Genomic DNA, 461,373 nt, shown 5'->3' on the forward strand with positions numbered 1-461,373 from the left:
AGAGTAAGCATCAAATTTATACATTTTCGGGGCTATCCGTAATAATGGAATAGTCCTGAATTTTTATAAGGAACAGCACTTTAAATTCCGTCGTTTTGATTCATTTTTTGAAAGTACTCTATAATTACTTGACGAAATTCCTTGGCTGCACTTGATAAATAGCGACTTTGATGTCTTGATAGTCCCACCTCCCGTATACACACAGGATCCTTAATTTGCAAGAAGACTATATTTTCTGGAGACCAGACTTGCAATGCAGATTTTGGTATGAAAGAAATTCCTAATCCTGCTTGAACCAAAGGACTCAATGTTGCTGGTTCATTACCTTCATACGCATTTTCAGGTACAAATCCAACCTTCTCACAATAAATATCCATTAAATCACGAATTCCATAACCTTTTTTTAAACTGACAAAACGTTCTTCCTTTAGTTCAGATAAACCAACTCGGTCTCTGTTGGCAAATCGATGAGTTGTTGGAACAATCACATAAATTTCTTCTTGGAAAACAATATCACAAACGACTTCACTTCCTTGTATAGGCGGGGAAGACAAACAAAAATCGATCTCCCCTTTCTTCATTTGCTTTTTCATTTCATGGGTTTGCAACTGTTGTACATGAAACTGGACTTGTGGTCGAATTTCCCGAAATCGATGAAGGATATCAGGCAATATATAAGCTGTATTCACAGCGAGTGACAAAGTACCATAATCGCTACTCGTCAAATCAACAATCTCACGTTTTCCCTCCTCTAATTCCAATAAAGCCCTCTCTACACGTTGGAGAAAAGAACGACCAAATTCATTTAGTCTTAACTTACGGCCGTTTCTATCAAATAATGCGACACCCAAGTCTTCTTCCAATCGTTGAATTGTCTTACTTAATGATGATTGTGTGATATGTAATACCCCCGCTGCTTCGGTCATATGTTCCAAACGAGCAACCGTACGAAAATATTCAAGCTGAAGCAGTTCCAATGTATATGCACCTCATATTCCGTGTGATTTAATCTGAATTTCCCTATCAGTAAGGGTTTTTTATGTTTCTTAAGGATCCAATGATCCTGTATACTGGATTTGTGTATGGTTCCAACATATTTCATACATGTCCGACGAATTGGCGTAAATTGATTAATGCTAGCAGAAAAAGATTATATCAGAAGATCTTAAAGTATTGTCTCCTTTTATGGACATCATTTGGACCCGTATGCAACTTTCAATATGATAAAAGGTTCGTTGTTGGACGAGATATCTCCCCCAGCAGAGGGGATTGATGGATGACGAAAACTTTTGTAAAAAGAAGGTAAACAATGAGCAAACATAAAAAGATATAAGAACTGATTTTAGAATATTCACGGACATATTTCAAACGTTACCTAATTCATATTAGTATGGGTATAGGTTTTACTGAAAATATGGGTTAAGGATTTATATTTATGGAACTTATTTATCTATGTCTTATTACGAGGACAAAGGTTCTTGTACAATGCTCAAGTTTGTGAGCGATCTATCTTGAGGATATGCATACTTCATATGCATTTGGAGTAAAACAGTGAGATCTTGCTCCTGCATGTTTTCAAAAGACTATTGAACTTGCAAATGTGCTACTGGAATTGGAGGGTTCTAACTTACAAGCAATAAGTTTAAATGAGATGAGGATTAGCAACACACTTATTCATAAAATTAATAAATCATTTTGTTCATCTGGTAGTACATATTTTTTTCATGTTAAACAGTAGATTGTTTACTGATTAGGTATTGTTGTCTTTTGAAAATCTATGGTACATCTACTCTTTTGGGAGATGAAATAGTAAGATTAGATGAATACAGATTTTGGTAATTATCCTCTTTTTTTAAATGTAATGAACGATCATAAGCAAAATCTTATTCAAAAAATCAAAAGAAAACGATCTCTTAAAAAAGCAGCGCCCGTTCTATTCCAACCACCTGAGGGGCTTTTGTGTTATCCTAGATCCGCTGTTAATCAGGACTTGACTAACCCGAGCATCGCTGGAACAGCAGTGATGAACGCTTGCCATGCCGGAAGAGTGACGCTCACCACATTGGAAGAGTTCCCAAACTTGGAGTCTTGGAAGAGAGGGTTGCCTGCTTCTCCACCTTGACCTCAACTCATTGGACGGTTGATCCGCTGTAGCTAGACTTCACCATTCACCACGATCCATACTTACCTCCATCTCTCTGTCCGCCATCCCTGTGATGACGGATTTCTTTCTTGCGACCCCACTATATTCCAATGAATATACAGAAAATAAAGATAATAATTTGAAGTGAGCATAACAAATAATAACAGCCAAAATGTAAAGTACTTTACAGATTATCCGACAAAAAGTGTTTACAATTTAATTAGTCACTTCCATTTCTCTTGTAAGCGTTCAAGGATATCCAAGGAAGACAAAAGAATGTAACCGTTTTCTTTGAATAATATTTTCTCTTCTCTTAGGAGCTGGAAGACTTGAGCGACGGTTACTCTCGAAGCTCCTGCTACGTTAGCCATTTCTTGTTGGGTAAAACGGATAGATATACGAATGCCGTTTTCTTCTTCTACACCGTATGTTTCAGCTAACTGTATCAGTAATTGCAAAACTCTAAATCTTGCACTTTGATAGGAGAGTTCTACAATTTGCGAAGTCATGATTTGAAATTTTTTATCGAGATTCAACAAATAAAAAGGCAAGAGCGGAGGATATTCTTTCAATAACTGCTGAAATGTTGCGGTGGGGAAACTCAGTGCTTTGCAGGCAGTGACCGGTATTGCACTCGTTAGGTATGTATTTGTCGCATATAATCCTAAGTCACCAACAATTCCGTTTTTCCCTATGATCATGATCGCTTTTTCTTCTCCAAGTTTATTGGTAATCGACAGGCGTATCCGACCTTCAATAACCACATAGAGCTGGTTGATTTCCTCTTCTTGATCAAAGAGGGTTTGATGTTTTTCCAAAGTGAGTATTTTTGCTTGGGAGTAAAAGGCACTCCAGTCAAACGGTAAGTTTTCCATCCACATGGACACATTACTTTTTTTCTGCATCTGATTTGCCTCATTTACACTCTATTCATAGGGGTGACAACTATGTCCAATCAGCAAGAAGCTATTTTCGAAAGAGAAAACGATCTACAAAGAAAACTATCCCAGCGACAATTGACCATGATTGCCTTAGGTGGCGCCATTGGTACAGGTCTTTTTATGGGTTCTGGAATCGCTATTGGTTATGCTGGCCCTGGAGTTTTAATCAGTTATGCCATTGCCGCAATTATAGCCCTGACGATGATGATGTGTCTATCTGAAATGACATTGGCTCACCCGACTTCTGGTTCCTTTGGTTCCCATGCGGAAAGGTATATCGGGAGATGGGCGGGTTACTTAGTTCGCTACACGTATTGGGGAGCTCAGGTGATCGCTATTGGAGGAGAAGCAACTGCTGTTGCCCTCTACATGCAATATTGGTTTCCAGAAACACCTACATGGCTATGGATTGTAATCTTTGCCGCAGTTATTATTTTCGTTAATGCCCGTTCAGTAAACAACTTTGGTGCATTTGAATACTGGTTTTCGACGATCAAAGTCACAGCAATTATCGTCTTTATTATTCTTGGATTTTGCGCTGTTTTTGGTCTTGGCTCTGAAGCTACTGGATTTCATAACTATACATCCAATGGCGGATTTATGCCAAATGGATTCTCTGGTGTGTGGATGGCTGTCTTGATGGCGATCTTCAGTTTTTACGGTGTAGAAGTAGTCGCTGTGACTGCTGGGGAAGCAAAAGATCCACAAAAAGCGATTCCAAAAGCGATGCGATCAATGGTTGTACGGTTGATTCTGTTCTATATCTTGTCGCTTGGCATTATGCTCGCTGTTGTACCATGGGAACATACAGGAGCTCAAACGGTGACAGAGAGTCCCTTTGTAAAAGTGTTCTCTCATCTTGGTATTCCTTATGCTGCTGGTATTATGAACTTTGTTGTACTCACTGCCGCTCTATCAAGTATGAATACGAACCTATATCTATGCAGCAGAATGCTGTTCTCCTTAGGACGCGGCGGCTATACACCAAAAGCACTTGGAAAACTGAACAAACGCGGTGTACCGCTCAATGCCTTATTAGCTTCTAGTATTGGACTAGCTATCGCTATGCTGCTCAATGTATGGACACCAAATGCTTTCGGTCAGTTATTTGGTATTTCTATCTTTGGCGGGATTTTCGTCTGGATCATGATCTTTATTACATTCTTACGTTTTCGTCAAGAAAATGGCAAGCTGCAAGGTTTGTCCTATTATGCACCGTGGCATCCGCTTCCGGCTATAACAGGCCTGCTTTTATTGGTTGGTATTATTGTCTCCATGCTGTTCAGTGCAGATTGGCAGTATGCTTGGTACTTTGGAGTTCCTTGGATCGTATTGGTTCTCATTTCTTACTATTTCTACGGAAGGAGAGCTCAGCAATGAGTTTATCTAACTATCGAAAAGAATTTCCTATCCTAAGTGAAAAAATTCACCTCGGTAACTGCTCACAAGCTCCGCAGTCTATCCCTGTTTTAAATGCGATGGATGAGTATTTTCAAAACTGGCGAAAAATAGGTATGGATTGGGACTACTGGATGACTGGAGTAGAGCAGGCCAAGGCGAGTTTTGCAAAATTGATTCATGCTGAGGTGGATGAAATCGCAGTGGTAAGCTGTGTCTCCGATGCGGTCACAAGTATTGCCAGTACCTTTCCTTGGCAAAATCGCAAAAAAGTCATCACAACTGAAGCGGAATTTCCATCTGTTGGACATGTATGGAACAGCTTTGCTAAAAAAGGATTAGTCGATTTAGCATTTATTTCTTCAGATGATGGTCTCTACTCTCCTGAACAACTGGATGAGCTGTTGAATGAAGATACAGCACTTGTTTCCCTTCATCATGTCGGATATTACAATGGGGCGAAGCAAGATGTAAAAGCTTTCGCAAAAAAAGCACACGAACATGGGGCTAAATTATTTGTAGATGCATATCAATCGCTTGGGACATGTGATATCAATGTAAAGGAATTGGATATTGACATGTTAGCATCAGGCAATCTGAAATATTTGCTTGGTATTCCTGGTGTAGCATTCCTCTATGTCAAACGAGAACTCGCAGAACAGATCGAACCAGCGATGACAGGATGGTTTGGACGAGTAAATCCCTTCTACTTCGATGCTACTCATCTTGACTTCGCAGAAGGGGCGAAACGTTTTAACACCGGCACTCCACCAGTAATCGCAGCTTTTGCCGCTCGTGGAGGAATGGATTTTCTACTAGATGTTAGAATGGATCGAATTGAAAAACGTGTACTTGAATTATCTCAATTCACTTTAGATGGAGCAAACAAACGGGGTTTAGAAATTGCCAGCCCGCTTGATACATTAAAGAAAGGGGCTTCAACAGCAATTCGTGTAGGTGATGCTCACAAAGTAGAAAGTTACTTGGCAGAAAATCAAGTCATCGGTTCTGCAAGAGCAGATGTGATCCGACTAGCACCGCACTTTTTCACAGAAGAACATGAAATCGATCGAGCACTTGATCTAGTGGTAGAAAGCTTAAAGCAATGAAAAAAGCATTTTCTAAACAAGAAGCCCTTGCATATCTATGGATCGTACTTGGCACTGGTCTCATTGCCAGTGCTTTTCATGTATTCATTGAGCCAAATGATCTGCTTGTTTCTGGAACAGGAGGTATCGCACTTCTCATCGTACATTTCTTTCCTATTTCCTTAGGCGTTGCCTATTTTGTGCTTAATATCCCGTTATTTTTGATTGGATGGTGTTCAGTAGGAACGGATTTTTTGCTAAAAAGTACCTGTGGAACTGTCAGTTTATCATTCTTTCTTTCCCTATTTGCTTTTCTCCCAAGTATTTCACATGCTATTTTAGGAGCCATTTTGGGAGGGTTATTGTCTGGAATAGGGATTGGGATCGTGATGGCAACAGGAGGGACAACAGGGGGAATCGATATTGTCTCGGTTGTCATTCACCAGAAATATACATGGTCGATAGGATCTGTCATGTTTTGGATCAATGCAGCAATTGTGGTTGAAGGAACCTATCTCTTTGGCTGGCAAAAAGCAATACTTACGGTACTCTCCCTCTATGTCACTACATGGATGGTAAATAGTATTTTAAAAAGATATCCTCCCGTATAAGAATGATCATCTGGAAGATTTGTGCGGTCAGGCTGCTATATTAGCGACAAAGGGGACGGTTCTTATGTCGTACCATTATGTCTATCAATAGCCAAACACAAGAGATAAACACAAGAGATAAACACGAACGAATTAGATGATAACGCGGACATTTAAGTCTTTATATCACTGCTCATGACAATGATATGGAAAGTTCAAATTAATTTGACTCGACAATCGTCTTGGCTTCATTTTGTCCTCCAGTGTATATCACTAGAAAACCAATTTTGAAATAACATGTGGGGAATAGTGGATTATTTTTTCTTCTCTAGTGAGTAGTGTGAATTGTTTATTGACTTTATCGATTACTAGAACTATGATAGTAATGTATATTTTGTACAAATAAATTTAAGGAGGGTTGTTAAAATTATGGGTGCAGTTAATAAGTCCCGTGCTTTGAACAAGTAATTTCATACGTTCAAAGGCTCTGTTTTCGCAGAGTAAACGGGGTAGGTCTGCCCATTTTTAACAATCTCCATGAAATATTTTTATAAAATGGGAAAGACTGATTATTCGGTCTTTCCCTTTATCATAATAAGGATTGATTTTCTTCTTTAAATCAAAGAAGACCTTTTGTGTTCTTTATTTTATAAGGTCTAATTTTGGTTTTAGAATTGTTGTTCCCGTTTACTTAAAGCCACAGACGCCATGTCTGTGGCTTTTTTATGCGATTAGGGCTGAACAATCAAATTGTTACAAGTGAGGATCGTATAAATGACAAAAAAGATAAAAGAGTATAATACTAAAACATCTGGTGGAAAATCTTCCAATTTTTCTGGTCAACATTTGATTCATAATAAAAAGCTGATTCATGAGATTGTAGATCAAGCAAAGGTAAGCATACATGATACCGTTTTAGATCTAGGTGCTGGAAAAGGAGCTTTGACAGCAATTTTGAATCAAAAAGCTGGAAAAGTATTGGCTGTAGAATATGATAGTAAGTTTGTTGATATTTTGAAACGAAAAGTAACCCAAAATCCAAATATGAGAGTCTTTCATCAAGATATTTTGAAAATGCATTTGCCAAAAGAGCCATTTATTGTTGTTTCCAATGTCCCCTATTCTATTACAACACCGATTATGAAAATGCTTCTTAATAAACCTTCAAGTGGTTTTCAAAGCGCAGTAATAGTGATGGAAAAAGGTGCAGCTAGAAGGTTTACATCCAGATTAGTAAAAGACCCATATATTATCGCTTGGAGAATGTGGTTTGATATAAGGTATGTGAAAGGAATTTCACGAAGAAATTTCTCTCCTCCACCACGTGTAGACTCGGCTATGATTACGATAAAGAGAAAAAAGAAACCGATTATACCGGTTGCAGATTATTTAATCTTTAGGGGATTGGTCGATTATGTGCTTAAAAATCCACGACTAACCATTGATTTGGCTTTAAAAGGTGTATTTACACCACCTCAAATTAAATATTTAAAAAGAAATCTGGGAATAAAAAATGATTTTCCAATTACGTCTTTATCAGAACACCATTGGGGGATTATCTTTGAAACAATGGTAAAGCATGTTCCAAAATTCCGTTGGCCAAAGATAAAAAAGAGAAATTAGACCATTGTTTATTGATTTTTTAAACATTATGTATAATAAGGGGAGCAAATATTAATTCTTTATGCTACTAAAAAATATAAATAATGAAAAAGAAGGGACCTCCCATGTTAGTTATATAAAATATGGGAGGTCCCTTTAAATCTGAGAATAGACAAAATTTCGGGCTAATAATTCTGAATAATTTTTTGGTTGGTGTACACAAATAACTCAATAAATCATGTTTCTCAAGAAGTTCTGCATGTCTCAGCAGACTGTAGTTGCATTCTAGAGATTCTAAGGCAGCTACTAAACTGTATAGCTTTTTCTTATTCAATCAATTATCTTTATTAAGAAAAACGATGCCTAAACATACCAACTGTGCGACAAGGAGACCGTTCTCATGTCGTGTTTACAAATTACCTCAATATGATGTCTGCTGCGTGGTAAATTCTACTATTTTTCCCTGTTGTGCTTGATGAGGTTTATTTAACGTTCGAATGTGGCTCACATGGGTTCTACACTGTGGATAATCACAGCAGATTCATCTAACTACGACTCAATAAGTGGGACAACCCTAGGATTACTAGCTATACGAATTTGGAATAATCAAAACCTATGAAATTGGGCGATTAATCTCTATCATCTACAAGCTACTCAACCATGACTTGTTGTCTGCTTTCAGAAGAGTTTCAAGTATTTCCCAAATACCATCTACCGGGATATAGATGCATCTGCACTGGCAGGGATACTGGTCTAAATCATATCAGGGAAGTAAAGATAGATATGGCATCATGGCAAGATAAAAATGGATAAAAGTCTGCTTGGTTCGTATGATGTCGATTCCCTTAGTGTTATGCCGAATATATAGAATATGATTCTCTGTTTTATAAAACTATTATCAATTTGCATATTTCTATTCATTAGAATACACTTTGTTGTATAGTTTTAAGGTTGTTACATGAATTATATTATATTTTTTGAATTCATTCATGGCAATCTCAAAACTGCTAGAAAAATTTTATTTAGGGGGAATAGCTTTGAAACTGAAAAAACTTGGTGTTTCAATGGTTCTTACTAGTATTGCGCTTGCCATTCCGTTTACATCTGTATTTGCTGCAAGTGGTTGGCAGAAACTTGGTACTTATAACGAGTCACAGGTTTTTAATTCTGGTGGGGGATATGTAAAAGTTTGTGCACACGCTCCCGTCGGCATATTGGAATTTACTTTATATGAGTATGATCCAGATAATGCAGATGATTATGTAGATACTTTGTACTTAGGTGATGGCAGTTGCCAAACTGTCAATGTTGCTAAGTTTGTAGATGGAAGTAATAAAAAAGCAGAACTTTATTACAAATCTTCATCTGATGGTACATCTGTTACTGTTTACGATTGAAAATGATTAGAAAATAAAAAAAACGAGTAGGGGAGATAACGATCCCTACTCGTTTCTTTTTATGCTAAGCAATGGGAGTGAAAATCTATTACCTCTTCATTGCGAGTAGGAGTGAAGGAGTTTTACCAACTTTTTTTTTGATTAATTATTTTTTTGGATTGTCCAATTTTAAGGAGATTTTGACTTAAAAACTTAGAAGAATCAGATTCAGGACACCCTGTTTAAACCACAAGATATGATGATAAAAATAGTAGGAAATTAGAATAATATACCAAATTTTTATACCTCTTGGGATTTTTGCGTGCCGAAAGTTTAAACTGGAATGAATTCAAAATCTTTTATCCGATGAGTTATAAATTTTTAATTAAAAATGAGATGAAACCTGATAATATAAGTAATAAGAGAAGATTTTACTTCTTACACAACAGTGATACTGAAGAGAAAGAGACAACCATGACTCAGATTTTGAATACCAGCGGTTCAAACTCAAAAGATTACTTCGACCTTCTGTCCGCCAAGATTGGTGGATCGAACACAGGGATGCTTCTCCGTGTACGAGATGGTGTCGAGATCCGAGGATACAACAAGAAGAAGATCACGACGCAGAAGATCACCATCGGCAGCTACAACGAAGGCGATCTAGAAGCAGTCGAGGTTGGGATCCGAGGTTACAACAAGGGTTCGATCAAGAAGGCCAAGTTCATCACCATCGGTAGCCACAACGAAGGTGATCTGGAAGCGATTGAATTCGTCGAGATCCGAGGATACAACAAGAAGAAGATCACGACGCAGAAGATCACCATCGGCAGCTACAACGAAGGCGATCTAGAAGCAGTCGAGGTTGGGATCCGAGGTCACAACAAGGGTTCGATCAAGAAGGCCAAGTTCATCACCATCGGTAGCCACAACGAAGGTGATCTGGAAGCGATTGAATCCGTCGAGATCCGAGGATACAACAAGAAGAAGATCACGACGCAGAAGATCACCATCGGCAGCTACAACGAAGGCAATCTAGAAGCAGTCGAGGTTGGGATCCGAGGTTACAACAAGGGTTCGATCAAGAAGGCCAAGATCATCACTATCGGCAGCTACAACGAAGGTGATCTGGAAGCGACCGAGTCCGTCGAGATCCGAGGATACAACAAGAAGAAAATCACGACGCAGAAGATCACTATCGGCAGCTACAACGAAGGTGATCTGGAAGCGACCGAGTCCGTCGAGATCCGAGGATACAACAAGAAGAAGATCACGACGCAGAAGATCACCATCGGCAGCTACAACGAAGGCGATCTGGAAGCAGTCGAGGTTGGGATCCGAGGTTACAACAAGGGTTCGATCAAGAAGGCCAAGATCGTCATCATTGGCAGCTACAACGCCGCGCTTGTGAAGGCTGAACAGCAGGTATTCCTCTCTGCGAATATCCGTGGCGGAGATGTTTACGCCAACGAGATTACGTATGCGGGATTCAAGATCAATGCTGGTATCATTAACGCGATGTCTCGTGGAGATGTGATCACGCATGAGTACGAAGTCGGGATGGTGAATGGACGTCGTTTGATCGAAACGCTCACCCTGACTTGTATCTCCGAGAAGGAGAAGTGGGAGATCAATGCTCAGGACGTTGTCAATGAGCTGACGATTTTCTCTGGTGGCCGTCTTTCGAAGGAAGCAATGCTTCGGTTGCGGTATCAGTCAGGAGAGCTAAGGTCCATTACTTATACGAATGCTGTCCATTCTCCTCGTCGCTCACGTCGGTTTTGGCCGTTCGGGTGACAGAGTAATTTGAGGGCACTGTTGTGGTGGGCTTTCTCGCATCTAGCGAGAAAGCCCCACATAATTTAAATGAAAATGATGAATTAAATTACTTACTCTACTTGAGCAAAAATAGATACAAATAATCCCAGCGAAGATATACACCTCAGACAAGGGCACAAGTCTTGCTACGTCACTTTAGCTAAAACACGCTGCATGGCAGCTTCTGATTCGAACAGGGTATCCAGAATAAGTTGTATGCCATCTTCATTTTCATCATAAATTCTTGTAACCTTTGTTTCGATTATTCCGGGAAATTGATGTATTTCTTGAAAAATGCTATCGTAAAAAGCTTGGAAACTATCTGGATCTTCAATATTGCGATAAAATGTGGTTGTTTTAATCATTAAAAACATCCTTCTCGAAAAATAGTTAGGTTTTTAACAGAAAAATGATGAGTTGTACAATATAAAGGTATTACTTTTATGTTTTTACTCATTATCCCATCGAGGAGCATAAAGAAACTTTTGCCTGCTATTCGTATAAGTATTTTGCCGACCGAGAAGGCTAGTTACTTCCCCTGGTGCTTCATTTTTCATAATGGTCATTAGTTCTTGACATTCAAAAGTGTGGGCAACTTCATTCATGGTTTGCTCAGATTCAAAATATAATTCAATAATAAACTGAACTCCACGGATGGATGGTATTACATCTTCCCGTATTTGTTGAAGAATATTGGTAATATTGATTCCGATAATACCTGTTATGTTTTTCACTCTAGGCAAAATTTCATGAAGATAAAATTGCTTAAAAGCATCGCTATTTTCAACATTTTTATAAATGATAACAGATTTAATCATGCTTCTTGGTTCCTTTCTTTGGTGACAAGCAAAGTATTTATATGGTACTTAAAGTAAACTCGATGAATTACAGTCTTCTCCTTTTTTGAGAGTCGGAGAAATTGTAGAAAGATCAAATAAGCTTGGATTTAAGTTAAATGACTGTATAATCCCTTTGCTGATTGACCGAGCTTGAAATTTTTATATGTATGTATGATCAGAAAAACAAAAGGTTGTCCGATCAGCCCTTTTTAGCCTCGCTATTTGTTTCTTTCAATTTCTTCCTGAGGTCTATATATTGTTCTTCTCCAATGAAAAAGTAAAATTCTGCAATGTTACTTTGAGCTATTTGATTCATGAGTGCTTGTGCTTCGGAAGAAACCAATACATTTTGCATAGCTGCCTCTGATTCATAAAAAGTATCAATAATGAGTTGGATTCCAGCAACGTTTTGCTCATCTACTCTTGTAATATTTGTTTCCACAATGCCAGGTAATTGATGTATTTTTGGGAAAATGTTTTCGTAGAAAGTTTGAAAACTATCTAGGTCATTTATATTGCGAAAGATGCTTGTTGTTTTGATCATGTAAAACTTCCCCTATCATCTGTTTAAGTGAATTAGAATGACTTTGTTTATCACAACGTCCACGAACTGGTTGTCACATTACCATCTAGGAAGGAGCAGAAACTTCTGTTTATCATTGTATGTTGTTTGATGACCTAATAAATAAATAATTTCTCTAGGTGATTTTTCATCGATTAATTTCAGCAATTCTTGGTATTCTGTTGTTTCTACCACTCTACTCAACTCTTGTTTCGATTCGAAATGTAGCTCAATCATAAATTCAAGCCTATCAATAATTGGTATCAGATCTTGGCCTATCTGCTGAAGATAATTGGTGATTCTTATCCCAATAACACCTGATATATTTTTCACTCGGGGTAAAAATTGTGTGAGATAAAACTGTCTAAATACTTCTTTGCTTTTTAAATCCTTAAAAAGAATAAGAGATTTTATCATACCAAAAATATTCATTTCGCATTAATGATAAAATGAGAAGATCGAAAATTTGATAATAGAAGAAGACTTTTGTTTAAATCAAATAATGATAAATACGTATTGAAAGACTATGATTAATAAATTTACCAAATATTATATTAAATTTTATACGAGTTTGCATCACATTCCGGGTAAAAATCAGCATTTTTAAGGTTATTCGCTATTTTTTACTGTACTCTGATCACATAAATGATAAGCACAGTTAATTGCTAAAGGGATGAAGTGGGTGAGGTCGGCAGAATCTTTTCGAATAAAAAGAGAATAACATCATGAGGGTTAGTTTCATATACAGAAACCAATCTTCCTAGGTTCATTAGAAAATTGGTTTCTGTATAAAGAGGTATTCATTTTTTTATAATCAAGCAGAACGATATGTTACTTGTCTGATCGTAACACAGCTCTCACAGGACTACCATCTCCATTTTCAATGGATAGGGGCAGTGCGATCAATTCATAAATTCCGGCATCTACTTGATCCAATATCACTCTTTCTAAGATGTGTATGCCATTTTGATGTAAGGCGTGGTGAGCTAGCAACGTATCACTATCAGCAGGATCAACAGAAGGAACATCCACTCCTAGTAGTTTTACCCCAATCGTTTGCAAATAGGATGCTATTTCTGGTTCTAAATAGGTAAATCGATCTGGAAAAGTGGATCTATCTTTCCATGAATCGGTTCGGATTAGTAATCTTTTTACATGATGTAGCTCAAATGATTGTAAGTCTTCTATGGTAATAGAGGATTTATCTTTGAGATAAATCACTTTACAAGATCCCACATATAAAGATAAATCTAGTTCATGTACTTTTTTCCCATTGTCATCAAAATGAAAAGGGGAATCAATATGAGTACCTGTATGTGTACTCAAAGTAAGGGAACCGACATTTGCACAACTAGAAGGATTAATAGTGGAAGTAAGATGAAATTGGTAGTCATTGTCTCCTGGCCAAACGGTCATGCCGTTGTATAAGGGCTCGCTGATATCATAGATTTTCATCAGCTTTCTCCTCTGAGGTTGAAGAATCAGCTTCGTCATCTTCCCATTTGTACTCAAATTCCTTCATTTTAGCCAATACACGCCTCTTTCGATATAACATTTGACCAGCTTCTGCTACATCTTGGATCGTGTAACGATTGATAACAGCTCCAAATATCATTCCTAAGACTGGTACCATCTGAAATAATTTTTTCCATCCATAATTATCTCGATAAGCAAAAATAACTTCTCTCCAACCCTGGAGTTTCGAAATAGCTTCTTGTTCTGTGCTCATTTCAGTTAATTCTTTTAAAATGGCTTGTTTGCCCACAAAGTCGGAGCTGGAGAATTGAAGGCATTTTACGATAAAAATACGCTCTTCTTTTTCTTTTGGATCATATCCATAAGTGATTGCCATTTCTTGCAAAATTTTTAATGATGTACCAAGTAGTAATGGTATATCAATTGCTAATGTGAAAATACCGCCGAATCCCGTGGTAGCTCCTTGGACTGTAGCGAAATTGGTATGATTTGCTTTGTTGTCTTCTGCTACTTTGTTCATTAAAGCGAGTGGAACATGGGCTATTTTATCAATCGTGACTTCATCAGACGATTGCATAAGAAGGTGAGGGGCATATTTTTGAAGGACTCTATCTTGGGAGGTCAGATATTGTCCACCCGTTTGGATATAGCTGCCCAATTCATCGAGTGCAATGCCAATATATTTTTGGATTACATTTGGTGTTATCTTGTCTAAGATTGCAAAAGGGATGCGACCAAGTTTTTCCCAAAACCATAGATCAGACTGATCTTCTTCCCATTTTTTTATTTCTTCTAAGGCATCTTGCAAAGACTGTTTTGTGTCTGGTTGATAGGTGTTCAGAATGGTTCACCTCATATGAGATTTTTACTTGATAAGGCGTAGATGGGTTTCTTTTTTCCTATTTCTCTCAATAAATTCAGCTAATGTAATAGGGGTTTTTGCCCATTGCCGCAGTTGTGCTTGGATTTGCCACGCTTTACCAGTGAGTTTTATGCTTTTGTTCATTTTTATTTTCCTCCATTGATCGCTTTTCGTCCAGTGTTGCCAGAAAAAAGATATAATAAAAAATATGAAAGGATAGGAGGTTACATAACAATTATGAAAAACTTAGAAGAAAAGACATTGACATCCGAGAAGATATATAAAGGGAAAATAATTGATTTGCAAGTAGATAAAGTCTCGTTGCCAGATGGAGGAACCTCTTATCGGGAAATTGTGAAACATCCTGGAGCCGTAGCAATTATGGCAATAACTAATGAACAAAAGCTTGTATTGGTGCGTCAATATCGCAAAGCATTAGAAAAAACAATTTATGAGATTCCAGCAGGGAAATTAGACATCGGTGAAGAACCGAAAATATGTGCAAAAAGAGAATTGCAAGAAGAGACTGGTTATAGCGCAAATACATGGAAAAAGCTCGTTGGTTTTTATACTTCACCAGGTTTCGCCGATGAATTTATTCATTTGTATGAAGCAAGTCAGTTAACACTAGGGGAAACTTCGCCTGATGAGGATGAGTTTGTAGAGCGGGTGGAATTAACATGGGATGAGTGCCTTGACAAAATTTCTTCAGGAGAAATTTGTGACGCAAAAACAGTGCATGCTATCACATTATGGAAATTAAAGTAGATGTAGAATTGAAAGTTTTGTGAAAAAACATCCTTTATGCTATAATGGAAGTATTCTGTTTATTGCTTCGAGGTGATGGAAGTGAATCACGACACACAGAACAGAAGCATTTCCCTCACAGGAGCACGCTATACACTTAGACTATGGGTACTATACGTGTTACCATTTGTTTCAGGGTTAATCATTACCAATTTTTTCGAGTGGTCATATCTGTGGCCAGTACTACTACTTCTAACAACATTAGTGGTGATTGCTTTTAATCTAGTGGTAGTGTTAAACGATTGGTATCGCAAACCTATCGCTCGTTATCCCATCATCTTTCAGCTTTACGCTGCTTGTTTTTTTGGGGTCATGCTTTTTGGTAAGGCGCTAGGTGATAGTTTGCTATACATGTTGCTTGCCTTCGTATTTATTATCAACACACTACTTGGTTATTATTATCGGAGGAATATAACGGCGTGTGGGATTGTATCCCGGAGCATATTGGTGTTAAATACGATTTTGCCAATTACATATGCTTTCTTGTACCTTTATTTTCACTCTGATGTTTCCATGTTTTTAGAAGCGCCAGGTATGATTAGTTCTATTTGTCTAGGTCTTACGTACTTCTGTGGTGTAATCGTAGAAAGCATATATCGTTTTTAAATGGTTTTACAGGTAACTTTTAGGAAAGTTACCTGTTTTTTGTTAATAAAAAAGTAACAACTTTCCGATTTTACATATTGATTTCTTTCGGTTTTTTTCAGAAAATATTCTTAACTCTTTTTGATATCTTTTCCGAGTAAATACCGATTTGGAGGCCTATATGCGTTACCTATATATTTTTCTATTTTCTATTCTTTTTCTCGTTCCAACAGGCTGCGGTTTGGTTACGTTTCCATCAAAGCAAGTTTCAACTGACAGCAATCCCGCAACACAGCAAAAACAATCCATCGCAAAACAACATGGTCCAATGGATGAGAACAAGCAGCCAACACAAGAAAAAACTATATCTAACCGAGTGAATGAACAAATTATCACTGTTGTGAGAGAGGACGAAGCAGAAAAAGAGATTCCTACAAAAGTGATGACACCTGTAAAAATCATTACCTCTCCAGAAGATCCGAAAGATGGAAATTCGATCGAACCAACTGCGCCTAGTGAAGACGAAACAAAAGAAAATGAAGAGGCAGAGGCAGATGCGAAGTACGAAGAAGCAAAGAAAAAAGCTGCTGAACTAGTCAATACAAAACAAACAGTATCATCTGATCAGGGGAATGTTTACCAGAATCCAAAAGAAGATTCTTCTGTGTTGCTTCAAATAGTAAAAAATCAAAGTATACAGGTGGATAAAACAGAAGTAGATAAAGAGGATGCTGAGATATGGTGCTATGTAACCGGTAACAATGGTCAGCAAGATTTTACTGGATGGATATCTTATAAGATCATTGAACAAGTAAAACAACCATAAGATTCCTGTCAAAAGGGATCTTATTTTCTTTTTTCGATTTATGACACTATCATATCTGTCTTCTTATGTTCATAGAGTAAGAGGAAAAAGAAAGGCGGAGATGATGGATGAAACGGAAAAATCGTGTGCTGCATCTATTAGTGGATCATCTGATAGAACAAAAATCAATCTATCTATTTGTCAGTGTTTTGTTTCTAGTAGGAGTAGTTTTTGGAGCAGTAATTGTCAATACACTGGATGTGAACAAAAAAACCGAACTACTACAATACTTACAATACTTTTTCCAAGGGCTTGCGCGGGATGATATTGCGGATCCGAGTATTGCTTTTCAACATTCAATTGGTGATTATTTTAAGATGCTAGCTTTGATGTGGATACTTGGATTATCTGTAATTGGGATTCCCGTCATGTTGGTATATCTTTTTTTCAAAGGACTGGTTACTGGTTTTACCATTGGTTTTCTAATTAATCAGCTTTCTTGGAAGGGATTATGGTTCGCAGTTGCAGCAGTTATTCCTATTAATATTGTTGTTATTCCAGTATTACTGATTTTATCTGTTGCCGGCATTCAATTTTCAATCACACTGGTGAAAAATCGTTTTATGAATAGTAGAGGTCCCATCTATCCGCAATTCGTCCATTATTCTTTACTTGCATCTGCACTGACCGTGTGCCTGCTCTTAGTGGCTGCTACAGAGGCATATGTGTCACCTGTACTTATGAAAAACGTGATTCCTTTTGGGATGTAATTTGTTATAATGATTCTTATCTAATAGTTTTTGTTATGTGGTTTGACTTCCTATTTATTTCTCACCTATAATGGTTATATGACATAGGGGGGTGTGTCTGTGGAAAAACGGGTAAATCAAATTAAACAACAACTATCTGCCCATAACTACAAATTAACCCCCCAACGGGAAGCAACTGTCCGCGTTCTAATAGAGAATGAGGAAGCACATCTGAGTGCTGAAGATGTTTACCTGTTGGTGAAGGAGAAGGCACCAGAGATTGGATTAGCTACTGTTTATCGAACTCTGGAGTTGTTAAGTGACCTCTCTGTCATTCATAAACTTAACTTTGGTGATGGTGTGACTCGCTATGAATTTCGAGCAGAAGGGGCAGAACATCATCATCATCACTTGATTTGCTTAAACTGCGGAGAAGTAGACGAAATTATGGAAGATTTGTTAACCCCGATTGAAGCAAGAGTAGAAGAAGAATATCAGTTTCAAATAGTGGACCATCGATTAACTTTTCATGGTGTTTGTAGACGTTGCAAAGAAGTAGTAGCAGATCCAAAAAAATTAGTTGGCGCTAGGGTCACATAATGCGATGAGAGATCAATAAAAGATCTCTTTTTTTATGGACTAGAATGTTGTGAAAAGTGGTAAGATAGAGGGGACATGCAAAGGAGGACCTATTATGATAGTTGGTGTACCAAAAGAAATTAAAAACAATGAAAATCGTGTTGCTATTACTCCTGCTGGTATTGATGCTTTAACTCGTATTGGCCATCAAGTCATCATTGAAACAAATGCCGGTATTGGAAGCGGTTTCACTGATGAAGAATATGCTCAGCATGGTGCTGAAATTCTCTCTTCAGCGGAGGCTGTATGGGCAAAAGCTGAAATGATTCTCAAAGTGAAAGAACCTCTACCTGCTGAGTATGGCTATTTTCGCGAGAACCTTGTTTTGTTTACATACTTACATTTGGCTCCAGAACTTGCATTAACGAAAGCGTTAATGGAGAAGAAAGTTACTGCTATTGCTTATGAAACCATTCAATTGGACAATGGAGCATTACCTTTACTAACTCCCATGAGCGAAGTAGCAGGAAGGATGTCTGTTCAAATTGGAGCTCAGTTTCTAGAGAAACCACATGGAGGCAAAGGTGTATTATTAGGTGGAGTTCCAGGTGTTTCTGCTGGTAATGTAGTTATCATCGGTGGTGGAGTGGTAGGAACCAATGCTGCAAAAATGGCAATTGGTTTAGGAGCCAATGTCACCCTCTTAGATGTTAATCCTGAACGTCTTCGCCAGTTAGACGATATCTTTGGTGGGCGTCTGAATACGGTTATGTCTAACCCTTATAATATAAGGGAAGCTGTACGAAAAACAGATTTGCTTGTTGGAGCTGTATTAATCCCTGGGAGAAGAGCACCAAGGCTAGTAACTGAGGATATGGTAGAAGAAATGGAAGCAGGCTCTGTTATTGTTGATGTTGCGATTGACCAAGGCGGTTCAATTGAAACGATCGATAGAGTTACTACACATAGTGAACCAACCTATGAAAAACATGGAGTTGTTCACTATTCAGTTGCGAATATGCCTGGCGCAGTTCCTCGTACCTCTACGATTGCACTGACCAATGTAACTATTCCTTATGCGGTACAAATAGCATCCCAAGGAGTAAGCAAAGCAATTCAGTCTAATCGACCGCTGGCAAAAGGGGTCAATGTCATAGAAGGTCAAGTAACTTACGAAGCAGTGGCGGAAAGTTTACAGTTACCATATACACCTCTTAATGATGTCGTGAAACTAGCAATTCTATAACATAAATGATCATCCTAATCCATAAAGTGAAGTAGTTATGGAAAAAGGGTGATACTCATGATATTTTCTTTACAAAAAATAAAAAGAGTAAGTTTGTTTATTGGTCTCTTTCTCTTGTTTGTCTTTCTGATTTCCCAATTATTCCATTTGCTCACAACTTTTTTTCCTCCTCGGTCTCCTTATCAAGAACCATTTGGAAATGCTGTAAAGGTGTCTACTTTTGAGCAGATAGATCAATCATTTTCTAATACTTGGTTAGACCGATTATTTGTTTTTTATTGGATTGGCGAATAAAACAAAAGAATATCGCATGGTAGTAGGGAACGAAGTGCATGATAAGACTATGCGATTCGTCCCTTTTTTGGTAGATTTAAAAAGTGATCAAATTTTTATTTCGTTTACATCCATACAGGCAGGCGCTGTCTAATCCGTAAAGCAAGAACATCATCAAATTCCTATTACCCTTTTTAGTAGAGGTGAAAATGTTGTCTATTTCCCGTGTTTTTCTTATTGTGTTAGATAGTGTAGGGATTGGAGAATTGCCAGACGCCGGCAATTTTAATGACGTAGGTGCTCACACCTTACTACATATTTCGCAACATCAAAATGGTTTACATATGCCTAATATGCAAAAACTAGGGTTAGGTAATATTGAAACTTTAGAAGGCATACCGCCAGTAAATACACCAGAAGCTTATTTTGGAAAGATGGTTGAGGTTTCAAAAGGAAAAGATACTACAACAGGACATTGGGAGATGCTGGGTTTGCGAACGGATACTCCATTTCCAAGTTATCCAGACGGTTTTCCTAGTGAATTGATTCAGTTGTTAGAGGAAAAGACAGGTCGCAAAGTAATTGGAAACTGTGTGGCATCAGGTACGCAAATTATCGAGGAACTTGGTGCCGAACATATGGAAACCGGCAGTATGATTGTATACACTTCAGCAGACAGTGTTTTTCAGATTGCCGCGCATGAAAACGTTATTCCTTTAGAAGAGTTATACCATATTTGTGAAATTGCTAGAGAACTTACGTTGGAAGATCGTTTTTCAGTTGTTCGCGTTATTGCTCGTCCATTTGTTGGGGAACCAGGGAACTTCACAAGAACTGCAAATCGTCGAGACTACAGCGTGAAACCACCTGACAAAACTGTTTTAAGTTATTTAACAGAAGTTGGGATAGAAGTTGTAGCAGTAGGCAAAATTTCCGATATCTTTGATGGCGAAGGAATTGGAAAATCGATACATACGGAATCGAATATGGACGGTGTAGACAAAATCCTAGATTGTTTTGATGAGACAAAAGAAGGTCTTATCTTTGCGAATTTGGTTGATTTTGATGCAAAATTTGGTCATCGTCGTGATCCAGCAGGTTATGCCAAAGCTTTGGAAGAGTTTGATGCGAGACTACCAGAGATTCAAGCAAAATTAACAGATCAGGATCTGCTCATTATTACTGCTGATCATGGAAATGATCCAACTTTTCATGGTACGGATCACACAAGAGAGTACACTCCATTATTGGTGTATATGACAAGAGCTACAAATGGGGATAAAAATTTAGGGGTTAGAAAGACGTTTGCAGATGTAGGCGCTACGATTGCAGATATATTTCAAGTGAAAACACCTTCAGGAGAAAGTTTTTATCAAAAGTTAAAAGGGTGAGCGAGATGAGTTTTTTACAAGAAGCGGTTACATTTATACAAGAAAAAGTGCAAGATCAACCAAAAATAGGTCTTATTTTGGGATCGGGTTTGGGGATGCTTGCAGACGAAATAAATAATCCAGTTGTTATCTCTTACGATCAAATCCCACATTTTCCAACATCGACAGTGGAAGGCCATGCAGGTCAATTGGTGATAGGGAAATTAGAAGAGAAGATAGTGATTGCAATGCAGGGTAGATTTCATCTCTACGAAGGACACCCGCTTGATGCAGTTACATTTCCAATCAGAGTGATGAAGGCATTAGGAGTAGAGTCACTACTAGTTACCAATGCAGCAGGTGGGGTAAATACATCATTTGAACCTGGAAACTTAATGTTAATGCAAGACCATATTAACATGATGTATCGCAATCCATTGATTGGTCCTAATGATGCAGAATTAGGGGAACGCTTTCCAGATATGTCAACAGCATATGATGCGGAATTAAGACAGTTAGCTGAGAAGGTTGCAGAGCAACAAGGTATAACGTTGCAAAAAGGTGTTTATGCTGGGGTCCTTGGTCCATCATATGAAACACCGGCTGAAATTCGTATGATTCGGGCTGTTGGTGGAGATGCCGTTGGTATGTCTACAGTTCCAGAAGTAATAGTTGCTCGGCATGCTGGTATCCGTGTTTTAGGAATTTCATGTATTACCAATATGGCAGCGGGTATTTTACCACAACCACTAAGTCATGCCGAAGTGATGGAGACAGCCGAACGTGTAAAAGGTGATTTTATTCAGTTGCTACACGGTATTTTAAAAGCAATAGGATAGGAGTTACTCAAAAATGGAACGTTGGAAGCAGATACAAGAAGCAGCAAATACGATTCGTGAAGCATGTTCTATCAAACCAACAATCGGGTTGATTCTAGGTTCTGGATTGGGCGATCTGGCAGAACAAATTGAAAATAAAACAATCATTGCTTATGATCAGATCCCGCATTTTCCAGTATCAACAGTAGAAGGGCATGCTGGACAGTTAGTGATTGGAGAATTGATGGGAAAAACAGTTGTTGCGATGCAAGGTAGATTTCATTTCTATGAAGGATATGAGCAACAAGAAGTTGTCTTCCCTGTATATGTGATGAAATTATTAGGGATTGAAACTTTACTGGTGACCAATGCAGCAGGTGGAATGAATGCGAAGTTTCAAGCAGGTGACTTAATGGTGATAACAGACCACCTCAATATGACAGGGTCCAACCCACTTATTGGTTCTCATCTATCCGAGTTGGGTCCTCGATTTCCAGATATGAGTCATGCCTATACACCTGAATTGGTAAAGTTAGCAGAGAAAATAGCTCATCGACATGGTTTCTCTGTTCAAAAAGGGGTTTATGCTGGAATCAGTGGACCAACATATATGACACCTGCTGAACTCATTATGCTTCGTAACTTGGGCGGAGATGCGGTGGGAATGTCTACTGTACCAGAAGTAATTGCAGCTAGCTTCTTAGGTTTACGGGTGATGGGTATTTCTTGTATTACAGATATGGCCATCGGCGAAGAATTGGAGCCCCTTACTCACGAACAAGTGATGGAAACAGCTAATCGAACCAAACCAAAGTTTATCCAATTAGTGAAAGGTTTCATAAGTGAGGTTTAAGGGATGTACACTCTGAATACAAATTGGACGGAAAACTAATTGCATTTTCATTAGTGAAATGACTCTACCGCTTGGTCTGTTGCTAGAAAATAGCTTAGAAGTAACCGACTGAGACACTTAAGGATTTTACAGAATGAAGTCTCACTTAAAATCACAGATGTTCGTAGGTAGGAAGAGCAATCAGTGAATTTCCAAAACTAGTATAATAAATTATAAAATAAATGCGTAAAACGTCTACTATAGGGTAGGCGTTTTTGTCTGATAAAAGGGAGTATGTCTGTCTATGGACACCGAGATGAAAAGTGATGGTGGGACAAATTTTTCTAACCTAATTCAGTTCTTGCCATAGAGAGAAGCATGATATAGCGTACTTGGTTTTCTTTTGATGAATTCACGGAGATGCCATCGCTGTAGAGGTTGCAGCTTTGTTGAGAAAAGAGCCTATTATTCTGGTGATCAACAAATTCCATTAAAAGAGTCAGTAAAGATAACACGTAATTATATAAGAGATTATTTAGATAGAGTTACCGAAACCAGCATCCGGCGATTGAGGGTATAACGGAATGTAATGAAATCTATCTCTGACGGCACAAAAAAAGAGAGTTAACCCATATTCATCAAGCTAAAGGGAAAATAGATTATCCCCAAAAATCCTGTTAATGATTAGAATTATACAAAACAATAAGAATTCCGTATAATGAAAATACAAAGCTTGATGTACATCTCTCACACTAGAAGAAAGAGCCATGCAGGTTGACGTTTCTCATCTTCTCGGAGAGAACAACTTCCAGCTTCGCTTCGGCGTTTCTGGCGATCGGACCAAGGGGAATTCCTACTCTCTGTACGGAGCCACTTACACCCTCGAACTCCGGATGTTCACCCCCTGTCCACCAAGTGCAGCATGCGACTTAAGGACGAGGAGAGGAAGCACAAGAAGTTCTTGAACTGCATCACTATCTTCGTCAAGGATGGCGAGGAAAACGTGGCTACTACTGCCGTCTCTCATGAGGAAGAATCGGTTGCCATGTATCCCAACGTCCTCGGTGCCGCATTCGACCAGACCCTCATTCTTAGGTACAAGCTGGCAGATTCCCTGCCTCTTCGCTGGGCACAGTGAGAGAATCGATCAACTGGACCCTGATGTGGAGTACAAGTTATTTCACCCCACTCAATTTTAGAAAATACGCCACCAAACAAGCCTAGCTAGGCTTGTTTTTTAAATTATACTAATTTCTCAATGGATAGGCTGTACTCATAAACAACACCCAATATGTCAAAGACAGTCTTTTTCTTGTATCGATGGAGATTTTCGTCCATTTTTTTTATCTGGGCGAAGAAGGATCTTTGCATATGCTTGGGTGTTTATCTGTATAGACTGATGGAATAAAGGGAAATAGGTTTAAATGATATAAAAAGGCTTATACTCGCTTACCTTCATACTACTTTTGCGTAGCAAAACCTCTCTCTGAAACAAAGTAGAGGAAAAAATGAGGATGGCAATAAGCTGCTCATACAGGTGACATTCCAATCTTTCCCGTTTCACATTCTGCCAATTGTTCCACTTCTGTAGGGGAAAGTTATTTTTGTAATACCTGTGAAAACAAATAGAGTTATTCTTTGGTGGATACAATCACAGAAAACACACCATTCTTTCTTTTCGTTCTTAAAGAAAGAATAGCGTGTTTTTCGTCTTTGAGATTATTTTATTATGAACTTGATGGCTATGGGGATAACCCCTCTTTTCTAATCTCTAAGTTTGCAACTCGGTAAATATAAGGCTCAAATTTTCTTCAGTAGTGTTCCATTCATTTGGGGTCAGGATAATCATTTCGATGGGTAACACTTCCTTTTGTGTATTATTACCAACATTACTATTATATCATCTTTTCAGAATTTCGAATGGAGATTTTCAACCAATAGGTAAAATCAGCATCCAAAAGACGAAGTTCAATTTCCCCAATAAGAAAACCACATGGTCTCTAAGTGTATAGAGGTTATGTGGTTTTCATTATTATTTATTTTAAAACAATATCGATCCAAGAGGCATCCTCCGGTTACTACAACCACACAACAAAAAATAGACAACAAAACGAGATTTCTTTTCATTTGAAAAATTTCGTCTAATAATTCATTTATTCTGATTTTTCTAATATCGTCTAAAATTGTGAATTAGCAAACGTGGTAACTAGAATCAAAATGTACTGAAGCTGCTCTATGTGGCATCACTGTACCACCGATCTGCAAGCCATCAGCGATCAAAGTACGATCAAATGACACCTGCACTGGTCCACTGTATTTTCTTTGCTTCGATAAAATTATATACGCATGGGAAATGAGTTAGATGTTTTCATGGACGAAGATAAACTAGATAGACCGAACGCAAGTCTAAATGATGGTGTTTATTTGTTTGAATCAGAAATAGCATACTATCGATCAATAAATCGTTTGTGGTATTTTACTTAGCATTATCCTTTGTTCCATTATTGGTTTATCGGTAATAACATAGCTACTTGTGGAACGATAAGGAGTATAGGACCTTACATTTCTATGCTCTTGGTTGTTCTTTCATTATATTAGAAAGATTAGCTTTAATATGAATCAGTGCCCTTCCCTCCAACAGATGTATGAGGAGGAAGGGCACTGTGCTGTTTTACTTGAACAGTTCCGGAAGCGGATCAGGGTTATTTGTGATCCTTCCCCGAATCCAGTTGTACAGGATACAGCCAACTCTTCCATTTCCATCGATGAAAGGGTGAATATCTTCGAACTGCTTCACCCACTCTTTTGCGAAGTCATCATCCAGCGAGGAAGAGCTTGCGAGTTTGTGAAGTACAGCGACCAACCTTTCCAGACGCTCAGCGATTGCATATGAAGGAGCAGCAGTACCTGCGTTGTGAAGGAAGACAGCAGGTCCAGGTCTCCACCCAGTTACCTCTGGGTTTACCAACTTTCCCAACTGGAGAATGTCATCCATCGTAGGGAGTTGATTCGACCTAGTCTCCGCATAGACCCACGCGTGAATCATGTGAGCGACATAGATAAGAGAATCACCCTGTCGCTCTACCTCTTCCCCCATCAGCTTTGCGATCTGACCGAGGTTTGTGGTGATGGTCATTTCATGCCCCATTTCAATTAAAAGGAAGATATTATTTGCAATTATAAAAAATTTATACCCCTTATGTCAAAATCTAATTTGAAGTATCTCTATACCATGATTCTATTTATTCAATGGAATATTCCCCCTATCTCTTGCGCACACTATCCGTGAACGATAGGAGGAATGAAAGAGTATGTGGAAAAGATTTAGCATTCTTATTTCTGTCTTTTGTTTGGGGATAGTTTCTATTCCAGCAGCAGTATTTGCAGGACCTGATAGTTCATCTGATCTTGCACCCAATGCGCGTTCAGCTGTGCTGTTAGATGCAGATACAGGAGCTGTCATCTTTGAAAAAAACGGACACGATAAATTACCACCAGCTAGTATAACCAAAGTAATGACTATGCTTTTGATTATGGAAGCGATTGAGCGTGGACAATTAAAATGGAATGATCAAGTCAGCGTGAGTGAAAACGCAGCTTCCAAAGGTGGCTCTCAAATTTTTTTAGAACCTGGTGAGCAAATGAGTGTACGGGATATGTTAAAAGGTATTGCTGTTGGTTCAGCCAACGATGCTTCGGCTGCGATGGCTGAAAAGTTGGGTGGTTCTGAGCAGCAATTTGCTGAGATGATGAATACTCGTGCTAAAGAGTTGGGAATGAATGATACAAAATTTCAAAACTCCAACGGACTTCCGGTACCTGATCACTACTCTTCCGCACATGATATTGCTATTATGTCTCGAGAGTTGCTTAAACACCCTGAAATCACAAAGTTTACTGGTCTCTATCAAGATTATTTACGACAGGGAAGCAAGAAACCTTTTTGGCTAGTGAATACAAATAAGTTGGTTCGTTTTTATCCTGGTTTAGACGGGTTAAAAACTGGATTTACTGATGAGGCTCGTTTTTGTTTGACTGCAACAGCGAAGCGGGATCATTTTCGTGTAATAGCAGTTGTGATGGGGGAGCCTGACACGAAAGTGAGAAATGCAGAAGTATCACAAATGCTTGACTATGCTTTTGCTCAATTTACAAACCGCTTGTTCTACAAAAAAGGTGAAGTAATTGCAAAGGTACGCGTAGAAAAAGGAGATCCCGAATATATTACGATTCGTGCTCACCATCCAATCAGCATGATGATGAAAAAAGGCGAAAATCCGAATGGGATACGTAAAGTGATCAAATGGCGTAGCTTACAAGTACCAATCAAAAAGGGACAAGTTTTAGGGACTATGGAGTTCCATAAAGAAGGAAGAAAAGTTGCTGAACTTGAGTTAGTGAGCTCAAGTAATATTGGTAGAGCAGGTTTTTGGACTTCTATCAAGAAGGTTTTAGAAGATACTTTATTTTAATCAAGAAAGCTGACTGCGATATCGATGCAGTCAGCTTTCTTATGGAATAAACAAAAGAGTATGGAAGGTGAGTTTTTCTTTAGCAGGAAATATAAGGTAATAAAGAGAAGTAGTTCGTTAAAAGATGGAGAGGAGCGTGCTAGGTTGTCGTTATCCATTCATTTAACTTCCAACCAACGCGTACTGATTGTTCGATTGACAGGAGATCTTGATCACCATACTGCATCTGATGTAAGAAACAGGATAGAAGCAGAGTTAGTCAAAGATATACATACTCATTTGGTATTAAATCTGGAGAATCTTCAGTTTATGGATAGTTCTGGACTCGGGGTTATTTTAGGTAGGTACAAACAAATGTCGAGTAAAGGTGGCAAGATGTATTTGTGTTCCGTTCAACCTTCTGTATTTAAATTGATGGAGATGTCTGGATTATTTCAGATTTTGCCTACCTATCAAGATGAGTGTAGCGCAATTTCTGCTTGCGAGGTGGCCTCATGAATAGCATGTATCGCAACGTAATGGAGCTTACTTTTTCTAGTTTATCAGAGAACGAAGCATTCGCAAGAATTGCTGTAGCTGCTTTTATCTCACAACTGGATCCAAGTTTAGATGAGTTAAATGATATCAAAACAGTTGTTTCCGAAGCAGTTACCAACGCCATTATTCATGGATATGAGGAACATCCTGAAGAACAGGTATATATTCGCGCTGAAATTCAAGGTACCAAAATAACGATTCAAATAACAGACAAGGGAATAGGGATCGATGATATTGGCCAGGCTAGACAACCACTTTTTACATCCAAACCAGAACTAGAAAGGTCTGGTATGGGTTTTACGATCATGGAAAACTTTATGGATGAAGTAACCATACGATCAAAACCTGGCCAAGGGACAACGGTTCTTCTTGTGAAGCAGTTAAAAAACCATCCTCAAACGATGGCGAATTGAGGGATGGAAAATGGAAGCTGATGTACGGAATACAAGACACCGGTACTTGCCAGACCAAGAGGTAAAGCAACTGATCTATTCCAGTCAGCAAGGGGATAATGCAGCTAGAGATTACTTGATCAAGCATAATATTCGTTTGGTTTGGTCTGTCGTCCAACGTTTTTTGGGTCGTGGTTATGATGCAGAAGACCTCTTTCAAATAGGATCCATAGGACTATTAAAAGCAATAGATAAATTTGATCTTTCTTACGATGTCAAATTTTCTACGTATGCAGTACCTATGATCATTGGAGAAATTCAACGGTTTTTACGTGATGATGGCATGGTAAAAGTAAGTAGATCATTAAAAGAAATAGCGACAAAAGTGCGAAAAAAGAAAGATGAACTCAGTAAAAAATTAAACAGAATTCCTACCTTAAAAGAAGTAGCAGATGAATTAGAACTAACACCAGAAGAGATCGTATTTGCACAAGAAGCCAACCGAGCACCTACTTCCATACATGAAACGGTATATGAAAACGATGGAGATCCGATCACATTAATGGATCAAATAGCAGATGAATCAGATGTCACATGGTTCGATAAATTAGCATTAAAGGAAGCAATCGATCATTTATCAGAGCGGGAGCGACTTATTGTCTATCTACGATACTATAAAGATCAAACCCAATCAGATGTAGCAAAAAGACTTGGTATCTCTCAAGTTCAAGTATCTCGTTTGGAGAAAAAAATTATTTCTCAGATGAAAATGCATTTATTGTGACCAAGGCGGAAGGTAATCCTTCCGTTTTTTTGTTGGGATAATGAAGATCTTATGATAATAGGATGGTAAGAAAGGATAAGGAGGATGATGATGCATCATCAAGCATATATTTCTACATGGGAAGAACACTATTTCTGGTTAAAAATATTGAGTGATCACGCTCATTTTGTAAGGGATTATTTATCCCCTTCAGAAAAAGAATATGTGAAGATAGCAAATAGCTTTATTGATCAATTTGCTTATTTAAGAGAACAGTTAAAGTATTTGAATCCACAGTTATCTGTATCTTCACCTGAATTCATTTCGTTTGCAAGAGAAGTTCATCCAATTGCTTATGGATATTTTTCTTTGGAGTCTAATTTAGAATATTTACGATTAAGAAACCAAATAAATTTAAATTTAACTCCATCTTTTTTAACTGGTACTCTATTGGAGAATCAGGAATACTTGCGTATACTAGGCTATCTCAGTTGCGGAAAAGAAGCTCCTCCTCTGTCTTTGATTGCGTTACTTGATCTTTGGTTAGAAGACCAAGCGGGGCACGCAGAACTATTAGCAAACGGGTTAGATCCCATAGAAGGAGATCTGATTACGAAAGCAACAGTTCTATCAAGAACATTTTTATCTTATTTAACTATAAATCGAAAGATAAAGCAGATGGAACATTTTACACATGATCAAGTACCTCAACAAACTAGGTTTGTGCAGAGGGTTATACATTCAGTCAATGAGTTTAACCAATTAGTTATCTATGTGTTAAATGAATACAAAGAGAAACAAATATTTAGTCGGTTAACATATCGATTCTTAGAACATCATCTTCCAGAAACATGTTATTTTTTAAAAAAGCTATCCTACTACGTTCCAGATCACTCTGATATTCCTAAATGTGAGCTCACACCGCCTTATTTTAGTGGCTAACCCCTGTATTTATAATGACTAATTTGGTTGATATATTTATTTTTGCTTTTGCATATTCATCAAACCATTTATCTTCGATTTTTTTCCAATGATCGTATTGTTTTGCCCTTGCGTAAACTCCAAAGCCGATCGGATCGATTTTATTTTTCTGTGTTTTTTGTATTATTTTTTTGTATTCATGATCTAACTGTTCCTCAATGATTCGCTTTAATAGTTGAGGGTGTTTTGCTGCATCTAAATAAAACATTCTTTCCACGAGATCTGCATGCAAAGTTAACTCAATATCAAATTGAAAATGGCCATTAACAATGGTAGTTTTTACTTTTCGTTGTATATCTTTTATCGCTATACTTATTCGCCTTAGTTCCTTTTTTTCTTGAACTTTGTTGGAAGAGATGTATAAGGAAATGGGTATTTTTTCCAGATAAAATTTCTGCAAACTTAATAAAAGTGGGCTTTCCGACAAGTGTATTGAGGTGACATATAAACCTTCATGTGATAGGAAAGAAATACCTGCTATTTTGGGCTCTTTATGGATTACTTTCATTGCTGGTATCATGGGACTAAATCGTTTATCAAATTGTTGAGCGACAAATTGTTGTAAATTTGGGTTGTGAATGGTTCCGCTTTTAAAGGTGTCGTCTATCATATTTCTGATTACCACCCCTAATCGCCCTTTATCTTCCATATTTGCATCAAGTATATCTTCAACCGGTCCATCAATCATGACTACTCTACTACTGAGATCATCTTTTGGATCTCGCAATATGACATCTAAATAAGGCATAACGGATCTATCTTGTAAGAACTTCTTCCCAATTAGGATCGTTTGTATCTTCCCTTTCACGACGGAACCTTGGCTCAAAGCATCAAACTGATATCTAGCTTCACGTAAACTTTTTGCTTTGACTTTCATAACGTGATAATTCTTTTTTACTTCTGTATTGAACACAGGCGTACTTGCATAAAAGGTTACTTGATTTTTATCATCTAGATCAATTCCAAGTAATAAGATGATATCTGACTTTTCCAGATACATTTGATCTCCACAACCACTTACGAACAAGGTTAAGATAAGGACAATCGTGAGTATGAATTTGTTTTTCATCCTTTCACCTGTCCCTTCTTACAGATGGCTAAAAACACTTTGCTGTAAATCCAAAATACAACCGGAAATAGGAATGCAAAGATTAAACCTGATGTGGATAGCATTTTTTTGATAGAAATAACCGGCTGAAATCCGATAATAGGAAAAAAGAGACCTCCCACCCATATCGTTAGGATTACAGGAAGGAGAGGCTTTTTTATAGAACGTTGAAAAAGGTTTGAAGATCCGATTAGAGCCATATGTAGATAAGGAATAACCGACATAAACAGAATAATGATATAAGCCGAAATAAAGATGATCTCCAAGCGTTCTAAAAAAGGAAAATGGACTAATTTAATCAAATCCAAAGTAGGCCAAACAGCAAAAGCTAATTCTGTTTCACTTAAGCGTATATAGCTTAAAACTGTGACCATGATCAGCACAATGGCTGTCATGGTATTAGCAAGTAATATGCCTTTAAAAGCCTTCTTTTTATTTTGGAGACGAGGATATAGCACAAAAGCCATCTCAAAGCCCAAAAAAGAGAGTGCTGTGACAGGTGTTGATTTTAAGATTGGCAGAAATCCATCTCTTGCAATAGGCATGAGATTGAGCCATATTCCTTCTTGAGCAGTAATTAAAATAATTGGGTACATCCATATCGTAATCAGAAAGGTGAACTCAGCATAACGACTAATCATTGGTAACCCTAATCTAGTTATTTGGTAGATAGGAATAATAAAGAGGAGACCAATTAAGACTGGATTGGTATTTGGTAGAACCCATACTTTTATTAAATAGACTGTATACATAAAAGAGTAGCTGGCAGCGAATAGCGCATATAGGATCCAACAAACAAGAATGATTTTTCCAAGCCATTTTCCAAAGTACCTTGGAAGTAAATCAAATAAAGTTTCATCTGGGTTTTTTTCAAGTGTATTTATAATTAGAAAGCTGACGATAGTGGATATCATCCATCCGATAATAATTGCAATCCAACCGTCACTTCCACTAATAACAAAAAGATCATGGGGAAGAGTTAACACGCCAACTCCGATCTGTGTTTTGTATATAAGGAAGACATATTGGCTAAAGGACAAAGAAAATTTTTTATTAAACATACTATTAGTCTTCCTTCCCTTGGCGTCTTGACTGCTGGGCTTTGAGTGAGAAAGGTCGCTTTTTCATCGCTTTTAGTGGAGTGCGTATAAAATTATCCTTCCAATCGGATAAATGAATAGGTGCAAATGAACTAGAAAAAGGAACCCCTAGTGATTTTAGTGAAATGAGGTGAGCGAATAATACCATCAAACCTACAGACAATCCAACAATCCCGAATAAAGAGGAGATAATCATCATGGGAAAACGTACAAGTCGAACTGCATTAGACATATCATAGTTTGGGATAATGAACCCAGCTATTGCAGTGACAGATACAACTATGACCATAATATTGCTGACAATACCAGCTTGAACAGCAGCTTCTCCAATGACAATCCCTCCAACTACTCCAACTGTTTGTCCAATCGGATTAGGCAAACGCAATCCAGCTTCTCGAAGCATTTCAATTGCGATCTCCATAAGAATAGCCTCTAATATAGGTGGAAAAGGAACTTTAGAGCGCGATTCCCCTACAGACAACATTAAATCCAACGGAATTAATTCATAATGAAAAGAAATAATAGATATATACAATGCAGGTAGACTCATAGAGATAAAAAACGAAAGTAATCGCAACAGCCTTAAAAAAGTAGCAACAATCCAACGAGAGCTGTAGTCGTCTTGGCTTTGAAAGAATGCAGTTAATGTCATAGGGGCAACTAAAGCGTTCGGGGAGTGATCCATAAGCAATACCACTCTACCTTGAAGGAGATTAGATGCCACACTATCTGGTCTTTCCGAAATAAGAAATTGAGGAAAAATAGTATAAGGATTATCCTCAATCATCTCTTCTAATTCACCTAAATCCAAAACAGCATCTTTATTTACCTTTTGTATCCGGGCTGTTATTTCTTGTACAAATACTGGATTTACTACGTCATCTATATACAGTATCAATATTTTCGATTCAGCCCGATCCCCTATGGAATGCTCTTTAATCACTAAGTTATCATCGCTTACATAACGTCTGATAAGTGCTAGATTAATTTCTAGTGTCTCGACGAAACCTTGATGTCCACCTTTTAAGGATGATTCATTTTGTGGTTCTTGAATGCCACGCTGGGGCCAACCTTGGGTACAAAAGATTAGGGCATGGGATGTTTGATCTATGAACAGTACAGATTGCCCCTGAAAGATTGCTTTTTCTATATCGTTCCAATCAAACACTTTTGTCACTTTTCCGATTGGAATGGAAAGATTAGGTCCTAATAATTCACTTGTATTGTCTAACTGATACATAAGCGGTCGTAATAGATGATCGTTTACAGAGACTTTGTCTACTAAACTACTATAATAAACGAGGGAAACATTCTCTTTTCCTTTTGTTTGAAAGGAACGCACGATTAAGTCAGGCCCATTCGATACTCTTTTTTGTAGTTGTTCCAGATTAACCTGCAAATCTGTATACAGTAATTCATCACTATTTTTCTTATCTTCTTGTTGTTGGAACGTTTCCATTATAATGACCTCATTATTTCCAAAATAGAGTAAAAGATAGTATGAGAAAGAAAAGAGTCATTTATGCACATTGATCCATTTGTATCTTACATCTGTTTTGGGACATACTACCTTCCATATATCAAGTATAAGGGTGGGTTTGTCATTGGGATCTTTTCTTACAGCGTTTATTGTTGGTGGACTCATTTGTGTAATCGGTCAATTGTTAATGGATCTAACGCCACTTACTCCGGCACATGTTTTGACGATTTTAGTTGTGTCAGGCGCGATTTTAGATGGGATTGGTGTATATGATCCTCTAATAGCCTTTGCAGGTGCAGGGGCAACGGTACCTATCACAAATTTTGGTAACTCTTTGGTACATGGAGCATTAACTGCAGTAAAAGAAGATGGGTTAATCGGTGTTTTAACTGGTATATTCCAGATTACGAGTGCAGGTATCTCTGCTGCCATTATTTTTGGTCTGCTAACAGCGCTTATTTTTAAACCAAAAGGATAGAGCATGCCTAGACGAAAAGTTATTTTGGTTACAGATGGAGATCAGATAGCCAAAGATAGTTTAGAAAAAGCAGCTAAAAATATCGGCGGTCGCTGTATCTCTTTATCTGCTGGTAATCCATCCCCTCTTACTGCGGATTCGCTTGTTTCTTTTATTACACAAGCAGCCTATGATCCAATATTAGTTATGTTTGATGATTGCGGTTCGAGTAAAACAGGTTCTGGCGAAAGTAATTTATATGAAGTAGCTACCCATCCGGATATAGAGGTGCTAGGAGCTCTTGTGGTTGCATCCAATTGTATGAGGAGTAGAGGCACACCTGTCCACATGTCACTGGATAGCTACGGTAATATTGTAAGTACAGGTGTAAATAAATTTGGATATCATCAGCGTCAGAGAACAGCACGAATTTATGGAGACACAGTTGAAATTCTTAACAAATTATCTATTCCAGTAATTATAGGAATTGGTGATATTGGAAAAATGCGTCATCGTGATACGATTTTGATCGGATCTCCTGTTACTACAAAAGCAATTCAGCTTATTTTAAATATTCATTATCAAAATGAAACGAAATAATGCTTTTCTCCTTTAACATACTAGCGTATAGTTATGTATTATTGGTGCAAAGGAGAAGTACAATTATGTTTTTACACGGTACATCTAAGATTAATAATCATGGCCATCTAGAGATTGGTGGATGCGATACAACTCAGCTCATACAACAATTTGGTTCTCCACTGTATGTCATGGACGAGGCAAATATCCGAAAACAGATGCGCCGATTAAAACATGCATGCGAACAGAGTTCAGTTCCATTCCGAGTAGCTTATGCGAGTAAGGCCTTTAATACAGTAGCAATGTGTCGAATTGTAGAAGAAGAAGGATTTCTTTTAGATGTTGTATCAGGTGGAGAACTCTACACTGCAATGAAAGCTGATTTTCCTGCTGATCGAGTCTATTTTCATGGGAATAACAAGTCAATAGATGAATTAAATGAAGCAATCTCACATGGAGTTTGCTACATTGTAGTAGATAATTTTATTGAACTTACAATGCTAGAGGATATAGCAAAACAACGGGGTAAAATAGTACCTATTCTATTTCGGATTACACCAGGAGTAGAAGCACATACACATAATTTTGTTCAAACAGGTCAAGAAGATTCTAAATTTGGGTTTGATTTATCAAGTGGACAAGCAGATCAAGCTGTACAGTATGTGTTAGGAAGCTCACATCTCGTGTTAAAAGGTTTTCATTCCCATATCGGATCACAAATTTTTGACGCAAATGCTTTTGCAGTAGCTATTAATCGTCTTGTGGAATTAATTGGTCGCTGTCATGTCAACTTTGGTTTCTTCCCCACTGTACTCAATATTGGTGGTGGATTTGGAATTCGTTACACCAGTAAGGATACACCGCAACCAATCGAAACCATTGTAAAAGGTATTTCGGAAATAATCGAAAAATCGTTCCCTGATCAGTGTCCAGAAATATGGTTAGAACCAGGAAGATGGATAATAGGAGAATCTGGTACAACCTTGTATACCATCGGAACCATGAAAGAAATACCAAATATCCGGAAATATATAGCGGTTGATGGTGGGCTTGCGGATAATCCAAGAACAGCTTTATATGATGCAAAGTATGAAGCATTACTCGCAAATCGAGCAAATGAAGAAGCAGGTGAGTTAGTATCCATTGCAGGGAAATGTTGTGAGTCGGGAGATATGTTGATCTGGGATGTTCATCTGCCGCCAGTGAAAAGTGGAGATTTGCTAGCTGTCAGTTGTACAGGAGCTTATAACTATTCGATGGCAAGCAATTATAATCGGTTACCACGACCCGCTGTAGTTTTAGTAAACGAAGGGGAGGCCGATGTTATTGTAGAGCGCGAAACTTATCAAGACATTACAAAAAAAGACAAGGTTCCGTCAAGGCTTCTTAAACAATGTGCGAACCACATTTAGTAAATATTGTATAATAACAACCTTTTGCCTATTATTTGAAATATATTCCAGGTAAGGGGTTGTTCTTATTGAAAAATGGTTAGCATCGTGTTAACGCTAGCAATCGTATTTGCTTTTCCAACAATTACACGAGAGGGAAAAGCTGAATCAATCAACATCTTTTCTTATAATCAAACAGCAGATTCACGTCCCTTTACTTATCACGATAGAAATATCTTTTTTACAGTGGAAAGTTGTCTCAATCGCAAATCACATAATGTTTATTTATTAAGAGAGACAGATAATGAATGGTTAGGTACAAGTTGCAGATGCTAAACTTCTTTGTTATCCTACGATTGATCAAGACAGACAAAAAATCATCTTTAATCCGGGGTTATCATGGTGAGCTAACCAAAAGAGCTTATTACAAAATTCAACTAGAAGAGCCAAAACCAAAAGTAAATACGAAATTTATACAAGAATTAATTCAATTTTATAAATATTTACCGGAAAACACTTCATTTATATCTTTTCATCTGGGTATCTCACACTGACTGCGAATAAGTCCCTTACCAGCAGCCTTCATCCTCTCATGAAAGAGGGATCAACTATTATTTCAAAGGAATTTATAATTAAGAAAACATTCCATATGAGAAGGGACTTCTGGAAATCAAGCGACGATTGAAATACAACTACCCATTGGATACGCTTGGGTTGGGCTGAATACATCGTTACACTACTGATTCGAAACGTACAGGAATCTGAAACCAGTAACTTATGTGAAGAAGATGTAAACGAAGGCTGGCAAACGTTTTGCCGTTTCCATCCGAGAAAAAAGAGTGTAATTCAAACGAGAAATCTTTGATATCAATCATATCAATAGTCTAATGGATGGAAAAGAAAATAGTATATGGATACATACGATAAGGACGAATGATTCGTCCTTTTTTAATTCTGACGTTTTTATGTCTATTCTAGGAAATTAATTTATCTGTGTTACAATGTGTAATTGGATAGGAGGGACAAGTTCATGCAAAAACAATATCCCTATTTACGTGTCCTAACTTGGCTTACCGTATTTGGGTCTTATCTTATGCTCATCCATGGTTCCATTGTCACCATTACAGAATCTGGACAAGGATGTGGGAATAGTTGGCCTGTTTGTAAAGGACAATTAATTCCAGAAGATGTATCCATAGAAACTGTAATCGAGTACAGCCATCGGATAGTATCTGGAGCAGTCGGGTTTCTCATTTTACTCTTAGCTGTTTGGTGTTGGATTTCCTTTTGGAAAAATAGTAAAATCCGTTGGTTAGCATTTTGGAGTTTGTTTTTTGTAGTTTTACAAGGTGCTTTAGGTGCACTTACTGTGGTTTTCCAAGGAGATTTTGAAAGAAATGCTGCTTTGGCATTACATTTTGGTTTTTCTCTCGTCTCTTTAGCCAGTGTTATTCTACTGAACATAGAACTAAGACAAATGTTAAAAGGAGAAAATAAAACGCGTTTCCCAATAAGCAGGAATTTTCGCTTGTTTCTTTGGATATATGTACTTTATACCTATGCTGTAGTTTATACAGGAGCACTCGTTCGACATGCGGAGGCAACAATGGCTTGTGGATACCATGTACCTCTCTGTGGTCCCCAGCTATTGCCAAGTCTCGCTAATCCAGCAGGTATCCAGATGCTTCATCGTTACGCAGCTGTTTCTCTGTGGTTGATAATGCTCGTATTACTTTTATTGATTTTGGTAAAATATCCAGATAGAAAGCAATTAAAGAAAACTTCTTGGACAGCTTTTATCTTTATTACTCTTCAAGCTGTTTCAGGCGTTATTATTGTGTTATCTGGTGGTCAGTTACTTGCTGCCTTGTTGCATACCACTGTTATCTCGATCTTTTTTACTATTATCTTGTATATGGCAACACAAAAAAATTGGAGTTAGCCACTAACCTATGGTTAGTACTTTATTATTGTGATAGCGAACCAAATGATTTAGAATATAACCTATATAATTGTCCTTCGGGGTAGGGTGAGATTCCCAACCGACGGTGATGTGTCGATCAGACACTAGCCCGTGACCCACAGAAATGATTATATATTTCTGTGGTTGATTTGGTGAAATTCCAAAGCCGACAGTATAGTCTGGATGGGAGAAGGATAGAAGAAACCTTTTTTGTTTTCCATAACAGAAAGGCTGATTCGTCATGCAAGAGAAACCCCGACCAAAACAATTTGTTTGGTCGTTTTTTTGGTAGATAAGAATTCATTTATCTACATAAGTGCAACTAGACTAAGGTCTAGCTGATCTTATAAGTCGTAATTTAGGAGGTATTCAGTGAGTAATGATGAACAATGGATGAGTTTAGCTATCCAATTAGCAAAAGCAACTGCCGGGCAAACTTCTCCCAATCCGATGGTAGGAGCAGTTGTAGTGAAAGAAAATCGTTTACTTGGATCAGGTGCTCATCTGAGAGCTGGAACTCCTCATGCAGAAGTACATGCTCTTCGAATGGCAGGCGAAGAAGCACAAGGAAGTACAATCTTTGTGACATTAGAACCTTGTAATCATTTTGGTAGAACACCCCCTTGTACAGAGAAAATTATTGAATGCGGAGTAAAGCGTGTTGTCATTGGCTCCGGAGATCCAGATAAATTGGTGGCTGGAAAAGGAATAGCTAGGTTAAAAGAAGCTGGAATTGAAGTGGTAGAGGGTGTATTGGAGCAGGAATGCTTACAGCTAAATGAAGCATATTTCTACCATCGGAGAACGGGAATGCCTTTTGTTACACTGAAGACGGCAACTACTTTGGATGGTAAAATTGCTACAGCTAATGGAGATAGCAGATGGATCACAGGAGAGGAATCTAGAGCATTTGTTCATCAGTTACGCCATGAACAAGATGCGATTTTAGTTGGTGCAAATACTGTGATCGCTGATGACCCTGAACTGACTACTCGTTTACCACAAGGGGATGGGATCCATCCGGTTCGCGTTATTTTAGATAGTAAACTACGTACACCTATCACAGCTAAAATTTTAGATATATCAAAAGCCTCCACTTGGATATTTACTACGGATGATAAAGATCTTTTCAAAGAAGCCGCTTTTCAAGAAGCAGGTGTTCAGGTTATTTCTACAGGAAGAGGTCCAAAAGTAGATATCACTAAAGTCTTAGAGATATTGGGTGAGAAAGGGATTCTATCTTTGATGGTAGAAGGCGGGAGTCAAATTAATGCTTCTATGTTGAGAGGAAATCATGTACATAAAGTAATCGCATTCCTCGCACCTAAATTTTTAGGAGGTATATCTAGTCCGAGTTCTATCGGAGGAGAAAGTCCTGAAAAAATGTCGGAAGCACTATCTCTTCATCGAGTCTCTTGGAATCAATACGGACAAGATGTTTGCGTTACTGGCTATCTCAGCGGTTAAGGAGGAGATTATTATTTTTACAGGACTTGTCGAAGAAATTGGTCGTGTGGTCCAAATCATTCAAAGTGGCGAAGGCATGGAGTTGACCGTTTCTTGTTCAAAAGTGCTAGAGAAAACAAAAATCGGAGATAGCATTGCTGTCAATGGTGTGTGTCTGACAGCAACAAGTATGGGAAAAGATTATTTTGTAGCAGATGTGATGGCAGAAACTGTGCGTAAAAGTGCATTGGCAAATTATCGACCTTCGACAGTAGTAAATCTAGAAAGAGCAATGATGATTGGTGATCGTTTTGGGGGGCATATGGTTCAAGGTCATGTTGATGCTGTTGCGACACTATTAGAAAAAACAGAAATCGGGAACAGCATTTATTTCCAATTTCAAGGTTCTCCAGAAATAACTCCTTTACTTGTTGAAACAGGTTCTATTGCGATAAATGGTGTTAGCCTTACTTTAACGGAGGTGATGAGGGATACCTTTGCGGTTTCCGTGATCCCGCACACGTTTCATCAATCGCAGTTTAAGGTTCTTCAAGTAGGTGATCTAGTAAATATAGAATGCGATATTATTGGGAAATACCTTGCGAAATGGAATCGAGTAGAAGAAAAAAAACAGGAAATAGATAAAGAAAAGCTTACAAAGTACGGTTTTTAAATTTTGGAAGGAGTAGAGAGATGGCTCATACTGTAGAAGAAGCTATTGCAGATTTAAAAGAAGGTCGAATGGTAATTGTGGTAGATGCACATGACCGTGAAAATGAGGGAGATATTGTTTGTCTTGCTGACAAAGTTACGCCAGAGATTATTAATTTTATGGTGACCCATGGTCGCGGTTTAGTTTGTATGTCTATTTCAAAGGAAAGAGCAGAAGAGCTAGAACTAGCACCAATGGTATTAAAAAATACGGAACGTCATGCAACTGCATTCACCGTTTCAGTAGATTATGATGAAGTGACTACTGGTATTTCAGCCGCAGAACGTGCAGCAACCATACAAGCACTTTGTGATCCTACGAAAAAATCATTTCATTTCCGTCGTCCAGGACATATTTTTCCATTAATCGCGAATACAGAAGGTGTACTAGGCAGAGCAGGTCATACTGAAGCAGCACTGGATTTAGCAAGATTAGCTGGTGGAACCCCTGCTGGTGTCATCTGTGAAGTGTTAAAAGAAGATGGCAGCATGGCTAGATTGCCAGAATTAAAAGAGTTCTCCCAAAAACATCAAATGAAGATGATATCCATACAAGATTTAATTCAATATCGCCGAACTGTCGAGCCATTGGTAGAGAGAGTAGTATCCATCCAGCTACCAACTGATTTTGGTGATTTTAAAATGGTTGGTTACTCCAATACGATGGATCAAAAAGAACATGTAGCAATCGTGAAAGGGGATATTAATCCAGACGAACCAATTTTGGTACGAATTCATTCCGAGTGTTTAACAGGTGATGTTTTTGGTTCAAGAAGATGTGATTGTGGTCCACAATTACATGCTGCATTAGAACAAATAGAGGAAGCCGGATCTGGAATTATTTTATACATGCGTCAAGAAGGTAGAGGAATTGGTCTACTCAATAAATTACTAGCCTATAAATTGCAAGAAGAAGGCTATGATACGGTAGAAGCGAATCTGCGTCTGGGATTTGCAGATGATTTAAGAACGTATGACCTTTGCGCTCAAATGTTAAAAGACTTACAGGCTACAAAGATAAAACTAATCACCAACAATCCACGCAAAATCAAAGGATTGGATGAACATGGGATAGAAATAGTGGAAACGGTACCTATTCAACTCCCGACAGGCGAACATAACAAACACTACATGGAAACAAAGAAAGAAAAATTAGGACATCTCCTTCATCTATAAAGTAAAAGAGGTTAGTGAAAATGGCAAATTTGTTTGAAGGTAAGCTAGTAGCCGAAGGGCTACGTTTTGCAGTTGTTGTTAGTCGGTTTAATGAGTTTATCACTCAAAAATTATTAACAGGGGCTCAAGATGCTTTATATCGTCATGGGGCAGACGCTCGCAATGTAGATATTGCATGGGTTCCTGGTGCATTTGAGATTCCTCTTATTGCAGAGCAACTTGCTTCTACTGGGCGATATGATGCAATCATTACTTTGGGAACAGTCATTCGTGGTGCTACTACCCATTATGATTATGTATGCAAAGAGGTCGCAAAAGGAGTGGCAGCTGCGAGTAGTAAATACCAACTGCCAGTTCTGTTCGGGGTATTGACTGTCAATAGTATTGAACAAGCAATTGAGCGTGCTGGAACAAAGGCAGGGAACAAAGGTCATGAAATTGCAGTTAATGCGATCGAAATGGCAAATTTGCAAAAGGCAATAAAGGCTGTGATGTAAATAACAACACTACAAGTAAAACTAGATGCTTTTGAAGGCCCATTGGATCTGTTGCTACATTTAATTGACAAAGCAGAAGTGGATATCTATGAGGTATCCATTTCTACTATTACGGAGCAATATCTCACAGTATTAGAAGAAGCAAAAGCTTGGAACATGGAGATAGCAAGCGAATTTATGGTAATGGCAGCAACCTTGTTATCATTGAAAAGTAGGATGTTATTACCTCCCACTATAAAAGAGACTGAGATAGCTGATGACGAGGGAGATTGGTTAGATCCGAGAGAAGAATTAATTGAACGGTTGTTAGTATACAAACAGTTCAAGCGTCTAGGAGATCAACTAGAAGAGTTAGAATCAGAGCAAAGCAGAGTATATTCTCGTCTTCCACTCGATTTAACCCCCTTTACACCGACAAAAAATCCATTAGAAGGGATTTCTCCAGATGACCTCTGGAAAGCTTTATTTGCACTTTTAGAGCAAAAAAAAAATGAACCTGAGCCATCTCTTACGAAATTAGCAAGAGAAGAGATTTCGGTGAGTGATCGAATGGAACAAATTTTTGAAGAACTACTGCAAAAGGGTGAACTATGGTTTTCGAACATCCTAGAATCCGAAATGGTTACTCGTGAGAGGCTCATTACAACATTCCTTGCGATTTTGGAACTGATGAAAACGAAACCAATCACATGTAGACAAGGGGAACTTTTTTCGGACATTTGTATTCGGTTAGTTCGTGCAAGGGAGAGCGTTTGATGGAATCAAAGCATTGGAAAAGTATACTGGAAGGCATTATTTTTGCTGCAGGTACCGATGGAATAAGCGTAAAAGAACTTGCACATATGTTAGAGCTTCCAAAACAAGAAGTACAACTTTTATTAAATGAGATGCAACTGGAATGGAAACTTGATCATCGTGGGATCCAATTAATTCAAGTTGCAGGAAATTATCAATTGACAACACTTCCAGAACATACCTCCTATATTCAAAAAATGGCGCAAACACCCGCGCGTGCAAGTCTATCAAGAGCAGCTATTGAGGTGTTAGCGATAATCGCATATCGTCAACCTGTTACACGAGTTGAAATTGAAGAGATAAGAGGAGTGAAGAGCGACCGAATAATCCAGCAATTAGAGAGAAAGGAGCTTATTCGACAAGCTGGGAGAGCTGAAGGACCTGGCAGACCCATTTTATTCGGCACTAGCCGCCAATTTCTTCACTACTTTGGATTAAATAAGATCGATGAATTACCTTCTCCAGAATCTATTTTTCATTGGCAAGAGTGGGAAGAAGACCGGAAAAATTTGTATGAACGTTTGGGGGTGGAAGGAGAAGAAGCCAACCCTTCAGAATGATGTTTTTAATGTCAAGGGAACGCATTTTCTGACGAAAAAATGGAAAATAAACCAAATAATAGTAGAAATTGTTTCTCGTATTCGCTATAATCAAAAAACAGGTGTGAGAATGTGAGGGAGGTTCCCATGACAAACAATAAAGATATCATTTTGAAAGAATTAAGCGTAGTAAAAGAGGCCATTTGTGGAGTAAAAGAAGACGTAATCCAGTTAAAGCAGAACCAAGAGCGAAATGAGAAAATGATTACACAGTTATTACAAATTGTTGGTTCTACTAATGCAAAGGTCGGCTCATTCGATGAAAAAATGATAACGCTTAAAGAATCTTCTTCCGATTTGAATACGAATATGGAATTAATCATGGAAAAGATAAAAAAGCAAGATGAAATGATCGAGATATTGACAAAACGTTCCCTTCAGCAGGAAAAGGAAATATTGGATTTAAAGAAGATGAAGTCTGCATAAATAATACATAGGACCCAGAAATGGGTCTTTTTCTTTTGTGTACATCTTGCCCATGTCTACAAATGTTGAAAATCAAAGCGAAAATAAAAAAGAAGTTTTATTTTTTGAAAACGTTGACGAAATGAATATTGCCAGTTACAATTGATAATAAATATCATTATCAATTAAATTATAAGGGAATCGATAAGATGGAGACATTAGCCTCTTTACCCCAAACCAAATATATTCACATACATGAATTATTCCAAATTGATGTTCTTCAGACATTTCTAGCCGAGTGTACCTCTGCATTATCTGCACCATCTGCCATTATTTCTGCTTCTCAGTTTTCTAAACGATATAGCTACTTTTTATTAGCACCAAGTCTCAAACAGTTATTAACAAGCGGGCAATTTGCTTCGATTCAAAGAGATCGAGACTATATAGAAATTGACTATCAAACAGGCGAATTCAAGCTTGTTATCAATGAAAATACTTTGTCATACAATGCAAACCATTGTTCCAGACAACAAATTGACCGATATATTAAACATTATTTTGCTGATCATTTAGTACCATTATGGACTTCTATTTCTCATTTAACAGGTATAAAAATGGATCTTTTATGGGAAAATGCCTACATTTATATATCTTGGATGTGTTTGAATCATATTGAGGCATCTTTTGTAAAAGAGAATTTTATTTATCTTACTCAAGAGGCAGATGGCAGTTTGTTTCACTTACCAAGTAATCCTTTCTCTGCATTTACTTCTAGTAGTCCTATAAGGAATAAATGCTGCTTGTATTTTATGTTGCCAAGCGCAGCAGGTTCAAAGTGTAAAACCTGTCCACTGGTATGCAAAGATTAGCTCATTTATGATTAGGAAGTAAGTATTGAAGAATATTCATTCCAATTTTTGCCGATCCTAAAATAGAAGGATCGGTTTTCTACTTTTATAAATGGTGATGATATAAATGGGAATGTTTATTCTGATAGTGGTATTGGGACTAGGTTTTCTAATGTACTACTCAAAAATTAAAATTGAAATTTATTATAAGCGAGCAGCTAAACGCGATAAAGGGGAAGTGAAATTAACTGGTTTAGGAGGGTTGATTCATTATCGGTTATCGATCCCCACCGTTGACTTTAAAGATATGGACAAAGGTGTGAAAGTAGAAAGTGATAAAGAGACATCCACAAAAAAGAAAGGAGAAGACACATTCATCAACAAAGACAAAATAGAGTTTTGGTATGAAAACTATGAAGTATTGTTGCATCGTGTCAAATACTTTCAAGAAAGTCTACGATGGTTTATGGCTCGTGTACATTGTCATAAATGGGAATGGAACACAAATATAGGGACAGGAGATGCAGCAGAAACTGGTGTGCTAACAGGTATTATATGGGGAGTAAAGACGACGATACTTGGATTTATCAGTCATTATATTCGATGGGATAGGGCACCTGAAATAGAAGTGACACCTTGTTTTCAACAAGCGATGCTTGATACGTCGTTTGAAGCAAACTTTTCTGTTACTTTGGGCAGTACCATTCGGTTTCTATTACTTTTATGGTTTAGATTTAGACAAGGTTCTGACCAATCTTTTCGAGTCTCACAACAAAGAATGAGTAATCTTTAAAACAGATGAAGCATACTTAAGAATTGTATGCTTTTGTATTATAATTATTCAGAAAATACATAATTTAACATTTTCTAATAATTGCAAATCAATATTATTTTAACATTTTCATAGTAGAATGTTATAAATCAATGTGACAGTTATATTAAAAATTGATATAATTAATAAGCAAATATAAATTGTAGCAATGGGGTGACTCTTTTTGAACCACAATCAAATTGCGGTTATTGGAATAGGAAATTATTATCCTGGGGCAAAAAATCCTAAAGATTTATGGAGAAATATTCTTGCTCGAAGACGACAATTTCGAAAAATGCCTGATCAGAGGTTACCACTAAGTGAGTATTTTGATGCAGATCCTACTACACCTGATAAAACGTATGGAGAGTATGCTGCGGTAATTGACGATTTTCAGTTCGATTGGGCAAGTAAGCGCATTCCTAAGATTACATATGAGTCTACCGATATTGTGCATTGGTTGGCTTTAGAAATTGCTAATCAAGCTCTAGAAGATGCTGGATTGTCAAAGGGGAGTATACAACAAGAAAAAACTGGCGTAATTGTAGGAAATTCACTTACTGGTGAGTTTATGCGATCTTACGCGATGAGATTACGATGGCCATTTGTGAAAAAGGTACTTCGTGCTACAGGAGCACAACAGGGTTTATCTCATCAAATGTTATCTAAACTCGAAGAAGATATGGAAAAAGTGTACAAATCAGTATTTGCACCTGTATCTGAGGATACATTAGCAGGTAATTTATCCAACACCATAGCCGGTAGGATATGCAATTATTTCGATTTGCATGGTGGTGGCTATGTAGTAGATGGTGCATGCTCTTCATCCTTACTTGCAGTTGCAACTGCTGCAGATAAATTAGTAAACGGCGATCTAGACCTCGCTATAGCAGGTGGAGTAGACATTAGTTTGGACCCGTTAGAAATTGTGGGCTTCGCTAAAACAAAAGCCCTTACAGATAAAGATATGAATGTATTTGACCAATTTTCAAGTGGCTTCATTCCTGGAGAAGGAAGCGGATTCATTATTTTAAAGCGTCTGGAAGATGCTCGTCGTGATGGAGATTATGTGTATAGTGTACTTCGCGGCTGGGGAATTTCTTCTGATGGTAAAGGTGGCATAACAGCTCCAAAGGTGAGTGGACAAGCACTTGCACTAAAAAGAGCTTATGATATGGCTGGTTATTCGCCACATGAATTAGATTTTATAGAAGCGCATGGAACGGGAACCACAGTCGGAGATCGAGTTGAATTAGAGTCAATAACAACTGTGATGGAGATGTTCGGTACCCCCGATAAGCGTTCTTTAGGTGTAACTTCTTTTAAATCTCTAGTTGGACATACAAAAGCAGCAGCCGGCATTGGAGGATTGATAAAAGCTATTCTTTCTGTAAACCAGAGGGTTATGGTTCCCACAGCAGGGTGTAAAATTGCAAATGAAGTTTTTGAGAAAAAAGCCCAAATGCTTTATCCGATTTTGGAAGGTGAGGTATATGCACCAGACAGAGTGATGAAAGCCGGGGTTTCTGCTATGGGATTTGGTGGTATCAATTGCCATATTACCCTAGAATCGGGTGATTTGCCAAAAGAAGATCTGAAAACAGACATTAGTGAGAGTAAATTGTTAGTTTCCTCACAAGATACAGAGCTTTTCATTTTTACAGCTAATAACCAAGAAGAGTTGAGAAAAAAGATAAAACATGTCTCTGTTTTATCAATTGGAATGAGTATCGCAGAATTGTCTGATTTAGCTCATCATTTGATTCGAGATGTACACAAACAAGCAAAATATCGTGCTGCTCTTATTGCAAATCATCCCAAACAATTAACAAATAGACTAGAAAAATTAGAAAACAAGCTTTTAAAAGAGACTTTAAAGCTTAATAGTCCTATTTATGATGTGGAAAATGAGATATGGATCAGTTATCAGCAAGATGCCTTACATAAAATTGGATTCTTATTTCCTGGTCAAGGATCTCAATTCATTAACATGGGGCGTGTATTGATACAACGATTTGACTGGGCAAAAGAAATTGCGGATGCAGCATGGAACCACATGCCGGAAGCGGATAAAATAGTATTTCGAAATTTAGATAAGAAAATAGATCAAGAAGAACTAAAAAATTGGGAGAAAGAGCTAAGGAAAACGGAGTATTCTCAGATCACGATTTGCTTGGTGTCCGTCATTTGGTTTGAGTATTTGAAGCGATTAGGAATAAATCCGAGCATAGTAGCCGGACATTCACTTGGTGAGCTTTCTGCACTTTATGTGAGTGGTGCTTATGATGCTAGTACGCTTTTTCATTTAGCTAAAATCAGAGGAGAGGCAATGGCAGCTCCAGTAGAAGACGCTGGGGTTATGGCAAGTCTTGTTTGCAGTCCATCAAAGGCGAAACAATTATTGTCTAAAATAGAAGGATATGTAGTGATAGCAAATTTAAACAGTGAAAAGCAGATTGTTATTTCAGGTGAGAAAGAAGCAGTCTATCAAGTGGTAGATCTTGCGAAAGAGGAACAGATTCAAACATATCTTTTACCTGTTTCCAATGCCTTTCATTCTGAGTTAGTACAAGAAGCTGCTGATCAGTTAAACAACCTTTCCTATCTCAATGAAGATGTGAAATTGTATATTCCTTTCGTATCTGGAATCGACGGTTCCGAGTGGAATGAGTTAAAAGTGAGTGAGGATAGTAATTATTTTTCAAAACAAGTTATTAGTCAAGTGCGGTTTATTGATGTTCTAGATACTCTACGAGAAAAATGCGATTTACTTGTAGAAGTAGGTCCAGGACGAGTATTAAGTGGTTTGGTTCAACATGACCCTTCCTATCCAATAGACTGCATGCCAGTGGAATCAAAGATGGGACATATACAAGATCTGCAGCACTTGTTAGCACTTTACTTCATACAAGGAGGAGAAGTGAACTGGGAAGTTCTCTATGAAAATCGATTGGTTGAACCATTTGTGCCAGCAAAGGATAAACATTTCATTATAAATCCAGTAGAGTTACCACTACAAATAGACGATCAAACGATAAATATGGATAGTGAAACTAATACCAATATATCGCCTTTTTTAGTGAAAAATAGTGGAATACCCTCTGTTGATCTGGAAAACTATTTACAAACAAGAGGAGATTTTATTTTTGATGTCATTCGTTCAGATATGAAGCATCAAGTAACATTAACAGATGAGATAGAAATACCAAAACGAATCAAAGATCACGAAGAAGTTTATTCCCCTCCAAAAAGTCCAGAGTTGCTTAAAGAAGCGATAAACAACGATAATATTTCCGAGTTTATAAATGGAGTAATAAGACAAGAAGCATCGAATATTACTGGGTATTCATTGGAATCTATTTCTATGAGGCATCATGTACTGGATGATTTGAATTTGGATTCGATAAAATCAGCTGATTTTGTTACAAGGATTTTTCAAAAGCTTGAGGTAAGCCATCAAATAGATCCGACTGAATACAGCAGTGCAACGTTAGAAGAAATAGCTGAAGTAATTGTAAAGTTATATCAAGCCGCAGAGGATAAACGTACGAATTCTGGATTAGCAGAAGTTATTTTTGCTGAAGTGGCAAAATTTACTGGATTCAATGAAACATCTCTAAAATTGGAATATCGATTACTGGAAGATTTGAATTTGGATTCGATAAAATCAGCAGAATTGTTATCGCAAATCGTAAAAGCTCTTAAGATAAAAGATGTAGTAGATGTAACTGAATATGCGAATGCGAGTTTAATAGAAATTATAGATGGTTTAGGCAAGTTCATCAAAAAAGATATCCAAAACGAAAGGAGCATCTCCCGAGCAAAAGGTGCTACTTCTTTAAAAAACCCGAAAGAAATAATCATTCAAGAAGTGGCAAAATTTACTGGATTTAATGAAACATCCTTAAAAATGGAATATCGATTATTGGATGATTTGAATCTGGATTCGATAAAATCAGCAGAGTTGTTATCGCTCATCATAAAAGCACTTGAGATAAGTGAAGTTGTGGATGTAACTGAATACGCGAATGCGAGTATAACGGAAATTGTGGATCGTTTAAGCACAGTCAACAGAAATGGTATTCAAAAATCCCAAAGGGACACCTCTTTGAAAAAACCTGAAGAAATAATCATTCAAGAAGTGGCAAAATTTACTGGATTTAATGAAACATCCTTAAAAATGGAATACCGATTGTTGGATGATTTGAATCTGGATTCGATAAAATCAGCAGAGTTGTTATCACTCATCATAAAAGCGTTGGAGATAACCGAAGTAGTGGATGTAACAGAGTATGCGAATGCGAGTATAAAGGAAGTGTATGAGAAACTTGGCAAGTATTACGGCAAAGCACAAGAGGAAGAGATTGTAACTAGTGCACCGATTGATTCCGCATCAGTACCGAATGCAATGTTAGATACTTCTGCAAATTCAAAAGTAGCATTTGATTTGCGAACGGAGGAAGTGAAGCAAAACCCTGTTAATTGGGTTCGTGAGTTTGTTCTGGAATATATAAAAGCTCCAAGATCAAACCGTAATTTGAATTTCTCCAATAAAGATAGTTTTCTAATTGTCACAGATCAGTTTAGAAATAAGTTAGCCCAAGAATTAGGGCAACTCCTTCAAAAATATGATGTAAAAAACACTATTACTACCTTTTCTAAATTGAAACAATCTTATGTATTGAAACAAAAAGCATTTAGTCATATAGTAGTGATTTTACCAAAAACTGATCTAAGAAATGATAGTGAGAGTATGATTGATCGATTGCAAAGTGTGATCCAACCGGGTCTAGAGTATGGATTACGTGCTTCGATTACATATATCCAATATGGAGGCGGGAAATTCGGGAGTGATTTGAATCAAGTTCCATTAAGAGCAAGTACTGCCAAAGCTTTTGCTTCTAGTCTACATCAGGAACGTCCTAATGCAAAAATCCGAGTGATTGATTTGCATATCAGGTTAAAAGCAGCCGAGATTGTCAAAGATATTCTTTTCGAAATTGCTGATCCTGAACCTTTTATTGCTGTTGGTTTTGATAAATATAAGCAAAGATATATTTCATTTTCAACGGTACAAAATCCAGCTGTGTATGCTCCAAGACAGCTTTCATGGAATGCACAAGATGTTATTTTAGTAACAGGTGGAGCAAAAGGAATCACAGCAGAGTGCATGCTTGGAGTTGCTGCGACAATTCAGGCAAAAATAGCACTTGTTGGTACTTCCTCTATAGATCAATCTGAAGTACAGAAAAATATCAATCGCTTCCGTGAATTAGGGGTAGATTGTCAATATTATCAATGTGACATAACGAAAGCAGATCAAGTAATTCAGTTGATTGAACAAGTAAGGGCAGAACAAGGTGAGATTACTTGTTTTGTACATGGGGCTGCAAATCTAAAATCAAAACGAGCAGAACAAATTACAAAAGAAGCCTTTTTACATGAAATTGCCCCAAAAGTTACTGGTGCAAAAAATATTTTAGAAAGCCTAAATGACCATTCTCTTAAATTAGTTGTCGGGTTTTCTTCTCTTGCTGGAGTATCAGGTATGGCAGGGAATACCTCGTATGGTTATTCAAATGAGGTATTGCAATTAATGATGAAAAACTTCAAGAATTTGCATCCAAATACACAAATGCTGGTCATTTCGTTTGGGCTTTGGGATGAAGTAGGAATGGGAACAAAAGGTGGTGTAACGCAGTATTTAGAGAAAAAAGGAATATATCCGATTTCAGTTGCAGAAGGTGTTAAAAGGTTTGTTCATTTGTTCAAACACAACCCTGAATCGAATCATATCATTCTTACATCGAGAATTAAAGATTTTCCAACATGGTTACCAAAACCTGTAGATCGCAGACAAAGTTATCGATTTATAGATGAAGTAGTCTATGATCATCCAAATGTTGAGGTTATTGTAAAACATCATCTAAAATCATCGGATGATTTTATTCAAGATCATCTATTTAATGGAACATACTTGCTGCCTGGCGTATTTGGGATGGAAGCAATGGCACAAGCTGTATCTTTTGTTACAGGTATTAATGATTTTAGTAATGTACTAATTCGAAATATACAATTTAAATCTCCGGTGATTGTTGACAAAGAACAAGGTACGACAATAGAAATTCGTGCTTTAGTTTTGGAAGATGGAAACGTAAGAACGGAAATTCGATCAGAAACATCCGGTTTTCAAAAAATCCATTTTTCAGCTGAGTTTTCATTCCAGAATGTTGAAGCGGTACATGAGGAGCTAGTATTTCCAGAGAAAGCATTGAATCTTGATATCGAAACAGATTTTTATCAACCGATTATGTTCCATGGTTCACGTTATTATCGGATAACCTCTATCTATGATGCTTTTTTTGATCAAGAAAAAGGACTTGGTCGTACTTTATTTTCTGTTCGCGGTGTTAATTACGCTGATTTTCTATTAGGTGATCCCTATTTACAGGATGCTCTGTTACAATCTGGACGTATTATCGCACCACAAGATCTATTTTTACCAGTAGAAATAGAAGAGTATCGGAAAATAGAAGCAAATCAAAGTCATGGAATTTGGCGTGGTATTGCCAAGTTTGTCAAACAAGTAGATCAACAGTATATTTTCTCGATCGTGTTGTTAGATGAATATAATCGTGTGGTGCAACAAATCTCAGACTATAAAGTTCATATTTTGGAACATTTTCCTGCGTTACCAACTGCCAATGAACTGGTGGATTTATCCTATACGAATGAAAATCGGATAAAAGAAGCGCTTAATACTTATGTGATTGATGATGAAGATTGCTGCATTCCTGAGATTGGGATAAATGTTTTACCAGGTATTCATCAAGATTCGAAAGAAGTTCGGCATCAGCGTGTGGAGGCTCTGTTTAAAAGCGTTGCTAGAAAAAAAGGATTGAATCCGGCAGTTGAATTATCATGGAAAGAAACTGGGAAACCATTTATTTATACAAATGATTTAAAACCAAATGAAATGGATGTTTCGATTGCACATGATGATGATTTTACAATGTGTGTGATCGATGTTGGAGCCCAAGGTTGTGATATTCTTCCGATTGAACATAGAGAGGAAGAAAAATGGATCGCGATTTTTCCAATGGACTGTGTTGTAATATTGAATGATTTACAAGATCAAGGAGATACACTAGATACCGCAGGCAGTAGAATTTGGACATGTTTGGAAGCGGCAAAGAAAGCAAGTGGGCAACATGTGCAAAAAATAGAACTGTTCCATCGAATCGAAAATGTAGTGGAATTGATTGCTTATACAAAAACATCTTTCTATCACGTTATTACTGTTCCTGTACAGCTTACAAGTGGAATACCTAGGATGATCGCTTTTGTAAAGAAAGAACAAGATATATCCATACAAGAAGAAGTAAACGAATTAAAAAAGCCATCGACTAATTTATATGGCTATGATGATCAGGAGAAAGGTTTTGTATATCGTTTTCCAGTGGTTTTCGAAGATAGTTCTACGATCAGCAGAAGAGTTAATTTTTCGAGTTATGCCAAATGGATGGGTAAAGTTCGCGAGATGTTTGTTTCAGGAATAATGGAAAAAGTGAAAGCACAGATGGCAAGTGGAATTTGGGGAATGGCGACTAACTTTAGCCAAACGGAGGTGTTTGGTGAGGCGAAGTCTGATGATATTATCGAAGCGCATCTCCAATTAGAATTTTTGCGTGATGATTCGTATGTTCAGTATGTTTGTCATTGGCATAAAGTGCTGGAAAATGGTGAGCTCGAACGAATTGCGATGACTAGGCAAGGCATGACATGGGTAGAGATAACTGGTCATGGTGAAGTAAAGAAGAGCAGTTATCCTCCATACTTTATAAAGTTCTTTAAAGAACGATTGCCCGGTTCTGTTCTACAAGAGTCGGTGAATGAATCGATGGTATTATCACCAGAGAAGCTAGGAAAATTACTATATGAAGTGAAATCAGGTCCAGATAACCGTGCTATTTTAAATAAGATAGCATTTGAAACATCACTAGAAGAATCTAACCTCGTCGGCAATGTTTATTTTGCCAATTATACGATATGGCAAAATGTATTGAGAGATAAGTATTTCTATCAATTAGCTCCTGAACTTTATCGCGGAATTGGGGAGTTAGGTGAATGGATTCCTATTCATAATAATGTACAGCACTTGCGAGAAGCGATGCCTTTCGACACGATTGTGGTGGAAATGTCGCTAGCTGCAAGATACGAATTTGGAGTCAAATTGTTTTTTGAGTACTTTAAGTTAGAAGAAAATGGGACAAAACGGAAGTTATCGTTTGGGGAACAAGATGTAATTTGGATGAACAGGGATGACAAAGGTATGCTCCATTCAGCTAACATACCCTTGAAAATCAGCGAAGCGTTAAAAAAATAATGTAATGGCCGCTTAACCATGATGACATTCACCTTAATAATAAGGTGAATGTTCTTCTGAAATAGACAAGATGAAGGAGGCAATAACATTGGAATACGATGCAATTATTATCGGTTCTGGAATGGGTGGCTTAACGACAGGAGCACTACTTTCTCAGGCAGGAAAGAAAGTACTTGTGTTAGAACAACATTATGAAATTGGCGGATGTGCGAGTATGTTTCGACGTCGGCAATTTCGCTATGATGTAGCCATTCGTTTGATTAGTGGGTGTGAACCAGGAGGAGAGCTGTACAACCTATACGATAAACTTGGTCTATTGGATAAAATCGAGTTTATAGAAGTCAACCCTATGTATTCGCTGAAATTTGAAAATACTGTTTATGAGGTTCCAGCCAATTTGGATGAGTTAAATCGGAAAATGATCGAGTGGTTTCCAGAAGATGGTGAGGCTATAAAAGAAACAATCTCAGAGATAAAACAGATTGGGCAAGCTTTGATGAATGAATCGTTTCAAAAAGACCCGAAACTATTACAAAGGGTTATTGCCTTAAATAATATGAGTTTTGCGGATTATTTAGCAAATCGGTTTCGACATCCTCATTCTGCACTTTTGCTTAGTTCCTTACATTTTTATGCAGGAGTAAATTTACAACAATTACCTACTTTGTTTATGATGAATGTGATGATGTCTTATCATAATGGGGCATTTTATCCAAAAGGAGGCTCGCAAAAATTAACACATGTATTAAGGGATTATATCCAGTCTCATAATGGGGACGTGTTGGTAAAGCGTAAGGTTGAAAAAATACTTTACAGTGGCTCCCGGGTGCAAGGAGTAATCGATCAAAAAGGAAATGAGTATTTTGCACCAGTTGTCATTTCTAACGCTGATTTGACACTGACTATGAAGAATTTATTGGGTGAAGAACATTTACCTCCTCTATATCGTAAATCACTAGCAAAATTGGAACCATCCCATTCTGCGGTCATTTTATATGCAGCATTAAAGAAGGAAGGGATAGCTAAGACATTACCACATGAGTTGTTTCTATCTCCAGCATATGAATCATTGCTGGATGATGAGCAATACTTATATCAGCCTGATAATCTTGATTCTGATCCATTTATTTCTGTAAGTTGTCCTTCGGTGGTAGAAAGTTCTTTAGCTCCTAAAGATCACGTTGTTATTGCAGTTACCGCCCTCACATCTGCTGAGCATGTCCAAGGAATGGACAAAAAAACGTTAGAACAAAAATTTATCCATTTATTAAACAAAAAACTTCCTGGTTTAACAGAACAAATCGTTGGCTATGAACTTGCAACTCCAAGTACAATTACAAAGTTTACGTTAAGCAGGCAGGGAGCCATCTTTGGTTGGGGTAAATCGAAGCATCAACAGTGGATAGCAAAAATGGGGCCAAATACACCTATTCAAGGACTATATCTAACAGGGCAGTGGACTCCGCAAATTCATGGAGTGTATGGAACTACACGATCGGGAAGAAAAACTTTTGAGTATATTATAAATAACAACAGCTGAGCAGACGCTGCTATCTTGTCGCAAATGTTCTGTTCAAAATGTTTTCTTTGGATATACATTGTTGGAAAAACAAAGAATGTTGTTGGCGATCATATACATCAGGCGGGGCTTTGGAGTTTGTGGTTCTTGTTTGTCTGGGATTGGGGATGGGAAGAGCTATTAACGTAGAAAAAGTAATTAGCAGTACAGTTTCCACAAAAAAAATTGACTCCTAAAGTGGGGAAGTGTCAATTTTTTTGTGGAAATAAAATATGTAAAATTGCTTGGCATAGCTTGTACCCATTTATTTAAAGCCGAAAAACCGTCTTGAAACTTTTTTTATCTTACTAACCTTTTCAACATAGCAAACATGAATATCACAAAAAGGTTCCACTCGGATCAGTTCTTCCATCAAGTAAGGGTCAGTATTATACAAATTTGCAAAATTTTCATTTGCTTTGTTGAAATCTTCTTCAGTGCGATAACGTATATCTAGCTGAAAGGGGTAAAAGTTGGTATCTTTTTCAGCTAAAAATGTAAAAGGATTATTTTGGGAGGTTTCGACATAATCAACACCAGGAATTTCGGATAGTTTTGAGGCAGTTATTTTTAACCACTTCATAAAACCTTCAGTATCTTGTGTTTCTTCATTGTCTTTAAATAGCATGCTGAATTTAATCAATATTCTTTTCCTCCTTGTGTTTATTATATAAATTATAATCATTTGAATTTCATCTTTCTATCACTTTTTTCGAAAAATCATGACTAATTTGCATCAAAATATTTTGGCTTTTTGGGATAAACACCAAATGAAATGCACAAACGGTCGTGAGTGGGCAACATGCAGAATGTTGAATGGATATTTTAGACATACTCATGATAGGAAAGCTAATGCATTGCTAAAAATAGTTTGTAAACTATTAGCTATAGGGGAATTACATCGTTTATGTATAGAGGTTTCTGTGGAATTGTATTCACAAAGGTTGAAGACCTTTCACAAAGAAGGGTGTGTAAATGCTAAGTGGTGATAAAGAGAAGAGAAACATAAAAAGTGTAGCAGGAAAAATAGGAGGGATTTTTTCTCAAATAGATTTGTAAATGAAGAGGGAAGTACTCAATCTTACATAAATAAATTGTAAGTATAATTCCTCCCATTTTAATTATAAAACATAAATAGAATAAGATATAGTCTATTCTTTTTAAAAGCTAGACCTTAAGATAAATACATATCTTTAACAACCTATTGATGTAAGGATACTAATTGGGGTTTTATGCATATTTAGATAAAGGACATGTTTCCCGTAATGAAGCAGGAGTCGCAAAGGTTTAAGTATATCAAAGAAACCAAAATGGTTTAGGGGAGATATAGTATGACTTCTTTGGTTCTCGGTTTCCAAGAAATGAAAAAAACACAGCTTTTACACGTTGGCGGAAAAGGGTTAAATTTAGGGGAACTATCAAAGATTCAAGGAATACAGGTGCCTGATGGATTTTGTGTTACCACGGATGCCTATCAAAAATCTCTCGAACAAAACGAAACGTTTCGCTCATTGTTGGATCAACTAACTCCGCTAAAAGTAGAGGATCGAGATCTAATCAGGGAAATCAGCAAGAAGATTCGACAAGTCATTATGGATGCAAAAATCCCTTCCGATGTTGTAACTGCTGTTGTTCACTATCTCTCTCAATTTGGCGAAGAACATGCTTATGCAGTGCGTTCCAGTGCGACTGCTGAAGATTTACCATATGCCTCTTTCGCTGGTCAACAAGACACTTATTTAAATGTCATTGGAAGAGAGGAAATATTACGACATATCAGTAGGTGTTGGGCTTCCCTATTTACGGATCGCGCAGTAATTTACCGCATCCAAAACGGATTTGATCACCGACAAGTATATCTCTCTGTTGTCATTCAACGAATGGTGTTCCCACAAGCTTCTGGGATTTTATTTACTGCTGATCCGATTACTTCCAATCGAAAGGTCCTGTCGATCGATGCTAGTTTTGGGCTAGGAGAGGCCCTTGTCTCCGGCTTGGTATCTGCCGATTGCTATAAAGTGAAAGAAGAGAAAATCGTTGAAAAGATGATCGCAACAAAAAAATTGGCTATCTATGGAAGAAAAGAAGGCGGAACAGAGACACTACAGATCGATTCGGATCAACAAAATATGCAGACACTTACTGAGGACCAAATTATAGAGCTCGCTCGCATAGGCAGACAGATCGAAGCTTATTTTGGTTGCCCGCAAGATATAGAATGGTGTCTAGTTGATGATATTTTTTATATCGTGCAGAGTCGTCCTATCACCACTTTATACCCTGTACCTGGAACAGATGATCAAGACAATCGTGTTTATGTTTCTATTGGTCATGTGCAGATGATGACAGAACCAATCTTGCCACTCGGCATATCTATCTTTCAATTACATCATAACCAATCCTTGTCACAAGCAGGGGGCAGGCTGTTTATGGATCAAACAGATAATTTGGCATCACCTGTCAACAGAAAAAATTTATTAAATTCCATGGAGCAATCCGATCCGCTCATCAAAGATGCACTCATGACCCTAGTAGATCGTGAAGGTTTTATAAAATCTTTACCCGACGGTAACGAAGTACAGAGTCTCCGAAAAATCAATGAAGGTATGTCTTGGGAATTTCTCGAACAAAACCTCCAAAAAGATCCGACAATCGTGTATGACTTGATTAAGAGTAGTGAAACATCAGTAGAAGAATTAAAACAAAACATCCAAGTGAAATCGGGATTGGACGTATTTGATTGTATTCAAGAAGATTACCAGCAACTAAAGAAAAATTTATTTAATCCACAAATTATGGATACGATTATGATAGGCATCAATGCTTCCACTTGGATCAATAAAAAAATGGAAGAATGGTTAGGTGAAAAAAACGTAGCAGACACGCTGTCTCTATCTGTACCAAACAATATTACTTCGGAAATGGGTCTGGCGTTAATGGATGTGGCTGATGTCATCCGTCCTTTTCCGGAAGTAATTCATTTTTTACAACATGTACAAGATGATAACTTTTTGAATGAACTGGTTAAACTTGATGGTGGACAAGAAACCCAAGATACCATCAATGCTTATCTCAACAAATACGGAATGCGGTGTCCCGGAGAAATCGATATTACGAAAACTCGCTGGAGCGAAAAACCAACGATACTAATCCCTATGATTCTCAGTAACATCAAAAACTTTGAGCCTAATGCTAGTAAACAGAAATTTGAGCAAGGGCGACTGGAAGCTTTGAAAAAAGAACAAGAGTTATTGGATCGACTGCAACAATTACCAGATGGTAAACGAAAAGCCAGTATGACAAAACAAGTGATCAGCTTAATCCGAAATTTCATCGGTTATCGGGAGTATCCAAAATACAGCATGATTAATCGCTACTTTGTTTACAAGCAGGCATTGATGAAAGAAGCGGAACAACTTGTAGACACCAACGTTATTCGAGAAAGAGAAGATGTATATTATCTTTCTTTAGATGAATTCCGTGAAACGGTCCGCACTAAAAAAATAGATTATGAGACCATCAACAAGAGAAAAGACGAGTACAAATTATACGAAAATCTAACTCCACCCCGTGTTATTACATCTGATGGTGAAATCATTGTAGGTAAATTCAAACGAGAAAATCTTCCAGCTGATGCTATCATCGGTTTGCCTGTTTCTACTGGTATTGTCGAAGGAAGGGCACGAGTTATTTTAAACATGGAAGATGCAGATCTAGAAGATGGAGATATTTTAGTCACTTCTTTTACTGATCCTAGCTGGACACCATTGTTTGTATCCATAAAAGGGCTAGTCACGGAAGTTGGGGGGCTAATGACCCATGGAGCAGTTATTGCACGTGAATATGGATTGCCAGCGGTAGTCGGTGTAGAAAATGCAACTAAGTTGATAAAAGACGGGCAACATATTCGAATAAATGGAATAGATGGCTATATCCAGAAACTGTGATTTTAAAATTCCCATTTAATAACAACACCTCTCTAGTGGTTATTAGAGCGTTTTTTTCAACTGTTTATTGCTTCGCTTTCTATCTCTAGGAGTAGAAACCATGTGATGTTGAAGTTAAGCAAACACGAATGACTAGTTTGAATCCGAATATCTTCGGCTTTTTTGGGAGAAGCTATCTTCATATGTAATAGCTCTGAACAATGAAGGAGGATATAAGGTGGCGAACGAGCATCCTATTCAAGGTTTGATGCAGACAGCAATGGAAAACTTAAGGGATATGGTAGATGTAAATACAATTATTGGTGCACCTGTAGAGACACCCGATGGTCAAGTGATTATCCCAGTTAGTAAAGTAGGATTTGGATTTGCAGCAGGAGGAAGTGAATTTTCTGCGGGCACTAAAAAACCCAAGACCAATGGAAATGGAAATGGGAATCATGAATCTGGTAAAGCAGATGCCAAACACTACCCTTTCGGAGGAGGTAGTGGTGGAGGTGTTTCGATTACACCAGTTGCTTTTATCGTCGTAGGTGAACCTGGCATACGTTTGCTCAGCATGGATGGCAATGCACATCTGATCGATCGTATTTTTGATTTAGCTCCAAATATATTTAATAAATTTAGTCCTAAGAAGAAGGCTGAGGTTTCAGGAACTGGTGATACTGCTCCTCAGACACCAATCGACAATCTCTAATGCACACGAAGTAGCCTAAATAAAAAATATCGCATTTATTATTATGGCTACTTCATTTTTTATTGTTACTTTCTTATTGAGGCTATCCAAGTAATATAAATAAGACTCTCTGATCAAACGATCCAAGACAGAGGTTGTTATTTGTGCAGTGTGGAAGGTATCTTTTTACTGGATCTATTTTTATTTATTTTTTTATGTAATACGTATTAGCGACTAGGTAACCTGAAATGATAAAACAGATTTTTATTTATCTGAGAAAATCAGCAAGTAAAAAACGAAACTCAACGTGGGACAGCTCACGTTTTTTTGTTTTGGCAGGGAACGAACGTCTCAATGAAATGAAGTAAATTTTATGAGTGTTAAAAGACATTTCAGTTTTTTTAGCAGTTAGGATGAAAATGTTCACCACGCTATTCATACTAGCGATTTAAAACAGAAATAGATAAAAAAGTGTTTTTCAAGACAAAGGAATAAATAAGATCATGCCATGGAAATAATCGCTAACCCATTGTTGATCATCTTACTTGTAACATCTGTCTCCTTCAATATATTAGGTTCATTGGGATAATTTAATTGGTAGATATATCGCAAACGTATTGAATTCGTGAATCATGAATTGGATTGGTTCTCTGTCAGATTAAATTAGGGCAGCGACGTGATTCTAATTCCCTTTTTAATGGGTGAAGGATTTGCCGCCGTTATTCCAATCGAAGAACAAATGTTGCATCTGATTAGTGGAATAGTTATCATGTATTTCCAACAAAACAGGTTATCAGATTTGTTACTGAAAATGAGCTATAGTTGTTTTTACATATTGGATTGGAAACCGTAGAATGAAAAGGTGAGGGTTTTACCATTCAGGTTCAAGCAGAGGATAGGGAGGCAAAGGGGAGGCTCATCTGATATTTCTTATATAAAAGAAAAGGAATAGATATAACATTTATGCTTGTAATTCCGAATTTTAAAGAGAAGCTAACTGAATTTGTTTCACTAAAGGCTGGTGAAACAAATTGCTCAACTATCTTAAAATAAGTTTTACAAGTTATCACATATGAATGTTATAAAAGATAAATAAGCTGAAAATGAAGGAGCAAACAGTAATGGAAGGTACGAAATTTACAGGTTATGTAGGAACCTATACAAATAGAGAAAGCAAAGGGATTTATTCGTTTGAGCTAGATACAAAAGAGGCAAGTATCAAGAATCTAAAAGTGGTAGCCGAATTAGAAAACCCTACTTATTTGAATATAAGCCCAGATCGTCAATATCTTTATTCTGTGATTAAAGAAGGAGATCAGGGAGGTGTAGCAGCGTTTTCAATGGATAGAGATGGCCAACTTACCTTTATTAACGCAGAACTATCAGCTGGTTCACCGCCTTGCCATGTGAGTGTAGACCAGAAGCAACGCTATGTTTTTAGTACCAATTATCATAAGGGAACAGTAGAATCCTATGTAATTAATCAAAGCAATGGAGCTATTTATCCACCAGCATCTATTATTCATCATAAAGGTTCTGGTCCAGACCCAAGGCAAGAAAAAGCACACACACACTTTGCTGGGATGACACCAGATGGGAAATATTTAATAGTGGTAGAATTAGGAAGTGATCGAGTTTTTACCTATCAGGTTGATGATAGTGGAAACTTAAAAGAAGTGTCACGTTTGGAAGTTCGTGCTGGAAGTGGTCCTAGGCATCTTTCTTTTCATCCTGAAGAACCCTCTATTGCATATTTAATGACAGAATTTAGCTCCGAAGTCATTGTACTATCTTACAATAGCGAAGATGGTAGTTTTACAGAAATTCAGACGATATCCACAATCCCAATAGATTTTGTTGAAAATAACCAAGGCAGTGCAATCCATACTTCCTATGATGGAAAATATGTATATGCAGGGAATCGAGGACATAATAGCATCGCTATTTTTTCAGTTGATGCTGGGACTAAAAAATTGAGTTTTGTAGACTGCATATCAACAGAAGGAGATTGGCCAAGAGATTTTGTATTGGATCCAACGGGTAGATTTCTAATTGCGTCAAACCAAAACTCTAGCAACCTCGTTTTGTTTGCAAGAGATGTGGAAACAGGGAAATTGAACCTGTTACATAAAGATATTGAGGTTCCTAATCCAGTTTGTGTGAAGTTCTCCTGATTCTTTGCTTAGAAAAAGAGAAAAAAGCTAGGACTGATAACATAGTCCAGCTTTTTCTATAAGTTAGGAATAGATTATATATAGAGGCTGTGAATTTAATATTTATATTGCGCGATTTTTTTTGTTTTGATTGCAAGTCAATATACAAATGGGACATCCATTAAAGATACTGCTGCTATGATGGAACCCACTCGGGCAATGGTTTATCGATATATTAATAAATGATTTCAATAATATGAAATTTGAGGGTAATGACACGTTCGTTGGCTACCTCCAGTAAAAAGTTAAGGTTGATTATGGATCATTTGCCCAGTAACTCTTATCTTTCTTAACGTTAGTATCGCTAATGAGATGGATCCATGAACTATATTAAAACAAAAATAGGTATTCTATAGTAATAGAATGGATGTATATATTAAACGTGTATATCGGTAGAATTGTATATGAAAAAGGAATGGATTACTGGTCAGTAGCAGCAGATGAAACATTCACTGTTCAAATTGGTTTATTTTATGCAACAATACCGATTATAATAAATAGGTAAAGTATCCGATTCAATTCTGGGAGATAGAATGTCTTCTAAGGCAAAGAAGGATAAGGCGATCATCGTTGGTACGCTTGTGGCAAGTGCTGTTCCTCCTATGGCGTTAGGTCCAGCCGGAGCAGCTATTAGTGTCTTGGCCATTGGAGCAGCTGGCATGGTCGCTGCATCAAGCCCTGCCGAAAGAAAGGAAGAGGATAAGGATAAGGATAAGTAATAAATTTCTTATCCAAAAGTGACCAGAGCGCATCGATGCTTTGGTCACACTCCTTTTCAATGTTAAACTAGTTTTAAAGAAGGGATAGTTTACATATTATGTAAACTATCTGACGAACTAGAGCAGCAACCCTGTCACTACCCCCTAAAGAAAGAATCGCGTGTTTTTCATTTTGGTAGATTATTTCATTATTAACTTGATGGGTTGGGGCTTCCCTCGCTAATCATATATTTCCTGTGTAAAAATAGACCAATTCAAAATAGATATGGGTCTATTTTCCGTTTAATGGTCAAATTACTGTTTGTCGTTCGAGTGCTGGTCCTAGGCTTAAAAGGGGATAAGTCACGCAAAATAAATAATGAATGGATAAGGAGCTTTCGATGGAAGTTCATAGTGAGCAGTTGATTGCTTTTATGTAATTTCAGGTATATCAAAATTATCCCTTTCATTTATTAGAACTGGTTCCTGTTTATTCTTTAAGGCATTGGTTCTTGTAATTTTAAGGGAATTTCATTCATAAGCAGGGGATAAATTAACGATAAATATCAAGCCAATCATGAAAATTTTAAATTTCATACTTTCACTTTGGTGAAATTAATCAGTTTTATTACAATTATCAATCTATCTGACGTATAAAGGCTAATCTATCTCCAAATGAAAGGAATGAGTAGTCTGTTTTAAAAACAGCAATTTGATTACTTAGCGTTTAAGAACTTTTATCGTCTTCCACTTGTTTTTGGTCTATTCTTTTACCTTGTCCGCATAATCTGGTACAAACCCTATTACTGGGCGAGGTGAAACCAGTGAAACGATGGCACTTTTTTGTCGTGATTTTTGTAATACTGCTTGTTCCTATATATGTGCACGCAACGCCTCCATTGGCGGGTTCTGCACAAGCAGCGATCTTGATGGACCGCGATTCCGGCCGGATTTTATTTGCAAAGAATGCCGATAAAGAAATGAAAATTGCTAGTTTGACCAAAATCATGACTGCACTAGTTGCAATCGAACAATCAAAAATAGATAGCATGGTCACAGTTGGGCCGAATGCAGTAGGAGTAGAAGGTTCTTCTATTTACCTCAAAAAAGGGGAGAAGATCCCCTTAGAGCATTTGCTATATGGACTGATGCTTCGATCCGGCAATGATGCTGCCACAGCAATAGCAGAACATGTAGGCGGGTCTGTTGATGGGTTTGTATATTTAATGAATCAAAAAGCGAGTTTTTTGGGATTAGAACATACGCATTTTATGAATCCACATGGACTGGATCAAGCAGATCATTACTCTTCTGCAAAAGATTTAGCGATATTAACAAGCTATGCATTAAAAAATCCTACTTTTCGGCAAATCGTTAAAACACAGATAAAAACACTGGATTGGCCTAACTTAGACTGGGATCAGAAATTTTATAACAAAAATAAACTTTTAAGCTTGTATCCTTGGGCAGATGGGGTGAAAACGGGATTTACCAAACAAGCGAGAAGAACCCTTGTTACATCAGCAACAAAAGAAGGAAATCAACTGGTTGCAGTGACATTAAATGATGGAAATGACTGGAACGATGCAATCGATATGTACAACTATGGGTTTGCGAATTATCACAAAGAAGTGATATTAAAAAAAGATCAATTATTAGCTTTGATGGGTGTTAAGAAGGATAACAAAGATCTCTATATGATGGTAACGAAACCTTTTGTTTATCCACTGACCAAAGATGAAAAAAGTAAAATAAAGATTCAGACTGTCCAAACCACACCAACTAAATCGATCACAACAAATAATCAAGCAGTAGGAATAGCAAAAATCTACATAAATGATGAATTGATCGGGTCTGTCCCACTCGTTTCTGCATTTCGGGTAAAACCAACTTATTTTCAGAGGCTGGAACAGGTGATATCGTCTGTCGTCACAGAGGTGGTAGCTCGATGATCCATTATATATGGATGTTTTTGCTACTGAGTGGAGTAGTTGCAGCCGCAGCAAAAGGGCAGATTGAATTAGTTACAAGTGCTACTTTAGCTGGAGCAAAGGATGCTATCACTGTATGTTTTGGGTTAATCAGTATTCTCGTGTTTTGGTTAGGGATGATGCAAATCGCCCAGGATGCTGGATTGCTAAAAAAATTAGCAAAATTATTAGGGCCTATTGCAAAATTTTTGTTTCCCAGCGTTCCTGAAAATCATCCAGCAATGGGGTACATTTTATCGAATATGAGTGCCAATCTCTTTGGACTTGGTAGTGCAGCTACACCTATGGGATTAAAAGCAATGGAAGAATTACAAAAGTTGAATCCAGATCCAGACAAACAAACAGCAACACCAGCAATGTGTACCTTACTGGCTTTAAATACATCTGGCTTAACGCTTATCCCGACTACGATTATTGGCCTGCGTTTAAAATATGAATCGCTAAATCCAACAGAAATTATCGGTCCTACCCTCATCGCTACCTTTGTTGCTACTTCAATGGCAGTTATTATTGATCGTTATTACCAACGGAAATACAGAAGAAAGGGATAAGTGTATGTTTGAGATTATTTCCCTTATTTCCAAATGGATGCTACCTGCTCTTGTTGTATTTATTCCTCTCTATGCTATTTTTAAAAAGGTTCCTATTTATGAAAGCTTTGTAGAAGGTGCTAAAGAAGGGTTTCCTACGGCTATCTCCATTATCCCTCATTTGGTAGCGATGATGGTTGCTGTTGCTGTTTTTCGTGATACAGGTGCGATGCAATTTTATTTACACTTTCTATCACCAATAACGAGTTTGTTTCATATTCCAAATGAAGTGATACCAATCGGTTTGCTTCGTCCTATTTCTGGGATAGGTTCATTGGCATTTGTAGAGAGTATCTATCGAGAGTTTGGACCAGATTCTTTTCTAGGTAATTTAGCGTCTACGATTCAAGCAAGCTCCGATACAACACTTTATGTACTCACTGTATATTTTGGGGCTGTAGGAATAAAACGTTCCCTCTATGCCTTAAAAGTAGGACTATGGGCTGATTTTATCGGTTTTGTAGCATCCTTAATCGTCTGTTCTCTTATGTTTTAGTAGATTTAACCAATTTAGATCTTTTTTCTTTGTTAGCGATGAGCTAGCTTTTTTTTTGTGAAAAAAGTAACATAAGGAACGAGGTGAATGAGTTGGAACGTTTACAAAAAGTATTGGCGCAAGCGGGAGTGGCTTCTCGTCGACAGGCAGAAGTACTTATTCAAGAAGGTAAAGTTCAAGTGAATGGAAAAATTGTCACAGAGTTAGGTATAAAAGTGGATCCGGAAAAAGATCGAATATCAGTAAAGGGGAAACCCATTCAAAAAGAAGGAAAACGAACATTTCTGTTTTACAAACCCCTTTATGTCATATCTAGTATGGCTGATCCACAAGGTCGTAAAGTAATTCCTGATTTTTTTCGCCATGTACCAGAGAGAGTATATCCGGTTGGTCGATTGGATTTTGACACAGAAGGATTGTTACTGGTAACCAATGATGGAGAGTTGGCAAACCATTTGCTACATCCTCGTTTTGAAGTAGAAAAACAGTATGTTGCTACCGTAAATGGAGTACCCGATGAAAGTAGTTTGGAACAATTGCGAAATGGTATTTATTTAGAGGACGGTTTAACAGCACCTGCTGAGGTGAGAATGATTCATAAGGGTGACGATGAAGCAAAAATAAAATTGACCATACATGAAGGTCGAAATCGGCAAGTACGACGGATGTGCAAAGAGATCGGTCATCCTGTGAAGCATTTAATCAGAACAAGATTGGCAAATCTAACGGTTAAAGGACTAAGGCGAGGAGAGTACAGAGAAGTAAGTGCAGCAGAAGTAAGACAGTTGAAAAAGTTACTAAGTGGTGAACGTAATCGAAAAAAACAAAAATAAGTTGACGCTACTTGTATAATAGGAATGGATGAAAACAACAATTTCAAGAAAACACTTATTATGCAATTTGGTAGAAACTAGGTGGACAGGATGATTGAAAATACAAAATGTGAATGTGGCCATAATAATCCAATCGGAACTGTCTTATGCGAACACTGTGGAAGGCCGTTGGATGAAACAACAAATAGTAACGATAAACTAGATAAAGAGATGAGATATGAGGGGAAAGCACGGCGATCTTTAACTTATCAAAAATCAATTATTGATCAAGTATGGAATTTCTTTTCTTCCGTTAAGATTGCTATTATCCTTATCATCATTACATTTATCATGTCTGCGATAGGGACAATTTTTCCGCAAGAACAGTTTATCCCATCTTCATCACCTGATACCTATTACGAAGAAACCTATGGAACTCTCGGAAAATGGTTTCATCAGCTCGGGTTGTCAACGATGTACTCCTCTTGGTGGTTTGCTACTTTGTTGTCGATGATTGGGATTTCTTTGGTTATTTGTAGTTTGGACCGTGTTATTCCATTATATCGTGCATTAAAAAACCAAAAAGTAAGTAAAAGCACAGTCTTTATCGAGAGACAACGGATTTCCGTTACTGAAGAAGTCTCTCAGGAAGAGGCTTCTTTCAAAATGGATGAATTAGCAAACAAATTATCAAAAAAACGTTACCATGTTCGAAAGGAAAAAGATGCTCTATTAGCAGAGAAAGGTAGATTCAGTCGGTGGGGTCCGTATATCAATCATATTGGACTCATCATATTTTTAGTAGGAATCTTACTGCGTTATTTACCTGGTTGGAACTTAGATGATTATGTTTGGGTGCAAGAAGGACAGACTGTTCGAGTTCCGCAGACACAATACTATGTGAAAAATGAAGGATCAACAGTAGAGTACTACAAAGAGACTGAAAAAAGTCAAAAGGGACCAATAGTTAGTAAGTATCAAACAAAAGCTGTACTTTATAAAAAAGACAGCAATGGAAAATTAGTTCCCTTGATGAATAAGTCTATTCTTGTCAATGATCCGCTTGATTTTGAAGGCTTAAAATTATATCAATCCGATTTTCGAGCAGGTGATCTAACTGGGATTCAGTTTGCGATTATAGATCGCAAATCAAAGAAAAATCTTGGTGAGTTTTCCGTAGATTTATCAAATATAACCGCAAATCATATTTATCGAGCAGGTGGACTGCGTGTCAAGATTAAAGATTATTTCCCAGATTTTGCGATTGAAAATAATGTTCCTGTGACCAAATCTCAAGATCCAAATCAACCTGCATTTTTATTTGAAACTATCGATGAAGGTAAAGAAAAAGGGGAAAATTCGCTGGTCATTTCAGGAATGGACTTTCCAAATCCAGAGAGTAATAAATACAATATTCAATTAGCGGGATTTGAGACGGTGAATACTGCTGGATTAATGGTTAGAATTGAAAAAAGTTTACCCATTTATTTAATTGGTGGAGTCGTATCCATGCTTGGTTTGGTAATGGGTTTTTATTGGCAACATCGAAGAGTATGGGTGAGAGTGCAAGATGGAAAATTACATATAGGCGCTCATACGAATAAGAACTGGTTTGCAATTCGAAGGGAGTTATCACAGGTTGGCTTCAGCCGCTTAGTGAAGGAGACAGAAGAAAAATGACTGCCATAATGAATAATCTTCTATATGGGACTTTTATCATATATCTTCTAGCAGCAATTGCTTTTGTTGTTGTTGCGACAGATGTGAAAAAACGTTCTAAAATTTGGGGAAACATAGCTATCACATTGAGTATCGCTGGTGTTGTAATCCATATCGCTTTTATGATTTCTAGAATCGTCATTGGCGGTCACTTCCCTACTAGCAATATGTTTGAGTTTATTGCCTTTTTGTGTTTTGCTTTGGTGCTTGCGTTTATTGTCATCTTTGCCATTTATCGAACCTATGTGTTAGGTGCCTTCGTTATGCCTTTTGCGGTAGTGCTGCTAGCATATGCTGCAGTTTTTCCTAGAGATGTGCAGCCACTAATTCCCGCTTTACAGAGTCACTGGTTATATATCCATGTAACGACAGCAGCTTTAGGGCAAGGGGCATTTGCTGTATCATTCGTAGCTGGTTTGATTTATCTGATTTACAAAGTCGGCAATGGCGAAAAGTCGAGTCATGGAAAATACTTAGAAACAACTTTAGTTATCATTGTGATGATGCTTGGTTTTTCGATTGCTTCTCTTTTTTTCCAAGCTATTGGCTATAAGGCGAGTTTTACGCATGAAATAGATGGTAACCAAGTAGTCGAAGAATACCAACTGCCGCCCATTGTTGCTCCACATGAAAGCAAGGCAGTCACAGTTGAATCTTTTCTTGGATTTAAGGATCCTTTATTGGAAGTACCTGCTTGGATGAAAGGGGAAAATGCAGCAAGTAAATTTAATTCTGTAATATGGGGAATTGTGGTAGGATTAGTACTATACGCTATCTACCTATTGATCGTGAGGAAAAATTTGTATCAATTGCTGTATCCGCTAGTAAAAAAATTAGACCCAGAGCTTTTGGACGAGATCAGTTATCGAGGAGTAGCCATTGGTTATCCACTCTTTACCTTAGGAGCACTCATTTTTGCGATGATCTGGGCAAATGAGGCATGGGGGCGACCTTGGGGATGGGATCCAAAGGAAACTTGGGCATTTATTACTTGGATGTTTTATAGCGCTTATTTGCACTTACGATTATCTCGTGGTTGGGTCGGAATGAAATCTTCTTGGCTTGCGGTAGGTGGGTTTGTTATCATTATGTTGAATCTGATTGTTATAAATCTTGTCATTTCTGGTCTGCATTCTTATGCATAGGAGTGGAATGAAGAGTTCGTAAGAGGTGAAATAATTGGCATCGATTGAAGGAAAAGCTTATTCTATCTTAGTCGTAGATGACGAAGATCGCATCCGACGTCTGCTCAGGATGTATTTGGAACGAGAAGGTTATGTAATTGAGGAAGCAGAAGATGGGGAAATTGCAGTACAAAAAGCATCTTCACAGAACTATGATCTTATTTTATTAGATCTTATGTTACCTGGTATGGATGGATTGGAAGTTTGTGCAGAAATTCGGAAACACAAAGCGACACCAATCATTATGCTAACAGCAAGAGGAGAAGAAACAAATCGAGTGGAGGGTTTTGAGGCAGGTACTGATGATTATGTCGTAAAACCTTTCAGCCCTAGAGAATTAGTCCACCGGGTAAAAGCAGTGCTCAGAAGAGCTTCTGCAACCGCATACTTATCTACTAATACCGAAACCCATAATGTAATCGTTTTTCCAGAACTGACGATTGATAATGATGCACATGAAGTGAAGGCTGGAGGAAAATCAATATCGCTGACTCCAAAAGAATATGAGTTATTATACTATTTAGCACAGTCACCAGATAAAGTTTTTACTCGTGAAACTTTGCTTCGTGATGTTTGGAACTACGAGTTTTTTGGTGATTTGCGAACGGTTGATACTCACGTGAAGCGACTTCGTGAAAAATTAAATCGTGCATCCAATCGCGCAGCATCCATGATTACTACAGTTTGGGGTGTAGGTTATAAGCTTGAGGTGCCAAAAGAGTGATTTTACGAAGTGTTGTCGGGAAACTGTGGCTTACGATTATTATTTTGGTTTCACTCGTACTGATTCTTCTCAGTTTGTTTCTTAATCAACAAGTAGAAAAGACATATGTGCAAGACCAACAAATTAGTCTAAGTAAGCTGGCAGATGTCGTACAACGCAAATTGAACAGCTCAGAAGTAGACACAGCTAACTATGTTGCTAATACGATTGCCATCGCCAAACAATTTAATACACATGTCGTAGTAATCGATCAAAAAGGTAAAGTTCTACCGATTCTTTCCACTATCGAAGAGTCTGTTCCAAAAGAATTAGTTCAAAAAGCCAATTTATCACATATACTTGCTGGAAATAAAACGGTTGCAGTAGGTCGTATACCTTCAACGGAATCATACCTTACTAGCCCATTCCAAAAAAATGATGTGTTTCTAGTTGGTGTACCTTATAAAAAAGCAAATAAGATTGTGGGAGCTATTTTGCTCTATCAAACAAAAGATCAACTGAGTGTAGCAGATATAAAACACTGGATTTTTTATTCAGCTTTAATCGGAATCGCTTTAACAACTGTATTTGCTTTCTTTTTATCAACCCGTATTACTCAGCCATTGATACAAATGCAAAAAGCTGCAGAAAAGATGGCTTTAGGTCAATTTTCAACCCGTGTTCGTGTAAGACCGCATGAACGTGATGAGATTGCCGATTTAGCGATAACATTCAATCGGATGGCACGACAATTAGAGGAATCCATCAATTTGTTATCTCATGAGAAGGAGCAACTTACTAGTATTTTACGTAGTATGGTAGATGGTGTATTAACCATTAGTGCATCTGGTAAAGTGATTGTAACAAACCCTCCTGCTGAAAAATTACTTTCCTTATATGAGTTTCCTCATTCTCGATTATTACCACCTCCATTGGAGTCTGCTTTCCGTCAAGTTTTGGAAGAAGAGCAGGAATACCAAGGTGATATAACCGAGCAAGGAAGAACGTGGGCTGTTGTGATGACTCCACTTTATGCAAGAGATCAAGTCAGAGGGGCTGTTGCTGTACTTCGCGATGTAACAGACGAGCGTTTACTAGACAAGTTCCGTAAGGACTTTGTTGCCAATGTATCTCATGAATTGCGAACACCTTTAGCTATGCTACAAGGATATAGTGAAGCGTTGCTTGATGAGATTGCTGAAACTCCAGAAGTAAGACATGAAATTGCTCAAGTAATCAATGATGAATCCCAACGAATGGGGAGATTGGTCAGTCAATTACTTGATTTAGCAAGAATGGAAGCAGGCTATATCGATATTGAGCCTAACTTTATTAATTTACATACTTTTATCCAACGTGTATGCCGAAAATTTGCAAATTTAGCAGAAGAACAAAAAGTAACGTTATCCAGTGATTTACAGGAACCAATACCAGAAGTATTTTGGGATGCTGATAAAGTGGAGCAGATTTTAACCAATCTGATCGGAAATGCGATCCGACACACTCCTGAAAATGGAAATGTTACCGTGGAAGTTTACTGGAGGGACGAAGGCGTTTATTTAGATGTTGTCGATACAGGAACTGGTATACCAGAAGAAGATCTTCCATTTGTATTCGAGAGGTTCTACAAAGCAGACAAAGCCCGAAAACGGAACAATTCTTCTGGGACTGGACTTGGATTGTCAATTGTCAAACATTTAGTTAAAGCACACGATGGAGAGGCTACAGTTAGAAGTAAAGTGGGCGAAGGCACTACGTTCTCTGTAAGACTTCCTGTGGAAGTACAACTAGAGGACGATGAGGAATTAATAGGTTAATAGAGGAGAGGATGTTAGCGTAAGAGCTAACATCTTTTTTTGTTAAATTGAAACTACAATGAAACAAATTTACTTACACTTTGTTCCAAAAGCTTGTCACATGCACCTTCAGTACAAGTAGTTATTCCACCACTGAAGTGGCAAGTTTCGCTATGCATTTCTTGACTGCCCACCAAAACACAAAAGACGCTCCTCTAAGCTTAGCGAGACTTGTGCCTTTGTCTGAGATGTGTAATTACTCTAGGACTATTTATATCTAATTTTGCTCAAGTAGAATTTAAATAACATTTGATTACTGGGAACTGGCTTTTGGTTGAATTGAATTACTAATAATTAATATAAGAGGAGAGGAGTGTTGTAGAAGAGCAACACAATTAAGTAGATTGAGGAATACTATGGCTAAGGTGAGCAAGCTTTCGAAGGACCAGTTTGTCCGTATCAATGAACCGCTCAGTGGCATCATCGCAGAGCTTGAAGGAGTTACGGATCGTAGTGGTCTGGAGCCCCTTCGGGAAAAGATTACGAATCTGAGCATTGAAATTTGCTGAGGTCGTCAAGGCCAATGAAGGTACTCTTCTGAGTCGGGTAGCAAAGGCAAGGAACGAATCTTTTCTGGGTATTTTTAAGGATCCAGTCATTGGAGATAGATTTTGCCGAACTATCTCTGCAAGGCTTGGTGATTCGGTCATGAGTGTCAAGAAGGCTGCCAATATGCTATGCAGAGGAGCTGGGAACTTCGACAAGGAGTACCAGAAGGCTCTAGAAAAGCTCGGCAATGTGAAGCGTGACCTGAGTCGTATTTCCTAGTAATTAGTTGAGTGTTGGGTTCTTCTGACATTCTTAAGTCTGGGCAAATGCATCTAGCGCTTGTCCAGACGCCCATCCTAATATTATTTGTTTTTGATAATAAAAAGCTAGTATCTATTAAGATAAAAGGACGTTAGATCAATTAACATCCTTTTTTTAGTGAATACCAGTTATTGGGATTTTCTTGTAGGTAACTAATTTATCTGATTTACTTAAGAATAATAACACTTTTTATTGACTGACCATTCATTCATTGATAAAATATTAAAAAATATAGAGGAGTGATCGCATGGATTTACATTATAAGATCATGGGTAGCGGGAAACCGATTGTCTTGCATCATACGGGGGGATCAGATAGTAGAGTTTGGAAGTTTCTTGCTCCTCTGTTGGCCAAACACTTTAAAGTGATTATTTTTGATGGTCGTGGTGCTGGGAAGTCACCTTCACCAGTTGAACCTGTCGATTATCTTCAAGATTTACTCCGTCTTTTGGATCATCTTGAGATAGAACAGGCTGCTGTACTAGGACATTCAATGGGGGGACAAATAGTAACCGAATTAGCTTTGCTCCATCCGAATAGAGTAACAGAATTAGTGCTAGTTGCCCCTTCTTTGTCAGGCTATCCTTATTCCACAGAATTAGCCCAATATTTTCAACGGATTCAATCAGCTTCCCCTGATATAGATAAAATGATTGAGATTGCTTTGAATGCTCCTATATATCAAGTTACCATGGCTGGACCACATCGAGACTTGTTGGTTCAAATGATGAGACATCATATTGAAAAAACTTCTGAATGGAAATCTTTTGAACAGATTTGGCCGCAGACTCCGGCAATAGAAAAGTTAGGTGAATTGGAAGTGAAAACTTTATTTATTATCGGTGAGATAGAGTCATCAGATAATAAGCGTGTTGCAAAATGTTTTCAGGAAGTCCCAAACATACGATTTGTTCCTATCGCTAGTGCTGATCATATGGTTATGCTTACTCATGCAAGTGAGATCTATCGTTGTATTACTAGTTTTTTGGAGGAATAAAAAATGCCTCGAACGCAGAAAGAAAATGAACGTATTCGACAAATTGCGATAGAGAATATTCGCAATGCTGCAATGGAGTTATTTATGAAACAGGGATACCATGCTACATCCATTAGTGAAATTGCCAACTATGCAAATATTTCTAAAGGTTTGCTCTACAATTATTTCAAAGGAAAAGAAGAGCTTTTGGCAACAATGGTAGAGGCAAGGATTAGTGAATTGGTGCAAGTGATGAATGCTGCGATCGATTTGGAAATACCTGTCGATCAAATTCGATATATTATAGAAGGGGCAATTAAAAACGTTCAACAAAAACCAGAAGTCTTTCGGTTTTATTTACATCTTCAAACACAGCCTGAATCGGATCAAGTGTTAATAAAGTATAGTAGATTACTAATCGAAGAAAATGCAAAGCAGTTTGAATTACAGTGCGAAATCTTTAAAAATATGGGAGTAAAAGAGCCAATAATGCGGTCATTATACTTTTCATCTACTCTTCAAGGTATCTTGTTAATGATATCCACTTATCCGAATCAGTTTCCGATCGAAGAAGTAAAAACTCAAATAATACAAGAATTTTGTACACCACCTATAAATAAATAGGATATCCGGTGTTAGGTGTTTTGCGGATTTGACAGTACTGTATTTTGTTCGTTTGTGGAAAAGGAAAATGCCAGTATCCTATAAGGATACTGGCATTTTCCTATGGAACTTGGGGGCGCATTACTATTTGTCCATAAATGACTTCTTTCGGTGATGATATAACCATTTGCACCGTTTCAGCAACTTTTTCTGGCGATAGAGCCCAATCTTTGGGAGTGCCGAAGTTGGTTTTGATGGAACCAGGACAGATAGTAGATACTCGAACATGATGAGGTTTTAACTCTTGGGTAAGTGCATCCGATAATGCCATCAGTGCAAATTTGGAAGCGCAGTATCCACCACCATTTGCAAATGCGTTCAAACCTGCTCCGCTTGAGATGTTTACAATATGGCCTTTTGTTTCTTTTAAGTGAGGGATGGCATATTTACAGGTGAGGAACGGGCCTTTGCTATTTACTTCGAGCATCTCATCCCATTGTTCTTCTGTTAAATCCTCTACTGGAGCAAAATGCCCAACACCAGCATTATTTACTAAAATGTCGAGCTGACCCCATTTTGATATGGCCTGGTTAACGACATCTTCTACTTGATCTCGTTTTGTGATATCACATGCGACAGGTAAAATTTGATCAGGTGCATTTCTCGTAAGTTGATGTAAATATTCTTTATTCCGCGCAGTAGCAACAACTTGATACCCAGCTTGAACAAATTGTTTTACAATTTCATATCCTACGCCTCGACTTGCCCCAGTTACAATAGCTGTTTTACTCACGATATCCCTCCAAATCACAGTCGTTTCCTAGCTATTATAACTTATTTTTTAAAGCTCAATTACCTGAACTCCATTTACAACCCCGCATTCACGCAGATTCGCAAGGGCAGCATCGTCAATGCCTTTATCGATTCCCAATAACATGATTGCTTGTCCGCCAATGGTTTCACGACCTACTTGCATAGTTGCTATATTCACTTTGTCATTTCCAAGAATCGTTCCCACTTTCCCTACCACACCAGGTTGATCTTGGTGAGTGATGTGGAGGATATGTCCTTCAGGTACTACATCCACTGAGTATCCATTTACTTTGGTAATTCTTGCACCAAATCCATTGAGCAAGGTCCCGGAAACAGATGTATTTCCTCTGCTAGTTGTAATATCAACTGTGATTAATTGGGTAAATCCATGGCTTACCGAAGCTTTTTGTTCCAATACTTCAATGCCGCGATTTTTGGCAACATGTGGAGCATTTACTTGATTGATACCGTCAAGATGTTGAGACAATACTCCGCTGAGTAATGCTCGTGTTAGGGCGGAAACCTCTAAATCAGCTACTTCTCCACCATATGAAATTACCATTCGTTGAACAGCACCAGTCGCCAGTTGGGAAGAAAACTTCCCTAGTTTTTCTACTAATGGTAAATATGGTCCTATTTTCTTTTGTAGCTCCGCAGAAAGTGAAGGGAGATTCACTGCATTTTTAAAAGGTTCGTCTTTCAAAACGTGCAATACTTCTTCCGCAACATCAATAGCTACATTCTCCTGTGCCTCTACAGTAGAAGCTCCAAGATGAGGAGTAACGATTACTTGTGGCAAGACGAAAAGTGGGTGATCAGGAGCTGGTGGTTCTTGTTCAAATACATCCAAAGCTGCCCCCGCAACTTTTCCAGATTGAATCGCTCCTACAAGTGCATGTTCATCAATGATACCACCACGTGCACAGTTCAATATTCGGACGCCATCTTTCATCTGATGAAACACGTCACTATTAATCAAATGACGAGTTTGTTTTGTTAGAGGAGTATGAACAGAAATAAAATCACCTGCCCGTATGGCATCTTCAAAAGAAGCTTTTTGTACTCCTAATTCTTCGGCGCGATCTAGGGTTAGATAGGGGTCAAAAGCAACGATATTCATCCGAAAAGCTTTTGCTTTTTGAGCCAATTCTGCACCAATACGTCCCAAACCAATAATACTCAGCGTTTTACCATTGAGCTCCACACCTACATACTCTTTTCGTTTCCATTCTCCATTAACAGTAGAACGGTAGGCTTGTGGGATGTTGCGAGAAAGAGAGATCAGCATTGCAAAAGTATGTTCAGCTGTAGAAATTGTATTTCCATCTGGGGCATTCATCACAATGATGCCTCGTTTGGTAGCAGCCTCAATATCGATGTTATCAACACCTACACCAGCTCTGCCAATTACTCTTAATTTATGTGCTTTCTCTAATACTTCTGCAGTTACTTGAGTTTGACTTCGAACTAGCAAAGCATCAGCATCTTCTATTTCTATTAATAATTCATTGAGTGTCAGTCCTGTTTTTTTTACCACTTTCACTTCGGGTGCTTCTACCAGTGTAGATAAACCTAAATCGCTAATATTGTCTGTTACTAATACTTTATACATATTGAGATAAAACCTCCTCAGCAGCTTGAACCGCAGTACCTAATCTTAGTTCGACATTTTGTTTTTTTAAAGAAATTTCGATAGCAGATAGAACGGGGAGAATATCAAATGGATCACAGTAACCCATGTGTCCGATTCGGAAAATTTTCCCTTTTAGATGTTGTTGACCTCCAGCGATTACAATCCCCATTTTTTTGAGGTCACTACGCAGTATTTCACTATCCCATCCGTCTGCTCCATAAACAGAAGTTACAGTTGGAGAAGCATCTTCTTCACTTGTCATCAAAGGTAGAGAAAGTGCAGAAATTGCAGCTCTTGTTAAATTTTTCATTCCTTCATGACGATGAAATACTTCAGTCATTCCTTCTGCTTCTAATAATTCCAGTGCAGCATCAAGACCGAAAATAAGGGATACAGCAGGAGTGAAAGGAGTTGTCCCTTTTGATAGGTTTTCACGATATCGTTTCAAATCCAAATAAAATTTTGGATTGTTATTTTTCTCGATGATACTCCAAGCTTTTGGACTAACTGCTGCAAAAGCAAGTCCGGCTGGAATCATAAATGCTTTTTGAGAACCAGCAACCGTGATATCTACATTCCAGGCATCCATTTCAAATGGAACTGCTCCAAGTGAACTAACAGCATCTACAATAACTAATGCATCAGAATGTTTTTTTACAAGAGGACTGAGTATATTTATAGGGTTTAGTACCCCTGTTGATGTTTCACATTGGGTGAAAAAGACAGCTTTTAGATTGGGGTGTTGTTGTAATCTAGATGTTAAATCCTCTGGATCAGGTGTTTTTCCCCATTCAACGTCTAGCCGTCTGACAACAGCTCCATATTCGGTCAATATTTTTGCAAATCGATCTCCGAAAACTCCAGTAACGACGACGAGTACTTCTTCACCAGGTTGAATAGTGTTTACAACTGCTGCTTCTAAAACAGAAGTACCGCTTCCTGTAAATAGAAGAGGATTTTCTGTTGTTCCGAAAAAAGGTTTGAGGCGTTCACTTACACTCTTGATTAAAGTGCTTGCTTCATTACTGCGATGTCCGATCATCGGTTGGCTCATCGCAGCCTGTACAGATGGTGGGATAGGTGTTGGTCCTGGGATACGAAGATTGATTTTGTTAGTGATGAACATAAGAAAAATTCCTCCTTAAAATAAAAAAACCCGTTCCACTCACCTACAAAAATAAGTAGATGAGGGACGAGAGGCTCGCGGTGCCACCCTCAATTGCTGCTTGCTCACGCAAAACAACCTTGATAAGTCGGTCGACTTAGAGATAACGGTTCTACCGTATCTGCCTACTAAAAAGTTCAGCAAATCGCTCCAGAGTGCTCCATCAGGTCAGAAATACCGATTTGCACCAACCATCGGCTCTCTAAAATTCCTGTTCCTCATTTGATTCTTTCATCGCTTGTGTTATGAAGTTGTGCTTACTTTAACACGAATAAGAAAACCATGTCAATGGACTTTTTGGAAAAAAAAGAGGTGTATAAGTGAACGTTATGTATTTGATTGGGCATATCGTTCGCCTTTAGGTTGTTTTACTAGAGGTTTAAAAATTTAAAAATAAAAAGAGGGAGATATTTAAAAACGAAAGGCAGCGGAGGATTTTTATAAAATTTTATGCATTATTGCTTAAGTTTTCACAAATAACCGGATGGTAGAAACCATCCGGCCAAAACAAAGCAAAATATATCAGTGGTTCAACAACCATACAAGGTAATTCAATTGTTTTGGCAGTTATGGGTCGCATCTACTGATAAGCCCAATGACATCCTGTCACCGATGCGAGTACGTTTTCTTACCTTACCCTAGCTTGGATTAGGTAAGAGGACGTACTCGTAACCGTGGCGGGGAAGTAATTGATTTCAAAACAACATTAGTTTCCTTACAGTTAGAACAACCAGCATGCATGCCTACTCCAAGAATTTACCAATAAAGTATGGGTAAACACACTTTCAAATTTATTATATGATACTCAAACCTTCTGATCAATCAGAAAATGTTTTGTTTAAAAATTTTTTTGTTCGCTAAAACAAATGCATCACTTGCAAGTTTTTTCGTTTTACAGGATGATAGAATCAACGAGTTTTTGGAGGCGGTTTTGTTTTGGCGATGAGAGATGTAGTAGGACAGGAACGTGTAGTACATTGGTTACAGTCAGCATTTCAACAAAAACGATTAGCACATGCCTATTTATTTACGGATTCTCATACAAGGTACATAAAAAAAATGGCTGTAGAGCTAGCAAAGACCTTGAATTGTGAACAAAAGGGTTTAGATGCATGTGATTCTTGTCCGACATGTATTCAAATTGAGCATGGAAATCATCCTGATGTAGTTTCCATACAGCCTGATGGTTCCTATATAAAGATTGATCAAGTAAGGGTTGTGCAAGCAACATTTCGTTATCGTGCTCCAAATGAGATACAAAGGGTGTTGATTATCGAATCAGCAGAGAAGATGCGATTAGAAACAGCAAACTCTTTATTAAAATTTTTGGAGGAACCGATTTCTCCCATGGTAGCTATTTTACTTACGAATAAAAAAGAACGAATATTACCAACGATCCGTTCCAGATGCCAATGGGTGCGTTTTTCTGCTCCAGCTATCCATTTGCAACAGAAAATGTTTTTGGAAGAAGGTTTTCATGAGCCAGTCGCAAATCTTTTATCTCATTTACATTTTCGAGACGAGCTGGTTCAGCTCGAATCACATGAAATAGAGCAAAACATAGAGAATTTGGTGCAATGGAGTAAAGCATTCCTCACAGGAGACGAATCTGCATTGATCGATGTACAAGTAGGTTGGTTAGCAAATGAATTAGAACAAGGTAGATCAAGTAGTCTCTTGGAACTTCTTCTTATTTGGTTAAAAGAATTAATGAATAAAAATAGTAGCTTTTTTTCAAAGCAGCATTCTATGAGACAAAAAATTCGATTGAGTGTAAAGGAAAGTGATATTTTAGTAGCGATGGATAATGTACTGATAGCGAGTCGATTGGTGCATAAGGCAGAGATTTCAACAAGTGCGATCTGGGAACAGATGGTTATTGCTACACAAGAGAAAAGAAAAAGTAAGTATGATGATTGGCGGATGATCGTGATCTAAATACGGAAAGGAAAAGCTGCAAGAATACCCTTCAAAATCCCGAAACGAAAGAGGACGACCAGAAGTCAACAGAAGACAAACATTAAACAGGTTCAACTATATTTAAAAACAGGAAGCGCTTGGGCAGATCTGCCCAAGCGCTTCGGTTCATATGTGACTTGTTGAAGAATATCATTTCTATGTAAAGTTAGGTATTTGGGATCGAATTTGAACGTTTTTAATAAGGGATTTATAAGAGAAAAACTTCTTCAACTGCATTGTGTCCATTTGGATGCAAGTTTTGTACCTGCAAAAGAGGAGGATATGCCCATGTTGCGATAATTATTGGGGTCGCATCATGCGGTATATGCCTGCTGTTATTTTATCAAAAAATTCCTGAAGCACCTCCTTATTTAGTATGGATAAAACAGCTGTAGAAAAAACAAAAAAACTTCCTTTGAGCAAAGGAAGTTTGATTTGAATTTTGGTGCCCGTCAGCCTACAAAAGTAACTGACGGGCAGTGATTTTACTTATTTTCCACGTACGCGAAAGAGATCAGCAATGCTGTAATGATAATTACCAAGGCCTCTCATCTGTACTGCGATAGCATCTGAAACTCCCAAATACGTTCTAGGCTTACCATCCATGTCGAACGTAACTGGTGTATCAAAAGTTACAATTTCACCTATTGGAGATCGAAGCGCCATCGAAGTTTTTACAGTGAGTTCTGTAGCCTCCTTCATTACATTAAGGCAAATCCACCCTTCAGTGCTATCCTTGATAGCACTGAAGGGTGGATTTTTTGGATTCATGACACGAAATTCACCTTCAAAATAATATTCTGTCCCATCCTCAACGATTCTCACGCTAGAAGGATCAGAAATATTAAAGTATGACTTTCGGATTGACTTAGCGGGCATTGTTATCCCTTCGAAGCTGTACGGAATGTAACATTTATAATATAACATTATCATATTATTTTTACAATTTCTAAAAAACAAATCATGAGAAACTAATTAAAAGATTATAGGAGCTGTTTGGATTGAATTGGTTCCTTAAACACAAATCCGATTTATATAATAAAATTTTGTTTATATAAACAAATTATCTTGGGGAGAAGAGGAGATGATATCTTGGACTATGGGATAATTATAAAATTGTTTTAATGGTCCAAGAGAATGTGATATGAAATATTCAGGTGTACTAATCCGAATCAAAGCTGTGTAGCAATCAGAACATATGTATATCTTCTTAAGACATTTGTGATTCTTCAAGCTGCCCAATATTACATCTGGTTTTATAAACCATGAACGTTTTTAAGAAAAGATTGAACCAATGTTCTCCGGTAAAATATCGGAAAACATTGGTCGCTTAGGTTTTTTCTTCTTACTGTCTACTTGACAGGGATAAGTTCAAATGGAGAGTTTTTTATTTTGTTTCTTGAAAACGAGCTAAACATTCTTGATAAAGATTTGCTGCAAATGCTGCATCTTTCCAACCCTCGATGTGTGTTTCTTTTTTCTCGAGATCTTTATATACACGGAAGAAGTGAGCGATCTCATCTAAAATATGAGGGGCTACATCCTCCAAACTGTGTACATTTGCAAAACGTGGATCCTCCGTCGGAACAGAAAGTAATTTTTCATCTTGACCTTTGTCATCAGACATGACAAGTACCCCAATAACACGACTAGAGATGACACAACCAGGAAAAGTAGGGAAACTGGTAAGAACAAGGATATCTAAAGGATCTCCGTCTTCTGCTAAGGTTCCTTCTAAATAACCGTATTCAGTTGGATAATGCATAGGTGAAAAGAGAACGCGATCCAGACGAAACACACCATTTTCTTTATCGTATTCGTATTTGTTTTGGCTTCCTGTTGGGATTTCCACAAAAGCATCTACAATAAGTTCTTTGGACATTATGAAACCTCCTTAAATATGTACAAGCAACATTTTAAACGTTGCAGAGAGAAATTTCCACAAAATAAAAAGAGGCGATAAAAGCCTCTTTTTATTCTTCGACTTTGATGGAGTCAGTAGGACATCCTTCTTGTGCGTCACGAACATCGTCATGAAGATCTTCTGGTACATCCGCTGTACCTGTATTATCATCTAATGTTACAAAAGCAATTCCATCTTCGTCATAATCATAAACATCTGGTGCTGTTGCCCCGCAAGCACCACATGCAATACATGTGTCCTTATCTACCCAAGTACGCATGATTAAGATCTCCTTCCGGTATGTAGCCTAAGAACTTCATAAACCATTGTAGAATGATTCCGTATATATTGCAACAAGGAAAAATTCAAGAGCAATCCAAGCCTCAGTGATATTAGGAGGTACCAATTGTAAGGGAAGATTCCTTCTGATTTTGTACAAACATGGAACCAATCCTTCTATCATATAGTGAAAAAGGGGAGGGATGGTGTTGAACCATACAAGAAATATGATCATAATTGTTTTGGCTACTTGTATATCATTGTATTTATTCCCCAAACAAGATAGCTTTTGGGCTTATTTAAGTGTAACATATTACGTTTCAGTTTGTGGTATGCTAGTAGCGCTTTTCTTAACACTTCAACATTTGCGGAAATGGGTTAACTATATCTCCATGACAGATTTTGAAGCAAAAAACTGTTTTGTGGTTATATTTTATGCAAGTATTCCTCTGTTACTCTTCCTGTTTCTTCCTATACACACTGTTATCTTCTTTTTTTGGTTTGTATGTTACCAATGGAGGGAATGGAAGAAGCATAGAAATGTGATACTTCTGGAAAAAAAGCAACCAATCAAACAGAAGTGATGTATCATTTATAGCATTTTTTCTGGTGTTCATGTATCATAATAGTAGAAAGAATGGAGACTTGGAGAAGGAACAATTTTTTCTCTAAACACATACAATAAGAATGTAAAGGTCTCCAGCGAGGGAGGGTAAGAGCCATGCGTGTCGAACGTCTAGGTGGGGATAAGGTCCGTTTCTTTTTGACTTTAGATGATTTAATGGATCGAGGAATTGAGAAAGAGGATATGTGGCGTGATATCCCCAAAGTGCATGAACTATTTAATGATATGATGGAACATGCATACCAAGAGTTAGGCTTTGAGATTGCTGGGCCTTTAGCCGTAGAGGTATTTGCCTTACCAGCGCAAGGGATGGTAGTTGTCGTAACAAGGGGTCGTGTCCCTAAATCAGAAAATGATGACTTTGATGGCAGCGATGTTTATGAGCTAGAGGTAACGATGGAAGAGAGTGATCGTATCGCTTTCCGTTTTAGCGACTTTGAATACTTGATTCAAGCTGCTCTCCGTCTTGAACCGTTAGTGAAACAAGCAGGTCAAGTGTATCATTATAAAGATAATTATTATCTCTTATTTGGTGATGAATTACCTGCTTCCCGTTTAGAAGGCGTTATTGCGATCTTACTAGAATTCGGTGAACCTTCCACTACAACAGATGTATTTTTAATGGAGTATGGAAAAGTAATATGGAAAGATAATGCAATACAAGAGATTATCCACTATTTTAGTTGATTTCATAGAGATGCCATGCGCGCTTTGCAGCGCGTTTTTTTATGTCATTTATTGATTTTTATATTCAATTTGTAGTAATGTGAAAAGGGTGTTTTAATCGTTTTTATCTTCTATTCGTTCATCTTTTTTCACAGGCTTTTTCCTATTAGAGAAGTGGTGTATACTGTTCACGTGATTGAGTAAGTGATTAGAGTTCGATAACATACTGAGGTGGTTAGGATGGGACAAACAATAGCGAAAGGTCAAGAAGAAAATCTAGATGTACTAGTTTCTACACAAACAGTTGTTAAAAATGCATTGGACAAACTTGGTTATCCAGAGGCGGTATACGATTTACTGAAAGAACCAATGCGTATTTTAACCGTCCGTATTCCGGTTCGTATGGATGATGGGAAAGTAAAAGTATTTACTGGTTACCGGGCGCAGCATAATGATGCTGTAGGTCCAACAAAAGGTGGAGTTCGCTTCCATCCAGATGTTACGGAATCAGAGGTTAAGGCTCTGTCCATTTGGATGAGTTTGAAGGCGGGAATTGTGGATTTGCCTTATGGTGGAGGTAAAGGTGGAATTATCTGTGATCCTCGTAACATGTCATTTGGTGAATTGGAGCGTCTTTCTCGTGGATATGTACGTGCAATAAGCCAAATTGTAGGACCAACCAAAGATATCCCAGCTCCTGATGTGTTTACCAACTCACAAATTATGGCTTGGATGGTTGACGAGTATAGCCGTATTCGTGAATTTGATTCCCCAGGGTTTATTACTGGGAAACCACTAGTACTTGGTGGATCACGTGGACGTGAAACAGCTACTGCAGCTGGTGTGACCATCATGATTTATGAAGCCGCGAAAAAGCGCAATATTGATATCAAAGGTGCTCGTGTTGTCATCCAAGGTTTTGGTAATGCGGGAAGTTTTCTTGCTAAATTTATGCACGATGCTGGGGCAAAAGTTGTGGGTATATCTGATGCATATGGAGCACTACATGATCCAGATGGTTTAGATATTGATTATTTATTAGAACGTCGTGATTCGTTTGGAACAGTTACGAAATTATTTAAAGAAACCATTACAAACGAAGAGTTGTTAGAATTGGACTGCGATATATTAGTACCTGCTGCTGTTGAAAATCAAATCACAGCAAAAAATGCAGCTAACATTAAAGCGAGCATTGTCGTAGAAGCTGCAAATGGACCAACTACTCTTGAGGGAACACGTATCTTAACAGAGCAAGGAGTGCTGCTTGTTCCAGATGTACTAGCTAGTGCAGGTGGGGTAACCGTTTCTTATTTTGAGTGGGTACAAAATAACCAAGGTTATTATTGGTCAGATGAAGAAGTGCAAAATCGTTTGGAACAAATTATGGTACAAGCATTTGAAAATGTTTACCAAGCTGCAGAGTCACGTGGGATCGATATGCGTTTAGCTGCTTATATCGTTGGTGTAAGAAAAATGGCTGAAGCTTCCCGGTTCCGTGGATGGGTTTAAGCATATAATAGAAGAAAATGAAAAGCACCCTATGGGGTGTTTTTCTCATAAGAGGATGACAAGATGGAAGATGTAATAATTATAGGAGCAGGACCATGTGGGTTATCTACTGCCATTGAGCTAAAAAAAGTTGGTTTTAATCCGCTAATTTTGGAAAAAGGCTGTATAGTTAATTCTATATATCATTTCCCACTGGGTATGACTTTTTTTAGTTCTCCCGATAAAATTGAAATTGGCGATATCCCATTCCCTACTGTTCATGAAAAACCAACTCGTGCAGAAGGATTAACTTACTATCGAAGATTAGTAGAACATTTTGAGCTTCGAATTCATCAGTATCAACCGGTTGAGAAGATTAAAGTAGGTTCAGATCATTTTGAGATATGGACCACCTATCGCTCTCAAAAACAAATCTTTCATTCTAAATATGTGGTTGTGGCTACAGGGTATTATGGCAAAGCCAATTTATTAGATGTTCCTGGTGAAAATCTGCCTCATGTAAAACATTACTTCCGTGAGGCACATCCTTATGCTGGACGTAATGTTGTAGTTATTGGTGGGAAAAACTCAGCAATCGATACAGCCTTGGAATTATCTTATGTCCATGCTAACGTGACCATGATATATCGTCAGTCAGCTTTCCAACCAAGTGTTAAATCATGGGTAAAACCATTGATTGAATCAGCAATAAAAAATGATAAAGTAAAGATCTTTTGGGACACTACGGTTGACGAAATAAAGGATGATAGTGTTATTGTTCATCAAAAGGGTAGAAAAATAAAAATCCCTACTGAGTTTGTATTTGCGATGACTGGATATCGGCCAGATGTTACATTGTTGCAGTCTGCGGAAGTTCAGTTTCAAAAGGAATCTACTGTTCCTATTTATTCGAAATCGATGGAAACCACGATTTCCAATTTGTATGTTGCCGGTGTGGTCATATGTGGAAATGAAACGAGTAAAGTCTTCATTGAAAACGGAAGATTACACGGGAAACAGATTGCACAAGGAATTCTGCAGAAAGAATTGATTATAAATTAAAAACTTAATTTCTCATTAGTGAAACCTCCACCTGTGAAAGTGGAGGTTTCGAGTTTTTAATTATGTTTGGTTGGTTTTACCCGTTAGTAAATATTGAACGGTTTTCGTCACACGGTCTACAACTTTAATAATAGGGCCTTTATGTTGGTTGCTTGGACCAGTAGAAGGAGTAGGCTCAGGAACTGGATTGGGTTTTTCTGTTTTGGGAGGTGTGTTGTTAGGTTCATTTTCGTTACTTGGTTTAGGCTGAGTGGGAGGTTTTTTAGATTTCTTTTTTGAAATAGTAATTTTCGATTTTGTTGTTTTTGTTTGTGTTGTTTGATTCGAATTGGTGTATTGCTCGATTGGATTTGGATTTTTCGCCAAAGCTTGGTAATTAGGAGCCTTATTTTCTTCAACGGGAGTTGTTGGAATAGTAGAATTTATCTTCACTTCTACCGTTTTTGCTATTGGTTTTTTTCTAGGGATATCTTTATAATTTTCTTTTGGTGTAAAGTTCACTGCAATGTTCATCTTATCTTCTGTTTTAGCATCAAATCCCATTTGGGTTTGTCCAATAGCATATGCAATCGATAATCCAACTCCCAATGAGGCTACGATGGTACCAATATACCAAAGCCAATGGGTTTTGGGTCTTTTTCGTTTTAATTCCATTATAGGGCGGTCAGATTTGGTCAAACTTATTCCTCCTAGGACAATCGATTATCTCCCATTAAACAAAATCTATTGTTTCTTTTCAAGGTTTTCTGATTAATTTCGTTACTTCTTCACAAAAAACAGACAACTAACCAGCTGTCTGTTTATAAGGAAATGGGATCAAGGTATGAACTTGGGTTTTATCTATCAAGATGGATAGGAGTTGTTTTTCAAATGTGTCATTATCATAGTAATTTCGTTTATGAAATAGCTCTTTCAATTTCTCTTGATTTTGGGGACCGTTCATGACCGTTTGATATAAGATCATTTTTCAGCAGCTCCCGTTGCTTTATTATATTAAAGTATAAAACATTTTTAATATAATGTGTATATTCTTACGGATAATTTTCACATAAATAACTTATTTTTTTTGCTCATTTTGTCCACACTTACATTGGAGGTGGTTGGACATGAATGAACAGAGTAAATTTATTGTAAACATTGAATGTAGTCATTGCGGAGAAAGATTTATATTGAAAGGAAGAATGAAAAAAGGGAAAGTGGAAACAGGATTCAAAAGATGTGTGTGTGACAATCAAGATGAATTTGATATTTCTCAAGAGGAGCTAAGTTAGCTCCTCTTTTTTGTATAAGGATATGAATATCAGCTCAAAATACAAAAGAATGTAAACCAGCTTCGTAGTAGAAATAAATTCAAAGGATGTAAGGAGGTTAAGAAAGGTGAAGAAATTGGTCTTCTTACCCCTATTATTCATAATTGGTGTCTTCCTCATGGTCGGCTCTCAATCTACATATGCAGGAAACGCAGGGAAGAGTAGTAGTGGTTTTTCACAAAATGATATTCGTTTAATCGCAAATGCAGTTTTTGGAGAGTCAAGAGGAGAGCCATATGTAGGTCAGATTGCGGTGGCTGCTGTTATTTTAAATAGATTAGAAGACAAGCGCTTTCCAAATACTGTATCAGGAGTTATCTTTCAGCCGGGTGCATTTACTGCGGTAGCGGATGGGCAAATATATTTAACACCGAATGCGAAAGCAAAAAAAGCGGTTATGGATGCGATTGATGGTACAGATCCTACAGGAGGTTGTAGCTATTATTTTAATCCCCAAACCGCTACTTCTAAATGGATTTGGTCGAGACCACAAGTGAAAAAGATTGGAAAACATATTTTTTGTCGATAGGAGTGATTTACATTGTATAGAAAAATTTCGGCTTTTTTATTTCCGGTTACTCTCCTTGCGTTAGTTGCAACTGGCATTTGGGGCTATTATGAAAGTCAAGACAAAGATTCTATTTTAATTAAAGCGGAAAATCAATATCAAAGAGCATTTCATGAGTTAAATGACCATATGGATCAATTGGATGCAGAGATGGGGAAATCGTTAGCGATAAATTCAGCAAAACAAACAACAACTTCTATGACAAATGTTTGGCGTTTGACCTATGCAGCACAAAACGATATTGGACAGTTACCAATGACATTGATGCCTTTTCATAAGGCTGAAGAGTTTTTAAGTGACCTGGGAACTTTTTCGTATAAAATTGGAGTACGTGACCTTCATGTCAATCCAATGAGTGCAAATGAATGGAAATCACTTCAATCATTATACAACCATCAAAAAGAAATTCGGAGTAACCTTCATCAACTACAATCTAAAGTATTGGATAAAAATCTGCGTTGGATGGATGTAGAATTAGCTTTAGCATCAGAAGATAAGAAAATGGATAACACAATCATTGATGGATTTCACAAAGTAAACAAAATGGTAGAACAATATCCAGAAGCAGATTGGGGACCTACTGTTAATAATCTAAAAGTAAGACAAAAAGAAAAGTATAGCCACTTAAAAGGAAAGACGATCACACCAGAAGAAGCAAAACGAGAAGTATCACGGTTGCTAAATCGTCCAACAACAAAAAATATGTCCGTGGTTCTAAACAAAAAAGGTGACTACCAAACTTACAGTGTTCGCTATCCGTTAAAATCAGGAGATGTATACACGGATGTTACAAGAATTGGTGGTAAAGTCGTATGGATGATTGATGAGAGGGCAGTCGGAAAAAGGAAGTTGAATTATGAACAGGCTGAAGCTGGTGCTAGACGTTTTCTTACAAGACTAGGTTATCCCAACATGTCAGTTATCTCTTATAATCAAACCGATAATGTGCTTTCCTTAAATTATGTTCATCGTGAAGATGAAGTGTTGGTTTACCCACAAGCATTAACAGTTAAAGTTGCTTTGGATAATGGGAATATTGTTGGAATGCATGCAGCTGAATATGTCTTCAATTTTCATGAGACAGTAAAAGGAAAGCCAAAGTTAAGCCAAGCTGCTGCTCAGAAATTCGTTAGTCCTCGGTTAAAGATTCAAAAAGGAAACCTTGCTTATATTTATGGAGAAGATGGTAATGAGGCTTTATGCTATGAGTTCCTTGGTACAATTAATAAAGAACAATATCGTGTCTTTATCAATGCACAAAATGGAAATGAAGAATTTATTGAGAAAATCACGAAAGCAGATATTTCACAGGTTTAAGAGAATCATTATTCCTTTCTATGCAATCCATTGAATCCCTTTTGCCCCTTGCAAGTTCGACAAAGTATAGTATAATACCTGTAGAACGAGCACGAATGTTTACATAAATATGATGTTTTGTCGGGTTGAAGTCTATCGATGGATTGCATTAGCTAGATGATAATAAGTTCATCGCTTTGAGCAGGCTAAAAGACCTGCTCATTTATTTTTATGCTTGGAGAAAGGATCGACTAATATGTTGCCCATTCAGGTAGCAATTGATGGTCCAGCTGGTGCTGGTAAAAGTACAGTTGCTAAGTTGGTAGCAAAACAACTTGGTGCAAAGTATATCGATACAGGTGCTATGTATCGGGCAGTTGGGTGGCTAGTTTCAACCAATCATGTTGATGTAAAGGATGAGGAACAGGTTCTTCGTTTGGCTGAATCACTGCGTTTTTCATTTACAGATTCAGGCATACAAGTAAATGGTTTCCAACTTACGAATGAGATACGAACTGAGCAAATTTCAGCATTTGCATCCGCCATCGCTAAAATAGGCGGGGTAAGGGAAGTACTCGTAGAGAAGCAACGTCAACTTGCTGGGTTAGAGTCAGTCGTAATGGATGGAAGAGACGTTGGGACTCATGTTTTACCAAATGCAAATATAAAAATATTCTTAACAGCATCTGTAGAGAAACGTGTAGAACGGCGATTTAAGGAGTTGAAAAGAAAAGGCGAGCAACCTTCCTTAGAAACACTTAAACAAGAGATTATGGATCGCGACCATAATGATAAAAATCGTCAGTTTGCTCCTCTATGCAAAGCTGAAGATGCCATTCTTCTTGATACTACTGAATTAACGATGGACCAAGTGGTTGATCAAATACTTCAGTTATGTCGCACCAAATTAGGCGGTGAAGAGTAGTATGAAAGAGAGTAGAGGATGGTATTTGTTTTTTAGAGGATGTTTTCGACTCCTTTTTGCTTCTATTTTTCGGTGGAAGATAGAAGGCCATGAACATGTCCCCAAAGAAGGCTCTGCAGTTATTTGCTCCAATCATATAAGTTTGTTAGATCCTCCGTTGGTTGGTAGTGCATGTAAACGAGAAATTCACTTTATGGCGAAAGAAGAATTATTTCATTTCCCGGTATTATCCTATTTTTTACCTAAGATTCTAGCTTTTCCAGTAAAACGTGGAACAAGCGATATGAAAGCGATTAAAACTGCGATTAAGATTCTACGGAATAACGAATTATTTGGTATATTTCCTGAAGGGACACGAAAGAAAGCAGATGAACCGGAAGAAGCCGAAGAAGGTGCGGTTTTTATTGCGCTAAAAGCAAAAGCACCAATCATTCCTGTAGCTCTTATAGGACCGTATCGCATTTTCCGTCCAGTACGAGTAGTTTTTGGAGAACCAATTGATACGACTCCATATACGGCGGGCAAAATTAATAAAGAAGTGATAACAGAAGTTACACAGATTATGATGGATAGGATTCAGGATTTGGTGAATCAGCATCGGTAAGTGGATCATAATGTGAGTAGGAAGTATTTGCTCAGTGATCATTACAATATATATTTGGCACATTTGGTTATCTCATGGAGGAGGTCTGTCAGCATGTCAGAAGAAATGAAAGCAGAATTTGTGCAAGTTGGAGACATTGTTACAGGAAAAGTTGTGAAAGTGGAACAAAATCAAGCATTAGTTGATATAGGTTATAAATCGGAAGCTATTCTACCTATTTCGGAAGTATCCAGTTTGCATGTAGAACAAGTTGCAGATGAGGTACAAGACGAGCAAGAATTACGAGTAAAAGTAATTCGATACAATCAAGAAGAAGACCAATTTGTTGTTTCTAAGAAAGCAGTAGATGCGGAATCAGCTTGGGAAGCTTTACAAGAAAAATTTGAATCTGGTAAGTCAATCGTAGCGACAGTTGCCGATGTAGTAAAAGGTGGGCTTGTGGTTAATGTTGGAATCCGTGGTTTTATCCCTGCATCTCTAGTAGAACTTCGATTTGTAGAAGATTTTTCTGAATACAAAGGGAAAGAATTAGAACTAAAAGTTGTTGAACTCGATAAAGAAAAGAACAAATGTATTTTGTCACGTAAAGCAGTGTTAGAAGCAGAAGCAAATCAAAATAAAGAACAGACACTCAATAGTATTGAAGTTGGATCTGTTTTAGAAGGAACCGTTCAGCGCATCACTGATTTTGGTGCATTTATTGATATTGGTGGTGTAGATGGGTTGGTTCATGTTTCGGAAATCGCTTGGCACCGTGTTGGGCATCCATCTGAAGCAGTGAATGTTGGCGATAGTGTTCAAGTAAAAGTACTCAAAGTAGATCGTGAAAATGAACGTATCAGTTTGAGTATGAAGGAAACACAAGAAGGACCTTGGCAACAAGTGGCACGAGAAATTCAAGTGGATGATGTGGTTAAAGGTGAAGTAAAACGCCTTGTATCATTTGGCGCATTTGTAGAAGTATTTCCTGGTGTAGAAGGACTTGTTCACATTTCCCAAATCTCTCATCACCATATTGGAACCCCATCAGAAGTACTAAAAGAAGGCGAAGAGGTTCAAGTGAAGGTATTGGATATTCAACCTGATCAAAAACGAATTAGCCTTAGTATCAGAGATGTTTCTGAACAACCGGCACCTGTGAAGAAAGAAACAAAAGAAACTGTAAAAGAAGATAATAGTTCTTTCGGAGTTACTCTTGGTGACATGTATCCAGAGCTTCGCAATCTCAAATAAGGTATGATATCAGTTACAAAAAACCTAGCTAGTAATGCTAGGTTTTTTGTATTTGTAGGATAAAATAAGTTTTTTATCCATATGACTTTGAAAAACGATTGGTAAGACTATACATCGGGGCACTGGATGAATTTTAGTGGTGTGTCTTTTTACGATGAATCAGCATCAAAAGGGAATAGAGTACCTGGGTGCAGAAACAACATCAGTATAACTGACGTTGGGTGGGTAAATGTCAGCCTGCTTAGATGTATCGTCGCGCGAAGATCAGAGGTGCTCTCGTATGACTGGACAGATACAAGCCCCTACCTTTAAGCGTCAGCGTAGTTGGCGGGTTGTTGATAAAGAAATATATGACATGCACCTTTTGCACGTATTGGTATCATAGAAAGGATTCAATGGTTTTCTCCATTTTGGTTCTCTATGCTTTTGTAGAGAAAATCAATCTTCATTTTTTTATGTAAGTAGTTATTTTGTGTAAAGAAAAATAGAGCAGGGGAAATTTTATAAATATAGATAAACCTTGGAAATACAAAGAAGTAGTAAAGTAATTAAAAAAAATGGGGATATACGAAAAAATAATAGCAATGGTAATACAGACAAATGAGATGATAAAGGGAAAATACTTATATTTATGTATACTAGCCCTCAAAGTTTTTACAAATAATTTGGGATGCGAGGTAGTTTAAAAGACAAAGTTTAATTAACGAGCACAAGACAATACAAGTATGGTAAGAGGATCGATATTTTTCAAAAATTCTCCTGTAGAAACAAATCGAAGATATTCCAATTGGGGGAATCGTATTCGTTTTGTAAGGTGGTGCCCAAATTCCAAAAATGAGTATAACCAATGTTGAATATTGATAAATGTAGTCAACAAAGCAGCTAAGGTTAAAGCTACTATAGGAGATTTTTTTGTTTTAAACTCAGGAGCAAGGAACAAGAACAGCACAATATCGCCTGTCCAATTTAGGGTTAATAAGGAAGATTGATCCATTTTGTCCCAGCCAAAATGGAATATCATGTGCATCATGGAATAATCAAACTCAGGTGTACTTAATACAAGAGCTGTAAAAAAAGGAAATTATCATAAATTCTGTAAAAAGTATGTCATTCATATTTATTACTGTTTTGAATCCTAACGATACAATCAAAGCAACGGAGAATATCAGAACAATATTACCGGTTAAAATTAGTCTCAGATAACAAAGAAATAAGCGATTTGACTTGAATCTTACGATAACGATTGAGGAAGAAAAAGATGTAGTTCGTGAGTTTATTACGTTTATCCGAACTGATGATAGGTATACTTTTTATTCCCATGCCAAGTATTACTTTTCCCCTGTCAAAGATTTGATCAAATTGTCCTTTACAAGGGGTGGAATGAGTGGAATTTACGGATGTCAAACGATGGGGTAAAGAATTATCAAAATATTTTGTTTAAAATTATGAGTACGAAAATTATATCAAGCAAAAAAATAAATTTCGTTTGGCAAGAACTCGGTTTGACCTTATCACCGCTATTCATTTGCTGCAACTTGAAGGAGAATCTTTACCCACATAAAGCAAATAAACCCTACAACTGACGCCAAAAAATATACAGATGCTTTGTGAATTTATTGTATAGGTGAAAACGGAGATGTTTGTCAACTGCATATAACCATGATCAGTGCAATCGCCGAGTTTGAGCAAGAAAAAACGAGTAGATGGAATTTATTAAGGGAAGAAGGGGGAAACAAAGGTTGCTGGAAACAAAAAAATAACATATGTGACACTACAAACCGATCAGGAACTTTGACGATCAAACTATTACATGCAGAGAAAACACAGTTAGAGGAAACTGCCATGGAAATAAAAGGAGCAAATTGTGATATTTTTGCCCCACCAAATAAGGCAAACGAGAGAAGAATATTTCTCATCTCAGAAAGAGCTTTGTTATTAGTCTGAATTTTCCACTATGATAGAATAGACAACCATCCACAATCACATAGAAAGAGACCATAACATGGGTGCTAAAAAGCTTTCGATTCCAAGGTTTCACATGTGGGAAGTTACTGCCTATTATCCGGTAGTGGAGCGTGTTTTCCAGGATGGGGATAATGCAACTTACTTCGATTCCAATGTAAACGAGAAGGATTACTCCTTGCAAGTTACCAAAACTCGTGTAGCTGTAATTTGTGGCTTAGGACTTATTTGTGTTACCAATCGTCCACAGATGATTCTAATGATCTAACATTCGATGGGAAGAAAATGGCTACGGTAAAGCGAGTGAAGTAAGTTGTCTGTGTTTCTGGGTAGTTTCCAAGCGAGCTATCCAGAAACACCAAATGTAACCTAATTCAGGGACGTGAAGAATAAATTGAACATTGGCACTGTTTCTCATATGATAAAAAGGTAACGGCATTACTCCCGCACTGAAAAGAGAGATCATGTCCAACTCCTTGCTGAAGTTCCAGTGGGACATCAATGTACTCTTCCCATTTATCCCTTCTTTTTCTGCTTTCTATTTCATTTGAGTTCCCTCGCCCCATTTGATTTGATACGAGAAAAGAGGCAATTTTCTTTAAGCGAAAAGAAGAAACCACCAAAAGGTTCCATGGCATAATGGTGGGAGATAAAAATAGAAATCCTATAAAATGGATGCGTGATACAAAAGATTCTAAATGTTGCTCTTGGTACAAAAGAGGAAAACCAATACCGTCTAGTTGTCAGTGAAATTGGGGTTCTATTGAAGACATAATCTGGGGTATCCAAAAAAGTAAAAAGTAGTAAAAAAACGGTGTAATTCAAATGGAACAACTCCTAAAAACCTTTTTGATATGTAGTTTTTCGATATTATAATACTTATACAACTTATTTTGGAATGAAGTTGTTGCTGTTAAATTCTGAATATTATGTTATTTTATAATCTGATAAAACTTCCCATTTTGTGGTGCTTTTGTTTTATCTACAGCTTATTTATCCATACTACGTATTAAGAGGTGATAGTTGTGTCTACTTTTATACCTTTGGTTATTTTAATTTTACTTTCATCGGGCTGGTTTACTTTTTTGCCTCATCAGCTCGACATAGCGAAACAAAATATCATAATTTATTTGGCTATTATTAGTTGTGCCTCACTGTTACCACCTATTTCAATTACATCGTTTATGGATATACATCTCGATTATCTTTGTTTATTTATTCTTTTCCTTTTTTTATTAAAGCGAATTCCACTTGATCGATTAGCTACGTTGATTAGTTTAATGATCATGTTAGGAAGTTTTTTATTTTTATTTCATGAAGTATCTCGAACAGCATTATGGTGGAGATCTTTTACCTTTCAGTGGTTTACCATTTTTTTATCAATTGGCGAAGCTATAATATCTACTAGTTTGATCATCGAGCAGTTCTGCTTGGTGTTTGGCGGTTTATTGATTACACAGTGCGGGCTCTACTATCTTTATCATGATCGTCTTAGTCCAATGGTAATTCCAGGGTTGGGTGCATCGGATACGTTTTGGATTACAGTAAGCATTTTAATCATAGTAAAAAAATTACAACTTTGGGTTCCTACTATTCAAAAAAACTGGAGGTTGGCATATTGGACAAAGAAACGTTAGCGATCACTTTGGGGATTATTTTTGGTTTTGCTGCTAGATTGCGATTATTACAGAGTGATTATCGTCAATATCCTACCTATCCTCATGGTCAAGTCATTCATTTAGCACTAGGTTTGATTGCTTCTGCTCTAGGGGCTGTTGCTATTCCTGCTTTGTTAAAACCGGATTATACAGCAGTTACTTTTCTAACTTTAGCTGCTCAACAATTTCGTGATGTACGCAATATGGAAAGAGAAACGCTACAAAAATTAGATGAAACTGAATTGGTACCCCGGGGATTTAGTTACATAGAAGGAATAGCGATGGTTTTTGAAGGGAGAAACTATATTGTTATTCTCGCTGCTCTTTTTACGAGCGCAGCGGTCATGTTTGGTGGGTGGATTACTGGTGTGGTAGTAGGTATTGTTGCAATCGTCTTGTCGAGTTTGTTGAAATCAGGGAAAAATATGGGTCAAATCGGTGCAGTGTATGAAGTGCCTCTGCGTGTCGAAGGAGCAAGTTTGTATGCAGCAGATATTTATTTGATGAATATTGGATTACCAGATAACAGGAAACGAATCTTAGAAAATGGAGTAGGTATTGTCATAGAACCTTTGAATGCGAGTAGTAGAATAACCATTTCTAATCTTGGTCAACGCCAAGCTATATTACACGATGTTTCTTCTATTCTTGGAGTTACAAGAGATTCTGGTGAACCAGCTCTCACGCCTCTTGCAAAACTAGATTTAAAAGATGGGCGCTTAGGATTAGTGACACTTCCCCAAGAAAAGAATATCCCAAAGATAATCCAAGTTATTAAAAATGTCCCAGTACTGGAAAGTGCAGTCCGAAAGCCAAACCAATTTGATGCCAAAAAGCAGGTGTAACGATGAATGAGAAAATATTAGCTATTATAACAACAGCACCAGATCTTGTGGCAGGTGGTGGTTCTCCTGTTTTTGTGACAAAGGATGAAGAAGAATTATTAGAAAGAGCATTCCTTTTAGAAAAAATATTAGATGCGATGGTACACAAATTAAATGAGTCTACCTATATCATCGTGAAACATTAACGGTTGAAGTCAGAACCCTCGATAGGTAAACTGTATGAGGAAGACTTTGATATTCAAAGTGATAAATGAAGTGAGGAAGTTAAATGAGCTTACCAGTTGTAGCAATTGTAGGTCGCCCAAATGTGGGGAAATCAACTATATTTAATCGATTAGCAGGCGAGAGAATTGCCATTGTTCAGGATGAACCTGGAATTACAAGAGATCGAATCTATACCCAGAGTGATTGGAATGGGGAACGGTTTCATGTTATTGATACAGGTGGTTTGGAGTTCGGTGAGCAAGATGAGATTTTAGACCATATTCGTAACCAAGCTGAATTGGCCTTAGAGGAATCGGATGTCATTTTATTTGTAGTCGATGGCAGAGAAGGTATAACATCCGGTGATGAAGAGGTAGCGCGTTTATTGCATAAGACCAATAAACCAGTGATCATTGTAGCAAATAAAATTGATCACCATAAACATGCAGATTTAGCATATGAATTTTATCAGCTTGGTTTTGAACATGTAGTAGCTGTGTCTTCTTTGCATGGAACTGGTACAGGAGATATGTTAGATTTAACGGTGTCCTTGTTCCCTGAAAAGATAGAAGAGACATACGATGAGGAAACCATAAAAGTCTCTTTGATTGGTCGCCCCAATGTGGGAAAGTCATCGTTGGTCAATGCTATTCTAGGAGAAGAGCGGGTTATTGTTAGTCCAGTAGCTGGCACAACAAGAGATGCAATTGATACACCATTTACCCATGATGGAGAGTCTATTGTATTAATTGATACAGCGGGTTTGCGTAAACGCGGAAAAGTATATGAATCGATTGAAAAGTTCAGTGTACTACGTGCGATGCAAGCAATTGAGCGATCAGATGTATGTCTAATTGTACTAGATGGAGAACGTGGGATTGCAGAACAGGATAAGAAAATAGCAGGATATGCACATGAAGCAGGTCGTGCAGCTATTTTTGTCGTAAATAAATGGGATGCGGTAGAAAAAGATGAAAAAACGATGGATCGATTTCGAAAAGAAATTCGTTTTCAATTTCAATTTATGTCTTATGCACCCATTTTGTTCACCTCTGCAAAAACAAAGCAGCGAGTCGGTAAAGTTTTACCGAAAGTGAAAGAAGTAGCTGAACAACATGCAATGCGTATATCTACTTCTGTTATTAATCAGGTCATGCAAGATGCCATTACGATGACGCCTCCCCCTTCGGATAAAGGAAGAAGATTTAAAGTGCAGTATGCTACACAAGTAGCCGTAAAACCGCCAACTATGGTACTGTTTGTCAATGACCCAGAACTTGCGCACTTTAGTTACTTACGATATTTAGAAAACCAGCTTCGGGAAGCATTTGCATTTGAAGGGACACCCTTAAAAATATTGTTACGCAAAAAGAACAAATGATGAGGAGGACCTATGGACGTATTATCGATCATATCTGTTGTACTTGCTTATTTCATCGGGTCTATCAGTTTCAGTTATTTAATGGCTCGATGGGTGAAAGGTGTTGACATTCGAGAACACGGAAGTGGAAATGCAGGTGCAACGAATACACTTCGGGTCTTGGGGAAAGGACCAGCTGTTGTTGTATTACTTTTGGATGCTTTAAAAGGTGTATTAGCGATTTACATTGGATATTTGCTCTCTGGAGAGAGTCATTTTGTTCTAGCTCTGTGTGGGATGATGGCTATTTTTGGTCACAATTGGCCTATTTTTCTTCGATTCCGTGGAGGAAAAGGGGTAGCAACAACAATAGGTGTCGTGATTTCATTAATGTTTTATGCTGGCCTTATTACTGGAATTATCGCTATTCTTCTTATTGTGCTTACACGGTTTGTTTCACTGGGTTCATTGGTATTTACCATCGGTTTGCCATTTGCTGTATTGGCTCTTCAATCCCATTATCCGGTACCATATCTCTGGCTGAGTATTGTTATTGCTGCGCTTGCTATTGTCAGACATAAACGAAATATCAAAAGTTTATTTCAAGGTACAGAACGGAAAATTGGACAGACAGAAGGAGAGAAACAATGAAGCAAATTGCAGTTATAGGTGCAGGTAGCTGGGGAACGGTTTTGGCAAACGTACTTGCAGATAATGGTCATGATGTTACCTTATGGGCAAGAAAAGAAGAGATTGCAAATGAAATAAATACATTTCATCGCAACCATGCATATCTGGTAGAAGCAGAATTTCATCCAAACCTTACCGCTAGCAGCTCTCTTGAAGCGGTAGTAAAGAACAAAGAAGTTGTTTTATTTGTTGTACCATCTCATGCCATGCGGGATATGTTAATTAAAATAAAACCATATGTACGAACGGATGCACTTCTTATACATGCAACAAAAGGTTTTGAACAAGAATCATGGAAACGAATGTCTGAAGTGATCGCAGAGGAATTACCAGAATGGCATGATAAAATCGTTGTTTTATCAGGTCCTAGTCATGCAGAAGAGGTAATTAGAAGATCCCCAACCACGGTCGTTGTTGCTTCTTCCTGTCAAGATAGTGCTGAATTAACACAAACGATCTTTATTAATTCTTATTTTCGTGTATATACCAATCCAGATGTAGTTGGAGTAGAAATTGGCGGTGCACTAAAAAACATCATCGCATTGGCAACTGGATTAGCAGATGGATTAGGCTATGGAGATAATGCAAGAGCAGCTTTAATGACGCGAGGTCTAGCTGAAATAGCTCGAGTTGGATCCGCAATGGGCGCTGAGCCAATTACTTTTGTAGGTTTGGCTGGTGTTGGAGACTTGATAGGTACTTGCACAAGTAAACATAGTCGTAACTGGCGCGCGGGTTATGCTATTAGTCAAGGTAAGAGTTTATCTGAGGTTTTATCGGAGATGAAGATGGTCGTAGAAGGCGTGAAAACAACACGTGCTGGACATGCACTAAAAGAAAAATATAATATCGAAATGCCCATTACGGAGCAACTATATGCTGTACTATTCCAAGATAAAGATCCAAAACTTGCAGTGGAAGATCTGATGAATCGAGGAAAAACAAGAGAATTACAAGAAATGGCACAAGGTTGGTAAATTTTTTTTAAGATTGTAATACCGGATGATGAGGCAAAAACATACTCTAAGAGTAGCTTGAAACATTATCCTATAAACACTTGAGCATAAGTGGATCTGGGACAGGGATCAGTTCACTTTGAACAAAGTTGTGATGTAGGGTGATAAGAAGATAAAAAGGGTAAAGCCTTATGGCCTTACCCTTTTTCTTCTGACATTTCGCCTTTTTCCAGCAGTAGCTCTATTCTTTGCAACATGTGGTTTTGGTGTAGTTGTTTGTGTAGCGGCTGGTTTTGGGGCAAACATCTGGGTAAATATACCTTTCATCATGGGGGATTGCAGTATACTTAATACTTTACCCATATCTATATATTGCAGCAAACGTAAAAATGGGGAACGCGGTGGTGGCATTTTTGGTAATTTAATGATTGGTATTTCTTCATCTTTAAATTCATTTTTAAAATCGTTCTTACTGACAGGTGGTTTTGGTAACTGAGGCACGAAAGGTCCTTTGCCGGCTCGGATATTTCTCCCTACCGAAAACAAGCTGGTTGTATGATCCATCATAGATTCTAGGCGCTGTAATGATTGGCTCAGATCATGAATCGTAGAACGAAACGAGACAAATCCATCCATTAGCTTTAGAATGTTTATGTTGGGCAGTCCAGTTTGGGTAGGAAGAGGTTTGCGAGCGATATGGGCTGTAGGTACTCTAGGACGTCTCGTGCTTCTTTTTGATCGTACAGGAGACGATTTCACTGTTACTCCTCCATTCAGGCGTTAGTCCATCTATCATATGCAGGGCTTACGCCGTGAGTCTGGACTGCTATCTCGTAATGGATGATAGGCAATTGCGGAATTGCTTATGAGTAGAAAGGAATGGCAAAAATGGAACTAATGGCAACTATTTTTTTTCTCATCTTGGTTAATTTTTTGATCGCATTTGCGAGGCAACAAAGAAAGGGTTGGCTACGTGTTCTTTTGTTTTTTATCGCAACGATGACATTATTAGTGGCGGTCTTATTTGGAATTAGAGCTTTATAGGAGGGTACAATTTCAACGACTCGCCACCTAAGAGGTGGAAGATTGTAACGATCCAGTCATGCGAGACTCTGACCTTAAATGGAGTTACATCGGTGCAGGTTGACAGTTACCCATTTTCTATCAGTCATGATGATACAGGACCTGTGTTTAGGTACTCCAATTCCCGAAGTGCAGAACCTTCCGATAACTTGTACAACTCCCTGGATACAGTTGTCAAAGTATAAGGAGTGTCTGATAGCAAAAAGTGCCCAACGGTTTTCTCCATATATTCAACAATCCTACTTGGAAAGGAGTACGACAGGAGAAAAAAATGTGGTTCTAAGCATCCCACAAGGATATATCGAACCACGACGCCATTCCTCCCCTACTTGTAGAACTCGAGGTATCCTGTCGGTAAAAATAATGAAACGATTTTTTTCTGTATCAATTGCAGTACTTTGTTTTTTGGTGCTATCTGGTTGCATGTATCCGAATGAAGAACGACAACAACTTGCAGAAGTGGACAATCATATAGCTAGAGTCCAATCTCAATCCGAGCAGTATTTACAACAAAACAAAAACCTGCCATATAAATATGTACCAGATGATCGGAAATTTACAACCCATTATCAAGTTGATTTTCAATTACTTCCTGAGATTCCCATGACCGCATATGAAAAAGGTGGAAACTTCATCTATGTGTTCGTTGGTGCAGAAGGAAAGGAGCCACTTGTTCGTTTATTTGATTTACGAGTAAATGATGAAGTGGAGAAAGTGCAATTGGCTGTAACCAACTTTAAGACCAAATATGGTGTTTTACCAATAAAAGCAAAAGAGTCTAATGGATACTACAATGTAGACTTAGATAAATTGAACATGTCCGATATCTCGATCCCATCTCCTTACTTTTCCGATTCCAAATTGCCATTTTTAATGGATAAAAACGGTAAAATTTATTTGGATTACCGTGGTGATGTTACCCGTATTATTCAAACTGCTAAACAAAAACCAGCGCGAAATGAAGATCTCCGTTTATTTTTAGCGAGAAATTCTATTTTTGTACCTGCGTTTTCACCAATCATAAAAATGGGAGAACAAGGAAGGATACTTTTTTTCTCATAAATGCTTACGAGAATCATATGATAAGTGGTAACCAGTAGAGAGGCAGGGGGCTAGATGAATAGTTGGTTGTTTCATCTCATCACCATACCAGGAATTTTTTTACTAGGCTATCTTTATGCAAACATAAGAGTTGTTGCATTCCATACCTCTCAAAAAGAAAGAGGAGAAAAGAGCTACGAATAATAAGTAGCTCTCTTTTTTTGGTAATAAAAAGATATAAATGTATCAATTTGCACAAGAGTAACTAGCCAGCGCCTATGTCTTGCCTTCGCCAAGTTTTCTTTGCAGGTTAATCATATTAAGAGAATGGGCTCATATATTAGTAGCGTATAGCAAAACCGGAGGGAGGGATAAAGCCTTCGCACCGGCAATAAACCCAGCAAAGCATGGACCTTTGAGGAGGGTAATGGATGGAAAAAGTAGATATCTTAAAAGATATTGCTGAACGAACAGGAGGAGACATCTACTTAGGTGTAGTCGGTGCGGTGCGCACCGGAAAGTCGACTTTTATCAAGCGGTTTATGGAACAAGTAGTTATCCCAAATATAGCTGATGCATCTGAGAGGACAAGAGCAATTGATGAACTTCCCCACAGTGGAGCAGGAAAAACCATTACAACAATTGAACCAAAATTTGTGCCAAACCAAGCAATAAATGTATTAGTAGATGAAGGACTTGATGTAAATATTCGTTTGGTAGACTGTGTTGGATATGCAATCGAAGGTGCGAAAGGCTACGAAGATGAGAATGGGCCTCGAATGATTAATACTCCTTGGTTTGAAGAGCCAATAGCATTTCAAGAAGCAGCTGAGGTAGGCACGAGAAAAGTTATTCAAGAGCACTCCACACTAGGGATCGTAGTCACAACAGATGGAAGTATTACTGATATTCCTCGAAGCTCCTATGAGCAAATGGAAGAGCGTGTCGTGGAAGAATTAAAAGAAGTAGGTAAACCGTTTATCATGATTCTTAATTCTGTGCAGCCACAGAGTGAAGAGACAGAACAATTGAGGCTTGAACTGATTGAAAAGTATGATATTCCTGTAGTAGCGGTAAGTGTTGCTAGCATGGGCGAGTCAGAGATCTTAGCAGTGCTTCGAGAAGTATTGTTTGAATTCCCAGTACATGAAGTGAATGTGAATTTGCCGAGCTGGGTAATGGTATTGGAGGATAAGCACTGGTTACGGCAAGAGTTTGAGGTATCGGTCAGAGAAACCGTAAAAGATATTCGCCGTTTGCGTGATGTAGATCGTGTAGTGGGTAAGTTTTATGAATATGAGTTTATCGACAAAGCAGCACTTTCCGGCATGCATATGGGGCAAGGAGTTGCAGAGATTGATCTTTATGCTCCGGACGAACTCTATGATCGAGTATTAACAGAAGTTGTAGGGGAAGAAATCCGCGGTCGAGATCACTTATTACAACTGATGCAGGATTTCTCCATTGCAAAACGTGAGTATGACAAAGTATCCGATGCGTTGCAGATGGTAAAAACAACTGGCTATGGTGTTGCAGCACCAACTTTAGAGGAAATGAGTCTAGACGAGCCAGAATTAATCAAACAAGGAGCACGTTTTGGTGTTCGTCTCAAAGCAACTGCTCCATCCATTCATATGATTCGAGTAAATGTCAATTCGGAATTTGCTCCTATCATTGGAACAGAAAGGCAATCGGAAGAGCTTGTTAATTATTTAATGCGAGATTTCGAACAGGATCCTTTGCGTATATGGGAATCAGATATTTTTGGACGCTCGCTCAATTCCATCGTCCGAGAAGGAATACAAGCAAAGTTATCCATGATGCCTGAAAATGCTCGTTACAAGCTACAAGAAACGTTAGAAAGAATTATAAATGAAGGTTCTGGTGGATTGATAGCAATTATTTTATAGACAGAGAATTTATATAAATACACAAAAAAACAAGCTGTTTCTCTAGGTCTCGATGTAGCAATTAACTTTATTCAACTCTAGGATCTATGGGTTAAATTTAGTAAAAAAAGAGACTCTCGATAGCTGCATGAAAGTATGTGTGAAAAGAGAAGGTCGATAGCTAAAAAACTATTGACCTTATTTTTTTATGTAAAAATAGTGGATAGTACTTGAACTACATGGTTTGCTTGTATTAGTATAGATGTGTCCCACGTATTGTCTCTTTGTTGTGACAATAGGTGATTTGTACAGGAGGTGCGGTTATGAACAAAACCGATCTAATCAACAAAGTAGCAGAAGCTACAGAAACAACTAAAAAAGAAGCTACACAGTCAGTCGAAGCAGTACTATCTGTAATTACTGATGCACTAGGTGCTGGTGAAAAAGTTCAACTGATCGGGTTTGGAAACTTTGAAGTCCGTGAGCGTGCTGCTCGTAAAGGACGCAATCCGCAAACCGGTGAAGAAATTGATATCCCTGCAATGAAAGTTCCTGCTTTCAAACCAGGTAAACAATTGAAAGAAGAAGTGAACAAATAATTCTTCTTTCTGTCCATCGGATGGGACTACATATAAACACAAGGGACCCTTTTCATGGGTCTTTTTGTGTATAAAGAAGGGATTTAATAGATGGATAAACCAAAATTAGAACAGGCAATTAAAATGATATTAGAAGCAATTGGCGAAGATCCCAGCCGAGAAGGTTTATTGGATACACCTGCCCGTGTTGCAAGTATGTATGAAGAAGTATTTGCTGGATTAAAAGAGGAACCAGAAGAGTTATTCTCGGTTGTTTTTAGTGAAGAACATGAAGAATTAGTTCTTGTGAAAGACATACCGTTTTATTCCATATGTGAGCATCACTTGATTCCATTTTATGGTCACGCACATGTTGCTTATATTCCAAAAAGTGGACGAGTTACTGGATTGAGTAAACTGGCTCGTGCAGTCGAAATTTTATCGAAACGTCCCCAGTTACAAGAACGGATAACTGCAACAGTAGCCGATGCGATCATGTCCAAATTAGACCCGCATGGTGTCATGATTATGATTGAGGCAGAACATATGTGTATGACTATGCGTGGTGTCAAGAAACCTGGAGCAAAAACGATAACTACAGCTGTTCGAGGAGTGTTTGCTGAATATCCGGAAAAGCGTGCAGAAGTGTTGTCCATGATACGAACATAGGATACGAAACGAAGTGTATATATAGATCAGTGACCAGCTAAAAAGTTTAGATAAGCTGGTCAAAGACGGGTCGGATATTTGGTTGGTGTCTCGGCTCTCTGGTGCTATGTACCCTTATGAGACAGAGAGATCTCACTCTTTTACAGAGATTCAGCCCAACTTTCCGTCCAGCTCTTCCAGCAAATCAAGCCAGTCCTGTTGACGGAGAGGGTCACCAGCGTACTCGACGATGATTTCGGCTGCCATCTCCGTCCTTAGATCTTGGAAAGACTCACGAAGAGCTCCTTGCATAGCGGGGATAGTAAGGTCATCGAACTGATTATGTTCCGCGATTTCATCAAACTTATCAGACACTTTTTTCCTTCACAGACGACCCATCAGATAAGATCAATATATCATATTGATCTTTGTTGTGAATAGATTGAAAAACAGGAAATGAAGACTTTATTCTTACTTTTATATTGACACTTGGATTTGCTCGTTATAAAATGATATCTGTTCACTTAGAATCATGTATAACGGGCTATGGCGCAGCTTGGTAGCGTGCTTGCATGGGGCGCAAGAGGTCGTCAGTTCAAATCTGGCTAGCCCGACCAAAAAAACCCTTCCTGCATCGGGAGGTTTTTTTTTACCCTATTAGCTAGGAGGGTTCTGTGGAAATGGGAAATCAAGTTGATTATTTTGTAATAAAAGCAAAAGAAAATGGTGTAAACGTCATAGGGCTTACTCGTGGAAAAGACACTCGATTTCATCACTCTGAGAAATTAGATAAAGGAGAAGTGATGATCGCTCAATTTACCGAACACACTTCTGCTGTTAAAATTCGAGGGAAAGCAGAGATCATTACGCCATTTGGAACAGTAGAAACAGATGAATAGAAACGACAGTGGCTAGGGTATATACTCTGGCTTTTGTTATGCAATAAAGGTAAATGAACGATTGTTTCGATTTACAAATTTGTTACAAATGATTTTTCGTTTATACTTATGATATACTATCGAAGATATAGCAAATATAGGGGGACGCTTTAATGACGTCCATACATACAAAACAAGAGGAGATTATTCTTCATCTTTATCAATTAACGGGTCATCATTATTTATTGGAGAGATGTGGGAAACCTAGAATACCGGAATTATTTATAAAAATACTTCAATTAATGCTAACATCTATTCATGAAAATCCGATGCGAATATTTACTTATGGTGTCTCTACTGCTTTGTTACGGATGGGGCTGGTGGTGCACGAGAAAGTTTCTCTGGAAGATGAAAAAGAACGTGATGAGATTCAGAAAAAGCAGTTAACTATTTTAGCTGGAGATTATTACAGTAGCTTATTTTATAAAACGTTGGCCAGCAGTAATGAAATTGCTGGCATGCGTATGTTATCAAAAACAGCTAGTGAAATATGTGAAGCAAGTATGCAACATCATATAGATGGTACTTTTGATCCTTTTTCGCAAGAAGTAAGGACTGGACGGCATCTCATTACGGCTTTAGCCGATTTTTTTCATGTTCAGCAGCAAGTTGAATGGTGTTCTATCTTGTCCTATTTTCTTCATTTGGATCACAATCGAAGTCCAGAAATCGAACGAGAAGATGCTGTGAAATTAATGGACTCCATTGATCATCTTGAAGTCCGAGCTGCATTATATCAAATGCTTTTGGATAGGGAGGTAACCAAATGAAGAACACAGAGGAAATTTCTCTGCATGGAACAGAAAAAGAAAAATATGTACACCAGGTTTTTGAGGATATTGCAGACAATTATGACCAAATGAACAGTATTCTTAGTTTTCGTCGACATCGCGCATGGAGAAAATTCGCAATGAAAAAGATGAATGTTTTACCAGGAGACAGTGCTATCGATGTGTGCTGTGGTACTTGCGATTGGACAATTTCTTTAGCGAAAGCCTCGAAAACGGGGAGTATTATTGGCCTAGATTTTAGTCCAAATATGCTTTCAGTAGGTTATTCCAAGTTGGAAAGAGCTGGATTGAAGGATAATGTAAATTTGATCGAAGGAAATGCGATGGAATTACCTTATCCAGATAATACTTTTGATTTTGCCACGATAGGTTTTGCATTGCGAAATGTACCAGATCTGATACAAGTATTAAAAGAGATGAAACGGGTTGTAAAACCTGGAGGAAAAGTAGTATCCCTCGAATTATCAAAACCTACTTGGAGACCTTTTCGAGCACTGTATTTTTTTTATTTTGGTCGGATCTTACCACTTTTGGGTAAACTATTTGTTAATCGCTATGAGCAATATAAATGGTTACCCACTTCGCTTTTATCATTTCCAGATTATAAAGAATTAGAACAAATGATGAAGCAAGAGGTTGGATTTTCTTCCGTAGAGGTGTATCCTTTATCAGGGGGCATTACTGCTCTACATATAGGCTACAAATAGAAGAAGGTATTCATCATGCTAAAAAAACTAAAACTTGTCCTAGACATGATTAAGTTTGAACACTCCATTTTTGCTCTGCCTTTTGCCTATTTAGGATCCATATTAGGGAGTTTAGAAGTGAATGGGCGCTTTCCTACTTGGATGCAGATCTTATGGATTACCATTGCCATGGTCGGTGCGAGAAGTGCAGCGATGGCCTTAAATCGTATTATTGACCGACACATTGATGCCAAAAATCCAAGAACAGCAGAAAGACATATTCCAAAGGGGCTTATTCCTGTATCATATGCATGGGGATTTGTGATTGTTTCTTTTATTGTTCTCTTCATTGCTGCATCACAATTAAACTCACTTGCTGTAAAATTATTACCAATAGCAGTATTTTTTCTCGTTTTTTATTCTTATACCAAACGCTTTACTTGGGCATGTCATTTCGTATTGGGAGTAGCAACAGGGTTAGGACCATTGGGTGGATGGATTGCCACAACAGGACAGATTAATTTGGAAGGAATTTTATTATTTCTGACTGTTGCATTGTGGATAGGTGGATTTGACGTTATCTATGCGTGTCAGGACGTCGAATTTGACCGTCGAGAAGGACTTCATTCCATACCTGTTAGATTTGGTGTGAAAAGAGGTTTGCAGATCTCAGCACTTATGCATCTTGGAACTGCGATTGGTTTGTTAGCACTTCTATGGCTAACCGATTTGGGAATATTTTTTGGACTAGGTGTAATCGTTGCTTTAATCATCCTTATCTATGAGCATTCTATTGTATCTCATGATGATCTTTCTCGTTTAAATACCGCATTTTTCACAATGAATGGTGTCTTGAGCGTGATTGTGTTTTGTTTCATGTTGATCGATGTTTTATCAAGATAAAGGAGGAGAAATATAAATGAAGCCGATTCGCATAGGAAAAATTGCCTTTACCAATGTTTTACCGCTGTATCACTATTTCAACTATACAGATCTATCAGTAGAACTTATACCAAGGGTTCCTTCCCAGTTGAATAAATCTATGTCAGAAGGAACAATTGATATGAGCCCTATATCTTCTTTTGCCTATGCTGAAGATTATCCAAAGTATGTGATGATGCCTGATCTATCTGTCAGTGCAAAAGGTCCTGTTGGATCCATATTTTTGTTTAGTAAACATAGTCAATTTAATGCTGTGAAAAATGGAAAGATAGCACTGGCAAATACATCCGCTTCATCGATTAACTTACTCAGGATATTAATCGAATATTTTGCTGGAGGAGCTCCGACATATTCAACAGAAGAACCGAATTTAGATAAAATGATGGAACAGGCTGATGCAGCTCTTCTCATTGGTGATCATGCACTAAAGGCAAATTGGACGAATAAGAAATATTACGTATTTGATTTAGGATTACAATGGTATAAAGGAACGGGACTACCGATGACTTATGCAGTCTGGGCAGTAAATCGTCAGGTGGCGGAGGAAAAACAGGAGACACTCTCACTTATTTATCAAAGATTTTTGCAGGCTAAGCGACTTGATCAACAGGATCCTATTCCTGTGATTCAAGAGGCGATGAGACAGCTTGGTGGGGATGTAGTGAAATGGAAGAAATACTATGCAGGCTTAAATTATAATTTTGGGCCAGAGGAACAACGTGGTTTAGCTACTTACTACCATTATGCAGCTTTAGCTGGATTAATCAAAGATGAAGTGAAGATTGAGCTAATGGATCTACCTGTACACATCTAAGTTAACAGGGTGAGGAATTTGCGACTAGCAAACATTTATAGACATATAAAAAAAGATTTAGAAAGAGTAGAAGACCTGTTAAGCCAATCCATGGCCACCAACCAATTGGAGTTAAAACAGTCTTCTACCCATTTACTCCGGGCTGGTGGTAAAAGAATGCGCCCGGTTTTTGTGCTATTATCAGGAAGATTTGGAACAAGTAATAAACAACATGTTATCGATGTTGCGGTAGCATTAGAACTAATACATATGGCAACATTGGTTCACGATGATGTGATCGATAACGCATCCCTTCGCAGAGGCCAACCAACCGTAAAAGCACAATGGGATAATCGAGTAGCTATGTATGCTGGTGATTATATTATTTCTCGGGCACTTCACATCATATCAGATATTCAAATTTTAAAAGTACACCAAGAGCTTTCCAAAGCAATTTTTTTGATGTGTGAAGGAGAAATCGATCAGATTCGTGATTTATATAAACCTCAGCAGTCTGTCAAACAGTATTTATCACGTATTAAACGCAAAACAGCACTTCTTATGTCTATTAGTTGTCAGTTGGGTGCTTTAGTGAGCGATGCTCCCCCAAAAGTGATTCAGCACTTAAAATTGTATGGTTACTATGTGGGTATGGCCTTCCAGTTAACAGATGACGTATTGGATTTTACTGGTGATGAAGAAACGCTTGGCAAGCCAGCTGGAAGTGATTTACGACAAGGAAATGTAACTTTACCTGTAATCTACGCAATGCAACATCTTCCTGAAGTAGAAAGACAACTTCTAGATTCCTTTTTATCTTCTCAAGGAAAACATCCTCTTACCTCAGAGACACTTTTATTGGTGCAAAAAGCTGGGGGAAATGAATTTACTTTGGAGTTATCCAAACGATACCTAAATAAGGCTTTGGATGAGCTAAAAAAACTGCCATCTGTTCAGGAACAAGAACTACTAAAAATGCTTGCAGAATTTATTGTAGGAAGAAATTATTAATCATTTGTTGCGTTTGTGCTCGGAGCTTGATAAAATGTGGATCGTTATCTATACATATATATTGGAGGATTTTTTTAATGGAAAAAACATTTATTATGATTAAACCTGATGGTGTACAACGCGGACTTGTAGGAGAAATTGTATCTCGTTTTGAAAAGAAAGGCTTTCAACTTCTCGGTGGCAAATTGATGAGTGTTTCAACTGAATTAGCAGAGAAACACTATGAAGAACATAAAGAGCGTCCTTTTTTTGGAGAATTGGTTGAGTTTATTACTTCTAGCCCTGTATTCGCTTTCGTTTTAGCAGGGGACAATGTAATTGCTACTGCACGTCAAATGATGGGGAAAACCAATCCATCTGATGCTCTGCCAGGCACAGTTCGTGGTGACTTTGGAATTAGTGTTGGAATGAATATCATTCATGGTTCTGATTCTGCTGAGAGTGCAGAACGCGAATTGGCACTTTGGTTCCCAGAAGAAGAACAAGTAGAATACGAGAAAACAATCAATCGTTGGATCTAGTTGATATCGTATATAGAAAGAAAGATAATGACTTTTCATAAAAAAGTCATTATCTTTTATCTCCTATATGCGGAATATTTGTATTACTAAGTCGTCAACTAGAAGGGAATGGGGACAATCAAAAAAATATTCACAGATATCTATGAGTCAAATCTGTGGGGTGGAACGGAATCTTTATCAGGTCCAGGTTCCTCGCTAATGGAAGTAGAACCGCTCATGCGAAAACTTCCTCACCTGTTCGAGCTTTTTGAGATAAATAGTATTTTAGACGCACCTTGTGGCGATTTTCATTGGATGAGTAAGATCCCTTTAAATATCGATAAGTATTTTGGTGTGGATATTGTGTCAGAAATAGTTGAAAACAATAATCGGAAATATAAATCCGATTCATATGAGTTTTTGGAGCGAGATGTAACACAAGATGCTCTTCCGAGTACTGATTTGATTTTGTGTCGTGATTTATTGGTCCATTTATCTTTTGAAGATATAAAGAAATGGTTTCAAAATGTCAGTAAAAATGATTATACCTATCTGTTAACTACTCATTACCCCTCAGTTATCGATAATTTAGATATAAATACTGGTGATTGGCGTCCAATTAATTTTTGCAGACCTCCATTTTCCTTTGATGCTCCATTAGTAATGATGCGCGAATATCAATCGTTTAAGACACTGTCTTTATGGAGATGGTCTGATATTCGTCGTAGTCAACCCTTCTTATTTTAGTAAGAGGATCACTGTAACCATATCAATCGTTAAGTTATCCGTTTTTCAGGAGTGGACAGCTCTATATAAGAATAATGATAGAAGTACGTGTAACCCATATTGGACGTTAGAACAGTTTATAGCAAGCATAGATGAGTATTTCTTTATACAGGATGGGAAGTACAGTTTACAAGATTCATACAAACTTTGTTCCTATACAAGATATTTGTTATCATATACGAAAGTTTCCTTGGGAGGTTGAAGTGGCTCATAAGAACTCTCTCTGGTGTGTGAAAGAACTATGTGGGCATAAAGAGAAGAACGCTTATCTCGTTACAGATATCGCTGCAGATGTATCAACAGTGGAATTTTCGTTTGAAGTTTTGAACTCTCGAAAACACTCATCAGAAGCAAGGGGAGAGCATTTTTATGACGGGTATCTTAGTATACATGATAAAAACATCTGTGCACAGATACCCTTCCAACACCTCATATTGCGCAAAGACGGATTTGTACAGGTTGCATATCCAGATGACTATGTACAAACCTTCTTGCCGGAAGAAATCTACTTGGAGTTGAAATTGCTGTCTGTGTGATAGTAGCTGACTGCAAGTGGATTCTGTCGTCTGATTAGCATCAGGCGACAGCTCGCTCTTATATATAGGTAAGACAAAAGACCAATCGAAAATCGATTGGTCTTTTGTTTTAGTTGTTGATGTATTTTTCAAATACAAAGCCAAAATCTTTGACAAGGTATGTTTGTTTCTTTTCTTTGAGCCAATCAAATGCAAATTGATTTAGATCTTTAAATTGTTCCACTACGTTGTTTTCTTCGCTTGTGATGCGGCTCAGAGTAGTAGATGCTAAGTTTAAGCTCTGCTCTGAGTATTGAAGATAGCTTGCATTGTCTTTTGTGATCTCGGAGATTTTTAACAATGCTTTGTATAAGTCTTTGACATCTTCTAATTGTTTTTTCTGTACATCAATGCTGAAGATCTCAGAACCCAATTTGAATTTTAATTCAACGTCTAAGTCTACCGTTCCAGCAGTTTCTATCATGACATTGGAAATATGATTTTGGTAGTAATCATAGCGATATAAGCTACGTTTTTTGCTCACAGCACTTGTTCCATCTAAGTGAATGAGTGCCTTATTTGTAAAACAATATTCATCAGATTTTGATTTGATTAGGAAAAAGATTTTCTCCCCATCTTCGTGCATGACATAATCATCAGAATCAACTTTGTCATAATCCGCTGGTTTAATAACCACGCCAACATTACTTATACCTAGAACATCTGCAGCTACTTTGCCAAACATATTACCAAGCCTTTCGTGATGAGATTTGGTTTGTTACAAAGTTCTTTTATTTAGGATATATTGCAATAAAAGTATATCATAATAATTTGTTTCATTACCATTGGATTATGAAAAATATATTTATAATTTCATTTTTATAGACTCTTTATTATTTTAGCTGTGAAAAATTTATAAGAAGTAAGATGAGCCAAACATGTCATTCCACAAAAAATTATAGGATTATTTATTATACTATTGCAGGAGTGATTGCAATATCTTTAATGAATTTTCCACTTCTAGACGGTCTTTTCGTCATTTCAATCTCTTTTTTTAATTCAGCTAAAAAATTGCAAACAAATAAAATCTAAGTAATCCCATTTGCCTGAAAGCAATTCATTGTGATCTTTTCTTGTATAGGGGTATCACCACATAGCCATCAAGCTAAGAAAAGGGAAAGATGAAAAGAGAGTAAATAACATAGAGGAATCTTGGCATATGGAAAAGGATGGCACACTAAACAAGCCTAGCTAGGCTTGTTTTTGAAAATTATGCAGCTTTGGGAGATGACATGGTATACTCATAGACAACACCCAGTATGTCAAAGACCGTTTTTTTCTCATAGCGGTGAGACTTTCGCCCATTTTTCTCTAATAGGTGGAATAGGCGAAGAAGGATCTTTGCATAAACTTGGGTGTTTTGCTGTTGTATCGCTTGATGAAACAATGGAAAATAAGTTTGAATGATGGAAAAAGCTTTATATTCACTTAACTCTTTTTGCTTCTTGCGAAGCAAGAGCTCTCGCATCCGAAACAAGGTAGTAGAGCAGATCAAGATAGAGATAAGCTGTCCGTATAGATGACATTCCAACCGCTCTCGTTTTACATTCTTGCATCGGTCGATCTGAAAAAAGGATTTCCATGTTTTAAATACGATTTCGATCTGCCAACGTAAGGAATAAAGGTCATGAATCTGTTCCTTCGGAACGATCTCCCAAGGAATATTGGTAATATAGACGTTCATTTCGGTTAACCGCTTGCTCTTTTCCGAATACGTTACTCCCTTTTTCTTCTCTTTATAAGCCAGATCTTTTCGTCTTTTCTTTACCTGTGCCTTTGTTAGTCGATACAAAACGACTCGAGCGGGTAACTTTTTATCCTTTCCGATGTAGGTATCCTGTATCTCCACGGTTTCACCTGGTTGCATGCGATACATGATCTCCTCTAGATCCAGTGGGAGATACTCCGTTTGTTTCTTAATTGTTCCATCTTGGAAATATTTCGGTTCTGGATTCTTTAGATAGATTCGGTTATTTAGTTTCAAACGGGATACATAAGAAACCCCTCGTTGATCCATCTGATCCAGGTCTTCTAACGAAAAATAGCCTAGGTCTCGAATACACAAATCCCCTGGTCGAAGGGTATCCAAACAGGTTGTGCCAAAAGTTTTGTCATTATTTTTCCCAGGTTCTACTTGGAGATTTAGGAATTTTCCGCTATGTAGATCGTATTCCAACTGGATTTTGACCCCTGCCTTCTGACCGCAACCTCCAGACCCCGGATAGTAGGAAGCCAATGAACTAGGGATTTGAAAAATAGTCGAGTCTAAGATACGAATCCGTTCAAAATACTTGAGATAGGTACTCGAAATAGCAAGGGAGGAATGGATTTTTGATTTCATGAAACAGACCAGCAGTTTTTGAAGAAAGGTAACAGCAGAACGATTAAAGCGTTGATTGAGCCCTTCTGGGCTCATTACCACACCAGTCGAGGCTTCCAACTGACCACATAACTGCGTAAGAGAAGCACTCGCTATATTTTTACTCATCCAAACACACAAAGAAACAAAGTCTTTTCCCTGATATTTACTGGATCTTTGCACGAATCCAGTTTCTTTTGCTATTTGTCCCAGTGTAGGAATGGATACTTGTCTACATAATTCTTCTGAAAATAATTGCAGTTCCTGTTGAATAGAAGAATTCACTACGATAAACGCCATCCTTTCATTTGTCTCTAAAGAAAGAATAGCGTTTTTCTAATGTTTTGGATATTCTATTTTCTTAACTTGATGGGCATGGGGTATCACCAACATTTTGTAAAAATCCTGCACTAAGAAAAAGCCAATTTCCTCTTCGCTAAATAAAAGGAAAATTGATTTTTTCTTGTGTTATATCTATTTTATTCTTATTTTTTGATGTGAGCGACTAAACGAATCAGTGGTTCAGGAGATCTAATTCATGGATATATCAGTTAAGATTGTTATCCTTCACAACCAATTAACTCCTTGGAATAATTGGTAGAACAATAGCAGAAGGATGTTCTTTATCATGCAGGACTGTTTGCTGGGCGACGATAAGATCCTTCTCTTGATCCTCTCCAAAATCATGACCCGTATTCGGGTTTCGATCCCAACGAGGGAAGTTACTACTTGTGATATCCAAGCGGATTCGATGTCCTTTTTTAAACAGATTACTCGTAGCCCATAGGTCAATCTCATAAAGATAAGCTTTTCCTGGTTCGATGAGGCTTGGTTTTTCTCTTTTTTGTACATTTCGGAAACGAGCACGAATAATACCATCTGTCAAATTGATGGCTGAACCATCTGGATGTACATCCACTAAACGAGCGACAAAATCTGTATCGGGCGCACTAGAAGTAGCCCATAATTTTACTTTTACTGGTCCTGTTACTTCTACATCTTTTTCTAAAACTGGGGTGGTGTATACTAGTACATCTTCCCGCGATTCGATCTGACTTTGATCAAAAGCACCACTGTTAAAATCAGGCGGCATCATAATGGCTCCACCTTTGGTTATTACAGGATGTAAGGGATCATAGGTAAAATGATCTGGTTTTTCTTGATCAGGAAAAATTGTACTAAGTGTCCCATCTCCTTGAAGTGTATTTGCATTTCCACCACTATGCAAATAATATTCTGTATATTGAGTACTAGGCAATGGCCATTCATATTCATCACGCCATACATTTTCGCCCATAACAAACAATTTAATCGGGGCTCCCTTGGTAATACCCGTATCGATTCCTTTTAAGAAATGATCAAACCATTGTAAATGACTGCCAATCAAGTCAATAGAAGCCGAATGACCTGCTAATCCAAAACTCACTTCTCCTGCTTGGTGACTATGATCCAAATGCTGCCAAGGTCCAATGATCAATTTACTTTGATGGGTTTCTGAGCTACTTCCGTTGTTGCGTGTTTCTAAAAAGTTTTCTATGGTTCCTTGTAAGAAAATATCGTACCAACCTGCTATATGGAGGGTAGGTATGGTGAATTTATCGTATTTTCCTTTTAAAGATAAGTGTTCAACATACTCTGGATCCATGTCTTGTTCGAAATGTTCCAGAATAGAAGGCGCCACTTTGTTACGAGTAAAAGGTGTAAAATCCTTTAAAGGAAGGGATTGGATCTCCGTTTTTAATTGATTTAGATCAGAAATGAGTTGACTCGTAGCTCGAGTTAGTTCTTTTTGATCCGAATAAAGTCTTGGTAGAGTATCCAAATACATCCCCATTTGCCAATAGGATAAAAAGCCTAACTCCAACGCACCAGCCCGATACATGAATCCATTGAAAGGATCGTTCCAAGAAAATCCGGGTACCGCCACTTGAAGAGCTTTGTGAGGTTGCAACATAGCTGCCCATTGTGTAAATGCAACATAAGATGAACCAAACATACCCACTTGACCATTACTATAGGGAAGTTTGCTTGCCCAATCGATGGTCTCATAACTATCCGAGGACTCATGTTTACTGGTTAAGATGGGGTCCAATGTCCCCTCTGAAGCAGCTCTTCCTCGAGTATCCTGAATAATCACGACATAACCTTGTTGAACCACGCGGGAGATGTCATAAAATCCAAAGTGAATAGGGGCAACATCTTTACTATATGGTGTTCGACTAAGCAGAACGGGCCATTTCCCTTTTTGATTTGGACGATAAATATTGGCTCTTAAAACAGTTCCATCTTTTATCTCAATTGGTACATTTAAATCGATGAGCATTTGTTTTTCAGAATGAGTCATGTATGAGAGCTCCTTTTCGCCTAAGTTGTTTTTTATCGAATAACATACTGATGATAGTGAAAATCACGCCAATCAAGGTAACGAAGGCTGCTATCCAAGGCAATGAAGAAAGATTTAGAGCTGGATCTTTCATCACTAACCCACCTAGAAAGGCTCCAAGCGCATTTCCCAGATTAAAAGCAGCTACATTTAATCCAGATGCAAACTGGGGAGCATCAGAAGACTTTTCCAAAATACGCATTTGCAATGGAGGGATAGATGCAAACGCTGCAACACCCCAGAAAAAAATTGTGATAATTGCTGCGATTGGATGGTAAATACTAAAAGTTAAGCTAGCCAAAACAACAGCCAACAGTGTTAGAACCACAAGTAAAGTAGGCATTAATCGTTTATCAGCAAACTTAGCCCCCGCAAAGTTACCAATTAGTGTACCCATGCCGTACACCAGCAAGATCGCCGATACATCATGAGAAGAGACTCTTGTTAGTTGTTCTAACATTGGCGTGATGTAAGTCAAAACAGTAAATACTCCAGCTATCCCAAAAACTGTCATGCAAAGTGCCATTACAACAGAAGGGCGTCGTAATACGCTTGCTTGTTTTCGTAAAGATGCTACTTTTTGTTGAGTCATATTAGGAACAAAATATGCAATGGCGATAAAGGAAACGAGCCCAATGCCAGCGATCACATAGAAAGGCATACGCCAATCAAATGTTAGTCCTAAATAAGTACCCAAAGGGGCTCCCAATACAGTAGATAAAGTTAAACCAGATGAAACAAGCGCCAATGCACTTGTTTGTTTTTCAGGAGGGGCAAGTCTAGCTGCAACTACATAACTTTCTCCAAAAAATGTTCCATGCATAAAAGATACAACCACTCTTGCAATCATTAAAAATATATAATTAGGTGCCCAAGCACAAAGCAGATTCCCAAAGACGAACCCACCAACTAAGAGTAGAAGTAAGGTTTTTCGTTGGATTTTTGTCGAAATCAAAGACAGAAGAGGAACCCCGACAACCACCCCGAGCGCATATACTGATATCAATAGACCAGCAGCAAAAAGAGATACTTCCAGATCGTTAGCTATGGTTGGTAGAAGACCCATAGGTACTAATTCGGTTGTGCCAATCCCAAAAGAGGCAAGTGCTAGTGCCCATAATGCAATTGGAAGTTTTTGTGCTTTTTCGTCCGTTTTAATGTACATCTCATTACACCTTCTCAACTGCGATCTGAACCTCTGCGATATAATCGTTCTCACGTTTATGATCTGGATGTAGGAATATTTCTCGTCTTGGTTCGTTCTCTTTGATCTGGTAACCGTTTTGCTCGATCCAAATGGCTAAATCAGAGCTCGCTGTGCAAGGCCTAGCAGGATGACAACGATGTAATAGTGTTGCCATCATAGAGACTTCAGGTAAATATCGAACACGAACACTTGAATCAGTTGGAATTTGCTTTAGCAGATAACCTACTTCCAGATCAATCGCTTCTTCACACTCTTCACATCCATACCAAAGGACTGCTTGAGGAAATGAAGAAAAATTTTTTCCTAAATCATGATTTAACTGGGCAAGTAGGTGGGGAATTTGTTGAATGGAAGCACGTTGTCGCAAAGAGTACATTGGTTGTTTATCCACATTTTTTAAAACTATCTCATGCTCCGTCTTCAATATCCCTTCTTTTTCCACCTGATGAAGTCTGTTTTCAATCCGTTGTAATCGAGTTTGTTCCTCTTCCAAAAGGCTTTGAATTTCTGCCTGCTTTATACGAAACATTCCTCTTATTTGGTCTACTGGAATGTTGTCATTCATTAACTGAGTAATTTGATGGAGTGTAAATCCCAGTTCTTTAAAAGCCAAAATACGATTCAATGGAAAAAGCTGATTTGCCGTATAGTAGCGATAACCTGTATCTGGGTCAGTATGAGCCGGTTTTAATAGATCTATTTGATCATAATAGCGAAGAGTTTTTATCGAAACCTGACTCAGCTTGGAAAACTCACTAATTTTAAAGATGATTTCATCCCCTTTCGTTTGTTAGTTGTTATCACTCTTCTAACTGAATATACACCTTCCAGTGCAGGGGAAAGTCAAGACAAATATAATAGGGAATAAAGAATATCGTAGAATGTAGTTTCTACGATTATCAGATGGGTATATGTCGCAGAATCCAGAAAAAAGGGTGATTATTTTGCATATTTTTTCATCGCATATCAATGAAGAAGGGAGGACTATATGACCGAAACGATTCTCTTGTTTTAATCTCAAATTCCGGCGAAATAAAAACAACCAAAAACCATTTCCATTTACGAAAGTGTTCTGAAATGGTCCTTATTCTGATCCCTAAATAGACTCCACATATAAGTGGTCTATTAAGCAGTTGGTTTGACATCATTATACATACACATGAAGTTACTCTTGCTATTGCAATATAATAACTGGAAAATGAGTAAGGAGTTAATTTTACTACTATATACTTTAATATTTTTGCATTAGTACCTTTTATATGTAATGTATAAATCTGAATCTACAACACCAACAATCAGATAGAGACAATGTAAAGTAGAATGATAATTGGCATTGCGAGTTTGGGAGAACAATGATAAACAAATGTAGTAGGAAAAATTTCTGATGGAACTTTTTTATTCGAATTGCTAAAATCATGGGAGTGATCTGGTTTTCAAGAAAAGGAAGGGTGTTAGAAAGTGCATTATGTCATTGGTGTCGATGGCGGCGGAACAAAAACAGTTGCGGTCGCTTATGATGTAGAGGGAAATGTGTTAGGGGAAGGAAGAAGTGGGTTTAGTAATGTAATGGTTGATTTTAAAGAAGCGACCAAACACATTTTAGAAGCTATTGAGCAGGCACAAGGAAACCTTCCAAAAGTGGATTGCAAATATATTTATCTAGGAATCGCAGGTAGTGAAGGTATCGAAAACAAAGATGAATTGATACAAATTTTGATTGATGCATTTCAAACTAAAGTCAGTGTGGTAAACGATTCTATTATTGCACATGCTGCAACTTTAAAAGGGGAAGATGGAATATTAGCGATATCTGGAACAGGTGCTATTGCAATTGGAATAAGCTCTGAGAAACGTGTTTTCACTGGAGGATGGGGACATCTGCTTGGTGATGAAGGTAGTGGCTATTGGATTGTGATGGAAGCATTTCGTCAGATGATTATCGAAGCTGATGAATCGCTTCCATTGGGCCAACTAAGTATGGAATTACTAAAAGAGATGGGATATACAGATCCTCAAGATATTAAATTATATGCTTATAGCAGACCAAAAGCAGAGATCGCAAAGTTGTGTAAAGTAGTAACACGTATAGCCATTGCTGGAGATCCCGTTGCAACAAGAATCTTGGATCATGCGGGACAAAAATTAGGAAAGATGACGTGGAATTGTTGCAAGAAATTAGGGTATAAAGATGAAATCACAATTGGATTGAGTGGTAGTATTTTCAAAAATATTCCACCAGTGCTGGAAAGTTATAAAAAGTACTTGTCTGAAAAAATCGAGGTTCCTATTAAATGGATTCAAGAAGATTGCCCTGCCACCAAGGGAGCGTACTATCTAGCATCCAAAGAAGTCTAAAAAAACAAATCCCTAAGTATCTGTACTTAGGGATTATCCTGTAGAAATCTTTACATCTTATTAGAGTAATCTTTTCATTGCGTCTTTAATTTGTTCTGACTGCGTACCAAATACGATTTGTACAGCACCTTTACCGAGTTTCATAATTCCTGCAGCACCTAATTTTTTCAAACCAGCATCATCTGTTAATTTATCGTCTTTTACCACTAAACGAAGTCGGGTAATACATGCGTCAACATCTACGATATTTTCTGATCCGCCAACATAAGCGAGCACTTTTGCTGCTTTTTCATCCATCGTGGAAGCGCTTGCATTTTCGTCGTTATTTTCAGCTATTTCGTCATCTTCGCGTCCAGGTGTTTTTAAATTAAATTTTGTAATCAGAAGACGGAATAGTAAATAGTAGATAATAGCGAAAATGAGGCCAATTGGGATTAGTAATAATGGTTTTGTTGCTTTTCCATAAGCGAGGAAATAGTCAATTAGTCCAGCGGAAAATCCAAAACCTGTTTTTATGCCCATGGAAGTAACGATGAATCCAGCAACGCCTGAAAGAATAGCATGTACGACATAAAGTGCTGGAGCAACAAACATGAAAGCGAATTCAATTGGCTCTGTAATACCAGTCAAAAATGCTGCTAGAGCAGAACCCATAAAGATAGAGGAGATTAATTTTCTTTTTTCTGGTTTTGCGGTATGAATAATAGCCAAAGCGGCACCTGGCAGAGCAAACATTAAGATGGGATAGAAACCAGCCATAAACATTCCTGCTGTCGGATCTCCTGCAAAATACCGATATAGGTCACCATGAATTACTTTTTGAGTAACAGGATCAGTGAAGCTTCCGATTTGGAACCAAGCGATAGAGTTAATAACATGATGAAGACCAAAGGGAACGAGAAGACGGTTGAAAAATTGATAAATACCGGTTCCGATTGCCCCTAAACTGACGACCCAGTTACCAAATATGTCTAATGCGTTTTGTACAGGTCCCCAAATCAAACCGAAGAGGAGAGCAACGATAACCATTGTTAAAGAAGTGACTATAGGAACAAATCTCTTTCCACCAAAGAAGCCGAGCCAATCAGGAAGTTTAATGTCGTGGTATTTATTATAGAAATAGGCTGCAAGACCCCCTGCTAAAATACCACCTAAAACGCCCATGTCTAATTTTACATCGTTGGCGATGAACCCAAATGCAGCAGGAACTTTCGCCAATACGTTGACCAAGATCTGATATGCCATTACAGCAGCCAGTGCAGCTACTCCATCCCCTGCTAATCCAAGTGCGATCCCAACTGCAAAAATAAGTGCAAGATTATCAAAAATAGCGGATCCGCCTGCTTGCAGGAATGGGGCAATGTATTGATTGATAAAACCACCAACAGTAGTGCCGAAATGGAATTCTTTAATGTAGTCGATCGCACCGAAACGGAGCAAGATAGCAGCTGCTGGTAAACTAGCTACAGGCAGCATAAGTGATTTACCAATCTTTTGTAGAAATGCTAGCAATAATATTACCTCCTTAGTTACATAAATCATTTATTTCAGAAAGTAAATATCCATCTAACGATGGATATTTACTTTAACTGACAGAATGAGAGGCTATCGCATACTCTTGCACTTCTGCTGGAGTACCTAAGCTAAGTGCGTGTTGTGCTACTTGCTGTGCTTTCTCCATAGAAAGTTGAAGCAGCTGATGTTTAATTTTTGGAAGTAGAGTAGGTGAGACGCTGAACTCATCAAGTCCTAGCCCAAGTAGTATTTCCGTTGCATGGAGATCTCCTGCCATTTCCCCACACATCCCTGTCCATATTCCATTTCGGTGGGATGCATCAATAACCATCTTAATCAGGCGAAGGACAGCTGGATGAAAATGATCGTAGAGATCGGATATATGTTCGTTCATTCGATCCACCGCTAATGTGTACTGGACTAAATCATTCGTACCGATACTAAAGAAGTCTACTTCTTTAGCCAATTCATCAGCAATGAGACAAGCACTTGGTATTTCGATCATGACACCTGTTTCGATGTCAGGGTCAAATGCGATGGATTCATCAGCGAGCTGTTTCTTTGTTTCTTCTAAAATTCTTTTTACTTCTTGGATCTGTTCCAGATTCGATATCATCGGGAACATGATTCTTACTTTTCCATGTGCACTTGCACGTAGTAATGCTCGTAGTTGTGTTTGAAAGAGGGCTGGTCTGCTTAAAGAGATTCGAATCGCACGCCAGCCCAGAAAAGGATTCATTTCTTCTGGTAAATCAAGATATGGCAGATGTTTATCACCACCGATATCAAGGGTACGAATGATAACTGGTTTGCCCCCTAAATTTTTGACTACTTCGGAATAAGCATCGTATTGTTCTTCTTCACTGGGAAGGGAGCTACGATCCATGAAAAGAAACTCACTACGGAATAAGCCGATTCCTTCTCCGCCCTGTTCTAAGACTTCTTCTGCGTCTTGTGGTCCTTTGATATTAGCAACAAGCTCGATGGGAGTTCCGTCTTTTGTGACTGCTTTTCTGTCTTTGAGCAAGGCAAGTTGTTCTTTCTCTTTTTGTTCCTCTTTTTGTTTTTCTTCGTAAGCAGAGATGAGTGCAGCGTCTGGATTGATAAAAATCTCACCAGTTGAACCATCAATAATAAGAGAATCTCCTGTAGCTATTTCTATTGCCAACTGTTCACCAATACCCATAATTGCTGGGATCCCCAGAGAACGTGCCAATATAGCAGCGTGTGATGTCTTCCCGCCTTTTGCGACGATGATAGCTTTCACGCGGTCTCTTGGAAGGGTAACAGTCTCTGAAGGAGTCAAATCATCAGATACCAAAATAAAAGATCCCTCTGGTTGGATTGTTTTTTCTTCGCTTTTGCCGAGAATATTTGCAATCAATCTATTACCTATATCTTTGATATCTGTAGCTCTTTCTCGCATGTACTCATCATCTATGTTCTCGAATATCTTTACAAACTGGTCAACAGTTACCTGCACAGCAGAGGACACATCAATAAGATCATTTTGAATATGATTGTTAATCTCATCAATAAATGCCGGATCTTTCAGTAACATCAAATGAGCAGACATGATAGATGCTTGTTCTTCCCCTACAGAATCCAGTAGTTGCTGATGCAGTTTGGTGAGTTGCTCTTCTGTTTGGGTTATCCCGACTTCTAATTTCTGTTGTTCGGTAGAGATTTCTTCTTTTGTAATACTTTTCTTTTCGGTTGTAATGGATTTGCTTTCTAAAAATAACGCTGTACTGATAGCTACTCCTGGTGAAACAGGAATTCCTTTCAACATAACTATTACCTCTCATCTTTAAGAAATTTTTTCTATAACAGTAAAGATCATTATTGATTTACCATAATAGTAGGAGGGCGGTAATGTAATCGGTTCGCCACTTCTTTGTTCACAAGTACAAGTACATTGGAATGCAATTGCAAGATGGAAGCAGGAAGATTAGGGTCAACGACACCTGAAAAAATAGCATCAATAGCTTCTGCTTTCGATTCTTTATGCGCCATTAATAAGATAGTTTTTGCTCGCATAATACTTCCAATTCCCATTGTAATAGCTTGTCTTGGTACTTCATTCGAATCATTGAAAAATCGAGCATTATCTTGAATAGTTCGTGGTGCCAGATCGGTAATATGGGTATCTAACGTCATTCGTTTAGCAGGTTCATTAAAACCGATGTGTCCATTTGATCCAATTCCAAGAATTTGTAAATCAATATGATCCACTTCGGTTAATTGCTTTTCATATTCTCGACAAGCTTCCTTTGGATCTGTAAAAATACCTCTTGGAAAGTGAATGTTATTTTTTGCTATATTCACCTTGGAAAAAAGATGTTGATTCATAAAGTAATAATAGCTTTGTGGATGCTCCTTAGGTAAACCTACGTATTCATCTAAATTAAATGTAAGGACATCTTTAAAATCAATTTCCTTTTCATTGTATAGATGAACAAGTTCTTGGTATAGTCCAAGTGGTGTACTTCCAGTAGCTAGTCCCAGTACCGTATTTGGTTTTTTCCTAACTAATTCAGCAATGTATTTTGCAGTTTGTCTACTCAGTGTCTGATAATCATCATATACAACTAATTCAATCACTGTAAGGCACCCCCTGGTATACGAGTTGACCCTGAATCATCGTGATATTTACATCAAAGTTATCGGATAATACTACTATATCAGCATCTTTTCCTATTTCTAAACTACCTTTTGCTACATCGATACCTAATTTTTTTGCAGGTGCAGTGGCAGCCATGTAGACTGCGTCTACGATAGAAGTACCAACTGTTTCTATCATGTTTTGTACAGCTCTGTTTAATGTAAGTGTACTACCAGCTAAGGTACCATCATCCAAACGTGCAATACATCGATGTACATTTACCTTTTGCCCACCTAAATCAAATGTGCCGTCCCCCATTCCAACAGCACGCATTCCATCACTTATAAGAAGAAATTTTTCTCGGGTTTTTTGTTCAAAAGCTATTTTAACGGCGCTTGGATGAACATGAACCATATCAGCAATGACATCACAAGTAGCCTCGTGATTGAATAGTGCACTTCCCACTGCACCAGGTTCACGATGATGCAATCCACTCATCGCATTAAACAGGTGTGTAAAGTGATTAGCCCCAGCAATTAGTCCTTGATTAGCTTCTTCAATCGTTGCGTCTGTATGCCCAATGGAACAAATCGTACCTTGTGAGGTGAGCAAACGAATTGCTTCCAATGCGTTGGGAATCTCTGGTGCTAAAGTAACCACTTTTAACTTTTCTTGTAGTAAATCTAATATTGGCTGAAGATTGAATTGGGTAGGATGTAAGATATCATCCTCTTTCTGAGCCCCCTTTTGCTTTGGACTTATAAAGGGTCCTTCCAGATGAACGCCGATTAATTGTGCATATGGTTCCTTCCTTTTCTGGTAGTCCAGTACAGCTCGCAAAGCTTGCATAATCTTCGCGATCGGCATAGTCATTGTAGTAGCCAAAAAACTAGTAACACCATAACTACATAAACTTTTGGCTATCCCTTGAAGAGAATCCACATTTCCATCCATGACATCTAAGTTGGCATTGCCATGAACATGGATATCTATCATGCCTGGAATGATCAGGCTATTTGGATAAGAAATAATCTTCATTTCCGGGTCGTTACCACTAAAATCAGTTTGACTACCTACAAATATGATTTTCTTATCCTCAACTACCACCAATCCATCTTCGATGCAGTGGTGTTTAGTGACAACTTTTCCTAAAAAAGCAGTTCTCGACATTGTAAAAACACCTACTTTAATGTGATCGATAAAATTTCGACACCTGCTTGTATCTTATCAAGTTAAATCATTTCCTGCTAAATAACGATTTCTTGATTTGTGATGATTGATAATGACAGAAGACGATAGCCAGCACGATTTTATTAATTTAATGTTACATACATTTCGATTAGAAAAATGCTCACCTTACTCAATCAGAGAAAAAATCCCTCATCGTTCCATTACTTTGCTTTCAGTAGATTTTTATCGCAGCTACGTCACTACGTTAATCTGGAGGAATAGCATGATCTGTTACTTACTTTAGGTATCTTCACCTTTTTGTAACAATCGATTAATATCAATAGAAAGTAAAGCTATCTCATCCTTATTTGGAATTATCTCCAAACGTTTTTCGATTAACCAAAATAGTCTCTGAGAATATTGGAATGCTACTGGTATGTTTGTCTCGATGCTAGAGAGAAGGGATGCGTGTATATCATGTGATTCATGACCTCGTTCAATCGCAAATCGAAAATTAGTAACGAATTGGAGATAGGATGCACTTTCTTTATGAATAGATTGATTTGTTTCTCTTTCAATCATGGCAACAAAGTCAACAAGTAAACTAGCGAATGTCACTGTTTTGTGAACAGGCATATAATTTAAAGCGGAATGTATGTGGAGTGCAAGGAATCCTATTTCACTCTCTGGGATCTTTAAATTAAATGTATCAGAGAGCAAAGTAGCAGCTCGCTTAGCTAAGGCAAACTCCTTATTGTACAGTGTTTTAATCTCAAATAAGAACGGATTAATTATTTTTAATCCATTGCGAATGCGATAAAGAGCAAATTGAATGTGATCTGGTAATGCTAAATGTACATACTCGTTGATGTCATCTGTAAAATCTTTTGTGATAAGATCGATGATTTCTTCTGAAATTCCAAAAACATCTTTATCTACTTGGGTTAGTAGGTTACGATATTGTTCTAAGTAAATCTCATCTTCTAAATAAAATTTCTTTTCTACTCTGGAATCGGTGTAGGGAATGATCGCTCCCTTTTTTTGGTGAAAACCTAACCCTTTTCCGAGGAGAATCGTTTCTTTGTTAGTAGATGGGTCTATTACAAGCACCACATTATTATTAAATACATGATCAACTGTATAGGTTTGATCTTTGTTCATCATCAACACCTTACTTTTATTTATGATTGGGAAAGATACATATGAAAAAGCCAAAAAAGACCTACATGAGGGAGATCTTTTTCGGCTTATGCCTGCATTACCAGTAACACGCCAAATGAAAGCGTTTTAATTTCATATAATAAATATAAACTTTAATAGTATTTTTGTAAATTGCATTATGTATGCCAATTTTTCCATGATCATTAGTGATTCTCTAATAGAGAAGATAATATTTTATTTATAAAAAATCAACCATGCGAAATTTGTATAAATCTTCGCCAAATTATTTATAATGGGAATAATCGATTCAAATAGGTTGACGATGACAGGGGAATTAACGTATAGTTAAACATGTTAAATATTAAAGATGCCAATTTTTTGTTTGTGCGACATATTTGATAATACGGAGTGATGGAAATGGAACAAGAAGAATTGGAACAGTACATTGATCGTCTACAACAAATTTTCTTACATACGATGAGAAAAATTAGTAAAAAAACAACAGACTGTGAACCGAAATTAACTGGACCACAGTTCTTTATTCTCCAACTTCTTCATAACGAAGGGAGAAGTACTGTCTCTAGTTTAGCAGAAGAGATGGCTGTAAAACCAAGTGCTATTACAGCAATGATTGATAGACTTTTAAAACAAGGGTATGTTTTACGAGATCGTGATGAACAAGATAGAAGAGTTGTCTTCATCCAGATATCTGAAGCCGGTAGAGGGATTTTGGAAGAATCCCTTCAAAAAAGAAAAAAAATTCTAGCACAGTACCTTTCTCATTTGGAACGAGAAGAATTAGAATCGTTAATATCGATTTATGAAAAAATTTCTCGATTGGACATCAAGGAGTGAACACGTTGTGAGCCAGAATACGGCAAGTTTTCCGGTTCCAGAATTGGAAACAAAGAAATCGGGAAATGGTTTATTGATCACAGGACTTATTGTAGCAATGTTATTTGCTGCATTGGAAAATACGATTGTTGGTACAGCAATGCCTAAAATAGTGGGTGAATTAGGCGGATTAGATTTGATGACCTGGCTGACAACTGCGTATATGCTCACATCAACGGTTATTGTTCCTATTGCCGGTAAGCTAGCAGATTTATTAGGACGTAGGATGGTTTATTTAACTGGTATAGTTATTTTTCTTGTTGGATCAGGCCTTTGTGGTATTGCTACAACAATGGAGCAACTTATTTATTTCCGTGCGCTGCAAGGTATTGGCGGTGGAATTATGATGCCTATGGCAATGATCATTATTGGTGATATTTTTACCGGGGCACAACGAGCCAAATGGCAAGGTGTGTTCGGTGGTATTTTCGCTCTAGCTTCTGTTGTTGGTCCACAAGTTGGCGGCTGGATCGTGGATTCTTTAAATTGGAGTTGGGTTTTCTATATCAACCTGCCTGTTGGGATATTAGCTTTTGTTTTTATTGCGTTGGGTTTAAAAGGTAATAAAACAACTGGACCTATAAAGTTTGATATTTTAGGTATGTTTACGATGCTTGTCGGGGTTGTTAGTCTACTATTAGCTCTTACTTTTGGTGGTACGGAGTTTGCTTGGGATTCTTGGCAGATCATCTCCTTGTTTGCGATAGCTGTTATTGGGTTGGTCGCATTTGTCATTGTCGAAAACAAAGCAGAAGAGCCTATTTTACCTATGTATTTGTTTAAAAATAGAACTTTTACTTTGTTAAATGGTATCGGCTTTCTTATGTCTCTTGGAATGTTTGGGGCAATCATGTTTGTGCCTTTGTTTATGCAAGGAATCATAGGCATAAGCGCTTCTGAATCTGGCACCGTGATGACACCTATGATGTTCGCAATGATTCTCACCAGTATTTTAGCCGGACAGTTTGTTAGAAAAGTAGGGATTCGAATCCAGATGATTGTTGGGATGGCAGTGATGTCACTTGGTTTCTACTTATTATCAACCATGACGATAGAAACGACGAAACTTCAAGCTATGATTGACATGGTTATACTTGGTCTGGGCATGGGGATTGTTATGCCACTACTTACTTTGGCATTGCAAGAATCATTTTCAAAATCGGAATTAGGTGTTGTAACCTCTTCTAGCCAGTTTTTCCGTCAAATTGGAGGTACATTTGGCATGACTATTTTGGGAGCTGTGATGAATGAGAAGTCTTCTACATTGCTCGCTAGTCAATTAATCCCAACCTTAGATAAATTTCCACCACAAGCACTAGAAATGGTTTCGAATATGAAAGACTTGATAGCTAATAATCCCCAAGGGTTATACTCGATGTTATTAAGTCCAGAAACAATGAGTAAGATTCCTGTACCTATGCAACAGTTGTTAGTACCCGTATTAAAAGAAACGTTAGTAGATACCCTTCATTTGGTATTTATTGTTGGCTTTGTGTTTGTATTAGTAGGATTGGTTTTCACACCATTGCTGAAAAATATCAAAATTTCCGAAGATGAACCAGAAGCAGAAGAGAAAAAAATATCTTGAGATTGTTGTGTATCATTTATCTCCTCCTTGAGAGGAGTTTTTTTATGGATATTTGTGGTTTTCATCGACAAACTTATAAAAGAACATAAAAAATGCTAGGAGGGCGTTAGATGATTGAAAAAATAGCGACTGTTGCAGTTTATGTAGAAAATCAGGAAGCAGCCGAGGATTTTTGGGTAAACCAAGTAGGCTTTGTAACAAAAGAGAAAAGACAAATGGGACCAAATGCATATTGGCTAGAAGTTGCACCTGAAGAGGCAGATACTCATTTAGTGATTTATCCAAATTCGATGATGCCTGATGCTGCTGACCGAAAGCCTTCCATTGTTTTCGTTTGCACAGATGTAGAGCAAGCATATAACAAAATGAAAGAGAATGGAGTGCCTTTCACAGGAAAGCCGCAGAAAATGCAGTGGGGGACTTTTGTCCAATTTCAAGACAATGAAGGAAATGAATATTTATTAAAAAGCTAGAAACCAGCATTTAAACTTAATAATTAAACGGTCAACAGGCTTGATCGATGGAAGAAAATCAAGCCTGTCGTAGTTCATATTATTTAGAGGAAACCGTCTTTCTTTGTGACTGCAACTTCTGTTTCTTCATGGAAGTCTCCAATAGCCATTTGGTCCATAAGACTCTGTTGTTTCTGCAAAAGAGATGCTTGTTCTTCTGCTAATAATTTTAGCTGTTGACTGAGAGCGCTAATTTTGTTGTTAATCTCTTGGATTTCGCTCAGCCATTTTAGGTAGTGGAAATCTTGAACCGAAAAATCTGGCCTGAGATTATTACGAACTACTTCAATCGTGGCGTGGCAATCTCCGATCGCCCTATGATCGGTGGAGTGCCCACAAGCTACTGTTAGCTTGACCCATTTGGAGGAGTTCACAAGGTCTGAATATGTTCGCATGACACACTGTGTGTTTAATTTTTTCACTTGTCTCATTTTTGTTTTTGTACTTGCTTCTTTTTCATATGGTTTAAAGCTTTCTATCATTAATCTTTTATCAAATTCATCATTGTAAATAAGTACTATTTTCGTTTTGATAAGAGGGTATAATTTATCCCATACTTCTATCCAATTTGGCGAACTATCCACCATGGAGTTGGTAATACCATGTATGTTTTGTGCTTCCAAAGGGATAGGATTAGCTGGTTTAACAAGTGATTCAAAAAGAATATTTCCTTGCAAGTCAAGCACTGCAACTTCACAAATCTCTGCATTTTTAATACCTGTTGTTTCTGTGTCGAGTACTACAATATCCTCCTGTTGATTCCAATCATTAAATAACAGTTGGGCTCTCGCAGCTTTTAAAGACATGTTTTTCCATTTAGAAAACATGTTTTAATCTCCTTATAATGAATTTTCTTTTTATTTAATATATAATTTTATTCCTTGTCAATTGAATTTGATGCTTTCTTTTTTGGGGAAAATTTTTTTGGGGGTCGAGGTTGTATAGAAGAAGTTTGGTAGGTCACAAAAGGATGGAAAGTTGTTGTATAGAGTCTCTGAGGTGTTAACTTTAGTACAGATTTAGCAAAAATTAAAAGTTACATATATTTATCTGATAAAAGGGAATATATTCCTAAATATTATTCGAAATGTTGCAATTTCAGACTATTTGTCATAATATTAGAATAGCTCCGAAAGGAGGGATGTAAAATGGATCCCAAAAAAGCATTAGAGGGGTTCAGGGTCGATGCTATTGTACAAAAGGAGTTACCGAGCCCCAAGCAAAAATCCAAACAGTCTAATGTCATTTTAATCATTTTTGTTGCTACGATGCTTGGATTATCAACAGGAATAGGAAGTGCATTTGCTTTTGGTACCAATGAGTTACAACCAAGCCAATCGCCTCTTGATGAGCCTACATCAAAGTCTCATTTGGAACAAAAAGCTCCATTGGAAGAATCACATCCAAAGACTTCTGAACTAGCACCTTTAAAACCACCTATTGACGAACCAATTGAGAATATTTCCCCCATTGATGAGCCCATTAAAGAAGATGTTATACCAAAAAATACTAAGCAGACAGATAGCAAGGACACTGCTCCAAAAGATAAAGAAGAATCCAAAACCGAGCAACATAAGAAAGAAAAACCTGTAGCTGAGAAAAACACAAATACATCATCTAAACCGGAACCGAAAGCTTCAGTGCCAAAGCCAGTCGTTCCTGACAAAAAGCCGGAAACATCTAAATCTGTTTCTACCAGCCAACAATCATCGACAGGAGCACCAAAAGATAACAAACAATCTTCATCAAGCTCTATGGACCAAAAACAAAAGTCAACTTCAGTAAGTAAGGAAACTGGTAAATCTGTTATCGTTTCTAAAGGGGAATCGGATGCTAGTACTAGTACTCAGAGTAACTCCAAAAGTATTCCACCTAATGATGTTGCGGTAGGTTCAGAAGAAACCCCTGATCCGAAAACAAAGCCTGGTAAATTGCCAGATACAGCCGGTGATGAATTGAATCATGCATTAGCATGTCTGGTTCTCGTTTGCTTTAGTATCGCTTACTTGCTAGCAAAAAAAGAAACTCATCCTGAAAATTAGGATGAGTTTCTTTGTATTTGGATCATACTAATGACACGATAGAAAGGTGGATATGAGATGAATGAACAACCAGAAACACAAGAAGAATCAAAAAAGAAGAATGTAGTGCAAGCGATACAGCAGTTGGGGCAAACCAACGTACCACAATTAGAATCAAATATTTTCTGTTTACCTATTATTGGACAGATAGAGGGACATTTGGTAATGCCACCGCAAAATAAAACAACAAAATATGAACATGTAATCCCACAAATTGTGGCAGCTGAGCAAAATCCTAAAATAGAAGGCGTTGTGTTGATATTAAATACAGTGGGAGGAGATGTAGAAGCTGGATTAGCTATTTCTGAAATGATTGCTACGATGAGTAAACCTACTGTTTCCATTGTTTTGGGTGGGGGGCATAGCATTGGAGCTCCAATTGCTGTTTCAGCTGATGTTTCTTTTATTGCAGAAACAGCAACTATGACAATACATCCTATTCGACTTACTGGATTAGTAATTGGTGTTCCACAAACCTTTGAGTACTTAGAAAGGATGCAAGATCGTGTAATTCGATTTATTTCCAGTCATTCGAAAGTAACAGATGAAAAACTTCGTGAATTGATGTTCCGGACAGGTGAGTTAGCTCGCGATATCGGTACAAATGTTGTTGGCAAAGACGCTGTGGAGATAGGGCTGATAGATCGAGTTGGCGGGATTTCTGATGCTCTTCAAGAATTATATCGCTTGATACAGGAGCAAAAGGAGGAAAATAACGATGCTTCACTGGACGCTTCTTCCTGATGAATTAGTATATGGTGAAATGAACGGGCAAGATGATAGTCTGTCTTTTCATGAAACTATCTATGAAGGTGTGCACTTACTTGTGCAGCAAGCAGGAAAAGGCATAAAAGTCGTTCGGATCCTTAGTCCCGACCCTACTCATTTTCTAGATCCTCGCTTTCAACCTGGGAATGTATTGTTTTTTTCATCGGATTCATAAAGGGTAAATATAACATAATTGCTAATTACATCCATAAAAATACCAAAAAAACTCACTTGACATGATGATCCATGTTATAATGCTGATGATAGGTTACAGGGAGTTGGATGTAATGGCGAAAAAATCAACCAAACCAATAAGCGCACCTCGCGCAGAAAAATTCAAGAGAGAACTTCTATTTGAAATTTATGGAATAACCATTTTAGCTCTTTCTATTATTGCCATGGCTAGTTTGGGCGCAATCGGAAGAAATTTAACATATTTAGCAAGGTTTTTTGTTGGATCTTATGATTTTCTTATACCACTAATTGGTGTAGGTCTGGGTTTTTTTGTGATGTTGAAAAGAAAATGGCCAAATGAGTGGTCACCACGAATGACCGGAATTGTAGTTGTCCTGCTTTCTCTTTTGGCATTTTCTCATTATTTTACTTTTCAAATACTGATTACGCAAGGATTCCAAGGGTCTATTATCGATAAAACTTGGAACCTATTATTGGCCGAGCGTGAATCACGTTTACCATTAGATGTTGGTGGAGGAATGGTAGGAGGGATCATTTTTGCCCTATTTTATTTCCTCTTTGAGAGTATTGGTACAGTTGTAGCGCTTTGTGCTTTATTTTTATGTGGATTTCTACTGGTGACAGGTTTTTCTTATGTGAAATTTTTTCATCATTTTAGCAGGTTCTGGGATGGTAAGAAAAAGCTCTGGAAAACCAAACTTGCTTCTTTTGTTACGTCTTATCATCAAAAAGATAAAACAGAAAATAAGCGAAAACGAAAAAACAAAACGATTGGAAATGTCACAAGAGATCCTATCATAGAAGAGCAAGAAGCAGTTAAACCAACTATTTTTGATTTCGAAGAAGTTCCCTTAAAAAAAGTACCTGCTGATACACCCGAACAACTGTCGTTGAATATGGAGAAAAGTCAGCTTGAAAAGAAGAAAGTGGAACAAAAACCGAAAGAAGAAAATATAGAGGTTCCATTCGAGATTGAGGCAGCAAATGCTCATTATCAACTGCCGCCGATTTCTATTTTAGCAGAACAAAAGAAATCACCAGTAGCTGATAAACAAGACTTAAATAACAATGCAGAAAAACTGGTAAATACGTTAGAAAGCTTTGGTGTGTCGGCAAGAGTAATACATATTCATCGAGGTCCTGCGGTAACTCGATATGAAATTCAACCTCAAGTAGGAGTGAAAGTAAGTAGAATTGTAAATTTAGCTGATGATTTGGCGTTAGTACTTGCAGCGAAAGATATTCGGATTGAAGCACCTATTCCAGGGAAATCTGCGATCGGTATTGAAGTTCCAAATACGGAAGTTGCCATGGTAGGATTGCGCGATATTATTGAGAGTAGTGATTACCAAGAATCAGACTCAAAATTAACCATTTCTTTAGGACGGGACATCTCAGGAGATCCAAATGTTGCAGTATTGTCCAAGATGCCCCACCTGCTTGTTGCTGGCGCGACTGGCTCCGGAAAAAGTGTATGTATAAACGGAATCATTATCAGTCTTTTATACAAGGCGAAACCAGATGAAGTTAAACTGATGATGATTGACCCTAAAATGGTTGAGTTAAACATTTACAACGGAATACCACACCTTTTAGCACCCGTTGTAACAGATCCAAGAAGAGCAGCAATTGCACTTAAAAAAGTGGTAAAAGAAATGGAAAAGCGTTATGAGCTGTTTGCAAACATAGGTGCAAGGGATATCGAACGCTATAATACATTGGTAACACAAGAAGAGTCAGGAAAACCGAAACTTCCCTATATTGTTGTGATTGTAGATGAATTAGCTGATTTGATGATGGTGGCACCAGCAGATGTAGAGGATGCTATTTGTCGGCTTGCACAAATGGCACGTGCTGCGGGTATTCATCTGATCATCGCTACGCAACGACCTTCAGTAGATGTCATTACTGGTGTGATCAAAGCGAATATACCTTCCCGGATTGCTTTTGCGGTCTCTGCTCAAGCGGATTCGCGAACCATCCTTGATATGGGAGGAGCAGAGAAACTGCTAGGTAGAGGGGATATGTTATACTTACCAGTTGGTGCTTCCAAACCAATCCGACTCCAAGGTACTTATTTGTCAGATGAAGAAGTAGAACAAGTAGTTTCCTTTGTAAAAGAGCAACAAGAAGTAAAATATGTGCAAGAAATGATTCCCACCACTACAGAAGGAAATAACATGGATGATCCACAAGACGAATTGTACCATCAAGCAGTCCAATTGGTAGTGGAAGCAAAAACAGCATCTGTTTCTTTGTTACAAAGAAGGTTGCGGATCGGATACTCTCGTGCAGCGAGATTGATCGACAGTATGGAACAAAATGGTGTTGTAGGCCCTTATGAAGGAAGCAAACCAAGGGAAGTTCGTTTGTCAGCAGAAGAGTGGAAACAGCAACAAACTAGTGATGGTTATTCGGATTCGAAACAAGTGAATGAATAGATGAAGGGTTAAGAAAAAAAGAGAGTTGTCTATTGACGACTCTCTTTTATGCTGAGATTTAGTTAGCTATTTTTCTTTCGAATAAAATAGAAATACATGAGTGAGTACACTTGATTGGTTTATGAAACCGAATTCCATAGGTAGGGAGATTTTTTCTGGTTGACGAGAATCATAATAAATGGTGATTATGTTGAGCCCAATTGGTGGATTTGTTCCTACTTGGGATCGAAAAAACTCCCCATCAACAGTAGTAAATTATACAGCAGGGTAATAATTTTTTTCTCTTTGAGATAGTTTGACAATAGTACCTTTGGTTTTAATTGCGTTTTTCGAAATGAACGTCTTCAAATAAGGATAAAATATTCCCCGATTAGAATAACAACACCGATAATGGCAAATAGTATCCCTTCTCTTAGTATAGTTACATTCCTTTAGTTAAAATAATAAAACAATTTAGTCATCATCTCCTTTATTATTTCTGGATGAGGGATTCGTATGGTAGACTCTGATTTCCTGTGACTTAAAAATAATAAACATTCTCCTATACAAACTAAGCTTCACGTCTTGTGTAAGAGAGAGATGAATGAATGTAGTGGAGATGAGAATCATAACAAAAATGAGCTGATACTTTACAATTTTTAGCGTAGGAAGGGTTTGTTTGGTTACCTACATTTTTACTTATCGACATAAGACTCGTTAATAGGAAGCAGAATTTCGACACATACTATTTCCATTAGCCAAAAAACATACCTTAAGCTCCATGCTCAAAAGAGTTGATAAACAGTCTATGATATTTCCAAAGAAGTAAAGGAAAATAAGGTACCTGTGGGGAAACAAGTGATGTATGGATGAAAAGAAAATGGTGTCGAATATCCAAATCCCACGAATAAATTTGGATGTGATTAGAAATTGGAGGCTACAAACAACAAATTATAAACGGTAAAATAAAGATGCCTACTTCTTTATAGTCGACAAAAACTTTAGTGATTTTTAGGATACTAAGGTTAATAAAAATGTTAGATCTAGATAGGTGAATCACAAGAAAGAGGTGTATGAATGTCTTTTGCTACTTTTCAGACAGTATCTTTGGGGAATATTCGTCTCCATCTGTGTCCAAGTGATAAGTTTAAAACTACTACTTTGTCAGCTTTTATTACAAATCCGCTTCAAGCAGAAACAGTTACAAAAAATGCTTTGTTACCAAATGTACTTGTTCGAGGAACAAATACCTATCAAACAACTGTTGCATTGCGTCAAAAATTGAATGAACTTTATGGAGCTGGATCTTTTGGAGATGTGTTTAAACGGGGTGAACGTCAAGTTATTCAGTTCGGGATGGATCTAGCGAATGAAACATATCTGCAAAATGCACCCTCCCTTTTAGAAGAGGGCATTCAGTTATTTTGTGAGATAATTTTAGATCCATTTGTAGAAAATAACCAATTCTATACATCGTTTGTAGAAGCGGAAAAAAAGAACTTAAAACAGAAAATAGATAGTTTGCAAGATGATAAAATACGTTATGCAGCGGAACGTTGTGTCCAAACGATGTGTGAAGGGGAACCTTATTCACTTTTTAACTATGGAAACGCAAATGATATTCAAGCAATAGATGCTAAATCTCTATATAGCTACTATCGAGAAGTGTTAGAGAAAGCGCCGATTGATCTTTATTGTGTTGGAGATGTAGAAGTAGAGGAAGTAACAAATTTATTTGCTAAATACTTTGATTCTAAAATGCAAAACGCAGTAAGAGAAGAAGTTCCTTTTGCTGCTGTTTCTCATAAGGTAGATAAAGTGAAAATGGTAGTTGATCGGTTAGATGTGAACCAGGGAAAATTAAACATGGGATGTAGAACTCAAATATCGATTCGTGATGAGAAGTATCCAGCCTTAATGATGTACAACGGGATACTAGGTGGATTTGCGCATTCTAAATTGTTTATGAATGTTCGTGAGAAAGAGAGTTTAGCTTACTATTGTTCATCGGGGATTGAGAGCCATAAAGGACTACTCTTTATTCAAAGTGGAATAGAGGAACAAAATTTAGACAGAGCGGTTGACATTATAAAACAGCAATTGACTGCAATGCGTAATGGAGAAATTTCGGATCAAGAACTGGAACAAACCAAAGCGACACTCTCCAATCAGCTACGTGAGGGCCAAGATCGAGCGTTTGAATTAATTGGATTTCATTTTCAATCTGTTTTGAGTGGAAAACCAAGATCATTAGAAGATTTGTTACAAAAAATAAATGCGATTACGAAAGAAGATGTGCAGGAAGTAGCTCAGTTGGTAGAGTTAGATACCATTTATAGCTTGCGAGGGCAGGAGGGAGAAAAACAATGAAAAAAATAGATCATTCTCAATTAAAAGAGACCCTATATTATGAGCAGTTACCAAATGGCTTAGAAATTTATCTGTTACCAAAACCTGGTTTTCAAAAAACGTATGCAACATTTACAACAAAATATGGTTCCATTGATAATACTTTTCAAAGAGAGGGAGAACAGAAACATCAAGTACCAGATGGTATCGCTCATTTTCTAGAGCATAAGATGTTTGAGCAAGAATCAGGTGAAGACGTATTTCAGCAATTTGCGAGACAAGGTGCAGCAGCTAATGCTTTCACAAGTTTTACGCGTACCGCGTATCTTTTTTCATGCACAGAAAATACAAATGAAAATCTAGTGACATTGTTGGATTTTGTCCAAGCTCCTTATTTTACTGATCAAAATGTAGAAAAAGAAAAAGGAATTATTGGGCAAGAGATAAAGATGTACGATGATAATCCAGATTGGCGTTCTTACTTTGGGTTAATCGAAGCTTTTTATCAAAACCACCCAGTAAAGATTGATATTGCAGGTACAGTCGAGTCGATAAGCAAAATAACAAAAGAGACACTGTATGATTGTTACCATACTTTTTATCATCCAAGTAACATGCTATTGTTTATTGTTGGAGGGATTGAAGCAGAAAAAACGCTTCAACTTATTCGTGATAACCAGTCAACGAAAAAATTTGATCCACCAGCAAAAATCAATAGATTTTACCCAGATGAATCCAATGCAGTTGCAGAACCCAAGAAAATAATGAAATTAAGTGTACAAACACCTAAGTGTTTGATGGGCTACAAAGAGAAAAGCAGCGAAGTTAGCCGGATTGGAACAGAGCGGTTAAAACAAGAATTAACAACACAGATCTGTTTAGATGTAATGTTTAGCACGTCATCTGATTTCTATCAAAGCCTGTACGATGACGGAATTATTGATGATACATTTGGATTCGATTATTCTTTAGAACCAGGATACGGTTTTACGATGTTTGGAGGAGACACGCATCAACCAGAAGAACTAATTAAACGTATTCAAGAAGAAATTCCTCGACGTGTGTCTACTGGAGTAACCCAAGAAGAATTTGACCGCATTCAAAAGAAACGGATTGGCGCGAGTCTGCGCTCGTTGAACTCTCTAGAGTGGATCGCAAACCAATTCACCAGTTATCGTTTTCAAGAGACAGATCTATTCGATATTATTCCAACTTTAGAAAAGCTAACCTTGGAAGATGTCAATCAGAGATTAAAAACTCATTTTCAAGCCGATCAGTTTGCTGTTTCATTGGTAATGCCTAAATAGATGACAGACAAAGATCTTGTTGCATGGGTGACAGGTGCAAGCGGTGGTATAGGTTCTGCTATCTCCATACAGTTAGCAAAAGCAGGAATAAAAGTTGCAGTATGTTATCATCAAAATACACTTCAAGCAGATAAAGTGGTACAACAATGCAAAGAGGTTGGATCAGATGCTGCATCTTTTGCATTAGATGTGACCAAAGAAGAAGAAGTCAAACAAGTATTTCAAGCTATACATTTTTCATTAGGAAAACCTTCTATCCTTGTGCATGCTGCTGGGCACACGGAAGTAGGGCTTTTTCAAGATGCAACGATTGACCAATATAACCGAATGATGGATGTACATGTAAAGGGGGCATTTCTTCTTTCTCGAATCATACTTCCTCACCTCCTGCAAGAAAAATGGGGAAGGATAGTCTTGATTTCTTCGATCTGGGGTTCTGTTGGCGGGGCGACAGAAGTCCTATATTCGACGGCAAAATCTGCACTACATGGAATGGCTAAAGCACTTGCAAAAGAAGTCGCATTATCTGGAATAACTGTAAATGTTGTCGCTCCTGGGGCAGTGGATACAGAGTTATTAAAAAATCAATTGACACAGGAAGAAAAGCAGCAGTTAGCTGAAGAGATACCAATAGGCAGGTTGGGAATACCCGAAGAGATAGCTTCCATGGTAGGTCACTTATGCGAAAAAAAGTCATCTTATGTGACAGGGCAAGTGATCCAAGTCAATGGTGGATGGTACTAAATCGATTTTATGATAAAATCGAAGAGAACACTCATATAACGTCACGGTTGGAGATAAAACATGATCCGTGTGGAAGCGGTGGAAGCCGTGGGAAACAGCTTTTTCCAGTCTGCTTCGATCTATGATGGTCTCATCAGGGATGAAGCGACTAATGAGGACGCGGAGCGTGTAGCCAAGCAGCTTGTGATCGCAAGCCTTCGTGCATACACGGAACTCGCTCAGGGATTGATGGAAGAATACCCCGGATGGTCCTCAGTGGGAGGGTATGAACGCTCTCGAAAGGACACTTCTGGGGAATTGTCGTCGCTTTGCTGAGTATCCGAGCAGTGCTCGGTTCAAGAGGTTTGAACGGAAGTTCGACAGTATCGAGCGCAATGCGATCGCCGGCTGGAAGCGAACTCTCAGCGACTTCCTCACGTGGCTTCCCTGATCCTCTCAGTTGTGATGTTTGGAGTGCTGTTGTCCCAATATTATTTGGATGACGATAGCACTCCAGCGCCGAAATCTAGATCGTATAAATATAAATCAAGTATCTCAGTTATATAGACGAATAATTTCTCCCTTGTGTGGTGATATTATCTTTAGAATGTTACTCACAATAGGAGGGAAACTGTGATGTCTGTACTACAAAACTTTGATGAATGGAAAAAGTTTTTACAGGATCGTGTTGATCAAGCTTCTAGCTTAGGGATGGACAAAGTAACCATTAATGATCTAGCCTATGAAATAGGTGATTATTTAGCTCAAGACGTTGATCCAAAAAATGAACAAGAACGTTTGTTGAAAGAATTATGGGATGTTGCTGATGAAAATCAACAACGAGTTATGGCCGAATTAATGGTGAAATTAGTCGATCATAAGTAAGTAAAACGTCTGGTACTCTTCATTAGAATACCAGACGTTTTCATTCGTGTGTAAATGTAAGAAAATAAGCTTACACAATATTATCATAAATGGTTGAACTTACGAAAAGACGGGGAATTTCGTTATTCGTTGTTTGTTTTTATTCGTTTATACTAGAGTTTTATAGAGCGATTCTCTTCCGAGAGATGAGAACATGTGCTATACTTATCGGTATAGCTCATGAAGCCTGTCATTCCTTTGAGAGGTGGTATCATGGCAAGTCAAGAATGGTACATGGAGTACCAAATACATAAAAATAGACCAGGTTTATTAGGTGATGTTGCCTCTATTTTAGGGATGCTTGCTATCAATATTATTACGATCAATGGTGTCGAAAATCGTCGACGTGGTTTATTATTGGAAACAAGTAACCATGATAAGATTGAATCACTTCGTCATATATTGTTACAAGTGGAAGACATTACACTAACTGCACTTCGACCGCCTAAGTTGGTTGATCGGATCGCGATCCGACACGGTAGATACTTAGAGCGTTCGTCTGAAGATATGCGTACTTATTTCTTCACTAGAGAAGAATTAGGTATTTTGGTTGATTTTATGGCAGAGCTATTTCAAAGAAAAGGTCATCAATTAATTGGAATTCGAGGAATGCCTCGAATTGGAAAGACCGAATCAATTGTCGCCTCCAGTGTTTGTGCAAACAAAAGATGGATATTTCTTTCTTCCACTTTATTAAAACAGACGATGCGAAATCAGTTGACAAGAGATGAATTCTCAGAGGAAAGGGTTTTCATCATCGATGGAGTTATGTCAACGAGAAGAGGCGATGAAGAACATCAGATGCTTCTAAGGGAAATAATGAGCTTAAACGCAACCAAAGTAATTGAGCATCCAGATGTTTTTGTTCAACAAACAGAGTACTCATTGGATGATTTTGATTACATCATTGAATTAAAACAAGATGCTTCAGAAACCATTTCACTTGATGAACTGGAACAGGATTTTTAAGGGGGATAATGCACTTGGCTGGCGTGGGTAAGTATTTGAAACAAGCGCGTGAAAAAAAGAGTTATACGCTTGAAGATATGGCAGACCTCACGAACATTGAGATAAAATATTTGCAAGCATTAGAATCAGAAGAGTATGATTTGCTTCCTAGCCCTTTTTATGCACGCGTATTTATGAAAACATATGCAAAATATCTGAATCTCAATGTAACTTCTGTTATGCAGTTATTTGATATCTCACAAAAAACAGAGCATTCGCCCGCGCCAAAACCAAAGACAGAAGCAGTAGAATTACCTAAGCGGTCACCAGCGCAAAAAAAGAAAGTTTCTTCTCTCTGGTTGATTGTAGCGATTATCCTCATTATGGGTATGGTTTACATGCTTTTTCAGTAGAGGGAGGATAGAATTTTGGAAGATTTGGGATACCATTTGCGGTCAGCACGTGAACAGTTAGGTATTTCCATTGAGGAATTGTCTGAAACGACAAAGATAGATTTAGAATATTTAATGGCAATGGAACGTGGAGATTTCGATGCTTTGCCTGGTCCTGTGTATGTTCGATCATATCTTCGTACTTACTCCATTTACGTAAATCTAGATCCGAGACAAATCAATAAAATTTATCAAGAAAAAAAACAAGCAAGTACAGAGACATTATCAAGAACTACAAGGGTTCAAAGACAATTGGAACATCAAAACTCAGGATCTACTGCCACTCTTTCTAGAAGTCAAAAGCAGGATTTAGGACGTTCTTCGGAAAAGATGGTTACCATGTCACGTTCAGCTGTTAAAAACCAGACGAAGAAAAAAAAGACTAGCAAGAAGAAAAAAGACTCAGGATTTGCCAAGTTTTATAACGGAATGCTTATTGTTGGTTTTCTGTTGCTACTAGTTGCTTCAGGGGTTATAATCTATCTCCGTTCAACTACATCAGAGGTTGCAGAAATATCTGACAAGGTTAAACCTTTGACAGTCTCAGAAACTAATGTTATGCTCAGATAAAATTTATGACAATTTCATGTCGGTTGTACGCGAGTATATATGTTCATAGGTACAACCTTTCAGGAGGTGGCTGGGGTGTCTGTCGAAATCGGTAATTTTCTTCGACAAGCCCGAGAGTCGGTAGGACTGTCCCTCGACGAAGTACAAGAAAAAACGAGAATACAAAAATCGTTTTTAGAAGCAATTGAAAAGGGAGATTTTGATAAATTACCAAGTCCATTTTATGTTCGTACCTATCTGCGTTCTTATGCAAACTGTGTAAAGGTAGAACCACATTACATCTTGCGTGAGTATCGCAAAAAGGAGCAATCAGAGCGCTATCAAACTGGCAAATTTGATGCTTCGCAATTGACAGAACAGCTCAATAAATTGAGTCAGACAGGTATGCACAAATTTGGATTTACGGGCGCAATACCAACTACATCACAAAATACAAAACCTTCTGTTTCTGCTTTAAATCGGACTACTGCTAAAACAGCTTTAACAATTGCAAAGCCTGTTTCTAATACAGGTAAGCTGCCAATGATGCAAAGAAGAGAAGAATTGGAAAAAACCGCTAGACCACAGGTTCTATCTTCTTCCAATAAGCCAAAAACGGAACGAAAGTTTCCTTCTCTCTTACCATCTCAGGCACTTACTACTCGAGGCGGTTCGACTACTGAAAAAGAAAAAAGATTTACTACAAATGAAAATTCCATTGCAAAGACGGCTAGTAGAGAAAATAATATAGCAACAGAACATCCCATCACATCAACCCAACAAAATAAGACGTCAAAAATCAAAAAACAAATTACTGCACCTCAAACTACCATAAGTGAATCTGCTCAATTTGTGCCTTCTAGGCTCAGTAAGAACACAGAGTCACATACACTATCACGTACACAAGCATTAAAAAAACAAACTCAACCAGAACAGATGGTAAATCATTTAACAAAACCATCTATGGAAGATACAAAAAAGAACCAAACCCAGCAAGAAAATAATCAACTATCTAGGGCAGCTCGTTTTCGTAATTCTTCCACATTACCAACTGTCTCCAATAAGTTTGCAAAAGTACAACCTGATCTGGAAGAAGAGCTGGTAATTGATAAAGAAGAAGAATTTAAAGATAATATGCTGCGCTCTAGAGAGTCTCGTTTTTCCAGAAATACTGGTGGATTTAAAGAAACCAAAACAGTATCACAAGATTCGTCGGGTGTACCATCTCTTCGTAGAAGTTCCGTAAGGAACCGACCTATGAAGAAGTCAGATGGCTTTTTTAGCAGCAGAGTAATAATCGCAAGTGTTGTTGCGGTGTTACTACTCGGTGGGGTCACTTGGTATTTGATGTCAGATGAAGATAGTACTGAGCAAGTACAAGATAAAAATACGGTTTCTACTGAAACCCAATCAGAACAGAAACAACAACCTGCAGGACCATCTTCACAAGAAACAGAAAATACTTCTACTAATCAAGGAGATCTAGTGAAACAATCTTCTGGTCTCTATCACTTGTCTGGTACGGAAAATGCAAAAGTTGTTCTAAATCCATCTGGAACATCGTGGATTCAACTTCGCACGGAAGCTCCAGGGAGTGATTCTAAGAAATATTTAAAGGATGTTACATTAACAAGTAAAGATTCTGCAATGGAGTATGATCATATATTTAAAGATGGGTCTGATCTTTATATTGTGCTCGGTTCTCCTGATAATGTGAAGGTTACAGTTAATGGCATTCCAGTTGCATCAACTAGAGTGATACACATCGTTAAAAAATAAAAGCAATAGCCCTTTTTTCGGGCTGTTCTTTTTTATATGTAGATAGGGGAGAGACTATTGAATCAGCTCAAGGAAATAAGGGAAATGTCTTTTCTCGATTTAAATGATATTTCAGATCACTTGTCCATTCCAGTTCCTTATCTAAAAGCTATAGAAGAAAATAATTTTTCTTCCTTACGGCTTGATGAACAAATAATCGAAAAATACATTGTCCAGTATGCGGATTTTTTAGAGACTGATGCAGAGCCAATTATTCAAACATTCCATCAAATACATAGATCCAAAGAAATAACTTTTGCACCGAGGAGTAGGGGCAAACGCGTATCGAAATCTACCACAAAACAGAAAGGATTTTTCTATACTTATCGATACTATCTCATAGGTTCTTCAGTTTGTTTGATTTTAAGTTTCATCATATGGTTTTTCGTGTCAAATGGAGACACGAATGCAACAAAACCATCCGATCAATCTGTTTCAAACACAACACCTAATCCTATGATGAATAAAGATAGACCAGTTTTTACTTTACAAAAAACTTCTGCTTCATCTCCATCAAACGAAACATGGTACATCTCCCAAGCAGATACGATTCATCTTCAAATTCAAGCTTTAGGTGATATAACTATTCAAGTAAAAGAAAATGGAAGTGAAGGGAAAATTATCGCGAACAAAGAACTAACAAAGAGCCAATCTTTTGATTTGCAGGGAAAGAAATGGATAGCTATTCAACTCGATAACCCTAGTAATGCATTATTAAAAGTAAACGATGTTGTAATTGATTCAGTAGCGCAAAAAAGCACAACAACTTATGAGTTTAAAATTGCATCAAATTAATAATTGGCGTACTGTGTTTTTGACATCACTCTCTGCTGTAGTTTATACTTACGAAAGGATTTGCTTTCTGGCTTTTTTGTTATTTAATTTTGATTGGAAATAGTGGATAATAGTGGTGAAGACTGAGAAAGTTCCATAAATAAACATGTGCGTGTTATGTTCGTACAATAAACCCATGGCATCGGGATAACGGCTTTTCTTCATCTCCCTTCCCAGCCAAGCGAAGTAGATCAGGGAGGTAGTTGTTGGTGAATTTGGCCAATAAAATAACATTAGTACGTATTTTTCTTGTGCCTGTAGTGATGATATTTTTACTGATTCGCTTTGATTTTGGGATTGTGCGACTTGGTGTGGTTTCACTTCGGGTCAGTGAGCTGATTGCTACTTTTGTGTTTGTTATTGCTGCAGTTACAGATGGATTAGATGGCTACATAGCGAGAAAAAGCAAAACTATCACGAATCTGGGAAAGTTTTTAGATCCGCTTGCTGATAAGCTACTAATAACCGCTGCACTTATCTCACTTGTAGACATGCAGCGGCTCCCGGCGTGGATTGCTATTGTAATTATCAGCCGTGAATTTGCGGTTACTGGTCTTCGGCTGATCGCAGTTGCAGAGGGGCATGTCATTGCAGCAAGTACACTTGGAAAGATTAAAACCATTGTACAGATCGTGGCGATTATATCACTTATGTTGAATAATTTCCCGTTTTCTACTGTTTCTTTCCCCTTTTCCATCATCGCTACATGGTTAGCTGTCATTATCACCATCTTATCAGGATTTGACTATTTTTATAAGAATTGGAAGATCGTCTCCCTTACAAAAAACGGATAAGGAGTTTCTTCATGCAAGCGGAAGTAATTACTGTTGGATCTGAACTCATGCTTGGATTTACACTAAATACTCATTCACAATACATTTCTCGTGCATGTGTCCCAATCGGGATTGAGGTTGCTTATCACACTTCGGTAGGCGATAAAATGGACCGCCTTGCAGAAGTGATCAAAATTGCGCATCATCGATCCCAACTTGTTTTTCTTTGTGGTGGTTTAGGTCCAACACTGGATGACTTAACAAAAGAAGCATTGGCTGAAGTATTGGGAGAAACACTAATGGAAGACGTGTTGTGGCGTCAGAGGTTAGAAGAATTTTTTGTTAACCGCAAATCTCCTATTCCTGCGAATAATTACAAACAAGCATTGGTTTTTCCCTCTGGAACTGTTTTCCCCAATGAAAAAGGTACTGCTCCAGGTTTATCCGTAACAAAAGATGGAGTTACGTATATTCTACTGCCTGGTCCTCCCGGTGAATTAAGACCAATGTTTGATTTGCAAATCCTACCTTTTTTGCAGAGCTTAGTACCGTCAGAAGAAGTTATTTACTCACATCCGATGTCATTTTTCGGTATTGGTGAATCTGCATTAGAAGAGAAACTCAAAGATCTCATTACAAAAAATGAAAATCCTATTATTGCAACATACGCTTTGGAAATTGGTGTTACATTACGTCTAACGGCACATGCGCAGACAGTGATAAAAGCAAAAGAATTAATTGAACCTATCCGTTTGGAAATACTCTCGAGGGTTGGAGATTATTGTTATAGTGAGCAGGATCAATCCTTAGAAGAAGTAGTCATGCAGCTTTTACATGCGAAGAAAAAATGTGTTTCCACAGCAGAAAGTTGTACAGGTGGGCTGGTTGTTCATCTATTGACCACTGTACCTGGAGCCAGTGGTGAGGTAAAAGGCGGGTTTGTGTCTTATACGAATATAAGTAAAGGACACATCGTTGGTGTTTCTGATGAAATTTTGAAAACGCATGGTGCAGTAAGTGGTGAAACTGCTAAACAATTAGCTGAACATACGAGGGAACAATTTCAAACCGATTTTGCAATAAGTGTAACAGGTGTTGCTGGACCAGCTCCTTCAGAAGGAAAACCTGTAGGGCTTGTTTATATTGGTTTGGCTCAAGAAGGAGTGCCTACTTCAGTCTATGAGTTATCTTTAAATGGAAACAGAGAACGAATTCAACGATCTGCAGCTAAACATGCATTGTTCATCCTATTTGAGCGACTAAAGAAAGGTGAAACTACGATATGAAACGTTTTGAAGATTTTGATCTAAGTAGTGATATTATGAAGGGGATTCAAGATATTGGTTACGAGGAACCATCCCCTATTCAAGCAGAGTGTATTCCTGCTGTTATTCGTGGTGAAGATGTAATTGGTCAAGCACAGACTGGTACTGGTAAGACAGCAGCTTTTGGTATACCCGTATTGGAACGAATTGATCCAACAGATAACCGCGTGCAAAGTATTATTTTAACTCCTACTCGCGAACTTGCTATCCAAGTTTCAGAGGAGTTACGTCGGCTCGGACGCCCGAAAAGAGTGAAAACACTACCTATCTATGGTGGTCAATCCATTATTAGGCAAATTAAAGCCCTTCAACAAGGAGTACATGTGGTAATAGGTACACCAGGACGTCTTTTAGACCATCTTCGTCGTGGGACCTTAAAAACAGATGGTGTGGAAGTAATCGTACTTGATGAAGCGGATGAAATGCTAGATATGGGTTTTATTGATGATATTGAAACCGTTTTGCGATTTTTACCTAGTCAGCGTCAATTGCTGTTATTCTCAGCTACTATGCCTCCGGCAATTCGTCAGTTGTCCCAGAAGTATATGAGAAAACCTAAATATATCACCATTAACAGAGGTGAAGTTACGGTTCCTATGATTCAACAAGTTTACTATCGTGTATTGGAGAATATGAAGGTAGAAGCCTTGTGTAGAATTTTGGATAGTGAAGAAATCGAATTGGCGATTGTATTTTGTCGTACGAAAAAAGGCGTGGATGATTTAACAGAGGCGCTCCAAGTTCGTGGCTATCTGGCAGGAGGTTTGCACGGTGATCTCCAGCAGCAACAGCGTGATCGTGTAATGGGGCAATTCCGCCAAGGTGAGATTGAACTACTGGTTGCTACAGATGTTGCCGCACGTGGTATTGATGTCGGTAGTGTTACACACGTAATCAACTATGATATTCCTCAAGACGTAGAGAGCTATGTTCACCGTATTGGCCGTACAGGACGCGCAGGACGTGCAGGTATCGCCCTTACACTGATCACACCTCGGGAAATGAAACAACTTCGTTTGATCGAACAAGAAACTGGTGCAAAGCTAGTATCTCGTGAGCTTCCTACATTAGAAGAAGTGGCAGCAAAACAGCAACAAAGCTGGATTTCTCAAATTGAAGAAGCAATTCGCTCTGAAGCTGATCTGTCATTGTTTGAAGATATGATTGAACAGTTAGCAGATAAGTTTTCTCCAGAGAAAGTGGCAGCAGCATCTCTTTACCTTACATTTTTTGAAAGATTTAACAAAGCTAGTGATGCAACATATAATTTCGGAGAAACAGGTGCATCTCCTGGCATGGTTCGTTTCTTCATCAATGTGGGTCGCAACAGCAACCTTCGTCCACAAGAACTAGCAAAAGCGATCGCAGATCATGCCGGTATTGGTTTGCGTCAAGTTGGTCGCATCAATATTTATGATCGCTTTTCATTTGTGGAAGTACAAGAAGAGATTGCACCATTTGTATATGAAGCATTGCAACAATCCCGAATCAATGGAATGCGTGTGAATATGGAACCAGCAAGACCAAGAACCAACTCACCAAGACCTACTACAAGAGATTCACGAGATAATAACTTCAATCGAAATCGTAGACCGGAAGTAAATGCAAGAGGATAAGCATCATTTAACACATCTATATTACTAGATGTGTTTTATTATTTTTTGACAACTATACTTCTATCGCTATCAGGAGATTTTCAGAAAACCTGCACAGTGGTATCAAAAGATTCTTCAGAAGACTCTCTGCTGACGTATAACGTGTATATTATGATAGTTAAACAAAACCCTACAGATATATATCTGTAGGGTTGTTTTGGATCAATGGAAAAACGATGAACTTAACATAAGACCGAATATTATTTATAATGAAGCTATCCCGTTCCGTAACTATTTTGGAGGATGTCTTGGATCAGGTGCTTCTTCTTATTCTCAATCATCAAAGGCCAATTATTTTTGCCATGGAAGCCTACGAGAAGAAGAAAAAGATTACTCAGAAGAGTTTTCACGAAGCGCTAACGAGTATCACAAGTGCTGTGGATGCTTTTGTTTCCATGGCGGAAGAGCTGCTGAGCCAGAATCCTCCCAAGGTGCATAATCAGGTATCTTTGGGGACGATTCGCGATCGTTTGGATTGGATGAAGGATCTTTACTCTAAAATTCTCGAGCATACACCAAATAGGTTTAAGTCCTTGGTACAAGAGATGAAGCATTATGAGTTGGTGGTCAATCGACTTTCTTGCTGGCTCCCTCAAGAAAATAGTTAGCGAATAGGAATTTAGTAGGTGGTAATTGTCTTTAGAGAGAATTACCACCTACTTCAAATGCTGATAAATTACACTAATATAACACCCTAGCACAAAAAAATATGTGCTAGGGTGTCTGTTTTTAATCGGAAATCCCAAGTGCGATCTTCGCATATCGAGACATGCGGTCTTTGCTCCATGGTGGATCCCATACAATATCTACTTCAATCTCATTGATGCCATCCACTTTTCGTACCGCATCTTCTACTAATCCATTTATCATGCCAGCGAGTGGACAACCCATTGCTGTTAAGGTCATGGTGATCTTAACGTTGTTGTTATCACTGATGTCGATATCATAAACCAATCCCAGATTGACGATATCAATATGGAGTTCTGGGTCGTTGACTTCTTCTAATTGTTCCATTATTTGGCCTCGCAATTGTTCTTTATCCATATGCTACCCTCCTATAAACTTAGATTACCACATTTGAACCACTTCTATTGCTTTTCATTTTTATAGAATAAATGTTCGTAAAAGGCTTGTTATCCTCCAAAAAACACGTTATGATAGAGAAGATGAAAGTGATGAAAAACTTCTTACATCTCACTAGAACGTCTAGACAAACCAAAAATAAGTAAGAATAGTGAAATCATTCTAACTTTATACAAAGAGGGAGAGTTTATACATATGTCAGATCGTAAACAAGCACTGGAAATGGCTTTGCGGCAAATCGAAAAGCAATTTGGAAAAGGTTCCATCATGAAGATGGGGGAAGAGACATCCCATCACGTAGAGACGATTTCCAGTGGTGCTCTTGCTCTTGATATTGCTCTTGGAGTGGGAGGATATCCCCGTGGACGGATCATCGAAGTATATGGGCCAGAATCATCTGGTAAAACGACCGTCGCATTGCATGCGATAGCGGAGATTCAAAGAAATGGTGGTCAAGCTGCATTTATTGATGCGGAGCATGCACTTGATCCAGTTTATGCTCAAAAACTAGGAGTAGATATCTCCGATCTTCTTTTATCCCAGCCAGACACTGGAGAACAAGCGTTGGAAATTTCCGAAGCATTGGTTCGTAGTGGTGCAATCGATATTATCGTGATTGACTCAGTTGCGGCATTGGTTCCCAAAGCAGAGATTGAAGGAGAGATGGGAGATTCACACGTAGGTCTCCAAGCTCGTTTGATGTCCCAAGCTTTAAGAAAACTGTCTGGTGCAATTAACAAATCGAAGACGATCGCGATCTTTATCAACCAAATTCGTGAAAAAGTAGGTATCATGTTTGGTAACCCTGAAACCACACCAGGGGGACGTGCTTTGAAGTTCTATTCTAGTGTTCGTCTAGAGGTTCGTCGTGCAGAAGCTATCAAACAAGGGACGGATGTAGTTGGAAATCGTACCAAGATCAAAGTGGTAAAAAACAAGGTTGCTCCTCCGTTTAAAGTTGCTGAAGTAGACATCATGTTTGGAGAAGGTATTTCCAGAGAGGGCAGTGCTTTAGATATTGCAACAGAGTTAGAAGTTGTGAATAAAAGCGGGGCATGGTACTCCTATAACGGGGATCGGATGGGACAAGGTCGTGAAAATGCAAAGCAGTTCCTAAAAGAAAACTTAGAGACCTTTGTGAAAATCGAGAATCAAATTCGTACACATTATGAACTTCCACTTTCCAAAGTGACACAAGCTGAGACAGCTGCTACTGTTGAATCAGATAGCGAGAAGCCTAAAAGAGGACGAAAAGCAAAGGAGAAGGCGGAAGAAGAAACCCCGCTACTTGATCTCAAGTGATAATTTCAGCTATTGTAGGGCAAAAACATAAGCGTTATGAAATCCAAGTGGATGGAGAGTCAGTGCTCTCTGTCCATGAGGATGTTTTAGTAAAGTATGGTTTACATAAAGGTATGGAGATTGAACCTGCTGATCTATCTGAGATTATAGAGGCTCAGGAGCGACATTATGTGGCCCAAGCCTTTTTTCGATATGTAAGTTATCGTCCAAGGACGGTAAAAGAGGCAGAACAGCATTTGTTGCAAAAAGGATTTGAAGCATCATTGATTCGATCTGTTCTTGAGTCTATGAAAAAGCAAGGCTATTTAGATGATCGTCAGTATGCGATAAACTGGATCAAAGAAAGACAAACTGGTAAAAAACTTGGAATTCATAGACTGAAACAAGAATTAATACGCAAGGGAGTCTCATCGGTATATATTGATGAGGCTATTGAAGAGGAGCACATCGAAGAGGAGCGCCAGTTGGTGACGGAGGTCGCCGAGCGGCGCTATTCTCGTATATACCAAGAAGATTGGCAAACAGTGGAGCGACGATTAGGTGCTTATTTATTGCGTCGTGGTTTTCCATCTCATCTGGTTCGACAAGCTCTGCAACAAATACGAAACAAACGAGATCAGGAGGATTCATAATGCGGCTGCTTTACTTTACAGACACGCATATTCGCGGTACATCTCCACGTGGTCGTACAGATGATTTCTTTGACTCCATGAAGCGAAAATTAAATGAGATTATACAGATAGCAATAGAAAATAAGGTTGACTATGTACTCCATGGTGGGGATGTTTTTGATCGACCCAATCTATCACCAGCAGTTGTTCGGGAGTTTGCACAGTTGTTTCGAAAGTTTCCATCTCCTGTATATGCGATTGCGGGCAATCATGATATCTACGGGCATAACCCAGCAACAGTAGATCGAACAATGTTAGGGTTATTAGAAGCATTTGGGGTATTAACATTGATCAAGCAACATGATTTGATAGAATTGAATGATGGAAGGATAAAGCTCCAACTAACTGGACAACCCTTCCATTACGATTTGGATAAACGAGATATCGCTGAGGACTATGCTGTTACTAACCAGACAAAGGCAGATTATTGTATACATATGGTTCATGGAATGTTAGTAGAAAAAGCTTTGCCCGAAGGTGTTCCACATACGATGGTTTCTTCTCTTCTAGAAATGCAAAGTGATGCTGACATTTTGCTTACTGGTCACTATCATGGGGGATTCCCTATACAACACAAAGACAGCAAATATATTATTAACCCAGGGTCCATAGCGAGACTATCAAATCAACAAGCAGAAATAAAACGGATTCCACAAGTAGTCTTGATAGATTTGTCCACAGAAATCCGTATTCAGTTTCAAAAACTGACAAGTGCTGCCCGTGGGGAGGATGTTTTTGATCGATCAATCCAAGAAGAGTCCCTTTATCGGCAAGAGAAATGGGCACAGTTTGCCCAAGAAGTGAGTGCTGCTGGAATATACCAAGGTATTCAAGTAGATGAAATAATAGAAGAGATAGCGAAAATAGATCTGTTAGAACCCTCTGTGAAAGAAGAGGCTCTAAAACGAATTGGCGACGCGCAAGAGATGGAAGGTGAGAAGGAATCATGATACATTTTAAAAAATTGATTATTAAAAACTTCCAATCTCATGTACATACAGAGTTTGATTTTCACCCAGGACTAAATGTTTTTGTAGGACCGTCAGACAGTGGAAAGAGTGCCATTCTTCGCGCATTGCGCTGGGTGCTTTTTAACTCACCGCGTGGAACGGATTACATACGAGTTGGTGCAAACGTTTGCGAAGTAGAACTTCATTTGAATGACGGTACCATCATTAAACGGATTCGCAATCACCATTCTATCAATCGTTATCAATTGGAAAAAGTGGGGGAAGAAGCTCTTGTTTTTGAAGGGTTTGGTTCAGAAGTCCCTTTGGAAATCGCAAATGCACATCAATTCAAGCCATTGCAGCTGGAGCAAAAGGATATTTATTTACAGGTAGGACACCAGTTAGAAGGACCTTTTTTACTATCTGATTCAAGTGGCATGAAAGCGAAAACAATTGGCTTAGTCAGTGGTGCGCATTTAATTGATAGAGCCTTGAAGAAATTAAACAGTGATCGGACGCAATTGACTTCAAAAAATAAGTATCTTCAACAACAAATGCAAAATGTCGAACAAAAGCTATTGCCCTACGAGAATTTAGATGAATTAGAAATTTCCTTAATAAAATCAGAGAAAAAAGCGACTGAAATAAAAGAAAAACAAGCTTTACTGATTCAATTAAGACAACTTGATCATAAATACATAATGAATGTTCAAGAACAACAACAACAATTTGCGATTCTAGAACAATTTCCAAATCTAAAAGAAGCAGAACTAGAATGTACTTCGCTTGAAAATAAACTGTTGTATCTCCGCCAGTACAGGCTATTATCTACACGGTATCAAATTCATACCAAAGAGAAAGAGGAACAACAAGCGGTTTATGATAGAACAGCGAAAATAGGGCAAGCAGAAGAACTTCATGCGATGGCACATGGTAAGCTTCAAAAGATTTATAAATACAAGCAATTACAGATGAACTATAGGAATAATCAACAGGAACAAGCAATCTATCAACATACCATAGATCAAACTAAGTTTTTAGATAGAGGAATGCAAGCCATTTTCCAGTTGGAACAGTCAAAAAAGAGATTGGAATTGTTAACGATAAAACACCAAGAATGGCTAGATACAGCAGTTGGAAAGAAAAAGACAGAACAATTTCTAGCAAACACTCAGAGATTACTTTCCATTATGGAGCAGTATTTGCCAGAAGTAGAATCACGATTACAGCTTCTTACCCGTTTAAAAAAATATCTGCTAGAGTTAACTGATAAACGTGAGCGTATTGCGAAAGGGTATCAGTGGTTAGCAGAAGTAAATGAGAATATGCATCAGTTAATAGTTGAATATGGCGATTTATTAACAGAGCATGGCGAATGTCCCATTTGTGGTTCCGAGATTAATGATCATTTCATTCAAAACTTAGTGCAAGAGTTAGAAGGAGGAAGCAAGTATGCAGCAGCTGGAAGAGAAGATTAAGCAAATGAAAACAAAAATTGAAGAAGCAAAAGATTTACGTAGAAGAGCGGAATTAAAATTGGAAAATCTGGAAAAACAGGAAAGAGATATATTAATGGAGTTGGAGCAACTTGGAGTCAAACCAGAACAGTTAACAGAGGAAATTAGCAGATTGGAACAAGAAGTAAAAGATGGGTTGCAAGAAGTAGAACAATTACTTCCCAAGGAGTTATTAGTAGATGGAGACCATTGAGCGCTTTGAACGCATGGATCAAAAATTAAAACAAGCAAGAGATGAATGGACGAGGCGTCGAACAACAAGAGATTTACTGATCGAAGATTTGAAAGAACTGCAACACAAAGCAAATGAAATGCAACAGCAACAAGAGTTATTTGATAAAGTACGCCTGTTGTTTCAAAAGTCTGGGGAATACGCACGTAAACAGGCGAAGGCTCAACTGGAAACGTTAGTAACAAACGCGCTTCAGTATGTATTCGGTTCTTCATTTCGTTTTGAGATAGATTTATCACCAGCAGAAAAAAATCCGACAGCAGAGTTTTATGTAGTAACAGAGTGGAATGGAGAAATCATCCGCACAAAACCTCAAGATGCCAGAGGTGGAGGGGTTGTAGATATCATTTCGCTCGCGCTCCGGATTGCTTTTTTAGAGACAGTGCGTCCTCGTTTAGAAGGACCTATTTTACTTGACGAACCAGGTAAACACGTGAGTGAAGACTATATATTACCAATGACACAATTTCTACAATCTGTACATGAAACCTTTGAAAGACAGATCTTATTTGTGACACATAATGCACACTTAACGGAGTCTGCTGACCAAGCTTTTTTTGTTCGTCTAAAAGATGGAAAATCAGAGGTTCATCTTAGTCGTCGCCTTGACAATGGGATTTCATAACGAATACAATTGATTTGTATCTTTTTCTTTTATCCTTATTCAAGATACAACCCAACTTGATGCGTTTTTGCTAAATGAACAACAAGGTAAAACAGGTAGACCGATGACTTCGGTCTTGTTTTTAAACCCATTTGTGGGGAAGAAAGTACTTGTGATGTTCAATAACGATGGTAAAACAGCAAGTGATTTCAAAGATAGGAAAAATTTAACTGTTGTTATTGCAGGAAATAGGAATCAATTTTTACCATGTGCATGAAGTGTATATGGAACTTACTAAAGAAAAGCGTATTTCCAAAGAGATCGTGGGAATTATTTCTGATAGTAAGAACCTCCATCGATGATGGAGGTTGCTACAAAAGAATAGGGGAGGTGAACACTACAAGTGCTAGACACAGGACATATCCTGCTGCTGTTCGCCTCGCTAATCATGGGATTTGCTGGATATTGGCTGCGGAAAAGTATAGCTGAATCTCGTATTGGTAGTGCTGAAAAACAAGCTGAGTTGATTTTAGAGAAAGCAAAACAAGATTCAGAGGCGATGAAAAAGGAAAAAATCCTTGAATCTCGAGATGAAGTGTACCAATTGCGGAGCGAAGCAGAACAGGAAATACGTGAACAGCGAAACGAACTCTCTCGGATGGAACGGAGAATCGTTCAAAAAGAAGAGACATTCGATGTGAGACAACAAAATCTGGAGAAACGTGAAAATGAACTAAATGATCGTGAAAATACCATTACGATTCATCTCCAAGAAATAGAAGATTTAAAAATAGCACAAGTGAAAGAAATGGAACGTATTTCCGGCCTAGCTACTGAAGAAGCTCGTCAGATAATTATGAAGCGAGTAGAGGATGAAATGCGTCATGAGACTGCACAGCTAATCAAAGAGATGGAGCAACAAGCGATAGAAGAAGGCGATAAAAAAGCTCGTAATATTTTGTCGCTAGCGATTCAACGCTGTGCTGCTGATCATGTTGCAGAGACCACGGTGTCCGTGGTTACCTTACCAAATGATGAGATGAAAGGTCGCATTATTGGACGAGAGGGTCGAAACATACGCACATTGGAGACACTTACAGGTATAGATCTCATCATTGATGATACTCCAGAAGCTGTTATTTTGTCTGGTTTTGATCCGATTCGAAGAGAAGTTGCTCGAGTAGCATTGGAAAAATTGGTAGCGGATGGTCGAATTCATCCAGCAAGAATTGAAGAAATGGTAGAGAAGGCTCGCCGTGATGTTGATGAGAGAATTCGTGAGTACGGTGAACAAGCTACCTTTGAAACAGGAGTACATGGTCTGCATCCTGATTTGATTAAAATTGTTGGACGACTAAAATTCCGTACAAGCTATGGACAAAACGTATTGAAACACTCCATGGAAGTCTCATATCTCAGTGGGTTACTCGCTGCTGAATTGGGCGAGGATATTCATTTAGCCAAACGAGCAGGCTTACTCCACGATGTCGGGAAAGCAATTGATCATGAAATCGAAGGTTCTCATGTGGAAATTGGTGTAGAGTTAGCGAAAAAATTCCATGAGCATCCTGTTGTGATCAATAGCATTGCATCACATCATGGTGATGTGGAAGCTGAAAGTGTTATCGCAGTACTGGTACGGGCTGCTGATGCATTATCTGCTGCAAGACCAGGCGCTAGACGGGAGACATTAGAAGCCTATATTCGCCGCTTGGAAAAACTAGAAGCCATTTGTGAATCATTTGAAGGTGTAGAGAAATCTTATGCTATTCAAGCTGGTCGAGAATGTCGGATCATTGTTCGTCCAGAAGAAGTGGATGATGCAGAAGCTACTAGATTGGCAAGAGAAATAACCAAACAAATTGAAAATCAACTAGATTACCCGGGACATATTAAAGTAACTGTTATTCGAGAAACTCGATCAGTAGAATATGCAAAATAAAGTGGCCTATGAGCCGCTTTATTTTTTTAACTTGATAAGTGCTAGAAAGAAGGAAAACAAAGACAATGCGAATGCTTATGATAGGAGATATAGTAGGTCAAATCGGTCAGCAAACACTCAAAACCTATCTCTCTGAACTAAAACAAACTTATCTTCCAGATCTTATTGTAGTAAACGGAGAAAATGCAGCAACAAATGGCAGAGGAATAACACAAGATATTTATCGCGAGTTTCGCGAATTAGGAGTCGATTGTGTGACGATGGGCAATCACACATGGGGACAATCGGAAATTTTCGATTTTATTGATAATGAAGATAGATTGATTCGTCCAGCTAACTACCCTGAAGGTACCCCGGGAAAAGGTTACACCACTCTATCTACTTCAAAAGGGAAATTTGTCATCATTAATCTGATGGGGAGGACATATTCTTCTATTGCACTGGATTGTCCGTTCCGAACGGTAGATGGAATACTAAAACGACTTTCAGGAAACCCATTTATTCTCGTTGATATGCATGCGGAAACAACTTCGGAAAAGCAGGCTTTAGCGTGGTATTTAGACGGAAGGGTATCAGCAGTCATTGGAACGCATACACATGTACAGACAGCAGATGAGAGAATCTTACCAAAAGGTACAGGTTATTTAACTGATATAGGAATGGTTGGACCTTATAACAGTGTAATTGGAATGGAGGTAGAAGCAGTAATTCGAAGATTTGTTACCCAGCTTCCAGTTCGGTTTGAAGTATCCAAAGAAGGCTTCGTTTTACAAGGTGTTTTAATGGATTTTGATCCAGCCACAAGAAGAGCAAAAAAGATGAAACGTATTCGAATTGATAATGATACTCCTTGGTTAAATTGAAAGACTTTTCTTTCGGATATTTCATTCCTGTCTACTTTTTTAAGAAGGAATTTTTACACTTTAGTCGAATATGATAGGAGTGGACTTACTCCAACCATCGAGGAGGTACATTCATGGAAGTATTAAAAGTTTCAGCAAAATCGAATCCCAATTCCGTCGCAGGTGCACTTGCAGGTGTTTTGCGTGAGAGAGGTCAAGCCGAAATGCAAGCGATCGGCGCAGGTGCACTAAACCAAGCTGTTAAAGCGGTTGCAATCGCACGAGGATTTGTTGCACCAAGTGGAATTGATCTCATCTGCATCCCTGCCTTTACCGACATTGTCATCGATGGTGAAGAACGCACGGCGATTAAATTAATTGTGGAACCTCGATAATACGTCAAAACCTGTTATGTAATATAGCAGGTTTTTTCTTTATTTTTGGGGGGTGATTGCTTGTACTGGATAGATAGTCACTGTGATGTTCTTTATCAACTATGGAAACGAGAAAGAAATAATCATTTTTTTTCTAATAAATATCAGAATGTGAATTTGTTTCTGATAACTGATTCGCCTTTGGATGTTTCTTATCGTGCTCTAAAACAGAACAATGTGCTGCTTCAAAATTTTGCTATCTTTGTACCAGATAACATTCCCCAAACGGCAAAATTAGACGTTGCATTAAAACAGATAGATTTGTTTTACCAACAAGTAGAACCCTATGTTCCGCTTGTTCGACGCCATATGGAACTTGATGCCGTTTTGGATGGACATTTACTATCGATACTCACACTAGAAGGAGGAGAGGCAATAGGGAAAGATATATCATTGTTACGGACGTTTTATCGATTGGGTGTAAGACAGGTTGGTTTAACATGGAATGGAGTAAATGCATTAGCTGATGGATGTAAAGAAAAGAGAAACGGTGGACTTACGGAATTTGGTAGAAAATGTGTAAAAGAGATGATTAGACTTGGCATGATTATAGATGTTTCGCATCTTTCTGAACAAGGATTTTGGGATGTTGTAAGTATCCCTCAAGTAAAAGTCATAGCATCTCATTCTAATTGTAAAAAACACTGTATGCATCCACGCAATTTAACAGATGAGCAAATACAAGCAATCATATCTTTAAATGGGCTAATAGGTGTTACCTATGTACCACAATTTGTTTTTCAACCATACCAAGAGGCTCGTATGGAGCATTTACTTCATCATTTAAATCACATCCAATATTTGGGTGGAGAAGATCATATTGCTTTTGGCTCTGATTTTGATGGGATGGAGAATAAATTGGAAGGATTGAGTAATGCTTTTGATATTTCAAATTTCTACGAACTATTAAGGTATCACTATCCAGAAAAAATCGTCCATAAATGGACATACGAGAATGCCTATCATTTTTATAAAAATTCACTAAGATAAGATTGCTTATTGCAATTTCTATCACACAGGAATAGAATTAGAAAAGGCAATAGATAGTTTTGTACTTTACTATAATAAAAATGAATAGGTTTTTTTGTAAGCATCTGGTCAAGCTCACCAGATGATTGTTTGGCGTGAAGTATTAAAGGAGATGAGTTCATGATTAACCAGCTTTCCTGGAAAGTAGGCGGACAGCAGGGAGAGGGGATTGATAGTGCTGGGGAAACACTAGCTACAGTACTCAATCGCCAAGGCTACTTTCTTTTTGGGTATCGTCATTTTTCTTCCCGTATTAAAGGAGGCCACTCCAATACGAAGATCCGTATTAGCACTGCACCGACCAGTTCTATTTCAGACGATTTAGACATACTCGTAGCATTTGACCAAGAAACAATCGATTTAAACGCTTATGAACTAATTGACGGTGGTGTTATTTTAGCTGACGCAAAATTTAATCCTACTGTTCCAGAAGGCATCAAGGCACATTTGATCGCAGTGCCACTAACAAAGATTGCTGAAGAAGTTGGTATGGCTCAAATGAAAAACATGGTAGCTGTTGGTGCATCTGTAGCGCTACTAGGTATTTCCGTTGAATCATTCCGTGAAGTTTTAACAGATCGATTTGCGAAAAAAGGGCAGCAAGTGATTGATAAGAATATGGATGCAATCACAAGAGGTATTGAGTTTGTTAAAACAGAAATCTCCAATCTTTCCATTCAAGATTTCACTTTAGCACCTTCAGATGGAAAGAAACGTTTATATATGATTGGTAATGATGCTATCGCTTTTGGAGCAGTTGCAGGTGGAGCACGCCTTATGGCAGCTTATCCGATCACACCATCATCTGAAATCATGGAATACTTGATTCGTCGTTTGCCTGAATTCGGTGGAACAGTAGTTCAGACAGAAGATGAAATTGCAGCTATTACCATGACGATCGGAGCAAACTATGGTGGGGTTCGCACCTTGACTGCATCCGCTGGTCCTGGTCTTTCCCTTATGACAGAAGCAATTGGTCTTGCTGGTATGACGGAACAACCTTGTGTAATTATTGATACACAACGCGGTGGTCCAAGTACAGGTCTTCCAACAAAACAAGAACAAAGTGATATTCTTGCTATGCTTTATAGTACACACGGCGAGATTCCTAAAATTGTAATCGCACCTAGCTCCGTAGAAGAATGTTTCTATGATACCATCGAAGCATTTAACTTGGCAGAAGAATACCAATGCCCGGTTATCATTGTAACAGACTTGGCATTGTCACTTGGGAAACAAACCGTAGAGCCATTGGATTACAGCAAAATTGAGATTCGACGTGGTAAGCTAGTCACAGATGAAGAAGAGTTACCTGAGTTAGAAAACTCAGAGTTGTTCCCGCGTTATGGATTTAGTGAAGACGGCATATCTCGCCGTGTTCTTCCAGGGAAAAAGCATGGACTTCATCATGTAACTGGCGTAGAACACAATGAAACAGGTCGTCCATTTGAGGGTGCAGTTAACCGGAAAAAGATGATGGATAAGCGTTTATCTAAACTAAATAATCTTTCTTTCCCAAATCCAATTCATGCTGATACTCGCCATGAAGATGCAGATATCCTGATTGTTGGGGTTAACTCTACTTATGGGACAATCCAAGAGGCAATGAGTCGCTTAGAAGCAGATGGATTAAAGGTGAACCATGCTCATGTACGTCAATTAATGCCTTTTCCGACCAATCTTTTGAAAGAACAGATGGAAAAAGCGAAAAAAGTGATTGTCGTAGAAAACAATGCAACCGGACAATTAACCTCGCTCATTAAAATGAACGTAGGTATGGCTGAAAAATTGGTTCACGTTGGAAAATACGACGGTAACCCATTTTTGCCTATGGAAATTTACAAAGAGTGTAAGGAGCTGTTGGTTCATGGCAACGTTTAAAGAATTCCGCAACAAAGTGAAACCTAACTGGTGTCCTGGTTGTGGTGACTTCACGGTTCTAGCCTCGATGCAACGTGCGTTTGCAAACTTGGGAAAAGAACCTGAAGAAGTTGCTATTGTCTCCGGTATCGGTTGTTCAGGTCGTATAGCAGGCTATGTGAATTCCTATGGTTTCCATGGTGTGCATGGTCGTTCTCTTCCGATTGCACAAGGTTTAAAGCTTGCCAATCGTGATTTAACTGTGGTTGCATCTGGTGGAGATGGCGATGGTTTTGCAATCGGTATGGGGCATACTGTACACGCAATCCGCCGTAATGTTGATATTACTTACATTGTTATGGATAATCAGATCTACGGACTTACTAAAGGTCAAACTTCTCCACGTTCGGAGATGGGTTTTAAGACCAAAAGTACACCAAATGGCTCTATTGAAGCTGCTATCTCTCCAATGGAGATGGCACTGACTGTAGGTGCGGGTTTTGTAGCTCAGACTGTTTCCAGTGACTTAAAAGGTATGACAGCAATTATTGAAGCGGGGATTAAACACAAAGGTTTTTCCTTAATCAATGTATACAGCCCATGTGTTACTTACAACAAAATCAACACATATGATTGGTTTAAACAAAATCTAACTAGCTTAGATGAAATAGAAGGCTATGATCCATCTAATCGTGGTCAAGCAATGCAAACCTTAATGGAACATAGTGGACTTGTTACTGGTATTATTTATCAAAATACAGAAAGACCTTCCTATGAAGAACTAATTAAAGGTTACAAAGAAGAACCGCTTGTAAAACAAGATATCAATCTTACAGAAGAGCAATTTGACCGTTTGATTAGTGAATTTGCATAAATGTCTACGGGGAGCTGGGATTATTCTCAGCTCTCTTTTTTGTTTGTCGCATAAGGTTGCTTCCTACGGGTCATAGTAGGAGATGATACTAGTTGAAAAATGAGGTGTTTGAGAGGATGAAAATTGAAGGAAAAGTAGTGATTGTAACTGGTGGAGCAAGTGGGATCGGAGAAGCAACCATTCGAAAATTTGCAGAAAAAAAGCCAGAGTAGTCATTGCTGACTTTTCTGATAAAGGTGCAGAACTGGAAAAAGAACTCATATCAAATGGAATAGAAGCATTGTTCATCAAAACAGATGTAACAAGTGAAGAAGACGTTAAAAATATGATTGCAAAGACAGTTGAGAAATATGGACAAGTAGATATCGTATTTGCTAACGCAGGGATAGCGAATGATGGTCCTATTCATGAGCTGAGTTCGGATAAATGGAGCAGGACGATCGATATTAATCTAACAGGTGTATACTTTACGGACAAATATGCTATCGAACAAATGCTACAACAGGAAACAAAAGGTACGATTGTAAACTGCGGATCGATTCATAGTCATGTTGGAAAGGCAGTGTTACAAGTTATGCGGCAGCGAAAGGCGGGGTGAAACTTTTGACTCAGACTTTAGGAATTGATTATGCGAAAGATGGAATTCGAGTCAACGCGATTTGTCCTGGCTATATTGATACACCTTTGTTATCCGAACTAGATGAGCAGGTGAAGCAGCACCTTGTCAGTCTTCACCCTATGGGGAGATTAGGGAAAGCCGAAGAAGTTGCTGCATCTGTATTGTTTCTAGTTAGTGAGGAAGCTTCTTTTATCACAGGTACTACTTTATTAGATGGTGGTTATACTGCTCAGTAACATCTGAACTATTTCCCGGTCAAGTTTTGTTGCATCCAAACTTGGCCTGTTTGTTTGGAAAACCCCCATTCTTGGAAAATTGATTTGAGATGTATATTGATAAGTAAATTATAAGTAGAGCAGAAATAATTTTTATCTTTATTGTTAGGAGAATGAAATACCTGAGCGAGTAACAGTTTTGTGATATCTTTCTTATTCGTTATTTCTGTAACTTCACAATGAAGAAGAACAGTTTGAACTTTATCTCCATCATCATCAAAGATGTCACGATAGAGTGCATACGCAATTGGATTTTTACATCGATCTAACACGATAACAGCTCGGCTATCATCAGTGAAATTTGTAATTTGATTTTGCCATGGTGTCCATTTATTCCATATTGTCAGTTTGCGTATGGTTTTGTTATTGGTGTGAATAAATTTACAATCGGTTTTCGATGTTGGAGAGAGGTCTGATATATTTTTTGCTGTATAAAAATATAGATTATCGGTGATAGAGTAACCGAATTTCTCATAAAGTCTGATCGCAGGTATATTCAGTTCAATTGCTTCAAGAGTTGCGATATCCACTTGTTCTTCTTTGTATAGGTTCAAGCATTCCTGAATGAGAGCTCTGCCAACACCTTTTCCACGAAATTCTTTTTTTACTCCAGTTCCTCCATTCCATGCTACTTTTTTGCCGTCTATTTTACGAAATCCATTCAGTATAAATCCAGCTGGTTTTCCATCATAGTATGCTAAACAGGAATGTTGTGGGGAAATATCTCCTTTTGCGAAATGTACGTTCAATTGTTTCTCATCAAAGTGAAGAGGAACAAAGTACCCTTCAAATGCTTCATTCCAAATATCTGTCATTTCCCTCCAAGTACAATCGCGTAAACTACGAAAAATAATCATAAAATAGCTCCCTTATATAATGTAATCCTTATATCCGACAAACTTGGATAAAAGAAAAAATTCGTGGAAGAATAAATTAAAACACAAGGATAAAACATAGACTAGTTTGTATTGTAAACTTTATATTGTCTGGGACTAGGAATTTCCTAGACCCGTGAAACTGAGTTTAATTTCTCTTCATTTGAATCTGGATCGATTCATTTCCACAAGGGAGGTTATATGTCTTTGTTTCCCCTGTCCCCAGCACTGCGTGACGTTTGTCATTAATAAAGACTTGGTTTCCTCGAACCTTTACTTCAGCTAGAGATCGCCAATTGTGAGGGTTCAGCAATCCAATTCGATTACGAGCAGGTTCTGCATTGACAAACTCATCATCCAAATCGATCGTAAAAGTAATTCCATTAACGATTGCAGTTGTTTTGGAATCAGACACTACCTTCTCCTAACTAATCAGTTGCTCTTACAACATATATGGTAAATAATTATGAATGAAAAGTAAATAAAAAACACATAAAAGAGGATGAATATGCAAATTACAGTTTTAGGATGTCATTCTCCTTTTCCTGCTCAGGATGGGGCAACCCCAGGTTATTTGGTAACTACAAAGTCAGAGAAGAAAGTATTGATCGATTGTGGAAGTGGTGTACTCGCACAGCTAATTAAATATATTCCACCATATAAATTGGATATGGTTGTTTTATCTCATTTGCATCATGACCACATTGCTGATTTTTTTGTGCTGCAATACGCAATCATGTTTGCAATCAAACAAGGTTTGCGAACAAAGCCACTTGAAGTTTATGCACCATCTGAGCCACATGACTGGGCAAAAAAATTATCCTACCACGATTATATCCGTGTTCATGAACTAAATGAAAAGACATCGATTTCAATTGATGAGTATACCAAAATCCGTACTTATCGTACGAAGCACAGTATCCCTTGCTTTGCGTTAGAATTCAATGATTTCAAACACACCATCTTGTATGGTGCAGATAGTGGATATCAGACAGCCTGGGATGAGATGAAAATGAATCCAGATATCTTTTTATGTGAAGCAACCTATTTACAAGCGGATATGCCACTGGAATCAATGGATCATCTCACTACTCTTCAGGCTGGGGAAATAGCAAATCAACTACATGCAAAACAGCTAGTAGTAACACATCTGTATCCTTTTTATGATAGAAATCAATTGCTCACGGAAGTTATGAGTATTTACAAAGGTGAGTGTAGTTTAGCTCAAACGGGTTTGCAGCTTCGGTTATCGTGAGCAAACATACAGAGCACAGAATAACTGTAAACAAGCATCTTTCAGATCAAACGAATGAAATATACCAGAATGAGATAGAAGTAAATAAAATCGTCTGAACGAGAAATAGCGATAGCTTTTAAAAACAGAGCTATCGCTATTTCGTATAAGGAAGGATTTTAGCATTCATAAGATTGGTGTTCATTCGCTAGATAGGAATTTGGAAAACAGCTTTGGACTTCTGTGAGCATATCTTCTTCCATTACATCATGATAGCGCGGACTAATATGATTGATGATAAGTCGTTTTGCATTTGCTTCTTTTGCAATAGTTGCAGCTTGTATAGTTGTTGAATGATGGTACTGCGCAGCTTTATCCACATATTCATGAAAATGTGTAGCTTCATGAACAAGCACATCCGCATTTTTTGCGAGCAATAAACTATTCTTACAAGGGAGTGTATCACCTAAAATAGTTATTATTTTTCCTGGAGTAGGCGGCTCAATAAATTCTTTTCCATTTATCTGCCTTCCATCCTGTAATGTAACAATTTCACCACGTTTAAATTTTTGAAAGATAGGTCCAGGTTTAACTCCTTCAGCTAAAAGCTTTTTTATATTTAGTTTTCCTGGTTTTTCATCTTCTTCGATTCGATAACCAAAGCATGCAATTCGATGCTCTAATTTCTTTATATGAATCGTAAAGTGCTTCTCTTCTATCTTCGTTCCATCTTCAATTTCATGAATTTCCAATGGATGACTAAGATAAGTTTCGCTTATTCGAAGTGTAGTTTCTAAAAACTCTCTGATTCCTTTTGGTCCATAGAGAGTGAGAGGAGAATCGGTTTGAAATGATCGTGTGCTTAACAATCCAGGAAGACCATAGATGTGATCACCATGTAAGTGGGTAATGAAAATTCGGTTAATCCGACTAAGTTTAATAGGTGATTTCATTACTTGATGTTGTGTTGATTCTCCACAATCAAATAACCAAATATCACCGTTGTATTCGGGTAAAAGGAGTGCGAGCGAGGATACATTTCGAAAATTGGTTGGAACTCCCGCACTTGTTCCTAGAAAATAAAGTTTCATTCATTAGTCTCTTTTCTTTTTTTATTCTTTCTACTTCTTTTCTATTGGTATTGTAACAAAAGCCTCTTTCCTTTTTCCAATTGAAAAAGACAAATAATTGATTGGTCATTGATCGATGAATTATTCTTCTAGATAACAATATTCATATTTTTCAATAAGCAGCATGTAATAACTAGAATAGTAAGCCACCAGAGATAGTCTGCTGGAAATGACTAAAGCCGCTGGTTGTCTTTTGCAGAAAGGACCTTTCCTTGGGGAGGAATGAAAAGTGATACACAGCATGTAGAACCTGAATACATGCAACTTTATCCAGAGGCAGATCCACAATTGCAAAAGCAACTGACTAATTTTCTAAATAAATTCACCAAACAATGTGTACAAGCAAAACTGAAAAATAATCCTAATCTTGTTACACTTGTTTCAGGAGATATTTGACGATATGTGTAAAAAACATCATTTTTTGATGACAATGACAAGTTAATCGAAACAGGAATTGATTTTAAAAATTCGAAACCTGAGTTCTATTCATCATTCCTGCTTCATGATTATGTCCTTGTTTTTAAGTTAAGTGATTATATCAAATACGATACGGACAGAGAAACAGAGACTTTGGATGGCAGGTTGCGACTTGTTTATGACAAAACTAAAAAAAGTTGGTCCATAGAAAATGGGTCAACTGATTTGCTTGATCATGGGGAAGATGAAAATAATCCATCATCAAGTTTGAATAATTGATGCGATGGACTGAGTATGAAAAGATTGCCTGCTATGTCAAAGATAAAGAAATAAACGGAAAATATTTTCCGTTTATTTTATTTCATATTTACTTATATCTACTTGTTGCAGCTGGATTCGTTGGAATTTTCGGGGGCGGGGAAAAGGAGCAGTCGCATCGATTCCTATTTTTGTTACGGTTCCTTCAAGGGTCATCGGATTTAACTCATGACCAATAGCATCTGGAATAACAATGGTGTCTTTTACAGGATCATGACGGGTAGCGATTGCCCATTCGACATCGATGGGATCATAAATATTCACATCTTCATCGACAATGGTCACACGTCTAAGAGATGGAAAAGCAGCAAATGTAGCTAAAATTGCATTTTTTTGTACGCCTTCGATATGCTTTTTTATCTGTACAACAGCATGATAAAAACCACATCCTCCGTAGGTTAAAAATACAGCTTGAACACTTGGAACCAATTGAGAAACATTTCGAAAGATACTAGCTTCTGCCATAAGACCAACAGCATTATATACTTCTCTACCTGGAATGATTGTATGGAAAATAGGATTACTACGTCTAGTAACTGCTTTCACATGTACAACCCATCGGTTATCTTTTTTCGCATAATAATCGGTTACTTCAGCAGCTGGTCCCTCTGATTCTCGCACTTCTGGCAAGATTTCTCCTTCGATAATATACTGAGCATCAGCAATCCCTTCTACTTCCACTGATTGGGAGCGAAGCAGAGGGAGAGGTTCACCTAACAGGGTGCTGGCAACACCAAGTTCATCTTCATCCATTTGTGCAGCATTGCTTGGTGTCACGGCGGCAATATGAACTGCGGGATTTACTCCGTTATTAATGGTTATTTCCAAAGGCTTCCCCATTTTTTCCGATCGTTCATAGTAGTCCCGCAAATGTCTGCCCATATCTAATTGCATGGTGAGACGATTTGATCCAGAGACCATAAATCGATGAATGGATGTGTTTCTAACTCCTGTTTCTGGATCTTTTGCAATAACAACACATGATGTAAGGTACGGTCCGCCCTCATCTAATCCCTGGGTAGGAATAGGAATTTGTTGTAGCATGTCTACTTCTGATGAGACGCTAATGACTTCATTTGCTGGTCCAGAATCTTGTACAACAGGTGGGACAGGATTATTTCGCCAATTTTGGATAGCATCTGCCATGAGAAAAGGCAATTTTTCTGTTTCTACTTGAAAAATGCGGGATAAAAGCTCTCGATTCCAATATAAACCTGTAAATATAGGGGCTTCATGCGATAGGATATGTTTAAATAGTAACGCGTTTCCGCCCTCTAATTTTTTTGCTAATCCAGCCACTTCATGCTTACGATTTACGGGAGTAGTAATCGTTGTAAGTAATCCTTCTGCCTCTAAAAATGACAGAATTCCTTGTAAATTCTTTAATCCTCGAGCGGATAGCTGGTAAGTGTGGGGCTGTTTTTGTAGTGTCATATAATCCCTCTTTATTTGATTTTGGTAGTAGGAAAATAACATTTCATTCTTTTAAAAAGGCAAGTATTACAAGAATGGGAGAATTGACTCAAGGGAATATAAAAATGATGTAACGACATGGTAATTACTAGAGTGCATCTACTACTATGGATGATTAGGTGAAGAATGCTGATATTGAAGGCATGCTTATTATTGAAGACATGCTTATTCTTGATTTATCTGTTTTGGATAATATGCCAAAGGACGAATTGATTAATTTAATAAAGAGCATGGATAACAGCACTCCATTAAAAATCATCCAAAAGATGAACTCAAATTGATGATTGTAAGCTTAGACTTTCTAAAGTCGTCCAAGGGAGACGTTGAGAGCATTTTTGTATGGAAGCATATGGTTTCATCATCCAATATATCGTCGCTTAGAATCAACACTAAAAGCTCTCATAAGTTGAAGAACTAAATTAATAATACAATAAATAGGAGGATAAGAAATAAAAAAACAATAATATTCATTAGAAATGTATGATCGTTACTTATTAGTAGAAAAATTTGGACCCATTAGTTTAAGAGTGGTTTGGAAAATCAATAGATGGATTTCTCGATTCTTACTCGTCGGAAGATGCGCTAAAAAAAGCAAAGTGCTGTTGGATGATAAAAAGATCTCTCATGAATCTATTATTAAATGGGATATGGTGGGATGACAGAAATTATAGAATTAGAAGAATTAATAATGTCATTTATTTCATTATAATATAATCGATTTAATATTAGATTATTATTCTATTTCAATGTATAATACATTCTTAAGGAGATTGTGTCTCTCATCAATATCTATCTTATATTTTGCTTATTTTTTGTTAACGCTTACAATCAGTAGAGGAGGAAGACAGAATGAATCTTAAAAAGACTGTAATACCATTTCTTGTTTCACTTTTCACACTAGTGTTACCTTTTTCATCCGTATTTGCAGATTCTGCTGGATGGCAGGCAACGAACGTTTGGCAACAGCGGGTACATTGGAATTCCACTCTTGATTATTATATTACAAATGTAGATGATGCACCTGTCTCAGGAAATGTATTAGTGTGTCTTCGCTCTGGTGGGGGAACTTACTTCTATGTTAAGGAGTATGATCCAGACAATAAAGATGACCATATAACTTATGATTATCTTGAGCCTACTGATTATACCAATTCGACTCGTTGTAAAATGGTGGATATAAGTAGTTCTCAAGATGGATCTAATAATAAAGCGGAAATTTATGTTCAAACACTTAATAGTAACGCTGTATTTTCTATTTATGATTGATAACGAAACGACTTCTGATTTTTTCAGAGGTCGTTTTAATTCAGTACCATTGATCAGATGTTGTAACCGATTTTAGATTTCATTTAAAAATGAGGAGAATGTTTTATTATTACAGGATGTCTAAGTGCTATCATATTCTTTTTTGGATTCTTTGCCATTGTTGCCGTACTTTTTGGTGATGAATTACTGCCATTTTGGCTTAAGCCAGTATATCATTGGATTGAAGATATTATCCAATTGATACAATTGATATAAGTTAATCTTGAAAGAGCCAAATTTTTGCTTTCTTTGTTAAAGCAGGTTTTTGATTTATTCAAATGCAATATCTATGAAAACTTGGAGTCCTTATGTAACCATTCTTTGTTACACCTCGTGATTTTACTTCTATCATTAACTTGGGATCGAGATAGATCACATTCCTATCTTCCTCTAACTTCAATTGATTGACTAAACCCCATAATGCTTTACGCTCATTTGGAGGAAATGGAAATTCTACAGTCCCCGCTGATGCTCCATTAGGAAAAGATATGAGGATTTCATGTTTTCTTTTCTTGATTCCCGTTATAACTACTTGGTAGTATTGATAGTTAACTATTTTCAGCCAATCCCGAGAACGTTTACCTACCTGATAGCTTGAGTTTTTGCGTTTTACCACAATTCCTTCCAATGATTCTTGTTTAACTAGTTCAAACAGCTCTTCAGAATTATCTCCGTCTATCCATCGTACAAGTGAAATGTGATTATTCTCAGTGATGATATCGCTCAATATTTCTTTTCTCTCTACTAAGGGGAGGCTGTAAACCTCTTTGCCTTTATATCTGATTATGTCGAAAGCACAATACTGGATAGGTAATTGAGTTTTGAGGATGGCAGTTTTCTTAGTGTTGGATGTTTGAAACCGTTTGGAGACTGACTCGAAGCAAGGTTTACCTAGTTGATCAGTTACACATATTTCACCATCCAAAATGGTATTGGGAGGTAGTTTTATATCTAATAGTTCGGGAAATTGAGCATTACAATGTGTGTTGTGCCTTGAGTAAAGGTTTATTCTACCTCCAACAGTGGAGAGTATAAGTCTGATTCCATCTATTTTTAATTCACAGATATTGTCATGGTTGTTGAGTGGTTTGTCTGTTCTGTGGAGCAACATGGGAGAAATAAACATAATTATCACCTATACAAATTTTAACATTATGTATAGGTGATGTATTTAGTGGATTGTTACCAGATCACTTAAAATAAGATGAATCTAACAATTGAAGTAACCTTAAGATTATAGGTCATAGAGGTTAACTATCCAAAGTTTGATTGGGGAATTCTACAATAGTGGGGTTGTATTTATTTTTGAAGTTGCTGACAGCTCTCTCCAACTCATAGAAGCTGCTAAATCAAAATAATCTGGGATTTCCATAAAATCAGTAAACCCATATTCTCTGTACAAAACGCAATACTTTGTATTTTTCACTATCCTTCGTTAATTCCATTATAAAGGCTGCGCAATAATCTGACTTATTTAAAAGTTGAAAAGATGGAAAAATGTATACAGTAATATCTGTAACCCATTTCATATCAAATTTTTCTACCAGATCGACTGTAGTGACATATTGTTTTCTTTGTTCAGGAATATAATTGAGCAACCAAGGTAAGCCTTTAGCTTGATCATCATTATAAATTCCCATTTTAGATAGATTTAGCAAACTTGCATCTTTAGATAGAATTTCTAATGTATATCGAACTGCTAGATCTTCATAATCATTTCGTTTTTTGATAGGTGGTTGTTTTGGTTGGATATCAACAAGTTTATTATCTGTTGACTACAACCGGAAAAACTAACATCAAAAAATATAGTTCCCGTGTTTGTCGTGAATTTTAGTAATGGCGATGGTGTAGCACAAGTTGATATTTAGCAAATAGCAAAAATATATTCTTTGAAGTGGGGAACAAAAGAGGAAAAATAACTCATAAAGTGAGTACTCACTTTACTTTTTAAAAATTCAGCGTTACAGTATAGGTAAGATTTTTATTTTGCGTTTAAAAAGGGGATAGACAAATGGCTACCAATGTGTTGTTTTTTTCCCAGATCGATGCATCTCAGCTAGAAGATGTTGGCGGCAAAGGTGCCAACCTTGGTGAACTAAGCAAAGCAGGCTTTCCTGTACCAGATGGATTTTGTATTACAACTTGGGCTTACCAGTCCTTTATAAAAACAAGTTTAGAGATGGAACAACTGCTCACGGCATGTGCGAAAGTTGATTCTAACAACTTACAAGAGTTGAAGAATATAGGGCAACGAATTCGGGATCACATAGAAAATTTGCATATTCCAGAAGCGCTACAAAAAGAGATTGTTGATGCATGGGATTCTATTGGTAGATCTTATCATTATGCAGTCCGATCAAGTGCTACAGCCGAAGATTTGCCTACTGCTTCATTTGCAGGTCAACAAGATACTTATCTAAATGTCGTTGGAGAAAATAACCTTCTTGATGCTGTCCGCAGATGTTGGGCATCACTGTTTACAGATCGTGCCATTGCCTATCGGACAAAGAATAGTTTTGATCACCATTCTGTATTTTTATCTGTTGTTGTGCAGCGAATGGTGAATCCCAATATATCTGGGATTATGTTTACAGCTGATCCTATAAATGGAAATAGATTGGTAACGTCGATCGATGCCAGTTTTGGTTTAGGAGAAGCATTAGTATCAGGTCAAGTTACAGCTGATTTATATAAAGTGAAAAACAATGAGATGATCTCCAAGAAAATTTCTAACAAAAAAGTCATGATTGTTTCTTTAGAAGATGGTGGTACAGAGCAAAGAGAAATACCAGAAGAAAAACAAAATATGCAAGTACTGACGGATAAAGAAATTAAAGAACTAGCCGTATTGGGAAAACAAATAGAGAAGCATTTTGGGACTCCACAAGATATTGAGTTTTGCATAGAGGATGGGAAAATTTTTGTTGTACAGAGCAGACCTATTACTTCTCTTTATCCACTGCCAAAAATAGAACAAAAACCACTGCGAGTCCTTCTTTCCTTAGGTCATATACAGATGATGACTGATCCTATGAAACCTCTTGGATTATCTGTTTTTCGAACGCTTTTCCCCTTTGGAAAACCAGAAGATGGATTAGAAAGTACATATCTGTTACCTGCAGGGGGGAGGTTATTTGTTGATCCTTCTGACTTGTTGAGATTTAAGTTAGCTAGGAAGATTATCCCTAAGCTATTAGCAAACATGGAACCAAGAATTGGTTTAGCATTGCAAGAAGTAATTAATAAACCAGTTTTTACAAGCGTTCCTCCTGAAGCTGGTCTTGCCAAAACAGTTAGACACAATATTTCGCCAGTATTAAAAGAAGTTTATCAAAATCTCTTTCATCGTGATCCTAGTCAAGCAAGAGCTAAAGTAGAGAGCTATATGGAAAGAGAACAAAAGAAGTTGAAGAGCATTTTGCAAGAATCAAAAGGAGTAGAAAGGCTGCAAAAAGTGCAAGAATATTTGTCTACTTCTTTACTTGATATATTCCAAAATTTGTTTCCATTTATTGCTCCATTCATACTGATCACGATGCAGATGAAAAAATATTTAACTCGCTGGATTGGTAGCGATGAAGCGATTCAAACACTCAGTCAGTCGTTTGATGGTAATATTAGCAGTGAGATGGGGCTTGAAATAGGTGATTTGGCAGACTTATTAAGGGATTTACCAGATGTTGTCACATATTTACAGACTGCAAAAGACGAGACCTTTTTTGATGAATTGGATAAAGTGACAGGTGGGGATCAATTTCAACAGGCATTTGGTGTTTTCATAGCGAAGTATGGTAGAAGATGTCCAGGTGAGATTGATGTGACGAGACCTAGATGGAGAGAAAAACCGACTCTTTTAATTTCTCCTATACTCGGGCACATGCGCAGCGTAAAACGAGGTGAACATCGAAGAAAATTTGTAAAAGGTGCAGAAGATGCAAGAGCAACTGAAACACAAATCTTAAACCGGTTAAAAGGAAATCCGATTAAATATCGCATGATGAAGCGCATGATCTCGCTTTATCGAAATCTAGGTGCATTAAGGGAACATCATAAATATTTTCTTATTACCATATTGGATGAATGCAAAAAAGTAATGATGGAACAAGCAGATATATTGGTGCAAAATGGATGGTTAGCAGAGAAAGAAGATGTCTATTATTTATCATTATCGGAGTTGATTCAGGTTGCAAGAGGAAATGGTTTAGAAGATTTACCACAGATGTTGAAAGAACGCAAAGAAGCATATCAAGCACAACAAAAGTTACAGCCTCCACGGGTGATGACTAGTGAAGGAGAAATCATTACTCCTGCGGGAAGGGAAGGGAATTTCCCAAAAAACGCTATGATCGGAACGCCAGTATCCGCTGGGGTCGTAAAGGGGAAAGCCCGTATCGTACGCAAGCCTGAAGAAGCACAGCTGCATGAAGGGGAGATACTTGTTGCACCATTTACTGACCCTGGTTGGACACCTTTGTTTCAATCTGCCTTAGCGTTAGTAACAGAAGTAGGAGGGCTGATGACCCATGGATCAGTAGTGGCAAGAGAATATGGTATTCCTGCGGTTGTAGGTGTTGATGATGCTACAAAGATAATAAAAGATGGTCAGATGATTCAAGTTGATGGAACACTGGGATATGTAAAGGTTTTAGATTAGATAGTGATATTCATTTATGCAAAACAAAGCTGATTCGGACATTCTTCGAATCAGCTTTGTTGATGTGCTTAAATTTATCATTTTTCTTCTGTTTTCGGAGTTTTCTTCTCTCCAATGCGACTAAAAATAGAGGCAAGTGTGGAACCGGATAAGTTATGCCAAACACTAAAAATTGCACTTGGAACAGCAGCAAGTGGAGAAAAGTGTGCGGTAGCTATTGCTACTCCAAGACCAGAATTCTGCATCCCAACCTCCATTGCAACTGCTTTTTGCTTTGCTAAATCCATACCAAATAGACGAGCAAATAAAAATCCTAATAAGAAGCCTAAAAGATTATGCAGGATAACCACTGCAAAAATAAGTAACCCTGTGGTAGCTATTTTTTCCTGGCTTCCAGCGACAACACCACATACAATCATCACAATCGCGATTACAGAGACAAGTGGTAAAGCTTGTACTGCCGCTTTTGTTTGTCTTCCAAAAAGCTTTTTCACTATGAACCCAAGTGCTAGTGGAATAATAACTACTTGAATGATAGATAAGAATAAGGACCAAATATTGATATCCACCCATTTACTAGCCAACAATAAAATAAGTAAAGGTGTAACGATAGGAGCCAAAATAGTAGAAACAGATGCAATAGCTACAGCTAGTGGTACATCTCCCTTAGCTAAAAAGACCATTACATTGGAGGCGGTTCCGCTGGGACAGCATCCAACCAAAATGACACCTACGGCTATCTCTGGAGGCAAATTTAGTAGATTTGCCAATAAAAATGCAAGTAGCGGCATGACAAGATAGTGACCAATTACACCTAATGCTACATCTTTTGGACGTGTGAAAACCTCTTTAAAGTCTGATGGGGATATAGTAAGTCCCATTCCAAACATAACAATCCCTAGCAATGGAACAACATATGCTCCAATCCATGTAAAATGTTCTGGTGAGAAATATGCAATGACAGCAAACAAGAGTACCCAAAGTGTAAATGTTTTACCAGCAAATGAACTGATTTTTCCGATAAATTGCATGTAATATCCTCCCTCGTTTTAAGAGAGTATACTTGGAAATGTTACCTCTGTCTACAATGGGATATAAAATAAAATTTATTTAATAAATATTTTAGAAGATAAAGCTATTGGGATCATATGGATTATGCCGGTGTTATTTAAAATGACATCAGGTAAGGGTGAAGATTTATTTCAACCACTACTTGATGATCAGACCCTAATTTTTTACTTCGTATGATCTCTACGGGTTGATGGTGCATGTTGCAGGTTGAAACGGCTGTTTTCCGATAAATGAATGCCTTGGATGTCCTTATATCGGCTATTTTGTACCAATTGATATAGATGTTCTACTATACCCATGACTATCCTCCTATTGACATCCTGAGAAGGCTTTGTCTGTTTTGTAATAAACTTCACCATGCGGATAGCTTGGATATCTTTATAGCTATTTGCTTCTGCCAATCGTTCAAGATGGATGAAGATAGTTCTAGCAATCCTGACATTTACCAAAAGGTAAGGTTTTTCTGATTAAGAAAGTAGAGGATAATGGTAGAGAAGTATTCTTTACCAATGTTTCTTGTAAAATCAATGTCCCTGATAATCTCCCGATTGTCAGTGGGAAGGTTGAGGACCGCCGTCAGCTTTCTAAAGGGAAGTGAAAAGGCTCATTGTGACAGACATCTTCTTCCTGAATTTCAAATCAGATACGGAGGAAACTCTGTTCACCTTTGTGTTTGATGAGGATGGACGTCTTGAAAAGTATTACGGTAAAAACATGTAATCCCTCTATGCAAGACTCTTGAAGTAGCATAGAACACTCTACCTTGTACTGGTTACAAGGTAGGCAAAATAATTCATACTTATTCTTCAATAACTATCTTGCCAGATCGTTAGAAATACAAATAAAACTTACAGCAGTATAGTTAAGTCTTTGGAAAGCTTTGAACCCTCCCTCCACCTGCGCTAACGCTTAGAAGTGGGGGATAGGTTCCGCTTGCTTTCGAAAGAAACGTTGAAAAGCATCATCGAGATTCTGTAAAGAGGATTGCAACGCACTGATAAACCTTTTAGAAATCCGTGACTTCATAGGTGTTCTCCTCTCAAAATGGATGACACCTTTTTAGGAAGCGTGTATATTTTCTTTTTCTTGTTAATCTTTCCGACATACAGACGAGAAGATACTGGGAAGGAAGAGGCGCCATAATCACCGATAGGTCCAAAAGGAGTAAGCATTGTTCTCCTTATTAGATGCTTGAACAGTTTCATTTTATTATTTATTTCCCTTTGTAACCATAAAAATAGAAAGTTTTTGCAATCCAATCTGTTTTCATAAAATTTGTTGATGACAAAGTCAGCTCAGATTTGCCATTGGTTTTGTGGATCCAATAATCTTATAAAAAAATACTATTATAACTATGTTAAAATTCGATTTTCTTATAAATGTAATAGGAATTCATTGTAGAATGATTATACTAAAAATGGCTCGGCCTCTGGTCTGTATGATCACAGATCAGAGGCCTTTGCCAAACCAAAAGTGCCCTATGGTCAGAACAACCTTGTGATCCGCCCCTTTCGATTGAAGTAGACGAAGCGTCCTCCCAAGAGCTGAACAGGTAGAGACGGATATTTCCGTTATCCAGCATTTGGAATTCAGCTAATGCTACATTTATCTTGGATCAGGCGACCACGCTTTATGGTTACTCCGAGAACCTTTTTCGGAGCCATCTGAATGCGGAAGGTAACACCAGCAGGCGCTCTGTCAGCAGTCACACCGCCATCAAACTCGATGGAACTGATCCGATCTTCCCGATTTTTGAAAAACAGCCAACCCTGACCATTGTCAAAGTGAAACTTGGACTGTGCGAAGAAACCAGGCAGACTCTCTTCGAGATCCAACTTGAGCTCAGCGATAATGAGTTCTGTACTCATGAGAAGCCGTCTCGATTGAACTTAAATTAATTATAACAATGAATTATTTCAAATAGCATTAAATTTTAATGTAAACAAGTCTGCAATTCAAACGATTTGATGAAAACGTCTATTTCAGATATAATAGTCAAGTTACAAGGCAGATAATTATTAGGATTATAGATATTCCAGATAGAGAGGGTGGAACCTGTTGAGTGGAAAAGATTACAGCAAATATTTTACAGCTCCTGATTTAAAGGAAGCGAAAAAACGAGGCAAAGAAGATATTCAAGTGCTGCAATTCGATCAAATACCAGAAGAAATGCAAGGTGTTGGAGCGGGAAAGAAGTACATGATTGAGACATATGGTTGCCAGATGAATGTACATGATAGTGAAACCATTGCTGGTATACTGGAACAAATGGCCTATACTCGTACCGAGTCCCATCAAGATGCTGATATCATCTTATTGAATACTTGTGCTATCCGTGAAAATGCGGAAGATAAAGTCTTTGGTCATATCGGCAGTTTGAAAGCATTAAAAACAGAAAAACCTAATCTGGTTTTAGGTGTTTGTGGATGTATGTCCCAAGAGGAGTCTGTTGTTTCGCGAATTCTGCAAAAGCATCAACATGTAGACCTAATTTTTGGTACGCATAATATTCACCGTTTACCCCACCTGTTGTTCAATGCATTGATGTCCAAGGAAATGGTGGTTGAAGTTTGGTCCAAAGAAGGCGACGTTGTAGAGAATATGCCAAAAGTGCGGGCGGATGGACTACGAGCATGGGTCAACATCATGTATGGCTGCGATAAGTTTTGTACGTATTGCATTGTGCCATATACTCGAGGTAAGGAACGCAGCCGTCGGCCAGAAGATGTGTTAAATGAAATTCGTGATCTTGCACGCCAAGGATATCAAGAGATTACTTTGCTTGGACAAAATGTGAATGCTTATGGTAAAGATTTCAGTAATATCACCTACTTATTTGGTGATTTAATGGATGATGTACGCAAGATCGGAATTCCAAGGGTCCGTTTTACAACGAGTCACCCAAGGGATTTTGATGATCATCTCATTGAAGTTCTCGCTAAAAAGGGAAATTTAGTGGAGCATATCCATTTACCTGTTCAATCTGGCAGCAGTGAAGTGTTAAAATTAATGGCGAGAAAATACGATAGAGAGCGTTATTTAGAATTGGTTGCGAAATTGAAAAAGGCAATCCCAGATGTAGTACTAACAACCGATATTATTGTCGGTTTTCCAGGAGAAACCGATGAGCAATTTGCAGAAACACTCTCCTTGGTTAAAGAAGTCGAATACGATATGGCATTTACGTTTATTTATTCTCCAAGAGATGGCACTCCAGCAGCAAAAATGCAAGATGATGTCCCAATGGAAGTGAAGAAACGTCGTTTAGCCAAATTAAATGATGTACTCAATGAGATCAGCAAAAAGAAAAATTCTATCTTACAGGGACAAGTTGTTGAAGTTTTGGTTGAAGGAGAAAGTAAGAAAAATCCAGATGTACTTTCAGGTAGAACAAGAACAAATAAACTAGTCAACTTTGTGGGACCGAAACATTTGATTGGTAAAATGGTCTATGTTTCGATTGAAAAAGCTCAAACATGGACACTGAAAGGCAAATGGGTGGAAGAAGTATCGAAATCTCCAGTAGCTTAGGATGGTGATCGTATGTTTCAACATCAAGTATTGCAGCTTGCTTCTCAATTCGCTGATAAAGTACGCAACAGTTCCGAAGTAGAGCGATTTCATTTAGCTGAACAACAAGTAAATAAGAGTCAATCCGTGCAAAGTTTGATTGAGACTATAAAAAAGAAACAAAAAGAATTAGTACATGCAAAGCATTTCAAGAAAGAAATGTACAAAAAGCAAGTGGAAAAAGAACTAGACGAATTGAATTATAAGTTAGATCATATGCCGATCGTTTTAGAGTATCAGCAACGACAGGTAGAAATGAATGAGATGCTGCAAACAATTCAAGAAGTAATAGCACAAACCGTTTCCAAGAAATTAGAAGTCGAGACTGGTGGAGAAATAGCAAGTGGTTGTGGAAGTGGCGGAGCTTGTGGTTGTGGGAATAAACATAAAAAAACAGGGTAACAAGAGAAAACAGGTAGGGTTCTTCCTACCTGTTTTTTGTTGATGAAATAAGCTTATTTATTTATTTGTATCATTTTTTCATTTCTTTTGCGTAATACATGATATAAGATCAAAATCATTTGTACGGCTTTCTAAAAAAGTCATGGGTTTTTAGCACCCGAGGCAGATGCCCTGCATACACTGGTTTTGAACGACCGTTGGAGGAGGGAATTTAGGTGCCAAATACAGATAGAGCAGTTGAATATCGTCAGGTGATAACGAAAGCAGTATGTGGAAAGGGACGTAAATTTTCACATGTAACCCATTCCATTGAGACACCTGATCATGTACACAATGTTTTAGGTGCATGGGTGATTAATCACCAGTTTGAATCCGCAAAGGTAGGGGAAGCAGTCGAAGTACAAGGCAGTTATGATATTAACATATGGTACTCGACCAAAGGCAATACCAAAACAGATGTTATGAAAGAAACGGTAAGATATGTGGAGCAAGTACCATTGAGTTATTTTGATCCACATACAAGAGAATTAAGTGTGTCTGTAAGTGCTGCAGCGACACAATCTCCAAATTGTGTAGAAGCGTCTATTTCTTCCAGTCATGATGCTGTAGTGGTAAGAGTAGAAAAAGAGTTTGTGGTAGAACTTGTTGGTGAAACAAAAGTAACCGTTGCTTGTTATCCAGCAGAATATGCAGACATCGATGACAAAGATTTTGTTTTTCAATCTCAGAATGATGAAGACGGATTTGAAGAACTTGATCCAGATCTCATCATTGATGATTTAGAAGATTAAGCCCCAAAAAAGTTTCCCTTTTTTGGGGTACCAGAGAAGGCGGAGGAATGGAGCCTTCTTTTCTTTTTGATAACGTAATTACTCGTTGCTACATAAGATAGAGGTAGTGGCAAAGAGAGGGGGGAAGGTTGATGAATGCCGATACCCTACGGACGAAAAAAGAAGAAATCCAAGGGACTTCTATCGTTGATCAAGCAGGTAAATTAAAAGCTGCTATTGAGCTAAACAAAAATATTATTTTAAATCCTGCGCCTCAAGTAGAACAAGTAGCAGATGATACAACGAGAAAACGTATCTTGAGAGCTCATGGTATCGCAGTGCAGGATCAAAGTTTTGCCATACGGCAATATATTGTATATGTATTTCAAACCAAAGTTTTGTTTTTATATCGGGCGAAAACACAGGGTCAATGGCTGCAAAAAAGATCAGCAAATATGAGTTATCAACGTGTATATGCGGATGACAAATCTAAAGAAGTACAGCATGTGAAAGACATAGCAGTTCGATCGGTCTATGCTTTGGGGCTTGATTATGCTGTCGTTATTTGTGGTGTTGTTTCTGGAAAAAATATCGTGATCAGAAAAGTAAATCCAACTCCAAAGTTAAATCAACTGATGCAAGAGGAGTACGAAAAAGCATTCCGACAATCTCGAGAAAAACAGCAAATAAAAATATCAGCAGACAGGCTAATGATTGGCGCAGATCCAGAGTTCGTCATGCGGTCGAATAAAGGAAATCTCCTCTTAGCTTCTAAGTATTTCCCTATTCATGGAAAAGTAGGTTGTGATGCTATTTGGTTGGGGCAAAATCGTTCCCATAAACCTCTGGTAGAGGTCAGACCAGCACCCTCTTCTGATCCACGTGTTCTTGTTGGGCGTATCTACCATTGTCTCACATACGCAGCGAAGAAAGTGGCTCATGTACCATGTAGTTGGTTGGCAGGTGGTATGCCTCATAATGGTTTTCCGATTGGTGGACACATTCATTTTAGTGGGATTGAACCTACATTTGGAATTCTTCGTGCTCTCGATAACTATCTTACTCTGCCATTAATGATGGCTGAAGATGAAAAAGGAGTCCTTAGAAGACCGAAGTATGGATACTTAGGTGATTTCCGGGTCAAAAATCATGGTGGTTTTGAGTATCGAACTCCACCTAGTTGGTTGGTCTCTCCCACACTGACCAAGGGTGTTTTGGCTGCTGCAAAGTTAATAGTTTTAAATCATCATAAGTTAAAACTAAATCCCTTAAACGATCCTGATTTGCAAATTGCTTACTACAAGGGAGATAAAGATTCCTTTACATTTTGGATCTTATTGTTGTGTCAAGAGTTGGAAGATTTGGATGACTACGATCAGTATGAAAAATATTTGGACCCTTATTTTGAATATTTGAAAAGCGGAAAGACATGGGATGAGACGCGTGATTTCCGCCGAGCTTGGAGGTTGCCGCCTTTTCGTGAAAGGAATAGGTAAACCTGGTATAGTTCCTTGGTGCGATGGCATGCATCAAGGGATTTTGTCTTTTTTCACAACCAACGATTCATCATTTTTATGGTACACTAGAGAAAAATTTGGTTTTTGGAGGAAGTACGATTGGCTAGATACACACCCATGATCGAACAATATCTTTCGATTAAAGAACAATACAAGGATGCGTTTTTGTTTTTTCGTTTAGGTGATTTTTATGAGATGTTTGTGCGCCCGTAAGGGCATCTAATGAATCTGCCTCTTGCAAGGTAGTAGGTAAAGGACGTAACTAAAGCCTATCGTCAACCAGCTTATCCTAAAGGGAAACCTGAGGGGGAGTGTAGCATGCTGGTAAAGTCACAAGTCACCAAGCTACCACGGTGCGACTGAGTGGCAAGACGAAACGGTTGCAGACAAGGATGAAGGCTATACTGCTTGAAGGACAGCCTGAGAGGTTGTAGCATAAGCTATGGCGAAAGGTAGCTAGAAACGCCATATAACCGGTGGAGAATCGTATAAAAACATTACGGTATCTCGAACAGCGAGAGGGTCAGGGGTAATAACTACTCTCGTAACGTCCCACGGTTGCTCGCTCCCAATAAGGGATGAAAAGGCGAACGTTCCATCCGAAACTGCAACACAGCTTGTCATTAGATGTCTAAACGGGGATCACCTAAGTTGGAACGTCAGCGAAGCTGGCTATGATGCAAAAGGCATTTGAATATCCAATATGGTGACGGAGTCCTCGTAGTAGTCAGAGCTAGGGAGAGCCTAGTACATGGCGAAGGAGGGCAGCTTACCTCGTTTAATACGAATTGGGAAGGAGCGAGAGGCTCTATGAGAAATCCTGAGATGGTATTAAACAGTCTAGCTTCAAAGTCAAAAGATGAGGGATACAAATTCCAGAGATTATACAGAAACTTTTATAACAAAGAGTTCTTCCTACTCGCTTATAGCAAGCTGGCACCAAAAGAAGGAAATATGACCGAAGGTGTAGATGGAAGAACAATTGACGGAATGAGTATGAAGAGAATAAACACTCTCATCGAGAAGCTCAAGGACCAGATTTATCAGCCAAAACCCGTTAGAAGAGTTTTTATCCCGAAAGCAAATGGCAAACAAAGACCTCTAGGAATACCATCATTCGAGGACAAACTCGTCCAAGAAGTTTGCCGCATATTGTTGGAAGCCATCTATGAAGGAAGTTTCTCAGACAGCTCACATGGGTTTAGACCTAGTAAAAGCTGTCATACAGCTCTTATGCAAGTCCAAAGAAACTTCACAGGGGTTAGATGGTTCATAGAAGGAGACATAGAGTGCTTCTTCGACAATATTAATCATCACAAGTTGGTGGAAATTCTCAGAATGAGAATTGAGGATGAAAAGTTTATAAATCTAATCTGGAAATTCCTTCGGGCTGGATATATGGAAAACTGGAAATTTCACTCCACATACAGCGGAACCCCACAAGGGGGGATCATCAGCTCTATTTTAGCGAACATCTACTTAGATCAGCTAGATAAATACATTCTTGGTATCAAATCTAGATTTGACAAAGGGGCTAGAAGGAAAACCAATCCAGAATACAAAAGACTGGAATATCAGATTGGAAAACTTCAGAAACAAATGAGAGAACATATACCCGAGGAGACGAAAAAGTCTATTTCGGAGCGAATAGCTAAACTGAAAGATGAGATAAGAAAGGTATCCTATGTTGATCCGCTTGATGAAAACTTTAAGAAGCTCTTCTATGTAAGATACGCCAATGACTTCATCATTGGGGTTATAGGAAGCAAAGAAGAAGCCAAACAGATCAAAGCCGAGGTTGCTAATTTCACTAGTGAACGTCTGAGTCTCACGCTTTCGGAAGAAAAAACTCTTATTACTCACTCATCCGAACCAGCAAGATTTCTAGGCTATGACATCGTCATAACCAGAGATGAACATATAACAAGGGATAAAAATGGGGTTAAGAAACGTTCTGGTAACATGAAGTGCAAACTTTATGTACCTAAGGAAAAATGGCTGAATAAGTTACTCCAGTTGGATGTCTTAAAGATTGATGACAAAGGAGAATGGCATTCTTTACACCGCTCCAGACTAGTCACTCTAGAAGACATAGAGATACTTAACATATACAACGCCGAAATAAGAGGCTTATACAATTACTATAAGCTGGCAAACAATGCGAGTGTCCTGAGCAAATTCTTCTACATCATGGAATACAGTATGTACAAAACTTTTGCCAACAAATACAGAACTTCGGTTTCAAAGATCCTTTATAAGTACAAGAAGGATAGAAAGTTTACAGTTGAATACGATGTGAAGAGTGGGAAGAAATTTGCAACGCTCTATCATAAAGGATTCAAACGAGACCCTAAGGTTCTAACAGGTAAAATAGATATACTGCCCAACGAGTTACCATACACGGGTCGGACGAGTCTAATGCAAACACTCGAAAAAGAGAAATGCGAATGGTGTGGTGCGATTAATGTTCCTCTAGAGGGGCATCACGTTAGAAAGCTCAAAGACCTGAAAGGAAAAGCCCGTTGGGAACAACATATGATTGCGAGAAGAAGGAAGACAATGGTACTGTGTGAAGCCTGTCATGATAGGCTTCATGTAGGGAAGCTGGATTAAGGGGTAAGTGGAGAGCCGTATACACTGAGAGGTGTACGTACGGTTCGGGGAGGGGTTCTTGGAAACCTGCCGCTGTAAGGCGGTAAGGCGCTGGGTTCCTACTCTACTTTGAAGATGCTGAAAAAGCTTCTAAAATCTTAGAAATAACTTTAACTGCTCGAGATGGAGGAGCGAGTGAAAAAATCCCAATGTGTGGAGTGCCCTTCCACTCTGCAGCAGCCTATATAGAAAAGTTAGTATCAGGCGGGCACCGGGTGGCGATCTGTGAACAGGTTGAAAATCCGAAGCATGCAAAAGGGGTCGTTCGACGTGAAGTAGTACGTGTTATTACTCCAGGCACAGTAATGGAAGAGAATATGCTTTCTGCAACAGAAAATCATTTTCTAACAGCGTTGTACAAAAAAGACGATACATATGGAATCGCTGCAATTGATCTATCTACAGGAGAATGTTTCGTTAGTGAATTGCAACAAAACTTAGTAAATGTACTTGATGAGATAGCTACTTTTGAACCAAAAGAATTAGTTGTATCCACAAGTCTGATTCATAATTCAATTTTGCAATCAGAATGCAAACGTTTAGGGATTGTAGTGAGCGAATTTGATGGCAACGGACAAGATGTTAATTCCTTGATCGAACAGTTTCCAGAGGTCCATGTTATCTGTACAACAGAAGTTTTAATGGAAACGTTGCATTATGCTTATCAATACCTTTTACAAACACAAAAAAGATCCCTAGGACATTTGAAAAGATTGCGACGGTATTATGCCAATTCCTATATGCTGCTGGATGAAGTTGCTCGGAGAAATTTAGAATTAACACGATCTCTTCAGAGTGAAAAACGAGCAGGATCTTTGTTATCCCACTTGGACCATACCGCCACTGCTATGGGTAGTCGGATGTTAAAGCAATGGTTGGACAAGCCACTCCTGTCCAGAGAACAAATTATAAACCGTCAAGATATTGTGTCCCAGTTTATCGATGAGATGATTTTATTAGAGGAGTTAACGGATCATTTAAAGCGTGTTTATGATTTAGAGCGATTAGCAGCAAGGGTTTCTTTTGGATCTGCATCTCCAAGGGATCTGTTTCAATTGAGAAAATCTTTAGAGGAGATACCTGTTATTAAAGAAAAATTAGGTTCTTTTTCTTCACCCATTTTAAAGCAATTAGCAATGAATTTAGATGTTTGTCAGGAAATCCAATCTCTTATTGCTGCTGCGATCGTAGATGATCCTCCCATCTCGTTAAAAGAGGGGGGAATTATCCGGGAAGGATTTCAAGCAGAATTAGATAAACTTCGCGATATTCAACAAAATGGGAAAGGATGGATCGCAAAATTAGAAGAGCAAGAACGGAAAAGAACTGGGATCAAGTCGCTCAAAGTAGGGTATAATCGGATCTTTGGATACTATCTGGAAGTAACCAAATCCAACCTTCATCTAGTTCCTGCAGAAGGTTATATTCGCAAACAAACCTTGGCAAATGCGGAAAGATATATCACAACAGAGTTAAAAGAGCAAGAACAGTTGATCTTACATGCTAATGAACGCTCACTTGAGTTGGAGATGGAAACATTAAAACAAGTGCGTCAGACGATTGCAAAAGAAGTATTACGGCTCCAGAAATTAGCTGCAAAAATAGCTGAGATAGATGTGCTCCATTCTTATGCCACTATTTCTATTCGCTATCAGTATGTACGTCCCATTATTTCAGAGGATAATCGATTATATGTGCAAAAAGGTCGGCATCCAGTGGTGGAAGCAGCGCAGTATGAAAATTATGTAGCAAACGATGTTCACCTTGATTGTGATCAGCGACAAGTTTTATTGATTACAGGTCCCAATATGGCAGGAAAAAGTACCTATATGAGACAAGTTGCCCTGATTGCAATCATGGCGCAAATTGGCTGTTTTGTTCCTGCTGAGAAAGCGGAGATTGGTCTTATTGATCGGATCTTTACCAGAATCGGAGCTTCTGATGACTTAGCACGAGGTCATAGCACTTTTATGGTAGAGATGATGGAGACCTGTGAAGCGTTGCGAGAAGCTACCTCAAAAAGCCTTATTTTACTAGACGAAGTTGGACGTGGTACTTCTACTTATGATGGAATGGCCTTAGCTCACTCGATTGTGGAATATGTTCATCATGAGATTGGGGCGAAAACTCTATTTTCTACACACTATCATGAACTAGTGAAATTGGAAGCAGAACTTCCTAAATTAACAAATGTTCATGCAAAATGTGTGGAGAAGGATGGGAAAGTTGTATTTTTACATCGGATTGTTTCGGGAGGAGCAGATCGAAGTTATGGGATACATGTTGCAGAATTAGCTGGGTTACCTGTTCCTGTGATAAATCGTGCTAAAGAAATTCTGACTCATCTAGAAGAATCCAGATCTCCAGAAGTAGCAGTTGCAAAAGAAGAAGAACCACTTAATTTGTTTTCATTTTTGCCTGAAGTCAGTCCTGTAGAAGAAGAAATAGCAAAAGAGATTCAATCTTGGAACCTAATGGAGCATACACCGATGGAGTCCTTACAGTTCTTACAAACATTGCAGCAAAAACTAAAGTCGAAGTAGGAGGGATAGAATTGGCTACTATTCAAATCCTAAGTGATCATCTGGCAAATCAGATTGCAGCAGGAGAAGTAGTAGAACGCCCTGCTTCTGTAGTGAAAGAACTTGTGGAAAATGCGATCGATGCTCATGCAACAAAGATAGAAGTAGTTTTGATCGAAGGAGGTATTACCTCCATCCGCATATCGGATAACGGTGTGGGTATGAGTTTCGAAGATGCGAAACTCGCATTTGAACGTCATGCCACTAGTAAGATTCGTAGTGAGCGAGACTTAACAACCATACGTACATTAGGATTTCGAGGAGAGGCCCTTCCAAGTATCGCTTCGGTGGCACGAGTGGAGTTGGTCACTTCATCGGATGATTTAACCCTTGCTACAACTATTCAAATCGATGGTGGAACGAAACAGGAAGCTACTACTACTTCTAGAGTGAGAGGAACAGATGTAATAGTTCGTGATTTGTTTTATAATACACCAGCACGACTAAAATATTTAAAAACCATTAGCACAGAAATAAGTCATGTGGCAGATGTAATAGGTAGATTAGCATTAGCACATCCTACTATTTCTTTTCATCTTCAACATCAAGGGAGAGAATTGTTTCGAAGTACAGGGGATGGAAAGCTACTTCATGCTATACTCGCTTTATATGGGAAACAAGTAGCATCTCAGATGGTAAAGATAAAAGCAGAAGATAGTGATTTTAAGTTGTCTGGCTATATCGGCAAACCAGAGTTGACCCGCGCTAGTCGAAAAGCCATCACCATTTTACTAAATGGACGTTATGTTCGAAGTATCCCACTAACCAACACGATATTAGCTGCTTATGGTACATTACTTCCTGCGGGGCGGTATCCCATTGGAGTAATACAAATCGAGATGGATCCAAAATTAGTAGATGTGAATGTTCATCCTGCCAAATTGGAAGTAAGGCTTAGCAAAGAAAAGGAACTTGCTCAGTTGATTACAAACGCGATCAAAGCTGCTTTTCAACAAAAAACGTTGATTCCATTAGCTTCACAACCAAAGCAAGAGCTTTTCCCGCCAAAATCAAAAGTAGAACAATTGGAACTAACGAACGAACAAACCTATCCATTTGTGGAAGAAAAGAAGTCTCCTCCTGTTATTAGAGAGACTAAAGCTGTTCCTTTCATAGAAAAAGAAGAAGTAGTCCGTCATGAAACTTCTGGAACAACTCGATCAGAGATATCTCCAGACATACCCTTAAAAACAGAACCTAGAAGAGAAAGTAATACAACTCGTATGCCTCTTCCTGAGCTTTTACCATTAGCCCAAGTACATGGGACATATATTGTTGCCCAATCACCAGATGGATTGTATCTGATTGATCAGCATGCTGCCCAGGAGAGAGTCTATTATGAACAATTTTTAGCAAAGATGAAAAAAGAAGATCATCATGTTCAGCCTTTGTTAATTCCTTTAACAGTGGAGTGTACATCCAGTGACGCGCTTCTGTTAGAAAATTATATGGAAACTCTCAAAGCTTGGGGATTAGAACTGGAACCATTTGGAGGTAACACTTTTTTATTACGCAGCTATCCTGATTGGTTTCCTTCTGTTGATGTCCAACCTGTATTGTCAGAGATAATGGAATGGCTTCGGTCTCACGGACGAGTAAACACCACTGAACTGCGAGATGCTTCAGCAAAATTAATGGCTTGTAAGGCTGCGATCAAGGCAAATCGTCATCTTCGTGTGGATGAGATGGAAGCTTTGATCGAGGATCTAGAAAAATGTGAAACCCCTTATACATGTCCGCATGGTCGTCCAATCCTAGTTCATTTTTCTACCTATGAACTGGAAAAAATGTTTAAGCGGGTGATGTAAAAATGATTATGGTTACTACTTCCCATGATCCTTCTTCTAAGGAGATCGAACAAGCAACGTGCATAGCAGCTACTTTATCCGTACCTTATATAGAACGAGATAGAGCCAGTCTAGATAAACTGTACAAGCAGTATGATATAGATGGCGTACTCATCGTCTCGAAAAAGGGCTTGCGTTACGAAAGTAGTGGAAATCCATCTTTCTTCTTTCACCCAAATTTATCTGTTGTTCGTTTGAAACAGTGGTCAAAAGGCGAAAATGATGCTATGGTACGTACAGCGAACCTATTAGAGGGCGACCATGTCCTAGATTGTACTCTTGGTATGGGAGCAGACGCTATTGTTTCATCTTTTGTTACGGGAGACAGCGGTAAAGTTGTTGGGCTTGAGAGTGAACCTGTTTTGGCGTGTATGGTTTCAGAGGGATTGAAAAATTATTGCAGCGGTAGACCAGCCATCGACGAAGCGATGAGAAGAATTGAAGTTGTAAATGATAATTATCGATCCTATTTGAAACAATGCGAAAGCAATTCATTTGATGTTGTGGTATTTGATCCAATGTTTCGCAAGACCGTTTATCATTCGAAAGCGATGCAGATGTTAAAACCTTTGGCTAATCCCACTGCCGTAGATCAAGAATCTGTCAAACATGCTACACGCGTTGCTCGGAGACGTGTATTGTTAAAAGAGCGGAAAAATAGTAGTGAATTTGCAAGACTTGGATTCACTGTCATTCATCAATCTTCTAGTTATGCATGGGGGGTTATTGACCCATGAAGCCTGACTTATTGGTTATTGTTGGTCCAACTGGTGTTGGAAAGACAGCTCTTAGTTTGCAATTAGCAGAAGATTTTTGTGGAGAAATTATCTCAGGGGATTCTATGCAGGTATATAGAGGGATGGATATAGGGACAGCAAAAGCGAGTGAAGAAGAACAAGCAAAAATTCCTCACCATCTAATTGATCTGTTAGATCCTAATGAGTCATTTTCTGTTCAGCAATATCAACACCTTGCTCGAGAAAAAATAAGAAAAATCCAATCCCATCATCATCTTCCTATGCTAGTTGGAGGGACAGGACTTTATATAGAGTCGGTTGTTCATGAGTATAAAATGCCTCATGTAACAGAAAATCCTTCCATTCGCCAGGAGCTAACAGAATTGGCAATGGTACATGGTAATAAGTATTTGCATCAAAAGCTCCAACAAGTAGATGAGAAAACTGCTAGTAAACTACATCCTAACGATCTGCGACGAATTATTCGTGCTCTGGAAGTTTTTCAATTAACAGGTAAACCTTTATCAGAGCAACAACAACGCAGTGAATCTCCCTTTCGTGTGTTATGGATTGGATTAAATATGCCACGTCCTAAGTTATACGAGCAGATCAATCAACGTGTGGATCAGATGATTGAAAAAGGATTAGAAGAAGAAGTAAGGGAACTGCTTGCAACAGAGCAATTTGAGCAGCATACTGCATCTCAAGCGATTGGTTACAAAGAAATGATTCAGTACATAAAAGGTAATATTTCTTTTGATGATGCAGTGCTTGCGATCAAACAAGGGACTCGTAGATATGCGAAAAGACAGCTTTCTTGGTTCCGTCGCATACCGGAGATTCATTGGTTTGATAAAACAGAAGCACATGCGATGATAGAAATTAACCATTTAGTAGCAGGAAAGTTCCCATCTTACAGAGAATAGGTATCAGATAAGATGATATAGGAGGTACCACATTTGAAACAGTCTATAAATATTCAAGATACATTTCTAAATCAAATCAGAAAAGAATCCGTACCTGTAACTATTTTTTTAGTTAATGGATTTCAACTCCGCGGTTTGATACGTGGATTTGATAATTTTACAATCGTTATTGATAGTGACGGTAAGCAACAAATGGTATATAAACATGCAATATCAACGTTTACCCCTGCTAGACCAGTTTCGCTCATGTCAGCAGATGAAGTGAAAGAAGAGCAAAATGCATAGTGCATAAAAAAAGCCCATCAAGGGCTTTTTTCTTTTCACCTTTCCTAGGCTACTGCGTATAGTGGAGGAGTAGCCAGAGGAGAGAGGGGTAAGAGGATGGGGAGTAGAAAGGTATTACTTGAAGAGACGAAAAGACGCATTCAAATCGTGTTCGAGCGGGAAGCAGAACCAACTCCAGTTAATTGGGAAATGGAACATCAAACTTTGACAAAATGCTTTCAGTCCCTTAGACACTTAGTTGGTTTGGCAGAGATAAAGTCATTTATTGAGGAAATATATGCTTGGTTAGAGATAGGGAAAAAACGTCGCAATGCAGGGTTGATTGCAGAGCAACAAGTTTTGCATATGGTGTTTACCGGAAATCCAGGTACAGGGAAAACAACAGTTGCAAGGATCATTGGAGAATTATTCCATGAGATGGGTGTAATAAACAGAGGACATGTTATTGAGGTAGAGCGTGCTGATTTAGTAGGGGAATATATTGGTCATACAGCTCAAAAGACGAGAGAACATGTGAAGCAGGCATTGGGCGGGATATTGTTTATTGATGAAGCATATTCACTTTCCAGAGGTGGAGAAAAAGATTTTGGCAAAGAAGCGATAGATACACTAGTTAAATCAATGGAGGATCATAAGAATGAATTTGTGTTAATTCTTGCGGGTTACTCGAGTGAGATGGAGACTTTTATTCGTTCCAATCCAGGACTATCCTCCCGTTTCCCGATACAGCTTCGATTTCCAGATTTCTCTGTATCTGAATTATTGGATATTGCGGAACTTATGGTAAAGGATAGACAGTATGTTTTTTCTGCAACAGCAAAAGAAAAAATCCGGCAAGCATTGCAGCGGGAAGTAGAGAGAAAGAACTATATGTTTGGAAACGCAAGATTTATAAGAAATTTAGTGGAACAATCCATTCGTCACCATGCAGTGAGATTGTTGAAGAAAAAGGAGGCAGACTTGCAAAGTTTGATGACAATCCTACCAGAAGATATCAATTTTGAATCAACTAGTCGTAAAAATAATTCTTCATGGTAGAATAGAGTTGTATCATATAAGAATTTATGTAGAAGAGTTGGTTGTGTATGTCTGATTTAATAAGGCTACGTACAAGTAAAACAAACATTTCTCCTATCATTCAACAAATTGAAGATAGGGTTGAAATGCATCAAGCTAGGTTGCTAGCTGCTTATCAAAAGTATGGTGTCAGTGAATCTCATCTGCGTTCCTCGACTGGATATGGTTATGATGATATAGGTAGAGAGACGTTAGAGCGGATTGTTGCTGATTTATTTGGAGGTGAATTAGCTCTCGTTCGTCCGAATATCGTATCAGGAACTCATGCAATAGCAGCTTGTCTATATGGGATACTTCGTCCAGATGATGAATGGATAGCTTTAACAGGGAGACCATATGATACATTATTTGAGATTATTGGTTCTCCTCATGATGGGACAGGCTCTTTGGCTGACTTGGGTATCCATTACCATGAAATTGGTTTAACTAACAAAAACGAAGTCGACTGGTTGGCTTTTCAACAAAGATTAAGTAAAAAAACCAAGTTAGTAGCCATTCAACGTTCCAGAGGTTACTCAAATCGGCCCTCTTTTACCATTGCAGAGATCGAATCCATGATCGAACGCATTCGCAAGATCTTACCAAATGTTATCGTCTTTGTGGATAACTGTTATGGAGAATTCGTAGAAGATAAAGAGCCTCTCCACGTTGGTGCGGATCTCATAGCTGGCTCGCTAATAAAAAATCTCGGTGGCGGACTTGCGAAATCTGGAGGTTACATAGTTGGACGAAAATCATTGGTAGGATTAGCAGCGGCACGTTTGGTAGCGCCTGGTATCGGTCTGGAAGGCGGGGCAACACATGGATATTTGGCAGATTACTACCAAGGTCTATTTTTAGCACCTCATGTGGTAGGAGAAGCTCTAAAAGGAATGGTTTTTGCATCTGCTTTGTTTGAAGAAGAGGGATATATCGTTTCACCTAGTTATAAGGATAAACGAACCGATATCATTCAACAGATTCAACTGGGAACTGCTGAGAAACTAATTACTTTTTGCCAAGCGATTCAAGCAGCTTCGCCAATTGATGCACATGTACGTCCAGAACCTTCCCCAATGCCAGGATACAAAGATCCTGTAATCATGGCAGCAGGGACTTTTGTGCAAGGTGCAAGTATTGAATTATCTGCAGACGGGCCACTGCGTGAACCATATACGGTCTATTTGCAAGGTGGTTTGACCTATGCTCATGTGAAGGTTGCACTAAAACAAGCATTGAAAGCAATGAAATCAACTAGAGAATAGGAGATGTATAATGGAATCTTTTGATGCAATATGGTGGGTAGTTATTGTTGGTTTGTTTTTATTGGCATATGCAGGTCTTTTTCTCCCGGCATTGCCTGATGTCCCGTTTTTATTTGCTGGATTTTTAGTTTACCACTTTTTGATTGACGATTATTCACTAGGTTGGGTGTTTTGGTCTATAACGATAGTTGCAACTATCGTACTGTTTTTAATCGATTATCTTGCTGGAGGATATGCTGCTCAAAAAGCTGGTGGTTCGAAATGGGATATACCTGCGGCGGCAATTGGGGTAATCTTATTTATGTGGATTCCAGCAGTTGGTTTCTTAATTGGACCAATCATTATGGTATTTCTTGTCGAATTATTTTTGATGAGAAGAACTCCAAACCAAGCCATCCGCATTTCGATTACCACACTGATTGGATTTTTAGGTGGAATCGTTGTGAAGTTTTTCTTGATGAGCGCAATGATTATCTGGTTTTTGGTGCTGGTTTTCTTCTTTTAAAACGCCTTCTGGCGTTTTATTTTTGTTGAGTGATGTCAGCTTTATTGACATGAATTTGACAGCGAAGATAACATCACCATATAATGTTTCTCGAAGGAGGCGTTAGCGTGAATGATGATATCCGACGAAACATGTCGCTGTTTCCGATAAGCATCGTAAGTAAATTAACCGAATTAACCGCGCGCCAAATTCGTTATTATGAAAAGCATGGTCTGGTAAGTCCAGCTCGAACCGAAGGCAACCAACGTCTCTTTTCTTTCCATGATGTCGATATGCTTCTCAAGATCAAAATGCAACTAGAAAAAGGATATAACTTGACTAGTATTAAGAATATGATTTTACCTAAGGAGCAGGATAAAAGGAAAGAGAAGAAGACAAAAGAGCTTTCCGATGCAGAGTTGCGTCGCATGTTACATAGGGAATTGTTCTCTGGCGACAAACATAAGACACCGCTTACACAAGGAGAGTTATCTCGATTCTTCCGCCCATAACATTTTGAAGGGAGCCGTTTTTACATGGCCAAGCAACTAACGAAGGACGATATTTTACGAATTGCGTCAGAAGAGAATGTACAGTACATCCGACTACAATTTACTGATTTGTTAGGTACCATTAAAAATGTTGAAATTCCGCTTAGCCAACTAGAGAAGGCACTTGATAACAAAATGATGTTTGATGGTTCCTCCATTGAAGGCTTCGTTCGTATTGAAGAATCAGATATGTACTTATATCCTGATTATAATTCTTGGGTTATTTACCCTTGGGCATCTGACAATGGTAAAATCGCTGGATTAACTTGCGATATTTACAAAGCAGATGGTACTCCATTTGAAGGAGACCCACGAGGTATCTTGAAAAGAGTGATGGAAGAAGCAAAAGAACTTGGATTCACTTCTTTCAATGTTGGTCCAGAACCAGAATTTTTCTTGTTCAAAACTGATGAAAAAGGTCAACCTACACTTGATTTGAATGACCAAGGTGGTTACTTTGACCTTGCACCACTTGATCTTGGAGAAAACTGTCGTCGAGATATCGTGTTGACATTGGAACAAATGGGCTTTGAAATCGAAGCATCACACCATGAAGTTGCTCCAGGGCAACATGAAATCGACTTTAAATATGGGGATGCTGTTACAACAGCTGACAACATCCAAATCTTTAAATTAGTAGTAAAAAATGTTGCGCGTAAATATGGTTTGCATGCGACATTTATGCCAAAACCACTATTTGGTGTAAACGGTTCTGGTATGCACTGTCACCAATCTCTATTCAAAGGAAGCGAAAATGCTTTTTATGATGAAAGTGATGAGCTAGGTTTAAGTGAAACAGCAAGACACTATTTAGCGGGTATCTTGACACATGCTCGTAACTTCACCGCGATCACCAACCCATTGGTGAACTCTTACAAACGACTTGTACCTGGGTATGAAGCGCCATGCTATGTGGCTTGGTCTCCTAAAAACCGTAGTCCATTAGTACGTGTACCAGCTTCTAGAGGACTCAGCACACGTATCGAAGTGCGCAGTCCAGATCCAGCTGCAAACCCATATTTAGCATTAGCTGTAATGCTTAAAGCTGGTTTAGATGGTATCAAAAATAAACTTGCTCTTGTTCCTCATACTGACCGCAATATTTATGTCATGGATGAGTCTGAGCGTAAAGATGCTGGTATTGAAGACTTGCCTGCTAACATATTTGATGCAGTTGAAGCCTTGCAAAGTGACCCAGTTATTTGTGAAGCACTAGGGGAGCATGCAGTTGCTCACTTCGTCGAAGCAAAACGCATTGAATGGGATCTGTTCCGTACGACCGTTCACGACTGGGAACGCGATCAATACATGTCACTGTACTAATATCTAAAACAAAACCCCTCCTTCTAAAAGAAGGAGGGGTTTTTTGTATGTTGAAGCTAAAAATTAAATTGAAAAATTAGAAATCATTTCATTTATAATGATTGGAGGTGCTGGAAATGGCATCACTTGTATTACTTTGAATGTGGAGGAGATATTTTGAAATTAGCTGATAAAGAATGTAGGAGAGAAGATTTTATTATCATAACGGGTGGTCCTGGTGCTGGAAAAACAACCCTGCTGGATGAAATGCATAAAAACGGATACAAATATGTAGCCGAAGTAGCAAGAGATATCATTCAAACACAAGTTTCTACGAAAGGTGATGCTTTACCTTGGGCGGATACAGAAAAATATCGTGATTTGATGTTAGATAAATCGCTAGAAAGTTATTTTAGTGCTCCGTCCAACTCATCTAAGAGAATATTGTTTTTTGACAGAGGAATTCCAGATGTTTTGGCTTATTCAAACTTAATAAATCTTGTTGTTACAAAGAAATTAGAATTAGCTACAAGGAAATATCGATACAACCCCCATGTATTCATCTTACCTCCTTGGCAAGAAATATACAAAACAGACAATGAACGAGTTCAAGATTTTGCAGAAGCAGTAAAAACCTACAAATTCATATCTGAAACTTATGAGAAACTTGGCTATAAACTGATAGTTGTTCCCAGAATGGGTGTCAAACAAAGGATAGACTTTATTCTCAAACGTATTTCATGTTTGCTGAAAACCAGAAGAGATTAATTCATCAGATACCTCCGCGTCCCCAATTCTTCCACGATTTCTCGATTGGTATAGTCGTTTTCTTTCATTTTTACTGCTTTCCACTTTTTGATTCCATTTTTTTGTAATGATAGACCCCGCAGAACGTCTAAACCAGAAGTGAGTACATGGATCTTACCTACCTTCCCTTTGGAAAACAAATGTTGTATCTTTCTTCTATCAATCTCTCCGAAAGAGTACTCCCACTTCAAGCATGAGCTAAGTGGGTGGTGAATGTCGGTTCGGCGTTAGCCGGAATTGGTTCAGAATATTTCCTTTTTTGTTTCCGAGTGTATCATCAGCCTTAAAAACAAGGAAGGAGACAGAAACATTGCACCAAGCATTCCGTTTTCGTTTGTATCCAACAAAAAAACAAGTCATTTCCATCCAAAAGTCCATGGGATCTAGTCGCTTTGTTTTCCATCATTTCTTAGCAAAATGGAACGATACCTATCGGGAAACGGGGAAAGGGCTCATCTATTCGATTTGCGCCAAGCTTCTAACCTCCTTGAAATAACAGTTGGAATGGTTAAAAGAAGGGGATCCCTATGCGTTGCAATCCTCTTTACGGAATCTCGGTGATGCGTTTCAACGTTTCTTTCAAAAGCAAAACGACGCCCCGCTTTTCAAAAGTAAACGGAACTTACTCCAGTCCTATACCACCAAGATCGAAAAGAAAAATCAATTACCCAAAGGGAGTATCAAGGGAAATAAGATTAAACTCCCTAAACTGGGCTGGGTAACGTTTGCCAAGTTGAAGGAAGTAGAAGGGCGTATTCTCTCTGCCACTGTTCGCCGTACGCCATCGGGAAAATATTTTGTTTTGGTTCTTTGTAACTACTGTCCTTATGTTCCAGTGGAGAAAGAGAAAGCGGTTGGAATCGACTTAGGATGAAAGCATTTCGCCATCCTTTCGGACGGGGAAAAAATAAACGCTTCTATATACTTTCGAAAATAGGAGAAACAATTGGCGGAAGCGCAGCGAATTATGTATCGACGTACCAAAGGTGGTTCGAACTGGCAGAAAGCGCGTATCCAAGTAGCGAAGATCATGAGAAGATCACGAATGCCCGTCATGATTTCCTTCACAAGCTTTCTATGAAGTTGATTAAGTAATCAGCACGGAAGATTTGCAAGTGAATAACATGGTGAAGGATCCTAAATTAGAGAAGTTTATTACCGATGCATCCTGGTCTGAATTTGTTTCCATGCTTCGAATACAAAGCAAAATGGTTTGGAAGAACGCTAGTGAAGGTCGGGAAAACTTTTCCCTCCAGCCAACGCTGTTCCCGTTGTGGATACAAAAACAAAGCGGTAAAGGATCTCCAATGAAGAAAATGGACATGTCTGGGATGCAGCGTTTTTTATGATCGAGATATCAATGCAGCTACGAATATCTTGCAAGAAGGATTAAGAGTAATCGCCGTAGGGGCTACGGTTTGAGCTTGGTTCACTTCCTTGGGATACCGAGGACTACCCAAGAATCCCCATTCTTTAAGCGTTAGCATAGGTGGAGGGAGAGTTCAATCAAGACGAATTTAACAATGAGATTGTCAGCTTTTGTATCATTACCGATCAAAATTTATTGCTTGTTTTGATAACGTTAGAAGATACCTGTTAAAAACGAACTGTGCTTGCATTATCCTACATTTGGATCAAGGGGGAGTCTATACTTCCAAGGAATTTAAATGTAGAGCAGAAAAAGGCATTCTCACTAGCATGTCCTGTGAAGGAAACTGCCATGACAATGCCTTGATCGAATCTTTCCATTCCTAGCTAAATGTCAAAGGATTTTCTTCCTAAAGTTGTAAACAGACAACTAACTCTACTGTAGTTGAAATGGAGAAAGATTACATTCATTCTTATAACCATTAACGCATTCAGCAAAGATTAAACTACCTGTTTCGCTTTTGATTATAGGCAATAGGTAGAATAGGTGTTTTATCTCTGTCTCAAAAATGGGGTTCAGTACAAAAAGAAGTATAGGTTTTGTTGTGAATGAGATGGTGATGATAGTCAAGTAGTATGGTTAGAATAAAATACTTTAGTGTAAAGCAACTTTAAAGCGTTGTCAATTTCTTCTAAATCTTTTTGCGAATCATCTTTTAACCGATCTAAAAATTTAGATTCTACTTTTTTGAAGATTTCTTGCATAAGTGCTTCTCCATTTTCCGATAGACAGATATACTGTTTCCGTCGATCTTCTACTCCAGATTCCTTTTTACATAATTTTTTTTCTTCTAATTTCTTAAGTTCCCGGCTTGTATTTGGCAGCGGCATATGAAGACAATCACTAAGCTGACTAAGAGTGGTAGGAGAGTTAGCTGCTACATATTCGAGAATTTTGAACTGAACAGGCGTAAGTCCCTCAGGTTTCACATCTTTAGTAATTTTGTCGGTTATTTGATGAACAGAAATCAAAAAATCAACAAATTTATATGGGAAATGTTTTTTATCCATCACTTTCACCTCATTTACAAAATAACAAAATGATTATCAAAAAACAATTATCATTTGACAACAAAAAGCGTTCGTGCTATTATTTTGTTATCATTTGATAATTAAGAGGTGCATGATGAAAACACTTATTATTTTTACACATCCCAATCACCAGAGTTTATGTTATGCATTTTTGCAAAAAGTACTCCAAGGAAGCAGTGAAAATCCTAATATAACAGATGTGAAAGTATTGGATTTATATAAGGAGGAGTTTAATCCTGTTTTAATTTTCAATAAGCAGAAAAAAAGAAGGGATATGCACTTAGATTCCCAATTAAAAAAATATCGAGAGCAAATAACATGGGCTGAAAAAATAGTTTTTATATATCCAATCTGGTGGGGAAGACCTCCTGCTATGTTATTAGGATATATTGATCAAATATTTGCTTCTAATTTTGCCTATAAGGATAAGGGAGGACTTTTACCAGAAGGATTATTAAAAGGAAAGTCTGCTGTCTGTATTTCTACGATGATGGGACCCAAGTATTATCCTTTGGTTTGGCTAAATAATGCACCAAAAGTTTTGATGAAGAAAGCATTATTGAATTATGTTGGCATAAGAAAAGTGAAGTTTTTTGAATTTGGGAGTATGGAAAGCCCAAAGGGAAGACAGAAAGAAAAATTAGATAAAATATACAAGTATTTTAAGACGTTGAATGGTTAGGATTGTAAGGGATGCTGTTTTACAGCAACTATTGTTTAACCGTGAACACGATTATAAGGGGAGCATGGTTTTTTACCTGAGTTAATGCTAAATTCCTTGTTAGATTTATTGACCCAAGATGGGATGAAGAAGAACATGGAACCTCAGAGCCTAGCTGATGGAACCTTTCGTAACTATGAGTATAAGCGCTGGTTGCGGGAAAAGGATCAGCGTGAATCTCTATCAACAATGCATTGAGAATGCTGTCCTTCCAACTATGTGGTTTGGTTGGAAGGATACCTTCTTGATGGAGGTAACCGACTCACTACTACGCAGGCCATGTCCCCTACGGTATCATCTGGGATATCAACCATGGTCTTGCTCACAAAAAACTACTATGACCTGTTCAAGGAAAAGTTTGGCGTGCTCGGTGGTTTTGTTCCTGTCTACAGCGATCCTGCGTTTGAAGAGATTCCACAACTGAGGGATTTCATTCACACAGGAGAAGGAAAAGGAAACAGAAAAGTATCGAGAGTTGGAGTTCTACTCTAGTAGGTATAAAAGGTTCTAAGACCTTTTGCAACTTCGGGTCTTTTAGAGCAGTCGGGGCCGGTTGCATCTTATGCAGATGATCAACCGGCTTGGTTATGCAGAGTATTATTTTAATATTTTTCTTCTTAATATATAAAAATTAACCATAGGTAAAGTCCTGATAAGGTGATAAATAAAGTAGGGATGGTCAGGAGAAACCCGATTTTAAAATAATATCCCCATCCAATGCGGATATTCTTTTGTGCGAGTAGATGAAGCCAAATCAGAGTTGCAAGAGAACCAATAGGAGTTATTTTAGGTCCCAGATCAGAACCGATTACATTTGCATAGATTAGAGCTTCTCTCATTATACCAGTTGTAGGAGTTTCACTTATTGCTAGAGCATTGATCATCAAAGTGGGTAAGTTATTCATCATGGAAGATAATACTGCTGCTAAAAATCCAGTACCTATTGTAGCAATGTATAAGCCAGATTGTGTGAACCAAGTGATAATTTGACTAAGATTGTCTGTTAGGCCGGCATTTTTTAAACCATATACCACTACATACATGCCTATCGAAAAAATGACAATAGACCATGGAGCTTTTTTAATAATGCTTTCTATTTGAATTGATTTTCTTTTTTGAGCGGCAACAATTAAAATAATCGCAGCAAAACTGACGACGAAAGAAACAGGTATTTTTAAATATTCACTAATGAAATATCCCGTAAACAACAAACACAAAGTAAACCAAGTTAATTTAAATAGCATGGTATCTCGAATAGCTTCATTTGGTTGTTTTAACTGGCTTAAGTCATATTTTTTGGGAATGCTTTTATGAAAACATAGAAACAGCACCAATAAACTTGCGCTGATCGAAAACAAGTTAGGGACTAGCATTCTTGTCGCATACTCTACAAATCCAATATGGAAATAGTCAGAGGAAACGATATTTGTTAAGTTACTGATGATGAAAGGAAGAGATGCAGTATCTGCAATAAAGCCACTTGCCATAATGAAAGCAAGAACCATCCTTTCTTCAAATTGGAGCACTCGAACCATGGCTAGGACGATTGGGGTGAGGATGAGTGCTGTTCCATCATTGGTGAAAAATGCAGAAACAACAGCTCCTAAAAGAATGACATAAACAAATAGTTTATATCCATTTCCTTTTGCTAGGCGAGCCATATGAAGAGCTGCCCATTCAAAGAAACCTATCTCATCCATAATGGAAGAAATAAGGATGATCGCTACAAATGCAAGTGTCGCATTCCATACAATTCCTGTAACTGTCCATACATCTTCTAAATGAACTACACCAACTAATAAAGCTAAACTTCCGCCGACAGTAGCTGACCAGCCAATCGATAATCCTTTGGGCTGCCAGATAACAAAAATTAAAGTAATCACAAAGATAACAACAGCTACAAATGACATGAATCCAGTCTCCTTTGCCATTTACTAGAAGGGGGCTTATGATGAAATTGGGCACAAAAAAAGTGAGGATATATTCCTCACTTTCATTATAGTTGTTATTGTCTTCCAATTCGTTATGTTTCCTCTATTTATCTTTTGCCTCTTCTTTTTTCTTTTCTCCTTTTTTCTCTTTTTTCTCCTGTTTCTTAAATGCAGCTTCTGAATATACAGATGAGTGATGAATAGTAGGGTCATCTTTCGTTAGTTCATAGATTAATTTGAGCTGAAATCCATTTACATCATATATATAAATGGATTCACCTGTATTGTGTTTAATCCTCGTAGGAACGCCTAAGATTTTAACAACCTCTGAGCGTGTTATCTTCTTCAACTTTGGATCATGGGAGCGCATATCATAGATAAGATCATCTTTGCCTACTCCGATATCTAGGTTGCGCTTGCTATAAATATAATAAGGAAAGTCTTTACTTTTGGCGTTAGGTTCTCCATACTTCTTTTTTACGTCCGATAAGGTGTGTTTATTTGCAGCAAATTCGCTTCCGATTACTTTACCTGATCCTGCAAGAGCTAGTGATTCTAATAAATATTTTTGATGATCAGGATTAATTGTTTTTGGTTGGATAGGTACATGAACCTTTTTGGAAGAATGGGTACTTTCCAAATGATTGGATGTGGTAGTTGTTGCTGGTTCCGATTTTGATTCTTGAAAAGGTAATATAAAGTCACAACCACTTAATAACAATAGGACAAAAAATATACAAGAAGAGCGAAAAAACTGCATGCAATAGCCTCCATAGATTCAATATGTAAGGTTATTTTTTATTAAATTTTATTTGCTAGTAGCTTATATAGTGCATGTGTACCGCTGTTTTCTTCCCCTTTCTCCGCTAATTCCTCATATAAAGATTTTGCTAATGCGAGCCCAGGGGTGTTAATGCCCATTTCTTTAGCAGAGTCCAGAGCAATTCTCATATCTTTGATAAAGTGTTTGACAAAAAAGCCTGGGGAAAAGTCTTCGGCAATAATACGGGGACCCAGATTGCTGAGTGACCAACTTCCAGCTGATCCAGCAGAAATGCTTTTTAGGACAGTAGTAGGATCAAGTCCAGCTTTCTCTGCATAGAGAATCGCCTCACATACTGCCATCATTCCTGAAGCAATAGCGATCTGGTTGCTCATTTTTGTGTGCTGACCAGCACCTGCTCCTCCCTGTAAAAGTACATTTGTTCCCATGGTGTGTAGGATAGGAGAAACAGCTTCAAAAGCATCTTCGTCTCCACCTACCATAATCGTTAATTTTGCATCTCGAGCGCCAATATCTCCTCCAGAAACAGGAGCATCCAGTGCATAAATACCTGTGTCTTTTGCTGCTTGATAGATTTGTTTTGCTAGAGATGGAGTAGAAGTTGTCATGTCGATGACATAGGAACCTGTACCAGCATTTGCTAAAATTCCTTCACTACCAAAATATGTTTCCTCTACATCTTTTGGGTAGCCGATCATGGTTATGATCACATTCGCTTCTTTTGCAACTTCTGCTACGGTACTTGTCCATTTCGCACCTAATTGAACAAGCTCATCCGTTTTTGCTTTGGTACGGTTATATACCAAAAGAGAATATCCAGCTTTGATTAAGTGTGTTGCCATCGATTTTCCCATAACTCCAGTACCGATAAATCCAATTGTAGGGTTTTTTGTTAGCATGAATATGCAACTCCTTTGTCGATATAAGAACAATGTACCTGTACGAAAGATAGGAAGCAAGTGAAAGTGAATTCGAAACGGTTATCTTTCAATTTACCATCATACCCTTTTAATCGAAAGCTGTGTATATACCAAAGATGAAAGAATAAAGGTTTCGGAAATTTTTGTCGAAAATTAGTCAATGGTAATATGCGTTATATTTCACCGAGTATCCTATTTTTCAAAACAATAATACTGAGCTTAACATTTAGCAAAAGTATTTTTTGAGGTGAAGAAATGAGTAAGATAGGTTTGCTGTTGGTCCTTTCATTATTATGGGTAACAGTGGGGTGTAGTGATCATCCTACACAAGCAGATGAAGCAAATGGGCATACGCCAACAGAAATTGCAGTGAGATATTTGACAGCAGATATTCAAAAAAATATACGTAGACAAATGGAGTTGGCAACATCAACACTGCAGGAAAGTCTAAAAGAGAGTACAGAGGATCAATACGAATATTTTTCTGCCTATAAGTTGCAGTTTGGACCAGAAAATAAGAGCCAGCTGGATAAAAATTATCAATTAGAAGAATTTAAGTTGAATGAAACGACTTATTTCTGTCGATTTTCTGGGACATACAAGAGTGAGGATATATGAAAAGATAGAATACTAAAAGTGATACTTTATAGAGGGAATTGGAAAGTTTAAGCGATAAATGCAGAAGATAACTTTAAGCAAAATAAAGTAAAAATTACACAAGAAGAAAAGGATAGGCTTAATAAGAAAAAAACAAATTTATTGATATCTTGGGACTGGTCATATACCCGAGAAAAAAGTGAACTTCAAGCTTATTATGAGAATCGATTGGAAAAAAACGATTCTGTAATTGAAATGAAAAAAGACAATAACACGTATTTCTATCTTGTAGATACTTTATTCTATGTTAAAGTGAAGAAAGAAAATTGATGAGTGGAAAGCCCAAGAAGATGGCATAAGAGTAATGGAAATATTTTTGGAGGAGAGAAGTGTTAACAGAATTAAAAATCCCCTAAATAACAAAAGCTGACCATAAAGGTCAGCTTTTGTTCATAAATACCGCTTTTTCCAAAATACAAACGTCGTAATACTAGACAATGCAATAGAAACAATCATAATAACAGCAAAAGCATGGGGAGAGCGTTGAAAAGGAATTGGGATATTCATTCCATAGACACTCGCGATCATGATGGGAAAGGTCAAGATAATCGTCAGTGAGGTCAAGATTTTCATGACGTTATTTACATTGTTAGAGATCACAGAAGCAAAGGTATCCATTAAACCACTGACGATAGGAGTATAGATTTCTGCCATCTCAATCGCCTGTCTGTTTTCAATAATGACATCTTCTAGTAACTCTTGATCTTGCTCATAGAGTCGTAAATGTTGACCTCTTGATATTTTTTGAGTCACCACTTGGTTTGTTTTCAAAGAGGTAGTAAAGTATACCAAGCTTTTTTGCAAGTTCAATAAAGAGAAGAGCTCTTGGTTTTTTAGCGATTGACGTAGTTCTTTTTCAATTTCGTTCGTTTTTCGATTGATTTGTTTCAAATAAGCTAGATAGTATGTGGAGACAGCATGCAAGAGTTGTAAAACAAAACGAGTTTTCATGAAGGTATAAAAGTTCTTTACCTTTTTACGTGTGAAATCTTCTAAGATAGGTGTTTCTTTCAAACAGACAGTAATTAAGAAATCTCTTGTGACAATAATACCGAGTGGGATGGTAATAAATTTTTCTCGTTTGGTTCCGTTTGGAGTCATAATAGGTAAGTCAATAATAATCAGTGTGCCTTCATCTTCTTTTTCAATACGTGATTTTTCTTCTTCGTCGAGTGGGTCCTTGATAAAATAAGATGGAATTTCTGCAGCTTTTACAACATCATCTATTTCTTCTTCTGTTGGATTAATTAAATGAATCCAAGTTCCTTTTATATATTCATTCATCAACGCAAGTTGACCCTGCGTATTGGAGCGATAAATTTTTAACATAGATGTCACCTCTGCTTCCTCACATCGAAGAAAAATGGGGATTGCTTCTCATTCGATGTGTGTGTTGTTTATTCATAACGATCGACGTAAATCCTATTGCCGGATCATCGGTAAGAATGATCCCCACCTCCCTTGATAATTGGTAACAGATGTACAGAAAAAACCTTCAACTCATACGAGTGAAGGTTTTTTTGCACCATAAAAAAATGTGCAGCCGACAAAACCTACCTCTCGTCGAGTTTTAGCACTGTATAGCATAGGCTTTATGCCAGCTACGTTAAGAAAGACCTTAAGCCGATCTTTCCTGTTAAACCCATTGGCGTCTTTCGACATTTTTGGGCAGTAGCCTGTCTCTATACAGGAGCCTCACCTAACGGTAAGTTAATTTTAATTCCTTTTATACTATACGCATATCTACATAGATGCGTCAAATATAAATTGATGCTTTTTTGGTCATAAATTTATTTTTAGATTTTCGTACACATCTTTTCAAGGACAGAAAAAATGAACTCATGTTTTTCATTCCTGTTCATTTTACACCAAAATTTTTTCATAGCTAAATTCGAGCATCCAGCATTAACAGATACACTTGTATTTTCACGAGAAAGAGTAGGAAAACCGATGAAAGTTCACATTTTCTCTAACGAATCCCACTTGTTTAACCGGTTTGTACTTGGAAAGAGTGCAAAGCAATTCATAGCAGAACGAGGGTTAGATAGTGATATCACTTCGATTCAACCCGATCTCAGCAAGGAAGAGATTAACTACATTCAAAAGCTGCAAAACGTTATTATTGGATTGATCATGCCGGATTAAGTTATGCAGAGCGTAAAGAGAAATTAACTAAGCATTATAGCCGCTTGAAAAATATCAAACTCATCAAAGGAGCCTAATTTAATAGCCATGTAACATTTTTGCATCAAAGAGCTTATATACAAGTCGGAATATTCTTCTATTGGAGGCGGAGAGAATGAACACACTGAAACAGCAAACAAAACCATCGCCCGAAGCGATTCAAAATGCTCTTCTTATCTTGTGGCGAGCATGCGAAAGGATCAAGAAGGAAGAAGCTAAGGAGATGATATCAAATGTTCGGACGAATCGGCAAGGTGTATAACGGCACACCCCTTCCCATACAGGGGGTACATATGAGAGCACCAATCTATAGAAACAAAGCTTTAACCATTGTTCCAAAGCTGAAGCTTGATTTATAAACCAGAACGGAAAATGCTTGGATTCAATGGACTAGGAGCTAGACCAAACACTTTAGGTTACATTGTCGCAGGTATCCAGTTTTTAAAATCCTTCCGAGAGGAGAGGGGAACGCAAATGAGTAAAACCTTGAGTCAAAAAGTTATCTCCATCATGAAAAGTTGAATTCTATACGGAGAAGTAAAGTCGAGCGAATGTAACCGAAGCAAAGTATAGAGATATCAATCAAGCATTACCAGAGTTAGAAAAAGCAGCACTTCTGGAGATTGCAAAACCCAAGAACGTAAGGAATCAAAAAATAAACAAGCATCGTAGAGGGAGAAAAACTCTCTCTACCAATATGGAGGTGTGTGATATGAACATATTCCGGTTAGAACGTTTCCCTGCATTTGTGGATTGGGAGGAGTTGAGCAACGTCACAGTGATAGCTCAAAACGAAGAGGAAGCAAGAATGAGAGCTTACTTACATTTTGAAGCCTACAAATACGCTCCTGAACTGTTCGATTCAGATAAATGCATCTTGGCTGAGTTTGAAGGACTTGAACAAAAGGTCGCATATATGAGAGATGTAAAAGGAATGACTTTAATAGAGAGAGCTGCTGATCTTGGTTACAGTTACATTTGGATAAAGAAGATTAGTTCTAGGACATGGAAGCAGTATGCCAAGAATATACTAATGTCTAGATTTGTTTGCAATAGGATGAATAAGATGAAGTATTGCTTTTTGAATATAAGGTGTCTATATTCTTTATCTTATGGCAATTTAGGATTAAAATATAATTAAGTATCTCCATAAGCGGAGATGTATTTGACTGGGGAATGCCCATGATTTCCAAGAAGTTTTCCTGTCTCGGTCTCGGCTCAGTCGTGCTGACCACCCTCCTCACCACGGGATGTTCATCGATGTCCTTTGGTACTTACGGTGTGGTTCCGCCAGAGGAAGGGCAAAAGGGTGTGATCGCTGCTTGGGAGAACAAGGCAGCGAACGTTAAGTGCGGGGAGAACTCGTACCCTGTCTACAAGGACAAGGATCGCGACGAGGATCACGACTGCATTGTGATTTCCAAGAAGTCCAAGCAGAAGCCGGTGTACGACAAGGATCTGGTCAACAAGTACCCGTGCAAGGGAGACAAGGAGTTCTTGGCGTACGTCGAGAGTCGAAAGGACCTTGTCTTCTGCTTCCACTACAAGCGGACGAGCCAGAAGCCGAACCCGAAGAAGTTCTACTAATCGGGAATGAGGACGGAATCTGAACCCTAAGTCATCCAAGTTCATAGAGTCAAAGGGTTCTGAAAGTAACCAGTCATAGTGGTGGGTAGTAATTCTCTTAGGATTTGGTCTACAGAGGATCGCTACCCACCGCGTGCTTTTACTGGAATGAGGGCGATATCGTTCTATAAAGAAAAAGCATGGCGCAAATGCTGTCATGTTTATTTTGTTTTTAGCGTGGATTGTGTGAGAGCAATAAGTATACCAAGAGTATACTATCATCTTGATTTATCCATGATATGATGGTATCAAGCAAATTTAACATTCAAATCCTAGGTATAGCAGGAGTGATTAGGAAGAAGCCTAGTCGCTCTTGTTATTTGTTTATGGAAAATTCTTTATATCTAAAAGTGCGACACGACCTAGATTCCTGGTGGTAGGATCGAAGGTCGTGTCGTTGCCACCTAATTGTCAGGATACTAGGTGACCATATCCAGCTCGCTTCAGCGCCAAGGGGGCAAATTCGTGAGCCAGCTCCATGTTGGGCTGAGCAACAGTACCGGAAGCTACAAGGGCATATGTGTCCTGCACAGTCGCTTCTAGCAATGCGATTTCGTCTGGATTGTCATAGGAGTTTTTCCACTCCTGAGAGGTTGGCGACCACCCGATGTCGAGTAGCTTGTCGTCGGGCATACGGACAACGGCGTGGCAGAAACCGAAAGCCCATCCTTTTTGGGGTTCGAATTCGGATTCATAGTACCTACGCCATTGAGCAACAGTGCGTCCGTCCCATTCAGCAGCCCATTCTGGTGGCATTTGTCCATCAGATGCGCAGAAAATCCACACCATAGGCAAGCCGGTCTGTTTGGAGATAGCATGAGCCAGAGCGTAGCACTGACCAGTCCGGTATACCTGAATGACTTTTTTGGTGATGACACCTCGACGAGGGATGCTGATCGTTGTAATTTGATCGTTCTTAATGACTTCAACGATCTCCTTGCTCTGTGAGGAGCGGAGTTTCCGAGAAAACACTGACAGTTCCTTTGCTCGAACCAAATTGTAGGTGACAACTCTTTTTTTAGAAAACCACAAAATAGTAAACTGGTCAACAAATTATACGATAAATAGATGCTTCGATTAATTGCACACCAGATAGGTTATATTGATACAATTTTTGATGTCTTAAAGATGTATAAGACCAATTCCCACCTTTAATAGAAACCTCAGACATGTTTGCTTCCCCAAATGTAGAACCTGTAATTTTATATTTTTGGAATACTGCTACAAATAAATTTGCCCCATCAAATTTGTAATTAGTGAAGGCAGTATTTTTATGGTTAGACGAATGTAAAGAACTATTAAGAAAATGGCAATGATTGAATAGATAACTAGTAGTGTTAACTTCTTGTAGGTCAGCATAATTAAAGTTGCAGGAAGTGAACAGGCAGTTTTTAAAATTAGATACAGGTAGTCTTTTATGGCTAAAAGTCATCATTAATAAATTCACGATCTATCCAGTTTCGCATATAACATTTCTTCCCTTTATTATTGGAATAAAGTCATTATATATAGCCACCGCTACGAAGGACACGATGATGTGGTTGCCTTATCGGACAAAATATCTCCTTATCAGATTGCTTAGTATTTTACTTATAAGGTACGAAATCAATTGTTATCATTTTATGCTAGTAAGCACTTTGTTCCTGCTTGATACTATTTGTAGAACCAGAGATGGTGACTGCTTATGCAGTCACCATCTGAGATCGATTCTCTAATCTACCTTGGAATCAAGGAGAAAGAAACGATTCAATTGCGTTGACGATCTTCTGCTTCTCTCCTTCATTGGGGGTATGACGACCCTCTGGGAAATAGACAGTCTTGCACATTCCTCGAACCTGACGTTCAATGGATTTCGCACTTTTTCCCTTGACAGAAGCATCCTGACTAGCTTGGAAGAGCAGAAGGGGAACAGATACCTTAGGAAGGATCTTTTTTCCCTTTCGAGTGATGGTTGCAAGATCACGTACGTTGCTCCATGCTACGAACTGGTTGGAGCCAGGTTCTCCTCCCTTATGCAGCAACTTGGTAACTCGATGCATGAAAGGCATCCTAGACAGATAAAGAGGGACACTGAACTTCCAGTGGAGATGATATGGAGCATTCACCATACCAACTCCCACAATCTTACGAAGATCCATCTCTTCTTTCTGGAGTTCTTCCAGAGCGAGGAGAATGAGATACCCGCTCATGGAGTGTCCAATTGGAAAGATACGCGAGACATCTTCCCGATTGATCATCTGAGACAGCTGCTTCTTGACATCTTCCTTCCAATTCACATGGGAAAATCTAGCCAATTCCAACGCCTTCGTCTCTTCATTTGAAGAATGGAATGCATGTCCAGACAGGGTGAGGGAACAAACTTCATCAATCTTTCCTTCTGTGAAACTAGGAAGTGCAAACTTCTCAGGAGAAGCCGTCCAGCCATGTACTTCAACAACAATTGTTTTACCGTTTGCGTAACTCATCCGGATTCCTTTGATCTCTGATTGCCCACGGTGGGCAGATCTATGTTGATTTTATCAAAGGCATAATCAACAGCACAATAGAAGAAATTTTTTGTGCTTGGGAATCAGTGATGGATTTTACCATTAGGTTGCCAAAATGGAATTAGATATTATCCAGGTTCGTATCATGAATTTGGAGCCAGAGTACAAAGAGCTTAGTATCTAATTAGTTGACGAGTTGAGAAATATTCGGTTACTATATAGTATAAATTTTCTACTGTAAAACATGGAGTAAAGAATGGAAATGTTCAGGAATCTAATTATCCTTGAAGATGATGATTTTGATTCAGATCTGAAACAGAAGAAAATTAATACTCCTGATGATGAGCAACTTGTCATTAGATGGTATGAAGTTCTCCCGGTTCAGTGCCATATTGGACCCCCAAATCAAAAGATTCTGGATGTTTATCGTTTGGTTAAGGACGGGAAGAAGTGGCGTGAATTTCTTGCTAAACGATTGCGTCCATGTGAGTCTGCCAAACATTCGAGAATAATGCGTTGTAGTTGAGTCGTCTTACTGCTGATCAGCTCATAATCCCTCAAGTTGACATCATGAAATGGACAGCTTGAGGGACGTACTTTTGCATAGGAATACAGCGGTCAGATCACTTTTTCTTTATATTGCGCTAGCCACCTCTACGAGGTTAAATCCGAGAAATATAGCTCTGATTATACATTATCATTCCTAGGCTTCCGAGTATAAGGAATTAGGTGAATTAACTTGCAAAGCTTAAATCCTGACCTAAACGGTTTATTGAGGTGGGTATCATAGTCCTAGTCATGAGGGATATTCACCATTAACGAGCTCTCTCCATAATTATTTGTATATCGTGGAGATTGTGCAGAAATCAACTAGGTACTGTTGTAGGGTTAAACAACTCTTCGGATTTAATTTGTTGAAAAGATCAGCAAGAGTATATGAAGCATGGAATCCTACTACAGGTCGCTTTCCGATAGGTTATCATTCCGTTTGGTACCGTTCGCAGCTGTGTTAGCAAATCCACAAAATAAATCGTATGGTCCTAACGCTTAGACGCATTTTTTATTTCGTAATCGAAGGTGAATAATGTGATGGGAAACTGAATCAAAACAGAATTCATTTTGTGAACATTTCATCGAGGTAGGAAATGCATCTGAAGCTGTATTTTGAGCTGTTTTCGCGTGTCTCCACACCTGAGGACAAGCGCATCCTGCTGGCCCGTATGCAGGAAAGGAAGCAAAGGGATTTCGGTTCTGGTGATGTGTCCGGACATATCCCGGATTAATGTCAAGTTTCCTCTGGTGATCTACACTCCTGTCAGGAATCTCCTTTCCTGGTTCTTCTACCAGCTGAAAGAATTCATCAAGACACACATGAGATGGTTGGAATTCAATTTGAGTTAGGGAATTCAGCGTACACGAGCCAAACTTGCAAAAAATATCATCACGCCAAGGCGAATGGAAATGGTCTCCAATTCAAATGCAAGGAATGAGGATACATACACCATGCCGTCTTAACGGAGCACTTCACATCAAAAATAGTAGCCTAGTGTACAGCTAAAAGATATGCCGCCGTCCCTGTAGATACATTCTAACTGTATGGAAGAATGAGGTGATGACACACCCTTTCACTTGGGCGTTGTGCAAAACGGAAACGAGTCGCGGACGCTAATGACTTAAGAATTTCAATGCTTTAGCCGTGTGAAGTGTCAATATTCTAATTTATGTAAAGAGAGTTTTTGTTCAATGAGTTCACTTTCCTAGTAAGTAGCTTCATCACAATAAATGAAATAATCTCAAATGACAATGAGGTGTTTACTATTTTAACTTGGTTAATCACATTGATTATAGCTGGGTTGATTGTCATGTTTTCTGTTGAACAATGGCGTTCAAAAGCGCCTAATCGAGGTATATGGTTGCTTGATACAGGATCGAAGGTCTTATTTTTTGCTATGCTTTTTCTTATAGGCAGATGGGATATTTATAGCTATTATTTACGTTTTATTGTCCCGGTCTTGTTCCTGTTTATCGTGGTAAAATCTTATTTTCAGGTTAAACATTTGCCTTGGGGTTTATCGAGTACAAATACAGTAGAGAAATTTTCGATAGGTATTCGCTTAATGGTTGCGTTAATTTTCGGTTTTTTTGTTGTCTCTGCTTTAAAAGGGTATTCTTATCCAACAAACTTCATTCATTTAAGTTCCCCCCTGAAAAATGGAACTTATTATGTGGGACATGGAGGTAGTTCGACTCAAATCAATTACCATAACAGCCATCCTTCACAGGCTTTTGCTCTTGATATATTAAAACTAAATCGTATAGGTATTCGAGCTAATGGACTTGCTCCCAAGGACTTAAATCAGTATGAAATTTACGGTGAAACAATCTATAGTCCTTGTGAAGGAAAGATTATCAAGGTTGTTGATGGATTAAAAGAGCTTGAACCTAATCAAATGAACAATCAAACAAAAAATTATAGGAAAAAGAATCCAAGTGGTAATTCTGTTGTGATTCAATGTAAAGGTGTAGAAATAACTATTGCACATATGATACCTAAAAGTATAAAAGTGAAACAAGGACAGCAAGTTAGAGATGGAATGGCAATTGGTAAAGTAGGTAATTCAGGAAATTCTTCTGAACCACATTTACATATTCATGCCGAGAAAAACGGGAAAGGAATCCCAGTTCTTATTGACGGAAGTTTTCTGAAACGAAATAGCTTATTCTAATTAGGTATGCAGATAGATAATAGTACGAAGAAGATAAATGAATGACTTTAACTTCATCCAACTATAAGTTTTGCTAAAGAATTATGTTCCTATAATGATCAGCAAACAAAAAAAGCTACTGCCCATAAATGTTGAAAGACGTTAATGGGCAGTAGCTTTTTTTTATGAAGCAGTTTCACCTAACAGGTTTATACCCTTTGTTATAAACTCATTTTTAGGATCTCATAAACATCTTGCGGAGTCACAGGACGAAACCGTCCAACTTTACCAGCAGGGGCGGCTTTTTCTGCCATTTCTTTTAGCATTTCATCGTTGATTCCGTAGTCAGCTAAGCGACTGGGAGCACCGATGCTGTCCCAGTATGCACGTAATTTATCGATCCCTTCTGAGGCGATTTCACGATCTGATTTATTTGTTGGATCTACGCCAAAAACACGAATAGCCAGCTGTTTCATTTTCGGAGTAGTCGCATTTAGGTTGTGACGAATCCAGTTAGGGAAGATGATAGCAAGTCCTCCGCCATGAGGAATATCATAGATGGCAGAGACTGCGTGTTCGATACTGTGTGTTCCCCAATCCCCGATCATACCCATGCTTAGTGTTCCGTTCAGTGCCATTGTTCCGCAGTACAAGATCGATTCTCTGGCTTCAAAGTCCTCTGGATTTTCAATTGCCTTGGGAGCAGCTTCCATAACAGTAGTTAAGATCGATTCTGCAAATCTTTCATTGAGTGGTACATTTGGAGAATTGCTGAAGTACTGCTCCAATACATGTGACATGATGTCAACTGTTCCATAAACCGTTTGATCTTTTGGAACGGAGAATGTATGCACAGGGTCTAGAATAGAGAAACGAGGAAATACATAGGGGGAACCCCATCCGATTTTTTCTTGTGTCTCCCAATTGGTAATAACGGAGCCAGAATTCATTTCAGATCCAGTCGCTGCCAATGTTAATACAGTCCCAAATGGTAAAGCATCTGTTGCCTGAGCTTTTTTGGAAATGATGTCCCATATGTTTCCTTCGAACTTTGCCCCAGCAGCAATGGCTTTTGTTCCATCGATGACACTGCCTCCACCGACAGCTAGTATAAAATGAACACCTTCTGATTTGCATATATCGATGCCTTTTTGCACAGTGGATAGACGAGGATTCGGTTCTACTCCACTTAATTCAAATACGGTAGCTTGTATTTCATTTAATTGTTCCAATACTTTATCATAAAGGCCATTTCGTTTAATACTTCCACCACCATAAACGAGAAGTATATTTGTGCCAAAAGGTTTTATTTTGGCTCCTAGTGTTGATAATTGACCACGACCAAATATCAATTGTGTAGGATTTTGATAGATAAAAGTATCCAAGTACAGTCACCTCTTCCTTGTTTCTGTTATTATAATCCAACGGATAGGCGAACAAAAATAAATGACAAATCATAATTTATTCAAAAGAGTATTTGACTAAACAAGTATGCCATTATACTATATTATTCAAACGAATGTTTGTATAAAAGGGGAATGGTGTCTTTTGAATAATGATAGCTGTACGATTACTTGTATGGAGAGCGAAAAGGTAGATTTCATTCGTGAAAAAGTGAAAGCCGAAGATTTTCAAGGTACTTCTGATCTATATAAAGCACTTGCTGACCCAAATCGATTGAAAATCGTTTATGCCCTTTTACTAGAAGAAGAGCTATGTGTGTGTGATATTGCAAATGTATTGGATGTTTCGATTGCCACTGCATCGCACCATTTGCGTTTTTTAAGTAAAAAAGGACTTGCAAAACATCGTAAATCAGGGAAGTTGGTCTATTATTCTCTTCATGATGATCATATGAAACAATTGGTAGAAATAACCTTTATCCATCGGAATGAGGGAAAATGCGATGAGTAGAGAAAAGCCAGTTTCTGTATATCGGATCGAGGGGCTTAGTTGTACTTCTTGTGCAAAAAAATTTGAATATAATGTAAATCAAATTGCTACTGTATCCGATGCAAAAGTAAATTTTGGCGCTGCAAAACTAACGGTAAATGGAACAGCATCTATTCAAGATTTGGAGAAAGCGGGATCATTTGATCATCTTCAACTGTTTTCCGAACATGAAACCATCAAAAAGAAATCATGGTATCAAAAAAGACAGTATCAACAACTTGTTATTTCAGCTGTTTTTTTAGTGGCTGGGTACTTCACTCAACTTTATTTTGGTGAGCATAATAAATTAGGGATTTTCTTTTATTTATTAGCTACCTTAGTAGGTGGTATTTCCTTATTTCGAGAAGGGCTGAAAAATTTATTCTCGCTTCGATTTGATATGTTGACTTTGATGACGATCGCTGTAATAGGTGCTTTTGCTATTGGGGAATGGAGTGAAGGAGCTACAGTAGTTATTTTGTTTGCTATAAGCGAAGTACTGGAACGTTTATCTTTAGAAAAAGCACGTAAATCTATTCGTTCCCTCATTGATTTGTCACCAAAAGAAGCATTAGTCAGACGAGGTGGAGAGGAAATTTTCATCCCAGTAAATGACGTAAAGATAGGAGATATTTGTGTCATAAAAGCAGGTCAACGAATTGCAATGGATGGAATAGTCGTTAACGGGGTATCTACTGTCAATCAAGCTGCCATTACTGGCGAATCCATACCCGTTGTAAAACAAATAGGTAATGAAGTATTTGCTGGAACAATCAATGAGGAAGGTTACTTAGAAATAGAAATAAGCAAAAAATTAGCTGATACCACACTTTCTAAAATCATACAATTAGTTGAAGATGCACAAGCAAATAGAGCTCCATCACAAACCTTTATCGATCAATTTGCTAAGTATTACACCCCTGCCATCTTATTACTAGGAATACTGCTAGCCATCGTCCCGCCATTTTTCCAAGGCGATTGGCTCACTTGGATTTATCGTGGATTGACAGTACTCGTTGTTGGTTGCCCTTGTGCCTTGGTTATTTCTACTCCAGTGGCCATCGTGACAGCGATTGGAAATTCAGCGAAAAATGGTGTTTTGATAAAAGGTGGAGTCTATTTAGAAGAGCTGAGTAGAATTCAAACGGTAGCATTTGATAAAACAGGGACTTTAACAGAAGGAAAGCCAGAAGTGACGGATTTTATCTCTTTTGATAAAGAGGTGGAAAAATCTATCTTAACTATAGCTGTTTCGCTGGAAGGGGGATCTACACACCCATTAGCTTCCGCAATTATACGGTATGCTAAAAAGCAAGAGATATCACCAGTGGAAAGTCCCTATCAATTCCGATCCATTACAGGTAAGGGAGTAGCTGGAATCGTAAATGGTCAAGAATTTTTCTTTGGTAGTCCGGCATTATGGGGAGAAAAAATACCATCAAATCTCTTATCTGTGATCACACCTCATCAAAAATCTGGTAAGACTGTTATGCTACTTGGAACGGAAAACGAAGTATTAGGTGGTTTTGCAGTTGCAGACCAAACGAGAGAGGCTAGTGTTGGCGTAATTCAAGAATTAAAAGAGATCGGAATAAAAAATATTGTTATGCTCACAGGGGACAATGTACACACTGCAAACGGTGTGGGAGATCATTTGGGAGTTACAGAAACAAAGGCAGAATTGTTGCCACAAGATAAACAAAAATACCTCCAGGAACTAAGAAATATGGGTGAATCCGTTGCGATGATTGGAGATGGAGTAAATGATGCTCCTGCATTAGCGGTTTCGAATATCGGGGTAGCCATGGGTGGTGCTAGTTCTGATACTGCTCTAGAGACTGCTGACATGGTTTTAATGGGAGATGATCTTCGGAAAATACCTTTTTCTATACGACTGGGTCGATTTACTAGAAGGATTATTGGGCAGAATATTATAGTGGCATTAGGCCTTAAACTTGTTGTGCTGATACTTATTATTCCTGGTTTGTTGACACTTTGGTTAGCAGTATTTGCGGATATGGGCGCTACTATTCTGGTTACTTTAAATGCACTTCGTTTATTAAGATGTAAATAAGAGTTAGATAGTTGTTTGGAGAAGAAAGAGGCAAATAATATGAGATTACAATGGGATTCGGGTATATTTGCAATCTGGGTAAGTCTCATCAGTAATATATTCTTAACAGTTATTAAGTTTGTAGTCGGAGTAATAACTAAGAGCCAAGTACTGATAGCGGATGCTCTCCATAATGCAGGGGATGTGATAGCTACCATTGCTACTTTAACATCCTCCATAGTATCTAAAAAGCCAGCAGATGAAGATCATCCATATGGTCATGGAAAAGCAGAGGTAATTGCATCGTTGGTTGTCGCGATTATCTTGGCTATTGCAGCAATTTACATGGTATATCACTCCATTGTTGCCTTGTTTGAACCTGCAGTTAAAGCAAGTTGGATCGCTTTTGTGGCAGCGTTCATCTCCTTAGTATGGAAACAAAGTCTGTATGTTTACTGTATCCGATTAGGGGAACAGATCAAGAGTAAAGGGTTGATTGCCACTGCTAAAGATCATCTTGCTGATGTTTACGCGTCGATAGCTGCTGTGATCGGGATTGGCGCTTCTTTACTTGGAGATGCATTTTCCGTCTCTATTTTCAAATTTGGTGACCCTATTGCTGGAATAATCGTTTCTTATTTTGTTTTGAAGCTGGGTTACGAGATGGGGAAGGAATCAATCGGTATCTTAATGGAGCAAAATGTACCTTTACCAGAATTAAATGAACTTCATCAAATAGTGGAGAACATCCCAGAAGTAAAACGGATTGATCGGATACGGGCACGTGAACATGGGCATTACATTATTGTTGATATTCGAGTTAGTGTCCCGAATCAATTGACTGTGAAAGAAGGACACGATGTTAGTAGACGAATTAAAGAATCTATCATGGTGAAATATCCAGAGGTAGAAGAAGTGTTGATACATTTAAACCCTTGGTTTCAAGAGGAAGAAAAAAATAATTAGCATAAAATAGAACTTCCCTAGGTGAACTGCACCCCAATTTGTTAGATACAGCTAACAATTGGGGTGCAGTTTTCTATGACATGAAAATTACGAAATCGGGGATATCTCTTGAACCATAAGACGGTTCATCGACTTATAGGTGAAATAGGTTTAACATGCCTAATTGGGTTGAAAAAAATCGAGGAAGGATTGGGAAAATCACATCACATCATACCTATTAGCTCGAAATTTTCAAGCAACGAAACCCATGAAAAATGGGTGACGAATATCACCGAATTTCATTTATATGGCAAAAAGATACCATTCTTGACCTTTTTAACGGAGAGATTGTTGCTTATCAACTGTCCAGTTTATCCGCTTATTGCCATGATTCTGGATAAAGCCTTCAAGTAGTGAAACGATGACAAATTCCCGCTCCTTAACTCTGATCAGGAATGGCATCAAAAATCGAAGTTGTGATCGATTAAATACAAGCTCACAAATAGATGATCCTATAAATTTATAATATTATCTAATTTTTTATTGACATATTTGCGTCTTATCATTTAAATAAATACTAAGTTCCATTTTAGAGAAAGCGTTTTCATCATGTGGAAAAACAGTTATACCCAACTACTTCGAGGGGGAATTCCTTTGTTTAGTCGAGCGATTGTAAAAAAAATAAGTAAGAGCTATGTAAACGGCCTAACTACATCAAATCTAGGAAAACCGGATTATGATAAAGCAGTGGCACAACATGAGCAATATGTAGAAGCACTAAAAAAATGTGGACTTGAAGTGATTGTACTAGAAGCGGATGAGAGTTTTCCTGATTCTACTTTTGTAGAGGATACTGCTGTTTTGACATCTAATAGCGCAATCATTACGAATCCCGGAGCAGAAAGTCGTAACGGAGAAATTAAAGAAATAAGAGAAGTTGTTAAAAAATATTACGACAAATTAGAAGAAATCCAATCTCCTGGATTTTTAGATGGTGGGGATGTATTGCAGATCGATGACCACTTTTATGTAGGTTTATCTGCTAGAACCAATCGAGAGGGAGCAGAGCAGTTTGCAAAAATCCAAAAGAAATATGGATATGAAACTACTATCGTTCCATTGGAGAAATTTTTCCATCTCAAAACGGGAGTTGCTTATCTAGGTAATAAAGACTTAGTTGTAGCTGGCGAATTCGTGGACCATCTTGTTTTTAATGACTACAACAAGATTGTAGTGGAACCTGTAGAAGAATACGCAGCTAACTGTATTCGAATCAATGATTATGTTGTTATTCCTAAAGGCTTTGGCGATACAAAACAAAAAATAGAGGCTGCTGGTTATACCGTTATAGAACTAGATATGTCCGAGATTCAAAAACAAGATGGTGGGTTGAGCTGTTTATCCTTGCGTTTTTAATCAATAGCAAAGAGGGAGAAAGCTATGCGATACGGATGCCAAAACATGGTTGGAAAGATAGAGCGAGTCATGATAAAGCATCCTAAAGATGCATTTATCAGCCAAAGACATCTCGATGAAAACTGGAAAAAGTTTAATTATATTCATTGTCCCAATTATGAAGAAGCAGTACGAGAATATGAATTGTTTTTATCTATTCTTTCTCAATATGTTTCGGAAATTGATTTTCTTCCTGCTTCTGATGCAGTGGGATTAGATTCGATCTATGCTCATGATCCGGTGAAAATAACAAAAAAAGGAGCGATATTGCTTAAATCGGGTAAAAAACTTCGACAACCAGAAGCGGAAGTAGTAAAAAACTATTTTCATGAGATGGGTATTCCGATTTTGGGAGAGATTGATGGGGATGGAAGAGTTGATGGCGGAGATGTAATTTGGTTGGATGAGCGTACTTTAGTCGTAGGAAGAGGATATAGAACAAATGACGAGGGGATACGGCAACTTCGAGAGCTCACACATGATATAGTGGACAATTTTATAGTGGTTCATCTTCCACATGGCAATGGACCGGAAGAATGCCTTCACTTGATGTCATTTATCAGTTTTATCGATTATGATCTAGCAGTCATATACTCTGAATTAATGCCTGTTGTTTTTCGAGAATTGCTGATTACTCGGGGTGTAAAGCTGATAGAAGTAAGCAAAGAAGAGTATGAACATCTCGGATGCAACATTCTAGCACTAGCCCCACGAACATGTATGCTCATTGCTGGGAACCCTCAAATCAAGCAGTTGTTGGAAGCCGAAGAAGTAGAGGTTCTTGAGTACAAAGGAGAAGAGATCTCTTATCTGGGTACAGGTGGTCCTACCTGTCTCACTTCACCTATTTTAAGGCAATAGCTGATTTCCAAATAAAACCCAATCGGGAGGGGAGCAGTTCCGTGAGACAGGAAAAACAAATTCAACTAGAACGTTCAATGAAGAGTCGTCATCTTTATATGTTGTCTCTTGGTGGTGTAATTGGTACGGGGCTCTTTTTAAATACAGGTTTGATTATTAATCAATCTGGTTATGGTGGTGCTTTGTTAGCCTTTTTGTTTGGTGGTCTTCTCTTGTATTTGGTCATGACATGTTTAGGAGAATTATCGGTTAGAATGCCTGAAACGGGAGCTTTTCAAGTATATGCAACCAAATATATCGGACCTGCTTCTGGTTTTACAGTTGGTTGGGTTTATTGGTTGGGCTCAGCTACAACGGCCGGAGTAGAATTTACTGCTGCGGGAATCTTGATGAAGCGATGGTTTCCAAATGTAGATATCTGGGTTTGGTGTGCATTATTTATTGTTTTATTATTCACTTTAAATGCCTTATCTACCAAAGGATTTGCAGAGTCTGAATACTGGTTTGCTGGTATCAAAGTAGTTGCTGTAATTTTGTTTATCCTTATTGGATGTGCTGCAATTTTTGGATTAGTGGATATGCATGATAGACCAGCTCCGTTTTTCTCTCACTTTACAGGTGGAAACTTGTTCCCTGCTGGTATTGCCATTGTTTTTGTCACAATGATGAATGTAGTCTTTTCTTATCAAGGATCTGAATTAATAGGAATAGCAGCTGGTGAAAGTGAAAATCCAGAAAAACATATTCCTAGAGCAATTAAAAATGTATTAGTACGAATCTTTGTTTTTTATATTGCTTCTGTAGTGATTCTTTCGGCTATTTTCCCAGCGAAAGAACTAGGGGTATTAGAAAGTCCTTTTGTTTCTTTGCTTGACTTGGTAGGCATCCCCTATGCTGCGGATATTATGAATTTTGTTATTCTTACAGCTCTTCTATCGGTAGGGAACTCTTGCCTATATGCTTCCACTCGTCTACTGTGGTCTTTGTCTCATTCAGGTATGGCTCCAAAAGTTTTTGGTAAACTGTCTTCAAGGGGAGTACCAATGGCAGCTTTACTTCTAACGATGGCTTTTTCTCTCCTATCCCTACTCACAAGTGTCTACGCCGCAGATACAGTATATATCGGCTTGTCAGCTATTTCTGGAATCGCAGTTACAATCGCTTGGATGAGTATTGCCTTATCTCAATACAATTTTCGGAAGCAATTTCTTCGAGATGGTGGAAAAGTAGGGGATTTGAAGTTTGCCACTCCATTTTATCCTGTACTGCCTATCCTCTGTTTGATAATGTGTACCGTCTTTCTCATTTTTCCGGTTTTTGATCCTGTGCAAAGAACTAGTTTATTCTATGGGTTAGGCTTTGTTGCATTATGTTATATTTATTATTATTTCCGCTATGGTAGGAAAAAGCATATATCTAAATAATTGGACTAATCCCTAGTTTTTAGTGAGCTAGGGATTTCATTTGCTTAATTGTTTATTTTTCCATTATGTTACAAGTTCTATCAAGGTATGCTGATACGATCTCATCTCAACCCTGAGCAGAGTGAAGGATAGGGCATTCATCATCGTATAATCAAATGGAGAATTTCTTTGAATTATTAAAAATGCGAATTGCTGTACTTAACAGAATTTTAGAGTATAGATTACTTCCAGCAAGAATAAGAGGGCTATATTCACTATTACAATCACAACGAATGAAAACAAAATGAAAAGGCATGAGTCCGGTTTAATACCGAACTCATGCCTTTTCATTTTATGTCTAACTTTTTGAGTTCAGACCAAGGGCAGTTCTTTTTATTTATTAACCATGACAGGGAAACTATCTGCTTTTGTGATGATGGAATGAACATCATTATACGATTTTTCCCATTTCTTTTTCGTAATTCTAGGGTTTGCAGCTGGATTGCTAGGAGTTTTGGTTGGTAGTGGAACGACAAGGTACTCCGTCTTGCCTCCTTTTTTATATTTATCCACAAGAGTGGGTAAGAAAGAGGTTTTGGTCAATTTTACTTTATTTGTTTTTGGATCTTTCATAATATCAAAATACATGATGACTCCCAAATCCGTATATGGATCAGATTGATTGGATATAAAATTACCCATAGAGTAGACCACTAGTTTCTCTTGACCGTTTACAACCATTTTTTCTACTTGTTGTTGTACATGGGGATGGCTTCCTAAAATCACATCAGCCCCAGCTTGCAGTACTTTTAGAGCAGTTTTCTTCTGGAATTCATTTGGAGTGCGTTGATATTCGGTACCCCAATGAAGGGAAACAAAGACAAATTCTGCACCTTGCTGTTTGAGTGCTTTAATATCTGCTGCGATTTTGACAGGATCAATTAAATTGACCAAATAAGATTTTCCTTTGGCTACTGGTAAACCATTGGTATGTTCGGTATAGGCTAGAAAACCTAATTTAATACCATTTTTGTCTACTACAATCCCCTTACGTTCATTTGGAGAAGGAGCGGTTCCTGTAACATGGAAACCTTTCTTTTTAGCAGTGTTGAAGGTACGTATTACCCCTTTTTCTCCAGTATCATTGGAGTGGTTATTAGCAGTCGTTAATACATCCACTCCACTATCTTTTAACGCATCCAAAATTTGGTCTGGTGCATTGAATTGTGGGTAACCTTGATATGGTTTGCTTGGCCCAGCTAATGTGACTTCCAAATTTGCAACGCTTAAATCAGTAGAGGATAAATATGGACCTACAGATTTAAAAAATTTGCGATAATCATAAGTGTTTCCGGTTTTACCTGATTTGATTTGAGGTTCGTGCATCATCACATCACCGATAGCAGATACCGTTACCTTTGGTGGCGGAGGTGGTGTGCTTTGTTTTTGTTTTTGTTTATTTTCGTCTGCATTATCGACTCGAACAAGCTGACAAGCAGTTAGAAAAAGAAATAAGACCAATGTTGCAGTAATTTTCCATGATTTTCTCAGTTGAATCACTCTCCAAAAATATGCTACTCCTGTTATACGATATTCTACCAAAAAAAGAAATCAAAATTTGTCATCGTTGTTGTCTGTTTGTGAACATAGTATAATTAAATTTACGTAAATGAACGGTTGGAGGATTGTCGAATGATAACAACAATTGCGAAGTTAAATGAACATATTGGAGAAGAAGTCAAACTGGGAGTTTGGATGTATAACAAACGGTCCAGCGGTAAGATTCAGTTTTTACAATTACGTGATGGATCAGGAACAGTTCAAGGTGTTTTGGTCAAAAACCAAGTGGATACAAAGATTTGGGATAATGCAAAAAGTCTAACCCAAGAAAGCTCTCTCTATGTTTGGGGAAAAGTGAGAGAGGATGACCGAGCACCTTCAGGTTTCGAGCTTGATGTTACGAATTTGGAAGTCATACATATTGCCCAAGAGTACCCAATTGCAAACAAAGAACATGGTGTTGATTTTTTGTTGGACCATCGTCATTTGTGGATTCGATCCGAAAGACAGCGAGCCATCCTTAAAATACGTGCGGAAATTATTCGATCGATTCAATCATTCTTGGACAAAGATGGTTTCTCGCTGGTAGATCCTCCAGTTTTGACCCCATCTTCTTGTGAAGGAACGACAAATTTATTTCACACCAAATATTTTGAAGAAGATGCCTATCTCACTCAGAGTGGACAGCTGTATATGGAAGCAGCTGCAATGGCTTTGGGGCGAGTTTATTCCTTTGGTCCTACGTTTCGTGCAGAAAAATCGAAAACACGTCGCCATTTGATTGAGTTTTGGATGATCGAACCAGAAATGGCTTTTGTCGATCATGAAGGGAATTTGGAAATTCAAGAAAAGCTGATTGAACATGTTGTTCAATCGGTTCTGGAAAATTGCAAGTTGGAGTTAAAAGTGCTGGGCAGAGATACAAGCAAATTAGAAAAGATCAAAGCTCCTTTCCCACGTATTACTTATGATGAAGCTGTAGACATACTACAAAAAGCCGGTGTTGATTTTACATGGGGTGACGATTTTGGTGCACCTCATGAAACTTTACTAGCAGAAGCATTTGATCGTCCTTTATTCATTACAGAGTATCCAACGGGAATCAAAGCATTCTATATGAAGCCAAATCCAAATCGCCCAGAAGTTGTTTTATGTGCAGATATGATCGCTCCAGAAGGATACGGAGAAATCATAGGAGGAAGCCAAAGAATCGATGATCCAGAACTGCTGGAGCAACGTTTCCAAGAACATGAACTTCCTGCAAAAGATTATGCTTGGTATATGGATTTACGTAGATATGGTACTGTTCCACACTCCGGTTTTGGACTAGGCTTGGAACGAACAGTGGCTTGGATCTGTGGTTTGGACCATGTCAGAGAGACCATACCGTTTCCAAGAATGTTAAATCGGATGTATCCATAAGATTTTACTGACAAGGGGTTTGCAAATGAAAGGAAACGAAAAGATGCGTACCACATTGGTTCAGCTTCTACAAAAAGGAACCATCACGTTACCTGTTGCCCTTTTTACAGAGTATAAACGCCTTGGTTTACGCGAAACGGAAGTTTTGCTTTTGACCCAGCTTCTTATTTTTCAAGAGAAGGAAAAAATCGCAGCACCTACTTTCCAAGAGCTTTCTTCACGCATGAATTTAACCATTCAAGAGATAGCTGATATGGTAGCGAAACTATCAAAGGATGGTTGGGTTGGAATCGGTTCAAAAGGAGAGAAGGGTTATGATCTTTCCCTTATCTATGAGCGCCTCATAGCTAGTATTGAAGAAGAGGAAGAAGATTACACCCAAATCCAAATAGATTCGGATGAGCAATATCAATCGATTTTTCATCTTATGGAACAGGAATTTGGTAGACCATTATCTCCAAATGAGTGTGAACACATTATCAAGTGGCTGGATGAAGATTTTTACCCAGAAGAATTAATTGTTACTGCTTTACGTGAAGCCATTTATTGTGAAAAGGTGTCAGTGCGATACATGGATCGTATCTTGATGGAATGGGAAAGACATCAGATCCGGACTGCAGAACAAGCTGTACATTTTTCTAAACGATTTAGACAAGCAGAAGCTCCTGTCCAGACAAAACGACCCGCATCAGATTTTACTTTTTATAATTGGTTAGAAGGTTAACAATGAAGCCATCCCGTAAAGGATGGCTTCATTATGGTTTATTGGAAAATATCCTTAAACCAAGTAGCGGTTGGTTTCCAAATATGGTTGTGCAACCATCGAAAAGGTGGTGCAATTATATGTTGATATATCCACTTCAACGGGAGATAGATCAAGTTCACGCTAATCCATTTCAAAGGAATCCATATGAGGGTAATAGTGATCCATCTAATGGGAATCCATAATATATAATATAATCCTTGCCCTATTACACGGAATAACCATGCAACTGCAACGTATGACCAGTGCGCGACTACTACAATAACTTCGTTCCATATCCAGTTGAAAATAGCATATATCCCATGTTTCCAAAGCCAAACAATCGGATAAATGATGATGTAATAGATGACAGGATATAGAATAGTAGACCAAACCCAAACAAATAGATAACGCCAGATGAATAACAGCACAGGCAGCAACACATATTGCCACAACCAACTTAGTGGTAACCAGATCACATAATAAAGCGGATATCCAATTATGTATTTTAGGATAAAGCGAATAACAGGTTCAAGTATATGAATCCATAGCCACTGACAAGGTGTCATGATTAGATAAATCCATATCCACTCTATGACCTTGTAGATGAAATAAAATGGAAAGTATATAACTAGTGCTATCCCTCGCGCTAATCCCTTTACTATTTTTCCGAATTCCTCCATATAGTCTCCTCTTCTATTCACGAATTCGAATTAAAAAATGGAAAGCTTAAAGTTTTTCATTCGTATCCATATAATAAAAGAAATAAATACAATGCAAAAGATTAAAAGGATCCATTTATGTAAAAAAAAGGAAATAATTAGGTGTTCAATTTCTTTTCCGATTGAAAAGATAGCAGTATATATAAATAGAGAAACGTATTAACAAGAGTTTCTTCCTTATATAGAATATTACCTCTACTTGAGCAAATCGACTTACAGAAATATCTAAATCAATGATTAAGCATCACAAAGTAACCTCTTCACTTCTGGTAAAGGTGTGCCTTCTTGAGCTTAAGCATAGATCCAGTCAATGATCTCTTGTTTTCGTTCTTTCCTAAGAGAAGAGAGTCCTTGTGAGACATGGCTTCCATCCTGGGTTAGCCCCTGGGGTGGGCTTCACAATAGAGATAGATCAGCAACAAGAGCAAAAGAAAACGACGAATCGCAGAAATATAGCGAATCTGGTATCGTTCCATGAAAAACATGGACTTCATGGTTTGGAAAAACGTTTCAATTGCCCAGCGGCAAGAGTAGTGGTGAAGTAAGGATTCCTAGTTAGTGCTACATCCGTACTCAAAAACAGGCGAAGGGAGTTGGAGTCACCAAACTTTCCCTTGGGCCAACAAAAGAGGACGATGGCATTCGGGAGGTAGTTAAGAGAGCCTTCATACTGGTAAACATAGTACAAATCATCCCACGGTCACAAGGTGGGTTTCAGATTTAGGTATGTGCAAGGCAAATTCATTCGCTTTGGTACGAACTCCGACTGGATATAGGATACGGTTAATTTTGAGTCCCCCTACTACCTGTAAACCCTTTTGAGAAGCGGCATCGAGCAAGGAAACACAGGTGTACCATGTATCCATTAGCAAATAAGCTGGAAGATCGAAGTCAGGAAGCAACTGGATCAATTCTTTCGCCAGATTAATTCGGCTCACTCCATCTTTGTTATAGATCCGACAGCGAACGGAAGGTGAAGATTTCCACATCGAAGGAAGAGCATAACGAGATTATGTCCCCGGATGGGCTTCCCCTTCACGTGAGAAAAATGAAAAATCCGTTCCCTCTATGCCCTGTGTAGCAAGGGATGAAGGTTTCTTTTTTTTTTCATGAGACTGTCATCGAGAAGGACATAAATAGGAAAACCTGTTTTTTTCGAATGCACTTGTATCTGAGTGATGCTTTGTCTGGGAATCCATCTTTCTAGCCATCCATCGTTCCAAACCCCTTTGTGAAGAAAATGGGACAGCGTAGTCCGATGGCATGTCTCATAACTAAGGTCATGCAAATCTGTCAAGGTTCCAGAAAAGCCTTTTTCCGTAGCTCCATTCAAAAAATGACCATGTGTCGTAGGGCTGTCTTGGAAAACTGAAGATCGAAACGCTGATCTTTTAGATACTGTTGAATGTTTTCCTGAAGTGGTAAGCTAACCTTACGAGACATGATTCTTCTTCCTTTGCAGAGTTATTGGTGTAGGAACTTATAGCTTTCTACAAAGGGAGGCCCATGTTTTCTTTTTTATGCAATTGTAAATTTATTCAAGCGTCGAGTAACCAATTAAGATTCACAAGAGTCACTATTGAAAAAATAAATTGTTATCTTTATACTAAAGATAATTGTTGTCGTAACACCTCTAGGAGGATGTCATGGCCCAGCAGCTGGCACTCAACACCGAGAACGGTACCACCATCAAGGTGGAGGGTACCGAGATCGTGTTCGTGTTCGACGGGCATGAGGTCACCCTCTCGGAAGATGGTACGTGCTTCCGCGTCGAGTCGGAGGTCAACCAGAATCCCACCCCCTACTGGGTGCAGACCCCCCGGGAGAACTCCCGCGTGCGGATCTTCAACTGGTGGCTGAAGGTGGAGGACGGTGTCCTCCTTGCCTTGATGGACGAAGAGAGGAAGCAGTGGGAGGCGACTGTCTACTCCAACCTCCTGTAGTCCCCGCAAGGGAATGTTGCCCCCTTCCCAAAAGAAGGAGGTAATAGGCTCTATCCCATGATGAAGTTTGTCATTCGGATAGAGCAGTGCGAATAATGTTTAAGCATATACAAGGTTCCATAAGATCAAACAGACTATACAAAAATAAATGTATAGTCTGTTGCGTTTTTTTCCTTCAACCTTTTTATATACCCAAATTTATTACTCCTTTAGTCAAACAATTCACTAACACCTTATTCCAGATTCGCTCGCTTGGGATTTTTTGTATCCATTTTTGCTCAAGTGGAAATATTACTATATTTCCTCACTTATATGAAAAAGGGCAGGAAAAAGATGAATATTAATGATTGGTCTTCTATTGAGTGTTTGTTTCCGAGACTTCTAATTCAAGTGTAAATTCAAAACAATTTGAACAAGGGAAATATGGTAAACCCATGCAGCCTATATCAGAAGGAGAATTTGGAGAAAAAGAACGTGATTTTCTTGTGTATCTAGGAAAATATAGTGGCAAAAATTATAATGAGGCGGCCATTCGCGGTGCGATTGAACAAGTCCCTACTACCTGTACAAGAGAGAAGTATTTGCAATTCCTCTATTCCTTCGCTGCAGAAGATTATCGCCCATTTATTAAAAATTTCCAAAATCCTTCTACAGATATTCAAACGAGTTTGCCTAAAGTAAATGGGAAAATTGTAGCAAATGATCGTGGTACAATAAATTTATTGAAGGTATAGATAAGAAAAGACAGGAAAAAAGGGATATTTATGATGAAGGACAGGAAATGCATTGACTCAATAGAAGCAAAAAGACTAACGAGTATTCACAGTAAGAAATAAATAGTGATAGGAATAGAATTTCATGGAAAGATTTGCATAATCAAAGGAATCATGTAAAAAAGTATGTTGTTTTCTATATACAAAGGAGCTATATTGTCGGTAAAAAATATACGTGCAAGATGTGCAATGCTAGAAATACTAGATATGTATAAATGCAATAATCATTGTTGGCAGGTAAACGCTGCTTGCAATTAGAAAATTTTGTGTGAAACCCTTTCAGTATCCTTAAGCTGAAAGGGTATATTCATTTTTGGGGTCTTGCATATCGAAATGCACCATTTCCAACTGTATAGATGTTTTTTCTAAAAGGTTGCCTATTGATTGGTCGCATGGTATTCTGTTGATTAGATGATCAAATTTTTAATCGAACAATCAATGTGATATATACTTGGACATGTTTATGATGGCTGAGCATTATGCTGACTCATGTAGAGAGTAAATTTAATCAAGGAAGTTATAAGTACTGGATTAAAGCAAACAAGTCGCCATTTTATACGATCATCGTATTGCACCTAGAGACGAGTCAAGGAAAAATTGTCATAAAAGATAGAGGGAGAGAGCGATATGGGACAGCAAAGAAGCGAAGTTACGAAGATGAGATCCATTTCACTCGACCTAGCGAGAGGGTTTATGCTTTTATTAATTGCATTAGCTCATGCACCCCTATTTCTATATGTTTCTGAACCAGGGATGATTAGTCGTCCGGAAAGTGTGGGTATTTTAGATATACTCTTAAATTCAATAGGTGAAATTTTTATCGATAACCGTTCCCGCCCCTTATTTGCTGTGTTATTTGGTTACGGATTGGTATTCATGTTCGACAAACAATTGTCAAAGGGAAAATCTAAAATAGAGGCAAGAAAAGTTATGAAACGGCGTTCTTTCTTTTTGATTTTGTTTGGATTTATATTAGCTGTGTTTATCGGTGGGCAAGATATATTAATGGCTTATGGTTCTGCTGGTCTTTTGGTAGGATGGTTGCTATTACGTGATAATAAAACTTTAATGACGGCAACAACTATCGTCACAACTGTATTCATCCTATATATTCCATTTTTGTGGGGATTCCTTTTAGAAGACAATGGCAGCTATGGTTTTAGCTCGGAGTTTTCTAGAAATGATTATTACTTGCAATCATTCATGGAAGCCCTTGTTTATTTTCCTTATATTCCTATATTCATTCATTTACTTTTTCCTATCCTTCCCTCTGTGCTAATAGGGATTTGGTTCGGAAGAATACATTTATTAACGAACTCGCATCAGCAAAATAAATTAAAAATGATAGCTATCATTGGGATTCTAATTTCTATTCTAGGCGCTTTGCCTTTTGTTTTTGTTGGTGAATTATGGGGGCCGAGTCTGTTTTTAGCGGGTGTCCTCTATGGTATTCAAGTCATAACTGGTACGGTTGGTGGAATTGGATATGCAGCATTATTTGGGGTTCTTGGTAACCGGATAAAAGAACCGGGTTGGGTAACAAATTCAATAAATGCATTAGGGAGGAGGTCGCTTACATTTTTTGTTTTTAATGAGATATTGCTAGTCATTCTATTATCACCTGTCTCACTCGGTTTAGGGGGGATATTAAATAATACTGGTGTCACTTTTGTTGCTATTTCGATATGGATTTTATCCGTAGTTACGGCAAGCATTTTAGAAAAGTATAAGATAAGTGGACCTCTTGAAACTCTCATGCGTGTACTCGTGTATAAATGATCGAAAGAGAAATTGACTTTTTTATGAGTGGTTGCCCTTTCTATCCAGAATCTAGTAATCGTTCATTTTGCTGAGCAAGAAAATCAAACAAAAGTAGCGATGAAAAAGTATTTAAACTCCGTGGAAGAACGAGATGAAGTAGTTCAAAAGTATGGAGCAGTAGAAGGGGCAAAATCAACACTGAATCGATTAGATGACATATTACGGTTGTTTATTAAATAGTGAGAAATATAAATAACGGAGGAATTAAAATAAGAGAAGTAGTTTTATATGAACGACACATCTTTGCTTGGAGATAATTGTTTGATAGATGTAATATTCATAATATATAGTTTTTTAGTTATCTTATAATAATAAAAGTGTAGTAAGAGAACGCTATCACAAGGATGGTGAAAAGAGAGTGATTTGGAGGGATTCATGTTTTTAGGAGAGACTAAAAAGTTCCGTTAAAGCTATGATGGATAGAACTGTGTGGAGTCTCGGACTACGAACGGAATCGCTGTTCAGTTCCGAGACTATTCTTCCCCTGTGGAGACGCTCGATTTAGAAATTCGTCGCGTTCATCGGGCAGTAATCTAGCAGCCTAACAGAACCAAAATCCCTCTAAGTGGTGCTCGTTTATAAGTAGTAAAGATATGCTAATTATTTAGAACTTTTGTTGAGCATTTTTTATTTGTTTGTTAGGGGAAGGATAGCTTTATATTTGAGGCAATGTTATAAAATCATTTATAAAAACTAGATAGTACAAAAAATCTATGGGTATTCCTTCCGTGATTTGTAATTGATACGAATCGGTCCACGCAGTGATTCTTCTGTGTGGACTTTAAATTTTATTTTGGGTAATCTTGACAATAAGGATCTTTTCTACTTTATTGACTCCTAGTATCAGATGAGGTAAAAAGGATCCTATCCTACGACTTGTACAGTAAACGTCTCACTCCCTAGGAAGCCAGGTGGTTTTATCGAGGTATTTGTTTTTTAGAATAGAGTTGCTTCTATTAGTAGAGATATCTATAATATAAACAGGGAAGGAGAACTTCCTGTACACACAGAGAGAAAGGTCAACCATGGCTAAGCTTGTGGGCAACGAGGCTGAACAGAAGAAGCTGATCCAGATGGTGAAGCGTGCTAACCTGAGGTCTGAATCGGACAGGAAGAAGATCGTTCTTGCTGTGAAGCAGTTCTCAGATTATGAGGCCGCTTTTTCGACGTTCGGAGATAATGGTACTCATATTGGTGAAGTTTACATGGTGTGTGCGGGTCCTGAGAAAATGGTTCGAGCTGGATATAGCAAGACTCGTAAGGACGCCATGGATAACTACGACAAGGCCATTGCATACGCTGAAAAGCACAAGAATGAGCTTACGTAACATGGTATGACCAAAGAAAGTGGTGGGCGACCTGCGTCGTCCGCCACTTCGTGGTTTTATCGATCAAACGATTATCTCTCATTTGAAATGAAAGGTACTAAATGGGCATTGACCAAGGAAATACGCCAATTTCACCAAGAAAAAGCTAAGCAAGAATAGATCATGGAATGATGTAGTTTCCTCACTTCGTATTAGATAAATAGCAATAAGAAAACCACTTGATCTCTATGGCATAGAGATCAAGTGGTTTTCTTATAACAAGATTCTTATTCTAGTTCATCAAGTATTTTACATTTCTTGGGCAAATTAGAGTTCGTTGATCAGTTGCTGGTTCTACCTCATGCCCATAAGCTAAGACATGTACTGTGACCCCTACTTGACTGTTGTGTATCTTCTATCATATGATATTTACAAATGTAATTATAAAGAACAAATGTAACAAACGGATTCGTTATGGAGAAATAGGAGGATGAATATGATAACAACCAAGATTCCACCATCATTATCAACGAATCAAATGCGAAAGCTATATCATCAGATGTGGCTTATTCGTTATTTCGATGAAAAAGTCGATGAGTTTTTTGCCCGTGGAGCTATACATGGAACAACACATCTATGTGTCGGTCAAGAAGCTACTGCAACAGGAGCTTGTTATGTCTTAGAAAATGAAGATAAAATCACCAGTACGCACCGTGGACATGGGCATTGTATAGCCAAAGGTGCAGATGTCAACCGTATGATGGCTGAGTTATTCGCAAAAGAAACAGGATACTGCAAAGGAAAAGGAGGTTCCATGCATATTGCTGATGTTGATCAAGGGAATCTGGGTGCAAATGGGATTGTAGGAGGTGGCATTCCGATTGCAGTAGGTGCTGCTTTGACCTCCAAGATGAAAAACCTCGGTTACGTAGTACTATGTTTTTTTGGAGATGGCGCAGCAAATGAAGGAAGTTTTCATGAGGCTCTCAATCTCGCTTCTATTTGGAAACTACCCGTTGTGTTCTTCTGTGAAAACAACCAATACGGTATGTCTGGACCAGTCAAAGAAATGGTCAATATTGAGAACATAGGAGATCGCGCGAGTGCCTACGGTATACCAGGAAAAGTCATTGAAGGAAACGATTTATTTTCAGTCATAGAAGCAACCGAAAAAGCAGTTGCTAGAGCAAGGAAAGGAAATGGACCAACCTTGATTGAGGCAAAAACGTATCGTTGGAAAGGTCACTCAAAAAGTGATGCAAAAAAATATCGAACCAAAGAAGAAGAACAGTATTGGAGAAAAGAAAAAGATCCGATTCAACTATTAGCTAATCGAATTATCTCTGATAATCTTTTGGCAAAGGAAGAATTGGAAGCGCTTCAATTACAAGCGAGAGAACAAATCGATTCAGCAGTTGAGTTTGCAGAAAAAAGTCCAGCTCCTTCACTAACATCACTAGAATTGGACGTATACGCATAAAGGGGTGAAGGTGTATGAAAACAAAAGATATGTCCTATTCAGAGGCTATAAGAGATGCGATTTCGTTAAAGATGCATGAAGATGAAGATGTATTTATGCTTGGAGAAGATATAGGAGTGTATGGTGGAGCATTTGGAGTATCTAGAGGACTGATTGAAGAATTTGGCCCCAAGCGGATTCGTAATACACCTATATCAGAGTCAGGTATAGCAGGAGCGGCAGTTGGCTCGGCGTTAACTGGGATGCGTCCGATACTAGAATTACAGTTTTCTGATTTTATTACCATAGCTACGGATCAAATCATTAATCAAGCAGCTAAAATTCGTTACATGTATGGTGGGAAAGGGAAAGTACCAATGGTTTTACGTACTCCAAGTGGTTCTGGAACAGGGGCAGCTGCACAACACTCTCAAAGTTTAGAAGTTTGGATGGCTCATATTCCTGGATTGAAAGTAGTTCAACCTTCTAGTAGCTATGATGCAAAAGGGCTTTTGATTTCAGCGATTGAAGATGATAATCCAGTCATTTTTTATGAACATAAACTTCTTTATGGAATGAAAGAGCCTGTACCAGAAGAACTTTATCGGATCCCTTTAGGGAAAGCAGCAATTAAAAGAGAGGGAACAGATGTAACAGTGATTGCTACTTCTATTATGGTTCATAAAGCATTAGAAGCAGCAAAACAATTAGAGCGAGAAGGAATTGAGATCGAGGTAATTGACCCTCGTACGCTAGTTCCTTTAGATGAGGAGACCATCATTGCTTCAGTAAGCAAGACCAGTCGAGTAGTAATCGTGCATGAAGCAGTAAAACGTGCTGGATTTGGCGCAGAGATTGCGAGTGTGATCGTGGAGAGTGATGCATTTGACTTTTTGGATGCTCCGATTGAACGCTTAGGGGGAAAAGCAGTCCCTATTCCTTATAATCCAGAACTAGAGAAGCATGCTGTACCTCAAGTATCGGACATCATAAACGCCGTTAAACGAACACTCCAACGGGGAGAAGAGGTGTAAAATTGGCCAAAGAAGTGTTTATGCCCAAACTTGGGATGACCATGGAAACAGGTACTATCATGAAGTGGCTAGTTCAAGAGGGAGAAGAGGTTACAGCTGGTGATATTATTCTAGAAGTGATGACCAATAAAATTAATATTGAAGTAGAAGCTTATGAAACAGGAACTATGCTTAAAATTCTCTATGAAGAAGGAGAAGAAGTTCCTGTTAATCAAGCAATTGCTTATATTGGAAAAAAAGGAGAAGAAGTAGGTGAATTTTCACAACCTACAATGAACTCTCAACTTAATTCTCAAGTAACAGAAGATAAGAAATCAGAGGAACCTGTAACCGAAAAGAAAGAAAAAAATGGGGGAAAATCACGTGCCACACCTTCTGCCCGCAAACTTGCCCGTGAACATGATTTGCAGCTGACAGAGATTCAGGGGACAGGTCCAAACGGGAGAATTCATCGCAAGGATGTAAAAGCACATATAGATAATCAAATTGATACATTACCAAGTGTAGCTTATGAAGATTTAGCCCAAAAAGTAGAGCACAAGAAAGACACGGAAACATTCAAGGTGACTGGGATGCGAAAAATAATTGGTGATCGTATGAAACAAAGCATCTCGCAAGCTCCTCATGTCACTTTGCATAGTGAAGTAGATATGAGTGAAGCAATTCGATTGCGTCAACAATTGTTACCTATTATTGAAGAGAAAATAGGATTGCGTATTTCATACACAGAGATCATTCTCAAAGCAGTAGGGGTAACCTTGCGCGATCATCCCATGATGAATGCGACATTGGTCAATGGTGAAATTTATCTGAATTCACGAATCGATATTGGACTAGCAGTTAGTCATTCAGATGGATTACTGGTTCCTGTTATTCAAGGTGTGGATAGATTGGGAATGGCTCAACTTTCCGAACAAAGTAAAAAGTTAGCTCGTGCAGCTCGGGAAGGTAAACTGATTCCCAATCAACTTCAGGGTGGAACGTTTACAGTAAGTAATTTAGGGATGTATCGAGTTGATCAATTTACACCTATCATTAATTTACCTGAGACTGCTATTTTAGGAGTGGGACAGATCAAGGAGCGACCAATAGGAGTAAATAGTGAAATTGTGTTGAAACCAATGATGTCTCTCAGCCTCTCTTTTGATCATCGAACGGTTGATGGAGCACCGGCTGCGGCTTTCTTAACACAACTTGTAGATACACTTGAACATCCGGCAAACTTATTAGTGTGATCTCAAAAATATGCTCATTAATATACTAAAATCGAATTACATTATTTCCGTAGATTTGAAGGTGTACCTATGATTAACAATGATGAGAAGAAAAAACTGATAAAAATAGCAAAAATGTATTACCTAGAAGAATTAACACAAGCAGTAATTGCGAAAAAAATAGGTGTTTCTCGGCCTACTATTTCTAAAATGCTGCAACAAGCAAAAGAGGAAGGAATCGTAAAAGTCACAATTTTGGACGATGGATTTGATGTGATCGAACGAGAACAAAAGATTGCTCAAAAGTTTGGGTTAAGGGAAGTAATTATCACTTCCACCGAAAATATGAGCCAAGATCAAGCATTACGTGCGCTGGGAAAGGCGACTGCTGCTTATGTGAGTAAATCCCTTCGATCCATTAACCGATTGGGAGTTTCGTGGGGAAAGTCACTGCTTGAAATGGTGAAAGAATACCCGATTGAACAGCGAAATGTGAATGTAATTCCATTAGTTGGTGGAATGGGTCCAAAAGAAGTGGCGTTACATGCGAATCAAATCGCCTATGAGTTATCTAAAAAAATAAATGGACAATGTGAATCACTGTATGCACCAGCAATGGTAGCAACTATAGAACAAAAAGATGGACTCACAGGGCTGCCATTTATCGAAAGTGTTTTGGAACAAGGAAAGCAGTGTGATATGGCAATTGTGGGCATCGGAAATCCGTATGAACATTCTACGATGTATGAGATAGGTTACTTAAGTGATGCAGATATCGAGGAGCTCAGACAGGCAAAAGTAGTTGGTGATATTAGCTCCAAGTACATTCTGGAGAGTGGAGAGCTTGCAACTGTATCTATTAATCAAAGAGGAATAGGAATTGAATTAGAAGACTTAAAGAAAATCGACAACGTGATAGGGATTGCAAGAGGTGTTTATAAAGTAGAGAGTATACTAGCTACTTTAAAAGGCGGGTACTTGGATGTTTTGATAACCGATGATGAAACTGCCAGCCATTTGATTGAATCATTTGAAGAAAAAAATTAAGTTATGCACAAAATAAAGCGTTTTCATTTCTTTGTGAATCCCTTATAATAATGTTTACAAATGTAATAGAATCGAACATTTGAAAAGGGTGATTCGATGGATCAATGGGGAATACTGATTATCTTTTTCGTTTTTGCATGGGTCCTTCAAGTGATTTTAAGTTATTATCAAAACAAACATTATGGACAAACCATTCGAAAGATGAGTGCTGCTCATGATTCCGGTTATCTAGGAGTAGGCGTGATAAAAAAACGTCTCGGTATAGGTTCTGTGGTCATACTTGTCTCGGATTTATCTGGTTTGGTAGTAGATGCAAAAGAACTGACAGGTGTTACCGTTTTTTCTCGATTTACCTCTAATCAGGAGTTAAATGGGAAGAAAATCGAACAACTCTTTGCCTTATCTGGTAGAGATCATCGAACCAAAGCAATTCAAATGGCGGCAAATCAAATAGTGAACCAAAAAAATCAACAAGAACAACATGCAAAAGAGTGATTTATGTTCATGAGATGAATCGAATTGGGGAGGTTTGATGAAGATGGATTTTTTAGTACACCTAGCTAAAGGATTTATCGGTATGTTTCAAGCGGGTGGAGCTCAATTTATGGGCTTAGCAAAAGGGATTCTGCCCACCTTAATTTGTTTGATTGTAATTGTAAACGCTTTAATTAAATTTGTTGGGGAGGAGCGAATCTATCGTTTCGCTCAGAAAACTACCAAATATGCAATTTTACGATATACGATTTTCCCTATATTAGCTGTCTTTTTTCTTACCAATCCGATGTGTTATTCCTTTGGAAAGTTTTTGCCAGAAAAGCAAAAACCCGCTTTTTATGACGCGGCTGTTTCCTTTGTTCACCCAATTACTGGCTTGTTCCCTCACGCAAACTCGGCTGAGTTATTTGTTTACCTGGGCATTGCAAGTGGATTAACGACCTTAGGACTTTCCTTAGAACCATTAGCAGTTCGTTATTTACTTGTTGGGATTCTCGTCATCTTGATCCGTGGACTTGTAACAGAATGGATTACGAATATGATGCTAAAACGTCAAAATCAATCCATCCAAAAGGCCACCTAAGGAAAGGGGTATATCCAAATGACTAATTATTCAGCGGTAAAAGTGACTAAAGGAGCAGGTGGTTGGGGTGATGGGTTAATCATTCAACCAACTGAACAGAAGAAATATATCGTTTCCGTCACGGGAGGCGGAATTCATCCAATAGCACAGAAAATTGCAGAATTAACCGGTGCTGAAGCAGTAGATGGATTTCGAAATTCAATAGATAAAGAAAATATGGCTTGTGTTGTGGTAGATTGTGGGGGTACTGCCCGCTGTGGTGTATATCCAAAAATGGGTGTACTGACTATCGATGTGTTATCTGTATCTCCATCAGGACCTCTGGCTTCCTTTATAAATGAACAAAATTTTGTCTCTGGTGTGACGGAGCAAAATATTTCTCTAACAGATGCTACTGCTCCAACTACAACAGTAGAAACCAGAGGAACGAAAGAGATTAAAGAAGAGGCCAAGAAAAAGGCAGCAGAAATATACCCACAAAAATCGAATTTCTTAGTCAAGATTGGTAGAGCGATGGGAAATGTAGTAGGGGTGTTTTATCAAGCCGGTCGTGAAACCATTGATATGGTAATACGAAATATATTACCCTTTATGGCGTTTGTCAGTACCATTATCGGAATTATTACCTATACCGGGATAGGTGATTGGATTGCACATGTTGTCACTCCACTAGCAGGAAATATTATCGGTTTAATCGTTTTGTCGATCATATGTGCAATTCCGATTTTATCACCGATGTTAGGCCCTGGAGCAGTTATTGCTCAAGTAGTAGGGGTGTTAATCGGGGTGGAGATCGGCAAAGGAAATATCCCGCCACAACTTGCCCTACCTGCTTTGTTTGCCATCAACCCACAGGTAGGTTGTGATTTTGTTCCAGTTGGATTGACGCTAGGAGAGGCAAAACCAGAAACGATTGAAGTTGGGGTACCAGCAGTTCTCCTCTCTCGACAATTCACAGGTCCTGTTGCCGTATTAATAGCATATGTATTTAGTTTTGGCTTGTATTAAAATTAAAGTGGGCTGGTTTCCGTAAAAGATTCCAGCCAAACTATAAATGTGGTAGGTGAGTTTATGACTGTACTCTTTGAAGTTACAGCAACCAAAATTGGGGAACTAGTCTCCGAATTTGCCGAGCAAAATTTTCTTATTTTATTTGACGAAAGTGCACCAAAAGAATTGCATGATGTTTCGGTTTTGCATACAGATCGAAAAAATACCGGAGAAATTACCTTAGCAGATGTGTTAGTTATTGATGGTCAATCATTTCAAATCTCATTCGTTGGGAATACAGTTAATAAAACCATGCAAGAATTGGGTCATGCTACGATAAAGTTTAATAGTGGACGAGGAGATTTACCAGGAACGATCTGTGTAGAAGAAAAACCAGTACCAGACATCCATATAGGTTCTAAGATTCAAATCATCCGTCACAACTAAAACTACTATAAATGGGGTCATCTTATGCCAATTCATCACAAACTGCAAGCACTGCAACAAGAAGGAAATTTCATTCGTGTGGGACTTATTGGCGCGGGACAGATGGGACGAGGAATGATTGCACAAATTGCAGCGATGAAAGGAATGCAAGTCGTTGCAACAGCAGATATTCGGACGGAAAATGCAATTCATGCTTATGAAAATGCTGGATTCACCTCTTCTCAAATTGTTCAGACTGAACAGTTAGAAAAAGCGGAGCGAGCTATTACCCAAGGTCAAGTCGTCGTTACTTTCGATATGCAACTTGTATTGCAGCTCTCGTCGGTTGATGTGATTGTTGATGCGACAGGGATCCCTAACTTAGGGGCAGAGATTGCTTGGAAAGCCATTTTGGCGAAAAAGCATATTGTAATGCTAAATGTGGAAACAGATGTCACGGTGGGGCCGCTTCTTTACCAGATGGCACGAGCAGCAGGCGTTGTTTATACGGGTGCATCTGGTGACGAACCAGCAGCCATCATGGAATTATACCATTTTGCTAAGACAATAGGATTTCAACCTTTGGTACTAGGGAAAGGTAAAAATAACCCACTAAATTTAGAGGCAACACCAGATTCCGCTAAAATACAAGCACAAAAAGTAAACATGAATCCAAAAATATTAGCCTCATTCCAAGATGGAACCAAAACAATGATCGAGATGACAGCTGTCGCCAATGCAACTGGGTTTCTTCCAGATATACCAGGTATGCATGGGCCGACTGCAACGGTGGATCAGTTGACAAAAGTTTTTCGAAGAAAAGAAGAAGGGGGAATTTTGCATTCCTATCAGACTGTAGAGTTTGTCAATGGGATTGCTCCAGGGGTATTTGCCATTATCACATCGGATCAAGTTGAAGTACATGCTGAATTGCAGTATTTAAAAATGGGAGATGGACCAAACTATATCCTATTTCGTCCCTATCATTTAACTAGTTTGGAGACACCAATCTCGATCGCTAAAGCGTTTTTAGAGGGAGAAGAGTCCATTGTTCCTTATCAAGGTCTCATCGCGGAAACGGTTACCGTGGCGAAAAAAGATTTGCAAGCTGGGGAAAGCCTAGATGGGCTAGGTGGATTCACTTCATATGGAAAAATCATGGAGGCAAAAGCAGCAAAACAAACCCGCGCACTTCCAATAGGGTTGGCAGATGCTAGTTTACGTATCACGAGACCAGTGAAAAAAGGGGAGGTCATTACTTTTGATGATATAGAACAAACAAAAATACAAATGATTTGGGAACTACGTCAATTAATGGAGAGAGATGCTTCGATATATAAAGCCTAATTGCTCTATTCATTATTGTATAATATTAGTAGTATGGAGCATGAGTTGATGGAGGGATGACAGATGAAAGAGTCACAAATTGTCACTGAATTTTTTTGTATCCGATGTTCAAGTGATACACCTCATAGTATCATCTATTTCAATGATTCCATTTCTCATATCCATTGCGAGAATTGTGGTCGAAGTCTCGATCTGAAAGTAGATGTGAAATATGAACTATATAAAGAAATAAAAAACAGACTCTCCACCAAACCTTCTCGAATCATTAAAGAGTATAAAGGAAATCGATCCTATTTCTTAAAGAAAATCCCACGGAGAATGTTTAAAAAGCCATTCCGTTTGTATAAAGAAGCCAAGGAAGTAAAATATTTTATAGGTAAGTATGTGAAGTAGCTTGTTTAAATATATGTAGAATCGCACACAATTCCACCACGATTGTGTGTATTTGTTTTTTATGGTGATGCACTTAGAGTAGACATGTTAAAAATGAGACTTTAAGGGGTAGAATCCCAATAGCCATCAAGTTAAGAGGGGTAAAACCAGCAACTGAACGACGTAGTGCAATTTGAACAAACATTGGAAAAAGTACTGATTCATTTTGAGTGTCGGTATATGTGTTTGCTATATAGCAAGTCTATTATCTAAATCTATTGGAAACTCGGCGTATGGATTAATATGATCGTAAATAAGAGGAGTAAGAGCACGATAGTCATCATTTGTCATCGGATCAACCCATTCTTTTTCTTGCAGTACATGTTGAATTTTGAGTGTATTGTTCGCTGGTACTATACCATTTTATTTTCTTTCAAAATATATAAACTAGTTTGCATCAGAAACTAAATTCTGTTAATAATAACCATCGAACTATTTAAAATATTATTTTATTTCCGTATCGATTGTATTAAAATTAAGGATAGGTTTCCATCCTTAAAAGAGGAGGTTTTGTAAAATGCTACGGAAGAAATGGTTTGTTCAACTTATTGTGCTTAGCTTTGTTTTTTCTTTTTATACAATAGGAACTGTACATGCAAATGGAGATTCTGTTTTATTAGAAACCAAAAAAGCAGCAAGTAATGGACATGTGATCAACAGTGAATTTGGTGTTAATAGTCAAAAAGGAAAAATAAAAAAAGCGTATGGCACCCCTGATAGTGAGGATGAATCGATATTAGATTATTATCCATCTCGGCAAGTCGCTTTTCAATTAAACAAGAATAAAGTAGAAATGGTTTATTCAGCATCAAAAGAGTATCAAGGGCTGACTTCTGAAGATGTGGAGAAGCAACTAGGGAAGCCACATTGTGCAGAAGGTGGTTTTGGTAAGGCATATTGGTCCTATCACCTGGGTAAATACTTGTTAACATTTCAGTTTGTGAATGAAGAAGTGAAAACACTTCAACAAGTACTTGTTGAAAAAAATAGAACTTGCAATGAATTGAACTAAATAAAACAAGATATCTCCATAAACAGAGATATCTTGTTTTATTTATAATCAAGTACTTTACCTCTTTTCCGTAAAACAAAGGGGAAAGAGTTTAACTATGATAATAGTTTCCATTTCTCACTTGATCGACAAACGAATTGAAATCAAAATTACCATTAATGTCTGTAATCCACGGTTCAAGAACGAAGCGTAACTCAGCTTGGGAAGTATCAAGCACAGCCATGCTTCCAGGTTCAATACTTCTCAACTGATCATTTTCACGTAGATTAACCAGCACACTCAAACCGAGATATGTTGTGTTTTTAAATTGGAGTGGACCAGCCATATGGTGGTAATGACCCGCAATCAAATAATTAGGCTGTAATTGTTTGATAAGTGTCGAAATCATAGTGGAGCCTTGTATATCACCATAATATCCTGTTCCGATTCCAAAAGGTGCATCATGAGTGATTAAGACATCAATCTTTTTATTCGTATTTAAGAGAGTATGGTAAGCGATTTCATCAATCGATTCTTCTGTTCTGGATGTTTGAATACCTCCCAAAAATGCTATGCTGAGGTTGTTCTTCTTTATGACTGAGCCATCCGTTGCGTAGTAAAAGAGATCAAATGAATCTACACATACAGTTCCCTTTTGTGCAAGGGAACTTTTTTTTCGTAACCATGTAAAATCTTCATGATTACCTCTTATAAAATAGATTTGTTCTAAATGATTAGTCCTGATATATTGTATATTTTCGGCCAATTTCCCCTTTGCTTGTAAGTAACGACTAAAATCAAGCTGGGCTAAGTCTTTTTTGACATATTTTTCATTCTTCAATTCTTCGTTTGGATATGGGTATGCTCCTAGATCCCCAACTTGAATGATGAGATCGAGTTTACACTGATTCCGTATCTGCCAAGCAGTGAGAAGAGCTAAAGTATGAAAAACCCTACCATGGATATCACCAACAAAGCCAATTTTCATTTAAAATGCTCCTTGTCATGGATGGGTATACTCCAGATTCAAAACTAATATTTTGGATTGTCAACACTAATGCTTCTGTTCTTTTGTCATTACATATTTTCATGTTTCGTGAATACTATCATGATACTCACATCTTTCTTGTTTCAGTAATTCTACGTAGCTGAAGAGCCTTGTCTGATAGAAAAATAGTTCGAGATTTATTTCCTTTTCCATTTCTCACTTACAACTCATGCGATTCCAAATAAAGATTATGGATGACTTATGAACAAGCATCTTCGCTGATCGCAAATCGGTATAGGATAGTAAATTCGCCAAAATATAATTCGTTTATTTTTTGATTCTAACACGTCTGAATAAATCGTTGTACAACGGATTCACTATGTATATGGATGACCTTTTCCCAATCGTTCTTCTGAATAAGAAAGTAATCTTGCATTCCTGTTTTATAGAAGGTAGATAAAATCATGTTAGAAGATTTTCGGTTCGATGAACAAGCCAAGAATTTTTCTGATAAACCTTACTGATTGCTATGGTGAAAAGTAAATTAAACTGATCTTATGCTTGAAAATAGCTATCTATGTCCTCTTTATTCATATCAACTTTCCTATAATCAAATTAGAAGGTAAACAACCTACGTTTGTGAGAGAAAATATGTCACTTCAGCCTGGTCATCCATTCTGGTGAATCAACGACTATTACAACAAAATTATCAATGAGCTAGAATGGGCTTACGATCATCGAAGAGCTTTCATGACTTTCAGCGGTCGTTTCAATTTTTTCAGATGATGTTTGACGGTCTGAAGGCATAGCAGACTCCTTCACTCCAAGGTGAAGCAGATTTCATCGCTCGCGCCCAGAAGTTGCATGAGTCCATCAACACTGGCAATGTCCAGGTTGCTCGTCTCCGCTTTAAGTCTCTTCGCAGTCACTTCGACGCGGACCTCATCCTCAAATGCGAACTAGATAAACGCTCTCAGTGTTGTCAATCTGTTGATGAAGAGAAGCGGTTGATTGAGACGGTTTTGCAGGAGATGGATACAGCAGTTGATCGTTTAATCCATAGAGGTATTCATTTTTCCATATCATATCATTGCCACATATTTCGTGAGTCAGAAGCACAGTAGCAGCATCTCCACATACTTCTTTCAATCGTTAAAGGAAATTCGGTCACCATTTCCGATGATCCGTGCAACTTCTTTCTTTTTCATTCCAACTATACTCGTAAAAAATCTTCTAACACCTAAAAACTCAGAAATATGTTTCTTTATGTCGAATATTTCAAAATTAAAGCAAATTTCAGCGATCTCTACTGAGCATCGTGTGAGTTTGCCTTTTGTATGCAAAAGAGGAAATGTACCTTTTTTGAAAATTCTTGTTTACTTATGTGTAGATGGTATTATTAATATACAGGTACCTAAAGTTAGGAGTTCTTCTCATGGGAAAGAAGACCACTGAAATCAATGTTGTGTTCACCAATGATGATCTGGATGAGTTTCTGGCCACGGGATGGACAGGTAAAAAGGCTAAGGAGATGTGGTGGAATCATATCATCACCCCTGATGGTAAGAAGAAATTGCGATTCCATTTTTCATACAAAAACAACCACAATATTCTTGTGGATCAGTGCCCAGTTGATGACGATTTTAGTCAAGCAACAACAAGTTCGGTTCGTCCCGGAGAATCTAAAAATTTCAGTGGGGTGATGGTCATTAACCAGTGCCGTCTTCCGTAAATTCTTCATGAGACTGGTAGAACTCCAACATTCAATCTATCAGTTGGTTCTGAAAAGAGCCAGCCTGCACAAAGACCATCTGTGCAGGCCTCAACAGAATATTTAACTTCATATAGATCAAATGACTAGTGCGGAGATACTGGTCATTTTTTATGGAAGGTGGTTATGATGTCTATAAATTCAAATAAAAGGAAACTAAATGCAGGTGCCCATCCTTTTATACACGGGATCGGGGTTTTTTTCACATTTACTGTATAGATTAATATTCACACTTAGGTCAGAAAATGGAGAAAGAATACCATATCCTTTCCATTGTCTGATGAATTTCTTGAACTCTCCTTGAATCAACAAAATAATCTCATTTTTATTTCGAGTAAGACAGGTTTCTAGAGAAGCACGAACATGGACCAAATAAACATAAAACCTGCTTTCTTTGCTTTTTCATGGCGTATTGTGTCCAAGCCAAATCAATAGATGTATCGTCAGAAACGAAAGATTCCCCTGCTGGATAGCAGTTTTAATTTTTTCGATCTATTCTTTCTGCATAAGGATAAATCATCTTAGTAAAGAATTGGTAGCGGAGTTCACTCTAATCTAAGACACCATACTGGCATCTCCATTAAAGAATTGTACGTGAGTCCATCCTTTAGAATGAGTAGTTTTACCTGATCCTAAAGATCCTATATAAAAAAACAAAATCATAACCATCTTCTTTCTCTGCAAAAACGATCAAGACAATTATAGATATTCTCATTCATAATATAATATCTTTCATGTACCCACTGAATAGGGTGTAGAAGACGCAGATGTGTCAACTGAGTATATGAGAGTAGATGGGGTTACATCGTACTCGTTTAGCGTGCTCGTCTTACAACTCTATAAAAAATAGAGTTGTACCATTTGCTCTTCGAATTCTGCTGTGGATGGCACAGAATAAGAGAGGATATGGAAGCAAGAAGAAGCGATCGATTGCTTAGAAACATGAGAATTGTAGCTTTACGAGCTTTCAAATAACATGTTATGGTTTATACAGCGAGAACATATGCAAGTACTAAGGATGACAGTGAAATTTTAAGGCGATAACGGCTATCATGCAACTCCAATTCATGTTGAAATCTGAATAGTACATCAAAGGAGAGGTTGCTTATATGTGGTGGGGAAGTAACAGGAGTGGGAAACCAGACAATAGTCGGGAAATTAACTATCTAAAAAGAAAAATTGAAAAGGTTAGAGATGAAATCCGGCGTACGGAGCGATCTATAGATGATCTTGAACGTAAAAGAAAACGTCTGAAAGATGATCTTCGGGATTACGAACGGGATTTATATCGTTTGTATTAAGGCTTTTAAATAGAATGCCAGAAGATCCATGAGGGATATTTTTGTTAAATATAGAAAAACTGAGAAGAAAAAGGGTTTTATATAGGAATGTTTTATGGTGAGATGGATATCTTGGTTCAGAGTGATGAACGGAATGTGTTTAAGTAAGAAGATGGATGGGATCAACTGGGAAAAACTACGAAGTTTATTCATTTAAAGAGTACAATCAAATGTACCTGATAGGATAAATATGATTATTATATAGGGTAGCAAATTTTATAGAAAATGGAAATGACAGGAGTGGCTATTTATGTAACTTTGAGTCATTTCTTGTATATTTCGATTCGAAAAAGAGGGATTAATCCCTCTTTTCGTTTATCTAAGTTGAAAACAGATAATCTTTTATCTGTGGAATAACTTTATATTATAAAATCATAAAAAATTATACTATTATAAGAGTGTGTGATTTTTATTTATACCAAACTATTTCCAAATATAAGGAGATTTTTTATGTTTCAACTACGGTCATTGGTGAGTATTCTTATCTGTACTCTTTTTTTAGCCGCTTGTTCAGGAAAAATGCTACAAACGCAAAAAAAAACAAATGATTTATCGCCTGAAGAAACAGCGAAAATAATTGCTCCATTTCTACCCGACGGAGCAATGTGGATGGTACCCCAGTATGGAAAAAACCGAACTCCTTTCTTTCTAGTTGATTTTGATCATGATCAAAAAGAAGAAGTAGTTGGTTTGTTTAAACAAAATCAGCAATTGGGATTGATCGTTGTCCAACAAGAAGACGATAAGTGGAAAAAAATCACACAGGAATCTTTTGTCGGGAATCAATTTCAATCAGCAGGGGCTGGTGATCTAACAGGAGACCTGAAAGAAGAGATTGTCCTGAGTATAGAAGAGGGAACAGAGTTCGATGCACAAACAAAGGTGCTTCAATGGGGGAAACAACAAAAATTAACTTCTATCCTCCATCAAAAAACAACCGCTACTGTGTTAGAAGATTTAGATCAAGATAAGCATCCTGAACTTATCTTCTTTCAAAAACAACCAGATATGCATACAGAGGCTACTCTTTATCAAGCTCACCAACAAAAGTTGCAAATAAAAGATACAAAAATGATAGATGGCACCGTAGAAATGAGTTTTCTTACGGTAGGAAAAGTCCAAAAGAATAGATTAGGGATTGTAGCAGATATCTCAGTTGGGGCACATGGTGGAAAAGCTGGTATTTACTACATTCAAAATGGTAGATTACACGATGTTTTTGACACCCTTAAGGATGATCAAAACAATCGTCTCTATAATGTGAAGAGCCAAGATATCAATCATGACGGTATCATTGATATTGCTTTTACACAGATGGTTCAGAATAGTGAAAGCTTATCTAATGCTGAGCAACCGACCATCTATCGTTGGTTTAATTGGAGTGAAGAGAATCAATTAAAGTTAGTATTTCAACAATATCAGGACGATATTTTGGGTTTACGTCTAACCTTTCCACCTGCGTGGCGAGGAAAAATGAAAGCATCCATCAATCCTGTTTCACGTACAATTACGTTTGGGTTACCATTAGACGAATTCAATCTTATTCCAATTGCAGAGATTACAGCTGTGAAGAAATCAGACTGGCCCACATATAAACAATACTTGGATTCCTATAAAAAGCTAGATACATTTGATTATTCCATCCTGACTACTCGAAACGATGTTATGTATCTTTCTACCATTTATAACGAAAAAGTTTCTGAGCAAATGAATGGATTAGCTACTTATTACCGAGCTAAATCTTTAGGAATGCTTCCGACTCATTCGAAAATGAAGCAATGGGTAGAACTATATCATGATGCACATAAAGAATATTTACGATTACCTGAAATGCCATAAGCTTGTTATTTTGGTAAATGGTTATGGAAGGATGGTCGATCAAAGGTTCGAAAGGAACATTTATCATCATGGATACTGATTGAGAGAGCATTCTTGTGCCATTGACAATCCATCTAACCCACGAGGTAGGCATCGCCGTCCTCGAAGAAGTGCTTCGAGTAGAAGGGGGTGTTCTGCTAGTTCTTCGATGACGGAATGGACGGCAGCCATCATCTCAGTCCCCGTTATGATATGGGGAGATGAATGGTAACAGTGGTGAGTGGCTTGGACTCGGACATTTTGCTGAACCACCGCTTTTTTAGCAGTGCCAATAATTAAATAATATACTAAAAATAAATTAACTTTAATCGATGATCTATCCTATGGTAAGAAGGAGGTAGTCCAAGTAACTCAAAAGCCATATAAATAGAAAAAATGTAAAATCCCGATTTCTCTGTACCTAAAAGAGGGATCGGGATTTTTATGAGATTATTTCTACTCAATTGTATTTATACAATAGATAAGGATTTAAAATAGCTAATCTAGCTCGATTCTAACCTGTTCAGAGGATAGTGCAAAGATTTCAAGAACGAAACCATAAGCGCTTCTGTGAGATGTGGGAATCTCCCTGTACGAAGGTTCAGGGAGACCCTAAAGGAATAGTCCCGATTTTCCTTGAATTGATTTTGGTTTTATTGTTAATCTGGTCAAATTGCTCTTTGTGACATGTGCTGGTTCTAGGTGTTTTGGATGTGGGGACTACTTCAGTTTTCTCAATCAGTCATGGCATCATGAGAATTTAGTGATAGGAGCATCTGGATTATCTTTGAAAAAATACTCTGCTTTCATATGATCTGACTCCTCCCAATAATATTCATTTTACTGTAAGGAATCGTGATCAAGTAAATGTGGGAACAACTACCTTTAATGGAATTTTAAAATGACAGTTATAAGAATGCGAGAAAAGCATATTGGGGTAGTGAAAGGGTTGCAATCAATAAATTATGGCTTGAATTCTTAAAGTACATGTCCAAAATTGTTGTTGTTAGCAGAATGAAGCCAGTTGCAAGATCAAACCAATTATTAGATTTTAAGCCAAGTATAAGAAAGATGGCTGCTGATATTGGACAATTATGAATAGACCTACCCATAAGTTTTTTCTTCATTTTTTTCTAGCTGATGAAACTCGAAGCCCAAATTTCTAAAGATTTATCTGAGGTTTCCTTTTCTTTACCATTTATATTCTTTGTCTTGTTGTGAATATCAGAATTAGTACTTTTTTAAATGTTTTCTGTTTTATCTTTCCTTTTGAATTAATAGAGATTATAACTTTCTAGATTTTTGGTGCAAAAAGGCCATCCATACCATGACAATGATTCCAAATAGAATAAAAAATGCTCCTGCTAAACTGTGTTTAGCTTCGAAAAGGGATTTCCCGCCTATCAATATAAAAAATAAACCTAAGCAAAAATAAGTGAATAAATGGTTATATCGAATATTTTTATATAATATTTCTCCAATCGCTACACTCAAATAAAGAAAACCAATAGCTAAAAACCACCAATTAAGCGGGGGTTTGATACCTGCTCTGATGCATACGGCGGCAAATATGAAGCAAACAATTACAGATGAGATTGAAAAGCTTTTTTTCTTTTTTGGGTTGATTTTTGTAAAGATTCATTTTTCAATTCCTTTTGTTCATCAGCTATTTTATTTTCTATCTACTACTTTTTCTTATTGTTGAATGCCAGAATTAATTATAATTTTCGCGAAAAATATTTGTATATAGACTAGGATAACAATAGCTTTACATTTCCTAAAACGTAGATATTTTATCTAACATACAGAATTTTAGAAATCGTTCAATTGGAACTGGAAAGTGCATCGTTATATCTGCAATAAGTTATTTGTGTTTGTTCATATTTGATCTAGTACCATAACTAGTTAGTGAATTAACATTATTATATTCTTACTTGGAGTTGCATGATTTGTAGGGTGATATTTCAGTTCTGCTTTTGTGTTTTGAACAAACCAGAAGAATGGTTGAATGAATAGAGAATCAGCTCTCACATCAGAGTACTATTTTCAATTTTTGTCTAAATAGGAGTATAATACAATCGGAAGAGAATATTTCGAATTTAATGATTTTCTAATACTAATAGGGATGTGATCCTTTATAAAGAAAGAAAACATTGAAATTTAGCCTTTTTAGATGGTTATAAACCAGCAACCATTACGTTTCATAAGAGATTCACTTCAAAGAAGCTGCAAGTAAAAACTATGTCTTGTCCAGTCTTTATCATTCAGATCAATAAAATGCTTTATTATTTTTTAAAATGAAACACAAAAAGCTATCTTTGAGGAGAAGAATAAATTTCTTACAAATTATCACTCAACTATATGAAACAGCTGAATGTGTTAAAAACCTCAAGCTTTAGAAAGAAGATAAAAAAAGCGATCATTAGATGAGGAATAGGAATTGTTTCAAGCGGATTGATTATCAGAAATAGTTAGCAAAACTAGGAGGACATGATGGATTTTATAATGGATGCTATTATTAGCATGACTGTCATATTTGGATTATTCCTGTTAGTGGGGGTTATATACCCTACAAGTTCACACCGTGAAATCAGATTACATAATCGCTGGGGAAGCTTTGTCTTACTTCTCGGTGTTGTGTTTTTTTATCAAATAATGGAAGATATATCAATAAAACAAATATTAATTGATATTGTTGATGGAATTTCCGTTTTTTTCTTTTTTGGTATTGTAAAACTTACAAGTTGGCACCGTAAAATCAAACTAAATAAGCATTGGATAAACTTTTGCTTATTTGTCTTTTTTATACTTCTTTCTATTGGAATAGGGGGAGGCGAATCAAAGCTAGGGGAGCCTGTAGACATATTCGATCGCATCTACACCGTGAATAATGTAACAGAGTTACAACAGATAAAAGATCTAAAAGGCACCGACTACTCACCCAATAAAGGAGCACGCTTTATCAAAGTTAATGTGTCATTAAAGAATCATGGGACAAAACCGATCACAATCCCTTCTGACGAAATCACACTACATGCATATACAAAAAAATATTCTGAGTATAAAAGGGATGTAACAAATGAGGTTTTGGTGAACCCATCTAAAGTGAGCTTGTTCCAAGAACTAAATCCTGGTGTTACAATAACTGCTAATGTTCTATTTGTGGTACCAAATAACATACCACTCAATAATCTCGAGGTAAGTATAGAAAAAAAAGACATTCAACAAGACATTCCTTTTAATGGGGATGTTTCAAAATGGCCAGTGGTAGTCCTCTATATGGTCATTATTATTGGATTAATTGAAGTATTCTTGTTAATTGGGGTTGTGTATCCTACTGGTTTGCACCGTGATATCAAACTTGATTCCCGCTGGACTAACCTTTTTGCATTTTCTATTGGTTTATTTATTATTTTATCACTCGCAATATTCACTAGATATTAAAAGTCTCAGCTGTTTGGGGGATTTTGCATTTTGCTATAATAAGAAGCGAAGTTTTCGCTCTACTGTACATGTAAGAACGATGAAGCCCCAAAATGATTTGGGGCTTCTGATCTGTCAACTGTTAATCTTTTGTCGATAGACTGAGAGGCAGTCCTATGCACAACGAAAAGGCTGTCCAAAGTAAGATAAAGGAACCTAGACCGCCAAAAGGGGCAAATATCATCTTACAAGAGATTTTCCACTCAATATTTTTAACTTTCTCTATTGAACACATTTATGGAGATTCCGAGGAGGGGATTTTTATGATTTAAGCTAAAGTAAATTGAAATCGGCATTCGTTGTTTCAAAAAGGTATGCATACATTAAAATCAACGAAAACAGCTAGGGATGTACCAAAGGCAAAAAAGTTATTACTTTCGTCTACAAAACTAGGTTTTGCTGAGACGATTTTTCAATTAGGATTGCAGTGTTTACGAGAACAAGATACGGTTTAAGCAGCAGAGTGGTTAAAAAAGCAGCATAAATGAATCATGTATGTGCCATGAGGGTGTTTGCGAATCGTTGGCTGCTTAAGAAATACAAAAAAAATAGCGAAGAGGAAAGTAAAGCAAAGCCAAAGCGAAAGAGAACTAGAAATAGGAAGGATAAATTTGCTAAACATTTGTTGATAAGAGCTGTACAGCAAAGTTCCAACCCAGCCATGGAACATCTCGCTTCATATTTATGTTCAAAAAGCAGCGCAAAAAACAAGTTGGAAGGGAAACAGTGGTTACAAAGAGCGGAAATTGTGAAAGAAGATCGACTGTTAAAAAGGTATGCAGACAATGATGAGCAAAAACTTCGATCTCTTGCTGAAACTGGTCATATATGCCATGCTCTTATACGGAAAGAAACTATTAAAAATGCCAACAGGAAAACTTAAAGCGGAAGGTATAGATTGGATACAAACAGCAGCGGAAAAAGGGTCTGTTCAGGCAATGCAAACGTTAGGCCAGGCCTATTTGTTTGGAAAAGGAACCAATCGAAATGTGTCTTGTGGGCTATCATGGTTAGAAAAAGCATCGGAGAACGATTCCATTTCATCTATGGTTCGACTTGGCAAATACTTTTTGGAAGGGATATTTAGCGAATTACAACCACAACTTGGAGTTGAATGGTTAGTAAAAAGCACCACGGACCTCCTCCTCTTATGCGATTATATCGCTGGGGTGTTACTTCATTGAAGGTTCTACTACAAAAGATATATCAGCAGGGTATTATCGGCTAAAATGAATGTCTAGCACGAAATGGTCATATCAAAACTATGGGTCAGCTAGGAGAATTCTATTACACAGAACAGAAAGATTGAGAGAAGTCCATGATGTGGTTGGAACAAGCAATAGAAAAAGGAAATTCAATGGCTATGTTACTCGGAATTATACTGATCAAGAAAAAAATAGATGTTACTAGAGGAAAGCAACTGATTTTAAAAGCGGCTGATGAAAATACGGTCGATGCTATGTGCTACATAGGTAAAATGCTTATAGCTGAGTTCAATATAGAGGGAAATGTGTTCAGGAAAGACGAGCAACAAGGCATTCAGTGGTTAGAGAAGGCTATTGAACAACGGAATTACCGAGCCATGACCGTTCAGGGATACCATTTGATAATGGTGAGCCCAAGTAATTCGGAACTAGTAAAAAGGGGAATGAACTTACTCTATCGTGCAGCTCATACCGGTTGGCCGAAAGCAATGACAAAATTAGGTGAGGTGTTGTTGTCAGGAACTGCTGTCTATGGTGAGCAAGGGAAGTATTAGCTTGAAAAAGCTGTGCATCATGGACATCCCGCAGCTTGTTATCAGTTGGGAGAGCGATTGCTTTATGGGCTGGGTTATCCACAGGATGAAACAACAGGAATGACTCTTTTGGAAAGTGCAGCCAAAAAAATTATACTCTTGCTGAACTGTTACTGAAAAAAATCGCTGCTGAAAGAGAAATTAGTTGAATTATCAAAGTCAGGAACTTTACATAAAAATATCAATCCTTTGTAGGCAATGACACGTTCGGTGCGCCCATGAGGCTGAGGTGTCTTTACTGCCGATGGCAGTCTCATTGGAGTATTCTTATGAGTAAAGCAGCGTCTTACCTTATCCGAAAGGATTGGGGGAACAACAGCATGACGTGAAAAGGCTTGTAAATTCTAGCACTATGGACAATATGCAAGTCAGCAAGATTACATATAGTGAAAGCTATATTGCTTGAATTCCAGTAACGGTGGAACATGTCGTATCCCTTGGGAGAAGTATTACGATGAATATAAAAAAAGATATTTGCCTAAAACCAAATTCATATCATCATAAGAAACCCACATGATCTCTAAGTGCATAGAGGTCATATGGGTTTTCCTGATAAATATATGGAACAGAGGTAGTACAGCGTATTCGGTGGCTTTTTTGCGTTATTTGGGGCCACGGTATGGGTAGAACCAGCAACTGGCGACTGAGGGTAATGGAGAAAATCCGAAACGGAATGGGGTATGTGATCGATTCAAAGAATGAGAAATTTTTTTCAGAATAGAGTTGTTTTTTTTGTAGAGATATATATAGTAGAAGAAGGGAGAGAATCTTCCTGTAAATATATAGACAGAAAGGTCAACCATGGCTACGCTTAAGGACGCAATTGCGAAGGTAAAGAAGCTCGATCTGAGTACTTCTTCCGGTCGTCAGAAGGCTGCAGAGCTTCTGAAGGACTTCCAGATGGAGATTGGAAGTCTGGGCGGGCCGCTGGGACATGTTTCCATCATTGTAGGTGGCCCATCCGCTATTGAGGCGGCTGGCGGTATTCGTGTTGGTTTTGAGGGTAAGGATATATTCATCCGCACTGCAGCAGACGCTAAGAGGGATTCAGCTTTTATTGGTAAGTATGCAAACAGCCTGAAGAAGATGCTGTAACAATGGATTGACCAAATAAGGGTGGGGGACAGCAGAAGTTGTTCTCCACCCCATAAATTTTCTATCGATTAGACCCGTCCCTAAATGGAGCGAAACCTATTGACGGAGAGACATATTGATTACGGTGAGGCTTGGTTATTATGAGGTTACAGGTTCGAAAAAAAGAAATTTGTATAGATGGATCATCAGTTGTACATATAGTGACTTATATAAACGACCAACTTTATCTTAGGAAATAACATAAATAATAATAAATAAATCACAAAACGACAGACAGCTTCGGCTGTCTGTTGTCTATATTTGTCATTAAAGATTACTCCGGCTACTATTAGTATACTACAACCTGAATGAAATGATTTATGGTACATTCTAAACGATCTAACCGAAGTATCTCCAGAGCCCACAGAAAATGATGGTAGTATGAAATCATGAATGTAAGGATAAAAAAAGACGGCTTAAAGGGAATAGTTTAAGCTGCCTTTAAATAGTAGATGATTTTCAATAAAATAACTTACTCCTTCTTGATCGTTTGTAGGGACGTGCAGAGTTGTGCATTGTTTAACGAGTGGGTGTGCATTTTCGACCGATGCTGATAAACCTGCTAATTGTAACATGGAGATGTCATTACAATGGTCCCCAATAGCTGCAGTTCTTTCGGCAGGTATGTGGAGGATTTGATTGAGGTATTGCAATGCATTTCCTTTGGATATACCTTTTGGCACAACTTCATAGTAGTGTGCATGTGATTGAAAAATGTCACACTCTTGACTTGAGGAATAACTTTCAGAGATCATATGAAGGGTTTGTATATTATTAGAAGAGCCAATCAATTGTAATTTAATAATTTCGTCCTTGATTTCAGCGAAAGAATGGACAGGAGTAGGCGTTATTCCTAATTTAGATAATTCAATTGCTTTTTGAGGGCTGAGTCGTATGGAGTAGATCTGAGTTGAACTAAATAGTAGCAAATCAATCGTCTGATCAATGTGCTTAATATCAAGTAGTATTTTCTCTACGAAAAGTTTTGATAAAGTTTTTAGAATTTGTATTTCCTCATCGTGAGGATAATAGAGTACCGCACCATTACATAAAATAACAGGTAGACCAATCTTCAGTTCGTTTAAGAGGTGGTAGCTTTCAGCCAGACTTCTTCCTGTAGCAATGGTAAACATACCTCCATTTTGTTGATATTGATTTATTGCATGTCGAGTACGGACGGATATTTTTTGGTTACTTGTTAAAAGTGTACCATCCAGATCTGAAACCAAAAGAGAATATCGATTCTCCAAATTATCATCTCCTTCTAGATTATTGATTTTAGTGAATCCATTTACTAGGTCATTATAATTTATTTTTGTTAATACAAATCGATAAATTTAATATGATTTTATTAAGATTTTACAAATGATTATTTATTAACAAATCCCAAATTCGCTAGATACCAAGAAAAATGGTTTGAAAGGTAGCGAAATTCCATTTTGTTACTATATAAATAGAAAATGGATTTGAGTGTTTTCACACATCTCTTGAAAAGGTAAGAAATTCCCCTCCGGATATTCCAGAGGGGAATTCTGGTATCATTACTCTATTTCATTATCAGAAACTACGATACATGTTAACCTTTATTTTGCATGGTAGTTTGTAGTCGTTTGCACTTGACGATTCAAGTTTTTTGTATTGGTATTTAGTTTTGGTATCGGTATAAAGTGGTAATAGTAAGGGACTTTCTCAAAAAGTTTTAAAGAAAAGAAACTGACCAATAAATAAAACAAAAAAGTAAAAGGTATGGACCAAGGATGCCAAAAGATACTTGGCATATATTCTTCGTAATAGAGAAAGAATGGGTGGACAACATAGATTCCCATAGAATATACACCAATGGTAGTCAACCATTGATTACATCTTGTCATATGTTTTATTTTTGGGTAAATTCCAATCATCGCCAAAAAAAGGATGGGAACTGCAATTATATTTTCTAATCGATATTCGGCTATGGAATGGATGCGATAAAAAGACCACACTCCATCAGCTAAAACGAGTAGTAACATACCAAGAGAGATCTTAAAATGTGCCTGTAACCAGTCCCGTATTGTCTCCCAATACTGCGCAAGATAACCACCCAATATGAAATAAAAAATCCAATTAAAGAGGTATACTTTTTCCCAATGCAAGTAGAGTGGGAGCAGTTTTAAAAATAATAGTTGTAAGAGCAGTGAACATACAAGCATAATGGTCCATTGTCGTTGATTATTTACCCATCGTTGCAAAATAGGGAATAGGATATAGAATTGTAATACAAGGGAGAAGAACCATAAATGATAGAAGCCTCCTCCTAAATATATTTGTGTATAGAAATAATCTAACGTAAACGAAAAAGGGGACAATCCGGTATATAGATAGATAACAATTTGATAGAACACAGTAAACACGAAAAATGGAATTATGACTTTACTTGTACGAGATTTCCAATAGTGTTTGGCGTGAAAACCTTTTATTTTTCGATTATAAAACAAGAGAAACCCAGTGATCATGATGAATAAATTGATACCATAACGACTAATTTGATTGAAAAAGTGAGTATACCATTCATGTTGTTGATCATGAAGATAATAATAGGCACCTGTTACATGGATTACTAGGATCATCAGGCACGAAAGTGCTCGGATCATGTGAATTTCATAAAGATAGTTTTTGTTCGCCAAAGAAAACACACCTTTTATTCATATTCACTTCTAACAAAAGGTAAAGAAATATCTTCTGTATCATAGAAGGTGTTATTTATGAAACTAACATATTTCTTAAGAATGTACAAATAAATTCATAAAATTACAAAAAAATAACCATCTATAGTTTTATAGATGGTTCTGCTATATTTGCGAAATGTCTTAAGGGATAGTGGAAACGGAAGAAGGTCGTTGGGATGGGAAAATTTTGGAAAATGATGTATGAAAGTATTAATTTTTGTTTTCTTTTTTGATAACATTGTTCGTGTTATATTTGGAGCTGCGATGGGTGTAATTCTGATCCACGGTTGTCGGATTAGGGGTTATAATCGAATCACAAAGGGAGTAGTCTGCTCTTTTTCTACATAAACAAATGTCGCCAATTATGGACAATCTTCGATTAGTTAACCTAGAAGCAATAGGACTAGGAGACAGAGGCTTATAAGAGGAAGATCAAAGCAAGTCAAAAAGAGCGTTCGCAGTGGTTGCGGCGAACGCTCTTTTTGTATTTTTTATCAAATAGGAATCATGATAAGTACTAACATAACACCTTAAAAGTCCTTACTGACCGAATTTATAATGGCAAGCCAATCGGTAAAAAGCGACTGGAATCCCCTGTAATCCGATCCGATATCCGGGTAGTGATGGCAGAAGCTTTTCCATCAACTAGGAAACACCCCCATAACAGCCATCCTCTGTAGGAACCCATCATGCTTTCCACTTCGATCTCTTCTAATGGGACTTTTTCCTGATACATCATAGCTTGATCCCAATATGCTTGTCCATCATCTTGTGATGTAATGGTTCCATCTTTTTCATATAAGGTAATCGCCCCGCCATTGCGCCCGAATATAGGTTTTCTGACATAGGGCTTCTTTCCTGTAAATACATTTTCTAAATAACTCGGCAACATATAGGTTTCTATGATCTCATGTTCATCTGTCGTAAAAAACATATTTTGCTCATGCAGATTCCAGATTAAAGCTTGGATTGCTTTATTTTGACTGATAAATCCACTAGGTGGATTGATGATCGCCAGTTTCTTTTGGGCGATCAATTGGAGTAGCTGAGCACCAACGGGAAAACCCGACTTGCTTTTTTCTGATGCTAGTATCTCTAAGGCATGAAACCGGAATAAGATATCGATGGGATGATCCATGCCTCGGACATAGAGTCCGTCCTGCTGAACCACGAGCTTAGACAGTGGGACAAAGGTAGCGGGTAAACCGGACTGTTGCAAGAGGTACCTGGTCGTGCCGGAATCTTCTATATGCCAATCCAATGAACTAAAGGTAATATGCTTGGAAGGATACCCTAGCTGCTGGTATCTCTTTCGTATGTACTGAAAAGAGTCCGTAAGCATCCGGCTTTGGTCATGATTTGGATTTTGCCATCCAAAGTAATCACAAACTTTTTGATTAACATAAAATGCTTCTACCACTTTCGAAGGAGTATCGCTATTAAATTCCAGCATTTTCAGCCCGTTTGGGGTATGAGCAAAATCAAATCGCCCAAGTAAAGTTGGTGTATGATCAGCGACAGACAAACGAAGAGTAGCCCATGTCTCTTGAGGAAACCCCAATTCTTGAAAAAGCTCTTCCGATCCCTTTTGTACAATTCGGATGGTCTTAGCAAAAATTTCCCCCAATTTTTCTGTAGCCGTCCTGAGGCTAGATACAAATAGCTCCGAAACAGGATAGATCGTGGCTAGTGCAAATTCTTCCTGATCACGTGCATCTATATCCCAAGTAAAAATCTTTTCTTCCCTTATGGGAGAATAAATTTCTTCTCTTCTTTTAGCATAATCCGTTTGGCGTAGCAGACGAATCAACCTCCAGAACCATCAGAACTATCACCTACTCCACCACTGGAACTGTTAACATCGACATCAACGCTGTCACACGCTACTTCATTTCCTTGAGAATCATAGCATTGTTCCTCATCATCACCACAACCAGCTAAAGGTATAGTAGTAAGTACTGCTGCAGCAAATAACCCAACAATTTTTTTTGTTTTCATTAAAATTACCTCCTTTTTGAAAATAATAATAAAAATTAGGAATTATGTATAGGGTTACTTCTCAGATATTTAGATATTGTACGAATTTCAAATAGTTTATTGAATGGAATAAAGGTATCATTATGGTTGAAGAAGGTGATACCAATAGTTTTAGAGGATTGTATTTTGAGAATTGTTAGGAAAGCACTACTCAATTAAGTTGATTAAAAACTAATTCGATTAAAAATACCATTTATTTATTTTTGTAAGGCGCTCTGAGTCTCTGAATTATTTTGTCATGGTTTTATATGCAAAAAATATAATATACTTCAATTCGAGAAAGAGAGGGAAAGATGAAACCTTATATCTACAGCGTGATTGTATTGGTTATTGGGTTGTGTACTTTACACTATTATGGGTACATATGGTACAACTCTGTTTTTACAGTCGGATATGAAGTAAAAGGTTTGGACATTTCACACCATCAAGGAAAAATTGATTGGAAGAAGGTGAAAGAGGAAGGGAGATTTCGATTTGTCTATATGAAAGCAACAGAGGGTAAAGATTTTAAAGATAAACGGTTTGTATACAATTGGGAAAAAGCAAAAGAAAATGGGTTTTTGACTGGTGCCTATCATTTTTTTTCTATGAAAAGTAGCGGAATTGAACAGGCAAGTCACTTTAAAAAGGTCGTACCTGTTCAATCAAATAGTTTGCCTCCAGTGGTTGATGTAGAGATCGCTACCTATCATGATAAAAGGAAAGTAAGAGACAGTTTACTATCTATGATGAAAGAATTAGAGGCAACTTATCAAAAGAAGCCGATTTTATATGTGACATATGATACATATCATGCTTACATAGAAAATTCATTTGAAAGTTATCGAATCTGGATTCGTGACATTTTTAAGTTCCCATCTCTTCCAAAAAAGGACTGGGAAATTTGGCAATATCATAATCGTGGACATGTAGATGGAATTAGTACTTATGTCGATATCAATGTCTATCAGCACACACTTTCCGATTTGCAAAACTTAAAGTAGACATTGTTCTACATAAATATTTCATACAAACCGATTCCGAGAAGTAAGCTTCCAGCTATGGAACTAGCAAACTTGTTGAGCCAAGAATACGACAGTCTCATTCCCATTCGAACACCTATTATCATTGTCCCAAAAGATATGAACCCAACCACAGCTGAAGACCAAAAAGGGGAAACACCCGTTATTCCACCACCAATACCTACCCCAAAGCAATTAAGAGAAAGCGCTATTCCTAGTAATACCGATTCTTTAGAAGAGATAACATTATTATTATCTTTATCTGCCTTTTCTGGATGATCCAATAATTGTTGCAAGTAGTTCCCTTGGTGTTCTTTTTGTTTGCATGTACCTATTCGTTTCCAATCAGCACCTATAGTCCATGCTCCTAAAGTGAATAGTATAATCCCGCCACCCAGATTAGCTAAGTTAGGATTTATATGATCCCCGATTAAACTTCCTAATGTTACAGATAAATAAGTGATCATCGCCCCAATCATGGCGATGATCATATTTGATTTCATTGTTATTTTAGTCGACTGTACTCCGTATGCCACTCCAACACCGAGATTATCCAAATTAGCTGCAACTCCAATTAGAATAATCGATAACCACTCCATATCCGACACCTCCCAGGTCTCTGGACATTTGTTACAGGATATGCAATGGGTGGCAAATGTTGAAAGAATAATCGAAAAGAAAGTAGTACAACCCTTTTCTCTTGCATATACATCTACCATTAAACAAAACGGGATGGATGCTATATGAGAATTTCCTCCACTCGAATCGTTCAATATATAGTTGGATTGTTCATAAAAACATTCGGATTGTCTCTTATCATCCGCTCCAATTTAGGAACGGGTGCTTGGGAGGCATTTTATATTGGTTTAGCAAATAAAACGGGTTTCTCTATCGGTTTGTGGGTTTTTATCATTGGCTTTTTTTTGATTTGGATGAATGCATTTTTGTGGAGAAGGAAACCAACTTATTCTTCCTTTTTTACGATCACGATTGTTGCGCTTTTTATCAACTGGTGGATGGATATGATACAAATCCATTCTTCTGAAATAGGTTTACAGATGAGTCTGTTTTGGACTGGATTGATCGTCGCTTCTATGGGGGCTTCCATTTATCTTCTTTCTAACTTTACCCCTACTCCTGTGGATCAATTTATGTTTGCATTATCACACCGGTTTCGTATATCCATTATGTATGCGAAAACAATAGGTGAGGTTTTCGCTCTACTATTAGCGATATACCTACATGGCTCGATTGGAATTGGTACGATTATTTTTACGTTTCTGTTTGGTCCGCTTATCCAATTTTTTATGACAAGAGGACAGCTCATTATCGGTGATAAGTAAAATGTCTATGTTATTGCGAATTTTAATTATGTATAATAAAAATGAAAGAAGGTATATTATTTTAATTCTTTTATTAGAATAAATAGGAAAGGATAGAGATACATGTCTGATCCCAATCCACTAAAAAAGAAAGGGTCAGGTATAGCAATAGGGATATCATTGGGGCTTTCTTTAGGAGTCGTCTTTGGGTTGACTATTTTTGATAATTTAGCATTAGGCATGGGAATTGGTGTGGCAATTGGTATTTCGTTTGGAGTTGCATTCGAAAGCTCTAATTCGAAAAAAGATGACTAGAGATATTCATAGATTGGCATGAGGATCAAATTTTGTTTGAATCCATTACTCATCTGCATGCTTTAGTAAGTGATAATGATACAATAAATTGAAACACATAATTTGAATTTGGAGGAATTACATATGTTGAAAATAGGAATTATTTTAGGGAGTACAAGACCTGGAAGAGTAAGCCCGCAAGTGGGGCAATGGGTAAAAGATATCGCAGATAAGCGCGGTGATGCGAGTTATGAAATATTGGACATAGCAGATTATGATTTACGTTTCCTTGGAGAAGCAGGGGGGGAAGAACAAGCGAAAAAATGGGCTGAAAAGTTGGATAGTCTTGATGGTTTTGTATTTGTCACTCCTGAATACAACCATAGTATAACTGGAGCACTAAAAAACGCGCTAGATCTAGCACGTGAAGAATGGAACAACAAAGCAGCTGGTATTGTTAGTTATGGTTCAACTGGTGGAGCACGGGCAGCTGAACATTTGAGAGGTATCCTAGGTGAATTGCTTGTCGCGGATGTGAAAACTCACCCAACTTTATCTCTTTTCACTGATTTTGAAAACTTCAGTACATTTAAACCACAAGATTTGCATTTGAACAATATCAATCTCATGTTGGATCAAGTAGTTGCATGGAGCGGAGCTCTTCAAACGATTCGAAAATAAAGGTTATGTAACTTCTGAACGAAAAGAAGACAGTATTAATACTGTCTTCTTTTCGTTTTTTATGTCATATATGGGGTCATGAAAAGGTATGTTTATCACATGATTTCTGTATTTTTACGATAGTAGTGGATAAGAAATTGTAGAAAACGTTTAGCTGCTTTTGAAAGATATCGGTCTTTTAGCCAAACGATTTGAAATGTACGTGTGCATTTAGGCTGTTCAATAGGCAGTAAGACAACTTTGTCAGTTGCTGCTGCTTTTGGAAGAAAGGCGATGCCTATCTCTATTTCTACAAAACTACTAATTGCTGATAATTCTTCTACTTCACAGATGGTTTGCAGATTCAGTCCAACATCCCTGCAAAATTTATCTGTTAATTGTCGGAAATGATTTCGAGTAGGTAAGCTAATGAAATCTTCATTCGATAGTTCTTGGAGATGAACCTTTGACTGATTCGCCAATGAGTGAGATTTGGGAACTCCAAGAAAAATTTCTTCTGTTATAAAGGAATAGCTGTCCATATTTTTGTGGTCTACAGGAAGGGAAGTAATATAAAAATCGATATCTCCATTTTTTAAAAATGATTGATTTTGTTCGTCGGAATTTGTTTGTTTGATAAATAGGCGATGGTCGGGAAATAACTCTAAGAAAGAACTAACTAATTCTGCATCACATTGATGATCAGTAGAAGCTAAAACCACTCTTCCCCTCACCATATCAGCTTGATCAGCAATTTGTCGTTTTCCTTCTTCTAATGCAGAGAGGGCTATCTCAACCTGTTTGAGAAAAATATGTCCATAATCATTTAACCGAATTTGCCGTTTTTGACGATCAAAGAGAGGTACGCCTAAATCACTCTCTAGCCGAGCAATGGTTTTACTAAGTGCAGGTTGGGCGATATGTAACTCTTCAGCTGCTTTGGTTAAATGACCGAGTTGCGCGACTTTCCGGAAATATTGCAGTTGTAATAATTCCATCATGAATCTCCTTTATATATATTCTGAGGAATGTTTATATGTCGAATTATATATTTTTATTTATCTATCAACTATTGTAGCATATCAATAACAAAAAGTTGTCAAAGCGGATATCGAATGAGGAGATGAGAGTAATGTGATAGTTTTCTTCATCGCAAAATGTGTTTCTATATATGACGGAATATTGTGAATGATAGGAGTGGAACAGAACATGAAAAATTTAGGCATATATTTATTAGCAATTGGGACTTTTTTAACTGGTACTTCCGAAATGGTAGTAACTGGTATCGTGAACATGATTGCAAATGACCTTGAGATAACGATTTCCCTTGCAGGGCAAATGGTCACTGCTTTTTCACTTTCTTTTGCTATAGGTACTCCTATTATCGTGTCCATGACGTCACGATTAGAGCGAAAAAAGGTATTGCTCAGTTCTCTAGGTGTTTTTCTAATTGGTAATTTGGTTTCGTTTTTTAGTTCTTCATTTGCTATTTTACTTGGTGCAAGAGTCATTTTAGGTACAAGTGCGGGTGTGTTTATTGTCGTTGCAATGAGTGTAGCAAGTAGATTGGTAGCATCAGATAAGATCGGTAATGCTATCAGTACGGTTTCGTTAGGATTTGGTACTTCACTCGTTTTAGGTGTTCCTCTAGGAGCAGTGCTCAGTGAATGGTTAGGATGGAGATACATTTTTGTTTTCTTAGCTATTCTTAGTTTTTTGATTATGATACCTTTGGCTAGAATAATACCTTCATTAGAAGGAGAAAATGCAATTCCTTTAAGCCTGCAGCTTTCTATCATAAAAAATAGAAAGATCCTAAGTGGATTATTCATTTTTTTTTCTTGATTACCGGATATGGAACTTCTTATACGTATTTAACCCCTTTCTTGCAAGAAAGTATCCATCTGGACATGTCCACTATTAGTCTAAGTATGCTTATATTTGGAATATTTTCTACAGTAGGAACTCGATTCGGTGGGTATGGAGCAGATAAATGGGGAGCTTCTAGAACTATATCGTACAGTATATTTTTCCATCGGATTTTAAGGAGAAATCCGATTCCTAGCAAAATAGCAAAACAAAGTGTTATTGAGTATGGTATCCATTATTGCCTTGGAGCGCTTTTAGCTTTTGGAATGCAGATGATTTGCTTTCTAACTTTTATTTCTTTTAGCTTAATCTTTATGGGGTATCATCAAAACGCTATTTACTAACAGAGTTACTTTCATATTCGGCATTATATTAGTAACTTATATAAGATTAAGATATAATTTTGACGTGAGACTTATGCTACTGATTTCAATGTCGCTGATTTTACTATGGGATCGAAAATCTGAAAGGATACTCTTTCGGTTACGATTAATTGAAAAACTAAGCTTCACAATACTTTCCGTCTGCACACATTGTCACGCAAAAGCCCCATGCGACTTACGGAGTTGACAGTTACTGAGCAAGTTACGAAATCAGCAATCAATTCAGTTGGTAACCCGATTTGAACGAGATGGACTTGTCAAGTGTCTAGGTACACATTACCACGCATGGCACTGATGTTATTGAATCGCGTCGAGTAGATCACGTGACTCAGCTCTCAAAATTCATTGAATGGCTTACTTTGGAGGAAAAAACACAATTACATCCGCATTACCAGCATTGAAACGTTTGATCGAACTAGAAGAAGATTCGTCATCACAAGCTGATCGTATTTTGTTGTTTATTTTGGAATAACAGATAAACCAAATCAGGATAAGTACATTCTTTTTAATAAATTTCAATTGTCTTAGGAGGAACTTTAGTGGCAACAGCTTCTTTTTCTCTAGAACCTAGTCCAATCTATGTGTCAGATGAGTTACTCTCTGATCTTCAAAATCGCTTAAAGTATACCAGATGGCCGCTTGGTACTGGGAATGACGACTGGTTTTATGGCGTTAATAGGAGTTATTTAGAGGAATTAGTGGACTATTGGATGAATCAGTTTGATTGGCGGAAATCCGAAAGTGCAATCAATGCCTATGAACACTATAAAGTAAATGTAGATGGTGTTCCTGTGCATTTTATGCGTAAACCAGGAACGGGACCCAATCCCATACCATTGATTTTATCGCATGGTTGGCCATGGACATTTTGGCATTGGGCCAAAGTCATTGATCCACTTGCGAACCCAGGTGCATTCAGAGGTAATCCAGCTGAAGCATTTGACGTAATCGTACCCTCTCTTCCTGGCTACGGATTTTCGTCACCATTATCTCACAGACCGGATATGAATTTTTGGAAAATAGCTGACCTTTGGCATACCCTTATGACCGATATTCTTGGCTATGATAAGTATGCGGCTGGAGGATGTGATGTAGGAGCGCTTGTAACGGGGCAATTGGGACACAAATATAGTGACAAACTATATGCAATCCACATCGGGTCTGCTCTAAAACTGAATTTCTTTAACGGGGATGATGCTTGGAATTTTGCTAGAGGTCGTGTTCTTCCGAACAATATTTCTCAAAAAATGAAAGAAAAGATTTTGGAGATTGATCGCCGATTTGCATCACATCTGGCCGTACATGTTATTGATCCTAGCACACTTGCCTATGGATTGAGTGATTCTCCAGTTGGAATGCTTGCATGGATTTTAGAAAGATGGATCAAATGGAGTGATAATAACGGTAACGTTGAGAATGTTTTTTCGAAGGACGACATCCTTACCCATGCAACCATCTTTTGGATAAACAATACTATTGAAACCTCCATACGAGTTTATGCGAATAATAATCGCTATCCATGGACACCTACTCATAATCGCTGGCCTGTTATTGAGGCACCCACTGGCATCACTTTTGTGAGTTATGAAAATCCACCTGGTATCACAACTGAAAATCGTGTACAGAATTTTCTCGACAGTGATCGTGCTCCTTGGTATAACCATGTCAACATTGCAGTTCACGAACATGGTGGACACTTTATCCCTTGGGAGATTCCAGATAAGTGGGTTGAGGACTTACGACGTACTTTTCGTGGACGTCGGTGAGTTCTAGGGACAGTTTTTATTCTGATCCACAATACCATTAGTGGAAAAGGAACGCGTATGAGACAGAAATCATCGAAAGTTTTAATCTATTGAATATGCTTTGGGTCAAAAACTAAAATTCGGCGTATTCTAAGGATGAATTACCTTCATTTTTACTTATTTGATTTTTATTTCTGAGCTGACCTCGTCAATGAGCTTTTGATGGTCGTACCTCAATTGGCTGTATGTGAAGATTAAGTTGCTTATCATCCAGTTTTTTATTAAGAAGACTAGTAGAATTGACAAGTAACTATTAGAATAGGGAAGACTCTTGAAAAGAGAGTCTTTTTTATATTTATTTATTTTATAGAGGAATACATTTATTATATTAAATAACGAATATTAAGAATTAGTTTATGGGAGGATTCATTTTCATGTTATTATCAAACGCCAAAGTGTCAGCTCTAGGATCCTATTTACCAGGAAGAAAGATGAGCAATAATGATTTATCGAAAATAGTAGAGACAAATGATGAATGGATAAGAAGAAGAACAGGCATGAAAGAGAGAAGAATTGCTGAAGATAATCAATTTACCAGTGATCTGGCTGTTAAAGCAATTGAAAATTTGATAGAAAACTTTCATATAGAAATAAAGAGTATAGATATGATTATCGTAGCGACTTCCACAGCGGACCATTTATTTCCAAGCGTAGCAAGTCAAATTCAGAATTATTTTTCTATTCCTTACTGCGGATCAATGGATGTAAGCGCGGCTTGCGCAGGATTTACATATGCACTTAATGTAGCAAATGGATTAGTTTCGACCAACCAATGCAAAAAAGCACTTGTTGTTGGGGCAGAGACTATGTCCAAGATAGTGGATTACGAAGATAGGACAACTTGTGTTTTATTTGGAGATGGTGCAGGAGTAGCACTTGTTGAACAGGAGTCAACGAACCCTAGTTTTATCCATACAGAACATGGAACCCAAGGAAACGCAGGTCAATATCTCTATGTATCAAATGTTGCAAACACCATTGGTGATGAAAAAATCAAGAAAGAGAAAAAAATTGTTCAAAATGGAAGGGAAGTATTTAAGTTAGCAGTTTCTACTATGTCTAATACGATACCATCATTTATAAAGAAAGCAGGATACGAGATAGAAGATATAAACTGGTTTGTACCACATAGTGCCAATCTCCGTATTATACAAGCGATCTGTAGTCGAATAGGTTTGCAAGAGGACGTTGTACTTTTCAGTGGAGAGTATTATGGCAATACATCGTCTGCTTCGATCCCATTGTGTTTAACGGATGCTTTCCATCAAGGAAAATTAAAAAAAGGGGATTTGGTTTTACTTTCAGGATTTGGTGGGGGATTTGTTTACTCACATAGTTTATTACGATGGTCTATATAGGAAAATGAAAAAAACCCGACGATCCTATATGGGGTAGTGACAGGGTTGCTGCTCTAGTCCGTCACATAGATTCCAATAAAAGTAAATCCCCATAAATATGTTGATTTTGTAGCTTATCTTGCTGGTTCTTTAAGGTGAGAATTATACTAGTGAAAAACAACTTAGATGATGAGGTACATCAGTGAAGAAAAATTGGACTGAAGAAGAACTCATTGGGGATCCGACAGAAAAACGCGGATTTACCACGCTAAGGATCAAAAGTAACCAAAGACCCGAAAATCAACCACGTAAGGATTGATTTTCGGGTCTCGTTATGTTCCCAGTTGAGCCCTCAAATATGATTAGCAATTCCTTGTCAAGCTGACCTTGTTGTTCCAAATATTTCGCTGCTTTTGTGAGTTACACGATATTCACCATATGGTAATGGCATTGAGGATAATATGTAGTGCTGTTCACCTTTTTGATCAGCAGCCTTCGGTATTCTTGTAAGCTATTAATTATTTTCACCGACTGCCAACCTCCAATCATTACATCGTATGATATTCCCAATGGGGTATTCAAAATCACACTCACCGATTAACGAGAAGCCAAGCTTGCGACAAATAGCGTTAGATGCTAGATTGATGATTTTAGGGTAAGCATGAATGGATCTATGTTTCTTTTCAGAATTGACAAAAGCGATGGCTTTTTCTGTTGCTTCTGTCGCTATCCCTCTACCTTGAAATGCTGGCAAAACACTCCAACCAATCTCATAAACAGATTCTTTTTTCCAAATTTTGTCCCAATAGCCTACACTACCAACAACTTCAAGATACGGTAAAAGGAGAATCTTAAACATACGACCAGTTCCTTTTTCAGCGATCTCATAGTACCGCTTATGACGAGCAAGGATTTGTTTCTCGGTTTCTGGCCCCCCAAAGTGTACTGTCATTTCAGGCGAATTTAGAAGTCGAAGTAAATCAAGATCACCTTCATTCCAAGGTTCAATCCTTATTTCTGGCGCACTTCTTTGTTTCGATATATCGCTCACCCCGCCTTTTGGTCTTCCAAGTTTAATTTTGAGTATTTGGTAGTTGCCTAACATATATTTTACTACTCTACTTGAACAAATTCGCTGACAAAAATACCCAACCTGAAATCAATCCTTCTCGTGGTTGATTTTCGGGTTTTTCATTACTTTTGGTGCTTAACGTGGTAAATCCGCGTTTTTCTGTCTGGACCCTATTTAGCGAAAAAATCAAGCAATTGAATGATGAACCTAACATGTTCAAGAGATTACTTGTTTCTACCCGACGGGCCTGGTACAACCTGTCGAATCGGAGAAGAGCGTTGAGTAATTGGGATCACTGTAGATCGGTTATTTAATTGGGCAAGGAACAAAACCGGAGGAAGTACAAAATGATCGACGAGCATTGGAGAACGTGGGGACATGGAACAAAAAAATTCAAGAAGTTATAAAAAGCAACTGAAGAACTGCTTCTTATGATAAGTAAATAATAAGTGACAACCTTATCCATTTATTTTCAAGATTATCTAAAACGAAATTTGAGGTCCACACAGATTTCACTGTGTGGACCGATCTGTATCAGTTACAAATCACTGAAGGGTTACCCATAACCTTGTATTACCTAGTTTTATGGGTGATTTTGCAACCAAGGACTGTCTTCGATTCTCCAAATCGGAAAGTCTCGATAGGCATCCCTCCACGTTCACGATGCACAAGAACCCTCTTATCCTTTGTAAGAGAAATCAAGATGCCTCCTTGAGGTGTGTAGAAGGTGAAATTCCTGCCCTTACGGACAATGATGTCGCTCCAGAAGGTATCGTTATCCCCAGTAATTTCGATCTCGATGATCGGATTACGGGACCTATCATACGGCTTCTTTTCATCTGCAAGCTTGCACTTGACAGACTGCATTCCCATGAAGGACATAGAGAGCTCCTATTTCTTGGTCGATTCCTTCGAACTCATTTTATCAATCTTTAATCAAAAAAGCTATCACTGTACAATCACGATATTTCCGATTTATGGAATCCATCTAACGGACTTATGCGAAAGGGGCAATCTATACCTCACTTGCTTGTGGTTGAAGTAACCTGTTTGAATAAGTAAGATTTCATCGCAGAACAATGGAAATCCTTTGTGGATTCTAAGGGTGTAACATCCTTAACTCTGTCTGGGCAACAGCCAGTTGTCCAGACATACGAAAATAAGGAAGTCATATGAATGAGTCATCATTATGATGGCTTTTTAATTTGAACTTTAGGGAATTCCCTAAGGAGTTTTTGGTCAAAATTTCAGTTTTGTTCTATGTTGTTTATAGTATAAAAATAGTATTTATCCACCACTCCTTCTCTTCTAGGGGTATGTAATCAAACGGAACCGCTACAAGTGAATGATATCTGGTATGGTAAAACTTCATATGAAAATGTATCGGCTAAAATCGATGCTGTGACTTCTCGTAATGTACAAGTATCCTTAGATCGTGTGGTAGCGATGGACGGTATGCAATTAGGGGTACAGCCAACATTTTGTATGAAACCTACGCTAAGGGAATTTACATCGCAGAACTACACTTCTACGATATAAATTGACCATATTGGAGCAAGTGGAGCAAGAAAAACTCCCTCTTGGTGGTCATATGACCACCAAGAGGGGCACTCGTTTTATATGGGGGGTTCCCGTACATGGGGTAAGCCACCGATTCACATATTGAGGGGCCACTCTGGAAATTAATTACATAATCACGCCAATGTTTAGTAAAAAGATGAAGCTATTTAATTGAACATTGAATATCATTTTGCTTTATAAGGGGTAGTGACAGGGTTGCTGCTCTAGTCCGTCACATAGATTCCAATAAAAGTAAATCCCCATAAATATGTTGATTTTGTAGCTTATCTTGCTGGTTCTTTAAGGTGAGAATTATACTAGTGAAAAACAACTTAGATGATGAGGTACATCAGTGAAGAAAAATGGACTGAAGAAGAACTTATTGAACATTTTACCTTGTTGCCAAATGAACGTCATTTAGTAATGGGAAATAAAACAGAAGTAAATCGTTTAGGTTTTGCTGTCCTTCTGAAGTATTTTCAACAAGAAGCTAAATTTCCTAGTAAAAAGCAAGATATTTCTAAAGTGGTTCTGGATTACATAGCAAAACAGCTAGATCTTTCCCCTGATCTATTTGATCCACAGTTGGGGAGGAAAAGAAAAAACCTATACGCGACATCGACAAAGTATAAGAAAGCTGTTTGGTTTCCGAGAATGGGCAAAGGAAGAAAAGAATCGGTATGAAGAATGCTTAAAGGAACAGGTTTCATTCACACATGACGTAGATTATCTGAAAAGTCAATCTTATAGCCTATTTCGTGAATGGAAAATCGAACCACCTTCCTCTGGTAGTTTAGCTCGGATGATAGACTCAGCTATTCATACCTTTGAGAAAACATTTTTCCAAGAAACTTTATCCAAAACTACCTGTTCACGATTGGATGCCCTTCTTGAATCCACCATCGAAAAGGAAAACGACGGATGGACAGAAGAGAAAAAGGAGGATATCTTCTCCTTTCGTTATCTGTTGTCGTCTCCCAATAAACCCAGTGTAAACACGATGAAGGAAGAAATAAAAAAGCTGTTAGCAATTCGTCATCTTCAAATTCCTGATTCGTTATGTAAACAAGTGAATCCAAAACTATTAAAGGTTTATCGATTTCGTGCAGCTACCGAAACGGTAACAGAACTGCATGCCCATCCACCTTATATTCGTTACAGTTTGCTGGCCATTTTATTTTGGCATCGTTTAGCGGAAGTGACCGATCATTTGGCAGATTTAATTGATGAAGGGACTCGAAAGCTTGGAAATAAGGCGGAAAACAAAATCAAAATCGAAGTGGTAAAAGAATTACAAAAAGTAGAAGGCAAGAATAAACACATCATTGATTTATTAGAAGCTGCTATTACCCACCCAGAAGGTGTGATTCAAGATACCTTATATCCTGTGGTAAATCCGGAAACCATTCGAAATATCATCCAAGAAATGAAACGAAACAAACGGGAATACCGAGAAAAAATTTACACCAAGATGCACACTTCCTACCAAGGACATTACCGATCTTCTTTCTGTGATATGTTCAAACATCTGTATTTTCGTTCCAATAACCAAAATCATCAACCTGTCATTGAAACGATTCAACTTATTCGAGATTATGAAGGTAGTGGACAACGCTATTTTGCTCTTGCGGATGAAGTACCAATTGAAGGGGTCATTCAACCGAAATGGCAAGAGATCCTGATTGAAACAGATAGTAAAGGAGAAGAACGTGTCAATCGGGTAAATTATGAGATTGCTGTTTTACAATCCCTTCGCAAGCGACTACGTTGTAAAGAAATTTGGATTAAGGGAGCAGACCGCTATCGGGATCCCGAAGAGGACCTTCCCCAAGATTTTGAAGAACACAAAGAAGAACATTTTCAAGCCTTGAAAATCCTGCTGGATGTCGAACTTTTCATCTCGAAAATAAAAGATTTGATGAAAGACAGCCTAAGTCTATTGAATCAAGGAATCGAAGAGAAAAGCAATACAAAAGTGACCATCACTACAAAGAATAACAAAGGTTGGATGAAGGTCACTTCCCCTAGAAAAACAGGAGGAACCCCAACATTTGGGCACATTAAGAATCATATCAAGAAACGCTGGTCGGATATCAATTTGCTCGATATCTTAAAAGAAACGGATTTCCATACCCATTTTACCGAGCATTTTAAGTCTACCGCGGATCGGCAGATTTTAGATCAAGAAACGATTCAACGACGATTACTACTCTGTTTATTTGGTTTAGGAACAAATACCGGTTTAAAGGCAGTATCTGCTGGGAGCAACACCGATAGTTATTGGGAACTCCGCTATCTTTGGTATAAGTTTATCCATAAAGAACATTTGCGAAAAGCCAATGCAGAAGTGGTGAATCGAATTATCCTTTATCGATTGAAAGAAGTGTGGGGAGATGCTACTACTGCTTGTGCTTCTGACTCCACCGCATTTGTTGCTGTGGATCAGAATCTCTTGACCCAGTGGCATCCTCGTTATCGAAGACGCGGAGTTATGATTTATCGGCACGTAGATCGGAAGTCCGCCTGTGTCTATTCTCAACTGAAATCGTGCCTTTCTTCGGAAGTTGCTTCCATGATGGAAGGAGTTCTTCGCCATTGTACCGATATGGAAGTAAATAAAAATTATGTCGATACCCATGGACAGAGTGTCGTTGCCTTTGCTTTTTCTCATTTGCTCGGTTTCAAACTGATGCCACGCTTCAAAAATATTGGTTCGCAAAAGTTATATCGCCCCGAAACAGGAATGAATGAAGCATATCCTCATTTACAGCCTGTACTAAGCAAACCAATTAACTAGGATCTGATCCGACAACAGTATGATCAAATCGTCAAATATGCTACCGCTCTTCGTCTAGGTACTGCATCAGCAGAGGCTATTTTAAAGCGATTTACAAGGGATATTCAACATCCCACCTATCGGGCCATCTGTGAATTAGGCAAAGCGATGAAAACCGTTTTCTTATGTGAATACCTGCATTCAGAAGAGATTCGCAGAGAAATTCAGGAAGAACTCAATACCGTGGAGAATTGGAACTCTGCCAATACCTTTATCTTCTATGGAAAAAACAGTGAAATACGTTCCAATTCCTTGGAGGATCAAGAAGTGTCGGCATTATCCCTTCAATTGCTTCAAAATTGCTTAGTTTATATGAATACCTTGATGGTCCAAGAAGTTCTTTATGAGAACGATCAATATTGGCTGAAGAAGATGACACCAGAAGACTTTAGAGGGTTATCACCCTTATTTTATCATCATGTGAATCCATACGGGATTTTCAAGCTGAATATGGAAAAGCGGATACCCATTAAATTGGATGTCGCCTAGTGTCTAGTGCTGTTAACGAGTTGAGAACTAACAGCCATGTAAAATATAATGATGTAAAAGTTCTTTATCGTATTAGACCCGAAAATAGAAAAACAGTGACAGGATTGTATCACTGTTTTTCTATTTCTATTCCCATTTACATCTTCACTAAAGAAGAATTTAATTTTCTTAGATTATATATGTCAAATGTAAAGATACTACCAATTGTTTAATTTTAAAATTTGGTGCCAGGCACCCGAGCGATGCTCAGGTGTCTGGCGACCGGTCTTGGTCAGGCGATGCCCAACTCCTTCAAGGTGATCTCTGCCACGGCGCGGAGCTCGGGCATCTTCGAGTTGCGGAATCCCGCCTCGCACGCGTACTGCGCGATGCAGTCCAGCTCCGCCTCCGTGAGCGGGGTTCCCCCACTGGTGACAGAAAACATCTTCGCCGCCAGTCGGGCGAAGGGCCAAACCGACTCACGGAGCATCTTGAGGGTACCGGGACCGTCGGAGACATCGATTTCGCGCTCGTCCATCTGGACGAGCACCGGCTCGACCGCCTCGACTGCAGCCCAGAAGGCCTTGACCTTCTTGGGGTCCTTCACGAACTCGCAGGGGACGGGAGCCTTCTGAACTGCCTGAATCTCGGTCATCACAACTCCTTGTTGTGCTCGTGTACCAAAACCGACACTATTCTCATATTATAACAAATAATTATGAGATAATGGATTAACTCAGAAATTAATTTTCACAGAATATACTGTTCTTTTTTATTTCTAGTAATGTTACTGATCCCAAATACCTACACATTAATATCCTTATAATGGTAATGAGGAAATATGAAACATAACATCATTTATGTTTACTTTTTTTACCATTTCAGCTACGATATTCAACAATAAGGAAACATAATTGATGAAAAGAGTGCATGAATCCCATGAAACATAATTTATCAGAAGATATTCTTTGTTTGTTCAAACAACATTTGATCTCGAATGAAAAATCTCCTAACACGATTTCCTCTTATCTATCTTCTGTGAAAGCATTCATTGGGTGGTTTCAAGATCGATTTCAGAAAGTTCCCAAGCAGTTATTTGTAGAGAACGTAGCAGACTATAAAGTTTTCCTTCAGCAAAGAGGGGTGGCTCCTAGTACGTTTAACTCTCATATGGCTGGTTTGCGTTCTTGGAATGAATATCTTATTCAAACAGGGAAACAAGATCGCTTTGTAATCCAGAAAGAGGATTGGAAGAAGGTTCAACACGGGTATGCGTCACCAGCCGTACATAGTGAAGCCGATGTACAGCGATTTATTCAGACAGTGTTAGAATCAAAAAACAAACGCGATTATGCTTTGGTGAATCTACTGGCTTATACTGGTTTGCAAATCAGCGAGGCTCTTTCACTGGTAATCCAAGATCTTTATTTGGAGTCTCAAGAGTTATTAGTGAGAGATGGAAAAGGAAATAAGTCTCGAACCGTTTTTTTATCGGACAAGGTGGTTCGATTGCTGAGGGATTACCTAAAGCAAGAGAGATCCAAGTATCGACTGGCAGAAGTTAGCCCATATGTATTCCTTAGTAACCGTAGTCAGCAGCTCTCACGAATCACTGTTTTCAAATCATTTAGCAAGTATAGCAAGTTAGCAGATATGGAGCTGACCATTTCTCCACATGATCTAAGACATTTCTTCTGCTCGAATGCGTTAGAAAAAGGATTAAATGTTCATGAAGTGGCATCCATCGCTGGACATAGTAATATTCACACCACATTGCTTTATACCAATCCTAGTCGAAAAGCAATGCTAGCTAAATTAAATCTGCTCTAAAGAAGGGCTGGTTTCTTCGATTTACATATTATGTAAAATATCTGACGGACTAGAACAGCAACCCTGTCACTACCCCTATATCACAGATCGTCAGGTTTTTAAAAGAAGAAATTGGATGGCAGTATTTAGATATAGCTTTTAATATTGGTTTGCTTTGCATAGAAAGCATCAAATTGATTTGAACCCTTTGTAAAGTAGGTATGTAATGGGATGAGGATAACCTTTTTTATCTCTTCTTGCCAGCAGGGTAACGAAGAATATAGGTTTCCGTCTCACCGCACATTGCACTGACATACACATTATCAGAAATATATATATGGGTTAAAACATCACCAATAGTCGAGAATACACTTTGTATGGTTTCGGATGTGGATCAACGGGAAGATTACAAAGGTGCTGAATTACTTTCGCATTAGCCCAACAGTTTTAATGATACATTTATTCGCCTTCGTTTTACTATGTTCGATTGTTATATGCAGGTTCTTCTGCTCTGCTCCACAAACGCAAACATTCAAGGTACGCATGTTACAATTCTTCATTGATGAATGGTAATTATTTCTATGTATCAAGGAGTCCCAAGCAATGATCTGGATGGGGAGGTGTCTCTGCGTGAATTCTAGGTGTTCTTACTAATAACATGTAATTCCTTGCATAAGTTCGTATATTTTGCGAGTTGTATTTACATTCCTTATCGTTATTTGTTTATATGGCTTTGAACCAACGAGTTTAGCCATACCAGATTTGGTAATATATTTTTTTTGAACTGACCATAGTATAGCTCCAGGAACGTATTTCACTGTATCAATTTCTGGTTTGATGACCAGCTTATGAAGCACTGACTCATCATCAATTTCGTCCCATAAAAACAACACATCACTTCTCATCTGTTTGTCATTTACCCATGCCTCTGGAAGGGAATGTATGACTTTTTTAATATCAACAAAACTACGGACTAAAACTTTGATTTTTAACCCGAAGTTTGTATGTATAGCCTCTTCTAAAATATGGGATATGGTTGTTTTAGAATGGCTATTCACGGTGAAAATAATATTACCTGAATTGATATATGAAACTACAGAGCTCATACCCACTTGTTCAAAAACTTTTTTAAGCAACTTCATGTCAATTTTATTTTTTCCGCCAACGTTGATTCCTCTAAGTAGTGCGACATAGACCATGATAATTCTCCTTTTTCGTTTGCATTTTAATACAAAACATTTGACGTATTAGAGGAAGTATCCTGTAACTGGATCTCCATCTTATTTTTAGGATGGACATCATGATTGAAATAACATTGCCGCAGCATTATTTGATTGAACAACACCCATTTAGTGAAGAAAATGGTTTTACTCCAATCAAAACCACACCAGACTCTATTAGGATTACGAAATTGGTTTTTAGATATATTGCTGAGTAAGAGATGTGTTTACTAGATTGTGATTTAGTCAAACACGCAAGGTAACGAGATTTTGTTTCCGAGACTTGCTCGTTCGTCTTATAAATTCGATTGCTCTGATTAGTTAAGTAGGAGACGAATATTTTTGCAATACCAGCAAAAAGAAATTAAGTTCCTCTTAGGTTGTTATTATTATGTTCACAAAAAACACCATTCCTTCCTTTTTCATAACTCTTATAGAAAGAATAGCGCGTTTTTTGAGGATTTTATTACGAGTGCACATCATAGACACTCGTCAAATTTATAGATGTAGGTCAACCGCATTTGTTGACCTACATAACCTATGAGAAAGTTATCGTCCTCGGCGGTTCACCTTAAAGAGCTGACCTCCATACCTACCAATGACATCTCGGACGATAACCACAATAAGGTCATCAGCAGCCTTATTAGCGAGCTTCTCTTCAACTCCTCGCAGCTTCATAATCTTCTTGTATTTGTTACTCAATTCGTTGAAAATGCTCTTTGGGCTATGTTCAATCGTGATTCCCCAAGGTTTGAAAACATTTGGAAGATCATTCACTAGCTTGGTCACTGCCACCTTCATCAGCAGATTATTGCCATTTGTGTATTTACCTGCATCTCTGCTAAAAGAAGAAAAGAGAAATGTATAGATACTACTATCATCTGTCCTTTCCTGATTAGAAAGACCAAGGACTTCTCGAATGACACTTGGAAATTCCTCATAGTAGTAATAGAAGTCATGATCAGACATCGATTGAAGGAACTTCGAAACCGCAAACATTTCTGTCTCCCATAGGTCTTAGGAAAAGCACAATCGTGCTTCTATCAAAATTGTATAGTATTATAAAATAATGATCAATTCTTTTTACATTTTGATCTTTTTTATATCGTTTTAGCTTGACGGGTATTGGTTAGAACCAGCGTCTATATCACCAAGTGTAATCTATCAATAAATGAAAAAACGACTTGCGTCTCATCCCGCCTCAAGTCGTTTTTGTATATGTGAATGAAAGAACTATGTAATTTGAACTCCCTTCTAAGAGTGGAGCAAAACCAAAATCCGTGGCTCCTTCGAATCCGTCCAAACATGGTAGGATGCGAGGTGCCAGGACGACCTAAGAGTAGGTCACTAGGAGCGACAGTTCATCGCCTTTTGAACTTGGACCTTTGCCTATCGATGCGCCGAGTTCGCGGACTTTCGCTTTTACGCCTGAAAGTCTCCGGCGACTGGACATCCGATACTTGCTGCTCATGTCGCTTGCGGCCGAGAATCAGCAAAATGATGAGGGCGAATAGGATAAAAGGCAATTCAGCCATGACTTCCCTTAGGTTGTCCTTTTTTGTTGCTGTAATTACTATACTCACAGATGAGTGGGGATAGCAAGCATATTTGGTCAAATTGCGTTTCGTTCCACAGTTTTTTGGGACTCTCAGGAGAGTACGAAAACAACAGCTTATAGAGTGGATCTATACTCGTGCTAAATGGAACTTATGTTACTTATATAAATCGTTAACTTGGAATGAAATTAAAAATGTCACTCATATCGTCGATGAGTGACATTTTTAATTTATGTCAAATTGCCCTTTGTGACACGGATGCTGGTTCTAGTTCTAATTGGATACTCAATTCACGACTTTTTATAAATATGGATGAAGCAAGGAGAGAAGATATCCAATAAAATCGTGATTTTATTGGATATCTCTTTTTGCGGAGCAGGAATAGATTTAAAGATAATCTCTGATTCATAATTAAATGAAATGTTCCATAAGGGGCAGTACCAGCAATTGAACGACGAACTCTAATTTCAAGATTTCCATCAAAGTTAGATGATGTTGCCAACATAATAGTAGATTTTATCGCAATACAACTCAAACGTCCTTCTGAAATGCTTGTTGTACGACGATTTGTTTATGGGATAGTAGTAGATATGGTAAATGAGAAAGTGAAGATAACACTAAAATTTGATAAGCTAGATTAATCAATAAATGCAAACAAGTTTGCACCACAAATAAATTCTTATTAATCTATAAGATACTAGATGCTATTCAAAACAGAAAACATAGTGAATACATAAATTATCTAAATAAAAAAACAAATAGTTATTCAATTGCAAAAGTCGTATATAAATCTCTCTGTAGTTTTACGTTTCACATATTCATAGAAAAGTTTCTAGTCAGTTAGAGTAACCTTATTAAGGTTTATTTCACTATCTACAAACAATTTGTAAGATGGTTTATTGCTAATTCTACTGAAAAATACCGTATCCTGATCTGGAGATTAATCTCTTTTACTATATTTGTGTTCAATTTCTCAAACAATAGAACAAGAGAAAAGCACTTGCATAGTCCAAAAAACGCTGTGATAAAACATAACAGATATACTTTTCCATCTGACAAAAGTATATCTGTTGATGATAATAGGTTAACGTAATGCTTGAACTACTTTTTCTAAATGAAGTTTTCGTGATGCTTTAAAATAGACAACTGATTTTAATGGAACCTTATTTCTTATATGTGCAATAAGTGGCGCGTGACGATAATAGGAGAAAACTTTTTGAGGGTTCATTCCGTTTCGAATTGCACTTTCCGCAATTTTTCGCCCGTGTTTCCCTATAGTGATGAGTTGATCAATATCTGATTTTGCAACATATTGGCCGATTGAAGCATGAGATCTATTCGAAATATTACCAAGTTCCAACATATCCCCTAGAACGGCTATCTTTGGTCGGTTATTTGCTATTTGTTGTAATACCCCTAAACCTGCTCTCATTGCTGTAGGATTTGCATTCCAAGCATCATTGATAAGAATACGACCTTTTCCAGATAAAACTTGAAGTCGCATTTTTGGTGTTTGGAAGCGAGCTAATCCTCTTTTAATATTTATGGGGGAGATGCCCATGCTTGTCGTAATTCCAATTGCAGCTAATGCGTTGTAAACATTATGTTTACCGTAGGTAGGAAGGAAGAAAGATACCCGTTTCCCTTGCACATTAGCATCAAATGTAATTCCTTTCGAGGAATATTTAATATTTTCCCCACGTACATCCGCAGATGGACCTAGACCAAAGGTGCGGATTTTTGCCTTTGATTTCTTTAAATTTAGCCGCTGTGATCTGGCATCATCTGCATTGATGTATAGAATTCCTCCAGAACGCATTCCTTCGACCAGTTCTTGTTTTGCCTTTACGACTCGGCTGAGTCCGCCTAAACTGCCTGCATGTGCTTCTCCTACATTGGTCACTACGCCGATATGCGGTTTTACGATATTGCATTGGCGCCGAATATTATTGAGGCTTTTCATTCCGATTTCTAAGAGAAGTAGATTGTGATGGTCTTTTAAACGAATTAAATAATTTGGTAAAAACGATAATGTATTAACATTATCTTTATACCAATAAACAAAAACATTAAATTTTCGGATAAATAACTAATGTAAACTGATCGTTACGCTGATGTTCTTCTTTTTTGTATGTACATTTTTCGAGTACGCTTTTTAACAAGGAATTTTTTTGTGCTGGATCATCTAACTGATCGTAAATTTCCAAGACATGTTTCACACGAGGGATGATATCTTTTTTTAATTTTAAGTGTTCTTTTGCTCTGGTTAAATCTTTTGTGATTTTTTGTATCATTGCATTGGTTTCTTCGATTCGTTTCGAAACAAGCTGTGATCGCTCTATGTAGGTGTTTTCTTCATAAATACCACGTTCTAATAAATCATGTAATCGATCTTTTTGGGAATCCAAGTTTTTTAATTCTTGATTCAAATTCATTAACGTTGTTTCTGTTAATTCAATAGTCGTGCTTTCGTGATCTAGCTCGTCGGTTTCATTCCATTTCAGCTGGTATTGTTCTAACCACTGATTGAGTACTGAAATGACTCTCCCCTCTACATGAGAGAATCGAATACTTTTATTTTTGCAATGCTTCCTCTTATAACAGAAGAGGTGAGGCGGTTGCTTTGGAAATGTTTTTAATGTCATAGATGATCCACAGTTTTCACATTCAATAAGTCCAGCCAGTGGGTTTGCTATAGTATTCGATGGTTTGCAGGGGACATGCCGCCTTTTCTTTAATAAATCCTGTGTTTTTTGGTATGTTTTCATTGAAATTAAGGCTGTGTGTTTCCCTTTTACATCAATCCATTCTTCTTTTGACCTTATAATAGAGCCAGATTTCTTATTCTTTGTTTGTGTTGCTTGCGTTTTTTTCCATTGCAGACGTCCTGCGTAGACTGCATTTTTTAGTATATTTCTCACTAAATAGCCATTCCATATTTTTCCCTCATAAGTATGGATACCCTGAGCGTTTAAAAGATCAGCAATTTTACTTGATCCAAGCCGTTGATGTGGATCTTCATTTGTATACCACTCGAACATCATTTTTACAATTGGAGCTGTTGCTTTGTCAGGAATTAAATAACGACCTTTTGAATCCTGTTTCACTTTATAACCATAGGGAGGCCGAGTTGCAATAAAATTCCCTTCCTTGGCAGATCGGATTCGTCCTCCTTGCAGACGACGTGTTATAATCTTTAATTCTTTTCGAGCCATAAAAGCTTCGAATTCCGAATACTCTTCATCCCATTCATCACGGAGATCATAGGTTTTACGTGGTGTAATGATCTTTGTATTGGAATTTCGAAATGTTTCTAAAATCAGACCTTGTTCCCTCATGTTTCCACGACCTAGGCGATCCATATCCATTACCAAAACACCATCATAATTATCTGCTTCGACTTCTTTTAGTAACTTCATCATTTTTGGACGGTGGAGAAGGCTTTCTCCTGACACAATTTCTTGTCTAATCTTAATAATATTTAGGTTATGCTGTTTCGCTACTTCTAGCAGTGCTTTTTTATGCTTTGCGAGCGTTTCACCTTCCCCTCTTGCTTCTGCTTCTATATCGCTCCTAGATTTACGAAGGTAAATGGCTACTCTTTCCATTGGAAAATATCCCACCTTTTGTATAGAAATAATGAGATTGTCCTTGTCATTTCCCTGCATACGATTTACAGAGGTGATCGCCTATGCAAGATCATCAATACAGCAACGTATACCAGATAGGAGGTACAACCATTTATGTTGTTGCTCCACAAATTACAGATGAAGAAAGAAAAGAAAGATTAGAAGAAATAAAGCGACAGATATGGTTGATTTGGATGAATATGATATCTAAACAATAAAGTGATCTTGAAGAAAGATCGCTTTATTGTTATTTTATTTCTTTTGTTCCATATACTTTCCATCCTTTTCAATCAACCTTCGTCATTAACACTACATTCCATTTTAAATACATCAAATATGTGTTTGTCGTGTCAGGTATGTATGTTATTTAAGAAAAATCGTTGTTCAGCTTCATTATTTAACCTATTACTTGTTCTGCATTGGTATTGTATAAGGAAAAATACGCCTCATCTCGGAAATATTTCATATGTAAAATAGCATGTAAAAAAATTTAAAAAATAGTAGTGTAACGCATGTTTTTAATGTACTATAATGTAGAACTTAAACAAATACCAGTAAATTCAACCTGATTTAACCCTAAAAAACTCTTGATACATAAGGTTATATTCGAAAAAATCTGGTATTATATGAATAGGGATGACAATATTGTATTTCCTATATTTGTTGTAATTATTTTAAACCATTATTCCCATCACAACTAGAAAGGAAAACAACCATGAAAACAGTGACCATACTTTGTGAAGCAAATCCTGAAACGGATAAGGAGCACTTCATCCAATTATATAAGGAAGTATTCTTGCCAGAATCTATTAAGATCAACGGGGTTGTGAAAATTCAGTATAGTGAGATTACCCCTGTAGAATCGGATATGTTCCAATACACTATGGGAAAGGATATTTTCTTTAGTATTACAGTCTACTTCCCATCTTCAGAAGCTATTGAAGCTATGATTTCTGATGAGAGAACTGGGGAATTATTACCTGTATTTACCTCTTTAGGTGTAAGCACGCATTGGTTTGTCGGTGTCGAGGATTCTGTAACTAGATATCATTTTTAAAAATAGAAGAAGGTGAAGGTTATACAACAGCATAAGATTGAACCCGTATCAGAGGTTATTAAGAAGCTGTATATTCCTTTTGGTTTTCAAGAATGTAAATTTGGAATAGATGCAGAAAAACATATCAATGACAAGGTGAGATATTTTGGTTTTTTTGACAATACGGAATATGAACAGAAATTTCGATCCTATCGCTGTAGTTGGTTAGTGGCATATTCTTGTCCCAATGCTGGAAAGGAAGAACTATTTATTCTTTCTGACTATAATGCATTGCTTTTCTTACTTGATGATTTGTGTGATACTTCGGAGATCGGGCTAGACTATACTAAACTTAGTCATCGCTTTGATTATTTAGTACAACTGTTAATTGATCGAACCACCTTATCAAGAGATGCTCAAGATCCTATCGCTGAATATTTGTGTGAAATTTGGGGCAGAATTCGCGAATATCAACCAGAAATTGAATGGCAAGAACGATTTATAGATAGAACGAAGGAATATTTTGATTCTTGTGTCTGGGAAGCACGCAATCGACAGTTACGTACAATCCCCAGCCGAGAAGAATATATTCGTAACCGCCATTTTTCAGGTGCTGTATACCCTTTATTGGATTTAGGAGATATAACAGAAAAGATAAACATCCCTATTGAAATTAAAAATCATCCTATTCTGAGAGAAATGACAGATATAACTTCCATGCATATTGCTCTCTGTAATGATCTTTTTTCATATGGAAAAGAGATTCTACAAGAAGAAGTTCATCATAATTTGGTTTTGCACACTGTTCAACAGGATCAAGTAACAGTTGAAGATGCAGTGAACCAAGTAATTGAACGAGTAAATGGAATGGTAGAACGGTTTTTGGATTTAAAGAAAGAACTACCTGTTTTCGGATCAAACATAGATCAAGATGTAAGCAAATTTGTAGATCTTTTACAATCTTGGATTAGAGGACATATTGATTGGGTAGGAGAAAAATCTCAAAGATACATAATAACCAATGGTGCTAACTAAATTTTTCTGCGATTTTTTACATATGTTTGCTCGAAACACAGACTTTTATTTCATATTTAGTAAAATTAACCCCACTACTTGTATTCTGAAGGTGGTAAATTAAATCCACGCTTAAAATAACATATAGACGATCGGCAGTCATACTGGATACTTGAATGCATCTATCTTACCCAATTTTTGAACTTATTTCAGATTTCTATGACAGGATTGCTACCATATTGATCGTATAGTAAGGTGAACCATTCACATGAGTGGTTCTTTTTTCTGTTAAAATTTGAAAGGTTATATGAAGCTAATATTTTATTGTTTAGAGTATATAATGAATAAAGTTTCTGCTCGCATAGGAAACCCGTTATGTTTAATTATATTGGCATGCATGTAGTTCTATTCTTCATTCAGTTATATCACGATGCAACATCATCTGCAGAATCGCGGGAAAGTTCGAAGGTTTTTCGACACGTTTTCTCACCATTATCAGTGCAATGGAGAACGATACTCAACATTCAGATTCGGTGGGGAGAAGTTACTGATTCTCTATAGCCTTATACACGTAGATGAGCTTTTCCTATAAGGATATGGACAGTTTTTTACTTATTTTCCAATACTATTCATCCTGACCATCCATTTTCCTCTAAATGGACTTAATCTGGAGTCTGCCCAAGTGCATACAGGGAAATAGGGAATGTAAACGTATTTAGGTTTCCATCTGTTCGCACCATCTGATAGTGTTGATGCAAGATAGATGCTACCATTGCTGTTGTCGTTGATTTTCCTGCACTCCCAGTTATTCCAATTACTTTTGGATTCATCTGTTTCCAGTTCCACAAAGCCATTTTCCAATATGCAGCATAAGGATCTTTTGTACGAATTATGGCTACACTAGCCGGAACTCCTCTTGCACTCAAGTGGGTGGGGATAACAATAGCAATTGGTCGGACTTTTTGGATTGCAGCAAGCTGTTTTTCCCATTTGCTTTGTTTTGTATATACATAAATTTGATGGGATTTTAACGCACGAAATTTCGCAAAGTTAACTTCATGGACAGGCAAGTTTGGTTTACCTGATAACAACCTACCACGCATAATGCTTGCAGCTTTTCCGAGAGTAGTAGCTCTCACCTTTCTCCCTCCTATGCATCGCTCTTCCTCGTTATCTTATTCGGGTAAGAATAAAGAGGGGATGGGTATGTACCCAAATTGTTGAGAAAGTTTAACAATGCACAATGGAAAAGAATGCTGACAGATGGTAAGATAGATATCGGTTGTAGATGAAGAGAGGAGGATTCTTGATGAATGGATCCCAATTTTTTCAACTTTTTTTGTATGCAAGTAACTGGGATATAGTTTTAAATTTGGTTTTCATTGCAATTGCATTGGTATATATCTTGTTAACAGGTCCATTGGTGAAATATATTCCTGGTGCTACGAAAGTCAAAGGAATTCACCGGCTTTCCTTTATTTTAGGACTTTTGTTTTTTTACTTTGCTGAAGGAAGTCCAATCAGTTTGTTATCTCACGAATTATTTAGCATGCACATGACGCAAATGACTATCATGTACATAGTTATGCCTCCGCTTTTATTATTGGGGATACCAGGTTGGTTTGTTCGTCCTTTGTTTAAAATAAAATTATTTCGTGGTTTGCTAACCTTTTTTACAAGACCACTCATCATTTTGTTTGTTTTTAATGGACTTCTTTCTATATACCATGTACCTGCTGTATTTAATTTCATTATGGAAAGCCATTTGTATCATAATATCTCCCATACCATATTACTCCTTGCTGCTCTGTGTATGTGGTGGCCAGTTATTTGTCCGGTACAAGAATTGGATAAAGTGAAGCCATTGCATAAGTTAGGCTATATTTTTGCGAATGGTGTTTTATTAACTCCTGCATGTGCTTTAATCATGTTTGCGGATGCCACTATTTACCCAATGTATAGCCAAGTATCTACCTTTTCCATCATGACGCCGCTCCAAGATCAGCAAACTGGTGGAGTTATTATGAAAATTACGCAAGAAGTCGTTTATATTACAGCAATTGCTCTTGTATTTTCTCGGTGGTTTAAAATTCAACGAGAACAAGATGAAAAAGAATTATTAGAATGGAAAAAAAGTCAGTTAGCGACAGATAAACCATAAGGAGAGAAAGCTTTGAAAAAAAGATGGCTCATTATTCCCATTGCATCTCTGTTTCTAGTGCTTTCAGCATGTAACACATCGTCAAATAAATCAGGGGATCAACAGCAAAAGTCTAGTCCTCAGCTATCTGCGGAAGAAACTCTTTTCCAAAATCACTGTGCTACGTGTCATGGCGGAAATCTAGAAGGAGCATTCGGTCCAGCTTTGCAACAAACTGGAAAGAAATATTCCAAAGAACAGATCTTAGAAATTATAAAAAACGGAAAGGGAAGTATGCCTTCTCAATCATTTATCCCTGAAGCGGATCAAGAAAAATTAGCAACATGGCTCTCCGATAAAAAGTAGACACTAATCGTGTCTGCTTTTTATTTTTTCACCAATTAGGTATAGGTGAATACCCTATCCAATAGGGAGGGAAAATCGATGAAAGGGCTTATCTTAGCTGGTGGAACTGGTTCTAGACTTTATCCACTAACGAAAATCACAAATAAACATTTACTACCAGTAGGACGATATCCAATGATTTATCATCCTATTTTCAAATTAGTAGAAGCAGGTATTTGTGATATTTTAATTGTAACTGGGAAGGAACATATGGGAGATGTCGTTCGTTTGTTGGGTAGCGGGAAAGATTTTGGTGCGCGATTTACTTACCGGGTACAAGAAGAAGCAGGAGGTATTGCACAAGCACTTCATCTTGCCAAAGACTTTGTCGGAGAGGATTCCATGATAGTGTTATTAGGAGACAATATTTTTATGGATCCTATCCATTCGTATATAGAGAGCTATCAGGAGCAGAAAAATGGTGCGAAAATTCTGTTAAAAACAGTAGATGATCCTCAACGTTTTGGTGTGGCGGAAGTAGATGGAAGTAAGATTATTTCTATTGAAGAAAAGCCACTCCGTCCCAAGAGCAATCATTGTGTAACCGGAATTTATTTTTACGATCACACCGTTTTTTCTATTATCGAGAGACTTGCCCCTTCTACTCGAGGGGAATATGAGATTACAGATGTTAATAATCATTATATTAGCCAGCAGCAGCTGACTTATGATTTTCTTACAGGTTGGTGGACGGATGCTGGGACACCAGAAACGTGGTTAAAAGCGAATATGCTTTCTTTTGATGAGGAGGTTATATGGAAAAAATCCTTGTAACAGGCGGATCGGGGTTTATTGGGAGCCACTATTTGAAAAGATTGCTTCAGACGGATGAAATGTTTGAGGTGGTCAATGTAGATCTGTTAACCTACGCATCCAATCCTGCAAATACAAATTCTTTTGAAAAAGATAAGCGCTATGCTTTCCGTAAATTAGATATTGCAGATACATCTAGTATTATTTCTCTTTTTGAGAATCATCATTTTACACAAGTTGTCCATTTTGCTGCGGAGTCTCATGTGGATCGAAGTATCCAGAGTGCAGAACCTTTTATCCATACTAATATAGCCGGCACTTACACGTTGCTTCAATCAGCGAGGAAGTTTCAAGTAAAACGGTTTATTCAGATTTCAACAGATGAAGTATATGGAAGCTTTCCAGTTGGCAGAGCAGAAGAAAATACTCCATTAAATCCGCAGAACCCCTACGCAGCTAGTAAAGCTTCCGCAGATTTATTATGTCAATCATTTGCCAATACGTATGACTTTCCGGTTATTATTACGCGTTGTACGAATAATTATGGTCCCCATCAACATAGGGAAAAATTTATTCCAAGTATTATTACAGCATGCTTGCAAAATAAACCCGTTGCAATTTATGGTGACGGCTTACAAGAGCGTGACTGGCTGCACGTGGCGGATCATTGTGAAGCGATTGAACTAATTCGTAGAAAGGGAAAGCTGCAAGAAATCTACCATATTGGAGCAGAATGCACCATTTCCAACAGAGAAGTAGCAAATCGAGTCTTATCTTTGATGAAAAGGGATAAAGAGCAGATCACCTATGTAGCTGATCGACTAGGTCACGATGTTAGATATTCATTAAACACAGCCAAAATTCAAACTGAATTGGGATGGAAACCTAAGATTTCTTTCACCGATGGTATAGAAAAAGTGGTGGATTGGTACAAAAATCAATGGGAGAGCTGTTTGTGAAAATTGCGGTAAATGGGGCAGGAGGACAGTTAGGTAGAGATGTGGTCAAAGCTTGTTGGAAGTCTGGTCATTACGTGTATGCTTTTGATAAAAATAAATGGGATATTACACACCCAAGTCATTCGAAAAAGTGGCTGGAATACATACAGCCACATGTGTTGATTCACTGTGCAGCTTATACCAAGGTAGATGAAGCTGAGAAAAACCCATCCCTATCTTATGCTATTAATGCTATAGCTTTGGAAGAGATTGCAAAAACTTGCAATAACCTATCGATCAAATTGATCTACATTAGTACGGATTATGTTTTTGATGGGGTAAAAAGTTCAGGATATGTGGAAGATGATGAGACAAATCCATTAAATCAATATGGGAGAAGCAAGTTAGAAGGAGAGCAGAAGGTTGCGAAGTGGTGTCCAAATTCCCTCGTTTTACGCACATCCTGGCTTTTTGGTGTACATGGTCATAATTTTGTTCGTGCTATTCTCCAAAAAGCAAAGCAAAAAGAGCATTTACGTGTTGTAAGTGACCAGATTGGGTGTCCAACTTTCACCAGACATCTTGCTTATAAAATCGTTTCCTTGTTAGAAACGGATGACCAAGGGATTAGACATACCGCTGGAAGTGGCTCTTGTTCCTGGTATCAATTTGCTAAGGAGATTTGTGAGCTCTCATCTCTAGATGTTTCTATTCAGCCTATCTACACAAAAGATTTAGCTCTACCAGCAATCCGCCCAGCAAATAGTGTTCTTTTATCAACGAAAACTTCCCCTTTGCCATCCTGGCAATCAGGGTTAAAAGAGTATTTGAAATTGGTAGGTGAACCGAAATGATTGAGGGAGTAGTATATAAAAAACTATTGAAACATCCAGATGACAGAGGATCATTTATGGAGATTCTTCGTGATGATGATGGATTACTTCGCAGGTTTGGGCAAGCTTCTTACTCGATGTCCTATCCCAATGTGATAAAAGCTTTTCATTATCACAAGAAGCAAGATGATATTTGGTTTTTCCCAAAAGGCAATGCCCAAGTTGTTTTACATGATATGCGTGAAGGGTCTCCCACATATAAAGAAACACAAGTGTTTTATATGGGCGAAGAGAACCAATCCATTTTGCTGATACCAGTAGGAGTAGCACATGGGTACCGCGTACTAGGTCAAGAACCTGCGATCATCATCTATTTTACAACAGAATCTTATCAGGCTAGTGATCCAGATGAGTTTCGTATCTCTTACGACGATCCCGAGATAGGATTCAATTGGGAAACGAAGTTTAGATAAATTTATACAGATTTTCGTATGCTCTAGCAACTCGGTTGTCTAGAACAAAGATGAGGGTCATCCCATAGATGGCTCTTTTTGATTTAACATTTTTAGTGGATATAATCTATTAAGAGGTGTAGTGGGGATTTAGTTGTAAAATTGATACCGAAACTGTTGCCCAAGTAGTTGGATTTTAGCCATTGGTTAATGTCTTTCATGTCTTCCTTGGTTTCAGAGCGAAAACCAAAAAGGAACGAATATTCGCTCGATGATTTTTTATTGTCTGCCTTCCCATGAATATTCTTGAAAGGTTTCTGCTGGCAAATTCACTTGCTGAGCAATATATCTGAGCACCACTTTCAGAACATCTTCTGCACCCTTTGGAAACTGATGGTGATAATGAAAATATTTTAGCAAAACCGCAAAGCCTAACTGAGTCTGATGCGTCTTGAATTGGACTAATACCGTTCCCTCTCTAACAGAGTGAATTGTTCGAAGCTCATGCTACTGTCAATGTTGTTTCAATCGTAATGTCAATCGTGTCGGTATTCACTTGTTTTAGTATAATGAGTGGTGATTTCCCAGGCAGTGAAAAAACTAAAAATACCTAAGTTTCCAACTCCATTTTAAAAAACGGAACTTACAATTATCATCTTTACAGATTCTCAATTGGATAAATAATCTCCATTAATACGATTTGACCAGAAAACTTTAATCAGTAATCTAAGATTGCATGAAGATGTCCATTTGGCCTAAAAATCAAAAAGAGTCATCGATTGGACGACTCTAATCTATAATACTTTCCTTATTATTGCGGTAATTTACATTATTTATCATAATTCCCTAAATTTTATATAGTAATCAATCTAGGAGGTTGTTTTTTAAGGAGTCTCTATTAAAAGCTATTCACGCCGTAGGTAGCCGGGATCTTGATTTTAAGCTTTTGAAGTGCCGTGATAAACGCCTTGTGGTCATCAGGCATATGACCCTCTAGCTCCTCGATTGCCCAGTCAATGTTGAGATTGACATCATCCCCGCCATTCTTCAGGCTTCTCTCAGCTGTATCCAGATACACATCTGCCTTTAGAGTGTAACTGTGATGATCCTTACGGATCTTCTTCAGTTCCTGGAGATGGTTATTGTATGGATTTTTCGCCATTATAACTCCCTGTTAATCGGCATAGTCTTTCTATACATTTATTAAAAAATATAGTAATGTCAATACTTATTGGAGGGTAAATCACGAAAATCTATATACAAGGATGCGACAAGCAGTTTCGATTACATTTTGATCCTGGTCAGCAGTTGAGTTTGTTTTGATCTGTCTGTTATCGTATTAAATCTGAATTTCTGATAAAATAGAAATGTTCCTATTCATTCAAAAAAGATTTTGGAGATAAATTGGCAGTTGGAACAACACATGTTGGTAGCCTTATGATGAATGGTAAGCGTTACGATTTCACTGTCATTGTAGGTCCGAAACTCAAAGGTAAGCGGACGATTGCAATTGATCATTTAAACGAAATCGCCCGCCCTAATTTGTTAAGAATGATGTCTTGGCAAATTGAATTAGAGCACAGTTATTTCTTTAGCGTAGGAAAAAACTATAAATTTATTAATTGTTATCTACCTAAGAGAGGATTGGGAAACATTACTGTCAACTTATTCAGAGAATGGCTATGACAACATGTGGCAGTCTTTATTTACTTGTTACGAATTATTTAGAAAATACTCTAAATCTGTAGCAGAAAGTCTTGGATATAAGTATCCAGATTATGATGAGGTCATCACCAAATATACTGCAAATATTTATAATTAACCCATTGAAGTATATTCAAAGTTATCTATTACTGAAGTACAATTGGAATGATCAGTTCCAATTTATATTAAAGTTTGGAGAATAGAACATGCATAAAATGTTGAAATATATTGAATGTATAAGCCATCTATATCCAGATTTGATTTTGTCAAAAATTGAACCGATATCAACAGGACAAAACAATGATATTTTACTCATAAACTCTAACTTGATCTTTCGTTTTCCCAAATATAGGTCAGGCATCAAACAACTTAAAATCGAAGTCGAAAAGCTGGATATGATTAGAGAACGAGTCTCGTTATCGATTCCTAACCCAATCTATCGGAATATGCATCAGAACAAGGCAGAATGTGTTTTTATGGGTTATCCTAAAATAGAGGGAGAACCACTGACAGACCGTATTTTTAATGAAATTGACAAAATTAATATTTATTGGGAGTTGGCCAAACAACTAACCGATTTTCTCAAAGAACTCCATAGTATTCCAGTTGATGTGGAAAACAACCAAGAGATGGGGAAAATGATTTATACAGAATGGTCCGATCTTTATAAACAAATCAAAGAGAAGTTATTTCCATATATGAGTAAAAAAGGGATATATCGAACAGAAGAACATTTTAAAGAGTTTTTGGGAAATAAGGCTCATTTTGATATTCATCCTGTCTGGATTCATGGCGATTTTGGCACATCAAACATTTTGTATAACTCGAAGAGACAAAGGCTTAGTGGTATTATAGATTTCAGTTCTTTTGATCTAGGCGATCCGGCAGTTGATTATGCAGCACTTCTAGCTTCCTATGGAAATCATTTTTTTCATATATTGCAAGATGTGGAGCCAGATGTCGCGTTATTTGTCGACCGGGTTCATTTTTATCATGGTACATTTGCACTTCAAGAAGCCCTATTTGGGTTAGAGAACAATGATCCTGAAGCATTTCGTAGCGGTATGGAAAGTTTCTGGTAAAAATCTTGAAATTTATAACAAAGGATCAAGATGAGTATGACCGGATGATTCATGATTTCCCCATATAAGCAAAAGACCGATTTTGGATTGGATCGGTCTCCTTTCTATTTAATGGTTAGATGATACCAAAATCGATGGATGCTCCTTTTGTCCCATCATGGAACGATTATGACCAACAACACCAATCAGATCGAAACGCCGAAGCCCTCCAACAATCAGGCTGGTGCAGGGACGCTTCTTCTGGAGCTCCCCCAGATACCGTGCCCTCTGATGGGCAGCTGCCTCTGTGGGGCGAGGCCTGGTGGCGACTGTGACGGTAATGGGACCGGATGCCCGTAACCCCTTAGCTCCTTAACGGAGCAATGACCGATTGGGTCTATCTTAGATGGATCCAATCGGTCACTCATTTTTAAAGAAAGATACTAGTCCATCAGATAGATTCCATTATATGGTTTTGTCCCTCAGTCGTAAGTTGCTGGTTCTAGGCCTAATAGGGCAAATTTGTCACTCTAGCTTATATTTGTATTTTTTATTGGTTCTTCTACTTTGCCTGATGAGGTTGCGGAAAGGGAACTACGCAGTTTGATACAAGACTAGAACAGTGTTTTTACCTATCGCTGTTCCTTTTTTTATGGCCGTTTTTGAAGTTACCTCGGATTACCTCCTTTTTATGAAAAATCACTTGATCTAGAGTTAACTCAAGATAATACACTAAAATACATCACAGAAAAGAGGTGCAGATATATGTTACATGTAGAAGGTAAAGTAATAATTTTAACTGGTGCTTCTAGTGGTATTGGTGAGGCAACCGCTAGACTTTTGGCTCAAAATGGCGCTAAGGTGATTCTGGCAGCTAGAAGAGAAGAACGATTGCTTTATCTTCAAAGAGAATTACAACAAAGAGGGCGGATAGTGGAATACAAAGTCACTAATGTTTCATCTCAAAGCGAAGTAGAAGATTTAGTCATGTATACGATCGAAAAATTCGGACACGTAGATGTTTTGATTAATAACGCAGGAATCATGCCACTTTCATATTTACATGAAAGAAAAGTCTCTGAATGGGACCAGATGATAGATGTAAATATGAAAGGAATTCTATATGGAATTGATTCAGTACTTCCCCATATGCGAAAACAGAAAAAAGGTCATATTATAAATGTTTCTTCTGTTACAGGTCATATTGTCCATAAGACATGGGCAGTTTATTCCGGGACAAAGTTCGCAGTCAGAGCGATTACAGAGGCACTCAGGCAAGAGGAGGTGAAAAACAACATACGTACTACTATCATTTGCCCTGGAGGCGTGAAGACGGAATTAGCCAATACTATATCAACAGAATCGATCAAGAAAGAAATAGATGATAGTATGGATATAGCACTGTCTCCAAATGCAATAGCAAATGGAATACTCTATGCTCTGTCTCAACCAGAAGAAATAGCAGTAAATGAAATAATTATCAGACCAACACGACAGGAGTTATGAGGTCATGGGATATACAATCGGAGAGATTGCCGAGACTACCGGATTATCCATCCACACATTACGTTACTATGAAAATGAAGGTATTATGCCTTCTGTTAAACGAAATGGCAGTGGAATTCGAATCTATGAGAAGACAGACTTGGAGGTTCTCCAATTTATATGTTGCCTCAAAGAAACAGGTATGCCTGTAATAGACATTAAGAAGTTTGTAAATCTCCTTGTACAAGGTGATCATACCATAGAGCATCGAATAGACTTATTACTAAAGCAAAAGGAAAACGTTCAATCTCAAGTAAATCAATTGATGTCTTATATTCAGATGTTGGATAGGAAAGTACAGCTTTATAAGACAATATTAGCAAACAAAAACGAGTGTCAGGAGTAATTAAGGGACCAGGGAATTACCCAAAACCAGCATACGGCGACGGATTCGAGGAAACCAGAAGTATGGATGGCTGCAAACAACGCAACGACTCGATCGTTCATAGGAGCATCCTTGCGGGGTTCAGTAAATCATATTGGATCTAGTTCGACTATGACACTTACAGTATGGTAGGATGGGAGGTTGTTTTTCGACAAGGTCAGGGTGGCTGTTCTAGTCTGTTTAATTCCATTATGACTAAGTTGATCCTCAGTCGCTGTTAAGGGTTCTATCGTTATTTTTCCAGCTTCGGAAAAAGGGAGCGACCCGGAACACAATGGTGTTTCGGGTCTGTTTGTTAGCTAGTCGAAGCAAGTACCATTTCAACGTCGAAATATCTCCTAGGTTTCCGGCTTAAAGAAGAGGGTTACCTTCCGATTTCTGCTGACATCAGTAGGGTTTTCATCTGTAGAGTGAGTACTCAACGTTATTCTCTTTCTCTCAAGATTTAGTACCTCCACCACATCTGCTTCATTCTCATCATGTTGCAAGAGAAATTCATATTCCAAAACTTCTATGTTATGATCATTTGATAGCGAGTAAAATGTGGGTGAGAAGATGGATAATTGGATTCAAAAACTAGTTGATCAGCATGATATAAATCTAGACAAGAAAAAGTTAACACAGAAGCAAAGAAATATTTTAGAGTCGGCCATTCAACTATTTGCTGAGAAAGGCTATAACGGAACAACCACCAACGAAATTGCAAAGCTAGCCGGAGTAGCTGAAGCCACTATTTTTAAACATTATCGTTCCAAGAAAGGACTACTTTTGCGTTTAGTAATTCCAGCTATTGCAAAGTTTGCAAGTCCCTTTATATTGAATCCGTTGGTTCAAATCTTGGAACAAGATAAACCTATTGAAGTAATTCTGGAAGAATTAATACAAGATAGAGTCACATTAGTGGAGAACAATTGGAGAACGATACGTATTGTTATTGTAGAGAGTTTGTTCCATTCTGATTTGAGAGAAGCCCTCCAAGAAATGATTGCAAATCGTGTAATTGCAAACGTGGAACAGAAAGTGAATCGTTTAAAAGAGCAGGGGAAACTAAGGAGAGATTTACCAAATCGTATACTATTAAGAGGCATTATATCTCAAGTATTTGGCTTCTTGATAGCTAAAAACGTACTTTCTGAGTCATTGAGTGCAGGTGGAGAGCTGGAAGAATTAAAATGGACAGTGGAAATGATGCTACATGGTATAAAAGGAGAACCTGAGTAAAAAATTGTCCAACTCAGGTTCTTTTTCATCTTCTTCATTATTTTTAGTAGAGAAATACATACACGAAACATATTCGTCTTAAAGGAAGTATTCTTTCCTTGTTGCTTCATTTTCTACGACAACTGGAAATGCTCATCGTCATAAGAAACCTGAATGCTCCATTCAACTTCAAAAACCAATTTGGACTAAGTTACTACTATTATTAGAAATTGAACTTATGTGTAGTTGTTTGTAAAATAGATGATGTGATAATTGATCCTATCCAAGTTTGAGGGAGTCATGAAAGCATTTCATGAAGTCAGATTCCCCACCATGATTCCTAATTTATTCAAACTAGTAAATAATGATATGTTTTGAAGGTATTTCATTCTACAAGCAATAGTGATACGCTATGATATGGTTATAGTGGAGACAGAAAGGTGTTTGACTACCTTAAAGTGACTCCTACATCTTTTCTGCAAATTTCACAGTAAAAGGTTGGTAAAAATGAGCAACAGAGAAACGAAAACAGATGTGATTTTAATTGGTGCGGGAATCATGAGTGCGACTTTGGGGACACTTTTGAAAGAACTGGTACCGGAATGGAAAATTACAGTGTTTGAGAAGCTGCCAAACGCAGGACAGGAGAGCTCTAACGAATGGAATAATGCGGGGACCGGACATGCGGCACTGTGTGAGCTTAATTATACGGTAGAAAAATCGGATGGATCTGTAGATATTAGTAAAGCGATAAAAATAAATGAACAGTTTCAGCTTTCCATGCAGTTTTGGTCTTATCTTGTTAATAGGAAGCTGATACATAATCCACATGATTTTATCATGCCATTACCTCATATGAGTTTTGTACAGGGGGAACAAAATGTAGCGTTTTTAAAGAAACGTTTTGAAGCGCTGTCAAACCACCCGCAGTACCAAGATATGGAATTTTCTGATGATCCAGAAAAACTGATGAAATGGATTCCCCTTATCATGCAAGGTCGTGCATCAAATGAACCTATAGCAGCAACAAAAATAGACTCTGGAACAGATGTTAACTTTGGTGCTTTAACACGTATGTTATTTGATCACTTAGGGAATAAAAATGTCGATATTCACTACAAACATAGTGTGAATAATATTAAACGTGGAAACGACGGATTGTGGGAATTAAAAGTACGGGATCTCGATAGTGGAGATATGGAACATCATACTGCAAAGTTCGTTTTTATAGGAGGAGGGGGAGGAAGCCTTCATTTACTACAAAAATCCGGCATTCCAGAAGGAAAGCATATCGGAGGATTTCCAGTAAGTGGAATATTTATGGTTTGCAATAATCCAGATGTGACTGCACAACATCATGCAAAAGTATATGGAAAAGCTAAGGTTGGTGCTCCACCAATGTCTGTTCCTCATCTGGACACCAGATATATCGAAAATAAAAAATCGTTACTATTTGGGCCATTTGCTGGTTTCTCACCAAAGTTTTTAAAAGAAGGTTCCATGTTCGACTTAGTAACTTCCATAAAACCAAATAATGTCCTAACGATGTTGGCGGCAGGTGCAAAAGAGATGTCACTGACGAAATACCTGATTCAACAGGTGATGTTATCAAAAGAACAGCGAATGGAAGAGTTGCGTGAGTTTATCCCAAACGCAAAAAGTGAGGATTGGGATTTAGTAGTAGCAGGCCAACGTGTACAAGTTATCAAAGATACTGCTAGTGGAAAGGGAACGCTTCAATTCGGTACGGAAGTCATTACTGCCGCTGATGGATCGATTGCAGCATTACTAGGTGCTTCTCCTGGTGCTTCTACGGCCGTTCACGTAATGCTTGAAGTCATCAAAAGATGTTTCCCATACCAGATGAAAGAGTGGGAACCAAAAATCAAAGAAATGATTCCCTCTTATGGCGTTCCTCTACTGGAAAATCCATCGCTTCTAAATGAGATTCATAATTTAACTGCGCAAACGCTAGGTCTAAGCGGAAAAGCAGCTGGTTTTTAGCTATTGTCGATACAAAAACCAAGGTATGAAATGAAAAGTAACATTTTATTAGTTTGGCGCATGAAGACCATGATTTTTTATTTTAGTCAGCGGTCTGAATGCGCCTTTGTCATTTGGAAACTTTCACTTTACTTACTAAAAAAATCTTCCCCTTTAAAATTTAAAATTATCAGGGTCTTGTCCTGCTCTAAGATTTTCATTAAGACCATTAATAGCAATCATTTCTTCATCTGTTAATACAAAATCAAAGATATTTGCATTCTCCCTAAGTCTTTCCACCTTAGTAGTTTTAGGAATAGTGATTACTTCATTTTGTAAATCCCAACGTAAAATAACTTGGGCAACTGTTTTAGCATGTTTCTGTGCAATCTCTATTAATACTGGATTATCTTGAAGTCTTCCTCTCATTAATGGAGACCAAGCCTCTAATTGGATATTTTCTTGTTTGCAAAAAGTACGTAAGTCGTTTTGCGTTAATTTTGGGTGATATTCTACTTGGTTAACCATCGGTATTACATTTGCATCTTTCATGATATCTTTCAAGTGATGGATTTGAAAATTACTAACCCCAATCGCTTTTATTTTTTTCTCTTTGTATAAAGTCTCAAGTGCTTTCCAGGTATCTTTATAAAGATTGGGAACAGGCCAATGGATCAAATATAGGTCCAGATAATCTAATTGCAAACGATTTAAACTATCATGAAATGCTTTTAAAGTAGAATCATATCCTTGGTCTGTGTTCCAAACCTTCGATGTAATAAAAAGATCTTCTCGTGGAATAGAAGAGGCGTGAATAGCTTTACCCAATCCTTGTTCGTTTTGATATAAAGCAGCAGTATCAAAACTGCGATAACCAAACTCTAGTGCTTTTTGAACCGTAGTGATCATTTCTTTTCCTTCCGGGATTTTGTATACACCTAATCCAAACCAAGGCATTTTGACACCATTAGCCAATGTGGTAGTGGAGTGGATATTATTTATCATGATTAAAAGACCTCCATTATCAATATAGTTAATTGTATTACTTCTGTAATAACCTATCAGATGCCTTTCTTTCTATTATGGGTAATAAAAGCAAAAAAGAACCTGATCTAATCTAGGTCCAGCGTTACAACAGATTCTTTTTTACGTATTTTCCATGGGATCTCTGCTAATATAATACCAATGATGATAGATGAGCAGCCAATGAGTTCTATCCCGGAAAGTGTAATCTCATTAACTAAATAATCCCCTAAGGCTGCAAATACTGGTTCTAATGTGAAAATGATTGCAACCCGAGCGGAAGAAATCTGCTTCTGTACAAGGGTTTGACCAACAAACGCAAAAACAGTAGCAAATGCAGACGTCACTAGCACTGCTGTCCAAACGGTTGGTCTAAGTAAAACTGTCGGGTGAAAGGATTCATAAAAAGCAGCTAGAATCCCGCTACACACCGTTACTGTGAGTAGTTGCCATATCACAAAGGGATAAGTAGCTAATTTTTTGGTATACTGTCCTGTTAATGCAATTTGAATCGCAAATGCTACAGCGCATCCCAGAGCAAGGATATCCCCGAGATTCATCCCCACAATGGAACCAGACAGAAAGTATAGTCCAATAACAGAACACAAAATCCCTATTAAAGTCGGAAATTTTATGCGTTGTTGAAAAAATAATAGTGTGACAAAGGGAACAAAAGCAACATTCATTCCTGTAAAGAAACCGGATTTTCCTGATGTTGTATAAAGAAGGCTAAACGTTTGCAAACCGAATCCTAGAAAAAGAAAAAAACCGATTCCTATTCCACTTAGGATAGCAGCTTTGTTCCAGACATTTTGTTTTATGAAAAGTTTATTAACCAGCCACAACAGAAGAAAGGCTACAAAAAAACGGATAGCTAAAAAAGAATAGGGAGGTAGGTCTTTGATAGCATCCTGTACTACGACAAATGTGATCCCCCATACAAAACTAATGGAGATAAGTACAATTTCTGGTAGAAAGCGTTTGGACATCTGGCCACCTCCTTTTTTCAAAAACCCCTATAAGAATACCACATAAACTAAGGGATTCGTAGATTTTAAGAATGATGTTTTTATAAATGACTATAAAACGCTATAGAGAAGGAGTGATCTGATATCCTTTTTGACAATAATAAGGAATCACATTGTTGAAAAAAGAGGAAATGACCACAACAAGAAACTTTCATCCTTTGAAAAAATCATAATCGTAAGGATGTTATAAATGTTTCATTACAAACATGGTATGATGAAATATGTAAATTATCTTTTTTTATCGCGTTAAAATGGCAAGCAATAATCTTTAGTTGAGGATAATGAAACGTAGAAGGAAAAAAGTAAATGAAAGGAGCTTTAATATGAACACATTATTAATCAATACAATAGGGACAGAAGTTGTTCTGTTGATTTCCATTTTTCTTTTACACCTGTCAAGCAAGAAAGACAAAAAAGCTATTATCATTCATTCCCTCCTTTTTATAATAGGTGGAATTCCTCTTATATATCTTGCTATTGATCATTCAACAAATGATTATAGCGATGCAAATATTGGATTAGGCCTTATTTTTATATATACTTGGATTTTTAGTCTAGTAACCATTGTTGTTGGTATAATAAAACTTATGTTGAAAAAGAAAAAATCATCTTAAAATGCACCCTCTTTGTTTTATCTGTGACAATTTGTACATCGCAGTCTTAACAATGAAATAATAATTCATCTTTCATCTGGCTTATATTGTTTTTATCCTTAAAATAAAACGGTAGAATATAATTGTAGATTCTGTGCTGGAATTAATGTGATGAGGAAAAAACCTGAGTGAAGCTTATGTTCATTCAGGTTTTTTTCGAATATGCTAGGAGAAAAGATTAAAAAGGAAGAAAGGTATGCCTAGTAAAGATTATCTCTATCCAATCGAATATACACTTGAGCTAATTGGTGGTAAATGGAAAACAATGATTTTATTTGTTCTCATGGAAGAAGGGACGAAACGATTTGGTGAATTACGAAGCATAATAAGTGGTATTACACAAGGTGTATTGACTACTCAATTGCGTGAGTTAGAGAAACATGGTCTAATTAATCGAAAAATTTATCCTACTGTACCTCCAAAGGTAGAATATTCGCTCACACGATTTGGCCAATCCTTATATCCCGTATTAAAAGGAATGTGTACTTGGGGCAGTGAACATTTAAATAATAAGAAGAATGATTTATCGGATTAGAATTTCCCTTGATTCATATATGTGTTTTTTGTATCGAACTGCTTCCTTTTGGAGATATTCTGTACTCCCTTTATTTGCATTGTAAGTAACAAAAGCAGGAAGAAATGTTCCATTACAACGCATAATTGTTGTTTGAATTGGTTTTAATAATTCGCTGATAGAGAACCAGTTGTACCCTCCTGAACGGTATTGGTTCTCTGTCCCTCCTGTTGTAGTAGCGATGAGAAACTCTTTACCTTTTAAATTTTCTCCACTAGGACCAAAAGCCCAACCAAAGGTGAATACATCATCAAACCATTTCTTTAAAAGCGGAGGGCAGCTATACCAATAAAAAGGAAATTGAAACACAATGCGGTCATATTCCAAAAGCAAGCGTTGTTCTTTTTCTACATCTATGATCCAAGTAGGATACTCTTGATAAAGATCTCGAATCCATATATTTGATTCTTGGGAAATTTCAGTAGTTAATATATGGTTAGCACGAGAATCTCTTCGGTTTGGATGTGCTAGGATCACCATTATTTTCATTTTCTTCATCCTCTAACAAGTTGATTTACTTACTTCTTTCATGAGTATGGCATGTTAAAAGGTGGAGGAAAAGTACTTAGTTAGTTCTGAGTAAGTATGTTGGATCGTACTATTGAGAGATAGAAAGGCTCTATAGCTTTTTGTAATACAAGGAAAATAATGCGACTTTGGTTATATGCTACAATGCACATACATTAGGCAGAAAATGAAAAAAGACAAATAAATTTTTGGATGGTAGATTATCCATCAAGATGAAGTTAAATATTTTTCCTTAATTCACAATGGAAAGAGATGATTTTTTTGAAGATAAGAAATATCTGCTCTAGCGATTATCAATCTGTTATATCTGTCGTAAATGATTGGTGGGATGGTCGAGATATGGCAAAGTTGTTACCGAAGCTATTTTTCGATCACTTTTCTAGTACGAGCTACATTCTAGAAGAACATGGACAAATAGCAGGATTTTTGATCGGATTTATATCTCAAAGTAGAGATAAAGAAGCTTATATTCATTTTGTAGGTATACATCCAAAATACCGCAAACAGGGACTCGGCCGTCTCCTTTATGAACAATTTTTTGATGAAGTCAAGAAAAGGGGAGTGAAAATGGTTCGCTGTGTAACTTCTCCAGTGAACAAAACTTCCATCGCTTATCATAAAAAAATGGGGTTTTCGATCGAAGAAGGGGATCTGTGTGTGGATGGAATTTCTTTTCATTCTGATTATGATGGACAAGGGGGAGATAGAGTTTTATTTGTAAAATCGTTGGTATAAGATGATTGTGGAGTTGAATTACTAATCGATAGAAAATATTCTAGATAGCGAATAGTTTAACCTATTACATTTTTTTCTCATCCCTGTTAAACTAAAGGAGTAATGTTCAAAAAACAATCTGCCTTGGAGAATCGTATGTACATTCTTCATCTGCCTCAGGGTGAAACCAAAGAAGGATACATCCAAAGAACGCTAAAAGAAGCGAAAAATCTGAAAAACCAAAAGCTTAGGAAGGCACTGGAAGACGAAATGTCAGTCATTCAGAATTCACGTACAAAAATCTGTGATGGTTCATGTGGTTATCCCCATTCTGGGACGCATGAATATACACTTTTCTAAGCAGAAAAGCCCCAAGTAATCCTTTTACTTGGGGCCACAATTTTATGTTGCTTTTTATATTTTTTCTTTTGATCTACTCGTAATCCAAACTGCCACAACTAGAATTAGCATGAGAAGATGGATATGCATGCAGTTTATTTACTCTTGTAAGGAAGGGATATTCTTGTCCCATAAATTTGATCGTCAGATAAATATATTAAGGTAGCTGCGATGAAAAAGCAGGCACACAATGGTATTTTTGAACTCAGCTTCAAGATCAAAAAGCCAATACAACTAACAATAATTTAGCTACTACATTCCCTAATACCAGTTGATTCGTCTCTATCGATGGTGTCATTCCCATATAAAAGATCAATAGTTCGGCACCTGCTCGTAAAAACAATACAGCCAGTCGATTGAGTGGAAAGGATATAACTTTTTTCTTCGATCGATTTTATAAAGCGGATAAACGAAATCTGAAAAGAGTACAGGATTGGGACTGTCGATCGCAAAAAGCTTGATGTTAAAAATGGGTGGAAATCTTACTGCTGAACTAAAAGGGAATGAATTATCCATGATTTGCGAATGGAAAAGGTAATGCCCTTCATGAAAGGCACTACCTTTTCCTACATTTCTTGGGTTTTGATTTAACTGTCATGGTTTTTTTGCATCGTTTAGCCTTCTGTTTTGAAATGAGAGTAGAGTGCATGTTTTATTGGTTTTATAATGGTTGCAAATAGTATCATCAAGATACTGCCATACAGCGCTAGTTCCATATCGTGCTGGGTATCCCATTGATCCCCCTGTATCCCAATAAACTTCGCCCCTTCCTCAGGAGCAACAATCATGGTCACCCACATTTCAATCAATTCGTATAAAGCTCCCGCAGAAAAGACCGTAAGAATAGAAACAAATGCATACATTTTCAAGGGTAAATTTAAAAATTGCTGATACCATTCTTTTATAGGAACTACCATTAGTAGCCCAAAGGAGAAATGAACAACACGATCATAATATGCACGATCCAATTCAAACCACTGTTTTAACCATGGGTCAATCGGTGTTTGGTATGAATAATGAGATCCAATTGTGTGAAGAGTTAGAAAGAACATAATGCAAAAATAAGAAAAATAAGAAAAAGAAAAATAACGATGTATATAAATAAATACTAGTAGGAAAAGAAAAATGAGTAGGTTTTCCAAAAACCAACCGAAACGATCAACAGGTGACCATGCGGCCCATATCCAAATTGCTGTATAACCAATAATCATAAGGGTTAGCGGCCATTGTCTTAAGCGTTTCAAGATAAAGCCCTCCTTGATCAAATGAGTGTCTTTTAAAGGTGTATATAAAAAATATCATAAGACAGATCTATTATTCACTGAATTTTAAAATTGATTTTGAGTATATAGTCGTTATTCGGGTTATGACTATCTTATTGGTAAGGAGTCGTATAGAGGGAGAAAGGAGGCGGACTAGCTACGAACGGATTAGAGAAATCTTCTCATTTAAAGATAACGCAGTTTGACAGGTAGATCAACGACAATGAAAATCCGCCAAAATACCGAAACTGATATAATAAAGATGTTCATAATAGCTCTGAGGATAGTTTTAATTCAAAGCGAAAGCGAGGGCTTTTCATGTACGTAGAAGAATTTAAGAATTGGTTGTTAGAGGAAGGTAAATCACAGCGAATCATTCGTTCGTATCAAATCTTACATGATTTAGTAACGTGGTATCGAGATACCGTAGATAATGAAGTCTACTGACGGAATAGAGCAGCTACTGTTTCATTAACCCAAAAAGTAATATCATTTATTATTTTGAAGAGGTGGATATTTTGGAATTCACAATGATATTTTTTCTTTCTATTTTTATTTTGATACCTATGATTATTATCTCTTTTGTGATTTATGTGCTAATTTCTAAAAGAAAACAACGAATAGCAACTGAAAAACTACCTATCTTATCAGAAAAAGCGAAAGTGGTTTCTAAACGTATGTATGTTGAAGGAGGTCAATACACAAGGACGTTATATTTCGTAACCTTCGAAATATATGAAAAAGAGCGCACAGAGTTTAAAGTAGACGATTCAGAATATGGAAAATTAATAGAAGGAGATATAGGCAGACTTACTTTTCAAGGTGATCGGTATAAAGGATTTCAACGAGACATTTAATCGCTGGTTCTGTTCCAAAAAGAGCGGTGGTTTTTAACCAATTGGGAAAAAACGAGAGCGATCCTACGAGGAGCAATCCCATCAAGGGTATACAACTGGTTATCACTGCTACTATTCTATGGAATATCGTTTATATTGCTCAAGCAGTAGGAACCTTACAAGCACAAGAGATGAACATTCCAAAAGAGTATTCAAGGCATCCCAAATTCGTGATGGAAAACCTTTTTTAGCGAAAGTTACAACGAACTATTGTTTGAGAAAGCTGAAATTTGCTCATAAAAATCGAGAGATCTATGTAGGTCCTTGGCTCCTAGATCCTCTGTTATTGGATTTTGGACAGGAAAATCCTGAACTAGACTTTTCTCCAAAAAGACTTGCATTGTTGACTTTACTACAACAGTTGAATCCTGTAAAACGGGCTGTCTTTCTGTTGCGTGAGGTATTTGGATTTGAATATTCGGAAGTTGCCGAGATCATTGAAAAAACAGAGGCTAATTGTGGGAAAATTAACAGTCGAGGCAAAGCAAGAATTGATTTAGAAGAACAACCTTTTCACCAGTCGAAAAAAACGGAATCTTTTATCCACATGTTTTTAAAAGGAATTCATTCCGGTCAAATCGATGATTCGTTCAGTCCATCACAAAAGAGGCAATCACTTATACGGATGGTGGTGGAAGGTTCAAAACAGCTGTCAATCCAATTGTAACTCGTGAACGGATTACACAATATTTGACTGGTATTTTACGTAAAGTTCCTGAATCTGTTGATGTTAACGCTTTATCTTTTACTCCTGTTCAGATGAATGGAGAAATAGTTTTAGCCGCCTCTTTACAAGATCAGTTACTATCCATTCTGCTTTAAGAGTAACCAACAATAAATTTTTATTTATAAATCGCGCCATGCGTTAGTGTTCTATAATTAAATGTCGCTAAATAAACGCTATAAGAAAATTTCTAGGAGTGTGATCTGATGAAAAAGTGGACTATTATAGGCTGCCAGTGGATTCTTGGACTTATTTTTATCTTAGCTGGTTTAAATGGCTTGGTTGTATTTTTTGGGATGGAACCATTCATGCCAACGAGTCCGAAAGCAATGGAATTATTTAAAATGAAATATCTATTATTTTTTGAAAAATCAACTGAAACACTTCTCGGTGTTTTGCTTATTTGGGGACGTTTTATTCCTTTTGTTTTAGGCGCACTATCTCCCATCATTGCTAATATCTTAGCTTTCCATATTTTCGAAGACATGACCCTTCTTCCATTAGCTATTGTAATCACCCTGTTGGAAGTTTATCTACTATGGATATATCGTCAATACTATGAAAGTATTTTTGTATATAAGGCGCGACCATTTAAATAATTTAGAGTTATTATGAGAGTGTATGAAATAAACCAAATCTGGAACAAAATTGATAAAAAATATAAAAACAATGTGGGTGTTTTTGCAAGAATCCCAGAAAAGGTATAATAAGCCAAAACCTCTGATAAGACCGAGTCTAAAATGTCGTAGATTTTTCATTATTCTGCGTCACGTTTAAAACCCGATCAGTGCAAAAACGACCACTAATCTAGCGATTAACAGTCATAAAAAGTGGCATTTAACTCTTAATGAACTCTTTCGAGGGAATAAGCAAATTTACCCATTATCGGGCATTAACTCCATTGATTTATATTCATGTAAATACTTATGGAACATTTCAATTAAATATGAATCAAAGACTTCAGTTGAGAAACATCATCGCTAAAAAAACAATAATATAATGAATCAATATTTCTATTTCATATTAGAAAAACAGGGGCGGAGTCTGGATGTGGAGAGTGCTCTCTTCTTCAAAGTCCGCCGAAAACCTGATGGACCGATTACTGTGTTTGGAGCAGCTGCTTTAAGATAGAAGAAATTACAGTACCGAAAGAAAAATTATTACTGAGTTCAACTATGAGGATGATAAGTTGATGAATGTTATTGAAAAACATTATTCAAAGGCCTATCAACCCTTATTTGTAATCCAAATAAGACACGACCAAAAATAGAACCGAACAGTTAAGATCGGTTCTATTTTTTTGTTGTAATTTCTTAAAGGTTGTAATTTCTTAAAGGTTGTAATTTCTTAAAGGATATTTAAAGAGATGTCTTCTGCCATTGTCTGGTTACTTCGCGAATCTTATCTAGTTGTTCCCAATAAGACTTAAGCGCTATTTCCCCATCATGCGTAATTTGTATCGTCGTTTGTGGGATTTTTTTGCGGATATAGTTTTTATTAATGAGGAGATATTGTGCTCTTTCCAGCTTGGAGAGATGACTTGACAAATTTCCTTTGGTTAGGCCGGTAAGTTCTTGTAAAAAGAGAAATTCAGCCATCGAACAAGCCTCCAATGCGCTCATAATGGCTAGACGAGCGGGTTCGTGAATTATCTTGTTCAATTTGGCCATCTCTTGAAAAGGCATCAAGGTGAATCTTCCTCCTTAAACTGGTTTGCGTATCAAATCTCGTAAAAAAATACCGATTTTTTGATATAATTAGATTATGTTTCCTTAGTATCATCTTCATCTACAAACTTAATTCGTGATAAATGATCCCGCATTTGTCCACGAATGCCTTGTAAGTATATCTCTCTAAGTTCCTTTTGTTCGATTAATTCTTCTTGAGATAATCCAATGTCCTTTTTCTTGTTAGCCAAATAATTGATACGTGCAATTAGTTCGGGTGTTATCACGTTCCTATTCACTCCTTCAATAAGAGTGTACCAGAAGTACAGCAGGAAGGAAACGGAAAAAATGAATGCTATTATTTATACACGGGTCAGCACAAAAAAAGATATCCAGGAGTCTAGTCTGATTAGACAACAGGAAGAGCTCAGCTTGTGGGCGAAAGAATTAAAAATGAATGTTATTCAAATCGTACAAGAACAACATAGTGGATACGATCTGAACAGAAGAGGATTGTATCAAATGTTGGAGATAATGAAAAAAGAAAGAGTAGATGCTATTCTTGTACAAGATGATACACGTCTTGGTCGTGGCGAAGCGAAGTTAGCAGTTGTTCATCAACTTCATCGAGCAGGCTGTCGAATATACTGCAAACTACATGGAGGAGAACTCGCACTTGATGCAGGAGAATCTACTGTTTTACATATCATTTCAAAAGTTGAAGAGCTACAAAGGAAAATGATGAATCAAAAAATTAGTTGGGGAATGAAGAGAGCAGTCAAGGAAAAAGGATATAACCCATCGAAAAATTTAAAAAATCAAGGTTTAGGTGGTAGGGAGAAGAAAGAAGTACCCATTGAACAGATTGTGGCATTAAAACAAAAGAAACTGACTTATGAAGAAATTTCTGCGACATTAAAAGGTTTTGGATTTGATGTATCCAGAGCAACAGTTCATCGAAGATACAAAGAATGGTTAGCAGAGCAGGAGGTTATGGAAAATGGATGACAACATTTATCAAACATTTACAGAAGCTTTTGGTCCTCCCAGTTTTGAACAGAAGGTGCAGAATCATATGCGCTACTATCTTAATCAATATGCAGATGAAGTTATACAAGATCGATTAGGTAGTATTTTCGGTATGAAAAGGGGATTATCCAGAGAACCTAAAGTACTTTTTGCCAGTCATCTCGACGAAGTAGGTTTTATGGTTATCCAAATTACTTCAAAAGGATTTATCCGTTTTCAAACATTGGGTGGATGGAGTCCTAGCGTTCTTCCTGCTCAACGAGTTGAGATTATGACTCAGTCAGGGAAATGCATACCTGGTGTGATCGGTTCTGTTCCCCCACATCTATTAGCAGAAGAGAAAAAAGGGAAAGGTCCCGATATGAACTCCATGTTTATTGATATTGGAGCACAATCGGAAGAAGAAGTTCGTGCGTGGGGTATAACAATAGGAGATCCCATTGCTCCTATCAGTCCTTATACCCCTATGATGGGCGGAAAAAGGATTCTTGCAAAAGCATGGGATAATCGTTTTGGCTGTGGTCTGATTATAGAATTGTTACGTTCACTTAAGGGGACAAGATTGCCTAATACACTATATGCTGGGGCAACTGTGCAAGAGGAAGCAGGATTAAGAGGTGCTATCACATCAGCGAATTTAATAAAACCAGATGTTTTCTTTGCTGTTGATGTTGGCCCAGCAGGAGATACTCCAGGTATCCCAGATGCATTTGGCGAGATCGGTAAGGGTGTGTTGATACGAATTTATGATCGTTCCATGATAACTCATCCACAAGTTCGTGATTTTCTTTTGGACATCGCAGAATCTGAGCAGATTCCTTATCAGTTTTTTATTTCCAAAGGAGCAACTGATGCTGGAATGGTGCATTTATCTGGAGAAGGTGTTCCTTCCGCAGCAATTGGTATATGTGGTCGGTATATTCATTCCCATTCTACCATTGTTGATAGGGAAGACATCGAGGCTGCGGAAGTATTCGCCAAAGCGATTGCAAAGAAACTGGACAAATCTACTATGGATTCGTTTTTACGATATTAAGCTGAGAATGCATTCCTCCCTGATTCAAGGTTGAGAATGCACTTTTGCTAGATAAAAATTCCACATCGAGGGCACCTGTCTTTCGGTTGGTAATTGATTTTTATTTTGTACCACTGTTTGCATCTAGCACAATATTTTCTTATCTCTCTTGGGTTAAGTGGTCGGTATTTGGGATCTGATTCTCCGTGATGTGGCATCAACCAACCACTCCTCGAATAAGATTATTTGTTCACTTTCTATTATATTGGAAAAGAAATTTTAGGAAATGAAGAAAGGTTGATTCGCATGAAATTACTTGTAATCAATGGGAGTACTCGCGAAAAAGGAAATTCTGAATTTCTAACGAATGTACTTTTACATGACATCCCGCACTCGACTCTATTTTTAAGAGATTATCAAATAAATCCGATCAAAGATCAGCGACACGCTGCCAACGGGTTTGATCCAGTTGACGACGATTATGAAAGGGTCATTAAACAAGTATTGGAACATGATATTCTGCTTTTCGCAACACCACTGTATTGGTATGGAATGTCAGGATTGATGAAAAATTTTGTTGATCGCTGGTCTCAATGTCTAAGAGATAAGACGATGGACTTTCGCTCAGAAATGGCAAAGAAACAAGCATTTGTTGTGATTGTTGGTGGAGATCGTATACACATAAAGGCACTGCCACTTGTTCAACAATTCCAATACATCTTTGATTTTATGGACATGTCTATGATCGGTTACCTGATTGGACAGGGAACAAAGCCTGAAGAAGTACAAAATGATCGAAGAGCTCTAGAAAATGCAGTCACTTGGAATAAGAAAATTCGAGAATTACTTTAAGAACAATCATGATACCTAAAATGAAAATTGTACATTTAGACATCTTTGAACAATCGCTTGAACTTCTATATCAAGGTATCAATAAGAAAACTCCAATTTCTCTTTTGCGATATTCCAATGAGCATTCAGAGGATCTAGTAGAAACGTTAGAAGAGATGATGAGAGCCAATGCAAGCTTCATTATCATTGCAATGTGTGGAACTGATTAGAAAGTGGTGCGGAATGCGTTGATTGTATTTAGAACAGAAATAATGTGATATTATTTGCTTAACTGTCTAAGTCTCCCTTAGGAGTCAACTATGTGGGAAGTATGGGCATTCGAGCCGACAACACGAGAGAAAAAGAGTTTCACAGTGAGAGAAGGGCAGCTAGATGAGAAAACAAAACTGGTCTATATGAATGGTCAATGTTATTCCCTTGCCCTAGCACTATACGAATTAAATGAGAAATGGGTTCCTGTATGTTGGACCAACGCTGATTACCTTGGGAAAAATCCTGAAAAATGGAAGGGACGACATGTAGAGGAACTGGAACACTTTGATCGCTCTGTAATAGTTCACGTTATGGTTCAATCGCCCACTAGCTGTGATCTGCTTGATATCGAAGGGTATCATAACATTGAAAGGTATAGCTACACAAATCCATTTAACAAAAAACTCATCTTTATGTATATTTCCATTCAAAAGATCAAAAAATTGATGCAGTCACATATTTTACCACAAAACATGGATGCTGCAAGGAAAGCTGCAAAGGCTGTCGTTTCAACCTATGGGATCAAGTAAGGGATGACAGGCAAAATCCTGCTTGGCTTCTGAGGGAGTATTGTGACCTGCTGATGTTTCGGATGTCAGCGGGTCGCCTTGCTTTTATAAGCTAAAAGTGTGGTTTCCTTACTAAAAAATTAGTCTATTTTAACAGTATGCATAAAGATGAAATATGCGAAAATGATATAGTCAATTATCCTTAAAAAAATCAATAACCCTGCACGACATCTCATATGAGTTGATAATATTAAGCAAGGTTGGCGTCCGTTTGATTAATCGTTTTTTTAACGGTGTGCAAGTGACTTTCTAGAGTTAAAACGAAAATTGTGATTTACTCCACACAAATTTGACATAGAAGATGAAAAAATAACTGAAGAAGAGAAACCAGCATATGACGACTGATGGTGATGTAACATATATAATGGAATCTATCTGATGGACTAGAGCAGTAACCACTGGAATAATACATCTTGTTGATAAGACAATATATTTATAATACAAGTAGTAACTTAGATAAGGAAAAGAATATGATTAGGAACGAAAGAGAGTTTGATAAAATATTCGCACTTACGAAAGCATCATTTCCAGAAAGTGAACGAAGAACTTATGCTGAACAGAAGAAGTTGCTGACTGATCCGCATTACCGTCTCATTACAGAAACGAATAGCAGTAACCAAATTATCGCCTTTTTGGCTGCATGGGAATTTCCTTTGTTCAGATTTGTGGAATATATTGCGGTCAATCCAGCTATGCGCGGAAGTGGTGCAGGTAGAAAAATAATGGTCACGTATACTGGAGAGTCATAAAACCCATTCTATTGGAGGTGGAACATCCTAAAACGGAGTTGGCGAAACGGAGAATAGGCTTTTATGAGTGATTGGGGTTTCAACTCAATCCTTTCGAATATGTGCAGCCTCCTCTTCAGAAAGGGCAGGCTAGCTTACCACTCCAAATTATGAGCTATCCTCAAGTTCTCATAGAAAAAGAGTTTGCCCTTTTCAAAGAAATCTTGTATACAAATGTGTATAGGTCTAAAACCAGCATTCGTGTCCCGAAACTAATTTGCCCTTTCTTTGACTTTACTATATTCCTCAGGATTCCCTTCGAGGTCTGACAGCATGCATTAACATCTCTGGATCCTGAGGGATGGAGTAGGCTCTGTATATCAGTGGAACAGGTTCGGTGAAAATAAAGTAAAAAACTCTTTTGTTTCGTTGGTTCTTGGATGGACAAAAGTATGATGCATGTCATCATTACTTCTCCAGCTTGCTATAGTTGGACTTTCGTAACGATAAGTTTTATTTCGGGATGCTTTTGTGAATTGCTCTTGTTCTTTATCTTAATTAATTAATCTCTTTCCACCCCGCTTTGCTTTTTTATTTCATGTTTGGGCTGCTCCCAGTTAATGATTCCATCACTGAGAGAGCTGATTCTAGTTGTATTTCCTCTGGAACGAATGCCCTTGGTAGGTAATTGGATTGGAATAATTGTTGTACCTTCCCCGAGATCTTTTCTCCTCTTCATTTTTTATCTCATATATCGCTATACATTTTTATGTGTCGTTTCATCAGATGTAGTTAAGTTCGTTTATACAAAGACAACCGCGCAATATATCTTCCGTATGCCATTTCTAATTCAATTTCTTCTTCCTTTTTTACTAAGGTGAAGGGATCTTTGTGTTATCTCAAGCGATCTGTTCAGCCATTATTTTTTTATGTTTGACTCAAATAGATAGGCAGCATTTTTTTCATACTTTTTGTATTCATGGCACATTGGGATTATGTAGCACAGAGGAATACAAAACAATCGCTTTTTAAAAAGTAGATTAGTTCTGTACTGACAATCCAGTAAACAAGACAATCTATGTTAGCAATATGATGATTATTTCAAGATGTTTTCTTTCATAGAATGATTTTAAGGGGAAGATCTCTGCACGATTCTTTTATTTTGTTTTATTCAATCTTCAAGAAACACCAAAAAACGATAGAGAGGACGTTTGTACTCCAATCATTTTCTTATATTTGCTGATTCCTGGCAAATACTTAGATATAATCGGGTACGTAACGATGCGCGTAGAAATTCACTATATTTTTCTGATATAGGAGGTATATCCTTTGTCTTTGAAGTTCAAAATTGTTTGATCGGATAGATGTTGTTTAGAGACTTGTTCCCCATGCTTTAATATTTTGAGTACTTAAAGGGCCGAAGGAGAGTTTTGGTTTATATGAACTTGAAAACTATTTCAAAATGTGAAAGTATTACCAAATAGGAGGTATCCTCATGTCCGATCGTAAACTGCTTTGGCTAGCTGGTTTAGGGTTTTTGTTCGATTCCATGGATGTAGGCATCCTATCTTTTATAATTGCAGCATTAAAGATTGATTGGCAGTTAAATGCACAAGAAATCGGATGGATCGGGAGTATCAATTCCATTGGTATGGCTGTTGGTGCTTTTGTATTTGGACTATTAGCAGATCGTATTGGTCGAAAACCGGTTTTTATGATTACTTTACTTCTTTTCTCTGTAGCAAGTGGTTTAACCGCCTTAACTACAACTTTGTGGGCGTTTTTATGCTTGCGTTTTGTTATTGGACTGGGGTTAGGAGGGGAGCTGCCTGTAGCAACCACCTTGGTGTCAGAATCAGTTCCTGTACAAAAACGAGGGAGAATGGTTGTACTTTTGGAGAGTTTTTGGGCAGTTGGATGGCTGGTGGCTGCCGTCATTTCGTATTTCGTTATTCCTGTATATGGTTGGCAAGTTGCAATGTTATTAACGGCACTTCCCGCTTTTTATGTTCTTTATTTGCGAAGACAACTTCCTGACGAAGAGCGATCAAAAACCGTTACGCATCGAGCAGGAGTATGGGAGAATATAAAGGGTGTGTGGGCAAAACCTTATCGCAAACAAACGATGGTCTTATGGGTACTCTGGTTTTGTGTTGTTTTTTCTTATTATGGATTGTTTTTATGGTTACCAAGTGTATTAGTACTGAAAGGATTTACTTTGATTAAAAGTTTCCAATATGTTTTAATCATGACTCTTGCACAACTTCCAGGATATTTTACTGTAGCATGGCTCATTGAACGAATTGGAAGGAAGCCTATTTTGGTGATTTTCCTCACAGGAACAGCAATAAGTGCTTATTTCTTTGGTAATGCAGATACTCAGTCTTCTTTGCTTATCGCAGGTGTGTTTTTATCTTATTTTCACTTGGGTGTATGGGGAGCGACCTATGCCTATACACCAGAACAGTATCCTGATGGAATCCGAGCAACTGGAGCAGGAATGGCAGCTTCTTTTGGAAGAATAGGGGGAATTGTCGGTCCATTGCTAATTGGGTATTTAGTGGCTGTAAACATAAGTGTCTCTCTTATCTTTCTTGTTTTTAGTATCGCTATCGTTATTTCTATGCTTACTGTTTTGATCTGGGGGAAAGAGAGCAAGCCCGAAAAAGTCACTAACAAATAATCCTATTTGTGTAAATCGACATGAAACAAAGAGGCTGTATAAAATCCATTAGGAAACCAATGGATTTACGTCAAGGAGGACAAATCAGTGGAAGAAATATTACCAGCAATTAAACAAACAGCAATTTTTGATTCTCCTATAGAAAAAGTTTGGCAAGCAGTGTCCACTTCTGAAGGGATTTCCTCTTGGTTCATGCCAAATGACTTCCAACCGGTAGTAGGACAAAAATTCCATTTGCAATCTCCCCTTGGTCCATCACCATGCGAAGTGTTACTATGTGATCCACCAAAGAAACTTTCTTTTTCATGGGATGATGATGGATGGATAGTTTCGTTTGAACTAAAAGATGCTTCTGGTAAAACGGAATTCACACTGATTCATGGCGAATGGAAAGGTCCAGATGACATAGTTCCAAAATCAAATCAGAAGCATTCGGTAATACGGAAAACAATGGGAGAAGGCTGGGAAGTGCTTGTTCACACTAATTTGCGTAAAGTAGTAGAATCGTAATGGCTACTAATCCAGAAGTAGACACTTGTATTTCAAACTATCGATGATCCTACCAGCGAAAGTTATTATGATTACTTTCTACAAAGAGATGCCTGTATCGGAAATTAGTAGGCTCCCCAAAAACAGAACAGTTACATCAAGTATCTGTTTATTTGATAAGAGACTCGATTGGTCAAGGCAGAAAATAGCAATAAAAAATACACTTCTATTACAGGCTGAAGTGCTGAGAACTAAACAATTGGCCCTCTTATTTTGATCAGTTCTGGGGAAACAACCAATATGCTAAAGTATGAAGTATATGGTAGAAAGCGGAGAGAAAAAAGACTAAGGTTATCAACTACCTTAGTCTTTTTTTATTCTCATTCAAGTAGTATGACAATGCTATTCCGATTGTGAGAGTTCCTCAATCAAACGTGAAAAGCCATCCTTGCCATGCCCCTTATCGATTGCTTTTTGAGCAATATGTTTAGCAGCGCTTAGTACACTAACATCTAGATGATGAGCTTTAGCAGCGTGAATAATATGCTTCATTCCTGCGGCGGCTGAAGTAATATTAGACAGTTCTCCAGGGTAATGACCAGTATCAACTTCATCTGCCATATCGGTCATAATATCTGGCAAAATTCCGATTATACCTTTTGTATAACTAAGAATGTCTTTTGCTGCGATGTTTTCGGATTTAGCAACTGCCAGTGCATGAATGAAGCCACTCATGGATGTCCAAAACAGATCAAGTAGAGAAACATCGTATGCGGCAGCTCTACCAGGATCTGTGCCAAGATAGGTAGAAGTTCCTCCGATACTTGCTAATGTCGATCGATGGGTATGATAAATTTCTTCTTTACCACTATATAAAACGAGTGCATCAGAGTTTCCGATCGTCGGTACAGGTGTCATAATAGCTCCATCAAGATACTCAAATTTTTGTTCAATAGCCCAAGCAGCTGTTTCACGCGCGCTACTTGGAGTATCCGCTGTTAAATTCACAAGAGTACGTCCTTTTAATTCGCTGCTTACTGGATGAAGAATGGAATGAACAATGTTATAATCCAACACACAAATCACAACAAGGGGACTTGCCAGAATGGCATCAGCTACAGTATTCGCTTGATTTGCACCTTGTTTTACAAGATCTTTTGCTTTTTTTGCTGTACGATTCCATACGGTTGTTGGATGTCCATTCTTTAAGAATGATTGAGCTAATGCTTGTCCCATGGGGCCTAACCCCAAGATGGTTACAGGTGTTTTGTTGTTTTGTATTTGAGTCATAGTTGTAACCTCCAAATATGTTTATAGATGAATTTTAAAGTATGACACTAGTGTTAGAGTCAATATCATTTTTTAAAAGAATTTGAGGGGATAAGTATAAACTCCTAAACGAAAAGAATCTCGTATCTTGTTCGTAACTACTTGATTGTCGATATCTTGCTATCCTATTTTCGTTTCCTTACATGTACTCCTTCTAACGAGTATAATATGCTCATAGGAGTGATACCTCATGGATCAAGCTATTTTCCAATCCGTTTATGATACTATCTTGCAACGTGATACGAAGTACGATGGCATTTACTATACAGGAATCAAAACTACAGGTATTGTCTGTAGGCCATCTTGTAAATCGAGAACACCAAAAAGAGAAAACGTGCAATTATACAAAAGTGTAGATGATGCGATTAAAGCTGGTTTTCGCCCATGTAAAAGATGCAAGCCAGAAGAAATAGGAAAAATGGGCCCTGATGCTCGAATCGCATATGAAGTAAAAAGCTTTATTCGAAAAGAGTATTCAAAATCCATTACTTTGGAAGATATGTCCATCCAACTTATGATAAGTCCTTTTCATCTTCATAGAGTATTTAAGCGTATAACAGGTATAACACCAGCTGAGTTCCTTTTGTTAACAAGGCTGGATAAAGCTAAAGAACTATTGGAACAACGTGATTTGGCGATTGCTCAGATCGCCAAAACTGTTGGATTTCGTAGTACTTCGCATTTTTCTATGGCTTTTAAAAAGAAAGTTCATGTAACGCCTAGTAACTACAGAGATAGCTTTACAATGGAGGGAATAACCATTGAATTCTAATCAAACAGATAATACCATTGTTTACTGGAGTGAAATTTCCTCCTCGTTCTTTCAAAATAGTAGTTTTTATATTGCTGCTACAGAGCTCGGACTGTGCAGGGTTCTTTTTCCAAATGATCCCTTTGAAAATCTTCAATCATGGATACTCAAAAATATACCTAATGCTTTATTAATCAAAGATGCAAGACATATGGAAGTATATGAACAACAACTACAGGAATATTTTCTAGGAAAAAGAAAACATTTTTTGCTTCCATTAGATATGCGGGGGACGAAATTTCGCGTAGATGTTTGGAAGGCGCTTCAACAAATCCCTTATGGAGAAATAAGAAGCTATGCAGATATAGCGGAATCTATTGGGAATCCGAAAGCAGTACGAGCTGTAGGAACAGCAAATGGAGCCAATCCTATTCCTATTATCGTTCCATGCCACAGGGTAATCGGAAAGAATAAAACTCTTACTGGATTTGGCGGTGGACTAACAAACAAGAAAAAATTACTCCATTTGGAGGGATATAATGATTACATCGACATCGGACATGCCCGTTACCAATTTTAGCCAAGATAAAGACTCTCTTTATATACCTCTACCAAAAGAATTTAGTTTTCAGGAAGTTCTTCTGTATTTGTCTCGTTCATCTATCGAAATACTACATTATTTGGAAGGCGAAAAAGTATACAAGTTACTGCATGTAGAAGAACAAATGATTCTGCTGGAGATAAGTCAAAAAGATGATGATACGTTACAAATTCGATTTGTAGATAAAAAACCAAGTTCGAAACATGCGAAAATCTATGTGGTGCAGTATATTTGTGAATGGCTTGATTTAGATACAGAGCTCCATCAGTTTTATGATCTAGTAAAAAATGATAAAATCCTAGGTACTCTCATCACTCGTTATCATGGTCTTCGTATTGTTGGCATACCAGATCTTTTTGAATCCCTATGTTGGGCAGTTATTGGTCAACAAATTAATTTAACGTTTGCTTACACATTAAAAAGAAGATTTGTAGAGAATTTCGGGAGGTCCTATGAATGGAATAATCGTAGCCATTGGATTTTCCCTGAGCCAAGTCAATTAAGCGACCAATCCATTCAACAACTGAGGCAACTGCAGTTTACACAGAGAAAAGCAGAGTATATCGTTGGGATTGCAAAAGAGATCGTTAACGGAAACCTCTTGAAAAAAACGATGATAAAAGATTTACAGAAAGCAGAACAACAACTTCTAGCTATTCGAGGAGTAGGGCCCTGGACCGCACATTATGCCATGATGCGATGCTTTCGTAATCCCTCTGCATTTCCAATAGGAGATGTGGGCTTACATAATGCATTGAAACACCTATTACTTCGAGATGAGAAGCCAAAACTCGATGAGATTAAGAAAATATTTATGCCATGGAAAAACTGGGAAGCATATGCTGTTTTCTATCTATGGAGAAGTCTAGAAGATGTGTAAACATGATCTATTGTGATCATGTTTTTATTTTTAACCCATACAACATAACAGCAAAATAAGGAAGAGTCCGGGTAGTAATCTACTACTGATGCCAAAAATAAGAGAGCAACAATTTGAAATGCGCTCCATGGTATAAAGATATAGCAATAGTCAAAAGGAGCTGAAAAAATGAGTGATCTAAAAGGAAAAGTGGCATTGGTGACAGGAGCAAGCCGTGGAATAGGAAGAAGTATAGCACTGCGATTGGCAAAAGATGGTGCTGATGTTGTTGTTCATTATGGTTTTAATCAGGATAAAGCAATACAGCTAGTTGAAGAGATTCAAAGTTTTGGTGGAAAAGCTTTTGCGGTACAAGCTAATCTAGGCAAAGCAAGAGAAATAAAGGCCTTATTCCAAAAGCTAGATTCAGTATTAAAAGAGTGGGATAAATCCCAGTTTGATATTTTAGTGAATAATGCTGGAATCGGTCAGGAGTCAACAATAGAAAGCATCACAGAGGAATCCTACGATGAAGTAATGGATTTACATGTAAAAGCACCGCTTTTCATAATTCAAAATGCGTTATCACGATTAAACGATGGTGGTCGAATTATTAACATTTCATCTACTGTTACCAGAATAGCTCTTCCAAATTTATTGGGATATAGTATTTCTAAAGGTGCTATCAATACACTTACTTTTGTTTTAGCACAACAACTTGGTTCTAGAAAAATCACTGTTAATGCTATCTCACCAGGTTTTGTAAACACAGACATGAACGAAGCAGTATTGAGTGATCCCAACGGAAGAGAATTTGCGGCAAATCTTTCTGTAATGGGAAGATGGGCTGAAACAGAAGACATAGCGGATATAGGATCTTTTTTAGCTGGACCTGATAGTCGTTGGATAACAGGTCAAATATTAGATGCTAGTGGAGGATCCCGATTATAGATTATTTTTCTAAACAAAAAACAAGAGAGCATGCAGCACTCTTGTTTTTTATAATTTATTTCACAACTCCAACAGCATCATAAGCTTGTTTTACAGCTTTTACCTCTTTGGAATTAGCTCCATATAAATCCTTTGCAGATTGAATTGCAGCATCACGCATATCTATAAATTGAGAAGTTGCAGTTAAATATTCTGTTAGAGCACGATAATAAATAGCTCTTGTTTTTACTCTTCCAATCCCGTCAACAGTTACACTGCTCTGTTTGCCACCAGCAGCGATAAGATAAGCTGCTTTGTTATTAATACCACTATTGATGTGAACTCCACCGTTATCTTGATAACCGGTATATCGATCGTCATAGTGATCCGGCTGATTATACTTTTTGGGGTTTGACATGGAGCGGAGTGCATCTCCTGGTTTATTTGGAGTGTAAACATCTTCTCCAATTAGCCAGTCATTATCATCTATCATCACGCCCATAATATCGGACATGGATTCATTTAAAGCCCCTGGTTCATCTCTGTATTGTAGATTTGCCGTAAATTGTGTTACTGCGTGAGTTAGTTCATGCGCTATAACGTCTAATGCTCCAGCAAGTGAGATGAAAGTTTTTCCGTCTCCATCACCGTAAAGCATTTTTTCCCCATCCCATGCTGCATTGTTCCATTTTTCTCCGACATGTATATACGATTTGATAGGGCTACTTTTGGCGTCATAGCTGTCTCGGTTAAAAGTTTTTTTATAAAAATCATAAGTTCTTTCTGCATATGCATGCGCATCTACAGAAGAAGGATCTGAGAATGTCGTTGTTTTACTGGAAACCAATTTTCCTGAAATGATGGGAGAGTTCTCATGTTGGTTTTGTGCATCATAGGTAGAAATTTTACGGATTTTATCATTTAAATAATACAAATTACCCTCTTTGCTAATCTCGAATTTTTTCTCATCTCCTTTTACACCCTTGCCATTTCCAGTGAGTTCTTGGAGGATATTTAACTTATCCAATATTTTTCCGTTCTTCGCATCTATGAAATACTGCCAAATGGTTGGTTGAGGGGATAGATAAGCAGTTTTTATTACATAAGCGTACACATATGTTTGACGATAGGGGAGAACAACTAGTTGGGCTTTTGGCTGATATAAATATTGAGTTGCATTTTTTGTATTGTTTTTTACGATAGAAATGGCTTTTTGGAAAGAAATATGGCTAGATTTTTGAAAGGAAGGTAACTTTATGTGAGGAATCACTTGCCCCATATAGGAAGTTACTACTCCATTTTTAGTTGCATGGACCGTCTGTTCGGAACCATAAACTGGAATACCGTGATGAATTTCTTGCAATCGGTAATGAGTCATTCCGAGTTGATCTATTTTGGTGCTTTTTAAACGAAAATGATTTTGTGCTTGATCTGTAAACTGAAGAAAATTTTTTCTGGCATTTAAATAACTCCATATCAAATTTCCAGGAGCTATCTGATTATTAGAGGGAGACCAATTATCCTCTATAAAAGTAGCTGTTTTATAAACAGGATGATAGCGAACATCTGGTTCTTCTTTTGCGATTGCAGAACCATCAGTAGTACTAAAAGCGATAGTTGCAGCTAAACAGGTAGTAAGAGCAGCAGAAAGCAAGCGATTTTTCATCCATCCACCCCTAAAGTTTGTAAGTATTTAACAAATAAAGTATATACGATTTTTTTAATGATTTACAGTATTTTATTTAATTAATTTTTCCAATATAAAAATGCCAGCTTATTAGCTAGCATCACGAGTACATTTATATTTTATTTATGCTGATTCTGTTTGGCTCTTCGCAGTGGGTTGTGAAGATTTGAATCCAACAAAGAGAGATAGTAAAGCTAATACAAAATGTATGACTTCAATAGCTGGAGTTACTGTTAGTAATCCAAAAATATCTGTCATGAAAAGACCGAGTATAGCCACAGCAGCATAGACGACGCCAAAGATGATAGAAACAACTTTGCTCCATTGGAAGCTGGTACTTGCAGCTAAGAAGATAATGCCAGTGAGCAAATGAATGATGTTGTGCGGTGCTGTAAGATGTAATAAGTCATGAATTGGACCAGTAGCAGGTAACAGAAAACCACCTACTCCTAACAAAAGAAATATTACCCCGAAAACTCGTGAAAAACCTTGTACCATAACCAACACCTCACTCAAATGATAGAAATAATAAAATCAAACGCAGTTAGATTTTACCATATATTGTACGTAATTAACAATTATTTTATAATATTCTATTTATTATTATTTTCGTTGAGTTAACAATGTAATTTCTCATTTTAAGATAAGGGAGCCATGATACATCCCCATACCGCAACTAAATTTGATTGTTCCTGATTTTTTCGGTGTAAATGAAATGATATTATCTCCACTTTTTAATTCTCGGTGGATGCCTTGATCTGGGATAGAAAGATAAGACAAGCAACCAGAACTGGACTTTTTTTGAAAATGAAGTTTCGCAGGAATGCCTACTTTTAAAGAAATTTGGTTAGGGGAGTACCCATTTTCATTCACTTCTATGGTAGCTTCTTGATAACTAGTTTTTTGGGTACTGCTTTTCTGTGTATTCGCATGTAAGATTGTTGAATTACTTAATTGAACAATTGCAAGTACCGCTAAAGGGATACACATAGGCAAAAAAAGATACCAAGCACGATTCATTCGTTTTGAGATCGGGGAAGGTATAGATTTTTGTATGAGTTGGAATACAAGAAAAGTGATAAAGACATATAATAGAATAAAAAAACCGATGAATAAATTAGGACTACTATTGGAGATCATCAAACCTGTCATCGGCCCCATCAACCCTCCCATAATGCCAGCTAGTACACCATCTAACTGGGCCAATATTCCAAAGGGGTAACCCATTACATACCCAATAAATATCCCGAGTACTATAGTATAAATGGTAGCTAGTGTTGGGTCGTTTACTACTTTCAACGATATAGTCATTCCAATAGTTAATGATGTCATCATTGCAAATGTCATGGAGATCATCATACCATTCATTGAAGAAAGATGGTTTTTCCAGTGGTATACTTCATAGCTAATAAAGATAACGGTAAGCAATACAAAAATAACTATTAACGGTATAATCATTTTTTTCCTCCTAATATTTCGTCATACATAACTTTTCGACAAAGGATGGAATAAACCTATCGACTATACAAGTATTGGTAAATGAATATAGATTTAACTCTTATCATCTAAATGTTACAATATAGTTAACAAATAAAAACATTTACCAAAGGGTGATCTTCATGCCGAAATTTCTTTGTGTACAATGTGGGACTCAGTATGCTGATTCTGTTTCAGAGCCTCTAAAGTGTTTGATTTGTGAAGACGAGAGGCAGTTTGTAAGATGGGATGGGCAAGAATGGACAACCATTCCTGAAATGCAAAGTAATGGGTATGAAGTAGTTCCATTTGAGGAAGAGCCTGGTTTATGGGGATTAGAGTTAAACAAGCCATTTGCGATTGGTCAACGTGCTTTATTAGTTCCGGGTGATAAAGGGAATATTTTGTGGGATTGTATACCTTTTATCAATGATCGAGCTATTCAAATGGTTGAAGATAAAGGTGGATTAGAAGCGATTGCGATTTCTCATCCCCATTACTATTCAACTATGGTCGAATGGGCAGATATATTTGATGTTCCTATATACTTACATGCAGCAGATACAGAGTGGATCATGAGACCTAGTGATAGAATCACCCTTTGGGAGGAAGAATCTTTTTCTTTGACCCCTGATATAGAACTTATCCATTTGGGTGGACATTTTGATGGTGGTTCCATTTTGTATTGGAAACAGGGAGCAGAAGGTAGAGGGAGCTTGTTAACGGGAGATGTGATCCAAGTAAATCAAGACAGACATTATCTTAGTTTTATGTATAGTTATCCCAATAATATTCCTCTATCTTGCAACTCGATAAAAAGAATGGTCAGTAAATTAGAGACCTATGAGTTCGATCGTATTCATGGAGCATGGAAAGAGAGATTTATATGGGAGAATGCAAAGGAGAGATTAAAAGCATCTGCCAAGCGATATAAAAAATACTTAGAAGCATAAAAAACCCTTTCAAGTGATTAGCACTTGAAAGGGTTTTTTTGTTTGTGAGTTGATGTTCATTATTCAAGCGAAATAATAAATAGAATATTCAATCAAATGAAAAATAGACTTCTGATAATTTTCAACAGAAAGTTTATCATAATGTAAATTTCTACAAATAAAAAAGTGATTTGTCCGAAGTCGGAATGCAAAGACTGTGTGAATGAAGGTGTTGTTTGCAAATGAACTAAAAAATTCAACGAAGAAGGAGGATAAGGCAAAGAAGCCAATTGTGAATGCGATATTTTGAAGTATGTCCAAGATGCTTGTGTTACAAGGTGAGATTCATTTGTATGATTCTATCGATAACTGGATACCCCAGATTAGCTGATCGGAAATTATTACGTCATTCTGAAGCCTCTCTTGACGAATTGTATGCAAGTATAGATGAGTTATTATTTCACAGTGAAAGTACACAAGAATTGATCTGGATTAAAGGTATTTGCAATGAAATGACCGAGCCGAGACCATAAATAAAAAGTATATAAAGTTATTATTGTTAATACACATCTCATGTCTTATGCAGAAAAAAGCAGTGCTAGAGAGACATGAGGATACATATGCGCTTAACAATATTCAAAGTTGTCCATATGGGAAACAAAGGATGTGGTTATGCTATTTTCTGTAAGAACAAAGATAGATTGATTTTGGTGCATGTTTTTGTCAAGCTATGGAGAGTCAAATATGGACTGCAAAGACAAAAGAAACTTGATGAGGGAGCTAATGATTCGACTTTAAGCCATACAAACGAAGATTAATACAATCAAATGTAGAAACCTTTAAAACATCTGCACCAAAAAAAGTCGAGTTTCTTCCATTATAATGTAGTTGTGACCAGAAGACTGAAGCAGGCGGAATCGTGCATATTGTACAATTACGAATGAGTGTGCTATTAGAGTGGGATTATAAGATCATTGATATATGCTGTTATAAAAACAATGGCAAAACTGAATGTATAAATCACAAGAAAACTCACATGCGAAAAATATGTTTTTTCTTGTGATTTCTCAATACTATAGTTAACTTTTTCTATCGAGAGAAGATGGGTGTGAAAAGAGGGGTAAAGGACTGTTCTCAACCCTTATTCCACGGTAAAACAAGGTTACAAAATGTTAATTTTGTAACCTTGTTAGTGGAGAAATGTAAGAGAGCCCATTTTTAGTATCAAATATCTATTATATATTACAATGCTTAATTAACATCCGCAAAAAATTGTAATATATCTTCTTTTTTGTTTAATTGAAGTAATTTCAGCATAAATACGCGCATGAGTTTGCCCCATAACTCCTAATCCGATCACTGCCACATTTAATTGTTTCATGAGTTACACATCCTTTTGTTTATTACTTACATAACTAGACTTGCAGCGCCCAGAAGCATTGCATTTCCTCCGAGTGTTGATAACTCTACTAAAACTTCTGCATTCACATCGTTAACTTTTTTGTGGATTGTATTATTGATGCAGGTCATATATGGGATTAATGAAGTGGCTACTCCTCCACCAATCACTACCTTCTCTGGGTTGAAAATGTGGATAAGAGAAGTTAAACCTTCGATCAGATCATCTAAATATTGATTTACAATTTCCAGCGTGTTTTCATCTCTGTTCCGTGCCTTCTGAAAGATAAATAGCCCTTTGTCATTTGTGCCGAACATCTCCTTATAACGCGATTCCAAAGCTACGCCTGAAACATGGGCCTCCAAACATCCTTTGTTACCACATGGGCAAGTACGACCATCAGTATAAATTCTCATATGACCAAATTCCCCTGCGGCACCAAGATACCCACGGATTAGTCCTCCGTCTGCAATGATAGCTCCTCCGACACCAGTACCCAAAGCGATACAGATGAAATCCCTTACATTCTTACCAGCACCAAAATGTAATTCTCCAAGTCCCATTGCCTGTCCATCGTTTACCACTTCGACTCGAGAAGAAGTCGCTCTTGAGATAATTTGTTTGACATTCACTCCTTTCCAGTTTGTGAATGTATCGGTAGAGGACATCACTTCCCCTGCTCTGTTGATTTGACCAGCAGCTCCTACACCAATACCTTTTAAATCGTCATCCACATAAGGCAAAATCACTTCTATGATTCGGGAGAGAACGTGTTCGCCTCCCAATTTAGCATCGGTTTTTATTTCCTGTTTTTGCTCCAATACACCATCTTTAAAAAGTCCTATCGCAGTTTTTGTACCACCAATATCAACACCAATTGTTTTAGCCAACTGTTTTCATACCTTCCACAAATTTCTGTGTGATTAGCTGAGGACGCGTAATTGCAGTTCCAATCACCACAAAGGATGCACCTAGTTCAAGGGCTTTTTTTGCCTGATCTGGTGATTCGATATTTCCTTCTGCTACAATAGGAACTTTTAACTTCTGGGAAAGGTCGCTCAATAATTCAAAGTCAGGGCGATTACGATGGATTGTATCTGGTGTATATCCGGATAACGTAGTTCCCACTAAATCACAACCGATCTGCTCGGCATATTCAGCCTCTTGCAACGTTGCTATGTCTGCCATCACCCATTTATGGAGATCTTCTTTGATATATCGCACTAAGTTATTTAGGCTCTCTGGACGAGATTGATTGGTGGCGTCAATCGATATAATATCTGCACCTGCCTCTGAAATCAGCTTGGCATCTGCTTTGGTTGGTGTGATAAATGCTCCATAACCAGGATAATGTTTTTTTAGGATCCCAATCATAGGGAGATTTACTTTTTCCTTAATTGCTTTGATATCTTCATAGCCATTTGCTCGAATTCCTACAGCGCCGCCTTCTTTTGCAGCCATTGCCATAGCAGCCATATGGAATGCACCATATAACGGTTCATCTTCTAGTGCTTGGCAGGACACCACGAGCCCACCTTGTAAAGAATTCAACATGTTACTCACCTACCATCTAATATGCTTTGTCTAATACTGCTTTTGAAGTAAGTTCTTTAAGGCGAGAAGCTTCATTTTTTCTTTGATTTGCCACTAGATTATAGAGAAGATCAATCACAAGTAATTGTGAAATTTTCGCTCCCATCGATCCGCCTTGTAATGGAGTTTCCCTACCAGCTGTCAGCAAAATAACATCAGACAAATGGGTGATGGGGGAAAGCTTGGAATGAGTCAAAGATATAACCTTAGCTCCGTTGCTCTTTGCGATTCTTAAGGCATCAATCGTGTCCTTTGTACTGCCGCTTATGGATATGCCGATTGCAAGATCATCTTTGGTCAAGGTTGCTGCTGACATCGCTTGCATATGGGCATCTGTGTAAACTTCTATGATGACACCGATTCGCAAAAACCTATTTCTTGCATCTTCCGCGGTATTTCCAGACATAGAAGCGCCATACATGACGATGCGTTTTTGGCTTGTAAGAAGTGCCACTGCTTTTTCCAACATCTCCATATCGATTAATTGAGACGTATCTTTTAACGCTTGTATACTTGCAGTAGTCGACTTTTGTACCAGAGACTGCACAGCATTCATTTCATCAGTCTCTTCCGAAGTATCAAATGATTGTTTGGCAACTTCTTTTGTAATAGCCATTTTGAAAGCTTGATACCCCTTATATCCGATTCTTCTACAAAATCGGAGAACGGTAGTTTCACCGACTCCTACCTTTGCCGCTAATTCTGTAACGGTTAAGTAGATTGTGTTCTCCATATTGTCGAGCACATAATCGGCGACTTTCTTCTCAGCTTTGGTTAATGTGTTCATGTAACTAAATATTTTGGTGTTAAATTCTACAGACATATCCATTTCATACAAATCCTTTGTTAAAAGATGATTAAAACGCTTTCATGAGACTTATACACATCTTAACATATAAAATGGAGAATACCACCTTTTTTATTTTATAAAAGAATATTCCCTCCTTTTTCAGGCAGACCACATCAAAGGGTTCGCAGGATGTCTGACAAGCGCATTTCTGCCATACTAGATAGCTTCAGATGATAATTTTCAAATGGCAAGGCTTCTGTCACTGGATTTGGGATGACTATTGTCGTTAATTGAGCCTTCTTTGCAGCGATCAAACCATTTAGTGAATCCTCAAATACAAGCCCTTCTTCTGGTTGAATCCCTAAAACTTCTATTGCTTTTAAGAATAGATCCGGCGCAGGTTTGATATGTTCTACGTCATCTTGTGTAACAAGGAAATCGAAATAGGAAAAAAGATTTAAGTTGGTTAAATGCGTCACTGCCCATTCTCGTTTGGAACTAGTAGCCAATGCAATCTGTAATCCTGCTTCTTTTGCGTCAACTAGACATTGTTCTACCCCTTCACGAGCTTTTTCTTTGCTAATTTTTGCTGTGTGTAAATTTTTAACACGTTCTTTTATGCTATCCACATCTAAAGTAGCTGTCATATTTTCTTTGAGATAGTCAAATAGAACTGTATCATCCGAACCAACACACTTTACAAATTCATTTAGTTTCAAATCAAATTGATAATCTTCATGTAAAACTTCTCGATAGGAATCAAACCAAGCCGTTTCTGTATCTAAAATAAGACCGTCAAAATCAAAAATTACTGCTTTAATCATATTGCTCCTCCTCTATGAAAATATGTCACCAGTGTAACATATTTTATAAAGGTGTCAAAAATTTTACTCATTAAGTGTAAACCAGACCTAGATTTCATTAAAAACAACCTTAGACTTATCGACTAAGGTTGTTTTTGGTATCGAATCCTGCTACATTCGTTACTAATCACAATTGCATTCATCTTTTCCAGTTTTGGGACATTTTGAACGAATCATCTCATTCACCCCCTGAGTCGGAATGGGAACACTCAGATGAATTTCTCATCCATTTCATTATATAAAAAAACAAATTTACCATGTACCCTTTTTTGAAAAAATTTGAAATTACTCATCCCCATGATTTCTTGCTTCATTTGTGGTAGAATATTGAATGATTTATTCGCTTGGAAAGGGAGAAAGTAAATGAGTACACTTACAACAACCGAGAAATATCAAGTGTTGTTATATTATAAATATGTTCATATAGATGAATATGAGGCTTTTGCAAAACAGCATCTAGCTTTTTGCAAAGAGCTGAATCTCATGGGCAGAGTATTAATCGCTTATGAAGGAATAAACGGGACTGTTTCAGGGACCAAAGAAGAAACAGAGAAATATATGGAATATATGCACCGTCATCCGCTATTCCACGATATGCAATTTAAAATTGATGAACATGATGGTCATGCATTTAAAAGACTTTCTGTTCGACCGCGTAAAGAAGTGGTAACTTGGAGGCTCGATCAAGAAGTTGATCCTAGTAAAGTAACAGGAAAACATTTATCTCCGAAGGAATTCAACGAACACCTGAAACGGGATGATGTGATCGTTATTGATGGTAGAAATGAATTTGAATATGATCTTGGTCATTTTCGAGGAGCTATCCGTCCTGGTGTGAATACCACACGAGAATTTCCAGAATGGGTACGAAATAACCTGAGTGAACATAAGGACAAAAAAATCATCACCTATTGTACTGGCGGAATTCGTTGTGAAAAACTAACAAGTTTCCTCATTTCAGAAGGATTTGAAGATGTGGCACAGTTAGACGGTGGTATTGTCACATATGGGAAAGATCCTGAAGTAAAAGGTGAATTGTTTGATGGGAAATGCTACGTTTTTGATGAGCGTATTTCAGTTCCGATTAATCAAGTAGAGCCGACTGTGATCGGGAAATGCTACCACTGTGATCAACCAGCAGAAACATATATCAACTGTGCAAATGATTTTTGTCATCGTCAACATATTGTCTGTCCTACATGCCAGACGGAGCATCAACACTTTTGCTCAAAAGAATGTGAGAAGTTAGTAACACAAAAACACGAACAAGACTAAGAGATGTCCAATATACTTGGATATCTCTTTTCTATGGTGGATACATATTCTTATTTTTACTAATCTAGTCGGGAGATACAAAATCATTCGTGGCTAGAGCGGAACAGTTCTTCAAATGCTCCGTAATTTTACTTTGTTCATGTCTGATCGATCAGAATTTGGAATATAAGATTCTTCTTCCTACCGTATTGCTTATCATTACTGTTATCTGTGTCGACCATGGAGTCTCTTGCAATGTCAATTATAGTAAAAGCATTTGCTGCAAATGCACCATATATGGTTCTGTTTGCATGGTAGCCCCAATGGTCGTTAAATGATTCATTACACGCAAATCGAACATGTTCATCAAATTCAGACGCGAAAGGGATTAGAGAATAAGGGATTGGGATAGATTTGATAGCTGCGTGATCTGTGAGAGCGACACGCATGTCGACGAACACGCGCTCAGCATAAAAGTTCTCATGTTCAAGAAAATGCGTAAACCAGGTCTGGTTTTCATGAGTTGAAACATAAATTTTTAGTATAGGAGTCGAGTAGGATCGGAAGAGATATTCCCTTTCACATATGAGCCTTCAGTAATCTTTGTAGATGGGTGCTCCTAGCCCCTTCTTGAATCAGATTTACAAACCGCATTTTTTTATTCCTTATTAACCTAGAACTCATTTGAGATTGTATACTTTCTGTAACGAAAGGGAAACATGAAACAATTTTTTATCTCCACTTTGATGTATATCTATGAATCCCTCTCCAGACCACATGCTACTTTAACTCGACTCTTATTTGATCTTTCCACCTATTTATGTTTTTTATAGCATTTTCTTCTTCACCTAAATATATATCGTTGATAGTCATGGGCCAAAATTTATATGTGCGCTTTCTATCCTTATTAGGTACCGGATTTGTTATTTTATCTATTTTACTAACTAGCTCACGGTTTCTTTTTAAAATATAAGCTGTTTCCCAATTGTTATCATATGCTTCAGTAAATAATGTAACTAAATAGGTGTGCCCTTCTTCTGTAAAATTAGAGGGGTGTTGTATCATATAACAGGAAACAAGCCAGAAATGCAAAGCATATAATGCCGGATCATTATGCTCCCAAACAAGAGGGAAAGTAAATTGTTCATGACAAGAATATCCGTCGATCTCTTTGGCTCCGCATTCCACACATTGTCCCATTTGCATTTCTGTATCGTTATTAACCAAGTTATTTTTCCTTTCCATACACATAATGTAAACTTATATAGATTTTAAAGCTTTACGTTACGTAAAGGTCAATCCGTTGTATCTCATTTCTTATAAAAAATATTAGATCATAGGAGTAATCGATACTCCAAGAAACATGATTGTAGATGTTAGCTTCAATTATCATGCTAGTAAAACACTAATTGTCTCCTTGTAATCAGTGGTTTTGCTATTTCGAGCTCTAAAAAAATAATGCAACTCAATGCTAATTATTATTATTTTATTCGTATTATATTTGCACGAATCCTCATGGTTTCGTTAGACTATAATAATAGATAATCAAAATTATTCTAGGAGGTGAAATGTTGTTTCACTCACGAAAACTTCCTGCAAATATCAATCGATTAATTAGTGAATTTCCTGAAGATGTGCAAGATTTTTTCTTGGAGATGATAAGTGCAGAAAGATCATCGCTCACCATTGCAAATTACGCTTATGATTTCTCCTTGTTTTTCCGTTTCCTAAAAGAAAAGAACAAGGATATTGAATCTTTAGATGCCATAACAATCAAACGATTTTTTCGATATATAGAAAACGGATACGAACGTACTGTTTATATCCAGAACACAGATGGAGAATGGATCACCCGCAAACATTTTCATGAAAATACAAGAAGTGGCAAGCAACGAAAAAGAGCCTCCCTCCGATCTTTGTTCCGTTATCTGGTCACTGCGCAAATAATTGATAAAGATCCGATGCAAGCCTATGAGGACGTAAGTTTAAAAGCACGTTCTAAAAAGAAAGTTCCAGTATTTCTCACCATGGAAGAAGTTACTCGACTTCTCCAGGCTGTTCAGTCCTACCATAACAGAAAGACAACTATTTCATGGATTAAATCAAGAGATACTTCTATCTTACTCCTTTTACTTAATACAGGGATGCGTGTATCCGAGTTAGTGAATCTAGATGTAAATAGCTTGCAAAAAGCAGGAGATTCATTGCGTATCGTCATCATGGGAAAAGGAGGAAAAGAGCGAATGCTAAAACTGAACTCTGTTGTCGTGAAAGCTTTGGAACAATATTTACACGAACGGCCTTCTTCTACTCATTCCGCTTTGTTTTTGAATAAGAACTTTACAAGATTAAGCAGAAAAGGAATCTCTGAGTTAATTACCAAATATGTACGCGAGGCAAAACTGCCGCCAAAAGCAGCCAATATATCCCCGCACAAGCTTCGTCATACTTTAGCGACGATGCTATTATCCAATGGGGAAAATTTGAGGGTAGTACAAGAAATCCTAGGTCATTCTAGTATTCAAACTACTCAAATTTACACTCACGTTATTAATACTGAAAAAGATGATGCATTAGACAAGCTTGCGACAATACAAGCAGACATTCTCTAGAACAATTGTTTGATTTTTTTGTCCCGTTTCGCTATAATGATACAGACCGAAGCTGTATGTTCGGAATTTTTCGGGAGAAAAGGAGATGAGAGTATGAAGAGCAATAAACTTTCGGAGAGACAACAAGCTATCTTAGCCTATATACAAAAAGAAGTATACGATAAAGGATACCCACCTTCTGTAAGAGAGATTGGAGAAGCAGTGGGATTGGCTTCTAGCTCAACTGTTCATGGTCATCTTAATCGTTTAGAGAAAAAAGGCTTTATTCGCCGGGATCCTACCAAACCAAGAGCTATTGAAATCTTAGATCAGACCAACACCATGAATAAAAAAGATACAGTCATGGTTCCTCTAGTAGGTAAAGTAACTGCAGGTGAACCAATTACAGCGGTAGAGAATATTGAAGACTACTTCCCTCTCCCTACTCGAATTGCTGGTACAGATCAGACTACTTTCTTACTATCTGTCCAAGGCGATAGCATGATTAATGCTGGAATTATGGATGGTGACTATGTTGTAGTACGTCAACAACATACCGCTGATAATGGAGAAATCGTTGTTGCGATGACTGGTGAAGGCGAAGCAACTGTAAAGCGTTTCTTTAAAGAAGGAGATCACATCCGTCTTCAACCGGAGAACGATCGCTTACAACCATTACGTTTACCTCAGGTCACGATTCTTGGAAAAGTGGTAAGCCTTATAAGAGAAATCATATAGATGACAAAAAAAGCTCTTATATTAGGGGCAACAGGACTGGTAGGGAAAGCCTTAACTAGTTTACTCCTAGATGACGAAACATATAATAAAATACATATACTAGTGAGGAATCACACGGATCTAATAAATAACAGATTAGTTGAACATATTATCGATTTTAACCAACTATCTAATCACTCTGACTTATTCGGAGTGGATCATGTTTTTTGTTGTTTGGGTACAACCATAAAAAAAGCAAAAACAAAAGAAGCTTTTTACCGAGTCGATCACGATTACGTATATGAAGCGGCTAAACTAGCAGATAAACATCAAGCTTCTTTTTTGGTCATTAGTTCCATTGGAGCTAATCCGAATTCTATGTTCTACTACAGTAGAGTTAAGGGTGAAGTAGAACAATCTCTACAGAAACTAACACTTCCTAGCTTATACATCTTTCAACCTTCATTATTATTGGGGGAACGAAAAGAGTTTAGGTTTGGCGAAAAAATAGCAACTCCGCTTAGTAAATTATTTTTAAAAGGTCCATTATTTCGTTACAAACCAATCCATGTGCAACAAGTAGCTCAAGCTATGATAAAGGTAGCGAAAACCTCCCTCAAAGGTAGTCATATATACTCTTCAGAGAAAATCGAAAAAATTGCAAAAGAGAAATGAACATTGCTTCATTCTCTTTTTTTATGTATAGATTTGACTAATGCTTGTCTAGCATGAATCATACAGTCATTTCTGCTATGTTTCATTTGACATTCAAGTCTTGCTATGTCAAAAGTGAGCCTGCACCGTTTTATTACACTGAAACGGTGCAGGCTCTATTGGAGTAAATGGAGTTTCTAAAAAGCCTTTTTACATCTATTTATCAGCACTATTAATTTTCCACACTTTGCAGATGGTATCTACTGATTTGATCCTTTCGATTTTTAGAATTTCTCTCTAGGTGTTTCCGGTTGATTTCCAATCACGATATTCCTGAAATCGTTAGTTGTTATCACAACTGTTATTTTTACTTATTCTTCTATAACTCACCATTACTTCGGTGCTTATACAGAGGCACTTTGACATTTCTATCGTTACTCTTAAACAAAGCTCAGCTTCAAATGTTCATCTATCGCTTTTAGAGCTTTTTCTACTCCTCCTGCTTGTTTAAAGCTTTTGTTTATTTTTTTCGTATTCTCTAGATACGATGGATCAGATAAAACGGTTTGAACAGCTTCTTGGAGCTTTTCAACACTAACTTCGTGTGAATCAATTTGATATCCAGCACCGAGTTCCTGCAATCTATTTGCAATCATTGGTTGATCGGATGTTTGTGGAATGACAACAAGAGGTACTTCGTAATGCAATGCCTCGCTCACACTATTCATTCCCCCATGAGTAATAAAGACGCTGGTATATCGGAGAACTTCCAGTTGTGGTACATAATGACGTACGATAAAGTTTTCTGGTAATTCCTTTAGATTGGCTATATCAGTTGATTTACCTACAGATATAACCACCTTTCCCTCAAAATCTTGAAAGGCTTTTGCGCAAGTTTGAAATAAATCCTCAAACCCTTGTAATACAGTGCCCATTGAAATATAAAGTACTCTCTGATCCTCTAAATCCTCTAAAGGAAAATCATTTGTTTGCAATCGGTTTGTGATGGAAGGGCCAATAAACACATAGGAATCATCCATATATTCCCCACCTGGTTGGAACTCTTTGCTGGTGTAGACGATGCTTAGATCAGCCCTATTCATCATAAATTGAAATGGCTGTTTTACTTTTACACCAAATCTCTCTTCTATTTGACTGGTTAAAGATGTATTTTCTTGCTCTAATTTTGGTGAGGCACTCATTGAAGCACCTAATTTTCCACTTTTTAATATCTGAAAAAATTGGTCTTCCGGAATTGCAAAACTAGAGGATGAAGAGATAGAGGGTATGTTTAGGTACTCCTTCACCAATAACCCACTGCCGAATGTATCGTGATACACATAGTCGAATGTTATTGTATCAGCAAGTTTCTGAACGATAGATAAAATATCATGAGAAATTTTGAGCATTACTTGTATAAATTCATGAATATTTTTTATGTTCTGTGGCGAAATCCCTTTAAAATGATTAGTATGAAGATACACCTTTGCTCCTAATCCTTCAATACGTTCTCTGAAGTCCTCTGTTGTTATATAGTGAACAGAGTCCCCGCGGTTGATCAATGCTTTCACGATACTTAGTGTCGGGTTTATATGGCCTTCAGCTGGTATGTTAATCATTAATACGTTCATAAGATTATTCCCTCGTTTTCATAAATATAGTCAAAATTCTTACTTCATAAAGTATATATATGTATTTTTTTAATTATAAGTCTTGTATTTAATGGGAATTCACACATTGGATTATATCGTTGTATCGTGTGAGCAAATTCAGTGGATAAAAAAGAAAAACTTTGTTTCTATAGTGAAAGATAGCTGTTCCTGTACATTTGTATGCCAAAAATGGACTGTATCTTCCCGGAGTGGGAGATATAGTCCGTTGCATGTTCTATTTTTAAATCGTTATTTCTCTCCTGTTTGTATCCAATACTTGAACCTTCACAGTACCTCCAAGGTTAATGGACACTAGATCTGCCAGTTCTTTCAGTGCCATATGAAGTTCATCGTTTCTCGTTTCGTCTATTAACTCGATACAGAGGAATGCATTTTTTGTATTTTCTGACAGCATCGTCCTCTTAGCTTCTCTCCAATTCCAGCATCTACATATTGCACCTGCTTCGTCTTTATAAATGATTTCATCTGCATATGGTGATGTATTTTCATCACTTCCTATAGGAATAAACAGTTCGTTTCCATGTGCTTTCGTTAGTCGTACGTCGCCGACAAAAGTATCTATATCTTCCCCTCCGCATGGGAGTCCATAACGTAATGAAATGGAATTATAAATATCAACAAGTGGGTTTATTATTCCGATATGGTTTCCGTTTTTCACTCTTTTTAATAAAGCTTCAATAGAAGATCTTGCTCCTTTTTTTGTTTTGAATTTCTGAAAGGCTTCTCTCCAAATGGATATTACCGGATTTTTACTAAATTCTTCTTGCTTAAAAAATTTGTAAGCTTCTTCCTCTGCCTCCATTACTATTTTCTGATACATTTCCATGTTTCTTAATGAATTATCAATTCCTTGGCAAATAACGATTCCTATCTTTGCATTAGGAAACAAAGACCAAAAATCATCTTCAATAATAAACTTTTGCATAAGATTCGCTCCGTTTTCTTTTAGATGTTGCATGAACACAAGATCTATTACTTGCAAAAAGCTTTCATAGTGTCGGACACTATCGTATGCCTGTTAAAAATGGATTTTAACAGGCATACGATACACTCATTCCTATTTATAGGAAAATGCAGCATACAGCTTATCATAGCACATCAATTGAGGGCATTTGTTCTCTCTGTTTGTTTTAAATTTTTCATAACCTTTGATAAACTAAGAAAGAAAGTAAGGAGTGAGACCATGAATAAGAAAGTAACTCTAATAACTGGTGCTAACTCTGGTATGGGATTAGCTACTGCAATTGCATTGGCCAAAGAAGATCACCAAATCATTTTAGCATGTAGAGATGAAGACCTAGGTAAACAGGCTTTGAAAAAAGTAATTTCTGAGAGTGGTTCTTCAGAAGTAGATCTCATGTTATTAGATCTCTCTTCTTTTCATAGTATTAGCTTATTCGCTAAACAGTTTGAAGAAAAATACAACACCTTAGATATACTTATCAATAATGCTGGTATTATCACTACGAAACGTGAAATAACCGAGGATGGCTTTGAGGCAATGTTAGGTGTAAATCATTTGGGTCACTTTTTGTTAACCAATTTACTATTAGAGCATTTAAAAAGATCGGATAAGGGCAAAGTTATTACTATCTCCTCTGGGGCATACAAATATGGAAAAATAGATTTTGCAGATATGAATTTAGAGAAGAAGTTTTCACCAATTCGGGCATATGGAAGATCAAAACTTGCGAATATCTTATTTACAAAGGAATTGAGTAGGAGACTACAAGATACAAATATAGCAGCAAATTGCCTCCATCCAGGTGCTGTATCAACAAACATGGGAGTAAACCGTGATACCGGCTTTGGGAAAAGTATTCATTTTTTGTTACGTCCCTTTTTTCAAACACCGCTCGAAGGATCACAAACAGCAATTTATTTAGCCTTAAGTCCAGAAGTAGAAGAAATTTCTGGTAAATACTTTTATAAGAAGAAAGTCAAAGATATCGAGGGTCAGGCTATGGATGACAACTTAGCTCAAATATTGTGGGAATGGAGCGAGCAGCAAGTTGGTCTAAAACCTGTTAAGTTGAAATGAAAATATAACGGACATCAATTGGTTCTTCTTATTTATAAATAAAGTCAGAATACAGATCTATTACTCTCTATACATGCTATATTTTAGGAGATGTCACGAAAACAGATTTACTTTACTAACTTTAAACATTTCCATAGATTTGGTAAGCTACGATATTCCTTTACTTCAATTTTCCCAATATGTTTCTGTTCTCAAAATAAAAACAACACTTGATCCTATTAATTTGAGATCAAGTGTTGTTTTTATGGTGTATAGATGTCTTCACTTCTATTAAACTTAATAAGTGAAGTTACTTCATATCAGAATATCATCAGTCATATGCTTTTATAAATGATGAGAGCGCTAAAAACATCAGACATACCTCTACCATAGTCATACTTAATATCTATAACTTCTGCATTGAGGTTTTCTTCAAGCCATTTATTTATCATTTGTTCGAGTTTGTCCATGGTACGTTCTTCAAATCCTTTTACTCTCATCGTTTTTCTCCTTCTTGATAGATAGTTTATGGAGCTGTATTAAGACAACCCTCTTATTTACAGAGTGGTTGTCTAGGAGTACAAATATTCTATCAAATATTTGTACGCATGTGCAATTCATTCATCCTGGAACGCGGTTCAGGAGCACCTCAGTGAGAAGTCGTTGCAAAGAAATCTAGTCATTGATTCGAAACATATGTAAGAGCGATTATGAAAGCCAAGCCAAAACCAAATCTCATCAATTCCTGATTACCAAACAGCTTTGTATGATTTACAAACGTTGAATTTTTGTCTATTATCTATTTAAATCCATTTGTTCAATAGCAAAGGGAATCTATTATGGCTGAACGGAGAATCTCTCGGCTTAAGAAGAAACAAGTAAAAATTGTCGAGGATACATGTCAGACTCTTCCCGACGGTACAGGTATGCGCACTATCACGATGAGTGATGGCAAGAAATCCGTTTGGTACAAGAACCCCGGCGCAAACACATGGCATCAGAAAAATAACAACTAACACTTGAGGGAGCACTGCGGTCGTCTGAATTCTATGATTCGGACGACCGCCCGACTTTTATTTTTCCAAGTTTACTTCATCCAGTTATACTAATAGTGTTGTTACATAGATTTCATAGCATGTGGCAACGGCCGTCCATTTTTTAGATTACATATTTTTAATCATAAAGAGTGATGCTCTCCTCTCCTCCTCCCTTTCCTTCCACAAAACATATCCAGCTATTATAGTATTCACTTATTTCCAATTATTTTCTATCTCTTTTACACATATAACAGAAAATGACATAAAATAGAAATAGAGAATAGAAAAGGAGAGGATAGTGATGCAAGGTAGATCAGCTGGAAAAGTAACTGGAATTGATGTGTCAAACAATAATGGCTCTATTAACTGGGAAAAAGTCAAGAAGACTGGATATAAATTTGCTTATATAAAAGCTTCAGAAGGAACCAACTTTAAAGACACTTTATTTGTGTCCAATGTACAAAAGGCGAAAGAAGCTGGGATTAAAACAGGAGCTTACCATTTTGCACGTCCTTCTGGATCAGTAGAGGATGGAAAAGAAGAAGCAGATCATTTTATTACCATGATGAATAAAGCACAGACGGATCTTATACCTGCTTTGGACTTAGAGGCAACCAAACTAAACATGGATCAGACTGCTGAGTGGGTGGAAACATTTATTTCTCACGTAAAAAAAAGCACTGGTAAAAACGTGATTATCTATACTGGATTATGGTTTATGGATCGATACCCAGGTTTATCAAAGAAACTTTCCAAATATCCTCTGTGGGTTAGTTATTACAAAGAATCAGCTCCTCCAGATAATGGTTGGGATAATTGGACAATTTGGCAATATACAAGTAAAGGTGATGTTCCTGGAATATCAGGAAATGCTGATCTTAATGTGGCTACTTCTTTGGAACATTTATTGGTCAAGAAAAAAGAGGCTTAGTTGCAATCGTTAAGAATAGAATAGAAAAACCCTTGCTTAGTGAAAGGGTTTTTCTATTCTATCCGAGTTTTGTTGATACATGTATCTCTTCATCCCATCTGGTATGACTTAATTAGGTAGCATAGCGGAAGGATACGTTTGCGACAGCTTCTTTTCCATAATAAGTTCCATCTTATAGATCGCTCTATCTTGGCATACATACATGTAACGTTTTGCGCTTACTGATCTCTAGTTGGGGTAGTGAGACGGTTCGTGCTCTAGTCCGTCAGGCAGTTTACATATTATGTAAAATAAAAGAGCCAGCTTTTCTCTAAAGCTGGTTTAACTTATCTAGCATTTCTTTTCGACTATGATTGGTATAAAGTAATGTGGTCGATGGATGCCACTTCATGGACATTTAATCCTTTTTCTAACGCATTCGAACAAAAGAAATGTCGTAATCCATGTGGGGAAACAGCAGGTTGAATATCTGCTAACTTGCTGTACTTATGTAAGGATTTGAAAACAGTAATTCATGAAAGTCTCTGACTACAGTTGCTAACAAATATATACGGACTAACTTTTGTAAGTCGATACTTGGATCTTTCACGTTTTAAATAATCTCGTAGCCCACCTTGTCCGAGAGAAATTTGGTTCGAGATTTCTTTTCCTTCCCATCTCTGATTAGCAACTCTTGTAATTCCAAATAAAGATCATGGATGACCAAAGAAAGAGCCTCGTTGATCCTTAGACAGATATAAATCAGTAAATTCACCAAAGCATAATCGCGTTTGTTTTTTGATTCTAACACTGTCTGAATAAATCGTTGTACATCAGCCTCATAATACACTGCTGACGAGCCATACCCGCGTTGAACCTTCTTCCAATCCTCTTTCTGAATCACAAGATGATTTTGTTTCCCCATTTGAATCAGATATTCATTTCATGAACGCAAACCAGCCATATGAGAGTTAAACGTACTTGGAACAATCTCTATGTGTTGAAGGAAAACCTTATAATCTGCTACATTCTCTACAATAAACTGCTGTGGAACCTTCTGAAATCGATCTTGAAACCATCTAATGTATGCTTTCAGAAGATAGATACGAAGAGATCGCGTTAGCAGATTTCCCATTCAAAATCAAATGTTGTTCGAATAAGCAAAGAATATCTTCTGATAAATTATGGTTCATGGGATTCATGCACTCTTTTCATCAATTATGTTTCCTTATTGATGAATATCGTATCTAAAATAGTAAAAAAAAGTAAACAAAACTGACCTTATGTTTCATAAAAAACTGATGCATACAGTTATTTTCCAGTATGCATCAGTTTTTCTTTCTTAGCTTCTCAAGATAAAGTTTCTAATCTATTTAATCACTTAGATAATTTAAAATTCGGTACTGAACGCACGAGCTATACTCGATTGTCCAGCGACCGGTTCTGCGGAGGATTACTCCCCCATGACTCGCTGGTACTCCTTCTCAGCAGCCGCGCTGATCACGGGGGCTTTTGAGTTGCGGAACCCAGCGATACAGACATCCTCGGTGATGCCATTCATCATCTCAGCGTTCAACCGAAGGTCCATAAGGGTGGCCCTTTTCTCGACAGTGATACGAATCCAGGGACGAACGCGCATGGCCAACAGGGCGATATCGCACACGCTCCCATTGTCGACATACATGCTCAGAACATCCTGGACACTCTGGACGGCTCCATCGAAGAGAACCTTCTGTGCCGGGGTGTACTTCTCCATGTAAAACTCCTTGTTCGACAGAACCGATATCTTTAGTTTATCATAATTTGTTGAGCCTATAACAGATGCTATCCTTTAATATTAAGCAACATTTAGTTTAATCGGTAACAGCTTGAAAATCCTATGGATTGACATGATGATAAAACAATGGTGATAACCCCCTTAAAATTTTCAGGAGTCATCTCCTTTAGAGCAATATTGATCGTTCTACTTAAAACAGGCTGCAAGTGAGGATACGTTTCATTCATACCAGCTTCTGGGCGATATAGTTTTTGCGCATAGATATTTTCAAGGAGGCTGCTTCTTTTTTTATGATTATGGGGCCAAGAACTGTCCGTTGCCTCGTCTGTTGGTTCAGTTCCGAAGAAACTTCGCATATGCGTCATATACAACCATGGCTGCAGACTAGTCCTTGGAAAACTGAGATCGTAAATATACTCAAGTTCTTCGCACTTAGCAACCATCCACTGGAAAATTTCAGCGAAATTATTGACAATCTCTTCGAACAACCATCTCGACACCAAATTCAAGAACCTGCGGATATGCAGCATGGCAATGAACCTTCATATCCAAATCTCCATTCAGAAAATGTTGTTTATGTTTTAATTAAAGAGTTTCAGATGTTTCCATTGCCTAAAACACCCGATTGAAAGACTCAACTGACACTTTACAAATGAAAGGTTTTTACCTTCTTATGGAATGCAACTTAAGAAGTCGTACTGGCAAAACACCCAAATTTTATTGTTGATTTTGGCTTATTATATATGGTTATCTATAGTTAAATCACCGATTAAAAATTGGAGAAAAAATGTGGTTTGAGTTGTTCGAGAAGAAAAAAAAGACAGAAGAACAACGAAAAGAGCAGCGAAATTTCCGTAAGGGAGTAGGGTATAGTTTCCGTTCGCTTACAGCAGATCGAGTGGTACTGACTCGTGCGCTTGTGTTGCTGTTGCTCGAAGGAGTTGCAGTTGCACTCGTTCCAATCGCCATGGGTGAACTACTCTCAAATCCAGTCGCAGCTACTGTAACACTGACGGTTAGTATTAATGCCGTTCAGTATTATCTGTTGTTGTGGTACATGGAGACGCAGCGGTTGCTCAGAGTCGTAAATGCAGATTACCTAGGTATGGAAATCGCGAAAGTAGTAAGTAAAACATCCAAGCAGTCGCTGCTTCGAATCAGCGAACAGTCAGGACAGCTGCATAGCAGTATCGTCAGAAATGTGTCACTCTTTGTAGCTAACATCCCTGAAATTGCTCAGTTCCTAGTGATCATTGGCGGTAACCTAGTTGCGCTGGTGGTGCTTTTTGGAGCGGGAAAGTATCTGTTCTTTTCCCTAATGGGAATGTTGCTGATGAGTATCCTTTCTTGTTTCACCTATCGGTGGAACCTCGAGCTGAGTCGACAGGCAAAGAAATTGGATGCAAATCAAAATAATCACCTTGATGGGTTGGTCAAGAATTTGGAAGTTCATCAACAATCTGGGGCTACCACTTTTAAGCTGAGGATTCTAAAGAATGTACTAGACAAACAAACAAAGCTTTATAAGCGTAATGAGTGGATGAACGTCCTTCGCTTTGTATGGTTTCGAATTCTACCAACACTCGTTTTCATGTGGCTGATCTACATCACGGCTATTTCTGATAAGCGTAGCCCAGCCGATCTCTCGATGTTGGGAATCTGTGCAGGAACAGCGATGCAGTTTTCCTACCAAGTGGTTCAAAGTCTTTTGGGACTTGGTAAGCACTTTGGGGATTTGCAACATCTCGGTCAATTGTTGAACGCACCAAGGCGTCCACAAGGAAACAGAGTGCTAAAGAAGGTATCCTCTCTTTCCCTTAGTACGTCACTACGTGTCAAATTTGCCAATGGCCACGTACTGTTCCCAAATGGTCTGGTACCTTGCAATAAACAGCTGACAGAACTACGAATGGATGCTGGTCAATTCGTAGTCTTTGTCGGTGAGATCGGTTCTGGTAAGTCGACCGTTGCTAAAATTCTAGCGCGCGTTTATGAGAACCTTCCAGAAGATGACACGCACTGGACGGGATCTTACCAGGTTCAGGATAATGGACATGAGTGGTTGCCTGTTTTCGATACGAACCTACTCACCTTCTACCGGAATGTCTTTCATGCCCCTCAAACTGCTAACTATGTAGATAGTGAGCAGAAAGAAATAGAGTGGGTTCCAGGCACGGTAAGAGATAATATTGGCTATTTCCTTCGCCATGAAGAACTCTCGCTTACACCCCAGCGAGTAGATGAACTGATCTGGGAAGCAGCTGAGCTAGTCGGGCTACAAACGCAACTCAAGCAGGAAGTTCGCACTCTATCAGGCGGGGAACTGGCATTGTGTATGCTAGGCCGAAGCCTAGCTGGTGTGTTGCTCGGTGAGATTAAAGTTCTCATCCTTGATGAAACGTTTGCCAATCTGAATGGTGCAAAAGCTCAAGCTGTGCTTTCCAATCTGCGCCGCCTCGTCAAACAGTATCAACTCACAATCATCCTTGTATCTCATAAGGATGAATTTAACCCTCCTGATGCCCTTGCCTATGTCTTTGGATCAAATGGAAAGGGCATTATTGAGATGGGACAAGTAGCAATGCTCAGAAAGCGTTGGTTTTCCCATTACAATAACGCTACCGGTCGACGATCCTGGTTCACATCCTTGCTGACAAGAAGTTTCAAGAAATGTGATCTTGTATGATCTGCGGGGTGCCTGATTTCTACATCAAGCACCCCGCGCGAATTTACGGTCTGCTCAAATCTTTAAACTTGTAAAATACTTGGCACAAAAAATTATTTTGTCACTATACTTCCTAAACTCCATTTCGGTATAATCGGAAGATTTTTTGAACAAAAGAAGCAACAAGGGATAATGTCTTTTTTGATGCGGTATTACTACTTGCTCCAATAAGTCAGGATAGCAGCTCCATGGCTGTACGTTCTTTATCAGCAATCTCTAGCAAAAGCTTCGAAGTTTGTTTCAGCTCCTGTGGGTTTCCTGTTTTTCCCGCATGCTCGATCGAAGCAGAAACACCAACCCACATTGGAGCAATTTCCGTAAACAAACGGTGAGCTTGGTCGATTTTCGGGTCTTCCAACAGATCGACGCATTCTTTGAGGAAATCTCGATACAGATTCCGAAACAAAGCACCGCCGGTTCCAGCACGCTCCATCAGCAAAGCGGTCAGGCATAAATCATGTTCGAAATTGATGCTACGGGAAGGCCACTTCAAGATTTCCTCACTCATTTTTACAATCCCTTTATTCCCAATATTGCGAATAGGAGGGTTCAAATAATCATACGAATTCTTAATCAAGGATTCGCGCACAGCGGAAATGAGCGGAGGCAAAGCGTCGATTGGCTTGAGTGTAAAAGAGCGATTCCGGGAACTCATAACCCCCTTTGCGTTTCTAGCAGCGGTTAAGCTCGTCAAACGCGTCTTCACCAATCCACCCTGTTGTCTGGTGTCAGCCATATAAGCGTATTTGTCATCGATACCATATAGGACTGCATAATGACCAGCAAAGTGCACTTTATTCGTGAAATAGTCCAAATAATAAGAGTCCAATTTCATCCCGACCGGAATTCCTTGTTCGATGCAGCTTCGTACGTTCTGCCACGCTTTTTTGACGGACGACGTTTCTTGAATTTCGACGGTTAACCTCAGCCTGTCGCCAAGATTGGCTGTCAATTTATCGGGTTTCACTCTTCCTCCGATGAACGGAAAGTCCATCTTCTTCGAGTCCCAATATATAAATCCGAGCCCTTGCCCAAGTCCGAATAGCATCGGTTCCGAAAGTTGAATTCCCGCAAATTGCAGCAGATTTCCCATAGCTGTTGTTTCACAATGTTCACCTTGATAAGAAACAAAACCGTCAATGATGTTTGCCATATTCCTCTGTCTCCTCCAGCAGCTCTTTAATTAAATCAGAAACGAAAGCCCGATCACTCTCGATGAGGCTTATCGGATGCAGAAACAACGCTCTTACGTTCAGTGGCAGTCGAACACCGCCTTGCGATTCATACTTCAACTTTATTTTTTCTAAAGTCTCTTGAAGAAAATCCAATCGATTCCGCAATGCTTCCACTGCCTCGTCTTTCTCGACAAGAGACAAAGCAGCCAGGCCGAGATCGAAGCGACTGTCGCGTTCTCGTGCAGATGACAGACTGTCCAGAATTTCTTGTCTGAGCTTGGCAGTACCCGCTTGAGTGAGAGAAAAACGATTCGGCATTGGTCCCTTGCCAGATTTTCCATCGAATTCCTTGGACACGATCCAACCTTTATTGCTCAGCTTTTTCAGGCCAGCGTAAATCGAAGTCATGCCGATATTTGCCCATTCTCGATAACCTCGTTGATCGACTAACTTCTTGATATCGTACCCAGAAGCATGACGACATTCCATAATCATTTGCAGCAGCATGAATTCTACATTCGAAATGGAGTGCATGAAGATCCTCCTTGTTTTAATATTTCATATATGTAATATAACACTAGTAGAATATAAGTACAATAATCTAATTTATTAAAAATGTAGGGATCCTGTATAACCAAAATATTCACCCTTTCAGAGCATAAATAAACACACGCATAAGTGATTTTCCAATAAGTGCTAGACACTTTAAGAGTTAAAAGTGAACGACAACGCTCTCTGTTATTAGCAATAATCAGCATCTAAACCGGACAGATCTCCATCTCTCGAATTGTTAAAAACGGCAATCTTGTTGAACATGGTAGCCGTTGCTCATTTTCATCTATCTGAAATCAATCCAAAAACTGGCTTGCAGATAGATATATTTTCCAAGTTGATCCTTTAGTGTGCGAATCGTTTTCGTACAAGTGATATATGCCTAAACGTACTTTGGTAACCGCAATCCTTTTACAGAGCTATAATGGACCTTTATCTTCTTTTTCCCATGATATCTCTAACTCCATTAATATTTTTCCTAACATATTTTAATTACTTCTATCCTCTCCACAACTCACACAAGAGCTTCGAAACAATGCGCAGATACATTGCTAAAAAAACAAATTCAAAAACAACTTCTATCTTTCACTTTCATTGTGTTGCTTTCTCTAAGAATTGAAATCGTTCAATTCATCAACTGCCTTTATGTAAAATAAAAAAGCCGTCCCACGACGACTCTCATCTATATACTTTCCTTATATTACGGCGTCTGGACAACTGGCTGCTGACCAGACTATGTAACACTGATTTGTTCCTAAAAGCTTAGTAGAGGAATGAACCGGTGTTACACCTTACGCTTGACCTTAATAAGAGGCTTTTCGTCAAAGTAGACGATTTCCGTCTGTCCTGCTCGGAGACCACCCTTGGTTGTACTCCCAAAAACCGTCCGACACCAAGTGCTATCATAGTCTCGACCAGGGCCACCGCCATACTGGTTAATCTCTACACTATGTGGGGAAATTCGCAGATTAAAACTGTCGGCAAGCCAGGTAGTCTGCATCGCTTCGTAAACACGTTTGTCAAACTCATGGCAATCTTTAACAATAGCAATGAGACATTCAATCTCCCAGTAGGTACCGAGCGGACTGTGGAGTCGGAGCTTCTTAGACATGAAAATCCTCTCACTAAAACGACAGACTGCATTCAGCCTAGGTTCATTATAAAGTAAAACCTTGCCTCTGTACAAATAAATGATCATCACCAGTACCCCTATTTGATGCTAAATATTTTCTACTTGCTTATGTTTGTTTCATTTGCTAATATAACTGACGAACGTTCGTTAAATTAGAGGTGATTTTTTGAAAAGCAAAGTAATTAAGGAGGCAGCTCTAAAATTTTTCACCATTCATGGTTATGAAGGAGCATCCCTTTCTCAAATAGCTGAAGAAGTCGGCATGAAAAAGCAATCGATTTACGCTCATTTTAAAGGGAAGGACGATCTTTTTCTGCAAGTTTTACGCGACGCGAAAGCGACGGAATTATCTTCAAAACTACGATATTTCAGTAAAATTGATTCGCAAAACCCCGAAAAAGATTTGTATGGATTTCTCCAATTGATAATTGAACTTTTCCAAAAAAATGAGCAGTTAAAGTTTTGGTTACGTATGTCTTTTTTTCCACCAGCACATCTTTCGAAGGCTATTGAAAGAGAAGTGATCGATATAGACGAGAAGGTGCAAGCGATACTAGAAAATAAATTTCAGAATTGGATCAATGCGAAAATAATTGTCGGAGATGTAGCAAAAACCCCGACTTTCGCCTTCTTAGGAGTAATCGATTCCCTTATGATGGAGCTTGTATACGGCAATGATGGGAAACGGCTAAAGGATAAATTAGAAGCTTCGTGGACAGTGTTTTGGAGAGGTATTTCACATCAATGATTTTTACAGAAAGGCGTTTCGATACATGAAAAAAACAATAAAACAACAAAAGTCAATATTGATTATTCTTCTAAGCAATATATTCATTGCATTTCTAGGAATTGGACTTATCATTCCAGTTATGCCGTCTTTTATGAATATCATGCATTTATCAGGAAAAACCATGGGTTATCTTGTTGCTGTATTTGCAGTGTCACAACTACTTATCTCACCACTTGCAGGATATTGGGTTGATCGTTATGGTAGAAAGAAAATCATCATAATTGGTTTGTTTCTTTTTGGCGTTTCAGAACTTATCTTTGGTTTAGGCACGAATGTGTTCGTCCTTTATTTATCAAGGATTTTAGGAGGAATTAGTGCCGCTTTTATTATGCCAGGTGTTACTGCATATGTTGCAGATATTACATCCATTCAGGAACGTTCAAAAGCGATGGGCTATATTTCTGCCGCCATTAGCACTGGCTTTATTATTGGTCCTGGAGTCGGTGGCTTTATTGCAGAATACGGTATACGCATGCCCTTCTACTTTGCTGCAGCCATAGCCTTTTTAGCATGCATTACATCCATATTTATTTTAAAAGAGCCTCTAACAAAGGAAGAGCTAGCAGAAATTTCTGCTAATAAAAAACAAACAACTATTATAAGAGATTTTAAAAAATCATTTCATCCACTTTACTTTATTGCCTTTATCCTTGTATTTGTACTTGCTTTTGGATTATCAGCATATGAAACTATTTTCAGCCTATTTTCCGATCTTAAATTTGGCTTCACACCGAAAGACATTGCAGCTATTATTACTATTAGCTCCATCTTTGGAGTTGTTGTCCAAGTATTTGTGTTTGCAAAAATGGTAGATAAACTCGGTGAAAAGAAACTGATCCAACTATGCTTAATTACAGCTGCAATATTCGCAGTGGCATCTACCTTGATCTCTAGCTTTTTAGAAGTGTTGGCAGTAGCTTGCTTCATCTTCCTCGCCTTTGATTTACTTCGTCCGGCATTGACAACATTTTTATCAAAAGATGCTGGGAAAGAGCAGGGATTTGTTGCTGGAATGAATTCAACCTATACCAGTTTAGGCAATATTGTAGGGCCTGCAATAGGCGGAATACTATTTGACGTAAACATTCACTATCCTTATCTTTTCGCTGCTGTCATTCTAGTCATAGGTCTTGGTATTACGTTCATGTGGAAAGAAAAACCATTGGGGAATGCTTAGCGAAATAAATAGAAAAGTATAGTACACCTTTCGAACAATCCAATACGAAAGGTGTTTCTAGTTGAGCAGAAATTATTTTAAAAAACGTTCCTTGTGGATGAACGTTTTTTTTAGCCTTCTATATAGTGATCTGACTCTTCATTGTTAGCCATTTGTAATAATTGCGCTGTTAAAATTACGACATTACTCACCTCTTTCCTTCTGTCTTAAAATCTCAAGCTGCTTCATTGCATATATGTTCCCTTTTTCAACTGCTTTTTTAACAGTCGCTCCCCTTCAGTTGTATTTTCAGGTAAAAAACACCCATTCAGATAATGATAGCTAAGTATCACTATGGCCCCCATGTTTCCTGCATCTGCTGATTTCTTTAACCATTTCTCTCCTTTCTCTGTATTTTGAGATAATACATTGGCGGTTAAATACGCATGACCTAATTGTGTCAGAGTCTCTAAATTTTCAAAATTAGCCGCTTTTTATAGCCATGCCTCTCCTTCTTTTATATTCTGGGGTAAGACAAAACGATATCCATTTAAAAGAAGCAATAGGAGGAAATGCTGAATCTCGGTCGAGCTTAATTGAATGGTAAAATTGGGAAATCAGATCCGGGAAATGACGGTGAGACCATAATCCAGAAAATACAAATATTAAAATCCAGGGAAATTAGCATGGGACTTTTCTGTATCGTTGTAAATCCTTATTCTCCTACGTCTCTTTTCGCCATCTCCATCATTTGGAAATTAGCAAATATCTCAAATCCTTTCTTGGCGAACCTTCACTTCTTAAGGTTAATTTGATGTGACACAACTCCCTCACACCTATAAATCCTCAAAGAAATGAGACTCTTCTAACCACCGCTTCTTGTAGAAAACAACAAGTATTTCGTTCGTTAATCGCCTATTTTCAGGGAATGATATCACAATTACACAAACATTCCATATAAGCTTGCTATAGAACACCAACAAGTTCAATCGATATAAAAAATAATTTCGCCATTTATATACGTTGATGCATATATATGTTTTAGTGTATATTATGTTCATGAGCACAATCACCATGCAATCAACCCTATTTACAATTGCCGAGCCGAATCGCTTTAACATCATTGAATTGTTAAAGAAAAAACCTCGATCGGTGAATGAATTGGTAAAAGAATTGAACATTGGTCAACCTCAAGTCTCCCGTCATTTACGTATTTTGAGCGAAGCGGGACTAGTTCGTGTGAACCGAAAGGCACAACAACGTATTTATAGTCTTGAACCCAAGCCTTTTCAGGAACTTGATGCTTGGTTTGATTCGTTCAGCCAGTTATGGGAAGAACGACTGGATCAATTTGAATCCTACTTAAGCAACTTGGAAAGAAAGGAGTAAATATGACAGCAATGAATAGCTTTGTTGACCACTATCTCTGGAACTATTGAAACATTTGACAAGAACGGTTGGATAATCTAGAACTTTATTTAGCAGGGATGGATCGTCATGAATAGTAAAAAAACCAAGATTACAAAAAACCTAAAGAATCGGGAACTGATCGTGGAACGAAACATAGCTGTATCACGTAAACTTGCCTGGCAAGGCTGGACCTTGCCAGAACATATTGAGAATTGGTGGGGCCCGAAAAACTGGTCTACTACTGTTTATGAAATGGATGTTCGAGCTGGAGGAATTTGGCGATACCGGATAGCTCCGAACGATGGGAAAGATGAAGAAGCCCGCTGTAAAGCCACTTATACCCAAGTTATGGAGCAATCAAAACTTGTCTATACCGATACTTTTGTAGACCGTGATTGGAATGCTGTGGAAGGCAGTGAAATGCATACATCTGTCACTTTTGAAGATGAGAACAGAAGCACGAAACTCACGATTACTACCCAGTTTGCAAGTGTCGAGGATCTGGACAGTGCGGAAACCATCGGTATGATCGAAGGATTCACAGATGCCTTGGATCGATTGGAAAAGTATCTTCATACCTCTTGATATTTTTTAATAAAACAATTGGAGGAATACAAAATGCAACACGTTATTTCAAAAGATGGAACAAAGATAGCTTATGAAAAACGAGGAAAGGGTCCTGCAGTCATTCTCGTATCAGCAGCAGCAGCGGATCACCGCGATACCGTAAAATTAGCAGAGCATGTAGCTAAGCACTTTACAGTCTATAATTATGATCGCCGCGGAAGAGGAGAAAGCACAGACACAGCACCATACGCTGTGAGGCGAGAAATAGAGGACATAGAAGCGTTAATCCAAGAGTCTGGCGGTCGGTCTTACTTATTTGGAAGCTCTTCAGGCGCAGTGTTGGCTCTTGAAGCAGCAAGCCAACTGGGAAACAAAGTAGCTAAGCTTTTTCTGTATGAACCACCCTTTATTATTAATGAAGGTCGTGTCCCTGTACCTGCTGAGTATGTAACACACTTAAATCAATTAATCGCATCCAATCAACGAAACGAAGCGGTTGAATATTTTATGACTCAAGCAATTGGTGTGCCAAGTGAATTTGTTGAATACATGAAAGCAGATCAATCATGGAAAGTAATGGAAGGAATGGCGCATACCTTGGCATATGATGGGATGGTGATGGGGAATACGCAATCGGGTCAACCTCTTCCTACTGATCGTTGGTTTGTCCAAATCCCAACCTTTGAATAGTGAGGTTTTCTTTCATGATGCAGCCAAAGCCTTAGTTGCACTACTTCCACAAGGTAAGCATGATATCCTATCAGACCAGGATCATTCAGCAGTTATGATGGCGCCTGCTGACTTAGCAACTGAAATTACTAAATTTTATCTATCAAAAAAATAAGATGGATATATGAGGGGAGATGACAAACGATACCGATTCCGAACATTGAGCTCAAAACCCTAAATCGATTAGTTGGAACTTGGGAAATCAGTAGAGGAGTAGAAGGTACAGTTATATATGAATGGATGGAAGGTGGCTTCTTTTTACTTCAGCATGTCAATTTAAAGCAAAACGGTCAAGAAATAAAAGGGATTGAGATTATTGAACACTTGAAACCTTTTGGTGGAGAATCTGGCAAAGAAATTAAATCTCGATATTATGACAGTATAGGCAACACATTTGACTATGTGTATGAAATTCAATGAGATGAATTGTTTATTTGGGCAGGTGAAAAAAACTCTCCTGCCTACTTCAAAGGAAAATTTAGCCCTGATGGTAACACTAACACTGGTAAATGGGGGTATATCCAGATGGCGGCTACAAATCTAGCATGAAAGACATTAAATATAGATCATACAGCCTGCAAAGGATAAATACCCGAACGGACAATATGAGCAGAAATATATTGCCCATAACAATAACCTAAAAGTATATATTTTCTTACTTCCAAGAGAAAAAGAATTCAAGTGATTCAAACAACCGACTACCTTTAAAGGTAGTCGGTTGTTTGAATCTAAAAATATGTCTCAGCGCTCGCGGGTGGAGCGTCTTTTGTCTACTAAGGGTGGCAGACGAAAAAAATAGTGTGACTAGTGCCATAGGTGCGCAAACATCAAGCGACTTCTTAACATGTTTAAACTTAATTTATGCAAAAATTTTATTTACCTTCTATTAATAAATAAATTAGATAAGCTATTGTTACGTCAAGTAAGAAATCACTGGTTTTTTAATAATATCTTCAATTGGTGTTAATAGTGCTTTGTTTCGCATGGTAGAACTCAACAACAAATTAGCTTTTGGCACGGTTATCACTGTTATTGACTGCCCTTTTTCAACTGCAGCAGATACAATAGGCTTTCCTGTTTTTGCATCCATAGTCATAATAAGATCAGGGAAAGTTGCAAAACGTTCTCCATTTCTTTCTAATGTCATATACTCATTCCAAAAAATCAACTCATATTTATCATCGATCCAAACTGAACCTACATCAAAACCGCCTATGGTTTCTAAATGAAATTCAGTTACCTTGCCAGTAGCACATACTTTGCCGCCTAATTGTGCCACCACTGCATCAATTGCTGCTTCCCCTTTATTATTAACCAATGCTTTACCGACTTCAATTGCTTGCGATATTCCTCCAGGAGCACCATGCTCTTTAGCATAGGCGACTGTTATTGGATTTCTAGCAACAGCTACTAAACCACCTGCTTCTACAGAAGCATTTCGGATTAAAGTAGCAGATTTTCCTAACGAACCAGATACACTCACTTCTACATAACGGTCATCTTTTCCACCGACTGCGCCTTGGTGTGAAATGTATTTTGGGTCATCTGACAAATTGAGCGAACCCATTGCTCCTGTTGGATGTGCTCTTCCATTACAAGGATTATCAATGACAGGAATACCAGTTACTGCGGATTGAAACCATCCATTAACAGTTGTGCCTGCACCGTTTTCATTCGTAATAATACCGCTAATGGGCTGTTCTAGTTTTTGAGATAAAAGCTCTAATGCTCTAGCATAATACATCGGTTTTAAATATTGCTCTTTGGCTGCAGGTGCTCCAACAAGAGAAACCGTCACGAGTAGATCATCATTTGCTAATTCGTCAATAGAGTAGAGAGTCGGCTGTCCGATTTCTAAAGAGAGACGACCGATTTGTAAGCCTTCGTCGATCCATCCCCCACCTCCTCCTCCAAGTACTGCTCCACCATATACTGCAAATTCTACCATTTCTTCATCCAATTTAATTTTAGACAACAGATGTCACCTCGTTATTTTCTTAGTTTAAAGATGGAATTAAAGAAACTATACAGTGCATCTCCAGCAATGAACCCAGCTGCTAAAATACTCATTGGACCTTCGGCTTCTTTCCCTTTCCACTTTGTTACGATAAAGCGAATAACAATACCTGATAAAACTGCCCAACAAGCATTTGGTGTTGTAATTAATAAACCTGTTGCAAACATTACACCCAATTGTCTGGTTGGACCCCCAATTAGCTGGATAATTGCACCTGGTATTGCCCAAATGAGAAGTTGTTTGGCCACTTCCAAAGAAGCACCTGCTTGAATAGTAGAAGCATATACTTTATCAATTGGAGGTACTAGATTTTTGTCAAAGTAACCTTGATAAACAAAAATCACAACAACAACAGCTACTGCAAATGCAATCATCCCTGCAATATATTGTTGTTTTCTGCCTTCTCGTTCAAATTCTTTATCTTTCCCATTTCCTCGTAAAATATAGCCCGTTTTTAAGTCATATCCCATATCAGCAAAAGCAGGTCCTGTTGCTGCACTAAATCCCGCAAGCAGAGCAAGGGCTGTGGGAGGAAATCCAATCATAATTCCCACAAGCAAAGTAATAAAAGCTACTGCGAATGCTGGAAACCAACCAGAATGCATTGCAGCAATTCCAACAATCATTTCGTGGACGAAAGCTGCAAAGGCTGCAAAAATCATAAATCCAATTAGCATCCCAAAAGACATATGGGTGTATAGTCCAGCAGTTAAGGCAATTAGCAAGGATACTACTAAGTACGCGATAAAGCCATATCCTAATGCCCTTCTTACCTCGTTCATTGGTCTTGTCTCTGCTAATTGTTCACTTTCTTTTCCAGTATTGGATTGTTTTTTAAAAATAATAATGCATATCTGAATAAGTGCGACGATTCCTGCTCCAATCATGATTCCATGAGCAACATACTGTTCGCTGACATCGAATTGAAACAATGATTTCGAATATTGATTCACCAATAACCCGATACCAAACATGGTTAAAGCCCAAATATTACCGATGAACGCCACACCAAAAGCAGACATAGAAAATTTAAAATATGATCCGACCAATCCAATTAATGTTCCTACACCTAATAACGCCGCTCTTTTTCCACCCTTATCTCCTGCGATAATGGACTCTGCTGTTGCAACACCAGGCGCCCATGTTTCATGAGCTGGAAAGATTCTTGAATCAAATAATTTATATAGAATAGCAGCATCAATAAACATTGCAAGGGCTGCACCAATAAGCATCGGGATAATTAACTCTTGTGCTCCTAATACAAAAGGAATCCCAATGGGTATAAACAAACTATTTGCTGCTCCAAAAGTAGCAGAAGAAATAGATGTCTGCATAAGATTTTGACGATGGACAGACTTGAATTTCTGGAAGATCGCAAGTGGAATTCTGGCTATCAACATGGCTACTAGACCACCAATAATAGCTGTACTTGGTGTTACTCCAAGTGTCGTTACAATTTGTAAACCAATAATAGCTCCGATAACGCTAGCGACAATATTGAGTATAAACGAGACGGGTTCAAAGATAGATGGATGTTTCTTATGTTCTGACACGCTATTTCCTCCCTTTTTCGATTAAGCTTAAATCTGTATTCACATCAGATAAGATAAATAATTATAACATTAATATTATAAACATCTAATGTAAATATTTAGTTAAACGAAATATAATCTTAATGAAAAAAGGATTTCACTTCATTTATTAACTAAATTCAAAATAGAATTTAATCCATTTTTATATTTCTATACTAAAAACAAACAACATTTCTCTCATGATTCCCTAAGTGCTTATCCATAACTCGTTGAATATTTTCCCATCCTTCAATGAAGAGATTTGTGTTAGTCAATCGTAATCAAATGATAAATTCATAAAGAAAAGAAGAGTGATTCCGGCAGAAGCAACAGCGTGTTATGTTCAGATTTACAACGATAAGGAAAACTCAAAACCCAACTTCCCTATAAAAAATCATAGAGAAGTTGGGTTTTTCATTACTTCATTAAAGTGTTCATTGATGGAATAACAAAAGGGTGTTCTCAATCCTACTATAACTTAGATCATCTACAACAAAAGTCACTTAACATTTTATTTAATTAGATAAATTATTCGTTGGATAGATCGTCAATAGCTTGAACAGCAAGTTTCAATGATTTAATTCTTCTTGCTAAAAGCGTTCTTTGGGGACTACCTGCTTTTGACTTAGCATACATGTTCTCAATTGACGGAAATAAACCAGTTAGAACATTGCGAGCTTCCGCTAAATCTTCTTGAGTATAAGGATGAGGTTTTTGATTCCAAACGTTTTCTAATATGGCTAAGCCGATGTAAACAGCTTTGAGCCGTTTTTTTACTAAGGTAGTATTTGCACCTTTCTGAGTCATCTGGGACAAGGCATTTTCGAGTTTACGGATTGTCGATTGAAAAGATTTTATAGATTCCAATTTATCTACACTTGATACGGTTTCTATGTTAGTGCTCCCCTTTCTTTTGTTCTATTTCTTGATATTTGAAATTTCACAAATTTAATTTACAGTCTTTTTCCTTCTCATCTTAAGGATAATAACATAAATTCACTAGAAGAATATCATCTTAATTTGAGAAAGTGGTCTCATTAGATTCTTTAAGACCACTTCTCAACATTGTTAAAAACGTGGGGACCGCCAAGAAAACAGACTCAACATTGTAAATTCATATATCGTGATCGTATCCATATATAAGTTGACTTGGTTTAGTGAAGCGAAAAGCTTTTGTCCTACTTAAGAAAAGAAGAATTTATCAATTGACGGATACTAATGCTAAAGAAGCAAAACTTTTAATGGGGGTCTCCACCAGAAACTACTTTTAATCCAACAACCCCCACTACAATGAATAAAATAAAAACAATACGAATCCATTCTCGTGATTCACCTAAAAATAGCATACCAAAAAGTACAGTACCAATAGCACCAATTCCCGTCCAAATAGTATAAGCAGTGCCAATGGGAAGAGTTTTAAGGGACAAGGAGAGAAGGTACAAACTTATTATCATGCAAATAATGGTAAAAATACTAGGGACTAGTTTTGTAAAACTTTGCGTATATTTCAGTCCAATTGCCCAACCCATCTCAAATAATCCTGCAATGATAAGATATATCCAAGCCATTTCTATAAACTCCTAACGTTGATATTGATCAGTAAAGGCAGATAGTTGTACTTTTTAGTCGGATGAGTTACAAGCAACTACTCATTTATTATGTCTTTCTTGCTATGATTTTTCTCTGACTAGGAGCATGAATATTTTTGCTAAAAGAGAATAACCCACCATAAAAGTAAGGATTAAAAATACAGACAAACCGACCCTTTGAAGAGCCGGTTTGTCTTTCTATTGGATATTCTATTTGGAAACAAGTGAAGTAGAAACTTGAACAAAATGTTCGATACGATCAAATGCTTCTTTTAAATTATCCATAGAAGTTGCGTAAGAAATACGAATATAGTCGTCAGCCCCAAACGCAGATCCTGGGACTACTGCCACTAATTCATCTTTTAATAACGCAGTAGACCATTCATCAACGGTTTTGTGATTTCCTAAGGCATCTGCGACATGGATAAACGCATAAAAAGCACCTGGTGGTGTAATACAGCGAAAACCAGCAATCTTTTCGATTCTACTTAGTACATAATCTCTTCTTTCCTTAAATGCTGCTCTCATCATGGTCACTGGTTCTTGTGTCCCTGTGATGGCAGCAATAGCTGCATATTGAGCAACGGAAGTGGGATTGGATGTACTATGACTTTGTAAATCTGTCATTGCCTGAATAATTGCTTGTGGCCCTGCTGCATAACCTATTCTCCAGCCTGTCATCGCATAAGTTTTGGAAACACCTGTAATAATAACGGTTCGATTAAAGAAGTCTTCCTCAAGACTTGCAATACTAACGTGTGATTTTCCGTCATAAATCAAATGTTCGTATATTTCATCAGAGATAATTACCAACTCGTATTTTACTGCTACTTTACCAATTTCGCGAAGCTCTTGTTCGCTATAGATCATGCCAGTAGGATTAGATGGAGAATTTATAATAATTGCTTTGGTTTTATCTGTAATTGCCGCTTCTAACTGTTCAGCAGTAATTTTTAAGTCATTCTCTTCAAGGCCATTTACAATAACAGGTTTACCACCTGCAAGCTTTACTTGTTCCATATAACTAACCCAGTATGGCGCTGGAACAATTACTTCGTCACCTTCATTTAAAATAACTTGAAACAGAGTGTATAAACCTTCTTTTCCTCCCACCGTAACCATAACTTCTTTGGGTGAATAGGTTAGACCATTTTCGTTTGCAAATTTATCAATAACAGCTTCTTTTAGCTCTTTGATACCACCTGAGGCAGTGTATTTTGTAAATCCTTTGTCCATTGCTTCTTTTGCAGCATCTATAATATGTTTTGGTGTATTAAAATCTGGTTCACCAGCACCTAACCCTACTACATTATGACCTTGTTGTTTCAAAGCATTAGCAGTTGCTGTTATTTGAAGTGTTGGTGATGGTGATAATTGTTTTACACGATCAGAAAGTTTAATCATTTTCTGCCTATCCCCCATTTTCTTGTTAGTACCATTGTATCTAATGATACCACCATTATGATTGGTCGACTAGTTGTTTTGCTTCTCTGGCGATCATTAGCTCCTCGTTGGTGGGAACAACTAATACTTTTACTTTGGAGTTTGGTGTACTGATCTCTCTTACTTCTTTTGACCGAATATTATTTTGCGTCGTGTCTATTTCAATTCCAAAAAAACTTAAGTTATTACAAACTTCTTGCCTTACATAAGTTGAATTTTCTCCAACACCTGCTGTAAACAGTAAAATATCTATTCCATTCATCGCTGCTATATACGCTCCAATAGTTTTTCGCAACTTGTATAAATACATCTGAATTGCTAGCTTAGCTTGTTCATTTCCTTCTTCCATTGCTTCTGTTACTTCTCTCATATCGCTTGACATACCAGTAACACCTAGTAATCCACTATGTTTGTTCATCATAGACTGTATCTCGCTTAGAGTCAGATCCTCTTTTGCAATGACATAAGGGACAATCGCTGGATCTATATCCCCGCAGCGAGTTCCCATCATCAATCCTTCCAGAGGAGTCATTCCCATGCTAGTATCAGTAGAAATACCATTTTCAATAGCCGTTACACTAGCTCCATTTCCAATATGGGCTGAAATAACTTTTAAATCAGATAAGGGTTTCCCAACAAATGCAGCGGCTTTTTCCGAGACATATTTATGAGAAGTTCCATGAAAACCATAGCGGCGTATTTTATGACGTGTATACAAAACATATGGCAGTGGATAAAGAAAAGAACGCTTAGGCATGGTTTGATGAAAAGCTGTATCAAATACAGCGACATGAGTTGCGTCTGGCAACTGTTGCTCTGCTGCAGATATTCCAAGTAAATTTGGAGGATTATGTAACGGAGCTAAGTCAATCGTTTTGCGAATAGCTTGACGTACTTCACTTGTAATAATGGCAGATTTGGAGAAATACTCTCCACCGTGGACAACACGATGTCCAACTGCAGTTACTTCATTTTTACTCTTGATGACACCCTCTTTTTCATCCATCAGAAGCCGGAGAACCAAATTTAAACCCTCTCGATGATCGAGAATCTCAGCAGTTTCCATTCTTTCTTCTTTTCCAGTCACTTGATAAGTGACAATAGCACTTTCTGTTCCGATTTTTTCCACTAAACCTTTTGCAATAACCATTTCGTCTTCCATTTGAAACAGCTCATATTTTATAGAAGAGCTTCCACAATTAATAACTAAAATTTTCACCTTACTCCGCTCCGTTTCCTATGCTTACGCCATATGTTTTATCATAAGCATACGAATGACATTCTACTCTTTTTTCGACTTTAAAAAAAGGCTAGATAATAAAAAAAGGGGTTATTCTCCCCTTTTTTCTAATAATCGATTGCCATCTTTATCATATTGGAAAAAACCTTCTCCAGTCTTTATCCCCAGATGCCCAGCGCGCACCATTTTTTTCAATAATGGTGCTGGGCGAAATTTTGCGTCTCCAAATTCTCGATAAAGACGTTCTAATGCTGCGAGAACAGAGTTTAATCCAAACCGATCAGCCATTTCAAATGGACCATAAGCAAAATGATATCCATTTCGCATCGCAAAATCGATTTCTGAAGCCTCTGCTACGCCTTCCATCAGTATATTACAAGCTTCATTTATAAACAGCACAATCATCCTTGTTGTAACAAACCCAGGAGATTCAAAAACCTCTACACCGGTTAATTGCAAAGATGTAAGAAGTGTTCTCAACTGTGTTACGCTTTCTTCAGAAGTTTTTAAGCCGCGAACAACCTCTACAAGCGGTCTTTTGGTAACAGGGTAAACAAAATGAAGACCGACAACCTTATCTGGACGCTGTGTAGCTGCTGCTATTTCTGTCAAACTGAGAGTAGATGTATTACTGGCTAATAGCACATCCTTCTGACATACTTCATCGCATAATTGAAAAATCATTTTTTTTGTATCCATATCTTCCACAACTGACTCAATGACAAAATCAGCCTCACCAAGAAGATCCATTTGTGAGGAAAAAATAATTCGGGATAACGTCATTTTTTTCTCCGCGTTTGTTATGCCCCATTTGGATAACTTTTTATCTAAACTGAGTTCGATTTTCCCTTTTGCATATTGAGCCAATTCATCTGTCTTCTCCAATAGTAAAACATCATAACCTTTAGAAGCACATAATTCAGCGATTCCTTGACCCATGGTACCTCCACCGATTACGGCAATGTGCTGTATTTCATCCACCACATACTACTCCCTTTCTAACTTGCCAATTCTTGTGCTAAAAGGCTGCGGAATTGATCCCCGTCCAATCTTTCTTCTATTAGAAGGATGTTCAAGCAGTCTGCAAAAAATGAATGGTGTTTCTTGGTTAAACAAAATGTTTGCTGATATAAAGCATCTAAAATATGGGCGATTTCTTTTGAAAGTTCATCTGGGACAACCAGAGTGGTATCGATAATTCCCAAAGAAGATAATCCTGTTTCGATCATTGTTTTGCATAATCGAATCGCTTGTTCATAGTCATTCTTTGCTCCAGTTGATCTATTTTGAAACCAAGTTTCTTCCGCTGCAGTACCAGCTAAACATATCATGATCTGATTTTCAAGTTGTTCTTTGGTGTGTAAATAACGGTCATTTTTGGGATGATGACGCACATAACCCAATGCTTGTCCTCTCGGTGTAAGAACAACTTGAGCAACAGAATTAGGCTCTAATAACTCTGCTATTAACGCATGACCTAATTCATGAACTGCCACCCTTGTCTTATCCTCTAATGTTGTAGTTCTGTCTGTTTGTTCGCCCATCAAAACTTTATCCACAGCTTGGGAAAAGTGTTTGGATTCGATATACACTGACTCATCCCTCATTGCGTAAATTGCAGCTTCATTTACTAAGCTTTCTAAACTTGCTCCTGAAAAACCAAATGTTTCATTCGCAACTTTATCTAAATCCACTTCTTCATGAATCGGTTTTCCCTTCGTGTGTAAAGATAAAATATGAGCTCGACCATTTTTATCAGGCAAATCAACAGCGATATGTCGATCAAAACGACCTGGTCTTGTTAATGCAGCATCTAACAAATCTTTCCTGTTAGTAGCCGCAATAACAAAGATAGGTATCTCGCTTTTCTTTATTCCATCCATTTCTGTTAAGAGCTGATTCAAAGTTTGGTCGTATTCTTTATGTTGAGATCCTTCTCTTTTTGCACCTATAACGTCGATCTCATCGATAAAGATTACAGCTCTGTTTTTCTTTTGTTTTTTTGCTGTCTTTCTAGCCCGCTCAAAAAGTTGACGAACACGATTCGCACCAACTCCAACATACATTTCCACAAATTCACTACCAGAAGCTGTGAGAAAAACAGCATTCGAATAATGTGCTGATGCTTTTGCCATAAGCGTTTTACCTGTACCTGGAGGACCTGTTAACAATATCCCTTTCAAAGGGCGAATACCATATTCATTCATTTTTTCTTGTTCGATTAAGAAATCCAATGCTTCCATTAATTCTTTTTTTGCTCTCGTTTGACCACCAATGTCTGTGAAGCGGATGTTTGGGATTGCATTTCGTTGATCATGAGAAGACCCATTTTTCCATTGAGATCCAGCTTTCAGATTACTGCCGGAAAAATACCAGACAGCAACCACAATACCAACTATTACAAGCATGGGCAAGACGGGAACTCCAAGATAAAGGAAAAAGAGAAATAAACCTAATCCTACTCCGACAATAGGCAATATCATCCTACTTCACCTCCTTCATTGGTAAAATCTGATACCAGGATTTATTTCCGTCGCGCAACATAAGATATACATATTGATCATCCATATATACATCATAGGAAAGATGATACTTATTAGCGATATGCTTCGTCACTGATTGTATGAGAGTATACCTACCAGTATATATGCCTTCTTTCAAACCAAAGACTATCTCTTTCCATGCTTGTTTTATGGTTGGTGTTTGAGTATTGGTGAAAGTGATACTCCACTTACCTTCACCCAGTATTTCATTTAATTGTTTTGTCAAAGAGGGAAATTCATCTATATAGGAATAAGTTGGTTTGACATTTAATTGTATTTGAACGCTACTAGGATTGAATTTTATTTTAGAAATAGAGATATTTTTTTGTTGCGTTAAGAACACATCTTTTATAGGTTTATCTATTTTAAAATATTGATATCCTTTGTAACCTCCAAACAGTACAATCAGCGTGACAACCAAACTAACTATTATTGTTTTTACTTGTTTTGTCATGATCGTCACTTCCTCCATCCATCAAATATATCAAAAAATACACTAGTTAGTATATCATATGTTATATATCTCCGTAGGAAGGAATGATTGGAAACACAAAAAAAGACCGTAAGTACGGTCTTTCTAAAATGTGTAAGACATACCTTCATCCCGCAAGGTGATACTAATGATACACCGCAAGGGAGGGTAATACATGTCTTCTTGTTGGTTGTACGAGTTGCTGGAGACTCATCTATCTGAAGTACAACTAAAACAGGTGGAATCATTCATCCACACGGAGTCATGGGCAACCCCCGCAGCCCGATATCGTGATTGGAATGAAGAAGATCCACCATTACGGTTTCGTCTGGATATCGATGTTCAAACATAGTTTTAGTTAGTCTTAGTTTTACAAAAAAACTTCTACCTATTCCTTCGCTTCTTTTTTATTGCCTGCCATTTCATGGCAGGTTTTATCTTTGTGCGAGTTCTTGAAAGGATCGGTTTGCTTCATAACTAACTTTTTCTTCATCGATCGTAGTAAGTTCGCGATTTACCATTAACGCTTTTCCATCCACATATACATCAACGACATCGTTTCGAGATGCAGAATAAACAATATGAGAAACAATATCATGAGTTGGTTGCATATGAGTTCCTGTTAAATCAATCGTAATAAAATCTGCCTTTTTGCCATTCTGAATGGTTCCTGTATCTTGATCTAAAAACAATGCCTCAGCACCATATATCGTCCCCATTTGAAGTGCAATTTTTGCTGGAACTGCTTGTGGGTCTTGCGTGACTCCTTTATGAATGAGAGCAGCTAATTGAATTTCCTCTAATAAATCTAAGTTATTGTTACTCGCAGAACTATCCGTACCTAAAGAAGGGCGTATACCAGCATCTATCATTTTGGAAATGGGTGCTACTCCACTTCCTAATTTTAAATTACTACCAGGATTGTGAGATACTTTGACATTTTTTGCTCCAAGCAAAGCAATTTCATCGTCTGTGAGATGTACGGCATGTGCTACCAAAGAAGGAATATCAAAAAAACCGAGCGAATCCAAATGAGCTACCGGTCTTTTCCCATAAGCTTCAACATTTTGTGCTACTTCCCTTGCTGTTTCCGACATGTGTGTATGAATAGGCAACCTTAAATCCTGCGCTTTTTCAATAAACTGGGAAATATATTCTGGTGTGCAAGTATAAGGAGCATGTGGAGACATCATCGTAGTAATTCGTCCACCTGCTGCTCCATTCCAGTTTTTTGCAAAATCAGTAGCTTCTTTTAACTTACGGGATCGGAGCGAATCATCACCAAATCCAATACATCCACGGCACAACGATGCACGTAAACCTGTCTCTTCCACTAATTCAGCTACTGTGTCCATGTAATCATACATGTCTAGAAAACAAGTAGTACCTGAACGAATCATTTCTGCTATTGATAATGATGTACCTGCAATTATTTGTTCTCGTCTATATTTCCCCTCTAAAGGCCACATTTTTTCCTCCAGCCATTCTTGTAAGGGTAAATCATCTGCGTAACCTCGCAATAAGCTCATAGAAGTATGCCCATGTGTATTGATAAATCCTGGTAAAAGAGCTTTATTGCTCATATCTATTTTCTGATCAACCGTTATGGGTAATGCTGTTCCTTCATATACCCCTAAAATAACTTCATTTTCCACAACGAGTGTTCCAATAAAAGGAGAATAGTCTTGTAGCATGGTTAGGATAAGCGCATTTGTATAAGCCGTTTTCATTTCTTGCCTCCATTATTTCAAGAGAATGATCACATTCTCGTTTATACCGTAATAATCTTTAAACCCTCGCATCACATATTCTTGATCATCTAGCTCATACCCTGCTGCACTACGATTTTTGAGTCGTGGCAACACAAGGGTACCTTTGGTGATTTTACCATGTTGGTTCACTATTTCTAGACGTTGTTCATGGATCTTTGCATTTGCACTATACTCTTTTTCTAGATAGTAAAAGTTAAAAACAGCACAAGACGCGATTATGACAGCTATCTGTTTTTGTATCCCAATATTTCGGATACTATGGAACAAAAGTAAAATACTTACCATTGCTAACGGTATTGCAGGAAAAGCGACTCTCCCACCCGTCATAGAAGGAGTAAAAGTAGTAGCAATATTTATCAAAATAAAACCAAGAGGAAAAACGAGATACAAATAATTTTTCAACTTTATTGCAAGATATAAAGCCATTGCAGCAATCAACCCTAATAAGAGAGCTCCATATAAACACAAGTATAGTTTGTTTTCAAACCATTTTTCAAATATTTTGGACTGGCCAAACATAGTAATGGAAAAGATATAAGGCAATAAAACAATTGGAGTTCCAAGTAAAAAGAACGATTTTTGCTTTATGGAGTAACAAACAATCACAAGAAAGACAATAACGAGAACCGTAAAAATTGCTTGTTGATGAATAAAGAAGTCCACCATCGCAGGAAATGTTATCTTTAATTTCCCAATCAAAGACAAATTATTGTAGTCTATCAACGCTTTCGATGCAGCCCTCGCATTAGCACCTGGCGAAAGATACAGACATAAAAACCCGATTATGGCAGTTATAAAAAATGCAAGTGGTAACAAGTTTACTTTTTTTTGTATTCGAATTTCTTTTCCAATCCAAAAAGCAAGAAACCCAATAGTCAACAAAGCAATCTGTTCTTGAGACCATCCTACTAAGAAAGCGAGCAATAAAAAACTGGTCGTTGCCCATTTGTTTTGGATTGGTTTTCCAATATCTATTCGACGAAAATAAGCGACTAATAAAAACAAACCAACCATTGGATACACATAATTGAAGGAGCCAATTGCATAAAAGATGGTTTGACGTGCTATGTACAAATGAATCAAGAAAAAAAGCGAAACCACTAGTGTTCCTGCTATATGGTCTCCCTTTTTAGGTAACCTCACAAAAACGGCGTAAAAAATGAGATAAGCCAAAAACACGATCACAAGCGGATTTAACCATCTCCACACCTCTATACCGGAAACGAGCATGAATATAGAAAATATATTTATAAAAAATCTACCATTCACATGAGTATAATCGTAAATTTGATTCTGAATCGCCTGTGAGATAGTAAATTGATCGCCCTTGAAATGCGGAAACAAACTAAAATAGGTTGCATAGCGATAATCATCACCATACATATAAATATATTGATCTATAAACAGCATACTAAAAAATAAAAAAAGAAAGGGCAAGTGTGGGAGAAACCCTTTTTTCATTTTTTTCATTATCTCTCCTTATGTTTCATTTAGTATGACCAGAATAATGTATCATAAAAGAAGCATCAAAAAAAAAGATATTTTGGATTTTTAAAGATGATTTTGAACAAATTGTAGCAAGTTGGATAAGTTATACTTGTGTTTATTGTAAACTGCACCAAAAAGATCCCCTTTTTGCTTAAGTCGCTCTTCTATATTAAAAAGAGTAAAATCCGTAGGAAGGATGCTAGTCTCTAATTCTTTCCACTCCAGAGGAGTTGACACAGTTGCAGCAGATGTAGATCTAGGTGAATAGGGAGCAATTAAAGTCTTTCCTCGCCAATGCTGTAAATAATCGAAATAAACTTTGGTTCCTCTGTCCTTTACTCTTCTTTCAATCGTAATCAATTTAGGGTTTTTTTCAGTCAAATAACTAGCAATAAAATGGCTTATTTTTCGAGTTTCTTCAAATGTATGGATTGGTTCTAATGGCACATATATTTGAAGACCACTTGCACCAGACGTTTTTACAATCCCGTCCAATCCCATTTCCAAGATTACATTTCTTGTAAGCAAAGCAACTTCGATAACCTGTTCAAATGGAGAATCTGTCGGGTCTAGATCAAAAACCAATTCTGTAGGTACATTCCTACCTTGATATGTATGGAAAGAAGTGTGAAATTCCAGACACGCCAAATTACCTAACCATATTAACGTTGGTACATTTTGAAGCAATACATATTCAGTACTCTCCTCTTTTTTTGTAGCCACAAATGGAGGTTTTGAAGAGGGGACATTTTTTTGATAAAAAGAATCTCCTGAAACTCCATCTGGAAATCGAATAGTTGTCAAAAATCGATTTTTACAATAAGGCAAAAGAAAAGGACTCAGCTTTCCTAAATACTGAATATAGTCCCATTTCGTAATACTAGGAAAGAGAAGTTTTTCTGGATTTGAGATTTTAACTTCCTCATTATCTATCCGAACATACATTTCGCCTAAATACCAACTTTCGATGAGCAAATAGTTATTTATCACATAAACTGCTGTTAAGACAAATGACCAAGGAGGAGATCACATGTTTAACAAAAATCTAGATTATGATGCATTATGGGATGAAATTGAAAATGAATTAGATACTGATGTTGTGATTGATGACTTTCAAGAAGGAAGTTCAAAAGCTCCTTTCCACCATTATCAGCACACTCGTTATCCATATCCTTACCAACATGCTCAATATCCTTATCATTGTCATAATGTCTTCCATCCATTACACTTTATCTTTTTTCCACATCGTCGCAATTTTCATTAAGTAAAAGCACCCATGTAGGTGCTTTTACTTTTGGAAACTTTCAATTACAGGGTTTCGTAATGTCCCATCTGGTGTCCATTCTAAAAAACGTATTTTGGCTTGCATAATAGGCGAAAACCAACGTATCTCTTCTTCACGAAAAGGTGGGATTTTTGCCATTGGAGTAGAGATGGCAAGAGAACTACTATATGCAGTAAGAATGCGCTTTTCTTCTGTACTTAATCCAGATGATACCCTCCCAATATATTTCCAACTGTCGTCTTCTTTAACTCCTAGAATTAATGAATACACACTGCCTGATTTCAGTGTTACACCTAGAAGACTTGCAGTGATAAATTGAAAATGTTTTATTTTTTTCCAAGTGGGATGTTTCTCCCCAATATGGTATAGCCCATTTTTTTCTTTTACTACAATCCCTTCCCATCCATGATCAAGGGTGTATTGGAAAAGAGTTTTTCCATCTTCTGATGTTGGACATAATTGGAGTTTTTCCGAGGGTTGTATGAGATCTTGCAACAGAGACAGGCGGGTAAGAAGTGATTTGCTTGTTATCCATTCATCGAGTTTCAGTACGTCAAACACAATATAACTAACTGGGATTTTAGAAATGAATTGTTGAATTTTACTGGCAGTTTTCATACGATCACGCTTTACTACTCGAAAAAAATCTGGTTTCCCTTTATGTAACGATATCATTTCCCCATCTAAGTACAAAGTCTGATTTGCATACTGCGCTTCTAATAAAGCTGTGATCTCTGGATAGATGGATGTTCGTAAATTTCCATGTCTCGTATGTAATAAAACACTTCCTTTGTCGATCTTTGCTAATATACGAATACCATCCCATTTTACTTGATACACGCAATCTGATTTGAGAAGTAATTCTTTTGATAATACTGGCTCCATCGGTTTCAAAAACGTGCTCATATAGAAGAATCCTCTCTTGCCTAATTTCCTTTTGAATTTAAAAATCGCATACGCACCCATGCAATAGCAACAATCAGAATAGGTAATAACATAAATATCACTGTAAATATTCCCATCCAATACGCTACAGTTGTATAATAGATCGCTACATTAGGAGATAACCATAAAGATAAAGGGACAGTTAACATACCAATTGGTATGATCGTAAATTTATGTTCCTTCCACATAAATATCTGTCCCAAACCTGTAGAGGCTGTGAGAAGGAGAGTCGTGAATTTCACAAAAATAGAAATAAACCAAATACCTGCCATGATGACTTCAATACGTTGAAAGAAGCCTGCTAAATCAATTTTCGTTGCTAATGTATATGCAGGATATGTATTGAATTCTGATGCTTTCGGACCTAGTACCAAAAGAGACAAAAGAACGAGAATGAAAATAATAATACTCCCAAATAGTGCACCTGATAAAAAGCTTTGTCTCATTTTTTGAAATGGAGATTTGAATGATTTTGTAACATAAGGGAGTATCATAAGAAATACGACAAGTTCACCAAACGTAAAAATAGTAAATCCGACACTAGACTTCCATATCGGAATAAACCCGTTTTCTAATACTGGCTTTACATTATCAAAATCTATTTGAGGGAGTAGACCAAGTGTAAAAACGATAAATAGAACCATAAAAAATGGCAGCAAAACTTCTGTAGCCCTTGCCAATACTTCTAGCCCTAATCGAGTTCCTATAATAGCTAATCCTACAAACATAAATTCAATCGCAATAACGGGTGTTCTTACTAATATCCAACTGCTAATAAAGTGACCTATGTTCATTAATACCAAACTAGCTAAAACAATCAGAAAGGCTACAAAACTTAAAGAAAAAACCGATCCAATCCATTTGCCTAATGTAACTTGGATTAATTCTACCAATGTTTTCTCCATGAAGTATTTCCCTAAACTACTGTAAACCCATACTAGTGATATCCCCATCACTGTCCCCAAAATCGCTGAAATCCACCCATCTTGTTTTGCATATGTTGTTGTCAAATGTGGACTGATAATAATAGCTGTACCGATCGTAAACAGTAAGACCAAAATTGAGAATTGTCTAGCTCCAATCTGCTCTTTTTTTAGCATGATTCTCATCCTTTCAGTCCTTATGTGGTCCTATGATTGATTCTTGTTTTTCATCCATTTTCTTTTGAGAAAGAGTAAGCCTGTTGTCAAGAAAGGGATGAGCATGACCCCATATGTAAAGTACATCATGCCTCTTTGAGTGAGCGTCTGAAAATCGGTAGCATTAGGACTTAACCACTGGGAAAGGGGAATGAGAATTAAAGCGATCGGCAGTGTAAGGCAATTCATATCCCTTAATCGAAACAATTGTTTCAAGCACAAAGCTGTTACGTACACACATAGGGATAATTTTGTGAAAATGGAAAACATCCATATTCCTGCCATGATAACTTCTATACGCTGTATTACCCCACCCATATCAATTTTTTTCGCTATAGCAAAAGCTGGATATGTATGGATAGCAGTTCCATGTCCACCTAAACTTAAGATAGATACCAAGGTAATGACAAAAAGAACTAATCCACCTATCAAGGCACCTATCATATAACCTCTTGTTATATTCTTTTGTTTGGCGATATATGGAGTCAACATAAGAAATAACAGCAATTCTCCAAATGGGAAAGAAATAAATCCATAGCTAGACTGCATAATTTGTTTCATATCATGTTCAAAGAAGGGTTTGATATTATCCCAATCGATCTGAGGCAAAACAGCAAAAGTCAATATAAAAAATAAAAACGTAAACATTGGTATCATAAATTCACTAGATCTTGCAAGTGTTTCAATCCCTAATCGAACTGCGATTACTACTGTAATAACAAAAATATACTCAATAGCATCAAGCGGAGTACCTACTAATAATCTTGTGCTAACAAAGGTACCAATATTCGAGAGTACTAGACTAGATAAAATTAGCGCAAACCCAGAGAATATAAGAGCAATGACAAAACCAAGATAGTTTCCAAATGAGGCATGGATTGCTTCTATCAATGTCAGCTCCTTGTAGTACCTCCCCATGACCGAATAACACCACACAATGAAGAGTCCGACACCTAATCCCAAAAGTGCAGAAATCCAAGCATCTTGCTGTGCATATGCAGCTAACATATTCGGTGCTATGATGATAGATGTTCCGATGGTAAACAAAAGAACAAGAATAGCAAACTGCCGATATTCGATTTTTTCTTTTCCGATCATTTCCAAACCTCCCTTTTTTCTAAACCACTAAAAGTGAAGGAATTTTAATATGTTAGCAGCCGTTGCAAGTAAAAGAAAGAGAGAGAAAAACCATATTTCCTTCGTATACTTCATTTTCTTTAAACGGGGAATTTCAAAAAAAGCAACTCCAATCGCCACGATTGAAATCAATACAGATTGCCACATACTAACACCTCTACTTAAGATTAGGAGTAGATTGATTTACTTTACCAAAATTTCGAATCTCCACTTTTACGGAAACTTGTACTGGCATCTTCGAAAAGACATCGCTCCAATTTTTCTCAAATTTTTTCCACTCTCTTGGGTTTGTTTGATGTATTTTCTCACCAAACCCAAAAATATCACTGTGATATTCTTTTTGTATTTTTTGGAGTGCACTAGTGATTTGTCCTTTGATTTCTTTTTGTGTTTTCTTTTCTAGCGTTTTTATGACGTTTCTATCTAGTAGATTCGTTTGACACTGTAACTCTGCGACATTCGCCTCAGCCTTGACTTGTACATGAATGCTCGGCTTATGATTAACAACTTTCCCTTTAACTATCGTTTTAGGATGTATCAATTCAGTTACATCCTTATGTGTTTTATTGCATGGCATTTCAATAACTGTATCTTTTATTTCATTAACTACATACCTATAACCTGACGCTTCTGTTTCGTTGAGAAATCCAATCAATTTATCTTGTCGAAAAACTCCTAAATCGGTATACTGAAGATAGTTTTTAATAGAGATATTTTCTGCATTTTTCTTTTGCTGCCCCTCTTTTATACTTCCTTTGGTTGCAACAGCAGACATAACCGTTTCTTTGCCTGAGCTAGATATTTCATTATCTAACTGATCAATTTTTAAAGTTGAAAAGGGAGACCAGTACTTCTCCGTGTGTTTTAGCATGGTGTATAAATACGTAGATGGAACTTTCTCCAATGGTGTAACCATACTTAACACCTCATGAGCTTTACTCCCTTTGGTCATGATGACATAAAAATCTGTCCTTAATTCGTGATCCCTGGAGAGAACATCCAATACAGGCGCCACACCCTCTCTTGCAACTGTTTCACCTATTATAAACATGCGCAAATGTGGCAAATACAATTTGCGTGGAGTAACAGAGGTTAGCTTTCTAACAGCGCTGATCAATGTTTTATCTGTTGTCTTATATGTAACGACAGGAGCTCTACCACTCCCGCCCTTTGACGAGGCTATTTCACTAGGATCTACAACTTGGGTGGATACAATATATTCATCTCCCACTTTGTCCACTCCTAAACCAATCACAAGTCCAATTTCGTTTAATTCCCTACGGCTCCAACAACCCGTCAGCATTAAAGCCATCGTGAGTAAAACGACCATTAGAAGCTTTCTTTTTCTCATACTAACTCTTCCTTTTTGTTTTTCGTTTTGCTGGTGATGAATTATTTCCTCGTAGTACATCTTTTGATACCATACTCTGTGGTCGTCTGTTCATCATCCAGTGTGGTAAACGAACAATACTATCTTTAAACTCAGCAGAGATATAAGGTCCATATGGAGTCATATATGGAATTCCAAAGGATCGAATACTACATAGATGTAATACAATTACAATCAATCCGATCATGACACCATATAATCCAAATCCAGCAGAAATTCCCATCAAAATAAATCGTAAAATGCGTAGAGATATTGCCATATTGTAAGCTGGGATAACAAAACTTGAAATCGCAGTTATTGCAACCACAATGACCATACCTGCTGAAACAATCCCAGCTTCAACAGCTGCTTGACCGATAACCAGTGCTCCAACAAATGAAACAGTCTGACCTACCGCTTTCGGTAATCGGACCCCTGCTTCCCTTAGAATTTCAAACATTAGTTCCATTAGAAATGCCTCCACAAAAGCCGGAAATGGTACGCCTTCCCGCTGAACCATTAAGTTTACAAGTAATGGAGTTGGAATCATTTCTTGATGAAATGTTGTAACTGCAACGTAAACAGCGGGTGCCAGCAATGAAATAAAGAGACAAATAAAACGCAGAATCCGAATCAAACTTGAAATGAGAGAACGCTCATAATAGTCTTCAGCTGCTTGGAAAAATTGATTAAACAAAGCTGGAACCATTAAAACCATGGGCGTCCCATCCACGATTATTGCGATCCTTCCTTCTAAAAGACCCCCAGCTACGACATCTGGTTTTTCCGTATGATGAACCGTGGGGAATGGTGAGTATGGTTCGTCTTGAATCAGTTCCTCGATGTAACCGCTTTCTAAAATACCATCAATCTCAATTCTATCGAGACGGCTTCGGACTTCATCTAAAACTTTATTATCGGCAATCCCATCAATAAACATAATACTTACCTGTGTTTTAGTGATATCGCCTATTGTTTTGCCTTCCAATCGCAGACGAGGGCTGTTAATTCTGCGTCTAAGCAAAGCTGTATTTGTTCGCATGGTTTCGCTAAAGCTTTCTCTAGGTCCACGAACAACACCTTCTGTTTCTGGAACACCACGATCTTTCCAAGATTTTAATGATATTCGATACCCTTTTTTATTTCCTTGCATAAGGAAAATAACTTCACCGGAAAGCATGAAGGTAAATAATTCATCATAGTTTTCAATTTCACTCACACCACCGATAGGCAGTAACGATTTTTCAATAAAAGGAAGCCAGTCTTTATGGGAAACAGCAAAAGTCTTCCAATCTTTTTCCTTCAGAAATACCATCAATGGTTCTAGTACAAATTGATGGAAAGCATTTGCATCCGTCAAACCTTCTGTATAAAAGAAACAAGAATTTAATTTTTGATCTTCACCGTAATGAATTTCTCGTATTACAATATCTTGACTATCACCTGTTCTTTCTTTAACAATACGAATATTGGTATCTAATGAAGCTGATAAAGGTTCTTGTTCCTTCTGCTCTTCCTCTTTAGAAACTTTTTCTGATTCTTGTTGTCCATCCTTTGTTTCTTTAGTCTCCTGTTTTTGGGATGTACTCTGTTCTTGAGAGCTTTCTTTAGTCTCCTGTTTTTGGGATGTACTTTGGTCTTGAGCGCTTTCTTTAGTATCTTGTTTTTGGGATGTACTCTGTTCTTGAGAGCTTTCTTTAGTCTCCTGTTTTTGGGATGTACTCTGTTCTTGAGCGCTTTCTTTAGTATCTTGTTTTTGGGATGTACTCTGTTCTTGAGAGCTTTCTTTAGTCTCCTGTTTTTCGGGTGTACTCTGCTCTTGAGAGCTTTCTTTAGTCTCCTGTTTTTGGGATGTACTTTGATCTTGGGTACTTGAATTTTTCCCTGTTGAATTCTGATCATCAGAGGGTTTCGTTTGATGATTTTCGTTTACAGTGATCTCTTGTGAAGATTTATGAGGTTTGTATGGTGATGTCAATCGCTTTTTTTCTTTTTTCTTTTTTCTATCTTCATTTGAATTCATGTTGATCCCTCGAGTTCGTTATTTTCATAGGAAGAAGTTACATAAATTTTGCTCCAAACGAAGATATTTCATGCATTCGAGATCGCCAATGCTGTAAATATAAAAATATTATTTTTGTAAATAACACTTTCACTCAGCATTTCCTAGAATATCATAACTACTTATTATATTAACTCCTTACCCATCTGAGAAAATACAGTGGATATATATAAGAAAAATCCGTTCATGAAGAACGGATTTCACTTTTGCTTCATTTTAAATCTATCATATACGTTCGACCTGAATACAGTACAAATAAACCAATAAGAACCGCAATTCCACCAAAGTAGAATGGAACGTGGGGATTGAACCACTCCGATAACTTCCCTGCTAACCAAGGAGCTATAGCACCACCAACAAATCTCACAAAACTATAAGCAGATGATGCTACTGAGCGTTCAACTGGAGATACTTCCATCACAGCAGTTGTTATCATCGTATTATTGACACCTAACAAACCACCAGATAAAACAATGCAAATAATTAATATTGGTACATACTCAACAGATAAACCCATGATAATTAGTAATAAAGTAAAAAGTAGTAAGACCATATACATAATTTTTTTCGTCCCAAAACGTCCTTGTAATTTAGGAGCAATAATAACAGATGAAATTGCTAAGAAAACTCCCCAAAAAAAGAAAACATAACCAATACCATGGGCATCTAAACCAAGTACAAATGGAGAAAAAGCTAGCAAAGTAAAAAATCCAAAGTTGTAAAACAGTGCTGTTAGACCGATCGGAAGCAGTCCCAATGCCTTAATAGGATCAAGTATAGAGCTTTTTTTAAAAGAATAACAAAGGTTGGATGAAGGTCACTCCCCTAGAAAAACAGGAGGAACCCCAACATTTGGTGCACATTAAGAATCATATCAAGAAACGCTGGTCGGATATCAATTTGCTCGATATCTTAAAAGAAACGGATTTCCATACCCATTTTACCGAGCATTTTAAGTCTACCGCGGATCGGCAGATTTTAGATCAAGAAACGATTCAACGACGATTACTACTCTGTTTATTTGGTTTAGGAACAAATACCGGTTTAAAGGCAGTATCTGCTGGGAGCAACACCGATAGTTATTGGGAACTCCGCTATCTTTGGTATAAGTTTATCCATAAAGAACATTTGCGAAAAGCCAATGCAGAAGTGGTGAATCGAATTATCCTTTACCGATTGAAAGAAGTGTGGGGAGATGCTACTACTGCTTGTGCTTCTGACTCCACCGCATTTGTTGCTGTGGATCAGAATCTCTTGACCCAGTGGCATCCTCGTTATCGAAGACGCGGAGTTATGATTTATTGGCATGTGGATCGGAAGTCCGCTTGTGTTTATTCCCAACTAAAATCATGTCTTTCTTCGGAAGTTGCTTCCATGATGGAAGGCGTTCTTCGCCATTGCACGGATATGGAAGTAAATAAAAATTATGTCGATACCCATGGACAGAGTGTCGTTGCCTTTGCTTTTTCCCATTTGCTCGGTTTTGATGCCACGCTTCAAAAATATTGGTTCGCAAAAGTTATATCGTCCGGAAAGAGGATCAAGAAGTATCAGCACTATCCCTTCAGTTGCTTCAAAATTGCTTAGTTATATGAATACCTTGATGGTCCAAGAAGTTCTCTATGAAAATGACCAATACTGGTTGAAGAAGATGACACCAGAAGATTTTAGGGGATTGTCTCCTTTGTTTTATCATCATGTGAACCCATATGGGATATTCAAACTGAATATGGAAAAGCGGATACCCATTAAATTGAATGTTGCCTAGTACAAATCCATGCCAAAAATATTTTGTCAATTGTTCTGAGGTTGGATCATCTGTAAAACGACCATACCGAGATTCCTGTTCCGTGGTAAGAAACTCCACTGGCATAATCGTATCTTCCTTCCATCTTCATGCTGTCCGTGATTATTGCCAAGCGATTTTCTCGACCTCCGCTTGGAGATCGGATCGGGTAGCTTGCACATAAATCATGGTTGTATCTAAGCTATCGTGACCCATGATTTGTGCCAGACGGTGTAATGGGGTACGTTCTGCCATCACATAACCGAAACGATGACGGAGATCGTGGGCACTGAATCCCTCTAATTTAGCCAACCGCATATACTTTTGTACCAAATAGCGCAGCGCACGCTCTCCAAGGCGTTGGCCTGTTTTTTCCGAGGGAAATAGATACATATTTTCCTCTTTTAAAGTGGGCAGATATTCTTCCAATGCTGTTCGGATCGTCGCGTTCAATGGAACTTCCCGATGCTTATTTCTTTTACCGGAACGAACCATCAGAATACCACTTCTTTTTCCTAACTGAACATCTTGCCGAGTCAAGTTGCAAACCTCCATCGAGCGCAATCCAGTATGCAGCATCAGCAAAATCAAAACATGGTCTCGAAGTGTCCCCTGCTTTTGAACGGCTGCCACTAGGGCTGCTTCTTCTTGATCCGTCATTTGCTGTGGACTAGTCTTCTCTTCGGGAACCAATTTTACCGGCCGAGAGATATTCATCGGGATCCATCCATTTTCTACTGCCCAATGAAAGAAACGCTTGAACGTATTTAAGCGCCTGTTGATGGTAGCTGGTTTTAACATACGAACGGTTTGCATATGTTCTCGATACCGAATGATAGTCGGCGTAGTGATCTTAGCCGGATCAAATGATAATTCTTCTTCTTGGCCTTTGTTCCAAGATCCCTCCATCCATTCCGCAAAATGACGGAGATCACTTGCATAATGGGAAAGCGTTTTTTCATTCAGATCCTCGCGTGTTCGGAGATTATCAATGAATCGCTGAATCCAGTCTTCGGCTTGGGGAGAAATCGGAAAAGATGAGCGCATGATTCCACCTCTTTATATTGATTTACCTTACCGGACATGGTATTCTCATCTTATCTGAAGCCTTATCGGATATCAAGAGTACGAGATTTTCATTGTTATATCTGCTAATGTAAATTAGCGGATATAACAACGCACCACATGTTTTTCAACATACTTGCTTGCTGGAATGGAAAGTTCCCAAAGGAGTTCAATCTCTCTTTTACCGATCGACATGCAAATTTGCTATGAAATAAAGAAATATCGCTGAACTAATATTAGAAAATGATATCAAGCAAATAATGGTAAGGTGGTATCTCAAGAAAATGATGAACAATTATCGTCCTATACAACCACCTAAATTGCAACAGATACAGAGCCCCGATTATAGCTACCAAGAATATGTTCCGTGCGAAAGCTTAGCATCACATGTCGTTTGTTATTGGACCATGGATTTTCATGCAAAAAATAAGAATCAGTTACATCGAATCCTCCCTGATGGTTGCGTAGATATAATCGTTGACCGTCAATCCACCTCTTCTTGGAAAGCCGCTTTTGTTGAGGGATTGATGACTCGATTTGAAGTCTTGAGTCTTTCCAAATACCAATCATTGTTCGGCATCCGCTTCTATCCAGAAGCAGCACACTCTATTTTAAAATTTCCCGCCTCTTCATTTATAGGACAACATGTTTTTTTGGAAGATATATGGGGAATGGAAGGGCTATTCATGGTTGAAGAAATCTTATCTATTCAAGCAGTCTCAAAAATTATTGAAATTGTGGAGCGAAAACTGAATCATTTATTGGCATTGAACAACACTTCAACCAATTCCTTGTTGCTCGAAAGTATGCAATATATATATGGGTTTAAGGGGAGTATTTCAACATTGGTTCTGGCGGAAAAGCTCAGTTTTACAGAGAGGCATATGAGGAGAATCTTTGATCGAGAACTGGGGTTAAGCCCGAAGGAAATGCTAGGAATTGTTAGATTTCAATCCATACTACAGGAACTTTATAGCGGTACTAGTACCAACTTTACGGACATTGCATTGAAATATGGCTACTATGATCAATCGCATTTTATTAAAAACTTTAAACGTTATTATGGGATACTCCCCAAACAGTTGTAAAAAACGGACTTATGAGGTCCGTTTTTTACTATTTTTTATGGTGAAGTAAAGGTTATAGTTTTCATTAAATCCAATGCAAAGGAGGTATCTTATGTCAATAGTAGCAACTTCCTCTCCAAGTGAAGATGACATAAAACGAATTGTACCTTGGATCCTTTATGTCATCTTTTTCTCCGTTCTGAATGAAACGGTATTTAATGTAGCGACACCAAGTATTTCAGAACAATTTTATTTACAAGCTTCCCAAGTCAGTTGGATCGTAACTATTTTCATCCTTTTTTTCGGAATCGGATCCATTATGTTTGGAAAACTTAGTGATTTGTTTAGCCTAAAGCATCTTATGGTGATTGGAATCATCATTTATGTTTCTAGCTCCGTTCTTGGCTTCCTTTTTCGTGATCATTACGTAACCATTATTCTTTTTCGCGCTATTCAAGGATTAGGAGCTGCATCGATCCCAGCTATAAATAACACGATCATTACACGTTATTTTACAGTTACTGGGCGTAAGAAAATGTTCGGTTTGGTTACATCAGCGTTCTCTTTTGGCGTTGCGATTGGACCAGTACTTGGTGGATATATTACTGGACATATAGACTGGGCATACTTATTTCTAATTCCGGTATTTACTCTTGCAGCTATTCCCTTTTTCTTAAGACTTTTACCTAAAGAGGAGAGAAAAGAAGGGAAATTCGATTTGTTTGGTTCGATTCTTGTTAGTGTTATGATCACCAGTCTCATGTTGTTCTTAACCTTAATGAATCCGCTGTATTTGGTGTGTAGTCTCGTAGCTGGCATTTGGTTTGTTATTCATATTCGGGCGCATCCGTATCCATTTATCCAAGTTGCTATTTTAAGAAAGCCTCTGTACAGAACGGGTATAATCATTGGGTTTCTGGTTTTTAGTGCCTACATGACGATGATGTTTCTGCTTCCGTTGTTGCTGTCTCAATTATATGCTTTACGTGCCGAAACGATAGGTCTGGTTATGTTTCCTGGAGCCATCTGTGCAGCACTATGTGGAAAACTGGCAGGCGATAGCATTGTAAAAAGAGGAGCATGGTATGTTACGATTGCTGGGTTAGGATTGATTGCCCTAGGTTTCCTATTCGTTTGGCTAAGCATTGATCAGAGGGTATGGTGGATCGTTGTAGCCTTGATGGTCTTGAATATAGGCAATGCTTTTTCTCAAACATCATTAACCGAAAGTGTGTCTTCTACGCTCCATGAGAATCAGATTGGAATTGGAATGGGTGTGTTTAACTTAGGGTTGTTTTTTGCGCAAGCATTAGGCACATCTGTGGCAGCTAAATTGTTGGATGTCTCCTTTCTTAACTTTCCATTTCATCCGTTCGTCTTAAAAGAACAATCGTTTGTGTATGCGAACGTGACACTTTTACTGCTTGTGATTATTTTGTACAGTGCACTTATGTACTTCTCATTTTCACGGCGTGCAAATCAGATTTCACATATAGGAGATGAGATTCATGGGAATTAAATTCGATATGATCGGCGTTGTGGTAAAAGACATGAGAAAAGCTTTAGAGTTCTATCGTATTTTAGGGCTAGATATACCAGAGAGTGCCAATGACGAAATGCACGTTGAGGTTGTGCAAAACGGCTTTCGATTTGCCTTTGATTTACAGGAAACCGTTGAAAATATTTATGGTGGTTGGACCGAGCCTGTAGGTCACCGTATAGAGCTGGCATTTTTGTGCGATAGCCGTCAAGCAGTAGATGAACTATTTAAAAAAATAACAGAGTATGGATATATTGGCCATCGCGAGCCATGGGATGCATTTTGGGGGCAGCGCTATGCGATTGTTCAGGATCCAGACGGGAATTTAATCAGTCTCTTTGCATAGCTTTCACACAAAAAATAGTTGGAATACTTTAAGCGGAAGGCTGTTTATTCCGCCACCGATTTGGAGTTGTTCATTTTTTTATTGGTTAAAAACACCCAAATTTCTTTTTCTAATGTCCGATAAGGCTTATTCCGGTTTTCTGTTCCACTGATCCCTAAACCCCTATACCAATCCTAGTCGAAAAGCAATGCTAGCTATAAATTAAATCAGCTCTAAAGAAGGGCTGATTTCTTCGATTTACATATTATGTAAACTATCTGACGGACTAGAGCAGCAACCCTATCACTACCCCTAATAAAGAGAATAGAATAATAACAAAAAGACCTACAAGAAGCGTGGCCTTTGGTCCAATTCGACTAGACAACCATCCAGTTATAAGCATCATTACATCTGTAACCAACATGTAACTAGTAAAGAGTAAAGAAACTTGACTAGGAGTTGCATGGAGCTGCTCCCCAATTGCTGGTAAAATAGGGTCCACTAATCCTAGACCCATAAAAGCAACCATACAAGCAAAAGCTACTGCCCATGCTGGTTTTGGCTGCTTGAAAATTGTTTTAAGTGAATGTGGTGGCTCTTCTGCTACTGCCACTATCTTTTTTGTTGTTTCCATTCGACAAGAATCCTTTCTACATATAAATATTTCGGTTTACTAAATTAATTATAGCATACTTTTATTATTGTTGTTGAATCTACTATTTTTAAATGGATAAACAAAAAGCCTCCTTTTAGGAGACTTTGTATATTCTAGCTTCCTTAGAATTTTGTACTAAGGAAGAGTCTGTCACCCCATAGCCAATTCTTTCTTGCTTGATCCACCATAGGAAAATAAAAAGTTGACCAGGATTTTAATGCAACGCAAGGACATCCAAGTGTTGATCGAAGTTAAAAGGGAACAAACAAAAATAGCTGGCAATGATTGTACATTGTCCTTTCGAATTAACTTAATAAAAGCATCCCGAGATGAGGGATGCTTTTATTAGATGTTATTGGTTTGCTTTTTTCTCTTTTAGTTCTGCTAATCTCTGTTCAAACTCGGGACGGTAAGGGTTCAGTTCTGGTCGATCGCTTTTGAGTAACTTCTCCAGTTTGCGTATTAGTTGTTCTTCATCTTTTCCTTCATAGTCTAACAGATCAAAGAATTTTTTATCATCCATCTTGTCGCCCATTCTGAAGCACCAATCCTTCCTTAATTATTGCTAATTTCCTATATCCACCTCAATCCTTAATAGCAATTTTAACATAACGTCGATCATCTTTTGCCCATTTTCTTTGTTTTTTAGTTAAATCTCGTATTCTACTCTCTATCATTTTTTCTAAATGTCCAAACTTTTTGTTCTTGTATTTCATATTTTATAAAGGGAGTATTTTGTTCCCTTTCGATCATATTCCATCCCCCTACAGAATAGATTGCATTAGGAGGTGAAAGACAAATGCCATTGCTGTTATTACAAATTGCTCTTATTGTCATTTTTGTTCATGCTGTTTACCGTGCTGTGCTTGATGTCCAAAATGGATTAAAAACCTTTTCCGATTGGATTGAGTTTTTGTATCAACTTGCTATTGCTGTTGCAGCCGCTTGGTTTTACTATGCCTACACGTTTTAGCCTGTAAAAACATTAAAAAAATGCAATTCTACTCTACAGAGAAGAATTGCATTTTTTTAATGTTTTACAATAAAATACTTTAATGTTCTCACTTGAGCAATGAAAGCTGCTCGATCCTCTAAATCTAAATTGAAATACCTACATGAATCGTTTAGATGACGAATAAATCGTTCAAAATCCTCTTCTTGTACATTTAAATTAGTGTGTGCAGACTTTAACTTAGCACCATTGTATGGACGTTTCGATCCTAACAAATAAGTCATAAATAATGTCTGGTGTTTTCGAAGTACATTCATATCCACGCCTTCAAAATAGCGGATAAGGGCAGGATCATTTAACAAGCGATTGTAAACATCATTCACAACTGCTGTAATTGCTTGAACACCGTATTTCTCATATAAAGTAGAAGTTGTGTTCCGTAAGGGCTGCAATAAACTTCCCTCCAAAGATCGAGATACAAAAATTTAATTAAATAAATATTTATAAAATCAATATTATTATACTACAAGGTTAACATAAAAAGAAACGGGTAAACAATACCCGTCTTTTTATGTTAAAGGTCATTAAAATCTAATGAACTTGCTTTTGTATAATTGGTTACTTTTTGCTCAAAGAAATCTGTTTTTGTTGCGTTCAAATTAGAGAAACTCTCTACCCATCGCATAGGATGTGTTGTAATTTCTGGGTATAAGATTGGTAAACCTAAGCGACCCAATCTTTCATTGGACAGAAACTTAATGTACTTCTCTATCGATTCATTGTTAAGTCCAGCAATTTGATTTGCAGTAATATATTGACCCCATTTGATCTCATGTTCTACTGCTGTACGAGTCATTTCTCTTAATTCTTCTTTAAAATCAGCATTAAACAAATCCGGGTTTTCTTTTTGCAATTCCTTGATCATATTTTGGAATAAAACGACATGTGTCAATTCATCGCGTTGAATATACTTAATAATCGTTGCAGTAGCTGTCATGCGCCCTTGTCGTGCAAGCGCATAAAAGAAAGAAAATCCACTATAGAAGTAAAGAGATTCCAACAAAAAGTTGGCCATACATGTGCGTACAAATTGTTTATCATCTTTTTGGTGGACAAATTGTTCATACAAGTCCGCGATAAACCGATTTCGTTCTAGTAGATGTTCATCCTTGCGCCATTCATCATAAATATTTTCTCTCGTTTCTGGAGAGCATACACTGTCCAAGATGTAGCTGTATGATTGAGCATGGATTTCTTCTTGAAAAGCTTGTATGTTTAATAGAGAAGAAACCTCTGGTGCCGTTACATACTCATTAATGTTTGGTAGGTTTTCCCCTTGGATAGAATCCAAAAAATTAAGAAAAGAAATTGTTTTATCAAAAGCTCTTCTTTCTGCTTCTGTTAACTGTTGGAATTCTTTTGCATCACTGGCTAGTGGGATTTCTTCTGGAATCCAGAAATTATTGAGCATCGTACGATAAAGTTTATGTGCCCAATCATATTTGATCCGATTCCACTCCCGAAGATTAGTTGTATTCCCATTGATTAATCGTTGAGTTCCACGTTGTCCAGATTCGTTAAATATTTTTTTTCGTTCTAGTTTCTCCATAATTATACATCCCTTCTTACGAAGAACAACTCACACATTCTTCTATGTCTATGGACTGATTACGAATATAGTAAATCGTTTTTAACCCTGCTTCCCAAGCAGCGATATACAACTCTAGAAACTCTCGAGCATTTGTTTCTGGAGTAATATAAAGGTTAAATGACTGCGATTGATCAATATGTCTTTGGCGTTTTCCTGCGGCCTTAATACTGTATAACTGATCAATTTTGTGTGCTTCTTTATAGTACCAAGTAGTACTTGACGATAGATTTGGGGCGGTTTGAGGAATAGACGCACCTCGTTTCTCTTCGACAAAGTACTTCGCGTATACAGGATCTATTCCCGCAGTAGAACCTGCAATAAGAGAAGTTGAGCCGGTTGGTGCCACTGCAAATACCCATGCATTGCGCATACCGTTCTCTTTGATCTGAGAAGCTAATTCATTCCACCGCTCACTTGCATAGTTACGACGATCAAAATATTCACCAGTCTCCCATTCACTACCAGCGAATACAGGGTAACTTCCTTTTTCCTTTGCTATTTCCATTGAAGCACGAATTGCCTGATATGCTATCTCTTCAAACAATTGATCTGCTTCTTCCAAGTGCTCCTCTGATTCCCATACAATCTGATGTTGAGCGAGATATTGGTGATAACCACTTGTACCAAGTCCAACAGCACGATACTTTTTATTTGTTCTTTCTGCTTGTTTGACAGGATACATATTGAGATCAATAACATTGTCAAGCATTCTCATTTGGACTGGAACTACACGTGCAATATCTTCATAGGTATGAACTTTCCCCAAATTGATGGAAGAAAGATTACAGACAACAAAGTCCCCAGGTTTCTGCTTCGTTACAATAACTCCATCTTCCAGCTCTTCACTCACCAATTCCGTTGGTGCCATGTTTTGGCAAATTTCTGTGCATAGATTAGAAGAATATATCATGCCTTGATGCTTATTTGGATTTGCTTCATTAACCGTATCGCGGAAAAAGAGGAAAGGTGTTCCAGTTTCAAATGCACTAACCATTACGCGCTTCATAATATCAATAGCTGGAACTTCGATCTTTTCGATATCTGGATGATCTATACATGCAAGGTAGCGATCTTCCCATTCTTTTCCAAAATAGTCTTCGATGGAAAAGCCCATTGCTTCACGAACTTCATGCGGATCAAGTAAATACCAACTTTCCCGCGCTTTCACTTTTCTCATAAACAAATCAGGAATACAAACCCCAGGGAAAATATCATGTGCCTTGAGACGATCGTCCCCATTGTTTGTCTTTAAATTAAGGAAATCAAAGATATCAGCATGCCAAACATCTAAATAAATTGCAAATGCACCGCGCCGAACACCCAATTGATCAACAGCTACAGCCGTATTGTTGTAATTACGAATCCATGGTACAACTCCACCAGATGCTCCTTTATGTCCACGAATTTTGGACCCTTTGGAACGAACTTTCCCGAGATAAATTCCAACTCCACCGCCGTACTTAGAAACTTGTGCTGTTGCGGAATTTGTTTGATAAATGGACCAAAGAGAATCATCAACAGTGTCTATAAAGCAAGAAGAAAGTTGGTGTAGCGGCTTTCCAGCATTAGCTAATGTGGGAGTAGCAACGGTAAGCTCTAGATTAGAAAGTACTTCATAAAAAGCTTTTGCCCAACGAACACGATCTGTTTCTCTCACAGCTAAATGCATGGCAATCACCATAAATCGTTCCTGTGGCAATTCCATAATTTTGTTATCAAAAGTACGAACCAAATAACGATCAGCAAGCACTTTCAGCCCAATATAATTAAAAAGCTTGTCTCGTTCTGGTAAAATCGATCGTCCAAGCTCAACAATTTCTGCTTTCGTATAAGTATCCAATAAATAAGTGCCGTATAATCCAGCTGTTGATAAGGTATGTAATAAATCATAAAAATCACCATAAGCATGGGCATCGTCATACCTGCGGTTTGCTGATGCCTGCTTGTATAATTGGTAAGCAAATAAACGTGATGCTACAAATTGCCAATCTGGTTCCTCAGCACTAGTTTTTTCTACTGCTACTTGTGTAAGAACAGCAAGCATTTCGTCATTTGATTGATCATCTAATATTTGACGTTTTGCCTCTTCGATTAAGTCATCAATCGACAAATGAGGAAAATCTGCACACGCTGTCCGAACTTGCTCTTCATATGCGACTTGGTCTCTAGCCTCAATCATCTTTTCACGTCCGATCTATATATAGTTGCCACTAGAGTATAACCCATACCATATATTGTGGAAAGAGAAAAAATGACGAGAAAAATATCTTTTTGAGCTTAAAATTAGCTTTACCGTTTAAAAGATATCTTTCTCTCCTTCGTTCATGCTTTTTCACTAGTTGACGAAAATATGGAACATAAGTTTTATACACAAAATAAAGAAACCATTGATTTCATGTGAAATTACTTCTGTTGAGCAGGCATTCTTTTAAATAATTACAAGAGGAAATAAGAAACAAAATTTTGGTAAGAAAATTTAGATTAAACTTGTTAAATGGATACCGAATTTCATAAATTAAGATTTTATTCTTGAGTTTGATTTGTTATGATGACGATGTAACCAGTAAGGTTACCTAACCTTTGGGAGTATGTATGAGTACGGATAGTGATTACCAGAAGGCTTATCAGGACGCCAAGAAGAAGGCGGACCAGTACATCCAAGAGTATTGCGAAATGAATCCTAGAAATTCTCCTACTGATGACTTCTTTGACATTCCAGAAGTCACAACTCTCATTGAGAAAGCTTATACAGAAGCATGTAAGAATCATGGTATCGATATCAAGAGCGACGTATTCGAACGGCGTTGTCTCTGGTCTATTTGGGAATTGGCTGGTCACAAGACTCGTTAACAACAGGCTTATATAAGAGCGATACCTCAGTCTGGGAGAGCGCTATTCTCATCTCTCAGACACTCATATGTATATCGAGATAAAAATCATCCCTGCTTTTCGATTCAAAAATAAATCCCATAGTTATAATTACCCACTAGTGAATAATAGAGATTTGCGCCAATTATAGATCCATTTCCCCCGACTAATACTCACGAAAAATGGTGAATTGGATTTTTATTCTACCATCCTTCCTTCAGAAAAAATAAAAAAGTACTTGTATCGTATTTCCCTACAAGTACTTTCAGATTATCCTATCAAGACAACAAGGAAATCCGCTTATGGGGTACGGCAACGATTCGTTCTTTTTGAGCCACTCACAAAGAGGCTAGAGTAGATTCATTTATTTTGTTGAATCTACTCTAGCTTTTCTATTATTTAACTGACTTCTTCAAATTGAGAAGGAGATACAGGGATATTAAATTCAAGATCTGAAGGACGACGGTTCGAGTCCAATTGATACTTTCCAAAACGATTTACATGGAATGTAAGATATGGGCTAAGATCGGACAAAACTTCTTCATCCAATGGATTCCCTTCTTGCATATATTCATGAAGGATATGAGTGAGTTGGAATACATTGTAGAAAATTAAACAGTTCGCAACTAAGTGATTATACTTAATCAATTTCCTCTGTTTCTCACGATTGTTTTCTGCAATAATTCCGTCTCCACCAAAGAATAACCATTTGGTGAACCGATTAAAAGATTCACTCTTATTCGTAGCTGCTTGAATGGTGCTCCGCAACTCTTCATCCGATAGGTAATTCAATAAAAATAGAACGCGAATGGCAAAACCTGATTCACGAAATGCTTGGTACAATTTATTTTTTCTGCTATATGCACTTAATTTATGAAGGATAGTGGAAGGGTGAATACGCCCTGCTTTAATCGACATCACCACTCGTAGCATATCCTCATAATGGTCTTCAATCAGTTTCCAATCAATAGAAGAAGAGAACAGTTCATCGATATGCTTATAAGTCGAGTCTTTACTGGGTCGAAGAAATTTTAAGTCTTTCCAGTTCCGGATACGAGGCATGAGTTTAATCCCTAAAAGATAGGCTAACCCAAATATAGGTGCATTTTGTCCCTGTGTATCGGAATGAAGGGTGTTAGGCTGAATATCGGATTGATTTTTCATTAGGATATCTAAGATATAAACGCCTTCCCACACCCCACAAGGAATAAAGTGACTGAATAAAGCAATATAAGTATCCGACACATGGTAATAGCCAAGCCCTCCATATCCTCCATGACGAATATGATTTTCGGACAATAAATTTTGCTCATACAAATCCCATTTGGTGCCGTCAGCAGATGCACTGGCTCCCGTTCCCCAATACTTAGGCAAAATGAATTTATTATAAGCGTTTATGATCCATTCAATCGCTTTTTGAATATTTTCTTCTGTAACGTGTCTTTCGTTAATCCAGGAAATGTGTTTTCGATCCATATTGCCTAGCGAACGGGCTGTCTGAGTGGGGCCTAAATTACATCCATAACAGAAGGTTGTTGTAATATAACGTTCAGCAGGATTGTCTATTTTTGCATCATGACCAGAGATGGGACCAAAAAAGCGAGTCCAATTTAACCAATATTCTGTGTCGGCTAATAAGTCTAAAACATTGATTGGAGCCATCTTTTCTTCGATTCGTTTCCGAACTGCTTTCAGAAGAGGGGATGTTTTTTTCTTTTTCAGTTTTGTAATAAACGGTTCCCCATCGCGGATTGTAACTGCCTTGTTTTTCGGAAATGAAGAATCCACTCTTCGTGCCGTTTTCTCTAACATGGTGTAGACCTGTTTCTTGAACGCTTGAGCAGTCGTAGGAAGACCTGCTTGTTCACAAAAGGTTTGTAAATTTTCTCGGTACTCCTCCCAAGATACAAGTTGTTTTCGGTAATCAGCGTATTTTTCGCTTCCTTCTATGCATAGATCTCCTGACTTTAAATCATCGCGAATCTGATAAAATACACAAGCCTCAAAATGGCGCCGATTAATCTTTTTGGGGTATATGCTTCTTTGTCGATGAGGACTAATCCATCGCCACCATCCCTCTGGAATCCAAGATAAATCGACTAAAGGAACCCATTCCCAGTCCTCTTTATTTTTGCCTTTCTTATCTAATCGGGTAATGGGAATCCATTCAGCCTTTTTATTTTTATTTTCTAACAGAAAGGAAATCGCTTGTTCTAAACCTTTATTTTGGTTGGTTGATTTCAAGTCTAACGATTCAAGCATTCTTATCATCTCAGAACGATGACCTTTTAGGTGTTTCCACATAAAAGAGAAATAGTTGTTTCCCGTATAAGCTAAGTAGTTCTCGCAATTCTCCAACACACGTTGGCCACGGTTTCCACCGATCATTTTTTCCAGTGCTTTTAACCGCTGTTCCGCTGACCCTTCGGATTGATAAGCAACTACTGTATCACGCAAAGTAGCAATTAAGGTATCGATTTGCTTCTCTCTCTTTTCTTTCAACTCCTGAAGAGATTTTTCTGATTTATTCTCAGAGCTAGCCACCCGTTTGGTATACATTTCTCCAATGTCGTCAATTGTTTGTGCAAACTGAGCGTATAGCAAAGCCACTGCTAATGCATATCGCTTATAAGGCTCCATCTCTTTCATACGTGCGGCATCCAATGTTTTCGCTTCTGCTGCTAGTCTCTCTATTTTCGCAGGTGGAATTCGAAGACGCTGAAAAAAATCAGCTCCCACATGCCGCTCACCAATCCAATTTTTACGAGAAATCCATTTTCTGATTTGGTCCAGAGTGGGACGACCTGGATCTTGCTTGATCATGTGCCAATCGGAATAGGTTGATGCTTCTTTACTTTGAAACAATGCATCCAATTTTTCTTTCTCTTCGTTGCTCAACGAATCGGATATATATCGATACAAGGCACGATATGCTACAGCGTGGACATGATCTACTGCTTTTACTAGGGTGCTAAATGCAGGTAACTCATAACTATGTTTTACTAATTCGTCAATTGCGACATTAATAATGTCGCTCTTCTCATCTTTCTCTAACACGGAGTTTTCCATTGCAGCAAACATCACCTGACGAGCTTGATTATCAAACGCTTTTACCTTATGGTACTCACGAATCATAGCAATTTGAGGAATACCTGTACCAGAACGATGATAAGATTCCCATTTCTTCTGATCAGGGAGATCAAAACCTGATCCTTGTCCTATGTGCTTGATAATAACATTGGGAACATCTGTAATGGGGACAAAGTAATTCAGACACTGGAATGTTTTCAACATAATCAGCAGTCCCAATTGAGAAAAGGAATTTCGAGTTTTTCCTTTACTCCATATGAGCTCTTCTGGTGTAGAAGAAAATAACTTATCTAGTTCTTTCAATGTAGGATTGCTTTTGAGTCTAGGATAAGCTGTTTCTTGAATACTGGGCAATTTAGATTCCTCCTTATGCATGAATTAATCCCAACTAATCAATTCCATTGCATTCGCTTTTTCTTCCTCGCCAGGCTTGATGTAACGTAAAGTCATATCAATATTCGGCGTTCCATCCGCTTTTAAATGACCTGCAATCTCTGCAATAGTAGGTAAGGGAACACCCGCCTTCACTAAATTATGTAAACAAGTATGTCGGAGGGCATGGCAGGAGAGATTAGGCATATGGAGCCGCCTCGCATATTTTCCAACCACATGTTGGACAGCTCTGGTTGTTACTTGTTCCGATCGTTGGGAGTCAAATAGATAAGGACCTTTTAAACTTTCCATATATTCGTTTAAATACTGTGATAATCTTCCTAATCGATTTGCTCAGATCTACTTTTCGTTGCTTATTTTCTTTCCCGTATATGTAGATCCATCCCGAACGCTCGTTAATTTGGATATCAGTTAATTTGATGTGACATAACTCTTCCACACGCACGCCCGTAAAATACATCAAAGCAATCATGGTATATTCGCGAATTACCTTTCGATACTGTGTCTGGTTCCTCAAAAGGAGTCGAAGTTCAGCAAATAACTTCCGTTCTTGCTGTTCTGTGATCCATTTTGGTTTTAACCGATCTTCGGGAATATACCCGATTTCCTCTGCTGGATTATTTGGAATGAGTTTGTGTTCCAGTAACCAAGCCAGACATTGCTTTAAATGGCGAATCGTAAGGTTGATGGTTCCTGCTTTACAGTTCATCTCTTTTCCTGCCGTTTTTTTGAATAGCTGGATATGCTTCTGAAAGACCTTTTGTAAAACAGAGATCCCATCATCTTCAAGGAGATGATGCTCCTTTTTTCCCATCCAAGTAACGAAACGATAAATAGAAGATCGATGAGCTTGGATGGTTGCTTGATGTAATCCTTTTCGTTCTAAATGATCAAAATAAGCAACTAGTGTCATTGTTTTATTCATCCTAATCACCACTTTTTGTAGAACACGACGAGTATTTTGATAGTTAATGGACCTGATTTACAGGATTAGATGTCTATATTATATGAAAACTCGTCATATTCTCCTAGAGAGTATGACGAGTTCATTTGAAACATTTTAACTTGACTCCAGAAAGTTTATCATCTAAACTAAAATCGTGCTTAGGAGCATGAAATAGAATTTTTTTCGGTATTTAGTTTAGCTAATAAACAAAAAAGGGGTTAAAAATGAAGATACAGGCGAAAAATGTGAACAGAATAGCTCTATATTCTATTTTATTAATGATTTTGACAGCCATTCATCATTACTATGCATCCATTCTATACCAATCACCATGGAGACTTCATGTCGTTCAAGTGAGTATCGTCGTGATTATTTATACGCTTGTTGCGTTTGTTGTTTTCCGAAAATGGCAAAATACTTTATTTGCAAAAATAGTGCTTTCCATCTTTTTTGTCGTTACAGGTATTGTTTCTGTTGCTTGGATTGGTATTTTTGAAGGTGGTTACAATCATGTGGTCAAAAATATAGTCTTTTTGATTGGATTGCCTGAATCGGTGACATCTACCATGTTTCCTCCAAGTATTTATCATGCTCCACATGACGTATTTTACGAAGTGACCGGAGTAATTCAACTTGTTTTTGCCTGTTTGATTCTTTTCTATTCTTATCGTTTCTATCAACAAAGAAAAACCAATCAGGAGAATTAATGGTACGGTCTATTTTTTAAAGGAATCTTGACGCGATATAGTTTAATATCTAAACTAATAGTATGGAACAGAAAAAAGTAGATCGTACAAAATCAGGTAGTCAGAAGCTAGGTCAATTAATTTTGCTGCTTGGGCGATTGGAAAAACATCCCCATACGTTTGGAGAAGCGGGACCTTTGACACCGAGTGAGATTCATACCATCGATGCGATTGGCATGGAAAGAGGTGTACTTATGAGTGAACTTGCCAATCGTCTTCGTGTAACCAAAGGAGCCGTTACGCAAATAATTGTCCGTTTGGAAGACAAGAACTTAGTAGAACGAACCCCAAATCCAACCGATTCCAGAAGTGTGATTGTATCTTTGACCGAAAAAGGTAAAAGTGCCTTTCGAGCCCATGAAGAGGTGCACTTACATTTCTATCGAGAGTTGAGTTCCCAATTAGATGAACAGGAGATTGAGATTTTTGAAAAGTGCATAGAAAAGCTCTGTATCCATTTACAAAAATAATTTTTTTACCTATTTAGTTTAGTTTATAAACAAAATCAACAACATCCGAGTAGACACGGATATGGAAGTTAGGTGGGATTGGATTGAAAGAAAAAATCATTGTGGTTGGTGGATATGGTCAGGTTGGCAAAGTGATCTGTGAAGAATTAGGTCAGATTTATCCATATAAGGTATACGCTGCTGGGCGCAACTTCCAAAAAGCAGAACAGTTCTCGATTCATACAGAGGGGAGAGTGTTACCGCTACAACTCGATGTAAATGAACCAATTGAGGACGATTTTTTCCTTGATGTTTCCATGGTTGTTATGTGCTTAGACTTACAAAATACAGACTTTGTTCAAGCGTGTGTAAAGCATCACGTCGATTATATTGATGTCACCGCTGATTATTCAGTGATGTCAAAAATTCAACAAATTCATCCCAAGGCTTCAACGGTTGTGCTAAGTGTCGGTTTAGCACCAGGAATCACCAACATGTTAGTGAAACAAGGAAAAAATCAGTTGGATCAAGTTGATACTGCGGATATTTATATTTTATTAGGTCTAGGGGAGTCACATGGGCGTGCCGCGATTGAGTGGACGGTGGATAATCTGAGTGCTGTTTATTCGGTGATCGAGCAAGGAAGCAAAAAACAAGTGACCAGTTTCTCAGATGGAAAGAAGATAGATTTTCCAGCGGGACTAGGACGGAAAACAGCTTATCGGTTTAACTTTTCTGACCAACATGTTTTACCTCAGACGTTGGGTATTCCCTCTGCTTCTACCCGTCTTTGTTTTGATTCGGAGATGATGACAAATGCTATCGCGAGTTTAAAGCGTACTGGAATAGTGCGGTGGTTACAACAACCTTGGATACGCGAGAAGGTCATAAATTTATTCGAAAAATCACAGTGGGGATCAGAAATATACGTGGCAAAGGTTGAAGTTGCAGGGCGGTTGAATGGTCGGCATGTACAATATCAAGGTTCCGTTAGCGGAGAAAAAGAGTTTGTTGCAACAGGAAAAGTTGCTGCTTATGTGGCGAAAAACGTCTATGCAGGGCAATATTCACTAGGTGTATTTCATATGGAGCAGTTGTTCCAACCGACTGATTTATTTGCTGATTTAAGCAACATGATCACATTCAATGAAAAAATATTGGGTGAGTGACAGAGAAATGGAGATGAGAGAAATGGGAAAAAAAGTTCCAGGCCCTAAAGAGATTCCTTTTATTGGTAATTTATTAGAGGTGGGTTCTAAGCCACATGAATTTTTCAAAACTTGTGTAGAAAAGTATGGGCCTGTTGTTCGGGTACGAATAGAGAAAGATCGTGATACGTATTTGTTAAGTCGTCCACAGGATATTCAGTATGTACTTAAAAATTCACAACGATTGTTTGCGAAGGGATATCATCGGGATCGTATCTTAAGTATGGTACTAGGCAATGGTCTGGTCACGAGCGAAGGAGACTTCTGGCTCCGTCAACGAAGATTATCGCAGCCTGCGTTTCATAAACACCGTATTGAAAAATATGCAGATACCATGACTCAATATACGATGAGAATGCTTAAAGACTGGGAAGATGGTCAAATGCTCGATCTTCATAAAGAGATCATGCGTTGTACGATGGAAATTGTTGCAAAAACACTTTTTGATATGGATTTGCAAGAACCCGAACATCAAGGGGCAAATCAAGTCGGGGAAGCATTGGATCAAGTTTTTCATGAATACGTCAATCAGTATACAAGTATTACTCGTATGTTGCTGGAAAGGTTACCCTTTTCAATCCCTTCACCTGGAAATAAGCGACTGAAAGAAAGCATCCGCCAATTGGATCATGTGATATATGAGATCATCGAGCATCGAAAAAAAGAAAATCGAGATCGGGGCGATCTGCTATCTATGTTGATAGCTGTACAAGATGATGAAGGAAAAGGCATGACCCCTACACAGCTAAGAGATGAAGTGATGACGTTATTTCTTGCTGGCCATGAAACAACAGCTAACGTATTATCTTGGACTTTCTATCTACTTGCCCAGCATCCTGATGCGGAAAAAAAGGTAGTTACAGAACTAGAAAATGTATTACAAGGAAGACTTCCTACCTTATCCGATATTCCACATCTTTCCTTTACACAAGCAGTCATCAACGAATCGATGCGTCTTTATCCACCTGTTTGGTTTATCTCTCGTGAACCCATTGAGGATATATGGATCGATGAATATTGTTTACCAGCAGGAAGTGAAGTTGCCATGAGTCAGTGGGTAATGCATCGTCATCCGGATTATTTTACAAAAGCCGATTCTTTTATTCCTGAACGATGGTCCCGCGAATTTGAAAAAAGCTTACCTTCCTATGTTTATTTTCCATTTGGAGCTGGTCCACGAGTCTGTATTGGAAATAATTTTGCAATGATGGAAGCTACTTTATTACTCACTTCGATTATGCAAATGTTTCGTATTGAACTCGATCACCAGCATAGTGTGGTTCCAGAGCCTTCGATTACGCTACGACCTAAAAATGGGATTTGCGTACGTATCGAAAAGAGAAGCAACCTATAGTCTCATTTTCATGCAGTGTTTCTTGAATGGAATGAGCATTCCATTGTACATGCGGTATAGGAATGCTCATTTAGTTTATATTCTAAATTAAGAGGGAGGTATATCCAATGGAAATACCATCAAAAAACAAACCATTCTTCATGATGATGGCGATTTGTATAGGTGCGTTTATCTCTCATTTTACGGCAGGTGTGGTGAATGTTTCCCTTCCGTATCTCTCGAAAATATTCCACACAAACTTAGGAACCGTACAATGGATTACGATTGGTTATTTACTAGCCATTGCTTCCTTTCTTCCTGTCATGGGATATTTAGGAGATCGTTTTGGTCATCGTTTCATTCATAATCTTGGATACATTATTTTTACCATTAGTTCGGTGCTGGTTGCATTTTCAGCGAACATCTTTCTATTACTGATCTTGAGAGTGATTCAGGCACTTGGTGCTGCGATGTTTCAAGCAACGAATATCGCCTTGATCACGATTCACATCTCAAAAGAAAAAAGAGGTCAAGCACTTGGTATAGTCAGTACAGCAGTAGCATTAGGTGCAATGATTGGACCAATTGCTGGTGGTTTTATTGCAGAGTGGTTCCGTTGGGAAGTCTTGTTTTTGATTCATGTACCTGTGATTATGGTTGCTACACTACTGGCTCTGCGTTATATTCCTAAACACAAATCAGTACAGAAAATTAAGACATTTGATAGCATGGAAATGATATTGTTTGTCGTAGGAATTGCTTCTGCCATATTTGGAATTTCCTATAGTCGTACATGGGGATTATTGTCTCCTAATACGATCTATACTTTTCTTCTTTCGCTGATCTCGTTCGTTCTCTTTTTGCTGTGGGAATCCCGTCATGCTACTCCATTTTTATTGCTAAAACTATTTCGTTTACCAGCTGTCTCGTACGGTTTAATGATTAGTTGTGGTTCTTTTGTACTCGCAAATATTGTTTTAGTCGCTATGCCTTTTTATTTATCAGATATCGCTAGCCTTTCACCACTAACAACGGGATATTTGATGATTGCTTATCCAGTACTTTTAGCGGTGGTGGGACCGTTGGCTGGTCGTTTATCGGATCGTTATGGTTCCAAACCTTTTATGGTGATAGGTTTATGTAGTATGGGAGCAGGATTTTTGGGAAGCGTTCTTTTTCTCCCTTCCTTATCTATTGTTGGAGTAATCATCTTCCTAGCGCTCATTGGATTGGGAATGGGGCTCATCGCTTCTCCAAACAATAGCTTTATTATGAAGCAAGTGCCAGTGGATTTTGTTGGATCAATTGGAGGAATGATCGCCTTAACACGCAATTTGGGTATGGTATTGGGAGCAACACTTGGGCTTGGACTTCTTAATCATACTGAAAACAAAGAACTTGATGCCTTTCGATCTGTATTTGAATTAGGTATCTGGATTTGTCTCGCCTGTGTGATTATATTTGGACTGGGTGTCTACTTGGAAAAAAGAAATAAAACGTAAACAACTAACAATCACTTAACGTGTGAGGGGTCGGTTCATTTGTGTCTAAAAATGAATTTACCCTAGCTTTTTATGAGTGGCTCAAAAAAGAACGAATCGTTGCCGTACCCCTCAGACACTCATATTTATATCGAGATAAAAATCATCCCTACTTTTCGATTCGAAAATAAATCCCATAGTTATAATTACCCACTAGTGAATAATAGAGATTTGCGCCAATCATAGATCCATTTCCTCCGACTAATACTCACGAAAAATGGTGAATTGGATTTTTATTCTACCATCCTTCCTTCAGAAAAAATAAAAAAGTACTTGTATCGTATTTCCCTACAAGTACTTTCAGATTATCCTATCAAGACAACAAGGAAATCCGCTTATGGTACTTTTCCACCAATTGATTATTATGTTCATCTGCTCCTTCTACATTCCCACTAATAAAAACAGGTGGTGAATGATTACCTTTTTCAATCAAGGAATTAGTTGTCTCAATAAATATACTATTTAAAATCGCTGCCCCAATAATGGTAGATGCAGAACCAAATGAAATGGAAGACGAAGGATGTTTCATCAGCGCATCACCTTTTGGAATATGATTATCCAATGTGATATCAACCACTTCATAGAGCAGCTTTCCTTCTCGATGACGTGAATTTTCCTTGTAATAGGACGAAGAAGTAAGCCCGATCACAAATGCTCCACGATCCTTTGCAATTAAGGCAACATCTATAGGAACTGGATTTTTTCCAGATGTAGAAACAACAATAACCACATCTTGGGGCTGTATATCTTCCTTCTCCATGAATATTTTCGCATAATCATTTTTCCGCTCGTTGTGGGAAGAAGTGACTGCACCTTCATGAAGCATTAATGGTTCATGAAAAATAACTCGGACAGGGGCTAACCCACCTGCTCGATAAAAAAATTCTTCCCCTAATATATGAGAATGGCCACATCCGAAAATATGGACAATCCCTCCATTTTCAATGGTTGTACAAATTTTAGTAGCACATCGTTTAATTTTCTCTGATTCTTTTAGTTCGACTTTCTTTAAAAGCTGATGAACTTGTTCCAAGTATGATTCAAACATTCTTATTCACTCGCCTTCTCTAAAATAGTTGCCACTTCTTCTGGGATTGTCTCTTTCGTAGTAGGATGAATGGTAGAGCCAAAAATATGAGGAATAAATAATTCGATACCTGTATTTTTGACTCCATTTACTATTTCTTTGATATTATCTTTTGATATACCACCTGCTGGTTCGATAGCTCGAATCCCTTTTTTTGCTGCGACTTGAGTTAAATGGATTAGTTCTTCTAGATGCATCAATCCATTAACAGGCATTAATTTAATCGATGGTATACCTAATTCTTTGATCATTTCAACCAACCATTCGGTATTCACTTCTTTACCAGAAGCAAGCCGTACTGTCCCCACTTTTCCAGAAGGAGCAACGAGCGCATTAACCCACTGTGACTCCTTTTGCTGTCCAGCAATAAACCCCATAGCAAAGCTGGCAGTTTCAAAAGGTTGGTTGACATGACCAGCTTCGGACCTCACTGCAATCTCCAAAGCTTTTTTCCAATTGTCTATATTGCCGTTTCCTCCCAAACCAACACTGACTATATCAATCATTTTTTTAAACTGATGTATTTTTTGAACTGCTGCTTCTACGTCATGATCTGCTGCTGTTATTCCTGGAATAATATAGCCCTTTCCAGCTTCTAATACATCTTGGAGATTTTTAGCATCTTTTGCTAAAAAATTGAATAGTAAATGCCCATGTAATCGATTTGTTAACAACCTAACTCATCCTTCGCTTGTTGGATCATTCTAGTCATATTTTCCAAAGCAACTGATATTATTTTTTCTCCTTTTTCTCTTGTAGCAACTGTGGCATCCCCTAGTACTGCTGTTTTCGTAAATTGACTCCATGGTGTTGGTGTCACATCGGCTGTTTCTGGTATAACGGGTGTATCATTAATCGCTTTTTCCATCTGCACTTTTTCCTCAACCAAATAAAGCATGTATGAGGTTTCTAACTCACATGCATGAAAATAACTATCATGTACAGGTGTCGATTCCCTAACATTGCGAATGATTTCTTTTGTTCCAGGATAAAACATGACAAATACTTTGCAGTCTGGAAACTTTTCATAGAGAACTCGAGAAGCTTCTTTTAGAGCAATTGCATTTCCATAGTGTCCGTTGATGACAGTCATAATTCGGAAACCTTGTCGGAATAAACTTTCCCCTATCTCTACCATAAGATTGGTCAACGTCTGATTGGATAACGTTAAGCTACCTGGAAAATTGCTTAAACTCCATACTTGGCCATAAGGCAGAGTTGGCAAAACCAAACCACCAACTTCATCTGCAAGTTTTTTCGACAATTCTTCAGCAAGATAGTTATCTGTTCCTAAAGGCAGATGTGGACCGTGAGCCTCCACTGCTCCTACAGGGAGAATTGCGACCTTTGATTTTTTTATGTAGGAAGTAATCTCATATGAATTTTGCTCTTGAAATAACATAGATATCCCTTCTATTCTAAGGTTTAAATGCAAAACAACGTGCAGGGTTAGCGACAAAAAACTTTTGTATCAAAGCTTCCCCATCATATCCACGCTCATTTGCTTCTACAATAAAACGAGGAACCCATTTTCCGATGATATACATTAATCCAAGTCCATGGTCATAATGCTTATAATAGCTTTTACGAGCTGTATCTCCGCTAACCAAAATTTGATCTTCAAAGCCTTTATCAACAAGATGTAAGATGCAATCAATTCTTGTACTCTCAGGGTAATACTTAATCTTTCCGATTCCATCAAAACTCAAAAATGCACCTGTCTTCGCTACTTGTTCATGATAAAAAGGATCTGGATTTCGATCCATATGACCAAAGCTAACATAGTTTAGATTGACACCTTCGCTCTGAAGGATTTCTATTTGTTCTAATGCCATGGTTCCAGCTTCAGTATGTGAATGAACTGTCGCTTTTGTCTCATGATGAGCACGTGCAACAGCACGAATTGTTTTCTCTTCTAATGGAATGATTCGATTGTATCCTGTTCCGAATTTAACTTGCCCTGCCTTAAAACGTGTTCCTTCTAATCCTTCCTCTACTTCGGTTATCACATGTTTCGTTAAATCATTAATAGATGTCTCTTCAATCCACTGTCCAAATGTCGTATAATTTCCAATTATGTTGTGCAGAGAATCGGTCAGTTTTGCATCCCATAAAAAACTTTTGTTAAAACCAGCAGTCCCGACGATTTGGATACCTGTTTCCTCAGATAATTTCGCCACTCCCAACACATCCCGACCATAATCGATTGCAGTAGCATCTACAATACTCTGACCACCGAGTTGTTGAAAATCGGCAACATCTGCTTTTGATTTTTCATAATCATCCAATAGTAAATCATCTGCCCCCTTTTCTACCCAGTAAGGGGGTCGGCAAATGATATGTTCATGTGAATAAGTAAACCCCAATTGCTCGGGGTCTATATCACCTGAAAAAGTGCGTATAAAAGACATGTCTGACACTCCTTAAAAAAGAATTTGCGCTAAAAACTTAATAATTGGTCCTAAAATAAACATGTCTGAATCAGCTGCCCACATTGCAGTATCAGGAATTGTTTTTGTGATCAAATTAGTTACCATGAGATACTGTCCCCATGCAACAATGGTTGATGTAGCAAAACCACCTAGTAGTGCTCCTCTTACTCCTCCAGTGGCATTTCCAAAAACGCCAGCAGCCGCACCATGGAAAAAAAGAACAATCATGGTAGGAACAAATACATAACCGATTCCTTTACCAAGAACAAGCAACCAAATAACAGCTCCGATTAATGTTCCTAAAAATCCCAATGTAACTGCGTTTGGCGAGTAGGGATACAATACAGGAGCATCCAAAGCTGGACGTGCACCTGGAACAATTTTGGTGGCAATCCCTTTGAACGCAGGAACTAATTCTCCAATAAACATCCTCACACCAACCAAAACAACTGCGATTCCACCTGCAAATGTAAGCGATTGGATAATGGAATAAATAACAAAATTTTGCTGACCAGCTTGTTTGACAAGTGCTGCAGCACCTGGTGTTCCTTGGGTTACCACAATAAGCGATCCAATGAGAAACAATACTCCCATCGTTAATGCAGTAATAACGTTTGAATCACGAATGAACTCAAATCCCTTTGGTACTTTTAATTTTTCTGCATCATTTTCTTTATTTCCAAAAAGTTTCCCTAAACCCGCACCGAGCAATGCAACAGATGCTGATGTATGACCCAAAGCAATCTGATCATTTTTCGTTATTTTGCGCATGAATGGTTGTGTTAAAGCAGGTTGGATCGTCCAGTAAAGTCCCATTATGATAGATAAGAAAATCACTAGAGGCCAGAATGATACATTTCCGACTGTATTCACAACGATCCCAGCAAAAATGGAAGTTGTCCAGAACATCATATGACCTGTTAAATAAATGTATTTCAATTTAGTAAAACGAGCTAAAAGAACATTAATCAAAAAACCGATGGACATAGCCAATGTGACAGCGCTACCAAACTTTGCATTAAAAGCATCTTGCCCTAAATACCCAGCGAGAGGAGGTACTGTTATGCCAAATACTTCTTTCCACATAGGTTCAAAAATATTGAGAGCACTAGTGATTATATTCGCTCCTGCATTGATAATTAAAAAACCAATAACAGCTTTGAGTGTTCCGGTAATTAGTTGACTAGTGCTCTTTTTTTGCAAAACTAACCCTATTAATACAATCATCCCTAGTAAAATTGCAGGTGTACCAAAAATATTATTTGCAATCCATGTCAAAACGTTCAATTGCCAGACACCTCACTAGATGCGATTTTGCAATGCTTGTCTAATTTCATCAAGATCAAAGTAATTGTTAACAATAGCAATCTCTGTTTCATGTCCTTCTAATGATTGAGCTAATTCAGCACTTGTGACGATCAAATCACTAGTCATTCCAGAGGCAGATGATACATCTACGTGCTCTACATCAGCAGTTACTCCTAATTCATTTAATACTTGTTCAATATTCATACGCAAAATCAAGCTCGTCCCTTGTCCTAATCCACATACAGCCAATATTTTTTTCATCATGTCATCCCCTTATCATTTTTCCGCATCAGTTCATTTTCCTATTTCTCAATATCTGTTCTTCCGTCATCCTTTTTCCTATACTTATTTCTATAAAAATAGCTGCTAGAAAAAGCGATATTTATTTATAATTTTACTAAACATATACAATTATACCGCGTTAAAAAACTTTAAATTCCAGATCATAATTCTATTATCGACAAATAAACTGTTTCTGTTGTGAAAATTTATGTTAATCTATCTCATTGACGAAACAAACGAACTACTTCCTCGACATCATTCGTTGTCTTAATAATATTTAACTTATCTTTGTTGCTTAGAACCTGTGAAATTTGTTTCAACATCATCAAATGACTCGTTTCGTCAACTCCTGCAAGTGCGCAAACAAGTGACACAGGATCATTTGATGCATGCCCAAACGAAACAGGTGTAGAAAGACGAAACATAGATAAACCAGGTATCACTGCCCCGTCTTCTGGACGAGCATGTGGAATCGCAATACCAGGACCGATAACGATATATGGACCAATATCAGTAAAGTTTTTTATCATCGCTTCCACATAGGTAGGTTTAACTTTTTTTACTTGAACAAGTAAATCTCCAGCTAACCAAATAGCGTCAACTGCTGTTTCTGCTTGACCATTTAGTTCTATTGCTTCGACTTGTAAAAAATCCACACTTCTCACTCCTGCATATTATTTTAGGTTATTCTTTGATAATCGCAGATTAGTAATTCCTATTTATAGCCTAACATAAATATTATTTTTCTTTTATATAAAAATACAATTGAAAATTAAATTTCCATATCTCAAATCGATCAAAATAACACATCCTTCCTTAGGCTTCTGTTATTACGTGATAATTTACATTAATATCATATAAAAAAATAGCCTACTCTTTTTTCAAGAGTAGGCTATTTTTTATAAAGATTTACTCCAATCGTGAACGGAGCTTCCTTCTAAAAAGCGTTCACAATCCAATGCAGCCATACAACCTGTTCCTGCAGCAGTAATAGCTTGACGGTAAATATGATCTTGGACATCTCCACAAGCAAATACTCCAGGAATATTTGTTTCGGTTGTTCCAGCTTTTACCTCAATGTATCCCATTGCATCTAATCGAATCTGATCTTCTAGAAACTCTGTATTTGGCTTGTGACCAATCGCCACAAAAATCCCGTCTGTTTCTATTACTTCTTCTTCACCAGTTTGATTATTTTTCACCTTGAGTCCTGTGACGCCATTTTCATTGCGCAGCACTTCAAGCGGAGTTTTATTTAACCCCCACGTGATTTTTTCATTGGAGCGTGCGCGATCTTGCATAATTTTAGAAGCTCTTAGCTCATTTCTGCGGTGAACCAAGTGAACTTCAGAAGCAAATCGAGTTAGAAAGTTTGCCTCTTCCATTGCAGAGTCTCCTCCACCGACAACAATGATCTTTTTCCCTCGGAAGAAAAATCCGTCACATGTTGCACAAGTACTGACCCCAAGCCCGATATTTTCTCGTTCTCCAGGTATGCCAAGCAATTTTGCTGTCGCACCTGTAGATAAAATAAGTGATTCTGTTTTGATTACTTCTTCACCGAGATGAAGCTGAAAGGGACGATTTGCTAATTCTACTTTTTTCACCCATCCACGGCGAAATGTAGCTCCAAATCGTTCTGCCTGCTTTCTCATATTTTCCATTAACTCTGGTCCCATGATTCCTTCTGGAAACCCAGGGAAATTTTCTACCTCTGTTGTTGTTGTTAATTGACCACCAGGTTCAGGTCCTTCTATCACCAAAGGCTCTAGATTTGCACGTGCAAGATAAATAGCTGCTGTAAGTCCTGCTGGTCCAGTGCCTAATACGATTGCTTTATACATAAGATGATGTTCCTCCTAGACGAAAAAATTACCACTCCACATTTATACCCTATTTTCGATGTCGTAAACCAGCCCTAATTTCTACTTTATTTCTATCATTCCTTCGGTCAATGCTTTCAAACCATGTAAGGTTTTTAGTTCATCCATCAAGCGAAATAATGCATCATCTTTTTGTTTTGCTTCAATCATTATATCTAAATGATTCGTAATTTGTTTAGCTAAATGTAAAAAAGGTACAATATCATCTAATCTCACATAATCTGCATGACTTCGAAAATCGGATTCACTTTTTGGACTTGATATATGTATTTTAGGAGGAAACCCTTCATTCCTCCAAGTTTTTACGATGATTGGAAATAACTCTTCCAATGTTTCACCTTGATTGTTACAGCGATGATGATGCAAATCTAACACCATTGGCGCTCCTACTTTTTGAGCGATATGTAGCGTTTCTTTTGCTGTAAATGTCTTATCGTCGTTTTCTAAACAAATATGAGCTTGAATCCTCGGATCTAATCGCTGAAATCGTTTTACAAACCGCTCTCCTGCTTCTTGTTTATTGTTATACACTCCACCGATATGAATATTGCATTTATAAGACTGATCCAAATCCATGGCATGTAACATACGAACGTGGCGGATTAAATCCTTTACAGACGATTGAAGCACATCTTTTCTAGGTGTATTAAGCACAGTAAAGTGATCCGGATGAAATCCCACGCGCATTTTATTCTCCTTTACGATTTTTCCTATCTCGGCAAAATCATCATGAAGAGCTCGAATAAAATCTTTTCCTGCTAATACTTCATGTCCCAAAAGGGGGATAAGTCTCGATGAGAAGCGGTAAAATAAAATTCCATGATGTGCAGCATGATACAAAATCCGCTTGGTATGTGCAAGGTTTTCTTGTGCTATTCGCAATACTTTTCGTAGTGCTAGCCGTTTGTCTGGTATAGCTTGAAATGCTTTTACGGTCATCGTCTTTGAAGGCGAAGAATTGTATACTTTGGTACTCATCGCCACAAATCCAAATCGTACGATCAATTTTATCACCATTATTAGTATGTACCTAGATTTCCTCGAAAAAACCCCAAACCTTATTTCGTTGCTATAAAATCTGGTGAAATTACAAATCCTAAGAAAAAAGTAGGAGTTTTCCCATGCCTTATGTAGAAGTAAATAACGTAAATCTTTATTACCAAGTTTCTGGTGAAGGAATACCAATTATTTTTATTCATCCCCCCTTACTATCGAGTGCCAATTTTTATTATCAACAACAAGAACTATCGGAAAAATTTAAAGTCATAACCTTTGATATGCGAGGACATGGAAAAAGTGATTCTGGAAAAGAGAAGTTTACTTATCCTCTGATTGTTAAAGATATAGTAGCAATTTTAAAACATCTACAAATCAAGAATGCTTTTATAGCCGGATACTCAACAGGAGCAGCCATTGCATTAGAAGCAATGAGAAATCACCAAGAGCTCTTTTGTGGGGGAATACTAATGAGTCCTATGATTTCACCAACTAGTTTTTATATCAAAAGACTTATTCAGTTGGCTTCTTTGCTATCCAACAAAACAACATTTTCTCTGCTTGCAATGGCGATTTGTAATGGAAATGCTGATCTGCCCTCTACTTATGAGCGACTAAATAACGAAGCACATAAAGGAGATTACCAGAAAATAAAAGAATACTATCAATACAGCTCAACATTTAATTTTATAGATTGTTTAACAGATATTGTGCAGCCAAATTTGCTGTTGTATGGGGAGGATGATTCCAATTTCATAAAAACAAAACAAATCGTAAGTGAAAAACTGCCAAATAGCCTCATAAAAATAATAAAAAATGTACCTCATCAAATACCTACAAAAGCTGCTAAATCAGTCAATACGTCTATTACTAATTTCATCTTAGATCAGACATAGTAGCAGCAAAACATATAGGAGGAATCAAATTGAACAAAACAAAAATTACGGTTCGTAACAATGGTTCGCTATTCGTACAAGGCGAGTTTGAATTAGTCGATGCAGATGGAAATGTATTCGAAACGAAACCTGCTATTTCGCTCTGTCGATGCGGTTTATCAGATAATAAACCCTTTTGTGATGGAAGTCACAAGGGGAACTTCGAAAGTGTGGTAAAAGCAAAATAGCATACAACATACATATGAAAACACCTTTTCATGAAGGTGTTTTTGTTTGTTTTATTGAGTTTTACGCATAAGTCTCGTATCAGGTAATAAAGAAAAACCTAATTTTTCGTAAAAAAGGACCTTATCATCATTGCAATACAACTCGACTCGCTCAATATGAGCAGTGTTCTCTATGATATCCTTCATTAACTGCTTCCCTAATCCTATACCACGAAATTGCTCATCTACAATTACATCAAATATCATAGCTCGATAGACATGATCGGTTAATACTCTAGCAAATGCTGCTAATTTTTTCACCTCATCATCCCAATAGGCAAACAGCAGATCACTAGAAGCTAAGATTTTTTTTACATCTTCTAATGTTCGTGCTCTCGTCCACCACTGACGGGAGTAAAGCTCATGCAGTTGCAAAGTTTGTTCTTCTTGTAATTGATGAATTAATTGGAATCCGGGCATGTCTAACCTCCTATGAACATAATCATGTCTAGTGTAGACGAAAACTCAGCAAGTCGACAGAGCACAAATTCTGCCATATTCCAAAGTACTTTTATAAAAGGAGGCTCGGATTGAAAATCTTAAAAACATCCTTAATCGGTACTTTTTTGTTTATTAATTTAGCCTTGATTCTCTTTCTATGGGAACGAAATCAATTAAAAATCGACAACAACGAAGTGCCTTCTATTGCAAATGCAAATACACATACAAACAAAAGGGAGATCATAACAGAAAAAATAAGTTCATCAAGACAAGGCGACTACGTAGTTGAAAAGCATGAATCTATTGAGATTTGGTACGATCAAAAAGGGAACAAGATCAAACGAGTACCTACAGGAGATCACACTTACTTACGATACTGGGCATCCAAAAAAGGGAAAATCATCATGGATGACCATGATGATGAATAATTAAGAAGTTGCCCTTTTTTCTTCAGAGGGCTTCTTTTTTGTCGCTTCTAAACTAGCTTTGAGTGCTTCCATCAAATCTACTACTTTCTCGTTGCGAATTTCCTTCGCTTCTACTACTTCTTCTCCTTGGATTTTCTTCTCGATCGCTTCTTCTAATGCCAAGCGATATTCATCTTGATATTTGCTTGGATCAAATTCAGTAGTCAGTTGTTCAATTAATTGATTTGCCATTAATACCTCTTTTTCATTTAATTGCAGGTCTTGAGGCAAATCTGGCACTAAATCAACATCACGCACTTCATCTGGATAGAAAATGGTTTCCATCACCAAGCAATTTCGATAAACACGAACAACTGCTAACGTTTGTTTCGATCTCATCGTTATTTGGGCTATCCCAATCTTCCCTGAATCTTCTAATGCTTTTCGAAGAAGTGCATATGCTTTGCTCTTGGTATCCTGAGCACCTAGATAATATGTTTTTTGAAAATAAATAGGATCGATATCTTTCAGATCCACAAAATCTAGTATCTCAATCGTTTTACCTTGATCCGGCAGGAGTTTTTCTAACTCTTCTTTATCCATCACCACAAATTTGTCATCTTGATACTCATACCCTTTGACTACTTCTGCCCAAGGTACTTCTTTTTTACAGTTAGGACAAGTACGTTCCATCTTTATAGGTGTCTGGCATTCTTTATGAAGGGAACGAAAACGAACCGGCTTTTCTTCTGTTGCTGCGTACATTTTAATTGGTATATTTACAAGTCCAAAACTGATGGAGCCTTTCCACATCGTATGCATAGCACTCACCCCTACGTCAGATTCAGTTGTTCCCAACAAGCTAATGTGCTTTCTGGTCTTCCTTCTAATAAATGGCATACACCTTCGTAAAATAAAGGCTCTTTCCATTTTATCGCTTTTCTTCTAGCTAATTGAAAATGCTCAATCGCTTCGGGGATTTTACCTGTTTCTAGCATAGATCTACCTTGATGATAGTAACCCATCGCTTGAGCCATCGGCTTTTCTTGATCTATTAAATCTCGAGCCATATTAGAAACTTCATCAAATTTTCCTGCACGTGTAGAAATACGCATTTTCATCGCTTGCCAGATAGGTTCATTTTTCACTTTTTCTGGTAATGTGTCATATGCTTTTTCTGCACGTTTTGTATTCCCTTCGGAAAGCTTTATCCACATAAAAGTAAACAATAAATCAGGATCGTTTGGATACAGCGTTAAACCCTTTTTCACCCACAGATCAGCTTCTTTTGCGTTTTTTTGGGTCCAATAATTCCAAGCTAATCCATGATATGCTGCCCTTTTATGTTCAGGATGACCAAGTAATTTCCGGTACCAGATGATTGCCTGGTCAGATTGACCCATTTCTTCATAATCATGAGCAAGTGATAACATTACTTGTGGATGATTGGTCTTTTCTAAAGATGCTAATCTCCAGTAAGTAACACTGTTCCATTCTTTGTGGTGTCGATAACAACTAGACAAATAATACATAGCCTCCCAATCGTGCTCATTTAAAGCAAGGGCATGATAAAACGCAGGAATTGCATCATGGTATTGCTGTAATCGATAATAGGATGCACCTAGATTAAACCATGCATCTGCATTTTCTTTATCATGTTCAATCGCCTGCACAAAAGCCTTTATAGCCGCTTGTTCGTTTTTTTGATTGACTCGAATACAACCAATCATATGATGAGCAAATGCTAAAAAAGGAGCCTGTGTAGCAGTAATCGCTACCAATTGAAAATGGTGAATAGCGGGGTCCCAATCTTTTCGTTGAAATTGACTTAATCCCAAATACAAACGCCCCAGCAGAAAATCCGGTTCTTCTTCTACAACATCAGCAAAGAAGCCTTCTGCTTCCCGAAACATCGTCAATCCATAATAACCTTGCCCTTGTCGAAATTGACGAACTACTGATTCATGCAACCAAAACTCTTCTTCTATTTCTATCTCTTCGTCATTTGCTATCTCTGGAAATTCAGTTGAAATAGCTGCCATCTTATCTTCGATCTTCGCCCATGATTCTAGTAGTAAATGAGAAGCCTGTTTTAGTTCCAAAAAGCGTTTTTGCCATTTTGCGCGTTCTGTAACGGTTGAATTAGGGTAATTGGCTTTTAGTTCATTGAGCTGTTCTTCCATGTCTTGAAGCCAAACTTTGTGAAACATCTCTCACACTCCCGTACAAACTGATTTATCAAAAGTATCTCCTTTGCAAAAGATTGTATGCTCATTGTTTATTGTGGATAATACAAAACTCTTATATACTTACTGCAGAATAAGCGATGCAGAGTGAGTGATACGATGGCAAAAGCAGATAATTTGCTTTCTATTTTATGGTTATTACTATCCAGACAACGGATGACCGCAGCTGAACTTGCAGAACAATTGGAAATAAGCACTCGTACTGTTTACCGATACATTGATTCCTTATGCGCTAGCGGAATCCCTATCATAGCTGAAACAGGTCATGATGGTGGATATCGTTTACTCAGACGATTTGTAGAAGCGCCATTATTTTTTGATACAGATGAGAGAAAAGCTCTGTTCTATGCAGCTCAATTTGCTAAACAAGCAGGATACCCTTATGAAGGATCATTAGAAAATGCTCTGCAAAAAATTGAATATCAAATGAGTGAAGAACAACAGAAGGAGTTGGCAAACTATACACGTGGATTTGATATCGTTACACCTTCCACGATGTTAGTAAATGATAAGCTATTACAGACAATTGAAGAAGCAATCGCTTACTGCACACAGTTGACCCTTTACTACCAAAAAAAAGGTTCTTCTTTTTCTGAGAGTAGACAGGTTGATCCTTATGGTATCGTGCATTGGAATCGAAAATGGTATTTAGTAGGATATTGTCATCTTCGTTCTGAAAAACGAACATTCCGCTTGGATCGCCTTCAAAACATAGAAAAATTAAAATCCAACTTTGTTCGACCTGAAAACTTTGTAGCAACTGATTTTTTCTTGGACTGGCTAGCTCCGAAACAGGAAGGTCATCTGGTTACCATAACCATTCAAGGTTCCAAAGAAGCAATCCAATATCTCCGCCATCATTGGCAGCTTCAATACTTTTTTGTCCGTCAAACGGAAAACGAGATCCAATTTTTAGTGGAGCAAAATAATTTAGAAACCAGTATCCCTAATTTCTTATTCACCTATGGAACATCTATAAAAATCGTGGAACCAGATTCTTTACGTGCATCATTGGTTAACCTTTCTCAAAAATTACAAGATCACTATCAACAAGAATAGAAGTTACCATTTGGTCATTTCATGCAAACCAATGATTGGGAGCTACAAATACAAACGAAGTTAGTCCTATTCAAAAGTTCCATAAAAAGAAAAAGCTTCTTCAATAGGAGCTTTTTCATTGACCATCTCATTGTATTAGATCTCCGTATCTTTTCGAGAAAATTGTACGTTAAACATATTTCAGACACAAAATAACCAACTGCCTGCACATTAAGGAATCGAATGCTTGCTATGCTCTACTTTTACTTTGCTGAATAACATTAAACAGTGACTCTATCATCTTTAATGGGGTTTTATCGGCTACTATGATCGGGGCAAGTTTACAGCTTGCGAAGCAATCCATCTCTTAATTGATTCTGCAGCAGTTTCTATTGTAGCAAGTTGATTAGGAGAAAAGTGGAAATGTTCGTTTGTATTTGGTAAAAAATCTTTTAGCAGACTACTTTCCCCACCTTCTCCCTTTTTGATGATTTGATACGTTCCATAAATCCCTTGTTTTGTATCATGTGGATTAAATTCAAACAAAATTTCTTGGATTCGATCCCGAAAAATACGAGGAGGAAGAAAATAAATAAATTGTTTTGGTTCTGGTGCTTTGGGTCCTGTGTAACCTTCATGAATCCAACTCATTCTTAAAGATTTGCACCCTTCTAAAAAATGCTTCATCAACCCTGAAGCACTGATCTGGATAGGATCGGTGTCTCCAGAATTTTTACCATTTCTTATTTTTAATTCTGTACGGAAGTAATATTCAGTCATTTTTGATGAAACGGCTAAATTCTCTGGACAATCGAATGAAAAAGGAAATTGGATTTCTTGTCCAGGCTCAATCCGAAACGTAGACTGTTTGATGGGGATGCTGGTTACGATTTGACTAAACCGATTGGTGTGATCTCGCCTTTTACTATGTATATATTTATATTTCACATACAAGTGAACGACCAAGGACTCCATTTCTTGACTGACATTACCTCTCTTGACTGACATTACCTCCAAGTAGATGTAAGCTACCAGATGCTGTTTGTCCCATTGTCAGTTTATTTTGATCAAGCTGTAAATCTACTTGAGTCGATCCTATTCCAATGAAAGCAAAAAATTTTTCAAACATAACTAATCTCCTTTATAGTCTATTTAAAAATAATAACATAAACGAATATCGCTGAATTGTTTCAAAGCTATCTTTAACATATAGGCAACCTGCTCTAATACTTTTTTAAGACTGCGGAAATAATTATGGTGAACAAAAAAATACAAGCCTCTCTCAACGAGTGGCCTGTATTCGTAAATTTATTGAATTGTTATTTTTCCATTTTGCTAAACTACTAAACTAAACAATAGAATAAATCCTAACCCGACTACCGAAATAATCGTCTCTAATAATGTCCAGGTTGCAAATGTTTCTTTGATGTTTAAACCGAAAAATTCTTTGAACATCCAGAAACCAGCATCATTTACGTGCGAGGCAATTAAACTACCGGCACCAGTTGCAAGAACAACTAAAGCTAAATTAACATCTGCTTGATTTAACAACGGAATAACCAGACCAGAAGTTGTTAGAGCAGCAACAGTAGCAGAGCCTAGAGAAATCCGTAAAATTGCTGCGATTATCCATGCGAGTAAAATTGGTGACAACGCAGTTGATATCCGATATTTTCTTGTTGGATGACCTTACCTTTTTCACTAAATAAAACAGCTTTCGTACTTGTCGTGCCGATATCAACACCTAACATATAGCTAGTCATTTCTGTTGCTCCCGTTCACTTGATAGCATTTGTTGAGATCTCCAAAGATCATCTACTTTACCTTGAACATCATCAAAATTCAGATGTAAGGATTGAATCATAATGTCTCTATTTTTTGTATTTATCGCTTCAATATACAGTTCATGATTTTTGACAATACGTGCTAGGTCATCATATTTCTCCTCGAACCGCACTCGCATCGACAATAGGATAAAACTTTCCATGACTGGTTTGGCATTATTCCATATCATCATGATGTAGGAATGATTAATCGAGCGAATGATCGTTTCATGAAATAAAACATCCTGATAAGAAAACTCATCTGCATCTTTATATTTAATGGCAATTTTCATCATTTCCAGTATTTTACTTAGTTCTTTAACTAGGTTCTTCGTTTCCATTCTTACTAGACGTTCAAAAACAAATGTTTCAATGAGTAGACGCACATCATATATTTCTTCTATCTCTTTCTCTGTTAAACCAACCACTACTGCCCCCATTCTCTCTAAGCGAATAATATTTTCATTTGCTAGTTTTTTTAAAGCATCGCGAATAGGCGACCGACTAACCCCATAATCTGCGGCTAATTTATTTTCTGATAATATGGAACCGCTTTCAATTTGACCAGAAATAATACGCATTCTGAGGTCACAAGCTACACGCTCACCAGTAGAGGCTTTGGAAAGCCATTTTGTTGGGTACATCGAATCCTTTGAGTCTGTCAAAATGAACCTCCTATCTATATAACAAGTATACTTGTATACAAGTATTATAGTATACACTTTTTGAAATGCAAGCGCTTTTAAGAGGCTGAATATTCAATCATAAAGGGGACCTGTTCCAAATAGGAATGCGGCAAGAATTACTTCTTTTTTGGACCACATAAAAACAAGAGAGTATTCATGACCTTTATACTCTCTTGTTCTGAGTTTCAAATGGGTATAGCATCTCCCCGCACTTCTTTCAATCGGTACAGGACAATTTGGTTCACCACTTCTGCATTGGCTTTTCGTAAATGCTCTTTATGGATAAATTTGTGACGGAGATAGCGAAGTTCCCGATAGCTATCCGTACTGCTTTCAGCAGAGACTGCCTTTAAACCGGTCTTGCAATTGTTTGTTATCTTTTCGTTTTAGATCTCGGAAACCAAGAAGATTACGAATGGTCTTCCGATGATCTGTGTAGTTTCTTTCTTTTCCAACCCCAACTATATCCGTCAAAGAAATCTCCAATCAAAGCATTTACCTGATCCGCTATGTGCTGGACAACTACAGGAGGGATATCTTGTTTTTGATTCGGAAAACGAGCTTCTTGTTGAAAATATTTCAAAAGAACCGCAAAACCTAAACGATTTGCGTTGGTTTTCTTCCCCATTATCAAATGACGTTCACTGTGTAATATAGTGAAGTGTTCTTCTAGTTCTTTTTTGCATCCCAGTTTCTTTTCAATTATCGCTTTCCCTTCTCTCTATGTTATTTCTAAATAAGTATAATTTCTGATAGAGAGAAACTATCTATAAAAGCAGTACAAATCAGTTAAAAATCAGAATTCTAAAATATGGAAATAATCCTGCGGACTAGAGTAGCAACTCTGTCACTGGGCCTCATAGCTTGATAACAAGGGCGTACAAAATCTTTCCCACTTTGTTTATCAACAATTATCATGCGTTCCTCTATTCCGAGGTCTAACATCTATTCCATCTGGCGTTCTTGGTTTTGATCTTTCGAAGAAACACATACATATCCTAGTTTTATGTATCATCCTCCTGAGATTTGATTCAAATTATAGTGAGAATGTTTGTAAAGGTCAATCATCATAAAGGTATGTTTTTTTATGAAATTTCCTATCTTTATAAACGCTAGATTTCGTGCATTGATAATGTATCCTAAAAGTATAACCTTTTACCTCAATATTTTTATCTCAGTTAAACTCCATAGATCCACCATTGCATAATACGATTTTCACATTTGACAAATAAACTGGATGAAACTATATTAGTTACAGAGGGGGGAGTCCATGAATAATACTCATTTCACCATTGCTCTCCATATTTTAGTAAGGATAGCATTAGTTGCTGAAAAGAATAAAGTCATTACTTCTAAGGAAATAGCTACAAGCGTCAATACAAATCCTGTTTTTATTCGTCGGATTCTCAGTTCACTCGAAAAAAGTAATCTTGTAGTTGTTCAATACGGTACAGGATCTGGTTGGAAGCTGGCACAAACTCCTGATAACATTACCTTATCTGATGTCTATCAAGCTATTAAACAAAAACCTATTTTTGATCTCCATCATAGTATTCCAAATCAGAATTGCCCAATAGGAAAAGGTATCCAACCAGTGCTGAAGTATTATTATAGTGATGTAGAAAAAGCACTTCATTCAAAGTTAGCAAAAACGACTGTAGCTGATTTACTGGGAGAAACTCTTTCTTCTCAAGAATTACATTCATAAGGTTATCTACACTATTTATGATATTTTTTTATTCATGGATGTAACTAATTTAGTTTTATTCACGTGAAAATATATGAGCGATTTATAATTAGGGAGGGAACATGGGTTCCAAAAGTAATGTTTTAAAAATAAGAGGGTTGATTCTTGTACTTACAGCTGCAATTTCCTGGGGAGGATCAGGTGCTGTTGCTCAGTATCTATTTAAACATCAGGGAATTAGCACAGAGTGGTTAACTGTAATGCGCTTATTATTAGCAGGGATTCTAATGTTGTTTTTTGGTTATAAAAGAGAAAAACAACGCATTTGGGAGATTTGGAAAGATAAACGGGATCGCCTGGAATTGGTATTATATGGAATATTAGGAATGTTAGCTGTTCAATACACCTATTTTAAAGCCATTTATCATGGAAATGCAGCTACAGCTACTGTCCTCCAATACTTGGCCCCTATACTTGTTACCGGTTATTTAGCAATTCGCTCCAAACAATTCCCAACAGTAAAAAAGTTATTTGCGATGTCATTAGCAGTTTTAGGAACATTTTTCCTCATAACAAAGGGAAACATTCATACTCTATCTATTTCTGGAGGGGTACTTTTTTGGGGGCTTAGCTCAGCATTTGCCCTTACGATCTATACCATTCAACCACAAAAACTTCTTACAAAATGGGGATCATCCTTGATAGTAGGTTGGGGGATGGTAATAGGAGGAATTATATTTAGTTTTGCCTATCCTCCATGGAGATTTGAGGGACAATGGTCATATTCTACCTCAATTGCATTTCTATTTATTACTCTATTCGGAACCATTATTGCTTCTTATTGTTATTTGCAGAGTCTAAAATATCTTAGTCCCTCTGAGGCCAGTTTATTAGCTTGTGTAGAACCATTGTCAGCAGTCGTATTATCAGTTGTTTGGTTGCATATAAACTTTGGTTTGGCAGAATGGATAGGTACATTGTGTATTATGAGTACCATTTTTATTCTATCCATTAGCAATGAAAAGGAATCACAAGATCGATGATAGATGGAATACTTCGATATCAAATTCGAGAGGAGAAAACAACATTATGGAACGTAGGAATATACAAGTACTTTTAGCAAATCGACCACAGGGGTGGGTACAGGAGAGTGATTTCCTCTTTACTGAAACAGTACTCCCTTCATTAATGGAGGGAGAGGTGTTGATCAAGCACCTTTATCTCTCACTTGACCCCTATATGCGTGGAACAATGAACGATGCCAAATCCTATGCTCGGAAGGTCGAGTTAGGACAAGTCATGCGTGGGGGAACGATCGGCGTGGTGGAAGCTACAAAACATCCCGATTTTCAAGAGAATGATCTTGTATCAGGGTATTTTGGTTGGCAGCAGTATAGTATCTTTAACGGACAAGATGTACTTGGTCGAAATGTGAGGAAGATTTCCCCAAAGGATGGCATAGCACCTTCCGTCTACTTGGGAGCCTTGGGCATGCCAGGCGTGACAGCCTGGATCGGACTTCAAACCATTGGACAACCAAAGGCTGGTGAAACGGTTGTTGTGTCGGCTGCTTCAGGGGCGGTGGGCAGTGTTGCTGGGCAGTTAGCAAAGATCCAGGGGTGTCGTGTCGTTGGTATAGCAGGTGGAAAGACGAAATGCGACTATGTGATCAACGAACTCGGCTTTGATTCCTGTGTTGATTATAAGGCGGGTCATTTGGCTGAAGACTTGGCAAGAGCTACTCCAGAGGGAGTCGACATTTATTTTGAAAATGTTGGTGGCGAGATCCTTGAAACTGTGTCGCAACGCCTCAACCCATTTGCACGTATTCCTCTCTGTGGTTTGATTTCTCAATATAACGAGATTTCCCCACAAGGGTTTCACAATTTTGGAGCATTATTGACCTTGCGTGCCAAAATTCAGGGATTCAATGTACAGGACGCGAATACAAATCTATGGCAAGAAGCAATAAACGAGCTTGAACAACTTCTATTAACAAGGAAGCTAAAGTACCGTGAGAGCATAGTAGATGGTATCGAACAAGCTCCGAAAGCATTTATCGGGATGCTTAAGGGCAAAAACTTCGGAAAGCAACTTGTCAAGCTAACATAAAAAAATCCTCTTGCCTTTGTATAATAAACAAAGGGAGAATTACTCGTTCAAGTTGATAACAGCGATTTGAATAGGTTGAACACAGATTAATACTAAGGAAGTCCTTAGACCTTTTGGAGCTGTTTGAGTCTATGGGCTTCTTTTATTAGAAAAATTATTTTATTATTCTGTCCAATATTCAATGACCACTTAATACAGTCACATTATTTTATTGAACACACAAGAATTACATTATTTGTAATCTATCGTGCCATTTTCCGACTTATCTCGGAACATCCCCTTATAGAGGTAGGTTCTCATGTCCATTCTGTAAATTCACCTCACGCAAAAAACATTTTTAATCTTCCCAAACACTTACTAATGGTAATCCCTTTTTTGTTCTGGCAGCATCAACTATCTTTTGTATAAAATCTGTTTTAGTGCGAGTATATTCCTCCAAATCTTCTCCATGATCTTGTGCAGCTCTCTTTTTGATCACTCCATATTCTCGGACGATATCCGGATGTTCTTTTAAATAATCTCGGAATAAAAATTCGTTTCTTGTATAAAACTCATCATTAAACGGGATGACATGTATATTATGAGTCCATGAACCATTTGTGTATTTAGAAAATAGATATCTACCAATCATACCTGTTTGAATATATTCATAGCTTTTTGAATTAAAAACGGATTTGTAAAATGCAATTTCATTAAATGGTGAAACCCCAATGAAAATATCGACAATCGGTTTTGCTTCCTGTTTTGGGATGGAGGTGCTTCCTATGTGCTCAATTGCTATTACATTTTCACCGAGAAGAGCAGATATATTGACTCTTTCTAATTCGAGAGCTATGATCCAATTTGGATCATACTTCATTATCTTAATTTTATTGCTCATTTCATTTCACCACTTTCAATCTGATATATTAGAAAAGACCTCTACACCATTATAACTTCTGTCACTAGATTAATGATCACTGTAGTAGGTTTAGGGACAGGATTCGTGCTCTAGTCCGTCAGATTGATTCCATTTTCGACTCGGATTGGTATAAAGCAATGTGGTATGGATGTTACTATGTCCAGCAATGGATGCCACTTCATGAACGTTTAGTCCTTTTTCTAACGAATTGGAAAAAAAGAAATGTCGTAGATCATGGGGAGAGATAGCCGTCTTCATATCAGCTAACTTGCTATACTTGTTAAATGACTTGAAAACAGTGATTCTTGAGAGTCGTTGGCTGCGGTTACTAACGAATACATACGGGCTAACTTCTGCCAATCATACTTGGATCTCTCTTGTTTTAGGTAATCTCGTAGTAGACGAACCACCTTGTCCGATAAAAAAACAGTTCGAGATTTCTTTCCCTTTCCGTCTCTCACTAGTAACTCTTGTGATTCTAAATAAAGATCGTGTATTACTAGGGAAAGAGCCTCGCTGATCCGTAGACCATTATAAGCCAATAAATTCACCAGAGCATAATCACGTTTATTTTTTGATTCTAACACCGTCTGAATAAATCGTTGTACATCAGCTTCACTATGCACTGCTGGCGATGCATACCCATGTTGAACCTTCTTCCAATCCTCTTTGTGGATCACAAAATGATCTTGTTCCCCTGTTTGGATTAGATATTCATTCCAAGAACGCAAACCAGCCAGATGAGAGTTAAACGTACTCGGAGCAACTCCTCTTTGCTGAAGAAAAACTTTATAATCTGCTACATTTTCCACAAATAACTGCTGTGGAACCTTCTGGAATCGATCTTGAAACCGCCAAATGTATGCTTTCACAGAAGATAGATAAGAGGAAATCGTGTTAGGAGATTTTCCATTCGAGATCAAATATTGTTCGAAAAAGCAAAGAATATCTTCTGATAAATTATGTTTCCTTATTGATGAATAGCGTAGCTGAAATGGTAAAAAAAGTAAACATAAATGATGTTATGTTTCAAATATTTATCGTAACCCTGTCAATTAAACAATCTTATTTGCTATAATCATTACAAAGCAAGCAACCGATCTGTTCGGAGGATCACATGATCGAATCGGGTAGTCCCTTCTGGTGGATCAACTGGTTCTACGATAACGCCATCAAGGCTCTGGAGAACTTCTACGGAATCTCAACGAGTCGGAGCTCTCACACCCTTAGCAGCAACGCTGAGGCAGTAAATCTTGTCCAGAACGATCTCAGTGATCACGGGCGAGTCGGTTCGAAGGTGATGCAGTCTGTGCGCAAGGATCTCCTGGGGGATACTCTCCCTGGTGAGGTCGAGTTCTTCGAGCGTGTGCAGACGCTTCTCTACGCCATCCGCAGTGGTAACCGTGAAGCCGCTGGCCTCATGGTCCAGTCTGTGCGTAAGCACTTCGATTCGGACGAGAAGCTGAGGGATGCGAATTGGGAGTTCGAGGATAACGGCGGCGAAAATCGTACGCAACTGATGGCTGAGGCGGACGACTTCGAACAGCAGGCGAAGTTGCTTCTTGCCTGAACCGTGAGGTTCGGTGCAGCGGGGTGATTACTTCTAGAAGTAATCACCCCGCCCCGTTTATATAGACATTAAGCAACATTCAATTTAATTGGAATCCGCTTTTTGTCCCTGCTCATCTGATGCGAAAACAACTTGAAAATCTAATCCTGACTCATTAAAGTCAATGGTATTTTCGTTTACATTCAAACCATGTTTCTTTGCTATCATTATCACCTGTTTTTTGTCCATACAACTTTCTCCTTTATTTTATTTCCTCATACCTAAGTTATTGCAAAAACCAAAAAATAAACAGAGAGCAGATGTGCACTCTCCGTTTATTATATAGACAACAATATTACAAAGAGAATTGTTCTTTATACCATTTACTTGCTGCATTCACTTCTGATCTCGTTAACTGATGACCATATGTTTCCCAATGGACGGTCACAGAAGCCTTAGCCTCCAACAATACTTTCTCTAGTTCTTCTGTCTCCTCTGGAGAACAAATAGGATCATTTGTGCCTGCTCCGATAAAGACTTTAGTACCTGATAAAATAGGTAACGTTATATTACGAAGCGGAACCATCGGATGGTGTAAGATCGCTGCTTTTAACGCATCTTGGAAATGATAGAGCACGCTAGCAGCGATATTGGCACCATTGGAATACCCTATTGCAACCACATTTTTGGCATCAAATTCGTACTGTTTTGCTGATGATTGAATAAAATCATATAATTCTTTTGTTCGAAATACAAGATCTTCTTCATCAAAGACCCCTTCTGCTAATCTTCTAAAAAATCGTGGCATACCATTTTCTAATATATTGCCACGTACACTTAGTACAGAAGAAGTAGGAGAGACTTCTTCTGCAAGTGATAATAAACTGTGTTCATTTCCCCCTGTCCCATGTAGAAGGAGTAACACTGGTGCATGTACATCCGTTCCTTTACGAAAAATATGTTTCACTCTGAGTCCTCCTCTAATGCTCTTACTTCTATATCAGGCAAACCGTTTTCAATTCCTCGACGATATTGTTCAAACCAAGCAGGTAGCATCAATTTTTCACCAAGGTGCTCTGCTTCTTCATCGTTAGCAAATCCTGGAGGATCTGTAGCGATTTCAAATAAGATTTCCCCATGTTCCCGGAAGTAGATAGCATGAAAATATTGACGATCGATAATGGAAGTGGGACGGAATTCGTTACTTTGGACATGCTCTCTCCATTGTTCTTGCTCTTCATCGGTTTTTGCTCTCCAAGCGATATGATGTACCGTACCAGCTCCACCAACTCCAGCGTAGGTTACTGCTGTATCAATATCGATAATATTACCAATGTCTCCAGTAGCTTGATATCGAATATAGGAATCCTCTTCCCGAACTTTTGTTAATCCCATTACTTGTTCCAAAGTATGGCCGGTTTTTTCAGGAGCTGTACTGTATAAGATAGCCCCGCCAAATCCTTTAATCGCTTTGTTTGGTGAAACACCACCAAAAGACCAATTGCTATTTTCTCCATCTTCACGCTCTACGATTTCCAACTGTAACCCTTCTGTGTCTTGAAATTGCAAATATTTCTCGCCAAATCTCTCTGTCTCAGTCACATCTACTTGGAATTGTTGAAGTCGTTTATGCCAAAAACCAAGTGAATTTGGTGGTACTACATAAGTGGTAATCCCAACCTGTCCCCCACCAATGCGACCTTTACGAGAACCAGCCCAAGGGAAAAAAGTAATAATGGTTCCTGGTTTTCCTACCTCATTTCCAAAATACAAATGGTACACTTCAGGAGCATCAAAGTTAATTGTTTTTTTCACTAGTCGTAAGCCTAATACTCCAGCATAGAAATCTACTGTTCCTTGTGCATCTTGTGCAAACGCTGTAATATGGTGAATTCCTGCTGTTGGTTGTCTCATATTAACACTTCTCTCTATTTGTTTTGGTTTTCATATAATTTCCCAGTGACGATCATATATTTCACATTTGTATATCTTTAATTTAAGATTTTTAGTAAAATAAAAACACAGATCTTGTAACTAGAAATATTTCTCCGCGTACAAGCCCAATTTTTTTAACAATTGGCTGGCAGTCTTTTTTTCTTCTTCTGTTAATCCTTTTACTGCATTTTCAATCACTTGTGTATGATTTGGAAAAACCTTCTCAATAAATTGCTCTCCTCGCTCTGTAATTTGAGCAAATATAAGGCGACGATCAGTAACAGATGCATTGCGGCGGACTAAGTCTTTTTTCTCTAGTTTGTCTACTACATAGGTAATATTTCCACTACTCATCAAGACTTTCGTGCCAATACGCTGTAACGGTTGTGGCCCTTTGTGATACAATAGTTCCAAGACACCAAATTCAGTTCGGTTTAAACCAAGTTTTTTGATATCTCGATCAGCATGTGCATTAACCCATTGATTTGCTCGAGATAAGGCTATAAATAATTCAAGAGAACTGTTTTTGGTTGTATCCATCGGAACCACTCCTTTTTGATTTAATTATCTTAAATTAAAGATATAACAAATTAAAATAAATGTCAAGCATGCTTTTAAGAAAGATAATTTTCCATCGTACAACAGAAGAGAAGTGCAGGTTCACATATATAGATTTCATGCAAGAATTCCCTGTACTGTACGTAGCTTATCAAAAAGGTATGAAGGGGATATCATCCATTTTTTGGTGGATAGTTGACAAACCAAACTTTTACTAATTGGGGTTTTTTGCATATCCCCCGAAAATGTTCATTAAGGAGTACCACCTAAAATCGGAATGATTTAGGAGTGCTAGTTACTGTTTCTAAAGAACCTGACGCTCACCAGTATCGGCGGCTTTTTGAATGAGATCAAGGAGAACATGAAGTTTTACCGCATCATCGAAATTAGGAACGTAATTGGTTCCCTCTAAAATATCTTTGCCAAATTTTTCGAGGGCTTGTGCAACATTGAGGATGGGTCCACTAGGGATTGTATCCGAAACCCAACGATATTGCTCAGGAATGGATAATACATCGAGTGAATTTGACAAGTTCATCCCCTCAACTTTCAAGTCTCCCCATTGAAACTGACCATGTGCACTCTCATTTGACAGAACAATTACGCCCTCCGTGCCATAAATTTCAAACGAGACCCCTGTTCGAAAAGTAACACCCCCTTGTACATGTATGGAGGCTGTCGCACCATTTTTCAATGTTCCGTTTATTAGGATTTGATCGGCAGTTGTCTTTTCAATCATTTCACCGGTTTCCAACACTTTCGCTTGTTTGATTTGATTTGCTATTGTAGCCGATAATTCTTTAAAATCTCCAAGCATGTAACACATCGCATCTATAGCATGTCCTGCATTAATGGTTAATAGGTTTGCACCATTGGACTGTTGCAATAAATATTTAGACACTTCATTCGTTGTACCGCCTTTTGCGGTTGTAGAGACTTTCAAATGACAAGAAAGAATTTTGCCGATATATCCCTTAGCAACCAAGTCTTTTGCAAAGTTAACTTCAGGTGATTGTCTGGCTTGCAAACCAACCGCGGTGTGAACTTTTTTTTCCAAAGCTAAACGATTCATCTCAATGGCTTGAGTAGTGTTTAAACCTAAAGGCCATTCACAATATATACTTTTTCCAGCATTGAGAGCGGCTATGACCGCATCGTAATGACCGGGAACCTTCACACTTACAATAACCATATCTACATCAGGATGTTGCGACAACTCGTTTGAATCCGCAAAAGCATGAGAAGCCCCATATAGAGAGGCACTTTTTTCTGCACTTTCCATTCGAGTCGTACCGATTGCCATAATCTTAAATTTTTGAAGCTGTTGCAATGCAGGAATGTGAGTTGAACTCGCCCATTGGTTGTTGGCTGATCCCCCGATGATACCGACATGTATTGTTCTATCCACTAACTGCATCCCCATTTCCGTTTTCTTTGATGGAATATATACTGAAAACCACCTTTAATTCGACTATTAACGAATTATATGTGTTAGAGTAAACTCGAAGTCAAGAAATTTATACTCATGGAGAGAAAAAGAGTATCCAACAATATTGCCGCTAACAACAGATACAACGCAAAGGAGAGACTACCAAATCAAGCTTCTTTAATTAGCCCACACTTCTCTATCTCACGCTATAACGCTGATTTTGTTACAGTTGCCCTTTTCTCAATCTGCTTGATGGTGTAATTACCTGTTTACCAAAGCTCAATGGCATGATCTACTAGATCCTTGCTTTTCCCCTTACGTCCAAACTTCACTCCGTTTTCCCTGCCATTGTTCGTTCCCGAATGAAATTCCGTTCCATTTCTGCAAACAGTCCCAAAAGTGTAACCATTGCTTTGGTCATGATATTGTTGCTCCGATGTGTGTCAATTCCATCCGCCAAGCATACCAGATGAATACCCCTCTCCGTAAATGATTCGTAGGTTTTCAACACGTCTGAGATGGACCGTTCCATTCGATCCAATTTGTAACCAACCACTGTATCATCAGGTTACACCACTTCAAGAAGTCGCTTAAATTCTGTACGGTCATTTATATTCTTGCCTGACATTTTTTCGTGAAATAATTCATCGACACCATATCGTTGCAATTCTTCGATCTGTACTTCTAAATCTTGATGCTCAGCTGATACACGGGCATATCCGTAAACCACTGAGCTAGCCCCCGGAGTGGGGGGACTTCCCCATCTGATTTCCTCATTTCTCCATATTTTATCTTGATTATAGCCTTAGATTTAGGGAGAATAAATAGGGAACGGTTTAGCTAAGAAAAACGGGGTGTCTAGCAGGTTCCCTTTATTCCTCGATTTTAGGGAATGAAACGAGCCGTACATTGCCAACAATCATGAATCTCAAACATAGGAAAGGACGAATATGGATATTGAAAAAACAAAACGAACAAAAACCGGTTGAAAATTCTTAGGGAGGATGAAAGAAAGATTATTTTATGACAGACCAATCTTCACCGATGAAGTGTCAGTATTTTTCTCTCTCCCAAATGCTAGATACATTACGTTCTGTTAAGTCTCAGGTTTACTTCATCCTACAGCTTGGCTATTTTAAAGCCAAACACTTATTTTTCACATTTGACCTCTATGAAGTAGGTTCAGTATATCCTACAGAGGTATTTTAACGGTAGTGAGATCCGCGATCTAAATTCGATTTGTAGATTTACTAAGTTAAAACAGCAACAATTGATTCTTGAACTGTTCCACTACCGCGGTTAAAAATTAACTTTTATGCAAATGTCTTGGGAGGTTGTACTTAGTAGTAATCACCAACCTATTTTGATAAACTCTATGGAATCAAAGCACAATGAGAAAGAATTGCTCCTACTTGTAAAAAGTAATTAAAAAGTCCATCTGAATAGATAATACAATCCAGATGGACAACAACAAAAACCTCTCTCCTGCTCTATTCTTTCTATAAGAAAAACATCAACAAACAGTGCCTGGTATTTCTTTACCTAGTAATTGTTTGATTTGATTATTTTCATCTAAAATAGCTACCTTTGGGTAATGTACTCGTACTTCATCATCATTCATCATGGCATAACCAATGATAATGATAGTATCCCCTACATGAACAAGTCTTGCTGCTGCCCCATTTAAGCAAATAACACCGCTTCCTCTTTCCCCTGCTATTACATAGGTTTCAAATCGAGAACCGTTGTTGTTGTTGACGATTTGAACTTTTTCGTTAGGAAGGATATCTACTGCTTCCATTAAATCTTCGTCAATTGTTATGCTACCTACATAGTTAAGATTAGCTTCTGTTACGGTTGCTAGATGTAATTTTGATCTCATCATCGTACGGAACATGACTGTCACCTTCTGTTGGGAATAAAATGTTGTCAATTAGTCTTGTTTTTCCAAAGAAAACTGCAAGTGCTATTAGAATTTGTTTGTTATACAAACTAGTTGGCGCTTTTAAGTCTGGATATGTGAGGATTTCTATGTATTGTATTTCGGCTAATGGCATCGTTGTTATTTTGTCTCTTACATAGTTATTTATTTCATCGGTATTGTGCCATTTTCTTGATTCTAATCCAATCCGAACATCCTGTAGTGCTTGTGATAGGATAACAGCCTGTTTTCTCTCTTCTTCCGACAAATACACGTTTCGCGAACTTAGAGCAAGTCCATCTTCTTCTCTAACAGTCTCACAAGAGACTACTGTTAGTTGAAATGACAGATCTTCAACCATTTGTGAAATGATTGCTAGCTGTTGAGCATCTTTTTGTCCAAAATATACACGATCAGGCTTAATCTGGTGAAATAGTTTTGCACATACGGTTGTTACTCCATCAAAATGACTTTCTCGGTACTTTCCACATAACACATTGGAAATACTTTCTGAAACTTTTGTCGTAACAAGTGGTTCCGAAGGATACATTTCTTTCACGCTCGGATGATACAGTACTTGGACGCCAGCTTTACGCGCTAAATCAAAATCACGCTCCAAGTCTCTTGGATATCTCGATAAATCTTCATTTTGTCCAAATTGAAGTGGATTTACAAATATAGACATCACGATAAAATCGCATTCTTTTTTTGCTTTCCTCACCAGACTAAGATGACCTTCATGCAAATATCCCATCGTAGGAACAAAACCGATTACGCCATGTCGATGGTTTCTCAATGCATTATTTAATTCCTGTACCGTTTCAACTAGTTCCATTCCCTCTTCCCCCATATAGTGCCAATTTAACTTCTTCTCGTAGATGAATAACATGCTCTTCTGTTGGAAACGTTTTGTTCTTCACTTCACTTACATACTTCTCTAATCCATTTTTCATCGTATCTCCAACAGATGCGAATCTCTTCACAAACGATGGTGACCATTCACCACCCATTCCTAGTAAATCATGAAGAACAAGTACTTGACCATCTGTATATCGTCCTGCCCCTATTCCAATAACTGGAATGGAGAGGGATTTTGTAATCTCTTCTGCTAATTCCTCTGGAACACACTCAAGAACCAAGCCAAAAGCCCCTGCTTCTTCTACTGCTTTTGCTTCACTCAGTAACCTTTTTACTGTCGGTTCCTCTTTTCCTTGAATAATGTAACCACCTAATTGATTGACGGATTGCGGAGTAAGTCCTAGATGCCCCATAACAGGGATTCCAGCATCAGTAAGGGTTCTAATTTTATCTAAAACCGGCTCTCCTCCTTCTATTTTCACACCATAAGCTAGTCCTTCTTGCATTAATTTTCCAGCTGATTTTAGCACTTCCATTGTAGGCAAATGAGCCGTTAAAAAAGGAAGATCTGCGATGACCATTGATTGTTTCGTAGCCCGAGTTACAGCTTTGGTATGATGTAACATATCATCTAAGGTCACAGGTATAGTCGATTCATAACCTAAGACAACCATTCCTAGTGAATCTCCAACCAATAGAATCTCCGCCCCTGCTTCTTCTGCTATTTTTGCAGCTGGGAAGTCATACGCAGTCACCATTGCTATTTTTTCACCTTGTGACTTTTTCTTTTCCAATGTTCTTCTGGTTACACCCATCCGATAAACCCTCCTAAGGCAATATGCTACCCTGCCGAGAAATAAAAAAAGCTCTTCCCCTGATAAGGTGAGAGCTGGCTGGTGCAAATTAGCCGATACATACTGGATACCGAAAAGAATCTGTTCCATTTTGGACAGATGAAATCCAGTATTTGCAATGTTGTGTATCGCTCCAAATTTGGATGCAATCACCCTGCTCTATGCTTAGAGTAGCCAAAAAACAGCAAAAAAACAATAGGAAATTCTTATTTTATTGGATAATTTTATCATATATTTAAATCAATTCTGATTAAAAGGTACGATTAGACATTATTTTAGATACTTTCCAACCAAAAATTGTACAAGGCACAGTGACACACGGTTCCATACCATAGATCACAAAGTATAATTGCATTCCAACTAACTAACAATAGATTAATCTAGATCCTATAGTGTTTCGCTCAACCATAACACAACAAGAACCTCTAAATGCCACTTCGTCGTTTCAAGGGGGCGCCGCTGATCATACCCTCTTAATTAGGTTTTCTGTTATACAAATTGGATCTGGAAACTAAAACTATTGATAAAACTAGCACACCGCTTGACTTGGTGTGCTAGTTTCTTTACTCTTTATCAATATCTGCTGAATAGATAGTGATCAGCTCTTTACCTGATCGAACCATTAAAGAACCATCAGAACTTAAACTTTCTGCTACTCCTACAACCTTGGCTTGCGGAGTTTTAGCAGTTATCTTCTTTCCAATTAAATCTGATAGTGATTCCCACCTATTACGAATCGGTTCAAATCCCTGTTCTAAGTATAGGAGATAATAATACTCGAGTTCTTTCATTACTTCTGCGATTAAACTTGCTCGGGAATAAGATTGCTTACCTTGCACTGCCAAAGATGTTGCTACTTCTTTTAGCTCAGATGGAAAATGATCTGACTGCTGATTCACATTGATCCCCATTCCCAGAACAATGTATTCAATTTTATCTTGATCACCCCGTAATTCAGTCAAGATACCACATATTTTTTTTCCCTGTAGGAGCAGATCATTAGGCCATTTTATTTTTATCGGAAGATTGGTTTGATTGATGATCGCTGAACTCACTCCGACCGATGCCAACAAAGTAAGATGGGAAGCTTGTTGAATAGGGATAGGTGGCCGAAGAATCAAGCTCATCCAAATGCCTGTTTTAGGAGGAGAATACCATACTCTCCCGAGTCTCCCTTTTCCCGCCTGCTGCTCATCTGCTATAACCAATGATCCTTCTGGTGCTCCAGCCCTTGCCCATTGATGAGCCAAAATTTGCGTAGATTTGGCTACTGGCTCATAACGAATTTGTTGTCCAAACAATTTCGTGCTTAGTTCATTTTGGATTTCTTCGGTCGCAACACGATCAGGTCGATAAATCAACCTATACCCTTTTCTAGGCTTTGCTTCTATTTCATATCCTTCATTTCTAAGTTCTTTGATATGCTTCCAAATTGCAGCTCTGCTGACTCCTACACGTTTACTAATCTCTTCCCCAGATAAAAAATTAGCACTATTTTCCAGCAGAACTGACAAGACTTCATGACGTAAGACCTGCCCCATATTTTCCGCCTTCCTTTTCTAAAACCTTTGTTACATTTGGCAAATGTCCAAAAACCACTTGATGATATAAATACTGTAATGTTTTTTTCAACCAAGGTCCCGCTACTTTGCCAGTTACACGAAGAAGATCATTCCCATTTATTGCTAATTCAGATAACTGATGAATCGGCATTTGCTTCCACCATTTTTCCAATGGCAAGTGGGATTTTCGTTTTGTAATCTTCTCCCATATCTGTTCAGCCATCAGAACTGCGTTCAATTGGTATTTTAATAACAACAATTTTCCTTGTTCTTCTGTTATCGTGATATCCCATTCATCTATTAGTGTTATGATGCTTGCTATCTTCCGTTTATCATGATTAGAGAACTTAAACTTAGGAAGTATTGAAATAAGGTCTTTGCTGCAAACTGGTTGATGATTTTCAGATCGTCTGAAAATCAGATATAAAAAATACACCCATCTTTCCAAAGTAGTAGAAAAAAAATCTAAGTTATTCCATTCTACTTCCGTGATATTCAGTTCAGTGGTCTGTAAATGAAATGGCGGCATATTCAAAATCAAGTTGGTGCTTAGTAGTGGACGAAGCCCTTTTGATGGTTGTCTGGATTTCCATATTTTTTCAAATTCTGTTACTATCCTTTCTACTGCGAGGTGATTCGCATAGGATTTGCATTTTTGGATTGCTTTCATTGTAGATTCATCTATAGAAAAAGAAAGTTGAGATGCAAATCGGCATGCACGCAGCATACGAAGTGCATCTTCTTCAAAACGATGTTCTGCTTTTCCCACTGTTCGAATGATGCCTGTTCTCAAGTCATCACGACCATTTACATAATCGATCACATTACCTTTTCGATTCATCGCCATTGCGTTTATCGTAAAATCACGACGCATTAAATCGTATTTTAATTGAGAAACAAATTGAACATCTTTAGGACGTCTGTGATCCTCATAATTACCTTCTACTCGATATGTGGTCACTTCAATTACTGTTTTATTTTGAATCACACTAATGGTTCCATGTTTTATTCCTGTTGGGATTGTACGTGGAAATACCTTCATGATTTCATTTGGTAGAGCATTGGTGGTAATATCATAATCTGCTGGCTCTTTCCCCAACAGATTATCACGAACACAACCACCCACCAAAAATGCTTCATAACCAGCATCTTCTAATAATCGGAGAACCTCTTTTGCAGCTATAAACTGCTCATTCATTTTATTTTTCCCCTAACACACGTTCATATAGCGCTTCATACTGATCTACGATTCGATCCGCACGAAATTCTTGATCTACTCGATGCAATCCGTTTTGGACAAATAGCTGATGAGTGGAGTCGTTTTGTAAAATATTTATCGCATATTTAGCCATCTCATTTACATCGCCCAATTCTGCCAAATAACCTGTCTCCCCATGTATTACTACTTCTGGTATCCCTCCAATTCGTGACCCAATAGTTGGTACACCACAAGCCATTGCTTCCAGTGCAACCAAACCAAAGCTTTCTTTTGCTGAGGGAAGCAGGAGTAGATCCGCAATCGACATAAATTGCGAAACATCATCTTGTCTTCCTAAAAAATGTACCCTATCCGTTAAATTCAAAGAACGAACTAATTCATGGATTGCCGACCACTCAGGACCTTGTCCAACTAATAAAAGTCTTGCAGGAAGGGCTTTTTGAATTTGATCAAACACTTTGATCACATCATGAGGTCTCTTCACTTCACGAAAATTGGAAATATGAATGATTAATTTTTCATCTGGACAAACATAGTTATCTTTCAAATAACGGACATTACGTGGATGATAGATTCTTTGATCGACAAAGTTATAGATACGATCAATTTCCAGATCGGGATTAAATAGTTCTTGCGTTTGCTGTTTTAAGTTTTCTGATACAGCAGTAACTGCATCACTTTGTTTCATGCCAAAACAAATAATATTGTGCAGTGTCGGGTCATCACCCAACACTGTAATATCTGTTCCATGTAGTGTTGTTACAACTTTTAAATGTTCGCCAACCATTTGCTTCGCCAAATAAGCAGATATAGCATGTGGGACCGCGTAATGAACATGTAATAAATCTAGTTCGTATAGTTTTGCAACTTGTGCCATGCGACTTGCCAAAGTAAGATCGTAAGGAGGATATTTGAATAAAGAGTACCTACTTACCTCTACCTCATGGTAAAAAATATTTTGCTGAAAGCCTCCTAAACGAAAAGGCATATCATACGTAATAAAATGAATGTCATGACCACGTTCTGCTAATAGTTTTCCTAATTCTGTTGCGATTACTCCAGATCCACCATGGGTTGGATAGCAAGTAAAACCAATTTTCATGATAAATTCCCCTTACAGAAGGTAACCTAATGAGATAGGACGTGCACTTACCAACGCTTCTCCATACGTAACTCCGATTTGTTGACCCCAAAGTCGGTCCCGTCCCTCAATCATTCCAAAGAAATTTGGCTTGTTTAGAGGTGTGATGGCATTGTTTTCTTGTTGCCCAAACTGACTTTTGTACGCTTTAAATGCAGCGATTTTTTGTTGATAGACAGAGCCAATATCTACAATTACATCTGCATCTGCCAAATCATTAATAAAATAATGAAAAACTTTACTAACACGATGTATTTCTTCGTTCCCTGGTGTTATGATCTTCTGGATGCCCGCATCGAAAACTGCTTCTTTTACTAATTGGTTACATGCAACATGGTCTGGATGTCGATCTTTAAAATAAGGAGAGAAAATGATTTTGGGTTTTAGTTGACGAATGATCTGTGTAATCATCAGGAGTTGCTCTTTTGTTCCAATTAATCCTCTATCCGGAAAACCAAGACAATATCGTGAAGTTAAACCTAACGCTTCTCCTGCTCGTTCTGCTTCTATTTGGCGGTTTTCAACGGTGCCATTGGAAGACAACTCAGCATAAGTCAGATCACAAATCGCTGTTTTAAATCCTGCTCTTGCGTGTTTGGCTAAAATACCTCCTGCACCCAGTTCCACATCATCCGGATGTGCCCCAAAGGCTAATATATCTATTTTGCTCATATAACCTATACCTCCAAAATATTTTCTAAACCATATACTAATTGATTCATTTCTAATACTTTCTCGACAGCTATTTGCACACCCGGCATAAATGACTCTCGATTTAAGGAATCATGACGAATCGTCAATAATTGTCCTGTTCCTCCAAATAAGACCTCTTGGTGTGCTACCAAACCTGGTAATCGAACGCTATGAATACGAAACCCATGATAATCAGCACCCCTTGCCCCTTCCCACATCTCAATCTCTTTGGGATGACCCTGTTTCATCTGTCTACGACTTTCCGTAATTAGCTCAGCTGTTTTTAAGGATGTTCCTGAAGGTGCATCCAATTTACGATCATGATGTGATTCAATAATTTCGACATGAGGCAAATATTTTGCCGCTTGTGCTGCAAAACGCATCATTAGAATAGCGCCTATTGCAAAATTAGGAGCGATAATTCCACCTAAATTTGCTTGTTTGAACTCTACTGTCAATTGGTTTAGTTCTTCTTCTGTAAGGCCTGTTGTACCAACGACAGGTCTTACACGATATGCACAAGCGATCTGTAAATGTTTCTTGATCATTTCGGGACTTGTAAAATCAACTATGACATCTGCTTCATTAGCATCCAGTGCTTCTTCTAAAGTTGCGTAATATTTTGCGCCTTTTTGTATTTCTTGTTTAGCATATGTGCGTGAGACAGCACCCACTAGTTGAAAATGTTCTGTTCGGTTAATAAGTTTTACAACTTCCTGGCCCATTTTCCCAGATGCTCCAGCTACAATGATGCGAATCGTCATGATGTACTATCTCCTTCTATTTTCTTGTCCATCTATCTTTGTCTCGTGTATTATATTTTTCCATCACTGTATCAAAAGCGGTTTCCAGTTTTATCCCTAAGGAATTAGCAAAACAAGATATAATAAATAATAAATCTCCTAGTTCTTGCTCAATTGTATTCTCATCTTCTGTTACCTTCTTCGGTTTTTCACCATAACGATGGTTGACTTCTCGGGCTAATTCCCCTACTTCTTCCGTCATTCTTGCCAACATGGAAAGAGGATGGAAATAACCCTCTTTAAATTGGCTTATATATTGATCTACTTGTTTTTGCATCTCGTTTATTGTTTTTTCAGCCATGCATTCTCCTCCTTACCAAATCTATGTTAGACCACTAACTCCATCTCGGCAACCATATTGAAAGGATTTTTGGGAAAGCTATATAATAACGCTATTGAGCATGAGAAAGAGGCGAAAACTTTGCAACAGACTTTAAGACATATTCGAAACTTATTAGCTATCTTTGTTGGTGGATTTATCTATTCGCTTGGAATCAACAGTTTTGCCCTTGCCAATAAATTGGCAGAAGGTGGATTTACAGGTATTGCACTGATCTTATTTTACTATTTTAAATGGTCTCCTGGATTAGTGGTATTTATTTTAAATATTCCTTTGCTGATAATTGGGTATAAACTTTTTGGAAAAAGAACTTTCTGGTATACGGTATTTGGCATATCATCCGTATCGATTTGCTTGGAATTAACCAAAACATGGCAGTATCCTACCGAAGATCTGCTGCTTGCTGCACTTTTTACTGGAGTACTGGTTGGCATAGGCCTAGGAATAATTTTCCGAGTAGGCGGAACATCAGGTGGCGTTGATATTATCGCTCGGGTCATGGATCGTTATTTTGGTTGGAATTTAGGTCGTACTTTCTTATTATTTGACTTTACGATTATCCTTATATCCATTTATTTAATTGGATTAGGAAAAGCTATGTATACATTAGTTGCTGTATTTGTTGGTGCAAAAGTAATTGATTATGTCGTCGAAGGCGGAAAAACAGCCAAAGCTGCTTTTATTATATCTCACTCTCCTCAACCGATTGCCGATTTGATTACGGAAAAAATGAACAGAGGTGTGACCAAATTAAAAGGAACAGGCGCATATACAGGACATGAGAAAGAAGTATTGTATGTTGTCGTTTCCCTTCGTGAAATGCCAAAGTTAAAAAACATCGTCCATGGAATAGACCCACATGCTTTTGTAGTTGTGAATGATGCTCGTGAAGTCCATGGTGAAGGCTTTTCGTTTGAAAGATCATCCATCTAAAATGGAACACTGATAATACGAAAACTAGACTCTGCTAAAAAGCTGAGCCTAGTTTGTTTCATGAAATGGTCGATTGAAACCTTTTGCGCCATGAAACATAGGTTAATATGCCAATGATTATAACACTAATGATAAACAAAAAGGTTGAAATCGGAACCTTTCCATAGGGATTGGTAACCGCAAGCACGTCCTGTTCGGAACCGTAAAAAAGTGGATACAATAATCTTTTCAATTGATTCAATGCAACTATCTGATGATTTTTGTCTGAATTTCTATCTAGAAAAAGAAACAGCGAATCCACTTTTTGCACGGTTATAGGGCTTTTCGCCACAATCAATGCTGGTCGTAAAATAACATAATGATTATGCAGGATGTTAATCTCTTCTCGAATATCCCTATTCTTTTTTAAATCTGCTAGCATCTTATCTACTTGTCTCTTTAACACAGGATAATATGTTTTCCACATTGGTTGATAGGAATGACCTACTGCATCAAAAGCCAACAACAATCGTTTTGCGTAAAAGTTGAGTTCAACTGGATTCGGTGTTATTCGGTTTAATCTTCCCTCTAGATCGATGATAGTTGTGGATAATGCTTGAATTGCCTGCACACTCAACTGCTTCCCTGCAAAATTTGAATGTGAAAATAGATCAGCTAACTCCTCTAATTTCTGTCTGGCTTCCACATATCTACCTGCATCTACTTCCTTGGAAATAAGTGTTGCATATGTTACCCATTGTTGTGTATCGGTCTGAACAAGCTCTTGTTCAGCCTGTACCAAATTTGGATAGAGAAGAAGACAAATTATAGTTAAGCATAATGTTCGTACCAATACCATCACCTTTTTCCAGTCTTATTGGTACAAATTTATGCTTCTATGTCACCAGAATAGAAGAATGATACCAGATTTATTTCGTAAAATATTTCAGCCAAGATCTAAAACAAATTTATTGCACCATATCACCTGTGTTTTATTAACATTTTTTATAATAGATGGAATAAAGAACAGCGGATACAGTAGTAAATAAAGATTTGGAATCCACCATAAGAGATCAAACTCAAGCTTAATCATCGAAAATACAATAGCTTGTAATCCTGACCAAGGGATAGAAATGCAAATCTGATAGTGGTCATTTATAAATAGTTTAAACGAAAATATTTATTCTTTAAGAAATGATATTTTTTCTTATTTACGAGTTTTTCCTTCTTATTTCAATGAAAATCAAAAAGATTACAATGGAAGTGATGCTTAGAAAAAATGTAAACCATCCTACCAAATGATCGTATGTTTCTAAGAAGGAAGTTAACCACGGATGAATATCTAAACCATAATCAAGGGCATCATTTAATAAAGTCCATACAGATACGATTATAATTTCTCTATAATGGAAATTTAATAATGGTGCGTAAAGCAAAGCTTGTATAGCCATACCTAAGTGTGAAAACATCAGCATATAATGCTCCCAGGTAAGGGATGGGAAAAACCCACTAGGATCTAAAGATGCACCCCATAAGATCATCACTACTGCCCAAATTCCGTATTTAAATAAGGTAACGACTGCAAACGCCTCTAAAAGAGCACTTTTTTTATTGCAAAGAAACAAAAATAAAACAATTGTAAAAAACAAACTGGCAGTTGGACTGTCTGGGACAAAAATAACCCATTTCCAGTCTGTTTGTTGAATCTGATTACCATACCAATAGTAACCATAGATTGTACCTAGTAGATTGACGATAAAGAGTGTCCATAAAAACCAACTTTGTTTTCTCCAACCAAGAAATACTTGTAAAGCAAACATTTTTGTTCTCCTCTATGTAGACAGAAACCCCGGATATCCGGGGTTTCTTGTTAAATATGTAAGATGCAACGTAAGTTGCCTTACTTTTGTTTTTGTTTCATTAACCATTGAACCAAAACTTCTTGTTGCTCAGGCGAACCTTGAAACATTCCGGCTGGCATGACGCCACCTTTACCATCATTGATGTATTCGTGCAGTTGTTCTGCTGTCCGACGGTTCCCAACACCTAGAAGGGGAGGTCCATTCTTTCCTTCTAGCTGCTCACCATGGCAACGGATACATGCATTTTCTGAGTAAAGTTTTTGTCCTTCTGAATTAGCATCTACCACTTTTTTATCTACCGTAGGAGTACCCACCGCAGATTCTAATTGTGTTTCATGCTCTGCTTCTGCAGCCCAAGTAAGCGCAATGATCGAAACGAGCGAAACAAGCATCAAACCGATTGCTATAGGACGTTTAGAAGGGCGACGTTCTTTGCTTCTGTCTAACCAAGGTGCAAGAATAATGGAAGTAAACAATATACCTGGTAAAACAAGTGTACCGATTATTACAAATGGACCTGATGCCCATTTATATTTTAAAAGCTGATACATGAACAAGAAATACCAGTCTGGAACTGGTAAAAATCCAGTATTAGTCGGATCTGCAATATCTCCTAGTGGTGGTTCTTCTGCCATTACAAGCGTCATAAATCCAACTAAAAAAACAGCAGCTACCATCCACTCTTTCAAGAGAAAGTCAGGGAAAAATGCTTCCGATTTACTAGGAAACTCCGTATAGTCCGGCGGATACATCTTTTTCCGGTTAGCACGTACGCGAGAGTCTCCAACATAATGGACTTGTTCTTTCTGGTTTCCATCTTGATTATGTGCCAAGTGGATTCCCTCCTCTCGCGAAGTTTATAGTGGTCCGGAAATTCCTTGACGACGTATTAGAATAAAGTGTGCTCCGAGTAAACCTAAAAGTGCTGCAGGGAAGAAAAACACATGAAGAGCGAAGAAACGAGCAATCGTTTGTGCTCCTACAATATCTCCACCTTGCAAGAATGTGGCAATGTATGGTCCTAGGTATGGAACAGATGCAGCAATCTCTACCCCTACCTTAGTTGCAAAATATGCTTTATTATCCCATGGTAACAAATAACCCGTAAAACCAAGGCCTAACATCACAAAAAAGATCAACATACCTACAATCCAGTTAAATTCACGTGGGTGTTTGTATGAGCCTGTAAAGAAGACACGAAGTGTGTGTAGAAATAACATGACAATGGCAACGCTTGCTCCCCAGTGGTGCATACCTCGAACGATCGCGCCCATTGCTACTTCATTTTGTAAAAACTTGACACTCGCATGTGCATTAATAATATCAGGAACGTAATACATTGCTAGAAACATTCCAGATAATATTTGGATTACTACTACAAAAAAAGTAAGTCCTCCAAAACAGTAAATAAACGCCGAAAAATGATGAGCTGGATTCACGTGTTCTGGAACCTCATGATCCGCAACATCACGCCATAAAGGCGTAATATCTAATCGTTCATCCACCCAGTCGTATATGGCGCGTAACATAAGCACGTCACCTCCAATCAGAAAGCATTCATTAAGTCTTCAATAATGGGCCTATTAATAGCTTTCCATTTGCTTCTTTTGTTTCGTAATGATCAAGTGGTTTAGCTGGTGGCGTACCTGGTACATTCGTACCATCTTTGGTATAACGCCCAAAGTGACAAGGACAGAAGAAAGTATTTGGAAATTGAGGGTTCGACTCCCATGATACTGTACACCCTAGGTGTTTACAGACAGGGGAAAGAGCTAAGATCTTACCTTTGTCACGTAAAACCCATGCGGTCAGTACCTCATCAAATGAGTACCAACCATCTTTTTTGTGTACTTTAAACTGAACTGATTTTGGTTTATCTGTTACTTCTGAAAGTGGTAGGTTTACATCGACAAAATTACCACCTTCGCCCTTTTTAAGAGCAGGGTCAACAGCAAAACGAACCATAGGAAACAGCATACCCGCACCTAGGAAACCCGCCGTACTACCTAAGGTATACGTCAAAAACTGTCGACGGGATAGTTTCTTGCTCACGACACGTCCGACCTCCCTCTATAACAACATCACCGTCCAACGGACTGGAACCTTACTCTATTAGGACATGATAATACTTTACTAGGACATATCCATGATAGCGAAACGATAAAACAAAAGTCAAGGAATCAAATAGGTTGTTTTTTAAAACAAAAAGTAAAAAATCCTTTTTCGTTACGCAGATTGCCAGATTTGGAGCACTTCTTCATACAATCGTTCTAATTCCATTTCTTTTTCTGCTTCTTTTTTTACTGTTAAAAGGTGAAAAGGTGTGTTCAAACTATTCTCTTCCCAATTTCCTTCTAGTATTACCAAGAAGGTATAATGAAATCCACTATGTACCAATTCTTTCTTTGCATTATCCACCATACATTGCAAAAGCTTGTAGTCATTGCCAATCATGCTATACGCAGGAAGCAATAGCATTCTCCCTATTAATCTTTTCTCCAATTCCTCTGTTATGTACTCAATCAAACTCGCTTCCTCTAAATAAAGCTCTTTTTGTACCATCTGATAGTGATAAACCGGAAGTAACAACGTATCCAGATAAGGGGCGATAGTTGACCAATTTGTTTCTTTTTTCTCTAATAACCGCATGTGGATGCATCCTCCGAACAACAAGGAAGCTCAGCATAGCTGAGCTACTTGTAGGTTTGCTTATTTGCTCTCTTCAAGCAGTTTCCTTAGTTCTTGACTTAATTTTAGAAAAGTATCTTTATCTTGATTCTCAAGGGATTCATCTATTTTAGCGTACAATTGCTTTTTTTGGAACTGACGTACCGCTTGATCGAGAAGCAACTCCGCAAACAGACTAAGTAGTTGGTCTTGCACCAAGTCTTGTCTTTCCATGGGATTACCCTCCAATACGGCGGCAAATTTAGGACATGATGTCCTGTCTTGAAAATACAGCCCAATATATATATCTTCATTTGGGAAAAGTTGCAGATCATAGAAGACAGCTTCTACATCTGTACCAACACGCTTTTTTCGAGAAAACTGAAATGGTGGCATGTCTGAACATTTGGTTGAGATAATAATAGACTTTGGCAGTAACGACACATGCTCCACAAAATGAACTTTTGCAAGCAGTTCTTCTTTTGAAGATAGGTAGCTCAGCAACCAAGCTACTTCTCGCTTACGGAGTTCATGATGCCCTAAAAACCAATGAATAAACTCCTTTTTCTCAGAAACGGTTACGGTGCTCAATTCCCGCCCTCCCCAATGATTCGTCACGGTTGTAATTATCTATTCGACAAATAGAAAGCTAATCCCTACCGTTGATAAAAGCCATATCGATGACTTTTTCTTGGAAAGCGGATACATCCGAAAAGATTTTTACACCCGTTGGAGTAAGCGTCAGAAATTGTTCACCTGTACTCTCTTCTCCTATCCTTAGAACCCCTAAATGACCTAACATTTTCAAAAGACGAGTGAACAATGAATCTACTGTTTCATAATAAAAGGGGCTCAGCCATGGAGATACTACTTTTTTTACGGTTAGAACAGGAAACCATCCAAGGTGTGCTAGTGATCCAATCCATTTTAAGATAATAGGTAGATTTGGGATTGGTCGCCTATACAAACGAATCCAAAACCGATAGAGTTTGAACATAATCAGTTCCATATCGGTATCAGATATATTCCCGAAATTTCGTTCTACTAAACGTAAATATCCATCGGAATCTTCGGTAAAGTAATTTTCATAAAAGGTAAAATCATATATTAATGAGAATCGATCTGGATAAAGATGATAACTACGTCCAAACCCGAAGCGTGGTCCTTTTCCGCTCAGTAATTCTTCTGAAACGGAAAAAGTATCCATCATTTGTCTTAGTTGATTACGATAAATCCCCCCACCCTCTGCTGTTCTAACAATTTGCTTATTTAAATAGACAAGGAAATTCCACAAATCTCTGGTGATCTGCTTTTCCTCATCTCGATAATAACGAGGCGGTCGAATCATGACCTCGTCTCGAAATGGCTCCAATAAACAATTGATCATCTGTTTTCTTGTATCCGTTGGAACATGGTACAGATATTGTGTGTGGTGAGAATAACCTTGGAACAGCCATCCTCTTCCTATTGCTTGAGCCATCAACTTGCGGGGTTCTCCCTCTTCTTGGCAAAGTGCTGCTCTTCCTTTGGCAAGCAATTCTTCCATCGTATAGGCAGGGGATGTGTCAAAAACGAGTAATTGCAAAAAACGGGATTCTATATCTGTGAGTTCTTCCACTTGTTTCTGATAATTTCTTTTATTTCCTAATTTAGGCAACAAAGATCGAATGAGATCATATTTAGAATGAGTGATCATCTCATTTTCATGATAAGTCCGATGAAGCTGCCTCAATTGTTCGATACTTGTATAAGTTAGCCACTCTGCGATACGCAACAAAAACTCCCCTTCCGACCAAACTTATTTGCTCCAGTTTGGACGAAAAAGGGGAAAGATAGACAAAAAAAGAACCGTCCTTTCGGAAAACGGTTACATGTAAAAAATTATGGAAAGGAATAGAGAGAAACCATACTGTAGGAATAGTATAGAGTGATAGTTTGGAAAAATCAAGTTTTTCTTAAAATGTTTTTACAATATTAGCTCTATACAGATTAAATTTCATTCTAAATGAACTTTAATGTACTTCATCGCTGAAAGGTGGTATAATCTTACAGTAAAAATCAGATAAAATCCCCCATGAAATGGACAAAAATGCAGAACGAAGAAGAGTTCATTCAACTTTATCTCACATACAATAACAGTGAACTTCAAAACGAATATCGCGCTGTCAAGTATGCACTAGCGATGACGGAACTTAATGACAAATCTAAGAACGAGACCTGGAATCAGTTTCACGCTGTTAGGAAAGTCATGAACAAGCGTGGGATCAAGATTCCACGGAGTTAATCAAGACTCCTATCACCCCGTGCCGATTTAATAGACAGGGGGTGAGTCAGTTATTTGTAAACTGTTGTAAATATCTTTTCTCACGTAGAAAATCTGTTTCTCTGGATATTCATCTTTTTGTCAAACAATCAAATAAAAGCTTTGCCCCAATACTCACGGTTATATCTTGATGATCGTACAATGGGTTAACCTCTGCAATATCCATTGCATGTATATGTTCATATAAGCCGTCTAGGATCTCAAAGCATTGGACAGGGGTTAGACCACCAGGTTCGTTTGCACCTGATCCTGGAGCGAACGCAGGGTCTAATACATCGATATCAAATGTTAAGTAAATTACATCGACATCTTTACACGCTTCTAATGTCTTCTCTATAACCTCTTTTGCTTTCATATGATGTACTTCTCGTGCTGTCATCTGTACAATCCCTTGATTCTCTAAATACTCCGCGTACCATGGATAGTTATAACTTCTAACCCCTATCTGTACAATATTCTCAGGTGAAATATGAGGAAGTTCCAATGCACGACGCATTTGGCTACTCTGAGAAAATCGCCCTTGAATCGGTGAATCATCTACCAGATCTAAGTGCGCATCAAATTGAATAATCCCCACTTTTCCTTTGGAGTGGTCATGTAGTGCTTTTATTCCTGGATACGAAATGGAATGATCTCCTCCTAAAATAAAAGGAAAAGAACCATCCTCTAAAATTTTGCTCACTTTTGCTTCTGCATTTTGAAAAGTCAAATCTGTACTATATGCAACGATATCAATATCACCATAGTCTATGATTTGCAGATCTTTTAAGTCTATCAATTTTCTATTTTCTACATCGTATATTTGATTATCTGTTATTCTATTTTGCAACCATTTCGCAGATTCTCTGATTGCATTTGGAGCATAACGAGCTCCAGGTCTTCCAAGTGAAGCTCCTCCATCCCAAGGAAACCCTAGAATACCAAAGTTTTTTGACATGTCGATTACCCTCTTTTTATAAATACTTATGAATTTGCAAACGCTTCTCTAATATGGTGATCAAAACAAAAGCAAGGATAACCATCACGCTTGCAAGAGCCGTAACGACTGGATTGATATCCACAGACACCAATTGATAGATTTGAATTGGAAGTGTTACCGTTTCTGCTTGGGTGAGAAACACTGTCACTGTGTATTCGTCTAACGAGACAAGGAAAGACAAAATCGCGCCAGAGAGTAACGCAGGTAACAACTGGGGGAAAACGATGGTAGCAAAGGCGTACAAAGGAGATGCTCCATGTACAATTGCCGCTTCTTCTTGCACCGGATCAAATTGTCGCATTGATGCAATTAAGATTCGAATAATATAAGGAGAAATCACGACAGAATGGGCTAAAATAATAGCAGTTGGTGACCCAGCTAAACCCAAAGGAACGAAAATCAACAAGAAACCAATACCTGTCGTAACCAAAGGCACAATTAATGGTCCCAAAAAAAGCGACTCTAACAGATTTTTTCCTGGTAGTTTCCCTCGTACTAACCCTACGGCAGCAAATAGACCAATAAAACTAGCAATTATAGTAGAGACCAATCCGATAAAAACACTCAATCCAATGGATGAAAGAATTCGTTCATCTTGAAAAAGTTGCGTGTAGTTCTGAAAACTAAACGTATCAGGTGGAAACTGAAACATATTGGTAGGGTTAAAGGAAACGAGTAAGATCATGAAAAGAGGAGCCAAAATAAAGAGCAAAATAATCGTCACATAAATAAAGGTAACTGTCTTACCTACTTTCGCTAGCATGATGCCCTCTCCTTTCCAATGCACTCAGCCCCATTAATACTGCTACAATAATAATGAGTAACACAAAAGAAATCGCAGAACCAAGTCCCATATTCCCCACTGTGATCGTTGAATTATAAGCAAGATTCGACATCAGACTATCTTTTGGTCCTCCTAAAATAGTAGGCACAAGAAAAGTACTTGCAGCTAAAGAAAAAGCCAGCGACGCACCTGCATACACACCAGGCAAAGATAAGGGAAAGATTACTTTCCAAAATGTACGCATAGGTGATGCTCCTAACATGATGGACGCTTCTGAAAGAGATGGCTCTATCTTTTTGAGCGTCGTATAAATATTAAGCACCACAAAAGGCAGTACAAAATGAACGATCCCAATGATGACTGCAACAGAAGAAAACATGAGTGTGAGTTCTTGTTTCTCACCAAATAATAGTCGAAAAAGTTGAATGATAGGACCTTTTTCACCAAGCACGATCATCCAGCCAAACAAACGTACTGTTAAACTCATGAACATCGATGCAATCACAATCATCAACCAAAAACCTTGTTTTTTCGCTGGTCGCTTCGCAATAAAATTTGCTAGAGCATAACCGATGATCAAAGTAATAAACGTACTGACAATCGATATCCATAAGGTTTTGACCAATACTTGCCTATAAATCGCCGTAGAAAAAATAGTTTTGTAATTATCAAACGTAAACTGACCATTTACCCATACACTTGTAATCACCACTTTTAGAACTGGGTAGATGAACATCAACAACATATACAAAACGGCAATCCAACCAAGCATCGTATAAAACCGCTGCATTCGATTCATGTTCGTCCGTCTCCTTTATAGAAACAGATTGCTTCGGCTTGAAAACGGAATCGTATCTGCATACCTTCTGGAGGAAGTGGTGTTAGCATTTGTGGCAACTTTACCGTTATCTCTTGTTCAATGCCATCTCGTATGTGTAATCGCAATTCTGTTTCATCACCCAAATAACGACTATCGCGTATTTCTGCTCGAATGGCTGTAGCTTCTTTTTCATCCATGAAAGTTTGTTGATTCTGGAGATCTAGGATTTGCGCTGCATTTAATCGCAACAGTAGAAATCCTTGGTCATTTGGATGAGCATCTATTCCAAGATGTCCAACTGGAATCTTCACATCTCCAATTTGTGCTGTTTGTTCATCCATAAGTACTACATTTTCGATACGATTTGTATACCCGAAGAAATCAGCTACAAATGCAGAAGTTGGATTTTTTAATATTTCTTCAGGAGATGAAAATTGCTCGATCTTCCCTTTGTTTAAAACAGCGATTTTATCGGATAAATAAAGTGCTTCGTTTTGATCATGTGTCACATATATTGCAGTAAACCCAAGCTTTCGATGCAGATGACGAATTTCTTTTAGCATTTGTTCTTTCAGACGAACATCTAAATTGGAAAGAGGCTCATCAAATAAGAGAACTACTGGTTCCACTGCCAATGCCCTAGCAAGACTTACCCGCTGCTGTTGTCCACCTGATAACTCACGAGGCCTGCGCCCTGCTAAATGTTTTAAATCTACAAGCTCCAAATATTTTTGAACTCTTTCTGTTATCTCAGCTTTAGGTAACTTGCGTGCTTTCAATCCATAAGTAACATTTTCTTGTATAGTCATATGAGGAAACAAAGCGTATTGTTGAAATACCATTCCCATATTTCTTTTATTCGGAGGGGTAAAACTGATGTCTTCCCCCCGAAGAATCACTTTCCCCTCATCTGGAGTGACGAGCCCTGCTACCATTCGCAAAATAGTAGTTTTACCAGATCCGCTCGGACCTAACAAAGAAAGAAACTCACCTTCTTGCAAATCCAGATCAATATGATCGATAACTGTATTGCCTTTGTATATTTTCGTGATGGAATCCAAGGAGATGGATGTCTTTAGCGAGATGTCACTTCCTGCCATTTCAGTAACCATTCCTCTCGTTTTGTGAAAATATTGTTCCAATCCGGTGTAGTTAGTCCGCTAATTTTATCTTTTCCATAAACGACATCGTCAGCTACATCACCATCTAATTTTACAGTGGAGTTTGTAGGACCATAGTATAGCTCTTTTGCAAACCCTTGTTGTGCTTCTGGTGTCATCGCAAAATCAATCAATTTTTTGGCCAAATCTTGGTTTTTACTGTTTTTTACAACACTCATCCCACTCCGAATAAGAATTCCACCTTCTTTTGGAATAACAAAATCTATTGGTGTACCTGCTTTTTTCAAAGCTAAAGCACGACCATCAAACCAGGAAGCCATTACTACTTGATTGGATTTAAAGAGCGCTTCAGGTGCTGAAAATGAGGAGTAATACTGTGCGATGGATGGAGTAATTTTTTTATACGCCTCCCAAACTGGATTCATATTCTCCATCGTTGTATTCGTTGCTTTTTGCGTCATTAAAATATCAGGAATCCATTGACTCATCATTGTTACTTTCCCTTTGACATCTGTTCTCCAAAGGTCATTCCAAGAAGTTGGCTTTGTTGTTTTTTCTGGATTATAAGCAATTCCCCAAGCCCCAAATACATTTGTCAGCCCAAATACTTTGCCATCTTTGCTATTCAAAAATGCTTGTTCATAGAGTTTGTCCCAAGAAGTAAAATCTTTTTTCTCTAAAGGAGATAAGAGTCCTTTATTAGCAGCATCGATAATATCAAAATCATCCAATTGAACAATATCAATCGATGATCCACCGCCTTGCGAAAGCTTCGCAATACCTGTGTAAGGAGCTAACTTCACCTTTACACCAGGATTTTTTTCTTCAAATGGTTTTGCAACATATTTCGTAAATACCTCATCATACTTCCCGCCAAATGAAGTAACGACAATCTCTTTTGATTCAGAAGAAGACCCACAAGCTGAAAGAACAAACATTAGCGACGCGATTATTCCAAACATGAAAATCCAGTAAGTATATTTATTTTTTCTCTTAATAAAATGCATGCTTTTGTCCCCTTCTGTTTAAAAATAGAGTGAATATTAACTTCAATTCATTTATTTCCGCAATACGGAAATCTATTCTATATGGTGAATATAAAAAGTATGGGGAATATAAAAGAACGATAATTTTTGGAATGATCCCCCCATTCAAATTTAGATCTGCTTTCAGTAACAAGATTCTTTCGATTTATTTTCGTCTTATTTTTCGGATAAAAAATTTTTATTCATTTCGATAATGATATTATACAAATTGAAAGTAGTCAATTTACAAACACCCGTTAATATATGATTTCCCATATTATAAATATATCTTTTTAAATTTTTATTAAATATTTTCAAGAAAACACCTATATTGATTTTAAATATAAGTCTGTGTTACAAAGAAAGAAGTAGTTTATTTTCAGTCAAAGGGGAAAATCAATGGTTCAATCAATTGATCGAGCGATGAAAATTATGCAACTTTTAACCTCTGATCAAAGCAAAACTTGTTGGCCCATTTCAGAAATAGCAGATCGTACGGAGCTGCCTTTGAGTACCGTACACCGCTTGATAAGTAGCTTGATTCGTTATGAACTAGTCACCCAAGTCCCTGAAACAAAACAATATCGCATAGGGAATAAATGGATGGAAATCGGCTTGAAAATGCTGGAGAATTTAGATTTTCGGGTTATTGCTAGATCATACATGGAACAGTTATCCCTAGAAGTAGAAGAAAGCATCTACTTAAACATTCCAAATCATACAGACTCCATCATTATTGAGCGTGTAGATAGTCCTCTGAAAGTACGTATCATTGATAATTTAGGAGAACGTATCCCTTTAACTATCGGTGCTGCGAATAAAACAATTTTAGCGAGTATGCCAAAAGAAGAAGTTATGCGAATTTTAAATCAGTTACAAGTAAATGCAATGACAAGTAATAAACTTTTTGATCAACTAGGGGAAATATCTCGATTGGGCTATGCGATCAGTTATGGAGAAAAAACGGAAGGAACTGCCTCCATAGCTGCACCAATTATCGGATACCACAATCAAATTATCGGTGCACTGAGTATAGGTATTTTAAGTTATAACATTACAGACAACAGATTGACTCATCTTATTGAACGAGTCAAATATACAGCTGAGCAAATATCTACGCGACTTGGAAAAATGAATTAATTTTTTTCTTCATATTATGGAAGTTGTTTCCGTATTACGGAAAATAAAAAGGGGAATGGGAAATGGGTAAATGGCAAACAAAAGAACAATTAAAAAACTTACTTTGTGATCTCGTTGCGATTCCAAGTGTTACAGGTTCTCAAGCAGAGATCGAATTTCCTAAATATGTCCAAAGACAACTAAATACTTTACCTTACTTTCAACAACATCCAGATCATCTTGAACTTTGCCCGACTGAGGATGGACGAGAGTCTGTGATGGCATTAGTAAAGCAAACAGAAGATGTCCGAAAAACAGTTATTCTCGTTAGTCATTTCGATGTAGTAGATGTAGAAGATTATGGCACATGGAAAGAAAGCGCTTTCGATGTTGATGGTATTACCAACTTGTTTTATGAAGCTAAGGAAGATTTATCAGAGGAACTAATCAAAGAAATGGAATCGAGCGAGTGGTTATTTGGCCGTGGAACGATGGATATGAAATGCGGATTGGCTCTGCATATGTCGATGATTGAACAAGCTACTGAGGGCGTGTTTGATGGCAATCTATTGTTATTAACTGTGCCTGATGAAGAAGTGAACTCTGTAGGGATGAGGTCAGCAGTTCCTGCTCTTCTAGCATTCGCTAAAAAATATCAACTTGAATATCGCGCTGTATTAAATTCCGAGTCGATGTTCACCCGATTTCCGGGAGATGAAAATAAATATATTTATACTGGCACGATTGGCAAAGTACTACCTGGATTTCTCTGCTATGGAGATGAAACTCATGTCGGAGAACCTTTTTTAGGATTAAATGCAAATTTCATGGCTTCCAAGATTACCTGTGAGATGGAACTGAATACAACTTTTTGTGAAGTAGTAGGAGGTGAAGCAACTCCACCTCCTACCAATCTCATTCAAAAAGGGCTAAAAAAAGATTACTCTGTTCAAATCCCTCATCGTGCAGTTACATTGTTTAATCTATTTGTATTAGAAAAAAAAATGGATGATCTGGTACATTCCTTATTGAAAACAGCAGAAAAGGTAGCAACAGATATCAAACAAACCTATGAAATACAGGCAAAGAATTATGTAAAATACGAACCGTATACTCCGCAAAGCGTAGATGTTCGTGTCCTTACGTATCAGGATTTATTACACTATGCCGTTGAAACACATGGTCAACCACACGTTGAGCAATTAGAAAAACGTATTTTGGAACAAAAAGGATCGGACTTAGATGAACGAGATGTAACAATCGAGTTAGTTGATGAACTCTCGATTCTATGTAAAGAACTAGCACCAATGATCGTGCTTTTCTTTGCACCTCCCTATTATCCAGCAATCTGCTCACGTAATCATCCTTTGATCCAGCAAGTTACAGAAGAAATGATTCAGCATGCGAAAGAAACTCATCATATTTCTCTGCAAAAAATCAATTATTTTGGTGGCATTTCGGATTTGAGCTATGTCGGTTTGCAATATCCGATTGAATCGCTACAACCTTTTGTGACGAATATGCCAATGTGGGAAAAGGGATATTCCGTACCGTTGCAGGAACTGGAACAATTTAATATTCCTGTAATTAATCTCGGTTCTGTTGGAAAAGATGCTCATCAGCGCACAGAACGATTAGATCTAAAATATACAGCTGAAATACTAACAGAGCTTTTACCAACTTGCATCCATAAACTACTTGAAGAAGTATAATATTGTCCAGAATTTCTACAATTAGATGAAAGCAAAATATAAAATATGTAACCGTTCTCCAAGAACGGTTACATATTTTAAGATTAATACTCTGTCTATTCAAAAAGAGATGCCACAAACCAAGGTGATACAACTCGTCTTCATCAAAAATACTAATATCTTGCTCCTTAGCATTCTTTTCTTGCCTTTTCCCATATACTTAGATGCTTCATAACTCCGAATCTAGACATATCAAGAGTCATACAGAGATTATTTAACAAACGCCCATCTGTCGATTTAAATATATCATTTTCCAATCATAAAAATTTTTAAACCGCTTGACACGACAAGTAAATCTGTCTCACTACAACTACTAACCAGAGGAGAATAAAATGTGATAGAAAAATAAACATAACTTTAATCGCTGGAAGTAATCGTGTAAATACATCTAGCACGAATCTACTTAAATATATCAAGATATCGAGTTTCTTTTGAAAACGAAGCAAATCTTGGTTTCATTCGTTGATCTAGCGGAACTACAACTATCACTTTTTCAGCAGATAACTGGAACTTCCATCCAAGTATGCAACGTTTATTGGAAGAAGTTAAAAACGGGATGCTTTGGTTCTAGCTACCCCAGAGTACCATGGTTCTATATCAAGTGCATTGAAAAACGCCGTGGACTATATCAGCTCAAGATCAAGTTTCAGGTAAGCCGTGCTTTCTGTAAACTCCGCAGGCGGTCCACTTGAAGTAAGCTCTCTTACTCATTTGCAGACTTACCAAATTTACAAGGAATTAACTGTTCTGAATCGATTTCGATTGGATATGGATTCAATGCATGATTCGAATGACGTTTCATCAGATGAGGAAATGAAAAACAGAGTTCAGGATGTTGTCAATCATTTTGTAGATTTGTCTAGAAAGCTAGCTACAACATCAATGACAACAATCTAGCAGAACTCCTTCCCTCTAATATGTTACGTTTTAGCAACGTAATAATGCTGGAAAAACAACATATTAAATTTTTTCACATCCAAAGGAGACGTTTCATCTTGGACGTGCACTAGCAGATCCGCAAAATCCAAAACAACTGCTTCCCTCTTATGATTTTGGTGACCATCTTCATCCAAGCGATGCGGGGTTTACAGCATTAGCCAATTGTATTCCTTTGTCTCTATTCATAAATAAAATCTAAATTGGTTTTTCGAAATATTGGATGGAACAATAATAAAATGAAGGAGATGCTAAAGAGTGAATAGAACTACGTAACATAGAAACTATACATTTATTACGTCGTTTTGGAATAAAAGTGAATAGCGTGGATCGATATGGTAACTGTGTGGCATCAAATTCGGGGGAACTAACTTTATTGGGGTCATCGTACATCCCATCAAATTAAGAAAAGTGAATACTAGAAAGCAAGTGTTACTAGTAAACAGGAGCAAGACATTTTAAATATGAAAACACAGAAAACAAGCCTAGTTAGGCTTGTTTTTTAATGATTATGCTACTTTCGAGGCAGACATAGCATAATAGTTTCTGTCGTTTTTTGAATAAAGATAGAAAAGATGAGGTCTCTGAGCTCACGCTTCTACCAATTGTTTCATCAATGTCATCAACTGTAATCCCACTTCTGCCTTTCTTCTCCCCATACCACAAGAACAAGCGACATCTACTTCATGCTTTCGTATAGATTCAATATGATGAAGGATCTGTTTTAATTCATCTGCATTTCTTTTTTCATGTACAAAGCCAGCAACAAAACGTGTATGTTTTGGCAACTGGATTTTACCAAGGGGTTTATAGTAGTCACTATTCAATCTAGGTCCTTCATTGCCTTCTGCTAGTGGGAAATGAATGTAACTAAGCTCCTTGTTTTTGGGCCATTGAGATATAAATGCATTTGCAAAATCGGTCATTCTCTCTAGAGTCTCTGGGCGTACCAATGCTTTGTTGTTTAAATCTCCATAACAAAAATGAATACCGATTTTTACTGAGTTGTTTAATCGATTTACCAACCCCAGTATACTACTTATCGCAAATTCTACTTGAGGAGGATTCGCATATACAAGCCCTATTTCAGCAGGACATTCGATCTGAATTACGATATCATTATTTGTGTAGTCAATGATTTGATTCATTTCATAAGCCAATCGCTCATTAAAAGCATCGAAATAACGGAAAATATTTTCAGGTTCTAGCATATGCAGAGACATTGCCATTCCGGTAGGTACTCCTACTTGAAAAGGTACATTTTGAAGGTTTTTCTTTTTTCTTAGTTCTTGATACAAGTGATAACTTTTCATATATGTATCGAAGTATCCAAAATTCAGATACTTTGCAATTTCTTCAGGAGAATGCTTAGGACGAAGTTTATACAGAGTATCATAGTCCACAGGAAATCCATTTGGTAACAGTTTTCCCTCTTGTACTATATCCCAATTAGTGGAATCAGCAATACACATATCAATCACATTCATTGCCCAAGCCGTTCTACTTCCTTCAGGGTATTGTTCCGTTTTTTCGCCAATTTCTCCATCTGGTAGACTAATCAGCGAATCATGTAAAGCTTCCACAGCCAGCTCCATTGCTTCCTTTTCGTTTTTAAAAGGTAAACTTCCAACTAATAAACTTTTCCTATTCGCCATAAGATGCCCTCCCTAAGGTGAAAAACAAAATCATTATTCATGTTTATTATAATAAAAAAATATGTAAACGCATACTTCTATTCGGTATTTTATTTTTTATATCAAAAGAAGATAAAAAAACACCTTTATACTTGAATACAAGCACATAATTATTCATATAAAATCATTCTGTTGTACAATGTCTGTAAAATCATATCTAACATATATCAGAATATAAATTTTCGCTAAGAGGGTATGTGACTCCTTAATTCATCTATTGATTTACTTTCATAAAACAACGAAAAACCAAATCTCCCATTTGAATCCTCGTAAATGGGAGATTTGGTTTTTTCACTTAGATTTCTTCGAGTTTTTAGAAGATCACATTTTCCTGACCAACAGTGCCTTTCTTACAGGACGAGTAACCGCAAAAAAACTATTGCTTTTAAAGCAATAGACATCACACAGTAGACGTGGCAATTCGTACACGGAATTTCAATATCATCAAATAATGACTCTTGTGTCCTCTAACCTAACCTAGAGCAGTTAGGAGTGACAAGTCCCAATCTTGAAATTTTTATAATTGTTTTAACAACTCATAAAACCCAGGAAAGGAAACTTGAATGGCATCTGCCCCGTTTACAACAACTGCCTCCTCTGTTGCAAGTCCTGCAATTGCCATCGCCATTCCAATTCGATGATCTCCATGACTATCACAAATCCCACCTTGTAACGGAGTTGGACCTTCAATGATCAAACCATCTTCCGTTTCCTCTATCTGAGCACCTAATTTGCGAAGTTCATTTGCGGTAGTTGAAATCCGATTGGTTTCTTTCACTTTTAGTTCTGCTGCATCTCGGATAATTGTCTTTCCTTTTGCTTGGGTTGCTACTACTGCAATGATTGGTATTTCATCTATTAGACGTGGTATTAATTCTCCACCAATTTCTATTCTTTTTAGTCCATCACTGGTAATGGTAATAGAACCGATCGGCTCACCAGAAGATTCTTGCTGTTCATCCACTGTTACTTCTGCTCCCATCGCACGAAACACATCAATGATCCCTGTGCGAGTTGGGTTTAAACCTACTTTCTCGATTGTAATCATACTGCTTGGAACCATCAGAGCTGCTGCAAGGAAGAAAGCTGCCGATGATATATCTCCTGGGACTGTTACATGAGTTGCGGAAAGTTGTTGTTCCCCTTTGATACTTGCCTCATTGAATTGGCGATTTACTTGTACTCCAAAAGCACTCAGCATCCGCTCTGTATGATCACGAGAGACAGCTGGCTCTAATACCGTAGTAGTACCAGAAGCAGAAAGTCCGGCAAGCAGAATCGCTGATTTCACTTGTGCACTGGATACAGGGCTTTGATAAGTGATACCTTGCAAAAAAGAGCCCTCGATGGTGAGCGGGGTATATCTCCCATCCTCTTTTCCATCGATGACAGCTCCCATCTGACGTAGTGGATTTACTACACGATCCATTGGTCTTTTTCCAATCGATGAATCTCCAACGAGCGTACTACTAAAAGATGCTCCAGCTAATATTCCCATCATCAAACGAATGGTTGTACCAGAATTACCAACATCCAAAATGGAAGCTGGCTGTCTTAATCCATTGATTGATTTTCCAACTACTCGTACACTAGTTGCTGAAGTACGTTCTACTTGGACACCAAGTTTCTCAAAACAAGCAATGGTTGAAAGGCAATCTGCGCCAGGTAGGAACCCTTCTATTGTTGTAATTCCTTCTGCTATCGAACCAAACATGATAGCACGGTGAGAAATGGATTTATCACCAGGGACTGTTATTGTCTTACGAAAAGGTTTTATACGATTACTAGTTAAGGTGGACATGATCGACCTCCTTCGAATTTTCGGTATATGTGGAATAACCAGCAGCCTCTAAAATGGGAATAGCACGTTCAAAATCGGTTAATTTACGGAAAGTAAGTCGAAGTATCCCATGCATCTCTTCTCTATTTTCCATAATATGGATATTACTAAGGTTCACTTCATGCTCCCCAAGCAATGTAGCAACTTGACCAATAATCCCTGGTTCATCCGGAATATTGATCGAACATTCATAAATTGGTGTAAGCAAGCCTTTCTTCTTATCTGGTAATCCTTGTCTAAGATCACGGGAGCGAGCAAATATTGCTTCAATCCAATCTGCATCTCCACGATCTATAGCCTGCCTAAAATTAGTCATTTGTTTGATCCAATCATCCAAAAGAGGGAGCATTTCCTCTCGATTACTAAGTAATATATCTCTCCACATGACTGGATGACTAGCAGCAATTCTGGTCAAATCACGAAATCCGCCGGCCGCTAATCGGTGAAACCAGCCATTGGCATCGTTATAATTTCCGACTTGAGCAACCAACCCAGTCGCGATGACATGTGGCAGATGACTAATTGCACCTACCACTTTATCATGATACTCTGCATCCATCACAACCAATTGGGCATGAGTTGCCTTTTTTAATAAGTGGCTCAACTTTTCCACATCGGAAAGAGAAGAATCCGGCTCTGGTGTAAGGACATAGTAGGCGTTCTCAAACAACAATGCATGTGCTGCTTGAACACCAGAGCGATGAGATCCCGCCATGGGATGACCACCGATAAAGGAATATCCTTTGTCTTTTAATATTTTCCCGTATTTGGTAACTTCTGCTTTTGTACTGCCAACATCACTAACAATTACTCCTTTTTTCAATGGAAGATTAGCTAATTGATTGATATAGAGTCCTATTTGTCCTACTGGAACAGCGATGATAATATAATCTGCATTTACCACCGCTTCTGGTAAAGAGGTGTGACCTTCATCAACCGCTCCAAGGGTAATCGCTTGATCTATTGTAGCTTCTGATGTATCAAATCCAATCACTCGATAGTCGGTTCTTTCTTTAAATGAAAAAGCCAGAGACCCTCCAATTAAGCCCACACCGAGGATTGCAATCTTCTTGTTCATATTGTGATCCTACTTTGTTTTTCCTGCAAAAAACCGTGTAATCCAGCCAGAAATGCCTCGTTTTCTTCTTTCTTACCAATCGTAACCCGCAAATACGTAGGAAATCCTAATGCATTTCCAGAACGAACAATGACACCACGTTTTAAAAGATACTGAAATGCTTCGTCTGCATTAAATCCAGTATCGATAAGTAAGAAATTTGCTTGTGAAGGGAAATAAGATATATTCCATTCATCCAATTGGTTCATCACTTGTTTCAAGCCCAATCGATTTTGGTTACGGCAATATACTACAAAGGTTTCATCCTCAACAGCCGCAAGGGTTGCAGATTGTGCCAAGCGATTTAAGTTGAATGGTTCACGAACTCTTGATAGTTGCTGGATAACATCAGGATGTGCGATGCCATAACCGGCGCGAAATGATGCTAATCCATATATTTTAGAAAAAGTACGTAATACAACGATTCTAGGGTTGTAATCGAGTAAGGATAGCGAATCTGGGAAAGTATCATCTGTTACATACTCCACATATGCTTCGTCTAATACAACTAAAACATGATCCGGCAATCGGTCCAAAAAGGAACTTAATGCTTCATGATTAACAAATGTACCAGATGGATTATTTGGATTACACACCCAAATTACACGAGTTTGATCATTAACAGCTTGTAACATTGCCTCTAGATCATGTGTACCATTTTTGAGCGGTATTTCTACTTTTTTTGCTCCCTCAATCCGTGTTGCTGTTTCGTAACGGGGGAAAGTGGGAACTGCCATCACGGATTCTGTACCTGGCTCCAAATAAGCTCGTGCTATCATTTGAATGACTTCATCAGATCCGTTGCCAAACACGAGTCTACGCTCGTCGATTTCAAGTGATTCAGCCAGTTTTTGTCTAAGTAGCGGAGCATCGTCCTCTGGATATAGATGAAATTGATCTTTTACGTTCATTAGAGATTCCCACACTTTTGAGCTACATCCAAATGGGTTCTCATTCGATGCTAATTTGATAACATTTTCAAGTCCAAGTTCCCTTTTTACTTCTTCTAAAGACTTACCTGGTTGGTAAACTGGTATGTCTTGAATAGATTTTTTGGCTGATAACATGATAATCCCCCAATAATCTTTTCTATCTATCTTACTAGCTTAGAAGTTCTTTTACAAATCCGCGAATACTATTGAGCGCTTCCTGCTTTTTATCTTCGTTGCTTAACTCTTGTTCCAGATCCATGATTCTTTTTACTAGCGCACTGCCCACAATGACACCATCTGCTTTTTTCTGCAAATCTTGTACCTGAGTAGAAGTAGAAACTCCAAATCCTACCGCAATAGGAACAGTGCTAGTAGCCCGTACTTGCTGTAAAAATGAATCTAAATTAGAAGCGAATTCACTTCTTACCCCTGTTGTTCCCAAGGATGAAACACAATAAACAAACCCCTTTGCGGTTGAAGTAATTTTTGCAACTCTTTCTTCCGATGTGGGAGCTACTAATGGCACCAATGATATACCAACTTTTTCCAATTCTATCCGGAGCGCATCGCTTTCTTCATAAGGGAGATCTGGCACGATAAATCCAGTAAAACCTGATTTTGCCGCTTCTTCTGCCACTTGCTTCAAACCATAGGATAAGAGTGGATTGTAGTAAGAAAATAAAACAAGTGGTACATCATTTCCTTGATCTCTAACAGACTGAGCAATGGAAAAAACATCTGCAAGGGAAACTCCTTTTTCCAAAGCTTTTTCCGCAGCTAATTGAATAATTGGGCCATCTGCTACTGGATCAGAAAAAGGAACACCTAATTCAATTGCAGCAACTCCTTCTGAAGCAAGGAGATGAATGAATTCAATCGTGACTTCACGAGTTGGATACCCCGCAACTATATAAGGAATGAGGTTGGTAATGTTTGTTTGAAATGCGTTCGCTAATGTACTCACTGGATCTCCCCCTTGAAATATTCTCGAATTGTCCCCATATCTTTGTCCCCGCGTCCAGACAAACAGACCAGAATTTTTTCTGCAACACTTCCATTGGAAGCCAAACGAATTGCTTCAGAAAGAGCGTGAGCTGATTCAATCGCAGGGATGATCCCTTCTAATTCGCATAATATTTTGACCGCTTCCATAGCTTGTTCATCTGTGACAGCTGTATATCTCACCCTGCCAACCTCTTTTAAATAGGCATGTTCAGGTCCAACTCCAGGATAATCTAATCCAGCTGAGATTGAATGAGCAGGGATAATTTGGCCATTTTCATCATGTAAGATATAGCTATAAGACCCATGTAAAACTCCTGGTCTTCCCAAACTTAGACTCGCTGCATGTTCCTCTGTGTCTAATCCTTTTCCCGCTGCTTCGACACCATGAATCTTCACAGCCAAATCATCCACAAAAGCAGTAAACATTCCAATAGCGTTACTACCTCCACCAACACATGCTATTACATCTGTTGGCAAACTCCCTGTCTGCTCCAACATTTGTGCACGAGCTTCATCCCCGATTACCCGTTGAAAGTATTTAACCATTTGTGGATATGGGTGTGGTCCTACAGCAGAACCAATTAAGTAAAAAGAATCTTCCACTGCTGCAACCCATGCACGCATCGCCTCATTAGTCGCGTCTTTCAATGTGCGAGAACCTGATGTCACAGGAATTACTTCTGCACCTAACAGCTCCATACGAAAAACGTTCTGCGCTTGACGTCGGACATCCTCTTCTCCCATATACACCTTACACTCCATACCTAGTAATGCCGCGATGGTAGCAGATGCAACTCCATGTTGTCCTGCTCCTGTTTCTGCTATTAACTTTCGTTTCCCCATTCTTTTTGCAAGAAGTGCTTGCCCGATGGTATTATTAATTTTGTGTGCACCAGTGTGATTTAAATCTTCTCTTTTTAAATATATTTCCGCTCCACCTGCATACTCCGTTAACCTTTTGGCAAATGTCAATGGTGTTGGCCTTCCTGAGTAATTTCTCAGTAAATCTCTTAACTCTGTTTCGAATGTAGGATCATCTAAGGCAGCTTCAAAACCTTTTTCCAACTCCAAAACGGCATTCATCAATGTTTCCGGCACAAACCGACCACCAAATGACCCAAATCTACTTTCTAACTTTGCCATGTCTGTCCATCCTCTCTATAATCTCAATCATTTTTTGGTTGTTTTTTTGTCCATCTATTTCAATTCCTGACGAGAGGTCTATTCCATCTATTTCATAGTTATGGTATAGATCTGCTATATTTGTTTCGTTTAAACCACCAGCAATCCATAACGATACACTATTTTGATCGGCAATTGCTTTTGCACTGGGAATACGACTCCAATCAATCGGTACTCCTGCTCCACCTGCCGCATGGTCCAATAAGATAATATCGATATAACTTTTAAAGAAAGAAATTTCCTCTATTTTACTTTCCGGGAACACTTTGATGATTGGAATATCCCATCTTTGTTTGATCTGCTGGCAAAATGAGGGAGACTCTTGACCATGAAGCTGTATCATCGTTAATCCAATCGCAATAGCTTCGCTGACTTCGACTAAGCTTGGATTTTGAAACACACCTACTGTTTGGATATGTTTAGGGATATGGGGGAGTATCTCTGCTACTTGCTCCAAAGATACCGTCCGTTTTCGATTGGGAACAAGTATAAAACCAATTGCTTGGATCGGAAGTGTTGCCGCAAATTTTGCATCTTCTATTGTTCGAAAGCCGCAATATTTTATCGAAATTGGATTAATGTTGGTCACCTGCCATCTTCAATTCCTCTATCGCTTTAGCAGGATCAGATTGTCGCATGAGGTATTCTCCAACTAAAACACCATTTATCTTTGCAGCTGCTAAAGTTTTCGCATCTTCTATAGAAAGAATTCCACTTTCACCAATGATAGGGAGTGTGTCCGGAAGCAGAGGACGAAGTCTTGCAGTCGTTTTTAAATCTACTTCTAACGATGTGAGGTTTCGGTTGTTAATCCCAATCACATCCGCACCAACATTCAAAGCTGTTTCTATTTCCGATTCCTCATGAATCTCAACTAAAACTTCCATACCCAACTGATGAGCTAAATTTGCTAGCTTCTCACACTCTTCCTTCTGTAGAAATGCAACGATGAGTAAAATAACATCCGCACCAAGAAATTTACTTTCTAGCACTTGCAATGGATGCAAAATAAAATCTTTTCGTAATACTGGTATTGTTGTTGCAGATTGTACTTTTGTCAAGAACTCAGGTTTTCCATGAAAGTATTCCGTTTCCGTTAATACTGATATAACATTTGCTCCGCCACTTTCATATTTTAATGCTTGTTCCACTGGATTCACATCAGCTGCAATAACTCCTTTTGACGGAGATGCTGGTTTTACTTCTGCAATAACTGCAAAAGGAGATGAACTTATCGATGCGCGAAAAGCACGCCCTTTTGGCATAGAGGTTGCTATGTCCCAATCGTTTATCGTGTATTTGTTCTCCAGAATAGCTATCTCTTTTTGTTTAATGGCTGTCATCTTTTCAAGAAACATTTGATTTCACCTCTTGGGAGCTTTGGGCTACTTCCTGCAATTTTTGTAGTGCCAAACCAGAATCTATCACATCTGCTGCCATTTTCATACCAGCTTGCAAGCTATCTGTTTTACCACCTACATAAAGCACTGCAGCTGCATTCAATTCTACAATAGATCGTTTCGCACTTTTCTTCCCTTGTAAAATATCTAAAATAATTGCTGCATTTTCTTTTGGTGTTCCGCCTTCTAACTCATCCATGGAACAAGGTACCATTCCCAAATCTTCAGGGGAAATGATATAGGTATCTACTTTTCCATTTCTCAGTTCACTAATTTGGGTCGGCGCAGTTAATGTAATTTCATCAAGACCATCCAAACCTGCGACAACTAGCGCATGTTTCGTACCAAGAGCTTGCAAAACTTGTGCCATTTTCTCCGTATATTTGGTAGAAAATACTCCCATTAATTGACGTTGAACTCCTGCAGGACTAGCCAATGGTCCGAGCAAATTAAAGCAAGTCCGAATTCCTAATGCCTTTCGTGTAGGCATCACATGTTTCATTGCTGGGTGATATTGAGGAGCAAACATAAAACATATACCTGTTTTTTGTAATTGTTCACTTGCTTCTTCAGGAGACAATTCCAGTGAGATACCTAACTCTTCTAGCACATCGACACTGCCACTTTTGCTAGATACTGCACGGTTGCCGTGTTTGGCAATCGAAACACCAGCTGCTCCAGCAACAAATGTAGTTGCTGTGGAAATATTAAACGTTTTTCCACCATCTCCACCTGTACCGCAAGTGTCTACACTATCAACTATTACATGGGGAAGTGGAGTCGCATACGCCCTCATTCCTTCTACTAGACCAATAAGCTCCTCAACAGTTTCTCCTTTTATTCGTAAAGCGGTGAGAAGAGAAGCTATTTGAGCATCGTTTAATGAACCGCTCATCATCTGTTCCATGAGGAAAAATGTATCTTTTTGGGTCAAGTTTTTTCCTTCTAATAATTGATTGAGTAAAGTTAAAAACATATTGCTGTCTCCCCCTTACGATGCATATATTTTCGCCGCTTTTGCTAACTGAATCGCTAGTAGCATTGCACTAGCTTTATGCTGTGTTTCCTCGTATTCTTTATCTGGGTTAGAATCATAAACAACGCCTGCTCCAGCCTGTACATATGCCTTGTTATCTCGAAAATAAATCGTACGAATAGCAATACAAGTATCTATATTACCTGCAAAGTCAAAATATCCTACAGCACCTGCATATATTCCACGTGCTTCCGGTTCTAACTCCGCAATGATCTCCATTGCTCTTATCTTAGGGGAGCCTGAAACTGTCCCAGCTGGAAAACAAGCACGAAAAGCATCAAGTGGAGTTTTCTGTGGGGAAAGTTCTCCGGTTACTTGTGATACGATGTGCATGACATGTGAATAACGTTCTATGTGCTTATAAGCTGTTACTTGAACGGAACCATACGTGGAAACACGCCCAACATCATTTCTCCCTAAATCTACTAACATCACATGCTCTGCATTTTCTTTGGGATCAGCCAACAATTCTTTCGCGAGTTCCTCATCTCGTATCGCATCTTGACTTCTTGGACGAGAACCCGCTATCGGTCTTACTTCTATTATACGATTTTGCACTCTCACCAATATCTCAGGCGATGTTCCCACAATTTTTTCTTCCCCTAATTGTAAGTAGTACATATAAGGGGAGGGATTTAAATACCGTAAAATCCGATATACCATCATCGGATCAGGCGTACCCTCCACTGTATATTTTTGTGATGGCACTACTTGAAAAATATCTCCTGCACGAATATAGTCCTTTGCTTTCTCTACTGCTTTGCAGAAAGTTTCCCGTGTAAAATTAGAAGTGACATTGCTAAAATCGACTTCCTCACGGACTAAAGTTGGTAATGGATCAATCTTTGGTTGCGATTGTTGCAATTGATCTTTCCATTTATCTAGTGCGTCTACTACTTTTTCGTAGTCGGTGACCTCACCATTGTGAGTCACCACATGCATGACCAGATACAGAACCTGCTCCTGATGATCAAATACAATCAGTCGATCATAAAACGCCAAATGTGTATCATATGCTTTTGTTTTTCCAGCAGGATTGGTGAGTGGTGAATTTGTTTCAAAAGCTTGAATCAATTCATAACTAAAATATCCTACAGCCCCTCCAAGAAATGGAGGATACCCATCGTACTGTGGAGATGTGCTCTCTTCTAATAATTTATTTAAAAATGGCAGGGGGTCATCAGCTGGAAATACCTTTATCTTATCCGCTGATGTCACAGTGAGCATACTATCTTTTCCAGTTAGTGTTTGATATGGATGCGACCCCATAAAGGAATAACGCGAGAACTTTTGATCCCCTTCTACACTCTCCAAAAGAAAAGAATACTCATCCTTTTCGAGTGCATGAAACAATTGAATAGGTGTGACGGTGTCTATTTGGATTTTTTTGCATATAGGGATATGAGAATATTGCTTTGCATACTGAAGTACTTCCGTTTTGGTTGGATAGATCAAATGGACTTTCCCTCCTATAATGTTAGGAGAGATAAGGATATAGAGGGAAAAATAGATAGTAAAAAGCCAAAGCGGGGATGCTTTGGCTGGGTTTTTTATCATATGACAACTCAGCTCAACTCCGCTAACTATATCCTAATCTCTACTCTACTCATCTGCTAACTCATACTTTTCATAACTAACTTCTACTCTAAACGAGGACAATCTTCTCTGTCAATGTTAATTTTAATCTTTCAAATCAGGGCGTAATTTTGCTGCTTCATGTAAAAAAACATGATGAATCCCATCTGCTGATTGATCTGTGTTAACTAATAACATCATACGAATACAAAGTGGCAACCCACCTGGAACATCCACTTCTGCTGCTCCCATCAATGGCACCAGAGACCATCCTTCGATTGCACGGACAGCTGCTGCTGGAAAAGTAGCATTTAAATCTGGGGTACTTGTAATCAAAATACTTGCCACATCATCAGCCCGTAATTGGTTTCGTTCGATAATGGTTAGGGATAGTTCTTTTGTTGCTGCTAAAATCTCTTCTTTATTATTACTACTTACTGTTGTAGCTCCACGAATTCCTCGCACCACTGAATTACCCACCTCGTTTTAGCTTTTGTAATACTTCTCTTATCTTTGCTTCTGAAATCCCATTTACAACCTGTGTCTTTCCTACTTCTTCACTTAAAACGAAAGTGTAGTTCCCTAGTTTTGCCTTTTTATCTCGTTTCATCACTTGCAATAATGCTTCATCAGACCAGTTATTTTCAATCCTAGTTGGCAATGAAAACTTCCGCAGCAATGTTTCTGTATCTTGGATCAAGCTTGAAGGTGCATCTAATACATCCACACTCAACATCGCAGCTCCTACCATACCGATGGAAATTGCTTCTCCATGTGTATAAAACTGATACTCTGAAACAGATTCCAATGCATGTCCGATCGTATGACCATAATTTAAGATTGCTCGGATACCATTTTCTCGTTCATCATCGGAAACAACACTAATCTTCACTTTACATCCTTGATAGATAGCTTCTTCTAAAATAGGAAGATCTCGCTGCATTAATGCCTTATTATTTCCCTCTAACCATGCAACAAATTGTTTATCCCAAATAAATGCATGCTTTACAACTTCTGCAAAACCGGATACTAATTCTCTTTCAGGTAGAGAAGCTAAAAATTTCACATCAAACAAAACAAACAATGGTTGGTGAAAAGCACCCATATAATTTTTCCCAAGTTTATGATTAATTCCAACTTTTCCACCAATACTACTATCGTGTGCTAATAAAGTAGTTGGAATTTGCACAAATGGTATACCTCTCATGAAACTAGCAGCAAAAAAACCTGCTAAATCACCTACTACTCCACCGCCAAGAGCAAGAACAACACTTGATCGATCTAAACCTGCTTTTATAGCATCAGAATACAATTGATCGAGCGTTTCCAATGATTTGCTCTTTTCACCAGCTGGTATGACGGCTATATGGACATCATAGCCAGCCGCTTGTAAAGATCCTAAAATACCATTTGCATAAAGGGGATAAACATGACTATCTGTCACAAGGAACAGCTTTTGTTTTGTCTGGACTTCGTGTCGTAACAGCAAAATAGGTAATTGAGTTAATAAATCTATCCCTACAAAAACCGAATAGGGGCGGGATTTCGTCTGAACACGTAATTCTCTCATCTTAAAACCTCTTTGTTCTTTCCCGGTAAGCATTTACCTGTTCCACTAATTCATCTATCGTATCCGCTGGAAATTTTTCTAGTAACGCTTGTGCAACTTCCCATGCAACTACATTTTCTGCTACAACGCTTGCAGCTGGCACCGCACAACTGTCGGAACGTTCGATACTTGCTGCAAACGGTTCCTTTGTATCGATATCTACACTCATCAAAGGTTTGTATAAAGTTGGGATTGGTTTCATCACACCACGGACGATGAGGGGTTGTCCTGTTGTCATCCCACCCTCAAATCCACCTAAGCGGTTGGTAGCACGTCCAAATCCTTCTTCTTCTGACCAAATAATCTCATCATGCACTTCTGAACCAGGGCGTTTAGCCGCTTCAAAACCAATGCCAAACTCCACGCCTTTAAACGCATTGATACTAACGATCGCTTGAGCAATGCGTGCATCTAACTTACGGTCCCAATGCACAAAACTTCCTAGTCCTATTGGTACACCTTCTACTATCACTTCTACTACCCCGCCCAACGAGTCTCCTTCCTTTTTCGCACGGTCAATAAGGTCTTTCATCGGCTGCTCTGCATTTGGATCAACACAGCGCACAGTAGATTGCTCAGAACGCTGAACCAATTCGTCTAATGTTAATTCCACTCGCTCTGCTTCCACTTCCCCTATTCGTAGTACATGTCCACCGATGTGAATACCACAAAGAGCTAGGATTTGTTTTGCTACTGCACCAACTGCTACACGGGATGCAGTCTCTCTCGCACTAGAACGTTCCAATACATCTCGCATATCGTGATGATTATATTTAATCGCACCATTTAAATCTGCATGACCTGGACGTGGCCGAGAAATTCGTCGTTTTCCTGCTTCTTCTGGTTCCGCTTGTGGATGCATAATTTTTTGCCAATGAGTCCAATCTTTGTTTTCAATAACCAGTGTCACTGGAGCTCCTGTTGTCTTACCAAAGCGAACACCAGATAGCATCTGTGCTTGATCCGTTTCGATTTGCATGCGTCGACCGCGACCATGTCCTAATTGTCTTCTATGTAATTCGTAATCCAATTTTTCTTTTGATAATGGTAATTGGCTTGGTAAGCCTTCTATAATAATTGTTAATTGCGGTCCATGTGATTCTCCCGCTGTTAAATACCTCATCTTAAACTCTCCTCATCTAATACATTTACAAAATCGTTATCTGTAAGTGTAACAAAAAAAAGCCCATTTGGGCTATAGAAGAATAAAAAACAGCTACACAAACCCATTATAGAACTTTTAATCTGAATTATTCTACTGAATTATTCTTTTGTCTAGTTATGATTCATTTTTAAATCCTTGTGACATGTGAAAAATGATCTTCATTGTTTCCTCTAGTGATAATTTGTGATTAGGCATATTTGCAGCCCAGAGAACAGATTCATTCAGAGCACCTGATAGACAATGAGTCATCGCGTCAATAGACACGCGTTTCAGATGTCCTTGTTGTAACATCATTTGAAGTTGTTCACGAAGGAGCCTCATAGAGTTTTTCTCATCCAAATCACGCCAAGTATCCCATCCCAAGACTGCGGGGCCATCTATGAGTAAAATTTGCTTATTTTGAGGTTCAACCGCAGCTAATACAAATGCTTGACATCCAAGTAGTAATTGTTCCCAAACATCATCACTCTTCGCAGATTCTATTTCAACTCGCTTTGCAATCTCTTTCTGAATCGATTCTAACACGCAATAAAAGAGACCTTTTTTATTTTTAAAATGATGATAGATACTACCCCGAGTTAAGTTTCCTTCTTTTGCAATCTTGTCCAATGATGAGTCAGCATAACCGTAATCAGTAAAGTGAATCCTAGCAATTTTTATAATTGTTTGTATGGTATGACTCGTATCTTCTTTATTTCTTCTCATTGTCGAATCCTTTTCTTTCCTTTTAAACTATTTAAATAAATGCTGATGTATAGGTGATGCTCATATCTTCACTATGCAAGATGTACTTTTCTACTTTGACCATATGTCTTCCGCATATTGAGCGCTTTCGGCTTCTGATGGAGGAATGACTTTAATGATATCAATCAGTATACCATTAGGATCTGATGTAATAAAATGACGCTGCCCAAAGTCTTCATCCCGAATATCTTGTTCTAGTGGGAGATTTCCCTTCTTGATAAGCCTATTATACTCTGCATCTACATCATCCACTTCAAAATTAAGTATCAACCCTCTCACCATCGCCCTAAATGCCTGAGGAATGGTGGAATGTGACTTGTCCAGTATTGCGAGCTCATATGAATGATCACCACTAACTAATTTCAGACTGACATACCAATCTGATTCATATACCGTTTCAAAACCAAAATAAGTAGTATAAAACTTTGCGCTGCGTTCAACCTTTTCTGTAATGATTACAGGATAAAAACTATTAA

The 461,373-nt window shown here is 37.8% G+C and carries 454 protein-coding genes, 1 tRNA gene, 19 pseudogenes, 2 riboswitches and 1 other annotated feature (1 of these 477 only partly in view); of the genes and pseudogenes, 272 read left to right on the plus strand and 202 right to left on the minus strand.

What is annotated here, in order from left to right; genetic code table 11:
• Positions 1–80 precede the first annotated feature (80 nt).
• Positions 81–977: a LysR family transcriptional regulator gene (locus tag GSM42_RS00005; protein ID WP_160799211.1), complete on the minus strand. Its 897-nt coding sequence runs from the start codon at positions 975–977 to the stop codon at positions 81–83.
• Positions 978–1,819: 842 nt separating this feature from the next.
• Between GSM42_RS00005 and GSM42_RS00010 the strand changes: the two genes are divergently transcribed.
• Entirely contained in the window at positions 1,820–2,122 is a 303-nt protein-coding gene (locus GSM42_RS00010; protein ID WP_160799212.1) for a hypothetical protein, read from the plus strand.
• Between the two features lie 245 nt (positions 2,123–2,367).
• On the opposite strand, the gene GSM42_RS00015 is transcribed toward GSM42_RS00010, so the two are convergent.
• Entirely contained in the window at positions 2,368–3,048 is a 681-nt protein-coding gene (locus GSM42_RS00015) for a Crp/Fnr family transcriptional regulator (protein ID WP_160799213.1), read from the minus strand.
• A 42-nt stretch (positions 3,049–3,090) separates the two neighbouring features.
• Here GSM42_RS00015 and GSM42_RS00020 point away from each other — a divergent pair, with 42 nt between their 5' ends.
• The 6 genes from GSM42_RS00020 (at position 3,091) to GSM42_RS00045 (ending at position 10,932) form a co-directional block, all read left to right on the plus strand.
• Positions 3,091–4,464, plus strand: a complete 1,374-nt coding sequence (locus GSM42_RS00020) for an amino acid permease (protein ID WP_160799214.1) — start codon at positions 3,091–3,093, stop codon at positions 4,462–4,464.
• Entirely contained in the window at positions 4,461–5,591 is a 1,131-nt protein-coding gene (locus GSM42_RS00025; protein ID WP_160799215.1) for an aminotransferase class V-fold PLP-dependent enzyme, read from the plus strand. The genes GSM42_RS00020 and GSM42_RS00025 overlap by 4 nt, the downstream gene beginning before the upstream one ends.
• Entirely contained in the window at positions 5,588–6,181 is a 594-nt protein-coding gene (locus tag GSM42_RS00030; protein WP_160799216.1) for a YitT family protein, read from the plus strand. The genes GSM42_RS00025 and GSM42_RS00030 overlap by 4 nt, the downstream gene beginning before the upstream one ends.
• 753 nt (positions 6,182–6,934) lie before the next feature.
• A complete protein-coding gene (gene erm, locus GSM42_RS00035; protein ID WP_160799217.1) occupies positions 6,935–7,783 on the plus strand; it encodes a 23S ribosomal RNA methyltransferase Erm in 849 nt (282 codons plus the stop codon).
• A gap of 1,016 nt (positions 7,784–8,799) precedes the next feature.
• Positions 8,800–9,159 carry a hypothetical protein gene (locus GSM42_RS20325; RefSeq protein ID WP_237446405.1) on the plus strand — a complete coding sequence of 120 codons (360 nt, stop codon included), beginning with the start codon at positions 8,800–8,802 and terminating at the stop codon, positions 9,157–9,159.
• A gap of 453 nt (positions 9,160–9,612) precedes the next feature.
• Positions 9,613–10,932 (plus strand): hypothetical protein, encoded by a 1,320-nt coding sequence (locus GSM42_RS00045; protein ID WP_160799218.1) that lies wholly within the window; start codon positions 9,613–9,615, stop codon positions 10,930–10,932.
• A 167-nt stretch (positions 10,933–11,099) separates the two neighbouring features.
• On the opposite strand, the gene GSM42_RS00050 is transcribed toward GSM42_RS00045, so the two are convergent.
• The 7 genes from GSM42_RS00050 to mciZ all read right to left on the minus strand — a co-directional run bounded on the left by GSM42_RS00050 (position 11,100) and on the right by mciZ (position 14,836).
• Entirely contained in the window at positions 11,100–11,318 is a 219-nt protein-coding gene (locus GSM42_RS00050) for a hypothetical protein (protein WP_160799219.1), read from the minus strand.
• Between the two features lie 84 nt (positions 11,319–11,402).
• Entirely contained in the window at positions 11,403–11,771 is a 369-nt protein-coding gene (locus GSM42_RS00055; protein WP_160799220.1) for a hypothetical protein, read from the minus strand.
• A gap of 220 nt (positions 11,772–11,991) precedes the next feature.
• Positions 11,992–12,336, minus strand: a complete 345-nt coding sequence (locus GSM42_RS00060) for a hypothetical protein (protein ID WP_160799221.1) — start codon at positions 12,334–12,336, stop codon at positions 11,992–11,994.
• Positions 12,337–12,414: 78 nt separating this feature from the next.
• Positions 12,415–12,771 (minus strand): hypothetical protein, encoded by a 357-nt coding sequence (locus tag GSM42_RS00065; protein WP_160799222.1) that lies wholly within the window; start codon positions 12,769–12,771, stop codon positions 12,415–12,417.
• A gap of 414 nt (positions 12,772–13,185) precedes the next feature.
• On the minus strand, positions 13,186–13,809 hold the full coding sequence (gene kynB / locus GSM42_RS00070; RefSeq protein ID WP_160799223.1) for an arylformamidase: 624 nt from the start codon (positions 13,807–13,809) through the stop codon (positions 13,186–13,188).
• Complete coding sequence (locus GSM42_RS00075; RefSeq protein WP_237446406.1) at positions 13,796–14,638, minus strand: EcsC family protein; 843 nt, start codon at positions 14,636–14,638, stop codon at positions 13,796–13,798. Before GSM42_RS00075 ends, kynB begins: the two co-directional genes overlap by 14 nt.
• A 57-nt stretch (positions 14,639–14,695) precedes the next feature.
• A complete protein-coding gene (gene mciZ, locus GSM42_RS00080; RefSeq protein WP_160799224.1) occupies positions 14,696–14,836 on the minus strand; it encodes a Z-ring formation inhibitor MciZ in 141 nt (46 codons plus the stop codon).
• A 93-nt stretch (positions 14,837–14,929) separates the two neighbouring features.
• On the opposite strand from mciZ, the gene GSM42_RS00085 reads away from it, so the two are divergent.
• The 10 genes from GSM42_RS00085 to GSM42_RS00130 all read left to right on the plus strand — a co-directional run bounded on the left by GSM42_RS00085 (position 14,930) and on the right by GSM42_RS00130 (position 22,777).
• Positions 14,930–15,460: an NUDIX domain-containing protein gene (locus GSM42_RS00085; RefSeq protein WP_160799225.1), complete on the plus strand. Its 531-nt coding sequence runs from the start codon at positions 14,930–14,932 to the stop codon at positions 15,458–15,460.
• An 81-nt stretch (positions 15,461–15,541) separates the two neighbouring features.
• Positions 15,542–16,105: a hypothetical protein gene (locus tag GSM42_RS00090; RefSeq protein ID WP_160799226.1), complete on the plus strand. Its 564-nt coding sequence runs from the start codon at positions 15,542–15,544 to the stop codon at positions 16,103–16,105.
• 160 nt (positions 16,106–16,265) lie between these two features.
• Positions 16,266–16,910 carry a hypothetical protein gene (locus tag GSM42_RS00095; protein ID WP_160799227.1) on the plus strand — a complete coding sequence of 215 codons (645 nt, stop codon included), beginning with the start codon at positions 16,266–16,268 and terminating at the stop codon, positions 16,908–16,910.
• Between the two features lie 107 nt (positions 16,911–17,017).
• Entirely contained in the window at positions 17,018–17,659 is a 642-nt protein-coding gene (gene spoIIM, locus GSM42_RS00100) for a stage II sporulation protein M (protein ID WP_160799228.1), read from the plus strand.
• A 99-nt stretch (positions 17,660–17,758) separates the two neighbouring features.
• Positions 17,759–18,238 carry a ferric iron uptake transcriptional regulator gene (fur, locus tag GSM42_RS00105; RefSeq protein WP_160799229.1) on the plus strand — a complete coding sequence of 160 codons (480 nt, stop codon included), beginning with the start codon at positions 17,759–17,761 and terminating at the stop codon, positions 18,236–18,238.
• A 94-nt stretch (positions 18,239–18,332) separates the two neighbouring features.
• On the plus strand, positions 18,333–19,463 hold the full coding sequence (gene ald, locus GSM42_RS00110; RefSeq protein WP_160799230.1) for an alanine dehydrogenase: 1,131 nt from the start codon (positions 18,333–18,335) through the stop codon (positions 19,461–19,463).
• A gap of 57 nt (positions 19,464–19,520) precedes the next feature.
• On the plus strand, positions 19,521–19,757 hold the full coding sequence (locus tag GSM42_RS00115; RefSeq protein WP_160799231.1) for a DUF4227 family protein: 237 nt from the start codon (positions 19,521–19,523) through the stop codon (positions 19,755–19,757).
• A 188-nt stretch (positions 19,758–19,945) separates the two neighbouring features.
• Positions 19,946–21,127, plus strand: coding sequence for a phosphopentomutase (gene deoB / locus GSM42_RS00120; protein WP_160799232.1), 1,182 nt, complete (start codon positions 19,946–19,948; stop codon positions 21,125–21,127).
• A 5-nt stretch (positions 21,128–21,132) separates the two neighbouring features.
• The gene (locus tag GSM42_RS00125) at positions 21,133–21,945 is read left to right on the plus strand and encodes a purine-nucleoside phosphorylase (RefSeq protein ID WP_160799233.1); all 813 of its coding nucleotides are present in this window, start codon (positions 21,133–21,135) and stop codon (positions 21,943–21,945) included.
• 13 nt (positions 21,946–21,958) lie between these two features.
• Positions 21,959–22,777: a purine-nucleoside phosphorylase gene (locus tag GSM42_RS00130; RefSeq protein WP_160799234.1), complete on the plus strand. Its 819-nt coding sequence runs from the start codon at positions 21,959–21,961 to the stop codon at positions 22,775–22,777.
• A gap of 1,221 nt (positions 22,778–23,998) precedes the next feature.
• Here GSM42_RS00130 and GSM42_RS20440 read toward each other — a convergent pair.
• Positions 23,999–24,326: pseudogene (locus GSM42_RS20440) on the minus strand (IS4 family transposase); the annotation flags it as partial.
• A gap of 1,101 nt (positions 24,327–25,427) precedes the next feature.
• Complete coding sequence (locus GSM42_RS00135; protein WP_160799235.1) at positions 25,428–25,892, minus strand: Fic family protein; 465 nt, start codon at positions 25,890–25,892, stop codon at positions 25,428–25,430.
• A gap of 175 nt (positions 25,893–26,067) precedes the next feature.
• Here GSM42_RS00135 and GSM42_RS00140 point away from each other — a divergent pair, with 175 nt between their 5' ends.
• From GSM42_RS00140 to GSM42_RS00160, 5 genes are all read left to right on the plus strand, one after another.
• On the plus strand, positions 26,068–27,228 hold the full coding sequence (locus GSM42_RS00140) for a D-alanyl-D-alanine carboxypeptidase family protein (protein WP_160799236.1): 1,161 nt from the start codon (positions 26,068–26,070) through the stop codon (positions 27,226–27,228).
• 144 nt (positions 27,229–27,372) lie between these two features.
• On the plus strand, positions 27,373–27,726 hold the full coding sequence (spoIIAA, locus tag GSM42_RS00145; protein ID WP_160799237.1) for an anti-sigma F factor antagonist: 354 nt from the start codon (positions 27,373–27,375) through the stop codon (positions 27,724–27,726).
• Positions 27,723–28,178: an anti-sigma F factor gene (gene spoIIAB / locus GSM42_RS00150; RefSeq protein ID WP_275402099.1), complete on the plus strand. Its 456-nt coding sequence runs from the start codon at positions 27,723–27,725 to the stop codon at positions 28,176–28,178. The genes spoIIAA and spoIIAB overlap by 4 nt, the downstream gene beginning before the upstream one ends.
• Before the next feature lie 10 nt (positions 28,179–28,188).
• The gene (gene sigF / locus GSM42_RS00155) at positions 28,189–28,941 is read left to right on the plus strand and encodes an RNA polymerase sporulation sigma factor SigF (protein ID WP_160799238.1); all 753 of its coding nucleotides are present in this window, start codon (positions 28,189–28,191) and stop codon (positions 28,939–28,941) included.
• A gap of 84 nt (positions 28,942–29,025) precedes the next feature.
• Positions 29,026–29,862: a DUF2935 domain-containing protein gene (locus GSM42_RS00160; protein WP_160799239.1), complete on the plus strand. Its 837-nt coding sequence runs from the start codon at positions 29,026–29,028 to the stop codon at positions 29,860–29,862.
• Here GSM42_RS00160 and GSM42_RS00165 read toward each other — a convergent pair.
• Genes GSM42_RS00165 through GSM42_RS00175 form a run of 3 tightly spaced genes read right to left on the minus strand, consistent with a single transcriptional unit; the run spans position 29,852 to position 33,568 of the window.
• Entirely contained in the window at positions 29,852–30,970 is a 1,119-nt protein-coding gene (locus tag GSM42_RS00165; RefSeq protein WP_160799240.1) for a Ger(x)C family spore germination protein, read from the minus strand. The genes GSM42_RS00160 and GSM42_RS00165 overlap by 11 nt on opposite strands.
• A complete protein-coding gene (locus GSM42_RS00170) occupies positions 30,967–32,070 on the minus strand; it encodes a GerAB/ArcD/ProY family transporter (protein ID WP_160799241.1) in 1,104 nt (367 codons plus the stop codon). Before GSM42_RS00170 ends, GSM42_RS00165 begins: the two co-directional genes overlap by 4 nt.
• A 4-nt stretch (positions 32,071–32,074) precedes the next feature.
• On the minus strand, positions 32,075–33,568 hold the full coding sequence (locus GSM42_RS00175) for a spore germination protein (RefSeq protein WP_160799242.1): 1,494 nt from the start codon (positions 33,566–33,568) through the stop codon (positions 32,075–32,077).
• Positions 33,569–33,713: 145 nt separating this feature from the next.
• Here GSM42_RS00175 and spoVAE point away from each other — a divergent pair, with 145 nt between their 5' ends.
• From spoVAE to GSM42_RS00250, 15 genes are all read left to right on the plus strand, one after another.
• Positions 33,714–34,067: a stage V sporulation protein AE gene (gene spoVAE, locus GSM42_RS00180; RefSeq protein ID WP_202404696.1), complete on the plus strand. Its 354-nt coding sequence runs from the start codon at positions 33,714–33,716 to the stop codon at positions 34,065–34,067.
• Positions 34,068–34,070: 3 nt separating this feature from the next.
• Positions 34,071–34,646 carry a stage V sporulation protein SpoVABEA gene (spoVAEA, locus tag GSM42_RS00185; RefSeq protein WP_160799244.1) on the plus strand — a complete coding sequence of 192 codons (576 nt, stop codon included), beginning with the start codon at positions 34,071–34,073 and terminating at the stop codon, positions 34,644–34,646.
• Between the two features lie 65 nt (positions 34,647–34,711).
• Positions 34,712–36,037: a diaminopimelate decarboxylase gene (gene lysA, locus GSM42_RS00190; protein ID WP_160799245.1), complete on the plus strand. Its 1,326-nt coding sequence runs from the start codon at positions 34,712–34,714 to the stop codon at positions 36,035–36,037.
• Between the two features lie 1,009 nt (positions 36,038–37,046).
• Positions 37,047–37,958 carry a COX15/CtaA family protein gene (locus GSM42_RS00195; RefSeq protein WP_160799246.1) on the plus strand — a complete coding sequence of 304 codons (912 nt, stop codon included), beginning with the start codon at positions 37,047–37,049 and terminating at the stop codon, positions 37,956–37,958.
• A 69-nt stretch (positions 37,959–38,027) separates the two neighbouring features.
• Positions 38,028–38,178, plus strand: a riboswitch (FMN riboswitch).
• Positions 38,179–38,351: 173 nt separating this feature from the next.
• Positions 38,352–39,446, plus strand: coding sequence for a bifunctional diaminohydroxyphosphoribosylaminopyrimidine deaminase/5-amino-6-(5-phosphoribosylamino)uracil reductase RibD (gene ribD / locus GSM42_RS00200; protein ID WP_160799247.1), 1,095 nt, complete (start codon positions 38,352–38,354; stop codon positions 39,444–39,446).
• Positions 39,415–40,098, plus strand: coding sequence for a riboflavin synthase (gene ribE, locus GSM42_RS00205; RefSeq protein WP_160799248.1), 684 nt, complete (start codon positions 39,415–39,417; stop codon positions 40,096–40,098). The genes ribD and ribE overlap by 32 nt, the downstream gene beginning before the upstream one ends.
• A 20-nt stretch (positions 40,099–40,118) precedes the next feature.
• Entirely contained in the window at positions 40,119–41,312 is a 1,194-nt protein-coding gene (locus GSM42_RS00210) for a bifunctional 3,4-dihydroxy-2-butanone-4-phosphate synthase/GTP cyclohydrolase II (protein WP_160799249.1), read from the plus strand.
• 20 nt (positions 41,313–41,332) lie between these two features.
• Positions 41,333–41,809, plus strand: a complete 477-nt coding sequence (gene ribH / locus GSM42_RS00215; protein ID WP_160799250.1) for a 6,7-dimethyl-8-ribityllumazine synthase — start codon at positions 41,333–41,335, stop codon at positions 41,807–41,809.
• A gap of 42 nt (positions 41,810–41,851) precedes the next feature.
• Positions 41,852–42,565, plus strand: coding sequence for a segregation and condensation protein A (locus GSM42_RS00220; protein ID WP_202404697.1), 714 nt, complete (start codon positions 41,852–41,854; stop codon positions 42,563–42,565).
• Entirely contained in the window at positions 42,565–43,164 is a 600-nt protein-coding gene (gene scpB, locus GSM42_RS00225; RefSeq protein ID WP_160799251.1) for an SMC-Scp complex subunit ScpB, read from the plus strand. Before GSM42_RS00220 ends, scpB begins: the two co-directional genes overlap by 1 nt.
• 126 nt (positions 43,165–43,290) lie before the next feature.
• The gene (locus GSM42_RS00230) at positions 43,291–43,629 is read left to right on the plus strand and encodes a hypothetical protein (RefSeq protein ID WP_160799252.1); all 339 of its coding nucleotides are present in this window, start codon (positions 43,291–43,293) and stop codon (positions 43,627–43,629) included.
• Positions 43,630–43,817: 188 nt separating this feature from the next.
• Positions 43,818–44,477, plus strand: coding sequence for a (2Fe-2S)-binding protein (locus tag GSM42_RS00235; protein ID WP_160799253.1), 660 nt, complete (start codon positions 43,818–43,820; stop codon positions 44,475–44,477).
• A 106-nt stretch (positions 44,478–44,583) separates the two neighbouring features.
• Positions 44,584–45,249, plus strand: a complete 666-nt coding sequence (locus tag GSM42_RS00240; protein WP_160799254.1) for a DUF2953 domain-containing protein — start codon at positions 44,584–44,586, stop codon at positions 45,247–45,249.
• 202 nt (positions 45,250–45,451) lie between these two features.
• Positions 45,452–53,653, plus strand: a complete 8,202-nt coding sequence (locus GSM42_RS00245; RefSeq protein WP_160799255.1) for a type I polyketide synthase — start codon at positions 45,452–45,454, stop codon at positions 53,651–53,653.
• A gap of 88 nt (positions 53,654–53,741) precedes the next feature.
• The gene (locus tag GSM42_RS00250) at positions 53,742–55,193 is read left to right on the plus strand and encodes a phytoene desaturase family protein (protein WP_160799256.1); all 1,452 of its coding nucleotides are present in this window, start codon (positions 53,742–53,744) and stop codon (positions 55,191–55,193) included.
• Between the two features lie 283 nt (positions 55,194–55,476).
• Here GSM42_RS00250 and GSM42_RS00255 read toward each other — a convergent pair whose 3' ends face one another.
• Positions 55,477–55,854, minus strand: a complete 378-nt coding sequence (locus GSM42_RS00255) for a hypothetical protein (RefSeq protein ID WP_160799257.1) — start codon at positions 55,852–55,854, stop codon at positions 55,477–55,479.
• A 688-nt stretch (positions 55,855–56,542) separates the two neighbouring features.
• Here GSM42_RS00255 and ppsA point away from each other — a divergent pair.
• From ppsA to GSM42_RS00330, 15 genes are all read left to right on the plus strand, one after another.
• Positions 56,543–59,158: a phosphoenolpyruvate synthase gene (ppsA, locus tag GSM42_RS00260; RefSeq protein ID WP_160799258.1), complete on the plus strand. Its 2,616-nt coding sequence runs from the start codon at positions 56,543–56,545 to the stop codon at positions 59,156–59,158.
• 247 nt (positions 59,159–59,405) lie between these two features.
• Entirely contained in the window at positions 59,406–59,852 is a 447-nt protein-coding gene (gene ytfJ / locus GSM42_RS00265; protein WP_160799655.1) for a GerW family sporulation protein, read from the plus strand.
• A gap of 1,100 nt (positions 59,853–60,952) precedes the next feature.
• Entirely contained in the window at positions 60,953–62,005 is a 1,053-nt protein-coding gene (locus GSM42_RS00270) for a lactonase family protein (RefSeq protein ID WP_160799259.1), read from the plus strand.
• Between the two features lie 572 nt (positions 62,006–62,577).
• Complete coding sequence (locus GSM42_RS00275; RefSeq protein ID WP_160799260.1) at positions 62,578–62,763, plus strand: hypothetical protein; 186 nt, start codon at positions 62,578–62,580, stop codon at positions 62,761–62,763.
• Between the two features lie 803 nt (positions 62,764–63,566).
• Complete coding sequence (locus GSM42_RS00280; RefSeq protein WP_160799261.1) at positions 63,567–64,694, plus strand: serine hydrolase; 1,128 nt, start codon at positions 63,567–63,569, stop codon at positions 64,692–64,694.
• Positions 64,691–65,284, plus strand: coding sequence for a nucleoside recognition domain-containing protein (locus GSM42_RS00285; RefSeq protein WP_160799262.1), 594 nt, complete (start codon positions 64,691–64,693; stop codon positions 65,282–65,284). Before GSM42_RS00280 ends, GSM42_RS00285 begins: the two co-directional genes overlap by 4 nt.
• A gap of 4 nt (positions 65,285–65,288) precedes the next feature.
• On the plus strand, positions 65,289–65,819 hold the full coding sequence (locus tag GSM42_RS00290) for a spore maturation protein (RefSeq protein WP_160799263.1): 531 nt from the start codon (positions 65,289–65,291) through the stop codon (positions 65,817–65,819).
• A 92-nt stretch (positions 65,820–65,911) separates the two neighbouring features.
• Positions 65,912–66,652, plus strand: coding sequence for a pseudouridine synthase (locus tag GSM42_RS00295; protein WP_160799264.1), 741 nt, complete (start codon positions 65,912–65,914; stop codon positions 66,650–66,652).
• A 90-nt stretch (positions 66,653–66,742) separates the two neighbouring features.
• Positions 66,743–68,311 carry a cytochrome c biogenesis protein ResB gene (gene resB, locus GSM42_RS00300; protein WP_160799265.1) on the plus strand — a complete coding sequence of 523 codons (1,569 nt, stop codon included), beginning with the start codon at positions 66,743–66,745 and terminating at the stop codon, positions 68,309–68,311.
• Positions 68,308–69,495 carry a c-type cytochrome biogenesis protein CcsB gene (gene ccsB, locus GSM42_RS00305; protein WP_160799266.1) on the plus strand — a complete coding sequence of 396 codons (1,188 nt, stop codon included), beginning with the start codon at positions 68,308–68,310 and terminating at the stop codon, positions 69,493–69,495. The genes resB and ccsB overlap by 4 nt, the downstream gene beginning before the upstream one ends.
• 43 nt (positions 69,496–69,538) lie before the next feature.
• The gene (locus GSM42_RS00310) at positions 69,539–70,258 is read left to right on the plus strand and encodes a response regulator (RefSeq protein ID WP_160799656.1); all 720 of its coding nucleotides are present in this window, start codon (positions 69,539–69,541) and stop codon (positions 70,256–70,258) included.
• Positions 70,255–72,054, plus strand: coding sequence for an ATP-binding protein (locus tag GSM42_RS00315; protein ID WP_160799267.1), 1,800 nt, complete (start codon positions 70,255–70,257; stop codon positions 72,052–72,054). Before GSM42_RS00310 ends, GSM42_RS00315 begins: the two co-directional genes overlap by 4 nt.
• A gap of 395 nt (positions 72,055–72,449) precedes the next feature.
• Positions 72,450–72,602 (plus strand): hypothetical protein, encoded by a 153-nt coding sequence (locus GSM42_RS00320; protein ID WP_160799268.1) that lies wholly within the window; start codon positions 72,450–72,452, stop codon positions 72,600–72,602.
• Between the two features lie 548 nt (positions 72,603–73,150).
• Positions 73,151–73,900: an alpha/beta fold hydrolase gene (locus tag GSM42_RS00325; protein ID WP_160799269.1), complete on the plus strand. Its 750-nt coding sequence runs from the start codon at positions 73,151–73,153 to the stop codon at positions 73,898–73,900.
• A 3-nt stretch (positions 73,901–73,903) separates the two neighbouring features.
• On the plus strand, positions 73,904–74,503 hold the full coding sequence (locus GSM42_RS00330; RefSeq protein WP_160799270.1) for a TetR/AcrR family transcriptional regulator: 600 nt from the start codon (positions 73,904–73,906) through the stop codon (positions 74,501–74,503).
• A gap of 100 nt (positions 74,504–74,603) precedes the next feature.
• Here the strand turns inward: GSM42_RS00330 and GSM42_RS00335 are convergent, their stop codons facing one another.
• Genes GSM42_RS00335 through GSM42_RS00345 form a run of 3 tightly spaced genes read right to left on the minus strand, consistent with a single transcriptional unit; the run spans position 74,604 to position 78,054 of the window.
• Entirely contained in the window at positions 74,604–75,275 is a 672-nt protein-coding gene (locus tag GSM42_RS00335; RefSeq protein WP_202404699.1) for an SDR family NAD(P)-dependent oxidoreductase, read from the minus strand.
• 48 nt (positions 75,276–75,323) lie between these two features.
• Positions 75,324–76,907 (minus strand): phosphoglycerate dehydrogenase, encoded by a 1,584-nt coding sequence (serA, locus tag GSM42_RS00340; RefSeq protein ID WP_160799271.1) that lies wholly within the window; start codon positions 76,905–76,907, stop codon positions 75,324–75,326.
• A complete protein-coding gene (locus GSM42_RS00345; RefSeq protein ID WP_160799272.1) occupies positions 76,900–78,054 on the minus strand; it encodes a pyridoxal-phosphate-dependent aminotransferase family protein in 1,155 nt (384 codons plus the stop codon). Before GSM42_RS00345 ends, serA begins: the two co-directional genes overlap by 8 nt.
• 59 nt (positions 78,055–78,113) lie before the next feature.
• Positions 78,114–78,337: a binding site (T-box leader), on the minus strand.
• A 698-nt stretch (positions 78,338–79,035) separates the two neighbouring features.
• Between GSM42_RS00345 and GSM42_RS00350 the strand changes: the two genes are divergently transcribed.
• Positions 79,036–80,031 carry a hypothetical protein gene (locus GSM42_RS00350; protein WP_237446434.1) on the plus strand — a complete coding sequence of 332 codons (996 nt, stop codon included), beginning with the start codon at positions 79,036–79,038 and terminating at the stop codon, positions 80,029–80,031.
• 510 nt (positions 80,032–80,541) lie between these two features.
• On the opposite strand, the gene GSM42_RS00355 is transcribed toward GSM42_RS00350, so the two are convergent.
• The 3 genes from GSM42_RS00355 to GSM42_RS00365 all read right to left on the minus strand — a co-directional run bounded on the left by GSM42_RS00355 (position 80,542) and on the right by GSM42_RS00365 (position 82,235).
• Positions 80,542–80,931: a hypothetical protein gene (locus GSM42_RS00355; protein ID WP_160799274.1), complete on the minus strand. Its 390-nt coding sequence runs from the start codon at positions 80,929–80,931 to the stop codon at positions 80,542–80,544.
• A gap of 508 nt (positions 80,932–81,439) precedes the next feature.
• Complete coding sequence (locus GSM42_RS00360; RefSeq protein ID WP_160799275.1) at positions 81,440–81,934, minus strand: inorganic diphosphatase; 495 nt, start codon at positions 81,932–81,934, stop codon at positions 81,440–81,442.
• A 91-nt stretch (positions 81,935–82,025) separates the two neighbouring features.
• Positions 82,026–82,235: a ferredoxin gene (locus tag GSM42_RS00365; protein WP_160799276.1), complete on the minus strand. Its 210-nt coding sequence runs from the start codon at positions 82,233–82,235 to the stop codon at positions 82,026–82,028.
• A 720-nt stretch (positions 82,236–82,955) separates the two neighbouring features.
• Between GSM42_RS00365 and GSM42_RS00370 the strand changes: the two genes are divergently transcribed.
• The 3 genes from GSM42_RS00370 to GSM42_RS00380 all read left to right on the plus strand — a co-directional run bounded on the left by GSM42_RS00370 (position 82,956) and on the right by GSM42_RS00380 (position 86,075).
• Positions 82,956–83,546, plus strand: coding sequence for a genetic competence negative regulator (locus GSM42_RS00370; RefSeq protein ID WP_160799277.1), 591 nt, complete (start codon positions 82,956–82,958; stop codon positions 83,544–83,546).
• A gap of 219 nt (positions 83,547–83,765) precedes the next feature.
• Complete coding sequence (locus GSM42_RS00375; RefSeq protein WP_160799278.1) at positions 83,766–85,034, plus strand: Glu/Leu/Phe/Val family dehydrogenase; 1,269 nt, start codon at positions 83,766–83,768, stop codon at positions 85,032–85,034.
• A 63-nt stretch (positions 85,035–85,097) separates the two neighbouring features.
• Complete coding sequence (locus GSM42_RS00380) at positions 85,098–86,075, plus strand: YpdA family putative bacillithiol disulfide reductase (protein ID WP_160799279.1); 978 nt, start codon at positions 85,098–85,100, stop codon at positions 86,073–86,075.
• Between the two features lie 60 nt (positions 86,076–86,135).
• On the opposite strand, the gene GSM42_RS00385 is transcribed toward GSM42_RS00380, so the two are convergent.
• Both GSM42_RS00385 and GSM42_RS00390 read right to left on the minus strand, forming a co-directional pair.
• Entirely contained in the window at positions 86,136–86,753 is a 618-nt protein-coding gene (locus GSM42_RS00385; RefSeq protein WP_160799280.1) for a hypothetical protein, read from the minus strand.
• Between the two features lie 106 nt (positions 86,754–86,859).
• Positions 86,860–87,039, minus strand: a complete 180-nt coding sequence (locus GSM42_RS00390) for a hypothetical protein (protein WP_160799281.1) — start codon at positions 87,037–87,039, stop codon at positions 86,860–86,862.
• 142 nt (positions 87,040–87,181) lie between these two features.
• On the opposite strand from GSM42_RS00390, the gene GSM42_RS20330 reads away from it, so the two are divergent.
• The 6 genes and pseudogenes from GSM42_RS20330 to rpsA all read left to right on the plus strand — a co-directional run bounded on the left by GSM42_RS20330 (position 87,182) and on the right by rpsA (position 92,011).
• On the plus strand, positions 87,182–87,346 hold the full coding sequence (locus GSM42_RS20330; protein ID WP_202404700.1) for a hypothetical protein: 165 nt from the start codon (positions 87,182–87,184) through the stop codon (positions 87,344–87,346).
• Positions 87,347–87,554: 208 nt separating this feature from the next.
• Positions 87,555–87,914 (plus strand): annotated as a pseudogene (locus GSM42_RS00395) (cell wall hydrolase); the annotation flags it as partial.
• Between the two features lie 12 nt (positions 87,915–87,926).
• Positions 87,927–89,270 carry a germination protein YpeB gene (ypeB, locus tag GSM42_RS00400; RefSeq protein WP_160799282.1) on the plus strand — a complete coding sequence of 448 codons (1,344 nt, stop codon included), beginning with the start codon at positions 87,927–87,929 and terminating at the stop codon, positions 89,268–89,270.
• Between the two features lie 235 nt (positions 89,271–89,505).
• Positions 89,506–90,174, plus strand: coding sequence for a (d)CMP kinase (gene cmk, locus GSM42_RS00405; protein ID WP_202404701.1), 669 nt, complete (start codon positions 89,506–89,508; stop codon positions 90,172–90,174).
• A gap of 1 nt (position 90,175) precedes the next feature.
• Entirely contained in the window at positions 90,176–90,778 is a 603-nt protein-coding gene (locus tag GSM42_RS00410) for a lysophospholipid acyltransferase family protein (protein ID WP_160799283.1), read from the plus strand.
• A 93-nt stretch (positions 90,779–90,871) separates the two neighbouring features.
• Positions 90,872–92,011 (plus strand): 30S ribosomal protein S1, encoded by a 1,140-nt coding sequence (gene rpsA / locus GSM42_RS00415; protein WP_160799284.1) that lies wholly within the window; start codon positions 90,872–90,874, stop codon positions 92,009–92,011.
• Between the two features lie 700 nt (positions 92,012–92,711).
• Here the strand turns inward: rpsA and GSM42_RS00420 are convergent.
• A pseudogene (locus GSM42_RS00420) lies at positions 92,712–93,077 on the minus strand (GerAB/ArcD/ProY family transporter); the annotation flags it as partial.
• A gap of 158 nt (positions 93,078–93,235) precedes the next feature.
• Here GSM42_RS00420 and GSM42_RS00425 point away from each other — a divergent pair.
• From GSM42_RS00425 to GSM42_RS00465, 9 genes are all read left to right on the plus strand, one after another.
• Positions 93,236–93,427, plus strand: coding sequence for a hypothetical protein (locus GSM42_RS00425; protein ID WP_160799285.1), 192 nt, complete (start codon positions 93,236–93,238; stop codon positions 93,425–93,427).
• A 243-nt stretch (positions 93,428–93,670) separates the two neighbouring features.
• Positions 93,671–93,955 (plus strand): hypothetical protein, encoded by a 285-nt coding sequence (locus GSM42_RS00430; protein ID WP_160799286.1) that lies wholly within the window; start codon positions 93,671–93,673, stop codon positions 93,953–93,955.
• Positions 93,956–94,013: 58 nt separating this feature from the next.
• Positions 94,014–94,241: a hypothetical protein gene (locus GSM42_RS00435; protein WP_160799287.1), complete on the plus strand. Its 228-nt coding sequence runs from the start codon at positions 94,014–94,016 to the stop codon at positions 94,239–94,241.
• Positions 94,242–94,998: 757 nt separating this feature from the next.
• Positions 94,999–95,610 (plus strand): hypothetical protein, encoded by a 612-nt coding sequence (locus GSM42_RS00440; protein ID WP_160799288.1) that lies wholly within the window; start codon positions 94,999–95,001, stop codon positions 95,608–95,610.
• Positions 95,592–96,476, plus strand: coding sequence for a YIEGIA family protein (locus GSM42_RS00445; protein ID WP_237446407.1), 885 nt, complete (start codon positions 95,592–95,594; stop codon positions 96,474–96,476). The genes GSM42_RS00440 and GSM42_RS00445 overlap by 19 nt, the downstream gene beginning before the upstream one ends.
• A gap of 2 nt (positions 96,477–96,478) precedes the next feature.
• Complete coding sequence (locus GSM42_RS00450; protein WP_160799289.1) at positions 96,479–96,661, plus strand: capping complex subunit for YIEGIA; 183 nt, start codon at positions 96,479–96,481, stop codon at positions 96,659–96,661.
• A gap of 83 nt (positions 96,662–96,744) precedes the next feature.
• Complete coding sequence (der, locus tag GSM42_RS00455) at positions 96,745–98,061, plus strand: ribosome biogenesis GTPase Der (RefSeq protein WP_160799290.1); 1,317 nt, start codon at positions 96,745–96,747, stop codon at positions 98,059–98,061.
• A gap of 12 nt (positions 98,062–98,073) precedes the next feature.
• Positions 98,074–98,691, plus strand: a complete 618-nt coding sequence (plsY, locus tag GSM42_RS00460) for a glycerol-3-phosphate 1-O-acyltransferase PlsY (RefSeq protein ID WP_160799291.1) — start codon at positions 98,074–98,076, stop codon at positions 98,689–98,691.
• Positions 98,688–99,707: an NAD(P)H-dependent glycerol-3-phosphate dehydrogenase gene (locus tag GSM42_RS00465; RefSeq protein WP_160799292.1), complete on the plus strand. Its 1,020-nt coding sequence runs from the start codon at positions 98,688–98,690 to the stop codon at positions 99,705–99,707. Before plsY ends, GSM42_RS00465 begins: the two co-directional genes overlap by 4 nt.
• 168 nt (positions 99,708–99,875) lie before the next feature.
• On the opposite strand, the gene GSM42_RS00470 is transcribed toward GSM42_RS00465, so the two are convergent.
• Positions 99,876–100,445, minus strand: a complete 570-nt coding sequence (locus GSM42_RS00470) for a hypothetical protein (RefSeq protein WP_160799293.1) — start codon at positions 100,443–100,445, stop codon at positions 99,876–99,878.
• A gap of 120 nt (positions 100,446–100,565) precedes the next feature.
• On the opposite strand from GSM42_RS00470, the gene GSM42_RS00475 reads away from it, so the two are divergent.
• The 6 genes from GSM42_RS00475 to folE all read left to right on the plus strand — a co-directional run bounded on the left by GSM42_RS00475 (position 100,566) and on the right by folE (position 104,946).
• Positions 100,566–100,730 carry a hypothetical protein gene (locus tag GSM42_RS00475; RefSeq protein ID WP_160799294.1) on the plus strand — a complete coding sequence of 55 codons (165 nt, stop codon included), beginning with the start codon at positions 100,566–100,568 and terminating at the stop codon, positions 100,728–100,730.
• 312 nt (positions 100,731–101,042) lie between these two features.
• Positions 101,043–101,831 carry a hypothetical protein gene (locus GSM42_RS00480; RefSeq protein WP_160799295.1) on the plus strand — a complete coding sequence of 263 codons (789 nt, stop codon included), beginning with the start codon at positions 101,043–101,045 and terminating at the stop codon, positions 101,829–101,831.
• Positions 101,832–101,885: 54 nt separating this feature from the next.
• On the plus strand, positions 101,886–102,014 hold the full coding sequence (locus GSM42_RS20890) for a hypothetical protein (RefSeq protein ID WP_275402100.1): 129 nt from the start codon (positions 101,886–101,888) through the stop codon (positions 102,012–102,014).
• Between the two features lie 227 nt (positions 102,015–102,241).
• Complete coding sequence (gene spoIVA, locus GSM42_RS00485; RefSeq protein ID WP_160799296.1) at positions 102,242–103,720, plus strand: stage IV sporulation protein A; 1,479 nt, start codon at positions 102,242–102,244, stop codon at positions 103,718–103,720.
• A 302-nt stretch (positions 103,721–104,022) separates the two neighbouring features.
• A complete protein-coding gene (locus GSM42_RS00490) occupies positions 104,023–104,298 on the plus strand; it encodes an HU family DNA-binding protein (protein ID WP_160799297.1) in 276 nt (91 codons plus the stop codon).
• A 90-nt stretch (positions 104,299–104,388) separates the two neighbouring features.
• The gene (folE, locus tag GSM42_RS00495; RefSeq protein ID WP_160799298.1) at positions 104,389–104,946 is read left to right on the plus strand and encodes a GTP cyclohydrolase I FolE; all 558 of its coding nucleotides are present in this window, start codon (positions 104,389–104,391) and stop codon (positions 104,944–104,946) included.
• A gap of 150 nt (positions 104,947–105,096) precedes the next feature.
• Here folE and GSM42_RS00500 read toward each other — a convergent pair whose 3' ends face one another.
• A complete protein-coding gene (locus GSM42_RS00500; protein WP_160799299.1) occupies positions 105,097–105,300 on the minus strand; it encodes a hypothetical protein in 204 nt (67 codons plus the stop codon).
• Between the two features lie 165 nt (positions 105,301–105,465).
• Here GSM42_RS00500 and GSM42_RS00505 point away from each other — a divergent pair.
• From GSM42_RS00505 to GSM42_RS00550, 10 genes are all read left to right on the plus strand, one after another.
• Positions 105,466–105,542: transfer RNA gene (locus GSM42_RS00505), tRNA-Pro, on the plus strand.
• Between the two features lie 63 nt (positions 105,543–105,605).
• Entirely contained in the window at positions 105,606–105,824 is a 219-nt protein-coding gene (mtrB, locus tag GSM42_RS00510; protein ID WP_160799300.1) for a trp RNA-binding attenuation protein MtrB, read from the plus strand.
• Positions 105,825–105,976: 152 nt separating this feature from the next.
• Positions 105,977–106,633 carry a heptaprenyl diphosphate synthase component 1 gene (locus GSM42_RS00515; protein WP_160799301.1) on the plus strand — a complete coding sequence of 219 codons (657 nt, stop codon included), beginning with the start codon at positions 105,977–105,979 and terminating at the stop codon, positions 106,631–106,633.
• A complete protein-coding gene (locus tag GSM42_RS00520) occupies positions 106,630–107,361 on the plus strand; it encodes a demethylmenaquinone methyltransferase (protein ID WP_160799302.1) in 732 nt (243 codons plus the stop codon). The genes GSM42_RS00515 and GSM42_RS00520 overlap by 4 nt, the downstream gene beginning before the upstream one ends.
• Positions 107,362–107,376: 15 nt before the next feature.
• A complete protein-coding gene (locus tag GSM42_RS00525; protein ID WP_202404702.1) occupies positions 107,377–108,243 on the plus strand; it encodes a UbiA-like polyprenyltransferase in 867 nt (288 codons plus the stop codon).
• A gap of 16 nt (positions 108,244–108,259) precedes the next feature.
• A complete protein-coding gene (locus GSM42_RS00530; RefSeq protein ID WP_160799303.1) occupies positions 108,260–109,096 on the plus strand; it encodes a menaquinone biosynthesis protein in 837 nt (278 codons plus the stop codon).
• A gap of 9 nt (positions 109,097–109,105) precedes the next feature.
• Positions 109,106–110,086, plus strand: coding sequence for a polyprenyl synthetase family protein (locus GSM42_RS00535; protein WP_338055179.1), 981 nt, complete (start codon positions 109,106–109,108; stop codon positions 110,084–110,086).
• Between the two features lie 77 nt (positions 110,087–110,163).
• Positions 110,164–110,607 carry a nucleoside-diphosphate kinase gene (ndk, locus tag GSM42_RS00540; protein WP_160799305.1) on the plus strand — a complete coding sequence of 148 codons (444 nt, stop codon included), beginning with the start codon at positions 110,164–110,166 and terminating at the stop codon, positions 110,605–110,607.
• A 108-nt stretch (positions 110,608–110,715) separates the two neighbouring features.
• Entirely contained in the window at positions 110,716–111,333 is a 618-nt protein-coding gene (locus GSM42_RS00545) for a class I SAM-dependent methyltransferase (protein ID WP_202404703.1), read from the plus strand.
• Positions 111,334–111,575: 242 nt separating this feature from the next.
• Positions 111,576–111,908 (plus strand): hypothetical protein, encoded by a 333-nt coding sequence (locus GSM42_RS00550; protein ID WP_160799306.1) that lies wholly within the window; start codon positions 111,576–111,578, stop codon positions 111,906–111,908.
• A gap of 109 nt (positions 111,909–112,017) precedes the next feature.
• Here the strand turns inward: GSM42_RS00550 and GSM42_RS00555 are convergent, their stop codons facing one another.
• The 5 genes from GSM42_RS00555 to GSM42_RS00575 form a co-directional block, all read right to left on the minus strand.
• Complete coding sequence (locus tag GSM42_RS00555) at positions 112,018–112,632, minus strand: PH domain-containing protein (protein ID WP_160799307.1); 615 nt, start codon at positions 112,630–112,632, stop codon at positions 112,018–112,020.
• A gap of 525 nt (positions 112,633–113,157) precedes the next feature.
• The gene (locus GSM42_RS00560) at positions 113,158–114,591 is read right to left on the minus strand and encodes an IS4 family transposase (RefSeq protein WP_160799664.1); all 1,434 of its coding nucleotides are present in this window, start codon (positions 114,589–114,591) and stop codon (positions 113,158–113,160) included.
• Between the two features lie 292 nt (positions 114,592–114,883).
• The gene (locus GSM42_RS00565; protein ID WP_160799308.1) at positions 114,884–116,650 is read right to left on the minus strand and encodes a CocE/NonD family hydrolase; all 1,767 of its coding nucleotides are present in this window, start codon (positions 116,648–116,650) and stop codon (positions 114,884–114,886) included.
• Positions 116,637–117,854 carry an MFS transporter gene (locus GSM42_RS00570; protein ID WP_160799309.1) on the minus strand — a complete coding sequence of 406 codons (1,218 nt, stop codon included), beginning with the start codon at positions 117,852–117,854 and terminating at the stop codon, positions 116,637–116,639. The genes GSM42_RS00565 and GSM42_RS00570 overlap by 14 nt, the downstream gene beginning before the upstream one ends.
• Before the next feature lie 4 nt (positions 117,855–117,858).
• Positions 117,859–118,668 carry a MerR family transcriptional regulator gene (locus tag GSM42_RS00575; protein WP_338055207.1) on the minus strand — a complete coding sequence of 270 codons (810 nt, stop codon included), beginning with the start codon at positions 118,666–118,668 and terminating at the stop codon, positions 117,859–117,861.
• Positions 118,669–119,354: 686 nt separating this feature from the next.
• On the opposite strand from GSM42_RS00575, the gene GSM42_RS00580 reads away from it, so the two are divergent.
• Positions 119,355–120,251 (plus strand): BadF/BadG/BcrA/BcrD ATPase family protein, encoded by an 897-nt coding sequence (locus tag GSM42_RS00580; protein WP_160799310.1) that lies wholly within the window; start codon positions 119,355–119,357, stop codon positions 120,249–120,251.
• Positions 120,252–120,311: 60 nt separating this feature from the next.
• On the opposite strand, the gene nagE is transcribed toward GSM42_RS00580, so the two are convergent.
• The 5 genes from nagE to GSM42_RS00605 all read right to left on the minus strand — a co-directional run bounded on the left by nagE (position 120,312) and on the right by GSM42_RS00605 (position 126,705).
• The gene (nagE, locus tag GSM42_RS00585) at positions 120,312–121,763 is read right to left on the minus strand and encodes an N-acetylglucosamine-specific PTS transporter subunit IIBC (RefSeq protein WP_160799311.1); all 1,452 of its coding nucleotides are present in this window, start codon (positions 121,761–121,763) and stop codon (positions 120,312–120,314) included.
• 73 nt (positions 121,764–121,836) lie between these two features.
• A complete protein-coding gene (gene ptsP / locus GSM42_RS00590; protein ID WP_160799312.1) occupies positions 121,837–123,558 on the minus strand; it encodes a phosphoenolpyruvate--protein phosphotransferase in 1,722 nt (573 codons plus the stop codon).
• A gap of 50 nt (positions 123,559–123,608) precedes the next feature.
• Complete coding sequence (nagB, locus tag GSM42_RS00595; protein WP_338055180.1) at positions 123,609–124,370, minus strand: glucosamine-6-phosphate deaminase; 762 nt, start codon at positions 124,368–124,370, stop codon at positions 123,609–123,611.
• Positions 124,363–125,541: an N-acetylglucosamine-6-phosphate deacetylase gene (gene nagA, locus GSM42_RS00600; protein WP_160799313.1), complete on the minus strand. Its 1,179-nt coding sequence runs from the start codon at positions 125,539–125,541 to the stop codon at positions 124,363–124,365. Before nagA ends, nagB begins: the two co-directional genes overlap by 8 nt.
• Before the next feature lie 300 nt (positions 125,542–125,841).
• Complete coding sequence (locus GSM42_RS00605; RefSeq protein WP_237446408.1) at positions 125,842–126,705, minus strand: PRD domain-containing protein; 864 nt, start codon at positions 126,703–126,705, stop codon at positions 125,842–125,844.
• 414 nt (positions 126,706–127,119) lie between these two features.
• Between GSM42_RS00605 and GSM42_RS00610 the strand changes: the two genes are divergently transcribed.
• The 3 genes from GSM42_RS00610 to GSM42_RS00620 all read left to right on the plus strand — a co-directional run bounded on the left by GSM42_RS00610 (position 127,120) and on the right by GSM42_RS00620 (position 129,657).
• The gene (locus GSM42_RS00610) at positions 127,120–127,557 is read left to right on the plus strand and encodes a MarR family winged helix-turn-helix transcriptional regulator (RefSeq protein ID WP_160799315.1); all 438 of its coding nucleotides are present in this window, start codon (positions 127,120–127,122) and stop codon (positions 127,555–127,557) included.
• A 43-nt stretch (positions 127,558–127,600) separates the two neighbouring features.
• Positions 127,601–129,184, plus strand: a complete 1,584-nt coding sequence (locus GSM42_RS00615; protein ID WP_160799667.1) for a DHA2 family efflux MFS transporter permease subunit — start codon at positions 127,601–127,603, stop codon at positions 129,182–129,184.
• A 110-nt stretch (positions 129,185–129,294) separates the two neighbouring features.
• Entirely contained in the window at positions 129,295–129,657 is a 363-nt protein-coding gene (locus tag GSM42_RS00620) for a VOC family protein (protein WP_160799316.1), read from the plus strand.
• 83 nt (positions 129,658–129,740) lie between these two features.
• Here the strand turns inward: GSM42_RS00620 and GSM42_RS00625 are convergent, their stop codons facing one another.
• The gene (locus GSM42_RS00625) at positions 129,741–130,523 is read right to left on the minus strand and encodes a 3'-5' exonuclease (protein ID WP_160799317.1); all 783 of its coding nucleotides are present in this window, start codon (positions 130,521–130,523) and stop codon (positions 129,741–129,743) included.
• Between the two features lie 321 nt (positions 130,524–130,844).
• Between GSM42_RS00625 and GSM42_RS00630 the strand changes: the two genes are divergently transcribed.
• The 17 genes from GSM42_RS00630 (at position 130,845) to GSM42_RS00710 (ending at position 149,425) form a co-directional block, all read left to right on the plus strand.
• The gene (locus GSM42_RS00630) at positions 130,845–131,738 is read left to right on the plus strand and encodes a hypothetical protein (protein ID WP_160799318.1); all 894 of its coding nucleotides are present in this window, start codon (positions 130,845–130,847) and stop codon (positions 131,736–131,738) included.
• Between the two features lie 57 nt (positions 131,739–131,795).
• Positions 131,796–132,521: a ClpP family protease gene (locus tag GSM42_RS00635; protein WP_160799319.1), complete on the plus strand. Its 726-nt coding sequence runs from the start codon at positions 131,796–131,798 to the stop codon at positions 132,519–132,521.
• Positions 132,496–132,720 (plus strand): YlzJ-like family protein, encoded by a 225-nt coding sequence (locus tag GSM42_RS00640; protein WP_160799320.1) that lies wholly within the window; start codon positions 132,496–132,498, stop codon positions 132,718–132,720. The genes GSM42_RS00635 and GSM42_RS00640 overlap by 26 nt, the downstream gene beginning before the upstream one ends.
• A gap of 112 nt (positions 132,721–132,832) precedes the next feature.
• Positions 132,833–135,181, plus strand: a complete 2,349-nt coding sequence (locus tag GSM42_RS00645; protein ID WP_160799321.1) for an FtsK/SpoIIIE family DNA translocase — start codon at positions 132,833–132,835, stop codon at positions 135,179–135,181.
• Positions 135,182–136,237: 1,056 nt separating this feature from the next.
• Entirely contained in the window at positions 136,238–137,530 is a 1,293-nt protein-coding gene (yfmF, locus tag GSM42_RS00650; protein WP_160799322.1) for an EF-P 5-aminopentanol modification-associated protein YfmF, read from the plus strand.
• Positions 137,527–138,816: an EF-P 5-aminopentanol modification-associated protein YfmH gene (gene yfmH / locus GSM42_RS00655; RefSeq protein WP_160799323.1), complete on the plus strand. Its 1,290-nt coding sequence runs from the start codon at positions 137,527–137,529 to the stop codon at positions 138,814–138,816. Before yfmF ends, yfmH begins: the two co-directional genes overlap by 4 nt.
• Complete coding sequence (gene ymfI, locus GSM42_RS00660; RefSeq protein WP_160799324.1) at positions 138,817–139,560, plus strand: elongation factor P 5-aminopentanone reductase; 744 nt, start codon at positions 138,817–138,819, stop codon at positions 139,558–139,560.
• Positions 139,561–140,175: 615 nt separating this feature from the next.
• On the plus strand, positions 140,176–140,424 hold the full coding sequence (locus tag GSM42_RS00665; protein ID WP_160799325.1) for a DUF3243 domain-containing protein: 249 nt from the start codon (positions 140,176–140,178) through the stop codon (positions 140,422–140,424).
• Between the two features lie 252 nt (positions 140,425–140,676).
• Positions 140,677–141,432 carry a DUF3388 domain-containing protein gene (locus tag GSM42_RS00670; RefSeq protein ID WP_160799326.1) on the plus strand — a complete coding sequence of 252 codons (756 nt, stop codon included), beginning with the start codon at positions 140,677–140,679 and terminating at the stop codon, positions 141,430–141,432.
• Positions 141,433–141,455: 23 nt separating this feature from the next.
• The gene (locus GSM42_RS00675; RefSeq protein ID WP_338055208.1) at positions 141,456–141,824 is read left to right on the plus strand and encodes a helix-turn-helix domain-containing protein; all 369 of its coding nucleotides are present in this window, start codon (positions 141,456–141,458) and stop codon (positions 141,822–141,824) included.
• Between the two features lie 15 nt (positions 141,825–141,839).
• A complete protein-coding gene (locus GSM42_RS00680) occupies positions 141,840–142,433 on the plus strand; it encodes a helix-turn-helix domain-containing protein (protein ID WP_160799328.1) in 594 nt (197 codons plus the stop codon).
• 75 nt (positions 142,434–142,508) lie between these two features.
• Complete coding sequence (locus tag GSM42_RS00685) at positions 142,509–144,191, plus strand: helix-turn-helix domain-containing protein (RefSeq protein ID WP_160799329.1); 1,683 nt, start codon at positions 142,509–142,511, stop codon at positions 144,189–144,191.
• A gap of 57 nt (positions 144,192–144,248) precedes the next feature.
• Positions 144,249–145,025 carry a helix-turn-helix domain-containing protein gene (locus GSM42_RS00690; protein WP_160799330.1) on the plus strand — a complete coding sequence of 259 codons (777 nt, stop codon included), beginning with the start codon at positions 144,249–144,251 and terminating at the stop codon, positions 145,023–145,025.
• 248 nt (positions 145,026–145,273) lie between these two features.
• The gene (gene pgsA, locus GSM42_RS00695; RefSeq protein WP_160799331.1) at positions 145,274–145,858 is read left to right on the plus strand and encodes a CDP-diacylglycerol--glycerol-3-phosphate 3-phosphatidyltransferase; all 585 of its coding nucleotides are present in this window, start codon (positions 145,274–145,276) and stop codon (positions 145,856–145,858) included.
• 11 nt (positions 145,859–145,869) lie between these two features.
• Positions 145,870–147,123, plus strand: a complete 1,254-nt coding sequence (locus tag GSM42_RS00700; RefSeq protein ID WP_160799332.1) for a competence/damage-inducible protein A — start codon at positions 145,870–145,872, stop codon at positions 147,121–147,123.
• Positions 147,120–148,778 carry a DEAD/DEAH box helicase gene (locus GSM42_RS00705; RefSeq protein WP_160799333.1) on the plus strand — a complete coding sequence of 553 codons (1,659 nt, stop codon included), beginning with the start codon at positions 147,120–147,122 and terminating at the stop codon, positions 148,776–148,778. Before GSM42_RS00700 ends, GSM42_RS00705 begins: the two co-directional genes overlap by 4 nt.
• A 287-nt stretch (positions 148,779–149,065) precedes the next feature.
• A complete protein-coding gene (locus GSM42_RS00710) occupies positions 149,066–149,425 on the plus strand; it encodes a hypothetical protein (RefSeq protein WP_160799334.1) in 360 nt (119 codons plus the stop codon).
• A gap of 121 nt (positions 149,426–149,546) precedes the next feature.
• Here GSM42_RS00710 and GSM42_RS00715 read toward each other — a convergent pair whose 3' ends face one another.
• On the minus strand, positions 149,547–149,861 hold the full coding sequence (locus tag GSM42_RS00715; protein WP_160799335.1) for a metal-sulfur cluster assembly factor: 315 nt from the start codon (positions 149,859–149,861) through the stop codon (positions 149,547–149,549).
• 234 nt (positions 149,862–150,095) lie between these two features.
• Here GSM42_RS00715 and recA point away from each other — a divergent pair, with 234 nt between their 5' ends.
• From recA to GSM42_RS00780, 13 genes and pseudogenes are all read left to right on the plus strand, one after another.
• The gene (gene recA, locus GSM42_RS00720; RefSeq protein WP_160799336.1) at positions 150,096–151,202 is read left to right on the plus strand and encodes a recombinase RecA; all 1,107 of its coding nucleotides are present in this window, start codon (positions 150,096–150,098) and stop codon (positions 151,200–151,202) included.
• Entirely contained in the window at positions 151,199–151,834 is a 636-nt protein-coding gene (locus GSM42_RS20445; RefSeq protein ID WP_160799337.1) for a RecX family transcriptional regulator, read from the plus strand. Before recA ends, GSM42_RS20445 begins: the two co-directional genes overlap by 4 nt.
• Positions 151,834–152,823, plus strand: coding sequence for a metallophosphoesterase family protein (locus GSM42_RS00730; RefSeq protein WP_160799338.1), 990 nt, complete (start codon positions 151,834–151,836; stop codon positions 152,821–152,823). The genes GSM42_RS20445 and GSM42_RS00730 overlap by 1 nt, the downstream gene beginning before the upstream one ends.
• Positions 152,820–154,301 (plus strand): AAA family ATPase, encoded by a 1,482-nt coding sequence (locus tag GSM42_RS00735; RefSeq protein ID WP_160799339.1) that lies wholly within the window; start codon positions 152,820–152,822, stop codon positions 154,299–154,301. The genes GSM42_RS00730 and GSM42_RS00735 overlap by 4 nt, the downstream gene beginning before the upstream one ends.
• Positions 154,276–154,533 carry a hypothetical protein gene (locus GSM42_RS00740; protein ID WP_160799340.1) on the plus strand — a complete coding sequence of 86 codons (258 nt, stop codon included), beginning with the start codon at positions 154,276–154,278 and terminating at the stop codon, positions 154,531–154,533. The genes GSM42_RS00735 and GSM42_RS00740 overlap by 26 nt, the downstream gene beginning before the upstream one ends.
• Positions 154,520–155,197, plus strand: coding sequence for a DNA repair protein RecN (locus GSM42_RS00745; RefSeq protein ID WP_160799341.1), 678 nt, complete (start codon positions 154,520–154,522; stop codon positions 155,195–155,197). Before GSM42_RS00740 ends, GSM42_RS00745 begins: the two co-directional genes overlap by 14 nt.
• A gap of 427 nt (positions 155,198–155,624) precedes the next feature.
• Positions 155,625–157,118: a ribonuclease Y gene (gene rny / locus GSM42_RS00750; protein WP_160799668.1), complete on the plus strand. Its 1,494-nt coding sequence runs from the start codon at positions 155,625–155,627 to the stop codon at positions 157,116–157,118.
• A 65-nt stretch (positions 157,119–157,183) separates the two neighbouring features.
• The gene (locus GSM42_RS00755; RefSeq protein WP_160799342.1) at positions 157,184–157,981 is read left to right on the plus strand and encodes a TIGR00282 family metallophosphoesterase; all 798 of its coding nucleotides are present in this window, start codon (positions 157,184–157,186) and stop codon (positions 157,979–157,981) included.
• Positions 157,982–158,094: 113 nt separating this feature from the next.
• A complete protein-coding gene (locus GSM42_RS00760) occupies positions 158,095–158,355 on the plus strand; it encodes a stage V sporulation protein S (RefSeq protein WP_022737614.1) in 261 nt (86 codons plus the stop codon).
• A 60-nt stretch (positions 158,356–158,415) separates the two neighbouring features.
• Positions 158,416–159,384, plus strand: coding sequence for a dipeptidase (locus GSM42_RS00765; protein WP_160799343.1), 969 nt, complete (start codon positions 158,416–158,418; stop codon positions 159,382–159,384).
• A gap of 159 nt (positions 159,385–159,543) precedes the next feature.
• Complete coding sequence (locus GSM42_RS00770; protein WP_160799344.1) at positions 159,544–161,304, plus strand: 2-oxoacid:acceptor oxidoreductase subunit alpha; 1,761 nt, start codon at positions 159,544–159,546, stop codon at positions 161,302–161,304.
• Positions 161,291–162,157 (plus strand): 2-oxoacid:ferredoxin oxidoreductase subunit beta, encoded by an 867-nt coding sequence (locus GSM42_RS00775; RefSeq protein WP_160799345.1) that lies wholly within the window; start codon positions 161,291–161,293, stop codon positions 162,155–162,157. Before GSM42_RS00770 ends, GSM42_RS00775 begins: the two co-directional genes overlap by 14 nt.
• Positions 162,158–162,273: 116 nt before the next feature.
• A pseudogene (locus GSM42_RS00780) lies at positions 162,274–163,012 on the plus strand (SDR family NAD(P)-dependent oxidoreductase).
• A gap of 8 nt (positions 163,013–163,020) precedes the next feature.
• Here the strand turns inward: GSM42_RS00780 and GSM42_RS00785 are convergent.
• Together GSM42_RS00785 and GSM42_RS00790 are read right to left on the minus strand one after the other, a co-directional pair.
• Positions 163,021–163,908 carry a GNAT family N-acetyltransferase gene (locus GSM42_RS00785; RefSeq protein WP_160799346.1) on the minus strand — a complete coding sequence of 296 codons (888 nt, stop codon included), beginning with the start codon at positions 163,906–163,908 and terminating at the stop codon, positions 163,021–163,023.
• Between the two features lie 166 nt (positions 163,909–164,074).
• On the minus strand, positions 164,075–164,341 hold the full coding sequence (locus GSM42_RS00790; protein ID WP_160799347.1) for a hypothetical protein: 267 nt from the start codon (positions 164,339–164,341) through the stop codon (positions 164,075–164,077).
• A gap of 93 nt (positions 164,342–164,434) precedes the next feature.
• Here GSM42_RS00790 and GSM42_RS00795 point away from each other — a divergent pair, with 93 nt between their 5' ends.
• On the plus strand, positions 164,435–165,181 hold the full coding sequence (locus tag GSM42_RS00795; protein ID WP_160799348.1) for an MBL fold metallo-hydrolase: 747 nt from the start codon (positions 164,435–164,437) through the stop codon (positions 165,179–165,181).
• Between the two features lie 158 nt (positions 165,182–165,339).
• On the opposite strand, the gene rnz is transcribed toward GSM42_RS00795, so the two are convergent.
• A complete protein-coding gene (gene rnz / locus GSM42_RS00800) occupies positions 165,340–166,251 on the minus strand; it encodes a ribonuclease Z (RefSeq protein ID WP_160799349.1) in 912 nt (303 codons plus the stop codon).
• A 261-nt stretch (positions 166,252–166,512) separates the two neighbouring features.
• Here rnz and GSM42_RS00805 point away from each other — a divergent pair, with 261 nt between their 5' ends.
• Positions 166,513–166,686 (plus strand): hypothetical protein, encoded by a 174-nt coding sequence (locus GSM42_RS00805; RefSeq protein WP_160799350.1) that lies wholly within the window; start codon positions 166,513–166,515, stop codon positions 166,684–166,686.
• A 372-nt stretch (positions 166,687–167,058) separates the two neighbouring features.
• Here GSM42_RS00805 and GSM42_RS00810 read toward each other — a convergent pair whose 3' ends face one another.
• Positions 167,059–168,459 (minus strand): UbiD family decarboxylase, encoded by a 1,401-nt coding sequence (locus tag GSM42_RS00810; RefSeq protein ID WP_160799351.1) that lies wholly within the window; start codon positions 168,457–168,459, stop codon positions 167,059–167,061.
• Positions 168,460–168,617: 158 nt separating this feature from the next.
• Here GSM42_RS00810 and GSM42_RS00815 point away from each other — a divergent pair, with 158 nt between their 5' ends.
• Together GSM42_RS00815 and GSM42_RS00820 are read left to right on the plus strand one after the other, a co-directional pair.
• The gene (locus GSM42_RS00815) at positions 168,618–168,779 is read left to right on the plus strand and encodes a hypothetical protein (RefSeq protein WP_160799352.1); all 162 of its coding nucleotides are present in this window, start codon (positions 168,618–168,620) and stop codon (positions 168,777–168,779) included.
• A 568-nt stretch (positions 168,780–169,347) separates the two neighbouring features.
• Complete coding sequence (locus GSM42_RS00820; RefSeq protein WP_160799353.1) at positions 169,348–169,764, plus strand: hypothetical protein; 417 nt, start codon at positions 169,348–169,350, stop codon at positions 169,762–169,764.
• Positions 169,765–170,077: 313 nt separating this feature from the next.
• On the opposite strand, the gene GSM42_RS00825 is transcribed toward GSM42_RS00820, so the two are convergent.
• A complete protein-coding gene (locus GSM42_RS00825; protein WP_160799354.1) occupies positions 170,078–170,929 on the minus strand; it encodes an ATP-dependent DNA ligase in 852 nt (283 codons plus the stop codon).
• Between the two features lie 885 nt (positions 170,930–171,814).
• On the opposite strand from GSM42_RS00825, the gene GSM42_RS00830 reads away from it, so the two are divergent.
• A complete protein-coding gene (locus GSM42_RS00830) occupies positions 171,815–174,457 on the plus strand; it encodes a phosphoenolpyruvate synthase (protein WP_160799355.1) in 2,643 nt (880 codons plus the stop codon).
• Between the two features lie 77 nt (positions 174,458–174,534).
• On the opposite strand, the gene GSM42_RS00835 is transcribed toward GSM42_RS00830, so the two are convergent.
• From GSM42_RS00835 to GSM42_RS00840, 3 genes are all read right to left on the minus strand, one after another.
• The gene (locus GSM42_RS00835) at positions 174,535–175,488 is read right to left on the minus strand and encodes a bile acid:sodium symporter family protein (protein ID WP_160799356.1); all 954 of its coding nucleotides are present in this window, start codon (positions 175,486–175,488) and stop codon (positions 174,535–174,537) included.
• Between the two features lie 204 nt (positions 175,489–175,692).
• Complete coding sequence (locus tag GSM42_RS20895) at positions 175,693–175,827, minus strand: hypothetical protein (RefSeq protein ID WP_275402101.1); 135 nt, start codon at positions 175,825–175,827, stop codon at positions 175,693–175,695.
• A 1,290-nt stretch (positions 175,828–177,117) separates the two neighbouring features.
• Positions 177,118–177,396 carry a hypothetical protein gene (locus GSM42_RS00840; protein WP_160799357.1) on the minus strand — a complete coding sequence of 93 codons (279 nt, stop codon included), beginning with the start codon at positions 177,394–177,396 and terminating at the stop codon, positions 177,118–177,120.
• A gap of 190 nt (positions 177,397–177,586) precedes the next feature.
• Here GSM42_RS00840 and miaB point away from each other — a divergent pair, with 190 nt between their 5' ends.
• The 17 genes and pseudogenes from miaB (at position 177,587) to GSM42_RS00925 (ending at position 196,242) form a co-directional block, all read left to right on the plus strand.
• On the plus strand, positions 177,587–179,059 hold the full coding sequence (miaB, locus tag GSM42_RS00845) for a tRNA (N6-isopentenyl adenosine(37)-C2)-methylthiotransferase MiaB (protein ID WP_237446410.1): 1,473 nt from the start codon (positions 177,587–177,589) through the stop codon (positions 179,057–179,059).
• Positions 179,060–179,071: 12 nt separating this feature from the next.
• Complete coding sequence (locus tag GSM42_RS00850) at positions 179,072–179,500, plus strand: YlbF/YmcA family competence regulator (RefSeq protein ID WP_160799358.1); 429 nt, start codon at positions 179,072–179,074, stop codon at positions 179,498–179,500.
• 215 nt (positions 179,501–179,715) lie between these two features.
• Positions 179,716–180,291, plus strand: coding sequence for an outer spore coat protein CotE (cotE, locus tag GSM42_RS00855; RefSeq protein WP_160799359.1), 576 nt, complete (start codon positions 179,716–179,718; stop codon positions 180,289–180,291).
• A gap of 131 nt (positions 180,292–180,422) precedes the next feature.
• Positions 180,423–181,766 (plus strand): putative amidoligase domain-containing protein, encoded by a 1,344-nt coding sequence (locus tag GSM42_RS00860; protein WP_160799360.1) that lies wholly within the window; start codon positions 180,423–180,425, stop codon positions 181,764–181,766.
• Between the two features lie 120 nt (positions 181,767–181,886).
• A pseudogene (locus tag GSM42_RS00865) lies at positions 181,887–181,988 on the plus strand (MutS N-terminal domain-containing protein); the annotation flags it as partial.
• Between the two features lie 609 nt (positions 181,989–182,597).
• Positions 182,598–184,400, plus strand: a complete 1,803-nt coding sequence (locus GSM42_RS00870) for a reverse transcriptase/maturase family protein (RefSeq protein WP_160799670.1) — start codon at positions 182,598–182,600, stop codon at positions 184,398–184,400.
• A gap of 107 nt (positions 184,401–184,507) precedes the next feature.
• Positions 184,508–186,982 (plus strand): annotated as a pseudogene (gene mutS / locus GSM42_RS00875) (DNA mismatch repair protein MutS); the annotation flags it as partial.
• Between the two features lie 11 nt (positions 186,983–186,993).
• On the plus strand, positions 186,994–188,829 hold the full coding sequence (gene mutL / locus GSM42_RS00880) for a DNA mismatch repair endonuclease MutL (protein WP_160799362.1): 1,836 nt from the start codon (positions 186,994–186,996) through the stop codon (positions 188,827–188,829).
• 2 nt (positions 188,830–188,831) lie between these two features.
• On the plus strand, positions 188,832–189,605 hold the full coding sequence (locus GSM42_RS00885; RefSeq protein ID WP_160799363.1) for a class I SAM-dependent methyltransferase: 774 nt from the start codon (positions 188,832–188,834) through the stop codon (positions 189,603–189,605).
• A complete protein-coding gene (miaA, locus tag GSM42_RS00890) occupies positions 189,602–190,531 on the plus strand; it encodes a tRNA (adenosine(37)-N6)-dimethylallyltransferase MiaA (protein WP_160799364.1) in 930 nt (309 codons plus the stop codon). Before GSM42_RS00885 ends, miaA begins: the two co-directional genes overlap by 4 nt.
• Positions 190,532–190,564: 33 nt before the next feature.
• Complete coding sequence (gene hfq, locus GSM42_RS00895) at positions 190,565–190,816, plus strand: RNA chaperone Hfq (RefSeq protein WP_160799365.1); 252 nt, start codon at positions 190,565–190,567, stop codon at positions 190,814–190,816.
• Between the two features lie 96 nt (positions 190,817–190,912).
• Positions 190,913–191,854, plus strand: coding sequence for an AAA family ATPase (locus GSM42_RS00900; RefSeq protein ID WP_160799366.1), 942 nt, complete (start codon positions 190,913–190,915; stop codon positions 191,852–191,854).
• A gap of 47 nt (positions 191,855–191,901) precedes the next feature.
• On the plus strand, positions 191,902–193,137 hold the full coding sequence (locus GSM42_RS00905) for a methionine gamma-lyase family protein (protein WP_160799367.1): 1,236 nt from the start codon (positions 191,902–191,904) through the stop codon (positions 193,135–193,137).
• A 10-nt stretch (positions 193,138–193,147) separates the two neighbouring features.
• Positions 193,148–193,642: a DUF456 domain-containing protein gene (locus GSM42_RS00910; RefSeq protein WP_160799368.1), complete on the plus strand. Its 495-nt coding sequence runs from the start codon at positions 193,148–193,150 to the stop codon at positions 193,640–193,642.
• A 107-nt stretch (positions 193,643–193,749) separates the two neighbouring features.
• A complete protein-coding gene (locus GSM42_RS00915) occupies positions 193,750–194,133 on the plus strand; it encodes a MerR family transcriptional regulator (RefSeq protein WP_160799369.1) in 384 nt (127 codons plus the stop codon).
• A 24-nt stretch (positions 194,134–194,157) separates the two neighbouring features.
• The gene (gene glnA / locus GSM42_RS00920; protein WP_160799370.1) at positions 194,158–195,495 is read left to right on the plus strand and encodes a type I glutamate--ammonia ligase; all 1,338 of its coding nucleotides are present in this window, start codon (positions 194,158–194,160) and stop codon (positions 195,493–195,495) included.
• Between the two features lie 156 nt (positions 195,496–195,651).
• Positions 195,652–196,242: an AAA family ATPase gene (locus GSM42_RS00925; RefSeq protein WP_160799371.1), complete on the plus strand. Its 591-nt coding sequence runs from the start codon at positions 195,652–195,654 to the stop codon at positions 196,240–196,242.
• On the opposite strand, the gene GSM42_RS00930 is transcribed toward GSM42_RS00925, so the two are convergent.
• Positions 196,239–196,421, minus strand: a complete 183-nt coding sequence (locus GSM42_RS00930; protein WP_160799372.1) for a hypothetical protein — start codon at positions 196,419–196,421, stop codon at positions 196,239–196,241. The genes GSM42_RS00925 and GSM42_RS00930 overlap by 4 nt on opposite strands.
• A 170-nt stretch (positions 196,422–196,591) precedes the next feature.
• Between GSM42_RS00930 and tnpB the strand changes: the two are divergent.
• Positions 196,592–197,703 (plus strand): annotated as a pseudogene (tnpB, locus tag GSM42_RS00935) (IS200/IS605 family element RNA-guided endonuclease TnpB).
• A gap of 573 nt (positions 197,704–198,276) precedes the next feature.
• Here tnpB and GSM42_RS00940 read toward each other — a convergent pair.
• Entirely contained in the window at positions 198,277–198,720 is a 444-nt protein-coding gene (locus GSM42_RS00940) for a MarR family winged helix-turn-helix transcriptional regulator (protein ID WP_160799373.1), read from the minus strand.
• Between the two features lie 115 nt (positions 198,721–198,835).
• On the opposite strand from GSM42_RS00940, the gene GSM42_RS00945 reads away from it, so the two are divergent.
• Together GSM42_RS00945 and GSM42_RS00950 are read left to right on the plus strand one after the other, a co-directional pair.
• On the plus strand, positions 198,836–199,423 hold the full coding sequence (locus GSM42_RS00945; RefSeq protein WP_160799672.1) for an NAD(P)H-dependent oxidoreductase: 588 nt from the start codon (positions 198,836–198,838) through the stop codon (positions 199,421–199,423).
• Between the two features lie 267 nt (positions 199,424–199,690).
• Positions 199,691–199,954: a hypothetical protein gene (locus GSM42_RS00950; protein WP_160799374.1), complete on the plus strand. Its 264-nt coding sequence runs from the start codon at positions 199,691–199,693 to the stop codon at positions 199,952–199,954.
• Between the two features lie 125 nt (positions 199,955–200,079).
• On the opposite strand, the gene GSM42_RS00955 is transcribed toward GSM42_RS00950, so the two are convergent.
• The 3 genes from GSM42_RS00955 to GSM42_RS00965 form a co-directional block, all read right to left on the minus strand.
• Positions 200,080–201,372, minus strand: a complete 1,293-nt coding sequence (locus GSM42_RS00955; RefSeq protein ID WP_160799375.1) for an arsenic transporter — start codon at positions 201,370–201,372, stop codon at positions 200,080–200,082.
• Between the two features lie 124 nt (positions 201,373–201,496).
• Positions 201,497–202,153 carry a YjgB family protein gene (locus GSM42_RS00960; protein WP_160799376.1) on the minus strand — a complete coding sequence of 219 codons (657 nt, stop codon included), beginning with the start codon at positions 202,151–202,153 and terminating at the stop codon, positions 201,497–201,499.
• Positions 202,154–202,194: 41 nt separating this feature from the next.
• Entirely contained in the window at positions 202,195–203,076 is an 882-nt protein-coding gene (locus GSM42_RS00965) for an NAD(P)-dependent oxidoreductase (protein ID WP_160799377.1), read from the minus strand.
• Between the two features lie 276 nt (positions 203,077–203,352).
• Between GSM42_RS00965 and GSM42_RS00970 the strand changes: the two genes are divergently transcribed.
• Positions 203,353–203,715 (plus strand): hypothetical protein, encoded by a 363-nt coding sequence (locus GSM42_RS00970; protein ID WP_160799378.1) that lies wholly within the window; start codon positions 203,353–203,355, stop codon positions 203,713–203,715.
• Between the two features lie 429 nt (positions 203,716–204,144).
• On the opposite strand, the gene GSM42_RS00975 is transcribed toward GSM42_RS00970, so the two are convergent.
• Positions 204,145–205,083: a magnesium transporter CorA family protein gene (locus GSM42_RS00975; RefSeq protein ID WP_160799379.1), complete on the minus strand. Its 939-nt coding sequence runs from the start codon at positions 205,081–205,083 to the stop codon at positions 204,145–204,147.
• A gap of 219 nt (positions 205,084–205,302) precedes the next feature.
• Positions 205,303–205,468: riboswitch (M-box (ykoK) riboswitch) on the minus strand.
• Between the two features lie 236 nt (positions 205,469–205,704).
• Here GSM42_RS00975 and GSM42_RS00980 point away from each other — a divergent pair.
• From GSM42_RS00980 to GSM42_RS00995, 4 genes are all read left to right on the plus strand, one after another.
• Entirely contained in the window at positions 205,705–205,899 is a 195-nt protein-coding gene (locus GSM42_RS00980) for a hypothetical protein (RefSeq protein WP_160799380.1), read from the plus strand.
• A 154-nt stretch (positions 205,900–206,053) separates the two neighbouring features.
• Positions 206,054–206,200 carry a hypothetical protein gene (locus GSM42_RS00985; protein WP_160799381.1) on the plus strand — a complete coding sequence of 49 codons (147 nt, stop codon included), beginning with the start codon at positions 206,054–206,056 and terminating at the stop codon, positions 206,198–206,200.
• Between the two features lie 450 nt (positions 206,201–206,650).
• A complete protein-coding gene (locus tag GSM42_RS00990) occupies positions 206,651–207,079 on the plus strand; it encodes a hypothetical protein (protein ID WP_160799382.1) in 429 nt (142 codons plus the stop codon).
• Between the two features lie 41 nt (positions 207,080–207,120).
• Positions 207,121–207,525, plus strand: coding sequence for a hypothetical protein (locus GSM42_RS00995; protein WP_160799383.1), 405 nt, complete (start codon positions 207,121–207,123; stop codon positions 207,523–207,525).
• Positions 207,526–207,975: 450 nt separating this feature from the next.
• Here the strand turns inward: GSM42_RS00995 and GSM42_RS01000 are convergent, their stop codons facing one another.
• The 3 genes from GSM42_RS01000 to GSM42_RS01010 form a co-directional block, all read right to left on the minus strand.
• Positions 207,976–208,596 carry a hypothetical protein gene (locus GSM42_RS01000; protein WP_160799384.1) on the minus strand — a complete coding sequence of 207 codons (621 nt, stop codon included), beginning with the start codon at positions 208,594–208,596 and terminating at the stop codon, positions 207,976–207,978.
• A gap of 13 nt (positions 208,597–208,609) precedes the next feature.
• Complete coding sequence (locus tag GSM42_RS21245; RefSeq protein WP_420820958.1) at positions 208,610–208,999, minus strand: pentapeptide repeat-containing protein; 390 nt, start codon at positions 208,997–208,999, stop codon at positions 208,610–208,612.
• A gap of 292 nt (positions 209,000–209,291) precedes the next feature.
• Positions 209,292–210,029, minus strand: a complete 738-nt coding sequence (locus GSM42_RS01010) for an alpha/beta hydrolase (RefSeq protein WP_160799386.1) — start codon at positions 210,027–210,029, stop codon at positions 209,292–209,294.
• 277 nt (positions 210,030–210,306) lie between these two features.
• Here GSM42_RS01010 and GSM42_RS01015 point away from each other — a divergent pair, with 277 nt between their 5' ends.
• The 3 genes from GSM42_RS01015 to GSM42_RS01025 all read left to right on the plus strand — a co-directional run bounded on the left by GSM42_RS01015 (position 210,307) and on the right by GSM42_RS01025 (position 212,776).
• On the plus strand, positions 210,307–210,576 hold the full coding sequence (locus tag GSM42_RS01015) for a hypothetical protein (protein WP_160799387.1): 270 nt from the start codon (positions 210,307–210,309) through the stop codon (positions 210,574–210,576).
• Between the two features lie 619 nt (positions 210,577–211,195).
• The gene (locus GSM42_RS01020) at positions 211,196–211,333 is read left to right on the plus strand and encodes a hypothetical protein (RefSeq protein WP_160799388.1); all 138 of its coding nucleotides are present in this window, start codon (positions 211,196–211,198) and stop codon (positions 211,331–211,333) included.
• A 579-nt stretch (positions 211,334–211,912) separates the two neighbouring features.
• Positions 211,913–212,776: a M23 family metallopeptidase gene (locus GSM42_RS01025; protein WP_160799389.1), complete on the plus strand. Its 864-nt coding sequence runs from the start codon at positions 211,913–211,915 to the stop codon at positions 212,774–212,776.
• 200 nt (positions 212,777–212,976) lie between these two features.
• Here GSM42_RS01025 and GSM42_RS01030 read toward each other — a convergent pair whose 3' ends face one another.
• Positions 212,977–214,140 carry an iron-containing alcohol dehydrogenase gene (locus tag GSM42_RS01030; protein ID WP_160799390.1) on the minus strand — a complete coding sequence of 388 codons (1,164 nt, stop codon included), beginning with the start codon at positions 214,138–214,140 and terminating at the stop codon, positions 212,977–212,979.
• A gap of 163 nt (positions 214,141–214,303) precedes the next feature.
• On the opposite strand from GSM42_RS01030, the gene GSM42_RS01035 reads away from it, so the two are divergent.
• The 6 genes from GSM42_RS01035 to GSM42_RS01060 all read left to right on the plus strand — a co-directional run bounded on the left by GSM42_RS01035 (position 214,304) and on the right by GSM42_RS01060 (position 221,425).
• Positions 214,304–214,669, plus strand: coding sequence for an ArsR/SmtB family transcription factor (locus GSM42_RS01035; RefSeq protein ID WP_275402102.1), 366 nt, complete (start codon positions 214,304–214,306; stop codon positions 214,667–214,669).
• On the plus strand, positions 214,662–216,761 hold the full coding sequence (locus tag GSM42_RS01040) for a heavy metal translocating P-type ATPase (RefSeq protein WP_160799391.1): 2,100 nt from the start codon (positions 214,662–214,664) through the stop codon (positions 216,759–216,761). Before GSM42_RS01035 ends, GSM42_RS01040 begins: the two co-directional genes overlap by 8 nt.
• Positions 216,762–216,800: 39 nt before the next feature.
• A complete protein-coding gene (locus tag GSM42_RS01045) occupies positions 216,801–217,706 on the plus strand; it encodes a cation diffusion facilitator family transporter (RefSeq protein ID WP_160799392.1) in 906 nt (301 codons plus the stop codon).
• A gap of 588 nt (positions 217,707–218,294) precedes the next feature.
• Positions 218,295–219,101, plus strand: coding sequence for a dimethylarginine dimethylaminohydrolase family protein (locus GSM42_RS01050; RefSeq protein ID WP_160799393.1), 807 nt, complete (start codon positions 218,295–218,297; stop codon positions 219,099–219,101).
• A 24-nt stretch (positions 219,102–219,125) separates the two neighbouring features.
• The gene (locus GSM42_RS01055; protein WP_160799394.1) at positions 219,126–220,001 is read left to right on the plus strand and encodes a dimethylarginine dimethylaminohydrolase family protein; all 876 of its coding nucleotides are present in this window, start codon (positions 219,126–219,128) and stop codon (positions 219,999–220,001) included.
• A 77-nt stretch (positions 220,002–220,078) separates the two neighbouring features.
• The gene (locus tag GSM42_RS01060) at positions 220,079–221,425 is read left to right on the plus strand and encodes an amino acid permease (protein ID WP_160799674.1); all 1,347 of its coding nucleotides are present in this window, start codon (positions 220,079–220,081) and stop codon (positions 221,423–221,425) included.
• A 372-nt stretch (positions 221,426–221,797) separates the two neighbouring features.
• Here GSM42_RS01060 and GSM42_RS01065 read toward each other — a convergent pair whose 3' ends face one another.
• Entirely contained in the window at positions 221,798–222,964 is a 1,167-nt protein-coding gene (locus GSM42_RS01065) for a CapA family protein (protein WP_160799395.1), read from the minus strand.
• Between the two features lie 132 nt (positions 222,965–223,096).
• Between GSM42_RS01065 and asnS the strand changes: the two genes are divergently transcribed.
• Both asnS and GSM42_RS01075 read left to right on the plus strand, forming a co-directional pair.
• Positions 223,097–224,386: an asparagine--tRNA ligase gene (asnS, locus tag GSM42_RS01070; protein WP_160799396.1), complete on the plus strand. Its 1,290-nt coding sequence runs from the start codon at positions 223,097–223,099 to the stop codon at positions 224,384–224,386.
• Positions 224,387–224,411: 25 nt separating this feature from the next.
• Positions 224,412–225,110: a DnaD domain-containing protein gene (locus GSM42_RS01075; RefSeq protein WP_160799397.1), complete on the plus strand. Its 699-nt coding sequence runs from the start codon at positions 224,412–224,414 to the stop codon at positions 225,108–225,110.
• A gap of 38 nt (positions 225,111–225,148) precedes the next feature.
• Here the strand turns inward: GSM42_RS01075 and GSM42_RS01080 are convergent, their stop codons facing one another.
• The 3 genes from GSM42_RS01080 to GSM42_RS01090 all read right to left on the minus strand — a co-directional run bounded on the left by GSM42_RS01080 (position 225,149) and on the right by GSM42_RS01090 (position 226,839).
• Positions 225,149–225,811 (minus strand): hypothetical protein, encoded by a 663-nt coding sequence (locus tag GSM42_RS01080; protein WP_160799398.1) that lies wholly within the window; start codon positions 225,809–225,811, stop codon positions 225,149–225,151.
• A 416-nt stretch (positions 225,812–226,227) separates the two neighbouring features.
• Positions 226,228–226,344, minus strand: coding sequence for a hypothetical protein (locus GSM42_RS21250; RefSeq protein ID WP_420820953.1), 117 nt, complete (start codon positions 226,342–226,344; stop codon positions 226,228–226,230).
• Positions 226,345–226,539: 195 nt separating this feature from the next.
• Positions 226,540–226,839 (minus strand): transposase, encoded by a 300-nt coding sequence (locus GSM42_RS01090; RefSeq protein WP_160799399.1) that lies wholly within the window; start codon positions 226,837–226,839, stop codon positions 226,540–226,542.
• Between the two features lie 657 nt (positions 226,840–227,496).
• On the opposite strand from GSM42_RS01090, the gene GSM42_RS01095 reads away from it, so the two are divergent.
• The 15 genes from GSM42_RS01095 (at position 227,497) to GSM42_RS01165 (ending at position 240,682) form a co-directional block, all read left to right on the plus strand.
• On the plus strand, positions 227,497–227,793 hold the full coding sequence (locus GSM42_RS01095; RefSeq protein WP_160799400.1) for a hypothetical protein: 297 nt from the start codon (positions 227,497–227,499) through the stop codon (positions 227,791–227,793).
• A gap of 362 nt (positions 227,794–228,155) precedes the next feature.
• A complete protein-coding gene (locus GSM42_RS01100; RefSeq protein WP_237446412.1) occupies positions 228,156–228,527 on the plus strand; it encodes a hypothetical protein in 372 nt (123 codons plus the stop codon).
• Between the two features lie 666 nt (positions 228,528–229,193).
• Entirely contained in the window at positions 229,194–230,345 is a 1,152-nt protein-coding gene (locus tag GSM42_RS01105; RefSeq protein WP_237446413.1) for a DUF418 domain-containing protein, read from the plus strand.
• Between the two features lie 27 nt (positions 230,346–230,372).
• The gene (locus GSM42_RS01110; RefSeq protein WP_160799402.1) at positions 230,373–230,567 is read left to right on the plus strand and encodes an SRPBCC family protein; all 195 of its coding nucleotides are present in this window, start codon (positions 230,373–230,375) and stop codon (positions 230,565–230,567) included.
• Between the two features lie 845 nt (positions 230,568–231,412).
• On the plus strand, positions 231,413–231,715 hold the full coding sequence (locus GSM42_RS01115; RefSeq protein WP_160799403.1) for a hypothetical protein: 303 nt from the start codon (positions 231,413–231,415) through the stop codon (positions 231,713–231,715).
• A 475-nt stretch (positions 231,716–232,190) separates the two neighbouring features.
• The gene (locus tag GSM42_RS01120; RefSeq protein WP_275402103.1) at positions 232,191–233,174 is read left to right on the plus strand and encodes a thiamine pyrophosphate-dependent dehydrogenase E1 component subunit alpha; all 984 of its coding nucleotides are present in this window, start codon (positions 232,191–232,193) and stop codon (positions 233,172–233,174) included.
• Positions 233,175–233,188: 14 nt separating this feature from the next.
• Positions 233,189–234,187, plus strand: a complete 999-nt coding sequence (locus tag GSM42_RS01125) for an alpha-ketoacid dehydrogenase subunit beta (protein WP_160799405.1) — start codon at positions 233,189–233,191, stop codon at positions 234,185–234,187.
• A 2-nt stretch (positions 234,188–234,189) separates the two neighbouring features.
• Positions 234,190–235,422: a dihydrolipoamide acetyltransferase family protein gene (locus GSM42_RS01130; protein WP_160799406.1), complete on the plus strand. Its 1,233-nt coding sequence runs from the start codon at positions 234,190–234,192 to the stop codon at positions 235,420–235,422.
• A gap of 69 nt (positions 235,423–235,491) precedes the next feature.
• Positions 235,492–236,448: a sugar-binding transcriptional regulator gene (locus tag GSM42_RS01135; RefSeq protein ID WP_202404708.1), complete on the plus strand. Its 957-nt coding sequence runs from the start codon at positions 235,492–235,494 to the stop codon at positions 236,446–236,448.
• A 96-nt stretch (positions 236,449–236,544) separates the two neighbouring features.
• Positions 236,545–236,943: a transcriptional regulator GutM gene (locus tag GSM42_RS01140; protein WP_160799407.1), complete on the plus strand. Its 399-nt coding sequence runs from the start codon at positions 236,545–236,547 to the stop codon at positions 236,941–236,943.
• 43 nt (positions 236,944–236,986) lie between these two features.
• Positions 236,987–237,526: a PTS glucitol/sorbitol transporter subunit IIC gene (gene srlA / locus GSM42_RS01145; RefSeq protein ID WP_160799408.1), complete on the plus strand. Its 540-nt coding sequence runs from the start codon at positions 236,987–236,989 to the stop codon at positions 237,524–237,526.
• 18 nt (positions 237,527–237,544) lie between these two features.
• Positions 237,545–238,534: a PTS glucitol/sorbitol transporter subunit IIB gene (gene srlE, locus GSM42_RS01150; protein WP_160799409.1), complete on the plus strand. Its 990-nt coding sequence runs from the start codon at positions 237,545–237,547 to the stop codon at positions 238,532–238,534.
• Positions 238,535–238,597: 63 nt separating this feature from the next.
• Positions 238,598–238,963: a PTS glucitol/sorbitol transporter subunit IIA gene (locus tag GSM42_RS01155; protein WP_160799410.1), complete on the plus strand. Its 366-nt coding sequence runs from the start codon at positions 238,598–238,600 to the stop codon at positions 238,961–238,963.
• A gap of 24 nt (positions 238,964–238,987) precedes the next feature.
• Positions 238,988–240,289: an NAD(P)H-dependent oxidoreductase gene (locus GSM42_RS01160; RefSeq protein WP_160799411.1), complete on the plus strand. Its 1,302-nt coding sequence runs from the start codon at positions 238,988–238,990 to the stop codon at positions 240,287–240,289.
• Between the two features lie 63 nt (positions 240,290–240,352).
• The gene (locus tag GSM42_RS01165) at positions 240,353–240,682 is read left to right on the plus strand and encodes a bh protein (protein ID WP_160799412.1); all 330 of its coding nucleotides are present in this window, start codon (positions 240,353–240,355) and stop codon (positions 240,680–240,682) included.
• Between the two features lie 228 nt (positions 240,683–240,910).
• Here the strand turns inward: GSM42_RS01165 and GSM42_RS01170 are convergent, their stop codons facing one another.
• A complete protein-coding gene (locus GSM42_RS01170) occupies positions 240,911–241,078 on the minus strand; it encodes a Tn3 family transposase (protein WP_160799678.1) in 168 nt (55 codons plus the stop codon).
• Positions 241,079–241,238: 160 nt separating this feature from the next.
• On the opposite strand from GSM42_RS01170, the gene GSM42_RS01175 reads away from it, so the two are divergent.
• The gene (locus tag GSM42_RS01175) at positions 241,239–241,733 is read left to right on the plus strand and encodes a DUF4309 domain-containing protein (RefSeq protein WP_160799413.1); all 495 of its coding nucleotides are present in this window, start codon (positions 241,239–241,241) and stop codon (positions 241,731–241,733) included.
• A 91-nt stretch (positions 241,734–241,824) separates the two neighbouring features.
• Here GSM42_RS01175 and GSM42_RS01180 read toward each other — a convergent pair whose 3' ends face one another.
• Both GSM42_RS01180 and GSM42_RS01185 read right to left on the minus strand, forming a co-directional pair.
• Complete coding sequence (locus GSM42_RS01180) at positions 241,825–242,700, minus strand: metallophosphoesterase family protein (protein WP_160799414.1); 876 nt, start codon at positions 242,698–242,700, stop codon at positions 241,825–241,827.
• A gap of 948 nt (positions 242,701–243,648) precedes the next feature.
• On the minus strand, positions 243,649–243,786 hold the full coding sequence (locus tag GSM42_RS01185) for a hypothetical protein (RefSeq protein ID WP_160799415.1): 138 nt from the start codon (positions 243,784–243,786) through the stop codon (positions 243,649–243,651).
• Between the two features lie 349 nt (positions 243,787–244,135).
• On the opposite strand from GSM42_RS01185, the gene GSM42_RS01190 reads away from it, so the two are divergent.
• Both GSM42_RS01190 and GSM42_RS01195 read left to right on the plus strand, forming a co-directional pair.
• Positions 244,136–244,432, plus strand: a complete 297-nt coding sequence (locus GSM42_RS01190; RefSeq protein WP_160799416.1) for a hypothetical protein — start codon at positions 244,136–244,138, stop codon at positions 244,430–244,432.
• 1,829 nt (positions 244,433–246,261) lie between these two features.
• Entirely contained in the window at positions 246,262–247,650 is a 1,389-nt protein-coding gene (locus GSM42_RS01195; protein ID WP_160799417.1) for a hypothetical protein, read from the plus strand.
• Positions 247,651–247,716: 66 nt separating this feature from the next.
• Here the strand turns inward: GSM42_RS01195 and GSM42_RS01200 are convergent, their stop codons facing one another.
• Positions 247,717–247,863, minus strand: coding sequence for a hypothetical protein (locus GSM42_RS01200; protein WP_160799418.1), 147 nt, complete (start codon positions 247,861–247,863; stop codon positions 247,717–247,719).
• A 2,295-nt stretch (positions 247,864–250,158) separates the two neighbouring features.
• On the opposite strand from GSM42_RS01200, the gene GSM42_RS01205 reads away from it, so the two are divergent.
• The 4 genes from GSM42_RS01205 to GSM42_RS01220 all read left to right on the plus strand — a co-directional run bounded on the left by GSM42_RS01205 (position 250,159) and on the right by GSM42_RS01220 (position 254,044).
• Positions 250,159–251,112 (plus strand): DUF4352 domain-containing protein, encoded by a 954-nt coding sequence (locus tag GSM42_RS01205; protein ID WP_160799419.1) that lies wholly within the window; start codon positions 250,159–250,161, stop codon positions 251,110–251,112.
• Between the two features lie 824 nt (positions 251,113–251,936).
• Positions 251,937–252,335 (plus strand): tetratricopeptide repeat protein, encoded by a 399-nt coding sequence (locus tag GSM42_RS01210; protein ID WP_160799420.1) that lies wholly within the window; start codon positions 251,937–251,939, stop codon positions 252,333–252,335.
• 134 nt (positions 252,336–252,469) lie between these two features.
• A complete protein-coding gene (locus tag GSM42_RS01215) occupies positions 252,470–252,910 on the plus strand; it encodes a tetratricopeptide repeat protein (protein ID WP_160799421.1) in 441 nt (146 codons plus the stop codon).
• Positions 252,911–253,750: 840 nt separating this feature from the next.
• Positions 253,751–254,044 (plus strand): hypothetical protein, encoded by a 294-nt coding sequence (locus tag GSM42_RS01220; protein WP_160799422.1) that lies wholly within the window; start codon positions 253,751–253,753, stop codon positions 254,042–254,044.
• A 455-nt stretch (positions 254,045–254,499) separates the two neighbouring features.
• Here GSM42_RS01220 and GSM42_RS01225 read toward each other — a convergent pair whose 3' ends face one another.
• From GSM42_RS01225 to GSM42_RS01240, 4 genes are all read right to left on the minus strand, one after another.
• Entirely contained in the window at positions 254,500–255,333 is an 834-nt protein-coding gene (locus tag GSM42_RS01225; RefSeq protein WP_160799423.1) for a Cof-type HAD-IIB family hydrolase, read from the minus strand.
• A 333-nt stretch (positions 255,334–255,666) separates the two neighbouring features.
• Positions 255,667–256,746, minus strand: coding sequence for an acyltransferase (locus GSM42_RS01230; RefSeq protein ID WP_160799424.1), 1,080 nt, complete (start codon positions 256,744–256,746; stop codon positions 255,667–255,669).
• A gap of 595 nt (positions 256,747–257,341) precedes the next feature.
• Complete coding sequence (locus GSM42_RS01235) at positions 257,342–258,598, minus strand: glutathionylspermidine synthase family protein (RefSeq protein WP_237446415.1); 1,257 nt, start codon at positions 258,596–258,598, stop codon at positions 257,342–257,344.
• The gene (locus GSM42_RS01240; protein ID WP_160799425.1) at positions 258,595–258,786 is read right to left on the minus strand and encodes a hypothetical protein; all 192 of its coding nucleotides are present in this window, start codon (positions 258,784–258,786) and stop codon (positions 258,595–258,597) included. The genes GSM42_RS01235 and GSM42_RS01240 overlap by 4 nt, the downstream gene beginning before the upstream one ends.
• 332 nt (positions 258,787–259,118) lie before the next feature.
• Between GSM42_RS01240 and GSM42_RS01245 the strand changes: the two genes are divergently transcribed.
• Entirely contained in the window at positions 259,119–259,808 is a 690-nt protein-coding gene (locus tag GSM42_RS01245) for a GH25 family lysozyme (RefSeq protein WP_160799426.1), read from the plus strand.
• Between the two features lie 8 nt (positions 259,809–259,816).
• Here GSM42_RS01245 and GSM42_RS01250 read toward each other — a convergent pair whose 3' ends face one another.
• Positions 259,817–260,545: a manganese efflux pump gene (locus GSM42_RS01250; protein WP_275402113.1), complete on the minus strand. Its 729-nt coding sequence runs from the start codon at positions 260,543–260,545 to the stop codon at positions 259,817–259,819.
• Between the two features lie 24 nt (positions 260,546–260,569).
• Here GSM42_RS01250 and GSM42_RS01255 point away from each other — a divergent pair, with 24 nt between their 5' ends.
• The 3 genes from GSM42_RS01255 to GSM42_RS01265 all read left to right on the plus strand — a co-directional run bounded on the left by GSM42_RS01255 (position 260,570) and on the right by GSM42_RS01265 (position 262,123).
• Positions 260,570–261,169, plus strand: coding sequence for a YczE/YyaS/YitT family protein (locus tag GSM42_RS01255; RefSeq protein ID WP_160799428.1), 600 nt, complete (start codon positions 260,570–260,572; stop codon positions 261,167–261,169).
• 102 nt (positions 261,170–261,271) lie between these two features.
• Positions 261,272–261,463 carry a glycine zipper domain-containing protein gene (locus tag GSM42_RS01260; protein ID WP_160799429.1) on the plus strand — a complete coding sequence of 64 codons (192 nt, stop codon included), beginning with the start codon at positions 261,272–261,274 and terminating at the stop codon, positions 261,461–261,463.
• Positions 261,464–261,586: 123 nt separating this feature from the next.
• On the plus strand, positions 261,587–262,123 hold the full coding sequence (locus tag GSM42_RS01265; protein ID WP_160799430.1) for an NADPH-dependent FMN reductase: 537 nt from the start codon (positions 261,587–261,589) through the stop codon (positions 262,121–262,123).
• A 95-nt stretch (positions 262,124–262,218) separates the two neighbouring features.
• Here GSM42_RS01265 and GSM42_RS01270 read toward each other — a convergent pair whose 3' ends face one another.
• Positions 262,219–263,103 (minus strand): LysR family transcriptional regulator, encoded by an 885-nt coding sequence (locus GSM42_RS01270; protein ID WP_237446416.1) that lies wholly within the window; start codon positions 263,101–263,103, stop codon positions 262,219–262,221.
• Between the two features lie 208 nt (positions 263,104–263,311).
• Here GSM42_RS01270 and GSM42_RS01275 point away from each other — a divergent pair, with 208 nt between their 5' ends.
• The 3 genes from GSM42_RS01275 to GSM42_RS01285 all read left to right on the plus strand — a co-directional run bounded on the left by GSM42_RS01275 (position 263,312) and on the right by GSM42_RS01285 (position 267,517).
• Positions 263,312–263,947 carry an MFS transporter gene (locus GSM42_RS01275; protein ID WP_160799431.1) on the plus strand — a complete coding sequence of 212 codons (636 nt, stop codon included), beginning with the start codon at positions 263,312–263,314 and terminating at the stop codon, positions 263,945–263,947.
• A gap of 946 nt (positions 263,948–264,893) precedes the next feature.
• Positions 264,894–266,120, plus strand: a complete 1,227-nt coding sequence (locus tag GSM42_RS01280) for an alpha/beta fold hydrolase (protein ID WP_160799432.1) — start codon at positions 264,894–264,896, stop codon at positions 266,118–266,120.
• Positions 266,121–266,533: 413 nt separating this feature from the next.
• Positions 266,534–267,517, plus strand: a complete 984-nt coding sequence (locus GSM42_RS01285; RefSeq protein WP_160799433.1) for a ketoacyl-ACP synthase III — start codon at positions 266,534–266,536, stop codon at positions 267,515–267,517.
• Between the two features lie 493 nt (positions 267,518–268,010).
• On the opposite strand, the gene GSM42_RS01290 is transcribed toward GSM42_RS01285, so the two are convergent.
• Together GSM42_RS01290 and GSM42_RS01295 are read right to left on the minus strand one after the other, a co-directional pair.
• Entirely contained in the window at positions 268,011–268,601 is a 591-nt protein-coding gene (locus tag GSM42_RS01290) for a GNAT family N-acetyltransferase (protein ID WP_160799434.1), read from the minus strand.
• A gap of 540 nt (positions 268,602–269,141) precedes the next feature.
• Positions 269,142–269,450, minus strand: coding sequence for a hypothetical protein (locus GSM42_RS01295; protein ID WP_160799435.1), 309 nt, complete (start codon positions 269,448–269,450; stop codon positions 269,142–269,144).
• Between the two features lie 459 nt (positions 269,451–269,909).
• Here GSM42_RS01295 and GSM42_RS01300 point away from each other — a divergent pair, with 459 nt between their 5' ends.
• Both GSM42_RS01300 and GSM42_RS01305 read left to right on the plus strand, forming a co-directional pair.
• Positions 269,910–270,107 (plus strand): hypothetical protein, encoded by a 198-nt coding sequence (locus tag GSM42_RS01300; protein ID WP_160799436.1) that lies wholly within the window; start codon positions 269,910–269,912, stop codon positions 270,105–270,107.
• Positions 270,108–270,467: 360 nt separating this feature from the next.
• Positions 270,468–273,453, plus strand: a pseudogene (locus GSM42_RS01305) (Tn3 family transposase).
• Between the two features lie 271 nt (positions 273,454–273,724).
• On the opposite strand, the gene GSM42_RS01310 reads toward GSM42_RS01305, so the two are convergent.
• Positions 273,725–274,087 (minus strand): hypothetical protein, encoded by a 363-nt coding sequence (locus GSM42_RS01310; protein ID WP_160799437.1) that lies wholly within the window; start codon positions 274,085–274,087, stop codon positions 273,725–273,727.
• 284 nt (positions 274,088–274,371) lie between these two features.
• Here GSM42_RS01310 and GSM42_RS01315 point away from each other — a divergent pair, with 284 nt between their 5' ends.
• Positions 274,372–275,262, plus strand: a complete 891-nt coding sequence (locus GSM42_RS01315; RefSeq protein ID WP_202404709.1) for a tyrosine-type recombinase/integrase — start codon at positions 274,372–274,374, stop codon at positions 275,260–275,262.
• A 629-nt stretch (positions 275,263–275,891) separates the two neighbouring features.
• Here the strand turns inward: GSM42_RS01315 and GSM42_RS01320 are convergent.
• Positions 275,892–276,440: a DUF1697 domain-containing protein gene (locus tag GSM42_RS01320; protein ID WP_160799438.1), complete on the minus strand. Its 549-nt coding sequence runs from the start codon at positions 276,438–276,440 to the stop codon at positions 275,892–275,894.
• A gap of 101 nt (positions 276,441–276,541) precedes the next feature.
• Between GSM42_RS01320 and GSM42_RS01325 the strand changes: the two genes are divergently transcribed.
• Positions 276,542–276,679, plus strand: coding sequence for a hypothetical protein (locus GSM42_RS01325; protein WP_160799439.1), 138 nt, complete (start codon positions 276,542–276,544; stop codon positions 276,677–276,679).
• Between the two features lie 331 nt (positions 276,680–277,010).
• On the opposite strand, the gene GSM42_RS01330 is transcribed toward GSM42_RS01325, so the two are convergent.
• The 3 genes from GSM42_RS01330 to GSM42_RS01340 form a co-directional block, all read right to left on the minus strand.
• Positions 277,011–277,460, minus strand: a complete 450-nt coding sequence (locus GSM42_RS01330) for a hypothetical protein (RefSeq protein WP_160799440.1) — start codon at positions 277,458–277,460, stop codon at positions 277,011–277,013.
• A gap of 1,641 nt (positions 277,461–279,101) precedes the next feature.
• Positions 279,102–280,100 carry a UDP-N-acetylmuramoyl-tripeptide--D-alanyl-D-alanine ligase gene (locus GSM42_RS21090; protein ID WP_338055211.1) on the minus strand — a complete coding sequence of 333 codons (999 nt, stop codon included), beginning with the start codon at positions 280,098–280,100 and terminating at the stop codon, positions 279,102–279,104.
• Positions 280,087–281,625: a recombinase family protein gene (locus tag GSM42_RS01340; RefSeq protein ID WP_160799442.1), complete on the minus strand. Its 1,539-nt coding sequence runs from the start codon at positions 281,623–281,625 to the stop codon at positions 280,087–280,089. Before GSM42_RS01340 ends, GSM42_RS21090 begins: the two co-directional genes overlap by 14 nt.
• Positions 281,626–281,708: 83 nt before the next feature.
• On the opposite strand from GSM42_RS01340, the gene GSM42_RS01345 reads away from it, so the two are divergent.
• The 3 genes from GSM42_RS01345 to GSM42_RS01355 all read left to right on the plus strand — a co-directional run bounded on the left by GSM42_RS01345 (position 281,709) and on the right by GSM42_RS01355 (position 283,717).
• Entirely contained in the window at positions 281,709–281,864 is a 156-nt protein-coding gene (locus GSM42_RS01345; RefSeq protein ID WP_160799443.1) for a hypothetical protein, read from the plus strand.
• 497 nt (positions 281,865–282,361) lie between these two features.
• Positions 282,362–282,703, plus strand: coding sequence for a hypothetical protein (locus GSM42_RS01350; protein WP_160799444.1), 342 nt, complete (start codon positions 282,362–282,364; stop codon positions 282,701–282,703).
• Between the two features lie 12 nt (positions 282,704–282,715).
• Positions 282,716–283,717 carry a terpene synthase family protein gene (locus GSM42_RS01355; protein WP_160799445.1) on the plus strand — a complete coding sequence of 334 codons (1,002 nt, stop codon included), beginning with the start codon at positions 282,716–282,718 and terminating at the stop codon, positions 283,715–283,717.
• Positions 283,718–284,358: 641 nt separating this feature from the next.
• On the opposite strand, the gene GSM42_RS21095 is transcribed toward GSM42_RS01355, so the two are convergent.
• A complete protein-coding gene (locus GSM42_RS21095; protein WP_160799446.1) occupies positions 284,359–284,835 on the minus strand; it encodes a Mur ligase family protein in 477 nt (158 codons plus the stop codon).
• 170 nt (positions 284,836–285,005) lie between these two features.
• Between GSM42_RS21095 and GSM42_RS01365 the strand changes: the two genes are divergently transcribed.
• The 6 genes from GSM42_RS01365 (at position 285,006) to GSM42_RS01390 (ending at position 289,238) form a co-directional block, all read left to right on the plus strand.
• Entirely contained in the window at positions 285,006–285,857 is an 852-nt protein-coding gene (locus tag GSM42_RS01365; RefSeq protein ID WP_160799447.1) for a cytochrome c oxidase assembly protein, read from the plus strand.
• 12 nt (positions 285,858–285,869) lie between these two features.
• Positions 285,870–286,202: a c-type cytochrome gene (locus tag GSM42_RS01370; RefSeq protein WP_160799448.1), complete on the plus strand. Its 333-nt coding sequence runs from the start codon at positions 285,870–285,872 to the stop codon at positions 286,200–286,202.
• 78 nt (positions 286,203–286,280) lie between these two features.
• On the plus strand, positions 286,281–287,015 hold the full coding sequence (locus tag GSM42_RS01375; RefSeq protein ID WP_160799449.1) for a sugar phosphate nucleotidyltransferase: 735 nt from the start codon (positions 286,281–286,283) through the stop codon (positions 287,013–287,015).
• Positions 286,997–287,953, plus strand: coding sequence for a dTDP-glucose 4,6-dehydratase (gene rfbB, locus GSM42_RS01380; protein ID WP_160799450.1), 957 nt, complete (start codon positions 286,997–286,999; stop codon positions 287,951–287,953). The genes GSM42_RS01375 and rfbB overlap by 19 nt, the downstream gene beginning before the upstream one ends.
• Positions 287,950–288,786 carry a dTDP-4-dehydrorhamnose reductase gene (rfbD, locus tag GSM42_RS01385; protein WP_160799451.1) on the plus strand — a complete coding sequence of 279 codons (837 nt, stop codon included), beginning with the start codon at positions 287,950–287,952 and terminating at the stop codon, positions 288,784–288,786. The genes rfbB and rfbD overlap by 4 nt, the downstream gene beginning before the upstream one ends.
• Entirely contained in the window at positions 288,783–289,238 is a 456-nt protein-coding gene (locus tag GSM42_RS01390; protein ID WP_160799452.1) for a dTDP-4-dehydrorhamnose 3,5-epimerase family protein, read from the plus strand. The genes rfbD and GSM42_RS01390 overlap by 4 nt, the downstream gene beginning before the upstream one ends.
• Before the next feature lie 258 nt (positions 289,239–289,496).
• On the opposite strand, the gene GSM42_RS21255 is transcribed toward GSM42_RS01390, so the two are convergent.
• Together GSM42_RS21255 and GSM42_RS01400 are read right to left on the minus strand one after the other, a co-directional pair.
• Positions 289,497–289,709, minus strand: coding sequence for a DUF4158 domain-containing protein (locus GSM42_RS21255; RefSeq protein WP_160799683.1), 213 nt, complete (start codon positions 289,707–289,709; stop codon positions 289,497–289,499).
• Between the two features lie 406 nt (positions 289,710–290,115).
• Complete coding sequence (locus tag GSM42_RS01400) at positions 290,116–290,379, minus strand: hypothetical protein (protein WP_160799453.1); 264 nt, start codon at positions 290,377–290,379, stop codon at positions 290,116–290,118.
• A 302-nt stretch (positions 290,380–290,681) separates the two neighbouring features.
• Here GSM42_RS01400 and GSM42_RS01405 point away from each other — a divergent pair.
• From GSM42_RS01405 to GSM42_RS01430, 6 genes and pseudogenes are all read left to right on the plus strand, one after another.
• A pseudogene (locus GSM42_RS01405) lies at positions 290,682–291,039 on the plus strand (aminoglycoside 6-adenylyltransferase); the annotation flags it as partial.
• An 88-nt stretch (positions 291,040–291,127) separates the two neighbouring features.
• Positions 291,128–292,003, plus strand: a complete 876-nt coding sequence (locus GSM42_RS01410; protein WP_160799454.1) for a phosphotransferase family protein — start codon at positions 291,128–291,130, stop codon at positions 292,001–292,003.
• A gap of 744 nt (positions 292,004–292,747) precedes the next feature.
• Positions 292,748–293,488: an SDR family oxidoreductase gene (locus GSM42_RS01415; protein ID WP_160799455.1), complete on the plus strand. Its 741-nt coding sequence runs from the start codon at positions 292,748–292,750 to the stop codon at positions 293,486–293,488.
• A gap of 4 nt (positions 293,489–293,492) precedes the next feature.
• On the plus strand, positions 293,493–293,873 hold the full coding sequence (locus tag GSM42_RS01420) for a MerR family transcriptional regulator (RefSeq protein WP_160799456.1): 381 nt from the start codon (positions 293,493–293,495) through the stop codon (positions 293,871–293,873).
• Between the two features lie 594 nt (positions 293,874–294,467).
• Positions 294,468–295,133 carry a TetR/AcrR family transcriptional regulator gene (locus tag GSM42_RS01425; protein ID WP_160799457.1) on the plus strand — a complete coding sequence of 222 codons (666 nt, stop codon included), beginning with the start codon at positions 294,468–294,470 and terminating at the stop codon, positions 295,131–295,133.
• A 486-nt stretch (positions 295,134–295,619) separates the two neighbouring features.
• A complete protein-coding gene (locus tag GSM42_RS01430) occupies positions 295,620–297,116 on the plus strand; it encodes a malate:quinone oxidoreductase (protein ID WP_160799458.1) in 1,497 nt (498 codons plus the stop codon).
• Positions 297,117–297,269: 153 nt separating this feature from the next.
• Here the strand turns inward: GSM42_RS01430 and GSM42_RS01435 are convergent, their stop codons facing one another.
• Positions 297,270–298,100, minus strand: coding sequence for an aldo/keto reductase (locus tag GSM42_RS01435; protein ID WP_160799459.1), 831 nt, complete (start codon positions 298,098–298,100; stop codon positions 297,270–297,272).
• A gap of 107 nt (positions 298,101–298,207) precedes the next feature.
• Entirely contained in the window at positions 298,208–299,107 is a 900-nt protein-coding gene (locus GSM42_RS01440) for a DMT family transporter (RefSeq protein WP_160799460.1), read from the minus strand.
• Between the two features lie 362 nt (positions 299,108–299,469).
• On the opposite strand from GSM42_RS01440, the gene GSM42_RS01445 reads away from it, so the two are divergent.
• Positions 299,470–299,760 carry a hypothetical protein gene (locus GSM42_RS01445; protein WP_160799461.1) on the plus strand — a complete coding sequence of 97 codons (291 nt, stop codon included), beginning with the start codon at positions 299,470–299,472 and terminating at the stop codon, positions 299,758–299,760.
• A gap of 235 nt (positions 299,761–299,995) precedes the next feature.
• A complete protein-coding gene (locus GSM42_RS01450) occupies positions 299,996–300,334 on the plus strand; it encodes a winged helix-turn-helix transcriptional regulator (protein ID WP_160799462.1) in 339 nt (112 codons plus the stop codon).
• Here GSM42_RS01450 and GSM42_RS01455 read toward each other — a convergent pair.
• Positions 300,323–300,862, minus strand: coding sequence for an NAD(P)H-dependent oxidoreductase (locus GSM42_RS01455; protein WP_160799463.1), 540 nt, complete (start codon positions 300,860–300,862; stop codon positions 300,323–300,325). The genes GSM42_RS01450 and GSM42_RS01455 overlap by 12 nt on opposite strands.
• A gap of 300 nt (positions 300,863–301,162) precedes the next feature.
• Here GSM42_RS01455 and GSM42_RS01460 point away from each other — a divergent pair, with 300 nt between their 5' ends.
• Together GSM42_RS01460 and GSM42_RS01465 are read left to right on the plus strand one after the other, a co-directional pair.
• On the plus strand, positions 301,163–301,636 hold the full coding sequence (locus GSM42_RS01460) for a GNAT family N-acetyltransferase (protein ID WP_160799464.1): 474 nt from the start codon (positions 301,163–301,165) through the stop codon (positions 301,634–301,636).
• Positions 301,637–301,738: 102 nt separating this feature from the next.
• On the plus strand, positions 301,739–301,975 hold the full coding sequence (locus tag GSM42_RS01465) for a hypothetical protein (protein ID WP_160799465.1): 237 nt from the start codon (positions 301,739–301,741) through the stop codon (positions 301,973–301,975).
• 653 nt (positions 301,976–302,628) lie between these two features.
• Here GSM42_RS01465 and GSM42_RS01470 read toward each other — a convergent pair.
• The gene (locus GSM42_RS01470) at positions 302,629–303,258 is read right to left on the minus strand and encodes a DUF2238 domain-containing protein (RefSeq protein ID WP_160799466.1); all 630 of its coding nucleotides are present in this window, start codon (positions 303,256–303,258) and stop codon (positions 302,629–302,631) included.
• A gap of 336 nt (positions 303,259–303,594) precedes the next feature.
• On the opposite strand from GSM42_RS01470, the gene GSM42_RS20900 reads away from it, so the two are divergent.
• From GSM42_RS20900 to GSM42_RS01490, 5 genes are all read left to right on the plus strand, one after another.
• Positions 303,595–303,723: a hypothetical protein gene (locus GSM42_RS20900; protein WP_275402105.1), complete on the plus strand. Its 129-nt coding sequence runs from the start codon at positions 303,595–303,597 to the stop codon at positions 303,721–303,723.
• 71 nt (positions 303,724–303,794) lie between these two features.
• Positions 303,795–304,133, plus strand: coding sequence for a DUF2500 domain-containing protein (locus GSM42_RS01475; protein ID WP_160799467.1), 339 nt, complete (start codon positions 303,795–303,797; stop codon positions 304,131–304,133).
• Positions 304,134–304,174: 41 nt separating this feature from the next.
• A complete protein-coding gene (locus tag GSM42_RS01480; RefSeq protein WP_160799468.1) occupies positions 304,175–304,363 on the plus strand; it encodes a transposase in 189 nt (62 codons plus the stop codon).
• A gap of 23 nt (positions 304,364–304,386) precedes the next feature.
• Entirely contained in the window at positions 304,387–304,839 is a 453-nt protein-coding gene (locus GSM42_RS01485; RefSeq protein WP_160799469.1) for a sigma factor-like helix-turn-helix DNA-binding protein, read from the plus strand.
• 263 nt (positions 304,840–305,102) lie between these two features.
• A complete protein-coding gene (locus GSM42_RS01490) occupies positions 305,103–305,495 on the plus strand; it encodes a hypothetical protein (RefSeq protein ID WP_160799470.1) in 393 nt (130 codons plus the stop codon).
• Positions 305,496–306,254: 759 nt separating this feature from the next.
• Here the strand turns inward: GSM42_RS01490 and GSM42_RS01495 are convergent.
• Together GSM42_RS01495 and GSM42_RS01500 are read right to left on the minus strand one after the other, a co-directional pair.
• On the minus strand, positions 306,255–306,581 hold the full coding sequence (locus GSM42_RS01495) for a transcriptional regulator (RefSeq protein WP_160799685.1): 327 nt from the start codon (positions 306,579–306,581) through the stop codon (positions 306,255–306,257).
• Between the two features lie 77 nt (positions 306,582–306,658).
• Positions 306,659–306,850 (minus strand): DUF896 domain-containing protein, encoded by a 192-nt coding sequence (locus tag GSM42_RS01500; protein ID WP_160799471.1) that lies wholly within the window; start codon positions 306,848–306,850, stop codon positions 306,659–306,661.
• Between the two features lie 61 nt (positions 306,851–306,911).
• Here GSM42_RS01500 and GSM42_RS01505 point away from each other — a divergent pair, with 61 nt between their 5' ends.
• From GSM42_RS01505 to GSM42_RS21100, 6 genes are all read left to right on the plus strand, one after another.
• Positions 306,912–307,571, plus strand: coding sequence for a YneB family resolvase-like protein (locus GSM42_RS01505; RefSeq protein WP_160799472.1), 660 nt, complete (start codon positions 306,912–306,914; stop codon positions 307,569–307,571).
• Positions 307,564–308,628: a M42 family metallopeptidase gene (locus GSM42_RS01510; RefSeq protein WP_160799473.1), complete on the plus strand. Its 1,065-nt coding sequence runs from the start codon at positions 307,564–307,566 to the stop codon at positions 308,626–308,628. The genes GSM42_RS01505 and GSM42_RS01510 overlap by 8 nt, the downstream gene beginning before the upstream one ends.
• A 285-nt stretch (positions 308,629–308,913) precedes the next feature.
• Positions 308,914–309,459: a flavodoxin family protein gene (locus GSM42_RS01515; protein WP_160799474.1), complete on the plus strand. Its 546-nt coding sequence runs from the start codon at positions 308,914–308,916 to the stop codon at positions 309,457–309,459.
• A 20-nt stretch (positions 309,460–309,479) separates the two neighbouring features.
• Positions 309,480–309,668, plus strand: coding sequence for a hypothetical protein (locus GSM42_RS01520; RefSeq protein ID WP_160799475.1), 189 nt, complete (start codon positions 309,480–309,482; stop codon positions 309,666–309,668).
• Between the two features lie 90 nt (positions 309,669–309,758).
• Positions 309,759–310,241 carry a hypothetical protein gene (locus tag GSM42_RS01525; RefSeq protein WP_160799476.1) on the plus strand — a complete coding sequence of 161 codons (483 nt, stop codon included), beginning with the start codon at positions 309,759–309,761 and terminating at the stop codon, positions 310,239–310,241.
• Positions 310,242–310,750: 509 nt separating this feature from the next.
• A complete protein-coding gene (locus tag GSM42_RS21100) occupies positions 310,751–311,029 on the plus strand; it encodes a GNAT family N-acetyltransferase (protein ID WP_338055188.1) in 279 nt (92 codons plus the stop codon).
• 541 nt (positions 311,030–311,570) lie between these two features.
• On the opposite strand, the gene GSM42_RS01535 is transcribed toward GSM42_RS21100, so the two are convergent.
• Positions 311,571–311,747 (minus strand): hypothetical protein, encoded by a 177-nt coding sequence (locus GSM42_RS01535; protein WP_160799477.1) that lies wholly within the window; start codon positions 311,745–311,747, stop codon positions 311,571–311,573.
• A 756-nt stretch (positions 311,748–312,503) separates the two neighbouring features.
• Between GSM42_RS01535 and GSM42_RS01540 the strand changes: the two genes are divergently transcribed.
• On the plus strand, positions 312,504–313,691 hold the full coding sequence (locus GSM42_RS01540; protein ID WP_160799478.1) for an MFS transporter: 1,188 nt from the start codon (positions 312,504–312,506) through the stop codon (positions 313,689–313,691).
• Between the two features lie 87 nt (positions 313,692–313,778).
• Positions 313,779–314,201, plus strand: coding sequence for an SRPBCC domain-containing protein (locus GSM42_RS01545; RefSeq protein ID WP_160799479.1), 423 nt, complete (start codon positions 313,779–313,781; stop codon positions 314,199–314,201).
• Positions 314,202–314,582: 381 nt separating this feature from the next.
• Here GSM42_RS01545 and GSM42_RS01550 read toward each other — a convergent pair whose 3' ends face one another.
• Positions 314,583–315,470: an NAD(P)-dependent oxidoreductase gene (locus GSM42_RS01550; protein ID WP_160799480.1), complete on the minus strand. Its 888-nt coding sequence runs from the start codon at positions 315,468–315,470 to the stop codon at positions 314,583–314,585.
• A gap of 229 nt (positions 315,471–315,699) precedes the next feature.
• On the opposite strand from GSM42_RS01550, the gene GSM42_RS01555 reads away from it, so the two are divergent.
• From GSM42_RS01555 to GSM42_RS01570, 4 genes are all read left to right on the plus strand, one after another.
• On the plus strand, positions 315,700–316,281 hold the full coding sequence (locus tag GSM42_RS01555; RefSeq protein ID WP_160799481.1) for a bifunctional transcriptional activator/DNA repair enzyme AdaA: 582 nt from the start codon (positions 315,700–315,702) through the stop codon (positions 316,279–316,281).
• The gene (locus GSM42_RS01560) at positions 316,271–316,840 is read left to right on the plus strand and encodes a methylated-DNA--[protein]-cysteine S-methyltransferase (protein WP_160799482.1); all 570 of its coding nucleotides are present in this window, start codon (positions 316,271–316,273) and stop codon (positions 316,838–316,840) included. The genes GSM42_RS01555 and GSM42_RS01560 overlap by 11 nt, the downstream gene beginning before the upstream one ends.
• Complete coding sequence (locus GSM42_RS01565; RefSeq protein WP_237446417.1) at positions 316,800–317,741, plus strand: DNA-3-methyladenine glycosylase family protein; 942 nt, start codon at positions 316,800–316,802, stop codon at positions 317,739–317,741. The genes GSM42_RS01560 and GSM42_RS01565 overlap by 41 nt, the downstream gene beginning before the upstream one ends.
• Positions 317,742–317,909: 168 nt before the next feature.
• Positions 317,910–318,671, plus strand: coding sequence for an SDR family oxidoreductase (locus tag GSM42_RS01570; protein ID WP_160799483.1), 762 nt, complete (start codon positions 317,910–317,912; stop codon positions 318,669–318,671).
• Positions 318,672–318,726: 55 nt separating this feature from the next.
• Here the strand turns inward: GSM42_RS01570 and GSM42_RS01575 are convergent, their stop codons facing one another.
• The 3 genes from GSM42_RS01575 to GSM42_RS20475 all read right to left on the minus strand — a co-directional run bounded on the left by GSM42_RS01575 (position 318,727) and on the right by GSM42_RS20475 (position 321,795).
• Positions 318,727–320,316, minus strand: a complete 1,590-nt coding sequence (locus GSM42_RS01575) for a M4 family metallopeptidase (protein ID WP_160799484.1) — start codon at positions 320,314–320,316, stop codon at positions 318,727–318,729.
• Between the two features lie 144 nt (positions 320,317–320,460).
• Positions 320,461–320,835, minus strand: coding sequence for a DUF4383 domain-containing protein (locus GSM42_RS01580; RefSeq protein WP_160799485.1), 375 nt, complete (start codon positions 320,833–320,835; stop codon positions 320,461–320,463).
• A gap of 135 nt (positions 320,836–320,970) precedes the next feature.
• The gene (locus tag GSM42_RS20475; RefSeq protein ID WP_237446418.1) at positions 320,971–321,795 is read right to left on the minus strand and encodes a cupredoxin domain-containing protein; all 825 of its coding nucleotides are present in this window, start codon (positions 321,793–321,795) and stop codon (positions 320,971–320,973) included.
• 161 nt (positions 321,796–321,956) lie between these two features.
• Here GSM42_RS20475 and GSM42_RS01590 point away from each other — a divergent pair, with 161 nt between their 5' ends.
• Together GSM42_RS01590 and GSM42_RS01595 are read left to right on the plus strand one after the other, a co-directional pair.
• The gene (locus GSM42_RS01590) at positions 321,957–322,766 is read left to right on the plus strand and encodes an MBL fold metallo-hydrolase (protein WP_160799486.1); all 810 of its coding nucleotides are present in this window, start codon (positions 321,957–321,959) and stop codon (positions 322,764–322,766) included.
• A 332-nt stretch (positions 322,767–323,098) separates the two neighbouring features.
• Positions 323,099–323,278: a hypothetical protein gene (locus GSM42_RS01595; protein WP_160799487.1), complete on the plus strand. Its 180-nt coding sequence runs from the start codon at positions 323,099–323,101 to the stop codon at positions 323,276–323,278.
• A 722-nt stretch (positions 323,279–324,000) separates the two neighbouring features.
• Here GSM42_RS01595 and GSM42_RS20905 read toward each other — a convergent pair.
• From GSM42_RS20905 to GSM42_RS01615, 5 genes are all read right to left on the minus strand, one after another.
• Positions 324,001–324,126 (minus strand): hypothetical protein, encoded by a 126-nt coding sequence (locus tag GSM42_RS20905; RefSeq protein WP_275402106.1) that lies wholly within the window; start codon positions 324,124–324,126, stop codon positions 324,001–324,003.
• A 26-nt stretch (positions 324,127–324,152) separates the two neighbouring features.
• Entirely contained in the window at positions 324,153–325,034 is an 882-nt protein-coding gene (locus GSM42_RS01600; protein ID WP_160799488.1) for an ROK family protein, read from the minus strand.
• The gene (locus GSM42_RS01605; protein ID WP_160799489.1) at positions 325,027–325,698 is read right to left on the minus strand and encodes an N-acetylmannosamine-6-phosphate 2-epimerase; all 672 of its coding nucleotides are present in this window, start codon (positions 325,696–325,698) and stop codon (positions 325,027–325,029) included. Before GSM42_RS01605 ends, GSM42_RS01600 begins: the two co-directional genes overlap by 8 nt.
• A gap of 16 nt (positions 325,699–325,714) precedes the next feature.
• Complete coding sequence (locus GSM42_RS01610) at positions 325,715–326,566, minus strand: MurR/RpiR family transcriptional regulator (RefSeq protein ID WP_160799490.1); 852 nt, start codon at positions 326,564–326,566, stop codon at positions 325,715–325,717.
• Between the two features lie 134 nt (positions 326,567–326,700).
• Positions 326,701–327,351, minus strand: coding sequence for an HAD family hydrolase (locus tag GSM42_RS01615; protein WP_160799491.1), 651 nt, complete (start codon positions 327,349–327,351; stop codon positions 326,701–326,703).
• Between the two features lie 402 nt (positions 327,352–327,753).
• Here GSM42_RS01615 and trhO point away from each other — a divergent pair, with 402 nt between their 5' ends.
• Positions 327,754–328,665 carry an oxygen-dependent tRNA uridine(34) hydroxylase TrhO gene (gene trhO / locus GSM42_RS01620; RefSeq protein ID WP_160799492.1) on the plus strand — a complete coding sequence of 304 codons (912 nt, stop codon included), beginning with the start codon at positions 327,754–327,756 and terminating at the stop codon, positions 328,663–328,665.
• Between the two features lie 137 nt (positions 328,666–328,802).
• Here trhO and GSM42_RS01625 read toward each other — a convergent pair whose 3' ends face one another.
• On the minus strand, positions 328,803–329,093 hold the full coding sequence (locus tag GSM42_RS01625; RefSeq protein ID WP_160799493.1) for a hypothetical protein: 291 nt from the start codon (positions 329,091–329,093) through the stop codon (positions 328,803–328,805).
• A 331-nt stretch (positions 329,094–329,424) separates the two neighbouring features.
• Entirely contained in the window at positions 329,425–329,871 is a 447-nt protein-coding gene (locus tag GSM42_RS01630; protein ID WP_160799494.1) for a DUF5946 family protein, read from the minus strand.
• 341 nt (positions 329,872–330,212) lie between these two features.
• Between GSM42_RS01630 and GSM42_RS01635 the strand changes: the two genes are divergently transcribed.
• From GSM42_RS01635 to GSM42_RS01645, 3 genes are all read left to right on the plus strand, one after another.
• The gene (locus GSM42_RS01635; protein ID WP_160799495.1) at positions 330,213–331,256 is read left to right on the plus strand and encodes a tyrosine-type recombinase/integrase; all 1,044 of its coding nucleotides are present in this window, start codon (positions 330,213–330,215) and stop codon (positions 331,254–331,256) included.
• A gap of 93 nt (positions 331,257–331,349) precedes the next feature.
• Complete coding sequence (gene lexA / locus GSM42_RS01640; RefSeq protein WP_160799496.1) at positions 331,350–331,973, plus strand: transcriptional repressor LexA; 624 nt, start codon at positions 331,350–331,352, stop codon at positions 331,971–331,973.
• Positions 331,974–332,627: an oxidoreductase gene (locus GSM42_RS01645; protein WP_160799497.1), complete on the plus strand. Its 654-nt coding sequence runs from the start codon at positions 331,974–331,976 to the stop codon at positions 332,625–332,627.
• 419 nt (positions 332,628–333,046) lie between these two features.
• Here GSM42_RS01645 and GSM42_RS01650 read toward each other — a convergent pair whose 3' ends face one another.
• Together GSM42_RS01650 and GSM42_RS01655 are read right to left on the minus strand one after the other, a co-directional pair.
• Positions 333,047–334,237, minus strand: coding sequence for a macrolide family glycosyltransferase (locus GSM42_RS01650; protein WP_160799498.1), 1,191 nt, complete (start codon positions 334,235–334,237; stop codon positions 333,047–333,049).
• A 262-nt stretch (positions 334,238–334,499) separates the two neighbouring features.
• Positions 334,500–335,204 (minus strand): B3/B4 domain-containing protein, encoded by a 705-nt coding sequence (locus tag GSM42_RS01655; RefSeq protein ID WP_160799499.1) that lies wholly within the window; start codon positions 335,202–335,204, stop codon positions 334,500–334,502.
• Between the two features lie 258 nt (positions 335,205–335,462).
• On the opposite strand from GSM42_RS01655, the gene GSM42_RS01660 reads away from it, so the two are divergent.
• Positions 335,463–336,320 (plus strand): SDR family oxidoreductase, encoded by an 858-nt coding sequence (locus tag GSM42_RS01660; protein ID WP_160799500.1) that lies wholly within the window; start codon positions 335,463–335,465, stop codon positions 336,318–336,320.
• 314 nt (positions 336,321–336,634) lie between these two features.
• Here the strand turns inward: GSM42_RS01660 and GSM42_RS01665 are convergent, their stop codons facing one another.
• Positions 336,635–336,799 (minus strand): sporulation protein Cse60, encoded by a 165-nt coding sequence (locus GSM42_RS01665; protein ID WP_160799501.1) that lies wholly within the window; start codon positions 336,797–336,799, stop codon positions 336,635–336,637.
• A 339-nt stretch (positions 336,800–337,138) separates the two neighbouring features.
• Between GSM42_RS01665 and GSM42_RS01670 the strand changes: the two genes are divergently transcribed.
• Positions 337,139–337,315 (plus strand): hypothetical protein, encoded by a 177-nt coding sequence (locus GSM42_RS01670; protein ID WP_160799502.1) that lies wholly within the window; start codon positions 337,139–337,141, stop codon positions 337,313–337,315.
• 322 nt (positions 337,316–337,637) lie between these two features.
• Positions 337,638–338,267 (plus strand): glycoside hydrolase family 25 protein, encoded by a 630-nt coding sequence (locus GSM42_RS01675; RefSeq protein WP_160799503.1) that lies wholly within the window; start codon positions 337,638–337,640, stop codon positions 338,265–338,267.
• 347 nt (positions 338,268–338,614) lie between these two features.
• Here GSM42_RS01675 and GSM42_RS21260 read toward each other — a convergent pair whose 3' ends face one another.
• From GSM42_RS21260 to GSM42_RS01695, 4 genes are all read right to left on the minus strand, one after another.
• Complete coding sequence (locus GSM42_RS21260; RefSeq protein WP_160799691.1) at positions 338,615–338,779, minus strand: tyrosine-type recombinase/integrase; 165 nt, start codon at positions 338,777–338,779, stop codon at positions 338,615–338,617.
• A gap of 80 nt (positions 338,780–338,859) precedes the next feature.
• Complete coding sequence (locus tag GSM42_RS20910) at positions 338,860–339,150, minus strand: tyrosine-type recombinase/integrase (protein ID WP_338055192.1); 291 nt, start codon at positions 339,148–339,150, stop codon at positions 338,860–338,862.
• A 549-nt stretch (positions 339,151–339,699) separates the two neighbouring features.
• Complete coding sequence (locus GSM42_RS01690; RefSeq protein WP_160799505.1) at positions 339,700–340,002, minus strand: hypothetical protein; 303 nt, start codon at positions 340,000–340,002, stop codon at positions 339,700–339,702.
• Between the two features lie 92 nt (positions 340,003–340,094).
• The gene (locus GSM42_RS01695) at positions 340,095–340,511 is read right to left on the minus strand and encodes a transposase (RefSeq protein WP_160799506.1); all 417 of its coding nucleotides are present in this window, start codon (positions 340,509–340,511) and stop codon (positions 340,095–340,097) included.
• Positions 340,512–340,810: 299 nt separating this feature from the next.
• Here GSM42_RS01695 and GSM42_RS01700 point away from each other — a divergent pair, with 299 nt between their 5' ends.
• Entirely contained in the window at positions 340,811–342,709 is a 1,899-nt protein-coding gene (locus GSM42_RS01700) for an ATP-binding cassette domain-containing protein (protein WP_160799507.1), read from the plus strand.
• Between the two features lie 211 nt (positions 342,710–342,920).
• Here the strand turns inward: GSM42_RS01700 and GSM42_RS01705 are convergent, their stop codons facing one another.
• From GSM42_RS01705 to GSM42_RS01715, 3 genes are all read right to left on the minus strand, one after another.
• Positions 342,921–343,901, minus strand: a complete 981-nt coding sequence (locus tag GSM42_RS01705) for a BtrH N-terminal domain-containing protein (RefSeq protein ID WP_160799508.1) — start codon at positions 343,899–343,901, stop codon at positions 342,921–342,923.
• Positions 343,885–344,457, minus strand: a complete 573-nt coding sequence (locus GSM42_RS01710; protein WP_160799509.1) for a PadR family transcriptional regulator — start codon at positions 344,455–344,457, stop codon at positions 343,885–343,887. Before GSM42_RS01710 ends, GSM42_RS01705 begins: the two co-directional genes overlap by 17 nt.
• A gap of 802 nt (positions 344,458–345,259) precedes the next feature.
• Complete coding sequence (locus GSM42_RS01715) at positions 345,260–345,586, minus strand: hypothetical protein (protein ID WP_160799510.1); 327 nt, start codon at positions 345,584–345,586, stop codon at positions 345,260–345,262.
• A gap of 187 nt (positions 345,587–345,773) precedes the next feature.
• Here GSM42_RS01715 and GSM42_RS01720 point away from each other — a divergent pair, with 187 nt between their 5' ends.
• The 5 genes from GSM42_RS01720 (at position 345,774) to GSM42_RS01740 (ending at position 350,220) form a co-directional block, all read left to right on the plus strand.
• Positions 345,774–346,355 (plus strand): TetR/AcrR family transcriptional regulator, encoded by a 582-nt coding sequence (locus tag GSM42_RS01720; RefSeq protein ID WP_160799511.1) that lies wholly within the window; start codon positions 345,774–345,776, stop codon positions 346,353–346,355.
• 25 nt (positions 346,356–346,380) lie between these two features.
• Positions 346,381–347,574 (plus strand): MFS transporter, encoded by a 1,194-nt coding sequence (locus tag GSM42_RS01725; protein WP_160799512.1) that lies wholly within the window; start codon positions 346,381–346,383, stop codon positions 347,572–347,574.
• 1,053 nt (positions 347,575–348,627) lie between these two features.
• On the plus strand, positions 348,628–348,942 hold the full coding sequence (locus tag GSM42_RS01730) for an ArsR/SmtB family transcription factor (RefSeq protein WP_202404711.1): 315 nt from the start codon (positions 348,628–348,630) through the stop codon (positions 348,940–348,942).
• Between the two features lie 108 nt (positions 348,943–349,050).
• Entirely contained in the window at positions 349,051–349,548 is a 498-nt protein-coding gene (locus tag GSM42_RS01735; protein ID WP_160799514.1) for an SRPBCC family protein, read from the plus strand.
• Positions 349,549–349,581: 33 nt separating this feature from the next.
• On the plus strand, positions 349,582–350,220 hold the full coding sequence (locus GSM42_RS01740) for an alpha/beta fold hydrolase (RefSeq protein ID WP_237446419.1): 639 nt from the start codon (positions 349,582–349,584) through the stop codon (positions 350,218–350,220).
• Positions 350,221–351,172: 952 nt separating this feature from the next.
• Here the strand turns inward: GSM42_RS01740 and GSM42_RS01745 are convergent.
• The 9 genes from GSM42_RS01745 to GSM42_RS01785 form a co-directional block, all read right to left on the minus strand.
• Positions 351,173–352,234, minus strand: a complete 1,062-nt coding sequence (locus GSM42_RS01745; RefSeq protein WP_160799515.1) for a DUF917 domain-containing protein — start codon at positions 352,232–352,234, stop codon at positions 351,173–351,175.
• Positions 352,235–352,248: 14 nt separating this feature from the next.
• On the minus strand, positions 352,249–353,829 hold the full coding sequence (locus GSM42_RS01750; protein WP_160799516.1) for an OPT/YSL family transporter: 1,581 nt from the start codon (positions 353,827–353,829) through the stop codon (positions 352,249–352,251).
• Between the two features lie 546 nt (positions 353,830–354,375).
• The gene (locus GSM42_RS01755; protein ID WP_160799693.1) at positions 354,376–354,741 is read right to left on the minus strand and encodes a hypothetical protein; all 366 of its coding nucleotides are present in this window, start codon (positions 354,739–354,741) and stop codon (positions 354,376–354,378) included.
• Between the two features lie 344 nt (positions 354,742–355,085).
• Positions 355,086–355,415 carry a DMT family transporter gene (locus GSM42_RS01760; RefSeq protein ID WP_160799517.1) on the minus strand — a complete coding sequence of 110 codons (330 nt, stop codon included), beginning with the start codon at positions 355,413–355,415 and terminating at the stop codon, positions 355,086–355,088.
• 231 nt (positions 355,416–355,646) lie between these two features.
• Positions 355,647–356,837, minus strand: coding sequence for an aminotransferase class I/II-fold pyridoxal phosphate-dependent enzyme (locus GSM42_RS01765; protein ID WP_160799695.1), 1,191 nt, complete (start codon positions 356,835–356,837; stop codon positions 355,647–355,649).
• A gap of 58 nt (positions 356,838–356,895) precedes the next feature.
• Complete coding sequence (locus GSM42_RS01770) at positions 356,896–358,098, minus strand: acetate/propionate family kinase (protein WP_160799518.1); 1,203 nt, start codon at positions 358,096–358,098, stop codon at positions 356,896–356,898.
• Positions 358,099–358,209: 111 nt separating this feature from the next.
• Positions 358,210–359,100, minus strand: coding sequence for a 3-hydroxyacyl-CoA dehydrogenase family protein (locus GSM42_RS01775; RefSeq protein ID WP_338055195.1), 891 nt, complete (start codon positions 359,098–359,100; stop codon positions 358,210–358,212).
• Between the two features lie 17 nt (positions 359,101–359,117).
• The gene (locus tag GSM42_RS01780) at positions 359,118–360,602 is read right to left on the minus strand and encodes an AAA family ATPase (protein ID WP_160799519.1); all 1,485 of its coding nucleotides are present in this window, start codon (positions 360,600–360,602) and stop codon (positions 359,118–359,120) included.
• A gap of 1 nt (position 360,603) precedes the next feature.
• Positions 360,604–361,116 carry a hypothetical protein gene (locus GSM42_RS01785; protein WP_160799520.1) on the minus strand — a complete coding sequence of 171 codons (513 nt, stop codon included), beginning with the start codon at positions 361,114–361,116 and terminating at the stop codon, positions 360,604–360,606.
• A gap of 193 nt (positions 361,117–361,309) precedes the next feature.
• Here GSM42_RS01785 and GSM42_RS01790 point away from each other — a divergent pair, with 193 nt between their 5' ends.
• Complete coding sequence (locus GSM42_RS01790) at positions 361,310–361,486, plus strand: hypothetical protein (protein WP_160799521.1); 177 nt, start codon at positions 361,310–361,312, stop codon at positions 361,484–361,486.
• An 82-nt stretch (positions 361,487–361,568) separates the two neighbouring features.
• Here GSM42_RS01790 and GSM42_RS01795 read toward each other — a convergent pair whose 3' ends face one another.
• From GSM42_RS01795 to ligD, 3 genes are all read right to left on the minus strand, one after another.
• The gene (locus GSM42_RS01795) at positions 361,569–362,864 is read right to left on the minus strand and encodes an amidohydrolase (RefSeq protein WP_160799522.1); all 1,296 of its coding nucleotides are present in this window, start codon (positions 362,862–362,864) and stop codon (positions 361,569–361,571) included.
• Between the two features lie 12 nt (positions 362,865–362,876).
• A complete protein-coding gene (locus tag GSM42_RS01800; protein ID WP_160799523.1) occupies positions 362,877–364,376 on the minus strand; it encodes a DUF6056 family protein in 1,500 nt (499 codons plus the stop codon).
• A gap of 81 nt (positions 364,377–364,457) precedes the next feature.
• The gene (gene ligD / locus GSM42_RS01805) at positions 364,458–365,384 is read right to left on the minus strand and encodes a non-homologous end-joining DNA ligase (RefSeq protein WP_338055196.1); all 927 of its coding nucleotides are present in this window, start codon (positions 365,382–365,384) and stop codon (positions 364,458–364,460) included.
• A 40-nt stretch (positions 365,385–365,424) separates the two neighbouring features.
• On the opposite strand from ligD, the gene GSM42_RS01810 reads away from it, so the two are divergent.
• Positions 365,425–365,658, plus strand: coding sequence for a hypothetical protein (locus GSM42_RS01810; RefSeq protein ID WP_160799524.1), 234 nt, complete (start codon positions 365,425–365,427; stop codon positions 365,656–365,658).
• A 24-nt stretch (positions 365,659–365,682) separates the two neighbouring features.
• On the opposite strand, the gene GSM42_RS01815 is transcribed toward GSM42_RS01810, so the two are convergent.
• The 6 genes from GSM42_RS01815 to GSM42_RS01840 all read right to left on the minus strand — a co-directional run bounded on the left by GSM42_RS01815 (position 365,683) and on the right by GSM42_RS01840 (position 373,088).
• Positions 365,683–366,585 carry an ATP-dependent DNA ligase gene (locus GSM42_RS01815; RefSeq protein WP_160799525.1) on the minus strand — a complete coding sequence of 301 codons (903 nt, stop codon included), beginning with the start codon at positions 366,583–366,585 and terminating at the stop codon, positions 365,683–365,685.
• Positions 366,586–366,605: 20 nt separating this feature from the next.
• Positions 366,606–367,724 carry a GerAB/ArcD/ProY family transporter gene (locus GSM42_RS01820; protein WP_160799526.1) on the minus strand — a complete coding sequence of 373 codons (1,119 nt, stop codon included), beginning with the start codon at positions 367,722–367,724 and terminating at the stop codon, positions 366,606–366,608.
• A 30-nt stretch (positions 367,725–367,754) separates the two neighbouring features.
• Entirely contained in the window at positions 367,755–368,861 is a 1,107-nt protein-coding gene (locus tag GSM42_RS01825; protein WP_160799527.1) for a GerAB/ArcD/ProY family transporter, read from the minus strand.
• A gap of 196 nt (positions 368,862–369,057) precedes the next feature.
• Positions 369,058–370,251 (minus strand): Ger(x)C family spore germination protein, encoded by a 1,194-nt coding sequence (locus tag GSM42_RS01830; protein ID WP_160799528.1) that lies wholly within the window; start codon positions 370,249–370,251, stop codon positions 369,058–369,060.
• 1 nt (position 370,252) lies between these two features.
• Positions 370,253–372,292 (minus strand): spore germination protein, encoded by a 2,040-nt coding sequence (locus GSM42_RS01835; RefSeq protein WP_160799529.1) that lies wholly within the window; start codon positions 372,290–372,292, stop codon positions 370,253–370,255.
• Positions 372,293–372,542: 250 nt separating this feature from the next.
• A complete protein-coding gene (locus GSM42_RS01840) occupies positions 372,543–373,088 on the minus strand; it encodes an MFS transporter (protein ID WP_202404716.1) in 546 nt (181 codons plus the stop codon).
• A 35-nt stretch (positions 373,089–373,123) separates the two neighbouring features.
• Between GSM42_RS01840 and GSM42_RS01845 the strand changes: the two are divergent.
• A pseudogene (locus GSM42_RS01845) lies at positions 373,124–374,099 on the plus strand (Tn3 family transposase); the annotation flags it as partial.
• Between the two features lie 141 nt (positions 374,100–374,240).
• Here the strand turns inward: GSM42_RS01845 and GSM42_RS01850 are convergent.
• Positions 374,241–375,164, minus strand: a complete 924-nt coding sequence (locus tag GSM42_RS01850) for a tyrosine-type recombinase/integrase (protein WP_160799530.1) — start codon at positions 375,162–375,164, stop codon at positions 374,241–374,243.
• Positions 375,165–375,466: 302 nt separating this feature from the next.
• Here GSM42_RS01850 and GSM42_RS01855 point away from each other — a divergent pair, with 302 nt between their 5' ends.
• The 3 genes from GSM42_RS01855 (at position 375,467) to GSM42_RS01865 (ending at position 378,135) form a co-directional block, all read left to right on the plus strand.
• On the plus strand, positions 375,467–376,270 hold the full coding sequence (locus GSM42_RS01855; RefSeq protein WP_160799531.1) for an AraC family transcriptional regulator: 804 nt from the start codon (positions 375,467–375,469) through the stop codon (positions 376,268–376,270).
• A 91-nt stretch (positions 376,271–376,361) separates the two neighbouring features.
• The gene (locus GSM42_RS01860; RefSeq protein WP_160799532.1) at positions 376,362–377,768 is read left to right on the plus strand and encodes an MFS transporter; all 1,407 of its coding nucleotides are present in this window, start codon (positions 376,362–376,364) and stop codon (positions 377,766–377,768) included.
• The gene (locus tag GSM42_RS01865) at positions 377,758–378,135 is read left to right on the plus strand and encodes a VOC family protein (protein WP_160799533.1); all 378 of its coding nucleotides are present in this window, start codon (positions 377,758–377,760) and stop codon (positions 378,133–378,135) included. The genes GSM42_RS01860 and GSM42_RS01865 overlap by 11 nt, the downstream gene beginning before the upstream one ends.
• 289 nt (positions 378,136–378,424) lie before the next feature.
• Here GSM42_RS01865 and GSM42_RS01870 read toward each other — a convergent pair.
• Both GSM42_RS01870 and GSM42_RS01875 read right to left on the minus strand, forming a co-directional pair.
• Positions 378,425–378,748: pseudogene (locus tag GSM42_RS01870) on the minus strand (MFS transporter); the annotation flags it as partial.
• A 373-nt stretch (positions 378,749–379,121) separates the two neighbouring features.
• A complete protein-coding gene (locus GSM42_RS01875; protein WP_160799535.1) occupies positions 379,122–379,304 on the minus strand; it encodes a hypothetical protein in 183 nt (60 codons plus the stop codon).
• Between the two features lie 264 nt (positions 379,305–379,568).
• Here GSM42_RS01875 and GSM42_RS01880 point away from each other — a divergent pair, with 264 nt between their 5' ends.
• Positions 379,569–379,742, plus strand: a complete 174-nt coding sequence (locus GSM42_RS01880; protein ID WP_160799536.1) for a hypothetical protein — start codon at positions 379,569–379,571, stop codon at positions 379,740–379,742.
• Between the two features lie 56 nt (positions 379,743–379,798).
• On the opposite strand, the gene GSM42_RS01885 is transcribed toward GSM42_RS01880, so the two are convergent.
• The 3 genes from GSM42_RS01885 to GSM42_RS01895 all read right to left on the minus strand — a co-directional run bounded on the left by GSM42_RS01885 (position 379,799) and on the right by GSM42_RS01895 (position 383,551).
• A complete protein-coding gene (locus GSM42_RS01885; RefSeq protein ID WP_160799537.1) occupies positions 379,799–380,173 on the minus strand; it encodes a group I truncated hemoglobin in 375 nt (124 codons plus the stop codon).
• 122 nt (positions 380,174–380,295) lie between these two features.
• The gene (locus GSM42_RS01890; protein ID WP_160799538.1) at positions 380,296–381,330 is read right to left on the minus strand and encodes a ribonucleotide-diphosphate reductase subunit beta; all 1,035 of its coding nucleotides are present in this window, start codon (positions 381,328–381,330) and stop codon (positions 380,296–380,298) included.
• A 16-nt stretch (positions 381,331–381,346) separates the two neighbouring features.
• On the minus strand, positions 381,347–383,551 hold the full coding sequence (locus GSM42_RS01895) for a ribonucleoside-diphosphate reductase subunit alpha (RefSeq protein WP_160799539.1): 2,205 nt from the start codon (positions 383,549–383,551) through the stop codon (positions 381,347–381,349).
• A gap of 494 nt (positions 383,552–384,045) precedes the next feature.
• On the opposite strand from GSM42_RS01895, the gene GSM42_RS01900 reads away from it, so the two are divergent.
• A complete protein-coding gene (locus GSM42_RS01900) occupies positions 384,046–384,222 on the plus strand; it encodes a hypothetical protein (RefSeq protein WP_237446421.1) in 177 nt (58 codons plus the stop codon).
• 417 nt (positions 384,223–384,639) lie between these two features.
• Here GSM42_RS01900 and GSM42_RS01905 read toward each other — a convergent pair whose 3' ends face one another.
• Genes GSM42_RS01905 through GSM42_RS01915 form a run of 3 tightly spaced genes read right to left on the minus strand, consistent with a single transcriptional unit; the run spans position 384,640 to position 388,648 of the window.
• Complete coding sequence (locus tag GSM42_RS01905) at positions 384,640–387,684, minus strand: Tn3 family transposase (protein WP_160799541.1); 3,045 nt, start codon at positions 387,682–387,684, stop codon at positions 384,640–384,642.
• A gap of 24 nt (positions 387,685–387,708) precedes the next feature.
• Positions 387,709–388,014: a tyrosine-type recombinase/integrase gene (locus GSM42_RS01910; protein ID WP_160799542.1), complete on the minus strand. Its 306-nt coding sequence runs from the start codon at positions 388,012–388,014 to the stop codon at positions 387,709–387,711.
• Positions 387,983–388,648, minus strand: a complete 666-nt coding sequence (locus tag GSM42_RS01915; RefSeq protein WP_160799543.1) for a tyrosine-type recombinase/integrase — start codon at positions 388,646–388,648, stop codon at positions 387,983–387,985. Before GSM42_RS01915 ends, GSM42_RS01910 begins: the two co-directional genes overlap by 32 nt.
• Before the next feature lie 245 nt (positions 388,649–388,893).
• Here GSM42_RS01915 and GSM42_RS01920 point away from each other — a divergent pair, with 245 nt between their 5' ends.
• The 5 genes from GSM42_RS01920 (at position 388,894) to GSM42_RS01940 (ending at position 393,907) form a co-directional block, all read left to right on the plus strand.
• Positions 388,894–389,376 (plus strand): hypothetical protein, encoded by a 483-nt coding sequence (locus tag GSM42_RS01920; protein WP_160799544.1) that lies wholly within the window; start codon positions 388,894–388,896, stop codon positions 389,374–389,376.
• Between the two features lie 62 nt (positions 389,377–389,438).
• Complete coding sequence (locus GSM42_RS01925) at positions 389,439–389,885, plus strand: MarR family winged helix-turn-helix transcriptional regulator (RefSeq protein ID WP_160799545.1); 447 nt, start codon at positions 389,439–389,441, stop codon at positions 389,883–389,885.
• 83 nt (positions 389,886–389,968) lie between these two features.
• Positions 389,969–391,033 carry a saccharopine dehydrogenase family protein gene (locus GSM42_RS01930; protein WP_160799546.1) on the plus strand — a complete coding sequence of 355 codons (1,065 nt, stop codon included), beginning with the start codon at positions 389,969–389,971 and terminating at the stop codon, positions 391,031–391,033.
• A 22-nt stretch (positions 391,034–391,055) separates the two neighbouring features.
• Positions 391,056–392,426 carry a cytochrome P450 gene (locus GSM42_RS01935; RefSeq protein WP_237446422.1) on the plus strand — a complete coding sequence of 457 codons (1,371 nt, stop codon included), beginning with the start codon at positions 391,056–391,058 and terminating at the stop codon, positions 392,424–392,426.
• 107 nt (positions 392,427–392,533) lie between these two features.
• The gene (locus GSM42_RS01940; RefSeq protein ID WP_160799547.1) at positions 392,534–393,907 is read left to right on the plus strand and encodes an MFS transporter; all 1,374 of its coding nucleotides are present in this window, start codon (positions 392,534–392,536) and stop codon (positions 393,905–393,907) included.
• 352 nt (positions 393,908–394,259) lie between these two features.
• Here the strand turns inward: GSM42_RS01940 and GSM42_RS01945 are convergent, their stop codons facing one another.
• The 9 genes from GSM42_RS01945 to uvsE all read right to left on the minus strand — a co-directional run bounded on the left by GSM42_RS01945 (position 394,260) and on the right by uvsE (position 401,955).
• Positions 394,260–394,994 carry an SIS domain-containing protein gene (locus GSM42_RS01945; RefSeq protein ID WP_160799548.1) on the minus strand — a complete coding sequence of 245 codons (735 nt, stop codon included), beginning with the start codon at positions 394,992–394,994 and terminating at the stop codon, positions 394,260–394,262.
• Between the two features lie 2 nt (positions 394,995–394,996).
• Positions 394,997–395,707: a KDGP aldolase gene (locus GSM42_RS01950; protein ID WP_160799549.1), complete on the minus strand. Its 711-nt coding sequence runs from the start codon at positions 395,705–395,707 to the stop codon at positions 394,997–394,999.
• On the minus strand, positions 395,701–396,435 hold the full coding sequence (locus GSM42_RS01955; RefSeq protein WP_160799550.1) for a creatininase family protein: 735 nt from the start codon (positions 396,433–396,435) through the stop codon (positions 395,701–395,703). The genes GSM42_RS01950 and GSM42_RS01955 overlap by 7 nt, the downstream gene beginning before the upstream one ends.
• A 16-nt stretch (positions 396,436–396,451) precedes the next feature.
• On the minus strand, positions 396,452–397,444 hold the full coding sequence (locus GSM42_RS01960; RefSeq protein WP_160799551.1) for a phosphotriesterase family protein: 993 nt from the start codon (positions 397,442–397,444) through the stop codon (positions 396,452–396,454).
• Positions 397,445–397,456: 12 nt separating this feature from the next.
• Positions 397,457–398,752, minus strand: a complete 1,296-nt coding sequence (locus GSM42_RS01965) for a PTS ascorbate transporter subunit IIC (protein WP_160799552.1) — start codon at positions 398,750–398,752, stop codon at positions 397,457–397,459.
• Positions 398,753–398,767: 15 nt separating this feature from the next.
• Positions 398,768–399,037: a PTS sugar transporter subunit IIB gene (locus GSM42_RS01970; RefSeq protein WP_237446423.1), complete on the minus strand. Its 270-nt coding sequence runs from the start codon at positions 399,035–399,037 to the stop codon at positions 398,768–398,770.
• A gap of 239 nt (positions 399,038–399,276) precedes the next feature.
• Positions 399,277–399,711 carry a PTS sugar transporter subunit IIA gene (locus GSM42_RS01975; protein ID WP_160799553.1) on the minus strand — a complete coding sequence of 145 codons (435 nt, stop codon included), beginning with the start codon at positions 399,709–399,711 and terminating at the stop codon, positions 399,277–399,279.
• A 243-nt stretch (positions 399,712–399,954) separates the two neighbouring features.
• Entirely contained in the window at positions 399,955–400,899 is a 945-nt protein-coding gene (gene trxB / locus GSM42_RS01980) for a thioredoxin-disulfide reductase (protein WP_160799554.1), read from the minus strand.
• An 81-nt stretch (positions 400,900–400,980) separates the two neighbouring features.
• Positions 400,981–401,955 carry a UV DNA damage repair endonuclease UvsE gene (uvsE, locus tag GSM42_RS01985; RefSeq protein ID WP_338055201.1) on the minus strand — a complete coding sequence of 325 codons (975 nt, stop codon included), beginning with the start codon at positions 401,953–401,955 and terminating at the stop codon, positions 400,981–400,983.
• 104 nt (positions 401,956–402,059) lie between these two features.
• Here uvsE and GSM42_RS01990 point away from each other — a divergent pair, with 104 nt between their 5' ends.
• Complete coding sequence (locus GSM42_RS01990; RefSeq protein WP_160799556.1) at positions 402,060–402,830, plus strand: alpha/beta fold hydrolase; 771 nt, start codon at positions 402,060–402,062, stop codon at positions 402,828–402,830.
• A 29-nt stretch (positions 402,831–402,859) separates the two neighbouring features.
• Entirely contained in the window at positions 402,860–403,057 is a 198-nt protein-coding gene (locus GSM42_RS01995; protein ID WP_160799557.1) for a CDGSH iron-sulfur domain-containing protein, read from the plus strand.
• Positions 403,058–403,108: 51 nt separating this feature from the next.
• On the opposite strand, the gene GSM42_RS02000 is transcribed toward GSM42_RS01995, so the two are convergent.
• Positions 403,109–403,516, minus strand: a complete 408-nt coding sequence (locus GSM42_RS02000) for a GNAT family N-acetyltransferase (RefSeq protein ID WP_160799558.1) — start codon at positions 403,514–403,516, stop codon at positions 403,109–403,111.
• A gap of 110 nt (positions 403,517–403,626) precedes the next feature.
• Here GSM42_RS02000 and GSM42_RS02005 point away from each other — a divergent pair, with 110 nt between their 5' ends.
• A complete protein-coding gene (locus GSM42_RS02005) occupies positions 403,627–403,965 on the plus strand; it encodes a hypothetical protein (protein ID WP_160799559.1) in 339 nt (112 codons plus the stop codon).
• Here the strand turns inward: GSM42_RS02005 and ku are convergent, their stop codons facing one another.
• Together ku and GSM42_RS02015 are read right to left on the minus strand one after the other, a co-directional pair.
• On the minus strand, positions 403,966–404,766 hold the full coding sequence (gene ku / locus GSM42_RS02010; RefSeq protein ID WP_160799560.1) for a non-homologous end joining protein Ku: 801 nt from the start codon (positions 404,764–404,766) through the stop codon (positions 403,966–403,968).
• An 11-nt stretch (positions 404,767–404,777) separates the two neighbouring features.
• Positions 404,778–406,154 (minus strand): tetratricopeptide repeat protein, encoded by a 1,377-nt coding sequence (locus GSM42_RS02015; RefSeq protein ID WP_160799561.1) that lies wholly within the window; start codon positions 406,152–406,154, stop codon positions 404,778–404,780.
• A 135-nt stretch (positions 406,155–406,289) separates the two neighbouring features.
• On the opposite strand from GSM42_RS02015, the gene GSM42_RS02020 reads away from it, so the two are divergent.
• Positions 406,290–407,249, plus strand: coding sequence for a helix-turn-helix transcriptional regulator (locus GSM42_RS02020; RefSeq protein ID WP_160799562.1), 960 nt, complete (start codon positions 406,290–406,292; stop codon positions 407,247–407,249).
• A 303-nt stretch (positions 407,250–407,552) separates the two neighbouring features.
• Here the strand turns inward: GSM42_RS02020 and GSM42_RS02025 are convergent, their stop codons facing one another.
• The 8 genes and pseudogenes from GSM42_RS02025 to GSM42_RS21105 form a co-directional block, all read right to left on the minus strand.
• Positions 407,553–408,236: a sporulation protein gene (locus GSM42_RS02025; protein ID WP_160799563.1), complete on the minus strand. Its 684-nt coding sequence runs from the start codon at positions 408,234–408,236 to the stop codon at positions 407,553–407,555.
• Complete coding sequence (locus GSM42_RS02030; RefSeq protein ID WP_160799564.1) at positions 408,217–408,357, minus strand: sporulation protein; 141 nt, start codon at positions 408,355–408,357, stop codon at positions 408,217–408,219. The genes GSM42_RS02025 and GSM42_RS02030 overlap by 20 nt, the downstream gene beginning before the upstream one ends.
• 206 nt (positions 408,358–408,563) lie before the next feature.
• A pseudogene (locus GSM42_RS02035) lies at positions 408,564–408,887 on the minus strand (GntT/GntP/DsdX family permease); the annotation flags it as partial.
• Positions 408,881–408,991 (minus strand): annotated as a pseudogene (locus tag GSM42_RS20915) (FGGY family carbohydrate kinase); the annotation flags it as partial. The pseudogenes GSM42_RS02035 and GSM42_RS20915, both read right to left, overlap by 7 nt.
• On the minus strand, positions 408,988–409,695 hold the full coding sequence (locus GSM42_RS02045; protein WP_420820959.1) for a GntR family transcriptional regulator: 708 nt from the start codon (positions 409,693–409,695) through the stop codon (positions 408,988–408,990). The pseudogene GSM42_RS20915 and the gene GSM42_RS02045, both read right to left, overlap by 4 nt.
• A 239-nt stretch (positions 409,696–409,934) precedes the next feature.
• A pseudogene (locus GSM42_RS21265) lies at positions 409,935–410,096 on the minus strand (Tn3 family transposase); the annotation flags it as partial.
• A 50-nt stretch (positions 410,097–410,146) separates the two neighbouring features.
• Positions 410,147–410,365, minus strand: a complete 219-nt coding sequence (locus GSM42_RS02055) for a DUF4158 domain-containing protein (protein WP_237446425.1) — start codon at positions 410,363–410,365, stop codon at positions 410,147–410,149.
• A gap of 227 nt (positions 410,366–410,592) precedes the next feature.
• Positions 410,593–410,745, minus strand: a pseudogene (locus GSM42_RS21105) (recombinase family protein); the annotation flags it as partial.
• A 262-nt stretch (positions 410,746–411,007) separates the two neighbouring features.
• Here GSM42_RS21105 and GSM42_RS02060 point away from each other — a divergent pair.
• The 3 genes from GSM42_RS02060 (at position 411,008) to GSM42_RS02070 (ending at position 413,536) form a co-directional block, all read left to right on the plus strand.
• A complete protein-coding gene (locus GSM42_RS02060; protein WP_160799566.1) occupies positions 411,008–411,445 on the plus strand; it encodes an Rrf2 family transcriptional regulator in 438 nt (145 codons plus the stop codon).
• Positions 411,446–411,546: 101 nt separating this feature from the next.
• Positions 411,547–412,467 (plus strand): DMT family transporter, encoded by a 921-nt coding sequence (locus tag GSM42_RS02065; RefSeq protein WP_160799567.1) that lies wholly within the window; start codon positions 411,547–411,549, stop codon positions 412,465–412,467.
• 46 nt (positions 412,468–412,513) lie between these two features.
• Positions 412,514–413,536 carry an NADP-dependent oxidoreductase gene (locus GSM42_RS02070; RefSeq protein WP_160799568.1) on the plus strand — a complete coding sequence of 341 codons (1,023 nt, stop codon included), beginning with the start codon at positions 412,514–412,516 and terminating at the stop codon, positions 413,534–413,536.
• Between the two features lie 337 nt (positions 413,537–413,873).
• Here GSM42_RS02070 and GSM42_RS02075 read toward each other — a convergent pair whose 3' ends face one another.
• The 3 genes from GSM42_RS02075 to GSM42_RS02080 all read right to left on the minus strand — a co-directional run bounded on the left by GSM42_RS02075 (position 413,874) and on the right by GSM42_RS02080 (position 415,360).
• Positions 413,874–414,416, minus strand: coding sequence for a GrpB family protein (locus GSM42_RS02075; protein ID WP_160799569.1), 543 nt, complete (start codon positions 414,414–414,416; stop codon positions 413,874–413,876).
• A gap of 90 nt (positions 414,417–414,506) precedes the next feature.
• Positions 414,507–414,797: a tyrosine-type recombinase/integrase gene (locus GSM42_RS20920; RefSeq protein ID WP_275402107.1), complete on the minus strand. Its 291-nt coding sequence runs from the start codon at positions 414,795–414,797 to the stop codon at positions 414,507–414,509.
• Positions 414,701–415,360 carry a tyrosine-type recombinase/integrase gene (locus tag GSM42_RS02080; RefSeq protein ID WP_275402108.1) on the minus strand — a complete coding sequence of 220 codons (660 nt, stop codon included), beginning with the start codon at positions 415,358–415,360 and terminating at the stop codon, positions 414,701–414,703. Before GSM42_RS02080 ends, GSM42_RS20920 begins: the two co-directional genes overlap by 97 nt.
• A 194-nt stretch (positions 415,361–415,554) precedes the next feature.
• Between GSM42_RS02080 and GSM42_RS02085 the strand changes: the two genes are divergently transcribed.
• Positions 415,555–416,007 carry a hypothetical protein gene (locus GSM42_RS02085; protein WP_160799570.1) on the plus strand — a complete coding sequence of 151 codons (453 nt, stop codon included), beginning with the start codon at positions 415,555–415,557 and terminating at the stop codon, positions 416,005–416,007.
• Positions 416,008–416,112: 105 nt separating this feature from the next.
• On the opposite strand, the pseudogene GSM42_RS02090 reads toward GSM42_RS02085, so the two are convergent.
• From GSM42_RS02090 to GSM42_RS02115, 6 genes and pseudogenes are all read right to left on the minus strand, one after another.
• Positions 416,113–416,235 (minus strand): annotated as a pseudogene (locus tag GSM42_RS02090) (macrolide 2'-phosphotransferase); the annotation flags it as partial.
• 106 nt (positions 416,236–416,341) lie between these two features.
• Entirely contained in the window at positions 416,342–416,953 is a 612-nt protein-coding gene (locus GSM42_RS02095) for a dienelactone hydrolase family protein (protein WP_160799571.1), read from the minus strand.
• Positions 416,950–417,900 (minus strand): ring-cleaving dioxygenase, encoded by a 951-nt coding sequence (locus GSM42_RS02100; protein WP_160799572.1) that lies wholly within the window; start codon positions 417,898–417,900, stop codon positions 416,950–416,952. The genes GSM42_RS02095 and GSM42_RS02100 overlap by 4 nt, the downstream gene beginning before the upstream one ends.
• Positions 417,901–418,020: 120 nt before the next feature.
• The gene (locus tag GSM42_RS02105) at positions 418,021–418,461 is read right to left on the minus strand and encodes a MarR family winged helix-turn-helix transcriptional regulator (protein ID WP_160799573.1); all 441 of its coding nucleotides are present in this window, start codon (positions 418,459–418,461) and stop codon (positions 418,021–418,023) included.
• Between the two features lie 322 nt (positions 418,462–418,783).
• Positions 418,784–419,887, minus strand: a complete 1,104-nt coding sequence (locus tag GSM42_RS02110; protein WP_420820956.1) for a Gfo/Idh/MocA family protein — start codon at positions 419,885–419,887, stop codon at positions 418,784–418,786.
• A gap of 349 nt (positions 419,888–420,236) precedes the next feature.
• Positions 420,237–420,638 (minus strand): annotated as a pseudogene (locus GSM42_RS02115) (recombinase family protein).
• Positions 420,639–420,893: 255 nt separating this feature from the next.
• On the opposite strand from GSM42_RS02115, the pseudogene GSM42_RS20485 reads away from it, so the two are divergent.
• Positions 420,894–421,205, plus strand: a pseudogene (locus tag GSM42_RS20485) (DUF4158 domain-containing protein); the annotation flags it as partial.
• A 216-nt stretch (positions 421,206–421,421) separates the two neighbouring features.
• Here GSM42_RS20485 and panD read toward each other — a convergent pair.
• The 9 genes from panD to GSM42_RS02160 form a co-directional block, all read right to left on the minus strand.
• Positions 421,422–421,805, minus strand: coding sequence for an aspartate 1-decarboxylase (panD, locus tag GSM42_RS02120; protein WP_160799574.1), 384 nt, complete (start codon positions 421,803–421,805; stop codon positions 421,422–421,424).
• The gene (gene panC / locus GSM42_RS02125; RefSeq protein WP_160799575.1) at positions 421,750–422,664 is read right to left on the minus strand and encodes a pantoate--beta-alanine ligase; all 915 of its coding nucleotides are present in this window, start codon (positions 422,662–422,664) and stop codon (positions 421,750–421,752) included. Before panC ends, panD begins: the two co-directional genes overlap by 56 nt.
• A complete protein-coding gene (gene panB / locus GSM42_RS02130) occupies positions 422,651–423,502 on the minus strand; it encodes a 3-methyl-2-oxobutanoate hydroxymethyltransferase (protein ID WP_160799576.1) in 852 nt (283 codons plus the stop codon). Before panB ends, panC begins: the two co-directional genes overlap by 14 nt.
• Before the next feature lie 602 nt (positions 423,503–424,104).
• Positions 424,105–425,082, minus strand: coding sequence for a biotin--[acetyl-CoA-carboxylase] ligase (locus tag GSM42_RS02135; RefSeq protein ID WP_160799577.1), 978 nt, complete (start codon positions 425,080–425,082; stop codon positions 424,105–424,107).
• Positions 425,060–426,301: a CCA tRNA nucleotidyltransferase gene (locus GSM42_RS02140; protein ID WP_160799578.1), complete on the minus strand. Its 1,242-nt coding sequence runs from the start codon at positions 426,299–426,301 to the stop codon at positions 425,060–425,062. Before GSM42_RS02140 ends, GSM42_RS02135 begins: the two co-directional genes overlap by 23 nt.
• Position 426,302: 1 nt before the next feature.
• Positions 426,303–427,424 carry an N-acetyl-alpha-D-glucosaminyl L-malate synthase BshA gene (bshA, locus tag GSM42_RS02145; RefSeq protein ID WP_160799579.1) on the minus strand — a complete coding sequence of 374 codons (1,122 nt, stop codon included), beginning with the start codon at positions 427,422–427,424 and terminating at the stop codon, positions 426,303–426,305.
• Between the two features lie 12 nt (positions 427,425–427,436).
• A complete protein-coding gene (bshB1, locus tag GSM42_RS02150; RefSeq protein WP_160799580.1) occupies positions 427,437–428,135 on the minus strand; it encodes a bacillithiol biosynthesis deacetylase BshB1 in 699 nt (232 codons plus the stop codon).
• A gap of 5 nt (positions 428,136–428,140) precedes the next feature.
• Complete coding sequence (gene dapB / locus GSM42_RS02155) at positions 428,141–428,920, minus strand: 4-hydroxy-tetrahydrodipicolinate reductase (RefSeq protein ID WP_160799581.1); 780 nt, start codon at positions 428,918–428,920, stop codon at positions 428,141–428,143.
• A 16-nt stretch (positions 428,921–428,936) separates the two neighbouring features.
• A complete protein-coding gene (locus GSM42_RS02160) occupies positions 428,937–429,260 on the minus strand; it encodes a nucleotide pyrophosphohydrolase (RefSeq protein ID WP_160799582.1) in 324 nt (107 codons plus the stop codon).
• Between the two features lie 120 nt (positions 429,261–429,380).
• On the opposite strand from GSM42_RS02160, the gene GSM42_RS02165 reads away from it, so the two are divergent.
• The gene (locus GSM42_RS02165) at positions 429,381–430,232 is read left to right on the plus strand and encodes a YitT family protein (protein ID WP_160799583.1); all 852 of its coding nucleotides are present in this window, start codon (positions 429,381–429,383) and stop codon (positions 430,230–430,232) included.
• A 58-nt stretch (positions 430,233–430,290) separates the two neighbouring features.
• On the opposite strand, the gene GSM42_RS02170 is transcribed toward GSM42_RS02165, so the two are convergent.
• The 14 genes and pseudogenes from GSM42_RS02170 to GSM42_RS02235 all read right to left on the minus strand — a co-directional run bounded on the left by GSM42_RS02170 (position 430,291) and on the right by GSM42_RS02235 (position 441,774).
• Positions 430,291–431,064 (minus strand): sporulation protein YpjB, encoded by a 774-nt coding sequence (locus GSM42_RS02170; protein WP_160799584.1) that lies wholly within the window; start codon positions 431,062–431,064, stop codon positions 430,291–430,293.
• A gap of 93 nt (positions 431,065–431,157) precedes the next feature.
• Positions 431,158–431,331 (minus strand): annotated as a pseudogene (locus GSM42_RS02175) (DUF5360 family protein); the annotation flags it as partial.
• 91 nt (positions 431,332–431,422) lie between these two features.
• Positions 431,423–432,031 (minus strand): DUF1405 domain-containing protein, encoded by a 609-nt coding sequence (locus GSM42_RS02180; RefSeq protein ID WP_160799586.1) that lies wholly within the window; start codon positions 432,029–432,031, stop codon positions 431,423–431,425.
• Positions 432,032–432,111: 80 nt separating this feature from the next.
• Entirely contained in the window at positions 432,112–432,906 is a 795-nt protein-coding gene (locus GSM42_RS02185; protein ID WP_160799587.1) for a menaquinol-cytochrome c reductase cytochrome b/c subunit, read from the minus strand.
• A gap of 24 nt (positions 432,907–432,930) precedes the next feature.
• Positions 432,931–433,602, minus strand: coding sequence for a menaquinol-cytochrome c reductase cytochrome b subunit (qcrB, locus tag GSM42_RS02190; protein WP_160799588.1), 672 nt, complete (start codon positions 433,600–433,602; stop codon positions 432,931–432,933).
• A gap of 31 nt (positions 433,603–433,633) precedes the next feature.
• Positions 433,634–434,125, minus strand: coding sequence for a QcrA and Rieske domain-containing protein (locus tag GSM42_RS02195; protein WP_338055203.1), 492 nt, complete (start codon positions 434,123–434,125; stop codon positions 433,634–433,636).
• 174 nt (positions 434,126–434,299) lie between these two features.
• Complete coding sequence (locus GSM42_RS02200) at positions 434,300–434,722, minus strand: DUF2487 family protein (protein ID WP_160799589.1); 423 nt, start codon at positions 434,720–434,722, stop codon at positions 434,300–434,302.
• Between the two features lie 60 nt (positions 434,723–434,782).
• Positions 434,783–435,331, minus strand: a complete 549-nt coding sequence (locus GSM42_RS02205) for a ReoY family proteolytic degradation factor (protein ID WP_160799590.1) — start codon at positions 435,329–435,331, stop codon at positions 434,783–434,785.
• 58 nt (positions 435,332–435,389) lie between these two features.
• Positions 435,390–436,514: a hypothetical protein gene (locus GSM42_RS02210; protein WP_160799591.1), complete on the minus strand. Its 1,125-nt coding sequence runs from the start codon at positions 436,512–436,514 to the stop codon at positions 435,390–435,392.
• Positions 436,515–437,133: 619 nt separating this feature from the next.
• Positions 437,134–438,000, minus strand: coding sequence for an agmatinase (gene speB / locus GSM42_RS02215; protein ID WP_202404720.1), 867 nt, complete (start codon positions 437,998–438,000; stop codon positions 437,134–437,136).
• A 16-nt stretch (positions 438,001–438,016) separates the two neighbouring features.
• Complete coding sequence (locus tag GSM42_RS02220; RefSeq protein WP_160799592.1) at positions 438,017–438,805, minus strand: ABC transporter permease; 789 nt, start codon at positions 438,803–438,805, stop codon at positions 438,017–438,019.
• Entirely contained in the window at positions 438,786–439,625 is an 840-nt protein-coding gene (locus tag GSM42_RS02225; RefSeq protein ID WP_160799593.1) for an ABC transporter permease, read from the minus strand. Before GSM42_RS02225 ends, GSM42_RS02220 begins: the two co-directional genes overlap by 20 nt.
• Positions 439,622–440,746, minus strand: a complete 1,125-nt coding sequence (locus tag GSM42_RS02230) for an ABC transporter ATP-binding protein (protein WP_160799594.1) — start codon at positions 440,744–440,746, stop codon at positions 439,622–439,624. The genes GSM42_RS02225 and GSM42_RS02230 overlap by 4 nt, the downstream gene beginning before the upstream one ends.
• On the minus strand, positions 440,722–441,774 hold the full coding sequence (locus tag GSM42_RS02235; RefSeq protein ID WP_160799595.1) for an ABC transporter substrate-binding protein: 1,053 nt from the start codon (positions 441,772–441,774) through the stop codon (positions 440,722–440,724). The genes GSM42_RS02230 and GSM42_RS02235 overlap by 25 nt, the downstream gene beginning before the upstream one ends.
• Before the next feature lie 417 nt (positions 441,775–442,191).
• Between GSM42_RS02235 and GSM42_RS02240 the strand changes: the two genes are divergently transcribed.
• The 3 genes from GSM42_RS02240 (at position 442,192) to GSM42_RS20490 (ending at position 445,316) form a co-directional block, all read left to right on the plus strand.
• A complete protein-coding gene (locus GSM42_RS02240) occupies positions 442,192–442,932 on the plus strand; it encodes an IclR family transcriptional regulator (RefSeq protein ID WP_160799596.1) in 741 nt (246 codons plus the stop codon).
• A 62-nt stretch (positions 442,933–442,994) separates the two neighbouring features.
• The gene (locus GSM42_RS02245) at positions 442,995–444,623 is read left to right on the plus strand and encodes a M20/M25/M40 family metallo-hydrolase (protein ID WP_160799597.1); all 1,629 of its coding nucleotides are present in this window, start codon (positions 442,995–442,997) and stop codon (positions 444,621–444,623) included.
• Positions 444,624–445,223: 600 nt separating this feature from the next.
• The gene (locus GSM42_RS20490; protein WP_237446426.1) at positions 445,224–445,316 is read left to right on the plus strand and encodes an NADPH-dependent FMN reductase; all 93 of its coding nucleotides are present in this window, start codon (positions 445,224–445,226) and stop codon (positions 445,314–445,316) included.
• 872 nt (positions 445,317–446,188) lie between these two features.
• Here the strand turns inward: GSM42_RS20490 and GSM42_RS02255 are convergent.
• The 15 genes from GSM42_RS02255 to GSM42_RS02325 all read right to left on the minus strand — a co-directional run.
• Positions 446,189–447,253, minus strand: a complete 1,065-nt coding sequence (locus GSM42_RS02255; RefSeq protein ID WP_160799598.1) for a hypothetical protein — start codon at positions 447,251–447,253, stop codon at positions 446,189–446,191.
• 556 nt (positions 447,254–447,809) lie between these two features.
• Entirely contained in the window at positions 447,810–449,093 is a 1,284-nt protein-coding gene (gene aroA, locus GSM42_RS02260) for a 3-phosphoshikimate 1-carboxyvinyltransferase (protein ID WP_160799599.1), read from the minus strand.
• Positions 449,077–450,210: a prephenate dehydrogenase gene (locus tag GSM42_RS02265; RefSeq protein WP_160799600.1), complete on the minus strand. Its 1,134-nt coding sequence runs from the start codon at positions 450,208–450,210 to the stop codon at positions 449,077–449,079. The genes aroA and GSM42_RS02265 overlap by 17 nt, the downstream gene beginning before the upstream one ends.
• Positions 450,207–451,316, minus strand: coding sequence for a histidinol-phosphate transaminase (gene hisC, locus GSM42_RS02270; RefSeq protein ID WP_160799601.1), 1,110 nt, complete (start codon positions 451,314–451,316; stop codon positions 450,207–450,209). Before hisC ends, GSM42_RS02265 begins: the two co-directional genes overlap by 4 nt.
• A 34-nt stretch (positions 451,317–451,350) precedes the next feature.
• On the minus strand, positions 451,351–452,145 hold the full coding sequence (gene trpA, locus GSM42_RS02275) for a tryptophan synthase subunit alpha (protein ID WP_160799602.1): 795 nt from the start codon (positions 452,143–452,145) through the stop codon (positions 451,351–451,353).
• Complete coding sequence (trpB, locus tag GSM42_RS02280) at positions 452,142–453,329, minus strand: tryptophan synthase subunit beta (RefSeq protein WP_160799603.1); 1,188 nt, start codon at positions 453,327–453,329, stop codon at positions 452,142–452,144. The genes trpA and trpB overlap by 4 nt, the downstream gene beginning before the upstream one ends.
• The gene (locus GSM42_RS02285; protein ID WP_160799604.1) at positions 453,310–453,957 is read right to left on the minus strand and encodes a phosphoribosylanthranilate isomerase; all 648 of its coding nucleotides are present in this window, start codon (positions 453,955–453,957) and stop codon (positions 453,310–453,312) included. Before GSM42_RS02285 ends, trpB begins: the two co-directional genes overlap by 20 nt.
• On the minus strand, positions 453,944–454,726 hold the full coding sequence (gene trpC / locus GSM42_RS02290; protein WP_160799605.1) for an indole-3-glycerol phosphate synthase TrpC: 783 nt from the start codon (positions 454,724–454,726) through the stop codon (positions 453,944–453,946). The genes GSM42_RS02285 and trpC overlap by 14 nt, the downstream gene beginning before the upstream one ends.
• Complete coding sequence (trpD, locus tag GSM42_RS02295; protein WP_160799606.1) at positions 454,716–455,744, minus strand: anthranilate phosphoribosyltransferase; 1,029 nt, start codon at positions 455,742–455,744, stop codon at positions 454,716–454,718. Before trpD ends, trpC begins: the two co-directional genes overlap by 11 nt.
• A 15-nt stretch (positions 455,745–455,759) precedes the next feature.
• Positions 455,760–457,259, minus strand: a complete 1,500-nt coding sequence (gene trpE / locus GSM42_RS02300; protein WP_237446427.1) for an anthranilate synthase component I — start codon at positions 457,257–457,259, stop codon at positions 455,760–455,762.
• Between the two features lie 225 nt (positions 457,260–457,484).
• A complete protein-coding gene (gene aroH, locus GSM42_RS02305; protein ID WP_338055205.1) occupies positions 457,485–457,847 on the minus strand; it encodes a chorismate mutase in 363 nt (120 codons plus the stop codon).
• 4 nt (positions 457,848–457,851) lie between these two features.
• Entirely contained in the window at positions 457,852–458,949 is a 1,098-nt protein-coding gene (gene aroB / locus GSM42_RS02310; RefSeq protein ID WP_237446428.1) for a 3-dehydroquinate synthase, read from the minus strand.
• A 1-nt stretch (position 458,950) separates the two neighbouring features.
• Positions 458,951–460,111, minus strand: a complete 1,161-nt coding sequence (aroC, locus tag GSM42_RS02315) for a chorismate synthase (protein WP_160799609.1) — start codon at positions 460,109–460,111, stop codon at positions 458,951–458,953.
• Between the two features lie 156 nt (positions 460,112–460,267).
• Entirely contained in the window at positions 460,268–460,858 is a 591-nt protein-coding gene (locus tag GSM42_RS02320; protein ID WP_160799610.1) for a TetR/AcrR family transcriptional regulator, read from the minus strand.
• A 90-nt stretch (positions 460,859–460,948) separates the two neighbouring features.
• Positions 460,949–461,373, minus strand: the 3' portion of a protein-coding gene (locus GSM42_RS02325; protein WP_160799611.1) for a VOC family protein. Its footprint extends 7 nt past the window's final position; the window shows 425 of its 432 coding nt (coding positions 8–432); its start codon lies beyond the right edge, outside the window; it ends in the stop codon at positions 460,949–460,951.

Source organism: Shimazuella alba (genome assembly GCF_009831235.1).
Lineage (GTDB): Bacteria > Bacillota > Bacilli > Thermoactinomycetales > Thermoactinomycetaceae > Shimazuella > Shimazuella alba.

Excerpts from the sequence above, each read along its gene's own strand:
- GSM42_RS00010 (WP_160799212.1), top strand. The coding sequence starts at position 1,820 with ATGAATACAGATTTTGGTAATTATCCTCTTTTTTTAAATGTAATGAAC.
- GSM42_RS00015 (WP_160799213.1), bottom strand. The coding sequence starts at position 3,048 with ATGCAGAAAAAAAGTAATGTGTCCATGTGGATGGAAAACTTACCGTTT.
- GSM42_RS00020 (WP_160799214.1), top strand. The coding sequence starts at position 3,091 with ATGTCCAATCAGCAAGAAGCTATTTTCGAAAGAGAAAACGATCTACAA.
- GSM42_RS00025 (WP_160799215.1), top strand. The coding sequence starts at position 4,461 with ATGAGTTTATCTAACTATCGAAAAGAATTTCCTATCCTAAGTGAAAAA.
- GSM42_RS00030 (WP_160799216.1), top strand. The coding sequence starts at position 5,588 with ATGAAAAAAGCATTTTCTAAACAAGAAGCCCTTGCATATCTATGGATC.
- erm (WP_160799217.1), top strand. The coding sequence starts at position 6,935 with ATGACAAAAAAGATAAAAGAGTATAATACTAAAACATCTGGTGGAAAA.
- GSM42_RS00045 (WP_160799218.1), top strand. The coding sequence starts at position 9,613 with ATGACTCAGATTTTGAATACCAGCGGTTCAAACTCAAAAGATTACTTC.
- GSM42_RS00050 (WP_160799219.1), bottom strand. The coding sequence starts at position 11,318 with ATGATTAAAACAACCACATTTTATCGCAATATTGAAGATCCAGATAGT.
- GSM42_RS00055 (WP_160799220.1), bottom strand. The coding sequence starts at position 11,771 with ATGATTAAATCTGTTATCATTTATAAAAATGTTGAAAATAGCGATGCT.
- GSM42_RS00060 (WP_160799221.1), bottom strand. The coding sequence starts at position 12,336 with ATGATCAAAACAACAAGCATCTTTCGCAATATAAATGACCTAGATAGT.
- GSM42_RS00065 (WP_160799222.1), bottom strand. The coding sequence starts at position 12,771 with ATGATAAAATCTCTTATTCTTTTTAAGGATTTAAAAAGCAAAGAAGTA.
- kynB (WP_160799223.1), bottom strand. The coding sequence starts at position 13,809 with ATGAAAATCTATGATATCAGCGAGCCCTTATACAACGGCATGACCGTT.
- mciZ (WP_160799224.1), bottom strand. The coding sequence starts at position 14,836 with ATGAACAAAAGCATAAAACTCACTGGTAAAGCGTGGCAAATCCAAGCA.
- GSM42_RS00085 (WP_160799225.1), top strand. The coding sequence starts at position 14,930 with ATGAAAAACTTAGAAGAAAAGACATTGACATCCGAGAAGATATATAAA.
- GSM42_RS00095 (WP_160799227.1), top strand. The coding sequence starts at position 16,266 with ATGCGTTACCTATATATTTTTCTATTTTCTATTCTTTTTCTCGTTCCA.
- spoIIM (WP_160799228.1), top strand. The coding sequence starts at position 17,018 with ATGAAACGGAAAAATCGTGTGCTGCATCTATTAGTGGATCATCTGATA.
- ald (WP_160799230.1), top strand. The coding sequence starts at position 18,333 with ATGATAGTTGGTGTACCAAAAGAAATTAAAAACAATGAAAATCGTGTT.
- GSM42_RS00115 (WP_160799231.1), top strand. The coding sequence starts at position 19,521 with ATGATATTTTCTTTACAAAAAATAAAAAGAGTAAGTTTGTTTATTGGT.
- deoB (WP_160799232.1), top strand. The coding sequence starts at position 19,946 with ATGTTGTCTATTTCCCGTGTTTTTCTTATTGTGTTAGATAGTGTAGGG.
- GSM42_RS00125 (WP_160799233.1), top strand. The coding sequence starts at position 21,133 with ATGAGTTTTTTACAAGAAGCGGTTACATTTATACAAGAAAAAGTGCAA.
- GSM42_RS00130 (WP_160799234.1), top strand. The coding sequence starts at position 21,959 with ATGGAACGTTGGAAGCAGATACAAGAAGCAGCAAATACGATTCGTGAA.
- GSM42_RS00135 (WP_160799235.1), bottom strand. The coding sequence starts at position 25,892 with ATGACCATCACCACAAACCTCGGTCAGATCGCAAAGCTGATGGGGGAA.
- GSM42_RS00140 (WP_160799236.1), top strand. The coding sequence starts at position 26,068 with ATGTGGAAAAGATTTAGCATTCTTATTTCTGTCTTTTGTTTGGGGATA.
- spoIIAB (WP_275402099.1), top strand. The coding sequence starts at position 27,723 with ATGAATAGCATGTATCGCAACGTAATGGAGCTTACTTTTTCTAGTTTA.
- sigF (WP_160799238.1), top strand. The coding sequence starts at position 28,189 with ATGGAAGCTGATGTACGGAATACAAGACACCGGTACTTGCCAGACCAA.
- GSM42_RS00160 (WP_160799239.1), top strand. The coding sequence starts at position 29,026 with ATGATGATGCATCATCAAGCATATATTTCTACATGGGAAGAACACTAT.
- GSM42_RS00165 (WP_160799240.1), bottom strand. The coding sequence starts at position 30,970 with ATGAAAAACAAATTCATACTCACGATTGTCCTTATCTTAACCTTGTTC.
- GSM42_RS00170 (WP_160799241.1), bottom strand. The coding sequence starts at position 32,070 with ATGTTTAATAAAAAATTTTCTTTGTCCTTTAGCCAATATGTCTTCCTT.
- GSM42_RS00175 (WP_160799242.1), bottom strand. The coding sequence starts at position 33,568 with ATGGAAACGTTCCAACAACAAGAAGATAAGAAAAATAGTGATGAATTA.
- spoVAEA (WP_160799244.1), top strand. The coding sequence starts at position 34,071 with ATGCCTAGACGAAAAGTTATTTTGGTTACAGATGGAGATCAGATAGCC.
- lysA (WP_160799245.1), top strand. The coding sequence starts at position 34,712 with ATGTTTTTACACGGTACATCTAAGATTAATAATCATGGCCATCTAGAG.
- GSM42_RS00195 (WP_160799246.1), top strand. The coding sequence starts at position 37,047 with ATGCAAAAACAATATCCCTATTTACGTGTCCTAACTTGGCTTACCGTA.
- ribE (WP_160799248.1), top strand. The coding sequence starts at position 39,415 with ATGTTTGCGTTACTGGCTATCTCAGCGGTTAAGGAGGAGATTATTATT.
- GSM42_RS00210 (WP_160799249.1), top strand. The coding sequence starts at position 40,119 with ATGGCTCATACTGTAGAAGAAGCTATTGCAGATTTAAAAGAAGGTCGA.
- ribH (WP_160799250.1), top strand. The coding sequence starts at position 41,333 with ATGGCAAATTTGTTTGAAGGTAAGCTAGTAGCCGAAGGGCTACGTTTT.
- scpB (WP_160799251.1), top strand. The coding sequence starts at position 42,565 with ATGGAATCAAAGCATTGGAAAAGTATACTGGAAGGCATTATTTTTGCT.
- GSM42_RS00230 (WP_160799252.1), top strand. The coding sequence starts at position 43,291 with ATGACAAACAATAAAGATATCATTTTGAAAGAATTAAGCGTAGTAAAA.
- GSM42_RS00235 (WP_160799253.1), top strand. The coding sequence starts at position 43,818 with ATGGAGACATTAGCCTCTTTACCCCAAACCAAATATATTCACATACAT.
- GSM42_RS00240 (WP_160799254.1), top strand. The coding sequence starts at position 44,584 with ATGGGAATGTTTATTCTGATAGTGGTATTGGGACTAGGTTTTCTAATG.
- ppsA (WP_160799258.1), top strand. The coding sequence starts at position 56,543 with ATGACTTCTTTGGTTCTCGGTTTCCAAGAAATGAAAAAAACACAGCTT.
- ytfJ (WP_160799655.1), top strand. The coding sequence starts at position 59,406 with ATGCAGACAGCAATGGAAAACTTAAGGGATATGGTAGATGTAAATACA.
- GSM42_RS00270 (WP_160799259.1), top strand. The coding sequence starts at position 60,953 with ATGGAAGGTACGAAATTTACAGGTTATGTAGGAACCTATACAAATAGA.
- GSM42_RS00275 (WP_160799260.1), top strand. The coding sequence starts at position 62,578 with ATGTCTTCTAAGGCAAAGAAGGATAAGGCGATCATCGTTGGTACGCTT.
- GSM42_RS00285 (WP_160799262.1), top strand. The coding sequence starts at position 64,691 with ATGATCCATTATATATGGATGTTTTTGCTACTGAGTGGAGTAGTTGCA.
- GSM42_RS00290 (WP_160799263.1), top strand. The coding sequence starts at position 65,289 with ATGTTTGAGATTATTTCCCTTATTTCCAAATGGATGCTACCTGCTCTT.
- resB (WP_160799265.1), top strand. The coding sequence starts at position 66,743 with ATGATTGAAAATACAAAATGTGAATGTGGCCATAATAATCCAATCGGA.
- ccsB (WP_160799266.1), top strand. The coding sequence starts at position 68,308 with ATGACTGCCATAATGAATAATCTTCTATATGGGACTTTTATCATATAT.
- GSM42_RS00320 (WP_160799268.1), top strand. The coding sequence starts at position 72,450 with ATGGCTAAGGTGAGCAAGCTTTCGAAGGACCAGTTTGTCCGTATCAAT.
- GSM42_RS00325 (WP_160799269.1), top strand. The coding sequence starts at position 73,151 with ATGGATTTACATTATAAGATCATGGGTAGCGGGAAACCGATTGTCTTG.
- GSM42_RS00330 (WP_160799270.1), top strand. The coding sequence starts at position 73,904 with ATGCCTCGAACGCAGAAAGAAAATGAACGTATTCGACAAATTGCGATA.
- serA (WP_160799271.1), bottom strand. The coding sequence starts at position 76,907 with ATGTATAAAGTATTAGTAACAGACAATATTAGCGATTTAGGTTTATCT.
- GSM42_RS00345 (WP_160799272.1), bottom strand. The coding sequence starts at position 78,054 with ATGTTCATCACTAACAAAATCAATCTTCGTATCCCAGGACCAACACCT.
- GSM42_RS00350 (WP_237446434.1), top strand. The coding sequence starts at position 79,036 with ATGAGAGATGTAGTAGGACAGGAACGTGTAGTACATTGGTTACAGTCA.
- GSM42_RS00355 (WP_160799274.1), bottom strand. The coding sequence starts at position 80,931 with ATGCCCGCTAAGTCAATCCGAAAGTCATACTTTAATATTTCTGATCCT.
- GSM42_RS00360 (WP_160799275.1), bottom strand. The coding sequence starts at position 81,934 with ATGTCCAAAGAACTTATTGTAGATGCTTTTGTGGAAATCCCAACAGGA.
- GSM42_RS00365 (WP_160799276.1), bottom strand. The coding sequence starts at position 82,235 with ATGCGTACTTGGGTAGATAAGGACACATGTATTGCATGTGGTGCTTGC.
- GSM42_RS00370 (WP_160799277.1), top strand. The coding sequence starts at position 82,956 with ATGCGTGTCGAACGTCTAGGTGGGGATAAGGTCCGTTTCTTTTTGACT.
- GSM42_RS00375 (WP_160799278.1), top strand. The coding sequence starts at position 83,766 with ATGGGACAAACAATAGCGAAAGGTCAAGAAGAAAATCTAGATGTACTA.
- GSM42_RS00380 (WP_160799279.1), top strand. The coding sequence starts at position 85,098 with ATGGAAGATGTAATAATTATAGGAGCAGGACCATGTGGGTTATCTACT.
- GSM42_RS00390 (WP_160799281.1), bottom strand. The coding sequence starts at position 87,039 with ATGATCTTATATCAAACGGTCATGAACGGTCCCCAAAATCAAGAGAAA.
- GSM42_RS20330 (WP_202404700.1), top strand. The coding sequence starts at position 87,182 with ATGAATGAACAGAGTAAATTTATTGTAAACATTGAATGTAGTCATTGC.
- cmk (WP_202404701.1), top strand. The coding sequence starts at position 89,506 with ATGTTGCCCATTCAGGTAGCAATTGATGGTCCAGCTGGTGCTGGTAAA.
- GSM42_RS00410 (WP_160799283.1), top strand. The coding sequence starts at position 90,176 with ATGAAAGAGAGTAGAGGATGGTATTTGTTTTTTAGAGGATGTTTTCGA.
- rpsA (WP_160799284.1), top strand. The coding sequence starts at position 90,872 with ATGTCAGAAGAAATGAAAGCAGAATTTGTGCAAGTTGGAGACATTGTT.
- GSM42_RS00430 (WP_160799286.1), top strand. The coding sequence starts at position 93,671 with ATGATCAGTGCAATCGCCGAGTTTGAGCAAGAAAAAACGAGTAGATGG.
- GSM42_RS00435 (WP_160799287.1), top strand. The coding sequence starts at position 94,014 with ATGGGTGCTAAAAAGCTTTCGATTCCAAGGTTTCACATGTGGGAAGTT.
- GSM42_RS00450 (WP_160799289.1), top strand. The coding sequence starts at position 96,479 with ATGAATGAGAAAATATTAGCTATTATAACAACAGCACCAGATCTTGTG.
- der (WP_160799290.1), top strand. The coding sequence starts at position 96,745 with ATGAGCTTACCAGTTGTAGCAATTGTAGGTCGCCCAAATGTGGGGAAA.
- plsY (WP_160799291.1), top strand. The coding sequence starts at position 98,074 with ATGGACGTATTATCGATCATATCTGTTGTACTTGCTTATTTCATCGGG.
- GSM42_RS00465 (WP_160799292.1), top strand. The coding sequence starts at position 98,688 with ATGAAGCAAATTGCAGTTATAGGTGCAGGTAGCTGGGGAACGGTTTTG.
- GSM42_RS00475 (WP_160799294.1), top strand. The coding sequence starts at position 100,566 with ATGGCAAAAATGGAACTAATGGCAACTATTTTTTTTCTCATCTTGGTT.
- GSM42_RS20890 (WP_275402100.1), top strand. The coding sequence starts at position 101,886 with ATGAATAGTTGGTTGTTTCATCTCATCACCATACCAGGAATTTTTTTA.
- spoIVA (WP_160799296.1), top strand. The coding sequence starts at position 102,242 with ATGGAAAAAGTAGATATCTTAAAAGATATTGCTGAACGAACAGGAGGA.
- GSM42_RS00490 (WP_160799297.1), top strand. The coding sequence starts at position 104,023 with ATGAACAAAACCGATCTAATCAACAAAGTAGCAGAAGCTACAGAAACA.
- folE (WP_160799298.1), top strand. The coding sequence starts at position 104,389 with ATGGATAAACCAAAATTAGAACAGGCAATTAAAATGATATTAGAAGCA.
- mtrB (WP_160799300.1), top strand. The coding sequence starts at position 105,606 with ATGGGAAATCAAGTTGATTATTTTGTAATAAAAGCAAAAGAAAATGGT.
- GSM42_RS00515 (WP_160799301.1), top strand. The coding sequence starts at position 105,977 with ATGACGTCCATACATACAAAACAAGAGGAGATTATTCTTCATCTTTAT.
- GSM42_RS00520 (WP_160799302.1), top strand. The coding sequence starts at position 106,630 with ATGAAGAACACAGAGGAAATTTCTCTGCATGGAACAGAAAAAGAAAAA.
- GSM42_RS00525 (WP_202404702.1), top strand. The coding sequence starts at position 107,377 with ATGCTAAAAAAACTAAAACTTGTCCTAGACATGATTAAGTTTGAACAC.
- GSM42_RS00530 (WP_160799303.1), top strand. The coding sequence starts at position 108,260 with ATGAAGCCGATTCGCATAGGAAAAATTGCCTTTACCAATGTTTTACCG.
- ndk (WP_160799305.1), top strand. The coding sequence starts at position 110,164 with ATGGAAAAAACATTTATTATGATTAAACCTGATGGTGTACAACGCGGA.
- GSM42_RS00545 (WP_202404703.1), top strand. The coding sequence starts at position 110,716 with ATGGGGACAATCAAAAAAATATTCACAGATATCTATGAGTCAAATCTG.
- GSM42_RS00555 (WP_160799307.1), bottom strand. The coding sequence starts at position 112,632 with ATGTTTGGCAAAGTAGCTGCAGATGTTCTAGGTATAAGTAATGTTGGC.
- GSM42_RS00565 (WP_160799308.1), bottom strand. The coding sequence starts at position 116,650 with ATGACTCATTCTGAAAAACAAATGCTCATCGATTTAAATGTACCAATT.
- GSM42_RS00570 (WP_160799309.1), bottom strand. The coding sequence starts at position 117,854 with ATGTACATTAAAACGGACGAAAAAGCACAAAAACTTCCAATTGCATTA.
- ptsP (WP_160799312.1), bottom strand. The coding sequence starts at position 123,558 with ATGTTGAAAGGAATTCCTGTTTCACCAGGAGTAGCTATCAGTACAGCG.
- nagA (WP_160799313.1), bottom strand. The coding sequence starts at position 125,541 with ATGTCGAGAACTGCTTTTTTAGGAAAAGTTGTCACTAAACACCACTGC.
- GSM42_RS00605 (WP_237446408.1), bottom strand. The coding sequence starts at position 126,705 with ATGATGAACAAAGATCAAACCTATACAGTTGATCATGTATTTAATAAT.
- GSM42_RS00610 (WP_160799315.1), top strand. The coding sequence starts at position 127,120 with ATGGAACAAGAAGAATTGGAACAGTACATTGATCGTCTACAACAAATT.
- GSM42_RS00620 (WP_160799316.1), top strand. The coding sequence starts at position 129,295 with ATGATTGAAAAAATAGCGACTGTTGCAGTTTATGTAGAAAATCAGGAA.
- GSM42_RS00625 (WP_160799317.1), bottom strand. The coding sequence starts at position 130,523 with ATGTTTTCTAAATGGAAAAACATGTCTTTAAAAGCTGCGAGAGCCCAA.
- GSM42_RS00630 (WP_160799318.1), top strand. The coding sequence starts at position 130,845 with ATGGATCCCAAAAAAGCATTAGAGGGGTTCAGGGTCGATGCTATTGTA.
- GSM42_RS00635 (WP_160799319.1), top strand. The coding sequence starts at position 131,796 with ATGAATGAACAACCAGAAACACAAGAAGAATCAAAAAAGAAGAATGTA.
- GSM42_RS00640 (WP_160799320.1), top strand. The coding sequence starts at position 132,496 with ATGCTTCACTGGACGCTTCTTCCTGATGAATTAGTATATGGTGAAATG.
- GSM42_RS00645 (WP_160799321.1), top strand. The coding sequence starts at position 132,833 with ATGGCGAAAAAATCAACCAAACCAATAAGCGCACCTCGCGCAGAAAAA.
- yfmF (WP_160799322.1), top strand. The coding sequence starts at position 136,238 with ATGTCTTTTGCTACTTTTCAGACAGTATCTTTGGGGAATATTCGTCTC.
- yfmH (WP_160799323.1), top strand. The coding sequence starts at position 137,527 with ATGAAAAAAATAGATCATTCTCAATTAAAAGAGACCCTATATTATGAG.
- ymfI (WP_160799324.1), top strand. The coding sequence starts at position 138,817 with ATGACAGACAAAGATCTTGTTGCATGGGTGACAGGTGCAAGCGGTGGT.
- GSM42_RS00665 (WP_160799325.1), top strand. The coding sequence starts at position 140,176 with ATGTCTGTACTACAAAACTTTGATGAATGGAAAAAGTTTTTACAGGAT.
- GSM42_RS00670 (WP_160799326.1), top strand. The coding sequence starts at position 140,677 with ATGGCAAGTCAAGAATGGTACATGGAGTACCAAATACATAAAAATAGA.
- GSM42_RS00700 (WP_160799332.1), top strand. The coding sequence starts at position 145,870 with ATGCAAGCGGAAGTAATTACTGTTGGATCTGAACTCATGCTTGGATTT.
- GSM42_RS00705 (WP_160799333.1), top strand. The coding sequence starts at position 147,120 with ATGAAACGTTTTGAAGATTTTGATCTAAGTAGTGATATTATGAAGGGG.
- GSM42_RS00715 (WP_160799335.1), bottom strand. The coding sequence starts at position 149,861 with ATGGATAAAGAACAATTGCGAGGCCAAATAATGGAACAATTAGAAGAA.
- recA (WP_160799336.1), top strand. The coding sequence starts at position 150,096 with ATGTCAGATCGTAAACAAGCACTGGAAATGGCTTTGCGGCAAATCGAA.
- GSM42_RS00730 (WP_160799338.1), top strand. The coding sequence starts at position 151,834 with ATGCGGCTGCTTTACTTTACAGACACGCATATTCGCGGTACATCTCCA.
- GSM42_RS00735 (WP_160799339.1), top strand. The coding sequence starts at position 152,820 with ATGATACATTTTAAAAAATTGATTATTAAAAACTTCCAATCTCATGTA.
- GSM42_RS00740 (WP_160799340.1), top strand. The coding sequence starts at position 154,276 with ATGCAGCAGCTGGAAGAGAAGATTAAGCAAATGAAAACAAAAATTGAA.
- GSM42_RS00745 (WP_160799341.1), top strand. The coding sequence starts at position 154,520 with ATGGAGACCATTGAGCGCTTTGAACGCATGGATCAAAAATTAAAACAA.
- rny (WP_160799668.1), top strand. The coding sequence starts at position 155,625 with ATGGGATTTGCTGGATATTGGCTGCGGAAAAGTATAGCTGAATCTCGT.
- GSM42_RS00755 (WP_160799342.1), top strand. The coding sequence starts at position 157,184 with ATGCGAATGCTTATGATAGGAGATATAGTAGGTCAAATCGGTCAGCAA.
- GSM42_RS00760 (WP_022737614.1), top strand. The coding sequence starts at position 158,095 with ATGGAAGTATTAAAAGTTTCAGCAAAATCGAATCCCAATTCCGTCGCA.
- GSM42_RS00770 (WP_160799344.1), top strand. The coding sequence starts at position 159,544 with ATGATTAACCAGCTTTCCTGGAAAGTAGGCGGACAGCAGGGAGAGGGG.
- GSM42_RS00775 (WP_160799345.1), top strand. The coding sequence starts at position 161,291 with ATGGCAACGTTTAAAGAATTCCGCAACAAAGTGAAACCTAACTGGTGT.
- GSM42_RS00785 (WP_160799346.1), bottom strand. The coding sequence starts at position 163,908 with ATGATTATTTTTCGTAGTTTACGCGATTGTACTTGGAGGGAAATGACA.
- GSM42_RS00795 (WP_160799348.1), top strand. The coding sequence starts at position 164,435 with ATGCAAATTACAGTTTTAGGATGTCATTCTCCTTTTCCTGCTCAGGAT.
- rnz (WP_160799349.1), bottom strand. The coding sequence starts at position 166,251 with ATGAAACTTTATTTTCTAGGAACAAGTGCGGGAGTTCCAACCAATTTT.
- GSM42_RS00805 (WP_160799350.1), top strand. The coding sequence starts at position 166,513 with ATGAAAAGTGATACACAGCATGTAGAACCTGAATACATGCAACTTTAT.
- GSM42_RS00810 (WP_160799351.1), bottom strand. The coding sequence starts at position 168,459 with ATGACACTACAAAAACAGCCCCACACTTACCAGCTATCCGCTCGAGGA.
- GSM42_RS00820 (WP_160799353.1), top strand. The coding sequence starts at position 169,348 with ATGAATCTTAAAAAGACTGTAATACCATTTCTTGTTTCACTTTTCACA.
- GSM42_RS00825 (WP_160799354.1), bottom strand. The coding sequence starts at position 170,929 with ATGTTTATTTCTCCCATGTTGCTCCACAGAACAGACAAACCACTCAAC.
- GSM42_RS00830 (WP_160799355.1), top strand. The coding sequence starts at position 171,815 with ATGGCTACCAATGTGTTGTTTTTTTCCCAGATCGATGCATCTCAGCTA.
- GSM42_RS00835 (WP_160799356.1), bottom strand. The coding sequence starts at position 175,488 with ATGCAATTTATCGGAAAAATCAGTTCATTTGCTGGTAAAACATTTACA.
- GSM42_RS20895 (WP_275402101.1), bottom strand. The coding sequence starts at position 175,827 with ATGGGTATAGTAGAACATCTATATCAATTGGTACAAAATAGCCGATAT.
- GSM42_RS00840 (WP_160799357.1), bottom strand. The coding sequence starts at position 177,396 with ATGAGTACAGAACTCATTATCGCTGAGCTCAAGTTGGATCTCGAAGAG.
- GSM42_RS00850 (WP_160799358.1), top strand. The coding sequence starts at position 179,072 with ATGTTTCAACATCAAGTATTGCAGCTTGCTTCTCAATTCGCTGATAAA.
- GSM42_RS00860 (WP_160799360.1), top strand. The coding sequence starts at position 180,423 with ATGAATGCCGATACCCTACGGACGAAAAAAGAAGAAATCCAAGGGACT.
- GSM42_RS00870 (WP_160799670.1), top strand. The coding sequence starts at position 182,598 with ATGAGAAATCCTGAGATGGTATTAAACAGTCTAGCTTCAAAGTCAAAA.
- GSM42_RS00885 (WP_160799363.1), top strand. The coding sequence starts at position 188,832 with ATGATTATGGTTACTACTTCCCATGATCCTTCTTCTAAGGAGATCGAA.
- miaA (WP_160799364.1), top strand. The coding sequence starts at position 189,602 with ATGAAGCCTGACTTATTGGTTATTGTTGGTCCAACTGGTGTTGGAAAG.
- GSM42_RS00900 (WP_160799366.1), top strand. The coding sequence starts at position 190,913 with ATGGGGAGTAGAAAGGTATTACTTGAAGAGACGAAAAGACGCATTCAA.
- GSM42_RS00905 (WP_160799367.1), top strand. The coding sequence starts at position 191,902 with ATGTCTGATTTAATAAGGCTACGTACAAGTAAAACAAACATTTCTCCT.
- GSM42_RS00910 (WP_160799368.1), top strand. The coding sequence starts at position 193,148 with ATGGAATCTTTTGATGCAATATGGTGGGTAGTTATTGTTGGTTTGTTT.
- glnA (WP_160799370.1), top strand. The coding sequence starts at position 194,158 with ATGGCCAAGCAACTAACGAAGGACGATATTTTACGAATTGCGTCAGAA.
- GSM42_RS00940 (WP_160799373.1), bottom strand. The coding sequence starts at position 198,720 with ATGGATAAAAAACATTTCCCATATAAATTTGTTGATTTTTTGATTTCT.
- GSM42_RS00945 (WP_160799672.1), top strand. The coding sequence starts at position 198,836 with ATGAAAACACTTATTATTTTTACACATCCCAATCACCAGAGTTTATGT.
- GSM42_RS00955 (WP_160799375.1), bottom strand. The coding sequence starts at position 201,372 with ATGTCATTTGTAGCTGTTGTTATCTTTGTGATTACTTTAATTTTTGTT.
- GSM42_RS00960 (WP_160799376.1), bottom strand. The coding sequence starts at position 202,153 with ATGCAGTTTTTTCGCTCTTCTTGTATATTTTTTGTCCTATTGTTATTA.
- GSM42_RS00965 (WP_160799377.1), bottom strand. The coding sequence starts at position 203,076 with ATGCTAACAAAAAACCCTACAATTGGATTTATCGGTACTGGAGTTATG.
- GSM42_RS00970 (WP_160799378.1), top strand. The coding sequence starts at position 203,353 with ATGAGTAAGATAGGTTTGCTGTTGGTCCTTTCATTATTATGGGTAACA.
- GSM42_RS00975 (WP_160799379.1), bottom strand. The coding sequence starts at position 205,083 with ATGTTAAAAATTTATCGCTCCAATACGCAGGGTCAACTTGCGTTGATG.
- GSM42_RS00980 (WP_160799380.1), top strand. The coding sequence starts at position 205,705 with ATGAAAGTTCACATTTTCTCTAACGAATCCCACTTGTTTAACCGGTTT.
- GSM42_RS00985 (WP_160799381.1), top strand. The coding sequence starts at position 206,054 with ATGAACACACTGAAACAGCAAACAAAACCATCGCCCGAAGCGATTCAA.
- GSM42_RS00990 (WP_160799382.1), top strand. The coding sequence starts at position 206,651 with ATGAACATATTCCGGTTAGAACGTTTCCCTGCATTTGTGGATTGGGAG.
- GSM42_RS00995 (WP_160799383.1), top strand. The coding sequence starts at position 207,121 with ATGATTTCCAAGAAGTTTTCCTGTCTCGGTCTCGGCTCAGTCGTGCTG.
- GSM42_RS21245 (WP_420820958.1), bottom strand. The coding sequence starts at position 208,999 with ATGATGACTTTTAGCCATAAAAGACTACCTGTATCTAATTTTAAAAAC.
- GSM42_RS01010 (WP_160799386.1), bottom strand. The coding sequence starts at position 210,029 with ATGAGTTACGCAAACGGTAAAACAATTGTTGTTGAAGTACATGGCTGG.
- GSM42_RS01015 (WP_160799387.1), top strand. The coding sequence starts at position 210,307 with ATGGAAATGTTCAGGAATCTAATTATCCTTGAAGATGATGATTTTGAT.
- GSM42_RS01020 (WP_160799388.1), top strand. The coding sequence starts at position 211,196 with ATGCATCTGAAGCTGTATTTTGAGCTGTTTTCGCGTGTCTCCACACCT.
- GSM42_RS01025 (WP_160799389.1), top strand. The coding sequence starts at position 211,913 with ATGTTTTCTGTTGAACAATGGCGTTCAAAAGCGCCTAATCGAGGTATA.
- GSM42_RS01040 (WP_160799391.1), top strand. The coding sequence starts at position 214,662 with ATGAGTAGAGAAAAGCCAGTTTCTGTATATCGGATCGAGGGGCTTAGT.
- GSM42_RS01045 (WP_160799392.1), top strand. The coding sequence starts at position 216,801 with ATGAGATTACAATGGGATTCGGGTATATTTGCAATCTGGGTAAGTCTC.
- GSM42_RS01050 (WP_160799393.1), top strand. The coding sequence starts at position 218,295 with ATGTGGAAAAACAGTTATACCCAACTACTTCGAGGGGGAATTCCTTTG.
- GSM42_RS01055 (WP_160799394.1), top strand. The coding sequence starts at position 219,126 with ATGCGATACGGATGCCAAAACATGGTTGGAAAGATAGAGCGAGTCATG.
- GSM42_RS01060 (WP_160799674.1), top strand. The coding sequence starts at position 220,079 with ATGAAGAGTCGTCATCTTTATATGTTGTCTCTTGGTGGTGTAATTGGT.
- asnS (WP_160799396.1), top strand. The coding sequence starts at position 223,097 with ATGATAACAACAATTGCGAAGTTAAATGAACATATTGGAGAAGAAGTC.
- GSM42_RS01075 (WP_160799397.1), top strand. The coding sequence starts at position 224,412 with ATGAAAGGAAACGAAAAGATGCGTACCACATTGGTTCAGCTTCTACAA.
- GSM42_RS01080 (WP_160799398.1), bottom strand. The coding sequence starts at position 225,811 with ATGGAGGAATTCGGAAAAATAGTAAAGGGATTAGCGCGAGGGATAGCA.
- GSM42_RS21250 (WP_420820953.1), bottom strand. The coding sequence starts at position 226,344 with ATGAAGTCCATGTTTTTCATGGAACGATACCAGATTCGCTATATTTCT.
- GSM42_RS01090 (WP_160799399.1), bottom strand. The coding sequence starts at position 226,839 with ATGTGGAAATCTTCACCTTCCGTTCGCTGTCGGATCTATAACAAAGAT.
- GSM42_RS01095 (WP_160799400.1), top strand. The coding sequence starts at position 227,497 with ATGGCCCAGCAGCTGGCACTCAACACCGAGAACGGTACCACCATCAAG.
- GSM42_RS01105 (WP_237446413.1), top strand. The coding sequence starts at position 229,194 with ATGGGACAGCAAAGAAGCGAAGTTACGAAGATGAGATCCATTTCACTC.
- GSM42_RS01115 (WP_160799403.1), top strand. The coding sequence starts at position 231,413 with ATGGCTAAGCTTGTGGGCAACGAGGCTGAACAGAAGAAGCTGATCCAG.
- GSM42_RS01120 (WP_275402103.1), top strand. The coding sequence starts at position 232,191 with ATGATAACAACCAAGATTCCACCATCATTATCAACGAATCAAATGCGA.
- GSM42_RS01125 (WP_160799405.1), top strand. The coding sequence starts at position 233,189 with ATGAAAACAAAAGATATGTCCTATTCAGAGGCTATAAGAGATGCGATT.
- GSM42_RS01135 (WP_202404708.1), top strand. The coding sequence starts at position 235,492 with ATGATTAACAATGATGAGAAGAAAAAACTGATAAAAATAGCAAAAATG.
- GSM42_RS01140 (WP_160799407.1), top strand. The coding sequence starts at position 236,545 with ATGGATCAATGGGGAATACTGATTATCTTTTTCGTTTTTGCATGGGTC.
- srlA (WP_160799408.1), top strand. The coding sequence starts at position 236,987 with ATGGATTTTTTAGTACACCTAGCTAAAGGATTTATCGGTATGTTTCAA.
- srlE (WP_160799409.1), top strand. The coding sequence starts at position 237,545 with ATGACTAATTATTCAGCGGTAAAAGTGACTAAAGGAGCAGGTGGTTGG.
- GSM42_RS01155 (WP_160799410.1), top strand. The coding sequence starts at position 238,598 with ATGACTGTACTCTTTGAAGTTACAGCAACCAAAATTGGGGAACTAGTC.
- GSM42_RS01160 (WP_160799411.1), top strand. The coding sequence starts at position 238,988 with ATGCCAATTCATCACAAACTGCAAGCACTGCAACAAGAAGGAAATTTC.
- GSM42_RS01165 (WP_160799412.1), top strand. The coding sequence starts at position 240,353 with ATGAAAGAGTCACAAATTGTCACTGAATTTTTTTGTATCCGATGTTCA.
- GSM42_RS01175 (WP_160799413.1), top strand. The coding sequence starts at position 241,239 with ATGCTACGGAAGAAATGGTTTGTTCAACTTATTGTGCTTAGCTTTGTT.
- GSM42_RS01180 (WP_160799414.1), bottom strand. The coding sequence starts at position 242,700 with ATGAAAATTGGCTTTGTTGGTGATATCCATGGTAGGGTTTTTCATACT.
- GSM42_RS01185 (WP_160799415.1), bottom strand. The coding sequence starts at position 243,786 with ATGATATGGAAAAATGAATACCTCTATGGATTAAACGATCAACTGCTG.
- GSM42_RS01190 (WP_160799416.1), top strand. The coding sequence starts at position 244,136 with ATGGGAAAGAAGACCACTGAAATCAATGTTGTGTTCACCAATGATGAT.
- GSM42_RS01195 (WP_160799417.1), top strand. The coding sequence starts at position 246,262 with ATGTTTCAACTACGGTCATTGGTGAGTATTCTTATCTGTACTCTTTTT.
- GSM42_RS01200 (WP_160799418.1), bottom strand. The coding sequence starts at position 247,863 with ATGATGGCTGCCGTCCATTCCGTCATCGAAGAACTAGCAGAACACCCC.
- GSM42_RS01205 (WP_160799419.1), top strand. The coding sequence starts at position 250,159 with ATGATGGATTTTATAATGGATGCTATTATTAGCATGACTGTCATATTT.
- GSM42_RS01210 (WP_160799420.1), top strand. The coding sequence starts at position 251,937 with ATGATGAGCAAAAACTTCGATCTCTTGCTGAAACTGGTCATATATGCC.
- GSM42_RS01215 (WP_160799421.1), top strand. The coding sequence starts at position 252,470 with ATGATGTGGTTGGAACAAGCAATAGAAAAAGGAAATTCAATGGCTATG.
- GSM42_RS01220 (WP_160799422.1), top strand. The coding sequence starts at position 253,751 with ATGGCTACGCTTAAGGACGCAATTGCGAAGGTAAAGAAGCTCGATCTG.
- GSM42_RS01240 (WP_160799425.1), bottom strand. The coding sequence starts at position 258,786 with ATGAAAACAAAAAAAATTGTTGGGTTATTTGCTGCAGCAGTACTTACT.
- GSM42_RS01245 (WP_160799426.1), top strand. The coding sequence starts at position 259,119 with ATGAAACCTTATATCTACAGCGTGATTGTATTGGTTATTGGGTTGTGT.
- GSM42_RS01250 (WP_275402113.1), bottom strand. The coding sequence starts at position 260,545 with ATGGTAGATGTATATGCAAGAGAAAAGGGTTGTACTACTTTCTTTTCG.
- GSM42_RS01255 (WP_160799428.1), top strand. The coding sequence starts at position 260,570 with ATGAGAATTTCCTCCACTCGAATCGTTCAATATATAGTTGGATTGTTC.
- GSM42_RS01260 (WP_160799429.1), top strand. The coding sequence starts at position 261,272 with ATGTCTGATCCCAATCCACTAAAAAAGAAAGGGTCAGGTATAGCAATA.
- GSM42_RS01265 (WP_160799430.1), top strand. The coding sequence starts at position 261,587 with ATGTTGAAAATAGGAATTATTTTAGGGAGTACAAGACCTGGAAGAGTA.
- GSM42_RS01270 (WP_237446416.1), bottom strand. The coding sequence starts at position 263,103 with ATGATGGAATTATTACAACTGCAATATTTCCGGAAAGTCGCGCAACTC.
- GSM42_RS01275 (WP_160799431.1), top strand. The coding sequence starts at position 263,312 with ATGAAAAATTTAGGCATATATTTATTAGCAATTGGGACTTTTTTAACT.
- GSM42_RS01285 (WP_160799433.1), top strand. The coding sequence starts at position 266,534 with ATGTTATTATCAAACGCCAAAGTGTCAGCTCTAGGATCCTATTTACCA.
- GSM42_RS01290 (WP_160799434.1), bottom strand. The coding sequence starts at position 268,601 with ATGTTAGGCAACTACCAAATACTCAAAATTAAACTTGGAAGACCAAAA.
- GSM42_RS01295 (WP_160799435.1), bottom strand. The coding sequence starts at position 269,450 with ATGTCCTTCATGGGAATGCAGTCTGTCAAGTGCAAGCTTGCAGATGAA.
- GSM42_RS01310 (WP_160799437.1), bottom strand. The coding sequence starts at position 274,087 with ATGACCGAGATTCAGGCAGTTCAGAAGGCTCCCGTCCCCTGCGAGTTC.
- GSM42_RS01315 (WP_202404709.1), top strand. The coding sequence starts at position 274,372 with ATGAAACATAATTTATCAGAAGATATTCTTTGTTTGTTCAAACAACAT.
- GSM42_RS01320 (WP_160799438.1), bottom strand. The coding sequence starts at position 276,440 with ATGGTCTATGTCGCACTACTTAGAGGAATCAACGTTGGCGGAAAAAAT.
- GSM42_RS01325 (WP_160799439.1), top strand. The coding sequence starts at position 276,542 with ATGATTGAAATAACATTGCCGCAGCATTATTTGATTGAACAACACCCA.
- GSM42_RS01330 (WP_160799440.1), bottom strand. The coding sequence starts at position 277,460 with ATGTTTGCGGTTTCGAAGTTCCTTCAATCGATGTCTGATCATGACTTC.
- GSM42_RS01340 (WP_160799442.1), bottom strand. The coding sequence starts at position 281,625 with ATGGAAAGAGTAGCCATTTACCTTCGTAAATCTAGGAGCGATATAGAA.
- GSM42_RS01345 (WP_160799443.1), top strand. The coding sequence starts at position 281,709 with ATGCAAGATCATCAATACAGCAACGTATACCAGATAGGAGGTACAACC.
- GSM42_RS01350 (WP_160799444.1), top strand. The coding sequence starts at position 282,362 with ATGAAAACAGTGACCATACTTTGTGAAGCAAATCCTGAAACGGATAAG.
- GSM42_RS01365 (WP_160799447.1), top strand. The coding sequence starts at position 285,006 with ATGAATGGATCCCAATTTTTTCAACTTTTTTTGTATGCAAGTAACTGG.
- GSM42_RS01375 (WP_160799449.1), top strand. The coding sequence starts at position 286,281 with ATGAAAGGGCTTATCTTAGCTGGTGGAACTGGTTCTAGACTTTATCCA.
- rfbB (WP_160799450.1), top strand. The coding sequence starts at position 286,997 with ATGGAAAAAATCCTTGTAACAGGCGGATCGGGGTTTATTGGGAGCCAC.
- GSM42_RS01390 (WP_160799452.1), top strand. The coding sequence starts at position 288,783 with ATGATTGAGGGAGTAGTATATAAAAAACTATTGAAACATCCAGATGAC.
- GSM42_RS01400 (WP_160799453.1), bottom strand. The coding sequence starts at position 290,379 with ATGGCGAAAAATCCATACAATAACCATCTCCAGGAACTGAAGAAGATC.
- GSM42_RS01410 (WP_160799454.1), top strand. The coding sequence starts at position 291,128 with ATGCATAAAATGTTGAAATATATTGAATGTATAAGCCATCTATATCCA.
- GSM42_RS01415 (WP_160799455.1), top strand. The coding sequence starts at position 292,748 with ATGTTACATGTAGAAGGTAAAGTAATAATTTTAACTGGTGCTTCTAGT.
- GSM42_RS01420 (WP_160799456.1), top strand. The coding sequence starts at position 293,493 with ATGGGATATACAATCGGAGAGATTGCCGAGACTACCGGATTATCCATC.
- GSM42_RS01425 (WP_160799457.1), top strand. The coding sequence starts at position 294,468 with ATGGATAATTGGATTCAAAAACTAGTTGATCAGCATGATATAAATCTA.
- GSM42_RS01430 (WP_160799458.1), top strand. The coding sequence starts at position 295,620 with ATGAGCAACAGAGAAACGAAAACAGATGTGATTTTAATTGGTGCGGGA.
- GSM42_RS01435 (WP_160799459.1), bottom strand. The coding sequence starts at position 298,100 with ATGATAAATAATATCCACTCCACTACCACATTGGCTAATGGTGTCAAA.
- GSM42_RS01440 (WP_160799460.1), bottom strand. The coding sequence starts at position 299,107 with ATGTCCAAACGCTTTCTACCAGAAATTGTACTTATCTCCATTAGTTTT.
- GSM42_RS01445 (WP_160799461.1), top strand. The coding sequence starts at position 299,470 with ATGAACACATTATTAATCAATACAATAGGGACAGAAGTTGTTCTGTTG.
- GSM42_RS01450 (WP_160799462.1), top strand. The coding sequence starts at position 299,996 with ATGCCTAGTAAAGATTATCTCTATCCAATCGAATATACACTTGAGCTA.
- GSM42_RS01455 (WP_160799463.1), bottom strand. The coding sequence starts at position 300,862 with ATGAAAATAATGGTGATCCTAGCACATCCAAACCGAAGAGATTCTCGT.
- GSM42_RS01465 (WP_160799465.1), top strand. The coding sequence starts at position 301,739 with ATGTTCAAAAAACAATCTGCCTTGGAGAATCGTATGTACATTCTTCAT.
- GSM42_RS20900 (WP_275402105.1), top strand. The coding sequence starts at position 303,595 with ATGTACGTAGAAGAATTTAAGAATTGGTTGTTAGAGGAAGGTAAATCA.
- GSM42_RS01490 (WP_160799470.1), top strand. The coding sequence starts at position 305,103 with ATGAAAAAGTGGACTATTATAGGCTGCCAGTGGATTCTTGGACTTATT.
- GSM42_RS01495 (WP_160799685.1), bottom strand. The coding sequence starts at position 306,581 with ATGCCTTTTCAAGAGATGGCCAAATTGAACAAGATAATTCACGAACCC.
- GSM42_RS01505 (WP_160799472.1), top strand. The coding sequence starts at position 306,912 with ATGAATGCTATTATTTATACACGGGTCAGCACAAAAAAAGATATCCAG.
- GSM42_RS01510 (WP_160799473.1), top strand. The coding sequence starts at position 307,564 with ATGGATGACAACATTTATCAAACATTTACAGAAGCTTTTGGTCCTCCC.
- GSM42_RS01515 (WP_160799474.1), top strand. The coding sequence starts at position 308,914 with ATGAAATTACTTGTAATCAATGGGAGTACTCGCGAAAAAGGAAATTCT.
- GSM42_RS01520 (WP_160799475.1), top strand. The coding sequence starts at position 309,480 with ATGAAAATTGTACATTTAGACATCTTTGAACAATCGCTTGAACTTCTA.
- GSM42_RS01525 (WP_160799476.1), top strand. The coding sequence starts at position 309,759 with ATGTGGGAAGTATGGGCATTCGAGCCGACAACACGAGAGAAAAAGAGT.
- GSM42_RS21100 (WP_338055188.1), top strand. The coding sequence starts at position 310,751 with ATGATTAGGAACGAAAGAGAGTTTGATAAAATATTCGCACTTACGAAA.
- GSM42_RS01535 (WP_160799477.1), bottom strand. The coding sequence starts at position 311,747 with ATGAAGAGGAGAAAAGATCTCGGGGAAGGTACAACAATTATTCCAATC.
- GSM42_RS01540 (WP_160799478.1), top strand. The coding sequence starts at position 312,504 with ATGTCCGATCGTAAACTGCTTTGGCTAGCTGGTTTAGGGTTTTTGTTC.
- GSM42_RS01550 (WP_160799480.1), bottom strand. The coding sequence starts at position 315,470 with ATGACTCAAATACAAAACAACAAAACACCTGTAACCATCTTGGGGTTA.
- GSM42_RS01555 (WP_160799481.1), top strand. The coding sequence starts at position 315,700 with ATGGATCAAGCTATTTTCCAATCCGTTTATGATACTATCTTGCAACGT.
- GSM42_RS01565 (WP_237446417.1), top strand. The coding sequence starts at position 316,800 with ATGATTACATCGACATCGGACATGCCCGTTACCAATTTTAGCCAAGAT.
- GSM42_RS01570 (WP_160799483.1), top strand. The coding sequence starts at position 317,910 with ATGAGTGATCTAAAAGGAAAAGTGGCATTGGTGACAGGAGCAAGCCGT.
- GSM42_RS01575 (WP_160799484.1), bottom strand. The coding sequence starts at position 320,316 with ATGAAAAATCGCTTGCTTTCTGCTGCTCTTACTACCTGTTTAGCTGCA.
- GSM42_RS01580 (WP_160799485.1), bottom strand. The coding sequence starts at position 320,835 with ATGGTACAAGGTTTTTCACGAGTTTTCGGGGTAATATTTCTTTTGTTA.
- GSM42_RS20475 (WP_237446418.1), bottom strand. The coding sequence starts at position 321,795 with ATGATTATACCGTTAATAGTTATTTTTGTATTGCTTACCGTTATCTTT.
- GSM42_RS01590 (WP_160799486.1), top strand. The coding sequence starts at position 321,957 with ATGCCGAAATTTCTTTGTGTACAATGTGGGACTCAGTATGCTGATTCT.
- GSM42_RS01595 (WP_160799487.1), top strand. The coding sequence starts at position 323,099 with ATGATTCTATCGATAACTGGATACCCCAGATTAGCTGATCGGAAATTA.
- GSM42_RS20905 (WP_275402106.1), bottom strand. The coding sequence starts at position 324,126 with ATGAAACAATTAAATGTGGCAGTGATCGGATTAGGAGTTATGGGGCAA.
- GSM42_RS01605 (WP_160799489.1), bottom strand. The coding sequence starts at position 325,698 with ATGTTGAATTCTTTACAAGGTGGGCTCGTGGTGTCCTGCCAAGCACTA.
- GSM42_RS01610 (WP_160799490.1), bottom strand. The coding sequence starts at position 326,566 with ATGGATATGTCTGTAGAATTTAACACCAAAATATTTAGTTACATGAAC.
- GSM42_RS01615 (WP_160799491.1), bottom strand. The coding sequence starts at position 327,351 with ATGATTAAAGCAGTAATTTTTGATTTTGACGGTCTTATTTTAGATACA.
- trhO (WP_160799492.1), top strand. The coding sequence starts at position 327,754 with ATGAGTACACTTACAACAACCGAGAAATATCAAGTGTTGTTATATTAT.
- GSM42_RS01625 (WP_160799493.1), bottom strand. The coding sequence starts at position 329,093 with ATGCGTGTCGCTCTCACAGATCACGCAGCTATCAAATCTATCCCAATC.
- GSM42_RS01635 (WP_160799495.1), top strand. The coding sequence starts at position 330,213 with ATGTTGTTTCACTCACGAAAACTTCCTGCAAATATCAATCGATTAATT.
- lexA (WP_160799496.1), top strand. The coding sequence starts at position 331,350 with ATGAAGAGCAATAAACTTTCGGAGAGACAACAAGCTATCTTAGCCTAT.
- GSM42_RS01645 (WP_160799497.1), top strand. The coding sequence starts at position 331,974 with ATGACAAAAAAAGCTCTTATATTAGGGGCAACAGGACTGGTAGGGAAA.
- GSM42_RS01650 (WP_160799498.1), bottom strand. The coding sequence starts at position 334,237 with ATGAACGTATTAATGATTAACATACCAGCTGAAGGCCATATAAACCCG.
- GSM42_RS01655 (WP_160799499.1), bottom strand. The coding sequence starts at position 335,204 with ATGCAAAAGTTTATTATTGAAGATGATTTTTGGTCTTTGTTTCCTAAT.
- GSM42_RS01660 (WP_160799500.1), top strand. The coding sequence starts at position 335,463 with ATGAATAAGAAAGTAACTCTAATAACTGGTGCTAACTCTGGTATGGGA.
- GSM42_RS01665 (WP_160799501.1), bottom strand. The coding sequence starts at position 336,799 with ATGAGAGTAAAAGGATTTGAAGAACGTACCATGGACAAACTCGAACAA.
- GSM42_RS01670 (WP_160799502.1), top strand. The coding sequence starts at position 337,139 with ATGGCTGAACGGAGAATCTCTCGGCTTAAGAAGAAACAAGTAAAAATT.
- GSM42_RS01675 (WP_160799503.1), top strand. The coding sequence starts at position 337,638 with ATGCAAGGTAGATCAGCTGGAAAAGTAACTGGAATTGATGTGTCAAAC.
- GSM42_RS01690 (WP_160799505.1), bottom strand. The coding sequence starts at position 340,002 with ATGGAGAAGTACACCCCGGCACAGAAGGTTCTCTTCGATGGAGCCGTC.
- GSM42_RS01700 (WP_160799507.1), top strand. The coding sequence starts at position 340,811 with ATGTGGTTTGAGTTGTTCGAGAAGAAAAAAAAGACAGAAGAACAACGA.
- GSM42_RS01705 (WP_160799508.1), bottom strand. The coding sequence starts at position 343,901 with ATGGCAAACATCATTGACGGTTTTGTTTCTTATCAAGGTGAACATTGT.
- GSM42_RS01710 (WP_160799509.1), bottom strand. The coding sequence starts at position 344,457 with ATGCACTCCATTTCGAATGTAGAATTCATGCTGCTGCAAATGATTATG.
- GSM42_RS01715 (WP_160799510.1), bottom strand. The coding sequence starts at position 345,586 with ATGTCTAAGAAGCTCCGACTCCACAGTCCGCTCGGTACCTACTGGGAG.
- GSM42_RS01725 (WP_160799512.1), top strand. The coding sequence starts at position 346,381 with ATGAAAAAAACAATAAAACAACAAAAGTCAATATTGATTATTCTTCTA.
- GSM42_RS01730 (WP_202404711.1), top strand. The coding sequence starts at position 348,628 with ATGCAATCAACCCTATTTACAATTGCCGAGCCGAATCGCTTTAACATC.
- GSM42_RS01735 (WP_160799514.1), top strand. The coding sequence starts at position 349,051 with ATGAATAGTAAAAAAACCAAGATTACAAAAAACCTAAAGAATCGGGAA.
- GSM42_RS01740 (WP_237446419.1), top strand. The coding sequence starts at position 349,582 with ATGCAACACGTTATTTCAAAAGATGGAACAAAGATAGCTTATGAAAAA.
- GSM42_RS01760 (WP_160799517.1), bottom strand. The coding sequence starts at position 355,415 with ATGGCTTGGATATATCTTATCATTGCAGGATTATTTGAGATGGGTTGG.
- GSM42_RS01780 (WP_160799519.1), bottom strand. The coding sequence starts at position 360,602 with ATGATATTGCCTATTGTCGGAGTAGGATTAGGTTTATTTCTCTTTTTC.
- GSM42_RS01785 (WP_160799520.1), bottom strand. The coding sequence starts at position 361,116 with ATGACAAAACAAGTAAAAACAATAATAGTTAGTTTGGTTGTCACGCTG.
- GSM42_RS01790 (WP_160799521.1), top strand. The coding sequence starts at position 361,310 with ATGTCTTCTTGTTGGTTGTACGAGTTGCTGGAGACTCATCTATCTGAA.
- GSM42_RS01795 (WP_160799522.1), bottom strand. The coding sequence starts at position 362,864 with ATGAAAACGGCTTATACAAATGCGCTTATCCTAACCATGCTACAAGAC.
- GSM42_RS01800 (WP_160799523.1), bottom strand. The coding sequence starts at position 364,376 with ATGAAAAAAATGAAAAAAGGGTTTCTCCCACACTTGCCCTTTCTTTTT.
- GSM42_RS01810 (WP_160799524.1), top strand. The coding sequence starts at position 365,425 with ATGTTTAACAAAAATCTAGATTATGATGCATTATGGGATGAAATTGAA.
- GSM42_RS01815 (WP_160799525.1), bottom strand. The coding sequence starts at position 366,585 with ATGAGCACGTTTTTGAAACCGATGGAGCCAGTATTATCAAAAGAATTA.
- GSM42_RS01820 (WP_160799526.1), bottom strand. The coding sequence starts at position 367,724 with ATGCTAAAAAAAGAGCAGATTGGAGCTAGACAATTCTCAATTTTGGTC.
- GSM42_RS01825 (WP_160799527.1), bottom strand. The coding sequence starts at position 368,861 with ATGATCGGAAAAGAAAAAATCGAATATCGGCAGTTTGCTATTCTTGTT.
- GSM42_RS01830 (WP_160799528.1), bottom strand. The coding sequence starts at position 370,251 with ATGAGAAAAAGAAAGCTTCTAATGGTCGTTTTACTCACGATGGCTTTA.
- GSM42_RS01835 (WP_160799529.1), bottom strand. The coding sequence starts at position 372,292 with ATGAATTCAAATGAAGATAGAAAAAAGAAAAAAGAAAAAAAGCGATTG.
- GSM42_RS01850 (WP_160799530.1), bottom strand. The coding sequence starts at position 375,164 with ATGCGCTCATCTTTTCCGATTTCTCCCCAAGCCGAAGACTGGATTCAG.
- GSM42_RS01855 (WP_160799531.1), top strand. The coding sequence starts at position 375,467 with ATGATGAACAATTATCGTCCTATACAACCACCTAAATTGCAACAGATA.
- GSM42_RS01860 (WP_160799532.1), top strand. The coding sequence starts at position 376,362 with ATGTCAATAGTAGCAACTTCCTCTCCAAGTGAAGATGACATAAAACGA.
- GSM42_RS01865 (WP_160799533.1), top strand. The coding sequence starts at position 377,758 with ATGGGAATTAAATTCGATATGATCGGCGTTGTGGTAAAAGACATGAGA.
- GSM42_RS01875 (WP_160799535.1), bottom strand. The coding sequence starts at position 379,304 with ATGGGCGACAAGATGGATGATAAAAAATTCTTTGATCTGTTAGACTAT.
- GSM42_RS01880 (WP_160799536.1), top strand. The coding sequence starts at position 379,569 with ATGCCATTGCTGTTATTACAAATTGCTCTTATTGTCATTTTTGTTCAT.
- GSM42_RS01890 (WP_160799538.1), bottom strand. The coding sequence starts at position 381,330 with ATGGAGAAACTAGAACGAAAAAAAATATTTAACGAATCTGGACAACGT.
- GSM42_RS01895 (WP_160799539.1), bottom strand. The coding sequence starts at position 383,551 with ATGATTGAGGCTAGAGACCAAGTCGCATATGAAGAGCAAGTTCGGACA.
- GSM42_RS01900 (WP_237446421.1), top strand. The coding sequence starts at position 384,046 with ATGAATCCTAGAAATTCTCCTACTGATGACTTCTTTGACATTCCAGAA.
- GSM42_RS01910 (WP_160799542.1), bottom strand. The coding sequence starts at position 388,014 with ATGGAAAGTTTAAAAGGTCCTTATCTATTTGACTCCCAACGATCGGAA.
- GSM42_RS01915 (WP_160799543.1), bottom strand. The coding sequence starts at position 388,648 with ATGAATAAAACAATGACACTAGTTGCTTATTTTGATCATTTAGAACGA.
- GSM42_RS01920 (WP_160799544.1), top strand. The coding sequence starts at position 388,894 with ATGAAGATACAGGCGAAAAATGTGAACAGAATAGCTCTATATTCTATT.
- GSM42_RS01925 (WP_160799545.1), top strand. The coding sequence starts at position 389,439 with ATGGAACAGAAAAAAGTAGATCGTACAAAATCAGGTAGTCAGAAGCTA.
- GSM42_RS01935 (WP_237446422.1), top strand. The coding sequence starts at position 391,056 with ATGGGAAAAAAAGTTCCAGGCCCTAAAGAGATTCCTTTTATTGGTAAT.
- GSM42_RS01940 (WP_160799547.1), top strand. The coding sequence starts at position 392,534 with ATGGAAATACCATCAAAAAACAAACCATTCTTCATGATGATGGCGATT.
- GSM42_RS01945 (WP_160799548.1), bottom strand. The coding sequence starts at position 394,994 with ATGTTTGAATCATACTTGGAACAAGTTCATCAGCTTTTAAAGAAAGTC.
- GSM42_RS01955 (WP_160799550.1), bottom strand. The coding sequence starts at position 396,435 with ATGTTATTTCAAGAGCAAAATTCATATGAGATTACTTCCTACATAAAA.
- GSM42_RS01960 (WP_160799551.1), bottom strand. The coding sequence starts at position 397,444 with ATGTCTTTTATACGCACTTTTTCAGGTGATATAGACCCCGAGCAATTG.
- GSM42_RS01970 (WP_237446423.1), bottom strand. The coding sequence starts at position 399,037 with ATGATGAAAAAAATATTGGCTGTATGTGGATTAGGACAAGGGACGAGC.
- trxB (WP_160799554.1), bottom strand. The coding sequence starts at position 400,899 with ATGTATAAAGCAATCGTATTAGGCACTGGACCAGCAGGACTTACAGCA.
- uvsE (WP_338055201.1), bottom strand. The coding sequence starts at position 401,955 with ATGGTGATAAAATTGATCGTACGATTTGGATTTGTGGCGATGAGTACC.
- GSM42_RS01990 (WP_160799556.1), top strand. The coding sequence starts at position 402,060 with ATGCCTTATGTAGAAGTAAATAACGTAAATCTTTATTACCAAGTTTCT.
- GSM42_RS02000 (WP_160799558.1), bottom strand. The coding sequence starts at position 403,516 with ATGCCCGGATTCCAATTAATTCATCAATTACAAGAAGAACAAACTTTG.
- ku (WP_160799560.1), bottom strand. The coding sequence starts at position 404,766 with ATGCATACGATGTGGAAAGGCTCCATCAGTTTTGGACTTGTAAATATA.
- GSM42_RS02015 (WP_160799561.1), bottom strand. The coding sequence starts at position 406,154 with ATGTTTCACAAAGTTTGGCTTCAAGACATGGAAGAACAGCTCAATGAA.
- GSM42_RS02020 (WP_160799562.1), top strand. The coding sequence starts at position 406,290 with ATGGCAAAAGCAGATAATTTGCTTTCTATTTTATGGTTATTACTATCC.
- GSM42_RS02025 (WP_160799563.1), bottom strand. The coding sequence starts at position 408,236 with ATGTCAGTCAAGAGAGGTAATGTCAGTCAAGAAATGGAGTCCTTGGTC.
- GSM42_RS02030 (WP_160799564.1), bottom strand. The coding sequence starts at position 408,357 with ATGTTTGAAAAATTTTTTGCTTTCATTGGAATAGGATCGACTCAAGTA.
- GSM42_RS02045 (WP_420820959.1), bottom strand. The coding sequence starts at position 409,695 with ATGTACCCAACAAAATGGCTTTCCAAAGCCTCTACTGGTGAGCGTGTA.
- GSM42_RS02055 (WP_237446425.1), bottom strand. The coding sequence starts at position 410,365 with ATGGGGAAGAAAACCAACGCAAATCGTTTAGGTTTTGCGGTTCTTTTG.
- GSM42_RS02060 (WP_160799566.1), top strand. The coding sequence starts at position 411,008 with ATGAATAATACTCATTTCACCATTGCTCTCCATATTTTAGTAAGGATA.
- GSM42_RS02065 (WP_160799567.1), top strand. The coding sequence starts at position 411,547 with ATGGGTTCCAAAAGTAATGTTTTAAAAATAAGAGGGTTGATTCTTGTA.
- GSM42_RS02070 (WP_160799568.1), top strand. The coding sequence starts at position 412,514 with ATGGAACGTAGGAATATACAAGTACTTTTAGCAAATCGACCACAGGGG.
- GSM42_RS02075 (WP_160799569.1), bottom strand. The coding sequence starts at position 414,416 with ATGAGCAATAAAATTAAGATAATGAAGTATGATCCAAATTGGATCATA.
- GSM42_RS02085 (WP_160799570.1), top strand. The coding sequence starts at position 415,555 with ATGATCGAATCGGGTAGTCCCTTCTGGTGGATCAACTGGTTCTACGAT.
- GSM42_RS02100 (WP_160799572.1), bottom strand. The coding sequence starts at position 417,900 with ATGAGACAACCAACAGCAGGAATTCACCATATTACAGCGTTTGCACAA.
- GSM42_RS02105 (WP_160799573.1), bottom strand. The coding sequence starts at position 418,461 with ATGGATACAACCAAAAACAGTTCTCTTGAATTATTTATAGCCTTATCT.
- panD (WP_160799574.1), bottom strand. The coding sequence starts at position 421,805 with ATGTTCCGTACGATGATGAGATCAAAATTACATCTAGCAACCGTAACA.
- panC (WP_160799575.1), bottom strand. The coding sequence starts at position 422,664 with ATGGAACTAGTTGAAACGGTACAGGAATTAAATAATGCATTGAGAAAC.
- panB (WP_160799576.1), bottom strand. The coding sequence starts at position 423,502 with ATGGGTGTAACCAGAAGAACATTGGAAAAGAAAAAGTCACAAGGTGAA.
- GSM42_RS02135 (WP_160799577.1), bottom strand. The coding sequence starts at position 425,082 with ATGGGGCAGGTCTTACGTCATGAAGTCTTGTCAGTTCTGCTGGAAAAT.
- GSM42_RS02140 (WP_160799578.1), bottom strand. The coding sequence starts at position 426,301 with ATGAATGAGCAGTTTATAGCTGCAAAAGAGGTTCTCCGATTATTAGAA.
- bshA (WP_160799579.1), bottom strand. The coding sequence starts at position 427,424 with ATGAAAATTGGTTTTACTTGCTATCCAACCCATGGTGGATCTGGAGTA.
- bshB1 (WP_160799580.1), bottom strand. The coding sequence starts at position 428,135 with ATGAGCAAAATAGATATATTAGCCTTTGGGGCACATCCGGATGATGTG.
- dapB (WP_160799581.1), bottom strand. The coding sequence starts at position 428,920 with ATGACGATTCGCATCATTGTAGCTGGAGCATCTGGGAAAATGGGCCAG.
- GSM42_RS02160 (WP_160799582.1), bottom strand. The coding sequence starts at position 429,260 with ATGGCTGAAAAAACAATAAACGAGATGCAAAAACAAGTAGATCAATAT.
- GSM42_RS02180 (WP_160799586.1), bottom strand. The coding sequence starts at position 432,031 with ATGTTTGCTTTACAAGTATTTCTTGGTTGGAGAAAACAAAGTTGGTTT.
- qcrB (WP_160799588.1), bottom strand. The coding sequence starts at position 433,602 with ATGTTACGCGCCATATACGACTGGGTGGATGAACGATTAGATATTACG.
- GSM42_RS02200 (WP_160799589.1), bottom strand. The coding sequence starts at position 434,722 with ATGCGGTTATTAGAGAAAAAAGAAACAAATTGGTCAACTATCGCCCCT.
- speB (WP_202404720.1), bottom strand. The coding sequence starts at position 438,000 with ATGTCAAAAAACTTTGGTATTCTAGGGTTTCCTTGGGATGGAGGAGCT.
- GSM42_RS02220 (WP_160799592.1), bottom strand. The coding sequence starts at position 438,805 with ATGCTAGCGAAAGTAGGTAAGACAGTTACCTTTATTTATGTGACGATT.
- GSM42_RS02225 (WP_160799593.1), bottom strand. The coding sequence starts at position 439,625 with ATGAATCGAATGCAGCGGTTTTATACGATGCTTGGTTGGATTGCCGTT.
- GSM42_RS02230 (WP_160799594.1), bottom strand. The coding sequence starts at position 440,746 with ATGGCAGGAAGTGACATCTCGCTAAAGACATCCATCTCCTTGGATTCC.
- GSM42_RS02235 (WP_160799595.1), bottom strand. The coding sequence starts at position 441,774 with ATGCATTTTATTAAGAGAAAAAATAAATATACTTACTGGATTTTCATG.
- GSM42_RS02240 (WP_160799596.1), top strand. The coding sequence starts at position 442,192 with ATGGTTCAATCAATTGATCGAGCGATGAAAATTATGCAACTTTTAACC.
- GSM42_RS02245 (WP_160799597.1), top strand. The coding sequence starts at position 442,995 with ATGGGTAAATGGCAAACAAAAGAACAATTAAAAAACTTACTTTGTGAT.
- GSM42_RS02255 (WP_160799598.1), bottom strand. The coding sequence starts at position 447,253 with ATGGCGAATAGGAAAAGTTTATTAGTTGGAAGTTTACCTTTTAAAAAC.
- aroA (WP_160799599.1), bottom strand. The coding sequence starts at position 449,093 with ATGTCCACCTTAACTAGTAATCGTATAAAACCTTTTCGTAAGACAATA.
- GSM42_RS02265 (WP_160799600.1), bottom strand. The coding sequence starts at position 450,210 with ATGAACAAGAAGATTGCAATCCTCGGTGTGGGCTTAATTGGAGGGTCT.
- hisC (WP_160799601.1), bottom strand. The coding sequence starts at position 451,316 with ATGTTATCAGCCAAAAAATCTATTCAAGACATACCAGTTTACCAACCA.
- trpB (WP_160799603.1), bottom strand. The coding sequence starts at position 453,329 with ATGGCAAAGTTAGAAAGTAGATTTGGGTCATTTGGTGGTCGGTTTGTG.
- trpC (WP_160799605.1), bottom strand. The coding sequence starts at position 454,726 with ATGTTTCTTGAAAAGATGACAGCCATTAAACAAAAAGAGATAGCTATT.
- trpD (WP_160799606.1), bottom strand. The coding sequence starts at position 455,744 with ATGTTTTTAACTTTACTCAATCAATTATTAGAAGGAAAAAACTTGACC.
- aroB (WP_237446428.1), bottom strand. The coding sequence starts at position 458,949 with ATGAGAGAATTACGTGTTCAGACGAAATCCCGCCCCTATTCGGTTTTT.
- aroC (WP_160799609.1), bottom strand. The coding sequence starts at position 460,111 with ATGAGGTATTTAACAGCGGGAGAATCACATGGACCGCAATTAACAATT.
- GSM42_RS02320 (WP_160799610.1), bottom strand. The coding sequence starts at position 460,858 with ATGAGAAGAAATAAAGAAGATACGAGTCATACCATACAAACAATTATA.